The organism is Rouxiella aceris, assembly GCF_012933545.1.
Classification (GTDB): Bacteria; Pseudomonadota; Gammaproteobacteria; order Enterobacterales; family Enterobacteriaceae; genus Rouxiella; species Rouxiella aceris.
This window is the reverse complement of sequence record NZ_JAADJU010000002.1, coordinates 57672-519044: the sequence shown is the minus strand read 5'-3', so window position 1 is coordinate 519044 and position 461373 is coordinate 57672. Positions and strand designations below refer to the sequence as shown.

Below are 461373 nucleotides of genomic sequence, written 5' to 3'. Positions count from 1 at the left end.
TAAGACTGGAGAAAACTATAAGATTCCGCCACATGCACCCAGACGAGTAGATCGGGATCGCTGGCCGCATAGGGCTGACCATAAGGATCTACGCCGGTGACTTGCAGGTGAATAATTTTGACGCGTTCGATTAGCCTTTGTGCATCGGCTAATGAAGCAAAAGTGGTACCCGAAACAAATTGGCTGGTACGGCGTAACCGCCCCAACATATCCTGACGAAAATTTGAGTGATCCCAGACTCCCGCCAACGCCAGCGGATGCAGCATTTGCAGCAAGAGCGCACTGACGCCACCGCAAAGCATGCTGGAAAAATCACCGTGAACGCGCCAGGCAAGGGTATCAGGACCAAATAATCCGCAATCCCCCTGAGGCTGCTCAAAATCAATGCCTCCCAGCGCCAGGCCAGAAATACTCATTACCTGGCGCTCTATGCTCTTACGCAACCCTTCAGTAAAAGGCATGACTCGGTGTTCTCATTAAATAATCAGCCTGCCACAATCCGAACGGGTTGAAAGTTACCCATATCACCACTGCGCCGTTGTTTAGTGCGTACCCGCGTCCTGCATAGGAACGCTGCGCAGCTGCGGCCATGCATGCATCAGAATATCGACAATGCGTCCCAGCTGTTCGGTATCAGCCCCGTCACGGGCCTGCACCGACATACCTTGCACAAAGGTGGCAATGTATTTGGCCAGTAACGAGCTGTCGGTGGCATTGGGAAACTCACCGCTTAGCTTTCTCTTTTCGAAAAATTCAAACAGCGTCCGCTCTTGCGCCAGATGACGCCCACGCAGCATCTCGGCAATATCCTGAGAAGCGGCAGACATACCGGAAGCGGCATTGATAATAAAGCAGCCGCTCGGCGTCGAGCAGTCGGTAAACATTTCTGCCGTTGTACGCAGATATTTTTCAATGACCTGTTCAACGGATAAATCCGGCCTGCTAAGCAGACAGAAACTCTTTTCGTAAAAGGTTGCCAGATAATGTTCTACTGCTGCGCGAAACATCCCTTCTTTATTGCCGAACTCGGCATATAAAGTTGGGGCTTTCGCACCTGTTGCTTCGACCAGGTCAGCCAATGACGTGGCTTCATAGCCGTGACGCCAGAACAGGTTTAGCGCTTTACTCAGAGCAGTTCCGCGGTCGAACTGTTTTGGGCGACCACGGCATTTCCGGACCAGTGCCGTCTGTTCAGTGCTCATACACCCTCCTTCCATCACCCTTGTGATGACAGTTAATAAAATATATTAACGATCATTATTAAAAATAGTTGCGCAGATGTCCAGTAGAGATTAACATTAAATTATCGAGCGATAACTTAATCACTCCCAACCAGCAATTCATTAGCAAATAAACACAAGCCAGGACGTAACATCATGAGAAACTTGAAATTAATCCTTGCAGTTATGGCATTAACCGCGCTGCCGGTTACCCAAGTTGCCGCACAGCAGGTTATCATGGTGCCCGTGCAGAGTCAGGAAGTGGCGATGGTGAATGTGACCGGTGACAGTAATTTATGTTCACCGCATGCCGCCTTGGACAGAAAGCCCTTGCAGCCGCATATCCCCAGCTCGCCCACCATGCCGCCAGCGCCTGCTACTGCTCATAACCCGCCTTCAGCAATATATAACTGATTAGGCGCAGAGCAGACAGCAGCTCTCGGTTAAAGACCCGGCGAATTAAAATTAGGAGGTAGCGAAGTCAGGCTGCCTTCTTTTTTTCTGCCGATCAGCCACCAGCAGGCATCTTGCCGGGTTCTTTTTTAACATCCCCCTGCCGCTACCTCAAGATTTTGTTAGCGGCTGTTAAAATAAACTTTCTCAGCCAAAAATCCGAATGCTGATTTTGACTATCTATTGCCAGTTAACGACAAAAAATCATCAACTTTAGCCTGCTGCCAACATGCGTATTGCAGCCTGTCGCTTTGCCCCTTTACCTACAGCTGGTAACTCGCGCCAGCCATCACCGCACAATTAGTTAACGATTACTAAAAAAATATATTGCGCAAATTCTCATCCGCCTCTATCATTTAATTATCGAACGTTAATTAATAACGACGAACAAGAAATTCAATGACGACCCGCTGCCTACAGCGGTTCTGACAACCCTTTAAGAGACTGTAATGATGAAAAACCTGACTAAAGCATTTGCCGTTATCGCCCTGACCACCGCGTCATTCGCAACTTTTGCTGCAACCGAAGTCAACGCGGCCCCTACTGGCGCACAAAGTATTGGCGTCGTGAGCGCGACTGGCGGTAATGACCTGACCAGCCTGGAAAACAAACTGGCCGCTAAAGCCGCACAGCAAGGGGCAAGTTCATTCCGCATTATCTCTGCCGGCGGTGACAACCATATGTACGGCACGGCGGAAATCTATAAATAACCGCTGGCCGTTAGCACAATTAGTTAACGATTAGTAAATAAATAAGTTGCATCAAACCGAACCCAAGCTTAATATTTAGTTAACGAGCGATAACTAATGTCGCCGACCAAATATTAAGCGTTACGAAAACAGAATAGGAATTAAGACAATGAAAAACCTGACAAAAGCATTTGCCGTTATCGCATTGACCAGCGCTTCATTCGCTACCTTTGCCGCTACCGAAGTTAACTCAGCCCCTACGGGTGCACAGAGTATTGGTGTCGTTAGTGCCGCAACCAACAGCGGTGACCTGGGTACCTTACAGGGCAAATTAGCCGCCAAGGCCGCGCAGGAAGGGGCAAGCTCATACCGTATCGTCTCTGCCGGTGGTGAAAATCATCTGTACGGTACTGCTGAAATTTATAAATAACCGTCACAGTGGTAAGTAGAAGAGGCGGCATTGGCCGCCTTTTTCGTTTTATGCGTCCTTTAATTTCGCCATCATCTCAAACCCAAAGCCATTTAACGTCACCGCACAATTAGTTAACGATTGATAAAAAAATAGGTTGCACAGTTTGTCATCAACCTCTATCATTTAATTATCGAACGTTAATTAATAACGACGACAAAAAATTTAATAACGAACCGGTGACTAACATCGTTCGGATAACCCATTAAGAGACTGAAATTATGAAAAACCTGACTAAAGCATTTGCTGTTATCGCCCTGACTACCGCGTCATTCGCTACTTTTGCCGCTACCGAAGTCAACTCAGCACCGACCGGCGCACAAAGTATGGGTGTGGTCAGCGCTTCAACCAACAGCAGTGACCTGAGTACGCTGCAGGGCAAATTGGCCGCTAAGGCTGCACAGGAAGGGGCAAGCTCATACCGCATCGTCTCTGCCGGTGGTGAAAATCATCTGTTCGGTACCGCTGAAATTTATAAGTAACAGCACAGCGTCCGCACAATTAGTTAACGATTATTAAATAAATCACTTGCAGTAAACAGAACTCTGGCTTAATATTTAATTAACGAACGATAAGTAATATCGTCGAGCAAACATTAAGCCCCATAAAAACAGAATAGGAATTAAGACAATGAAAAACCTGACTAAAGCATTTGCCGTTATCGCACTGACCAGCGCTTCATTCGCTACCTTTGCCGCTAGCGAAGTGAATTCTGCACCGACTGGCACCCAGAGTATTGGTGTCGTCAGCGCTTCCACCAACAGTGGTGACCTGAGTACGCTGCAGGGCAAACTGGCCGCTGAAGCCGCACAGCAAGGGGCAAGTTCATACCGCATCGTTTCTGCCGGTGGTGAAAGCCATATGTACGGTACTGCAGAAATCTACAAATAAGCCGAATATTGGCTGATAAGTATTACGCATCGTTCGTCGGCAAAAATCATTGGTCAGACGAGATGTTTCGGACAGAAATAAACGCTTAATGAACACCACACGAACGGCAAGCATGCCGTCATGGTAGTTAAGCAATGACGAATACGAGGATTAAATTATGAAAAACCTGACTAAAGCTTTTGCTGTTATCGCACTGACCAGCGCTTCATTCGCTACCTTTGCTGCTACCGAAGTGAATTCTGCACCGACTGGCACCCAGAGTATTGGTGTCGTCAGCGCTTCCACCAACAGTGGTGACCTGAGTACCTTACAGGGTAAACTGGCCGCACAAGCCGCACAGCAAGGGGCAAGTTCATACCGCATCGTTTCTGCCGGTGGTGAAAGTCATATGTACGGTACCGCTGAGATTTATAAATAAGTCTGACAGCAGTAAGCAGAAGAGGCGGCCTGAGCCGCCTTTTTCGTTTCTGTTGTTCTTTCGGGTGCTATGCCAGGCTAGTGTGACGAACTTTTTAACTGCGCATCTTGCTGATGCTGTTCAATGGCCAGGGCAATCAGCTGCGAGATCAGGCTTGAGTAATCTATACCGCTTGCCGCCCACAGTTTTGGATACATACTGATATTGGTAAAACCTGGCAGGGTATTGATTTCATTGATCACCACCTCCCCCTCTGGCGTTAAAAAGACATCGACCCGCGCCATTCCCCGACATTCCAGCACCTGAAAAGCTTCTATCGCAATAGCGCGAATACGGTCATTAACCTCGGCGGGCAAATCGGCAGGCACTGCAATAGAAGCGCCCTGTTCATTAATGTATTTGGTGTCGTAGGAATAAAACTCATCATGCAGGATCACTTCGCCACAGTTGCTGGCCTGCGGACGATCGTTGCCCAACACCGCACATTCGATTTCACGCCCTTTAATCGCCGACTCCACTAACACTTTATGGTCAAAGCTAAAAGCGGCATCCAATGCCTGCTGATAGGCTTGCGCATCTTTGACTTTACTGACCCCTACGGACGATCCCTGATTAGCCGGTTTAATAAATAACGGCAAGCCAAGTCGTTGCACAATCTGATCAAAGCTATAGTTGCTGCGAGTACGCGGCGTCAGGCTGACAAAAGGTGCCACCTTCAGCCCGGCATCGCGCAGCAGCCGCTTGGTCACATCTTTGTCCATACATACTGCCGAACCCAGGACACCAGAACCGACATAGGGGATATTGGCCATGCGCAGCAAACCTTGCAGTGAACCATCTTCACCCAGGGTGCCGTGAACAATTGGGAAAATAACGTCCAGCTGAGATAAGGCATGGGCATTTTGCGTATCGATCAGCTGATTCTGCTCAAGGCCAGGAACCAGAGCAACCTGCTGGTTTGAACGATTTAATTCGATCAGCGCCGGATCCTCGGCATTGATCAGATAATTACTGACATCATTGATATGCCATTCGCCTTGTTTATCGATACCTAACAAAGTGACATCAAAACGTTGTTTATCTATGGCATCAACGATATTACGGGCGGATTGCAAAGAGACTTCGTGTTCCGATGACTTGCCGCCGAAAATAATACCCACACGTAATTTACTCACCCTAAACTCCTTAACAACGCTTGCCCTAAGCGGCCTGACCGGCCAGGCAAACTCTTACTTAATCGACAATAAAAAGTTTTGCCCCGATGGGCGTAGACGACTGATGGGCTTCTGCATGATCCGCCACCTGATAGCTCATTCCCGGCGTGAGGACAAACGAGCGACCATCTTCAAGACGTGTATGCAGTTCCCCTTGCAGACAAAATAAAACATGTCCTTTTTGACACCAGTGATCGGCCAGATAGCCAGCCGAATACTCGACCACTCGGACGCGAACAGGCTGCGACTCATCACCAAAGTGCTGTGTGCGCCACAGTGCCATGCCGGTTTCTCCCGCATGTTCGGTAGGTTCAATGCGACTCCAGTCGGTAGTGACAAAGGGGATCGATGATAATTTCATATCAGGCTCATTAAAGTGGGGGTTTCCAGCATAGAAGTGAATCGCCGGGCAATCAATCCGCTTAAGCGGCTATATTCACGGTAACAGGAAATGTCTGGCTGCAAAGTTAGGTAAAGCACAGCTTTTACCCAGAAAATGTGACCTCAGCGACTAAGCTTATAAGTCAGCTTAGTGGTTCGCCGCAGAGAAAAGCTGAATTTAGCACCTCAATTCATACTCAGAGAAAGCGCACTAATGGCCTCTCCAGGTAGCAAAAAAGGAGCAATTCATGCCTTATCAAACAATTAATCCGTTCAACAACCAGCTTATCAAAGAATATCAAACACATAACGACGAGCAGGTTGAACAGGCCCTGGCAACGGCACATCAACTGTATAAATCCGACTGGGCGCAGGGCGATATGCAACCCCGCCTGCAGGTGCTGCATAAACTGGCGGAAGTGATGACCTCACGCAGTGAGGAGCTTGCCAAGGGGATCACGGTAGAAATGGGTAAGCTGATTGAACAGAGTCGCGCGGAGATAAAAATCTGTGCCGCTATCGCCAGTTACTATGCCGACAATGCCGCCGAGTTTCTTAAACCGGTGCCTTATCCTTCCAGCCTCGGCGAGGCCTGGGTGGAACATCATCCTATTGGGGTGATTATGGCGGTGGAGCCATGGAACTTCCCTTACTATCAGTTAATGCGCGTTCTGGCACCTAACCTGGCAGCAGGTAATAGCGTAATGGTCAAACATGCCAGTATTGTACCGCACTGTGCCGAAACCTTTGAAAAACTGCTGAGTGAAGCCGGTGCGCCTAAAGGGGCCTACACCAATCTGTTTATTTCGCAAGATCAGGTCGCCACGCTGATTGATGACGATCGCGTACAAGGGGTGGCGTTGACCGGTTCCGAAAAAGCCGGGGCGGTGGTCGCAGCCCGAGCGGCAGGAAAACTGAAAAAGTCTACGCTGGAACTCGGTGGTAACGATATTTTTGCCGTGCTGGATGATGCTGATATTGATCACGCCGCCAAAGTCGGTGCTCAGGCAAGGATCGCCAATGCCGGTCAGGTCTGTACCGCCGCAAAACGATTTATAATCCACCAGAAGGTGGCGGATGAGTTCCTTAAAAAATTCACGCAACACTTTAGCGAACTGAAAACAGGCGATCCGCTGGACAGCAAAACCACTCTCGGCCCGCTCTCTTCGGCGCAGGCGCTAAAAACCCTAAGTAAACAGGTGAGCGAGGCGGTGAAACAGGGTGCCAAACTGCATTACGGCGGTGCGGCAGTCACTAATAATCCGGGGAATTTCTTTGAAGCTACCATTTTGACCGGAATCACCCGTGATAACCCGGCCTATTTTGCCGAGTTCTTCGGTCCTGTTGCCCAGATTTATGTAGTAGAAAACGATGAGCAGCTGGTTGAACTGGCCAATGACTCGCACTATGGCCTGGGTGGCGCGCTGTTTACCCGCGATTTGGCTCGAGCCCGCAGGCTGGCCTCCAAAATCGAGACCGGTATGGTCTATGTCAATTCCGCGACCGATACGGCACCAGAACTGCCTTTTGGCGGCGTGAAACGTTCTGGATTTGGGCGCGAGTTGTCGGATCTGGGCATCAAGGAGTTTGTGAATCAGAAACTGGTAGTTCTGGCAGCGAAATCGTAGGTACAGCAGATAGAAAACGGGGCCAGTTGGCCCCGTTTTATTGGTGATCAGGGTTCGCGGTAAAGCTTAATCTTTGACCTTTGGCTCTCTTCGGAGGTAAACAGCGCAATTTCCTCGCCAACAATATATCGGGCGCGCAACAGCGCAGAAATCTTGTCCATGGCCATCACTATCACCACCAGGATCAGGGTAATAAACATCACCACATCCCAGTTCCATAAGCGCATATTCTCGGCATACACCAGACCTACGCCCCCCGCGCCGACAAAGCCCAGCACCGCAGCGGAACGCGTGTTAGATTCAATCTGGTACAGCGACAGCGCCAAAAAAGTCGGAAAGGACTGGGTAAAAATACCAAAGCGATGAGTTTGTAACGGATTGGCACCCAATGCCCGCAGACCACGACTGGGAGAACGATCCACGGCTTCATGCCCCTCGGCAAAGAGTTTACCCAGCAGCCCCAGATCTTGCATCACGATAGCCAACACCCCGGCCAGCGGCCCCATCCCTACGGCACGAACAAAGATCAGCCCCCATATCGCCATATCCAGTCCGCGCAATAGATCCATAATGCGGCGAACAACCAGCGAGATGGGGCGCAGCAGCGGCGTCGACATCACGTTTCTTGCCGCCAGAAAAGAGAGCGGCAGCGCCAGGAAGGCGGCAGTCACTGTTCCGGCAAAGACAATGGCCAGCGTAATGGCTATCTGCGAAAAGTAGTACATAAACGGCCAGTTGGAAAAATCCTGCCAGACAAACATACGCAAAAAATAGCGACCAATTTCCAGGCAACCGTGAGAAAACTGGGCAAAGGTAATGCCGTAAAAACGGAAAAAGAGCAGGTAGTAAACCACCACTGCCAGGGTGCTCAGCGTCAACAAACGCAGATAACGGCGCTGGGCAGCAAAAAGTTGGGGATGCTGTTGCTTGATATGGGCAACGTCAGCAGCGGTTGGCGAATCTGTCAGCATTAGAATGTTCCTTCCACAATGTATTTACGCAGCTTGCCGGAAGCAAAGTCCATCAGCGAGACCACCAGAATAATCAGCAACAACGTCATGCTCACCTGGTCATAGCGGTCCAGTTTGATTGAGGTCATCAGTTCCTGGCCGATCCCCCCCGCCCCCACCAATCCAAGAATGGTCGACTGACGGAAATTGATCTCCAGGCGCATAAAACTGTAAGAAAGGAAAATGGGCTTTACCTGCGGCCAGAGGGCAAAGCGCATCCTTTGCAAGCGACCTGCGCCACAGGCTTTAAGCCCGCGCACCGGTTTATCGGAAGCGGTTTCAATTGACTCATAGAAAAGCTTGCTCAGGCTGCCCACGGTATGCAGCGTCAAGGCAATAAAACCCGGAATAGCGCCAATACCAAAGGCCATCACACACATTACCGCCCAGGCCAGTTCCGGCATGGTACGTAAAAAGGCCACAAAGGTACGCACGCTGAATTTCAGCCATTTTGGCGAATCGGTGTTACCCGCAGCAATAAACGCCAGTAACACGGAAAGTGCGGTGGAAAGCAGCGTCGATGACAAGGCCAGTTGGAGGGTTTCCCAAATCAGCGGCAGCTGGATCGGCAACCGATAGCCCCAATAGGCCAGCGAACCTGGTGTATGACCATCGGCAAAGAGTACCGAGAGATGCAACACCGGTACGGTTTGTCCGATATAGTCAAAAAAACGAGGAGCATTGACCACAATAGTTCGTAGATTAAGCTCAGAAATATTTCCCGCCCATAAATAAAGGACTAGCATCAATCCAGACCAAATCAGCGCCTCTCGTTTTTGCTTGCTGCGTATTTGCTGGTAATAATGATGAAATTCAGTATTCAAAATAAGGCTTCCATGGTTGAACAGAATAATTATCCAGCGATCGCATTAAGATAAAAATCACGCGCCCTTTGCAGGCGCGTGATTAAAAATTAATTAAGCCAAGCATAACGCCCTGAATAATTAACGACCGCCTTTGGTCAGTTCTTTCTTCATATCAATAATTTGTTGATAATCTGCCAGGCTGGCCGGACCAATATGCTGGGTACCACCGACCGCTTTCACAAAGCAGGCATGATTTTCTTTATCCAGTTTATTGATAGCAGCCACAACTTTGGCTTTAAAATCGTCTGGCAGATCGTGACGCACTAAAATTGGCCCATTAGGAATTAATGGCGACTGCCAAATGATGCGGATCTGTTTCATCAGGTCCGGATGGTCCATGCGGATCATACGACCAAAGGCACCGGAGGTATAACCGGTATCAGCATTGCCAATCATTGATGACCAGGCAACAGCACCAGCGAACTGACCGTTCAACACGCCAAGAATGTCTTGCTCATGGCCGCCAGAGAAGGTGGTGCTGGAAAAGAAGTGCTGATAGCTGTCGTCGGTAGAGCCACCAAACTGCTTTTTAAAGGCTGCGTTGGGGATCAGATAACCGGAGGTAGAATCAGGATCGGCAAAGCCAAAGGCGGTGCCTTTCAGATCTTCGAGCTTTTTATAAGGGCTGTCGGCTTTAACCAGCACCACGGAGTGATAACCGCGAGACTGATCGGTATCATCCACCAGAATCCCTTCGATATCGACAGCCTGTGGATTATTAAGATAGACAGAAGCAAACGACGATGGCGACATGCTTAATACCATATCAACCTTGCCGCCAAGCAGGCCCTGGATCACGCCAGAATAGTCGGAGGAATTACGTAATTTGGTATCGACATTCAGTTCTTTATCAAAGAACTGTTTTACACACATATTATCGCCGATTTGCTGGGTGGCGTTCTGACCGCCAAGAATACCTAAATTTAATTCTTTTGGCGCATCCGCGGCCATACTATTTATTGCTGCCATTGAACCTGCAACAAATACCGCCAGACGTAATAGCTTCTTCATGTAATAGGAACCTTGTGTAGAATGATTGAATTTAAATGAAGTAGAAATAAACAGAACTCACAAATCTTAATTTATTGTCGGTGATTAACCGGTAACGCCTTCGTTTTCTTCGCCGTAGAGCTGCTGTAAAATATCATCGGTCAGACAATCTGGATGACCGTCATAAATAATCTCGCCGTGAGCAATGCCTATCACCCGACTACAGAAATCCTTGACCAGCTCAACGGAATGCAGATTGACCATTACCGCGATCTTTTCTTCACTGATCTTCTTTAACGCATTCATGATGCGCAGGGTGTTTTTGGGATCCAGGGAAGCAACGGGCTCATCGGCAAGCAGAATTTTTGGGTTCTGCATCAGCGCACGACAAATAGCCACGCGCTGCATTTGGCCGCCCGACAGATTTTCGGCACGCTGCAGAGCATGCGGCAACATATGCAACCACTCCAGCAAAGAGATGGCGCGGGCGCGGTCTTCGTCGTCAAACTGATTAAAAAAGGATTTTAATGTCGTGGTGTGGCTAAGACGCCCAAGCAGCACGTTAGTCAGCACATCCAGACGAGGAACCAGACAAAAATCCTGAAAGATCATCCCGCAGCCAGAACGCCAGCGACGCAGCGCTTTACCCGTCAGTCCGGCCAGCTGTTGCTGTTCACCATTATCGTAATGACAGACCACGCTGCCTTCACTGAGCGGGATAGTGCCGTTTAATACATGCAGCAGGGTTGACTTGCCGGCACCCGAGCGGCCGATCACCGCGACAAATTCGCCGGCATGCAGTTCGAAATTAATATTATTAAGCACGCGAGAGCCTGATTTGTAGGACTTAACCAAACCTTTCACGTCCAATACTTTGTGCTGATGCTGTGGCTGAGCCTGAGGAAATTCAGCCTGTGCCAGCTTAAGTTGAGCTTGCGCCATCATGCTGTCTCCGGTTGCTTACAGATTCTGAGGTCCATTAAGCGCGACAACTATGACAGATTGATGATGTTTAGATGGCTGAAAGATGACCTGATGGCGGAATTAGGCCTATGATTATAGCCGACAACATTTGCGTTATGGCACGCTGCATCATGGCGATAAGCTGACTCAATAACTCCGCTCGCGAGTCAGTGCCGAACGCCAACTATCAGGTCAGTTTACGACAGGGAGAGAAACATGCCTTATCAGCCTCATTCTGCATCGGTCAACCAGGCGGCACTGATTGATCAACTTAAAGGGATCGTCGGCCAGCGTCAGGTTCTGACCACGGCGAGCCAGACAGAGCGCTACCGTAAAGGGTTTCGCTCCGGGGGCGGCAACGCGCTGGCGGTAGTTTTTCCGCAAACGCTGCTGCAACAGTGGCAACTGCTTGAGGCCTGCGTCGCCGCCGATACCATTGTCATTATGCAGGCAGCCAATACCGGGTTAACCGAAGGTTCTACGCCAAGTGGCGACGATTATGATCGCGATATCGTCATTATCAGCACGCTAAAACTCGACGATATCCAACTAATTAACGACGGCAAACAGGTGATTGGTTTTCCGGGCAGCACACTCTATAAGTTGGAAAAAAAGCTAAAACCGCTGGGGCGCGAGCCGCACTCGGTGATTGGTTCTTCATGTATTGGCGCATCGGTGATTGGCGGGATTTGTAATAACTCCGGCGGCTCGCTGGTCAAACGCGGCCCGGCTTATACCGAAATGGCACTCTATGCCCAGATAGACGCTCAGGGGAAACTCAAGCTGGTCAATCATCTCGGTATCAATCTGGGTACCACACCGCAAGAGATCCTCACCCGGCTGCAACAGGGACAATACAGTGAAACGGATATTGCCTACGACGAACGCCAGGCCTGCGATCATGAGTATGCCGAGCGCGTACGTGACGTAGATGCCGACACCCCTTCCCGCTTTAATGCCGATAGGCGACGGCTGTTTGAAGCCTCCGGCTGTGCCGGCAAGCTGGCGGTGTTTGCCGTCAGGCTGGATACTTTCGAGGCCGAAGCCCAGCAACAGGTATTTTATATTGGCACCGACAGCACCGCGGTATTAACCGAACTACGCCGCCATATACTTAGCCAGTTCACCCATCTGCCGGTAGCCGGGGAGTATATGCATCGCGATATCTTTGATATCGCCGAAGTCTACGGTAAAGACACCTTTGTCATGATCGACAAACTTGGCACCGACAAAATGCCGGATATGTTTACCGCCAAAGGCAAATTGGATGCACAAATCAGCAAGGTGCCTTTTCTGCCGAAACACTTTAGCGACCGCGTAATGCAGTGTCTGAGCCGCGCGCTGCCCAATCATCTGCCCGCAAGAATGAAAAAGTACCGCGACCGTTTTGAACACCATTTATTGTTAAAAATGTCCGGTGATGGCGTGGCCGAGGCACAGAGCTTTCTGACCCATTTCTTTGCCGATCGCGATGGCGATTTTTTTGTCTGCACTGCCGATGAAGGCAAAAAAGCCTTTCTGCATCGTTTTGCCGCCGCCGGTGCTGCCGTGCGTTATCACGCGGTTCACGAGAAAGAAGTCGAAGATATACTGGCACTGGATATCGCCCTGCGCCGCAACGATAGCGACTGGTTTGAAACCCTGCCGCCGGAGATTGATCAGCAGTTGGTGGCCAAACTCTATTACGGCCATTTTATGTGTCATGTCTTCCATCAGGATTATATCGTCAAAAAAGGGGTCGACAGCCAGGCGTTAAAACACCAGATGCTGGCGTTGCTCGATGCCAAAGGGGCCGAATATCCGGCAGAGCACAATGTCGGTCATCTCTATCTGGCCAAGCCGCATTTGCAGGACTTTTACCAGCAGGCAGATCCGACCAATAGCTTTAACCCTGGCATAGGTAAAACCAGTAAATTAAAGAATTGGCAGAAGGATAACGGTCAGTAATGAGGTTTACCGCGCTCGCGGTTTTTGCCCATTTTTGATGAAATGTTTAGCCGTCGGGTGTTGTGCCAGCAACGAGCAGAAATTATCTTTATTGCTAAACCACCATCCGACAGGCAGAAAACATGGACAGATTCAGTGCCTTTATTAACAGTTTCCTAAAAAAGCAGTATCAGTCACGCTGGCATTTTCTTTATCAAAAAGGATGGCCGCACGTGCGCAAAAATCTTGCTCAGCTCGATCGCCAGCTTAACCATCGTTGCCAGCTTTTTACCCACAATGGCTGGCAACAACAAGCCAAAGAGCTGGCCACGATCAAACATGACCAGGGTGACTGGTATAACTTTACTACCGGCCCGCAGGCGGTCAATCTCCACAACTTTAGCTGGGATCACGCCACAGAAGGTTTACTGATTTTGCAGCGGGCTCAGTTGGCGTTTTATCTGCATCACGAAGGCTGGATCTGGGTTTGCAAAAATCAAGAGCAACTCAGCGGCAAACTGCTGTCGTGGCCGACTGAGACAGAAGACTTTCGCTAAGCGCTTTTTACGCCCGTTGCCTCCGTAACCATGGTTTTCGCCCGCTATCCCTGGTGTTCATCATCCTCTATTCAGTTGAAAAAAATCCCCGTCAGAACGCATCCTGACGGGGATTGATAACACAGCAGGCAACCTACTTATTACATTGCCCTATTTATAACAGTGTCGATCCGTAGCCCCACATAATCACCGTTAGCGCCAGTAACAGTTCGAGCACCAGTACCCCCATCGCCAGGGTGGAGCTGGAGAACAGAAAACCTTCGCGATGATCAATATCCAGAAAATTGGGGATGCCGAGATACAGTAGATAGCCGCTGTAACAAAGCCCTATCAGACCAACAAACAGACATAACCAAACCATGGGGTATAACGCGACTATCCCACTTAGAAACATCGGCGTAGCCACATAGCCCGCAAACACAATACAGTTATTTAGACTGGGTCGACTTTCATAGCGACGCGCCATCGAATAGATGATGCGCCCCATCAGCGCCACGGCGCAAAGCATCAACAAATAGAAAGTGACAGCGATGGTCGCCGCCATCATCACGCCGATTTTCTGGGTCTGACCGCCGCCAAAGTCCCAACCGATTTGTGTGGTACCGATAAACGAACAGACCACCGGAATGGCGGCCATCAGCAGAACATGATGAGAATAGACGTGAGAGACTGACTCATGCTCACGATGGATAAGTTGTAATTCCGGACCGGGGCGCGACATCAACCCCCAGACATGATTGATCATAGTATCCCCCTCACCCGCTGAAAGTCACCGACAGCGGGCAGTGTGCAATCCTTTTACCCTGCTTGACCACCCTATGGCAGAAAGAAAAGGTGGCGACCTAATAAGAGTATAGTTCGCCAAACAGACCATTTCGGATATTTTTTGTACTGGCAAGTACCTGTGACAGGGTGTCGGAGGGTAAAATATCTCCTCAGCCAGTTAACGCAGACGGTCATTTCCCCGAGACTCCCTGGGATTAGGCCTGCGCATAGACATCCGGGCGATCTTTTTGCAGACAGTAAAAAAAAGCAGCTGTCCCGACCTGAAAAATTCCTTTTAATTTAAATAAGTTAGATGTTTTTATCTTAATCGAAAAACAAGACTTAACTAAAATTATCTTTCTCCTTTTGTGATGCAACGCAGGGGCGACTAACGGCTTTCATTCCTGTTGTCACAAGGAGGTTTTGCCAGGCCACAGAGCAGCCGCAATGGGAACCCCGAACGATATTTTCTGCTTAAGGCGATAAATTATGCCGTGCGGAGACGCTGTCAGAGGGGCAGAAATTGAGGGAAAAGGAATTTTTAGCGACAGCCGCTATACTTGAACAAAGAATATCATGGAGTTAGCCATGGCTATTCTTGGGCGTCACCACTTAAGGAGAGAATATGAAAATCATTTTATGGATCATCGCCATTATCTTTATCGTCGGTCTGCTGACCCTCACTGGCGTATTTAAACTGCTATTTTAAACGCTTACTTTGCTGCATCCCCTGCTCTAGCCTGTCCTGCCCGGCATCATGCCGGACAGGCTATATCTGCGAGTTAGTCTGCGGACTGCTCAATAGTAGGCTCGGTACGCTGCTGATCTTTCTCTTTACGATAGGTTTTCGCAATCTGCGGCACCGCGGCATTTTTTCCGGTTTCCATCCAGGTACGCAGGCGGGCCGCATCGGCAAAGGCGGTAAATTTGCCAAAGGCATCCAACACCACCAGCGTGACAGGTCGTCCGTTAATCAATGTGCGCATGGCAAGGCAGTGTCCCGCCTGGTCGGTATAGCCGGTTTTGGTCAGCTGAATACTCCATTTCGGATTCATGATCAGATGATTGGTATTACGGAATGGCAGTGCATAAGATGGATGGCTAAATACTGCCGTTTTTTCCTGCGTGGTGCTCAATTCCCCCATTAATGGATACTGGCGAGAAGCCAGCAACAATCGCGTCAAATCGCGTGCCGTCGAGACATTATTAATAGACAGACCGGTAGGTTCAACGTAATGGGTATTGGTCATGCCTAAGGACTTAGCCTTGGCATTCATGGCACTAATAAATGCGTCATAGCCGCCAGGATAATGCGCAGCCAGGCTGGCAGCAGCACGGTTTTCTGAGGACATCAGCGCCAGCTGGATCATCTGACGGCGGGTAATTTCACTGTTGAGTTTTACGCGGGAGAACACGCCACGCATCTCTTTGGTATTATGAATATCAACCGAGATCACTTCATCGAGTGACTGTTTGGCGTCGAGGGTCACCATTGCCGTCATCAATTTCGTCAGAGAGGCAATTGGCCTGACCTGATCGGGATCGCGGGAATAAATCACTTCGTGAGTGTTAAGATCAATCACCATGGCACTGCCGGAAGCAATTTGAACCAGGGGAGCAACAACCGGCTGATTCTTCCTGCTCGCCAGGGCGTCTACAGGCATCATCATGCTTGCATTCAGGGCTAAAAAGCTCAATACCAAAAGACGGATTTTCACATGCATTGCTCTGTATTTAAAAAAGTTGTCATCAATAGGACGGCGAATACTGCCGGCGAATTATAAGTGAGGAAAATTCCTGACGCACTCGGATTTTTCTCGGGCATTTGTGACAAATTCTGTCACAACAGACTTATTACAGCCCCATAGAGTCTGTGATGGAGAGTAAGTGAGCACTTTCGTCTTCCCTCTCCCCATCAACCATCAATTTAAAGCAGCATAAGGTTTGTAAAAACCCTCGCCCAGCCAGTGATAATTTTCCGGCACGGTGGCCAGTTTCTTACGCTGATAATTTGCCGCCTGGCTAACGTCGCCTTTGCCGCTGTAAACCGCGTAATCCGGGTATGGATAGACCGGTCGCGACGCAGCATTATCGGCAATCGTCTCGAGCTTCATATCCCCTTGCGGTTTTTTAGTGATCATTTTATTTTTCTGCTCAGATGCCACCATATAAGTCAGCACGCTATCCGGCGCAATCCCCTGTTCAACCCAGTTAAGCATCGGCGTGAGAAAATCCACCATACTGGGTCCTTCACCGGTGGAACAATGGTACAAACCAGGCAGCATATACAGACGTTCAAATTTATCCCGGGTGACTAACCCGAGTGTCTCCCCCAGAGCCTGATGATAGGCCAGGGTATTAAGCGGCGAAACACTGGGATCTCCCCAGCCATGCCAGAGGATCAGCTTGCCACCGGCGGCATAAAAGGGCTGCAGATTGGGATTGGTTGCATCATAGAGCGGATGCAGCTTGCTTAGATCCGCCAGCATCTGCGCCGTCTGTTTCACCTCTTTAAGGGAGAAACTGGCCGGAGGATTTTTTTCGTAATTGAGGTATTTCAGCGTCGAAAGTGCAACCGACTCGCTGTAATTAAGATCCCCGGTCTTTTTGGGGACGAAAATACCGGCCCAGGCCAGCTCAGATCCGGGCAGCGGGCCACCGACGGTGAGCCTCTCCAGGCTTTTGGGATCGCGGGGGCCGTCATAAAGTCGATGCAGCGTGGCTAATTGTGTGTCAGATAAACAGTTGTGACCGTTGGCCGAGCCAGGCGCCAACCTGGCGCAACTAAGTACAGCGGGATTAAAATGACAGCTTTGCGGGTCAGCGATCAGGCCATCCACCTGACCATCTTGCGCATCACATTGCGCCAGTACCGCATTATGGATCAGCGGCAGCTGTGCCGCGGTAATCACCGCTTTACCGTTGGCATCGGTATTGGATTGCGCTTGCCATGAGTGATAGACGGCTTTCTGCACCTGAAAATTATTGGCAGCAGCCCCGGCGACAATACCGTTAAAATCAGCCGGATAACGCTGCGCTTCCATCAGCCCTTCACGTCCACCGTCGGAGCAACCGCTGAAATAGGCATAGGCGGCTTTTCGCCCATAAAAGGTCTGGATCAGTTGCTTGGTAGCCACTGCCGTCAAATGCACCGCACGATAAGCGAAATCCCGGCGTTTTTGAGGATCGTTACCAAAATTGATATCGCCAAGAGCATGCCCCATATCGGTAGCGGCAATCACAAAACCATTGCTGTCGAGAGGGAAGCAACCTGCTGCGCCATCAAGCTGAAGTTGGATGCGGCCACATAAACCGCCGCAGCCCACCTGCAGAAAGCGTTGCTGCCAGCTATCCGTGGGTAATAGCACCTTAAAAGTGATTGCCGGTTTCAGCACCCCTTCTACCTCGCAGAAGTTGGCATCCTTGACTACTTCTTTTGCCGAAGTCACTTTACTGCCTGCGCCACCTATGGCGCTGAGATCGACGCTGGCCAGCTCGGCACAATCAATAATCGGTGCCACAATCGCCAGCTGACGTGGGGGTTTCTGACCCACTGGCTGATTTGGCATAGTCGCCGCATGGGCGCAGGAACCGAAAAAGATGAAAAACAGTGTGATTATGGATAGTTGCCGCCAGCGGCGACAAGTCTCAGTCGTCATCATCCGTACTTCAGCCTTAGTTAAATATCAATATGAACCCTATTTATAACAGCAAATAATACGATTGGAATACTCAGACGGTATTTATGCGACAAAAATCCGAACCAAGATATCTTTATCAGTAAGAAAAGTTGATACCGCCACACTAAAAGTATCTACCTGTACGGTCACTTAACCAAAATTACCGACAGAGTAATGGCCAGCCTGGTTATCACAACTGTTTATGTAATTCATCCACCGCCCGTATTGCATGGCAGTGATCATCATATGCAGATATAACGGTCGTAAAGTGCTGTGTTGCGGAGCCGGCTGACAACGCCAGAAAGCTGGCTTATCGCGGCAAAAGTAGAGACTGTGTTGATAGCGTGAGGCGTCAATCTCAAAGGTGTAAAAAAAGTCCAGCATCAGTTCCAGCCCTTGTTGCCAGGATAAACGCAGCGCCTTATTAATCTGAGTATCAACAGTGAGAATGGTCGCGCCTTTAAAAAAAGACGGGGAATTATAATAATCAACCATCTCAAAAAGTGTATTAATATCTGCCTTCATAATGACTAAATAGCTCCTGTTAACCGTCATCATTGCAAAAGAGATAATAGATTGCCCTCTGGCTGGCAGAGTCATTTAGATAATTGGCGCTCTTCTGTTTTGCATGCTCGCACCGTCTGCTCTCGGTGCAAATATGACTCGCTATCCGGTCAGGAGTTCTCGGTAAACAGGCTATTTTCGCCAGGATAACGCAATCCCGGCATTTCCTTTACGTGGCAGCGCTTAAAGACGCCGGATAGCCGCAGCAATCGCGGCCGAGGTGGATAACGCCCTGACTTCGCTAAACACTTCACTGGCTTCCACGTACTCTTTACGCAGATAGCCCAACCATTGCTTGATGCGTGCTACATGATACAACCCGGTATCGCCTTGTTTTTCAAGGTGGGTATATTTCTGTAACAGCACTATAACCTCGGGCCAGGGCATTTTGGGGTGGTTATATTTTACCACTCGACTGAGATTTGGCACATTCAAGGCTCCACGGCCAAGCATGATCGCCTCGCAACCGGTGATTTGCATGCATTGCTGCGCGCTGGCATAGTCCCAGATTTCACCGTTGGCGATCACCGGAATGGTCAGCCGCTGACGAATATCAGCAATGGCCTGCCAGTTAATACGCTCGGCTTTGTAGCCATCTTCTTTGGTTCGACCATGAACGGTCAGTTCAGTGGCTCCCGCCTGCTGGACGGCGTCGGCAATCTCAAAGCTTTGCGCCAGGGAGTCCCAGCCAAGACGCACTTTCACCGTTACCGGCAAATCCTCGGGCACGGCGGCGCGCATGGCTTTTGCCGCCTGATAGATCAGTTCGGGATCTTTAAGCAAGGTTGCCCCGCCGCCGCTGCCATTGACCATTTTGGAAGGACAACCACAGTTGAGATCCACCCCAAACGAACCCAGCTCTACGGCACGCGCAGCATTTTCGGCCAGCCATTGCGGATACTGCCCGAGCAATTGAACGCGCACCAACGTGCCCGATGCCGTGCGGCTTTGCTGCCTGAGCTCCGGGCAGAGACGATAAAAAGATTTCACCGGCAGCAGTTGATCGACCACGCGCAAAAACTCGGTGATACAGAGATCGTAATCGTTCACTTCACTCAGAAGCTCGCGCACCAGCGGATCCAGTACGCCTTCCATTGGTGCCAATAATACTCGCATAGCCGTTCAACCCTTAAAAATGAGGCGCAATAATACGGGCGAACGGCTTGCCAAGGCAATGGGCAGCGGGACTTATCGTTACGGTTATGCTACCAGGGGCTCTCTGCTTCGCTCCCTGTCGCAAAACTGACTGGCGTTATATCGGGTGTAGATGGCGCACTTCTATTACCACATTATGTTGTGCCAGTTGGGTTAAGGCAGCATCGACCTGGTTGGCATTATCAACGTCAAGATTGGCATCCCATTCGTCCAAAAATATCACCTTGCCGGACATCCCATAGAGCTGTGCTAATTGCGATAATTTTTTCTTGCCCGTTGAATCGGCAATTCCCCTCTTGCCTATTTCAATATTAGGTCCGAGGTACAGCGCTTCCTTATAGCGGCTCTTCATATATTTTAATAGAGTCGATTTTCCGGCACCATTGCTACCGGTGATCAGAAATCGCCCGGCCATCCCTGTGGCGGCAAAGTCCCACTGTTTAAAAACAGCAGCCGGGATCGTCTCGCCGCTAGACAAGTCAATAATAGAGATCTGCTGCTCATCAATGTTTTTTTCGTAATCATAGCCTTGTAGATTATCGACAAAGGCAGCCAGGTTTTTTATCTTGTTTTTTAACAGGATCACCTGCCCGCTGCTCATGCTGGCGGCGTGGATATTTTGAAATAATTGCAGCGTTCTCGGTAAAACCGCTACCAGCGAACCAATAGCAGCGACGTCATTTATCACCTGTTGATAGGAGAAAAACACCAGGATCGGGATGGAAATAAGAATGGGTAGACAGGATATAACCTGCTCCAGAATTTTATAGGCCTCCATGCGTTGAAAATATTTGCCGACCTTGTGCTGCGAAGCAGCAAAAGCGGACTTTGCGGCAGCGGAGTCACCAAAGAAGACGTTGTCCCAAATATTGCTTACTGCATTAAGGGCAGAAAGTTTTTTATATTGAATGCTGTTGGCCAGCAGATGGATCTTGTTTTTTGACAGAAGTAAGAGCGCCACAGACAATAGCATGCAAATAAATATTACCCCGGCCAACTCGGCACCGAGCACAAAAAACAGTGCCACCACGGTAAAAAGCACATTAAAGTAAACGGCGATAATCTCCACGCTGGCAAAACCTGCCTCATCCAGAGTGCTTATTGCTTCGCCGCTAAGCCACAGATTGGTCTTGGTTTTGTTTTCCTCGGTGGATAAATAATGCCTGGCCGCGATATGCCCCAAGGTATGTTGATAATATTTCTGCCATAAATCATTAGAGAGTTTGACTCTAAAAAACAGCGATACCGCCCCTAACAGATATGCCAAAAAGATCAGCACAAAAAAGATGACCACGTAATGAAAGGCAGTCATGGGGCGATTGGCGATGTTCGCACCTGCCTGGCCAATGATATAGGTTGATGCGCCAATTAATATTTGCTGAACAAAAATAAGTCCGACGGCAAGCAGAAAGAATTTATTGGTGATCACTTTATTCATTGCTGCCGCTACTCACTGATTGATTCTTTGAAATAATGCACAGACGGTCAGTAAGGCTCGATAAGAAAATCCGGCGCTGGTTAGCAGACATTTTTAAACCCCTCCAGTACGTTTCTCTTTTGTAATAATATAATAAAAATAGACGTTACTTATAAAAGGAGAGTATTTAATTTAACAAAGCAGAAAAGTAAAGCAAGAAAAATAAACATTCAAATTCTGTATGATCTATTTTTAATAATAGATTTAATAAATATATAAATACGATAGAGAAAAAATGTAAAACATTAGTGTCAGTTAACATGATGATAAATCAAGGAGATTAACGGCGAATTACAAAGGGAAAGGTTTAATAAGATAATAGAAGTTTTACCCTGTCGACAGCGCGATCGGAGGGTAAAAAAAAACCGCCTTGATAAAACCGGCGGTTTTTTATTTTATTCAGCGATTACTCGCCAGAAGGTTTACGACTGCGTCCTGCTGGCGCGCCGGTACGACGTTGGCCGGCATGTGCTGCGCCTTGACGTGGCGGACGGGCTGGACGGCTTTCGCCGGCACCATTACCGCCGCTGCCAGAGCGAGGACCGTTTCCGCCCGGGCGTGGTGCGCCGGAACGTTGACCACCGCTGCTTTGACGCGGTGCGCCACGGCTGCCCTGACGACCGTTAACGATCGGCTCGGCTTTGATTGACGGATCCGGCTCATAACCAGGCAAGGCAATGCGTGGAATCTCAATCTTCAGCAAACGTTCAATATCACGCAGCAGTTTATGCTCGTCGATACAAACCAGTGACATCGCTTCACCGGTAGATTCGGCACGACCGGTACGGCCGATACGGTGAACATAATCTTCTGGCACGTTAGGCAACTCATAGTTGACCACGTGTGGCAGTTGGTCGATATCCAGACCGCGAGCAGCGATATCCGTGGCTACCAGCACACGAATGCCACCGTCTTTAAAGTCGGCCAAAGCGCGGGTACGTGCACCCTGGCTCTTGTTACCGTGGATCGCCGCAGCGCCAATGCCATCTTTATTCAGCAATTCAGCCAAATGATTGGCACCGTGCTTGGTACGGGTAAAGACCAGCACCTGTTTCCAGTTACCTTCGCCAATCATCTGCGACAGCAGTTCTCTTTTACGACGCTTATCAACAAAGTGAACGCTTTGCTCAATTTGCGATGATGCCGTATTGCGACGCGCGACTTCAACAGACGCCGGGTTGGTCAGCAGTTTGCTCGCCAGGCCTTTGATCTCGTCGGAGAAGGTGGCGGAGAACAGCAGGTTTTGACGCTTGGCTGGCAGTTTGGCCAGTACGCGACGGATATCATGAATAAAGCCCATATCCAGCATACGGTCCGCTTCATCCAGCACCAGGATCTCGACTTTTGACAAGTCGACAGCACGCTGATGTTCCAGATCAAGCAAACGGCCCGGTGTTGCCACCAGAATATCAATGCCGCCGCGCAGTTTCATCATTTGTGGATTGATGCTCACGCCACCAAACACCACCAAAGAACGCAAAGGCAAATGTTTGCTGTACGCTGTCACGTTTTCACCGATCTGCGCCGCCAGTTCACGGGTTGGCGTCAGGATCAGTGCACGTACCGGACGCCGACCTTTGATTGGTACGGCAGTCTGAGAAAGCAATTGCAAAACGGGCAAGGTAAAGCCAGCGGTTTTACCGGTACCGGTTTGTGCACTGGCCATCAAATCGCGGCCTTGCAATACAACAGGGATTGCCTGTTGTTGAATAGGCGTAGGATCGCGATAGCCCTGCTCTTCAACAGCACGCAGAATGTCGGCACTTAAGCCGAGAGTATCAAATGACATATAAAGAAAAACTCCAATCCACTCTAACCCGAACAGGTTCGGTGCAGTTTCAAGAATGGATGATCAGACGAGGCAAATGAGGCATTACCACGAGGATTCGGCACAAACTGCAGTGCGCCAGTTGCAGAGATTCTAACAGATATCACAGCGCAGCGCGCATTTATATGATTCAAGCTGTAAATGAGTCAGGCAAAATTCATTGGCGACAATATTTTATGCGGCAAATACCCGGGCTATTGTTATGATAAGGTTAAATATATCCCTACACACAGTGTTGCAACTTTTTGTGATCCTTTTAAAGCCTTAGCTTGCTATGATTCAGCGGGTAAACTATTTCATCAATAAGGTCATGCCCTCCCCCCATGGAAACCTGGAAACTTAATTTAATTTCTGTCTGGTTAGGCTGTTTTTTTACCGGCCTGGCGATGAGCGAAATTCTGCCCTTTCTTCCGCTGTATATTGAACAACTTGGCGTCCACGATCATCAGGCACTGAGTATCTGGTCAGGTCTGGTATTTAGTGGCACCTTTCTGGTCTCTTCGGTAGTGGCGCCCTTATGGGGCAGTCTGGCGGATCGTAAGGGCCGCAAGCTGATGCTGCTGCGCGCTGCTCTGGGGATGGCCATCGTTATGGTATTGCAGGGCTTTGCGCAAAACGTCTGGCAGCTATTTATTTTCCGCACCCTGATGGGGCTGACCTCCGGCTATATTCCCAACGCCATGGCACTGGTGGCCTCACAGGTTCCGCGGGATAAAAGTGGCTGGGCGCTGGGTACGCTCTCAACCGGACAGGTGGCCGGAGTGATTATCGGCCCGTTGATCGGCGGTTTTATGGCCGACCATTTGGGCCTGCGTACGGTATTTTTTGTCACCGGCGGACTGCTGTTTACCAGCTTTCTGATCACCCTGTTTCTGATAAAAGAGCGGGTAGTACCAGTCAGCAAAGCCAACCGCCTCAGTGGCAAAGCAGTTTTCACCTCGCTGCCCTATCCGATGCTGATCCTCAGTTTGTTTGTTACCACCATGATGATCCAGCTAGCCAACGGCTCTATCAGCCCCATCCTGACGCTATTTATCCGCAATCTGTCGGATAATAGCGAAAATATCGCCTTTATCAGCGGGGTTATTGCTGCAGTTCCCGGTGTTTCTGCTCTGCTTTCCGCCCCCCGATTGGGTAAACTCGGCGACCGTATTGGCGCTCACCGCGTGCTGATTGCCGCGCTGATATTCTGCTTTGTACTGTTTTGCCTGATGGCAACCATCAATACGCCGGTACAACTGGGGATACTGCGTTTTATGCTCGGCTTTGGCGACGGCGCCTTAATGCCAGCGGTGCAGGCATTGCTGGTAAAATACAGCAGCGATCAGGTCACCGGCAGGATCTTCGGTTATAACCAATCCTTTATGTATCTGGGAAATGTCGTCGGTCCGCTGATCGGTTCCAGTGTTTCCGCCATGATGGGTTTCCGCTGGGTATTTCTGGTTACCGCCATTTTGGTGCTGTTTAATGCCGCCCAAGTATGGTGGAGTTTTCGAAAACTGCCCGCTAATCGACGGATATAATTATTTTCACGCCAGAATATTATTGAATCGGGCAGCGCAATAAGCGTGCCCGCCATAAATGCTTAGCAGGTTTGAAGGTGCTGACAGTCGGTTGCCTTATTGGGATCACTAACTTCTTTAATGGGAACAATATATCCACCTCTAATACAAAAGGCCAAAATTATAATTACGCTGTGGTTCTTTCATTCCACGCATCAGTATACTGAATATTACCATCTACATACTTCCAGGTAATTTTTTCATAATGTAGCGCTACACTTTCCATATGACCAGTACCCGGGCAATTACGTGTATCATGCATCATTGGCGTTACTGAGATTACTTTTACCATTTCAAGTAAAATATTGAAATATTCAACTTCTTGCCCAGCATTATCGATGCAATACCATTTAATCTCCGCTGATTGCAAAGTTTGCCCGGTAGCAGCCGCTTTGTAGAGATAAGGGGATGAGGGATCAATTTCCTTTTCAAACTGAAATGGCGCATGTTGTCGTGTACCAGTAAGTCTCCCGGTATGAGGGTCCGTAGGAATACTAAGATTATGGTGTATCCCTCTCAGTTCTATACTGCCTTCACGATCCTGAACATCGGAAGCGCCCTTGATAGCTGCGCCGCCATCGTCTTTAAGCCATAAATGAACCGGTACCGCCATTGTTAATGCTCCTTGCATGTAATTAATCGTATAACCATCTACCCGCTTTAGCTGATTCTATTAACATACCTATAGTAAAATCGGGTACAGGAATAGGATCTATTTTCTTAAATGGGTTCCATGTAAAAGGTAAATCAGGATAATAAGTTTCAATAATAAAGTTAGCTTTTTGGACATTAAACTCAGAAAAAAAGTTATCCATTAAATCTTCAGCCTCCCCTACATCAAGTTCTAAATGGGTGTCAAGATCGGTCTCAGCAGTTAAGACTTTCTGTTTCTTCTTATTATTAAATAAATATGCCCCAGTATAAGATCGTACAAGTGCATAGATTCGTTGTTCAATATCATCATCTACCATATTTTATCGTTACCTCGTGCAATCCTGTTGTAGTCACGAATGGTACAATAAGTTATCTGAGTTACATCGGTAACAAGAACGACTTGACCAATAAGTGGGATTGTACGTCCTACGAAGGTGCTTATTTTTGCAACCATCCTCTTTTCTACAGTCCATGGTGTATATCCTCCGACCCAAGTAGGTAACTTTATTCCAAACGGGAATGTTGCTTGCTTAAATACACGCCTTGCACCTACAGAAGCACGGGAAGTGCCTTTTGTAGCACCTCTCGGCTTGCCTCGGGTAGAAAGACTTTTCCTACCGTAATAGATAGCACTTACAGCCGCAAAATCAGCTATCCCCAGGCCAAACTGATCAACTGTATTTTCACAGAAAATCATAAAAAAAAGCTCGCCTGCGGTAAGATTAGACTTACCGGCATAGAAGTAGGTGCCATTAAGTTCCTCAACCGTATCCATCTCTTCCCTTGTAATGTATCTCCCTGTTATCTGCTGATGATAAAATAGAGCTCGTTACTAAAGGAAGGGGAAAATAACTGCAAAATATCTGAAAATTAATTATATAGTGGAATAACTAATATATCCGATTAAATAAAATCACGCTTGTCAACGCAGCATAAGATGAAAAAAAACCGCTAGCCAAGGCTAACGGTTTTTTATAATCAGCAGCGACAGTTATCTTCTGTTGCCGAAAATACGCAACAGCATCAGGAACAGGTTGATAAAGTCCAGATACAAGGTCAAAGCGCCGACAATGGAATACTTACGGAAGCTGTCTTTGTCATCAACGGATAACTGCTCACCCATGTTTTTCAGTTTCTGGGTGTCATAGGCCGTGAGTCCGACAAATACCACTACGCCGATATAAGTCACCGCCCACATCAGCGCAGAACTTTTCAGCCAGATATTAACCACTGAGGCCAGCACAATACCGATCAGCGCCATAAACAGCAGACTGCCCAAACGGCTAAGATCGCGCCTGGTGGTGTAACCATAGAGGCTCATGGCACCAAACATACCACCGGCAACCACAAAGGTGCTGGCAATAGAAGATCCGGTATAGACTACAAAAATACTGGAGAGCGTTAACCCGGTCAGCGCCGAATAGAGCATAAATAGCCCGGTTGCCACACTGCCAGTCAGGCGATTAACCATGCCTGAAATAACAAAAACCAAACCTAGCTGCAGAATAATCAAGCCGAAAAAGGTGATCTGGCTTGAGAAGATAAATCCCAGGATCGCCGGGGAACGTGAAGCGTACCAGGCCACGAAAGCCGTCAGCAGCAAACCACAGGTCATCCAGCCATAAACCTGAGCCATATAGGCCTGGATACCGCTGTTTGCGCGTTCTACTATCGAACCATTAGAGCGTGGATATCGATCCATGATGCTTACCTCTTGCATGGAGGACAAAAACAAGGCTGCAATTACAGCCTACCGGTAGCCTAAGCCTACCACAAAAAACAGCGAATGCGCGTGTGCCACATAACTGGTAAACAATTGGTTTATCTAGCCAGATATCTTTACATTCGGTGCAGTTTATTGGCGTTGTAATGTTGTCCGCTAACTCATAGATCCCGCTGAGCTTACACCAGTAAGTGATGCGGGTGAGTAAGCGCTGCCAACACCGCTACGGCGTCAAGGACGCAGGGGGTCCCCAAAGCCATTGGCGTTGTAGCAAGGCGGCAAGCGAACGAATCCCGCTGAGCTTACACCAGTAAGTGATGCGGGTGAGTAAGCGCTGCCAACACCGCTACGGCGTCAAGGGCGCAGGGGACCAGCGTTGCGCGGCTTGCTTATCACTTTCCCGGGCATCCACCCAACGATCCCCCTGCTCCGTGGCCTCGCGTTTCCAGAAAGGCGCGCGGGTTTTGAGGTAGTCCATAATAAACTGGTTAGCCTCAAAAGCCATGCTGCGATGGGCGCTGGTTACGCCGACAAAGACTATTTCATCGCCGGGGAACAGCGCACCCACCCGGTGATAAACGCTAACGCGCTGTAACGGCCAGCGTTGACGGGCCAACTGCACAATCTCGTCCAGGGCCTTTTCGGTCATGCCGGGATAGTGCTCCAACGTCAAGGCGCTGACGCTATCACCCAGGTTATGGTTGCGTACTTTGCCGGTAAAGGTGACCACGGCGCCGTCGGCGTCGGACTGCGCCAACCATTGATATTCATCCCCCACGCTAAAAGGCGCGGCAGCGACGGTAATGCGGGTTGCTTCCATCATTCAGCCTCCGGTTACCGGTGGGAAAAATGCCACTTCATCACCAGCCTTCAGCACATGGCCGGACTCGACCAGGGTCTGATTAACCGCCACCAGCAGCTTGCCCGACTCAAGGGCCAATGCCCAACGGTCACCGCGCTGGCAGAGATCCTGACGCAGGGTTTCAACGTCAGAGAAGTCGGCTGGCAATTGCAGGCTGCCAGTACCCACCAGTTCACGAACCTGGGCAAAAAACAGTATATCGATCATTGTTCCGCCTTAAAGTCACCTGACTTGCCGCCACTTTTTGCCAGCAGACGTATGGGGCCCAGCACCATATCTTTCTGTACCGCTTTGCACATGTCATAAATGGTCAACGCCGCCACGGAGGCTGCGGTCAGCGCTTCCATCTCGACGCCGGTTTTACCCTGCAGGCGACAAAGAGTCTCAATGCGCACGCGGTTGTTTTCGGGCTGCGCCTCGAGTTTAACCTCTACCTTGGTCAATAACAGAGGGTGACAAAGCGGGATCAGATCCCAGGTTTTCTTGGCAGCCTGAATACCGGCAATACGTGCCGTGGCAAAGACATCCCCTTTATGGTGATCGCCTTTAATGATCATCTCCAGCGTGCTGGCGGCCATGGTAACAAAAGCCTCGGCGCGCGCTTCACGGACGGTTTCCGCTTTGTCGGAAACATCCACCATATGGGCATCGCCGGAGGCGTTGATATGCGTCAGAGTAGACATAGTTGCGTTTACTTTCTTACGTGAGGAATAAAATTACAGGGACGATTACGCGCATCAAGCTGGGCAGAAATAATATGCTCCCAGGCCATTTTGCAGGCAGAGGTCGACCCCGGCACGGCAAAAATCACCGTTTGATTGGCCATGCCAGCCAGGGCACGAGACTGAATGGTGGCGGTGCCAATATCTTCAAAGGAGAGCATGCGAAACAGCTCGCCAAAGCCCTCAATTTCGCGATCAAACAGCGGTTGCAACGCCTCGGGGGTATTGTCGCCGGCGGTAAAGCCGGTCCCGCCGTTAATCAGCACTGCGCCAATACTGTCATCGGCGATCCACTGGGAGACGATGGCCCGGATCTGATAGCGATTATCTTTGACGATCTGTCTGGCCACGACATGATGGCCCGCCTCGCTGGCCGCTACACGCAGATATTCCCCGGAGCTGTCTTCGGCCTCGCCACGACGGTCGGAGACGGTAAGAATTGCAACGGAAAGCGCCTGAAATTCACTGCTGGCTTTGCTCATACTGTTTTCCTTGAGACTTTATTTTGCTGTTCACTATCCGCCCACAGCGGATATTAGCCGCCAATAAAAGATAAATTCTGCGTGATGCCGGTATTGCCCTGATGCAGGAAGTGGGTCTGTTTTTTACGCCCCAGTCCGCCCTGAATACGATCCATCAAGGCTTGCTGCTGCCAGTCTTCTGCCAGCAGATCGCGCAGCGGAATACCCTGGTCGCCAAACAGGCACAGGTGCAAATTACCAAGGGCTGAAACGCGCAGACGGTTGCAACTGGCGCAGAAATCTTTCTCATACGGCATGATTAAGCCAATTTCGCCGAGATAATCGGGATGAGTAAACACCTGCGCCGGGCCGTCGCTGCGGCTGCGTGCCAGCAGCTGCCACCCCTGCTGGATCAGTTGAGCACGGATCACCTCACCAGAAACGTGATGCTTGCGGAAAAGTGAGCCGCCGTCGCCGGTTTCCATCAGTTCAATAAAGCGCAGTTGGATTGGGCGATCTTTGATCCAATTGAGAAAGCTTTGCAGGCTGGAGTGATTAACGTCGCGCATCAGTACGGTGTTGACTTTGACTTTGCTGAAACCAGCAGTAAAGGCGGCATCAATGCCGTTCATCACTTCGCGGAATTTGTCCTGGCCGGTAATGGCATAAAACTGGCGGGGATCGAGACTGTCGACGCTGACATTCAACCCGGTCAACCCGGCGTCACGCCAGGTGCTGACATCCCGCGCCAGGCGATAACCGTTGGTGGTAACAGCCAGTTGGCGGATCTGCGGGTTTTCACGAACGGCGGCAATAATCTCGCTAAAGTCGCGACGCAGCGAAGGTTCACCACCGGTCAGACGGACTTTTTCAGTGCCAAGATGAGCAAAAGCGCGGCTGATACGCCGAATTTCGTTGAGCGAAAGGAAGCTTTTATTGTTGTGCCCCTGCGGCTTATAGCCATCAGGCAAACAATAGGTGCAACGGAAATTGCACACGTCAGTAATCGATAGGCGCAAGTAATAGAACTTGCGCGCAAATGCGTCAGTTAATTGTTGCAACGTTAACACCTTTCCAAATACGGGAGATGCGGGCATTTCTGCCTTGCACCCTGGTGACTCAAGGTCACGGCCAAAGCACCATATTGCTCGGTCAACGCAAGATGACAGGTAAAAAATCATCGGCGCAACGCGAGGAACAACTTAGGTGCCAGGGCTAGGAGTTCAGTTCGGACCATCGCAGCGGAGGATCAGAACGTGGGTTGTAGTCGACATTGTAACGCCGCAAAAAGCCGATCGCCAAGGCCGTTTTTCGCTATGTATTTTGATATATAACGGTTTTTTCAGTTAAGCAAACTAAAAACATCTATGAAATCAAGCGCATTTTTAAGGTAAATCTGACCGCTTAGCGAGATAACAACTTTATACAAAATTAGGTAAAATTGTTTCAGCACGTTTTTTTCTACCCCGGGTTGCGAAAATTACCGCGCGTCAGCGTGAGTTGAGGCTACAGCCAGTTCCACGGGTAACCGTTTGAAAGCTCACATTAGGAGTGATATGCGCAATCGCACATTGGCCGACCTGGACAGGGTAGTGGCATTAGGAGGCGGCCATGGGCTGGGACGCGTCATGTCGTCCCTCTCTTCGCTCGGATCCCGTCTGACCGGTATTGTTACCACCACCGATAACGGTGGCTCAACCGGTAGGATACGTCGCTCGGTAGGGGGAATTGCCTGGGGAGATATGCGCAACTGTCTTAATCAGCTGATCACCGAACCCAGCGTCGCCTCGGCGATGTTTGAGTATCGCTTTAGTGGCAGCGGCGAGCTGGATGGCCACAATCTGGGCAATCTGATCCTGCGCGCCCTCGACAGCCTCAGCGTTCGCCCGCTGGAAGCGATGAATCTGGTACGCAGCCTGCTGAAAGTCGATGCGCAACTGATCCCGATGTCGGAGTTGCCGGTAGATCTGGCGGCGATTGATGCCGCAGGCAATCTGGTGCATGGCGAAGTGCAGGTCGATCGGCTGTCCCATGTCCCGCAACGGCTGCTACTGGAACCGGAAGTAACCAGTACCCACGAGGCGCTGGAAGCCATCAGAGAAGCGGATCTGATCCTGATTGGTCCCGGCAGTTTCTTTACCAGCCTGATGCCTCTGTTGTTGCTTAAGGATCTGACCAGCGAGTTGCGGCGCAGTCGCGCGCACCTGGTTTATATTGGCAATCTGGGGAAAGAACTCAGTCCCGCCGCCGCGTCGCTGACGCTGCATGACAAACTAAATATGATTGAACAGCAGATTGGCCGGGCGGCAATCAGTGCCGCCATCGTCGGTCCGGCGGTAAAACTGGGTGATGCCAGTCAGCGCCTGATCGTGCAGCGCCCTTTAGAGGCCCGGGATATCCCGTACCGCCACGATCGTGAACTGCTGCGCCAGGCGTTGGAAGAAGCGCTGCAACGTTTACACTAAGCGATTACTGGCTTTTGGGTTTGTTGGTCAGCAACGGATGGTTGTTCCACGGACTGTCGGCAGCCGGTTTGGCGCTGCTGACTTTTTTGGCCGCCGGGGCTGGCGCACTGCGTCTTTTGCTTTTACTGCTCATATCCGGCTTGAGCAGTCCCTCGACGAAATCAAGATAGAGCGTCTCCACCTCTTTACGCGCCCAGGGGGTACGTCGCAAAAATTTGAGGCTGGATTTAATGCTCGGATCGCTTTTAAAGCAGTTGATATTGACCTGCCCTGCCAGCGCCGGCCAGCCAAAATTGTCCACCAAAACAGTGAGCAGTTTTTCCAGCGTAACGCCATGCAGCGGATCTTTCGGTTGGTTTTCGGTCATAGCGCAACAGCCACAGGTGAAGTTTTCAGGGCGCGAAGTCTACCACTCGGCCCGGCAACATGAAAGATAGCGGTATAAACTGCACCGATCTTCTGCTGCCGGTGGCCATATGGCACGCAAATAAACTCAGGATGCGGCAATAAACTGCTCACGTAGCGACTGCAACTCGTCACGGGTTCGGGCCGCCTCTTCAAATTCCAGATTCTGCGCATGCTGATACATTTTGCTTTCCAGCTCGCGGATACGCTGTTCCAGTGCCTTGGGAGTAAGGGTTTTAAAGGTCGCTGCCGCCTGGGCGTCACGCATTTCTTTGTTTTTCTTGAATTTAGGCTGACCCAATTGCAGGATGTCGCCGATTTTCTTGTTCAGCCCTTGCGGCGTAATGCCACGTTCAAGATTATAGGCTTGCTGCTTGGCGCGACGGCGTTCGGTTTCGCCAATGGCTTTTTCCATGGATTTGGTGATCTTGTCACCATAAAGGATCGCCTTGCCATTGAGATTTCGTGCCGCACGACCAATCGTCTGGATCAGGGAACGTTCGGAACGCAGGAAGCCCTCTTTATCGGCATCGAGAATGGCCACCAGCGACACCTCAGGCATATCCAGGCCCTCACGTAACAGGTTGATACCCACCAGCACATCAAACTCGCCCAGACGCAGGTCACGGATGATTTCGACACGTTCGACGGTGTCGATATCAGAGTGCAAATAACGCACCTTCTCGCCGTGTTCTTCAAGATATTCGGTCAGATCTTCTGCCATGCGTTTGGTCAGGGTAGTGACCAGCACGCGCTCATTGAGCACCACGCGTTTGCGGATCTCGGACAGCAGATCGTCAACCTGAGTGGTGACCGGCCGCACTTCGATTAACGGATCGAGCAATCCTGTCGGCCTGACCACCTGTTCAACCACTTCGCCGCCAGATTTTTCCAGCTCATAGTTCCCCGGCGTTGCCGAGACATAAATACTCTGCGGCGCCAGGGCTTCGAACTCTTCAAAGCGCAGCGGACGGTTATCCAGTGCCGAAGGCAAACGAAAACCGTATTCCACCAGCGTCTCTTTGCGCGAGCGGTCACCTTTGTACATACCGCCGATTTGCGGAATGGTCACGTGAGATTCATCGACAATCAACAGGCCATCAGCCGGCAGGTAATCAAACAGCGTTGGAGGCGGCATCCCCTCGCCGCGTCCCGAGAGATAGCGGGAATAGTTTTCGATACCCGAGCAATAACCCAGCTCATTCATCATCTCCAGATCAAACTGGGTACGCTGAGAAATACGCTGCTCTTCCAGCAGTTTGTTATTGGCCAGCAGGAATTTACGGCGATCGGCCAGTTCGACCTTGATCTCTTCCATCGCCTGCACAATTCGTTCACGCGGCGTAACGTAGTGGGTTTTTGGATAGATGGTGAAACGCGGTACTTCCTGCTGTAGCTGACCGGTAAGGGGATCGAACATCGACAGACGCTCCACCTCATCGTCAAACAGCTCCACGCGCAGCGCCAGGTCGTCTGACTCGGCCGGGAAAATATCGATCACTTCACCGCGCACGCGGAAGGTACTACGCTGAAACGCCTGGTCGTTGCGGGCATATTGCAGCTCGGCCAGACGGCGCAAAATCGATCGCTGGTCAATGATCATGCCCTTGGTCAGGTGCAACATCATTTTCAGATAGAGATCGGGATCGCCCAGGCCGTAAATCGCCGACACCGAGGCCACGACAATAACATCTCGGCGCTCCAGCAGCGCCTTGGTGGCCGACAGACGCATCTGTTCGATATGTTCATTTACCGAGGCATCTTTTTCGATAAAGGTATCGGAACTGGGCACATAGGCTTCTGGCTGGTAATAATCGTAATACGAGACAAAATACTCCACCGCATTCTCGGGAAAGAACTCTTTCATTTCACCGTAAAGCTGCGCCGCCAGGGTTTTGTTAGGGGCCAGCACCATGGTGGGCCGGTTGAGATCGGCAATCACATTGGCCACGGTAAAGGTTTTGCCGGAACCGGTTACGCCCAGCAGGGTTTGGTGTGCCAATCCGTTTTCCAGCCCTTCTTCCAGGCTACGTATCGCTTCCGGTTGATCGCCAGAAGGTTTGAATTCGGAATGTAGTTTGAATACTTTGCTCATGACGGCTACCTGAGAAGAGAACGCGTGACACCGGCGAGGAGGATCAGTATGGAAGACTCCTGCATCTTGTCAAATGGGTTACCGGACTATGATACTGGATATAAAACCAGCTTCAAGCGCGGATTTTGACATTAGCTGGCCGGTTGCACTTATTTAGGTTAGCGACAGGCATTGATCTTCCCCACCACGGAACATTTATCCCCAGATTCTGGCGCGAATTAACTTTTCGAATTAGGCCTGGCGAATATTTCGCCAACCACAACCTCCCCGATAGCTCTCTATTGATTTTAAGTAATCCACTGAAAAACAATGATTTCATTAAAAAGCTGCGAATACGGGCAAACTAAGCTCAAGCCGCGTCCTGACTCGCGTGCAGCAACTTTTAGCACGCTCATGCACATGGTTATCCACAGGAATGGTGGATAAGTCACAACACCCCGCTTGCGGCGGGAGCTGACCAAAATTGACATTTAGTGCTTAACCGGCTGTTCAGGGCTTTTTTTAGTTATTTTTTCACACTTTTCTTTCTTTATATATTCAGAATTGACCTAGAAAAGGGCCTTCTTTTAGATTGCAAATTGCAGATGTGCATCTCAACGGCACTTTTCTGCTCGATTTTGCGGGTTGACTTGCACCAAAATTCGCATTCATGGCACTGGTAAAGTGCAGCAGTAACTCACCGCTTTCTCACAACACATTAACTTTGATAATACATCGCTGTTTCCCCCCCTGCTGCGGCCTTCTCCCCCCTGAATCCGGCCCCTTTAAGAGTTATCTCTGGAAACTTGGCCTAAGAGTTGCAGTATTATCCGGGAGGTCATCTGACAGACTATTTGTCGGATAACTTAATACAAACTAATTCTCTGATTTTTAGCCAACAGTGAATGCTTTTAAGGCAAAAAAACGTCAGTTTTAGCCATTTATCTCTGCAAGATGGCCGTTTATCACCTGTTCATGCTGTGTAAATACGAGACTTAAACGGAATTTTATCCTGTGTTGGCAGGTCTACGGCATCAAATCAATGTCAGAACGATGACAGGGGCCGTCAATGTAGTGTTCGGCGTCAAGCCGGTAAGTGAGGAACATCTGATGCTAAGCGTAAAAGCAGTTAATCAATTTTATGGGCAAAACCATACTCTGTGGGATATCGATCTGGAGCTCCATCGCGGCCAGTGCAACTGTCTCATTGGCCGCAATGGGGTGGGTAAGACCACGCTGGTCAATTGCATTATGGGCCATTTGCCGGTAAAAAGCGGCAGCGTAACCTGGCAGTCAGCCAATGAAGAACCGCAAAATCTGCTGGCGCTGCCAGTGGAAACCCGGGCATTGATGGGCATTGGCTATGTTCCGCAGGGTCGGCAAATATTTTCGCAGATGAGCGTTGACGAAAACCTGCAAATTGCGCTGATGGCCGGCCGCAATAAAACCCGCCGCATCCCCACACAGGTCTACGATCTCTTTCCTGTTCTCAAGGCGATGGGCGCGCGCAAGGCAGGAGAGCTGGATGAGCACCAGCAGCAACAGCTGGCCATTAGCCGGGCGCTGGTGCTGGAACCGGAACTGCTGATCCTCGATGAACCGACACAGCGCACCAGCGAAGCAATGGAGGCGAATATGGGCAATATTATCCACCGCCTCAACCGCGATCTTGGCCTGACGTTGCTATTGGTGGGCCATAAGCTGCCGTTTATTCGCAGCGTAGCCGACCGCTTCTGGCTAATGGACGGCGGGCGCAATGTTGCGCAGGGCACCATGGCGCAGTTGGATGATAATCTGGTGAAAACCTACCTCAGTGTTTAACTGACGGTCAGCAGAGCGTCCAGCGTCAGATAACGACCATGATCAGCAAACTCATGAGGTTGCAGATACGGGATCTCGCCTAACATTGGCGCAGGCAGCATACGTTTTAACGTGGCAACATAAGCCTGATGATGCTTCCCCGTTTCTTCGACGTCATTGGCAATCCATCCCGCCAACGTCAATCCGCTATGCCGGACTGCCTGGGCAGTAAGCAGTGCATGATTAATGCAGCCCAGCCGCATACCCACCACCAGGATCACCGGCAGTTGTTCCTGAGCTACCCAATCGGCAAAGGTCTGCGTAGCATTGAGCGGCGTAAACCATCCCCCCGCGCCTTCGACCACAACCCAATCAGCCAATGGCTCCAACTGACGCAACCCCTGTGACAAGGTCTCCAGGGCGATCGGCCGTCCCTCCAGTTCGCTGACAATATGTGGCGAAGTGGGCTGCAAAAAAGTGCAGGGGTTTACCTGCTGATAATCCAGAGACACGCTGCTGTTGGCCTGCAAGGCCAGGGCATCGCTATTGCGCAGGCCAAGGGCGGTCACCTCACTACCCGAGGCCACCGGCTTGTAGCCTGCGGTGGTAAAACCGGCCGCGGCCGCCGCCTGCAAAAATGCGCAGGTGGCCACGGTTTTCCCCACTTCGGTATCGGTGCCGGTGATAAACCAGCGTTGTTGCTGCATTGCCGGATTTAGCATACTGAGTTATTCACAATATAAAATTCCGTAGACCAGACGGTAGGTCAGCGGCAACTTACCCTCCTGGCGCACATAATGTTTTTCCAGACTGGCCAGACGCTGCCGTCCGCCCAGACCACCCAGGCGTCCGCCCTTGATATGGGTGGCACCAATCCCCTTAAGGGATCGCATCAGGCTCATGGCATCGGCAAACAGCGCGGTATGCTGGCTGAACTCAACGTGATGGCGAAAAGGCGCACAGGCTTCGGCAATTTTATCCGGAGTCAGAAAGCTGTTGACGTGGGGACGGCCGTCGACTTTCATCCACGCCTGCGACAGTTGATTTAACGATCCTTCCGCCAGCGTGGAAAACAGCACCACGCCGCCAGGACGGGTCACGCGTTCCAGCTCGCCAAGCGCGCGCGGTAAGGCATTGCACCACTGCACGGCCAGATTACTAAAGCTGATATCCACTGAATTATCGGCCAATGGCAGCCTTTCGATATCACCCGGCACATAGTGATCCGCCGATTCCAGTTCTTGCGCGCGCAGCAGCATCCCGGCGGAGATATCCAGCGCGGTGACAGTTTTGCCCATTTCGCGCCAGCGGCGACTGAAATATCCCGTGCCGCAGCCGGCATCCAATACCTGGTTGCCGAGAGGCAGGTTCTGCTCGCGGGCCAGGGCCAGCAAACTTTCGCCGCTCTGGCGCTGCAACTCGGCAGCCTGCTCGTAACTTGCGGCCGCGCGACTAAAGGCATCGGCGACCGCTTTTTTATTGACTAATTCCGTGACTGCACCCATTAAGGGACTCCAGCAAAATATCGATATCTTCCGGCTGATGGGCAGCCGTAATGGTCAGGCGTAGACGCGCAGTGCCCGCGGGCACCGTCGGCGGCCGAATGGCTGTGACCCACAAACCACGATCACGCAGCCGTTGCGCCAGGGCCAGTGCTGACTGATTGTCGCCAATAATCAGCGGCTGGATGGCGGTCGACGACGCGGTGAGAGCAAACGCCAACTGACTGGCACCGGCGCGAAAACGGCTAATGTTCGCCGCCAGTTTATCACGCAGGTCATCCGCTTGCTGAATACATGTCAGCGCCGCCTGCAAGGCACAGACTTGCGCGGCTGGCATGGCGGTACTGTAAATCAGATGGCGGGCAAACTGCAGCAGGTAGTCTGCCGTGGCGTCGTCGCACAGTATCGCCGCACCGCTGCAACCAAAGGCTTTACCGAAGGTCAGCACCAACAGTTCCGGCCGCACCTGCTGCTGCCAGCAACTGCCACGTCCCTGCGCGCCCATCACCCCGACACCGTGGGCATCATCCACCAGCAGCCAGCTGCCGTGTTGGCGGGTCAAGGCGTGCAGCTCAGCGAGGGGGGCGGCATCGCCATCCATACTGAACACCCCTTCGGTGACCGTCAGGGTCTCCCCCGCCAGCGGTTTTTCCAACAAGCGCTGCAAGGCTGCGGGCTGATTATGCTGAAAACGCCTTAGCTGCGCCGGTGAGTGCACCGCCGCTTCCAACAGCGAAGCGTGGCTAAGCTTATCGGCGAGAATGCGATCTTCAGCCTGCAACAGGGCAGCCAGTACCGCCTGATTGGCGGCAAAACCGGAAATAAACAGCAGTGCACGCGGATAGCCCTGCCATTGCGCCAGTTGTTGTTCAAACTGTTGATGCACCAGCGAATAACCGGTGACATGCCCCGAACCACCGCTGCCGACGCCATAAAGGGCGGCACCGCGCTGCCAGGCGGCAATCACCTCAGGATGTTGCGACAGGCCCAAATAGTCGTTAGCGGAAAAATTCAGGTAACGACGTTGATCCTGGGTTAGCCAGCGACTGCCGCCACCGGCATTGGGCAAGCGCTGACGAAAAGTGCTGGCCAGTCGGCGTTCGGCAAGCGCCTGGTCGATACGGGTTGTCCATGACATCGTCGGTTAGCGCGCCGCGTTATAGAATTGATCGTTGTCGGCGGTGATCAACTTTGCTGTCAGGGCATCCTGCTGCTGGTTATCGCCCATCTCGGTGGCCGTCTGTTGTGGATTCAACCCCAGCTTGGCGAACAGGATCAGATCCTTATCTTCTGCCGGATTTGGCGTGGTCAGCAGTTTGCAACCATAAAAAATGGAGTTGGCACCGGCCATAAAGCACATTGCCTGGGTCTGCTCACTCATCTGTTCACGACCGGCGGACAGGCGCACGTAAGAGCGCGGCATCATAATGCGCGCCACGGCGATAGTGCGGATAAAATCAAAAGGATCGACATCGGCATTATCCGCCAGCGGCGTGCCTTTTACTTTCACCAGCATATTGATCGGCACGCTTTCCGGTGGCACCGGCAGGTTGGCCAACTGCATTAATAGTCCGGCGCGATCTTTTACCGTCTCCCCTAAACCGACAATGCCGCCGGAGCAGACTTTGATACCGGCCCCGCGCACTTCCTGCAGCGTATCCAGTCGTTCCTGATAGCTGCGGGTGGTAATGATATTGCCGTAAAACTCCGGCGAGGTATCGAGGTTGTGATTGTAATAATCCAGACCGGCACTGGCCAGACGCTGCGCCTGGTCACCGTTGAGACTGCCGAGAGTCATACAGGTTTCCATGCCCAGCTGCTTGACGCCCTGCACCATTTGCTCGAGATAGGGCATATCGCGATCGTGGGGATTTTTCCAGGCCGCCCCCATACAAAAGCGGGTCGAACCGGCCGCTTTCGCCTGTCGGGCCGACTCCAGTACCTGTTCAACCTCCATCAGACGTTCGCTTTCCAGCCCGGTTTTATAGCGTGAACTTTGCGGACAATATTTGCAGTCTTCCGGGCAGGCACCGGTTTTGATCGACAACAGGGTACTGACCTGCACCTGGCGCGGATCAAAGTGCTGGCGATGGATCTGCTGGGCGGCAAACATCAGTTCCAGAAAAGGTTTTTCAAATAGCGCCTGGGTTTGCTCATAGGTCCAGGGGGCGTGGGTGGTCATGGCGACATCTCCGGGAAAAGGGTGATCTAGCGCGGCGGTTTACGAGGGCGGGCGGCATAATGTGACCACCAATGCGCCGGATCAACGCTGTGCGCTATCGACATTGCTGCTATTTTTGCGCTCGCCAAAAATTCTGCGGGCGATATACTGTCAACCATTCTTCAATTATTTTAGTTTACGGTCAACGTTATATTTTATTTTTGGTTGACAGAAAACCCGTAAGGAATGTGCATGACCCCCGCCGATCTCGAATTTGACCAACGCCATATCTGGCATCCCTATACTTCCATGACCCAGCCGTTGCCTACCTATCCGGTGGTGTCAGCACAAGGGGTGATGCTTAAGCTGGCCGATGGCCGACAGTTGGTTGACGGTATGTCGTCATGGTGGGCCGCCATCCACGGTTATAACCACCCGACCCTGAACCAGGCGGCCATTGAACAAATTGGTCAGATGTCTCATGTGATGTTTGGCGGTATTACCCATCCCCCGGCAATAGCGTTGGCGCGACAGTTGGTGGCGATCACCCCTGAGGCACTGGAGTGTGTGTTTCTGGCTGACTCGGGATCGGTGGCGGTAGAAGTGGCGCTAAAAATGGCCATGCAATACTGGCAGGCGCGTGGCGAAAAAAGGCAGAAAATGCTGACGCTGCGCCACGGCTATCATGGCGATACCTTTGGCGCCATGGCGGTGTGTGATCCACAAAACTCGATGCATAGCCTGTATCAGGGCTATCTGCCGCAACACCTGTTCGCCCCTGCGCCGCAGTGCCGCTTTGATCAACCCTGGGACGCGGCAGATATCGCCCCCTTTAGTGCCTTGTTGGCTGAACATCATCGCGACATTGCCGCGGTGATCCTTGAACCCGTGGTGCAAGGCGCGGGTGGCATGCGCATTTATCATCCCGAATATCTGCGCCAGGTGCGCCAGCTGTGCGACGGTTACGGTATTTTGTTGATTGCCGACGAGATCGCTACCGGCTTTGGTCGCACCGGTAAACTCTTTGCCTGCGAGCACGCCGGCATCAGCCCGGATATTCTCTGCGTCGGCAAAGCGCTGACCGGTGGCTATATGACCCTGTCCGCTACCCTGACCACCCGTCAGGTGGCCAATACCATCAGCAACGGCGAAGCGGGATGCTTTATGCACGGCCCAACCTTTATGGGCAATCCACTGGCCTGTGCCGTTGCCAGTGCCAGTCTGTCGCTGCTGGCGGAAAATCACTGGCAGCAGCAGGTCAGGGCGATTGAACAACAGCTGACGGTCGAACTGGCACCATTAAGGCAGCATCCGGCGGTGGCTGATGTACGGGTGTTGGGGGCAATTGGCGTGGTGGAAATGTGCCAGCCAGTGGATATGGCGCGGCTACAACAGCACTTTGTGGCGCAGGGGGTGTGGATCCGGCCATTTGGCAAGCTGATCTATCTGATGCCGCCTTATATTATTAGCGCCAAGCAGTTAAGCCAACTGACCCAGGCGATAGCCGCTTCGCTGGCCGAGGAATAGCCAGCCGCGCGGCAATCATCAGGCATACACCAGCTGTCGCGATGCCGACAACAAAGCGGCCAGCCGTTCACGGCTTTGCTGTGCCTGCTGGTTGAGAAAATCGATCGCCACCCGTAGCGCCGGGCTGGGATTATCTGGATACAGCAATTGGTAAGACGCGCCGCTGGCGACACAAAGACTGAAAGGTGCAATCACCCGCCGGGCCAGCAGATCGTCTTCGATTAGCGTTAAATCGCCGATCGCCACGCCATAACCTTGCAACGCCGAGTTAATCGCCAGATCAAGGGTATCGAAATGCTGGGATTTACTGGAAGGTAACCCCGGCACACCGGCAGTTTTTAGCCACAGCAGCCAGTCGCGGCGATCGCGAGTGGGATGTAACAGGGTTTGCTGTTGCAAATCTGCCAGCTTTACCTCTCTCCCCTGCCCGGTCAGCAAATTCGGCGCACAAACCGGCGTCAACACTTCATCAAACAGATGGCTGGCAGTAAGACCATGCTCAACCGGTCGGCCAAAGACCACCGCCGCGTCAAAATGCTCGCTGCGAAAATCCACGCCGTGGGACACCGAGGCCGTCAGCTCAATCTGCATATCGGGACGATCGTTTTGCAGCTGGATCACACGTGGCAGCAACCAGCGCATAGAGCAGGTAGGACACTTGATGCGCAGGGTATCGGGATGGCTGACCACCCGTTGCAGCGCTTCGCCCATTTGCAGCAACGCCTGCTGAATCGGTGGCAATAGCTGTGCCCCGCGCGGTGTCAGGCTTAATCCTCTGGCCTGACGAACAAACAACGGATAGCCCAGACGCGCCTCCAGGCCTGCGATCTGCCGACTTACCGCTCCCTGGGTAATATGCAAAAGTTCGGCGGCCCGCGTCAGATTCTGAGTTTGCGCAACGATAACAAAGGTTTTCAGCCAATTTAGCGAAGGCAAATTGGGCAAGGTGGCGGCGCTAAAATCAGGGAATAGGCTCATTGCAGTGCAGGCTCCAGCCATGACGTCAGATCATGGCAAGTATGACAAATTTTCTATTGTGAGCACAGCGAAACTATTGCTTAATCGGCTGTCATCCTTTTGTCTGTTCCCCATTGCAGCCGGTTGTTTAGCCGTCGTTATCAGGAGTCCGCATGAAGAGCGCCATGTCACCCCAGTCGAAATTACCCGATGTCGGTACCACGATTTTCACCGTTATTGGTCAATTGAGCGCCGAGCATAATGCCCTCAACCTGTCACAGGGGGCGCCCAATTTCTCATGCCAACCGGCACTGATTGATGCCGTGGCGCAAGCCATGCGCGCCGGGCATAACCAGTATGCGCCGATGAGCGGTCTCGCCGCGCTGCGCCATGCACTGGCGGCCAAGGTGGAAGCGATCTACGGCTGCCATTATGATGCCGACAGCGAAGTAACAGTGATCGCCAGCGCCAGCGAAGGGATCTACTCGGCCATCAGTGCGCTGGTACATCCGGGCGATGAAGTGATCTATTTTGAACCGGCTTTTGACAGCTATTCACCGATTGTGCGCCTGCAGGGGGCAACGCCGGTGCCGATTGGCCTGTCGCTGGAAGATTTCAGCATAGACTGGGATGAAGTGGCCAGCGCCATCAACAGCCGCACGCGGATGATTATTATCAATAGCCCGCACAACCCGACCGGCGCTATTTTGCAGCAGCAGGATATCGATCGCCTAACCGCCCTGACTCGCAACAGCGATATTATTATTTTATCCGATGAAGTCTATGAACACGTGGTGTTCGACGGTCATCGTCATGAGAGTATGGCCCGCCATGCCGAGTTGGCTGAACGCAGCGTGATTGTCTCCTCGTTTGGCAAAACCTACCATGTCACCGGCTGGCGCGTAGGCTATTGCCTGGCACCGCAGGCGCTGATGGAAGAGATCCGCAAAGTCCATCAGTTTATGGTCTTTGCCGCCGATACGCCGATGCAGGTGGCCTTTGCCGAAGCACTAGCCGATCCGCAAAGTTATTTGGGCCTGGCCGATTTTTATCAGCATAAACGTGATTTACTGGTCACGGCACTGCAAGGCTCGCGTTTTGAGCTGCTGCCCAGCTACGGCAGCTTCTTTATGCTCGCCAGATTCAGCCACTTCAGCCCGCTTAGCGATGATGAATTTGTACTGAGCCTGATCCGCGATCACCAGGTTGCCACCATTCCGCTGTCGGCATTTTATCACCACAACCAGCCAACGGGCCTGATCCGCTTGAGCTTTGCGAAAGACGATGAAACGCTGTATGAGGGCGCACGCCGCCTGTCAGGCGTATAAAACAAAACTTCTCTGGAGCCGTAATAATGAAAAAATTGAAAAGCCTGCTGCTGTTAGGTTGTGCCGTTGCCTCTTTCTCTGCCCTGGCCGATAGTGCCAGCATCAAGTTTGGTCTGGAAGCGCAATACCCGCCCTTTGAATCCAAATCAGCCAGCGGCGAGCTACAGGGTTTTGATATTGATCTCGGCCACGCAGTTTGTGCGGCGGCCAAAGTGAAGTGTGAATGGAGCGAAACCTCGTTTGACGGTTTGATCCCAGCCCTGCAGGCGCGCAAATTTGACGCCATCAACTCGGCAATGAACGTGACCGACAAACGTCGCCAGGCGATTGATTTCACCAATGTGATCTACCGTGTACCTACCAAACTGATCGCCAAAACCGGCTCCGGCCTGTTACCTGACGCAGCGGCGCTGAAAGGCAAACATATTGGTGTGCTGCAAGGCTCGATTCAGGAGAGCTTCGCCCAGGCCCATTGGGCACCAAAAGGCGTGGATATTGTCTCCTACCAGGACCAGAGCCAGGTCTATCTCGATCTGACCTCCGGACGTCTTGATGGCACTCTGGTACTGGCCCCGGCGGGTCAGAACGGCTTCCTCGATCGTGCCGACGGCAAAGGCTACAGCTTTGTTGGCGATGCGGTGCGCGATGACAAGATCCTTGGCAGCGGCATTGCTTTCGGTCTGCGTAAAGGCGACACAGTCAATAAAGCCAGACTGGACCAGGCGATTGCCAAGGTCAAACAGGATGGCGTAGTCAGCCAACTGTCGAAAAAATATTTCGGCGATATCGATGTAAGCGTTAAATAATTACCCTCTCCATCGGCTGGTGCGGCCTGGCTGCGCTGGCTGTTTTTTTGCCTTGCCGTCGATGTAGCATAAAGTAGCCAGACAACCCCTATCCCCTCCGCCCTATACTGTCTCCCTTATAATCCCTGCCTGACGACCTATACTTGGTTGCAGTGGATAAATTTCATCATGCCAAGGAGTCTGTATGTCTCAGAATCAATCTGTTAATCGCCGTATTGTTTTGGCTTCACGCCCAAAAGGCGCCCCGGTGGCCGCAAACTTTCGTCTCGAAGAGCAGCCGTTGCCCTCCCTTGCCGCAGGCCAGCTATTGCTGCGTACGGTTTATCTTTCCCTCGATCCCTATATGCGCGGCCGTATGAGCGATGCCCCGTCTTATGCAGCACCGGTGGCTATTGACCAGGTGATGACCGGCGGTGCTGTTTCTCGCGTTGTGGCCTCGAACGATAAAAATTTCAAAGCCGGTGACTGGGTGGTGGCCAGCAGCGGCTGGCAGGACTATGCCGCCATTGACGCCACGCTGGTGAGAAAACTCGAAGGCGCAGCGCTGAAGCACCCTTCTCTGGCCTTGGGCGTACTCGGCATGCCCGGTTTTACCGCCTATATGGGACTGCTGGATATTGGCCAACCGCAAGCCGGCGAAACGGTAGTGGTTGCCGCCGCCACCGGCCCGGTCGGCTCGCTGGTCGGACAAATCGCCAAACTGCAGGGCTGCAAGGTGGTGGGCATTGCCGGCGGCGCGGAGAAATGTCGCTACGCCGTTGAGCATTTTGGCTTTGATCACTGTGTGGATCACCGCGACCCGGCGCTGGCACAGCGGTTGCAAGAGGCTTGCCCGCAGGGAATTGATGTCTATTTTGAAAACGTCGGTGGTGCGGTATTTGACGCTGTGCTGCCGCTACTTAACACCAAAGCTCGTGTGCCGGTTTGCGGTCTGGTGTCGCAATACAATGCCGAAGGCTTGCCACAGGGGCAGGATCGGTTAATGTTGCTAACCAGCACCATTTTAAGAAAACGACTACGGGTGCAAGGTTTTATTATTTTTGATGACTATGGCCATCGCTATGGCGAATTTGCCAAACAGATGGGGGAATGGTTCTCTGCTGATAAAATCAAATTCCGCGAACATCGGATACAAGGGCTGGAAAATGCCCCGCAATCCCTGATTGAGCTGCTTGAAGGGAAAAACTTCGGCAAAGTGGTGGTACAAATTGGCGAAGAAAACGATTAAGTCCCGATCACCTGCTTAGATTGACAAGCGTTAGCTAACATCTTGGGAGCGATGATATGAACATACTGATTGTATTGACTTCACACGATAAACTCGGCGATACCGGTAAAAAGACCGGTTTCTGGCTGGAAGAGTTTACCGCGCCCTATTACCAGTTTCTCGATGCCGGAGCAGAGACGGTGTTGGCCTCCCCGCAAGGCGGTCAGCCCCCTCTCGATCCGAAAAGTGATGAGCCAGACGCACAAACGGCCAGCACTGAAAGATTCCGTCAGGATAAGGACGCCCAGGCCGCCCTGGCCCATACCCGCAAGCTGGCAGAGATCGATGCCAACGAGTTTGACGCCATTTTTTATCCCGGCGGACATGGCCCACTATGGGATTTGGCGCAAGACCCGCACTCTATCGCACTGATCCAGGCGTTCTGGCAGGCAGGAAAACCGGTGGCTGCCGTGTGCCATGCGCCAGGGGTATTGTGTCAGGTCGAAATCGACGACATTCCGCTGGTTAAAGATAAACACGTTACCGGCTTTAGCAACAGCGAAGAAGAGGCCGTTCAGCTCACCGATATTGTGCCTTTTCTGGTGGAAGATGAGCTGAAGAAAAATGGCGGCGAATACAGTAAAGCCGCCGACTGGCGTCCTTATGTCATGGTTGATGGCAAGCTGATCACCGGACAAAACCCGGCGTCTTCCAGCGCCGTTGCCCAGGCGTTATTAAAAATGCTAGGCTCGGTCTGAAGCAACAAGCGATTGAAAGATAACGTCACACAAAGAGGTTTGCATGGCTTTTACACTACAGAGCACCGATTTACGCGATGGCGAAAAGATGCCCAACGCCCAGGTTTTTAATGGTATGGGCTATGAGGGAGAAAATCTTTCGCCCCAGCTGAGCTGGGATAATCCTCCCGCCGGCACCAAGAGTTTTGCCATTACCTGTTACGATCCCGATGCACCCACCGGCTCTGGCTGGTGGCACTGGGGCGTAGCCAATCTGCCCGCAGATCTGCGCAGCCTGCCCACCGGGGCCGGTTCTGGCCTGCCGGGTCTGCCCGCCGGATCGGTACAAACCCGCACCGATTTTGGTAAAGCCGGTTACGGCGGCGCGGCGCCACCACAAGGTGAACACCATCGTTACCAGTTCACCGTCTTCGCCCTCGACGTTGCCACGCTGGAAGTGGACGAACAGAGCAGCGGTGCTTACCTCGGCTTTAACCTGCATTTTCATACGCTGGGCAAAGCGGGTCTGACGGTGATCTATAGCTAAATGCGAGGTTAAGGGCTGCAACAAAGATGCAGTTTGGGTCCTGACGGGTATATGATATCAAGATCCCGGTATTTTACCGGGAGACGGACCCTGACGCTCAGCAGCGCGTTCTGCTTCGTTATCCGTGTGTTTAAAACCAGCGTATTTTTAAAACAACTAAGTGGTTAGCCCGGCTGACCGCTTTTTTTGTTTATCAAGGAGTCAGACACAGTGAAAATTTCCAGCTTGTCGCAAGCCTGCGCCATTTTATCTGCCACATTGGTGCTGTCAGCCTGTAGTCACAGCCAACAAGGCGTCTCTACCCAGATCGCACCGGGTACTGCGGCACTGCCTGTTCTTAGCGCTGATGAAGCCAATAACTTCACCGCCAAATCCTATCTGGCATTCGGTGGTCCTTCGCTGCAGGTGCAACAACAGGGCTGGTCCCCTGTGCTGGCCAAAACGGACGGCATTAGCACCGAATTTGTCGTCGGTCCGAAAAAAGGCGTAGACGGTGCCGCCTACACCACGGTTCAGCAGGCGGTAAACGCCGCGCTAAGCAAGCATAATCACGGCGAACGTGAATACATTAAAATTCTGCCAGGCACCTACAGTGGCGCAGTCTATATTCCCGCTGGTGCACCGCCAATCAGCCTGTTCGGCACCGGTGACAGCGCCGATCAAGTGGTATTGCAACAAGGCCTGGAAGCTGCGGTCACACCGGCAGCCTATCGCGCCACGCTCAATCCTCATGGCGAATTTCTGCCCGGCGATCGCGCATGGTATATGTTCAATCAGTGTGGCAAGCAGCCAACTGACAGCATCGGCGTAAGCTGCAGCGCTACGCTGTGGTCACAGGCCGCCGGTCTGCAACTGCAAAACCTGACGATCAGCAATAGTCTGCAAGACAGCAGCGATGCCGCTTCCCACCCTGCAGCGGCGCTGCGCCTTGATGGTGACCAAAGCCTGCTGGACAACGTACATGTTTTGGGTCGCGAAAATACCCTGTTGCTGACCACCAGCGATATCAAGAATCAACCGGTCACTCAGCGCTACAACCGTGTTTACGTGCATAACAGCCTGATTGTCGGCGACGTCGATTACGTTACCGGTCGTGCCAACGCAGTCTTTGATCATGTGGAATTCCATACGGTCTCCAGCCGTGGCGTGAAACAGGCCAACGTCTTTGCGCCGGTCACTCCGGCCAATATCTCCTACGGTTTCCTGGTCATTGACAGTAACCTGACCGGCGATAAAGGCTTTAGCGGCGAAGGTGCAGCACAGAAAGCGCTGCTGGGTCGTTCCGTCGATCTCGGTGCCGAAAAAGGTGGCTATGTCCCAGGCCAGACGCCAAATGGTCAACTGGTGATCCGCGACAGCCAGATTGATGGCAGCTATCACCTGCAACAGCCATGGGGTGAAGCGGCTTATTCAGAACGTCCGTTCAGTGGCAATATTGCCCCGAACCGTAATCTGAATGATTCAAGCTTTAACCGTTTGTGGCAATATAACAACGTGTTCGCCGGGGCAAAATAATCCCTGATCTGCCGTTATTATAAAAACCCGCCAGACTGCAAAGTCTGGCGGGTTTTTATCGGCTAAATATTAGTGATGCAGGGTAATAATGGTCACCCACATCGGTCCTTTACCCACCGGATAGGTTTTCAGCAGGCTGAGCTCGCCGCTATTTTCATCAATACGCGCCACTTCAATGGCATCGGATTTCTGACCGGCAGTAATCACATACTGACCGCTGTGATCGATATTAAAACCGCGCGGCTGCGTCTGGGTGGCATGGTGTGATACCAATTCCAGTTCGCTGCCATCGTGGGACACCTTCAGCACCGACAACAGACTTGATCCGCGATCGCAGGCATAAAGATAACGGCCGTTGGGGGTAATGTGAATATCCGCAGCCCAGCGTTGACCGCTATAATCTGCCGGTAAAATATCCAGTGTCTGAATGGCATGATATTCACCGCTGGTGACATCTTTTTGATAGACATCGACGCTGCTGTCCAACTCGTTCACGCAGTAGGCAAAATGCTGATTCGGGTGGAACACCATATGGCGTGGACCCGCGCCCGGCTGCGTGCTTAACTCGGCAGGCTGGTGCGCAGTGGCCTCACCTTGCAGACTAAAGTCGTAAAGGCGGATATGATCTTCTTTCAGCGCCGGGATCATCAGCAACTGATTGGTCGGATCGATATTGGCAGAGTGCGGCGCCTGCAGATTTTCCAGCACCTGCTGCGCGGCCAGCGCTACGCCGTCGGCTGCAATGGGGTTGATACTGACGTTATTAAAGCTGTAAGAGGCGCTGAACAGAAAACGCCCCTGTAAATCCATCCCCAAATGCGTGGGGCTGCCGGGCAACGGTGCCATGCCCGCCTGTTCCAGTTTGCCATCCTGGCCAATGCGATAAGTCAGCACAGCAAACTCCGGACGTACCCCGACATACAGATGACTGGCATCCGGGGCCGCCACCATAGGCTGAACCTGACCGGGAACATCAACCTGTTGCAGTAGCGTCAACTCACCGTTGGCAGCAAGGTCAAATGCATGAATTTGTTGACTGTCCGGGCTGGCCACATAAACGACTTGTTTCATTTTATCTCCTGATTAAAGCGGGATCGGCGTGCTAATTATAAGACCGTCGGTCGGCAAATGCCTTAGTTAATCTTGACTCAAGTTAACAGGCTATCCGCGAGAAGACATTAGCCCTTGATGCGAGGTTTTAACAGCTGGCATAAAGGTGTACCATCGAAAACCTTAATTTTATGCCATGACCATCTGCTGGAACCGCCCATGACTTATCGCGTTATCGCGCTCGATCTCGACGGCACACTGCTTGACCGTCAAAAACGTATTCTTCCGCAATCGCTTTCTGCACTGGCTGACGCACGCGCCGCAGGAATTAAAATCATCGTCGTGACCGGACGCCATCATGTGGCTATCCATCCGTTCTATCAGGCGCTGGAACTTGATACCCCGGCGATTTGCTGCAACGGCACCTATCTCTACGATTTTCAGGCCAAAAAAGTACTCGCCGCCGATCCGCTGGACAGCGCCAAAGCGCAGAAAGTGATCGACCTGCTGGATCACTATGCGATACACGGTCTGCTGTATGTTGATAATGCGATGCTGTATCAGCACTCCAGCGGCCACGTTGAACGTTCCATCGCCTGGGGTAAATCGCTGCCAGAAGGCCAGCGTCCAACCATCATCAAGGTCAACAGCCTGCGTGAAGCGGCAAACGAGGCGCAGTCAATCTGGAAGTTTGCCACTTCTCATCAGGATTTAGAGGCGCTGCAGGCCTTTGCACAACAGGCTGAAAATGAGCTGGGACTGGCTTGCGAATGGTCATGGCACGATCAGGTTGACGTTGCCAAAGGCGGCAACAGTAAAGGCAAACGCCTGCAACAGTGGGTAGAAGCCCAGGGTATCAGCATGGCTGACGTCGTCGCCTTTGGCGATAACTACAATGATTTAAGCATGCTGGAAAGCGTGGGACTGGGTGTTGCGATGGGCAATGCCGACGAGGCGATTAAAGCCAGTGCCGCGCTGGTGATTGCCGACAATGAACAGCCGGGCATTGCCGAAGTGATCCGCAGCCGGGTGCTCTAAACGCAGGTTAACGGGTTAGCAGGCGGTGTGACAATACCGCCTAGTCACTACGACTTAACGACACGCTTTTGATCTGTGCATAGAGCCATTGGCCGGGACGGATCAGTAATTCGTCACGCGCCCATGGCGTAATTTTGGCCCACAGCACATGGTCGGCCATCGCCAGTTTCACTTCCACCGCATTGTCTACGTCGATCACTTCCAGCACTTTCGCCGACAGAATATTACGAATACTGCTGTTATTGGCGGTGGGTTGCAGCACCAGCGACACATCCGCTGACTGCACGCGAATACGCATCGGCGTTCCCGGCGGCGCATCGACTTTGGAGATCCACAGCCGCTCACCGCCCAGCGCCAGCGCCGTCATCTCATAGCGCGGGTGATGCTCAAGCACTTTGACATTAAGTACGCTGCTCTGCTCTTCGCGCGGCAACCAGGGACGCATAACGCTGCTGGCCCACACCTCTTCAACCTCGCCAAATGCCAGCACTTTGCCCTTATCAAGGATTAGCACCTTTTCGGCCAGGCTGAGAATTTCATCCATGCTGTGAGTGACATATAAAATCGGGGTACGCACCTGTTGCGCCAGACGTTCCAGATAGGGCATCAGTTCGCGCTTGCGTGGCAGATCCAACGCCGCCAGCGGCTCATCCATCAGCAATAACTCAGGGCCGCTCAACAAGGCACGCCCTATGGCCACCCGCTGTTTTTCGCCACCAGAGAGCGTGAGCGGGTAGCGATTTAACAGTGAGTCAATACCCAGCAACTGCACGATATTATCAAACTGCGCACGCATGCCTGACACCATGCCATATTGCAGATTGCCACGAACCTTATAATGCGGAAACAAGCGGGCATCTTGAAAAACATAGCCAATCCGCCGTTTCTCGGGGGCGATAAAAATGGCTTTACGCCGTTGCGGATCGCGCAGCGACAGAATACGATCGTTAAGCACAATCGAGCCGCTGTCCGGCCGGGTCAGACCGGCAATAGCGTTGATCAGCGAGGTTTTGCCTGCACCCGAGAGACCAAAAATGGCGGTAATGCCGCTTTCCGGCAAATCGGCAGTAACCTCAAGGGAGAGATCGCCCACTTGCTGAGTGAAATCCAGAGATAACATTAACCCCCCAAACGCTTACGGCTTCGCCGGGCAAGCAGATCAGAAATCATTAAGGCAGCCAAAGAAAGCAGAATGGCCAACAGGCAGAGTCTGCCCGCTGCGCCTTCCGCTCCCGGCGTTTGAATCAGGGTATACATCGCCAGCGGAATGGTTCGAGTTTCGCCAGGGATATTGGAAACAAAAGTAATGGTGGCACCAAATTCACCCAGTGAACGGGCAAATGACAAGACAATACCGACAATAATACCAGGCAGAGAAAGTGGCAAGGTAATGGTAAAAAATACCTTCCAGGTCGAGGCACCCAGGGTTTTCGCCGCCTGCTCAAGCCGCAGATCAATGGCTTCCAGAGACTGACGAATGGCACGGACCATTAACGGAAAGGCCATCACCGCCGATGCCAGCACCGCCCCTTTCCAGCTAAAACTGACGCTAAAACCAAACCAGTCATACAACCACTCACCGATCCAACCTTTACGCCCCATGATCACCAGCAACAGATAGCCGATCACCACCGGGGGTAACACCAGCGGTAAGTGGATAATGCTGTCAAACAGGGATTTGCCCGGGAACCGGCAACGTACCAGTACCCAGGCAGTCAGAATACCAAGCGGCAGACTGCCTATCACCGCCAGGCTGGCGATCCTGAGACTCAGTATCACCGCCTGCCACTCATATTCACTCAATATCATTAGCGTGGGGTAAATCCATATTGTTTGAAAATGGCACCGGCAGCAGGGGTTTTCAGATACGCAAAGAACGCACTGACTGCCGGGTTTTCATGACCCTTGACAATGGCCATCGGGTATTCGACCGGCTTGTGGCTGGACTCTGGAAATACGCCGACAACCTTCACTTTTTTACTGGCAATGGCATCTGAGCCATAAACAATGCCCAACGGTGACTCTTGACGTTCCACCAGCGCCAGGGCACTGCGCACATCACTGGACGGCGCCAATTTCGCCTCCAGCGCTGACCAGGCACCAAGATTTTGTAATGCTTCCTTGGCATAAATACCGGCAGGGACATGGGCCGGGTCACCCACGGCTAACAGGCTACCATTAAGCAGCGTCACCCACGGAGTTTGTTTATTAATTTCAATCTTGTTCAGTTTACTGTCTGTAGCAGCGACCAGCACCAGTTGATTACCTAACAAGGTATAGCGAGTATTGTCGACCATCAACTGTTTACTGACTGCATAATCCATCCACTGCTGATCGGCAGAAATAAACAGATCGGCCGGTGCTCCCTGCTCCAGCTGTTTTGCCAATGTCGAAGAGGAAGCGAACGAAGAGACCACTTCGACTTTTTTATCTTTCTGATACTGCGTCGCAATATCCTGCAACGCATTGGTCAGCGAGGCCGCAGCAAACACGGTAATTTTTTCCGCCGCCTGTGCCTGGCTAAACACACCCGCCGCCAGCACCGCAACCGTTAAACCTTTACCCAGAGTAATACGCATCGAGTTTTCCTTTATTAGTGATGTTAATCAGAACGCTGTATAAGCGGCAATATAACGTGAAAACTCGTGATCGCATAAAACTTATCGGCAAAGTTCGGCGTAACTTGAAAGGATTTGATCGGGCGCAATAAACAAAGAAAACCCGGCGCAGTGGCCGGGCGGATGCAGCATAAAAGCGGTGGGGATTAAGATTTGTGTTCGCTGCGTGTTTCTTTCGGGTGACCGACGTTGGAGATCAGGTTAAACAGTTCACCCATGCCATAGATAAGCCCGAGAATAACGGCGATAAACACTGGCACCATAATGACTGCAAACAGCAAACTCTCTAGTAGTTCTAACATAAAGGCCTCACTCTGCTGGCTGAAAACGCCCTGAAGGCGAAAGCAAAAACTCTGTAAGCAATCTTAACAGTGAATTTGTACAATTACTTTAGCTATTCGCCAACTGACACGCATATTGCGTGAGCTTGGCGGTTTAAGAAATAACGAGGATCGGCGACAATGCGCGCCTCCTTCTGTCACTGGACCCAAATTATGCAAGCCGAAATCCTGTTAACCTTAAAACTTCAGCAGCGTGTGTTTGCCGACCCGCGGCGTATCGAGCTGCTTAAACAGGTTAAAAATACCGGCTCAATCAGTCAGGGCGCCAAGCTCGCCGGCATCAGCTATAAAAGCGCCTGGGATGCCATTAACGAGATGAATTTGCTGGCAGATCAAACGCTGGTAGAGCGTAATACCGGCGGTAAAGGCGGCGGCGGTGCCCAGCTGACCCGCTACGGTGAACGCCTTATTCAGCTTTTTGATTTACTGGGACAAATTCAACAAAAAGCCTTTGATGTACTGAAAGATGATGGCCTGCCTCTCGACAGCTTGCTGGCGGCCATTGCACGTTTTTCACTGCAAACCAGCGCCAGAAATCAGCTGTTTGGTACGGTGATTGAACGTAATCATCAAGAAGTGCAGCAACATATTAATGTGTTGCTGGCCGATGGACAGACGCAGCTCCGCGCCGCCCTCACCCAACAAAGTGCCGATCGACTGTCACTGTTGCCAGGCAAGGAAATTCTGGTATTGATCAAAGCCCCGTGGATCACCCTGAGTTATCAGCCAGACCATGCCGACAACGCGCTGGCCGGTAAGGTCCAGAGCATTCAGCAAGGGGCAGACAATTGCGAAGTGCTGATCGCCTTAAACGCCGGTGAAGTGCTCTGTGCAACGGTGCCTACGGCGCAGGTCAGCGAGCTGGCACTGCAAGAAGGCGCGCAGATCTATGCCCTTTTCGATGCCGATAAAGTGATAGTCGCCACTCTCTGTTAAAAAAGAGATTACTATTCAATATCTTGCATTTTCAGCGTTGATAATTTGCAGAATTGTCAATTGACTTAACCCGCCGATCCGCTTATCCCTGAAAAGCGTAATGCGCCCTTTGCCGCCAGGATGCAGACCAAAACAGCGCTCTTTGCGGAGGTAGCGGCAATTTGAAAGATCAACGGGTTAACAGGCAAACAAGAGATGACATCATTAACCATATCCCAGGCTATTTTCCGGCTTAGTGATACTCGCACATTGTCACTGGCGGAACTGCATTTGTCACAGGGCGAGTCCTGGGCGTTTGTTGGTTCCAACGGCAGCGGAAAATCAGCGCTGGCGCGGGCAATTGCCGGTGATTTGCTGTTGCTTAACGGCGAGCGCCATAGTGACTTTAGCAATATTGTGCGGCTCTCTTTTGAGCAGTTGCAAAAATTGGTCGCCGACGAATGGCAGCGCAATAACACTGACATGCTAAGTGCCGATGAAGACGATACCGGACGCACCACCGCCGAAATTATTCAGCATCAGGTCGCAGATGCCACGCGCTGCGCAACATTAGCGGCACAGTTTGGTATTGCCCATTTGCTGACGCGTCGCTTTAAATATCTTTCTACCGGCGAAACGCGCAAGACGCTGCTGTGTCAGGTATTAATGCAACAACCGGACCTGTTGGTGCTGGACGAACCCTTTGACGGTTTGGATGTTTCTGCTCGCCAGCAGTTGGCCGACACCCTGGCGCAGCTGGCCGCCCAGGGGCAGACCATGGTGCTGGTGTTAAACCGTTTTGATGATATTCCAGCCTTTGTGCAGCACGTTGGCGTGCTCGCCGACTGTACGTTGGCCTCGGTCGGCCCGCGTGAACAGGTTTTGTCTGACGCCCTGATTGCGCAGTTGGCCTATAGCGAAACACTGGACGGTATGCCGTTGCCGGAGACCGAAGATCCCCCTCGTCAGGTGCGACCTCCCGAGGGCGAAGCTTTGATTGTGTTACGCAATGGCGTAGTGCAATACAACGATAAACCGATTTTACACGGTCTGAACTGGCAGGTTTCCCCTGGCCAGCATTGGCAAATTACCGGGCAAAATGGCGCGGGTAAATCGACCTTACTCAGTCTGATCACCGGCGATCATGCACAGGGGTACAGTAATGACCTGACGCTGTTTGGCCGTCGTCGCGGCAGCGGAGAAACCATCTGGGATATCAAGCGTCATATTGGTTACGTCAGCAGCAGCCTGCATCTCGATTACCGCGTCAGTTCCAGCGTGCGCAATGTGATTTTGTCTGGTTTTTTTGATTCGATTGGGATTTATCAGGCGGTTTCCGATCGTCAGCAGCAGCTGACCACGCAGTGGCTGGAGTTATTGGGTTTGGCTGGCAGCACTGCCGATCTGCCTTTCCACAGTTTATCCTGGGGTCAACAGCGTCTGGCACTGATTGCCCGCGCCTTGGTGAAGCATCCGGCATTACTGATCCTCGACGAGCCTTTGCAAGGTCTCGATCCGCTGAATCGTCAATTGGTACGCCGCTGGATAGATATTTTGATAGCCGAAGGCCGCACGCAATTACTGTTTGTTTCCCACCACGCCGAGGATGCCCCGCAATGTATTACCCATCGGTTATCGTTTGTGCCGGAGGGGGAGATTTATCGTTATGAAGTAGAGGTTTTGGCTTAAATGACAATTTGTGGCTTAAAAGGCAATTGGCTGTGAGGAGTTGTTTCGGTTTTAGCTTAAATGACAATTTCTCATTTTAAAATCAATTGGCTTTAGAGGAGCTGTATCGGGTTTGGCTTAAATGGCAATTTTTGGTTTTAACGTCAATTAACTCCGAGGAGCTGTTTCGGTTTTATAATTGCGGGGGCAGCTTAACCGACTGTGCCGAACCGAGTTAAGGAGCGCTGGCCCGCTCCTTAACAATCCTTGGCCTTTTGGTGTCTTTGATTCGTCTGCTGCCTATTACCGGCTATGTTTCAGTCACTCCCAGCGTGGCACGAGCCGCGCTGCTGCGCAGTCCCCTTGCTCGGTCGGGAGCCAAAAACGTCTCCCTCCGCTTCGCGCGGCGCCGTCTCTGAATGTGCCAGCCAACTATGTAAACAGTGCCGGTTTGGCTTAAATGGCAATTTTTGGTTTTAAAGACCATTGGCTATGAGGAGCTGTTTCGGTTTTAGCTTAAATGGCAATTTATGGCTTAAAGTCAATTAACTCCGAGGAGCTGTTTCGGTTTTATAATTGCAGTGGCAGCTTAACCCGCTGTGCCGAACCGAGTTAAGGAGCGCTGGCCCGCTCCTTAACAATCCTGGGCCTTTTGGTGTTGTTGATTCGTCTGCTGCCTATTACCGGCTATGTTTCAGTGACTCCCAGCGTGGCACGAGCCGCGCTGCTCCGCAGTCCCCTTGCTCGGTCGGGAGCCAAAAACGTCTCCCTCCGCTTCGCGCGGCGCCGCCTCTGAATGTGCCAACTAGCTATGTACTTCGTACCGGTTTGGCTTAAATGGCAATTTTTGGTTTAAAGTCAATCGGCTATGGGGAACTGTTTCGATTTGGGCTTAAGTGTCAATTTTTGGTTTTAACGTCAATTAACTCCGAGGAGCTGTTTCGGTTTTATCATTGCGGGGGCAGCTTAACCGACTGTGCCGAACCGAGTTAAGGAGCGCTGGCCCGCTCCTTAACAATCCTGGGCCTTTTGGTGTTGTTGATTTGTCTGCTGCCTATTACCGGCTATGTTTCAGTCACTCCCAGCGTGGCACGAGCCGCGCTGCTGCGCAGTCCCCTTGCTCGGTCGGGAGCCAAAAACGTCTCCCTCCGCTTCGCGCGGCGCCGTCTCTGAATGTGCCAGTAGACTATGTAAACAGTGCCGGTTTGGCTTAAATGGCAATTTTTGGTTTTAACGTCAATTAACTCCGAGGAGCTGTTTCGGTTTTATAATTGCAATGGCCACTTAACCCGCTGTGCCGAACCGAGTTAAGGAGCGCTGGCCCGCTCCTTAACAATCCTGGGCCTTTTGGTGTCTTTGATTCGTCTGCTGCCTATTACCGGCTATGTTTCAGTCACTCCCAGCGTGGCACGAGCCGCGCTGCTACGCAGTCCCCTTGCTCGGTCGGGAGCCAAAAACGTCTCCCTCCGCTTCGCGCGGCGCCGTCTCTGAATGTGCCAACTAGCTATGTACACCATACGGTTTCAGAAACTACTGTTTTGTCTTTTTGTCTTTTTGTCTTTGCAGTTGACCTTTAATGTTGCCGGTTTTGCTTTAAATGCTTCCTGGCCGATTCAAAACCTACGTCGAGCGCAGCGTTGAGTGACAACAGCCTTACCGTTGGCACGAAACCAAGCGAGAGGACCGCGCAGCGGCGTGGTTTAGGCCACACACAAATGTCACTGGAAAGAACTACAACCGAGGGCACGACACTGTTCAATTTGGACAAGGCGCAGGATTCCAAAGGAGGCGCGCCTTCGCCTCCTTTGGGCGGTCTGGGCCGCCGCCCAGTGAGCGCAGCGAATGCCCTTGACCTTGAAGTTGACGTTAAAACCCAAAATTGCCATTTAAGCCAATCCCGGTTTTGCTTTAAATGTTTCCTGGCCGATTCAAAACCTACGCTGAGCGACGTGGAGCGAGACGCTTTTGGCTCGCGACCGAGTGAAGGGACCGCGAAGCGGCGTGGTTTAGGCCACACACCGATGTCACTGGAAAGAACTACAACCGAGGGCACGACACTGTTCAATTTGGACAAGGCGCAGGATTCCAAAGGAGGCGCGCCTTCGCCTCCTTTGGGCGGTCTGGGCCGCCGCCCAGTGAGCGCAGCGAATGCCCTTGACCTTGAAGTTGACGTTAAAACCCAAAATTGCCATTTAAGCCAATCCCGGTTTTGCTTTAAATGTTTCCTGGCCGATTCAAAACCTACGCTGAGCGACGTGGAGCGAGACGTTTTTGGCTCGCGACCGAGTGAAGGGACCGCGAAGCGGCGTGGTTTAGGCCACACACTGATGTCACTGGAAAGAACTACAACCGAGGGCACGACACTGTTCAATTTGGACAAGGCGCAGGATTCCAAAGGAGGCGCGCCTTCGCCTCCTTTGGGCGGTCTGGGCCGCCGCCCAGTGAGCGCAGCGAATGCCGTTGACCTTGACCTTGACCTTGACCTTGACCTTGACCTTGACCTTGACCTTGAAGTTAAATTCAAATAAAAAATTTGCAATTAAAAACCCCAATGTATGCGATTACACCCCACAGCCATCAACGATACCTTAAGTCAAATTAGCATTTCACTCCCCATAGTATCCCCCCCTTGCCAGTGCTAAACTATACAGTGTAAACGATTCCATTTTAAAAGATGGATCACCTTTTTGCGCGCGACAGCGTGTTATTGTTATCGGCATCATTACCTTTAAGGAGTCCTTATGTACGTTCTTGTTACTGGTGGTAGCGGTTACATAGGTAGCCACACATGTGTTCAATTAATTAAAGCGGGCTATACGCCAATCATTCTGGATAATCTTTGTAACAGCAAAGCCAGCGTTTTAGAGCGCATCACTACTCTGACGGGTAAAACCCCTGTGCTTTATCAAGGCGACATTCGCGATCGTGCCTTGCTTGATACCATTTTCCAGCAGCATAACGTGCACTCCGTGATTCACTTTGCCGGGCTAAAAGCCGTCGGCGAATCCGTGAATAAGCCAATGGAATACTACGATAACAACGTTTATGGCTCCCTGGTGCTGGTTGAAGCCATGCGCGCAGCTGGCGTGACCAATCTGATTTTCAGCTCTTCGGCTACCGTCTATGGCGATCAGCCAAAAACGCCTTATGTCGAAGACTTCCCGACCGGCACGCCGTCAAGCCCATATGGCCGCAGCAAATTGATGGTTGAACAGATCCTGCAAGACCTGCAGCGCGCCGAACCGCAATGGAGCATCTCGCTGCTGCGCTACTTCAATCCGGTCGGTGCCCATCCGTCAGGCTTGATGGGCGAAGATCCGCAAGGCATTCCCAATAATCTGATGCCGTTTATCGCTCAGGTTGCCGTTGGTCGTCGTGAATCACTGTCCATCTTTGGTAACGACTACCCAACAGAAGATGGTACCGCCGTGCGTGACTATATCCACGTCGTTGACCTCGCCGATGGCCATCTGGCTGCCATGAAAACCCTGCACAACAAACCAGGTGTACATATCTATAACCTCGGTGCCGGTATCGGCAAAAGCGTGCTGCAGGTAGTCAACGCATTTAGCGCAGCCTGTGGCAAACCGGTGAGTTATCAGTTTGCCCCACGCCGCGCCGGTGATCTGCCTGCCTACTGGGCCGATCCGACCAAAGCCGCCAATGAGCTGAACTGGCGCGTCAGTCGTACGCTGGAAGATATGGCCGCCGACACCTGGTTGTGGCAATCCAAAAACCCACAGGGCTACCCGGATTAAGGAAGAATGATGTCTAGCTTTGACCCGATTGAACATCCACATCGGCGCTACAACCCACTGAGCGATCAGTGGGTATTAGTCAGCCCACACCGTGCAAAACGCCCCTGGCAGGGCCAGCAGGAAACCCCGTCACAGGAGACGCTGCCCGCGCACGATCCTGACTGTTTCCTGTGTCCGGGCAACACTCGAGTAACCGGTGACGTTAACCCTGATTATCAGGGTACGCACGTGTTTACCAATGATTTTGCCGCTCTGATGCCCGATACCCCCTTTGCTCCCGAGAGCGAAGATCCGCTTATGCGCTGCCAAAGCGCACGCGGTACCAGTCGGGTGATCTGCTTTTCTCCCGATCACAGCAAAACGCTGCCACAGTTGTCAGTGGATGCGCTGGAAAAAATTGTTGTGACCTGGCAGGAACAGAGTGCCGATTTGGGCAAAACCTACCCTTGGGTGCAGGTATTTGAAAATAAAGGTGCGGCCATGGGCTGCTCCAATCCTCATCCTCATGGTCAAATCTGGGCCAACAGCTTTCTGCCTAACGAAGCGGAACGGGAAGACCGTCTGCAAAAACAGTATATGGCGCAGCACGGCAGCTCAATGCTGGTGGACTATGTGCAACGCGAACTGGCCGATGGCAGTCGAACAGTAGTGGAAACCGAACACTGGCTGGCGGTGGTCCCTTACTGGGCAGCATGGCCGTTTGAAACCCTGCTACTGCCGAAAGCACCGGTACTGCGTATTACCGAACTGACCGAGGCTCAACGCCACGATCTGGCGCTGGCGCTGAAAAAGCTCACCAGCCGCTACGACAACCTGTTCCAATGCTCATTCCCCTACTCAATGGGTTGGCATGGTGCTCCCTATATCGACGGTGACCTGTCGCACTGGCAGTTGCACGCACATTTTTACCCACCGCTGCTGCGTTCAGCAACGGTGAGAAAATTTATGGTCGGCTATGAAATGCTGGCCGAAACCCAACGAGACCTGACCGCCGAACAAGCCGCCGAGCGGCTGCGCGCAGTCAGTGATGTTCATTATCGTGAAGCCGGAGTGAAATAATGGAATTAAAGAACAAGACGTTAAAAATCTTCGAAGACGCATTTGGCTACCCGGCAACCATTACCATTAAAGCCCCCGGCCGCGTCAATCTGATCGGCGAACATACCGATTATAACGACGGTTTTGTGCTGCCCTGCGCCATTGACTATGAAACGGTAATTGCCTGTGGGCAACGTAATGACCGCATCATTCGCGTAATTGCTGCCGATTACGATAATCAGCAAGACAGCTTCTCGCTCGACGAGCCGATTGTCAGCACCGCGTCTCTGCCCTGGGCAAACTATGTGCGCGGCGTCATCAAGCATCTGCAACTGCGCAATGGCGATTTCTCCGGCGCCGATATGGTAATCAGCGGTAATGTGCCGCAGGGCGCAGGGCTAAGCTCTTCCGCCTCCCTGGAAGTTGCCGTCGGTCAGGCGTTGAAATCCTTGTACGATCTGCCGCTGGACGGCGTGCAGTTGGCGCTTAACGGTCAGGAAGCAGAAAACCAGTTTGTCGGCTGTAACTGCGGCATTATGGATCAGCTAATTTCCGCGCTGGGTAAAGAAAACCACGCTCTGCTGATCGACTGTCGCAGCCTGGAAACCAAAGCAGTATCGATGCCAACAAATGCCTCGGTGGTGATCATTAACTCCAACGTTAAACGGGGTCTGGTCGACAGCGAATATAATGCCCGCCGTGAACAATGTGAAAGCGCGGCGCGTTTCTTTGGTGTAAAAGCCTTGCGCGATGTCAATCTGGCGCAGTTTACCGCCACCAGCGATAAACTGGACCCGGTGGTAGCACGCCGTGCGCGTCATGTGATCACCGAAAACGATCGCACCCTGGCCGCTGCCGATGCGCTGAGCAAAGGCGATCTGCGAGAAATGGGCGTATTGATGGCGCAGTCTCATGCTTCAATGCGTGATGATTTCGAAATCACCGTACCGCCTATCGATGCGCTGGTAGAAATTGTCAAATCAGTGATTGGCGATCAAGGCGGCGTGCGTATGACCGGCGGCGGTTTTGGTGGCTGTATTGTGGCGCTGATGCCGAATGAACTGGTCGATGCGGTGCGTAAAACCGTGGCGCAGCAATACCATGCTAAAACCGGTTTCAAAGAAACCTTTTACGTCTGCCAGGCCTCCGAAGGAGCCAGCGTATGTTAAAGCCAGTGGACACCCAGCGAGCCCCCGATGGTTCGCCTTTTCAGTTGGTCACGCTAAAAAATCCTTCCGGGGCTACGGCAACCTTTATGGATTGGGGTGCAACCTGGCTCTCTTTTGTTCTACCGTTGAGCAACGGTGAACAGCGTGAAATGCTGTTGGGCTGTCAGGATCCCGAATCCTACCTCCATCAAAGCGCCTATCTGGGCGCGACCGTGGGGCGTTATGCCAATCGTATTGCACGCGCCCAGTTTCAGATCGACTGCAAACCGCATCTACTGGTGGCCAATCAGGGTGTGCACCAGTTGCACGGCGGCCCTGAAGGTTTTCACGCCCGTCGCTGGAGCATTACCAGTTACAGCGAGCAGCAGGTCAGTTTTCAGCTGTTTTCACCCGATGGCGATCAGGGTTATCCCGGCGATTTGACGGCAGAAGTCCAGTATGTGCTCACCGACGATAATCGGATTGAAATCAATTACAAGGCACAGGTAGACAAGTTGTGTCCAGTCAATCTGACCAATCATGCCTACTTTAATCTCGATGGCGAAGGCCACGACGCCCGTCAGCAAAAGCTGCAGCTGTTTGCCGAACGTTTTCTGCCAATCGACAGCGACGGCATTCCCTGCGCCGATCTGACGACAGTGGAAAATACCGGCATGGATTTCCGCACGCCTAAAACGCTGGCGCAGGATTTCCTCAGCGATCGCGACCAACAGCGGGTCAAGGGCTATGATCACGCCTACCTGCTGTTTCCTACCTGCAACGCCAATGATAATCCGGCGGCGCATCTGTGGTCAGCGGATCAGTTGGTGAAAATGACGGTGTTTACCTCTGCCCCTGCCTTGCAGCTGTACAGCGGTAATTTCCTCAACGGTACCCCTAACCGCAGCGGTGGCGAATATGCCAACTTTAGCGGCGTGGCGCTGGAGAGTGAGTTTTTACCGGATAGTCCAAACCATGGCACCTGGCCACAGCCAAGCTGTTGGATAAAACCGGGACAAGGCTATCATTCTTCAACGGTATATCAGTTTTTTGCGCTGTAACTGAAACAGGCCCGCGTGGCGATCCGCGCGGGCCTGTTTAGGTCACTTAACCAGCTTGTCGGTCCTGTCCGCCATCAAAAATCAACATTTACCCCCAACTGGAAGCTTCTGCCTGGCTCCACGGCCAGCGCCTGATTTTGCTTGTCCTGATTGGTGGTATTTTCAATATCACGGCTGCTGAGATAATCCCAATATTTACGATCGGTCAGATTGTAGATCCCGCCGCTGATTTTAACCGTCGGCGTCACCCGATAGTAAGCGGTCAAATCCACCAGACCATAGCCGGGAATACGCATATAGGTATTGGTGGCGTCGGTCAGCGCGCTGCCATTGTTACTATAGGTCTCTCGATTGGTGGCCTCGGCCCGCTTGCCGCGCTGGAAGGTGGTGGTGATGGCCGTACCATAGACCTGCGAAGGATCGTCCCAGGCCATGCCAATCACTAACTTCATAGGCGCAACGCTGTCGAGGTCGACGTATTTATCCCCGCTGTAGCTGGATTTCGATTTCCCCTGGTTATAACCCACAGCAACGGTGGTGCTCAGCCCATTCAGTTGCTGATACCAGGTACCGTAGTTGATTTTGCTGGTCAACTCTCCGCCATAAATATAGGCACGATCGCGATTGGCGGCTTGATAGGCGATATAAATATTGCCCGGTATATTGCCAAAAATGTCAGGATTGGCACTGCGCGTATAGCGGTTATAGGCAATAAAGTTTTTATAACTGGTGTAGAACACTGACCCGCTAAAGGTAACACCCGGCGTCGCTTCCCCTTTCAGTCCCATCTCGAAGGAGTTGCTGGTTTCGGTTTTCAGATCGTTATTGCCGATCAACGCATACTGCTGCGTCCCGGCATAGGTGGATCCCAGGTTCCAGGTGCCATACAGATTACTGGCATCCGGGAATTGCGCGCCGCGCTTATATTGCAGATAAGCGGTCAGCGTTGGTGACAGATCGTACAACAAGCTTAAGGATGGCAGGATCTGCGTATCGCTATTGCTACCGCCATACAGGGCCGCCGCCTCATCTGCGCTAAGGGCTCCGCTGGACAGGCTGTCAAAATTGCTGGCTTTGGTGTGTTGATACACCGCCCGTAATGCCGGCACCAGCGAGAGGTCGTGGCCGCCAACATCCCAGGTCATCTTGTCCTGCACAAACCCGCCCAGCTGATAGCTGCGGCTATTGGCTTCCGGTTGCATAATCACCGTGTAAACAGACGATGGCGGATCCTGGCTGAAAGGACGCTGGGTATTGATTTGTTTACCATTAAGACCGGCGCTGAAATGATGGATCCCCCACTCTTTCGCTGCCCGCGTTTCAAAACCGTAAGTGCGGGTATTGTAGTCAGACTTGACGCTCTGGTAATCACCCGCCGAGGTGGTCGGCATATAGGTATCGTCGTGGGCTTGCGCGTTTTGCATATAAACGCGGGTATCCAGTTGATCGATGGCGCTGAAATTGCTCGGCGTCCAGCGATCTTTCAGACTCAGGCTCCAGCGGCGGGTATCGCTTTGCTGTTGCGCATTGCCAAGCACGGCGCTGCCAGCGGTATTCCAGGTATCGAGACGACTGTTCAGGGTTTTGTCGTAATAGTCGGCGCTCGCCGTAAACTGATGTTCATCGTTTGGCTGCCAGATAGCGCTGCTCAATAGCGCCGTCGAATGCCAGTTAGCGGGAAATGCGCTGACGCTGCCGCTATTATTACGCGTTTGCTGACCATTACGCTGGCTGAGCACAAAGATCCCGCGCAGGATTTCATCGCCTCCTGCCACCGTCAGGCCGTTATGCCAGTTGCGGTTGGCAGAGTCATAGTCGCTTTGATAACCAAAGTAGTGGTGTTTGTTGGGCGACAAATAGTTGTCGGCAGATTTTGGCTGGAAGGAGACCGATCCGCCAATCGAGCTATTGGCGTTATCCGCCGCCGTGGTGCCGGATTGAATATCTATACCCTCATACATATAAGGGTCGAGGTAATCGCGACCGATACCAAAGGTTCCCAGACCGGTACGGCCAACATAACTACGACCGGTAGCATTGGGCAGCGGGATGCCATCAACATCAATACCGACCCGATTACCTTCCATACCGCGAATGTTGTAGCTGCTATAGCCGCTGCGATCAAAGCCGCTTTTGCCTGCCGAGGAACCACCGGCAGAATGGGGGGCAGACACCAAAGGCTGGTAGCGCATAATAGTACCAAAATCGTTGCCGCCGCTGCGTTGCATATCCGCCGCGCTGATATGGGTGGCAGTACCGGCTTTTTTCTCGACCTTGGGTGACAATACCGTCATCTCTTCGCCAGTTTCACTCTTTTTAGCTGCAGCTGGCGGCGTTTTATCGTGCGACGCCCCTTTGGCCACCAGCGGCGGAATGGCACTGCTATTTTCTGCAGCAACGGCATTGAGAATTGAACTGGCAATCAAACTTAAGCAAAGAAGGCTGTTGAGCGGGCGCGTTCCTTTGTGTGTAGACATAAAAAAAACCTTAAAATAATAGGATTATTATTTTGCTCAGCAATTGTTAACCAAATAGCAAATGAAACAACACCCTGTTATTAATCAGGATTTAATGACGCAATATTTTGTAATGAAAATGATAATAATTATCATAATCATTCGTGTCAATGTGCAATTGTATCCTCCGCGTTATAAAAAAATGGCGATGATGGCGGAAATTTTGTGAGTTAACCCGGCATGAAACGGGGATTTTCCGGCAAAACCGAGCGGGGCATCTACGCTTACAGAGTGTCCTGGCAATCAGGGCGTCATCAAGGAAAGGAGTGAACTATGCGTTTAGCTGTTCTGTTATCTTTAGTTGCTACACTTTGTCTCGGCGGGAATGTACTGGCGGCCGAGACCGCAAAAGCGCCCTCCCCGGCACAGGCGGCACAACGTCAAAAAATGACCGATTGCAATCAACAGGCAACCACGCAAAATCTCAAAGGTGATGAACGTAAAACCTTTATGAGCCACTGCCTGAAAGCCGAAAGTAAAACCCCGGACAAAGCCATGTCAACGCAGCAAAGCAAGATGAAAAGCTGTAATGCCGACGCAAGCAAAAAGAATCTGAAAGGCGATGCGCGCACCACTTTTATGAGTCAGTGTCTGAAAAAAGCCGCTTAATTTATTGTGACGAAAATGCAATACCACCACGCACAGGCAGAAGACTCTGACTGTGCATTTCGTTTAATGATTGCCGTATCAGGGGCTCAGGACATATAATGATAACCGTTATCATTGGAATTTCAGTAAATTGAGGAGTTTAGCTATGGCTGTAACCAAGCTGGTTCTTGTAAGACACGGCGAAAGTGAGTGGAATAAAGAAAACCGTTTTACTGGTTGGAAAGACGTCGAGCTGTCAGACAAAGGTCGCACTGAAGCCAAACAAGCAGGTCAACTGCTGAAAGATGAAGGCTTCCATTTTGATTTCGCTTATACCTCTGTGCTGAAACGTGCCATCCACACGCTCTGGAATATTCTGGACGAACTGGATCAACCGTGGTTGCCGGTAGAAAAATCCTGGAAACTGAACGAACGTCACTACGGTGCGTTGCAGGGTCTGGATAAAGCTGAAACCGCGCAGAAATACGGTGACGAACAAGTAAAACAATGGCGTCGCGGTTTTGCCGTTACTCCACCAGAACTGACCAAAGATGATGAGCGTTTCCCGGGCCACGACCCGCGTTATGCAAAATTGCGTCCTGAAGAATTGCCATGCACCGAGAGCCTGGCGCTGACCATCGATCGCGTTATTCCTTACTGGACTGAAGTGATTAAACCACGCATTGAAAGCGGCGAGCGCGTTATCGTTGCCGCTCACGGCAACTCACTGCGTGCGCTGGTTAAATACCTGGATAACTTGAGCGAAGACGAAATTCTTGAGCTGAATATCCCGACCGGTGTTCCACTGGTGTATGAGTTTGATGAACAATTCAAACCTATTAAACACTACTACCTGGGTAATGCCGACGAAATCGCGGCAAAAGCGGCTGCAGTTGCCAACCAGGGTAAAGCGAAGTAATTGCCACGGCCTGCGGGCTGAGGATCGCCAGAATGCCGGCTTGCCTTTGGGCAGCCGGCTTTTTTTATGCTGACGTCCGAATTTATTATTTTAGTTGGGCGGGCGTTTAAATAGATTGCATTATTTGCTACAGCGAAACGACAGTTACGCAATAAATTAAACCAGGCAGTTAATATATCATTTCCCCGGCCTCTATAACGACAAAGTCCCAACCTTGCGGCCAGGACTTTGCTGTGCGAGAGAATTACGCTATCTCGCAATACGCGGTGAGGATTACCCTTTAGCTACAACAGGTAACCTGACGGGGCGCAGGAATTAACCGCGACGCTGTTTGACCGCCTGCGCCAGATTACGTAGCAGGATCTCGGTGTCTTCCCAGCCAATACAGGCATCGGTCACACTCTGACCATAGGTCAATGGTTCACCGGTATCCAGACTCTGGCTGCCTTCCACCAGATGGCTCTCGACCATCACGCCGATAATCGCCTGCTCGCCCTGGGCCAACTGACCACAGACATCTTCACAGACTTCCATCTGTTTCTTAAACTGTTTACTGCTATTGGCATGACTGAAATCAATCATGATTTGTGCAGGCAGGCCGCCTTTTTTCAGGCCTTCTTTTACTTCTTTCACATCTTGCGCGCTGTAGTTTGGCTGTTTGCCACCGCGCAAAATGATATGGCAGTCACCGTTGCCGCTGGTGTTGACAATCGCGGAATGGCCCCATTTGGTTACCGACAGGAAGCAATGCGGCGCACCGGCAGCATTGATGGCGTCGATAGCGACTTTGATCGTGCCATCGGTGCCATTTTTAAAGCCCACCGGGCAAGACAAACCGGAAGCCAGTTCACGGTGAACCTGAGATTCGGTAGTACGTGCGCCAATAGCGCCCCAGCTCATCAGATCGGCCAGATATTGCGGGGTGATCATATCGAGAAATTCGCCCGCAGCCGGTAAGCCGCTGTCATTAATATCCAGCAACAATTTACGCGCAATGCGCAGCCCATCATTAATCTGGTAGCTGTTGTTCATTTGCGGATCGTTAATCAGCCCTTTCCAGCCCACTGTCGTACGCGGTTTTTCAAAGTAGACACGCATCACCACTTCCAGCTCACCGCGCAGCTCTTCGCGCAGAGTCAGCAGGCGTGAGGCGTACTCTTTTGCCGCTTTCGGATCATTAATAGAGCAGGGACCAATTATCACCAACAGACGATCATCATTACCTTTCAATATCTTATGGATAGCGTTGCGCGCCTGGGAGACGGTCTTCGCGGCTTTATCCGTCGCGGGAAATCGTTCCAACAAAGCTACTGGCGGCAAAAGTTCCTTGATGTCTTTGATACGTAAATCGTCGTTTTGATAATTCATAACTGTTCCATTGGGTATTTCATAAAAGGACGGATCTCTATTCTAAGCGCGTCCAATCTAGCCGTATTGCGTACTGCTGTAAATCCGCTTTCTGCGATTATCGGGCATTTATCTTATTGCGAAGCTGCAATCATAAGCTAAGCTTTTACATAAGCAAACATTAACAAGCTTAAATGGTTTACTTACGATGGACAAGCTGCCGACAGCCTGTGTATCAGCTTGCAAATAACTGGTTATGAAAAATATATTTTTCATAATGTTAACTTGCATTTCGTTTGCTAATCCCAAGATAAAAATTGCCCTCAAGCGTAGTTTTAAATACGTTTATATTGTCGATATTGATTAATAAATCTAAACATTTTGCGTTTCTGATTATTTAGACGATGCAATGACAAATACCCCAAGATGGAGATGAGGATTATGAACAAGCTCGCGATGATACTTCTTGCCACAGGTTTAGCCTTGAGTAGTGGTGTTGCATTAGCAGAAGGTACTGATGCCGGTTCCAACAACGGCAATGCCAACGAAAGCGGTGGCGCAGGGTCGATTCAGAAAATTGCCCCCAATTCGGTTGATAACAGCAAAATCAATACCTCCGATACCAACACGGCAACATCCAAACACCACAAAACGACCAAAATGCATAAAAAGACCAGTAAAAATACCGACCATAAAATTGCTATCTGTAAAGATGGTCGCTGCCCGAATCAAACTCCGGGAAGTAAACAATCTGCCGAAACCGGCAACTGATTTTATGCCGTTCTGATCTGGCAGGGAGTGCCGACTCCCTGCCACCTTTTGACGATTTCCCCGCCGTTTCTGGTCAATAGCGCCATTTGCAACCGTCCAGGCTTAAGTTATTCTAAAGCTCTTTCTTTGCACTGAGCTGACTATGCCAAGGCTACTGTTAGTCGATGACCATCCTTTAGTTGAAGTGGCGATCGCCGCCGCGTTACAACGCGCTGACCGCGACTGGGTCCTCGACAGTGCGGCTGATGACATCGAGGCCATGGCTCATATGTCACGCTGTGCCTATCAATTGGTTATTCTTGATATCGGCCTGCCCCAGGTTGATGGCTTACAGTTGCTCAAACGGCTGCTACGCCACTATCCGGCGCAACCGGTACTGATTTATACCGCCCAGGAAGAAGAGGTCTACGCGCGTTTGGCGTTGGCTGCAGGAGCCAGTGGCTTTATTAATAAAGGCCAGCCGATGCAAGAACTGGTAAAAGCCTTTGAAGTGCTAAGCCAGGGCGGCAAATACTTCCCCGCCTGGTTAGCGACAGACAGCGATGACGGAAGCGAGAGTGATGGCATCACTTCGCCGCTCACGCCGAAAGAGTTACAGATTATCGGCTTGCTGGCGCAGGGACATTCCAATCTGCAAATTGCCGAGATGTTGACCATCAGCAATAAAACCGTCAGTACCCACAAGAAAAATATCCTGCGTAAAACCGGCGCTAATAATTTGTTTGAATTGGCGGCGGTTTATAAAGAACTGCAGCATTTATGAAATGGCTTAAGCTGCTTATTATGGTAATTGGCGTCTGGGTCGCCAGTTATTGCCTGGCCTCTCCCGCGGTCCCTTATCATCTGGTCAGCAACCTGACGTTGCCAACCGATCTGTTGCTTAACGGCGTCGCCAATCCCTGGCGCGGCAAAACTCTGCGCGTTGGTATCCTTAGCGATAACAGCAGCCCTTACAATATTATTATCGATAGTGATTATTACGGGCTGAATGCCGATTACCTGAACTATGTGCAACAGGTGACCGGTATACGCTTTATGCTCAGCGGCTATGACTCCAGTGATGCCCTGTTACAGGCATTGCAACAGGGGCAAATTGACCTGCTGTATGGCATGCCTGACAACCCGCTGCCGCCGGGCATCTGGGCCAGCAAAGCCTATTATGTCAGCCCATTGCGCGTGCTGCGCAGTCGGCAGAACAGCCGCCAAATCATGGTCAATTCCCCTGCGGCAGAGATTGCTATCAGCAAGATGACCGGCATGCAGGCCTACCACAGAATTAACCAACTAAGCCAACATATTCAGTCGTTTGATAATAACCTGCAGGCGATCTACTCGCTATTGAATGGCAAAAGCGACTATATGATTGTCGATGAAGCCAGCGCCAGTTTTATTATTGACCAGCTGCAACTGGGGCAAATTTATCAGGTAGAGACAGCGCTCAATTTCGGTAATTTATCGTTTATCTTCGCCAGCCGAGATCAACCGCTGTTAACTATGCTCAATCAAACACTGAGCGGCACCCCGATGGAGGTGATGAACCAGCTACAGGGGCGCTGGAACAAACCGATCCCCAGTTATCTCGATACCGGCAATGCAGCCTTGACCCCGATGGAGAGTCAGTGGGTAAAACAGAATCCGGTGGTCAGCTTTGCAGCAATGGACAATGATTATCCCTTTGTTTATCGCGGCTCAGACGGTCAGGCGCACGGTTATGCCATCGATATTTTAAATATAATTGCGCAAAACAGTGGGCTGCGTTTTACGCCGGTGTGGTCGGCGAATGCCGAACAGTCCGACCGCGACGTCAGCCAGGGAAAGGCACTATTTCGCGCGGTATTGCCGCTCTACCAGCAGACCCGGCAGCAGTATGAAAGCAGTATGCCTTTTCATCGTTCACTGTGGGGTGTGTATGTCGCGCAAGCCAGCGGCAATATCTCCACCTGGCAGGATCTGCATGCCAAACGCATAGGGGTGGTGCGTGGCGATCTGGCAGGGGCGCTAATCCCGGCGGATCAGGAGGTGAGGATCTTCAATGACAGTCCGGCACTGTATGACGCGCTGGCTCAAGGCCAGATCGACGCGCTGGTCGACAATATCGTCACCGCCAATTTCACTGCCCTGTCGCGCTATGCCGGGGTGATCAAGCTGGCGTTTGCCGCCAATAATATTTCTTATCCTATCGCCTTTGGCGTCGATAAAAACCAACCCCTGTTGTTGAGTATCCTTGATAAGAATCTGCAACAGATCCCGGCCCAGACCTTGCAATCACTACGTGATGAATGGCTAAGCGATCGTCGTAATCTGATTGATGCGGTCAACGATAATCGCATGCAGCCGCAGATGACCGGGTTGCTGATCCTGTTGGCGGTGGCGGTAGCCGTACTGCTGATTATTCTGGCGCGTCGCCTCTATCTGCAGCGCAAAGACAAACATGAGCGCCAACGGCTGGAGATCGCCCGTCAGGTAGCAGAGCAGGCCAACCACGCCAAGAGCCGTTTTCTGGCCACCATCAGCCATGAGCTGCGCACTCCCATGCATGCTATTCTTGGGCTGTTGGAGCTGGAGCTAAAAACCTCGCCTCGCGTCGGGGAGAATATTCCGTTGGTTTACAGTTCGGCGTCGTCATTAATGAATCTGCTTAACGACCTACAGGACTATGCACGCCTCGACAGCGGCACGTTAACCCTGTCACCTCGCCCGTTGCTGCTGGATCCGTGGCTAAATCAGCTGGAAAAACTCTTTATCCCGTTGATTGGTCAGCGCCCTATCACCTTCAGGCTAGAACGTGCAGGTCCATTGCCAGAGGCGATTGTCATCGACAGCGACCGCCTGATGCAGATTATGAATAATCTGATTGGTAATGCCATCAAGTTTACCTCTGCCGGTACCATTAGCGTGACGCTCAACTGGCAAGCAGCGGATACGCCAGACGGCGTACTGCGCATTGACGTGGTCGATAGCGGCAGCGGTATCGCCTTGCCGGAGCAGGACAAGCTGTTTCAGCCTTTTTATCGCGCCGCCGGGGCGCAGCGCATTTCAGTACAAGGCAGCGGACTGGGTCTATCGGTCTGCAAAGAGATTGTCGAGACAATGTCTGGCACCATCACGCTGACCTCTACCCTCGGTGTCGGCACCCGGGTGACCGTCACTCTGCCGGCGCCCCGCCTGCCGCCAGGAGCCATCGCCGAAGCGGCGCCAGCGCTTGAACCTCAAGGACAACAAGAAAAACCAGGCTTTCCATTGCGGGTTGCCGCCATTGACGATCACCCTACCAATCTACTGCTTATTCAGCGTCAGTTGCTGATCTGCGGCATTCATGCCGAGGTGTTTGAAAGTGGCAGAACCTTTTTGCAGGCGCATTATTTGTCGCCCTTTGACCTGTTATTTATCGACTACAATATGCCACACCCCGATGGCGTCACCCTTAGCCGCCTGATCCGACGTCAGGAGCAGCAACTGGGTCGTCAGCCGTGTCATATTGCCCTGTGTTCGGCCGATGTTCAGGAGTTTACCCGTTTGCCGGTCACCCCGCTGAAAGTGCAGGATTTTGTCACCAAGCCCATTGCGTTGGCGGCCATTGAAGATATTTTGACGCGGGTACAACAACAGCAGCAGCAAGATTTGGCGTCGCTGGACAGCGCCATCAAAGAGCGCGGAAATCAGGATCCCCGGTTGGTGAAACGCCTGCTGGATACCCTTGAGCAAACGCTGAGCGAAGACGGGCAGCGTTTGCTACAGGCCTATCAGAAGCGGGATAGCGCGGCGATGGGCAAAGCGGTGCATCGCATTAAAGGCAGCTTGCTGATACTGGGTGAAGCAGAACAGGCGGCGCGCTGCCAGCAGCTTATCGTCCAGTGTCAGCAAGGCAAGATAACGGAACAAGCCTATAATAAGGTTATCAATCCATTACAGGATCTGCTGCGCAAATTGCATATCCTGCGCGCAGCAGCCGCTGCCGCAACACATTGATCCGCCGCGTCCTCTGGCGCTCAACAATAAGGAACAACATGACAGCCCAGTCTCTTTTACCTGAGGATAGAAATAGCCGCCGTTTACTGTTGGCTTTTTTGGTGACCCTGATCTTTATGGTGGCCGAAGTGCTTGGCGGCTTTATCTCCGGCTCGCTGGCCCTGCTGGCCGATGCCGGTCATATGCTGACGGATGCCGCAGCGCTGTTGATGGCGTTGCTGGCGGTGCGTTTTGCACGGCGTAAAGCCAACGCCCGCCATACCTTTGGCTATTTGCGTCTGACCACCATGGCCGCCTTTGTTAATGCCTCGGCGCTATTACTGATAGTGATATTGATCCTCTGGCAAGCCATTCGCCGCTTTATGACCCCTGAACCAGTGCTGGGCGGCACTATGTTGGCGGTGGCTATCGCCGGGCTGTTCGCCAATCTGCTGGCTTTTTGGTTACTGCATCAGGGGGAAGAAAAAGAGAATATTAATGTGCGGGCGGCAGCATTGCATGTGATGGGTGATTTGCTGGGTTCGGTCGGGGCGGTAGTGGCTGCGCTGGTGATTATGAAAACTGGCTGGACGCCAATTGACCCTATTTTATCGGTAGTGGTTTCCTGTCTGGTACTGCGCAATGCCTGGGGTCTGCTGCGGGAAAGTTTTCATGAACTGCTGGAAGGTACGCCGCAGGAAATTGATATCGACAAGCTGCGCAAAGATCTATCGCTGGCGATCCCGGAGGTGCGCAGTGTACATCATGTTCACGTCTGGCAAATCGGTGAGCAACGCCTGATGACCCTGCATACTCAGGTGATCCCCCCGCACGACCACGACGCGCTGTTAGCCAGAATGCAACACTACCTGCGAGAAAAGTACCGCATCGGCCATGCCACCATCCAGATGGAGTACGGAACCTGCGAAATGCCCGACTGTAATCTTAACGAAGGGCTGACCAGCGAGACGGGCCACGCCCATCATCATCACCACAATCACTCGCATTAACCTCATCATGGGCCCGCCAGGGCCCATGGTTTCTCGGTCAGGCATTGCCCTGAACGCGTAATTTCAGGCCAGCGGCAAAATCCAGCATACGGTTTAACGGGATCAGCGATTTAAGTCGCAAGCTTTCCTCCACTTCGACTGCATGCTGGCTTCCACCCTGCTCCAATCCATCAGCAATGGCTTTCAGTCCATTCATTGCCATCCACGGACAATGGGCACAGGTGCGGCAACTGGCACCTTCACCGGCGGTTGGCGCGGCAAACAGCTCTTTGTCGGGACAGGCCTGTTGCATTTTATAAAAAATACCGCGATCGGTGGCCACAATCAGTCTGTTGTTTGGCAACGTTCTGGCGGCCTGGATCAGTTGACTGGTGGAGCCCACAGCATCTGCCATTTCGACGATGGCCTGTGGCGACTCTGGGTGCACCAGCACAGCCGCATCGGGGTACAAGGCTTTCATGCGGGTCAACGCCTGGGTTTTAAACTCGTCATGGACGATACAGGCGCCCTGCCAGCAGAGAATGTCGGCTCCGGTCTGTTTACGCACATAATTACCGAGGTGGCGATCCGGTGCCCAGATAATTTTCTCACCCAGACTATCCAGATGCTCAATCAGTTCGACGGCGATACTTGAGGTGACCACCCAATCGGCACGGGCTTTCACCGCCGCTGAAGTATTGGCATAAACCACCACAGTGCGATCGGGGTGACTATCGCAAAAATCAGAGAAGGCCTGTTCGGGGCAGCCTAAATCCAACGAGCATTCGGCGTGCAGCGTCGGCATCAATACGGTTTTTTCCGGACTGAGAATTTTGGCGGTTTCGCCCATAAAGCGTACCCCGGCGACCAGCAGGGTCGAGGCCGAGTGTTGGCTGCCAAAGCGGGCCATCTCCAGGGAATCGGCGACACAGCCTCCGGTTTCCTCCGCCAGCGCCTGGATTTCGGGGTCGGTATAGTAATGAGCCACCATTACCGCATCACGCTCTTTAAGTAACCTTTTAATTTTTTCTTTATAAAAGTGTTTCTCAGTGTCGTTTAAGCAGGCCGGTTTGGGAGGGAAAGGATAAACCGCCGCGTTCAGGTCCAGGATATCGCTCATTACTCATCATCTCATCACGCCGTCAACATCAGGCTTGGAAGCAGGGTCAGCCTTTAGCGGGCCGTTTGTTTTGTATGCTAAACAAAATACTCTGATATCGGAGAAAAGTCGCTGTAATTTTGCTCTTATGAGGAAATTTGTTTAAGTGACTTAAAATTTAACAAAGGAATGGAGGATGGGACAGGGCATAGCAAGGAGAAGGAGGGGGATGGTACACCTGGCTCCGACGAAAAATATTTTCTCGCCCCTTAAAACGCAAAAAACGCCATCAGGCGCTTTTATCAATGTCTTAAACTGTTGAGGTGTGAGCGGTATCTCTTCACGCTAACCTGCTACAGAATATTATGCCTTGCGACTTAAACAGTGGTGGGTCGTGCGGGATTCGAACCTGCGACCAATTGATTAAAAGTCAACTGCTCTACCAACTGAGCTAACGACCCTCTGTTTACTGTCTTGCTGCTTTGCTGCCTTACTAAAACGTTCTCGATACTAAACAGTGGTGGGTCGTGCGGGATTCGAACCTGCGACCAATTGATTAAAAGTCAACTGCTCTACCAACTGAGCTAACGACCCTCTGTTTACTGTCTTACTGCTTTACTGTCTTACTAAAAACGTTCTTCATACTAAACAGTGGTGGGTCGTGCGGGATTCGAACCTGCGACCAATTGATTAAAAGTCAACTGCTCTACCAACTGAGCTAACGACCCACTGTTTCTGCCTAAAATGCTTGCCGCGGTAACCTGTTACAAGTTGTCTGGGCAACGGCGGCATATATTACTAATATATCTCGGCAGTGCAACTTAAATTTAAGGATTATGACCTGACTGCTTGTTCTTCAAGCACTCAGGCCCGAAAAGTAGGCAAAATGCTCACTTTTCGGGCCTGAATAACAAACTATTCTGCAGACAAACGTTTTTGCGCAAGCTTGGCGGATTCAGTATTTGGGTACTGTTTAACGACCTGCTGGAACACGGCTTTTGCTTTATCGCTCTGGCCCTTCTCCTGCATGATCACCCCAACCTTAAACATGGCGTCTGGGCTTTTCGGTGATTTCGGGAAATTTTTCACCACTACTGCATAAAAATATGCCGCATCATCTTTCTTACCCTTGTTGTAATACAACTGGCCTAACCAATAATTGGCATTAGGCAGGTAAGTCGATTTTGGATACTGCTTGATAAAGGCCTGGAATGCAGAAATGGCCTGATCGAAATCTTTCTTATCCAATGCCAGTGAAGCTGCGGCATTGTAATCGGTATTCTCGTCACCCGTGCTCGCCGGCGCAGCGTTGGCGGGTGCCTGGGCAGCAGAACCGGCATCAGCAGCGGAAGCGCCTGCTGCGGCACCTGCAGCTGCGGCATTCGCACCAGCAGAACCCTGGCTACTTAACGTATCCATCTGTTGGTAGATTTGCTTTTGACGATCGGTAATCTGGCTCAACTGGTATTGGTTTTCCTGGATTTGCCCACGAAGACTGTCAATATCACGTTGATTGTCAGAGAGTTGTTGCTGAAGTTGAGTTAATAGCTGGCCTTGACCGTTAGAAATACGTTCAAGGGTGGTGACTCGATCTTCTACCGAGCCTGAGCCGACATTACTGATTGGCGCCGAGGCAGTAGCGGCCCAGGGGGCCGCTACGCCAACCAATAACGACAGACTCAACAAGTGATGTCTGAAGTTACCGCTCATGCGATTCTCTTAGTATACCAGTACGGCACGACGGTTTTTGGAGTAAGCCGCTTCGTCATGACCCAGTACAGCTGGTTTTTCTTTACCGTAAGAAACGATAGAGACTTGGTCAGCAGAAACGCCTTTACCCTGCAGATACATTTTAACTGCGTTAGCACGACGTTCACCCAACGCGATGTTGTATTCAGGTGTGCCACGTTCATCGGCGTTACCTTCAACAGTCACTTTGTATGACGGGTTGCTACGCAGGAATGCAGCGTGTGCATCCAGCATCTGAGCGTATTCAGAAGAAACATCGTATTTGTCTAAGCCAAAGTAAACGATGTTGTTCTTCTGCAGTTGTTGCATCTGCAGACGAGCTTGTTCTTCTGAAGACATGTTGCCGCTTTCAGTACCAGTGCTAGCGCCCATGCCAGATTGGCCATTGTCTGCGCTTTTGTGTGAACTACAAGCAGCGATTGCCAGTACAGGCACAGCCAGCAGCAGCCCTTTTAGCACTTTATTAAGTTGCATCTCTTTGATCCTTTTTTATAATTTGCCATACATATTTACACATGCATCACAGGTACGGCGACCAGGCAGGAAATGAGACCTGACCATCGGTAGCCGGAAGACGCGCTTTGAACCGCCCATCAGTCGAAACCAACTGCAGCACCTTACCTAGCCCTTGAGAGGAACTATAGATAACCATGGTGCCGTTTGGTGCGAGACTAGGCGTTTCATCCAGGAACGTGTCCGTTAATACTTGAACGGCTCCCGTTTCCAGATCTTGTTTGGCGATGTGTTGGCTGCCGCTATTTGAGCTAACCATTACAATGAATTTCCCATCGGAGCTAACATCTGAGTTCTGGTTCTGAGAACCTTCCCACGTCAGACGCTGAGGCGCACCGCCATTAATATTCACTTTATACAACTGAGGACGTCCGCCCTGATCCGAGGTAAACGCCAGGTTCTGGCTGTCTGGATACCAAGTCGGTTCAGTACTGTTACTGCGTCCATCAGTCACCGGGCTGATTTGGCCAGATGATAAATTCATAACATACAGGTTCAGGCTGCCTGATTTAGACAATGCCATCGCCAGTTTGGTGCCATCCGGAGAAAAGGCTGGTGCCCCGTTGTGACGCGGGAAGTCAGCGATCTGTCTGATAGCGCCATTGGCCAACGTTTGCACAACCAGCGCAGAACGTCCGCTTTCAAAACTCACATAGGCCAGCTTGCTGCCGTCTGGCGCCCAGGCCGGGGACATCAGTGGCTCAGGTGAACGATGCACCACAAATTGATTGTAGCCATCATAATCCGCTACGCGCAGTTCATATTTGAAGCTGCCGCCGTTGGTTTGCACCACATAGGCAATACGCGTACGGAAGGCACCTTTAATACCGGTCAGTTTTTCAAATACTTCATCACTGGCGGTATGGCCGGCATAACGCAGCCATTCTTTGGTGATTTTATATTGGTTCTGAGCCAGAACTGCACCTGTAGCACCAGAAGTATCAACCAACTGGTAATTTACCAGATAGCCACCGTCAGCGCCTGGCTGGATCTGTCCGACAATAACGTCGTTAACACCCAGTGCACTCCACGCAGAAGCGGTGACTTCTGCTGCGGTACTCGGTTGTTGCGGCATACGCGCAGCATCAATCGGGTTAAATTTACCACTGTTTCGCAAGTCGGCAGCAACGATGCTACCAATATCTTGCGGAGGAGTCCCCGGACCGGCCCATTTAAAAGGCACCACGGCGATCGGGCGAGCGGAATCCACCCCCTGGGTAATCTCGATGCGAACTTCCGCATGCAACACCGAAGCCCACATCATCAAAAGGCCGAACGCTACTCGAATTGCCTGTTTCATTGTATCTCCCTTATCTGGACTCTGAGCCAAAAAGAAATCTTAAGCCCCGCAAGAAGCCTTCACAAAAGGCAAAGCAGCCGCACAGACTATTCCCATTTTCCGCGTGGGGAAAGCGCGACTGACCGCTATTTTAACTTGTTCTGACACCTGCGGAACACGACTTCTGACCGGCTAATTCTTCCCGCGATAAATTAGCAGAATTTTAACAAACCAATGCACACAAAACTATATAAACACCAGATAAGCTATGGAAAATATCCTAAAAATTGATATTTTCGACCTTTTTATCATCTTGTCCATAGTCAGGGTGGTCGCAGGCGTCGTTATTCATATTCCCGCGACCTGCAAACACCCCTTGCCTACCCTACTTATCCAAGACGACTCACTGAGGTTTAAAGTCTAGCGGTGCATTCTTAAACACATCATAAACTGCTGTTGTTGGCGGTTTCGGGATACGCGCCTGTTTCGCTGCAGCCATCGCGGCCTGACAGAGAGCAGGATCGCCACCCTCGGACTGAATATTTATCAGCGTGCCATCTGGTGCCAATTTAATGCGTAGCGTACAGGTCTTACCGATATATGACTGGTAGTCATAGAATCGGCTCTGTATAGCAGCCTGTACCTGACCTGCATAGTTGGAAATATCTGCGCCAGATGCGCCACTTTTCTTACTGCTTCCCTGGCCTGCCGGAGCACCACCGCCACCTTTAGGCGCATTTTTGGAAGAAGCCAGACCGCCAAACAAATCATCAACATCAGAAGACTCTTTAGCTGCCGCTGCGGCGGCTTTCTTCTTGGCCTCGCCGGCTGCCTTGGCCGCTGCGGCTTTGGCTTCACCCGCGGCTTTGGCTGCGGCTGCCTTGGCTTCCGCGGCTTTAGCATCGGCGGCTTCTTTGGCTGCCGCAGCTTTCGCCTCGGCAGCAGCCTTGGCAGCTTCGGCTTTCGCTTCAGCAGCGGCTTCTTTGGCTTCTTGTGCAGCCGCCTTTTTCTCAGCGTCTGCCGTCGCTTTTTCTTTTGCAGCTTCAGCTGCCTCAGCCGCCTTCTTGGCTTCGGCCTGCGCCTGTTTCTTCGCTGCGGCAGCGGCAGCGGCGGCAGTAGCTTCTGCTTCTTTCTTGGCTTCAGCTTCGGCTTTTTTCTGAGCATCGGCCTGGGCCTTCACGGCTTTATCCGCTTCGGCTTTCGCTTTGGCAGCCGCATCAGCCGCTTGTTTCTGCTGCTCTTTGGCTTTCGCCGCGGCATCTGCTGCCTGTTTCTGCTCGGCAGCTTGTTTTTGTTGCTCGGCTGCCTGCTTTTGCTGTTCTGCTGCTTGTTTTTGCTGCTCAGCGGCCTGTTTTTGTTGCTCTGCCGCCTGCTTCTGCTGCTCTTCAGCCTGTTTTTGCTGTTCGGCTTTTTGCTGTTGCGCAGCCTGCTGGGCTTCTAAACGCTCTTTCTCCAGCTCTTTTTGCTGCTGCTGTTGTTCAGCTTGCTTCTCTTGCAGTTCTTCGGCCTGTTGTTCAGCTTTTTTCTGACGCGATTGTGCAGCACGTTGTGAATCTGCCTGTTGCTGCTGCTCGCGGTTGTATTGATCAACCACGGCACCGGAATCCACCATCACGGCATCAATACTGGTACCACCGCCGCCGCCGCTCATACTGGTGTCCTCTTCAAGAGAACCCCAAATCAACAGGGCTATCAATATGATATGCAGAACGACCGAAACAATAACGGCGCGTTTGAGCTTATCGTTTTGTTCAGTTGCAGTTGCCTTTACCAAAATAGATTTCCCAACACAGGATTGCTAAAGCCTGGTCCGCACACGTCTGCCCTCTTCTGTACTTATCATATTGTCAGAGAGTGCTATTACTTCACGTCCACGAACCAGGTTTAAAATAAACGTTACCCACTGCCCAAGGATCAGATCGGTTGTGTCATCAAACCTACAGATTTCACACCGGCCTGATGCAGCAAATTCAGCGCCTTGATAATCTCATCATAGGGCACTTGTTTCGCCCCACCGATCAGGAATACGGTCTTCGGATTAGCCTGTATACGTTTTGTTGCTTCCGCAACAACCTGCTGCTCCGGCAGTTGTTCCATTCTCTGATGGTCAACAACAATGGTGTATTGGCCTACGCCAGCCACTTCAATAATAACCGGGGGGTTATCATCCGCGGATACACTTTTAGAGTCAGTCGCGTCTGGCAAATCGACTTCTACGCTTTGCGTGATAATGGGCGCCGTAGCCATAAAGATCAGCAACAGAACCAACAACACATCAAGCAGCGGAACGATATTAATCTCAGACTTCAGTTCGCGACGATGACGACCTCGTACTCGAGCCATGCTGTCCTCCCTTAATTGCTACTTTCGCGAGAGAAAGCCTGACGGTGCAGGATAGCCGTGAACTCTTCCATGAAGTTATCGTAATTTTGTTCGAGTTTGTTAACGCGCTGATTCAGGCGGTTGTAAGCCATAACCGCAGGGATAGCCGCAAACAAACCGATTGCCGTGGCAATCAGTGCTTCGGCGATACCCGGTGCCACCATTTGCAACGTAGCTTGTTTAACAGCACCCAAACCGATAAAGGCGTGCATGATCCCCCAAACCGTACCAAACAGACCGATATACGGGCTAATAGACCCTACGGTGCCGAGGAACGGGATGTGTGTTTCCAGGGTTTCCAGCTCACGGTTGAAAGAGATACGCATGGCACGGGAGGAGCCTTCAATGACCGACTCCGGCGCATGGCTATTGGCACGGTGCAAACGGGCAAACTCTTTAAAGCCGGAATGAAAAATCTGTTCGGTACCCGTCAGGCTGTCACGACGTCCCTGACTTTCCTGATATAAACGAGACAGCTCAATACCAGACCAAAATTTATCTTCAAAGGCTTCAGCTTCACGGGTTGCCGCATTCAAGACCTTCGTTCGCTGAATGATAATCGCCCAGGAAGCAATTGAGAAACAGACCAAGACAAGCATGATCAGCTTGACCAGAATGCTGGCCTTTAAAAATAAATCCAAAATGTTCATGTCAGTCACTGCTTAAACTCCGCGACAATAGACTTAGGAAGCGCTCGTGGCTTCATTTGATGTGGATCGATGCATGCAATTAACACTTCTGCAAAACTCAGAAGGTTTCCACGCGAATCAAGAATTCGTTGTGCAAAGGTAAGAGAGGCCCCCCGAATAGCGGTTATCTCAGTCTGAACATCCAGCAAGTCGTCAAGGCGTGCGGGTGACAGATACTCAACCGTCATACGGCGAACCACAAAAGAGATATTTTCTTCCAGCAGCTTACGCTGGTGAATATTGCGTTGGCGCAACATTTCTGTGCGAGCCCTTTCAAAAAAGGCGACGTAACGGGCATGGTAAACCACGCCACCTGCATCTGTGTCTTCAAGAAAGACACGAACAGGCCATCGGAACAACGAATTACTCACTCTACATCCCGTATTGCAATTTGACGGCACTACTATACGCAAGTGATTTAAGGTTTGGAATGGGTAGCGAGTCTTGATTGAAAATAATTATGGGCCAGAACGGCCCATAGAAATGGCAATGTCAGGTTTTTGTAAATCATGTAAAAAAATATACCAACCCGACAAGCAGAATGACCGCGGCCAGCAGGGGTGAAAACAGGGTTTTCCACAGGGAAGACGCAGGGCGAAACCCCAGTCCGTGGACAATCCCGCTGCACACCGCCCAAATCAGCACAATACCTTGCCATACAGCGAGGTTGCTGGTTTGCGAGGCAAATTTTGCCGGATGCCAAAAAACACACCCGGCCATCACCAGTGCCAGTACTAATGAAAGGGCCCGCAAGGGGCCCTTATCAGTAATAGCGTAGAACTTATCCGCTATCACACTCATTATTTTACATCTTCTGCTGCTTTGCTTTCTTCACTGTGTTCCAGCGCCAGGGCGGTGATAATGCCCACAGAGCAAGCCAGAAGAGTTCCAAGTATCCAGGCAAAGTACCACATGGTTTAGGCTCCCGTTATCATTGAATTTAGTACAAAGAATGCTTGTTGTTTTCGATGTAAGTCTTGTCGAGACGTCCAAACATCTTGTAATAAGCCCAGCTGGTGTAGATCAGAATGATCGGCACAAAGATGCAGGCAACCACAGTCATCACTTTAAGGGTTAATGGACTGGAGGTCGCATCCCACATGGTCAGACTGGCATTCGGATTAGTGATAGACGGCATCACAAACGGGAACATGGTCACACCGGTGGTCAGGATCACACAGGCAATGGTCAACGATGAAGTGACAAATGCCAATGCCCCTTTATTGATTTTTGAGAACAAAATGGTCAATAAAGGCAGGATCACACCCAATGCCGGAATAGCCCACAGAATCGGCATGCGGTTAAAGTTGAGCAGCCAGGCACCCGCCTGATGAGCAACAGTTTTACGCAGTGGATTCGACTCGGCGGCAGTGTTAATGGCAGAAGTCACCACATAACCGTCAATCCCTTTCACCAGCCAGATACCGGCGAGCAGGAAGCAAACCATCATCACCAGGGCAGAGATCTGTGAAGCGGTACGGGTGCGCAGGTGCAGCTCACCGGTAGTACGCATCTGCAGATAGGTCGCCCCCTGGGTAACCAGCATGGTCAGACTGACAATACCAGCCAGTAAACCGAACGGGTTCAACAGTTGCAGCAGATTGCCGGTGTAGAACAGGCGCAGGTATTCATCGATATGGAAAGGCACACCCTGTAACAGGTTACCAAAGGCCACACCGAAGACGACCGCCGGTACAAAGCTACCGATAAAGATGCCCCAGTCCCACATGCCACGCCAACGTTTGTCGTCAACTTTGGCACGGTAATCAAAGCCCAGCGGACGGAAGAACAAGGCGCACAGCACCAGGATCATCGCCGCATAAAAGCCTGAGAAGGCGGCAGCATAAACCATTGGCCAAGCGGCAAACAGCGCGCCGCCGGCGGTGATCAGCCACACCTGGTTGCCATCCCAGTGCGGGGCGATGGCGTTGATCATCACACGACGATCGGTATCCGTTTTGCCGATAATGCGCACCAGAATACCGACGCCCATATCAAATCCATCGGTGACCGCAAAGCCGATAAACAGCACACCAATCAGTGCCCACCAGATGAACCTTAATACTTCATAGTCAAACATAAGTGGTCTCCCTATTACCGTGCATGCTGTACAGAAGCGGCTGGTTGTTCAAAATGATAACGGCCGGTTTTCAGACTGCTTGGACCCAGGCGCGCAAACTTGAACATCAGGAACATTTCCGCCACCAGGAACAGCGTATAGAGTCCGCAGATCAGGATCATTGAGGACAGCACGTCACCGGTAGTCAATGAAGAGTTGGCCACTGCCGTTGGCAGAATTTCACCAATCGCCCAGGGTTGACGGCCATATTCGGCAACAAACCAGCCTGCTTCAACTGCAATCCAGGGTAATGGCAGAGAATAGAGCGCCGCGCGATGCAGCCAGCGTTTTTGACCAATTTTGCCGCGGATAACGGTAAAGAAGGACAAACCGATAATCAACAGGATCAGGAAGCCACAGGCGACCATGATACGGAAGGCAAAGTACAGCGGCAGAACGCGTGGAATGGAATCTTTGGTTGCCTGCTGGATCTGGGTTTCCGTCGCATCGCTGACTTTTTCGGTATAGCGTTTTAACAACATGCCATAGCCGAGATCCTGTTTGGTTTTCTCAAAATCGCTGCGAACCGCCGGATCGGTGTTACCCGAACGCAATTCTTCCAACAGGGTGTAAGCCTTGATACCGTTTCTGATACGTACCTGGTGCTGTGCCATCAGGTCGCGCAGGCCAGTCACTGGTGTATCGACTGAACGCGTAGCAATCAGCCCCAGCAAATAAGGAATTTGCAGAGAATATTCATTCTCCATTTTGTCCTGATTTGGCAGTCCGATCAGCGTAAAGTTGGCAGGTGCAGGTTGGGTATCCCACTCGGCTTCAATAGCAGCAAGTTTGGTTTTTTGTACGTCACCCATTTCGTAGCCAGATTCATCACCCAACACGATAACGGACAGCGTGGCAGCCAAACCAAAACTGGCAGCGATGGCAAAAGAACGCTTGGCAAAAGCGATATCACGTCCTTTCAACAGGTAGTAAGAGCTGATGGCCAGAATAAATACTGCCCCAGTCACGTACCCTGCCGCCACGGTGTGCACAAATTTAACCTGTGCGACCGGGTTCAGCACCAGCTCAGAGAAGCTGACCATTTCCATACGCATGGTTTCGAAGTTGAAATCAGACGCCACCGGGTTTTGCATCCAGCCGTTTGCCACCAGGATCCACAGTGCTGACAGGTTAGACCCCAGCGCAACGAACCAGGTGACGGTCATATGCTGAACTTTGGTCAGGCGATCCCAGCCAAAGAAGAACAAACCAACCAGCGTTGATTCCAGGAAGAATGCCATTAAGCCTTCGATGGCTAACGGCGCGCCAAAGATATCTCCGACATAATGTGAGAAATATGACCAGTTGGTCCCGAACTGGAATTCCATGGTCAAGCCAGTGGCCACACCCAGCGCAAAGTTGACTGCAAACAACTTGCCCCAGAACTTGGTCATATCCTTATAGATTTGTTTGCCAGAAAGCACATAAACCGTTTCCATTATTGCCAACAAAAACGCCATACCCAGCGTAAGTGGTACAAACAGAAAATGGTACATGGCAGTTAAAGCAAACTGTAAACGCGACAGCTCAACGATATCAAACATCTTAACCCCTTGCTCCTCGGAGGAAGACTCCAAATTGCGACTCTCTGACGTATCAAGCCTGAATACGCCTCACAACTACCAGTAATTAACCTGCTGTTTTAAAATCATTTATTTATAAATCCCCCTTTTTTGACCGCCCCTGTTCACACGTTGATCCCGTTGAGGATCGCAGTCTTGATGATTGTGGTTTAAAAGGAGGAGGAATGATGCGGCAAAAGACCCACTTCATTCATAATAAATATCTTTCTTAGTACTCGGCTAATATTACGCTACTAATTCCATACAATAAATAGGCCTTTTTGTGCGCCAAAGCCAATTTTCTGTATACAGATCAATTCCTGCTATTTCTTTCATTTATGGCGTGAATTGATCCAGAGCAATTTAAGCCCTTCTTGCATTTATTTCCAGAGTATTTATAAAAAATCCAGGAAATTAAAACTGATAGTGTTAACAGGTAGATCGTTTGTTTTTTATTTATCTACTCTTGTTAAATAAATGTAGTATATAAGTTCCAAATATCCGCATTATTTTCCTCAAAACGCTGTTTTAAATATTTAAAACACGCATCTTGACATAGATCATAAAAAGTTCATTTTATTATCAAGCCTAGTCTATTTCGTGCAAAGCCGCTAATTCAGAACGAGATAAAGCTCGCCAATATTCAGTTAAAAAAAAGGCCATCTGCAAGCAGATGGCCTGGTTATCACCCTTGACAGTTACTGCGGCAGCACAGCTTTTACTGCCTTGCCAATATCTGCCAGGCTGCGTACCGTCTTGACACCAGCCGCTTCGAGGGCTGCGAACTTCTCATCCGCTGTCCCTTTACCACCGGCAATGATGGCACCGGCATGGCCCATACGCTTGCCTTTAGGCGCAGTCACGCCGGCAATGTAGCCGACCACCGGCTTGGTAACGTGTTCCTTGATATAGGCAGCAGCTTCTTCTTCTGCATTACCGCCAATCTCGCCGATCATCACAATCACTTCTGTTTGTGGATCTTCCTGGAACAGCTTCAGAATATCGATAAAGTTTGAACCCGGGATCGGGTCGCCGCCAATACCGACACAGCTTGACTGACCAAAACCATAATCCGTGGTCTGTTTTACCGCTTCATAGGTCAGGGTGCCTGAACGGGAAACAATCCCCACTTTGCCAGGCTGATGAATATGGCCGGGCATAATGCCAATTTTGCATTCGCCTGGGGTGATAACACCCGGGCAGTTGGGGCCAATCATGCGTGCGTCGCTTTGATCAAGCTTCATTTTGACCACCAGCATATCCAGCGTCGGGATACCTTCGGTGATACAGATAATCAGTTTAATGCCCGCATCAATAGCTTCGAGGATCGAGTCTTTACAGAAAGGGGCCGGCACGTAGATCACCGATGCGGTCGCGCCGGTGGTTTCTACCGCTTCACGCACGGTATTAAATACCGGCAGCCCCAGATGTTCAGTGCCGCCCTTGCCTGGCGTTACCCCACCGACCATTTGCGTACCATAGGCAATCGCCTGCTCGGAGTGGAAAGTGCCCTGGCTACCGGTAAAACCCTGGCAGATAACTTTTGTATTCTTATTGATTAAAATCGACATTATTTACCCTCCACGGCAGCAACAACTTGCTCTGCCGCATTGGTCAGACTGGTTGCAGCAATGATGTTCAACCCGCTGTCTGCCAATTTTTTGGCACCCAGTTCAGCATTGTTCCCTTCAAGGCGTACGACCACCGGTACGCTGACGCCAACTTCCGCCACGGCACCGATAATACCGTCGGCAATCAGGTCACAGCGGACAATACCGCCGAAGATATTGACGAACACGGCTTTGACTTTTTCGTCAGAGAGAATGATTTTAAAGGCTTCGGTGACGCGCTCTTTGGTAGCACCGCCGCCAACGTCAAGGAAGTTGGCCGGTTCACCGCCGTGCAATTTGACGATATCCATGGTACCCATTGCCAGACCGGCACCGTTCACCATGCAGCCAATATTGCCATCGAGGGCAACATAGTTGAGTTCCCACTGTGCCGCCTGCGATTCGCGGGCATCTTCCTGGCTATGGTCACGCATTTCACGCAGTTCCGGTTGGCGGAACAGGGCGTTACCGTCGGCCCCCAGCTTGCCGTCAAGGCAGATCAAATCGCCAGCCTGGGTCACCACCAACGGGTTGATTTCAATCAGCGCCAAATCGCGCTCCAGGAAAATCGCCGCCAGACCCATAAAGATCTTGGTAAACTGTGCAACCTGCTTGCCGCTCAGACCCAGCTTAAATGCCAGTTCACGGCCCTGATAAGGCTGAGGTCCGGTTAAAGGGTCAAGGGCGACTTTGTGGATCAGATGGGGCGTTTCTTCCGCCACTTTTTCGATCTCGACACCGCCTTCCGTCGACGCCATAAAGACAACGCGACGTGAACTGCGATCGACTACGGCACCGAGATAGAGTTCTTTATCGATATCCGTTGCCGCTTCTACCAGAATTTGGTTCACCGGTTGGCCATGGGCATCTGTCTGATAGGTCACCAGACGTTTACCCAGCCAGTTTTCAGCAAAAGCACGGATCTCTTCTTTGCTTTTCACCACTTTCACGCCGCCCGCTTTACCGCGACCGCCAGCGTGAACCTGACATTTTACCACCCACGGACCAGCACCGATTTTCGATGCAGCCTCTTCCGCTTCACGCGGGGTGGAGCAAGCAAAACCTGTAGGGGCAGGAAGGCCATAGCGCAAGAAAAGCTGTTTCGCCTGATACTCATGTAAGTTCATGATGTTCTATCCATCCATTTCAGTAGGTTGCAGGGTAGCCATAACTACCCTGCACTTATTGTTATGTATCCGCTGCGCTGGCGTACTACACGTCCAGCAGCAAACGCGCCGGATCTTCGAGCATTTCTTTAATGGTCACCAGGAAGCCGACCGATTCACGGCCATCCACCAGACGGTGATCGTAAGAGAGTGCCAGATACATCATCGGCTGGATCACAACCTGACCATTGACGGCCATCGGGCGATCTTTAATGGCATGCATCCCCAGAATCGCACTTTGCGGTGGGTTGATGATTGGCGTTGACATCAGCGAGCCAAATACGCCGCCGTTGGTCACGGTAAAGTTACCGCCGGTCAGCTCTTCAACTTTCAGTTTGCCATCGCGGCCTTTCACTGCCAGTTCTTTGATTTGTTTTTCGATATCCGCCATGCCCAGAGTATCGACATCACGCAGTACCGGCGTTACCAGGCCGCGCGGGGTTGATACCGCAATGCTGATATCGAAGTAGTTGTGGTAGACCACATCTTCACCGTCGATAGACGCATTGACTTCCGGATAACGTTTAAGCGCTTCCACAACGGCTTTCAGATAGAAAGACATAAAGCCCAGACGCACACCGTGGCGTTTTTCAAAGGCTTCGCCGTATTGCTTACGCAGATCCATAATCGGCTTCATGTTGATTTCGTTAAAGGTCGTCAACATGGCCGTACTGTTTTTGGCTTCCAGCAAACGCTCGGCAACGCGTTTACGCAAGCGGCTCATTGGTACGCGTTTTTCGCTGCGCGCACCCAGGGCTGCTGCCGCTGGCGCTGCCGGTTTGGCGGCGGCGGGTGCTGGAGCTGCTTTAGCATCTTTGCCGGTTTTGGCAATATGCTGCTCGATATCTTCGCGGGTCAGACGACCCCCTACACCGCTGCCTTTAATGGCGTTGGCATCGAGGGAGTGTTCGGCAATCAGGCGGCGGATCGCCGGGCTGAGGGCGTCATTGGTCTCTTCTTCCAGGGCAGCGGTATGGCGCTGTGCCGGAGTCGATTCCTTGTCTGAGCTTTTGGCCTGGCTGGGTTTGCCAGAGCTGTCGCCTGGGCGCAGGCGGGCGAGGATTTGACGGGAAAGCACGGTAGCGCCTTCGTCTTCAAGAATAGTATCCAGGATACCAGATTCACTGGCCGGGACTTCCAACACCACTTTGTCAGTTTCGATTTCAACCAGCACTTCATCACGCTCAACGCTGTCACCAGGTTTTTTGTGCCAGGTGGCAACCGTCGCATCCGCAACGGATTCAGGTAGGTCAGGGACCAGAATATCTACGCTACTCATTATCAATCCTTATGCTTAAACTTTTATCCCCGCCGTACCTGGCGCAACTGCTGTCTCAGCGGCAGCGCCAGTGACTTTGGGTGTCAATACGGCTATTGAACGTTCAGTGCGTCATTCACCAGCTCTTGCTGCTGCTTCTGGTGAACAGACAAATAGCCCACAGCAGGCGAGGCTGAAGCCGGACGTCCTGCGTAGCGTAAAGAAGCACCAAATGGCACAACTTCACGGAAATTGTGCTGACTGCAGTACCAGGCACCCTGGTTGAGCGGCTCTTCCTGGCACCAGACAAAATCATGTACGTGCGCATACTGCTCAATGACGCTTTGTACCGCTTTGTGCGGGAAAGGATAAAGCTGTTCGATACGGATGATGGCAACATCGGTTTGTTCGTTTTTGCGGCGCTGCTCCAGTAAATCATAATAGACTTTGCCGGAACACATCACGACGCGCTTCACTTGTTTTGCATCCAGCTCATCAACTTCACCAATCGCCGGCAGGAAACTGCCGTTGGCCAGTTCATCGAGAGAGGATACTGCCAGCGGATGACGCAATAATGACTTCGGTGACATGACAATTAACGGACGACGCATACCACGCAACGCCTGACGACGTATCATGTGGTAAACCTGAGCCGGTGTTGACGGAATACACACCTGCATATTCTGTTCGGCGCAAAGTTGCAGATAACGCTCCAGACGTGCCGAAGAGTGCTCTGGTCCCTGCCCTTCATAGCCGTGCGGCAGCAGCATGACCAGACCGCACATACGGCCCCATTTTTGCTCGCCGGAGCTGATGAACTGGTCAATCACTACCTGGGCACCGTTGGCAAAGTCACCGAACTGCGCTTCCCAGATAGTCAGCGTACGCGGTTCTGCGGTGGCGTAGCCATATTCAAAGGCCAGTACCGCTTCTTCCGACAAGACCGAGTCCCAGACATTAAACTCACCCTGGCTGTTGTGGATATTGGCCAGTGGCACATACACCGAGCCATTGGTCTGGTTGTGGATCACCGCATGACGGTGGAAGAAGGTGCCGCGTCCGGTATCTTCGCCGGAGAGACGAATAGGAATGCCTTCATCAACCAGCGTGGCATAAGCCAGGTTTTCCGCACCGCCCCAGTCGAACAGTTTTTTGCCTTCGGCCATATCGGCACGGTCACCGTAAATCTTGGCAACGCGAGCCTGCATTTCAATGGTGTCGGGAACATGGCTGACGCGTCGCGCCAACTCTTGCAAACGTTTTGGCTCAACGGTCGACGGATAGACTTCGTCCCACTCATGGTTGAGATAAGGAGACCAGGTGAAGGTATGCATATCATTGGGGCGCCACTCGGCGACCACACACTCGCCGGCATCCAAGGCATCACGGTACAGGTTGACCATTTCCGTGGCATCTTCGAGGCTGGCAACGTTTTGTTCGGTCAAAATGTCAGCATAGATTTTACGCGGCGTTGGGTGTTTCTTGATCTTGTGATACATCAACGGCTGGGTAGCACTGGGTTCATCGGCCTCGTTATGGCCATGACGACGGTAGCAGACCAGATCGATCATTACGTCACGCTTAAAGGTGTTACGGAAATCCAATGCCAGGCGAGTAACAAAAGCCACCGCTTCAGGGTCATCGGCATTGACGTGGAAAATCGGGGCCTGCACCATTTTGGCAATATCAGTACAGTATTCGGTAGAACGTGCGTCTTTTGGATTGGAGGTGGTAAAACCAACCTGGTTATTGATGACGATACGCACCGTACCGCCCACTTCATAACCGCGAGCCAACGACATGTTCAGTGTTTCCTGAACCACGCCCTGACCGGTGATCGCCGCATCGCCGTGAATGGTGATTGGCAACACCATATTGCTGCGCGCTTCGTCCAGACGGTCGCGGCGAGCACGTACCGAACCTATAACTACCGGGCTGACAATTTCCAGATGCGAAGGGTTAAAGGCCAGCGCCAGATGCACCATACCGCCTTCGGTCTCAACATCAGACGAATAGCCCATATGGTATTTCACATCGCCGGTACCCAAATGCTCTTTATGTTTACCTGAGAATTCGTCAAACAGGTCTTGAGGCTTTTTACCCAGCACATTGATTAATACGTTCAGACGTCCGCGGTGCGCCATACCCAGAACCACTTCACGGGTACCGTTTTTACCGGCATGGCGGATCATCTCTTTCAGCATTGGCACCAGTGCATCACCGCCTTCCAGCGAGAAGCGTTTGGCACCGGGGAATTTGGCCCCCAGATAACGTTCCAGCCCTTCGGCCGCGGTCAATTCACTAAGAAAGGTTTTCTTTTCGGCATCGCTAAATTTGGCACGACCCACCACGGATTCGATACGTTGCTGGATCCAACGCTTCTCATCGGTATTGGTGATGTGCATATACTCGGCACCAATAGATCCACAGTAGGTTTGTTTCAGCGCAGCATACAAATCGCCAAGCTGCATGGTCTCTCTGCCAATGGCAAAGGAACCCACATTGAACGTTTCGTGGAAATCGGCTTCTGACAAATGGTGATACGCCGGATCGAGATCAGCGACGGTTTCCTGTTTCCATAAACCGAGGGGATCGAGATTGGCATGCTGATGGCCACGGAAACGGAAGGCGTTGATAAGCTGCAACACCTTGACCTGTTTGGCATCGGTTTGCGGATCGCTGATCGCCGAGTTATAACGCGAAGCGTCTTTCGCCAGACGGCGGAAATAGTCTCGGGTTTGTGAGTGAAGTTGCTCCGGTTGCACACCGACTGTCGGTAACTGGGTAAAAATGGAACGCCAGCTATCGTCAACGGAACCAGGATCGGTTAGGTAGTCTTCATAGAGCTGCTCTATGTAAGACTGGTTCGCCCCCGCCAGATAGGAGGAATCCAGCCAGGCCTTCATTGCGCCATTCTGCATCGTGATCCCTTAAGCTTTGAAAGCTTTAGTTTTCGCCGTGGTTAATAAAATTACCGTAATACCTGACGTAATGACCTATCCCGTCGATCTTTCAAGTTGCAGATGCGTTGGCTGCCTTCACTCACTTCAGTCACGTAGCTTGCTTTGCGACTGAAGATCCGTCCAGTTGCGCCCGGCTGCACCTTGATATCTATGGAATATACATCCAGTAAAACGGTTTTCCATATAACAGTTCACTTTACCGACTCCGGGTTTACCTCCGCGCTGCGGGAATTTCCCCCACTCAGTAAACATAGGCTGTTTTGTCGAAACAGGCTGTATGTTCACCTCAATCGCGCAGGTTTACTGCTCTTTGTCTGGTCAAGGAACCTCCAAAAGCCGGCGTTTTGCTGGCACTCCGGCTTTTGGTGTTTCCCTGCGAACTGCTTAACGCCCGACAGCGTACTCCCTGCTACCAAACTATCACGCTTTATCGAGAAATATCATTCGCTTATTTCAGTTGCTAACTTGGACAATTTTGTTGCGTTTTTGTTACCACCAATTTACTTAATATTAGCGGGAACCTGGGTTCCCGCTAATCTGCTGGTCGCCGACTCAGGCACCGCGTTGTAGCAACATCGACTTGATATGGCCGATGGCCTTGGTCGGGTTAAGTCCTTTCGGACAAACACTGACGCAGTTCATAATGCTGTGACAGCGGAATACGCTGAAAGCATCGTCCAAACCATCAAGTCGCGTCTGCGTCTCGGTGTCGCGGCTGTCAATCAGGAAGCGATACGCCGCCAACAATCCCGCCGGTCCGACAAATTTATCAGGATTCCACCAGAATGACGGGCAGGAGGTAGAACAGCAGGCGCAGAGAATACACTCGTACAAACCGTCCAGTTTTTCCCGTTCCTCTGGCATTTGCAAGTGCTCACGCGCCGGAGGATTTTTCCCATCATTCAACAGGTAAGGTTTAATCTTCTCATACTGCTTATAGAATTGTCCCATGTCTACCACCAGGTCACGCACAACCGGCAAACCAGGCAGAGGACGGATGACTATTTTCTTGCTTCCGTGACGCAACGCAGAAATTGGCGTGATGCAAGCCAGGCCGTTTTTACCGTTCATATTGACACCGTCAGAGCCGCAAACGCCCTCACGGCAAGAACGGCGAAAAGAGAGTGTCGGGTCCTGTTCTTTCAGCTGGATCAAGGCATCCAGCAGCATCATGTCACGGCCTTCTTCGGCTTCCAGCACATAATCTTTCATGTACGGAACGTCGTCCACGTCCGGGTTATAGCGATAAATCGAAAATTCGAGTTTCATAATATGCTCCTGCTCACCGTTCGATAAAGGCGCGGACTAGTAAGTACGTGCTTTCGGCGGGAATGCCGCGCGCAGCTTAGGCTTCATATTCACCTCACGGCGCGTCATGCTTTCGCTTTCCGGTTGGTAAAGCGTGTGGCATAACCAGTTGGCATCATCACGATCCGGGAAGTCGAAGCGGCTATGGGCACCGCGGCTCTCAGTACGATAATTGGCAGAAACCGCCGTTGAGAACGCTGTTTCCATCAGGTTGTCCAGCTCGAGACACTCAATACGCTGGGTGTTAAACTCGGTGGAGGTATCATCCAGACGGGCACTATGCAGACGTTCACGAATGGTTTTCAGCTCTTCCAGCCCTTTTGCCATCGCATCCCCTTCACGGAATACCGAGAAGTTATGCTGCATACAGGTCTGCAGGTCTTTACGAATGGTGACCGGATCTTCCCCGGAACGGGTATTGTTCCAGCGATTCATGCGCGACAGCGATTCATCGATATCTGACTGACTGGCATCACGACTGGCGCCCTGCTCCAGCAGCGACTCTTTGAGGTGCATACCGGCAGCACGCCCAAACACTACCAGGTCAAGCAGCGAGTTGCCGCCAAGACGGTTGGCACCGTGTACTGATACGCAGGCGATCTCGCCGACGGCAAACAGCCCCGGGATCACCACATCTTCGCCTTTCTCGTTCACCCGCAGCGCCTGACCGGTCACTTTGGTCGGAATACCGCCCATCATATAGTGGCAGGTCGGGATCACCGGAATCGGTTCTTTGATCGGATCGACGTGAGCAAAGGTGCGTGACAGTTCGAGAATACCCGGCAAACGGGACTCCAGCACTTCTCTGCCCAGATGGTCGAGCTTCAGTTTGACGTGCGGTCCCCACGGCCCTTCACAGCCGCGACCTTCACGAATTTCGATCATAATCGAACGGGCGACGACATCACGTCCCGCCAGATCTTTGGCATTGGGTGCATAACGCTCCATAAAGCGCTCGCCGTCTTTATTGAGCAAATAACCACCTTCACCACGGCAGCCTTCGGTAACCAGTACCCCGGCCCCGGCGATACCGGTAGGGTGGAACTGCCACATTTCCATATCCTGCACCGGGACACCCGCGCGCAGTGCCATGCCGACGCCGTCACCGGTATTGATATGAGCATTGGTGGTTGACTGGTAAATACGACCGGCACCGCCGGTAGCCAGCACCGTGGCTTTCGCCTTGAAGTAGACCACTTCACCGGTTTCAATGCAGATGGCGGTACAACCGACAATGGCGCCGTCCTGGTTTTTGACCAGATCCAGGGAATACCACTCAGAGAAAATTGTCGTGTCGTTTTTCAGGTTTTGCTGATAGAGCGTATGCAGCAAGGCGTGACCGGTACGGTCGGCAGCCGCTGCAGTACGTGCCGCCTGTTCGCCGCCGAAATTTTTCGACTGGCCACCAAACGGACGCTGATAAATTTTACCGTTATCCAGACGGGAGAAAGGCAGTCCCATATGTTCCAGCTCGAGAATGGCTTCCGGCCCGGTGCTGCACATATATTCAATGGCATCCTGATCACCGATATAGTCGGAACCTTTGACGGTGTCATACATATGCCATTGCCAGTCATCTTCATGGGTATTGCCCAGGGCAACGGTGATCCCGCCCTGTGCCGATACCGTATGAGAACGGGTTGGGAAAACTTTGGATATCAGGGCGCAAGACAGCCCCATTTGTGAAATTTGCAATGCGGCGCGCATACCTGCACCACCGGCACCGATCACTACGGCATCAAACTCTCTGACTGGCAGATTCATTGATTAAGCTCCCCACACAACTAATGTTCCATAAAGTAGATAAACCACTAACGTGACAACGATGGCCAATTGCAGCACCAGGCGCACAGCGAGGGGTTTGACGTAGTCCGTTAGCACCTGCCACATACCGATCCAGGCATGAACCAGAATCGACAGCAATGTCAGCAAGGTGAATACTTTAGTGATGGAGGATGCGAAAAAGCCGTGCCAGACTTCAAAGTTGATCTCCTGAGCCATGGCGACAAAGCCAATAATATAGAGAATATACAAAGTGATTACGATAGCAGCCGCACGAAGTAGCAACCAGTCATGAACGCCATTACGTCCCAATGCAGAAACATTGTTTACCATACGAGTACTCCCGCCAGCACTGACAGCACAAGGGTAAGTCCGAAGGCGATGTGCGCCGAACGGGTACCCGCAGCCAAACTCTCTTCGATAAAGCCAAAATCCATCAGCAGGTGGCGAATGCCGCCGCAAACGTGATAGGCCAGTGCAGTGAGAATGCCCCAGAAAATGAACTTGACGAACAGGCTGTCCATAATGTCGGCAGCATGCGCGAATCCTTCCGGAGAGGAAAGAGACGTACCAAGCAACCAGAGGAGGATACCCACAGCAACGAAGGTTATTACGCCAGAGACACGGTGTAAGATGGACGCTATCGCAGTAACGGGAAGCCGGATCGTTTGCAGATCCAGATTGACAGGTCTTTGTTTTTTCACGGTTTTGCCCACACAGCTCATAGAGCCTGTTCAGTCACTCCTGCGGGGGTACGGGCAACGCAAAATAAGCGGCAAAGCCGGTTTACACAATAACTGGAGTAAAAGGGCATTGTGTGCTTGTTTTAACACAGCAGACCGAGCGCAGTAGATCATGAATGGCGCTTATTATTTTCCATCCTCCGGCCTGGGTGGAAATCAGACAGCGTTAAGAACCAAAGGCTCTTACAACACGCGCTCAAACATCGACATCCATTGTGCTTAAACGGCGCGTATTCTTTAACGCTGGGTGCTCCTACTTCAGGGTATTCCGGAGACCTTTGAGGAGTATAGGGTTATCACATTCCTATTACAATTACCCTACAAACTGTTTGGTCACATTTCTACGAAACAGTGAGTTAGCTCTCATTTTTCATATTGTACACAAAATAAATTATGTCATTTGACATCGTGACAACATTTCTATTACAACTAACCTATTGTTTATGCCTATGACTCACCTCAGTTCAATACATACACTTCCCAGCAACGCCGACTTATGCAAAAGTGTAGGCTGTGTAATTAATCACACTTGTCGTAGGTAGAGCAGAAGAAAAGAGAATACTGGTCTATACCCTCAGGATCATAAAGGGCAGAAAAGCGTTAACTTACTTAATGAATCCGCAGGATTAATGAAAGTGGTGATCGCCGCTGCAACTTGAAAAAAAATGAAGGGTATATTGGATCGATAACAACGATGAATGCCGCCTGTCCGTCGCAAAACCGCAAACATTGGCAAGCGTATGGCTTTGCCCTACGCTTGACACAGGAGCGCGGAAAAAGACTTCACATAATAATGGCGGTGATGTCACCCGCAGGCAGTTCCGGCTCTCTTGTAGATCGCGGACAGAGTTGTTAAAGATTATTAAAATAAGGCGCTAAGGAGACTGTAAATGGCTGATAAGAAAGCGACACTTACCCTACAAGGTCATGATCCTATTGAACTTAACGTGCTTACCGGCACCTTGGGTCAAGACGAGATTGATATACGCCCCCTGGGAGCAAAAGGTTTTTTTACCTTTGACCCCGGCTTTACTTCTACCGCATCCTGCGAATCCAAAATTACTTTTATCGATGGCGATGAAGGCATTCTGCTGCATCGTGGCTTCCCCATTGACCAACTGGCACTGAACTCCAACTTTTTGGAAGTCAGCTACCTGTTGCTGTACGGCGAGCCGCCAACCCAGAAAGAATACGAAGATTTCAAAACCATTGTGACTCGCCATAGTATGGTCCACGAACAGATCACCCGTCTGTTCCACGGTTTCCGTCGCGACTCGCATCCTATGGCGGTGCTCTGCGGCGTAACTGGCGCACTGGCTGCCTTCTATCACGATTCCATCGATGTAGAAAATGAACGTCATCGCGAGATTGCCGCTTTCCGCCTGCTGTCGAAAATGCCGACCGTTGCAGCGATGTGTTATAAATATTCCATCGGTCAACCATTTGTCTACCCACGCAACGATCTCTCTTATGCCGGTAACTTCCTGCATATGATGTTTTCGACCCCTTGCGAAGAATACGTGGTAAACCCGGTCCTCGAAAAAGCCATGGACCGCATTTTTATTCTGCATGCCGACCATGAGCAAAACGCCTCCACCTCAACCGTGCGTACTGCCGGTTCGTCAGGTGCCAATCCGTTTGCCTGTATTGCGGCCGGTATTGCTTCCCTGTGGGGACCCGCTCACGGCGGTGCCAACGAAGCCTGTCTGAGAATGCTGGAGGAGATCAGCACCGTTGAGCATATCCCTGCATTCCTCAAACGCGCGAAGGATAAAAATGATTCCTTCCGCCTGATGGGCTTTGGTCATCGGGTTTACAAAAACTACGATCCGCGCGCTACCGTGATGCGTGAAACCTGTCACGCCGTGCTCGAAGAGCTGAACATGAAAGACGACCTGCTGGAAGTCGCCATGAAGCTTGAGCATATTGCTCTCAACGACCCATACTTTATCGAACGCAAACTCTACCCGAACGTTGACTTCTATTCCGGTATCATCCTGAAAGCCATGGGGATCCCATCGTCAATGTTTACTGTGATCTTTGCGATGGCGCGTACCGTGGGCTGGATCGCCCACTGGAATGAAATGCACAACGATGGCGTTAAAATCGCCCGCCCACGTCAGCTGTATACCGGCTACGCCAAGCGCGATTTTACCTCACAGGTTGATGACAAATAAGCCGTCTGCTTCGAGTCAGCTAGCAGTCTGTTCAGCAGTAAAAATAAAGCCCCTGACCGCTTGCCGGTACAGGGGCTTTTTTTATCTCAACCATTAACATCACTCAGATCTGGCATCGCGGACAAAAGAAAAAAGGACGCGACGAGACGCTGTTTTTGACAATGGTACCGCCGCAGCGCTCGCATTGCTGGCCTTCGCGGGCAAACACCTTAAAGCGAAATAATGCGCCGTGATGCGCCGTTTCATCCATGGTACCACGCATGGCATAGGAGTGACGGGCAATAGACAAACAGGCGCTGGCCAACAGCGTGAGCCGATCGTCCGCAAGATCTGCCGGTTTATGGCTTGGCAGCAAGCAGGCAAGCCAGAGGATTTCGGCGCGCAGATAGTTGCCCAGTCCGGCCAAGAATGCCTGATCCAGCAGCAGACCGCCAAGCTGACGATGATAAAAACGCGTCGACAGCAAGCGGGCTTTTACCTGCTCAACGTCAAGCTGATTATCCAACACATCGGGGCCAATGCGCTGTAAAAATGGGTGCTGATTGACTTCTTGCGTCGGCCAGATTTCGATCTCCGACGCGCTGTATAACAAGATGGCGCTTTCCGTGGTAGCCAGTTTTACCCGCAGTGAACGTTTACCGTGATCGATAGTATCGCCCTGCTTAAACACCCGCCAGACACCGTACAGCTGATTATGGCTATACATCGTCAGTCCCTGACTAAAGTGCGTCAACAAGGCTTTGCCGCGGGTTTCAATGGCAGTCACCCGCTCGCCGATCAACGGCAACTGATAAGGCTGCAACCGGGGAAAAGCAAACCATACCTCGGTCAGTGGCCGATCGATCACCGCCTGCTGTAACCGGTCAGCAGCACGACGGATCTCGGGTCCTTCAGGCATTAATGAGTCGCCCCCTCGGCAATCGCCAGATCCTGTTCGGTATGCAGGGCAATGGCAATAGTCAACTCCAGGGCTTTCACCACGGTATTAACTGACATACTGGCCGCTCCCGGATGCCTGGCTGCCTGCTCGGGTAAATAAGGGATATGAATAAATCCGCCTTTTACCGCCTTGCAGTTGCCTTGAGCCAGACGATGCAGCAAGCCGTACATCACATGGTTGCAGACATAGGTGCCTGCCGTTTGCGAAACCATAGCGGGAATGCCCGCCTCGCGCAGACCGCTCACTACCGCTTTGATCGGCAACAACGAAAAATAGGCGGCCGGTCCCTCGGCGACAATCACCTCATCCACCGGCTGTTGCCCGGCATTATCAGGAATACGGGCATCGATAACGTTGATAGCGACCCGTTCGACGCTGATCTCAACGCGCCCTCCCGCCTGCCCGACACAGAGCACCATCAGCGGATCGACCTCATCAATGGCACTGTTCAGGGCCTCAATCGCCTTGCCAAAGACACAAGGCAACTGGCGAACCACAATATTCACCCCGGAAAGCTGCAGGTCATTTAACTTTTTGACCACTTCCCACGACGGATTGACGCGTTCACCGTCAAAAGGCTCAAAACCGGTCACTAATACTTGTCGCATCGTTGCTCCTCAGGCGCAGAAATTACCCCGCGCGAACCTGGATATTCTTTTCGGCAAAGGCGGCACGCAGGCTGCGGGCAAAGGCCAGCGCATGCTCACCGTCCCCATGTAAACAGACGGTATCGGCCTGGACCGTTACCGGTATGCCTTCACAGCTGATCACCTGCTTATTCAAAATCATAGCTAATGTCTGCTGTAAGGCCAGCTGGTCAGTTTCGATGATTGCACCGGGTAGGCTGCGGGGAACCAGGTTACCGTTACTCTGGTAGCGACGATCGGCAAAGACTTCCTGACGGGTCGCCAGTCCCAGCCGTTCACCGGCACGGATCAGCTCGCTGCCCGCCAGCCCCACCAGCCGCAGCGTGGGGTCGACATCCTGTACCGCGCGCGCAATGGCATCGGCCAGTGCCGGCTCGATTGCCGCCTGGTTGTACAACATACCATGGGGTTTGACATGCACCATGCGGCCGCCCTGCGTGCGGGCAATAGCTGCCAGCGCGCCGAGCTGATAGGCCACCTGGGCATAGACCACATCAGGCGGCAATTGCATGGCGTTACGACCAAAGTTCTCCCGATCGGCATAGCCCGGGTGAGCGCCAATCGCCACGCCATACTGAATCGCCCAGCGCACAGACTGCAGCATGGTCGGTGCATCCCCGGCGTGAAAACCGCAGGCGATATTGGCCGAACTGACCAGTTGTAATAACGCCTGGTCGTTGGCACAGCCTTCGCCCAGGTCGGCGTTCAAATCAACGATCATGTAATCCCCACTTGATTTGATCGATAAAGTGGTTCTGCTCATAGCGCGCCTGCTGCGCCTCTTCGAGCGAACATTTGACAAAATGCACCGGCATGCCGAGACGAATTTGCGCCAGATGATAGAGGTCGGCTTCGATCACACAGGCAATACGCGGATAACCGCCGGTGGTCTGCGCGTCGGCCATTAATACAATCGGCTGGCCACCGTGCGGAACCTGGACCACCCCCGGCGTCAAGCCATGGGACAGCATCTCGCGTCGGGTCTCACGCACCAGCTCATGGCCATGCAGACGATATCCCATACGGTTACTTTGCGGGCTCAGTTGCCAGGAGGTACGCCAGAAGGCGTCACGAGCTTCGGCGCTAAATTCCTGATACTCGGGTCCGGGCAGCGCGCGAATACGGTTACCAAACAGCAGTTGTTTTACCCCGAGGGATTTTTGCGGTTCGTTCTGTGCCTTACCCACTGACAGGCGATCGCCCTCTTTTAATGCCCGTCCAGCAAATCCGCCAAAGCCGGCGGTAAGATCGGTACTGCGCGATGCCAGCACCTCGGGCACCTCAATACCGCCTGATACAGCCAGGTAACTGCGCATACCGCGCATCGGTGTTTTAGTGGTCAGGATCTGTCCGGCCTTGACCGGATAACGCCAACCGGTCCATAGCGACTGGCCATCAAGTTCGGCATGGCAACCTGCGCCGGTCATGGCGATCCAGCATTTGCGGGTAAATTCGACGCTAAACTGCCCGAGAGTGATCTCCAATGCGGCGGCGTTTTCTTCATTGCCCACCAGCAAATTGGCAATGCGCAGCGCAGGAATATCCAGTGCGCCGGACAGGCTGACACCGAGCTGGCGATACCCATTGCGCCCCAGATCCTGCACGGTAGTCAGGATCCCGGCTCGTAAGACTTTTAACATACGCCCTCCTTTTGCGGCACAAAGCGTACCCGATCGCCGGGGCGTAACAATGTCGGTAAGTGATGTTTAGGGTTAAACATCGCCAGCGGTGTAAGACCAATCAACTGCCAGCCGCCGGGGGTAACCAGCGGATAAATACCGGTCTGACTGCCACCAATACCGACGCTGCCCGCAGCTACCGTCAGTCGAGGTTCCGCATGGCGTGGGGTGGCCAACACTTCTGGCATCCCACCGAGATAAGGAAAACCGGGCTGGAAACCGAGAAAATAAACTACGTATTCGGCACCGCTGTGACAGGCCACCACTTCGCGCGGCGACATACCGTTATGTCCGGCAACATAGTCGAGGTCGGGTCCACTTTTGCCCCCATAGATCACCGGAATTTCAATCAGCCGTGATTCCGGTAGCACTGCCTGGCTCTCTTCCCACCAGCGCTGTAAGCGTTCAATAGCATCGAGGGCAGAAGTCTGCGGGTCTGTCAGTAATACGGTTAAATTGTTCATGCCGGGGATCACTTCCCGCACATTGGGATAATCGACCAAACGCTGCGCCAGTCCCCAAATTCGCTGCTGGCTGACCAATGAAACCGGCGGTTCCAGTTCCAGCACCACTGCGCTTTCACCTAACAAATAACACCGTGCTCGTTGCACTTTATGACTCCTAAGCCACAGAATTTCTACAGATAAAGATAACGTTATTTATGCGGTAGCGATATACCAAAGGAGGGGGCTTAAATGGCAATTTTTGGTTTTAAAGCCAATGGGCTTTAGAGGAGCTGTTTCGGGTTGGGCTTAAATGGCAATTTCTTGGCTTTAAAGTCAATTCACTCCGAGGAGCTGTATCGGGTTGGGCTTTGGCTTAAATGGCAATTTGTATTTTAAAGTCAATTGGCTATGAGGAGCTGTTTCGGGTTGGGCTTAAATGGCAATTTCTTGGCTTTAAAGTCAATTAACTCCGAGGAGCTGTTTCGGTTTTATAATAGCGGTGGCAGCTTAACCTGCTGTGCCGAACCGAGTTAAGGAGCGCTGGCCCGCTCCTTAACAATCCTGGGCCTTTTGGTGTCTTTGATTCGTCTGCTGCCTATTACCGGCTATGTTTCAGTTACCCCCAGCGTGGCACGAGCCGCGCTGCTGCGCAGTCCCCTTGCTCGGTCGGGAGCCAAAAGCGTCTCCCTCCGCTTCGCGCGGCGCCGTCTCTGAATGTGCCAACTAGCTATGTACACCATACGGTTTAAGAAACTACTGTTTTGTCTTTTTGTCTTTTTGCCTTTCGCAGTTGACCTTTGATGTTGCCGGTTTTGCAGTAAATGTTTCCTGGCCGATTCAAAACCTACGTCGAGCGCAGCGTTGAGTGACAACAGCCTTACCGTTGGCACGAAACCAAGCGAGAGGACCGCGAAGCGGCGTGGTTTAGGCCACGCGCAGGGGTCACTGGAAAGAACTCAAACCGAGGGCACGACACATATCAATTTGGACAGGGCCCGGGATTCTCAAGGGTGCGGGCCCTGGCGCATCCTTGAGGCGGTCTGGGCCGCTGCCCAGTGAGCGCAGCGAATGCAGTTGACGTTGACCTTGAAGTTAAAAGCAAATTTGCAATTAAAACCGAAACCCTTTGCTCGGAGTAAATTGACTTTTAAGCTATAAAGGCGCTCTGGGCCGCCGCCCAGTGAGCGCAGCGAATGCCCTTGACCTTGAAGTTGACCTTGAAGTTGACCTTGAAGTTAACCTTGACCTTGAAGTTAAATTTAAAAACAAAAAGAACTCCTTAAGGTCCTCCCCCTAAAGAAAACCCTCACGCCGGATTATCAATATCAATAAAACTCACCTCCAAACCATATTCCGCAGCCAGCCACTCCCCCAATGCCTTAACGCCGTAACGCTCACTGGCATGATGGCCGACAGCAAAGAAATGCAGGCCCATTTCGCGGGCAATATGAATGGTTTGTTCCGACACTTCACCGGTAATAAAAGCATCGACACCAAAGTCCGCCGCCTGCTGAATAAAGCCCTGGCCACCACCGCTGCACCAGGCCAGACGTCGAATGCGCTCAGGTCCGCCCTCGGCGCTGTGCAATACCTGACGACCCAACTGCTGCTCAATAGTCTGCCGCAAACTGTCAGGGGATACCGCTGCCGGCAAATCACCATAAGGCACCAACGGCATCACTTCGCCCAACACCTCGATGCCGAATAACTGCGCTAATTGGGCGTTATTGCCCAACTGCGGATGAGCATCCAGCGGCAAATGATAACCGTAGAGATTGATATCATTAAGCAACAGCGTTTTTAAACGCTTGCGCTTGATTCCACGCACCGCCGCCGGTTCGTTTTTCCAAAAATAACCGTGATGGACAATCAGCGTATCCGCCTGATGTGCCACCGCAGCATCAAGCAATTTCTGGCTGGCAGTGACGCCGGTAACAATACGTTTTACCTGGCGCGCGCCTTCAACCTGCAATCCGTTGGGAGCGTAATCTTGAAAACTGGCCACCGCCAACTTCTGGTTGATAATGTTTTCTAATTCAATATTGTTCATAAAATTCTGCTCACTCAGGCCAGACAGAACAGCAGGCTAAAAGTGCTGACTGTCGCCCTGCTGCATAAAAATAAAGTTTACGCCGAGGCGATCCCCTTGTTCAAGTTGACGGCGGATCTCGGCACGCGGATCGACACCCGCCAGCAAACTCGGTTTGATATGGCTGATCACCACCTTCAGCCCCTTCAGAGAGCCGGCACCGCCAGCATATTGCTCAAGCTGGGTTAACTCTGTCAGCAATAGCGCCGGCGTCAAATGACCAAACAGCTGGGCGTCGGGCGTTTCATCGACAAAGGAGGTTTCGATAATTATCCCCTTTAGCCGACGCTGCCTGATCTCGTCAGCTAATACTCGCCAGATGGCATTAAGATCGCGAGATTTTTCCTGCTTGTCGGCCCCGGTATCACCAAAGAAGGCAAAAGATTCATTTTCGCGGCTGATCAGCAGCATAGAAGAGGTTACGCCGCCGTGGCTTAGGGGATAGATCACCCCATCCAGCCCGCTGGACGAGAGAGAAAAGCGTTGCCCGGGCCGGGGAGCATTCAGACGATAAGTGCCTAAGCGTTGACCGCTACCGGCATCGGTAAAATTCGGCCACAGCTTCCAGTTAAAAACGTACTGGCGCAGCGCAGAGATGGTTTCCGCGGAGCCGTAAATCGGTTTGCGACTGTCCTGGGGGGAGGCAATAATCAGACCGGCAATATGATCAAGATGGGCGTGGCTGATAAAATAGCCGCTAATCAGATTACGAAATACCGCGCCTTGCGGGGTCAGCGGGGCGGAATTTTCTGCATTGACCTCGGGAAAGCTGCCTTTGGCCAGCGCCTGCTCAATGCCCGGTAACACCGAGCCAGCGTCCAGCGCCAGATAGCGCGGCTGGCTATCGCTGCGGATCAGATAGGAGGTTAAATTGCCTTCCTCAACCCCGCCGTTAACTCCCAGCGCCACCACCTGAAAACCGGCATTGGCACTAAACGCGGCGCAAAATCCTGCGCCGAGTAGCAGTATCCGGGGACCAAATCGGTTTGTCATCACATTGCTCCATCTGCTGTTTATCCTTGATCCCGGCCATGCTCAGGGAAAATCCCCGCAACAAAACCGGGAGATGACCTTACTCGTCAGGCTGGGCGCGTTGCTTGGCCGCTTCAAAGGCAGCCAGAGTGTCTTTACGCGCCACGGCATGATCGATAATCGGCAGCGGATAGTCTAGCATGCGGCGCTGTTTTTCTGCCCAGCGATGGGGTTGATGGATGGCTTTCTCCGGTACCTCGACCAGCTCCGGCAGCCAGGTCTTTATAAAATGCCCTTGTGGGTCAAAACGTTCACCCTGGGTGGTTGGGTTAAAAATGCGAAAATAAGGTGCCGCGTCGGTGCCGGTAGAAGCTCCCCACTGCCAGCCACCGTTATTGGCGGCCAGATCGCCGTCCAGCAGTTGCGACATAAAGTAACTTTCCCCCAGCCGCCAGTCGATCAACAGATCCTTGACCAGAAAACTGGCGACAATCATCCGCAGGCGGTTATGCATCCAGCCGGTGGCATTAAGTTGACGCATAGCCGCATCGACAATTGGGTAGCCGGTTTTGCCCTGTTGCCAGGCCAACAGATCCTGCGGGGCATGACGCCAGCGCACACCATCAGTCCAGGCAACAAACGGACGGTGTTTGCACAACGCGGGCCAGGCCACCAGCAAATGACGATAAAACTCACGCCATATCAGTTCATTCAGCCAGCCAAATGCGCCGCCGTCAGTTCGCTCCAGCACATCGGGGCACTCGGTACGCAAACGGTTAAAACACTGGCGCGGCGACAGTACGCCAATGGCCAGATAAGGGGAAAGTGAGCTGGTGCCATCGACGGCGGGCAGATCGCGCTGCGCAAGATAATCACCGACGTTTTCACGACAAAAGCGTCGCAGTCTGGCCCGCGCCGCCTCTTCGCCAATCGGGAAATCCCCTTGGCTTTCCTGCTGTGGATAATCAAAGGGTTGCAGAGCAACCAGCGGCGGTTGCTGCCCGTTGCCCCTAACTGCGGGAGCGGGTAAAGAGCGGGTGTCGGACTCGCTCAATCGCTGAAGAAAAGCCCGCCGAAAGGGAGTGTAAACTTTATACATATTGCCGTCGCCGGTGGTCACCGAACCCGGCGGCAGCAGTAAACTGTCGTCAAAACGATGGACACGCACCTGCGCGGGCAGTGCGCGATCCAGCGCCGCATCGCGCTGAACTTCGTTGATTTCCACCTGATTATTATAGAAAAGTGCATCAACGCCCTGCTGACGGATAAACCTTTGCAGCCAGTCAACGCTGTCAGCAAACAGCGCGCACTGCTGGTAATAAAGAGGGATCCCGCGCTCGGCCAGCGCCAGTTGCAGCGCTGCCAGATGCTGGTAAATAAAGCTCGCCTGCCTTGGTGCCATTTCATGGGCACGCCATTGCTCTGGCGTGGCGATATACACTGCGATCACCTGCGCATCGGCATCTTCGCAGGCGGCAAATAGCGCACGATTGTCGGTAACGCGCAAATCATGGCGAAACCACACCAGATGAGTGGCCATAACAGCAATTCCTTATGATATTAATGTCCGTAGCGTAAACGCAGCGCCTCGGGGTAAGGCTCAAAATAGCGCTGCTGCTCCAAATAGGCGTCAGGATATTCTGCCATATAGTGCTTAAGCAGGGTAATGGGTGCCAATAGCGGCTGCACCCCCTGACGATAACGGTCAATAAGCTGGGTCAGCTCCTGACGCTGTCCGCTGCTAAGCTGTGTACGGAAGTAACCTTGTACATGCATCAACACATTGGTGTGGTTACGGCGCGTGGCTTTATGGGTCAGCAGGGCCATCAGCTGGTTACGATATTCGATAAAATAGTCGTCCAGCGAACTCCATTTATCCATGCCCGCCACAAAGCGTCCCAGTTCACGATACTGTGGCTGAGAATGGGACAGTAATGCCAGCTTATAGCGACTGTGAAAAGCCATCAGCTTGCCGCGAGATAATCCGGATTTACGCAGCATGCTCAATTCATAAAGGGCAAACACCCGCTCGACAAAGTTCTCGCGCAGCACCGGGTCGTTCAGCCGCCCATCCTCTTCAATCGGCAGCCACGGCAGTTGTTTTTGCAGCTCGGCGGTAAACAGGCCGACGCCGCTTTTACGACAATCTTTACCATTGGCGCTATAGACCCTCACCCGCTCCATGCCGCAGCTCGGCGATTTGGCGCAGACAATATAGCCGCACAGATGCTCCAGCCCGGCCACGCGCTGCTCGGAAAATGCCTGCATTTTCTCGGTCAGATCGACGCTGGGATCGTTACTCAGACACATGCTGATGCTGTCTTCCTGTTTAACCAGCCGCAGCGCCGGGCGCGGGGTGGGTAAACCGATAGCCATTTCCGGACAGATGGGTTCAAAACGGACGTAAGGTGCCAGTTGCTCAACGGCAAACGCCAGACGTTTATGGCCGCCGTCAAAGCGGACATTGTCTCCCAGCAGGCAGGCGCTGATGCCAATAGGAATTAGTTCACTCATATGCGGCTCCATGCGGTTTTTTTTATATGAAATATCTAACAAACATCATAAATATATTCATTAAACTTATACAGAAAATTCACTTTGTACAAGTTTAATGAATTATAACAAACCGGGAGATCTGTGCAGAAAAAGCGGTGGGAAATGTGGGCGATCACATGAAATAAAAACGGCCAGAGGTTTCCCCCTGGCCGTCAGACTGTTGCCAATCAATAAAAATCTTGAGCAGCAATTTCCGACTGCGCCAGCCAGACCGGTTTATCGCTGGTTTTTACCCAGACACGGTGTAAATAGCTGTAAAAACGAGCGCGGTCAGCGCGAAACAACATCACCGGCAGCGCCAGGATCCCGACCAGGACAACCAGGCTACGGCGTAGCGCCATGCGCGGCAGAGAATAAGGCGTGTAATCAGACATCAAAGGTTCTCCCACATGACCAGTCTGACATCCTCAAAGGGCTGGCGGACAGAGACTGGCAAAGTTCATCGTTCGTAAATTAAGCAAATTTTAACGCGATTGCTGTAATTTTACTACTCATCTGACCACTTATTTGCTGGCAAATAGCACAAAAACCCCCTGTATCAGGTAATAAAGTTACACCATTGTTAATTAAACACCCTATCAAATGTTAAAATTCACCACGCCGCCATTTTTATACTTTTTTTACACCCGCCCCGCGCATTTTTTCAGGTTCTTTAGAAAGAGATTTTTATACTCACTGCCACAAAGTCCCTCCCGCCAACCATGGCAGAGGGAAGCATAACTAGGGGGTGGTTTGTGAATATCGGCGTAATCTGCGGCGCACTGCTGGTTCTATTGTTGATCGGCTATTTAGTGTATGCCCTGCTCAATGCGGAGGAGTTTTAAATGGCTGCTCCGGCGTTTTTATTGATTGCCAGTTTTATGCTGGTGTTGCTGTTGCTGTCTCATCCACTGGGCAAATTTATCGCCGGGTTGATTGAGGGAGAAACCGGACCTTGGGTACGCGGCTTTGAACGGCGGGTATTAGGTCTGGCGGGAACCCATGATGCCGAAATGAACTGGAAACAGTACGCACTGGCTATTTTCAGTTTTAACCTGTTGGGGATAGTGTTACTTACCGTCATTTTGATGTTGCAGGGCGTGTTACCGCTCAATCCGCAACAGTTCCCCAGCCTCTCCTGGGACCTGGCCTTTAACACCGCGGTCAGCTTTGTGACCAATACCAACTGGCAGGCCTACAGCGGCGAAAGCGCATTAAGCTATTTCAGCCAGATGGTGGGATTAACGGTGCAGAACTTTCTGTCGGCTTCCACCGGGATTGCCGTCGCCTTTGCGCTGATCCGCGCCTTTGCTCGTCCTTCCGCCAGCACGCTGGGTAATGCCTGGAGCGATTTACTGCGCATTACACTGTATCTGCTGCTGCCTATCTCTTTGCTGCTGGCACTCTATTTTGTCAGTCAGGGTGTACTGCAAAATTTTGAAGTCTATCAGCACGTCACCACGCTCGAAGGGGTGCAGCAAACCTTGCCGATGGGGCCAGTTGCTTCGCAGGAAGCGATTAAAATGCTGGGGACCAACGGCGGCGGCTTCTTTGGTGCCAACTCGGCACATCCGTTCGAAAACCCGACGGCGATGACCAATATGGTGCAAATGCTGGCCATATTCATAATCCCTTGCGCGCTGTGCTTCGCCTTTGGCCGCGTGGTGGGTGATAACCGTCAGGGCCATGCGCTGCTATGGGCCATGTCGCTGATTTTTGTCGTGGCGGTGGTGGCGGTCATGGCGGCAGAGTTGCAGGGTAACCCGCATCTTTCAGCCCTCGGTGCCGACAGCAACGGCAATATGGAAGGTAAAGAAATGCGCTTTGGCATTCTGGCCTCCAGCCTGTTTAGCGTAGTCACCACAGCCGCCTCCTGTGGGGCCGTTAATGCCATGCTCGACTCCTTTACCGCTCTCGGCGGCATGATCCCAATGTGGCTGATCCAGATCGGTGAAGTGGTGTTTGGCGGTGTCGGCTCTGGCCTGTACGGCATTCTGCTGTTTGTGCTGCTGACGGTGTTTATTGCCGGGTTGATGATTGGTCGTACGCCGGAATACCTCGGTAAAAAAATCGATGTCTTCGATATGAAGATGACAGCATTGGCGATCCTGGTTTCACCGACGCTGGTGCTGCTGGGCACCGCGCTGGCCCTGGTCACCCCTGCTGGTCTGGCGGGCATCCTTAACCCCGGCGCTCATGGACTGTCTGAAGTGCTTTATGCCTATTCGTCTGCGGCCAATAACAACGGTAGCGCCTTTGCCGGCTTAAGCGTCAATACCCCGTTCTATAACCTGACACTGGCGGTGGCCATGTTCTTTGGGCGCTTTGGGGTGATCCTGCCGGTACTGGCGATTGCCGGTTCGCTGGTAGCCAAAAAACGTCAACCCGCCGGCAACGGCACCCTGCCCACCTCGGGACCGCTGTTTATCGGTCTGCTGGTCGGCACTGTGTTGTTAGTGGCGGCACTGACCTTTATTCCGGCGTTGGCGCTGGGCCCGGTGGCTGAACATTTACAGGTATGGCTGGCACAGTAATGCCGGGTCTGCACCTTGTTCCGTCCAACAGAAGTCCTGAAAATATTGATAGAGATAATACGATGACTCGCAAACAACGCGCCCTGTTTGAACCAAGGCTGATCCGCACCGCGATCCTCGATGCGATAAAGAAACTGGACCCTCGCGTTCAGTGGCGTAATCCGGTGATGTTCGTAGTCTATTTGGGCAGTATCCTGACCGGTCTGATCTGGCTGGCAATTTTGACCGGAAAAACCCAGGGCAGCCTGGGCTTTACCGGCAGCGTATCGCTATGGTTGTGGTTTACCGTGCTATTTGCCAACTTTGCTGAAGCACTGGCCGAGGGACGCAGTAAAGCGCAGGCCGAAAGCCTGAAAGGGGTGCAAAAAACCAGCTGGGCGAAAAAACTGTATGAACCTCGTCGGGAGTCACCGCCGATCAAAGTGTCCGCTGATAGCTTGCGCAAAGGGGATTGGGTCTTAATCGAAGCCGGGGATACCGTACCCTGCGATGGTGAAGTGCTCGAGGGGGGAGCGTCGGTAGACGAAAGCGCCATTACCGGCGAATCCGCACCGGTGATCCGTGAATCCGGCGGTGACTTCTCCTCAGTTACCGGTGGGACGCGAGTACTGTCTGACTGGCTGATTGTGCTATGTACCGTCAATCCGGGAGAAACCTTTCTTGACCGTATGATTGCCATGGTAGAAGGCGCGAAACGTCGCAAAACCCCTAACGAAGTGGCGCTGACCATTTTGCTGGTGGCGTTGACCCTGGTGTTTGTGCTGGCTACCGTCACCCTCTATCCTTTCTCGCTGTTTAGCGTCAGCGCCAGCCAGGCGGGGATGCCGGTGACTATTACCGTGCTGGTAGCGCTATTGGTCTGTCTGATCCCAACGACTATCGGTGGCCTGCTTTCGGCCATTGGCGTAGCGGGGATGAGTCGCATGCTGGAAGCTAACGTCATTGCCACCAGCGGGCGCGCAGTAGAAGCCGCCGGGGACGTCGACGTGCTGCTGCTGGATAAAACCGGCACCATCACCCTCGGTAACCGGCAGGCGGCACAGTTTTTACCTGCACCACAGGTTGATGAGCAGGAACTGGCCGACGCCGCCCAACTGTCGTCGCTGGCGGATGAAACGCCGGAAGGACGCAGCATTGTGGTGTTGGCCAAACAGCGCTTTAATTTGCGCGAACGGGATATCCACTCCCTTAATGCCACCTTTGTGCCCTTCTCGGCACAAACGCGGATGAGCGGTGTGAATATTGGCGATCGGGTGATCCGTAAAGGTGCGGTTGATGCCATTCGTCGCCATGTTGAATCCAATAACGGCCACTTCCCCCCTGCTGTAGAAGGCCTGGTGGAAACGGTAGCGCGCAAAGGTGGCACACCGCTGGTGGTAGCTGACGGTGCACGGGTATTGGGCGTGGTAGAGCTGAAGGATATTGTCAAAGGCGGCATCAAGGAACGTTTTGCCGAACTGCGCAAAATGGGCATTAAAACGGTGATGATCACCGGCGATAACCGGCTGACCGCTGCCGCCATTGCCGCCGAAGCCGGGGTGGATGATTTCCTGTCCGAGGCAACGCCGGAAGCCAAACTGGCGCTGATCCGCCAGTATCAGTCGGAAGGTCGCTTAGTGGCCATGACCGGCGACGGCACCAACGATGCGCCAGCGCTGGCGCAGGCTGATGTGGCCGTGGCGATGAACTCGGGAACTCAGGCCGCCAAAGAGGCGGGAAATATGGTCGATCTCGACTCCAACCCGACCAAGCTTATTGAAGTGGTGCATATCGGCAAGCAGATGCTGATGACCCGTGGTTCGCTGACCACCTTCAGTATTGCCAACGACGTGGCAAAATATTTTGCCATTATTCCGGCAGCTTTTGCCGCCACCTACCCGCAGCTTAATGCGCTGAACGTGATGCATCTGCACTCGCCTTCGTCAGCCATTATGTCGGCGGTCATTTTTAATGCCCTGGTGATCATCTTCCTGATCCCGCTGGCGCTGCGCGGCGTCAGCTATAAACCGATGAGTGCGGCAGCGCTGCTGCGTCGCAATCTGTGGATTTATGGCGTGGGCGGCCTGTTGGTGCCGTTTGTCGGCATCAAGCTGATCGACCTGCTGCTGACCGTAATGCAACTGGGCTAACCTGAAAATAGAAGGCTAATAACATGACCACCGCAATTCGTAATCACTATTTTCGCCCGGCACTGGTACTGCTGGTGATCTTCACGCTGATCACCGGCGTGGTCTATCCGCTGCTGACCACCGCCTTATCGCAGTTGCTATTTCGCGACCAGGCTGACGGTTCTTTGCTCTTTGCCGCAGGAAAACCTGTTGGTTCGGCCTTGATTGGCCAGTCTTTTTCCCGGGCCGATTATTTTTGGGGACGACCTTCCGCCACCTCGGATAGCGCCTATAATGCCATGGCATCCTCAGGCAGCAATCTGGCGGTCAGTAACCCGGCACTGGATAAAGCCATTACGGAACGCGTGGCGGCGCTGCGTGCGGCCAACCCCACCAGCCCGGCGGCGATCCCCGTCGATTTGGTGACCAGCTCGGCCAGTGGACTGGATCCACAAATTTCCGTCGCGGCAGCACGCTGGCAGGCCCCACGTGTTGCCTCCGCGCGCAAGATAAGCCTGGATCAGATGGATAAATTAATTGCAGAAAACACCAGCGCCCCGCTTTTGGGCTTTACCGGACAACCGGTGGTCAATGTGCTGCAATTGAATCTGGCCCTCGATCACCTGACCTCTCAATAACAAGGCAGTAGTATGGTAGATGAAGATGTTCAACGCCCTGACCCGGACAGCCTGCTGGCGCTGGCCAACGAAAAGCCGCGCGGTCAGTTAAAGATCTTCTTCGGAGCCTGTGCAGGCGTAGGCAAAACCTACGCCATGCTGCAAGAGGCGCAGCGACTGCGCGCCACCGGGCTGGACGTGGTGATCGGCGTAGTCGAAACGCACGGTCGTAAAGAGACCCAGGCCATGCTGCCTGGGCTTGATATTTTACCCCCCAAGCGCATCAGCCATCGCGGACGACAACTTAGCGAATTTGATCTCGATGCCGCCCTGGCCCGCCATCCGGGCCTGATATTAATGGATGAACTGGCGCACACCAATGCTACCGGCTCTCGCCATCCCAAGCGCTGGCAGGACGTCGAAGAGCTGCTTAATGCCGGTATAGATGTCTTTACCACCATTAATGTGCAGCATCTTGAAAGCCTGAATGATGTGGTCAGCGGCGTCACCGGGATTATCATCCGCGAAACCGTGCCCGATCATGTCTTTGATCAGGCTGATGAAGTGGTACTGGTGGACTTACCGCCGGACGACCTGCGTCAACGCTTGAAAGAGGGCAAAGTCTATATTCCCGGCCAGGCTGAACGCGCCATTGAGCACTTCTTTCGCAAGGGCAACCTGATCGCCCTGCGCGAGCTGTCGTTACGGCGTACTGCCGACCGGGTTGACGATCAGATGCGCGAGTTTCGCGATACTCATGGTGCCGATCGCGTCTGGCATACTCGCGACGCCCTGCTGTTATGTATTGGTCACAGCAGCGGTAACGACAAGCTGGTCAGAGTGGCTGCCCGTCTGGCGGCGCGACTGGGTTGTAGCTGGCATGCGATCTATGTCGAAACCCCGCGCCTGCACCGGCTACCGGAAGGCCAGCGGCGGGCGATTTTACGCACGCTGAAACTGGCCCAGGAACTGGGAGCTGAAACCGCCACGCTGTCAGAACCCCACGAAGAACGAGCTATCCTGCGCTATGCTCGTGAACATCATCTGGGCAAGATTGTGATGGGCCGGCGCAACGAGCGGCGGCTAAAATGGGGGGCAACCCTTACCGAACGCCTGGCGAAAATTGGTCCCGAACTGGATTTACTGATTGTCAGCATTGACGATACGCCAACGGCAGTCGGACGCAAAGAGCAGGATCCACGCAGCTTTAGCGAACGTTTTCGCCGCCAGTTGCAGGGCTGTGGCGTCGCCGTCGCCATGTGTGCATTGATCACCTATGTCTCGCAGTGGCTTAATCCCTTCTTTGATCCTGCCAACCTGATCATGGTCTATCTGCTGGGGGTGGCCATCGTTGCGCTGTTCTATGGCCGCTGGCCCTCAGTGTTGGCCGCAGTTATTAACGTCGCCAGCTTTGATCTGTTTTTTGTCGACCCACGCGGCTCCTTTGCTGTTACCGATGCACAATATCTGCTGACCTTTGCCATTATGCTGATCGTCGGCATACTGATCGGTAATCTCACCGCCGGGGTACGCTATCAGGCACGGATTGCCCGCCACCGGGAGATACGTGCGCGACATCTTTATGAAATGTCCAAAGCGTTGAGTCAGGCAATGACCCCGCAGGCTATTGCCCAGACGGGGCGGCATTTTATCTCCAGCACATTGCATGCCAAAACGGCTATTTTGCTGCCACAGGAGGAAGATGGCCGCAATCTGCAACAAGCCGAGGTCGCCGCCGGACAGACCATTATCGTCGATCAGGCCATTGCCCGCTGGAGCTTTGACAAACAGTCTCCCGCCGGTGCCGGTACCGACACCTTGCCGGGTGTCCCTTATCAGTTGATGCCGCTGGTTGCCTCCGGCAAATCTTTCGGTTTGCTGGCGGTGGAGCCAAATAATATTCGCCAGTTGCTGGTGCCGGAGCAGCAACGTCTGCTGCAAACCTTCACGGTATTGATTGCCAATGCCCTGGAACGCCTGCACCTGGCGGCAACCGCCGAGAGTGCGCGACTGGAAACCGAACGGGAGCAGTTGCGCAATTCACTGTTGGCAGCACTGTCCCACGATCTGCGTACCCCATTGACGGTGTTATTTGGTCAGGCCGAGATCCTTACCCTGGATTTAGCCAGCGAAGGCTCGGCACACGCCCCGCAGGCCAGCCAGATCCGCCAGCAGGTGCTGAGTACCACCCGGCTGGTCAATAACCTGCTTGATATGGCACGTATTCAGTCCGGCGGCTTTAATTTACGCAAAGAGTGGCAATCGATAGAAGAGATTATCGGTAGCGCGCTGCGTATGCTGGATCCATTGCTGAGCAATCATCAGATACTGATTGATCTCCCTGCGGAGATACTGCTGGTTAACTGCGACGCCAGCCTGATCGAACGGGTATTTATCAATTTGTTGGAGAACGCCCATAAATATGCCGGTGTCCAGGCCACAATCAGCATTAAGGCCCGAGCCAAAGAAGATTGGCTGGAGGTCACCGTAGCGGATAATGGTCCGGGGATCGTGGCCGGAGCGGAACAACGTATTTTCGAAAAATTCTCGCGCGGTAATAAAGAGTCGGCTATCCCTGGCGTTGGCTTGGGTTTAGCTATTTGTCGTGCCATTATTGATGTCCATGATGGACGTATCTGGGCAGAAAACGATCCTCATGGCGGCGCTAAATTCTGTTTTCTGCTGCCGCTGGAGACACTGCCCACCATTGATCCTCAAGATTTTGAGACGCCAGATGCCCAGGGCTGGCTTCTTGAAAACCCGGGGATCACCGACTGATTAGCGAGGAACCGTGACCACATCCCCTGCTCATATCCTGATAGTTGAAGATGAAAAAGAGATCCGACGCTTTGTTCGTACTGCGTTGGAAGGGGAAGGCATGAAGGTTTTTGAGAGTGAAACCTTACAGCGCGGGCTGATTGAAGCAGGCACCCGCAAGCCGGATCTGATTGTGCTCGATCTCGGCCTGCCGGACGGTGATGGCCTGGACTATATTCGCGATTTGCGTCACTGGAGTACCATCCCGATTATTGTCCTTTCGGCGCGGACCAGCGAAGCGGATAAAATTGCCGCCCTGGATGCCGGAGCCGATGACTTTTTAACCAAACCTTTTGGCGTCGGCGAACTGCTGGCGAGGGTACGCGTTTCTCTGCGTCGCCATACCGGGGTGCAGCAGGAAAGCCCGTTAATCGGCTTTGCCGACGTGACTGTGGATCTGATTAACCGCCGCGTGCAGCGCAACGGTGAAGATCTGCACCTCACCCCGATTGAATTCCGTTTGTTGGCCGAGCTGCTGGCCAACAGCGGCAAAGTGATCACCCAGCGCCAGTTGCTTAGCCACGTCTGGGGGCCGAACTACGTGGAGCACAGCCACTATTTACGCATCTATATGGGCCATTTACGGCAAAAACTTGAGCATGACGCCGCCCGGCCTCGCCATTTGCTGACAGAAACCGGCGTTGGCTATCGCTTTATGCCCTGAACCCGCTATACCCATAGCTGATTTTTATATCTAAATTATACGCATAAAAAAAGCGCTGTATAAACAGCGCCCAGACTGCCGACAAAGTCCGTTATTAGGGAGAGTACACCGTTGGGGTCGTAGCGGGCTTGCCCGCCGGAGCGCCCCCAGGTGTGCTATGCCCGGGTATCTCGATCATCAAGACGACTTTGTCATCAAACTCAGCACTGTATAAACAGCGCTGAGTTTGAGATGGTTTCAGAGTCGAGAATTATTTGGCGTTAGCCAGCACTTCGCTGACGATATCCACGGCTTCTTTCTCGATTTGCTGCCGATGTTCAGCGCCAAGGAAGCTCTCACAATAGATCTTGTAGGCTTCTTCGGTACCGGAAGGACGGGCGGCAAACCAGCCATTTTTGGTCATCACCTTCAGACCGCCAATGGACGCGCCATTGCCCGGTGCCGCAGTGAGACGATCGGTGATCGGATCCCCCGCCAGCGTATCGGCTTTGACCTGCTCCGGCGAGAGTTTGGATAGCGCCGCTTTCTGAGCGTGGCTGGCCGGGGCCTGAATACGGTTATAGCTCGGCGCACCAAAGCGGCTGGCCAGTTCATCGTAGTGCGCCTGCGGGTTTTTACCGGTTACTGCGGTAATTTCTGCCGCCAGCAAACACATGATGATGCCATCTTTATCGGTTGACCATGGGGTTCCGTTAAAGCGCAGGAAGGAAGCCCCCGCGCTCTCTTCGCCGCCAAAACCAAAGCTACCATCGTACAGACCATCAACAAACCATTTGAAACCCACCGGCACTTCCACCAGTTTACGGCCCAGATCGGCAACCACACGGTCGATCATCGCACTGGATACCAGCGTTTTACCGACGGCAACGTCAGCGCCCCACTGTGGACGATGCTGGAACAGATAGTTGATGGATACCGCCAGATAATGATTAGGGTTCATCAGGCCTTTTGGCGTAACAATGCCGTGACGGTCGTAATCGGGATCGTTGGCAAAAGCCAGATCAAACTTGTCGCGCAGCGCCAGCAAACCGGCCATTGCCGATTCCGACGAGCAATCCATACGGATCACGCCATCATGGTCGAGATGCATAAAGCGGAAAGTCTGGTCGATAGAATCATTAACCAGCGTCAGATCCAGCTTGTAATGCTCGGCAATACGCTGCCAGTAAGCAATGCCCGAGCCGCCCAGCGGATCTACGCCAATCTTCAAACCGGCACGCTGAATAGCTGGCATATCAATGATATCGGTCAGGCCTTCAACGTAAGGCTGCACCAAATCCTGCTCATGCAGATGACCACCCTGGCGGGCTTTATCTAAAGTCTGACGATTAACGCCTTGCAGATTGGCGGCCAGTAAGGCGTTGGCGCGTTTTTCAATCACCGAGGTCAGATTGGTATCTGCCGGGCCACCGTTTGGCGGATTGTATTTGATACCGCCGTCTTCTGGTGGGTTATGTGAAGGGGTGATAACGATGCCGTCCGCCTGTGCCTTATGCTGCTGGTTGTAGGTCAGTATCGCGTGTGACACGGCAGGCGTTGGGGTGAAACCATTGTCTTGCTGCACAATAACGTCAACGCCATTGGCAGTCAGCACTTCCAGCACGGAAATAAATGCCGGTTCAGACAGCGCATGGGTGTCTTTACCTACGTAGCAGGGGCCCGTTGTGCCTTGCTCTTTGCGCACTTCAGCAATAGCCTGCGCGATCGCCAAAATATGGGATTCATTGAAACTGTGACGCCCTGCGCTGCCACGGTGTCCTGAGGTACCAAATTTTACCGCATGAGCCGTGTTGGCCGGGTCTGGTTGCAACACGTAATACTGAGACGTCAGTTGTGCAACGTTAATCAAATCGCTTTGCTGGGCGGGTTGCCCGGCACGGGGGTGATTAGCCACTGGCACTTCTCCCTGATGCTGAATTAAAGGGTGCCGCAAACTTTATCGGTGAGTTCCACAGGGAACTGCATCAATTGCATGATATGTTCGACCATGCTGCGTTTACGACCTGTGTTGGTATTGGTGATCACCCAGTACGGCGTTCCTGGAACGTGTTTGGGCTTGGTATGGATGCCGTTTTGCAACAGCGTTTGCTGGTCACCGGCAAAATAGGTCCGCGTGCGACCATGCAACGAATCGGTGGCAACGGCAAATTCTTTAGGGTCAAGATTGTACAAGGTAGACAGGATCAACATAAAACGGTTAACCGCTTTGGTTTGATCGGCATAATCATCGGAGAGCAGCAACTCACGCACCGCACGCACGCGATCGCGTGGCGTGTTGGCCACCACAGCGCTTTTTTCCGCTGGCACAGCGCTGGTTTTGGCTGGAGTCTGAATTTCTTGCCCAGCAGTGAACTTCAGCATGCGCCGCAAAATATCCGATGCACTTTCACCAATATGCTGAGTGTGGCTTGCGATATAGCGGTATAGCTCTTCATCAACCTCGATCGTTTTCATCTTTATCCAGTACTGTTTTTCTACTTAATTTATTCAAAGGATTATACAAATTAAACTGCGCAAACAAAAAGGCGAATTCGCGCCAAAAGAGAAAAAGCAGATAAATACCCATCTGTTTTGACTCGCTGTGCGCATTGCTATATCCCACTCAAGCATCTGACAGAAAATCTTCTGCAACTCATGATAACCTAATGAGATCCTTACCTGTAATAAATGTCTGTACGGACCTTGCCATGAACTTACACTATCGACTGCAACCTTGTGCCAATCCTGACAGCCAGGCATTGCCCATTATGCTGATTCACGGCCTGTTTGGCACCCTGGATAACCTCGGCGTGCTGGCGCGCGATCTGCAACAACAGCATGCCGTGCTGCAGGTTGATTTACGCAATCATGGGCTTTCACCCCGTTCGCCGGTGATGACCTACGCCGCCATGGCCGAAGATCTGCTGCAAACCCTGGATGATGCCGGTATTGCAAAAGCGATCATCATTGGCCACTCCATGGGTGCCAAGGCTGCCATGGCGCTCACCGCCCTCGCCCCGCAACGGGTGGATAAACTGGTGGTCATTGATATGGCCCCGGTGGATTATGCTATTCGCCGTCACGATGAAATTTTTGCCGCACTCAATGCCGTTACCGCCGCGGGTATTAGCGACCGAACCGGGGCGGCGCAATGTATGCGCTCTTTTATCAAGGAAGAGAGCGTGATTCAGTTTTTGCTGAAATCTTTCCAGCAAGGTGACTGGCGCTTTAATGTCCCGGCACTATGGGCAGAATATCCCCATATCATCGGCTGGAATGAAGTGCCCGCCTGGCCGCATCCGGCCCTGTTTATTGCCGGTGGTTTATCCTCATATCTACAGGATAGCTATCGCGCGGCGATTATGCGTCAGTTTCCGCAGGCCAGGGCGCACGTTATTGCCGGCAGTGGCCACTGGGTTCATGCTGAAAAACCCGAGGCGGTGCTGCGCACTATTCATCGCTTTATTGATCAACCATAAAGGCGTCAGCCGGATAAAACTCGGCAGTGAAAGGCGGGACTGTACAAAAAACGGCTAATCCTAATAACTTAGCGGGTTTTCAGGGCAGTTAGGCGTTGTGGGGAGATAGGCACTGGGGTATGATTGCGCGCTGTAATTTTGCCCCCTGCGCCGGGTGTGTTTTTCCAGCGTGTCAGGCAAATTGGGTTAGGGTATATAGGCTGTATCACGCCTGGCCTGAAATGTGTCAATCACCTCATCGCAACAGAGGTTTATACCTGAAATAACCGGGTATCACCGCTTTTCGATGTAACTTCCCTAGTTGTATCGCTACCTATGGCAAAAGAACAACTGGATCGCACGACGCTCGATCTGTTCGCTGAGGATCGCCGTCCGGGACGTCCAAAAACAAATCCGCTTTCCCGCGACGAACAGCTGAGAATTAACAAGCGTAATCAGCTTCGCCGTGACAAAAACAACGGTTTACGTCGCGTAGAACTGAAAATTAATGCTGAAGCTGTCGATGCATTGAATAAGCTGGCGGAACAACGAAATATCAGTCGCAGTGAACTGATTGAGCAGATGCTGTTGGCACATTTGCATACTCAGCAAGACTAAGCTTGCCTTTATGCTGGCTATAATGGCGGCGTTGACGGACTGATGGCGGGTAACCCTTAGGTTACCCGCACGTTACTCAAACCTGCTGACCCCATTCGCGGTTAAAATTTCTCCCAATTATCCTGGGTTTTCGACGATGCCAGCAGCAGATCAGGTTTGCGCAGCGACTGCACCTCTGGTCTTCTTAACTGTCCAACCTGACTTATCGAATCCTGCAATTTAAAGGTCGCCACGGCCTGACTGAGCATTCCCGCCTGCTCTTCCAGAGAGATGGCTGCCTGCGAAGCCTCTTGTACCAATGCGGCGTTCTGCTGGGTCACGCTGTCCATCTGCGTAACCGCAATCGCCACCTGGCTGATCCCTTTGCTTTGCTCATCGGATGCCGAGGCTATTTCTGCCATAATATCCGTTACATGCGCAATGGAACGCACCACGTCCTGCATCGTCTGACCGGCATTTTCCACCAGTGCCGAGCCATTATCGACCCGCGTAGCCGACTCTTTGATTAACTGTTCAATTTCCTTGGCGGCCTGGGCGCTGCGCTGCGCCAGATTTCTGACCTCGCTGGCCACCACTGCAAAACCGCGCCCCTGTTCACCAGCTCGCGCCGCTTCAACCGCCGCGTTTAACGCCAGAATATTGGTCTGGAAGGCAATGCTGTTAATCACCGTGGTAATTTCGGCGATTTTCTTCGAGCTGCCGGAGATATCTTTCATGGTTGCCACCACATCACCAACAATTTTCCCGCCGCGTTGCGCGGTATCGGAAGCTTCAACGACCAGTTGGCTGGCATGGTGAGCGTTATCGGCATTGTGTTTTACGGTAGCAGTCAGTTGCTCCATACTGGCGGCGGTTTCTTCCAGCGCCGACGCCTGCTGTTCGGTACGTGAAGAGAGATCGTTGTTACCGGCAGAAATTTCAGACGCGCCCTGATAGATACTATTGGTCGAGTCACGGATGGTCTGTACGGTATTGATCAAACTGTCTTGCATGGCATTAAGCAGCGGGATCAGTTTACCGGCACAGTTTTTACCAAACTCGGCCAGGTGCTGAGTCAAATCCCCGCGGGCAATCATCTCAAACTGGGCACAGATTTTGTTCAGCGGTTTGACCAGCGCCATCACCAGATAACGGTCAGTGACCAGCAGCAGCAACATGCCAACGACAAAGGCCGCCATAGTGGTGAACTTGGTCATATTGGTCACATGGATCGACAAGTCCTGCGCCTGATTAAACTGATCGTCAATGTAGACACTGAGTTTACTGATTGAATTACCAAAATCGCGACTCAGCGGTGGAACGGTATTGTTGGCAAGATCGGTATAGGCGGTAATATTTTTGCTGGTAGCCGCCTGAAACAGCGGATCAACACCCTGATCCACCAGCTTTTGCCAGTTATTCAGCAGTTCCTGTACCCGGCTGTCTTCAATGCCCTGATGCGAGGTACTCTTAAAATCCGCCAGCGCTTTTTTCAGGCCATCGAGCGTTTCTTTTGTCGGCGCAAAAATCTCCGGGCCAGAATCGGGTTTTGCGCTCAGAGTGCCCATGGCGCGGCTTAAACGGGTTACGGTACGGAAATATTGATCATTGCCTTTATTAATTAATGTCAAATTATCAACCAGTGAACTGCTGGTTTCAGAAGTGTGGATCAGACCGTTCAAAGAAGACACGGTGAAAGCGGAGACTCCGCCCCACATCAGGCAAAAAAGCCCCAGAATCGTTAATAGTGCCTTACGAACGGTAATATCTTTTAAAAATTGCACGGTGCCTCTCCCGAAACATGACTGTTTCCGTGGTGTAAATGAGGGAGGATACTGAGGATCTGGCACTATGGTCCGTGAAGGCAGCACAGCAGACAAGAATAATTCTCAGTACATCGATTTCATTATAATGTTGAGAAAGCTCTCGGGTGATCTATCGGCGGCACAAAACAAAACTTCATCGTCTAAATGGCTATTTTTTATTTCTGCGGGAAACCTCGTTTTTTGAAAGGATATAATTGATTAATGTCGATGTTTCCCCCTGATCGAGGTTTCAGGACGTCGAGCACACAAAGGCGATAACGCTTGCTGGAAATGCCCGATAAAATACGGGTTATCAATCAGGTTAGTCACGAGAATAATGTTCTCAGTACGCTGAGTTTGTTATCATCCAGCGTCTATTGACTCGCGCGCCGCGGACGTAAAAACAGACTCTATGAGTCTATTGCAGAACAAGAGGTTAGATAAGCTTATGGCAGTAGTAGGTATCTTCTTTGGTTCCGACACCGGAAACACCGAAAACATCGCAAAAATGATCCAGAAACAGTTGGGCAAAGATGTGGCCGACGTACAGGACATCGCTAAAAGCAGCAAAGAAGATCTGGAGAAATACGATATTCTGCTGATCGGCATCCCAACCTGGTACTACGGTGAAGCACAGTGTGACTGGGACGACTTTTTCCCTACGCTGGAAGAGATAGATTTTGAAGGTAAGCTGGTAGCGCTGTTTGGCTGCGGCGACCAGGAAGACTATGCAGAATATTTCTGTGATGCCATGGGCACCGTTCGCGACATTATCGAACCCCGTGGGGCGGTGATTGTGGGCCATTGGCCGACCGAAGGCTACCATTTCGAAGCCTCAAAGGGACTGGCGGACGATAAACACTTTATCGGTCTGGCTATTGACGAAGACAGACAACCCGAGCTGACCCAGCAACGGGTAGATACCTGGGTTAAACAAATCAGCCAGGAATTGAGTCTGTCCGAGATTGTCGGTTAATCTCACTAAAAGACCAAGGCTCTGAATCCGTGACCTTTAGGGTGAAAGGGCCTGGCTATTACTGAAATTAACATTTTATCGGCTACAAAATTGTAACTTTCGCCGGTATCAAGGTACACTTAGGTTATCTGTTTTTATCGTTCGGGCCATTATTCAGGCTGCTATATCTTTATGGTATAAACGATCTTTGTTAACAGCCCACCGTTTTCATTTAGTACCGGCAGTTCTATAATGGAACGTTAAATTTTTGTGCCAATCGATGCATAGGCCAGATACCCCGACAGGTTGCAGTTGCAGCAAGGCAGCAAACAGACACATCGCGATTATCTTACCCAGGTAAGTCATGGTGATGAGTGATGTAGCCCACGCAGCATCTGCTTCCAATATGACGGGTATACAGATGCCTTAACGTGATTAGCTAAGCATAGTGACAGGACAGAATCCGCATGACTGACAACAACACCGCACTGAAGAAAGCCGGCTTAAAAGTCACGCTTCCGCGCCTGAAAATCCTGGAAGTGTTACAAGCTCCGGCAGGTCATCACGTCAGTGCGGAAGATTTATATAAAGAATTAATTGATATGGGCGAAGAAATTGGTCTGGCAACGGTTTACCGCGTGCTTAACCAATTTGATGACGCCGGCATTGTTACCCGCCATAACTTTGAAGGCGGCAAATCAGTCTTTGAACTGACCCAGCAACATCACCATGACCACCTGATCTGCCTTGACTGCGGTCGGGTGATCGAGTTCCGCGACGAGTCTATCGAAGCCCGTCAGCGTGAAATTGCCAAAGCGCATGGTATTAAATTGACCAACCACAGTCTTTATCTTTATGGCCACTGCGAATTGGGTGATTGCCGCGAAGATGAAACCCTGCACGGCAAAGGTTAATTTTTCGGCTCAGAGCTGATTATAAAATCACCGCTGCAAGGCGGTTTTTTTATGCCTGCAATTTGTGCCCGGCAATAATCAACACGACTTTGTTACCAAACAAAAAACGCAGCCGAAGCTGCGTTTCAGACTACTGACAAAGTCCGTTATTAGGGAGAGTGTACCGTTGGGGTCGTAGCGGGCTTGCCCGCCGGAGCGCCCCTAGGTGTGCTATGCCCGGGTATCTCGATCATCAAGACGACTTTGTCATCAAACTCAAACGCAGCCGAAGCTGCGTTTCAGACTGCTGACAAAGCCCGTTATTAGGGAGAGTGCACCGTTGGGGTCGTAGCGGGCTTGCCCGCCGGAGCGCCCCTAGGTGTGCTATGCCCGGGTATCTCGATCATCAAGACGACTTTGTCATCAAACACGTTTTTAATCAGTCAATCCTGTGCACCCTTAAGCGACAGGTTTGCTTTCCCAGGTGTCACGCAAGCCAACGGTACGGTTAAATACCAGGTGGTCAGCGTTGGAATAAACGCTGTCGGCACAGAAGTAGCCTTCACGTTCAAACTGCAGGCTTACGCCAACGGCGGCGTCGGCCAGGCTCGGTTCAACAAAACCATGAGCAATAACCAGCGACTCAGGATTGATGGTGGTCAGGAAATCTTCCGCCTGGCCCGGGTTAGCGACGCTGAACAGGCGATCGTACAAACGGAATTCCGCCGCTTTGCCTTCAGATGCCGATACCCAATGGATCACGCCTTTGACTTTACGGCCATCAGCCGGGTCTTTGCTTAACGTATCGATATCATAACTACAGAAAATCGTAGTGATATTACCCTGATCGTCTTTTTCAACACGTTCAGCTTTGATTACGTAAGCATTGCGCAGGCGCACTTCTTTGCCCAGAACCAGACGCTTGTACTGCTTGTTGGCTTCTTCGCGGAAATCCGCCTGATCGATATAAACCTCGGCGGTAAATGGCACTTCACGCGAACCCATTTCAGGTTTGTTCGGGTGATTTGGCATTTTGACCCACTGCACGGCATCACCGGTAAAGTTCTCAATGACCACTTTAACCGGGTTGATCACCGCCATGGCGCGCGGGGCGTTTTCGTTCAGGTCGTCACGAATACAGGACTCCAACGCCATCATCTCGACGTTGTTATCTTGTTTGGTCACGCCGATACGACGGCAGAACTCGCGAATAGAGCCTGCGGTATAACCACGACGACGCAAGCCGGAAACGGTCGGCATACGCGGATCGTCCCACCCCTCAACAATCTTGTCGGTTACCAGCAGGTTCAGCTTACGCTTGGACATGATGGAATATTCAAGATTAAGGCGAGAGAACTCATACTGACGCGGATGGCATGGGATGGTGATGTTATCCAATACCCAGTCATACAGACGGCGGTTGTCCTGGAACTCCAGAGTACAGAGTGAGTGGGTGATCCCTTCCAGCGCATCGGAAATGCAGTGGGTGAAATCATACATCGGATAGATGCACCACTTATTGCCGGTCTGATGATGCTCGGCAAATTTGATGCGATACAGCACCGGATCGCGCATCACAAAGAACGGTGATGCCATATCGATTTTGGCGCGCAGGCAGGCACTGCCTTCAGCAAACTCGCCGTTGCGCATTTTGGCAAACAGCGCCAGGTTCTCAGCCGGCGTGCGGTCGCGGAACGGGCTGTTTTTACCCGGTGCCGTCAGGTTGCCACGATATTCACGGATCTGCTCCGGTGACAATTCATCGACATAGGCCAGGCCTTTTTCGATCAGCTCAACCGCATAGTGATGCAGTTGATCAAAATAGTCAGAGGAGTAATGAACCTCGCCGCTCCACTCGAATCCCAGCCACTGCACGTCTTTTTTGATCGACTCGACGAACTCGATATCTTCTTTTACCGGATTGGTGTCATCAAAACGCAGGTTGCATTGGCCCTGATAGTCTTGGGCGATACCAAAGTTCAGGCAGATCGATTTTGCATGGCCAATATGCAGATAACCATTTGGCTCAGGGGGGAAACGCGTGACGATGGCGTTGTGTTTTCCCGATGCCAGATCTTCATCAATAATCTGACGGATAAAATTTGTTGGGCGGGCTTCAGCCTCACTCATTGTTGAATTCCTCTACGCGAACGAAAGCTCGAAAGACTAACCGCATATGTTCCAACAAGCCACGCCGGGAAACAACCCTTAAGTTCCAAATTTGGATTTATAAAAAGTTTTTTTCTCTTAAAGCACCGACACGGCCGGTAAAAATAAAAAAACGGGAAGAGATTTCTCTCTTCCCTCCCTGGTCTTAATGCCACCCGGACTTATTTTGCCTGGATTTCATACAACACGCTTTCACCAGCCACCACGGTACCCGTGGCCAATGTTGCCAGACCAGAGTAATCGTCCATATTGCTGACCACGACAGGGCTAATCATCGAACGTGCATTGGCATTGAGATACGCCAGATCCAGCTCGAGGATCGGCTGTCCTGCGGTAACCGTTTCACCCTCTTCCACCAGGCGAGTAAAACCCTGGCCGTTAAGCGCAACGGTATCAATACCCATATGCACCACCACTTCTGCCCCTGCTTCCGTTTCCAGACAGAACGCATGATTGGTGTTAAAGATTTTGACCACCACGCCGTTAGCCGGTGCCACTACAATTTTACCGGTTGGGCGGATTGCCACACCGTCACCGACGGCTTTGCTGGCAAAGGCTTCATCAGGCACCTGAGCCAGAGCTACCACATCACCGGTGATTGGCGAAACCAACTTTTCAACGATCGGTTTATTGCTTTTGACTACGGCCTGCACCGGACTCTCTGCCACTGCGGCAGCCGTTGGAGCAGCGGTTACTGCTGCCACCGGCCCCGAAAGCATTACGGTACGCATGGCACCGGCAATGATTTCAGCACGCGTGCCGACAATCACCTGCACACTCTGTTTATTCAGACGAATAACACCGGAAGCCCCCAGGCGCTTGGCCAGGGTTTCGTTAACCAGCCCGGAGTCTTTAACGTTAAGACGCAGGCGGGTAATGCAGGCATCAATACCGGTGAGGTTTTCAGATCCACCGATAGCGCTGATATAACGACGTGCCAGCGCGGCGGTTTCATCGGCCTTGCTGCTCGCCGGGGTTTCCACATCGACGTTATAACCGTCGCTCTCGTCACCAGCTACGGCCAGTTCACGCCCAGGAGTTAACAGATTGAATTTCTTGATGGTGAAACGGAACACCACGTAGTAAACAACAAAGAACACCAGACCCTGAGGGATCAGCATATACCACTGGGTAGCCAGCGGGTTACGCGAAGAGAGCACCATATCCACCAGACCGGCGCTGAAACCGAAGCCGGCAATCCAATGCATGCTGGCAGCGATAAATACTGATACACCGGTCAGCAAGGCGTGGATGAAATAGAGCACCGGGGCAACGAACATGAAGGAGAATTCCAAAGGTTCGGTGATACCGGTAAAGAAAGAAGCAAAGGCCGCCGCCAACATGATACCGCCGACTTTTGCCCGATTTTCCGGGCGAGCACAGTGGTAAATAGCCAGTGCTGCACCAGGCAAACCAAACATCATGATTGGGAAGAAACCAGCCTGATAACGACCGGTAATGCCCACGGTAGCTTTGCCTGCGTTAATGGATTCCTGACCACCGAGGAAGTTTGGAATATCGTTGATACCCGCTACGTCGAACCAGAACACGGAGTTTAGTGCATGATGCAGACCCACCGGGATCAGCAAGCGGTTAAAGAAGGCGTAGATACCGGCACCCGCAGAACCCAGATGCTGGATATGCATACCCAGAGTCACCAGACCGTTAAAAATCAGCGGCCAGATATACATCAGGATAAAAGCCACCAGGATCATCAGGAACGAGGTGAGGATCGGTACCAGACGGCGACCGCTGAAGAAAGACAGTGCCTTCGGCAACTCAACATGACTGAAGCGGTTATAGAGTTCGGCTGAAATAATACCGACCAGGATACCGACGAACTGGTTATTGATTTTGCCAAATGCAGCCGGAACCTGAGCCAAAGGAATTTTCTGGATCATGGAAACTGCTGCCGGAGAACAAAGTGTGGTTAACACCAGAAAACCGACGAAACCAGTGAGTGCAGCAGCACCGTCTTTATCCTTGGACATGCCGTACGCGACGCCGATAGCGAAGAGTACTGACATATTCTCAATGATTGCCGAGCCCGATTTGATAAAAAACGCCGCCAACGCATTGTCGCCGCCCCAACCTACCGGATCGATCCAATAACCTACCCCCATCAGGATTGCTGCGGCGGGTAGTGTAGCAACCGGCACCATCAAGGCCCGGCCAATCTTCTGTAAATAACTAAGTATATTCAACTTTTCCCCCTATTCGCCCTGCGACGAATCACCAAAAGTAGTTTAATTAGAATGATGACCACCCAGCTTAAAAACACGAAAACCTTAACGCACTGACCTCACACTGCGGAGTGTAAAAAAATTATTTCGTATCGCAAATTAAAACCTCGTTTTTTGTGATATTTATCACCAAAAACCGCTCTTAAGAAGCCATAACGCTAGTCAACTTGCAAAACTTATTTTATCATTAAAAAAATCTAGGCGGCATTGTGCCAATCACTCAGGTTACTGAGCCAAGGCTGTCGCCAGCGTAAAACCTTTAAATTATATATCTCACGTCAAACCAGACGGCGATATAAATTATATGCAAGTTCTAAAACTCAAGAGGTGTTTGATGAGACTTATTCCCCTGAATACTCCCGCAGAAGTTGGCAAATGGGCTGCACGTCATATTGTTCAACGTATCAACGCATTCAAGCCAACCGCAGAACGTCCCTTTGTTCTCGGCCTGCCTACCGGCGGGACACCGCTCGAAGCTTACAAACATCTTGTTGCTATGCATAAAGCAGGCCAAGTCAGTTTTAAAAATGTGGTAACCTTCAACATGGACGAATATGTTGGCCTGCCGCAGGAGCACCCGGAAAGCTACCATACCTTCATGTACCATAATTTCTTTGATCACGTTGATATTCCACGCGAAAACATTAACCTGCTCAATGGTAATGCGCCGGACGTCGATGAAGAGTGCCGTCAGTACGAAGCAAAAATTAAGTCCTACGGCAAAATTCACCTGTTTATGGGTGGCGTGGGCAACGACGGTCATATCGCGTTTAACGAACCCGCTTCATCTCTGGCTTCGCGGACACGTATCAAAACACTGACCCATGAAACCCGTATCGCCAACTCGCGCTTTTTTGATAACGATGTGGCACAGGTGCCGAAATATGCCCTGACCGTTGGCGTGGGCACCTTGCTTGATGCCGAAGAAGTGATGATTCTGGTTAACGGCCATGCCAAGGCGCAGGCTCTGGAAGCGGCAGTAGAAGGCAATATCAACCATATGTGGACCATCAGTTGCCTGCAACTGCATGCCAAAGCGGTGATCGTATGTGACGAACCGTCCACCATGGAACTGAAAGTGAAAACCGTTAAATACTTCCGCGAGTTGGAAGCAGAAAACATGAAAAATCTTTAATTTTCTATTTAGACTGTCAGTCAGTCTGGCCGGATAATTTCAGGATGCAGGCAGCCATGCCGCGCATCGCCGGGGCAGCCAACGCAAGAAACATGGCTGCCCGCCTGAAAGGCCAGGGATATGAATCGCGTAGCAAGGGGGGTCAAGATGTACGCATTGGTTGAGGGCCGGATTTATACCGGTCATGATATTCTGGATAACCACGCGGTAGTGATTGCAAACGGGGTCATTGACTGTGTTTGCCCGACCGCAGAGTTGCCGGCAGACATGGAAACGCGCAGCCTGCAAGGCGCAATTCTTGCCCCCGGATTTATCGATTTGCAGCTTAACGGCTGTGGTGGTGTGCAGTTTAACGATTCACTGTCAGCGATCTCGATCGAGACATTGGAAATCATGCAGGCTGCCAACCAAAAGTCAGGCTGTACCAGCTTTTTACCCACCCTGATCACCTGTAGCGATGACTTTATGAAGCACGGTATCCAGGTGATGCGTGCTTATCTGGCGAAACACCCGCATCAGGCACTGGGTCTGCACCTGGAAGGGCCATATCTGAGCCTGGAGAAAAAAGGCACACATAATCCGGCATTTATTCGTCAGCCAGAAGCCGAGATGATCGATTTCCTGTGCGCCAATGCCGACGTTATCAGTAAAATCACCCTGGCACCGGAGCAGGTTGAAGATCACTATATCCGCCAATTGGCCGATGCCGGCATAGTGGTTTCCGCCGGGCATTCCAATGCCAGCTATGAACAGGCGCGTCAGGGATTTGCCGCCGGCATTAGCTTTGCCACCCATTTATACAATGCCATGCCAGTGATCTCCGGCCGCCAACCAGGTCTGATGGGGGCAATTTTTGATACCCCAGAGGTCTATACCGGGATTATCGCCGACGGCCATCACGTCGCCTGGGCCAGCATTCGCAACGCAAAAAAACTCAAAGGCGACAAGCTGGTACTGGTCACCGATGCAACAGCGCCAGCCGGTGCTGATATTGAACAGTTCATTTTTGCTGGTAAAACAATATACTATCGGGATGGACTCTGTGTTGATGAAAAGGGTACGCTCAGTGGTTCTGCCCTGACGATGATTGAAGCGGTGCAAAACAGCGTTGATCATGTCGGCATTCCATTAGACGAAGCACTGCGTATGGCGTCACTTTATCCCGCGCGTGCTATTGGCGTTGACGCCACTCTGGGCAGTATCGAAGCCGGAAAAGTCGCCAACCTGACCGCCTTTACCCATGACTTCAAGATAACCAAAACGCTCGTCAACGGTGACGAGGTATGAAAATTTAAAGGGTTTGGAGAGTAATTCCATTGATGAACACTGGCGGGCAGACACAAATCGGCAACGTTGATCTGGTTAAGCAGTTAAACGGCGCGGCCGTTTATCGTCTGATTGACCAACAAGGCCCCATTTCACGCATTCAAATTGCAGAACTTAGCCAGCTTGCTCCTGCCAGTGTCACCAAAATCTCCCGTCAACTGCTGGAGCGCGGGCTGATCAAAGAAGTAGATCAGCAAGCCTCCACCGGCGGACGCCGGGCTATCTCCATTATTACCGAAACTCGCCCTTTTCAAACCGTGGCAGTGCGTCTGGGTCGTAATGACGCCACCATCACCTTGTACGATCTCAGCGCCAAGGTACTGAGCGAACAGCATTACAACCTGCCAGAGCGCACGCAAGAGACGCTGGAAAACGCGTTAATTACCGCTATTGCCGAGTTTATTGAGCATCATCAGCGCAAAATCCGCGAGTTAATTGCCATTGCGGTGATCCTGCCCGGTCTGGTAGACCCGCTAAAAGGCGTGGTGCGCTATATGCCGCATATCAGCGTCAGTAACTGGAAACTGGTGGATATTCTCGAAGAAAAATTCAAGGTCACCAGTTTTGTGGGTCACGATATTCGCAGCCTGGCACTGGCGGAGCACTATTTTGGGGCATCTCGCGACTGTCAGGACTCCATTTTGGTTCGTTTACATCGTGGTACCGGGGCCGGGATACTGGTTAATGGACAAATTTTCCTCGGCAGCAACGGTAATGTCGGGGAAATTGGTCATATTCAGGTCGATCCCCTCGGCGAACGCTGCCACTGCGGCAATTTCGGTTGTCTGGAAACCATCGCCGCCAATTCAGCGATCGAGAACCGGGTGCGTGGCCTGCTCACCCAGGGTTACCCGAGCAAGCTTTCGTTGGATGACTGCTCCATTAGCAGTATTTGCAAAGCCGCCAACCGTGGCGATCAACTAGCCTGTGAAGTGATTGAATACGTTGGCCGCCATTTGGGGAAAAGCATCGCCATAGCCATCAACCTGTTTAATCCACAAAAAGTGGTGATCGCCGGCGAAATCACCGAAGCCGACAAGGTGTTGCTGCCGGCCCTGCAAAGTTGCATCAATACCCAGGTATTGAAGGATTTTCGCCGCAACCTGCCAATTGTCACCTCGCAGCTGAATCATCGTTCGGCGATTGGTGCTTTTGCATTGGTGAAACGCGCCATGTTAAACGGTGTGTTACTGCAACGTCTGCTGGAAATCTAAGTCCGAATTCCCATGCTATGCTCGCCACAGTCCGTCAGCGGTATGACCCTATGGAATCATGTCGCGGCCTACAGCCCCGGACGCTGAGTCTGGCGTTAAGTTCAGTTCGTCAACCTCGTGATGCTCTCCCGACAATGATGCCCTCACAGTAATTGAGTTAGTGAAAATATGACCATAAAAAATGTAATTTGTGACATCGATGGCGTACTGCTTCACGACAATACGCCGGTGCCAGGCGCCGACCTGTTTTTAGCGCGCATCCAGGAACAGAATATGCCGCTGGTGATCCTGACCAACTACCCTTCGCAGACGGCTCAGGATCTGTGCAACCGCTTTGCTTCTGCGGGACTGGAGGTACCGGAAAGCGCCTTCTTTACCTCGGCAATGGCCACTGCCGACTTTCTGCGTCGTCAGGAAGGTAAAAAAGCCTATGTGATTGGCGAAGGTGCGCTGATCCACGAGCTGTACAATGCCGGTTTTACCATTACCGATATCAACCCCGATTTTGTAATCGTCGGCGAAACCCGCTCTTACAACTGGGATATGATGCATAAGGCGGCATACTTTGTGGCCCATGGGGCCCGCTTTATTGCCACCAATCCCGACTACCACGGGCACGGTTATGTTCCCGCCTGTGGTGCGCTATGCGCTCCTATCGAAAAAATCACCGGTCGCAAGCCGTTTGTGGTGGGTAAACCCAGCCCATGGATTATCCGTTCTGCACTGAATAAAATGCAGGCCCACTCCGAAGATACGGTGATCGTCGGCGATAACCTGCGTACCGATATTCTGGCAGGCTTTCAGGCCGGTCTGGAAACCATACTGGTGCTGTCAGGGGTATCTACCCTCGACGATGTGGAAAATATGCCGTTTCGCCCGAGCCATATCTACCCTTCCGTGGCTGATATCGACATTATTTAATCCTTAGGCGCATCTTGTTGTTTTCCTCGTTACCAGACGCGATGGCCGGAAAAAATCTTTTCCGGCTGATTAATCCCCACAGTCATACGCTTCTCTTATATGCGCCATTTTTTTGCATAATCGATAATTTTAATACCATTAAAATGACAATCCGCTAAGAATTGAGGCAGGTCAACCAACTATTTTTCAAGCCAGCACTAAATTGCTTGCAAAGGCTCGCGCTTTTACGCATTTTCGTTATTAAGCACGCAGCGTTGTTGGCCATAAAATCAGAATTCGACAAGGCTGCCCGGTAATAACATCAACATTTTTCGTCTGAGAAAAGCCGTTAGGGAGAGTTATATGTGTTCTATATTTGGTGTGCTCGACATTAAAACCGATTCCGTCGAGCTGCGCAAAAAGGCGCTTGAGATGTCACGCTTGATGCGTCACCGTGGTCCAGACTGGTCAGGTATTTTTGCCAGCGACAAAGCCATTCTTTGTCATGAGCGTCTGTCGATTGTTGATGTCAACAACGGTGCTCAGCCTCTGTACAACGAAGCACACACTCACGTTCTGGCGGTTAACGGCGAAATCTACAACCATCAGGCACTGCGTGCCGAACTGGGCGACCGCTACAAGTTTCAGACCGAATCCGACTGTGAAGTGATCCTGGCGCTGTATCAGGAAAAAGGCCCGGCGTTCCTTGACGAACTGCAGGGGATGTTTGCCTTTATCCTTTATGATACCGAACAAGATGCCTACCTGATTGGCCGTGACCATTTAGGCATCATCCCGCTGTATATGGGTCATGATGAACACGGCAACATGTATGTCGCCTCTGAAATGAAATCACTGGTTCCGGTGTGCCGCACTATTAAAGAGTTCCCGGCAGGCAGCTATCTGTGGAGCAAAGACGGTGAGATCAAGGAATACTATCATCGCGACTGGTTTGACTTTGAAAACGTCAAAGACAACGTGACCAACAAAGAACAACTGCGTGACGCGCTGGAAGAATCCGTTAAAAGCCACCTGATGTCTGACGTGCCTTACGGTGTGCTGCTGTCTGGCGGGCTGGACTCTTCGGTTATTTCCGCCATCACCAAGAAATTTGCCGGTCGCCGTATCGAAGATAAAGATCAAAGCGAGGCCTGGTGGCCGCAGCTGCACTCTTTTGCTGTCGGTCTGGAAGGCTCTCCCGACCTGCGCGCGGCACAGGAAGTGGCCAACCATTTGGGCACCGTGCACCATGAAATCCATTTCACCGTACAGGAAGGCCTCGATGCCATCCGTGATGTGATTTACCACATCGAAACCTACGATGTGACTACCATCCGTGCTTCCACGCCAATGTATCTGATGTCGCGTAAAATCAAAGCGATGGGCATCAAAATGGTCCTGTCAGGCGAAGGTGCCGACGAAGTCTTGGGCGGCTACCTTTATTTCCATAAAGCGCCAAACGCCAAAGAGTTCCACGAAGAAACCGTACGCAAGCTGCTGGCACTGCATATGTATGACTGCGCTCGTGCCAACAAGGCGATGTCAGCCTGGGGTGTTGAAGCTCGCGTACCTTTCCTGGATAAAAAATTCCTCGATGTGGCCATGCGTCTCAATCCAAAAGATAAAATGTGTGGCAACGGCAAAATGGAAAAACACATTCTGCGCGAATGTTTTGAATCCTACCTGCCGCACAGCGTGGCCTGGCGTCAGAAAGAACAATTCTCTGACGGCGTCGGCTACAGCTGGATTGATACCCTAAAAGAAGTGGCCGGACAGCAAGTGACCGACCAACAGCTTGAAACTGCCCATTTCCGCTTCCCGTATAACACGCCAAGCTCGAAAGAAGGCTATTTGTACCGCACCATTTTCGAAGAGCTGTTCCCGCTGCCAAGCGCTGCCGAATGCGTACCTGGTGGCCCGTCAGTGGCCTGTTCTTCAGCGAAAGCCATTGAGTGGGATGAGTCATTCAAGAACATGAACGATCCATCAGGCCGTGCGGTAGGCGTGCATGAATCGGCTTACACGCCCGTCGCTTAATGCGGGATAAGATGTTGATACTACGGGCCTGAAAGGGCCCGTTTTTTTTATTATAAATCTTTTAAAAATCTTATCCTTTGTTGCTTTTATCGCCATAGTGGTCATAAGCCACACAAATGGACGTCGTCATGGCTTTTTCGTCAAAAAACTTGTTGACGCAAAACGACCATATACGCATAATGCGCCCCGCAACGCCGATGAAGGTTGAGCAGAAAGAAGACGGCTACGTAGCTCAGTTGGTTAGAGCACATCACTCATAATGATGGGGTCACAGGTTCAAATCCCGTCGTAGCCACCATTCTTTTTTTTGTTTGCGGGAGTGGCGAAATTGGTAGACGCACTAGATTTAGGTTCTAGCGCCGCAAGGTGTGCGAGTTCAAGTCTCGCCTCCCGCACCATTTCAAGCTCGGTTTGCACGGATGGGGTATCGCCAAGCGGTAAGGCACCGGTTTTTGATACCGGCATTCCCTGGTTCGAATCCAGGTACCCCAGCCAATTTTTTTCATTGTCAGGTTCTATGAACTCGTCAGTGAAATAAAACCCTAGTGAAAGAGACGTTGCTCGGTGCCCTGGTGGTAACAGAGTAGACTGTTGGGGTATCGCCAAGCGGTAAGGCACCGGTTTTTGATACCGGCATTCCCTGGTTCGAATCCAGGTACCCCAGCCAATTTCGCCAGGTTAAGCTTTTGATTTTTATTATTAAAATAGAAATAAAATAGCTTGCAATAAAGTTTTAAGTAAGTAGAATTTGGCTACGTAGCTCAGCTGGTTAGAGCACATCACTCATAATGATGGGGTCACAGGTTCAAATCCCGTCGTAGCCACCATTTTACTTTACTGGTTATGAGTAAGCGTTAAACAAGTAAGAAACACCATTGGGGTGTCGCCAAGCGGTAAGGCTCTGGTTTCTGATACCAGCATACCCAGGTTCGAATCCTGGCACCCCAGCCACATTTAGAAAAGCTCGCTTCGGCGGGCTTTTTGCTTTTCTGCTTCCAGAGAAATTTATCGTTGTTGTTTGTGCGTTTGGTGGCAACGTGGTCTTCAGGATCGAGATACCCAGGCAAACCCGCCACCACCCCAACAATTTTCTCCCTGCTTACAGCCCGAGGGCATATTCCAGCGCTTTCGACTTCAGCTTGCCGGCACGCTGTGCCGCCATTAACGCCAGATTACGCAGCACCCTCACCGGCGGCAGACTGTTGCTAAAGGCGGTATAAAACAGATCCATGCCACTTTGCATCATCAGGTTATCCAGGCGACGACGGCGTTGATAGGCAAGCAGCACCTCTTCGCTCCACCAGACTTGTCCGCTGTCTTTGGCTTGTGCCACCACATCCAGCAAGGCCTCAACGTCACGATAACCGAGATTCACCCCCTGCCCGGCCAGCGGATTGATGGTATGAGCCGCATCGCCCACTAGCACCAGACCCGGCAAAACGTAGCGCTGTGCATGGCGACGCACCAACGGGAAGGAACCTGCCGTCAGCGCCTTAACGCTGCCCAGCCTGGCCGGGAAGGCCTCAGTAATAGCCTGGGTTAGCTGTGGCATGGTCAGGGCTTGTAGCTGGCGGATACGCTGCGGACTGTCGTACCACACCAGCGAGGCGTGGTTGCCCCACAGCGGCAGAAAGGCGCGCGGTCCGGACGGGAAAAACTGTTGCCAGGTGACATCCCGATCTTTTGCTTCGGTTTCGACATTAATCAGCATACAACTTTGACGATATTGCCAACCGTCGATACCCATTCCCGCCTGCTGACGCACCAGTGAATGGGCACCGTCGGCCGCCACCACCAGTCTGGCCGTCAGACACTCACCGCCAATTAAGTGCAGCGACCAGCTCAGATCGGCATTTTGCCGCAACTGCTGCAATTTATGCGGGCAAAACAGCGTGACGTTCTCCAACTGCTGCAGTTGTTGCCATAGCGCCAGTTGCAGCAGCCGATTTTCCAGCATAAACCCCAGTTCGGGCAAGGCTAGCGCCTGGGCGTCAAAGACCACTTCCGACCCCGATAGCTCCCAGGTTTCCAGGCGACGATAAGGAGCAAAACGCATCTTCTCTACCCCCTGCCAGGCACCAAGCCTGGTTAGCAACCGCACCGAGGCGCAACCGATGGCCGAGATACGCAAATCGATGGCATCGTCAGCAGCAAAGGGAGCAGGAGCCTGATCTTCAATCACGGCAACGCGCAGCCCCTGACGGGCAAAACCCAGCGCCGTTGCCGCGCCTACCATGCCGCCGCCGACAACAATCACTGCAAATGACTTATCTTCTGTATTCATTGTTTTCTTCGTTTTTCATTGGGTAACAGGCGTCACCGGCCTGGCGTATTGGCCCGAATTGTAGCGGATTTCTCATGAGTTTTCCGAACCTGCGCAGGATGACCGTCCGCCGATCACCTGCCGCTGGCAGGCCAGACTCGGCAAGATGAACGCTATCGCATACTGGTCACTCAGCGCCTGAACGATTACAATACCGCACTTGAACCTCGCCGCGCAGTATCCGTAGTGCAACGCACCGGCTTTACTGTAGAGTCTATTCGCAACCGCAAATGTTTTCTAATAGGCTCTAAGGCGGTACCCACATCGCATTTACCCAAAATAAAATGCCGGGTATTTTCTTTAACGCTTTCACTTTTGAGTAATGGCAAGTCGATGAATAAAAAATTGCATATCAAAACCTGGGGCTGTCAGATGAATGAGTATGATTCATCCAAAATGGCAGACCTGCTCAGCAGCACACACGGTTTCGAACTAACTGAAAACGCGGAAGAAGCTGACGTTCTGCTGCTTAACACCTGTTCAATCCGTGAAAAGGCGCAGGAAAAGGTATTCCATCAACTCGGCCGCTGGAAAACGCTGAAAGAAGCCAATCCTGATTTGATTATTGGTGTGGGTGGCTGCGTCGCCTCGCAGGAAGGGAAAATGATCCGCCAGCGTGCGCATTATGTCGATCTGGTGTTTGGCCCGCAGACCCTGCATCGCCTGCCGGAAATGATCAACCATGTGCGTGGCACCAAAAGTCCTATCGTTGATGTCAGCTTCCCGGAAATCGAAAAATTCGACCGCTTGCCTGAGCCGCGCGCCGACGGTCCAACGGCCTTTGTCTCCATTATGGAAGGCTGTAACAAGTATTGCAGTTTCTGCGTGGTGCCTTATACCCGCGGTGAAGAAGTCAGTCGTCCCAGCGATGATATCCTGTTCGAAATTGCCCAACTGGCGGCACAGGGTGTGCGTGAAGTCAATCTGCTGGGTCAGAACGTCAATGCCTACCGCGCGCCGGGTTTTGATGGCGAAATGTGCAGCTTTGCCGAACTGCTGCGTCTGGTGGCTACCATTGACGGCATCGACCGTATTCGCTTTACCACCAGCCACCCGATTGAATTTACCGACGACATTATCGAAGTCTATAAAGATACGCCGGAGCTGGTCAGCTTCCTGCACCTGCCGGTCCAAAGCGGCTCTGACCGCATACTGACCATGATGAAACGCGCACATACCGCACTGGAATATAAAGCGATCATCCGCAAGGTCTATGCGGCACGTCCGGGCATTACCATCAGCTCTGACTTTATCGTCGGCTTCCCGGGTGAAACCGAACAGGATTTCGAGCAGACCATGAAGCTGATTGCCGATATCAACTTTGATATGAGCTACAGCTTTATCTACTCCGCCCGCCCAGGTACGCCAGCGGCAGATATGGTTGATGATGTCAGCGAACAAGAGAAGAAACAGCGTCTCGCACTGCTGCAACAACGTATCACCCAACAGGCGATGCGCATCAGCCGCGCCATGGTGGGCAGCGTGCAGCGTATTCTGGTGGAAGGCACCTCGCGCAAAGACATTATGGAACTGAGCGGTCGCACCGAAAACAACCGTGTCGTCAACTTTGAAGGTACGCCGGATATGGTGGGTAAATTTGTCGACGTAGAAATCGTCGACGTCTATACCAACTCGCTGCGAGGCGTAGTGGTGCGCACGGAAGATCAGATGGATCTGCGTCTGCACGAGTCTCCGGCGTCAATTATTGCCCGTACCCGCAAAGAGAATGAGTTGGGTGTCGGCATCTACCAGCCTTAAGATTTTCTAATGCAAGTAAATAACAGGGTGCTTCGGCGCCCTGTTTTGTTTTACCACTCAGGGCCACTGATGCAGGCTTCGGCACAGGTTTCAAAGGGTAATGAAAGATTCAGTTAGTGGTCTTTTATTTTTCGAGACAGGCCGCATATTATAAGTTAAAGCACAAAAGAACCCTGCTTGACGGGGGAATATTTCAGTGCTGGCATGTATGATTAGGTATCAGGCACATCAACAGGCCCAGAGTGGCCCAGAGGAATAGTTTGAACGTTGTAACACAAGAGATTTTGCTGGAGCCCGAAGATAATCAGCGTCTGTTGAGTCTGTGCGGGCCGTTTGATGACAATATCAAACAACTGGAACGTCGGTTGGGCATTGAGATCAATCGTCGTGATAACGCGTTTAAACTGGTCGGCAAAAGCCTGACTGTCGCTGCCGCGGCCGATATTTTACGCGACCTGTATGTTGATACCGCCCCGTTGCGCGGCGAAATTCAGGATATTTCCCCTGAAAGTATCCACCTGGCCATCAAAGAGAGCCGGGTATTGGAACAGACCGCCGAGAGCGTACCCGATTACGGCAAATCGGTGATTATCAAAACCAAACGCGGCATGGTTAAACCGCGCACGCCCAACCAGGCGCAGTATATTGCCAATATACTCGACCATGATATTACCTTTGGCATCGGCCCGGCCGGTACCGGTAAAACCTATCTCGCCGTGGCTGCTGCTGTCGATGCTCTCGAACGTCAGGAAGTGCGGCGCATTCTGCTGACCCGTCCGGCGGTAGAAGCCGGTGAAAAACTGGGCTTCCTGCCCGGCGATCTCAGCCAGAAAGTGGACCCCTATTTGCGTCCGCTGTACGACGCCCTGTTTGAAATGCTGGGCTTTGAAAAAGTCGAAAAGCTGATCGAACGCAACGTTATCGAAGTGGCACCGCTGGCCTATATGCGCGGACGCACGCTGAACGATGCCTTTATTATTCTCGATGAGAGCCAGAACACCTCCATCGAACAGATGAAAATGTTCCTGACCCGTATTGGCTTTAACTCCAAAGCGGTGATCACCGGCGATGTGACGCAAATCGACCTGCCTCGTCACCAAAAATCTGGCCTGCGCCACGCCATTGAAGTGCTGTCGTCAGTTGAAGAACTGAGCTTTAACTTTTTCCATAGCGAAGATGTGGTGCGTCATCCGGTGGTGGCCCGTATCGTTGTTGCTTATGAAGCCTGGGAAGAGCAAGATCAGCAGCGCCGCGACGACATTGCCCGCCAACGCGCGCACGAGTCAAATTCCATTAATTCACAGCATTCTGCATAACAGAGCAATACATGACCCAGGTTATTCTCGATTTACAAATTGCCAGCGAAAGCAGCGAAGGCTTGCCCGCAGAGAGCGATTTTCAGCATTGGCTGGAAGCGGTGCTTCCCCAGTTTCAGGAAGAGTCAGAAGTGACGGTGCGTATTGTTGATGAAGCGGAGAGCCAGCAGCTAAATATGACCTACCGCGGCAAAGACAAATCCACCAATGTGCTCTCTTTTCCTTTCGAAGCACCTCCGGGGATGGAGATGCCTCTGCTCGGCGATTTGGTCATTTGTCGCCAGGTAGTAGAGCGAGAAGCGCAGGAGCAACATAAGACACTGAATGCGCACTGGGCGCATATGGTTGTTCATGGCAGCCTGCATCTGCTAGGGTATGACCATATTGTTGATGAGGAAGCAGAAGAGATGGAAGCCATCGAGACCGAAATCATGCAAGGTCTTGGCCATCCGGACCCTTATCTGCTGCTGGACGACTAGCCACACAACAGAATTATTTCTATACCCAATGGATTTCAAGTTGCAGCCAACACCGCTGCAGCTTGAAAAACCAAGGGGATAATACCCGATGATATGTCCAGGTATGGACATAATCCCATTTACTAACAAGAGTATATCTAACCCGACGCCATGAGCGATGACCATCCACAAAATAGCGACAGCCCCAGTCCCAAGAAGGGCTTCTTTTCCCTTATTCTTAGCCAGTTGTTTCACGGTGAACCTAAAAACCGTAGCGATCTGGTTGAGCTGATCCGTGATTCCGAACAAAACGATCTGATCGACCCCGATACCCGTGACATGCTGGAAGGCGTGATGGATATTGCAGAACAGCGCGTGCGTGACATCATGATCCCTCGTTCACAAATGATTACCCTGAAACGTAATCAACCTATCGAAGAGTGCCTCGACGTCATTATCGAGTCTGCCCACTCTCGTTTTCCGGTGATAAGTGAGGATAAGGACCATATTGAAGGCATTTTGATGGCAAAGGATTTGTTGCCATTTATGCGTTCTGCATCAGAGCCGTTCAGCATTGATAAAGTGCTGAGGACCGCTGTGGTGGTACCGGAAAGCAAGCGCGTTGACCGCATGCTCAAGGAGTTCCGTTCACAGCGTTATCATATGGCTATTGTGGTTGATGAATTTGGTGGGGTCTCTGGTTTGGTGACCATCGAAGATATTCTTGAGCTGATCGTCGGCGAAATTGAAGACGAATATGATGACGAAGAAGATCTCGATATTCGTCAGCTTAGCCGTCATACCTATACCGTACGTGCCCTCGCCCCGATTGAAGATTTCAATGACGTGTTTAATACCAACTTTAGTGATGACGAAGTCGACACCATTGGTGGTCTGGTAATGCAATCATTTGGCCACCTCCCGGCACGTGGCGAAACTATCGAAATCGACGGTTACTTATTCAAAGTTGCGATGGCAGATAGTCGACGTATCATTCAGGTTCACGTAAAAATCCCGGACGACGCGCCGCAACCGAAACTGGAAGCTTAATTTATTCATGGCAATATCATTCTTGTACTCAGTAGAGTGCGATACACAGCAAGGCGGCACGAGCACGCATTTCCAGGCAATTGGCCCAGTCAGTGGCCGGGAAAGCCGGAAAAAAAGAGAACAATCAACACTGCCGTGGTTGGCAATATGATGGGTCTGTATCAACGCCAGTGGGTCAGAGCGCTGCTGGCGATTTTATTCGGCGCCTGCGGTACGCTCTCTTTTTCGCCCTATGACTTCTGGCCGGCGGCAATTGTTTCGCTGTTTGGCCTGCTGGCGGTAACCCTCGATCGACGACCAGGGCAAGCCTCACTGCTGGGCTTTTGCTGGGGCCTCGGCCTGTTTGGCAGCGGCGTCAACTGGGTCTATGTCAGTATTGCCACCTTTGGCGGCATGCCGGAAGCCATCAACCTGTTTTTGGTGGTGTTACTGGCCGCCTATCTGTCACTGTATACCATGCTGTTTGCCGGTGTGCTGGCCAAGCTGTGGCCAAAAACCACCTGGTGGCGTTTAGCGCTGGCAGCCCCGGCGCTGTGGCAGGTTACCGAGTTTTTACGTGGCTGGGTACTGACCGGCTTCCCGTGGTTGCAGTTTGGCTACAGCCAGATCAACGGTCCGCTAAAAGGCCTGGCCCCACTGGCGGGGGTCGAAAGTATTACCTTTGTGCTGATGTCGCTAAGCGGTCTGTTGGTGTACGCCCTTTACCAACGTCGCAAACTGCCGGCGGTGATTGCCCTGGCGATGCTGTTGCTGCCCTGGCCGCTGCGGCAAATACAGTGGTTTACTGTGCTGCCAGAAAAAAGCGTGGATGTCGCGATGGTGCAAGGGAATATTCCCCAATCCATGAAGTGGGATCCCAAGGCGCTGATTTCCACGCTGCAAGCCTATCTCGACGAAACTCGCCCTTATCTGGGTAAAGCACAACTGATTATCTGGCCAGAATCGGCAATCCCCGATATCGAATCCGATCAGCAAGAGTATCTGACCATGATCGACGATCTGGCCCGCTCTCATCATAGCAATCTGATCACCGGTATTGTCGATTTTCAACGCAGCGATAAGGGAAGCTATACCTATAACAGCGTGATCGCCCTCGGCGAACCAGAGCCTTACCGCTATCCTGACGCCAATCGCTACAATAAGTATCACCTGGTGCCTTTTGGCGAATTTGTGCCGCTGGAGAGCCTGCTGCGTCCGCTGGCACCGTTCTTTGACTTGCCAATGTCCTCCTTTAGCCGCGGCGACTATGTACAACCGCAGTTGCACGTCGGCGGCATCAATCTGACGACGGCAATTTGCTATGAAATCGTGCTTGGTGAGCAGGTACGGGAAAACTTCCATCCTGATACCCATTTCCTGCTGACCGTCTCTAATGATGCCTGGTTTGGTCATTCGATTGGTCCCTGGCAGCATTTCCAGATGGCGCGCATGCGGGCCGTCGAGCTGGGTCGTCCATTGCTGCGCAGCACCAATAACGGTGTCACTGCGGCAGTTGACGCCGAAGGTAACGTGATTGCCGAGATCCCGCAGTTCACCCGTCAGGTGCTGAACGTGCAGGTCACGCCAACGCAGGGCATTACGCCTTACGCGCGGGTCGGTTTCTGGCCGGTATGGATCCTGACGCTGTTGTGTGCCGCTGGCGCGCTGATTTGTGCACGACGTCAACGGTCACAGATCTAACTCAGCGATAAACCGCACTGAGGCAGGGGCATAACAATATGCCCCTGCCTGTTTACAGTGCAGACCCGGTAACCAGGCCGGTGTCAGCCACGTTTTCTCCTCTCCCCTTGCACTATAGCGTCGTTTTCGCCGGCAATTTCACCGCAGTTAATTCGCTTAAACGTCCTATCTGGCACGTAATTTGCTATATCTCTTTAAGAGATCGCTTATTTAAAACTTATTTTCGCTTACTGCATCGTTTTGACACATTTTGCGCAATAAGTAATCACCAAACAGGTGCAAGAGTCATTTATTGCTTGAATTTGGTGCGCGCTCAGTCTCAAAAAAGAAACATATTAATTTCACTCTCTTCACATTACGCTATCTTCTCAATGCAGAGTTCGTAATGTAGAGCAGCAGTGAGCAACATAGCGAAAGTCTGTACCGAGGTTATTGGTGTTGTTGCTGCGGGAAAAATGCCCCTATCAGTAATACTGGCCAAGAGGGTCAGTGGGAATGCACCGCGCCGCCGCAGGGCCAGGCCACGAGATATAACCCGGTTAATCTTTGATCCTTCACGAAGGATCCATTACTAAGCAAAGGAGTTGGACCATGCAAATGCGTAAACTGGTGTTGTCGGTCATGCTGGCAAGTATCGCCGCAACGAGCCTCGCCCATGCCGAAGACCTGACTGGTACGCTGAAAAAGATTAAAGATAACGGCGTGATCGTTGTCGGCCACCGTGAATCCTCAGTGCCTTTTTCTTATTACAACAATGAGCAAAAAGTGGTGGGCTATTCGCAGGACTTTTCCAATGCCATCGTTGATGCCATCAAGAAAAAGTTAAATGCGCCTAATCTCCAGGTCAAAATGCTGCCAATCACTGCGCAGAACCGTATTCCATTGCTGCAGAACGGCACTTTCGACTTTGAGTGCGGTTCCACTACCAATAACCTGGAACGTCAGCAACAGGCTGCTTTCTCGGATACCATTTTTGTTATCGGCACCCGTTTGCTGGTTAAAAAAGGGTCTGAAATCAAAGATTTCACCGATCTGAAAGGCAAAACTATCGTTGTCACCTCAGGGACTACCTCTGAAGTCCTGCTGCATAAGCTCAACGATGAGAAAAAACTGGATCTGAAAATCATCAGTGCCAAAGATCACGGCGACTCATTCCGTACGCTGGAAACCGGTCGCGCTGCGGCCTTTATGATGGATGATGCGCTGCTGGCCGGCGAACGTGCCAAAGCGAAGAACCCGGATGACTGGGTCATTCTCGGTACGCCGCAGTCGAAAGAAGCTTATGGCTGTATGCTGCGTAAAGACGATGCGCAATTCAAGAAACTGGTCGACGATACCGTGGCCCAGGCCGAAACCTCTGGTGAAGCCAGCAAGTGGTTTGATACCTGGTTTAAACAGCCTATTCCGCCAAAAAATCTGAATATGAACTTTGAACTGTCTGACGATATGAAAGCCTTGTTCAAAGCTCCAAACGATAAAGCGCTCTAAAAGTAACAACAATACCCCGGCAGCGGGGTACCTGGCAGCAAAGGTTCGACTACTGGCGGACAACGAATTCGCTTGAGTCGGTACCGCTCAGTTGCCACGGTGCCAAATGGCGGGGTATGTGATGGTGTCCTGACAGGGCAGACAGGCAGAATGCGGGGTGGTCGTTCCCCACCCCGCCATTCTTTTACGCTCAATAACACCCGACAGTTCACGTCATCACTCATGGGGTAAGTTCTTACCCAATTTACGGAGTTTGTTATGTCTACAAGTTGGAACTGGGGTATTTTCCTGCAACAAGCCCCATTCGGAAACACCACCTATCTCGGTTGGATCTGGTCGGGTTTTCAGGTCACGGTTGCACTCTCACTTTGCGCCTGGGTTATCGCCTTTTTCGTTGGCTCGCTGTTCGGTATTTTACGCACCGTGCCTAATCGTTTTATTGCCGCACTTGGTGCCTGTTACGTGGAGCTATTCCGTAACGTGCCGCTGATCGTGCAATTCTTTATTTGGTATCTGGTGGTCCCGGAATTACTGCCGGAAAAAATCGGTATGTGGTTCAAGCAGGGTCTGGATCCCAATGTGCAGTTCTTTATCTCATCGATGGTGTGTCTCGGCCTGTTTACCGCCGCACGCGTCTGTGAGCAAGTGCGCGCGGCAATTCAGTCGCTGCCGAGCGGGCAACGCGCCGCGGGTCTGGCAATGGGTCTTACCCTGCCGCAAACCTACCGCTATGTGCTGCTGCCCAATGCCTACCGCGTAATTGTGCCGCCTCTTACCTCGGAAATGCTTAATCTGGTAAAAAACTCGGCGATTGCCTCCACCATAGGTCTGGTGGATATGGCCGCGCAAGCGGGGAAATTACTCGATTATTCGGCTCACGCCTATGAGTCTTTTGCCGCCATTACGCTGGCCTATGTCCTCATCAACGCGGTCATTATGCTGATAATGCAGCAGGTCGAACGCAAGATCCGCCTGCCGGGCAATATGGGGAGTAAATAATTTATGTACCATTTCGACTGGAGTTCCGTGGTCCCCAGCCTGCCCTATCTGGTCAACGGCATGGTGATTACCCTGAAGATTACGGTGATTGCCATTGTCTTTGGCATCCTGTGGGGCACCCTGCTGGCGGTGATGCGTCTGTCGTCAATCAAGGCAGTCAGCTGGTTTGCCCGTATCTATGTCAACCTGTTCCGCGCCGTGCCGCTGGTGATGGTGCTGCTGTGGTTTTATCTGGTGGTGCCCAGCTTCCTGCAAAAAGTGCTCGGCCTGTCGCCAAAAAGCGATATTCGCCTGATTTCGGCGATGGTGGCCTTTGCCTTGTTTGAAGCGGCCTATTACTCGGAGATTATCCGCGCCGGTATTCAAAGCATCGCCCGCGGTCAGGCTTCTGCCGCGCTGGCGCTGGGCATGACCCATTGGCAATCCATGCAGTTGATCATTTTACCGCAGGCTTTCCGCGCCATGGTGCCTCTGCTGCTGACCCAGGCCATTGTGTTATTCCAGGATACCTCGCTGGTGTATGTTCTCAGCCTGGCTGACTTCTTCCGTACCGCGACCAATATTGGTGAGCGCGACGGCACACAGGTAGAAATGATCCTGTTTGCCGGTTTTGTCTATTTTGTTATCAGCATCTCTGCTTCTTTGCTGGTGAGCTTTTTGAAGAAAAGGACCCTTTCATGATTTCGCTGAAAAATGTCTCTAAATGGTACGGCCACTTCCAGGTACTGACTGAATGCAGTACCGAAGTCAAGAAAGGTGAAGTTGTGGTGGTCTGTGGTCCTTCCGGTTCTGGCAAGTCAACGCTGATTAAAACCGTTAACGGGCTGGAACCGATCCAGAAAGGCGAGATCCTGGTTAACGGTATTGCCGTTAATGATAAAAAAACCAATCTGGCGCAACTGCGGGCGAAAGTCGGCATGGTGTTCCAGCATTTCGAACTCTTCCCTCATCTGTCGATTGTCGACAACCTGACGCTGGCGCAGGTCAAAGTGCTAAAACGCGATAAAGCGGCGGCCAGAGAGAAGGGATTAAAATTGCTTGAGCGCGTTGGCCTGTCTGCCCATGCCAATAAATTTCCGGGACAGCTCTCAGGTGGACAGCAGCAGCGCGTTGCTATCGCCCGAGCACTGTGTATGGATCCTATTGCCATGCTATTTGACGAACCTACCTCGGCGCTCGATCCGGAAATGATCAATGAAGTACTGGACGTCATGGTGGAACTGGCCAACGAAGGCATGACCATGATGGTGGTAACCCACGAAATGGGCTTTGCCCGTAAAGTGGCTAACCGGGTGATCTTTATGGATGAAGGCAAGATTGTTGAAGATCGTAATAAAGACGATTTCTTTAATAACCCTGAATCTGAACGTGCCCGGGACTTCCTGGCGAAAATCCTGCACTAATCTGCCGGCAGTTGCCGCTGCGGCCAGACCGGCCACAGCGGCAATGATTGTCAGCAAAGTCTGCTATCAAGGTTCAAACGGTTGGCGAGAAAATTCATCGTTGCCGCATTTCGGACACTTGCTAAGCACTTCCGGCGTATAGACCGCCAGATGGAAATGGCACTTTTCACAGACCAGATTCCCCAAACCGACCACCTCACCGCTGTGATACACGCCATGATGGGTCACGTCTTTTAGTACTTCTTTCCATTCCAGTTGGGTTTTATCAGTAATATCGGCCAGTTCCTGCCACAGACTCTCCTTGATCACCCGCATAAAAACGCTGTCATCGTCATCGCTATCGTCAACCGGCGTCGCCACCCGGGTAGCCGGATGATGCTGGTCATAGAAATGGGCAAACTCCTGCAGGTCACGCCGTACCGAGTGCGTCAGTTGATCAATTTCGCTCTGTGCCAGCTTACCTTCGCGCTGTAAACGTTCCCGCGCCTCGCCCACCAATAACTCAATATCACGTTCACCTTCCCGCAGGCGTGACGTCAGTGTGGTCATCAGTTGGCGATAGTCGTGCTCTACATTGTTCATAGCTTCCCCTTGAGTGCGACTTTCCAGTCAGGTGTATCCTTCATCTGTATGCGATCATTTTAGTCGTGAATCGTCGATTGCGACGGATACAGACCACAGTTTGCACGTCGCATGAAAAATATTCGCCGTCTAAAGTGCATAAAAAGCCTCTCGCAGGTCGCTTGGTGTTGTTGCCCTTGCCGCTTATCAGCTATGCTATGCGGCTATGTTTGAAACTATTGTTATTAACGAAATAAGGCTACAGATGTAGCTGTTTTTCACTCACAGGACCATCGGCCGCCATGCAAGAGCAATACCGTCCAGAAGATATAGAGACTCAGGTTCAACTTCACTGGCAAGAGAAGCAAACCTTTAAAGTTACCGAACAGCCTGGCAAAGAGAAGTATTACTGCCTCTCCATGCTGCCTTACCCATCAGGCCGTCTGCATATGGGTCACGTGCGTAACTACACCATCGGCGACGTGATTTCCCGCTATCAGCGCATGCTCGGTAAAAACGTCCTGCAGCCGATCGGCTGGGATGCGTTTGGTTTGCCCGCAGAAGGCGCGGCCGTCAAAAACAATACGGCACCAGCTCCCTGGACTTACGAAAACATCGAATACATGAAAAACCAGCTTAAATTGCTGGGTTTTGGTTATGACTGGGATCGCGAACTCGCCACCTGCAAACCGGAATATTATCGCTGGGAACAGTGGTTCTTTACCCGTCTGTATGAAAAAGGTCTGGTTTACAAAAAGACCTCGGCGGTCAACTGGTGCCCTCATGACCAGACGGTACTGGCTAACGAGCAGGTTATTGATGGTTGCTGCTGGCGTTGTGATACCAAGGTGGAACGTAAAGAGATCCCACAGTGGTTTATCAAAATCACCGCCTATGCCGACCAACTGCTCAACGACCTCGATACGCTGGAAAGCTGGCCTGAGCAGGTCAAAACCATGCAGCGTAACTGGATTGGCCGCTCCGAAGGCGTAGAGATCACTTTTGACGTTGAAAACAGCGCCGAAAAGCTGACGGTCTACACCACTCGTCCCGATACCTTTATGGGCGCCACCTATGCCGCCGTGGCCGCTGGCCATCCGCTGTCACTGCAAGCCGCTGCTACCCAGCCTGCACTGGCCGCCTTTATCGACGAATGCCGTAATACCAAAGTGGCCGAAGCCGAAATGGCGACCATGGAGAAAAAAGGCATGGATACCGGCCTGTTTGCCGTGCATCCACTTACTGGTGAAAAAATTGCCATCTGGGTCGCCAACTTTGTGCTGATGGAATACGGCACCGGTGCGGTAATGGCCGTTCCGGGTCACGATGCCCGCGACTGGGAATTTGCCAACAAATACGCACTGCCAATCAAGGCCGTTATTCTTAATGCCGATGGCAGCGAGCCTGACGTGCAAGCGGCAGCGATGACCGAAAAAGGCGTGCTGTTCAACTCTGGCGAATTTAACGGACTGGACCACGAGCACGGCTTTAATGCCATTGCCGACAAGTTGGTCAGTCTGGGCGTTGGCGAGCGTAAAGTGAATTACCGCCTGCGCGACTGGGGTGTGTCACGTCAACGTTATTGGGGTGCGCCAATTCCGATGATCACCCTGGAAGACGGTACTGTGATACCGACGCCGGAAGATCAACTGCCGGTCGTGCTGCCGGAAGACGTAGTGATGGATGGTATCACCAGCCCAATCAAGGCCGATCCCGAGTGGGCAAAAACCACCGTTAACGGAATGCCGGGCCTGCGTGAAACCGACACCTTTGATACCTTTATGGAATCGTCCTGGTACTACGCCCGTTACACCTGCCCGGATTACGATAAAGGCATGCTGGATCCGGCGGCGGCCAACTACTGGTTGCCGGTTGACCAATATGTCGGCGGTATTGAACACGCCATCATGCACCTGATGTACTTCCGCTTCTTCCACAAGCTGATGCGTGATGCCGGTCTGGTCACCTCTGACGAACCCGCCAAACGCTTGTTGTGCCAGGGGATGGTGTTGGCTGATGCCTTCTACTACCTGGGTAATAGCGGTGAACGTATTTGGGTATCACCGGTTGATGCTACCCTGGAACGCGACGAAAAAGGCCGTATTGTCAAAGCTACCGATCCTCAGGGCCGTGAGCTGGTGTACGCGGGCATGAGCAAAATGTCCAAGTCCAAGAACAACGGTATCGACCCGCAGGTAATGGTTGAAAAATACGGTGCTGACACCGTCCGTCTGTTTATGATGTTCGCCTCACCGGCAGAAATGACCCTTGAGTGGCAGGAGTCTGGCGTAGAAGGGGCAAACCGCTTCCTGAAACGCGTATGGAAACTGGCCTTTGAACATTCACAAAAAGGCGCAACCACGGCACTGGACGTTGCCAGCCTGAGTGTCGAGCAAAAAGACCTGCGTCGCGATCTGCATAAAACCATTGCCAAGGTGACCGATGATATCGGCCGTCGTCAAACCTTTAACACCGCCATTGCGGCCATTATGGAATTGATGAACAAAATGGGCCGCGCGCCGCAAGACAGCGAACAGGATCGTGCGTTGATCCAGGAAGCCCTGTTGGCGGTAGTCCGTATGCTCTATCCGTTCACTCCACACGTCTGCTTTGCACTGTGGCAGACGCTGGGTGGTGAAGGTGATATCGATATCGCGCCATGGCCAGTCGCTGACGAAAAAGCTATGGTAGAAGACTCTAAACTGGTGGTTGTGCAGGTAAATGGTAAAGTACGAGCCAAGATAACCGTTGCCGCAGACGCGACAGAAGAGCAGGTTCGCGAATTGGCGGCACAAGAACATCTGGTCGCAAAATATCTGGATGGGGTTACCGTACGCAAAGTAATCTACGTCCCAGGCAAACTGCTTAACCTGGTAGTGGGTTGAGTCAAGGAGGAGTTGTGCGACATCGTATTTTGATGCTGTTGCTGGGTGCTGTCGTACTGGTGACCTCGGGCTGTGGATATCATCTTCGCGGCACCACTAACGTCCCGGTCGAGCTGAAAACCATTACGCTTAACAGCTACGATCCCTATGGTCCGCTCACCCGTGAGGTGCGTAATCAGTTAAAACTGAGTGATGTCACCGTGGTAGAGATGAATACCGCTCTGAATAGAAAACTGCCAGAGCTGCGTCTTGTTGGCGCAAGTCTGGGTCAATCTACGGTGTCTATCTTCCAGGACGGGAAAACCGCGGAATATCAGTTGGCGATGACGGTCTCTGCACAGGTGCTGATGCCGGGTAAAGATATTTACCCGCTAAGCGTGACGGTCTTCCGTTCTTTCTTTGATAACCCACTGGCAGCGCTGGCAAAAGACGCTGAACAGGAAATTATCCAGAAAGAGATGCGCGAACAGGCAGCCCAGCAATTGATTCGCAAACTGCTGACGGTTCACGCCGCAGAGCTTGTGAAGAAAGAGCAAGTGTCGGGTAAGCCTGAAATCATCAGCGTGGGAAAATCGACCCCGGTTAGTGATCCTGCGAAATGATCCGCATTTATGCTGAACAACTTGCCGCGCAGCTCCGAGAGGGGCTGCGCGCTTGTTATGTATTATGCGGTAACGATCCGCTACTGCTGCAAGAAAGCCAGGATGCCGTGCGTCAGGCCGCCAATGCGGCAGAATTTAATGAACACTTCAGTTTTATTCTTGATGCCCATACCGAATGGGATGCCATATTTAGCAGCTGTCAGGCGCTGAGTCTGTTTGCCAGTCGCCAGACGCTGACCTTAATGCTGCCGGAAAACGGCCCATCAGCCCCAATGGCTGAACAGCTCACGCTGCTGGTCAGTCTGCTGCATGATGACATTTTACTGATCCTGCGCGCCAACAAACTGACCAAAGGCCAGGAAAACAGCGCCTGGTTTAAAGCGCTCAGCGATCGCTGCGTGTTTGTCACCTGCCAGACGCCGGAACAGGCGCAATTGCCACGCTGGGTGGCCAAACGCGCCAAGGCGCTATCACTGGAACTGGATGATCCGGCCAATCAGCTGTTGTGCTACTGCTACGAAGGCAACTTGCTGGCGCTGTCGCAGTCGCTGGAAAGGCTTGCCCTGCTCTACCCGGATGCCAAACTGACGCTACCACGCGTGGAACAGGCAGTGTTTGATGCGGCACATTTTACCCCTTACCACTGGATTGACGCGCTGCTGGCCGGAAAAAGCAAACGCGCCTGGCATATTTTGCGTCAATTACAGCAAGAAGACAGCGAGCCGGTTATTTTATTGCGCACCGTACAGCGTGAACTGTTAATGCTGTTGAATTTACGACGCAAAATGGACCAGATGCCGCTGCGCAATCTGTTCGACCACTATAAAGTGTGGCAAAACCGCCGCACTCTGGTCACCCAGGCCCTGCAACGTTTATCGGTGCAACAGCTTAATCAGGCGGTGCAATTGCTGACGCAAATGGAGATCCGCCTGAAACAGGATTATGGTCAATCGGTCTGGCCTGAGCTGGAAAGTCTTTCCATGCTACTCTGCGGCAAAGCGCTGCCCGTCAGTTTTATTGATGCAGGCACCGGCCAATGAAGAGTGAAAACTCACTGATGGCGCTGTTTGGCGGCACCTTTGACCCTATCCATTACGGTCATTTACGCCCGGTAGAACAATTGACGCAGGAGATCTGCCTCGAAAAAGTGATACTTCTGCCCAATAATGTGCCGCCACACCGTGCGCAACCCGAGGCCAGCGCCGCGCAGCGTCTAAAAATGGTGCAGCTGGCGGTTGCAGGTAACTCATTGTTTTCAGTGGATGATCGTGAATTACAGCGCGATACGCCGTCCTACACCATTGAGACACTTGAAACGTTACGTAAAGAACGTGGCACTGACCATGCTTTGGCGTTTATCATTGGGCAAGATTCATTATTGACGCTTTACAAATGGCATCGCTGGCAGTCATTGCTCGATGTCTGCCATCTGGTGGTGTTGGCTCGTCCGGGATATCCCCGTCAACTGGCAACACCAGAATTACAGCGTTGGTATGATGCGCACACAATTGAAGATGCCAGTCGGCTCAGGCAATACCCTCAAGGCTTTATTTATCAAGCCAATACTCCACTGCTGGATATTTCTGCGACAGAAATCCGTCAGCGCCGTCATGAGGGCCGCGATTGCTCAGATTTACTTCCCTTCTCCGTTGAGCGCTATATCGAATCACAGGGGTTATACCGCGCATAGCCAACGCGTGTTATACTTCGCCGCTTAATTTTCGACTCCAGCTCACTCACTCCCCAGGGGGAACCTTTGCAAGGTAAAGCGCTCCAAGAATTTGTTATCGATAAAGTCGATGACCTTAAAGCTCAAGACATCATTGCTATCGATGTTGTGGGTAAATCCAGTATCACTGACTGCATGATTATCTGCACCGGCACGTCCAGCCGTCACGTGGTTTCCATTGCCGGTCATCTGGTTGAAGAAGTAAAAGCCGCAGGTCTCGATGCCATGGGTGTGAAAGGCATTAACGAAGCTGACTGGGTGGTGGTTGACCTCGGTGAGGTGATCGTTCACGTTATGCAGGCAGAAAGCCGTCAGCTCTACGAACTTGAGAAGCTTTGGGGTTAATTCGTGAAACTGCAACTCGTCGCCGTAGGCACCAGAATGCCCGATTGGGTGCAGACCGGCTTCACGGATTATCTTCGCCGTTTTCCCAAAGACATGCCATTTGAGTTGATCGAAGTCCCCGCGGGTAAGCGCGGGAAAAACGCCGATATCAAACGTATTCTTGAAAGAGAAGGCGAACAAATGCTGTCAGTGGTTGGAAAAGGCAATCGTATTGTTACGTTGGATATTCCAGGTACCCCCTGGGAGACGCCACAGTTGGCCCAACAGCTCGAACGCTGGAAGCAGGATGGCAGAGATGTCAGCTTGCTGATAGGCGGTCCTGAAGGGCTGGCACCAGCATGTAAAGAGGCTGCGGTTCAGAGCTGGTCGCTCTCGCCGCTGACGCTGCCCCACCCTTTGGTTCGGGTTCTGGTCGCCGAAAGCCTTTATCGTGCCTGGAGTATTACCACTAATCATCCGTACCATCGCGAGTAATCGGTTGGTCAATATCAGCAGCACTGTGAATTAAGTAGTGGGATGAAAATAGATCGTAACCCCTTTCGCGACTATACGGCTGAATCAGCCCTGTTTGTGCGCCGTGCACTGGTGGCGTTTATTGGTATTGTGCTGCTCAGTGGCATACTGGGTTACAATCTCTACACACTGCAGGTGGTGCGTTTTCAGGATTATCAAACGCGATCCAATGATAACCGCATCAAGCTGATCCCTATCGCGCCAAGTCGCGGGATCATCTATGACCGCAACGGTACGCCGCTGGCGCTTAACCGCACCATCTATCAGCTCGAGATGATGCCGGAAAAAGTCGACAACGTTAAAGCCACGCTTAATGCGCTGATCCCCATTGCCGATCTGACCCCGGAAGATCTCGATAACTTTCAAAAAGAACGCAAACGTGCGCGCCGCTTTACGTCTATTGCCATTAAAGTTGGCCTGACGGAAGTGCAGGTGGCGCGTTTTGCCGTTAACCAGTTCAATTTCCCCGGCGTTGAAGTCAAAGGCTATCAGCGCCGCTACTATCCCTATGGGTCGGCCTTGACCCACGTCATCGGTTATGTTTCAAAAATTAACGATCGTGACGTTGAAAGGCTGGATAAAGACGGTATCCTCGCTAACTATGCCGCCACGCACGATATCGGCAAGCTGGGTATCGAACGCTATTACGAAGACACCTTGCATGGCAAAACCGGCTATGCCGAGGTAGAAGTCAACAACCGTGGTCGCGTGATCCGCCAGTTGCATGAAGAACCGCCGCAAGCCGGGAAAGATGTGACGCTAACGCTGGATCTGCCGCTGCAAATGTATATTGAAGAGCTGCTTAGCGGCAGCCGCGCCGCCGTGGTGGTCACCGATCCGCGCGACGGCAGCATTCGGGCGCTGGTCTCTAACCCGAGCTACGATCCGAACCTGTTTGTCGACGGTATTTCCAGCAAGGACTACAACACCTTGCTCAACGATCCCGACCGACCATTGATTAACCGTGCCACCCAGGGTGTCTATCCCCCGGCGTCCACGGTGAAACCTTATATCGCCGTGTCATCGTTAACCGCCGGGGTTATTAACCGCAATACCTCGCTGTTTGACCCGGGCTGGTGGCAACTTCCCGGCTCCGACAAACGTTTTCGCGACTGGAAACACTGGGGTCACGGCCGCTTGACCGTCACCAAAGCGCTGGAAGAGTCCGCCGATACCTTTTTCTATCAGGTGGCCTACGATATGGGGATTGACCGCTTGTCTGAATGGATGAGCAAATTTGGCTACGGCCAATATACCGGTATCGACTTGTCGGAAGAGCGTAACGGTAATATGCCGACTCGCGACTGGAAGATGAAGCGCTTTAAAAAGCCCTGGTACCAGGGTGACACCATTCCGGTCGGTATCGGCCAGGGTTACTGGACCGCAACGCCCATTCAGAATATGAAGGCGCTGACGACGCTGATTAACGACGGTAAGGTCAAAACGCCGCACCTGTTGCTGCATACCCAGGAAGGCAATATCAAAGTACCTTATCAGCAAAAGGAAGATACCCAGATTGGCGATATCCATTCCGGATATTGGGAACTGGCTAAAGACGGTATGTTCGGCGTGGCCAATCGCCCCAACGGTACCGCCCGCAAATTTTTTATGGATGCACCGTACAAAGCGGCGGCAAAATCCGGTACGGCACAGGTTTATGGTCTGAAAGCCAACGAAACCTATAACGCGCATAAAATCGCCGAGCGCCTGCGTGACCATAAGCTAATGAATGCTTTTGCGCCTTATGACAACCCGACGGTTGCCGTAAACGTGGTGCTAGAAAACGGCGGTATAGGGCCGGCAGTCGGGACCATTACCCGACAGATCCTCGACCATATTTTATTGGGCGATAATACGACTAAATTACCGGACGAAGCCCCTGCTCCGCCTGGAATCGAAGGTGATTAATCAACAATGACTGAAAGCCAACAAAAAGGGTCGCTGTGGTCCAAACTGCACATCGACGTCACGCTGCTGCTTATCGTTTTGGCCCTGCTGGCCTATAGCGCCTTTGTTATCTGGAGCGCCAGCGGTCAGGACATCGGCATGATGGAGCGTAAAATCGGACAGATTATTGGCGGGTTGATCATTATGCTGGTCATGGCTCAGGTACCGCCGCGCGTGTATGAAAGCTGGGCACCCTACCTGTATGTCTTTTGCCTGTTCCTGCTGGTACTGGTCGACGCCTTTGGTCAGGTAAGTAAAGGCGCACAGCGCTGGCTCGATCTCGGTGTAGTGCGATTTCAACCCTCGGAACTGGCCAAAATTGCCGTGCCGCTGATGGTAGCGCGCTTTATCAACCGCGATATTTGTCCACCGTCATTGAAAAATACCGCCATTGCGCTGGTGATGATCTTTGTGCCAACGCTGCTGGTCGCCGCGCAGCCGGACCTCGGCACCGCCATTTTGATTGCTGCTTCCGGTATCTTTGTGTTGTTTCTGTCGGGCATGAGCTGGAAGCTGATCGCCTGCGCGGCGATCCTGGTCGCCGCCTTTATCCCGATACTGTGGTTCTTTCTGATGCATGATTATCAGCGCGACCGAGTGATGATGCTGCTTAATCCGGAAAGCGATCCGCTGGGTGCCGGGTATCATATTATTCAGTCAAAAATCGCCATTGGTTCCGGCGGTTTTGCCGGTAAAGGCTGGCTGCACGGAACCCAGTCGCAGCTTGAGTTTCTACCCGAACGCCATACCGACTTTATTTTTGCCGTACTGGCCGAAGAGCTTGGCTTGGCGGGCGTTTTGGTGTTATTGGGACTTTACTTATGCCTGATCACCCGCGGTCTGGTGATTGCCGCCAAGGCTCAGACCACCTTTGGTCGAGTGATGGCGGGAGGGTTAATGTTGATATTCTTTGTTTATGTCTTTGTTAACATTGGCATGGTGAGTGGTATAGTCCCGGTGGTTGGGGTACCTTTGCCCCTGGTTAGTTATGGTGGGTCAGCACTGATTGTGTTGATGGCTGGGTTTGGTATCGTCATGTCGATACATACTCATCGAAAAATGTTATCGAAAAACTTATAGGGGTGAGCAATGCGTAAGGAGTGGATAGGGGCGATTATCGCCGGGCTGCTGTTGAGTGCCTGTAGTTCATCAGACAACCAGCCACAGCAGCAAGCTCCACAGCCCGCCTATAATGGGCCGGTCGTCGAGATTAGTGGGGCAGATCCGGTGTATGAACCTTACAACACCCGCGCCAACCAGGATTACAGTGCCAACGGTGATAACTATAAAATCATCAAAGATGCCACCAACTTTACGCAAAAAGGGATGGCCACCTGGTACGGTAATGAGAGCGGCACCAACGTCACCGCCAGCGGTGAAACCTTTGATCCGACAGCAATGACCGCCGCACACCCGACTCTGCCGATCCCGAGCTATGTTCGCGTTACCAACCTGGCCAATGGCCGCATGTTAGTAGTGCGTATCAACGATCGCGGTCCTTATGAATCAGGCAAGATTATCGATCTGTCGAAAGCGGCGTTTGAACGGTTAAACCTGACCAACAGCACCAAGGTTAAACTGGATATTATCAACGTTGCTCCTGACGGCACGCTATCCGGTCCCGGCACCATTGGTACCACGGTAGCCAAACAGTCCTATGCCCTGCCATCGCGCCCGACTCTCGGTTCCAGCGATATGGGCACGCCAATGCAGGCCCCGGCCTCAATGCCGGTGAATGGCGCCGCGGTCAAGCCAATCGATAACAGTACGCTCAGCGTGCCTAATAACACCCCATCCAGCTTCGATCACAATCTTGACAGCAATGACAGCAATGTCAGTAATGGCAATAATGTGAGCTCTGATAACAACGCCAGTAATGGCAGCATGGGCGCTGGTGGTGGTGGCGGTTTTTTACAGGCTTCCAAACCGGTGCCTGCACGACTGCTTGAAAGCAACGAACCTGTCGCACCAGCGGTTGTTGCCCCGGTGATGGCACCAACGCCCGTCCACACTGCGCGGGCCGCAGCGGCCCCTGTTGCCGCCGCACCGGTAGTGGTAGCCCCTGGCGTTCGTCAGACATCGTCTGCCGCGGGGGGGTATATGGTACAGGTGGGCGCATTGGGCAATCCGCAAAATGCCCAGTTGTGGCAAAAAACCCTTAGTCAGCGCTTTGCTGTTCCGGGAAAAGTGCAAACCAGCGGCAATATGTACCGCGTACAGTTAGGGCCATTTAGCAGCCGCCAGCAGGCAGCTAAACTGCAACAACGTCTGGCCAGCGAAGCGAAACAGCAATCCTTTGTGGTTTCTGCCTCTTCGCTGTAATGGACGATGCCAGGGATCGATGGGTATAGAGCGTTAAGGACGACGCGTATTTCCAGCTGTAAAAATAAGTAAATGCCGGCAAGCCACAGTATTGACGGATGTCTGACCGGGTCAGTTCTGCTATAGTGTGGCACGTTTTTTAATTTACCTTTACGGATGTTGTTGTCTCAATCATGAAATCAGTTACTCCTTCTCGTTTCGTCAAGGGCATTGCACTTGGCACCGTTATGACTTTAAGTGCAGCGTCTGCCGCTTTCGCCGACGATGTAAATCTGAAAACGATGATCCCTGGCGTTCCGCAAATTGATGCTGAAGCCTATATTCTGATTGATTACAACTCGGGTAAAGTGCTCGCTGAAATGAACGCCGATGCGCGTCGCGATCCGGCCAGTCTGACCAAAATGATGACCAGCTATGTGATTGGCCAAGCGATCAAGTCAGGCAAAATCACCCCCACCGATATGGTTTCCGTAGGTAAAGATGCCTGGGCCACCGGCAACCCGGTATTCCAGGGCTCGTCGCTGATGTTCCTGAAACCGGGCGATCGCGTAGCGGTTTCCGAATTGAATCGCGGGATTATCCTGCAATCAGGTAACGATGCTTGTGTGGCCATGGCCGACTATGTCGCCGGTAGCCAGGACGCCTTTGTCAGCCTGATGAACAACTACGTTAATGCACTGGGTCTGAAAAATACCCACTTTGGTACCGTGCATGGCCTCGATGCCGAAGGGCAATATAGCTCGGCGCGCGATATGGCGCTTATCGGCCAGGCGCTGATCCGTGATGTTCCGGAAGAGTACGCCACCTACCGCGAAAAAGAGTTCACCTTCAATAATATCCGCCAGATGAACCGCAACGGCCTGCTGTGGGATTCCAGCCTGCAGGTTGACGGTATCAAAACCGGCCATACTGACGCTGCGGGATACAACCTGGTGGCGTCCGCGACCGAAGGCCCAATGCGCCTGATCTCCACGGTAATGGGGGGTCATACCTATAAAGGCCGTGAAGTAGAAAGCAAAAAATTACTGACCTGGGGCTTCCGTTTCTTTGAAACCGTAGCGCCATTGAAAGCAGGCAAAGAGTTTGCTTCTGAACCGGTCTGGTTCGGTAATAGCGATCGCGTCGAGCTGGGCGTAGATAAAGACGCCTTTCTCACCATCCCACGCGGCCGTATGAAAGATCTGAAAGCCAGCTATGTCCTCGACAATAGCGAGCTGCATGCACCACTGCAAAAAAATCAGGTGGTTGGCAGCATCAACTTCCAGCTTGATGGTAAAACCATCGATCAACGCCCGCTGGTAGTATTAAACGAAGTTAAAGAAGGCGGTTTCCTTGGCCGCATCGTGGATTACATCAAGCTGATGTTCCACCACTGGTTTGGCTAAGCCAGCCCGCAAGATTACGGCAATATCGCCTGCGGGGCTTGAAAAGCGCAGGCTTTAACTCCATATATTTGCGATATCAATCTACTCCCGCTGCGGCGGGAGTTATACTTAGTAGAATCCAGTCCAGCCATAGCCTTTACGTTGTCGCTATTGAGGCAACCGAGAAGACAAACTCAGAAGATTTTATGCAGCAGCAAGGCATCCTCTATGGGGAAAGGCCAGCAATATTGAATGATACCGCCAGGCAACGGCAAGCTGAATGATGATGAGTACAATGGTCAGATAACCTAATCAGTCACCACGCGGGAGTGCCCATGAAAACCAAACTTAACGAACTGCTCGAATTTCCCTGTACCTTCACCTATAAAGTGATGGGTCTGGCGCATCCCGAGTTGGTTGACCAGGTGGTGGAAGTCGTGCAACGCCACGCCCCCGGCGATTACAACCCCAAGGTCAAGCCAAGCAGCAAAGGTAATTATCACTCGGTGTCTATTACCATCACTGCCACGCATATCGATCAGGTAGAAACCCTGTACGACGAGCTGGGTAATATCGAAATTGTGCGTATGGTGCTGTAATTCCCAAGCGTCAGCAGAGATCGGCGTAATCTTCCGCTATTACGCCGTTCGTCGGCCCCTTTCTCTTCAATGAAGATAACTGCCGTGCAACAAGAAAAACTGCAAGAACGTATTACCCTGCGCCAACTTGGCCTGCAAGAGTACGACCCCGTCTCCCGTGCCATGCACGACTTTACCGATCGGCGCAGTGCCGAGACTCAGGATGAAATCTGGCTGGTCCAGCACCCCAAAGTCTTTACTCAAGGCCAGGCGGGTAAAGCGGAGCATCTGCTTTTTCCTGGAGATATTCCGGTGATCCAAAGCGACCGCGGCGGACAGGTGACCTATCACGGACCCGGTCAGCAGGTAATGTATGTGATGATCGATATCAAGCGCAGAAAAATCGGCGTTCGCCAACTCGTCACCGCGCTGGAGCAAACCGTGGTGGAAACCTTGGCCCATTTTGCTATTGAGGCCTATCCACGCGCCGATGCCCCAGGGGTCTATGTCGATGGCAAAAAAATTTGCTCACTCGGCCTGCGCATTCGTAAAGGCTGCTCATTACACGGCCTGGCGTTAAATATTGATATGGATTTAGAACCCTTCCAGCGCATCAATCCCTGCGGATATGCCGGTTTGCAGATGACCCAGGTCAGCCAGCAAAAACCGGGTATCACCCTGGATAACGTCATGCCGATATTGGTTAAAGCCTTTATTAAACAGCTTGATTATCGGCAGGTGGATTATCAACCCTGGCAGCCAGAAGACTATATATTGCCTGCTGTCAGCCAATAGCACGCATAAGCAAAGAATTTACATCCAGGCAACATAGCAAAAGGTCGGATTACCTGGCACGGCAGAGTAATAAAAATAATTTTATTATCATAAGGTTAAAAAAAATTAATCACTACCAGCCCGGTGTTTCTTTGTTCCGGGTGGTAACATAATCGACAATTATCTGCCGTTATCAATGTTTGAGGGGCTGAATGCGATAGCGCTTCAATGATATAATTTCTGCATAATTTCTATTTTTTTTGATGAAGCAGCTAGTTCATTGAATCTCATAAAAAATCTCGCCCGGCGAGAGACGATACTGGAACCTGCAAGATTATGAGTAAACCGATCCAAATGGAACGCGGCGTCAAATATCGCGATGCTGATAAAATGGCGTTAATCCCGGTGAAAACTGTGGTAACTGAACGGCAGGAAATGTTGCGTAAGCCGGCATGGATGAAAATCAAGCTACCGGCCGACTCGTCGCGCATTCAGGGCATTAAAGCTGCCATGCGCAAAAATGGCCTGCACTCGGTGTGCGAAGAAGCCTCCTGCCCTAACCTGTCAGAATGTTTCAACCACGGTACGGCGACCTTTATGATCCTCGGTGCCATCTGTACCCGTCGCTGCCCGTTCTGCGACGTGGCTCATGGCCGCCCGGTGGTGCCGGACAGCAATGAACCCGAGAAGCTGGCACAAACCATTGCCGATATGGCACTGCGCTATGTGGTGATCACCTCGGTTGACCGCGACGATCTGCGTGATGGCGGCGCACAACACTTTGCCGACTGCATCACGGCGATTCGTGAAAAAAGCCCGGCGATCAAGATCGAAACGCTGGTGCCGGACTTCCGTGGCCGTATGGATCGCGCACTGGAGATCCTCAGCGCAACGCCGCCGGACGTATTTAACCATAATCTGGAAAATGTGCCGCGCATCTATCGCCAGGTACGTCCGGGCGCAAATTACGAATGGTCGCTGAAACTGCTGGAACGCTTTAAAGAAGCCCATCCAGAGATCCCAACCAAATCCGGCCTGATGGTGGGATTGGGTGAAACCAATGCCGAGATCATCGAAGTAATGCGCGACCTGCGTCGTCACGGGGTAACCATGCTGACCCTGGGGCAATACTTGCAGCCAAGCCGCCACCATTTACCGGTGCAACGCTATGTCAGCCCGGAAGAGTTTGATGAAATGAAAGAAGAAGCCCTGGCGATGGGCTTTACCCATGCCGCCTGTGGTCCTTTTGTTCGCTCCTCTTACCATGCCGACCTGCAGGCAAAAGGTATTGAAGTCAAATAATCGTACTGGCCCAGGGGGCGGGATAGCTGTCCCCTCATTAGCTGCCAGAGCGCAATAAAAAACGGCTGCCTGATTTCAGGTAGCCGTTTTTTTACACCCTTGCGAGCCGTAACGCGTTAGTCTTTATGTTCTACGCGTGGTTCTACAGGTTGTGCATCAGTTTTGGCAGCAGGTGCGGCGTCGTCATTCATGGCTTTTTTAAAGCCTTTCAGCGCTGCACCCAGATCTCCGCCAAGTGAACGAAGTTTGCTGGTACCGAAAAGCAGCACAATCAGCACGCCGACAACCAATAGTTTAGTAACACTTATTTCCATAGATACCTTCTTTACACTGATTGCTGAATTATACAGCGGAGAAAAATTGTCGCGTTTGACGACCTGAATGCATTGACCCACAGTAACGACTTTTACAGGTTCATTGAATGCGCGAAGCCAGGTTAAATGTAACAAAATGGGTCAGCGCCACAGCTTGCTGTACGTATTCTAACCATACTCGCCATTATGAGCCTCTGCGGCTGCGCGATAAAGCATTTCTTTGTTTTATTACTTCTACGCCGATTTCTCTACGCATAACGTGAGCGTTACGCGCTTCTCTGTTTTGCTGATATGCAGCAATCGGCAGTCGTTGCTCAAGAGGGGTGAAACGGAAATCATGCCGTCATTATACGCCCACCAGCGGTAGTGAGACAAACCTTGCGTGCTGGCTTTAACATATATTCAACATCACCCAATAAAAAGGGTGAACCTGGATAAAAAGGCTGACCTTTAGGGTCATTTATCCAGGCCCACCCTGCGGTTTAAACACGGTGAGTTAAATAAAACGGCTGAGGAAAGCCTGGAAACGCGGATGCTGCGGGTTGACCAGCACGCGATCGGCCGGTCCCTCTTCGATCACATAACCGCCATCCATAAAGATCACCCGGTCGGCAGCCTCACGAGCAAAGCCAATTTCGTGGGTCACGACAATCATGGTCAAGCCCTGATCGGCAAGACTGCGCATGGTGGCCAGCACTTCCCCCACCAGCTCGGGGTCAAGGGCCGAGGTCGGTTCATCAAACAGCATCAGTTTCGGCTTGATGGCCAACGCACGGGCAATGGCCACGCGCTGCTGCTGACCACCGGAAAGGTGACGCGGATAGGCGTCGGCTTTATCGCTCAGCCCCACTTTCTCCAGCAATTCACGGGCATAGGCTTCGGCTTCATGACGGCTTTGCTTATGCACGCCAATAGGGGCTTCAACAATATTTTGCAATACAGTCATATGCGGGTAGAGATTAAACTGCTGAAACACCATACCAATATCCCGGCGCTGGCGGGCAATACCGCGTTCGGACAGTTTGCGCAGATGATTGCCGTGCAGTTCATAGCCTATCTGCTCACCGGCGACCATAATGGTGCCGCGATCGATATCTTCCAGATGGTTGATACAGCGCAGAAAAGTAGACTTGCCGGACCCCGAAGGCCCAAGGATCACCACCACTTCACTGGGATTGACATCCAGATCGATACCTTTCAGCACTTCGTTATCGCCATAACTCTTATGCACGTTACGGGCGCTAACCAGTGGCAGCGACACAGCCGCTGGGCTAAGACTCATAAGTCCTCCTTTCGAGCAAGGCCAGGTTGGTTAATTACCGGAATGGCTTTCTCTTCACCGTTCGACTGACGGCGTTTAACCGCCACGGTGCGACGCGTGCCTTTCGAGTAGTAACGTTCAATCGCCGACTGCCCGAGGTTCAATACCGAGGTGATCAACAGGTACCAGATCACCGCCACCATCAGCATCGGCACCACTTCAAAAGTACGATTATAAATCGTCTGTACCGAGTACAGCAGATCGCCCATGGCAATCACGCTGACCAGGGAGGTGGCTTTGATCATGCTGATCAATTGGTTACCGGTTGGCGGAATAATGGAACGCATCGCCTGAGGAATAATAATCCGTCGCAGTGCCCGTCCCCGACTCATGCCAAATGCCTGAGCGGTTTCTGCCTGGCCGTTATCCACCGACAGCAGCCCGGCACGGATGATCTCGGCCATATAGGCCGCCTCATTCAGCGCCAGACCGGCAATAGCGGCAGTCAACGGCGTGATCAGATCGTTGGTATTCCAGCTGGCAAAGGTCGGGCCGATAAACGGCAGGCCCAGGGCCACATGCGGAAACAGCGTCGACATGTTGTACCAGAACAGCAGTTGCACCAGCAGCGGCGTACCGCGGAAAAACCAGACATACAGGCCGGATAGACGACGCAGCAACAGGCTCTCGGACAGACGGCCTACCGCCAGCAGTAAACCAAGCAGCGTGCCAAGCAGCATGGAGATCACTGTCAGGCCGAGGGTTACCCCCAGGCCGCGGATCACCGTCGCTTCGGTAAACCACTTGGCGACGACGTGCCACTCAAAGTTCGGGTTATGGGCGACGCTGAGGATCACATCTGCGGCAATAATCAACACGACGATCCAGGAAACCCAACGCCCGTAATTGCGCGGCGCCTGTGCAAACTCAACGTTACGTCGTGGATCTTGCGTATAGTCGTCCTGGTCTACCGGCTTGGAACTATACGTTTTCTCAATCATTTAGTCGGTTTTCCCAAGTTGATCCCAGGAGCTGGCAGCATGTTGCCTTCCAGGCCCCATTTTTTCATGATGATGGCATAGGTACCGTTGGTGAACAGTTCCTGATACGCCGCCAGCACCACCTTGCCGATTTCAGAATCTTTCGGTACGACCGTACCCTGGAAGATATCGTTAAAACCGTTGGATTTCCCGGCACCCGCCAGCGTCAGCTGACCATTAGACTGCTGGATAAAATAAGAGAGGGGCGCCTGAGAAGAGAAGAAGGCATCGGAACGTTTGGAACGCACGGCCAGGATCGAGGTTGGCTGGTCGGTAAAGGATTGCACGGTGATCGCCGCTTTGCCCGCTTTGACACAATCCTCAGACTGCTGCTTGATCACTTTCTCTGCCGAGCCCGCCGCCATTACCGCAATGCGTAGACCACAGGTATCCGCCAGGGACTGAATATTATTCGGGTTGCCGTTAGGCACAGCAAAGGCGACGTACTCTTTAACGAAATCGATAAAGTCATTTTTCGCCTGACGCTCCGGGTAATCGCCAATCGGACCGATACCCATCTGATAACGCCCCGAAGAGATCCCGGTCAAAATACCGGACAGACCGCTGACTGAAGCGTGTTCAATTTTCACCCCCAGCAGTTGCCCCATGGAGGTTGACAAGTCAGCACTGGCACCATCTAACGAGTTGGTACCGGTCACGATTTCGTAGGGAGGAAACGAACCGTTGTTTACCGAGGTCATCACCCCCGATTTTTGGATGTCGGCAGGCAATTGGGCATGCAGCGCCGGGTCCATTTTTAGCACCGGAATTGAAACAGTTTCAGCAGCAAAGGCATTGGCAGAAAGTAATGCCGCAGTGAGAACAGCGGCACGACGAAATTGTTTTACCATCATTTTCTGGTTCCTCTGTGTAAAAGTTGGCTTAGGTGTTGTGAATGTTGTAAGTGTTATGTGCTTCTTATAGTTGACACCTTCCCTGGTGTGCTTATGTGTTACTTGGTCTAACACGCCTTGATTTTTTTACCGCCACTTTGGCGCCTGAGTGGTGGCTGTTTGAAAGACGCTCCCTGGTGTTGGTGGCGTTTTTTACTGCTTTAGCGACGAGACCGCGTTAGGTTGACGCGACCACGACGTTTTTTCTTTTCGGCAATCGACTAACGCAATTGCGGGGTATCAAAACAACGGTTTTCCAGCACTGGCAGCACCTTACGGGCGTGGACCAGACGGTCGCGGTCAATGTCGGCAAAGACCAGTGCCGGGGCTTCTGCGGCACGGGCAATGGCCACACCGAGCGGATCCACCACCATGCTGTTACCGATATTACGTTCACCGCACTCGCCGACGGCAACGATATAGCTGGTATTTTCCAGCGCACGGGCGGTGACCAGCACTTCCCAGTGCATCTCTTTCAGCGGGCCTTTCACCCAGGCGGCAGGCAGAACCAATACCTCGGCACCGTCTAATACCAGGCGACGCGCCAGCTCAGGGAAACGCACGTCATAACAGGTCATCAGGCCAATTTTAAAGCCCGCGACCTCGACCAATGGCGGCACTTCAGTACCCGGGGTGACATTTTTCGACTCTTTATTGGCAAAGGCATCGTACAGATGCAGCTTGCGATACTCAGAAATAATTTCGCCATTACGTATTGAAATCAACACGTTCCAGGCACGACCATCGGGTGCTGGCGTATGCACGCTCATCATGGTGGTCAGTTGATTGCCTTTACTGGCGGCCACCAGTTGGCTGACAAAAGGACCATCCAGCGGCTGGGCGGCTTTCAGCACCAAATCGGGATCGGTGATATCGCGCGCCAAAATGCCTTCGGGTAACACCAGCAGATCGGCACCGGCTTGCAGTGACTTGGCCATCAGTGACAGGCAGGTTTCGACATTGGCTTCCCACTCGCGGGAAACAGCAAACTGACCTAATGCGACTTTCATTTTGACTCTCCTACAGTGCTGTTCACTGAAGATTATTTGGCGTAAGCCGGAAATAAGTCCGCCGGCGTCAGGCGTTTGGCGGTGATGCCTTGCACATAAAGCTCGTGGGCAAAATCATCGATCATTTTTTCGTTATGGGCGAAACCGTTGTCATTCCAGGTCACCGGTAAATCCAATACTGTGCGGCGAATATCATCCAGCAACCAAGGGGTGGTATCGGCATATTTGGCGCGCTTATCCATCCACAGCCGGTAAGACTGGTCGATAATATCGCTGAGCGCTGCCGCCAACTCCGGATGCGCGGCGGCGACCTCGGCTTTGATCGCCAGAATATGCATGCCCGGTACATAGCCGACGCGGTTGAAATAGTCGACTTCGGACTGACGGAAATCAGGCTGCAACTGACGGAAACCGGAACCCGGCTTAAAGAAACCGTCAGGCATAAACGGGGTAAATACCGCATCCAGCCAGCCCTCTTGCAGCAACTCCATCATTGGGCGCTCACCGGGGCAGGCTTCGATACGCCCTTCGCGACCAAAGCCATTAAGACGGTCAACAATGGGATGTGCAGCGGTCAGACGGCCTGCGTACCAGTAAGCATCGTCGATGCCTACGCCATCAACCCCCAGCACGGTGCGGGTCCAGGTGTTGCCCGAGTCTTGCCAGCCGGTTAAACCGATACGTTTACCCGCCAGCTCGGAAATTTTGGTCAAGGGGCTGTCAGCACGGGTGATAATGCAACGCTGACGGAAACCGCGCATCAGAAAGTGCGGTACGGCCAACACATCGTTCTCACCGCGAGCACGCCCTTGAGCATAGCGACTAAAGGAAATTTCTGCCGCATCGTAATTATCATTGCTACCCAGATCGCCGACCAAAGTACCTACGCGATCGATTTCAAGATTGAAGCCTTCGGGTTTAATATCGCCCAACGCCAGCGGGGTAAAATAATCCCAGTCCCGCACGGCCAGTCTGATGGTCATCACCACGTTTTTTCCCCTAATGTCTGCCAAATTGCTATTCACAAAAACTGCCTGCCTGCGCGGAGACTGATCACAATTATTGGGTCTGTGATTATTTTATCGCCTCCGTTGACTAAGTTTGATACTAATAGCATAAATTAATATGTACAATAGAATCTTTGTTACTGAACAAAAGGGGATGAAATGGGTGTCAGTCCGCGAGAAAAAATGCTTGATGCACAATGGTTTGCCGGTCATTTACAGGATCGTTCCATGCGCGGCATTGCTATTGAGACCGCTGCGATGATCCGATCCGGAGTGATTGAAATTGGCACGCATTTACCTGCAGTCCGTGAGCTGGCGCTGGCACTTGGCGTCAGCCCGGCGACAGTATCGGCGGCCTGGGGGCAATTAAGACGTCAAAAGGTGATCGCCGGCAGGGGGCGCAATGGCGTCTGGGTCTGTGGGGATACTCTCTCTCCGCGTCCTGCACGTTTCGAGAAGATTGGCAATTTTGGTGACCATATCATTGCTGATTTGGCATTATCTTCACCCGATCCGCAATTACTACCCAAGCTGGATCAGGCGCTGCTTAGTGGCGTTGAGGCTGACAATCTCAACAGCTATCAACGAGAGGCCATCTCGCAAGTGTTGCTGGATGCCGTTAAACCGAGCTGGCCCTATCAGGCCGATGCCTTTATGGCGGCCGACGGCGGTTTTGATGCCATGAACCTGACGCTGCAAACGCTGATTATGCAAGGATCGGTGGTGGCCATTGAAGATCCGACCGCCACCCGCTTGCTGGATATGCTGGATAATATCGGCGCTCAGGTGATCCCGGTAAAATGCGACGAATTTGGTCCAGTTCCCGAGTCATTGCAACAGGCGCTAAACAAAAATCCTGCCGCCTTTATCTATCAACCACGTACCCATTCGCACTGTGGTCATGCCATCAGCCCGGCACGCCTGGCAATACTGGCCGAGATCCTGACACCCAGTCAAACGCTGATTATTGAAGATGACGGCATAGGTCAACTCAGCAACTTTCCTGCGCAGAGTATGGGAATAGTGCTGCCCAAACGCACCGTCCACGTGCGCTCCTATTCCAAGGCTTACGGGCCGGATCTGCGTATGGCGGTGATTTCCAGCTCCCACGATTTAATCAAGCAAATCAAATCATTCCGTAATTTTGGTGCCGGTTGGTCGAGCCGTATTTTGCAACATGCCCTGGCATGGCTGATTAAGGATGCCTCCACCCAACAAGGGATTGCCCACGCCAAAACCGTCTATGCCCAACGACGGCAGGCGCTGGTTGACGCTCTGGCGGCGCGTGGTCTGACCTTGCCTAAACGCGAAGGACTGGCGGTGTGGATCCCGGTTCCCTCAGAACAGTTTGCTCTGGTCACTCTTGCCGCCCGCGGCATTGCGGTATTGCCCGGCGAGCGCAGCCGCATTGGTCCTGGACAGTTTATTCGTGTCAGCACCAGCCAGTTACAGCTCGACCAGGTGGAGATTATTGCCGACGCCATTATTCTGGCAATGGGGTAAGGCGGTGAGTTTCAGCGGCAGTGTTTGATAAAATATTTCGGGGATTCCTGATAACCTGCGCGCGCATAAAACTGATGGGCGCGTAAACGGCGGCTGTGACTGTGTACTTCCATACGGTCACATCCTCGCCCGGCAGCCAGGCGTTCGGCGGCATCAAGTAATTGCTGGCCGACCCCTGCGCCGCGCTGACCATCGCTGACACATAAGTAGCTGACACGGCAAAAATCTCCCGCCAAAGGTAATTGCGCAATAAAATGCAGTGAAATAAAACCGCATACGCTATCGTCAATCACCGCCACCAACAACCGGCTGTCGGCATTGGCCTGCATGCGGGCAATCTGTTGGCGAATAAAATCTTCACTGGCCGGGTAATCCAACTGAGCAAGCAACTGCACCAGTATTGGGGCATCGGCGGCGACGGCATCACGAATCAACATAGCAATCCTCACTGTTTGTCATTTTGTGATCGCGCGCGCAATTGCGGGGCGCACGCTAATTGGGTAAAATTGGTTTTGCATTATTCAAGCAGTTGGAGATGACATTCCTCCCAAACCGCCTTTATCGGCTAATGATGTCTACGCAATCTCATTGAGAGGTTCGTAGCATGACGCCGGAACCTTTCTGAACATTCACTCAATCCTGTTGAAAGGCTTTTATGTTTAACACATTACTTGCAGTTTTTATTGGTGGCGGTATTGGCAGCGTCGCACGCTGGTTTGTCAGCTTCAAACTTAACGGCACTTCCCCGCTGCTTCCCGTCGGCACCCTGGTGGTTAATTTGGTAGGCGCCTTTATTATTGGCCTGAGTATTGCGGTTTTTAACCGTATGACTCACCTGGATCCGGTGTGGCGCATCCTGCTGACCACTGGTTTCTGTGGCGGCCTGACCACCTTTTCCACTTTCTCGCTGGAAGTGGTGTATATGTTGCAGGACGGTCGTTTTGCCGCGGCGGGCCTCAATCTGTTGCTTAATCTTGCCGGCTCGCTGGCCATGACCATGCTGGCGTTTATGCTGGTCAGTTGGTACGGCGGCCAATAATTTATCTCTGCAGTGTCACACTTTTGTAGTGGCGCTAATGTTTCCTTAATCTTATGCAGAGATACTAGCCTCAGTTTATGACAACACCATGTTTGGATATTCTGAGGCCATTTATGTTTTCACTTCCCGCCACCTTTAGCGAGTTTGTCACGGCTGCTTTTTGCCTGTTGGTCGTCCTGGCTTTTCTGCATAGTTATTTACTTTAATCAATAAATTCACTGACTCAGTGCCAATGCTCTGGGTCAAATGCCCCTGTTTAGCCCCCGCACTTCACCAGGCAATTGCGCTGATCCACGGCCAGCCAGCAGCTGAGTGGCTGAATGCCGTCTGCGGGAAGTGTCAGCGATAAATAATACAATTATTTACCTTGCTACCTATCTTGCCTATAATTGAGAATGAGCGTTCACACTTCTTATCTCTGACGGCTTAGCCGCCATTATGTCTGGATGTAAGAAAAGAACATGACTTCCACTTGTCAGGTGCCGTTATGCATCCCGCTAATCATACGAAAGATCAACGCGTTTGTGCCCGCAGGGACCAGATCATTGCCGCCTCGCGACTCTGTTTTCGCAAGCATGGTTTCCACGGCGCGGGTATGGCGGAAATTGCCCGACTGTCGCAGCTTAGCGTCGGTCAAATCTATCGCTACTTCGTTAATAAAGACGCCATTATTGAAGAGATTGTGCGGCGTATTGTCTGCAAAAAAATCCAAATAATGACCGGTGATGCGCATAATCTAAAGCAGATGGCCAGCAATCTGGCACACCGCGTGATCGGCATGCAAAACGTCGATTACAGTCAGGTTGATTGCCCGGAACTTAGTCTTGAGCAAAATGAAATTGATCATGCGCTGATGCTGGAAGTCACTGCCGAAGCTACCCGGAACCCGGTAGTGGAAAAAATTCTGCGCGATGCCGATGCCAAACTGTTTAGCGAGGCCAAAAGTATGATGAGGCCCTACTATCCGCAAATGCCGGAAGAACAGTTTACCGCGCGGTTGGAAGTGCTGGCGGTACTCTGTGAAGGAACAGCATTCCGCCGGCTGACCCATAAGCATGCTGATGCAGAAACGCTTAGAGCCATTTATATTCAGTTATTTAATACCCTTTTTACTGACTATTCTCCCCCCCATACAGCGGAAAATTAATGAACGACCATCTTGTAAAAAAGCGCCTTGGCTATGCCATGGTGTTAGGTTCACTGGCAGCACTCGGACCTCTTTGTACCGACCTTTATCTCCCCGCCCTGCCTGATCTGGCCAGTGAATTGGCCACCACGACCGCTACCAGCCAGTTAAGCCTGACCGCCGGTTTACTGGGGTTGGGTGCCGGACAGTTAATCTTTGGACCTTTAAGTGACCGCCTCGGCAGAATGCGTCCACTGTTGTTCTCGCTGGCTCTTTTACTGGCAGCGTCTATCTGGTGTGCCGTGGCTCCCACCATCGATCAGCTTATTGTCGCACGCTTACTGCAAGGACTGGCCGGTGCCGGTGGTGCGGTGCTGTCGCGCGCCATTGCCCGCGATCTCTATAATGGCCATGATTTAACCAAGTTTTTTGCCTTGCTGATGCTGGTCAATGGCCTCGCGCCTATCGTGGCACCGGTGGTCGGCGGCGGACTGCTGAGCTTTTTAAGCTGGCGGGGAATTTTTGGCGCGCTGGCGATTATTGCGGTGTTACTGTTTATTTTGTCGGCTGGCAAACTGCACGAAACCCTGCCTGCACAACGCCGTTCACACGGCGGCGTAGCGGCGATGGCGAAATCGCTGGCGGCGCTATTGCATCACCGTCAGTTTATGGGACTTTGCCTGACCCAAGGCTTTATTCTGGCTGGCATGTTTGCCTATATCGGCGCTTCGCCCTTTGTATTGCAGCAAATTTATCACCTTAGCCCGCAGATGTTCAGCTTGTGCTTTGCCTTAAACGGCGTGGGGCTGGTGTTTGCCGCGCAAATTTCTACGCGCCTGAGCCTGATGTGGGGTGAACTGGCGCTGGTGAAAATCGGCCTGGCAATTGCCGCCGTTGCATCACTGCTGTTGGTGATAGCTGCAGCAATGCATGCACCGCTGATCGCCTTGCTGATCCCGCTGTTTTTCTCGGTGATCACCATTGGTATTATTGGCCCTAATGCCGGTTCGCTGGCCATGCAAAGTCAGGGGAAAAATGCCGGCAGTGCCTCTGCGCTGCTTGGGGTATGTATGTTTGCCCTTGGGGCTGCCAGCGTACCGCTCACGGGATTGGGTGGCACTTCGGCGTTATCCATGGCAGTGACCATCTGCGGCTGCTTCTTTATTGCGATTGTTATCTTTGTGCTGTTGGCGCGTCCCGCTTTCGCCAGGCAATCCTGAGTGACCGGCAAAAAAAAACCCGCATCAGCGGGTTTTTCAAAATCGGCTAGAGTTAGATAGCGATAACGTTAGCAGCCGACGGGCCCTTGGCGCCATTGGTGATTTCGAACTCTACACGCTGGCCTTCAGCAAGGGTCTTGAAACCGTTGCTTGAAATAGCAGAGAAATGAACGAAAACATCTTTGCTGCCATCTTCAGGGGTAATGAAACCAAAACCTTTTGATTCATTGAACCACTTAACGCTACCTTTAATCTTAGACATCAAACTTACCTTTACGTGAATGTAAGACACAGAATGTGTGTCAAATACAGTACAGCAATAGATTCAGCTTTTGTCCAGAAATCTGATTGCAATAAGCGATAAAGCTCTCACTCTTTGCCTTCTCGCCATCTTTCATTCTGCCGGATGGCGATTTTTTAGCGATCAAAACGGTTTTGCCTTAGAAAAAGGAATCGTCGTCGTCGCTGTAGTCACTGTTATCACTGTTGTCAGCGCCAAAGAAACTGTCGTCCGAGCCATTTTGGAACGCTGAATCGTTATTGTTATAACGCGGGTCATCCCAGGAGTTATCACCGCTTAACAGCGGATCGGTAGCAGGATTAAAATTCTGTGCCGGAGCAGTCTCTTCAAAAACGTTAACAATTTCCTGTGGCTTACTGTGGTTAAACATACCAGTCAGCATATCGGCCAGCATCACGCCACCTGCCACGCCAGCAGCAGTTTTTAGAGCACCACCAATAAAGCCGGAACCAATAGGGGCAGCCGCTGCCGGTGCTGCCTGTGGGGCAGGCTGGGCGGCGTTATTGTTCCACGGATTGTTGTTGGTACCGGGGATCGGTGCACTGCCAGCAGAGGATGGCGCATTTTGTGGCTGGCTGCTACCGCCGCCAAAAAGGCCCGCCAGGAAACCACTGCTTTGTGGTCGGCTGTTTTGCGCCTGGCTTTGCAGTTGTGCTACTTGCTGTTGCAGCTCCTGCACCTGGGCATTCATCCGTTTAAGGGCCGCTTCCTGAATGATCATCGATTGAGCCATATAATAAGGCGCTGAAGGCTGCTTACTGATATAGGACTGTATAACGCGCTCAGCTTCCGCGTCGCGCGGTGCGGTATTAGACTCGGCCTGTTGTAAACGACTGAAAAGACCGTCAATTAAACGCTGTTCTTCGGATTGCATGGAATCACCTTATCACTGTTTGTTATTGGCCATAGCTAAGTATGGCCAAGTCTGTCACCTACACTATTACAAATAGTTTCATCTATGTATTAGTTGAGTGTCAACAAATGTGACCGGCGTAAATTTATGTCGCTTTATTTGTGATCCTGCCAGCCAAAGATAAAGTTTTTATCCGGTAATGCAGTGAAATTACGAATAATTTGATGATAGCTATTGGCCGGATCGAGATCGGAAAACTGCTGCGGATAAATAAATTTGGCCAGATATTCCATGCCGACAATATTGTACGGATGGTTATAGAACTGGTGATAAAGCGCATAGACGCGATGATCCATCACCGCCGGGACCTGCGCGACGCCGGTGCGTGAAATCAGCGTTTTGGCCTGCTGATCGACTTCCGTCTGCGTGGCACCGTAACCGAATGGCATCATCTGGCTTTGACCATTGCCGGTATGTTTTGAGCCGGACATAATATAGACGTCAGGTTTCATGCTGATCACTTTCTCCAGCGAGACATCACCAGACTCGCCAGGCAACAGCGCCGAGCCGATATTTTTCGCCCCTACTGCCTCAATCAGTTTGCCCCACCCGGCTTCGCCATGGGTAAAGCAACAGGAGTCAGAACGACCCGCCAGCGGTTCAATAAAGACATTAGGGCGATTTTTAACGGCGGCAATAGCATCCTGAATATGCTGATAATGCGCACGGTAAAAGGTGGTATAAGCCTGGGCATTGGCTTGCTGATTAAGCACGGTGCCTAGCAGATCGATACTTGGCGCGGTGTCTTTTGCCGGATCAAGGTTGTAGTCAATAAACAGCACCGGAATGTGCAACGCCTGTAACTTTTCAATCACTCCGGCCTGTTGCAGAGAGGATTTGGCACGCAGCTGGGCAATCATCAAATCGGGTTTTTGCGCAATGACGCTTTCCAAATCCACCTGGCCTTTATCACTAAAGCCCATATCGAGGATTTTGCTCGCCTCAGGCCATTTGCCCTTAAGCAAGTCCCAGGTACCGGCATCGCTGTTTTTCAGCAAGTTGTTCCAGGCAATCACCCGCTTGAAGGGGTCATTTTTATCCAGCACCGCCAACGATAGAATATCGCGGCCATCCTGCATAATCAGGCGCTGCGGCTCTTTATTGAAGGTAATTTTCTGACCGGCGATATCAGTCACGGTCAACGGATAATTGGTAGCCAAAGAGGCAAACGAAGTGGCCAGCAGGCCAGCAACGGCAAGCACGCGCGCGGTGTTTTTCAGCATGGTGGATCCCGAAAGTTTAGAGATAAATAGAAATGATTCTAATAACCATTATCAAATAATTCAGAGGGGATAATAAACAGTAAGCTTACCAACAGGCAATGCCTTTACCGGCAAAACGGCGAGTTAACTATTGCAAAATATGACGAAAAGGTAAGGATTTTGCCTTGCTGACGAGTCACGTTCCCGACAGCAAGGAGGTATGTCCGCAACTACAGCAAATAGCTCAGCAAAAACTCGCTAATCATGGCCATTTTAAACGCCTTCTGCGCCTTATCGGCGGCAGCACTGTGGCCACCGGCGGTATTTTCGTAAAAATAGACGTTTTCAATACCCAATTGCTGCATTTTAGCCGCCATCTTCCGCGCATGACCCGGTCCTACGCGATCGTCACTGGTGGCAGTAGTAAACAACACTGCCGGGTAACGTTTTGCCGAGTCAATATTGTGGTACGGAGAAAACGCCTGCATAAAGTCCCACTCTTCTGGCCGTTGCGGATCGCCATATTCGGCAATCCACGAGGCTCCTGCTGAAATCCGGGTATAGCGCTGCATATCCAGCAGCGGTACTTCACAGACAATAGCGGCAAAAAGCTCGGGATAACGGGTCAACATATTGCCCACCAACAGGCCGCCGTTGCTGCCCCCCTGCGCCGCCAGATGGGCTGCGGAGGTGATATTACGTGCAATCAGATCCTTGGCTACCGACGAAAAGTCCTCATAGGCACGCAAACGATGCTGCTTTAACGCCGCCTGGTGCCAACGGGGACCATATTCGCCACCGCCGCGAATATTGGCGACGACAAATATGCCTCCGCGTTCCAGCCAGGCCAGTCCCATGCTCCCCAGATAGTAAGGTTCAAGGGAAACTTCAAAACCGCCATAACCATAGAGCAAGGTGGGATGGCTACCATCGAATTGCAGATCCTGAGCAGCAATCACAAAATAAGGGATCCGCGTACCGTCGTCGGACGGGGCAAAATACTGGCTGACCTGATACTTTGCACTATCAAAGTGGCTGGGATCCTGCTTGATTATCGCTGCCGCCCGCGGTCTGTCCGCTGGCAAGGCCGCCGGGTTTTCTTCGCCTAAGACCCCATAGTAGAGCGCGGTGGGTTGCAGAAAACCGCTGACGGTCATAAAGAATTCATTACTCTGGTCATCAATAGCTACTGCACTGATTTTACTCAGATCCGGGGCGTCGCCCAGGCCCTGGCGCTGCCAGCGCCCCGCGGCGGGCCGCAATACTTCAAGGCGATTAACCACATCTTCCATCACACTAAGGATCAGATAATCGCGAGTGGCGGAATAGTTATCCAACGAGGTGGTCGCCGTGGGGGTAAACAGCGTGGTGAACTGGCGATCCCCTGCCATAAAATGGGCAAAGTCTATTGCCAGCAAGCTACCGGAGACATAGGTTGCGCCGCCTGTCGTCCAGTCTGTGGCCGGGCTGACCAGCAGCCATTGCTGCCAGTGGCTAAACTTGGCATCCTGCGGAATGGCAATCGGCAGCGGCCCTTGCTGCGGGTCGAGTAAAAAGACTTCACGGTGATAGAAGTCGATCATTCTGCCGACAATATTGCGCTCATAGCCCGGGGTGTCATCGTGATAGGCAATCACCGACATATCCGTCGGCTGGGCCATAAACTGCGTTTCGGCCTCGGCCAGTGCCGTACCGCGCTGCCAGATTTTGGCGATGCGCGGATAACCCGAAGTGGTCAACGCATCAGGACCAAAATCACTGGCGACAAACAGACGATCGCGATCGATCCAGGAAACCCGGCTTTTGGCCAGCGGTAAGCTAAATCCCTCGGCGACAAAACAGAGATCGGTCAAATCAAACTCGCGGATCACACAGGCATCGCCGCCGTCCGGCGAAAGATGTAGCAGGCAACGTTGATAATCCGGTGCCAGTACCTGCATACCGTGATAGACCCACTCCTGCCCTTCGGCTACGCCAAGTGCATCGATATCCAGCACGCTTTGCCACGCGGGCGACGCGCTGCGATAGTCGTCGAAATGGGTACGGCGCAACAAACCGCGAGGATTTTTCTCATCCTGCCAAAAGTTATAAACATCATTGCCGTATTTACGCACCATCGGAATTTGCGTGGCAGAATTCAGGCAAGCAAAGAGTGCGCTGCGCAAATGGGCAAAGCCTGGAGTTTCGGTAAAACGGCGGCAGGTTTCCTGGCTTTGCTGAATGGCCCAATCTATGGCGGTCTGACCCTTTATCTCTTCCAGCCAGACAAAATCGTCGCGAGGATCGCTCAAAGGCATGCTATCTGATGACATAAAACGTGCTCCTGCAGGTTACGGCTGGCCGGTTAAGGCATTGCCAGGGCTTGGCTCTTCACCCGATGTTGTGTTTGATGATAGCGGGTTTCAGCCAGGGCGTTTTGATGAAAATACGTGACAGTCGGCGCGGGCAAGGGATCGGCTTTTACCCCCAGCATCATCGGCACCGACAGTTCCGGCAGCATCGATGGCGGGTTATGCCCCTGATTGATATCGATGGCTTCCCCCATGCGCTGCAAGACTTTATGACCAATATTATTGGTCCAGTTAAAGCTGTTTTGCAGCACGACCACGGCGGTTTTATGCCGCGTATCCAGCCCGATATAGCTGGAGAAACCGCCAATAAAGCCCACCTGATAGGTGATTTTCTGCTGGCCCACTTCATCGACAATCCAGGCATTGGCCGCCGCTTCGGTGGTGCGCTCGTAACGCACCCGCAGCGAGTCGCGCAGTGCCTGATCCAACGCGTGATAGCCGGTAGGATGCAAATGAGCACGCGCATAAGTCAGCAAATCGTCGGCATTGGTATACAGCCCGGCAGCACCGACCATCAGCGAAGAAAAATGCCAGTCGGGCACCGCATTACCGCGACGGATAAATTTTGGCTGGTCACCGGCATGGCCTAATGCCCGTCGGTCATAGCCAGGCAGTAAACTCGGCTGATAGCCAGTATGGGCCAGCTTAAGCGGGCCGGTAATATTCTCCGCCAGCAGAGTTTTAACCGTTTTGCCGGTGCGCAGTTCAAGAATGTAGTCCAGCAGACCGTAACCAATATTGGAATAACGCGGTGCACGGTCGGCCGGGGCGCTGAAGTCGGCGAGATAATCCACCAGACTGCGGCGATCGAGCGCCTGATAGAAATTATCGCCGGTGAACAGATAGCGCACCATGCCACCCAGCATTTCCGGGGTCATCATCTGCCGCGGCAAACCTGATGTATGGGTCACCAGTTGCAACAGGGTAATGTTGCGGGCATCGGGGCTAAGAGGGGTGGCCTTCGGCAGCAGACTGACCAGGGTTTCATTCCACTGGAATACCCCCTTTTGCACCAGCAGCGCAGTAATTTCGGCAAGAAACCCCTTACTGACCGAGGCGACAGCAAACAGCGTCGAGCCATCCACTTTGCTGCCATCAGGTTGCCCGGTGACACCATAGCCAAAAATTTGTGTATGTCCATCGGGGAACAGCACGCCAACCACCAGGCCCGGCGTCTGCTTTTGGTCAATCAGCGGTTGTGCCAGACCGTTAACCTCAGCGGCCAAATCACCGCTTCTCGCCAGCCGCTTTCCTTGCGCATTACTGGTATCGGTTTGCATTTTCGATAAGGTACTGCATGCACTCAGCGAGCAAAGCGTCAGGCACAGGCAAAGCGACTTTATCGAGCAATATCTTGTTATCACCTATTCAACGCCCGTAGTGAAGTTCCTTTTCCCCGTTGCAATGCAGGGGGTTGACGGCAATTTGCGATCTGCCGGAGACAGCAGACAGCGAAAAAAATTTGCGCCAAACCTGCCAGTTAACGCCGTAGGATACCCTGAATCAGGCCGATCTTCACTAAGGCCGCTTCTGAAATCTTCAATAGCGGCCAATCTCCTCGCCTGCCAACGTTTAGCTCAGTAAACCGGCACCGACATTAATAGAAAGCCCCAGAATCGCCAGATTGAAAATAAAGGACAAGACCGCCTGCAACAGCGCAATGCGTCTGACGGCGGTATTGCCGGTAGCAACATCTGCCGTTTGAGCCGCTACCGCGATGGTAAAGGAGAAGTATAAGAAATCCCAATAACCCGGCAGTGGCAGTTTGTCGGGGAATAACAGCGCTTTTTCGGTTTTGGATCCATGCAGGTAAAACATATGGGCATAGTGCATGGCAAAGGCGGTCGGTAACAAAGACCAGGAAACCACCAGCGTGGCCGCCGTCAGGGCAATATGCTGGATCTTGTCGCCCCCGCTCAGGTGTTTCACCGCACCAAGCTCAAACAAAATGGCCAGGATACTGACCAGACAGGTAACGCAGAGCAATGCCAGCACCGTTGCCGCACTTTCGTCCTGTGCGCGGGCAATGCGGGCAATCCCCGGCGCGGGTGTGCGCAGCATCAACCACCACAGCGAAAACAGATAGAGCCAGGCCATGACATTCCAGGCTATCAACAGTTTTTGCACCAGTGGCTGGCTGGCAGGCAGAAGAAAGAAGCAAACTATCGCCAGCAGAAGAGCGACCAGCAGTCTCGGGCGCACCTGGTAATAGTGTTTAAGGGGATGTAATAGATTCATTTTTACCAAAGAGTTAACGGATAAGCAGTAGCTTAACTGTAGACCGCTTTGACGAGGATACGAAGATGAAAAAAATGCCCAAATTATCTCGAGCGTTACAGGCGACTGTCAAAGTCCGTTTTTAGGGAGAGTGCACCGTTGGGGTCGTAGCGGGCTTGCCCGCCGGAGCGCCCCTAGGTGCGCTATGCCCGGGTATCTCGAACTTGCAGACGATATAAAAACGCCCGGATCTCCCCGGGCGTTTTAGCAAGTTTCTAACGATTAAAACTTACTCTTTTTTGGCATCAGGCAAGGCATAGGCAATAATATAGTCACCCAGCTTGGTGCCAAATGAACCATGACCACCGGCCGCGATCACCACATATTGCTTGCCGTTTACTTCATAAGTCATCGGCGTCGCCTGGCCACCAGCCGGCAGACGTGCCTGCCACAGTTGGTCACCGTTGCTCATATTAAAGGCGCGCAGGTAGTTATCCGCCGTTGCCGCGATAAAGAAGACGTTACCCGCCGTTGAGGTCGGCGCCCCCAGCATTGGCATCCCCATTTTAAACGGTAATGGCAGTGGTGAGCTGTCACGAACGGTACCAATGCGTTTTTTCCACACGATATCGTTGGTTTTCAGATCGACCCCGGAGATATAACCCCATGCCGGTTGTTTACATGGCAAGCCCAGCGGCGACAGGAAGGCATTGAGTTCAACGCCGTAAGGCACGCCGTATTGTGGCTGAATACCCGACTCGGTACCGCTACCGCCTTTGCCATCGGCCGGTGGCTCCATCGGATTACCCGGACCACGCGGGATCAGTTTTGAGGTAAACGGCAGTGCAATCGGGTTGGCAATGGCCAACTGACGGTCGGTGTCGACGGAAATACCGCCCCATTCGAACATACCCAGGTTACCCGGGAACACCAGCGTGCCCTGCTCGGAAGGCGGCGTAAAAGTGCCTTCGTAACGCAGACGGTGGAACATTACGCGGCACATCAACTGATCGTAGATAGTCGCGCCCCACATATCCTTGCCGGTCAGCTTGGCCGAAGGACGGAAGGTAAGATCAGAGAAAGGCTGGGTGGCAGAAACATGGTCACCCTTGGCTGCGCCCTGCGGCACCGGTTTTTCCGGGGCAGGCACCACCAGTTTGCCATCACGGCGATCGAGGACAAAAATATTACCGGTTTTGGTCGGAACATAAACGACCGGAACCTTGTTGCCACTCTTGTCGTTGATATCCGCCAGCGTCGGCTGGGCCGGTACGTCCATATCCCACAGATCATGGTGCACGGTCTGGTAGAACCAGGCCAATTTACCGGTGGAGGCATTAAGCGCCAACAGACCACTGGCATAACGCTCCATATCTGGCGTGCGGTTACCGCCCCAAATATCCGGAGTTGCTACGCCGATAGGCAGATAGACCAGATCCAACTGACGATCGTAGGCTGCAGGAGCCCAGGAGTTTGGCGAGTTGGCAACAAAGTTCTGCCCTTCACCAGGCAGCGTATTAGGCTGCGCACTACCGGGATCAAAGGCCCACAGCAGTTTACCGCTATTAACATCAAAACCGCGGATCACCCCGGAAGGCTCTTTCGTGGAATAGTTATCGGTCACTGCACCCGCCACCACAATCACATTGTCGGTGATCACTGGCGGTGAGGTTGGTTCATAGTGACCCGGGGTGGCGTTTGGCATATTGTTTTGCAGATTCAGTTCGCCGTTATTGCCAAAATCGGCACAACGCGCACCCGTTTCGGCATCGAGGGCAAACATGCGGCCATCATTGACCGGCAGAATAATACGACGAGCACAAATGGCCGGTGCCGAACCGCTGGCAGGTGCCTGCGCCGAGGCGGGGGTCTCATGATAAGAAACACCGCGACAGGTCACATGCTGAAAGGTCGGGTTAGGTTTCAGTTGGGGATCAAACTGCCACTTTGGTTTACCGGTGGCGGCATCCAGCGCAAAGAGTTTCTGGTGCGGAGTACACAGATAAATCATATCGCCAATTTTGATCGGCGTAACTTCATCGGTGATTTCACCCGGATCGTTGGCGGTTTTCATATCACCGGTACGGAATGACCAGGCTTCAGTCAGTTGCCCGACGTTTTTGTCATTAATCTGACTCAGCGGCGAATAGCGAGTACCCGCCTGCGTACGGCCATAAGCTGGCCAGTCACCGTCGGCGATACCACCAGCAGATTTGGCGGGGGCCGCATCGGCGGCATTAATAGTGCCGTTGATTTCCTGCGGATCGTTAAATACCGCATAGGCCAGAACCAGGACGGTGATCGCCAGCGAGGTGGCCAGAGCACCACGAGCAAAGGCATTTTTGCTGCTCATCTGGTTATAAACGAAGGGTAACAGGATCCACAGTCCGAGGAAGAAGGTCACGTCCAGACGCGGCGTCAGCGCCCAGAAGTCAGTGCCCACTTCCCATACACCCCAGATAGTGGTCGCTAACAGAAAAATGGCATACAGCAATAATGCGGCTGCACGGCGGCGATACAGCATCCAGGCAGTGACCAGCAGAACCACGCCGGCGATAATGTAGTAGACAGAGCCGCCAATGGCAGTCAGCCATATTCCGCCGACCAGGAGATATAATCCGCTTAACGCGGCGAACAAAGCGGTGATTATTACGACAATGCGTGATAACGAAGCTTTCGTTTGCATATTATTACCTTACAAGATTTTATTGTCTTCGATCGCCCACACCCTGGCGATCTTAAAAACATTCGGCATAGCCCGGAATGTCCTTCCCTGCCCCCATCATCCCACTCCCCGCTAAATAGGGGGAAAAGGCCAATGGGCGCTCGGTTCTTTACTGCCGCTACCCTTTGCCGCCAGCGGGATGGCTGGCAAAAAAAGGCAGCGGCGAAGAGAGTAAGTGAAATTAATTATTCAAAAGTATAGGTAAGGGTGGCGCCGCCGCCCCAATTTCTTCCGGCCGCCGGTTCAAAATAGCGGCCATTACTTTCATTGACGATCACCGAACCGACGTAGTGGCGGTCGAACAGGTTATCGACGCGGCTAAACAGATCCAGCGACCAGTTATCCCGCCAGTTAAGGCGATAACCGGCATTGACGCCCGTGACGGTATAGGCCGGGGCCTGCGCGGTATTGTCGTCATTCGCCTGGATATTGCTCATATAGCGAATATCCGCGCCGGCATGGAAACCTTCCGGCGGTGCCCACTCCAGGGAGGCATAGCCCATATTGCGGGCAATCCCCGGCATGCGGTTACCGGCAGGCACCACTTCATCTGCCGTGCAACTGGTGCTGGCGCAAACGTCGTTACGATATGTGGCATCCAGCAGCGTCCAGGCCATACGTACCCGCCAGTCCATAGCCAGTTGCTGATCGAGCGACAGCTCCAGCCCACGACGACGGGTTTTTCCGGCGTTGGCATAGCTGGTGCGGCCGCCGCTGCTGGTGGCGACCACCAAATCATTGTCGGTGTCAGTCTGGAACACCGCGGCGGTTAGTAAGCCGTCGCCGATACGCGTTTTACTGCCCATTTCCACGGTATTGCTGGTGGAAGGTTGCAGATTGATATTCAGGCCGGAAGCACCATCGGGGCGATAGGAGAGCTGGTTGATGGTCGGCGTTTCAAATCCGCGACCCGCCGAAACATAGAGGTTCCAGGCCGGGGTCAGCGCATAGTTGAGGGAGCCCATCGGCAGCATTTTGTGATAGCGCGTACTGCCGCTGTCATCGCCGTTGCCCTGGGTAATGTAGTAATCTTTGGAATCAAAGCTCACCGTGCTATAGCGCATCCCGGCATCCAGCGTCCAGCGCGGCGTCAACTTCCAACTGGTCTGCAAATAGGGATCCAGGTTCCACATGGTGTTCTTTTCATTGCGGCGCTCATTGCCTTTCACCCCATAGTCCGGCACGCCATTGTCGAGGGTATAGTTTTCATAACCCTGGCGGCGCTCGGTCATGGTTTCATAATCCAGTCCGCCGGTCAGCGTTACCGGCACCGAACCCAGGTTACCGTCATGCTTCCAGCGGGTATCGATGCCCTGATAGCTCCGTGACAGCACGATCACCCCACCGGAGTGCGCCGGATTTTTCTGGGCAGACATCGGGATCGACTGGTATTGCGTGGTGTGGCGTTCCCCCTGATAGGTCATGATGCTGAGCTGATCGTGCTCACTCATATCACGCTGGTAGCGCAGACCGAACTGGGTCTGATCGATAGTCTTGCGCGTGTTGTACTGGTCGGCACGGGGCGACTGGGTTGGGTTGGCTTTCCACTCGGCGTCGGTCAAGCCACCGGGGTCACCGGCGTCCACGGTGACACTGTTAAACATCAGCGTCAGTGTGCTGACATCATCGATCCTGACACCAAGTTTGCCATTGCCGAGATTTTTGCGCGCCGAGCTGTCATCGCGAAAACCCTGGGTGGTAAAACGCGAAGCAGAAAGGGTGTAATTGACATCCCCGGCGTGAGTGCCATCGCCGGTTGCCCCGCTGGCTTTGACGCTATTGCGAAAGGAGCCATAACTGCCGTAATAGGTGCCCACCGAAAGTTGTGTCGGCTGGCTGCCACTTTGCGTATCAACATTGACGACACCGCCGGATGCGTTGCCATAGAGCGCCGAAAACGGCCCGCGCAGCACTTCAATTTTGTCGGCAGAATTGAGATCGATATTTGAGGTCTGGCCCTGCCCGTCAGGCATGGTCGCCGGGATACCGTCCACATACATACGTACGCCGCTGACGCCATAGGTCGAGCTGCTGCCAAAACCGCGTACCGACAGTTGCAGATCCTGCGAGTAGTTTTGACGGTTTTGCACTTGCAGTCCCGGCACCGCGCCCAGGCTTTCTGACAGGTTGACCTGAGGTTTGCTGCGGCGAAGATCGTCGCCATCAATAACGCTTACCGCCGCCGGAGTATCAAGCTCCGACAGGCCGCTCTGCTGCTGTTTGATAATCATCAGCGTCGAGTCGGAAGTTGAGGCAGGCTTAGCGGCAACATCTGGTGTTGCAGGCTTGACGGGGGTTGCTGCAGTTGCGGCATAGCTGACGGAAAGCGGCAGTAAAAGCGACGATAGAACGCCGATGGCAATGGGGGTTTTGTTATTCACTGAAAGATTTCGATTTATAAAGTTAAGTCTGACAACGCCCCTCTCAATGGCTGTGGCATTGAGAACAGGCACAGGATCCCAGGCGCGGTTTCACGCTGGCGCTCAGGAAAATTCCAACATGCACCTAGTATATACATAACTTTACAGATTGGTGTTATTTTAAAAAATATAGCATCTTTGGTTAACAACCATAATTTTAAAGGTTATTGGCGAGTGTGGAATATGTATTACCCTGCAAGTGTAAGCGATTACACTGCCGCTAAAAATAATCATTCATTAATGGCATTTATTTAAAAACGGCTTTTCAGTTATTGAAACCGCCTGTACTTAATTAAAATAATTCAATAAAAACAGAGCACTAAAAAAACCTCCGCGACAGAGAGCTGTTCAACAAAATTCGGGAAATAGATCCCTCGGTTATTTGGCGCTGGAACAATAATCAGCAATGATGATTTCATCGGCCCACAGCTGCCACGAGCACCCGCGGATATTGCCCCAGAGGTGTAAACGCTCACGGCGGATTTTCTGCAAATGCGGGGCATTATTTGGCGTAATAACGTCGATAAAAAATCGAGGCCGACAACCACGGAAAGTAACAAACAAGGCTAAGCAGGCAACAGCTTACGTGGATGGTCAGCAGGTATGGCGGCCTGGTCAGGAAAATTGCCGGTTATTTGTACATTCTGTAACTTAAGGAAACTATAACCTCCTACAACTAAAACTGGCGCGTGATAAAGTCTATCTATCCACTGATAAGCGCCTCTTATCAGCACCAGGGAAATTTATAACTAGACCGTTAAGCTCATACTCTCCCGCTTCGGCGGGATTTTTTTCCGCCCAAAATGGCGGCACAGCGGGCCATAAAGATCGCGCACGCCAACAGTGGTTAATTAACCGGCTTTCGTCGGCAAAATAAGTGCCGACACCGACAAAAGAGCCACGCCGGGGTAGACGTCCCGCTGACAAACATAGACCATTAGCACTATATAATGAGCTATTCGGGGCTCCAATGAGCGACTCGCAGCAAAATCACCCCGTGCGTAAGCACCCACTACGACTCAGTACCTCAGTAATACTGATGATCAGCGCCGTTATCATCTCGGTGTTACTGGTTGTGCACATTCTCTATTTCGTCCAAGTCAGCAATGTCACCCGCGACGGCGTTAAAGACAAAGCGCTGGCGGTGGCCAGAACGCTGGCCGACTCCCCCGAAATCAAACTCGCCCTGGCTGGCAAGCCGGAAAATAGCGTTATTCAGTCCATCGCCCAGGCGGTGCAAAAAAGAAATAATTTGCTGTTTGTGGTGGTGACCAATATGGACGGCATTCGTTTTTCGCATCCCAATGAGGATGTGATTAACCACCATTTTATTGGCGACGATATTAATCCGACCTTGCTCGGTAAAGAGAATGTGTCGATCAACCATGGCGTGCTGGTCGAAGCGTTACGGGTTTTTACACCGATATTTGACAATCAGCATCGGCAAATCGGCGTGGTGGCCATCGGTATTTCCCTGAGCAAAGTGGCTGAACAGGTCAATCAGAGCCGCTGGAGCATTCTATGGACGGTATTATTTGGCACGCTGGTTGGCGCGCTGGGCACCTATTGTCTGGTAAGAATGCTAAAACGTATTCTCTTTGGTCTCGAACCTTACGAAATCTCCACGCTGTTTGAACAGCGTCAGGCCATGTTGCAGTCAATAAAAGAGGGGGTGATCGCCGTCGATGAGAGCGCCCAACTTACGCTGGTCAATCAGGCGGCGTCGCAGATTTTTCAGGAAATGGGTACCGCGCTGACCAGTCGCACTGACGATATCGGCACATCACAACCGCTGATTGCCAATCTGCGCGAGGTATTACGCAGCGGCGTGCCACAGCGCGACGTAGAGATTAATTTCAAGGGGCGGGTATTACTGAGTAACAGCGTGCCGGTACGCAGCAACGGCGTCATTATTGGCGCTATCTGTACCTTCAGGGACAAAACCGAAGTCAGCCAGTTGATGCAGCGCCTGAGCGGCATGGTAAACTACGCTGATTCGCTACGCGAACGCTCCCATGAGTTTATGAACAAGCTGCATGTTATCCTTGGCCTGTTGCATCTCAAGAGCTATGCGCAGCTTGAAGATTACATTATGAAAACCGCCAATAACTATCAGGCAGAAATTGGCTCTTTGCTGCTGCGCATCCAGTCGCCGGTGATTGCCGGTTTTATATTAAGTAAAATCAATCGCGCCTCGGATACCCGCCACCGACTGACTCTAAGCGAAGACAGCCAGTTACCGGATAACAGCAATGAAAATCAGGTAGCGGCACTGATTACGGTATTGGGTAACCTGATTGAAAATGCCCTGGATGCCCTCGAGCAACAACCTGATGGTGAAGTCAGCGTGTTACTGCACTATCAGAATGGCTGGCTGGCCTGCGTAGTCAGCGATGATGGTCCCGGTATTCACCCCGATTACCTGGAGGCTATTTTTGAAAAAGGCTTTTCGTCAAAAGGCGAAGAACGCGGCGTAGGGTTATTCCTGGCAAAACAACAATTAGAGAGCCTTGGCGGCAGCATAATCGTCGAGTCCGAACCCGACGTCTACACGCAATTTTTTGTACAACTTCCCTGGGATGCTGAGAGGATAACCCCATGACCAATGTCCTGATAGTCGATGATGATGCCATGGTTGCCGAGCTGAATCGCTGCTATGTCGGCCAGATAGCCGGGTTTACCTGCTGTGGCACCGCCTCGACCCTGCAGCAGGCAAAAGAGATGATTTTCAATAGCCCACAGGCAATCGATCTGATTTTGCTGGACGTCTATATGCAGCAGGATAATGGCCTGGATCTGCTGCCGGAACTGCGTAATGCCAAACGGCCGATTGATGTGATTGTGATTTCATCGGCAGCCGACGCCGTGACCATCCAGAAATCGCTGCACTATGGCGTGGTGGATTATCTGATCAAACCTTTTCAGTTCTCGCGCTTTGAAGAAGCGTTGACCGGCTGGCAGCAGAAAAAGACGCTGATGGAAAATCAGCAATATTATGAACAATCGGATGTTGACCGTCTGATCCATGGCGAGAGTCCGGCGGTGGCCGAGCAGACAAAACTGCCAAAAGGATTGACGCCGCAGACGCTGCGTACCCTCTGTCAGTGGATTGATGCCCATCCCGCCAGCGAGTTCTCAACGGACGAGCTGGCGAATGCGGTCAATATCTCGCGGGTGTCCTGCCGAAAATATCTGATCTGGCTGGCGCAATGCCATATTCTGGTGACCAGCATTCATTATGGTGTCACCGGTCGACCGGTCTATCGCTACCGTCCGCAGCCAGAATACTATTCATTGCTCAAGCAATATTGCCAGTAACCGCTCCCTCACCCGAGGTGCAGGTCGCAGCCTGCCCTCGTCGTTACTTCAGCCGATAGCGGTCATCCAGCAACTCAAAGGCAAACTGCCGCTGTGAAGAGCAGATCACCTGCCGATCGCGGGTAACAAAAATCGCTTCGATCTGCGGGACGTTAGCCAGATGGGCCAGCCCCTGTTCTACCCCCATGCCATACAGCAAGGTCGTGTAGATATCGCCGTCGATGGAGTCATCGCAAATCACAGTGACGCTATGCAGTTCGTTATCCAGCGGATAACCGGTGCGGGGATCGAGGATATGGTGGTAACAACGGCCCTGGTGTTGAAAGTAACGTTCATAGACGCCGGAGGTCACCACCGACTTATTGACCACGTGGATCACGCCAATCAGCGCATCGGCAGCGGCAAAGGGGGTTTTCAGGCCGATGGCCCAGCCCGACGGTGTGGCATTTTCCTGGTTAGTGTGCGAGGCACCCAGCGTTTGCACATTGCCACCAAGATTGATCAGCGCCTGTTCAACGCCCTCTTGCCGCAGAAAATCTCTCACCACATCAGCGATATAGCCTTTAGCGATCGCCCCCAGATCAATTTCCATTCCGGCTTGTTGCAAAAACACCGACTGCGCCTGCTCATCGAGGATCACCTGCCGGGGATCGGTCAGGGACAGTAACGCCTGCAAGTCACTGGCCGGCGGCACACTATTGCCGCTAAACCCAATTTTCCAGCGTTTGACCAGCGGACCGATAGTAAAGTTAAAAGCACTGTCAGGCAGCAGACTGACCGCTTTTGCACGTTGGATCAGGGTAAATACCGGCTGACTGACCGCCACCGCATGGCTGCCCGCCGCCAGATTGATGGCCATAATGTCGGAATGGGGTCGATTGACGGTGAGGATATTTTCTTGTTGCTTGATTAAGCGAAAAACGCGAGAAGCCAGACTTTCGTTATGTGCAAACAGTTTGAGCAGAATGGGCGAACCCATCAGTACCGCGGAATAAGCATAAACACGATCGTCTGGCAGCATGGGGAACACCTAACACAGCGAGGACATTGCCGCCCGCGCCAGAGTTAGCTGGCACAGGCGGGATTAATGTTAGCGCAAGGCGTAAGAGGCCGCGCTACGTCCAGCCAGAATACCGAAGATGATAATATCCGCAACCGCATTACCGCCGATGCGGTTACCGCCGTGGATCCCGCCGACCACTTCACCGGCCGCATAGGCCCCTTTGATCACCTGTTGCTGACCATCGAGCACGGAGGTTTCGGTGTTAATGGTGACGCCGCCCATGGTGTGGTGCACCCCTGGGGCAATACGAATGGCGTAGAACGGCCCTTCGTGGATTGGCTGACGTAACGCAGTTTTACGGCCAAACTCTTCATCGTTTTGTTTTTCAACAGCAACGTTGAAGCTTTCCAGCGTGGCCAGCAAGGCATGATGATCCATGTCCAGCTTGGCGGCCAGTTCGCGCGGTGACGGAGCACTGATCACAAAGCCACGGGCAATATATTCATCGGCCGCTTTGTTTTTCGTCCGCACCTGTTCGTCGAACACCACGTAGGCAAATTTTTCCGGCAGCGCGATAATCTGTGCTGAAACTTTGTCGCGTGTTTCCATTTCATTAAAGAAGCGTTTGCCCGCCTGGCTGACCAGGATAGCACCGCCGCCGCGAATGGATTCGGAGATCAGATAAGAAGTACCCTGTTCAACCGTTGGGTGGATCTGGATCTCGCCCATATCAACGGTGCCGGCACCAATTTTTTGCAAAATGGCGATGCCGCCACCGGTCGCGCCCTGGTGGTTAGTGGTGACAAACCCTTCCAGATCGGGACGGTAATTGACGACCATTTCGCTATTGGCGCTAAAACCGCCGGTCGCTACGATCACGCTTTTCGCCAGCACGGTCAGCGCTTCATTCTCATCATTAAGCAATTCAACGCCGCTTACCGCACCGTTTTCATAACGGATCTCGGTTACTGAAGTATCAAGCATGACATCGATATTGCGTTTGTTGAGATTCTTCACCAGGCCGCTGATTAAAAAGCCGCCGACGGCGCTGCAGTCTGCCGGACGGTGGGTACGGTCGATGCTCATCCCGCCGGTGATGGTGATATCGCTCAGCTCAATGCCGTGATCTGCCAGCCATTCCACCGCCTGCGGGGCAGTTTCGACAAAGGTTTTCAGCAACACGGTGTTGTTCTTGAATTGGCCGCCTTTCAGGCTTTCCTGGTAGAACAACTCTTTGCTGTCGCTAATGCCTTTCAGTTTCTGGTAGCGGGTTTCGGCGGCATTCATACCTACCGAGGCTTTGATGGTGTTGCCACCAATGGTCGACATTTTCTCGACAATCAGCACGCGAGCACCTTCGTCGCAGGCCTGGATGGCGGCTGCCAGTCCGGCACCGCCGCTGCCCACCACGACAACGTCATAGCTTTGTGGCGCAGACAAGTTGCCGCCTTCTTCCAGCAGTTGCGCTTTACAGGATTTAGCCAGCGCTTTGGAGACGGCTTTTTTCAGCGCCTCACTCTGGGTAGTGGCACCGGTAACCGCATCAACATGCGGGCTGTTGGCATCAAGGATACGTGAGCGAATGATTTCAAAGCTGGTGGTGAACTCAACATCCAGATCGCTATCATCGGCCAGGGTAATATCGGCAATGCGGTCGGTTTCCAGACTGACGTTAATCGCTACCTGGCAGCTATCATCCTGAACTTTTTCCTGGAAAACCCCGGCTTTGAATTTCTTCGAGGTCATGCTCATATCGCGGATCATCGCGTCAACCAGCGAGAAACGCCATAAAGGTTCTGGAATATTCAGCGCTTCACGCTTGCTGCTGTCGATAAACAGCTCGAGTTTCTGGCCGTTACTGATGCGTTCGGCCCAGTCAGGATAGGCGATACAGGCTTTACCCACGGCAACCATATCGTAGCCGTGTTCCATTGCCAGCTCGGCATCTTCTTTATTGACGATACCGCCCACGCCCATAACCGGAATACTGGCCAGCGTTTCTGAGCGCATAGCCACATAACGGTCAATCAGTGGCGTAGGATCGGTGGTATCGACAATGGACGGACGCAGGGTATAGCCGACAGAGAAGTGCAGGTAGTCCAGACCGCGCGCGGCAAGTCTTTCCAGCAGATACATGGTATCGGCAAAGCGGATCCCCGGAACTTCCAGCTCTTCTGGCGAGAAGCGATAACCGATAATGAATGAAGGATCGGCATATTCGTTGGCCATGCGATGGGTGATTTCCAGCACGGCCAGGGGGAATTTGGCGCGATTTTCGCGGCTGCCGCCCCACTCATCGTCACGCTGGTTGGAGTTAGGTGAAAAGAATTGCTGGATCAGATAGGTATTGGCACCGTGGATTTCCACGCCATCAAATCCGGCCTGGATCGCACGACGAACGCCTTCACCAAATTTATTGATCATGCCTTCCACTTCAGCCGTGGATAAGGCCACCGGGGTTGCGGCACCATCACGGGGAGCCGCCAGGGCACTCGGGGCTACCGGCGACTGACCGCCGATCAGCTTAGGTTCGCTCATACGGCCGCCATGATAAATCTGCAGCACCGCTTTCGAACCTACGGATTTAATGGCTTCGGCAATTTTTGCCAGGCCGGAAATTTTGAGATCGTTATCAATACCAATAGCGCCAGGGAATGCCAGACCTTGATCGTCAACAAAACAGCATTCCACAATCACAGTGCCGATGCTGCCGGCACGCGCACGATAATACTCCACCAGTTCGTTGGTGACGGTACCGTCGTAAAAACCGGTGCAGGTGGTCATAGGTGCCATCAGCAGACGGTTTTTAAGCACCGCGCCTCGTGGCAGGGTAAAAGGACTCAACATCCGATTATTGGTATTCATAATAATTAACTCCAACTATAAGCGATTAGATTCTGCGAATTCTTTCGGTATCGGATTATTATTTATTAATTCTATTTCGTGACCGAACTCATACCTTTAATATAAATATAATTTTAATTTCAAAACCGCTTACATTAGTTAATTAACTATTTAACCATTACCTGCTTGATTACTTTATTAAATATTTGTTAATACTCAAATTAAACGATCACATAGTTTTAAATTAATATCTCCTTTCCCTTTAACTCAATCCTAAAGGTTACATTTGCCGACAGATGCCTGTCAGCAGCCCCATGTGCCAAGGGTTGTTTAGCCGCAGGGTAAACCGCTGCACAGGAGACCGAACGCCCTGAGTTGTCTTTTTCCCTGTCTCTTTAGATTTTTCACGCAAAAATCCCCCCTCGGTCGAGCAATTGCAGGCAAAAAAATGCGGCAATAAAAACAAAAAACCAACTTCCTTTTTTTACAACTTTAAAAGTTTAAATATCACCGTATTTTTGTTGATCGAGATCAACAGTAATAAATATAGAAAACGCATTATATTAACATTTATTGCTTCTTATGGGCCATTTCACCGGCCAACCATAAATAACAATAACGGCGCAAGCCGATGTGGTACTTAAATAACTAAAAAAAGTAAGAAATAGCAGAATAAAAAACCAGAACCGGCATGATCTTACCTATGCATCATTAAAAGAATTCTCAACTACTCGTAGACAAAAAAAATGAAAGAACTTACAAAAACGACGGTTACAAAGCCGGAAAGCAAACCTGCAGGAGGCAAAAAAAATCGCCTGCTGTTTATGTTGCTGCCCGTGCTGGTTGCAGTGTTGTTGTTACTCGTTCCGGTCCCACACGGATTACAACCCTTTGCCTGGCATTTCTTTGCCATCTTTGTGGGTGTGATCGTCGGCTTGATTTTTGAGCCACTGCCAGGTGCCGTTATCGGCCTGACAGGCGTGGTGGTTATCGCCCTGGGTGGCAAGTGGTTGCTGTTTAGCCCGGAACAACTTGCCGACCCTAAATTCAAACTCGCTGGTCAAGCCTTTAAATGGGCAGTAAGCGGCTTTGGCAACTCAACGGTCTGGCTGATCTTTGGCGCATTCATGTTTGCGGCCGGCTACGATAAGACCCAGTTTGGACGCCGTCTGGCGCTGATCCTGGTAAAATATCTTGGCCGTCGCAGCCTGACTCTGGGCTATGCGATCACCTTTGCCGATCTGTTGCTGGCACCTTTTACCCCCTCCAATACAGCCCGCAGCGGCGGCACAATCTACCCGATTATTGCCAACCTGCCACCGCTGTATGGCTCCAAGCCAAATGACCCAAGTTCGCGCAAAATTGGTTCCTACCTGATGTGGGTCGCCATTACCGCCGCTTGTATCACCAGTTCAATGTTCCTGTCTGCTCTGGCACCTAACCTGCTGGCGCTGGCGCTGGTGAAAAGCATTGTCGGCATCAACATCTCCTGGGGCACCTGGTTTATTGCGTTCCTGCCGCTGGGCGTACTGCTGATCCTGGCCATGCCGTTACTGGCCTACTGGCTCTATCCGCCAGAAGTTAAAATCAATGATGAAGTGCCTCGTTGGGCGAGCGCGGAATTGGTAAAACTCGGCAAACTGACTCGCAATGAAATTCTGTTGTTGGTATTTGTCTGTTCAGCCCTGTTGATGTGGATTTTTGCCGCCGACTGGATTGAACCGGCACTGGCTGCCTTACTGGTCGTCACCCTGATGCTGTGGACCGGCGTTCTTAACTGGAACGATATCACCAGCAACAAACCGGCCTGGAATACCTTTGTCTGGTTTGCCACCCTGGTCGCCCTGGCCGATGGTTTGTCCAGCACCGGCTTTATTAGCTGGCTGGGTAAAGAAGGCGGTGCGCTGATGACCGGTATTTCACCGAGCGTCGCCACTATCGTGCTATTGCTGGCGTTTTATTTGTTGCACTATCTGTTTGCCAGCACAACAGCACACACCACCGCATTGTTACCTGCTATGCTGACCATTGCCTCGACGATCCCTGGTATTAATATGCAGGTATTCTGCCTGCTGATGGTAACGTCACTGGGTATTATGGGTATCATTACACCTTACGGTACTGGGCCAAGCCCGATTTACTACGGCAGCGGCTACTTGCCAACCGCCGATTACTGGCGCCTGGGTACCATTTTTGGTGCCATCTTCCTGGTTGCTCTGTTGGTGATTGGTTATCCGTGGATGACAATGATGTTCTGATAACCAGCCAGGCTGCGTGATTGGCCTGGGCCTGGTAGTAAAACTCCCCCGTTGCCTGCCCGCTCCACCGGGTTGGCAACGGGCAGAACGAACAAGATGTCGCCAATGGTTTTTCCCGAAAGTCCCCGGACGGATGGCGGCAATAACGGACTAAGTGAGAAAAAAATGTCGAATAAACCTTTCCATTATCAAAATCCCTTCCCGCTTACCAAAGACGAAACCGAATACTATCTGTTAACCCGTGACCATGTATCAGTCAGCGAGTTTGACGGTGAAGAAATCCTCAAAGTTGCCCCGGAAGCCCTGACCCTGCTGGCACAACAGGCGTTTCACGATGCCTCGTTTATGCTGCGCCCTGCCCACCAGCAACAAGTGGCCTCTATTCTTGATGATCCACAGGCGAGCGAAAACGACAAATATGTCGCGTTACAGTTTCTGAGAAACTCGGAAATCGCCGTTAAAGGCATATTGCCGACCTGCCAGGATACCGGCACCGCGATTATCATGGGCAAAAAAGGCCAGCGCGTGTGGACCGGCGGTGGTGATGAAGCCCACCTGTCACAGGGCGTGTATAACACCTTTATTGAAGATAACCTGCGCTACTCGCAAAACGCCGCGCTGGATATGTATAAAGAAGTGAATACCGGCACCAACCTGCCTGCGCAGATTGACCTCTACACCGTAGATGGCGATGAATATAAATTCCTCTGCGTGGCCAAAGGCGGCGGTTCAGCCAATAAAACTTACCTCTATCAGGAAACCAAGGCGCTGCTGAGCCCGGGTAAACTGAAAAACTATCTGGTAGAGAAAATGCGCACGCTGGGTACCGCAGCCTGCCCGCCGTACCATATTGCTTTTGTTATCGGTGGTACTTCCGCTGAAAGCACGCTGAAAACCGTCAAACTGGCATCTACCCATTACTATGACGGCCTGCCAACCGAAGGTAACGAACACGGTCAGGCTTTCCGCGATGTGCAACTGGAACAGGAACTGCTGATTGAAGCGCAGAACCTGGGACTGGGCGCGCAGTTTGGTGGCAAATACTTTGCTCACGATATCCGCGTAGTCCGTCTGCCACGCCACGGCGCATCTTGCCCGGTAGGTATGGGTGTTTCCTGCTCCGCCGACCGCAATATCAAGGCTAAAATCAACCGTGACGGTATCTGGATTGAAAAACTGGAAGATAACCCAGGCCAGTATATTCCAGAAGCGTTGCGTAAGCAGGACGAAAACAATGTGGTGCAGGTTGATCTTAACCGCCCAATGAGCGAGATCCTGGCGCAGCTGGCCGAGTATCCGGTATCGACCCGTCTTTCTCTAAGCGGCACCATTATTGTGGCCCGCGATATTGCCCATATGAAGCTGAAAGAGCGTATCGACAACGGTGAAGGTCTGCCACAGTACGTTAAAGATCACCCGATTTATTACGCCGGTCCGGCCAAAACCCCAACGGGTTACGCTTCCGGTTCGCTCGGCCCGACCACCGCAGGACGTATGGATTCCTACGTTGATCTGCTGCAAGCCAACGGCGGCAGCATGATTATGCTGGCCAAGGGCAACCGCAGCAAACAGGTGACCGAAGCCTGTCACAAACATGGCGGTTTCTACCTCGGCAGCATTGGTGGCCCGGCAGCGGTACTGGCTCAGCAGAGCATCAAACATCTGGAATGTGTGGAATACCCGGAACTGGGTATGGAAGCTATCTGGAAAATCGAAGTTGAGAACTTCCCGGCGTTTATCCTGGTGGATAACAAAGGCAACGACTTCTTTGAGCAGATCCAAAACAAACAGTGTGCGAACTGCCTGAAGTAACAGGGTTTCGCTAAGCTAAAGGCCTGCCAGTGATGGCAGGCCTGAGTTTGATGACAAAGTCGTCTTGATGATCGAGATACCCGGGCATAGCACACCTAGTGGCGCTCCGGCGGGCAAGCCCGCTACGACCCCAACGGTGCACTCTCCCTAATAACGGACTTTGTCAGCAGTCTGAGGCCTGCCAGTGATGGCAGGCCTTTTTTATTGGCTGACTATTCCGATCCCCCCTCCTTGAGCGGGCTACGACATCATATAAATCATCACGCCCTCAGTCACAATGCCCACCGCCGTACCCAGCAAAATAGAAGAAGAAGCCGACTCGACATAGGTATCACTGCGCACGGCAAACATGCCGGCGGCAATCGCCGAAGGGGTGGCACCAATAATCACCACCTGCTGCATCAGAGTATGACTTAACCCAAAGGCCAGTCCAGCGGCGGCCATCATTGCCGGTTGGATCAAATTCTTCATACCGATATTGGTAAAGGTATGCAGATTCAGCGTAGGACGTTCACCAAAGAACAGTAATCCCAGAGCAAACAAGGAGATGCCGCCCGCAGTTTTGCCCATCATCTCTATGGATGAAGTCAGCAGTTCAGGAATTTTAAAGCCCGTCAGGCTCATAATCACGCCAAGTATCGGGATCCAGACAATGGGATTGCGCACTGCTTTCAGCAGATTTTGCAGGATCATGCTTAGCAGACTGCCTTCCTGTGCCAGGGCATTGTTTTTATCGCCCATGCGGATCAACACAATGGTCAACGGGATCATCAGTACGCTGGTGATCAGATTACCAATCAACACGCCGAGAAAACCTTCCGGCCCTATCAATACTGCCAGCACCGGCGCGCCAAAGTAGGCCATATCAGGAAACGCACAAACCAGCGACTGAATGGCACTGGTTTTGATATCGTGGCGAAACATAAAGCGGGAGATGCACAGTGTCAGCAGATAAGAGCCCATCAGCCCGATCACCAACACCGCCATAAACGACAGATTCTGTATTTTAGAGGGGTCGGTGTGCAAAGCACCGACAAATAAATGCAAAGGTAACGCAAAACGAATAACCACGGTGGCCAATACCGTTGCATCCTCGCGTTTCATATAGCCGACTTTACCGCTTAGCCAGCCCAATACCATCACAAAGACCAAAGGGAATAAAGAAGATAAAAGTAATATTGGCATGGAGTGACCTTTTTTATATTTAATAAGATGGGCAATGTTTATATCGATTAACTATCTTATTAAATGTGATAATCATCACAGCCATTTAAATCGAGATAATGACAATAATTAATTAAGTAAATAAATAAAACAAAATATAATAATTACAACAACTTACAGTAAAACACAGATATTGCGTGACGGTTCGTATAATTCTTTAGATAACCTGAAAAATTCAATAACAAAATGAAGGATGCGATCACAGAGTAAGTATATAAAGACTTAAGTAATTTAAGTAAGCAGTAACTGACGCCGTCACGTGCTATAAAAAATACAAATAAGAATATTGTTAATAAACATTGATCGCTATGGACCAATGTGAGGATTATCCTCATACCAAAATAAGAAGTCTTCTTTACGGCGACAAGTCCTGAGGCTGGACAATCGCCTTGGGAATTAACTGCAATATATTTGCAGTCCAAATTTATTGAGGTTTGACTGATGTTGAAAAAACGTCCACTTTATACACACTACACTGGTTCATTGTTACTGGAAAACCCGCTGCTTAACAAAGGCTCAGCCTTTAGCCGCGAAGAGCGTCTGGCCCTGAATCTGACTGGTCTGTTACCTAATCAGGTCGAGACCATCAGTGAACAAACTGACCGCGCTTACTCACAGTTTTCCGATTTTAAACGCGATATCTCCAAGCATATTTATTTGCGTAATATCCAGGACACCAACGAAACGTTGTTCTATAACCTGGTTAATTCCCATCTCGAAGAAATGCTGCCGATTATTTATACTCCTACCGTTGGTGAAGCTTGCGAACACTTTTCGGATATTTATCGCCGGGCACGCGGGTTGTTTATCTCCTACCCCGACCGCGAACATATTGATGAGATGCTGCAAAACTTCTCCAAGAATGATATCCGCGTCATTGTAGTTACTGACGGTGAACGCATTCTCGGACTGGGCGATCAGGGCATTGGCGGTATGGGGATCCCTATCGGCAAGCTCTCGTTGTATACCTCCTGCGGCGGGATTAATCCGGCCAATACCCTGCCTATTATGCTCGATGTCGGTACCAACAACGCCCAGCGCCTGGCGGATCCTTTGTATATGGGCTGGCGTCATCCACGTATTACCGACGGGGAATATAACGACTTTATCCACCTGTTTATGCAGGCGATTAAAGCCCGTTGGCCGGAAGTGTTATTGCAGTTTGAGGATTTTGCACAAACCAATGCCATGCCACTGCTGGAACGTTATCGCGATGAGCTGTGCTGTTTTAACGATGATATTCAGGGCACCGCCGCCGTGACTCTCGGCTGCCTGATCGCCGCCAGCCACGCGACGGGTACGCCGCTTCGTGAACAACGAGTGACTTTCCTTGGCGCGGGCTCTGCCGGTTGCGGTATTGCCGAAAAAATCATTGCGCAGATGATTGCCGAAGGGGCGAGTGAAGAACAGGCGCGCGGCCAGGTATTTATGGTCGATCGCTTTGGTTTGCTGACCGATGATATGCCTAACCTGCTCGATTTTCAGCGCAAGCTGGTGACGCCACGAGAAAATATCAACCACTGGGCCGTGGATAAACAAAATATCTCCCTGCTCGACGTCGTGCGCAACTCCAAGCCGACCATTCTGATTGGTGTTTCCGGTCAACCAGGATTGTTTACCGAAGAAATTATTCGCGAGATGCATCACCACTGCCATCACCCGATCATTATGCCGCTGTCCAACCCGACTTCCCGCGCCGAAGCCCGTCCGCAGGATGTTATTGCCTGGACCGAAGGTGCAGCACTGATGGCCACCGGCAGCCCCTTTGCTCCGGTGCACTATCAGGATCGTACCTATGAGATCCCACAGTGTAATAACGCCTATATCTTCCCGGGACTGGGTCTGGGTATTCTGGCCGCCAAGGCACGACGTGTGACCGACGGCATGTTGCTGGCCGCCAGTCAGGCGCTGGCCGGGCTTTCACCGCTGGCCACCACCGGTAAAGGTTCGCTGTTACCGCCGTTGGCCGATATTCAGCAGGTGTCAAAAGTGATCGCCGCCGAAGTCGCTCGCGTTGCCCAGCTTGAAGGTGTTGCTCCCAAAGTTTCTGCCGAGACGCTAAATACCCGACTTGCCGCAGAATTCTGGCAGGCCAATTATCTACCTTATAAGCACTCTTCGTTTTAATCGCTACGTCAGGATCGCTTAGCCGTTACTGAGGTAGCGGCAAGTTTGATCTTGGCAATCGCCATCTATGCGCATAGCCGATCTGCTATGCGCTTTCAGCTCAACACCGCCAGCATCAGTTATGCCTGTTCTGCGTAACTGTGTTCCTTTGCCGGAAATGAACCCTCTTTCACGGCTGCCACATAACTGCGCAGCGCGGCCTGGATACTCTGCTGACCATCCATAAAGTTGCGGACAAACTTCGGAGCCCGTCCAGTCAGGCTAAGGCCGAGCATATCGTGCAATACCAGAACTTGCCCATCGGTATCGGCACCCGCACCAATGCCAATTACCGGCACGGACACCGCCTCACTGATCGCTTTCCCCAGAGAAGCTGGCACCGCCTCCACCAGGATCATGGCAGCCCCCGCTTGCGTCAGTTTGATCGCCGCATCGATAAGTTCCTGCGCCTGTTCTTTTCCGCGGCCCTGCACTCTGAAGCCACCTAATACATTAACCGACTGCGGCGTCAGGCCAATATGGCCACAGACGGGCACACCGTTGCGCGTCAACTGGTGAACAGTTTCACAAAGCCACTCCCCCCCCTCAAGTTTGACCATCTGTGCTCCGGCCTGCATCAGGCGACCTGAACTGGATAACGCCTGCTCCGCGGAGGAATAGGTCATAAATGGCAAGTCGGCGATAATAAAGCTGGTGGCATTGCCACGCTTGACACTGGCCGTGTGGTACACCAGATCATCCAGGGTTACAGGCAGCGTACTGTCATGCCCTTGCAGGATCATACCCAGGGTATCCCCGATCAACAGCATATCCACGCCAGCTGTGCTGGCTTCATAAGCAAAGGTCGCGTCATAACAGGTCAACATGGCAATTTTTTCGCCGGCTTGTTTCATTTTTCGCAAATGCGTCAGGGTGATATTAGTCATTTTTATTTTCTCAAAACAAACGTTCAATAAATAACAGCAGCGCAATAACCATCATCAGAACACCGGAAATCTGGCTGACCCGCAACGCTGCTCGTGGACGAGTTTTTAATACCAAACTGGCGCCATATCCCACCAGCAGATAGACCACGGCGCAACTGCCAACATGTATCAAACCCAGCATGGCCATTTGTAGCGGAAGCGGCCAGGCCCCCTGCGGATCGGTAAACTGCGGCAAGAGGGCCATAAACAACAGAAAAACTTTTGGGTTAAGGCCGCTGATACACAGACCTTTTAGCGCCCACCGAGCACTTGAGCGCGTCTCCCCACCCTGCCAGGCCACAGGCAGAGAAGGCTGACGAAGCAGGCCAATTCCCAGCCACAGCAGGTAAGCCGCACCAGCCAGAGTTAGTGCGCTCATCACCGAGGGTACGTTGGCAATAAAAGAACCTACTCCCGCGGCGACAATAAGGGTGGCAATCAGATGACCGCACAATAATCCGGCCACCGCCGGAGCCACCATACGACCATTGATCCCGGCTGAGATGGCATAAGCCCAGTCTGCTCCCGGTGTAATAACAAACAGAACAGAAACACCCCAGAAAGCGGCAAACAGACTTAACGCCATAGAGCTCACATCTCCACGTAGTAATATCGGCATTGATGGTAGTTTCGCCTCAAGCCATTTGTGGAAAGAATATCTTTATATAGTTAGAATGTGCTGCCAATATTTGCTGTAACAATCGACAAAAAGGGGAGTTAATTGCTAATGGACAGGATTGACCGCAAGATCCTTGCTGAGCTACAAGCTGATGGCCGACTTTCCGTTACCGAGCTGGCCGAAAGGGTTGGTCTGAGCCTGTCTCCCTGCCATCGCCGGGTAAAGAGCCTTGAAGAGAGCGGAATAATTCGCGGTTACAGAGCTCATCTTGACCCAGTCAGTCTGGGATATAACTTTTCCGCAATCGTATTTGTGGGTCTTCCGCAACTTGGGTGGAAGAAAATAAATGAAACTTATTAGTTAACAAGGATCTAAGTTGTTTTAAGTTAGGGACAACAAATGACTTCACTTCAGGCTCTGTTACAGTTGCCGCGCGGATGGCAGGTCGTCCAACAAATCACTAGCCCACTCGGGGTGAGTATCAATCTCCGGGCTACCCGGAAATCAGCCAATTGCCCTGAATGCCTGAAGCGCAGTAGTTCCGTACATAGTTGCCGACGGCGGCGTATACAGCATCTTCCGTGCTCAGGACAAACGCTTTATCTAACCTTTGCTGTCCGCCATTGGTACTGCCGTAACCCGGCGTGCTCGCGTAAAATCTTCACTGAATCTCTGGTCCCTTTCGCTGGTTCTAGGCAGCAATCCTCAGAGGCTCTGCAGAATTTACAGCATCAACTGGGGTTAATCGCCGGTGGCGAGGCCGGGAAGCGGGCCGCAACAGCCACCGGTATCCAAACCAGCGCTGATACTCTGTTGCGCAGAGTGGTTCAGGCGTCTGAACCAGTACAAGCTGTAACCCCGCATGTAGGGATCGATGAGTGGGCATGGCATCGTGGTCATCGATATGGCACGTTGATCGTCAATCTTGATACTCATCGCCCTCTGGTACTTCTTCCAGGACGCGAACAACGTGCTTTGGCGACCTGGTTCAGAAAATATCCGGAAATACAGGTTGTCTCACGCGATCGCGGTGGCATCTATGCGATGGCCGCACGTGATGGTGCTCCGCAGGCCAGGCAGGTCGCCGATCGTTGGCACCTCCTGAAGAATATTGGTGACGCATTGGAACGGATGATGTACCGGCATATGCCGCTGATACGGCTGGTTGCCACTGAACTGTCGCCCAAAAAGAATGATCCTGAAGTTCAATCAGCAACCTCACCAGTACTTCTCCTTCCGGAACGGATCAAGCAGCAAAGACGTGAAAAGCGGCATGAACGTTGGGTGGAAGTGAGCTCACTCCATAAAAATGGGTGAGGGATCAGGGAAATATCTCGTATCACCGGGTTATCGCGGGTGACTGTTCGCCGATGGATACAGTCGGTTACGTTCCCTGAGATGTCAACTAGGCCACCGAAGGCGAGCCTTCTTGACTCATGGCGCGTCTGGTTGGAACAACAACGGGAAAATGGTAACCATAATGCCAGCCAGATATGGCGGGAAATGGTGACTATGGGCTTCACTGGCAGTGAAACAACGGTCAGAGATGCCATTACCAAATGGCGGAAGGGGGTTACAGATCCGATCATTGCTTCAATCCGTCTTCCCTCAGCCTCAAGGGTAAGCCGCTGGTTGATGCCCTGGAGAATAATCAGAGGGGAAGAAAACTACGCATCACGGTTCATCGGGTTGATGTGCGAAAAAGAGCCTCAGCTGAAAATGGCACAGCAGCTGGCACTCGACTTTTACAGAATGCTGAAAACGAAAAATAAAACACTGTTAAACCCGTGGTTCATCAACGTAAGCGAAAGCGGACTTATTGATCTGCAACGGGTTGCTGCAGGAATGGAATCTGATGCAGCAGCAATAGTTGAAGCTATCTGTTCCAGGTGGAGTAACGGAGTTGTTGAGGGGCATGTAAACCGACTGAAGATGTTGAAACGCCAAATGTATGGTCGTGCCGGGTTCGAGTTGCTGAGACGGCGAGTAATGAGTCCTCTTGCATGATCAGATCCACCCAAGTTGCGGAAGACCCACTTTTGCACCGTTGGTGATAATTCAATCATATTTTGCAACCAGTCTTTTAAAGACTCTGGAATACCCGTAGATGTCTGACCACTTTCGTTGTCAGACATCTTCATTCTGTTATTTGCCAGGCACAATCAGAACATCAAGCTGTTCTGCCAATTCGAGCACCGCGGTAAATGTCGCAGAGTCTTCCGTGATACTGAGAGAATCACCACTCTGTTGCAGCACCCCAGTATTAACCCTGTCACCAAAGAGCACTATCGCCTTTGCCGAGTCATCTTGTCTTGAAATCCAGACAAGCCCCTGTGCCTCCGGGCATTGGCTATAAATCTCTTTGGCCCACAGCCGTGTCACTGGGTACTGATCTTTCTCTGTATCAATCAGTTCATTGCGTGTTATGCCCAGTTTTCGCAGTGGGACGCTGGCCAGGTCAACCAACGTTAAGTCTGAAGTCGTCTCGACAATGGAATGCACAAGCTGGATAAGTTTGCCTTTATCGACAGTTTTGAATCCGGGCACATAGGGCACATCGTGGAATGCTGTTTCCATCAATGCACAATTTTGGGTAATCCCCGCATAAAGCGTCGGGATTGGCACCCCTTTACTATTCTGTATCGGGCTAAAACGTGCATTTCCCCCCATGCTTGGATTGAACTGCACGGCGTTATATTGTTGGTCATGAATACGATGCAGCACCGTACCTGCGGCCAGCGTGGTTAAGCTGATGTTCAGTGTACCCTGCGGTTGTGGCGTCACTCCTGCGGTGCGGTTCGGTAGGCGCTTGGTTGAGGTTGACGCCGCTAACCTGGGAGGTTTAACCATGTAAAACCCCTTCTACCTCGTCCCTGGCTGCCGCAATAACACGTTCAGGCTCAACGGCCAGCAGATCCTGTGGACGCTTTCCCCCCAGAAAACTGTTAACCGACATGAACCAGAAAGCCATGCCCCAACCATCCTTCTGCCCTGAAAATATTTCAATTATCTGAGCCATGACCTTCAAGGGCCGATAGTGTGTGTTCTTATCCAGGCCATAGTCAGGAAAATAATCGATTCCCCTGTGGCGGATCGCAAAGATTTGCCCTGCTTTTTTCCATTTGTTCGGTTGGACGCTGGGATTGGTCAAGCTTAAATCAGCTAGTTCTGCTAATTCCAGAGCCGTCAGCCAGTTGCCGCTGTCTAGCACCGCTTTGCGGGCACGGGTCTGCATACCGGCTTCTTTCATGATATGTGGCGCGACCGGGTAACTAGGTAACAATACATCGGCAAGGCGATCGAGTGATTGCTTCTCTTGGCGTTCCTTAAAGACCTCGGCCATCGCCGCAGCCATATTGGATAAATTATCGACCAGTATCTGAATGGTGGCCGCATCGTCAATATGATCAAAGGAAACGGCTAAAACACGACCCGCCTGTGATGTTCCCAAGTGGGTCTGCACTTCTTTCGGGGTCCCAACCAGCGTGGAAAACCCTGGATTATTTGAGGTACGCATGACTACCCTCCCGGTTATTTAGATTATTTAATCTTCTCATAATCCTAATAACCTTTCAAGCTGTCGCGGAGTGGGGCATAAGGACAAGGACGGGCGATCTGCGCATAGTCTCCTGGATAATCAATCATCGCTAAGGCGATTCATGAAAACGGGAATACTTCCGCTCGGCCTGCTGGCCACAGTACTGCTCACTACCTGCGGTGCCGACGCTGCCTCGCAAAATTTTGAATGGTTCAAGACGCATGACAAGGAACGCCAGGCCAAAATTGAAGAATGCAAAAAAGCGACTGATCCGCGCGGGAACGAAGATTGCCGAAACACCATCGACGCTAGCTTCGCCAGTGGCACGTTTACCAAAAGCTAAGGAAAAATCTGCCAGGCCATCTTTATTTTTTACAATTTTATCAAAAAGTTAGACAATAAATGATGGCAGTAAACCGTTAGAAAAAGCCATTATCTCTTTATAAGACAATAGCCGATCCTGTTTTAGCGCGGTTAACCCTTTTTTTGCGATACCTGGCTACAGGGTGGAATATCAATAGGTTACAGGATGAGAAGAAAAAAGGGTCTAAGCGGTTCGGTTAACTGCCAGCCTGGGCGGCAATAAATGGTGCGGCTTTCATTATGCCGGCGGCGGGCTGGTGTTGGGCAAGCTGATTGGCCATCCAGGTCATATAGGGATCCACATAACTGAAAAACGCCTGATAGCCGCTGCACAGATAATTGCGCTGATGCTTGCCCTCGGGAATTAGGCGGTGTTTTGGGCAGCCGCCCTGGCAGGCAAAACGATACTGGCATTGTTGGCACTGGGCAGATTTCGGCGTTTTTTGGTTGCCGAACTGGCGCTGCTGCTTGCTGGCCGCCAGTCGCGCCGGGGAGTCGGTCATAATATTGCCCAGACGATGTTGCGGTAAGACAAAATGGTCGCAGCTATAGATATCGCCGTTTTGTTCCATCACCAGCGATGCACCACAGTTAGCACGCATAACACAAAGGTCGGGAGTCTTTCCGGCCCACGCAGCCAGGGTGTTATCAAAAATTTGCACAAAGACCCGTCCGACATCGTGGCGAACCCAGTGATCAAAAATGGTGATAAGAAAGTTGCCGTAGGCCTCGCCAGATACCGACCAGGGCGTTACGCGCCCCTGCTCAAGGCAGATTGTTTCGCCAAACCGCTCGGCCGCCGCCAGTCGCTCGGGGAGCACTTCAACAGCGGGGATAAACTGCACAAACTCGGCCCCCAGTTCACTGGTCAGAAAGCGGTAAACCTCCAGCGGGTAACGGGCGGTTTGCTCATTGACCACCGCCAGCAGATTAAAGGCCACGCCCGCCTGGCGTAAACGCGCCACCCCGTCAATCACCCGCTGAAACACACTGCCGCCGTGAGCGGTTTTTCGCATGGCATCGTACAAATGCTGTGGCCCATCTACCGACACCCCCACCAGAAAATGATGTTCGGCCAGAAAGGCCACCCAGGCGTCGTTAAGCAGCACGCCGTTGGTTTGCAGATTATTGACGATGCGCTTGCCATTGGCGTACTGCTGTTGCAAAGCCACCACCCGGCGGTAGAAATCCAGCCCGGCCAGCGTGGGTTCGCCACCTTGCCAGGTAAAGGCCACCTCGTTACCCGGCGAGCTGGCGATATACTCTTTGATAAATCGCTGTAACAACGGTTGCGACATCTGTCGGGTATCGGCCTGCCGTTGCAGCACCGTCTGCCCTTTGGGCAAATAAAAGCAGTAATCGCAGACCAGATTACAGTGGTAACTGGCAGGTTTGGCCATCAGATGAAACGCCTGACTCATACTCTGCCCCCCTGTTTTCTGGCAAAGCTGGCAGAGAGTCGATCGAGCAGCATCGCCATCAGCACCACCACCAAACCGCTTTGCAAACCCAGACCAATATCCAGTTGCTGAATACTGCTGAGGATATCGTTGCCCAAACCACCGGCACCGACCATTGAGGCAATAATTACCATCGACATCGCCATCATAATGGTCTGATTGATCCCGGCCATAATTGCCGGCTGCGCGGCGGGAAGCTGGACTTTCCACAGCAGCTGCCACGGCGTACAGCCAAAGGCCAGCCCGGCTTCAATACGCGCGGCGTCAACCTGGCGGATACCGAGGTCGGTCAGACGCACCACCGGCGGCATAGAAAATAAGATAGTGGCGAAGATCCCCGGTGGTCGCCCAAGGCCAAACAGAATAGTAGCCGGGATCAGATAGACAAAGGCTGGCATGGTCTGCATAAAATCCATCAGAGTGCGCACCAGACTGCCCACCGCCGCACGTCGGGCGCTGCAAATGCCGAGGGGAATACCAATCAACAGGCTAAAAAAGGTTGAGGAAAGGGTCAGCGCCAGGGTGATCGAGGCATGTTCGCTATAGCCGCTATAAACAATATAAAGGGTGGCCAGCAACGCAAAAAGCGCGAAGCCCTTTCCGATACGCCACAGACCAATGGCTACCGCCAGGAACACCAGTCCCCAGGGCGTTAACCAGCCGGTCAACATTTCCAGACCACCGGCAAAGCCGTCAATACCTGCCGACAGTCCGTCAAAAAAACCACCGGCATTGAGCAGCAAGGCGTGAATACCGCTGTCGATCTGCCGACTAAAATCCAGAGGATAGGCCATAGATTTATCTACTCAGGTGACTGCCAGACATCGGCGTAAGATTCGGCCAACTGCCAGCGCGAGGTATCCACGCCAGAGAAAAAGTGCCGCACATAGGGAGAAGCAGGGGCATTAATAATATTTTCCGGAGTGCCAACCTGCACCAGCTTGCCTTCCTGCATAATGGCAATGCGCGTACCCAGCCGTAACGCCTCTTCCATATCGTGGGTGACAAACACCACAGTGCGTTGCTGCGCCTGCTGTAAACTGAGCAGCAGTGACTGCATCTCGCGGCGAATAATAGGATCCAGCGCCGAAAAGGCTTCGTCCATCAGCAATACCGCCGGATCAATCAGTAACGCTCTGGCCAGCCCGACGCGTTGCTGCATACCGCCGGAAAGCTGATGCGGATACTGGTCACAGACCTGTCCAAGCCCTACCTGCTCGAGCATGGTTTTTGCCCGCGTGTGCCGCAGCTCGCGACTTATCCCCGCCACCTCCAGGCCAAAAGCGACGTTATCCAATACCGTACGCTCGGCAAACAAGGCAAAGGACTGAAAGACCATGGCGATCTGTTTGCGCCGCAGGGCGATCATCTCGCTGGCCCGCAGGCTGTTCAGTGCCTGTCCCTGAAACAGCACTTCCCCCGCAGTGGGCTGAATAAGAAAATTCAGCGTGCGTAACAACGTTGATTTTCCCGATCCAGAGAGTCCGACAATAACAAAAATTTCACCGGGATTGATCTGTAAATTAATATCACTTAAAGCATTGACCGGTTCGGCGACTGATGCACGGGAAAATAGTTTCCTTTTAGCACCTGCGGAATAATTTTTAAAAACATGGCGTAATTCAATTATGGGTTGCGGCATAGTGGCATCATATATTTTAGAAAACCCTTACACGCTAACCTAAATATCAAAAACAGGTTACGTCTTTTAAAAAAATCGATAGATAAATTTCGCATTAGCTTATTCATCATTCGGCAATAGCGCCGTTTAATGATGAAAATTCCAAGCTTCATCCAATAGCCAGCGGGTGACTTTTTCCTGCTGCGCGGACGCCGGTTTATTGCCTGCAGAGATCAAATAATACCCCCGTTCGGTGCGCACCTGCGCCCCGCAAACAAACAACTGTTGGCTGGCCAGCAGAGCGGAAATCAGCGGCCGCCAGCCAAGGGCGATACCCTGCCCTTCGAGCGCTGCCTGGATCACCAGCGAGTAGGCATTAAAGGTGCGTGAACCGGCCTGCGCCGGGAGCGCCACACCCTGCGCATGGAACCAGTCCTCCCAGGTTAACCAGCGCTGTGGGCGGGTTTCTGGCAGTTTTAATAAAGGGTAATTGAGTAACGTTTCTGCTGCCGGGTCGCTGCCAATTTTTTGCATAACATCATAATTGCAAACGGGAATAACATCTTCGGGAAAGAGCTTCTGCGCATGAGTTCCCGGCCAGTTGCCACTGCCAAAGTAAATGGCCAGATGGGCATTGTTATCGCGAAAATTGTAGTCGTTCGGTGAGGTGGAAACCTGCACCTCCACGCCGGGGATCAGTGCCTGTAGCGCGTTCATTCGCGGCATTAACCAGTAGCTGGCAAAGCCCATATCGGTGTCAATGCGCAAGGTACTTCGCTGGTAGCGAGTGCGTTCAATCTGCTCGCTGATATCCATCAGACTGGTGCGGACAATCTGGTAAAGGGCATTACCGGAAACCGTTAATTGCACCCCGCGATGTCGCCTTTCAAATAGCGGTCCATTAAGTAAATTCTCCAGCATTTGGATACGCTGACTGACTGCCGGTTGAGAAAGTCCAAGTTCATTTCCGGCAGCGGTAAAATTACCGTGTCGTGCCGCCGCTTCAAATACTACTAAAGCCTGTAAAGGGGGTAATTGTAATTTCCCTGCCATAATGTCACCTTATGCCTTGATAATTTAATAACCTCTTCACAGGAACAAAAAGGCATGCGATAAAAATATCACACATTGATTATTAAATTTATCTTCAGGCTAGTGAATGCTTATAAATAAACCGAATATCGTTATTCTTATGGCCGATCAGTTAACCGCCGGGGCACTGCGCACTTACGGAAATAACGTCAGCCTGACGCCGAATATTGACCGTCTGGCCAGCCAGGGGGTGGTGTTTGAATCCGCCTATTGCAACAGCCCGCTGTGCGCCCCTTCCCGTGCCTCGCTGATGACCGGGCAGTTTTTGTCGCAACATGGTGTCTATGATAACGCCGCCGAGTTCCCTGCCGACTCGCCGACCTTCTGCCACTATCTGCGCGAGCAGGGATACCAGACCTGGCTTTCCGGTAAAATGCATTTCTGCGGTCCGGATCAACTGCACGGCTTTGACGAACGGCTGACCACCGATATCTATCCGGCCGATTTTGGCTGGACGCCGGACTGGCGGCATCCTGAGCGCCGTCTTGACTGGTATCACAATATGAGTTCGGTGCTGGAAGCCGGGGAATGCGTGCGCACCAATCAGCTCGATTTTGATGACGAAGCGCTGTTTATGGCGCGTCAACGCCTCTATGACGCGGCGCGAAAACCTGAAGATCGGCCATTTCTGCTGCTGCTTTCGCTGACCCATCCCCACGATCCCTTTGCCATACCCCGTCGTTATCTCGAGCGTTTTCAGCAGGAGGAGATCGATCTGCCGCAAACCGGCATCAACGATGTGGAAAATGATGCCCACTCACAGCGTCTGCGCGCCATGTATCAGTTAGAAGAGGGTCAACTGACCGAGGAGCATATTCGCCGGGCGCGTCATGCCTATTACGGCGCGCTGGCCTATGTCGACGACGGCTTTGGCGAAGTGATCCGCACGCTGGAAGAAACCGGCCTGGCAGAAAATACCATTGTTTTTGTTATCGCCGATCACGGTGAAATGCTCGGCGAGCGCGGGCTATGGTACAAAATGACCTTTTTTGAAGGGGCATCGCGGGTGCCGATGATCGTGCATAACCCCAAACGCTTTGCACCCCGGCGCGTCGCGCAGAACGTGTCACTGGTAGATTTGTTACCGACATTCACGGAGCTGGCAGGCGGTGCAACGCGGCTGCAGCATCCGGTGGCACCACTCGACGGCCATAGTCTGCTGCCCTACCTTAATGGTGAAAATGGCCCGGATGAAGCCTGTAGCGAGTATCTGGCGGAAGGCGCGCTGGCCCCGATGCTGATGATCCGCCGCGGCCCGTGGAAATATATCCATTCCATGACCGAAGCACCGCAGTTGTTCAACCTGCAACAGGATCCGCTGGAGCGTCACAATCTGGCCACGCAACCGGCCTATCAACAGACGATGCAGGGGTTCGCCAACGAAGTCGCCTCGCGCTGGGATCTGGCCGCGCTCAATAAGCAGGTACTTGCCAGCCAGCAAAAGAGATTATTTTTAACCGAGATCGCCGGTCGCGATGCCATTCCACAGTGGGATTTTCAGCCATATCGGGCGGCATCCCAACGTTATATTCGCAACCACCAGACGCTGGATGAGCAAGAAGCTTTTGCCCGTTATCCGCGCCCTTCACACCCAGCAGGAAAATAATGATGATGATAAAAAGACTCACCACACTTATGCTTCTGGCCAGTGCCAGTTTGCTGCCGTTAAGCAGCTTCGCCGCAGATGAGGCACGCTGTGCCACTGTTAATCAATCCGACCCGGGCTGGACGGATATCGCAGCCACCAATGCGGTGTCCGGCGTGGTGCTCAACGCCCTCGGCTACCAGCAAAAAGTGCAAAACCTCTCGGTGGCGCTGGCCTTTCAGGGCCTTAAAACCGGCCAACTGGATGTGTTTCTCGGCAACTGGATGCCAGCACAGGCACCGGTGATCGGCAAATTTACCGAGGATGGATCGGTAAAAGTGGTGGCTGCCAACCTGCCAGCGGCCAAATTTACCCTGGCGGTACCGGATTACGTGGCGGCGGCGGGAGTAAAAGACTTTGCTGACCTGCAAAAATATGCCGATAAATTTGAACACAAGATCTACGGCATCGCCCCCGGCGCACCGGCGAATCAGAACATCAAGAAGATGATCGACAAACATGACTACGGATTGCAGAACTGGGACCTGGTGGAGTCCAGCGAAAGCGGTATGTTGGCGCAAGTCACCCGCGCGGTAAACCGCCAGCAGTGGATCGTGTTTCTTGGCTGGGAACCGCACGCCATGAACACACGTTTTAAGCTGACTTATCTTAGCGGCGGCGACGCCTGGTTTGGTCCACATTATGGCAGCGCAACGGTTAATACGGTGACGCGCAAAGACTTTGCCAGCCAGTGCCCGAACCTTAATCGCTTCTTTACCCAGTTGAAATTTGATGTGCCGCTGGAAAATGCCATTATCACCCGCGTACTGGATGATAAACAAACACCGGAAGCGGCTGCCCGTGTCGAACTGGCAAAACGTCCGGAGTTGCTGAACGGCTGGCTTAACGGTGTCACCACCCGCAGTGGACAACCGGCGCAAGACGCGGTGAAAAAAGCGTTAGGTATCTAATAGAAAAAGGCCGCAGTTATTCAAGGAATAAGAGCAAAATCCTCTTATTCCTTACTGCGCCTTTTCAGGATCGAGGTTAAAAATATCCTGGATGGCCCAGGGTACTGTTTTTTTTAGATTGGCTTGCGGCATCGGCTTGCCCAGCAGATAGCCCTGGCCGATATCGCAACCCAGCTCCTGCAGACGAATAAGTTGGCTGACGTGTTCAATGCCTTCGGCTACCACTTTTACGTCCAGCGCGCTGGCCAGAGACAGAACGGCAAGAATAGCCTTTTCCTGTTTTCCATTAAGCTGAAAGGTATCGATAAAACTTTTATCGATTTTTAGCTTATCGAAGGGGAAATTACACAGCTGCGACAGGCTTGAGTAACCGGTACCAAAGTCATCAAGAGCAATGTTAATCCCTTCGTCTTTCAGCTTTCTGAGCGTCAATCTGGCGACATTGATATCGCGCAGCAGCGCAGTTTCGGTGATTTCAATTTCCAGGCGTTCGGCGGGGAATCCGACCTCAGCCAGTATGCTCATAATCCTGGTTGCCAACTGTTTATCAGACATCTGGATAGGCGAGATATTAAATGACAACGTAATATGGCTTGGCCATTCGAGGGCATCACGACAGGCCAGGCGTAACAGTTGCTCGGTCAGCTCGGTGATATTGCCGGTTTCTTCAGCCAGGGCAACAAACTGATCGGGCGGAATAAAGTTGCCCGGGGTAATTTCCCAACGGGCCAGCGCCTCAAAACCGATGGTTCTTTCGGTTTTAAGATCAACCAGCGGCTGGTAGTAAGTGACAAATTCTTTATTTGCCAAGGCTTTTTTGAAATCATGCTCACGCTGAGCTTTCGCTAAAAATTCAGCCTGCATCAACGGGGTATAGGCTTTAGCCTGGTCCCTGCCCGATTTTTTGGCAAAACTCAGTGCATAATCAGAGTATTGAATAACTCTTCTCAGATCGGCACCGTCTTCAGGGAAACGGGCGAAACCGATATTGGTCCCAATATTAAAGGTGATGGCATTGATATGGATCGGGCTGCAAATTTTTCTTATCACCCGCTCGGCGAGCTGGGCCAGATCGGTATTGTCTATATTGGGTTTTAAAGCCAGCAGTTCATCACCTGCCAGCTTATAGACATTATTGGGGAACATGTATAACAGCCGCTTGGCAATAAGCCGTAATATTTCAGTACGATGGTCGCTGCCCAGCAGGTCATTGATATCTTTGTAGCGGTTGATCACAATACGAAAAACCGCGTAATTGGTTTGATCATTACAGCTTTCGCCGCATGAAATGAAATTTTCCAGCTGCTTTCTATTGGGGAGTTCTGTCAGAGGGTCATGTTGCGAGATCCACAGCAGATTTTTTTCTGCTTCAATGCGCCGGGCAATCTCTTTAGACATTTTTTTAATTTGAATCAACGAATAGAATAAACCCACAAACCCCGTAACAATCAAGGCAATAAAGAGTTCATCGGCGTTGTATTGCTCATATTTTGCAAAAAATGCGAACAAATGTTCACGACCATCAAACGTGGAAGAAAGAATATAGAGCAATATAAACAGGCTGAACCCGATAAGGATTTTACCCCTGAAATGCTTACGAGAAGTCGGCAAAATATCACGCCCTTAAGATAAATTTCATCCAGAAAGCTTGTCGTTTTACTGACAGCTTCACCTTAGTTCAGCAACATGTCAGCACAATGCAGCCTCCATACGGTTCTTAATAGCTTATCGGCAAAAAATGTATAATGTTTAGCCTGGTGGCATAGGCTTTATCGATTCAGCTATAGCGCCTCGTTGTTTGTATGCGCGGTCATGTCTGGCACTGATTGAGCGCTCGTTAACAACTTTTCAGCCAAAGAATAAGCTTGCTCAACGATCCTCTTGCAGACTGATTGGTCCACATTACGTTAGCGGTGCCCGCCGAGAGTATTTTAATTGCTATTAGTTATTATATCACCGGCATTAACTACACACAGATTATATTATCTCTATGACGTTTATCATATTTTGTGCTTAATGTTATTGCAACCCTGCCACTCGCAATTAAGCGTCATTTATCGGCAGGAACGATAACTATTTTTGGCCTGTAACGACGCTCGGCACACACAGCAATACATTACAACTACCTGCTCGCAGCTCGTTCATAAGTTAATACCTCCGTGAAAATCCCCCAAAGCAACCCATTAACCTCAACACTTTGAAAATAATAACAAAAAGATAAAACAGCCTTCATGCGGTCATAATAAAATATAAAACAAACCACCTCCCTGGCCCCAACCGCTTATTTTTGCAGAGATAAATATTTAACTATTTGCTCATCCACAAAGCATTGTTTGACCTAGTGTAAATATAAAAGCAATAAATTTGAGTTAAGTACATTAGACAAATAACTATTATTGTCCACACTCAATAGACAAGATTTTTGTGGTTATATCCCGTTTTCCAATCTGTCACTCACTATCATTGATTAAGGAATAAATATGGATGTTTTTATTGGTACTATCTTGCCATTTGCCTTTAACTACCCTCCCGTTTATTGGGCATCATGCAATGGGCAAACCCTTCAGGTTAATCAATATCAGGCGCTTTATGCGCTAATCGGTAACTATTATGGGGGAACGGCTCCTGCCAACTTCCAGTTGCCGAATCTCTGTGGGCGTATGCCTATCGGTACCGGACAGGCAGCACCTAACCCTACAGGCAATACCAATTTCAACATTGCTGCCACTGGCGGCCATGAAACCGTTACCCTGCTGAGCAGCAATTTGCCTACCATGCCGCTACCTGCCCATACCCATGGTTTAACGCAAGTCGCGGTCAAATTTCAGGCTGCCGGTGTCGCCACCCCGGCAGCACCCGCCGCTCCCGCCAGCGCGCCCAGTGTCAGCAACCCCTATCTGGGGGCGTCGGGCGGCGGTACCGGCCTAGCCAATATTTGGTCCACGGCGTTAAGTTCCCCGGTGGATGTCAAGGGAGCAAGTCTTTCTGGTAGCACCGACAGCGCCACGGTCAATCCGGTACCCGGCAGCAATACCCCGGTTAATCTGCTGCCTCCTTATCTGGCACTGAATTTCTGTATTGCCTTGCAGGGCCTATACCCGACCCGAGACTGATCGAGAGCTGGCTACTGAGTATATTTAATAAGGAGAAAAGGATGCTGGATAAGATTTGTAGCGACGACTTTATGCCGCTGCTGGGTCAGACTTGCTATTTGCATGCTGCGCCCTACCCGGAATTGGCGTTACAGGTGCATGCAGTGCGCCAAAATCCACGGGCGCAGAATCCCTATCTACAAGACAATCGCGTGCCTTTTATTGTCGAGTTGACCGCTGACCCATTAACGCCATTGGTTGATGTAGTGGGACAACTGCGCTTACCGGCATCGGCAAGCACAGCGCAGAAGATACTGGAGGATATTAATATCAGCCGCACCGGCGCGATGGGACGGGATAATCAGTTCAGCTATTTTCAGCTAATTTTTAACTAGAACGTTCTGGCAGGGGCAACTCTCCCCTGCCAGCCTCAACCCGCGCCGACGAAAATCTTGTTACGCGCCGGATACCACAACCATTTATTGGCCATTTCAGCGCAGTCCTGCGGAACAAAGCCTAATTCGCGATATAGCCGTTGTGCCTGGGTATTGTGCTGCCATACCACGGCGGCCAGTGGACAGCCGACTCGCTGTGCCGCTTGCTGCAACCCTTGCAGCACCTGTTTGCCATAGCCTTGCCCTCGGGCTTGCGGCACTATGGCAAGAAAGATGATACGTACTTCCTGATGGCCAAAATCGACCATCACCACACCCAACTGGCTGTGCTGCTTTTCGATAATAAAATGCATGGCATTGGGGTTGTTTTCACCACTGCCCATGGTCATGACCTGCCATTGTTGCTGCTGTACGCTGGCGATCAGCTCAGGGCTGCCGTCAATCAACAACAGATCCGGACGGGCGCTATGATAAATCCCTTCGATAAAGGGTGCATCCGTCGGCTTTGCCGGCCGTAAAACCAGATCATGACACAAAGTAGAAAAATTAACGTCAGCTGACATCTGTCACTCCTTGCCTGAGACAATTATCGCGTACGGGCGGAGGGGGAAGTGCCTGCCCGCGCTTATCCGTTACACCCCGGCCTCACTGCCCACCGCTACCGCCAGCCGCCGCCAGCCCTGTTGCAGCAAACTATGGGGAGTGACATGTAATCTCGCCTTGCCGGGTAATTCCCGCAGTGGCGCAATGTGTTGCTCGCAAGACTCCAGCGGAACGCGAAATACGGTCGTCAGCGGTTCGATCGCTTGCCCGCGCAGCTCGCTGGCGATCGGTCCACCGTAAATTGACGCCATCAAAGGTTGCTCCAGCGTGTTCTGGTTCAGTTTATCAACCTGCCCAAGACGACAGGTTATTGCCGCGCTATCGCCACTGTCAGCAATAAAACGCGCAATATCGCCAGGGTGTAAATCACCGACGTTTTCTTCGTCGACATACACTTCGCCGCGCACGCCCTCCAGGCCCACGACCTGTAATAATCGCTCCCCCTGGGTCACGACGGTACCAGTGCGCAAGGCGTCGCTGACATCGGCAATACGTCCGGCAAAGGGCGCAATTAATGTCAGGCGATCGCGCTGCTCTTGCAGGCTGGCTACCTGCTGTTTTGCCGCCAGCAGCAGCGTGGTCAGTGTGCCGCCTTTATTGCGCAAATCATTGTTAAACGGCTGCTGTGTCACTTGCCAGGCGAGGCTGGTGGCGATCACTTTCGCCTGCGCCAACTGATATTCCAGTGCCGGAGAAGAGAGGATGGCGAGGATCTGCCCTGGCTGTACCTGTTGCCCCTCTTGCACGCGGACATCGGCCACATCGGCAGCTTCAGCGGCGTATAACCCCTGAGACTGCGCTGCGCCGATCACCGCCGGACTGGAGATATCGCCGTGCCACGGCAACACAAAAAATAGCACCACGGCGGTCAGTAATGCCGCGCTGCGCCAGGTTCTTCCCTGCCAACGCAAGTCGGCACGTCGCCGCCACCAGACCTTCAGTTCGCCGAAGATCGGCCTGACAATAAACCAGCCTAACTCCACCATCAGCAATATTGTTCCCAATGCTTTGAAAAAGACGTGATAAACCAGAAAGGCGATGGAGGTAAACACCACCAGCCGATACAACCAGGTGACCCAGGCAAAAATCAGCAGAGCACGCTGCCGGGATGCCGGGAAATACTCCGGCGGTGGGTCGTCGAGGCCCAGCAGGCTGCGGCGCAACTGCCAGCGCGCCAGGGCAAAGGCGCGGGCATGCAGGTTAGGCATTCCCCACCAGTCACTGAGCAGAAAATAGCCGTCAAAACGCATAAAGGGGCTGGCATTAATCAGTAATGTTGCCACCCAGGTGGTGGTCGCCAACAAAAAAACTCCAGCACGCAGCGGGCCATCCGGCAGAAAACACCATAACAGCGTGGCACAGACTGCCAGCGTCAGTTCCGCCAACATGCCGGCGGCACCAATCAACAGGCGCTGGCGGCGGTCAGGCAGTTTCCAGGCATCGTTAGTGTCGGTATACAGCACCGGCAACATCACCAGAAAAGCCACCCCCATCGCCGGTACCCGACAGCCGAAATAACGGGCGGTAAAGGCATGGCCAAGCTCGTGCACCACTTTTGCCAGGCTGAGGGCGACGGCAATCCCCAGCGCCGCGCTCCAGCCGGCATAGTTGGCAAAGGTATGAGTAAAAGCATCCCAGCGCTGGGAAACCAGTACCAGTCCGCTGACCATCACCGCGGCCATCAGCCACCAGAATAATGGCCGATAAACCAGGCTTAGCCAGGGCAACAGGCGTTGCAACAGCTTGTCGGGGCGGACCAGAGGAATGCGGATAAACAGATAGTGTTTCAGCAACCACATCAGCGCCCCGGCCTTATGTTGCTGATGCCATTGCCAGAGACTGTCGCTTTGCGTCACTTGCAGCAGCTGATTGCCACTTAAAAAACGCAGCAGTTGCTGGAGATCGTCATCGCCGAGTTGCAGGGTGGTTTCGGTGTTGACCCGTGCCAGCAAAGCAGAGGCATTGCCCAGCGACCAGCGCGATAACAATTCGAATCCGGCCCATCCCAGCAGATAAAAGCGGTTGGCTGCCGGGTCGTGCAGCAACCAGCCGGGTGAACCGTCCGCCTGCAACGGGCCATTATGCAGGGTTAATTCCTGGCGCAAGGCGGGCAGTTGCGGATTGTCCATCGATCACCATCCCAACCATTGCCGTGCCGCCGTTAACGGGCGACGCAGCAGGTAATAACAGAGCGGTACCCTGTCGCCATATACTCTGGCGGTGCCCATTTGTCCGAGCAGCGGTAATTTTTGCTGGCTGTCAAAACGCGCCTGCATACGGTAAGCCAGCAAATTACTGTCGTTGACTTCCGCCTTATAGGCAATACGCACCAGGGTGGCATCATAGGCATTTAGCGGCGAGGCATTGGGATAGAGAGTGACCGGGCTTCCGGGGCGCAGATCGACGGCGTCGGCGGCGGGTAACCAGGCGGTCAGCTCGACCTTGTCCGGATCGGCCAGGGTCATGACTTTTTCCCCCAGGGTCACCGCTTTGCCTTGCCAGTCGTTGCGATCGGAAAACACCACCACGCCATCGCGGGGAGCGGCAACATGCAGACGTACCACTTCCCGTCCGGCATAGTCGGCGCTGATATCCTTGGCTTCCAGCCGGGCTTTACCCTGGGATAACTCCAGCCGGTTTTTATCATCGGTCACCGCCATCTGGGCGTTGACGCGAAAACTCTCTTTGGCCGCCAGGGCTTCCTGCAGGGCCAGCGCATATTGCCCGGCCTGAACCGTTTCATCCAGCGAGAACAAGGCATCGCCTTTGGCCACCCGCTGATTGGGTAACACCAGCACCTTGTCGATCACCCCGGACAGCGGCGCACGCATAAGTAGCGGTTCACTGGGGACCACTTCCGCATGGGCCAGTACGCTCATGCGTACCGGGAAAAAACAGACCAACAACGGCACCATCAGCCAGGCCTTACGGTAACGGCCACCCTGCAACCAGGCCAGGGCAACGCGCCGCCAGTTGCGGCGCGGGGCATATTTGCTCAGGGCATGTTGATAACCGTGAGCCAGCTCCTCTGCCAACTTGATTTCATAATCGCTCCATGGCTGCTCACGGGCTAAAAACAGTGCACCATATTCTCCCAGCGACAACCACAGGCCATACTCGGGTAACCAGGCTGACCATTCGCTGGCCAGCTCATCCGGCATGGAAGTGGCATCACAACAGTGGCTGTTGACCTGATGGTCAAGCTGTTGCGCCAAATGGGCAAACAATTTGTGCAGCCATTGCAGATAGGGGGCGGTAGGGTCGGGATCCGCCAGGCCCGACAGGCTGGCAACATGCCGCCGGAGGCCTTCGGACCAGAAAGCGGCCTGGCGATAAGTGAGTAATTGTCGGGTTTCGTTAACCATCACAAAACCCAACTGGGCACTCCCCTGACACTCCCTTGCCCGATGTAACAAGTGCAGTAAAATGGCCAGCGACTGATTGTGTTCCTGTTCCATGAATACCCTATTTAAAACTTGCCCAGCCACTCATGCCCGACAGCAGTCTATCCGCCTTGCCATCAATGGTGCCAATGGCAAGAATGGTCTGACTCACCGGATCAATTTGTGCTCCCAGCTGTTTGATTTTAGCCGGGAAACTTTCGCCCAACTCATCAATGGTCACGGAAAAATGACTGCCCGCTTTTAACCGGGTCAACCATTTTGACGGCACCAGCATCCGGATCTCCAGCGATCCCGAGTCAACGATATCCAATATCGGCATCCCCGGATTGGCGTACTGGTAAACCGCGGCCTGACGTTTGGCTACCCGTCCCTCAAAGGGCGCGGTAATCACACATTTTGACACCACGCTTTGCATATAGCTGGTATCTGCCGCCGCTTCTTCGGCTTTACCTTTCGCCTGGGTCAACTCCAGTGAGCCGACCGAGTTATATTTCGCCAGTTGGTTATTGACCTTGACTAACTGGTTGGCGGCTTCCAGTGCCGCCTGCGCCTTGCGTAACTGCGCGCGATAGGTGCCGCAGTCAAACTCGATCAATGGCTGCCCGCGATGAAAGCTCTCTCCTTCTGCCACCGGCAGCGAGGAAATTTTGGCGGCGATCTCACCGGAAAGCGTGACGGCATGAGGAGAGATCAACTGCATCCGCACACCTTCTCCGCCGGCATCGCTGGCGGGTTCGGCAGACGCCGGTGCGTTAGCGGCACTGGCGCTGCCCATGGCAACAGTAAGAGTGGCGCCGATAAAACTGCAGGCTATCCATAGTCGGCGATATTTCATTGTTTTTCTCCGGCAATGGTTTTCTGCCAGTTGCTCTCAACGCCGTTAAAAGCTACGCGTAATGAGGCCAGATCGTAGCCTCGGGTATTATTCGGCAGCGGATCTAACCCCAGGCTGGATCCCATCTGACCATAGGCATTCTGCAACGCGCCATAGGACTGGTAGAGGCGCAGTGATGAAAAGACCGCATTGGCATCGGCCAAAATCCCCTGCAACTGCGCCGAGGCACCGCTGGCGACGGCATTGCGCGTCTGTTCATAAATGGTTTGATCCACCTGACTCAACTGTTTCTCCAGCGCGAATTGCTGCTGTTTGCCGGTGAAGTCAAGATAGGCAATATGCACCTGGCTCAAGACCGCCATACTCAGTGCAAGACGTTGCGCTTCGGCCACATCCACCTGCGCCTTGGCCGCTTCGGTGATCGGCACGGCACTAAACAGGTTCAGCAAGTTCCAGCTGATACGCAGACCGGCATTACTCCAGGTGTTATTGGTGAGGAATTTATTGCTGTCATATTGTGTACCGACGCTAAATTCTACGCCGGGCAACAGCTTGGCAATTGCCTTGCGGGTCTCCATGGCGCTGATACGCTGAGTGTAGTTGGCCTCGACAATTTCAGGACGATTGAGCAGAGCCATATCTTCCATCTTGTCCAACGGAATATTCAGCTTGGGCAACGGCATTTGGTCGGGGACGGCAATCGTGAAATCCACGCCCGGCGAGACATTCATAATGGCCGCCAGGCGAGGTTTGGCCTGCCCCAGCGCACTGCGGATCGCGGTCATCTGGCGGATAACATCCAGCAATTGCCGTTGGTAAGTCAGTGCCTCCAGCGGCGAGCGTAATTTCAGTTTTTCTACTTGGGTCGCATCCGCCAGCGCCGACTGCGCCTGTTGCAACAAGGTATCTATTCGTCCCTGCAACTGTTGGGCACCCGCCGCCTGCCACCAGGCGTCACGGACTTGCTGCACCAGTTGCTGCGCGACTCGGCGTTTACGTTGTTCGAGGATCAACACACGATCGGCCTGCTGCTGGGCGGTGTAATAGCTGACACCAAAATCCAGCACATTCCAGCTCAGGCTGAGATCCATCGCGCGTTCACGCTTTTCGGTGGAAATAGAAGGCGCCAGTGACTGTTCACCGGTGGCAATATTTTCTGACGAAGAGGCACTATCGTTACTGCGTGAGGTATACCCGGCCGAAGCGACCAGTTTCGGTAACATATCCAGATTGGAGAGATCCAACTGGCGTTGTCCCATCGCCTCTTCCATCAACTTGACCCGGTAGTCGAGGTTATATTTCAACGCTCGCGCCATGGCATCTTCCAGGGTCACCGGGGCCGATATCCGCTCCTGATGGCCAAACATCGTCACTCGGTCGGCCGCTGCGCTAGCCTGACGTTCCTGTACCGTTAATGGATGTGGTTTCACCGTACAGCCGGCTAATATCAACACCATGGCCAGCGGAAGAAGTTGAAAACCACCGATAGAGCGCTTTGCGTGTAAATTGACCTGCATGCTGTCATCCCTCTTTATTTTTATTAAAGTCCAGCGTGTCGTTTTAATGTTTAAACCCTTGCTACCTTTAGCTTGGGGTATTTCGCTGTAATAGCGCTCTGGCCGACTGCAACAAACTGCTGTGATGCTGCTCAATCTGTTGATCCAGACCGACTTTGCCTACCGGTACCGGGCGACTGGCCGCCGAAGGTACTGCCGTTTTCTGCCCGACATTCAAAATCATATGACTGCTGCCACTATGGCCGTTTTTATCCACGACCTTGATATCGATGGAGATCGGCGCACGCTGCCCGGCAGGCACCTGGCCGGAAAAACGGCCAGTGTTGGCATCGAAGGTGACCCAGGAGGGTAACGGCTGGCCATTACTCTGTCTGACCGAAATACTCAGGCTGGACATTGCCTCTCGGGTCATGATGGTGGCGGGCGGCAGGGCAATGCTGAATGACTGGCCAGAAACCAAAGGGACTGCACCGATCTCCGGATTGACCTGCAAGGCTATTCCCGCTGCCGGTAACTGACTGCTGATATAAGCTGGCGTAGCAAGAGAACCGGATGAAATATTAAAACCGCCGCTGTCGAAGGAGGTTCCGCCGATCATCACAAATGAGTTGCCCATTGGCGCAGCGCGTCCGACATCGGATAACGGCGCTTGCCCGATAGCCGAACTTAATGTCGTACCGGTATTGACCACCGCTGCTGAAACAATATTCGGCGTATTGGGGACTCGCGCCAGACTGTTATCGCTGCTTATCGTCTGAGGGACCGCCAATGGCGGTATCGGGGCGCTGACAATATTTTGCACCGGCGCAACAACCGGCGTTGATGTTGTCGGCGGGGTCGTCGGTTGTGTTGTCGGCGGAGTTACGGCAGTGATTTGATAAACCGGTGCTGACAGGCTGCCAGTAAGCAAATTGCCGGCAATATCGCTGACGCTGCCGCTTTTCAGCAGCAGTGACAGCGAACCGCTGCCGCCGATATTGTTCAGCACAATTTGATAGGTGGTGGCATTCAGTTGAGTGATCGACGCTATTGTCCCCTGGGCGCTGCCGCTGGTGATCACACTGAGATCATCGACGGTTAACGCCGCCACTGACTTGTTGAAGACCAACTGGTAAGAGAGAGGGCCGGCAGCACTGTTTAAGGGATTCAATGCGCTAAAACTCTCTATTTGCGGTGCGCGGGTATCGACCGTGATATTTCCCGGCGCGGACAGGGCGCTGATATTGCCCGCCGTATCGGTGACTGTGGTGCGCAGACTGTGATTGCCATCGCCAAGCGGCGTGGACAGGTTATAGCGCCAGGATCCGCTTTCATCCGCCGTCGTTGTCCCCACCGCGACACCGTCAATATAGACAGTGACGCTGCTGTTGGCTTCGGCAGTGCCGGTCACCGTCGGCTGGTTATTGCTGGTAATGCCATCGCTGTGGCTGCTGCCGGTATCGCTGCTGGTGCTTAACTGCACGCTGCCCGGGATGGCAGGTACCTGGGTATCAATCGTGATGGTACGCGCAACCGACTGGGCGCTGCTATTGCCCGCCGTATCGGTGGCGGTGGTGCGCAGACTGTGATTGCCATCGCTCAGCGGCGTGGACAGGTTATAGCTCCAGGCTCCGCTTTCATCCGCCGTCGTTGTACCCACCGCCTCACCGTCAATATAGACAGTGACACGGCTGTTGGCTTCGGCAGTGCCGGTCACCGTCGGCTGGTTATTGCTGGTAATGCCATCGCTATGGCTGCTGCCGGTATCGCTGCTGGTGCTTAACTGCACAGCGCCCGGCGTTGCCGGTAACTGGGTATCCACGGTAATGGTGCGCGGGGTCGATTGGGCGCTGCTATTGCCCGCCGTATCGGTGGCGGTGGTGCGCAAACTGTGGTTGCCGTCGCTCAACGGCGTGGCCAGGTTATAGCTCCAGGTTCCGCTTTCATCCGCCGTCGTTGTACCCACCGCCTCACCGTCAATATAGACAGTAACGCGGCTGTTGGCTTCGGCATTGCCGGTCAGCGTCGGCAGGTTATTACTGGTAATGCCATCGCTATGGCTGCTGCCAGTATCGCTGCTGCTGCTTAACTGCACAGCGTCTGGCGTTGCCGGTAACTGGGTATCCACAGTAATGGTGCGCTGTACGGACTGGGCGCTGCTATTACCTGCCGTATCAGTGGCGGTGGTGCGCAGGCTATGAGTGCCATCGCTCAACGGCGTGGCCAGGTTATAGCTCCAGGCTCCGCTTTCATCCGCTGTCGTCGTGCCCACCGCCTCACCGTCAATATAGACAGTGACGCTGCTGTTAGCTTCGGCAGTGCCGGTCACCGTCGGCTGGTTATTGCTGGTAACGCCATCACTGTTGCTACTGCCAGTATCGCTGCTGGTGGCTAATGCAGTATTTAATGGGGAAGCTGGCGTGGAGGTATCGATCACCAGTTGATAGCCCGTGGAAAAACCACTGCTAACACCGCCAATGGTGGCGGTGGCCGTAATATTGTGCGTCCCTTCAGCCACGCCGCCGCTCAGGTTATAACTCCACTGACCGCTGCCATCGGCGGTGGTGGTGCCAACAGAGCTACCGTCAACCCACACTGTTACCGTGCTGCTTGATTGCGCGGTACCGGTCAGGGTTGGCGTCACATCGTTGGTAATGCCGTCGTTTTGGCTGCTGCCGGTATCGGTCGGCGCAGTCAATCCGCCCACGGTCGGTACAGGCAGTGCCATGGTCAGGCTGCGCACCATACTGACACTGTTTTTGGTACCGTCATTCACGGTAAAGGCAATAGTGCGGGTGGCGGTATTTGGCGAGGCGGAAGTATCCTGATAGGTGACAGCTTGCAAGGCCGCTTGCCATTGGGCCACCGTTGCCGTGGCACCGCTGGAACTTAAGGTCATTACCCCGCTGCCGGCGTTATAGCTGGCGGCAATATTGCCGTAGAGACCGGTATTGTTATTGGTAAAGGCCAGCACATCCTCGCCGCTATGGAAATTACCGCTAATGGCCACCGTTGCACTGGCCAACGTACTATTATCACGATCAGAAAGGGTCAGCGCGCTATCAACCACCAGCGGCGACAGACTACCAAGCGTATAGTTAACGGGGGTTGCGGTGAGGACAACAATCGGCGTTTGGTCAACGGCGGCTACCGACACCAGACGAGTGCTGCTGGCACTGTTTTTGACACCATCATTGACCATAAAACTGACAGTGCGCGAGGCGGTGACAGGCGTTATCGCGGTGTCGATATAGGTAACGGCGCGCATGGCGGCCTGCCATTGCGCCAGCGTTGCTGTTGCTCCGCTGGAGGTTAATGACAGCACACCAATACTGCTATTGTAACTGGCAGAGATATTGCCAAAAGTGAACGCGCTGGTATTGGTAAAGGCCAGGACATCTTCTGCGTTATGGAAATTACCGGTGATTGATACCGTGGCGCTGGCTAATGTGCTGTTGTCGAGATCTGACAGCGTAATGCCGCTATCCACCGCCACGGGCACAGAGGCCGTATTATCTCCAGCCGTAAAGGCGCTGCTGCCACCACTGGCAGTAACGATCGGCGTTTGGTCAGTGGCAGTAAGCGTGACCTGCCGAGTGGTGGTGGCACTGCTTTTGCTGCCATCACTCACCACCATCGAAATAGTTCGCGTGGCGGTACTGGGAGTCACAGCCGTGTCGGTATAAGTCACACTGCGCAGTGCGGTCTGCCACTGCGCTACCGTTGCGGTGGCACCGCTGGAACTAAGGGTCAGCACTCCCGTAGCGCTATTATAGGAGGCGACAATATTTCCGAAGCTCAAGGAACTGAAGTTGGTAAAGGCCAGCACATCCTCCCCGCTGTGGAAATTGCCGCTTATCGACACGGTTGCGCTGGCAAGGGTGCTGTTATCACCATCAGAAAGGGTCAAACCACTGTCGACGACCACCGGTGTTGACGAGACATTATCACCGGAGACAAAGGCACTGCTGCCCCCGCTGGCGACCACAATCGGGGTTTGATCAACATCCGTTACCGTCACCGTACGCGTCACCGCCGAACTGTTATTGCTGCCACTGTCACTGACCAGAAAACTTACCGTCCGCGTGGCGGTACTCGGCGTCACGGCGCTATTGCTATAGGTCACCGCACGCAAGGCGGACTGCCATTGGGCAATGCTTGCCGTAGCACCACTGGAGGTTAAGGTCAGTACGCCGGTGGCGCTGTTATAACTGGCGGAAATATTACCGAAGGTCGTACTGTTGCTGTTGGTAAAAGACAATATATCGTGGCTGCTGTCCAGATTACCGCTGATGGTTACCACGCCACTCGCCAGGGTTGCGCTGGCGTGGTCAACAATGGTCAATCCGCTGTCTATTGTTACCGGGGTTGAACTGGCATTATCCGCAGCAATAAAGGCGGCACTGCCACCGCTGGCCGTCAACAGTGCGGCATTACTTATCGCCACACTAAGGTTGGCGGTGCTGGTCTGCCCATGTCCGTCATTTACCGAAACCTGAACCGTGCGCGTGGCATTATTGGGGCTCGAAGCGCTGTCTGAATAAACCAGTGCCCCCACCAATGAGGAAACCCGTGCCGCAGTGGCATTACTGTTAAAGGTAATAATCAGATCATGGCCACTGACCCCGTCACCATTGCTGGCAATGGTACCAATCGCCACGCCGCCAACCGATACTGTGCTGCCCACGGTGGTGCCACTGCTTAACGTCAATGTGCCGCTGGTGTCTACGCCCAGCACATCTTCGCCACTCTGACCATTGGCAGAAATATGCACGGTCAGATTACCGCTATTAAAATTGCTGGAATCGCTGTCGGTGACCAGTGCGGCAGTGCCGGTATCAAGATGCACCGCACCACCGCCGGCGGCGGCGGCAAAGGTGCTGCTGTCACCGTTAAGGTTAGCGATAACCGGTGCCACATCGGCGGCCACAGTGACGCTCTTGGTTACCGTCGAACTGGTATAGGTCGCATCGCTAATGGAAAAACTGATGGTTCGGGTCGCCGTTGAAGGAGACAACGAGGTGTCCCGATAGGTCACGGCTTCCAGAGCAGCCTGCCACTGATTATTAGTGGCGGTGTTACCACTGGAAACAAAGCTTAATACCCCGGTGCTGCTGTTATAGCTGGCGACGATATTGCCGTAGGTCGCCGTGCTGGTATTGGTAAAGGCCAGCACATCCTCGCCGGAATGAAAATTACCGGTGATCGACACGGTAGCCGAAGATTGTGTCGTGCTGGCCGCGTCAGACAACGTCAAACCACTGTCTACTACCACTGCACTCCCGTTCCCGGCACTATAGGCACCGCTGCTGGCACTGGTAATCAGAGCCGGCCCAAAGTGAAAATTGGTGGCATTAATGGTGTCAAAGCCGAGTGCTCCGTACACGGTAGTGCCGGACACACCCTGAATAGAGAAAGAGTCGATATTTTTAAAGGCGCTGTTGGCTGACACATCAAAGGTGGTGTAATTTCCATTGACCATTACATCAGTGACAATGAGTGTCAGGTTGCCAACCTGCTGGCCATTGAGATAACCAATCAGTTCGATTGAGCCAGTGTTACCACTGCTTAACGTTTGGGCAATAACATTGACGGAATTCAGGGTAAAGGTACTGCCGTCATTGGACTTGACGCTGAAATTGGTGATGGCGATAGCGCCATCACTCGCCCCATCAAGGGTGTCGTGAGGGGTTTCCAGATTGTCGGTTAATATGGCTGCTGAACCATTAGCTGCGCTGGCCAGGTTCAAGGTAAAATCCCAACCGCTCACATCAGATGCCGTTACCTGAGAACCTGCCTCATTAGAGATGACGTTCTGAGACAAGCTAAAGGTGGTACTCCCCGAGACCGGCCGGGACAATATCCCGTCGTAAGCAGAAAGATCGAGAGTAGCCACATGCAGGGTATCTGTGCCGTACTCCAGCACCGAATCGCCCCCGGCAGCAGTGCCCCCGGTGGCATCCGTTGAACCTGCCACACTGCGCTGCGTCTCCTGCGCCAACGCATTAATCAACGATACCCCCGTAGTGCCTGCGGCAATATCACAGCCATACAGTAGAATATCGCCCCCTGGTGCCAGTGACTGACCGATGGCCGTCAGCTCACTTTGGTGACTGGCCACATTGGCGCTGGTAATTTCAAGGGTACCCAGCATCAGATCATTTTGTTCGCCGTGAGAGATAATATGCATTGCGCCATAACCGCTATGGGTTGAGGCCCACTGCGCAATTTGGGCCAAACCATCACTGTTACTGTCAAGCACCACCACTTCATAGCTGGAGGGGAGTTGGCTGATAATGGTTTGATAATTGGCAACATCAGATTCGATAAACACCACTTGCGGCGCACTGGCAACGGAATGGGTGGTACTGGCATCAACCACCGCACTGGCGATATCCGCGCTGGCACTGTCGGTGGTGGTATGTGCTGCGGTGCTGGCGTCAGAGACGGCGACGGCGGTGGTGGTGTTTGCGGCCGTCGTGGTATCCGATTTACTGCTGGTGGCAGCGGCGGCGCTGGCCTCCGCCGTAGTGGTCGTTGCGGTGGTTACCGAGCTGGCAGAAGTGGTGGTGCTGGCCGCACTGGCTGTACTGGTTGTGCTGGTTGTGCTGGCTGTGCTGCTGGCAGTGGTACTGGTATCGCTAGCCGCGACGTGAGCGGCGCTACTGGTATCAGCCGTATCCTGAGCGCTATCGGCATGATGTGTGGCACTGGCATCTACGGTGGTAACGGCCACACCGTCAAACATCATGCGCGGTTCCAACACCTGTAACCAAAGTCTGTTTGTCGCTGCCGGTTGTGCCGGTTTACTCACATTGGGTTGCTGCTTTGCCGCTTTCCACCACACCATAAAGCCTCCATCCGCCGATGGCTTGAGAAATGTCATTACCCCGTAATCGCTCAGGTTTTCTCCTGCCGACCCGTTAAGCTACCCGGGGTATGGATATGTCACAATTCATTAATTATTTTAAATGATTGTTATGATTTTAACTTTATATAATAAAAATCGTGTAATGAAACGATACCACTTCACTTTTACATAAAAAAATTGTTTGCAATTACATTTTCAGAGTTAATAACTTTTTATTTTTATTAATGGAGCATTAAATGTCATTAATGAAATATAGGAACACTTTATTTTCTGTTTTTCAGACTGTATCCTCCGCTTAACGCCAGCAATTTCACTTAAGTTAAAGCAATAACTTTACCCGTCCGCGCTAGCCGTAAAGAGGGATGGAATAAGATGAAAGCTACGCCTTTCCACAACAGAAACTGCGCCAGACGGGTAATTGGCCTCTCCCCTTGTTATCATCAGCTATACAAGGCATTGCCAGCAGAATCGCCGCGGTCCGCGGCTGGCATATTCAATTATCTATGGGGGAGTTTATGCTCGATCACATCTTTTTATCGGTGAGTAATCTGGAGAGATCAGTTGCATTTTACACCGTAGCATTGGCTCCACTCGGTATCACCAGCCGCGTTGACTATGACGGCAAAGACGGACCGGCGGGGCACCCGGATCTCAAAGGCTTTGGCGCCAATGGCCGGATATTTTTCTGGCTGCGTGAAGGCACAGCGGCAGGAGGGGCTACCCATGTGGGTTTTGTGGCCAATAGTACCGAAATAGTGGATCAGGCCTATGCGGCGGCAATCAAAGCGGGAGCCACGGACAACGGCGCGCCAGGCATCAGACTTTACTATGACCCGCGCTATTATGCCGCCGGGGTTATCGATCCCGATGGCTACACGCTGGAGTTTGTCTATAAAAGCTGGCAGCACTAAGCATGCAGCAACCTTTTCTATAATAAAAACTCCACCTCACCCCAGTTATAGGTGGCCAGCGCCAGCCGGATCTCTCCACTAACGGCACCATATCGGCAGTTGCTATGAGAAATAAAATAGTCCCTTACTCCGGGCGGCAGTTTCTCGGCTTTGTAACGTAGCAGCGTGGTATGCCAGAACTCCGGCGGCGCATCCTGGCCCGGATATCTTTGCCGTAACGGGGTTTGCCATTCAGAGGCACGCAGCGCGTCCCAGAACATCTTCCTGTTTTTCTCTGCTTGCTCACCGGGAATTCCGGCTAACAGCAACTGGTCAGGAAGCGCCACCAGTTGCAAATCCGCCACGGCGAGTTCGCGGTTTTCTACCGTTTGATTAAATATTGCGATTAGATTGGCGCCAGGAGGCATATCGCGAGCATGGGGATAGCGCGCAGATGTTATCGCCAGAAAGGTGAGATGGAAATTTTCTTCACTCATCACCTCGGCAAGGGGGTCTGCCGCCGTCAGGCAACGGATATCATTGAGCAGTGACTTTATTACCGGGTTAAGGCTGGGTTGTATCCCGCTGGTCAGGGCTTTGAGGTCCTGGGGATAGAATGATTTGCCAACCTGTTGCCCATTGTTCTCCGGCGTTATCAGCCACTGCTGAAGGGTATCCCGAGAGCGACGGGCGTAAATATTTTCCAGAAAATGATGGTTTCGCAATTTCTTCCCCTGAATCGCCATAAGTCATCGTATTTGGCTGCCAATATGCGCTTGTTGCAATCTGATAAGGATGTATTTTAAAGGCAGCCTCGATAGAATGTTCAGATTGCCAAAATTTTTTGCGTGACGCAGCATGCCGAGCGTTTGTCCCATGCCCCCTGCCGTTAAAATTATCTTAATTGCACCCAACGTTAGGATTGATGTATGCCGCTTTCCATTCAGTCTCTTGCCGCGATAGCCATAGATTTGCAAACGGGGCTTACGCGTCGGGATCACTTTACGCTGCTGGTCAGTAGCTTACGCCAGTTGCTTAACTGCGATGCGACAGCGCTTTTGCGTTTCGAAGCACAACAATTCCGCCCGTTGGCCATTGATGGCCTGACCCAGGACGTTCTCGGTCGCCGTTTTGCCCTGGATCAACACCCGCGCCTTGAAGCCATTGCACGCGCGGGTCATGTGGTGCGATTTCCGGAAGATAGCCATTTGCCGGATCCTTATGACGGTCTGATCCCCGGCCACGATAAATTAAAGGTTCATGCCTGTATTGGCTTGCCGCTTTTTGCTGACCAGAATCTTATTGGTGCTCTGACCTTCGACAGCCTCAACCCACGGCAATTTGATCAATTTAATGATGAAGAGCTACAGCTTATCAGCGTACTGGCCGCGGCGGCATTGAATAACGCGCTGCTGGTTGAAACCCTGGAAAAACAATCGCTGCCCGATTTTGTTCAGCAAATCAGCATTGCCCGTGACGGCGGGGAAATTATTGGCTCCTCCCCGGTTATGCAGCAACTGAAACAAGAGATCGGCATTGTTGCCGGTTCGGACCTCAATGTGCTGATCTCCGGCGAAACCGGTGTCGGCAAAGAGTTGGTCGCCCGCGCCATACATCTTGGCTCGGCACGTGCGGCACATCCTCTGGTCTATCTTAACTGTGCGGCATTACCGGAAAACGTCGCCGAAAGTGAACTGTTCGGCCATGTCAAAGGGGCGTTTACCGGCGCTATTCAACATCGGGTAGGTAAATTTGAGCTGGCCGATAATGGCACGTTATTTCTCGATGAAATTGGCGAGCTGTCATTATCCCTGCAGGCCAAGCTGCTGCGAATAATTCAGTATGGCGATCTGCAGCGCGTCGGCGATGACAGCATGAAACGCGTCAATGTCCGTATCCTGGCAGCAACCAATCGTGAGCTTAAGCAAGCGGTGGTCAGCGGCCAGTTTCGCGCCGATTTATACCACCGACTCAGCGTCTTCCCCGTTGTGGTGCCGCCATTACGCGAACGGGTTAGCGATATCCCGCTGCTGGCCGGTTTTTTCTGCGAGCGTTATCGCATTAAGCTGGGATTGACACAACTGGTGCTGAGAGGAGACGCCTTAACAGCGCTGGAAGGTTATCCGTGGCCGGGGAATATCCGTGAGCTGGAACATGCCATTTATCGTGCGGCGGTACTGGCCAGGGCAACACAAAATGGCGGGGTAACCGAATTATTACCCCTGCATTTTAATCTCAACAGCCAGACAGCGCCCGAGCAGCAAGATAACGAGATGCCGCCAATCCTGGTCCAGGGCGATCTGGCAACCCTGACCGATCAGTTCCAGCGCGAGGTGATCCGCAAGGTGCTGACGGCATCGGATATGAACTGGGCCGCCACCGCGAGGAAGTTGAATCTGAATAGCGGCAATTTACACCGACTGGCAAAACGGCTGGGGTTAAAATAGCGTCAGACTGTTGGCGAAAGCATTAGTCCACTTTTTTCGCCAGCAGTGTCGCAAACTGCAGTTTTATTCTTTCGCCCTTGCTGTCGGTTTTATGCAACTGCCCGGCATTTTCGTTATATTTGAGAATATCCCAGTGCTGATAGTAGCTTTTTAGCTCCCCTTCCTTGAAGGTAAATGAAAAGGGTAACGGACAAGGGTAATCCGTGGTATCCATGGCGGCAACAATCAAATTATAGCCCCCAGCCTTGGTGGCGGCTTGCATATTCTCAATCAAGGACGGGATGCTTTCCCGGTTGAGAAACATAAAGACAACCGTTGATAAAATAAAGTCATAATTACCGGAAAATTCCAGTGAATTTAAATCATTAACTTGCGCCGAAATATTTGTCAGGCCTTCAAGAGTAATTAACTCATTGACCCGTGCGATACTTTCCGCGTTTTTATCCCAGGCAGTCACATCGAACCCCTTAAGGTTTAGATAGAGCGCATTACGCCCCACGCCGCACCCCAGATCCAGCGTTTTACCGGGAGTGATAAATTCTGACGCAGAAACGACCTCGGAGTGAGTGGCGGTCAGCTGGTACTTACGCGAGAAATAGTCTTCGGCCCGGCAGCTCAGGGTTTGTTGGCAACGGATATCATCAGAAAAAGAGACAATGCGATACTTTTGCAGAGGAGCGATCATCATATCATCTGAATCTGCCCGAAGAGACTGCTGGCCAAGGCTTTCGCCAGTGGCGGAAAGGTTTTCAACTATTAATGAACCCTGCTCAACAGATAAGCTTGCCCATACCCCATCCTCATGCTGGCAGCCAGTTAACAACGCCTCTGGAATATTGGTACTATTCCAGAGGGGCAGTGTGTTATATGACCATAATGCTTTCATTGCTGCTCCTGGGTTTTATAGGAATTATTCAACGTTTTTAATAAAACAAACGCCTGCTTCATATGATCTTCACTGACAATAAAGGCTCGTAACTGCTGTTGACGATCAAATCCTTTGGCAATTATACCCTGTGCTTCGGCCAGGATAGTCCATTGCAAATCCTGGCGCTGAGTTTCCCCGGCCAGTTGCATGGGCATAGCTGGGGTCTTCACTTTAATCAGCATCGGCGGCAGTGTTAACCCGTCGCGGGTGCCGAGTAAATTTTTGGCTAAGGTAATGGCACCAAACTGGATGGGTTGCAGGAATGGCAGTAATTGACCATTAATTTCCGCGCAGTCACCCAGCGCATAAATGTTCTCTGCCGAGGTCTGTAAACAGCTATCCACCAGAATGCCACGATTTACCTGCAAACCCGCCTGTCGGGCCAGTTTGCTATTGGGCCGTAAGCCGACGGCGGAAACAGCCGCGTCCGTCAGCAATTGCCGCCCGTTACTTAGGGTGGCCAACAGCCCTCCCTCCGCAAGTTGCAGACTGACCAGTTGCTGATTAAGCAGCAGTTCAACCCCCATCTGTTGCAGGGAGCATTGCAGGCGGCTACTGACCTCGACCGGCATAAGTGACGATAACAAGCTATTGGCCTGATCGATAACCGTCACCTGTTTACCTGCACGGCACATATCCATTGCCAGCTCACTGCCAATCAGGCCGCCGCCGAGGATCAATACCCGTTTCGCCGACAACAGACGATCTTCACACTGACGGTATTCCTGCTGGCTGTTGAGCGTCAGCATATGTTGGTGACCCGCTATCGGTGGAACAATAGCGGATGCCCCGACGGCTAATACCAGCTTATCGTACTGCCAGCTGTGCTGCTGGCTGGATACCCGTTGGCTTGCGGCATCGATGGCCATGACCCGCGTGTTGCTATGCAGTTGCAGATTATATTGTTGTGCAAAGCTGACCGAGGATCCCCTGGTCAGCGCATCTGCCAGTTGTTGCTGGCTGATAACATGGCTGAGTTCCGGTTTGTTATATTCATCGCAGCTATCGTCGGCAATCAGCGTAATAGGAACATGGCTATCTTGTTTGCGCAGATTTTTCACCAGCTGACGGGCAGCAAAACCGGATCCGATGATCACAATGCCGTTATTCATTTTGCTTCCCCTGGCAGAGGATCAAAGACCTCTTTACCCATCGCACATTCCGGGCATAAGAAATCATCCGGGACATCCTGCCAGCAGGTACCAGGCGCAACCTCCTGCATCGCCTCCCCTTGTTGTGGATCATAAATCCACAGGCAGACACTGCACTGCATACAGGGCCCCAACTCTGCACTTGCCGCGTTGTCGGCTAAAACCACGGTGTCCACCGGTTGCGGAGTCTGTGCGTCGCTGGCTGCCAGCGGGCTGACGGGGGTTTGTGCGACTGGTGCTGGTTCCGGTAACAAAGGTTCCAATGCCCATTGGCGGGCAATATCACGTCCGTGTTGACGACAGAGTTCCAGATTGTCACGGTCGGGACGCCACTTGGCTTTCAACGCCAGCGAGGTTTCAAAACCGCAATCCATCAGACGGGTCTGGATACGATCTACCGCCCCGCCATTCCAGCCAAAACTGCCGAATGCGGCGGCTTTCTTATTACGAAAACGCAGGCCTGCCAACTCTTCCAGCATGCCGGCGACCTTCGGCATCATCACATTGTTCATGGTCGATGAACCAACCAACACACCTTTGGAACGGAAGACGTTAGTGAGAATTTCATTCTTGTCATGGCGAGCCACGTTAAAGATTTTAACCTTTACCCGCGGATCGGTTTCATTGATACCTTGGGCAATTGCATCCGCCATCATACGAGTGTTATTGGACATGGTGTCGTAGAAAATCGTGATGCGATCTTCCTGATAATCCGCTGCCCAGGCGAGATACTGATGCACAATCTGCGTCGGGTTATCCCGCCATACCACGCCGTGTGAAGTAGCGATCATATCGACCGGCAGATTAAAACCGAGAATTTCATGAATTTTGGGTGCTACCAGACGGCTGAACGGCGTAAGAATATTCGCGTAATAACGCTGACACTGTTCAAACAGTTCGTTCTGATCAACTTCATCATTAAACAGATGCTCATCGCAGTAATGCTGACCAAAAGCGTCATTACTAAACAGCACTGCGTCGCCGGTGATATAGGTCATCATACTGTCCGGCCAGTGCAACATCGGGGTTTCTACAAAGATCAGCTGTTTATTATTGCCGATATCCAAAGTGTCGCCGGTATGGACAATATTAAAATTCCATTCCGGGTGATGATGATGGCCATTAATGGAGTCGATACCATTGGCGGTACAGTAAATTGGCGTGTTGGGAATGCGTGACATCAGCTCAGTCAGGGCGCCGGCATGATCTTCTTCGGCGTGGTTGATAACGATAAAATCCAGGGTATTGAGATCGATTTCCTCGGCCAGCGCCTGGACAAACTCGCGACTGAATTTATGATCGACGGTGTCGATTAACACGGTTTTTTCTTCGCGGATCAGATAGCTGTTATAGCTGCTGCCACGCAGGGTCTTATATTCAGTGCCATGAAAATCGCGAACTTCCCAGTCACGTTGCCCAACCCACTGGATGTTGTTTTTTACCTGAATCGCCATGTTAGTTACCTTTAATGATTGATTTAATAATCGATACATAGAGATAGCAAACGGCGTGCCAGCATTTATCACCTTGATTTTAAATAGTTTTAAATTTAATAATGTCAAAATGACAATGCTGATTTATTGTCATTTTGACTGTTACAGTGTCTTTTTGACAGTTGCAAGGCCTAGCCTAACGCTGGCGACACTTGCAACGGGAAAAGGTTAAAGCGCAACGCCTCCGGGACCAAAGGCTTCACTGTGTATTCTCTCTACGGGAATGCAAAGTTCCAGCAATGACTCTCTTTGCTGCTGCATAAAGGGGGCTGGGCCACACAGGTAATAATCGGCATCTTTGGGAAGATAACTTTCCGGCAATTGCTTGAGATCGAGTCGGCCTTGCAGATGGTAGTCTTTACCGAGGATATCTTCAGCTACCACATTTTCATAAGCCACAAAGGCATGGAGATGAGGGTTTTCATTGGCCAATGCCTGAACCTCTGCGCGCATCCCATGCACATTGGAACCGCGAGCGGCATGGATAAAATATATCGGTTTTTTAACCTGGTTGACGCTGGAGAAATACGCTTCTGTTTTGCCCGGCAGTGTGTGCTCATTTTCTGTCGAGGATCCGCCAGTTACTAACTGATTTAGCATAGCAAGCATGGGGGTTTGCCCTATCCCTGCGCTGATAAACACATTGCTGTTATCAGCATTGACCAGGAAAAAGTTTCCGCAGGGTGCACTGAGTTCAACCCGGTCGCCTTCTTGTGCTACCTGATGCAAGGTCGAGGAGACATAGCCCGGGTTATGATCTTCGGTACGCGCATACTCGCGTTTAACCGAGATGCGCAAATATTCCCCCGAGGGGCTATCGGATAAACTATATTGACGTGGCTGCTTAATGCCAAGCTCAGGGACCATAATACGTAAAGTGATATACTGCCCTGGCTTATATAACGGTAATGGCTTGCCATCCTCGGGTGTCAGATAGAATGAAGTAATTTCATCACTTTCATTAATCTTGCTTTTAATAATAAAATTGCGCCATCCCAACCAGCTACCAGCGGTTGTTTCGTGCTCGCTATAAATGGCTTTTTCCGTGGCAATAAATAAATCAGCAAGCTGTCCATAGGCTATTGCCCAGGCGCTTATTAACGGATCATCCATCGAAATGGCCAGCACTTCGCTGATAGAGTGAAGCAAGTTCTCGCCGACAATAGCGTAATCCGGAGCCTGAATATTTAAACTGACATGCTTATTACATACCAGCTCAATGACCGGTGCCAGTACGCTGGGATCGTCGATATTTTCCGCATAAGCCAGTACCGCCCCCGCCAGGGCTTTTGCCTGTGCTCCGCTGCGTTGATTCCCCATGTTAAAGGTTTCTTTTAACACAGGATTATTGCTCAGCATACGATTGTAAAAATACTCAGTCAGCGCCACGCCGTTTGCCCGCAGTACCGGAACTGTCGCCTTTACTAACTCTTTCTGCTCTTCGGTTAACACTATGCACCTCACTCCACAACAAAAGATGCATTTAAAATACATCTTTAATTTTATTATTACAAGCCTCAAACAAATATTGATTTCTTAACATTCCAAAGAGGGATTAATAACAAAAACAGCACAGAGAATGATGTGTCAAAAAAATTGCACATAGAGGCAGATTGAATACCAAAAGAGGGGTAAATCAATATACTACTTTATAGATAGAAGGCCTATTCTGGCAGCCATTGATTTTGTGAGATAAAAAAACTACTATTTGTTTAAACTTTATTTGAATTAAAAAAATGAACAATTCTGCTGTTAGAACCCCCCCTCTTCGTCTGAATTTACCCGCTGGTTATTTTGGCATGGTGCTGGGCACCATTGGCGCCGGTTTTGGCTGGCGTTATGCCGCCACTATTTGGCCGGTGCCGATGATAATTGGTGATGGATTAGTGGTAATGGCGACGCTTATTTGGTTGCTGCTTGCCTGCGCTTTTATATACCGCTTAGTGCGTTTTCCTCACAGCGTAAAAGCGGAAATCGAACATCCGCTAATGAGCAGTTATGTCAGCCTGTTCCCGGCGACTACCATGCTGGTGGCGATGGGGATTGCGCCCTGGTGGCATGCACTGACTGTTGCCATGTTTGTCGCCGGGGCCGTCACACAGTTGGTCTATGCCGCCTGGCAAAGTGCCGGACTGTGGCGAGGAAAACACGATCATGAAGCCACTACGCCGGGGCTCTATCTGCCGACCGTGGCCAATAACTTTATCAGTTGCATGGCCTGTGGGACGTTAGGTTATCACGACCTGGGTCTGCTGTTTCTGGGGGCGGGGATCTTCTCCTGGCTCAGTCTGGAACCGGCCATTTTGCAACGGATGCGCAATCAGGGAGAAATGCCCATAGCGGTACGGACCTCGCTCGGTATTCAACTGGCCCCGGCGCTGGTGGCATGCAGCGCCTGGCTGGCAATCAATGGCGGCGAAGTGGATGTATTGGCAAAAATGCTGTTCGGCTACGGTCTGTTGCAATTGCTGTTTATGATCCGCCTGTTTCCCTGGTATCTGAAAAGTCCCTTTAATGCTTCGTTCTGGAGTTTCTCATTCGGGCTTTCGGCCCTTGCCACCACCGCCCTGCATCTCGGCCATGCCGCTACAGACGGGATATTACCGGTGCTGGCACTGCCCCTTTTTGTGTTTAGCAACTTTCTGATTAGCTTGTTGTTTATGCGCACAGTATTATTATTGCTTAAAGGAAAACTGCTGGTCTTTACCCGGATAGGCTCTGGTTTATAAAAAATTAATAAGGGAGAAACAATGAATAATAAAGCGAATTTTTTATGGATAAAAAAACTAACCGCTCTGTTTAGCTTCTCTTTAACGGTGTTACTGGTATCCTTTTCATCGCTAAAAATTGTTGGCGAGGGAAACACTCTGGTAGACATTTCCTTATCTTGCCTTGTTTTTATTGGCTTTCTCGGCCTGTTTAGAATAATAAGAAAATTTTTAATTTGGTACTTTTAATGCACACAGCATTATAAAAAAGTTTGTATTTATATTGCATTGAAATACTCTCAAATTTACCGGTAACTGTCTGGGCCAGCTTAAGCGGCCCATTAATGAGTTACAACGCTCTGATCAATCGGGCTGGATTACCGGCATAAATGCCCTTCACCGTTACCGGCTTGACCACCACACTGCCGGCACCTATCACTGAACCACTGCATATTGCATCGGTTAAAATTGTCGCACCGCTGCCAATGCTGACATTATCGCCAAGGGTAATGTTAATCCAATTGCGCGCATCCGCATCCGGCGCACCACACTTAAACAAGTCATTGGCAAAGGTGACATTGTGGCCAATAAAGCAGTTTGCCCCCAGGGTGACATTCTCGCAAATAAAGCTGTGTGACTGCACACGACTGCCGCGACCAATCACACACCCTTTCTGAATTTCGACAAAAGGACCGATAAATACATCGTCATGCAGCTCGCACTCATAAATATTCGCCGGACTCATCACTCTGACGTTATTTCCGCTAGTCACATCCCGTATTTCACAATTAATAATTTTCATAATCGATCCGTCGTTTATAACGAGTTAGCAGATAAAAATGGCTCTTGGATTGGCTAGTTTAATGCACGGGCAAGTTTGTGCAATATTGATTTGGGTTATTTAAATACATTCACCACACTTAACATTTTTAACAAAAAAACAAATAAACGCCAGAGGACGCAACGAAACCCTGGCAGACCCCAGGAGCAACACCACCCCTTGTATTGCTGTAAATTTTATCAAAACAGGGGGCTAAAAGAGCAGAAGAACTAAAACCGATGCACCTGCGGAAACATTAATTTTTTTTCATTTTTCTGCTAAAGGTTTCGACGGGTATGCCGATAGGTATCTGGTGTTTTATGGATAAAGCTCCCCCATGTACATGTTTATCCTTATTGAGACATGCCTGAATGAGATGGTAAGAAAATCGTTATTGATAATAACAGCGCAAAAACGATTATAAATCGACCACCATTGTAATATTGACAAATCGCACAGACCTCTAACAAATTTTTTACATCAATAATATCGATGGGCAGCACAGTGACGTCCAAAGCTGCTCTATTTGCTAATTTAAGGATAAAACAGATGGTAATTAAGTTTAAACATAGCGCAACCTGTCTTCTGGTTTCTCTCACCCTGCTTCTTAGTGGCTGCGCTAATACTGGCAGTACTCTTCTGTCTGACACCAAACCCGATGCCCGACTGACCAGCGGTGAACAATCCAAATTTTTCACCGCTTCCGGCGCGCAAGGCTGTGCCGTAGGTGCTGTTGCTGGTGCTGGTATTGGTGCACTGGCAGGTTTAGCAGCAGGAAACACTAAAAAAGTTGTTGCCGGTGCCGCTATTGGTGGTGCTGCCGGATGTGCGGCTGGTTTTGCCACCAACTACTACCTGGATAGTCTGAAGAAAAATTACGCCACGACTGCAGATCGCCTGCAAGCGATGGGTAAAGACATCAATAAAGATACCGTCAATGTGGAAACAGCATCTACTGCAATGAAAAAAGTCATCAGTGAAAACCATGCCACTCTGACCAAAATTAGCCTGCAAAAAGATAAAGCCGGATTTGATAAAGCTGGCGCGGCTAAAGACCTGTCTCAAATTGATGCCAACATCAAGGAAATGAAATCACAAATCAAGGCGATGAACGAAACAAAAGCCGGTTATAAAGTGGCTCTGCAGGCACAGAAGGCAACGACAGCAGCAGAAAAAGCCAAGCTAGCAACACTGACCAAAGAAAATGACCAACTTAGTGCTCAAATTAGTGCGCTGGAATCAGAAGCGAACGGTTTGTACAGTCAGCGCCAGGCTATTTCTCTGGGTTGATGATTGCGGGCCGGTATTATTATCGGCCCCCTTTTACGGCTATTTTGGGCCTCGCAATTTTATTAAGTTGCCCCTGTTCATGGACGGCTTTATGAGAAAATACATCCTACTCGCACCATTCTTGCTTGCCGGTTGTGCAACCACCCCGCAGGACTGCGATTTACATGCGCAAGATCCCAGCTTTATCACCAAGTTGAACTGCGCTACCTCTGGCGGTTACAGACAAAAAGTTGACGAGAAAGAGCAACAAGTCCTGCAAAGCCAGCGTGAAAATAAGCTCGCTAAACAAGATCTGGCAAATACGCAAAGCAGAGAACTCGCCTCAAGTCAGCAACTGGAAAATGAGCAAGCCAAATTAACGGCTGTCCGCTCAGATCTGGCGCAGACGTTGAATCGTCTGCAATCAAGCAAAGTTCAAAACAAACAACGCCAGCAAGAAATTAGAAAACTGCAAGAACTGCAACAGCAATCTCAAAAAGCGAATAGTGATAGTGAAATTGCCGTTATTGAGAAAAAAATTGCTGACGCCAAAAAGAGAATTCAGGCGCTTGAGCAGGCAAATACGCTTCACTAAAAACGCAGCCGACGTGGCGAGCGTTGATGGCCGTCACGTTGCATAAAATGGACCAAGAGATAGCAGTGACCTAACAATACTGATATCGCTTACTGGTATGCCGCCAGTCCTCTATGAAGTGACTGAGGCCAACGGCAATAATAATGATTCTGGGTTATGCAACGATTAATAACTGCAGCGCCAATTGATAATTCTACGCTGGCAACTTACGAAGAAACGGTCGCGATTATCCGCCGTCATCTGCCACCGTCTCTTGCCCTACTCTTTGCTACTGCACGTCAGAGTGCTGAAGGCAATCTTGAGTGGTGGACAGAGCGCCAGGGGCTGGCAACACCACTGTCAGCACTGAGTGATACTGAACAGCTTAGAGTACAGAACAAGCGCCAGCAATATCAGGATATCCTTGCAGGCCTGATTAAGCAGCTTGCCTCCCGCGGCGAGGATAAATCCGCTGATGCCTTGCAAATGTTGCTCACCCATTCTCAAGGGCTAAGCTGCTATGGCGTCGGTGGCGAGCCTGTATTGATCAACTGGGCAATTCCTGTGCAGCAAACGCCCATGCCGATTGCCTCGGCATCCTGGCAACGACGCTTACTGCCCTGGCTGTTATTACTGCTTTTATTGGCCCTGCTGGCGCTCGCCTGGTGGTGGTATCGGCAGCATACTTATAATAACCCTCCAGTAGAAACGCCCGTCGCGCTTTCCCCGGCACCCTCCCCTACTCGCTTAACTCAGGATAACCCCAGCATAAATCTGGCGAAGCGTAAGGACTTTGGGAAAATTAAAGCCAATCTGACCTGGCAACAAGGTGCGCACCAACAACCCATTGATCTGGATATCGCAGCATTTGTTCGTTTTAAAAATGGCAAAAAAAGCGGCGTCGAGGCACTGAGTAAATTTCTCGGTAACTACGACAAACCACCTTATATGTTGTTGCAAAAAGATATGCGTGACGGCGACGACCAGGATGGTGAATGGCTCTTCATCAACGGAAGCAACTGGCAGGATATTGATGAAGTGTTGATTTATAGCTTTATCTACGGTGGCACAAATAACTGGCAGGGCACCAATGCCACCATCACCCTTTATGTCCCCGGTCAGCCGCCGATAAGCTCCACCCTGGTTGATGGCAACGAACGCAATAATGTCGCTGCGATAGCCAGATTAAAAAATGTTGATGGTGACATAAAAGTTGAACGCCTCAACAGTTTCTTCCCTGACCGGGAGTCTTTAGACAAACATTTTGGCTGGGGCTTTGAATGGACGCCTGGGGCGAGAAAAAATTAGCCGCACTCACTAAGAATTGCATTAATTCACAGCCTTACAAGGATTAGACGATGCGAGATTCGATTCAGGGACCCCTATTACGTACAGGGCATAACTCTTCATTTAAGGCGCTTGGTGAAACCGGCTACCCGGTGTTCAAAATGGCATTTCAGCTTCGGGAAGCCATATACCGTCTCGATGCCGGACGCGATCTGGCCCGCCACCTCGCCGTACCGCAAAACGATCAGGGAGGCGATCGAACCGACTGGTATAGCAGCTTTCCCGGCGACGTTGTTCCCTGGAGTGGGGCAAGCGAAAGCGAACGAGCCTCTGCACGTCAGCAATTCAATGAATTCCGGATAGCGGTACAAGCATTAAGCGAACAACAGCTTAACGCTGAACAGAGTGGAACAGGCGGCGATCGCCGGGTATTTGCTCAGCTATTGAAGTCAGTTATCCATTTCCCCGATTATGATTTTGTCTATCTGGTTAACGGGGTGCTGGTTATTACCTTTTGGGGATTTATCCACCCGACAGAAGGGCAGCAGGATCCCATGCATTGGTTGGAGCCCTCCTCTGTACCGCTGTCAACGCCGATTTCCGCACCTATCCAGCCGGTCGTACAGTCAGCCATCACGGCAACATCATCGACAATACCGCAAGTGGAGACGGCTACCCGAACCCGACGCTGGAACTGGCGTTGGTGGCGCTGGCTGCTTTGGTTACTGTTAGCTCTGCTGTTTCTGGCTGTTTTGCTGGGATTGCTCCGTGGTTGTGCACCCTCACTCTCATTACCGGGCCTGCCAGGTTTATCCGGAGATAAAACCCTCTCGCAAGCCGTCGGCCACGCTAATACCGGCAATGCCTCAGATGTGAATGTTCCGGCCACTGCCGATCTGAATGTGCAAAAACTGACGGCTGAGAAAAACGCAGGGGCAGAGATCACTGGTGGAGTAAAAAGTGCAGTGGCAGACACCAGCGAGGGAGAAAAAACCATTTCAGGCCAGCCACTAGACGCCGGGCACCCCGTTAATCCTGACACCTCTTCCGCTGCGGATGCCAGTAATCTCCCCAGTGACAAGCCACAACCGTTGAACAATACCGAAAACGGCGATGTAACCAAATCCACTGACCCGGTTCAACCGGCTCGCCAGGATGCTCAGAACACGGGATCTCAGCAACCCGCTAACACGGCCAACAGCCAACCGCCGGCAACCCCGGCTCAGGGAAAACCGCTGACACTGCCGCCTAACCTGCGGGACGGCCCGGCTCGGTTTCTTAATGGCCAGTGGCGGGCCAATGGCGGCATCCAGGACAAGCTCACCGGTCGTCCGCTGCAGTTGCAATACAACTTTGAACAAGGCAATGGCACCGTCAGTGTGCGCCAGTCCAGTGGCGTAACCTGCACCGGTTCAGCCAAGGGCAATTTGCAGCAAGGTGCCCTTAACATCACGCAACCCGAACAGATGACATGTAGCGACGGAACAAATTTCATCGTTCCAAACATACAGTGCAAATCACCAGAGTCTGGTCGCGCAGATTGCGTCGGCAGCAACGATGGGGACAAAACCTTCCCTATTCGCATGCTTCAACCCAACACCTAAACCGGGGCGGATTAAATTATGTTGCCTGAGATTGTTTCTTTTGATCGTCAAATTACACTGGTCGGCGACTCCGGGATCCAGTTTATGGATTTTGGCCTGGCCCTCGGGCGCCTGCCTGCCGGTGAATTTGTCAAACTCGCTAACGGTGTGCTTACCCGTCTGATCTACAACGAGCAGCGCGATTACTATTTCTATCAACCGACGCCTGACAATATTGAGAAGGCCAAAAGCCAGTACGATATTCCCGTTGAACAGAGCCTGAAATTATTTGATGGCACCTGGTTGCCTCTCCCCGTATTTCGTTTTAGTCCGCCGAATATTTATCAGGAAGGACCACTCAACTGGGCACGTTTCCGCTTGGTGAAACTGGCTGAAGCCGATATGGATGGCCATACCCACCGCATGACGGTGGCTATTGACACACGTATCATGGCCAAACAGCACACCACAGCAGACCTCAGCCCAAATCAAGAGGACGTGAATGCGGGGGCGACATTTGCCGTGGCGACGGCGACATATGCCCTCAACTGGTATCTGACCCAGGATTGGGTAAAGGACTGGCTCAAAGAAGTGTTTAAAGAAGCCAGCAAAGGCCGGGACATTGACGAGCGTGAACAAGAACTCGCTCAGCAATATCCATTGGCTCACTACCTCAATCTGCTGTCATTGATGGCCACTCCGCTAGAAGGTCTGCAAGCTCAGACAGAGCCAACTATTGCACTGCCGCAATTTCGGATGATTGCCAACCGGGAAACCAACGCCATCAAGCCGATATCGGTCGATTTGATCCTCGATGTCGGCAACTCCCGTACTTGCGGCATTCTAATCGAAGATCACGGACAGTCTGGCTCGGGTCTGACGCAAAATTATGTGTTAAAACTGCGCGATCTCAGTTCTCCCGAACAGGTGTATACCGAACCATTCGAAAGCCGGGTGGAGTTTTCACAAGCCTTTTTCGGCAAAGATCACTGCTCGGTACGCAGCGGCCGCCATGATGCCTTTCAATGGCCGACCATTGCCAGAATCGGTGGTGAAGCCAGTCGCTTAGCGGCACGCCGCCGGGGCAGCGAAGGCTCAACAGGCATCTCCAGCCCCAAACGTTACCTGTGGGATGAGAAATTTTATGGTCAGGGCTGGCGCTTTAACGGCAGCTATGTACAAGACACCAATCCGCTCGCCACAGCAGCCCCGTTTGCCAACTTGATCGATGAAAGAGGCGAAGCACTCCATACCATTGAAGATGAGATGGATCGCATTCCGGTCTTCACACCTCGCTATTCACGCAGCTCTTTAATGACTTTTATGCTGTCTGAAGTATTAACCCAGGCCATCAGCCAGATTAATAGCCCGGAACAGCGTATTCGCCAGGGACATGCGGGGATCCCACGTCAGTTGCGTCATATCATTCTTACAGTACCGCCTGGACTGCCAATGGCTGAACGCTGCATCCTCGACGAGAGAATGCGTCAGGCGGTGGGTTTGGTGTGGAAATCCCTGCGCTGGCACACTGGCGAAAATAATCCTTACGATGATGAAGTAGAGACAACCCATCAAGGGAACATCAAGATCCCGCTGCCCAAAATCCGCGTCGAGTGGGACGAAGCCTCTTGCGCTCAGCTGGTATATTTATATACCGAGATCAATCAGAATTTCGCCGGTCACCCGGAAGAGTTTTTCGACACCATCGGCCGACCCGACCGCAAAGAGCGAGAAACCATCACTATTGCCTCAATCGATATCGGCGGCGGGACAACGGACCTGGTGGTCACGGACTATCGCCTGGATCGCAATGGTTCATCCGGTGGCGGAGCCAATGCGCATATCATTCCACACCAGCGCTTTCGTGACAGTTTCAAAATCGCAGGCGATGATATTCTGCTTGATGTGATTCAGTCCTACGTGCTGCCAGCCTTTGAGCAGGCGCTGCATGAAGTCGGGGTGTTCTCGGTCGAAACCCTTATGTCTCAGCTGTGTGGTTCACAAAATATTAGCGCAGCCGAGTCAGTGTTACGTCAACAGCTTTGTTTACAGCTGTTCGTCCCCCTGGCTCTGCATATCCTGAGCTGTTACGAAAAATATGACCCGCAGGATGAGCAAAACCACCAGCTGATCAATCAGCGGGTCAGTGAGTTGCTGCCAGCGGGTAGCATCCGTGAAGAAGTCGAGGGTTTTGTCCGCCGTGAAATACAAAAGGCTGGCGGCCCCAATGACTTCAAATTGGGTAATATCACGCTGGACTTGCCACTGGTGAAGATGCACAACGATTTGTGCTCGGGTAAATTCAGTATCGATAAAATCCTCACCGCGTTGTGCGAGGTTTTATCCTGCTACAACTGCGATCTGCTGCTGCTGACTGGCCGACCGTCGCAATTGCCGGGTATTCAGGCCATCATTCGTCGTAATCTGCCGTTACCTCCAGGGCGAATTTTAGCGCTGCATGGTTACCAGACCGGCACCTGGTATCCGTTCCATAAAAACGGCCATATCGACGATCCCAAAAGCACCGCCTCCGTGGGCGCAATGTTGTCACAGCTGTGTGCCAACCATAGTATTCCCAACTTCCATTTCCGCACCTCGGCGCTTAAGCCCTATTCGACCATTCGCCATATCGGCATCATCGATATGGATAGCCTGATCCGCGATGCCGATATTGTTTACCGCCACATCCATTCGGAAAATGGCCAGATCAAATTGCCGTCGATAACAAATGACGCCGGGGAGACCACCACGCAGAGCATCATTATGCGCGGCGATCTGCGGTTAGGTTACCGTCAGCTGGATGCCGAGCGCTGGACCGCGGCACCGTTATATACCCTGCGTTTTAGTGAAGATGGCCGTAGAAAATTCTCTGCGGCGACATCGTTGGACAGCGGTTCACCTTATCTACAAGTAAGACTGACCGTTGCAACAAACCAAGCTAAGCAAGCGCGCAAATTAGGGCTGATCAGCGATCGCCTGATAATCGCTGATGTGAGCAGCAACACCGACAAATCGTTTAACAAGAACGACGTGGAGCTGGAGCTCAATACCATGCCCGATACCGGACTCATTGATAGCCGGCACTGGCTCGATAGCGGGAGTGTGAAAAAATAATGAACAATGAACAAAATTCCCTTAAACAAGGCTGGTCAGCTATCGCCCGGGGTTGTCAGGATGCACTCGGCTGGGTGGACGCCGTGCGAACGAATTCTCGCCGTCTTGATAACGAAGCAGATAAGCTCAACATCAATTTACTTCGCACGCGCAATCTGGCAAATAGCCTCACACAAGTCGCCACCACGCCGATGACGGTGGGATTTTTTGGTATCTCGCAAGCGGGTAAGTCCTATCTTATTTCGGCGTTGGCGGCCGGCAGCAATGGCCAACTGAAAGCACAGTATGGCAACCAGCAGGTAGACTTTATCAAACAGGTGAACCCTGTAGGGGTGGGTAAAGAGGCTACCGGTCTGGTCACCCGTTTCACCAAACAGATACCCGAAACGCCGGCGGGCTACCCTGTTCCCCTGCGCCTGTTTAGCGAAATAGATCTGGCAAAGATTCTGTCCAACGCCTGGTTTAAAGACTTTAACCACGAGCAGTTGAGTTATCAGCTTGACGAATCCCGCATTGAAGAGCGCCTGCGCCCCTACCTGCAACGCGCAGGCCAGAGTAACGCATATAATGGGGTTAACAGCGAAGATGTCGTGGCATTGTGGGACTACCTCAACGCCTCCTTCAAAAAATCGGTAGAAAAGCTTGAACATGCCTACTGGCCCCAGGTGCTTAAAATCGCGCCGACGCTAAGTGTAAATGAACGGGCGGACCTCTTCTCTCTATTGTGGGGGGAGCTACCCGAGCTGACCGAAGTTTATCGATCCCTGGCGAATGTGCTGACAAAACTTAACCACGCTGAGATGGTATTTGCTCCTCTGGAAGCTCTTACCGATCACAGCAGCGGCAGTATCATGAACGTCGATAGCCTGAGTCGTCTCGGTTCACATCAGGATCGCAGTGTCGACATACGCTACTGGAAAGACAGCCAGCAGATCGGCAGCGCCACCTTGTTACAAGCTGAGTTGGCAGCGCTTACTACCGAGCTTATTTTCCCACTGGCCGAAGTTGCCAATGGCAGCATAATGGCGCAGGTCGACTTACTCGACTTCCCCGGCTATCGCTCACGTCTACAGAAAACCGAACTGAAAGGCCCCGATCAGGATGGTCTTAGCCCAATAGCGCAACTGCTGCTTCGCGGCAAAGTGGCCTACCTCTTTGAGCGCTACACCGATAACCAGGAGATGAATGCTCTGGTGGTCTGCGCCAACTCGGTGAGACAAAGCGAGGTTACGGATGTCGGCCCGGTATTAACCCGCTGGGTGGAGAAGACCCAGGGCAAAACCCCGCAAGAGCGAGCAAAAAGCAAACCAGGATTGTTCTGGGCCATCACCATGTGCGACAAGCGCATCTCCGACAGCTTGCAGCATACGGAAAGTCAGTTGAAAGATGGTATGGAAGGCATGCTGCTTATCACTCTGCTTGAAGGCTTTAAAGAGTTCGACTGGCTAACGGAATGGACCCCGGGTAAACCATTTAATAACTGCTTCCTTGTGCGTAAACCCGGAATGGATAACGCCTTCCTCACGCTGGAAAGCGGAGCTGATAGCGAGACGCTAAAAGAAGTAGCTCTCGCTGAACGCTATCAAGATGTGCTCGACAAAATGGGCAGCATCTTTATCAATGAGAAAATCGTTTCTCGTCATGTTGCCGAACCACGGGACGCATGGCAAGCCATGCTTAGGCTAAACGATGGCGGCGCATCTCGTCTTAGCGAGGCACTGCACGGCGTAGCCAATCTGGATTTTAAATTGCAACACCTGCATCAACAGTTGCTGCAGTGTCGCCATGAGACAGGCGATCAACGACTCGGCCGCTGGTATGAAAAAGACGGCGACGACAAGTTAGTTAAGAAACAAGCCATTGCCAAAGAACTATGGCAAGGTTTATCCGTTTGTCCGCAAAGTATGGGGGAAATGATCGGTCGCTTGGATCTCCCCACTTATGAACTGAATAATATCTATCTGAGCATTCGTCAGCAGGATCCCGAACCGCATGCCACGATTGATCATCCGCAAAGTACATACTCTCCCAGTCCGTTTGGAGATAACCCTTTTGCAAACAATCCCTTTGCCAGTTCGCCCGTCGAGGATCAACCTGTCGTTATCGAATCAACACCCGCGCCGCAAAGAGTGGGCCAGGATGACGAGTTTGCCCAGCTTGCATTCAAGGCCTGGGTCGCCCACCTGAGAGAATTACCGCAGCAAACCCGACAATGGCAACAGCTTGGTATAAACAGTGAAATGGTGAATCTGCTCTGTGAAGAGCTGATCACTGCCGCCACACGTCTGGATCTCGAGGGTGTATTGAAACGGGCACTGGCAGGCCAGGAACAGGCAGGTACCAGCCGTAGCCAGCTTATGGCTCGTCAGGTGCTGCGGGCCCAGTTGGCGATACGTGATTTCATTGCCTGGTTCGGTTACCTCTCGCTGCCGCAAGAACAGGTTCCCAATAGCTATATTGGTGAGAAAAATAAAGTTTTTATCCAGCAGAAGCCGCTTATCAATGATGAACTGCCGCAACTGGCACCTCTTGCTCCTCAACCCGGAGTTTCCTACATGGGGGACTGGCTATCGGCCCTGATGACCATCATTTTGGACAACGCGGGTCATAGTGCTACCCGCGATATTTCCGTCGAACATAACCGAGACCTTGGTCTAATTATCAGCCAATTGAAACAAGAGAACATGCCATGCTAGCTAAAATCATCGCCAGCCAACCAGCGGAGCCAGGGATTGCGCAATTGATGATTCGCCTGCGCGGCGAACAAGCCATATTACCTGACCTGACTTTTACACTGTGCAACAATGAGCAGAACTACTTGCAGCCTGATGCCAGCTGGAGCCCGGCCCCACACTGGTTTACCATTAATGGCGGCTACCAGTTAGACACGGGTAGCGGTTTTCGTATTGGTTCAACTCTGCTTGACCCGCTATTGGCAAATGCCAGCCAGGTACAAATCCAGGTTAAGCTGGTATCGGGGGAAATACGTAGCACCACGTTACAACTGGCGCGCGATGAGTTGCTCTCATCCGAAGCCCGCGGTCAGACCGGTAATTACAGCGGAAGTAGCGTATTAAGCGCACCACAATCCGAGCCAGTAATGGTTCCCCCCGACGTTGTGGAAACTGAGCCAACGCCGTTACCGGCAATGTCGGCACAGGCTGAGCGCAAACCAAAACCGGGATCATCCCGTATTCCAATGATAGTCGCCGCCCTGTTGGTGTTGTTGATTGTCGCAGGAGCGCTATGGTGGTTTTTAGGGCGAGGGGCCGCTACCAACATTCCCGCGAAAGTAGATAAACAGCCCGAAGTCACGGCGGCTGCGGCTTCGCCAGCCACAGCAGCAAATAAACCGACAGCAGGCGAATGTTCACCGGCTAACCTCAATAGCCAAAGCGAACTCGACTTCGTACAAAATTGCGTGCAGCAAAAGCTCGACAGCAACAAGCTGCTGGCCATTATTCAAGCGGCTAAAGAAGCGAAGAAATGTGGCGTCGCGCAACGCCTGTACGCCAACCGGGCACAGGGCGGTGACAGCCAGGTGGCGCTCGCTTACGCAAATGAATATGACCCTAAATTTCATCAACCAAGCGAATGTTTCAAAAATCCAGATGCTGACACCGCAGCCTACTGGTATGAAACCGCATTGCAATCTGATCCGAATAACCAAAAGGCCAAACAACGCCTTGAGGAGCTGAAGAAATGATGAGTAAGTCTCTTTTTCGGCTGGCTCTGCCTTTGTGCGGCCTGCTTCTTGGCAGCCACGCGCTTGCCGCTGATGGCGACAAGCCGCTACTGCAAGAAGGGAAAAAAACCTTATATCAACGGGTGCTCACCACCCCTGGCTGCAAACTGGGTAAAACTGCCGGTGATGATAAAGGCGAGTTACAACCGGCCTTTAGCAGCCTTTACGTTTATCAAAAAGCCGATGCAAATGGCCAAGGCTGGGTCAAAGTCGGCCCGGACAGCTATGGAAAAACCATTGGCTGGTTACCGCAATCATGCACCGTTGACTGGAAAATGCAGTTGACCCTGGCCTTTACTAACCCGGCTAACCGCGACCGCCTGTTATTTTTCAAAGAAAGAAAAAGCCTTGACGATATCCTCGCTGCCCCCGACCCGGTATCTCTGATTGCGCCACTACGCGCCAAGCTGAAACGCGAGGGTCACGCAGAGGGTGTATTGGCCCAGGAACCCGAATACTTTGTTGATATGCAGAAGCAGTTTTATCTGTTGCCCATTTTGAGTGGTGAAGAGGTCATGACTGAAAGCGGGTTCTACACGCGTTTACTTAACGTTGCCTCTATCAGCAAGGCCGATCCCAATGCCAAACATGAAGATAATGTCAACCAACTCAAAGGGTTTAATGCCTCGATTGTCTTCGTCATTGATTCTACCCTTTCAATGGGTCCGTACATTGAGCGCACCAAAGAAACGGTGAACAAGATCTACGACAAGATCAAACAAGAGCATCTGCAAGAACAGGTGAAATTTGGACTGGTTTCGTTTCGCTCAAACAACAAAGTTGTGCCGGGACTGGAATATAGAACAAAGATATATGCCGATCCCAATCAGGTAAAAGATGGCGAAGATTTTCTTAAGAAGGTCGCCGATCTGAAAGAGGCCAAAGTCTCCAGCGCCTTATACGACGAAGACAGTTATGCCGGCGTGCTATCCGCGATTGACGACATTGACTGGAGCCCGTTCGGCGCGCGTTATATGGTGTTAATCACCGATGCCGGGGCAATTGAGGGGGGAAACAAACTGTCAGGAACAGGTCTTGATGCCAAACAGCTGCGGCTGGAAGCGGGCAACCGGGGTATTGCAATCTATACCTTGCACCTGAAGACACCCAGTGGCAAAGATGACCATGCCAAGGCCGAAGGTCAGTATCGCGATCTCTCCAACTTTGACAGCACGCAGTCAAACCTTTATCAGGCAGTGGATGCCGGTGACCTGAAAACCTTTGGTCAGCAGGTTGATACCCTTGCGGCGGCTATTACCGAACAGGTCAAGTCAGCCTATATGGGCGATCCTGCCATCGGCAGCGCGATCTATTCCAAAGATGATGGCAAGAAGCCGACGCCAGAGCAGAAATTACTTGAGGATACCGCGTTAATTGGTCATGCCATGCAACTGGCCTACCTCGGTAAAAAGAATGATACCCAGGCACCGCTGGTGTTTAAGGCCTGGATCAGCGACCGCGATCTGATTAAGCAAAACATTCCCACCACCGACGTTCGCGTGCTGCTGACCAAAGGTCAACTGAGCGATTTGAGCGACGCAGTGAATCAGATCCTGCAAGCTGCTAATGAAGGCATGATCTCCCCCGCCAAAATGTTTGAGCGACTGCGAACCATCGCCGCAACCATGGGTGCCGATCCCAACCAGCTCAAGCAGCAGGACAATACTAAAATCAATGATCTTGGCGTGTTAGGGGAATATCTCGCCGACCTGCCGTATCGCAGTGACGTCCTGAACCTTGATGAAGAGACCTGGAAGAGCTGGGATGGTTTGTCACAGGAGAAATTTATCCGCACCCTGTCAGCGAAGTTGCGTTACTACCAGAAATATAATGCCGATGTTGATCGCTGGGTTGAACTCGCAAAAGGAAGTGATCCCCGCGATCGCGTCTACCCGGTACCACTGGAAATGATGCCCTGATGCTACACATTGAGGATTTGTGTGTAGTGCGTGGTCAGGGGGATCTGGCTCACCGTGTTTACCTGCCGCAGCTCGAGCTGCGGCCAGGCCAGGTGATGGCGGTTACCGGCGAAAGTGGTTGTGGCAAAAGCACGCTGCTCGAAGCTATCGGCTTATTACTGCGTCCCAGTCACGTAGGCCGCTTCGAGCTGAGTGATAGCAATCAACAATATGATGTCGCTACATTGCTCAACAGCAATCAGCAAACAGAACTGGCAGACATTCGCGCACGCCAACTTGGATTTGTACTGCAAAATGGCGGCCTGCTGCCCTACCTGACAGTGCAAGACAATATGCGGTTGCCATGTCAGTTGCTCGCCAGAGTGCCAGACAAAACGATGCTGGCGAGAATCACTGATACCCTGAAGCTGGGCCCCCTGTTGTCTAAATATCCGGCACAGTTATCCTTTGGTGAAAGGCAGAGAACCGCCTTCGCCCGCGCCCTGTTACACCGTCCGGCGCTGGTGCTGGCGGACGAGCCCACTGCGGCGCTTGATCCCTACAATGCCCAGCAATTGTTTAGCCTGTTTATCGATCTGGTTTGCCAGGAGGGCATGATGGCACTGGTGGTTTGCCACGACTGGCCGCTGGTACAGCGTTTCAATTTACCTTGTCTTATCGCCCGTCCTGCCCCGATTTCTGCCAACCATGCTGATGCAGAAGGACAAGCTCAGAGGGGGACCTATTTTGCCTTATAACCGTATCCTGCTCCTTGGTCGTCTGGCGCTACAAGACCTGTGGCACGATCGCATTATCTCTTTTTGTATCACGTCCTCACTGGTAGCGGTGATCGCCCCTCTGCTGCTGCTGTTTGGTTTGCGTTTTGGGATTGTCAGCCAGTTGCAGGATGATCTGGCAAAAGATCCCCGTAACCTTGAAATCCGCATGCTTAGCAGTGGCAGCTATGACCAGGGCTGGATAGAACAACTGCGTCAACGGCCAGATGTCGGCTTTGCCATTGGACAAACACGTTCCCTAAATACCCTTGCCGACCTGCAGACGGACAGTAGCCATTTTATTGAAAATGCCGAGGTGATCCCTACCGACGTCGGCGATCCGCTGTTGGGCAGCATTGAGATCCAGCACGATAATGATGTCGTCCTGACACAAGAAGCCGCACGCAAACTGGCCGTCAAGGTCGGGGATACGGTCACCTTACGGGTGAGCCGTCAGCGTGAAGAACGTCAGGAATGGGGGCGAAACAGCCTGACGGTGGCAGGCATTTTACCGCCGACCTATTTTAACCGCACGGCCATATTTACCCAACCCGCGCTGCTACTCATGCTCGAACATTTCAGAGACGGCTATGCTATTCCCGCCCTTGGCATTAGCAGCGGTGATCCCTTTAGCAATAAACCGCCGCTGTATGCCCGTGCCAGATTGTACGCCAAAGACATTGATCACGTTGCCAGCCTCGAAGGCGATCTGAGAACACAACGCATCGAAACCGCCAGCCGTTTGGCTGATATTGAGAATGTAAAAAGCATTAATCGGGTGCTTGGCGTCATTTTTAATACCATCGCCGCCACGGCACTTGTCGGCTGTATTGCTTCTCTTATCGGTTCATTTATCGCCAACGTTGATCGCAAACGTAAACATATTGCCGTTTTGCGCCTCCTCGGTTTTACCGGCCCGGCGGTAGGGTTATATGTGATGTTACAAGGCTGCCTGCTCAGCCTGCTGGCTTACGCGGGCGGCTACAGCATCTATCTAATCGCCAGCCAGGTCTTTAACCGGGCGCTCTCCGGTAGTCGGGCCACCGGACAAATGCTTTGCAAAATTACGCTAGAGCAGAGTGTGTTAGCGATGGTAATGACGGCAGTCGTTGCACTGCTGGTTGCCAGCATCGGGGCCTGGCGAGCCATTAATATTGAACCTGCGCAGAGCCTGCGCGAAGTGTGATCTTTTCCCCTTCATTTTCAATTCAACTTATGATTTGCGGAGCTTGTTCGTGAAATTTACTCTGTCCCCTTTACGGTACTGGTTAGTTGTTGGCCTGCTCGCCAATATGTCGCCTGTTCTGGCCGCTCCCTGGGCAAGCAATACTTACAATCCCAAACCCGATGACGAAGATATTGTCCTGCCCATGCCTTGCGAGGGGTCGATGGTTTTTCGTCGCGTCGAGATACCCGTAGCTGGCCCGCTTGATGATCTGCCCATCACGCTAGGGCAAGATGGCGGGGATTGGGGGGTCATCGAACATAGTTACCCGACTTTTATCGCCGGTAGCTTTGCGGATGACAAAAAAGGAAAAGGACGTTATTACCTGATGGCCAAATATGAGCTCACCGCTTTGCAATATAAGGCCTTAACGGAGGGGAGTTGCCCCACTCCCTCACGCATACTCAGCGTACCTGCAACCGGAATGAGCTGGTTCGAGGCGGTTGCGGCGGCCGATAAATTTAACCAGTGGCTGCGCACCAATGCCATCGACAAGTTGCCAAAAGAAGATGGAGCGCCAGGTTTTTTGCGGCTGCCGACTGAAGTTGAATGGGAATTTGCCGCCCGGGGCGGGCTGAAAGTCAACAGTGCCGAGTTCCGCGATGTGCATTATCCAATGGATGATATTAAAAACTATGAGTGGTTTTCAGGGGATCAATCGTCCAATGGCAAAGTGCAACTCATTGGCCTTCTCAAGCCTAATCCTCTGGGTCTTTATGACATGCTGGGTAATGTCTCGGAAATGATGTTTACGCCCTTTTATCTCAACAAGCTGAATCGCTTACACGGTCAGGCCGGGGGCTACGTCGTGCGTGGCGGGAATTTCCAATCTAACCAGTCAGACATCCGTAGTGCCACCCGCAAAGAAGTTAATTACTACAACGACGCAACGCCATATATCAGTAAGAGTACCGGCCTGCGTTTGGTCTTGGTCGCGCCGACCATTACCTCTCAGGATAGAGTTAAACAACTCGAAAAAAACTGGGAGACGCTGGGCGCTGAAAACCCGAATACCGAAAAGAAAAAAGATGATGACAAAGACACCGCCAAAGCACTGGGCAGTCTTGCCTCTGGTGTCGACGATGCGGCTCTGAAACAAAAACTGAAAGATTTGGAAAATCAGCTCCGCGCCAGTAATCAAAAGCAGCAGGAAGATCGCGCCCAGTCGATCCGTGCCAGCCTGAACTTAGGTTCTTTCCTGTGCACCAAGTTGCAAGATGATGGTCGCTTCCTCGATTTCTTAAATCATAACTACGAATTGCTGTGCAAGGATAAAGACGCCAGCGATGCCAATTGCACCACCCGCAAAGCCAAGCTTGGTGAACAAAGCGATAGACTTCAGCAGCTTACTGGTTACTATGCAAGCAGTTTGGTCGATTCCGCAACCCTGTACGGACAGGAAGGACTTAAACCTGAAGTCTCGGTCTTCGAACAAATGCTGACACTTAATAAACGTCTCTCCGGACTTAAACCGTTCCTGGCCGCACACTGGCAAAATCAGCAAAAATACCTGGAAAACGGCAAGATCGATACCGCAGGCTGGCTGCAAAACTGTAAGCAGACAGCTGGAAGTAATTAAGCTTTTTATTGTACAAGCCTGTTGAAGACACTCAATTATGAAATGGATCACCAATATATTACTGGCAATTACACTTCTAGGATTGGATTGGAATATAGCCAATGCTGCCGATGAGCATCGCTATATAAGCATTCGTAATACCGATAGCATGTGGACACAAGGGGTTTGTTCGCTGGCGTTCAGACTGGATAATGGCGGAGCGGGTGAATTCAGTAATCTTTCCATTACATTACAGTTAAGGGACAAAGCAGGCAATGCCCTGAGCGAAGGTATATTGATCGTTCCCCCTTTTGGAGACAGTGATGCCACCCGTTCCGTTGACGCCGCAACCGAGTTCAGTTGCGAGACGGTCGAAAATGCCAGCGCCATTGCCATTACTCAGGCAGTCGAACAGCGTGGCAACAACACTTTAGTCAAGCTACCGCTATCTACCTTTGATCCACAACGCTACCAACCATTAAAGATTGTACTCAGTGATAATCCTTAGTCCGGTATAAGATTTATTAACCCAAATGCCCCCCATACTACGGGGCCATTTCTATTTCTGTCACTGGAAAAGGCTGACTGTAAACATTCGGTTAGTACTCGTCAGAAATGACTCCCCTTGGTGTTTTCTCAGTATTTATGTTGTTGTCGATTAGGTCTATGGTGCTTCGACAATTTTAGCCAGGCAGGAAGATATTTTCTGGAATTTCCATTACCCGCCCCATAAATCAAACACCGCCCTCATGGGATAATATATTTTCATCACCGTTAATACTGCATTTGGATAAACATTTAAAATGTTACATTTATTTACTGTATCCTAATACTTATCCCATATCCGTCATAATTGTTCTTCAGTTTACAAGTTACATCTATCGCACTTACTGTCTAGCTGAACCAAACAAAGGTTTTTGCCGTACCATTCAGATTGCAGCATGAAGACCTCTGAATGCCTGTTATTTAGTAGGATAATTCCTAGCTATTATTTATACTCATAAGTGCTATCACTTGTCTGTATAGTAGTTGGATATCAAAATTAAGAGTAAGAATAGGCCTAGTTCAATAAAAAAAACACAAGATCGAGACATTCTTATATTAAATACATAAAAATTTTAATAAAAAATCCACTTGCAAATTTCATTAGTGCTTCTGTAAAGTATAGGCCACGTATGGGTTACCATCAGTAAAATAAAATAATTAATTAGAGTTATATGCATTTTTATACACAGCAAAGGTATATTGAGAGGTTTTTGTGAAAAGTAGCCATATTGATGCCCATGCTATATGCGGATTCTGTAAAAGTAAATTAACTGATAGCAATAATATATGTTCGCATTGTGGCGCTAAACTTATTAGAAGATATATTGACAGACCAACGAGGATTCTGATTTTATATTTAAGAATTATTCTTACATTAACCTCTGCCTTTTTAATTTTATTACTATCTCAGAACCTTAGTTTTTTAGTGGTATCTATAATTCTAACACCGCTATTCATTTTTATTTCTTGGGTTTTACCTTGGTTTTTATTTAAAGTAAAAAACAGGAACAACAAAATCTGGAGGAGAGGATAAGACATACACTTCAGATGATAATGAATTTTATATAAATCTGATTGAGGTAATTTATTTCCCTCTCGGTGTTTTTTGACTTAAACGCCGCAGGGAAAACCTACGGGTTTCAGAGCATGAGCTGATTGTAAGTGCCCCGCTAAAAAGAACGATTTATTTTTGGCGTTTCCAGCATCTTTTAAGGCATACGTCCATGTTTCGCTCTTTACCGACTGTCAGATTTAATCGTGCCGTAGTACTGAATCAAGTCGCGGCTAATTACAACTAATGCCCGGTAAATAACGTATTTAAAGCCTGCAAAACAGAGTCTGATGCCTACGTAAATTCCTACCATCAATAAGAGATACAGCGCTGAACAACATGCGTGAAGCGCTAATTTTCACAACTGATCCCCGGATGAGACACGCCATCGCTGAGTATTAGATCGATACCCCCCGAGGCAAGCAAGTCAGGTAAGGCGATTGGCGTGGCTTTAATGCTACCGCAAGCCGAGTTTTATGTGAGCGGAGATTTGCAGCAAATTCTAACGGCATCAGGTCTGGCTAATACACCTAAGCGAATGACTCCGCACATTTCCTTCTCCCCCTTTAATTCATTCTGTAAAGATCTACTGGCAACAACAATGTATCGGTTACCAATGAAATGGGGAGATCGATTAAAGCGAAGAGTAGAAAATGAGACTGGAGAAATTTTCCATCCAGCTGGGTCCCCGGGTATATACCCTTTTGCGGACTGCTAAATTCATTGGGATAGAAACTGGGAATACCTGTGCGTCCAAATATTGTTCCGCACCCGCTTAATAATAAAATAAAAGCAATAATAGAGACTGGTTTAACGACTTTCATCATTGTTACTCTCCTTGTTAAAAGACTTGTAATTCAGGCGTTGATTTGTCCCACCCTTAATATTTATTTAGATTAAATCATCGGCTTTGGCATATTCCATTACAGTAAAAACCCTTTCCTCCTCTCTTTTATTAGGTGCGACCCGGCTTTTCTGGCCGCAGGATAAGGTCCCAGGCGCAATGGCGTTTTTTATTGAGAACTCCCTTTACTAAAACGCTCTGAAATTTCGGCTGGCAGTGTTTCGGATATTTTATCAACACCCAAGACATTGGACTGAAAACCAGCCATTACCATCAACACAAATGACGTTCCGGGTTTTCGTTCAGTGGTGTAGTTTTGTGACGTAGCTGTCACGTTATAGTTTTTTTGTTTATCCGAAGGAGTAAGAACACCCGCACCTTGTAGTATAAGGCTGCATTCAGAAATATTTTCTCTCTCCAGATCTTCTTTATCGACAGCGATAACAGGTATGAATTGTGAAGAATCATTGCTTGCTACCATTGCCATATATCCGCCAGTAAATTTCTTTTTGATATAAAGGTCTGCAATGTTTTCGATTTTATAACTTCCCTGCATATCGGGACATGATGAATGGGTGCTTGTCGTTCCGCAACCAGCCTGCAAAAATGTCAGCACAGTAATAATTTTTATTACAGTTCGTTGATTCATTATATTCATCCTTGCTTATCCACAGATAATACCAAGTCCGGATTGCATTGCATGCGATCCTAACTGGTATAGTTTTTTACTTCCGAAAATTTATTGGGAATGTTTTGCCAAGGGTTTCTTCCGAAGAAGTTAACCAGCCATTTGGTCTACTCACAGAAATCCACGAAGTATCATGTTTTCCCCAGTAACTGGTATCACTGATGTCGTTGTCGCGGGGACGAAGAGGGTGTTTTTCACGAAAAGTGGAAAATGCACCAATGGCGAGAAGCCTTTCCTGCACCTGTTTAATCATGACGAAGCAACGCTGGTAGAGCGCATCGTCAATTGTGATGGATTGCCCGTTTCGGGCTGCGAGCGTTAACAGCCAAGTATCCTGCATTAGCATATCGAGGGTACTGACAGTTATGTTGGAAACTGAAGAATGCATTGGCACCATCCTGGTAGCGTTGCGTGTTGCTAATCCTTTAACTCTGCATGGATTCAATAACTTATTGCTTTTGCGTAAGCCTATGTGCTGACTTGTCGCGAAAGATTGAGCTGCCATCCCGTTTGGAGATTGGCTAAACCCTACATGTAGTGATGAATTTATAGTCAGTTATACCCCCATTTGCATGTTGATTTCAATAGATGTCGGGATCAATGAGATGTGGCTGAAAGCCTGGCATGAGAGGGATTGGTGGACTTTGAGAGACGTTAGGAGACGTTAAAATAAGTAGAGGTGGTACGCCCTACAGGGCTCGAACCTGTGACCTACGGCTTAGAAGGCCGTTGCTCTATCCAACTGAGCTAAGGGCGCATTGTAGTGCAAGGAAGCAGTACAGCGGATCCGGATTATACGGGCAGTCGAGGTCGAGTCAATGCCTTTTATGCTTACTGCTTAATGCCTGAACGATTTTACGCGGTTTTCAGACAAACCAGGCGAGGAAAGCGGTTAGATTGAATAAATTTCAATGATTAAGCCTCCTCGCCAGTCAGTGCGTTAGTCTTCTTTGGCGTCAACGGCAGCGCGGATCACCCGTGCCGAGGCCAGATAGGCAATATTTTCATAACTTGTCAGCTCAGGCTGCAGCCGCTGCACCACCCCGCCGCCGCCAATAATCGCCGGTTGGCCAATATAGACTTTTTGCGTATCGTCCCAGGTTGCCACCGGATAAACACTATTGGCATCAGACAAGACGGCATCCACCAGCCGTGCGGTGGCGGTAGCAATACCAAAGCTGGTCCAGCCTTTGCCTTGCAGGATCTGCCATCCGCCGCCGCGTACCGCGGTGTCCATTTCCGCCCAATCAACGTCGCGATCCCCGGTCAAATCCGCTACCGGGCAACTGCCAATGGTCACGGTGCTCCAGGCAACAAACTGCGATTCGCCGTGCTCACCCATCACAAAGCCATTAACGCTTTTGGGGTCGACATTAAAGAACTCGCCCACTACCCGCTTCATGCGTGCAGTATCGAGGGAGGTGCCGGTGCCAAATACGCGGGCGTGAGGCAAGCCACTGCTTTGCTGAATAATTTGGGTGATCACATCGCAAGGGTTGGTGATATTAATAATCACCCCGTTAAATCCGCTGGCGATGATTTTTGGCACCACTTCACGCACCGCAGCGCGGGTTTCCGCCAGCTCTTCCAGGCGATTTTCACGCAGCAGCGTTTTGGGGCCGACGGCAATAACAATCACATCGGCGTCGCCGAGTGCGGCATAGTCGTTGGCGATCACCGCCACGCGTGAGCGCGTCAATGAAGCCATATCGCGCAGTTCCAGCGCCTGGCTGGCAGCCTTTTTTTGGTCCTGATCAATCAACACCAGGATGTCACACAACCCCTGTGTGACTAATGAGAATGCAGTATCGGCACCGACATGCCCCGCGCCGATAATGCCCACTTTACGCGTCATGATTGTGTTCCTTTTATCAACATCTGTAGCGATTTTCTCTCTGTCACTCTGGCAAAGAGGCCATGAAAACGATTAACTTTGGGTCGTTTTTCAGCCAAATGCAATGATAAAAAAATCATAACTTACGAATCTGCCGAACATTTTTTGCTGCGCGTGCTAAAAAAACGGCGCGTTGCCAATGATATGTTGTGCTTATTATGATTCAACGCCTGACAGCGCGCGCAGCTTCTGCCAAAATAGGCGCATCCCCCCGTAATTATTAATTGATGGATTTCTTCCCAGATGGCAGCAAAGATTATTGACGGTAAAACGATTGCGCAGCAGGTCAGAAGCGAAGTTGCTGAGCAAGTGAAGCTACGCCTGGCGCAGGGTAAACGTGCTCCCGGGCTGGCCGTAGTGCTGGTGGGTGAAAACCCGGCATCACAAATTTATGTGGCCAGTAAACGCAAGGCCTGTGATGAGGTCGGTTTCCTTTCCCGTTCATACGATTTGCCTGTCACCACCACCGAAGGTGAGCTGCTGGCGCTGATTGAGCAGTTGAACAATGACAGCGCAATAGACGGTATTTTGGTACAGCTGCCGCTCCCGGCGGGCATTGATAATGTCAAAGTGCTGGAGCGCATCCATCCCGATAAAGACGTAGACGGTTTCCATCCTTATAACGTCGGCCGCCTGTGTCAGCGTGCCCCCAAGCTGCGTCCCTGTACGCCGCGCGGCATAGTAACGCTGCTGGAGCGTTATAATATCGATACCTTTGGCTTAAACGCTGTGGTGATTGGTGCCTCCAATATCGTTGGCCGCCCGATGAGTATGGAACTGCTGTTGGCAGGTTGTACCACCACGGTCACCCACAGATTTACCAAAAACCTGCGCCATCATGTCGAAAACGCCGATTTATTGGTCGTTGCCGTCGGCAAACCGGGCTTTATTCCAGGAGATTGGATCAAACCGGGGGCGATCATCGTTGATGTCGGTATTAACCGTCTGGAAAGTGGTAAAGTAGTCGGTGATGTAGAATTTGAAACGGCATCTCAACGCGCGGCGTATATCACTCCGGTTCCCGGCGGTGTTGGCCCGATGACCGTAGCGACTCTGATTCAAAACACCTTGCAGGCATGCGAGGAATATCACGATGTGACTTCACAATAAGACAGGATGACATGGAAACTTTTTATCTCGAATCTCACCCGCACGTAGAACTCTGCGACCTGCTCAAATTTATGGGCTGGTGTGAGAGCGGTGCAGCAGCAAAAGCGGTGATTGCCGAAGGCCTGGTTAAGGTCAACGGTCAGGTAGAAACCCGCAAGCGCTGCAAAATCCTGGCCGACCAGCAGGTTGAATTCGCCAGCAGTAAGATGGTGGTGAAAGCCTCCGCGTAATCAGCGATGTCTGCCTACGCAAAAAAGCGGCGATTATTCAATATAATCGCCGCTTTTTTATTGCTTGTGGCAACCGCTCGCCCCCCGCTCACCTACTCAACCAAGTGACCGGGGTCAGCCCCTGCGGCGCGAAGGAGGCAGGGGATCTATTTGCGACGCCAGCTGGTACCTTGCGGCCCATCCTCCAGCACAATGCCCATCTCATTTAAACGATCGCGAGCCTGATCGGCCATTGCCCAGTTTTTACTGGCACGGGCATCGTTACGTTGTTTGATTAGCGCCTCGATCTCGGCAACTTCGCCGTTATCGTCGGATTGCGCCCCGGATTGCAGGAACTGTTCAGGATCCTGGGTCAACAGTCCCAGCACCGCAGCCAAACGGCGCAACTCTGCCGCCAGGCCATTGGCAGCCTCGAGATTTTCCGTTTTCAGACGGTTAATATCGCGGGCCATATCAAACAGCACCGAATAGGCTTCCGGCGTATTGAAATCGTCATCCATAGCGGCACGGAAACGGGCTTCAAAGGCTTCGCCACCCTTGGGCTCAACGTTGGCGTCGGTACCGCGCAGCGCGGTATAGAGGCGTTCCATTGAGGTGCGGGCAAGTTTCACATTCTCTTCGCTGTAGTTCAGCTGACTGCGATAGTGGCCAGACATCAGGAAATAGCGCACGCTTTCGGCGTCGTAATATTTCAGAACGTCGCGCACGGTAAAGAAATTATCCAGCGATTTCGACATCTTCTCACGATCGATCATCACCATACCCGAGTGCATCCAGGTATTTACGTAAGGACCGTCATGGGCGCAGCTCGACTGCGCGATTTCATTTTCATGATGCGGGAACATCAGGTCAGAACCGCCACCGTGAATATCAAAATGCGAACCCAGCTGTTTGCAGTTCATGGCCGAACATTCAATGTGCCAGCCCGGACGGCCTTCGCCCCAGGGTGAAGACCAGCTTGGCTCACCGGCTTTTGACATTTTCCACAGCACAAAGTCCATGGGATTGCGTTTGACATCGGCCACTTCCACGCGGGCTCCGGCCTGCAGCTGATCGAGATCCTGGCGCGACAGCAGGCCATAATCCGCATCGCTCTCAACGGAGAACATCACATCACCGTTCACCGCCACATAGGCATGGTTACGATCGATCAGACGCTGCACAATCTCGATAATCTCGGCAATATGGTGCGTGGCCCGCGGCTCGGCATCGGGTGGCAAAATGCCCAATGCGGCGAAATCGCTATGCATTTCGGCGATCATTCGCGCCGTCAGGTCAGTAAAATCCTCACCGTTTTCAGCGGCACGTTTAATGATTTTATCCTCAATATCGGTGATGTTACGCACATATTTCAGTGAATAGCCTAAATAACGCAGATAACGCGCCACGACGTCAAAAGAAACAAATGTCCGCCCGTGTCCAATATGACAGAGGTCATAAACCGTGATCCCACACACGTACATGCCCACCTTTCCGGCATGAATTGGTTTAAATTCCTCTTTCTGGCGACTCAGGGTATTAAAAATCTTCAGCATCGAGCTATTCCATCTGTGTTATGGGCAAAAGTTATGGCTAAAAGTGTGTGTGTCGGGGATTTTTATCCCCCAAGGCATTACCACCCCCCCGGCAAAACCACGGCGGCAACGGCTTGTTGAACAATAGGTTCATAATATAACGAAAACTTCGCAGCGGAAAAGGCATAAGCCGGATGATACGCATATTGTCTGCTTTTTAGGGTTATAACGTCCCCCTCAGAACAGTGGCCGGCTGGCAACTGACACACCAGACAAAAGCAGGGGCTGACGGCAACTTTTGAGTTATGGTATAAGAAAAGGCTATAGTACTGCCTCATTAATGAGTAAACACTAACAAAAGCAGGATGATTATTATGGTCACTTTTCACACCAACCACGGCGATATCGTTATCAACACCTTTGCTGACAAAGCGCCAGTCACCGTTGAAAACTTCCTGAACTATTGTCGTAAAGGGTTCTACGACAACACTATTTTCCACCGTGTCATCAACGGTTTTATGATCCAGGGCGGCGGTTTTGAACCCGGCATGAACCAGAAAACCACCGATGCACCAATCAAAAATGAAGCCAACAACGGCGTGAAAAACACCCGCGGTACGCTGGCAATGGCACGTACCAACGATCCACACTCCGCTACCGCACAGTTCTTTATCAACGTGGTTGATAATGATTTTCTGAACTTTAGCGGCGAAAACTCACAGGGTTGGGGCTACTGCGTATTTGCAGAAGTGACCGACGGCCTGGACGTTGTAGAAAAAATCAAAGCCGTGCCGACCGGTCGTAGCGGTATGCACCAGGATGTACCAAAAGAAGACGTGATCATCAAAAGCGTTACCGTTAGCGAATAACGCGACGCAGGAATGACAACGCTTTTTATCGCAGATATTCATCTTTGCGCACAGGAACCGGCAATTACTGCCGGTTTTCTGCGTTTTCTTCGCCAGGAAGCGGCGCAGGCCGATGCGCTCTATATTCTTGGCGATCTGTTTGAAGCCTGGATTGGCGACGACGATCCGCAGCCGTTACATACCCAGATTGCCCAGGCACTCAATCAGTTACATCAACAGGGTGTACCCTGCTTTTTTATTCACGGCAATCGCGACTTTCTGCTCGGCCGCCGTTTTGCCCGTGACAGTCTGATGACGCTGCTGCCAGAAGAGAAAGTGCTGGAACTCTATGGCCGTCGTATGGTGATTTTACACGGCGATACGCTGTGCACCGATGATGTGGCTTATCAAAAATTTCGTAAAAAGGTGCACAAGCCGCTGATCCAAAAATTGTTTTTGTGGCTGCCCCTCAAGTGGCGACTGGCGATTGCCGCCAAAATGCGCGCCAACAGCAAGGCGTCAAACAGCCAGAAAGAGATGGCGATTATGGACGTCAATCCCTATGCGGTGGTGCGCACCATGCAAACCCACGGCGTGCAGTGGATGATCCATGGTCATACCCATCGACCGGCCATTCATGAAGTGATGCTTGGCGAGACGGTGGGACATCGCGCCGTGCTGGGTGCCTGGCATCAACAAGGCTCGATGATCAAAGTCAGCGCAGACGGCGTGGAACTTATCCACTTCCCGTTCTGATCTTGCCCGCTCAAACTGCCCCTTAAAGTGGGACCCCGCTGTGAAAACGGAACTGTTCGTCAGGTGACAAGATCAGTTCCGCCTCTACCCTACCCAATTCCTGTACCCGCTCGCTGATATCCTCACCGGCATACTGCTGCGCCAAGGCCAGATAATCTTTAAAATGCCGCGATTCAGAGCGCAGCAGCGAAGTATAAAAGCGCGACAGCGTCTCATCGAGAAAGGGCGCGATTTTGGCAAAACGTTCGCAGGAACGCGCCTCAATATAAGCGCCAATAATCAGCCGATCGACCAAAAGATTGAGATCGTCATGGTGGCGCGAATGTTTTAGCAAGCCATTGGCGTAACGCGAGGGAGAGAGTACGACGTAGCTGATATTGCGCTGCTGCATAATCTCCACCACCTGTTCAAAGTGATGCAACTCCTCGCGCGCCAGACGGGCGGCACAAAACAGCAGCTCGGTGCGATCGAGGTAACGGGTCATCAGACTCATGGCCGATGCGGCGGCTTTTTTCTCACAGTTGGCGTGATCAATCAGCATGATATCCTGATTCTCCAGGGCGACATCCACCCAACGCGCTGGCGTCTCACAGTGTAAAAAGTCATAAATAGGGGCCAGCAAATCCTGAGTCATAGCATGGTTTCCGATAGCATTATTTCTGATAAAGTTTTGGACAATCCGTTCTGCGCTGATTATACAAAGTCATTGTCGGCTTCTCACCTGTTTACGGCGACGCAACCGTTTTCCTTGCCGATTTGCCGTGGTATGATTTGCGCCCTCTCGGCCAGATAATCATTTTTGTTTATTCCGTTCTGTGCTGAACGCCACGCGTTTTAGCAAAAAAATAGCGAATAAGCCGCCCGTCTGGCAACGCTTGCATAATCACAGGAGCTTTACAGGCATGACATCCAACGTTACCCCGGCCAAAATCGCCATCGTCATGGGGTCTAAAAGTGACTGGGCAACCATGCAGTTCGCTGCTGACGTCCTCACAACGCTGAATATCCCTTTTCATGTCGAGATCGTCTCCGCGCACCGCACGCCGGATAAACTGTTCAGCTTTGCCGAGCAGGCATCGGCCAACGGCCTGGATGTGATCATCGCCGGTGCCGGCGGTGCCGCGCACCTGCCGGGGATGATTGCCGCCAAAACGCTGGTTCCGGTGCTGGGTGTACCGGTGCAAAGCGCGGCACTGAGCGGCGTTGACAGCCTCTACTCCATTGTACAGATGCCGCGCGGGATCCCGGTGGGTACGCTGGCGATTGGTAAAGCCGGTGCCGCCAACGCCGCGCTGTTGGCGGCACAGATCCTGGCGCTGCACGATAAGCCTATCGCGCTGGCGCTGGCGCAATGGCGTCAGGCACAAACCGAAGAAGTGCTGAACAACCCCGACCCACGGGAGGAAGCATGAAACCAGTCTGCGTACTAGGCAATGGCCAACTGGGTCGTATGCTGCGCCAGGCAGGCGAACCTTTGGGTATCGCCGTCTATCCGGTAGGTCTGGATGCCGAACCTGAAGCGGTACCTTTTCAAACCAGCGTGATCACTGCCGAAATTGAACGCTGGCCTGAAACCGCCTTAACCCGCGAACTGGCAAGCCATACCGGCTTTGTCAACCGCGATATTTTCCCGCGCCTGGCCGATCGCCTGACGCAGAAGCAGTTGCTTGACCAGTTGGGTCTGGCCACTGCGCCGTGGCAACTGCTGGCCGATGCCGCAGAATGGGCGGAGATTTATCCGCGCCTTGGCGAGCTGGCGATCGTCAAACGTCGCGTAGGCGGCTATGACGGCCGCGGTCAATGGCGTTTTCGTCAGGGGGAAGAAGTCACCCTGCCGCAAGAGTGTTATGGCGAATGCATTGTCGAGCAAGGGATTAATTTCTCTGGCGAAGTTTCACTGATTGGCGCACGCGGGCACGATGGCAAGACGGTGTTTTATCCGCTGACCCATAATCTGCATCAGGACGGGATCCTGCGTACCAGCGTTGCCTTGCCGCAGGTTAATGCCGCGCAGCAACAGCAGGCAGAATCAATGCTGTCGGCGATTATGCACGAACTCGGCTACGTGGGCGTGATGGCCATGGAATGCTTTGTGGTTGATGGCGGCTTGCTGATTAATGAACTGGCACCGCGGGTACATAACAGCGGGCACTGGACGCAAAATGGCGCATCCATCAGCCAGTTTGAGCTGCATTTGCGCGCGATCCTCAATCTACCGATGCCAACTCCAGTCGTCAGTACGCCGTCGGTGATGGTCAATTTGATTGGTACCGATGTCAACACCCAGTGGCTGAGCCTGCCGCTGGTGAATCTGCATTGGTATGAAAAAGAGGTCAGAGCCGGACGCAAGCTGGGACATCTTAATCTTAACGATGCCAGCCCGCTGCTGCTGAAAGATAATCTACAGGCGCTGGTGCCAATGCTACCGGCAGAATATGCCAGCGGTATTGCCTGGGCACTGGAAAAGCTGTGATCCGTTAAGCAAGGGGGCATTCGCCCCCTTGAGTTTGATGACAAAGTCGTCTTGATGATCGAGATACCCGGGCATAGCACACCCAGGGGCGCTCCGGCGGGCAAGCCCGCTACGACCCCAACGGTGCACTCTCCCTAATAACGGACTTTGTCAGCCGTCTGAAGGGGGCATTCGCCCCCTTGCTATCAACCAGGATAACGGCGGAACAATGCCTTCCCGCGTAATAACCTGATCCCCAGCCAGCCACCGCATAAAGACAACAACAATGCGCTGGTCAGCGGCACCGCCCACCACAGCACCTTATTCGGCTGCCAGGGGAAATCGAATACCTTACGCTGCAACAGCCATAACGCCGCTTCGGCACCAATCGCCGCCGCCATTCCCGCCACCAGTCCCAGTACGGCAAACTCACACCATAGGGTACTGCGCAGCAGCTTTTTGCTGGCACCGAGGGTTCGATACACCACTAGCTCTTGCCGCCGCTGATGCATACCCACCTGGATCTGCGCCAACAGCAGCAATCCGCCACAGAGAATAACCAGGATCACCATCACCTCCAGCGCCCGGCTGACTTGCTGCAACACATCGCCGAGCTGGCCGAGAATGGCACCGATATCAAGCAGGCTCAGCGTCGGGAACTGCCGATTGAGCGCCACCAGCAGCGGACCCTGTGGCTGATAGTGGAAGCTGGTCAGCCAACTCTGCGGCTGACCATCGAGGGCACCTGGCGGAAAAATAAAGTAAAAATTGGGGCGCAGACTGTCCCAGTCAACCTTGCGCAGGCTGGTCACTTTGGCACTAAAATCCTGGGTATCACCGCTAAAGGTCAGGGTATCGCCCAGTTTGATACCCAATCTGCCGGCAATGCCGTCATCCATCGACACCTCACCGGCTTTTGGCGCACCCGTGCCGGCCACCAGCTGATTATGCGCCGGCAGTCCCTGCATCCAGGTAAGGTTTAACTCACGGTTGAGCGCCTCACGTCCGGCGGCATCGGGTGGAACCAGATCTGTCGCCAGTTGCTGATTAATTTTGTTCAGCCTGACGCGCACTATCGGATAGAAGGTATCGGGCTCAACATGATTTTGCCGCAGGAAATCCTTCACTTGCGGTACCTGCTGGTCGGTAATATTAAGCAGGAAATAGTTGGGACTGTCTGGCGGCAACTGTTGTTGCCACTGACCAAGCAGGTCGCCACGCAGTACCAGCAGCAACGCCAGCAACATAAACGACATGGAGAATGCCGCCAGTTGACTGAGAGTCACCCAGGGCTGACGCAGCAGGCGGTTAATGGCCAGACGCAGCCCTAAATGGCTAACGGTCAGACGTTTTAACAGCAACAGACTCAGCCAGCCAATGCCGCCCAGCAACAGCGAAAGCACCACAATCCCCGCCAGCAAAGACCACAGCAGCGCACTGTTGCCCACCAGCGCCACCAGCAGCAACACCACGATCAGCATAATCAGCGGCAAGAAGTAACGCAGTGGCCAGACATTGGCCACCACATCCTGGCGCAGCACCCGCAGCGGCAAGGTAGCCAGCAGTTGGCGATAAGGCCGCAGGCCGACCAGCAACGAGATCACCAGCAGCGCGCCCATCGCCCATAGCCACGGCCAGGCCCCCGCCGCCGGTAATTGCCCCGGCAGCACCGGTGCCAGCATTTTGAGCAACAGTGCCTCAAAGGCCAGGCCAATCAGACTGCCCGCCAGCCCTGCCAGCAGCAGAACCGCCAGCCACTGGCCAATAATCAGCTTTTGCAGCGCCCGCCGTCCGGCACCGAGCGTTTTTAGGACCGCCACCAGATCGTAACGACTGCGGCAGTAATGGCTCATGGAAACCGCCACTGCGGCAATAGACAGCATCAGGGTCAGCAGCGCAGAAAGGGTTAAAAACTGCTGTGAACGCTGCAAGGATCGACTTAGCGCCCCGTCGGACTCTTCCATGCCATACCAACGTTGATCGGGTCGCAGCAAGCCTTTGATTGCCTCGCCATAGCGCTGGATATCCTTGGCCGAACCGGCAAACATATAACGATAACTCAGACGACTGCCGGGCTGGATTGCTCCGGTTTTGTCGACATCCGCCAGATTGATAATCACCCGAGGCGCGGTTTGGAAAGGATTAAAGCCAGAATCTGGCTCTTGATTGATCACCCCGGCAATGCGCAGCGTGGTATCGCCGACATCGAGATTATCGCCGACTTTCAGGTTAAGCAGCGCCAGTAGACGCGGCGCAACCAGCACCGTGCCCGGCTCGGCTTTGACGCCCGGCGGCTGGGTATCGAGCTTGCCATAGAGCGGATAGGCCAAATCGGTGGCTTTAACATCGGCCAGCTGCGGCGTATTGCCAGCAAAAGTCATGGTCATAAACGACAGCTGACGGCTGACTTTTAGCCCCTGTTGGCGGGCATCGTCGAGCCAGGCCTCAGTAATTGGTCGGCTGGACTGCAGAACGCGATCGCCGGCAATAAATTCACGGCTTTGCTCGCTCAGTCCTTTGTCCATCCGATCGCTGATACTGCCCAGTGCCAGCACACAGGCCACCGCCAGCGTCAAGGACAGCCAAACGATCAGCAGCGAAGGCGAACGCCACTCGCGCCAAAACCAGCGCCAGATCATGCGTCCTCCCACAATTTTCCGTCACGCAGGCGCAAGCGTCGCTGACAACGCGCCGCCAGCCGTTCGTCATGGGTGACCAAAATCAGCGTGGTGTGATTATCACGATTAAAGGAGAACAACAGATCGGCGATACGCTCCCCGGTCTGGCGATCGAGATTGCCGGTAGGTTCATCGGCAAACAGCAGTTTTGGCCGTCCGATAAACGCCCGCGCCAGCGCCACCCGCTGCTGTTCGCCGCCGGAAAGCTGTGCCGGTAAATGGTGCAGACGTTCGCCCAGTCCCAGCTGTTTGAGTAGCTGCAGCGCCTGCTCACGGCTGCTGGCATCGCTTTCACCGCGCAGTAACGCGGGCAGTTGGACATTTTCCAACGCATTTAATGTGGGTACCAACATAAAAGACTGAAAGACAAAGCCAACGTTTTTGGCACGCAGCGCCGCCCGCCCTTCTTCGTTAAGGGATACCAGGTTTTTCCCCAATAGCCGCACCTCACCGCTGCTGCCATCGTCCAATCCGGCAAGGATCCCCAGTAACGTCGACTTTCCCGAACCCGACTCGCCGATCAGCGCAATAGTCTGAGCGGGTTTGACAACCAGCTCAACACCGGACAGGATGGAGAGCCGATGCTCACCCTGACCGACGTGTTTACTAAGATGATGAACTTCAAGTACGTTTTCCGCTGGCATCTTCCCTTCCTTCTGTTGATGGGAATGTTAAGTTTTCGCGCTATGGCGGCTGATACGCTGCTGATTGTAGGCGACAGTTTAAGTGCAGTTTACCGCTTGCCGGCAAACACCTCCTGGCCAACGCTACTGAATACTCAGTGGAAAAAGCGTGGCGGTATGCCGGACATTGTTAATGCCAGTATCAGTGGCGATACCTCGGCGCAAGGTCTGGCGCGTTTGCCTGGGCTGCTGCTGCAGCACCATCCACGTTGGGTGCTGGTAGAACTGGGTGCCAATGATGGCCTGCGCGGTTTTGCGCCACCGACCATCAGCCAGACGCTGAGTCAAATTATTGACCAGGTAAAACAGGCCAAGGCACAGCCCTTCCTGATGCAAATTCGTCTGCCGCCAAATTACGGTAAACGTTATGGCGACGCGTTTTACGCGATCTATCCCACCCTGGCCAAACAGGCTGACATTCCTTTAGTTCCATTCTTTATGGAGCAGGTGGCGATCAAACCGGAGTGGATGCAGGATGATGGGCTTCACCCGAATCAGGCAGCCCAGGATTTTATTGCCGACTGGATGTCAGGCAAATTGGCACCTTTGGTGACTCATCATTGAGTAAACCATAATCTCCATATATTAGGGGGCCTTAACAGGTAAAGTTATGCAAAAAACGGTATTGATTACAGGTTGCTCCAGTGGAATTGGTCTGGTTGCGGCACAAGATCTCAGAAATCGAGGTTATCGCGTGCTGGCCACCTGTCGCAAAGCGCAGGATATCGACAATCTGCGCCAACTTGGTTTTGAGACCATTACGCTGGATCTCGACGACAAACAAAGCGTCGCCGCAGCCGCCGCGCAGGTGATCGCCTTAACCGGTAACCGGCTTTATGGGTTATTTAACAACGCCGGGTATGGCGTTTATGGCCCGTTGCACAGCATTAGCCGCGAACAGTTTGAACAACAGTTTTCCAGCAACCTGTTTGGCACCCACCAGCTCACCCAGTTGCTATTACCGGCCATGCTGCCACACGGTGAAGGGCGTATTATTCAGACCAGCTCGGTAATGGGCCTGATCACCACGCCAAATCGCGGGGTGTACGCCGCCAGTAAATTTGCGCTGGAAGCCTGGTCGGATACCTTGCGCATGGAGCTACACGGTAGCGGTATTCAGGTTAGCCTGATTGAACCCGGTCCGCTGCACAGCAACTTTACGCAAAACGTCCAGCAGGCACAGTCCGACAAACCGGTAACCAATCCGGGCATCGCGCAAAGATTCACCCTGGGCGCAGAGGCGGTTTTACCAAAATTGCGCCATGCTTTGGAAAGCCCGCGAGCCAGATTGCGCTATCCGGTCACGCTGGTCGCCCATGTCTTGTCACTATTACGCCGCCTGCTACCGGCTCGCGTGCTGGATAAGCTGCTTAGAAGTAACAGTTGAAATATAATTTACCGCCAAAGCCGTGAGAAGCCGCGCAAATGCATGCCATGCCAAGGGCAGTGGGTTGAAGAATCATGGCGTTGCCCCCATCTACCCGGTAAATGGAACGGACGAGAGAGAACAGAATTTATGCTTGCACAACCTTTAGCAGTCGAAATTAACGAGTCAAATCTTCATCAAACGCTGGAACAGTCCATGACGGTGCCGGTGATGTTTTATTTCTGGTCTGAGCGCAGTCAACACTGCCTGATCCTTGGGCCGATCCTGGACAAACTGGCGGCAGAATATGCCGGGCAATTTGTGCTGGCCAAAGTAGACTGCGATGCACAGCAGGCAATTGCCGCCCAATTTGGTTTGCGCTCTATTCCGGCGGTCTATCTGTTCCAGGACGGCCAGCCGGTTGATGGCTTCCAGGGACCGCAGCCGGAAGAAGTGATCCGCGAACTGCTGAGCAAAGTGCTGCCAAAAGAAGAAGAGCTCAAGGCAGCGCAGGCCACCGCGCTGATGCAAGAAGGCAAGATGCTGGAAGCATTGCCATTGCTGAAAGACGCCTGGCAGCTCAGCCAGCAACGCAGCGATATTGGTCTACTGCTGGCAGAAGTACAAATTCAGCTTAACCGCAGCGATGATGCCGAGGCAGTGCTGGCCACCATTCCGTTACAGGACCGTGATACGCGGTATCAGGGACTGGTCGCTCAGATCGAGCTGTTGAAACAAGCAGCGGATACCCCGGAAATTCAGCAATTGCAGCAGCAGATTGCCGAAGACCCGCAGAACGTCGAGCTGGCGGTGCAGTTGGCGCTGCAATTACATCAAGTGGGACGTAACGAAGAAGCCCTTGAGCAATTGCTCGGCCATCTGAAAAAAGATCTCGCCGCCGGTAACGGCAGTGCGCGTAAAACCATGATGGATATCCTGGCAGCCCTCGGTACTGGCGATGCATTAGCCGCCAAATACCGCCGCCAGCTCTACGCCCTGCTTTACTGATCGTCCACCGCGTATTTTACGCACGCTGTTTTTCTCTCTCGGGAACAGCGTGCTTTTTTCGTGACCTTCCTCCCTGTTTCTCTTTCTCGTTTCCCCTTTAGTCGTATTCTCCCCGCCCAAATGTGCGATGATTTACCGGTGGCAGTCTTGTCTGCACACAGGGAAAGGTTTTACTGACCTTTTGAGATATCTCATTACAGGAGTTGCAACTATGCTGACGTTTATTCCCGTGGTCATCGTTCTGGCGTTGATTGTGGTCTTTGCGGGCATCAAAATTGTTCCCCAGGGCTTTCAATGGACCGTCGAACGTTTTGGCCGTTATACCAAAACCCTGATGCCCGGCTTGAATCTGGTGGTGCCGTTTATGGACCGCGTGGGCCGTAAAATCAATATGATGGAACAGGTGATTGATATTCCGCCCCAGGAGATTATCTCCCGCGATAACGCCAATGTGGCTATCGATGCGGTGTGCTTTATTCAGGTTATCGACCCGGCACGCGCCGCCTATGAGGTCAGTAATCTGCAACAGGCAATCGTCAATCTGACCATGACCAATTTCCGTACCGTGCTCGGTTCGATGGAGCTGGATGAAATGCTGTCACAGCGCGACAGCATCAATGCGCGCCTGCTGCATATTGTCGATGAAGCCACCAATCCGTGGGGGGTGAAAATCACCCGTATCGAAATTCGTGATGTGCGACCACCGGCCGAGCTGGTCTCGGCAATGAATGCGCAAATGAAAGCCGAGCGTACCAAACGTGCCGATATCCTCGAAGCTGAAGGGGTAAGACAGTCGGCTATTCTGCGCGCCGAAGGGGAGAAACAGTCACAAATCCTCAAGGCTGAAGGTGAACGTCAGTCCGCCTTCCTGCAGGCAGAAGCCCGTGAGCGAAGCGCCGAAGCCGAAGCCAAGGCAACACAGATGGTTTCCGCCGCCATTGCTGCCGGGGACGTACAGGCAATCAACTATTTTATCGCGCAGAAATATACCGAAGCGCTGACCAAGATCGGCTCGGCCAATAACAGTAAAGTGATTATGATGCCGCTGGATGCCACCAGTATTATGGGCTCCATTGGCGGTATTGCCGAATTACTGAAAGAAACCAAAGGCGGAAAATAATGCTGCAACAGCTGACGGCAAGTCCGCATCTGTTCTGGTTGTCGCTGGGTGGTCTGCTGCTGGCGGCAGAAATGCTGGGTGCCAGCGGCTATCTGTTGTGGAGCGGCGTCGCGGCGGCGCTGGTTGGTCTGCTGATTTGGCTGATCCCGCTACCGTGGGAGTGGCAGGGGGTGGCTTTTGCGCTGTTTACGGTGATCGCTGCCTTGCTATGGGCCAGTTGGCTAGAGCGTAAAGCTTACGCTGACGCGCCCAATGGCAGCCTCAACCAGCGCGGGCAACAAATGCTGGGCCTGCATGGCCGCTTGCTGGAACAACCGGAAAATGGCTTTAGCCGCATCCGTATTGGTGACAGCACCTGGCGAGTCAGTGGTGCCGAAAACCTTAACATCGGTGACGAGGTGGAGGTAACCGGTGTCGAAGGCAATACGCTGCAGGTGATTCACAGCACCACGGCCCGCCAGATTTAACCTTTCGCACGGCAACCCTTGGTGCTGCCGTGCTTTTTCTGCTGCGTGATAGCGGGCAAACTCCGTCACGCACTGCCTCCGGGCAGGTTACTTATGGCAGCAGCCACTTAGATTATCGATAATCGGGCAAAAAGCGCCATCATCACCGGGACAAGCCTCGGCTAGCGCAAGTAAGCGCTCACGCATGGCTTTCAATTCTTCAATATGCAGGGCGATCTCTTGCGCTTTTTGCAGCGTGCGCGCTTTAACATCGGCGCTATGCCGCTGCGGGTTATTAAATAACGCCACCAGCTCCTGACACTCATCGAGGGTAAAGCCTACCTGTCGCGCCTGACGTAATAGCGTAAGTTCTTCAATATGTCGCGGCGCATAACTGCGATAGCCGTTATCGCTGCGCATAGGCGCGGTGACCAGGCCCTTTTCCTCATAAAAGCGGATCGCTTTACTGGTTAACCCGGTTTTTTTTGCCACATCGCTAATATTCATATTGCCTCCGTTACCTTCCCTTCACTGGAAGGTTATCGCAAAGTTGGCGGATGCGCATTATGAATTTTTAATAGCTGCATAAGGGGATTTACGCTGAGTGGCATGGGGGGCGGCATAACCATTGAAAAGGACTTAGTGTTCTCTAACTTATCCTTGAGAGGCGGTTCCGACCCTTAGTCATAAAGCCAGTTAGAAAAAATCAATACTTCCTTTATTCAAGAAGCATATCCGCCATCCTGGCGCTATAAATTGCCATTGCGAATACTTAACCCCTTGGTTAGCTGACGGGCAATATTTACGGCAGTTCGCTCTACCGTATGATATAAACATCCCGCAAGCGCAGCGGAGATAATAATACAAAATAGCAATGCCAGTAACGGATAGGCCGCTGCCCATGCCGCCGTCACATGAAAAGCAAATAATGTGTCTATCACCAGCGGATGCAGCAGATACAGCGAATAACTCACCACACCAAGCCAAACCATTATTTTGGATCGAATGGGTGACAAAAAAGCCAGGATCATAAAGAGTGCCAGCGCCGTACTCCATGAGCCATACATACTAAACAGCCCCACGTCCTGTGTCCGTACATAAACAATCATTCCCATCGCTGGTAACAAAACAAACCAGCCGAGAGCAAGAATGCCTGTGGCGAATTTATCGGCACGATTCATTTTGCCAATAAACCACAGACGCAGCGCAGCGCCCAAAAACATTACAGAAAAATAGCCAGAGAAATTACCCCAGTTCATATTGAGTGCGCCAGGTAACGGATGATTGTCTGCAGTTCCGCCATGGGCATCACTGACATGCGAAAGATTGGCGAACTCAATAAAACGATGGGCAAGCGTGGTGACGCCGGTCCAATAATCGAGATAAAACACAAAAATGACGAAGAAAAATGCCGAAGCTGCCAGCAAAAAAGCCGGTTTCTCCAGCAAGTGACAACAAAATGCCAAATAGACCATAACGTAAAAAATCAGCTCAACCTTCAGAGTCCAGTACACCCCCTGGATATTCTCAAAATGCATGAAGTTTTGTAGCATGGTGATATTGGCCAGGATTTGCCGAAGGCTAAAAGTTGTATCGAGGAATAGCCATTGCGCGAGGATAACGGCACAGATAGAGACCCAGTAGGCGGGATAAAGTCGAAAGAATCGCCTGATCCAGAAAACGCCCTTATGCTCTCCAGGCTGCAAGCTGCCGGGGATAACAAAGCCGGATATCGTAAAGAACAGAACCACCCCAATACGGCCGAAATCAAGGACCTGCACATTGCCAGCCAAAGCTGAACTGGCAGCACCACCGGGCAATCCGGTGTAGAAATGCATAATGACTACGCACAAAGCGGCTATCGCACGTAAAGCATCTATATGGTGCAAGCGATTATTCGCTGGCAAGCGTTTCACGTTGAAATTCCCCTTAAAAATTTTCATTAAAATGTGCTGCATTCGTCGAGGGTGGATTGCCGGTAAATGACCGCGCGGTTAAGTTGCCAACCTGACAGGTAAGGAAGGATTATAGCGAGCGTTACAAGTTAAACAAAGGCACTTCCAACAACCTTGCCTGCCAGATAATATTCAAATGACCTCAACGTTGCTCCGCTGGCAAAATAGTGAAGAGTATGGACAGGTTTTGCTCCCTTTCACCTGCGAGAAAACTGCCACCCAGAGCGGTTTTCTCATTTGCAGCAGAAGAAGCCATATACAAGGCAAAAGTAACCCAATAAGATAACTCTCGATCATGGTTGAGTAACCTGTAATTTATAGATCTTGCTAAACTCGCTGCCGCTGGCCAACATATGTCCATATAATGCTCCCCCAATAGTGATTTTTATTACTCCAGTTTTATTTGGTACCCCATATATTTCAATGCAATTATGATCGTTAGTATCCGTTGTTTGTTTTGTAATCCGCCAAGAAGGTAATGGGCAATAACGTAGGGCAATTCCTGAATCATTAGGAACAACAGACCCTAAAATCCACTTAGGTCCCCCCAAAGCCCTACCACCCAATATATTGACTCTTAAATAATAAGGTTCTCCCACTGTTGCAGGTTTTAAATTTTCGCCATCAGGAAGAAATTCCGCTCTTGGACTGCAGGCGATTATACAGAATAAAATAAATACAAAAGCTATTTTCAATGACCACATGTTTATTTTAGCGGTTTAAAAACCACTCCTCCAAAAAACGAATGTGTGATAGCACAATTCATACGGAAAAATAATTTCAAGAAGAACCTTCCGGTGGTTTTATCTTGATTGTATAGGTCTTATCGAATTCCCCTGCCCTTGAAAACATCCCCCCAGCCAAACCACCATATACCCGCACTTTAACTATCCCTGTTTTTATTGGCACCCCTCTAATTTGTAAACAATTATTCCCCATTTTATCATTACAATATTGCATTTGTAGTCCGATATTATCTGGTGTAATATCACCGGCAATCACCTCTTTACTATGTAAATCATAAGAAAGAACACGACCACCAAATATATTTATCTGCTCGTAATATGGCACTCCAAGCGTAGCATCATTAAGTTTACTTTTTTCTGGAGTAAAACTGGCTTGCAAAGTACATGCAGATAAGAGAACTAACGAAGAAAGAAGTAAAATTTTCCTCATATTATCTTAGCGGTTTAAAAACCACTCCTCCAAAATCGCTTGTTAAAGACATATTTTCTCGGTTTTACTTTGACTGCCAACGCTTCGCTATTTTCATATTTATATTATTTAGTACTCCCTTTCTACGGAGGGGGGTTACCACTTAGTTAGCCACCTCAGAATTATGGCTGAATAACTTGTAATTTATAATTTTTGCTAAATTCTCTAGCGCTAGAAATCATACTCCCATACATTGACCCGCTTATAATAATTTTCACCTCGCCATTTTTTATGGGTGTTCCGTATATTTCAACACAATTATAATTATTACTATCCTTAGGTTGCATATTAGCAACTTCCCATTCTGGAAGTTGGCAATGCCGTAAGAAAATACCATTATTATCCGGAATAGCCAAACCTGCTATTTTCTTAGGCCCTCCAATAACACCGCCGCCCAAAATATTAATTTTTAGATAATAAGGTTCTCCAACCTTGGCGGGTTTTAAATTTTCACCATCGGGAAGAAACTCTATTCTTGCATTACATGCACTTATACAGAATAAAATCAATGAAAAAACAGTTCTTAATAACCACATATTTATTTTAGCGATTTAAAAACCACCCCTCCAAAAAAACGATTAATTAAAAAAGATAGGTTTTTACCACTCTTTATCTGTTCACGCACTTGACCCCATGAAAACAGATTTAGTTGCACCATCCCTGCATGATCTTGAGTTAGCGGACCTTCCCAGACAATCCAGTGAGTAGGTACGGTTAATAATGAACTCCCACTATTAAGCAGGCCATCATTAATTAATGTGACAACTTTATATCCTTTTCTTGCATATTCATTTAACTCATGAACTCCTTGTATACCGGCTTGTGTTATGCCAACGTTACTAAATACCATTTTATAGCCCGCTTTCTCAAACCACTCGGTCAATATTTGCCACATAGTGACCCCGGCAAATGGAGAGTCGAGAGTATCAAAGCTAAGAAGTGCATTTTCCGAGTCTCTCAGACTAGCCATTGTTATCCAATCAAGCCCGGATATTCTGTTATATCCATCAGGTGTATAGAATAAACCAGAAGGATGACGACAGCCCTCACTCGGCAAGATCTCAAGTTGGCCGATTTTGGTTTTCCCGTAACGCCATAGTTCCCACGCAGCCTGGGCATAAATGTCGGGTCGATCCTTTTGCAGACAGTAAAAAAAGGCTGCCGGGCCGCAAACGCTGGCGTTACCTTGGGTAGGAAAAGACCAATGATTTAATCTGTCGCTAATATCTCTTTCAATTTTGTTTTTTTCAAAAGGATCGCGGGGGTCGCCAATTGGATATTCCTTGGCAATAAAAGGCCTTTCCGGTATTGATATTTTTACGTCCTTTGTTTCTCCGCCCTGGCTTACCGGTTTCGGGATGCCGATTGATTCAAAATAACAGGGATTTTCGCGCTTAACCGCCGACCAGGCTTTGCCGTTGGCAAACTCTTCCAGCGTATACATATGGGTAAAGGGAGCAAGGGAAACACAGATGGTCTCAAGCAGGGTTGTGCGATAAAGCGTAACTTCCATAATATAGATTGTAGAAAGGGGATCATTAATATCGTCGGTGGCATGACGCTGGGTTTCATAGTTCCCCTGCAAGGGTTGCTGTTTTACATCTACCAGGGAATATTTATTTCGCCTGGAGTCCATCCGGTAAATACATAAGTCGTACAACAAGTAACTCGGCGCAATGTTAGCCCTAATACGGGTACTGAGATGATACACAGGCATAATTAATCCTTTAATAGATGCAGGCTGGTATGTTCAGCAGATTCAATAAAATGCCATGCCGTTAAGCCCTGAGCGTCCGTAATTCCCGTTTCCCGGTGCCCCTGAGGAAACAACAACATATAGCGGCAATTCAGCTGCAAGTGACCATGGTCATCGCTACAGCGGAAACGGATAGCATGACGGCAAGGCAGATCCTGCGCGGCGGTTTTTTGGTTAGCCTCCTCGCCAACCCGAGGCACTACCGCAGTAGCAGCAGTATTAGTAAAGACATGGTCAGTGACGGCGGTTTGCTCTTCCTTTTCATAGCAATCAACAATGGAATTAATAAAGGTGGCGCGACAGGGGCAGGAACTGATGCTATCCAGGGTTCCGGCCAGCATTTGTCCCTCATCCCAGACATCCTGAACTCCGCCGCAAATTTGGAAGCGCCCGGAATGTTTGCCGCAGGATACTGCATCGCCATCACGGGCGGTGGGTACGCCATACCAGCTAAAAGTTGGGTCACCAGTCAGGATCTCGCCGCCACAGGAGGTTTTATCGCCCACACGAAGAAAAAATCCCATCGCCATAGATTAAATTCCTTTTAATTTAAATGGGTTATGTGTTTTTATCTTAACCAGGCAATAATACTTAACTCAAATTTTCTTTATTACTTTGTGACGCAGCGCAGGCTCGACTAAAGGGTTTCGATAATACAGCTATCGGTCTCTGGCATCTGATTAAGCGGGCGGTGATGCAGGTTGAGAAGCGTATCTATGGCATTGAGCAGAAAGAAAATCACCCAACACTTTTATTGCTAATACTTAGGGAGATTTATAGGTCTTGACCTTCCCCTTGCAGGAAGGTTTATTCTACATCACTTATCACACCAGCCCTCGGCTACAACCAACCGGGCCTGTCTCGCCCAAAGGAAATGATTATGAGCAATACCACCATTTTGACTTTGCAGGGTTTGTCCTGCGGTCACTGTGTAGCTTCGACGCGCAAGGCGCTCGAAGCGGTAAGCGGTGCCGCAGAAGTGGAAGTTACGCTGGATAAGGCAGTAGTGACTGGCGATGCCAGCAGCCAGAGCCTGATTGCGGCAGTAGAAAATGCCGGTTATCACGCGCAGCTGGTAACGGAGGGGTCGTCCCCAAAATCTGAGCCGCTGACTCTGCCTGAATTCTCCGAGCCGGAACATCAGTCAGCGGCCTCCTCTTCTGTTCCGGCCCCCCTGATTAACCAGGACAGCAGCGACGCTGACAGTGTGCAGTTGCTGCTTAACGGCATGAGCTGCGCCAGTTGCGTCAATAAAGTCCAGCGCGCGTTACAGAGCGTCAGCGGCGTCACCCAGGCCAGCGTCAATCTGGCCGAGCGCAGTGCCCTGGTCAAAGGGGCAAAAGATCCGCAAGCGCTGATTATCGCCGTTGAAAAAGCCGGTTATGGCGCGGAAATTATTATTGATGAAACCCTGCGTCGCCAACGTCAGCAACAGACGGCGCGGAGCAGTATGATCCGTTTTAGCTGGCAGGCAGCCCTGGGTCTGGCGGCTGGCCTGCCACTGATGGCCTGGGGGTTACTGGGTGGCGATATGATGGTCACCGCCAGTAATCAAAGCGGCTGGCTGATCGTCGGTCTGGTGACGCTGGCTATTATGGTTATCGCCGGTGGACACTTTTATCGCAGTGCCTGGAAAAGCCTGCTGCACGGTAGCGCCAATATGGACACCCTGGTATCCCTGGGTACCGCCGCCGCATGGATTTTTTCTTTTATGGTTACGCTGTGGCCGGACGTCTTCCCAATGCAGGCGCGGCATTTATATTATGAAGCCAGCGTGATGATTATCGGCCTGATCAATCTGGGTCATGCGCTGGAACAGCGCGGACGCCAGCGTTCTTCGCAGGCACTTGAACGTCTGCTGGATCTGACGCCGCCCACGGCCAGAGTGATTGACGAACAGGGCGAAAGCATCCGTCCACTTGCGGAGGTGACAGCGGGTATGTTGCTGCGCCTGACTCCCGGTGATCGGGTGCCGGTTGACGGCGAAATCCAGCAGGGTGAAGCCTGGTTTGATGAGGCGATGCTGACCGGTGAACCCCTGGCCCAGCACCGCCGCCGCGGCGAAAAAATTAGCGCCGGTACACAGGTAAAAGACGGCAGCGTGCAGTTTATCGCTCAGGCGGTGGGTGGCCAAACCACGCTATCACGCATTATCAAACTGGTGCGTGAGGCGCAAGGCAGCAAGCCGGAAATCGGCAAGCTGGCGGACCGTATCTCCTCGGTATTTGTACCCATTGTGGTGTGCATTGCGCTGTTTAGCGGCGCGATCTGGTACTTTTTTGGCCCGCAGCCGCAACTGATGTACAGCCTGGTGATTGTTACCACGGTGCTGATTATCGCCTGTCCTTGCGCGCTCGGTCTGGCGACACCGATGTCGATTACCGCCGGTGTCGGTCGCGCCGCCGAGTTTGGTGTACTGGTTAAAGATGCCGATGCGTTGCAAAAAGCCAGCACCCTGACCACGCTGGTCTTTGATAAAACCGGCACCCTTACCGAGGGTAAACCTCAGGTAGCGGAGATCCATCTGTTTAACCAGTTTAGCGAACGCCAGGCATTAAGTTGGGCGGCGTCGCTGGAGCAGGGTTCCCATCATCCGCTGGCGCAGGCGATTGTCGAAAAAGCCCAGGGGATGGACAAAGTGTTGGTCGAGAATTTCCGTACGCTGGGCGGGCTGGGAGTTAGCGGTCAGTTGGCTGAGCAGTCGTTACTGCTCGGTAATCAGGCCCTGCTGGAGCAACAGCATATCGACTGTAGTGATGCCGAGAGGTTACTGACCAGCCAGGCGACAGCGGGTATGACCCCGGTATTGCTGGCGGTTGATGGCAAACTGGCGGCGCTGTTTGCCGTGCGTGATATGCTGCGCGCCGACAGCGTTCAGGCGCTGCAACGTTTGCATCAGCAAGGCTATAAGCTGGTAATGCTGACCGGTGACAATGCGCTGACCGCCAGAGCCATCGCGCAACTGGCCGGGATTGATGAGGTTATCGCCGGTGTGCGTCCTGAAGGCAAAGCCGAGGCCATCAAGGCGTTGCAGGTACGCGGGGAACAGGTGGCAATGATTGGCGACGGCATAAATGACGCCCCGGCGCTGGCGCAGGCTGACGTTGGTATCGCCATGGGCGGTGGCAGTGATGTGGCGATAGAAACCGCGGCCATTACCCTGATGCGCCCCAGTCTGCACGGCGTCGCCGATGCACTGGCGCTGGCCAAAGGCACGCTGCGTAATATGAAGCAAAACCTGATGGGCGCTTTTGTTTACAATGTGATCGGTATTCCCATCGCCGCCGGTGTGCTGTTTCCCTTTACCGGCACGCTGCTTAGCCCGATTGTCGCCGGGGCGGCCATGGCGCTGTCGTCGATCACTGTAGTGGCCAATGCCAATCGTCTGCTGCACTTCACCCCCAAACCGCAATAGCCGGTGGCAAAACTGGCGATAGCCTAAGGATTATCGCTTATTCAGGACATTCTCCCTGTTACCCGCGACAGTGACGGGTTAGCATAACGGCAATGGTAACAGGGAGACTACGCATGATATCGCATCTATTTAATCGACTGGCTCGCTGGTTCGGAAGACTCTCTCCCGCACAATACCCCTACCCGGCGGTGGACGTCAGTCTGCCGGGCGGACGCTATTTTCATCTGGTCGGCAGTATCCATATGGGCACGCAAAATATGGCGCCGCTGCCCAGGGAGCTGACCTACAAAATGTCTCAGGCCGATGCGCTGATTGTCGAAGCGGATATTGTCAACAATGACTCGCCCTTTGGACAACCCGATGACCTGCCGCCGCTCAGCGAGCGCGTTAATGCCGAGCAATATGAGCAGATCGAACGCCTGTGCGAAGAAATGGGCACCTCGCTCTATCGCCTTGCCAGCCTGCCGTGCTGGCAGATTGCCCTGACGCTGCAAGCGGTACAGGCACAGCGTTTAGGTCTGCGCGGCGAATACGGTATCGATTTCCAGTTGCTGACCGGTGCCAGAACGCAGGGCAAAAAAGTGATTGAACTGGAAGGGGCGCAACAACAGTTGACGCTGCTACAGCAGTTGCCCAATGAGGGGCGGAGTCTGCTTGAGGATACGCTGACGCACTGGCACACTAATGCTCGCTTATTACAGACCATGATCGGCTGGTGGCTGGAGCGCCGTCCTTCTATTAATATCGATCAACTGCCGGCGACCTTTGGCAATACGCTTTATGATGTGCTGATGCACCAGCGCAACAAACAGTGGCAGCAACGGCTGGAAGCGATGCCGGCAGGAAATTATGTGGTGGCCGTTGGCGCACTGCATCTTTACGGTGAAGGAAATCTTCCCGGCCTGTTAAAACACAAGCCTTCGGCATAGCCTCGCCGGGTAGCACGCAAAAAAATGGCCAATATTTCTATTGGCCAGTCAAAGAGGAATTTCATTTTTATTAATTATCGCGGCAGCATAGAGTCCTTGAGGGATCCATGCCGGCGCGCGTAGGGTAGCAATGAGAGCGCCTGCCTGGCAACTCTCAATTTGCTTAAATTACGCGCTCAATGATTAAAAAACATGCTTTACTCTTTAGTATCAGACGATTGAGCTCTGTGATTATTTTTTATCCAATCGAGACAGGTTCGCAGTTAGCCTGCATTTATTAAATGGAAATGCAAAATGACCCCCGCCGTTAAACTGTTAGAGAAAAATAAAATCAGTTTCACCCTGCATCCTTACGAACACAGCAGTGATGAAACTCACTTCGGTGAAGAAGCGGTAAAGAAACTCGGGCTGGATGCCGCTCAGGTTTATAAGACCTTATTGGTGGCCTTAAACGGTGAGGCGAAAAATCTGGCGGTGGCGGTGACACCGGTGGCTTCGCAGCTGGATTTGAAAAAAGTCGCCAAGGCGCTGGGGGCAAAAAAAGCCGATATGGCCGATCCGCAACTGGCGCAGCGAGTGACCGGTTATCTGGTGGGGGGCATCAGCCCATTGGGTCAGAAAAAGCTGTTGCCGACGGTGATCGACAGTGGCGCTCAACAATTTGCCAGCATTTTTGTCTCCGGCGGCAAGCGCGGTCTGGATATTGAGCTGGCGGCAGAGGCACTTTGTGTATTACTTAATGGCCGCTTTGCGGATATTGCCAAACAGGATTAAAACAGGATAACCATGACCGACCAGAGCCAGGCAAAAATAGCCACCAAAAGCAGCGCGTTAAAAGGCACCGTCTACTCGGTGCTGACGGCCATCAGTGTCTCTCATCTGCTTAACGATATGCTGCAATCGCTGATCCTGGCGATTTACCCGCTGCTGCAGCATGAGTTCAGCCTCAGTTTTACCCAGATTGGCATGATCACCCTGACCTATCAGATCACCGCCTCGCTGCTGCAACCGCTGATTGGCCACTATACCGACAAGCATCCGCAACCCTACTCGCTGCCGGTGGGCATGGGCTTTACCCTGGCCGGTCTGCTGTTGCTGGCGGCGGCGCAGAGTTTCCCGGTGATCCTGATTGCCGCCGCGCTGGTGGGTACCGGCTCCTCGGTGTTCCACCCGGAATCTTCGCGGGTGGCACGTATGGCCTCCGGTGGTCGTCACGGTCTGGCACAGTCGCTGTTTCAGGTGGGGGGTAACTTTGGCAGTGCCCTCGGCCCGTTACTGGCGGCGCTGCTTATTGCCCCTTATGGCAAAGGCCATGTTGCCTGGTTCTCGCTGGCGGCGCTGTTAGGGATGATTGTCTTGTTGCAGGTCAGCAAGTGGTACAGCCATCAGCAACAGTTGCTGAAAAAACGCGGTCCCGCCGCCGTGGTCGTTAACCGACTACCGCCGCGCACCATTGCCTTATCCCTCGGCATTCTGCTGTTGCTGGTGTTTTCCAAGTATTTTTATCTCACCAGTCTGAGCAGCTATTACACTTTCTATCTGATCCATAAATTTGGTGTCTCCATCCAGGATGCGCAGTTTCATCTGTTTGCCTTCCTGCTGGCAGTCGCCGCAGGCACCATCCTCGGTGGCCCGATAGGCGACAAGATTGGCCGCAAGTATGTGATTTGGGTCTCCATCCTCGGGGTCGCGCCCTTTACCCTGCTGTTACCCCACGCCAATCTGTGGTGGACCAGTGTACTCAGCGTGATTATTGGGCTGATCCTCGCGTCGGCGTTCTCGGCGATCCTGGTCTATGCCCAGGAGCTGATCCCCGGCAAGGTCGGTATGGTATCAGGGCTGTTCTTTGGACTGGCGTTTGGTATGGGGGGCGTGGGTGCCGCGGTGCTGGGTTATGTTGCCGATAAAACCAGCATTGAACTGGTTTATCAAATCTGCGCTTTCCTGCCGCTATTGGGTATTTTTACTGCGTTTCTGCCGGATGTGGAAGGTAAAAACCGCTAACACGCGTTGCCCGCTGTCTGACACTTGTCGGGCAGCGTCGGCCGCCCTCGCCTGCGCCTTTTGGCTTACAACGAGGGCGGCCTAATCAGCAAATCAGCGCGCCCAGTAGGACTCCTCCAGACTGTCTTCCCGTTCTGGCAATCCCCGGCTTAGCCGCGGCGAGTGCTGGTTTAATACCTGATAACTGACCCGGTTAGCGTATTTACATACCTGTGCCAGCGAAGAATAGGTCAGATAGTCGCGCGGATGTTTGCTGGAATTGGGTACCGAGTTACGGTGGAAGCCGTTGGCGGCAATATCATGCAGCAGCGCCGACAGCGCGCCATCCCCGGCACCGTTGGTGTTCATGATTTTCTCCGGCCCGCCCATATAAGGGGCGATATGCGAGAAAATACGCAACGGCTGGGTACAGCTTTCGCGACGCATGGCGCGGCTAAACTCATACTGGTTAAACTCGGCAATGGCTCCCGGCAGCAGCGGATGTTGCGTTGCCCGCTTAAACTCATCCTCAGTGTAGCTGCCCATATACAGGCCGCTTGGCCCGGCGGTACACAACACCAGATCCACCCAGTCCAGCGCCTGATTGGTCGCCATAAGCGGATCGCTCAAGCCGGTCAAGGCACAGGCTTCATCTTCGTTCATCGCCAATATCGCCACATGCTCACGAATAAAATCACGCCAGCCTTGCGGATCTTCGGCAATCACGTATTGCGTGCCCAGGGTCAAAACCACCGGCACCTGATATTTTTTGGCGTAAGCGATGGCCTGCATGGTCGCTTCCGGCATGGGATCCCCGGCGGCGCCGCGCAGCAGATACGAGGTCAACACCAGGGCCGATGCCCCGGCGATCACTGCTTCGGGAATGCTCTCGGCACGCAGCTTGTTCATATGACCGGGGCTGATGGCAAAGGTGCGTTCGCCGCTTTCATTAATCAGGGTAAAGCAGCGGCCAATGGCCCCGTCCACGCCCTGCAGATAATCAAGATCGGTGCGGCTGGAGGTATTACACAGATAGCGATAGGCATAGCTGCCGATTTTAACGTTGCTGCACATAACGCCCAGCAACACCGAACGGTCATCGGCCAATACCGAGTAGTTATGCAGAGTATTGCCAATGGTACCCCCGGCAAACTGATGGGTGATCAGCGACTGGCTGGTCAGTTCCTGATACAGCAACTCGGCGCGTTCGTCGTCAATCAGACTCGACTGTCCGGCGATCAGCCCGTAGCGGGCAATAACCTCATCCTCTACTCTGGCTTCAATATCCACCAGCGTCTGGTCAATACCGACAATATAAGAGGCGACGGTATCGGCGTCGGGCTGCATGCTTTGCAGCATAGAGTCACGCAGCAAAGGGTCGCGGGCACTGACCGGGAAGTAGTGTTTGGATTTACGTTTACCGGGAAATTTCATGGCGATGAGTTACAGGAAATGGAAACAGGGCGCGATGTTATCATAAGCCATTAGCCTGCTATAGGGATCAAGCCGCTGTCTTGTCGTGCGGGCACTAAAACAAGGCGGTTGCCACTCTCCGCCTTGTTTAATCAATGCCGGTTAAAAGTGCTGGGTGACCAGCTGCTGCAACAGGTCGATATGCTCGACGCGATCGTTAAGAGCGGCGATATATTCAAATTTTTCACCGCCGGCATGGATAAATATTTCGCGGTTTTGTTCTTTGATCTCTTCGAGGGTTTCCAGGCAGTCGGAAGCAAAGCCCGGGCAGATCACCTGGATATGTTTTACCCCCTGAGCGGGCAAAGTCGCCATGGTTTTATCGGTATAGGGCATCAGCCAGGGCTCGCGGCCAAAACGCGACTGGAAGGTGACCATCAGCTTACCGGCGGGCAGTTGCAGCGCCTCACTCAGTGCCTGCGCGGTATCCTGACAGCGCTGCTGATAGTCATCACCCAAGGCAACATAGCGTTGCGGAATGCCGTGGAACGACAGCAGCAGGCGGTCCGGCTCGCCGTGCTCGGCAAAGGATTGCAAAATACTGGTTTTCAGCGCGGCGATATAGGCCGGATGTTCGGCGTAGTCACGAATAAAGCTGATTGAAGGTAAACGGCGCTGTTCTCTAAGTACCCGCGCCACGCCATCAAATACCGATGCGCTGGTGGAACAGGAGTATTGCGGATAAAGCGGCAGAACCACCATATGGCTGACGCCCTGTTTCAGCAGGCGATCAATACTGTCTTGCAGGCTTGGCTTGCCGTAGCTCATTGCCAGTTCCACTGGCGTATCGGGCAAGCGTGCCGCCAGCGCCTTTTGTTGCCGCCGACTAAATACCATCAGCGGCGATCCCTCTTCCATCCATACCGACTGATAGAGTTTGGCAACGCGCGGCGAACGAAACGGCAGGATCACTCCTCGTAAAATCGGCCACCAAAGCAGTCGACTGAGATCAACCACGCGTGTATCACTTAAAAACTCAGCCAGATAACGTTTTACCGCCCCGCTAGTGGGTGCTTCCGGCGTTCCGAGATTAACCAGTAAAACACCGAATTTTTTCTGCATCATGCTGAATTCCCTAAAATAATAGCGATAAAATAAATCGACTGTGCCTGCGTGCGCATCCATTGTAACCAAACACTGACAAATCGAAACCGATAACAGCAAATGGCATTAACAATCAATGCGATTGGAAGTGGGGAGAGAAGGATAAAAAAAGGCGGCCGAAGCCGCCCTGATACCTGTAACTCGCTGCGCGGGATTAACCGAGGATCGCCGCCAGTTCGTCGCGCACTTCAGAAACTTTCTGCGTGCCGTCGATTTTAACGTATTGGGTATTGCCTGCTGCGGCTTCTTTGCCGTAGTAAGCCACCAGCGGTTCGGTCAGGTCATGATACTCGACCAGACGTTTACGCACGGTTTCTTCCTGATCGTCTTTACGCGTCGTCAGTTCTTCACCGGTGACATCGTCTTTATTTTCCACTTTTGGCGGATTAAATTTAACGTGGTAAACGCGACCAGAAGGAGCGTGTACGCGACGGCCAACGATGCGATCAACGATCAGTTCGTCAGGGACATCAAATTCCAGCACGAAGTCTACCTTGATACCGGCTTCTTTCATGGCATCAGCCTGCGGAATTGTGCGTGGGAAACCGTCAAGCAGGAAACCGTTGCGGCAATCTTCCTGGCTAATACGTTCTTTAACCAAGGCAATAACCAGCTCATCGGTGACCAGTTTACCGGCGTCCATAATTTCTTTTGCTTTTTTGCCGAGCTCACTGCCGGCTTTAACAGCTGCGCGCAACATATCACCAGTAGAGATTTGCGGAATACCGTATTTCTCCATGATGAATTGCGCCTGAGTTCCCTTACCTGCGCCCGGAGCGCCCAGCAGAATGATACGCATTGCGTAAATCCCCTTGCATGTAATTTTTATAAAGAGTCGAAAACGATCAACCATACCATTCTGCGCCCCCTTCCTCAAGAAAGGGGCTTAGGGAGTTACTTATAATGCTATAGCAGCCTGCTTTTTGACCCGTAAGGTTTGCGATATGACAGCCATAATAATAATCCCGCCGCCTACCACGGCATGCAGCGTCGGAGCCTGCTGCAGGAACAGATAAATCCATAACGGAGCCAGCGCCGTTTCCAGTAGCAGAAACAGACCGGCATTGGCCGGGGGCACATAGCGGGTAGAAAGTGAGATAAGCCCCATGGCGACAGGAATAATCAACGCCCCTTCAATAACCAGCCATCCCCACTGCCCGGCATGCAGCGCCAGCAAAGGGGTGACCAGACCACTACCGGCAAACAGAGAAACCACTACCGATGCCAGCACGCCACCCAGCGAAGGCAACGCCAGCGTGCCTTGCTCCACGCGCGAGGCAAAAATAAAGGCCAGAGCCATACACACCGCAGTCGCCAGGGCAAAATAGTTGGCGCTGCCGTCATAGCCGGACTGGCGGCCAGTCATGACAATCACCACCCCCAACATGCCCACCATCGCCGCTCCCATTAACGAGCGGTCGATTTTGGTGGCGAAAAACAGCCGTGAGATAATTGCCGAAACAAAAGGCGTTGAGGAAATAATCACCAGTACAGTAGCGATATTGCCACGATTAAGGGCGTTGACAAAGCAGGCCGATGCCGCGCAAAAAAACAGCGCGGGCAACAGATTCTGCCGGGTGATCCAGGGCACGCCCAGTACCGCCCGACTCTTTGGCCACAGCCCCCAGACAGCAAACATCACCGCCCACATCAACACCCCGCGCAGCACCACAATCAACCAAGAGTTATCCACCGCCATCAGGCGAATAAACAGCGAATCCGTGCTGAGAATAATGCCGCCGAGAATGCCAATCAGGTTACCGTTTACCACAGTATTTCTGTTCATCTTATATTCCATAGTTTTGAAATATCTTCAAAAACGCTGGCGGTACAGTCTACCGAATCACCCTTATACCCGCGGCTCCAGCGGGATAAGCGCAATGTATCGCTGTGTTCAAAATAACTGCCGTTAAGCGCTTTTACCGTCTGCTGCTGTTGTGCCGAAAACGTTGGCACACGCAAACAGCAAAACGGCAGTCCCGGGGCGTTAACCGAGCGCAGACGATCGCCGTCCGGCAGGCCGATATCAATAGGATTAATGCTGGCCACATTGAATGGCCGCCAAAGCGGGTCTTCGAGGGTGGTCAGCGCCATCTCCAGGGGGGTCGGCGACATTGTGGAGCCTTCAAACAGCCGTAATTCGCTGCGCAGCAGCATGCTGTAGTGTTCGGGACGCACGGCGATCAACGTCAGACCCACCGCCACCGAAGCATGTTTGTGCAGTGGTGCCAGAAATAGCGATCCGTGTTCAATCAGGTCGTTATGGCGGTTGGTGGCAAAACTGTGCGAGGCATCCACCACCACGCGGTTTTGCCGTTGATTCAGCGGGTTAACCTCGCCGGTATAGGGATTAACGTGGGTGACAATATGCACCCCGCTATTCTCCATACCCGGTGACACCGAATGCGCAAACAGCTGGTCAATGGGCAGATAGTGTTGATGTCTGGCCAGCGATAAGGAGATTTGCTGCTTATGTAACAGATGGGACAGAATGGCCAGCCCGACGCTGACCGACTGCACCATAAACACATCGTATTTTTCCAGGCCATAAACTTCACTAAGCTTTTCCCGTAAGGTCTCGCGTAGCTGGTTCACTTTTTTGTAAAAGTGGCTGCCGTGATGCGCCTGGAGCTGGGGTGATAATGATGAAGGGTCCATTAGTCAATCAACTCTTTTTGATAAAGCAGCGGTAAGACGTTGTCGCGAAACACCGAGGCGACACCCACTTCACAAGGAGGCTTACGGTAGTTCACCCAGGCAATTTCGGCGATCTCCGAGCTGGCCACCGGCTGACCCACCACTTCCACCTGATAGACGTGATTTTCGATGGCCACGGATTCAAACTCCGCAATGCCATGAAACAGGCCAAAAGGTCTGATTTCTGCGGCTTCGACATTCAGCTCTTCTCTGATTTCGCGTCGCAGGCAGCTAAGATGGTCCTCGCCCTGCAGGGGTTTCCCCCCTGGTGAGATAAAAATAGTGGTGCCTTGTTTTCGGGTCAGCAACAGAGATCGGTTGCGGATAATAATGGCGGAACATTTGATGATGGTTTTCATCGCAGACTCCTCTCAGGCGGCTTCAGCGGGCGAGCTGGCCACTTTCTTGATCAGATTCAGGCTTTCCCCGGACAGGAACTTGACGATATTTAGCGCCAGCGGCGTTTTTTCTCGCAGATAGGCGAGGATGGTATCGTCACTTGGTGTAGAGAAACTGTCGCCAAAAATACTCACCCCTTCGAGGGATTTGGTCGAGATCCCCAACTGCAACAGGCGATATTTCACATCGTCGGAAGATTGCGCAAATTCATATATGGGTGAGTGATACTGAATGCCGAACTCTTTCATAAAGTCGACCAGGAATTCTTTTGCCACCAGCCGTTGTTCCGGGAATTCCTGTTGATAATGGGTGATACCATCATTAATAACTTCGATATCATGACGGTGACAAAAATCAATCAGGTGGGCATGGATGGCTAATTTTTCCCCCAGCAGTACCAAATTTTTTCTATATTTAAGAATGTCACCTTCAATATTTTCAATGGCCAGTGTACGGAAGGTACCGCTTATATCCTCTACGGTATGAGCTACCACCAAGTCACCAAAACGATTTTTAAGTTCTTCAACCCGATGAGAAAGAATGCCGCGGTGCAGCGAGCATCCGCTGTTAGCCGAGTAGAGGTGCACCGGGATACCTTGTAACATCAGATAACAAGCTGCCAGCGAACTGTCGCGGCCACCGGTAAACATAACGAGCTGAGTCTTTACGGAAGTATTGTTCATATTGATCCTCAATATTGATTGAAATACCCGTGCCATACGGCACATTGAGAAGCGAAGTGGGGTGTCCCGGCAAGTTTTATTTACAGAACTTCATCACCATCCTGGTGAATCATGTTGGGACAACATGGAGACTAAAGCGTTTTTTCCGCGTAAGAAAATGATATAAACAGACAGACAAGTTGAGATTATCTAACAAGGTGGCCCTATGTCCGATCTCCCTTCATTGCGCGCATTACACTATTTTAAGCAGGCGGCAGTATTTGAAAGCTTTAGTGCCGCGGCTGAGTCATTAAATGTCACTCATAGCGCCATCAGCCACCAAATAAAAAACCTGGAAAGCTGGCTGGGCACACCATTATTTAAACGCACAGCTGGAAGAGTTTATTTAACGCAAGACGGGGAAGTTTTACGAAAATGTTGTGAACAGGTATTTAGAAATATCGAGATGACCTGTAAGCAAATTAAGGCTCGGGAAGAAAATAATTTAATTATCTCCTGTGCACCGAGCTTTTTATCGCAATGGCTTATTCCGCGTATCAGCCGTTTTTCGCAGCGCCATGAGAAAATTGCCTTAACCTTTCAGACACATGTCAATATTGAAAATATATTTGATGAAAGGACGGATATTTTAATTAAGAGTAATGAATCGCCACTGTCCGAGGAGATCCAGGCCACGCTTATCACTGTGGATTATATTGGTCCGGTATGCTCACCGGATTTCCATCATCGTTTCACTTATGAAACCGACTTCGCGACCCTGCCCTTGCTACATGCTGATACCAAAATTAACGCCTGGCAGGAGTGGGCAAGAAAAACCAATACCCGCGGCGATTTTGTCTCGGGGAAACATTTTGATAATCTCACGCTGGCGATCCAGGCGGCAAAAAATGGCCTGGGGATTATTATGACACCGCAAATTCTGGTTAAAAAAGAGATCCAGGAAGGCAGTCTGATTGCGCCGTTAGGCTTTGCCGAGGTCGATCGCGCTACCTATATGTTGGTTAAGCGTTCACGCAGCCAGGAGCGGGAGATCGGTCTGTTTCGCAGTTGGTTATTAGAAGAAGCCAGCCAGGGATAGCAGGCCGGTGCACAATGAAAAAGGCCCCATAAAGGGGCCCTCTAGAGTACCTGAGGTAAAGATTAAGCTTGCAGCAGTTGGTTCATACGACGGATAAACAGGTTAGGATCTTCCAGTGTGCCGCGTTCGGCAAACAGCGCCTGATCCAACAACAATTCAACCCACTCGGCGAACTGGCTGTCGTCGCTTTCGTTGGCCGCACGTTTTACCAGGGCATGCTCAGGATTAAGCTCAAAGATATACTTAACTTCTGGCGCATCCTGACCGGCAGCGGCAAACAGTTTGGCCATTTGCGTGCTCATTTCGTCGGAACCGGTGGTCACAATCGCCGGAGTATCCGTTAAACGCTGGGTTAAGCGCACTTCTTTGACGCGATCGCCCAACAGGGTTTTCACGCGCTCAACAAAAGGCTCCAGCGCTTTCTGCGCCTCTTTTTGCTGCTCATTCTCTTCATCGGCCAGTTTGTCGAGAGACTCATCGGCTTTGCTGACTGACTGGAAGGTTTTGCCATCAAACTCGGTGAGATAGCTCATCATCCATTCGTCGATACGGTCGGACAGCAGCAGAACCTCGATACCTTTTTTACGGAACAGTTCCAGATGAGGGCTGCTCTTGGCGGCGGCATAGCTGTCGGCGGTAATGTAGTAAATCTTGTCCTGCCCTTCGACCATGCTTGCCACGTACTCTTCCAGCGACAGCGTCTGCTCGGAGGAGTCGTTACGGGTGCTGGCAAAACGCAGCAGTTTGGCAATAGTTTCTTTATTGCTGCTGTCTTCTGCCGGGCCTTCTTTCAGTACCAGACCGAACTGTTTCCAGAATTGCAGGTATTTTTCAGCATCGTCTTTCGCCAGTTTTTCCAGCATTTGCAGAGCACGCTTGCTTAACGCACTGCGCAGGTTCTGGGTAACGCGGCTGTCTTGCAGAATTTCACGCGATACGTTCAGCGGCAGATCGTTGGAGTCGATCAGACCACGAACAAAGCGCAGGTAGTTCGGCATAAACTGTTCGGCTTCGTCCATAATAAACACGCGCTGCACATAGAGTTTCAGGCCGTGTTTATGATCGCGATTCCACATATCCCACGGTGCCTGCGAAGGGATATACAGCAGGCTGGTATACTCCTGCTTGCCTTCTACGCGGTTGTGGCTCCAGCTCAATGGATCGCTGAAGTCATGGGAAATATGCTTGTAGAACTCTTTGTATTCGTCTTCGCTGATTTCTGCACGACCACGGGTCCACAGCGCCTGAGCCTTGTTGATCTGCTCCCAGGTGACGCTGTCGTCGTCTTCCTTGTGGGTTTCAACTTCAACCGGCAGGGCAATATGGTCGGAGTATTTGCTGATAATCGAGCGAACACGCCAGTCATCAAGGAACTCGTCCTGATCGGCGCGCAGATGCAGGGTGATTTCCGTACCGCGATCGGCTTTTTCATTATCGGCAAGGGTATATTCGCCTTCGCCTTCCGACTCCCAGAACACGCCTTCTTGCGGGCTTACGCCAGCAGCGCGGGTACGCACGGTAACTTTGTCGGCGACGATAAAGGCCGAATAGAAACCAACACCAAACTGGCCGATCAACTGGCTGTCTTTCGCCTGCTCGGAACCGACCGATTGCAGAAAGGCTTTGGTACCGGATTTGGCAATGGTACCCAGGTTGTCGATCACTTCGTCACGGGTCATACCAATGCCGTTATCGCTCAACGTCAGGGTACGTTTCTCTTTGTCGAAGGACAGACGAACGTGCAGCTCGGCATCGCCTTCATAAAGTTCAGGTTTAGACAGCGCACAAAAACGCAGTTTATCGGCGGCATCCGAGGCGTTGGAGATCAGCTCACGCAGGAAGATTTCTTTATTCGAATAAAGCGAGTGGATCATCAGGTGCAGTAATTGTTTTACTTCTGACTGAAATCCGCGGGTCTCTTGTCCTTTCATACTCATCAAATACCTCAATCAAACTGTTTGCGTGGTTAAAACACAACTGTATTGAATAATGATTTTGATGCATGGTCATAGGCTTAGCGATTGGCCTGGCGACGCGATGCAACAAAAACAGTTAAAACAGGCTGTCAAAGAGATGGGGTCAGAAATTGCGGATTCAAGAGGAACAGGCAAGGAAATCGTAAAGCACTGCCGCAGGGGTAGCGCGCTAAACCTGGAGGGGGCAGCAGAACAGCAAAGAGAGCCAGGCAGAAACAGGCTTATTCATCCCCGGGCACTGGCAACAACCGAGCTCCCGGGGTGAACAAGCGCAGCCACGAGCGCGGCGCGTAAAGCATAAAGGACTAGAACTTGAAAGGCAGACGTCCCGCCAGCGAATGGGACAGCGTGGTGCCATCGACCATTTCCAGCTCTCCGCCGACCGGTACGCCATGGGCGATACGGCTGGCGAGCACACCATACTGACCACACATCTCGGCAATATAGTTGGCGGTGGCTTCCCCTTCGACCGTCGGGTTGGTGGCGAGGATCACCTCCTGAATGCTTTCGCTCTCCAGTCGCTGTTCCAGCCGCCCAAGACCAATATCGTCAGGACCAATGCCGTCGAGGGGGGACAGATGCCCCATCAACACAAAGTAACGTCCCGAAAACTGGCCGGTTTGTTCGACGGCATGAATATCTGCCGGGCTTTCTACCACACAAATCTGACCGTTTTCTTTCCGCCGTGGATTGGCGCAAATGGTACAGATTTCCTGTTCGGTAAATGTCCGGCAATCGGCACAGTGGCCAATTTCGGACATTGCCCGGGTCAGAGACTGCGCCAGCCGCATGCCGCCACTGCGATCGCGCTGCAGTAGCTGGAATGCCATACGCTGTGCTGACTTGGGGCCAACGCCCGGCAGACAGCGCAGCGCCTCCATTAATGATTCAAGGAGTGGGCTGGTTTGCATCAGAATGGCATCTTAAAGCCCGGTGGCAACTGCATGCCGCCAGAAACGGTTGCCATTTTTTCTTTTTGGGTTTCATCAATGCGACGTGCCGCATCGTTGAAAGCCGCAGCAACCAGATCTTCCAGCATGTCTTTGTCATCTTCCAACAGGCTAGGATCGATTTCAACGCGACGGCAGTTGTGCGCGCCGTTGATGGTCACTTTAACCAAACCCGCGCCAGATTCGCCGGTCACTTCCAGTGCCGCGATTTCAGCCTGAACCTGCTGCATTTTTTCTTGCATTTGCTGGGCCTGTTTCATCAGGTTACCAATGCCGCCTTTTCCAAACATATTCATCTCTCTCTGCGTCGGGCCGCGTATGTGCACCATGCTCCTACTGCGGCAGTTAAATGGGGCGGATACTTTCTTCATCCAGCTCGGCGTCAAAGAAACGACGCAAAGTCTGAATATTATTATCCGCGATAATCGACTGACGCGCCTGCGCCAGTTTTTCTTCGTAAATTGCCTGTCGCCATTCAAGCGGCGTTCTTACTGCCTGATCGTCATCTTCAATCACGCTGAGCGTCAGCGCCGTTTGATAATGCGTCACCAGCGCCTCGAGCAGCGTTTTTTGCGCCGTTGGCGAATTCAGATGGCGCTGCGCAGAACGCAAATGCAAACGTAAAGTCGCCGCATCCGGGCGTTCCAGAAAGGCATTAAGCGCCAACTGCTGTACCAGTTTGGGTAGCGTCAGTTGGTGAATAATCGCTGCCCATTCGTCGCGTTCAATCGCCTCTTCTGCCAGACGAGCTGCCAGTTCCGGCGATTTTTCATGTTCCAGCGCGGTGCGCAAGGCTTTCGGCGTTGCCACCGGTTCGTTGATGACTTCCGGCTCGTTTACCGCTTTCCAGCGATAAGCCTCTTTTTTTATCGGTGCTTCTGGTGACTTTTTAACCGCCGCACCGCTGGCACGTTCCAGTGAACGCTCGGTAACTGAAGCCAATCGCTCCAGCACCGAGTTGGCCGGCTGCGCTTTTCCAGGCGCCGCCGGCTCAGCTTTTTTTGGGGACGACGTTCCCTGCTGACGACGTAACTGTGTTCTCGCCTGTAACAGCTGCGCCGTCGCGTCGGGGAGACCAACGTTAGGGGTCGCCGGAGGCGACGGTTCTCCGATGTCTGGTGGTGCGCTTTGGGCGACCGGCGCGGAAGGGGCGCTGTCCTGGCTCGGCGACGGTAATGGTCCATGCCCTTGCGCCACGCTAACGACCTGCGGCTCGGCAATCATCACTTTGGGATGAAACGCCAACGCACGCAGCAACGACATCTCGACGCCCATACGTTTATCCGGGGCGAACGGCAGATCTTTGCGCCCCATCAGTAAGGTTTGATAGTAAAGCTGCACATCCGTTGGCGGAATAACCCGCGCCAGCTCGCGCAGCCGTTGTTCTATTGACGCGTAATGGTTATCCAGCACCGAGGGCAACAACTGCACCATCGCAATACGGTGCAACAGCGCCAGGGTCTCCACCAGCAACGTTTCCCAATCCACGCCGCGTGAGGCCGCCTGGTCAACCTGCGCCATCACTTTGGCACCGTCAGCGCTCACCAGCGCTTCAATAATGGCCAGCGGTTGCTCGTCATCGAGCGTTCCCAACATTTGCGCCACGGTTTCGGTGGTCACCTGCCCTTGCCCCATGGCAATCGCCTGGTCGGCCAGACTGAGGGCATCACGCATACTGCCGTCGGCAGCGCGGGCCAACAACTGTAAGGCGCGGGCTTCGCTGGCAATCTGCTCGGCCTGCAACACCTTGTCCAACTGGTTGCGGATCTGCTCCACGTCCAGGGCCTTTAAATGGAATTGCAGACAACGGGAAAGGATAGTGACCGGTAATTTTTGCGGATCGGTGGTAGCCAGCAGAAATTTGACGTGGGCCGGTGGCTCTTCCAGCGTTTTCAACAGCGCGTTAAAGCTGTGACGCGAGAGCATGTGTACTTCGTCAATCAGGTAGACTTTGAAGCGCCCTCTGGCTGGTGCATATTGCACGTTATCCAGCAGTTCACGGGTGTCTTCGACTTTGGTGCGCGAGGCGGCGTCTATTTCGATCAGATCAACAAAGCGCCCCTGTTCGATCTCGCGACAATTGTCGCACAGACCGCAAGGGGTAGAAGTAATGCCGGTTTCGCAATTCAGGCCTTTGGCCAACAGACGGGCAATGGTAGTTTTACCCACGCCACGGGTGCCGGAGAAGAGATAAGCGTGATGGATACGCCCAAGCGACAGGCCATTGGCCAGCGCAGTCAGCACATGTTCCTGACCTACTACGTCAGTAAAAGTTTGGGGGCGCCATTTACGGGCAAGAACCTGATAGCTCATTAATACCGGAGAAGTCGAGTGATCTGTAGAGTTATGCTATCACAGCCTCGCCCGTACGAGCGAGCGAGACCTTTTTATATCCCACGGCCTTCAGCATGCCGGCAGTCGCTACCGGCAGTCCCCTGAAGGACAAAAAATATTAATGGCCAGAGAAGCAGACCAGGCTATAACAGGTAATATCCAGACCGTTCAGCCGCTTTTCGCCGCCGAGTTCTGGCAAGTTGATGATAAAGGCGGCATCGGACACCTCACCGCCCAGACGACGGATCAGCTTGGCCGTCGCTTCGATGGTACCGCCGGTAGCCAGCAGGTCATCAATCACCAATACCTTGTCGCCAGGCTTGATGGCATCGGTATGAATTTCCAGCTTATCGGTGCCGTACTCTAACTCATATTCTTCGCTGATGGTTTCACGCGGCAATTTGCCCGGCTTACGCACCGGGACAAAGCCTACACCCAGCGCCAGTGCCACCGGCGCACCAAACAGAAAGCCTCGCGCTTCGGTGCCCACCACTTTGGTGACACCGGTGTCGCGAAAACGCGCGGTCAACAAATCAATACTGGCCTGATAGGCCGCTGGATTTTCCAGCAAACTGGTGACATCACGGAACAGTATGCCCGGCTTCGGGTAGTCAGGGATGGTTTTGATACTGTCTTTAATAAACTCAAGCTGCTGTGCAGTAGCGGTCATAACGGTAGCGCTCATAATAAAGGCCTGAAAAAGCGTCGATTTATACTTTAATAGTCGCGAAGCAACAGCGATCCCATCACGCCTGCCGATAATCATCGACAGCATAAATAAGTAACAGAAAGCGAGTTCAGCAGACTATTCAAGAAAGTAAGTTGGGAGACGACCGACGGTCAAGACGCCCAAATCTATGCAAAGCCACTTTAAAAAGCAACCCACAGCCGGACATGATCGCCTTTTTTATTGCTTTAGGTCAACCACCGGGAAGCACCACATGATGATCAACAACACACAAAGCATAATCTGCACCAGTAATGCAGCCACCACTGCCGCCAAAATAGGGCAAAACGGCAAGGGTAACCAACTACGGGTAGCTTGTTTCTGGCGGCTTTACAGGTAAGCTGGTATGTCAGGCGTTGTCGCGCAATGGTGCGCGCGCAGCCTCTGGCCTCAGGAGAACCCCGGTGAGTACGCAAACCTTGTTGCAATCCCTTGAGCAACAGATTGAAAATCTGGCTCGGGAAATAGAGCCTATTGCCCATACTCCGGCGCAGCAGGCACGCTTTGATGTCACGCTTTTTGCCAGCAAAGGCACGCGATTACGCGAATATCTGGCGGAGGTGCGGGTCAATTTTGCCCAGCTGTGTCAGGTGGTGGCCGAAAACAGAAGTGCGCAGGTGGCCTTTGTGGCAGAACGTCTGGTGTCACAAATTACTGCCCTGCAACGGGAACTGGCTACGCAAACGCTGAGAAATGCCGATAAACAAAAAGAGCGCCAGAGCAGCGATTTTTACAGCAAGCTGGTGGAGCATCAGCAGTTTGAACGGCGATTGATGGCGATGATCCAGGATCGGGAAAGCAACCTGGGCAAACTGGCCACCTTTAGCGAACAGCAGCTGATGCAAAAGGAACTGGCAGCACTGGAAGGTCGACTAATGCGTTGTCGTCAGGCGTTAATCAAGATAGAACGCAGCATCGAGCGACAGGAACGGGGTTTTTGAAGCGGTTATCACAGAATTTGAAAAATACCATCGGTATTTGAGTCAAAAACTCTATACTCGTAATTCAATATAGCCTAGTTGGTTAAATTTGTTTAAACACGGTTAAATAAAAACCAACGCTCAAGTAAAACTGGAACGCTTATGTCCGTAGAAAATGCACCTCCCGAACTGCAGTTGGCTGTCGATTTGATCTACCTGCTGGAATGTAATGAAATTGCACCCGATGTTGCGCTGGCGGCACTGGAGATTGTGAAACGTGACTATCAGGAAAAGCTCAGAAAGAGTGCAGGCAGCTTGTCCGTAAGCTACCTGTAAATTATCCCCCTCAGACCAGGGTACCCTCACCTGGCGATGGCAACGGGCGGTTGATTTCCTGAACTTCATTACCGCTGTTGTTGTGCAGATACACTTCCAACTGATTGAACGCAATATTGATATTATTTTCACGGCACAGCCGGTCAATACTGCGGTTAAGCTCATCCACGGTATAGCTTCTGTCACGCAGTTCACGCACATACAGCCGCAGCTCATGATCCAGCGTGCTGGCGCCAAAGTTGAGGAAGAACACCTGCGGAGCAGGATCGCTCATTACCCTCGGGTTATCATGGGCCGCCTGCAGTAACACCTCTTTGACCTTATCCAAATCCGAACCATAAGCTACGCCGACTTTAATCAGTACGCGGGTGACCGTATCCGACAACGACCAGTTGATTAAGCGTTCGGTGACAAACGCCTTGTTGGGGATAATGACTTCTTTGCGATCAAAGTCCGTCAGCGTGGTCGCACGAATGCGGATCTTGCTGATCGACCCGGAGAAGGTGCCAATGGTCACGGTATCGCCGATACGAATCGGGCGTTCAAACAGGATGATCAAACCGGAAACAAAGTTGGCGAAGATCTCCTGCAAACCAAATCCCAAGCCTACCGATAGCGCCGCCACCAGCCACTGTAGTTTATCCCAGGAGACGCCCAGCGACCCAAGGGCGGTAATGGCACCAATCACCGTAATGGCATAGGTCAGAATGGTGGTGATGGCGTAAGAGGTGCCCTGACGCAGCTGCAACCTCGACAGCACCAGCACCTCTAGCAAACCTGGCAAGTTGCGGGTGAGCACATAAGCAATAATGATCGCCGCAAAGCCGAGCAGGAAATTGCCCAGGGTAACCGTCTGCTGCACCACTTTGCCTTCAATGCTTGCCGAGTAGTGCCACATGGAAATACTGTCGAGATAAGAGATCACCGTCAGTAGATCCGACCAAACCCAGTAGAAGATCGCGGCAAAGACCATAAACAGAGCCATAGTGGTTAAACGCAGGGTTTGCTGGTTGATCTGATCCAGTCCCAATGGCGCTTCTTCTACCGGCTCTCCCCCTTCGGCCCCCTCTTTGACATTGCTGGTCTGCCGACGCGCCAGTGCACGCCGATAGGCCAGACGACGTGCCGCCACGCTTAATCCACGCAGCGCCGTCATGCCGGTAATATTCCAGATAATCAACAGATAGAGGCTGTCCAGCCAGCGACCAGACAAGCGCAGGGTAGTATAAAAATAGCCGGTGACCATCAGGCCGATAAAGAATAATGGCGCCAGCGCAATGACCGTCACCGCCACCAGCCGCACATTGTGCGAATTCTTTTCCCGCCAGCCGTCGCGGAACATCGGGAAAATCAATACCGTTAACACTGCCAGCGTCAGAAACACCAGGATCTGGCCGATAATGTCATCCACCAGGCCCAGCGGCGCTTTTTCGCCACGTACCGTCCAGAAAATTAGCGGCAACATCGCCAGCGACAGACGAATAATGGAACGACGATAGTGGGCGCAGGTTGCCGCCGGGATAGAAAAGTGCCGTTCGTTAACGCCACGCGGTGCCAGGGAGCGGTAGCAAAAACCCATCACCAGCTGGAACACGGCAAAGCGCTGCGCCAGGGTCCATAAAAAATCGTTGGCATCAATATCGCACACCGATAACCAATAGCCGATCGCCAGGGTCAGCAGCACGCCGGGCAATACCAGCATCAGCACCAACAGCAAGGCTTCTGGGGTATGCAATTGGGAATCGCGTTTCAATTGGCCAACGTCGCTGCTCAGTTTATCAATACGCTGGGCAATGGCCTTGCGTCGCCATAGCAGGATCAAAATGGCCGCCAGCAGCGGCAAGGTTACCGGTAAGGCATGCAATGCCCCCAGCATCAGTTCGCCCAGTGGCATCCTGAGACTAAAGCCTTTGAACTGATGGCGGATATTTTCCGGCAACGACTTGATAAACGCCCAGTCCATCGGCTTGTTACTGCTGACCCAGAAAATCTGTTGCGTCAGGGTACTGTTTAGCGATTGGTTAATACTCAGTAGTTGCTGTTGATTAATCTGCAGGCTGATCGCCAGCGCCAACTGATTGCCCAGCTGCTTGTTAAGCTGATCCAGCAAGGAGCGGCGAACATCAACAATCTGCTCCAAGGCATCGCTGATATCCTCGTTGATCGATTCTTTGCTGTTTTTGGTCAGGTTTTGAATGTAATCGTCGCCCTGGAACAGTTCGTCGCGCTGCTGGTTAATATTGAACTGTTCGAGGCGCAAATCGGCAATCTGCGTACTCATATCCGTCATCAGGGTGGCGGTAGGCTGATTGTTTTGCTGCTGTTGATAAAGAATGCGCGAGAGTAACAGGCTGCCTTTCAACTCGGTGATTTGCTCTTTCAGATCGTGCTCAGACTGCGAGGAACGATCGAGCCAGTTTTTCACCGTGATATTTTGCTGTAGCAGCTTGTTGCCTTCCTCCGTAGAGGTGATCAGCCGCTGACTCAGATCGCGGTTAATACCCAGTTCCTGGCTGACCAGCGGGTCTTTTTGCAGATCGGTGGTATCGCCCGGCGTTTGCGCCTCTTTTGCCGTGCGTTCGGAGAGCGTTAAACGCTTGCCATTAACCACGTCTTGCAGCAACTGGGTGAACTTCTCCAGTTGGTTGATATGACCATTGGTGTAATCACGCTGTTTCTGCAACAAGTCCTGCAAAGTGGTATTGGCTTGCAGGTTATTACGCTGCAGGTCGATTTCGGCATTCAGCAGCGCCTGCTCGGTAACCAGCATCTGTTGCTGCGAGCTGCGTAACTCCTGCTGGTTAGGCGACATGCCGTTAAGCTGATTGCGGATGTTTTGCAGGCTTTTGGAGTAGCTGTACATGGCATTCTGCACACGTTCAGGCTGGGTTTGCAGCGTAATCAGTTGCGTATTAAAGGTCGACAGATCGTTCTGGGACGCTTGCAGGTCATCGAGGGTATCTCCCAGTCGGCTTTCCAACTGACGCAAGGAGAGCGAGGCCAACTGACTCTTGGTGGCGGCATCATCGCTTTTGTCTTGCAGTTTGCTCAGACCTTCGCTGGCAATGCGCAGTTGATTAGGAGCATCGGCGAGCTGCTGCTTTAACTGGCTCTGTTCCTGTTTGACGCGATCGAGGGCATCGAGCAACTCCAGGGTGTGAAACAGATCCTGCTGGGTCAGTTTCTCCGCAGGCGTAGGTGTTTTCTGCCGATTAAGGGCATCCAGCTGATTTTGCACTTCACTGCGGGTAGGAACATCCATGTTTCCGGCAGCCATCGCCAGAGAGGTGGTCAGCAAGCCGGCAAAAAACACCAGGGCAATCAGCCAGCATAAGAGCATCCCCGCATAAGGCTTGCGGACGGAACGGACGGTAAAGCCACAAAAGTCAGCAGATCGACTAAACATAGTTAACTTAATTCAAAACAGGATAAACAATATTAACACGACAATAACCATCAACGCACCGCAGGATAACGTCGCAAACCGTCAGAGTTGTAAAATTTTACACAGCATTGAGACAAGAGAGGGTCAACGAAGGAAAGCGGGAGGACTGTGTCCCAACCTGGCGTAATATACGGCGAATTTTCGCCCAGCCAATGCCGCAGCTTGATCCGGGATAATCTGTTTATTAATTACTTTTAATCAAGCTTGGACATAGTGCTAACATCTCGATATAAGTATCAATAAAATCGCCGGCCTGATTGTAGAGATCAAAACTTTCTGGCATAAAAAGCCAGTTCTCCATCAGTCCGGTAATATAGGCGCGCAAAATGATGGCCGCCTGGCGGGTATGCAAATTTTTCGGCAATTGCTCCTGTTCAATGCAGCGATGCAAAATGCTTTCAATCTTGCCATAACCTTCCATATACAGAGCCTTACGCGCTTCATGAACGGAACTCATCTCCCCAACAAATTCACATTTGTGAAATATGATTTCCATCAGCGAACGCCGTGAAGGGTCAGACGCCGTAGCACGCAATAAATAAACAAGAATTTCGCGCAGCACGCGCAGAGGATCGTCAGGAAACTGTAACTGATACTCGAGTTCAAGGGCGTGAACTACGGACTCGCAGTCCTCCCAAACGCCGTTGAAAAGCTCTACCTTGTTTTTGAAATGCCAGTAGATAGCACCACGAGTTACCCCGGCTGCATTGGCAATATCTGTCAGGGACGTAGCAGACACACCACGGGCAGTAAATTGCCTGATAGCCGCGTCCAGAATCTGTTGTCTTGTTTCTTGCGCCTGGGATTTGGTTTTTCGTGCCATAGGATATGGTTTTAAGGGAGTTTGATTTACATACATTCATGAATGTATGTAACATAGCACGCCCATACTAAAAACGCAGCAGTGGATTGAGACGCTTAGCATCCATTAAACAATTTAAAAATCGGACACTTGAGGTTTATTTATGAACAAAAACAGAGGGTTAACGCCTCTGGCGGTCGTTCTTATGCTAGCCGGTGGTTTAGCACTTACAGGATGTAACGATAAAAAAACCGAGCAAGGAGCTGCCAGAGCCCCTGAGGTGGGTGTCGTCACTCTGAAAGCAGAACCGCTGAATGTCACCACCGAATTGCCAGGACGCACGTCCGCTTTCCGTATTGCCGAGGTTCGTCCGCAGGTAAGCGGTATTATTCTCAAACGCAATTTCGTCGAAGGCAGCGAAGTCAAGGCGGGGACCTCTCTTTACCAGATAGATCCGGCTACCTATCAGGCCGCTTATGACAGCGCCAAAGGCGATCTGGCAAAAGCCCAGGCCAGTGCGCAAATTGCCCAGGTTACGGTTAATCGCTACAAGCCGTTGTTAGGCACCAATTACATCAGTAAACAGGATTACGACACCGCCGCGTCTACCGCGATGCAGGCAAATGCCTCGGTGATCGCCGCCAAGGCAGCGGTGGAAACGGCGCGCATCAATCTGGCTTACACTAAAGTACTTTCGCCAATCAGTGGCCGTATTGGTAAATCCACGGTGACCGAAGGCGCGCTGGTTACCAGCAGCCAGACCGATGCCCTGGCCACCGTACAGCAGCTTGACCCTATCTATGTTGACGTTACTCAGTCGAGCAATGATTTCCTGCGCCTGAAGCAGGAACTGGCCGACGGTACGCTGAAACAGGAAAACGGCAAAGCCAAAGTGGCACTGATATTGGACAACGGTAAAGAGTATCAACAGCCAGGTACATTGGAATTCTCTGATGTTACCGTTGATCAAACCACCGGCTCCATTACCTTGCGCGCCGTATTCCCTAACCCACAAAACTCGCTGCTGCCAGGCATGTTTGTACGTGCCCGTCTCGACGAAGGTACCAACAACAACGCCCTGCTGGTTCCGCAACAGGGGATCACCCGCAATCCGCGTGGCGATGCCACTGCCATGGTGGTGGGTGCCGATAATAAAGTGGAAGTTCGTACAGTGACCACCACGCAAGCCATTGGTGATAAATGGGTAGTAACGGCTGGTCTTAAACCTGGCGACAAAGTGATTGTCACCGGTCTGCAGAAAGTCAAACCCGGTGCTCAGGTGACAGTACAAGAAGTCAATCAGAACGCACCTGCTGCAGAAGCGACGAAGTCTTGAAAAGGAGCCGGTAACACATGGCTAAGTTCTTTATAGATCGCCCGATATTTGCGTGGGTTATCGCCATCATCATTATGTTGGCGGGGGGACTGTCGATCCTGAAGTTGCCTATTGCGCAATACCCTACGGTAGCGCCACCGGCCATTGAGCTGACGGCCTCCTACCCAGGTGCCGATGCGCAAACGGTGCAGGATACGGTCACCCAGGTTATCGAACAGAATATGAACGGTATCGATAACCTGATGTATATGTCGTCAACCAGCGACTCCTCGGGTGCGGTTCAGATCACGCTGACCTTTGCTTCCGGTGCCAACGCGGATATCGCCCAGGTACAGGTGCAGAACAAACTGCAGTTGGCCATGCCGCTGTTACCGCAGGAAGTTCAGCAGCAAGGGATCAAGGTTCAGAAATCAAGCAGCAGCTTCCTGATGGTGGCGGGCTTTGTTTCTGATGGCGCCATGACGCAGGAAGATATTGCCGACTACGTGGCTTCCAATGTCAAGGATCCTATCAGCCGTACCGCCGGTGTTGGTGACGTTCAGCTATTTGGTGCGCAGTACGCCATGCGTATCTGGATGGATCCGAACAAACTCAATAACTACAAACTGACACCGGTCGATGTGATCAGTGCCATTACCGTACAGAACAACCAGATTGCCGCCGGGCAACTGGGGGGCACACCGCCGGTTCCGGGACAACAGCTCAACTCGTCAATTGTTGCGCAAACACGTTTGAAATCGGCTGACGAATTCGGTCAGATTATTTTGAAAGTGAATCCGGACGGTTCGCAGGTTCGCCTGAAAGACGTAGCTGACATCAAGCTCGGTGGTGAAAGCTACGATGTGATTGCCCGCTTTAACGGACAGCCTGCCGCCGGTCTGGGGATCAAGCTGGCCACTGGCTCCAACGCGCTGGATACGTCATCAGCCGTGAAAGCCTCACTGGCCAAATTGCAGCCCTTCTTCCCTGCGGGTCTGAAAGTGGTGTATCCGTATGACACCACGCCATTCGTTAAAATCTCGATTCAGGAAGTGGTCAAAACGCTGGTTGAAGCCATTTTGCTGGTGTTCCTGGTGATGTACCTGTTCCTGCAAAACTTCCGCGCCACGCTGATCCCAACGATTGCCGTGCCGGTGGTATTGCTGGGCACCTTTGCCATCATTGCCGCCTTCGGCTACTCGATCAACACCTTGACCATGTTTGGTATGGTGCTGGCCATCGGGCTGTTGGTGGATGATGCCATCGTGGTGGTCGAGAACGTCGAGCGTGTCATGTCCGAAGAGGGCCTGCCACCGAAAGAAGCCACCAAAAAATCCATGGAACAGATCCAGGGCGCACTGGTGGGTATCGCCATGGTGCTTTCGGCGGTATTTATTCCCATGGCCTTCTTTGGGGGCTCTACCGGGGTAATTTATCGCCAGTTCTCCATCACTATCGTTTCGGCGATGGTGCTGTCTGTACTGGTCGCTCTGGTGCTGACCCCGGCGCTGTGCGCCACCATGCTTAAACCTGTTGCCAAGGGCGACCACGGCCAGACCAAGGGCTTCTTTGGCTGGTTTAACAAAAAGTTTGAGCAAAGCACCCACCATTACACTGACAGTATTGGCAACATCCTGCGCAGCACCGGACGTTATCTGGTGATTTACCTGCTGATTGTAGTCGGTATGGCGTTCCTGTTTATTCGCTTGCCGACCTCCTTCCTGCCGGAAGAAGATCAGGGCGTGTTCCTGACCATGGCGCAGTTGCCAGCGGGGGCCACGCAGGAGCGGACGCAGAAAGTACTGGATGAAATCACCCACTATTATCTGACCAACGAGAAAGACAACGTTAACTCGGTATTTACCGTTAACGGCTTTGGCTTTGCCGGACGTGGACAAAACACCGGTATCGCCTTCGTCAGCCTGAAAGACTGGTCAGAACGTAGCGGTGCCGCCAATAAAGTCGGCGGTATTACCGGGCGCGCCATGGGCGAGTTCAGCAAAATCAAAGATGCCATGGTATTTGCCTTTAACCTGCCAGCGATTGTTGAGCTGGGTACGGCAACCGGCTTCGACTTTGAGCTGATCGATCAGGCTAACCTCGGACATACCAAGCTGACTCAGGCGCGTAACCAGTTATTGGGGATGGTTGCTCAGCATCCTGACCTGTTGGCGGGCGTTCGTCCGAACGGTCTGGAAGATACACCGCAGTACAAGCTGGAAATCGATCAGGAGAAAGCTACCGCCCTTGGCGTATCTATCTCTGATATCAATACCACGCTGGGTGCGTCGCTGGGTGGCAGTTACGTCAATGACTTTATCGACCGTGGTCGCGTGAAGAAGGTCTATGTTCAAGGCGATGCGAAATTCCGTATGCTGCCTAAAGACATCGAAAACTGGTACGTTCGCGGCAGTTCAGGTCAGATGGTACCGTTCTCTGCCTTCTCTACGGCAAAATGGGAATACGGTTCACCGCGTCTGGAACGTTATAACGGTCTGCCTTCGATGGAAATCCTTGGCCAACCGGTTCCGGGAAGAAGTAGCGGTGAGGCCATGGAGATGATGGAGTCTCTGGCGGCCAAATTGCCAACCGGCATCGGCTTTGACTGGACCGGTATGTCCTATCAGGAACGCTTGTCAGGTAACCAGGCACCGGCGCTGTATGTTATCTCGCTGATCGTGGTGTTCCTGTGTCTGGCGGCCCTCTATGAGAGCTGGTCGATTCCGTTCTCGGTGATGTTGGTGGTGCCTCTTGGGGTCGTCGGTGCACTGATTGCGGCAACCATGCGCGGTCTGAGCAATGACGTTTACTTCCAGGTGGGGTTGCTGACTACCATTGGGCTTTCGGCCAAGAACGCCATCTTGATCGTCGAGTTCGCCAAGGACCTGATGGACAAAGAGGGCAAAGGACTGATTGAGGCCACGCTTGAAGCGGTACGTATGCGTTTACGTCCGATTCTGATGACCTCACTGGCCTTTATCCTCGGCGTTATGCCGCTGGTGATCAGCACAGGTGCTGGTTCTGGTGCGCAGAATGCGGTAGGTACCGGCGTAATGGGCGGGATGATCACCGCAACGCTGCTGGCGATCTTCTTTGTTCCGGTGTTCTTTGTGGTGGTTCGCCGCCGCTTTGGCAAAAAGAACGACGAGCAAGCGCATCCTCATCCGGTGCACACGCCAGACCATTAATCTCTGATTAATTGACCGATCTTAAGGCCGCGCAAGCGGCCTTTTTTATTATGCTGTTTCCCCCCCTTCCCGACTCTTACTCTAAAAAATTTAAAAAGCCGCTTGCTGCCTAAAAATAACCCGTGCATAATATTGTTATGTTATAATATTCCAATGAGGCAATTATGCGCGAAAATATTCATCCTGCTTATCGCACCGTGGTCTTTCACGACACCAGTGCCGATGAGTATTTTAAAGTGGGATCAACCATCGCCACCGACAGAACCATCGAGCTGGAAGGCAATACCTTCCCTTATGTCACCCTGGATATCTCTTCTGCGTCGCATCCTTACTACACCGGCAAGCAGAAAGAGTTTTCCAAGGAAGGCAGCACCGCGCGCTTCCAGCAGCGCTTTGGCCGCTTTCTGGGTAAACCATAAACCGTGAGATTGCAGTAAACGACGGATACACCATCAGGGAAACTATCATGCAGGTACTGAGTTCATTAAAATCAGCCAAAAATCGCCATGCGGATTGTCGCATCGTCAAACGTAAAGGCCGCCTCTACGTTATTTGTAAAAGTAACCCGCGTTTTAAAGCGGTTCAGGGCGGAAAGAAAAAGCGCTAACCGTCTGGAACGCTGCGTATAAAAAAAGCCCCGTTGCTTGCCCAACGGGGCTTTGTTGCGTGCTAAAGAAGTGGAAAATACCTCCCCGGTCTTACAACGCGGAGAGGTGAACGAGCTTATTTCATACTGGCGACAATGGCGGTTACATTGTGTTTAAACGCTTTCTCATAGGTGGTAGCCGGGCCGGTTGGGCCCGACAGCGCTTCGGGATACAGTTCGCCTCCCGGCTGTGCGCCAGTTGCGGCAGCAATTTGTTTAACCAGGCGCGGATCGGTTTGATTCTCGATAAAGTAGGTCTTCACCTTTTCATCTTTGATCTGTTTGATCAACGACGCCACGCCGCTGGCACTGGCCTCTGACTCGGTGGAGAAACCGACCGGTGCCATAAAGGTGACATGATACTCTTTGCCAAAATAGCCAAAAGCATCGTGGCTGGTCAGGACTTTGCGTTTATCCTGGGCAATACCGCTAAACTGTTGCTTGGCCCAGCTATCGAGCTGTTGTAAACGCTCGATATAAGCGCCGCCTTGCTGACGAAAATAGGCAGCATCTTCCGGATCGGCAGCGATCAACGCATTCATCACATTGGTGGCGTAAATAACGCCATTCGCCATGCTGTTCCAGGCATGAGGATCGGTTATCGTCTTGCCTTCATCCACCATTTGACGAGTGTCCACCCCTTGTGAGGCAGTGATCACTTTACCGTGATAGCCGGAAGCGGCGATCAGGCGATCCATCCAGCCTTCCATCCCCAGGCCACTGACAAATACCAGGTCAGAGGTCGCCAGCGATTTGCTGTCCTTGGGGGCCGGTTCAAAACTGTGCGGATCGCCGTCCGGCCCCACCAGACTGGTGACCTTGACATGCTCGCCACCGACTTCCTGGACGATATCACCAAGAATTGAAAAACTGGCAACGGCGTTGACCGTTTTGGCCATCGCCAGCGGGCTCGACAGCAGGGCAGCTACTGACAGAGCAACGGGTAAAAGTTTCATTTCCACTCCTTTATTGATACTTCTTAACGTCGCGAGGCGGTTAACATGCCGCCACGCGTTCCAAATAATATTGAAATAAAGAAAATTACATTGGCGCTTAACACAATGGCCGGACCAGCGGGCAGCGACGCGTAATAAGACCAAATCAGCCCTACCACGCTCGACAACATACCAATCAGCATGGCAATCAGCAGGGTATGCGGTAAGTCGCGTCCCCAAAAACGCGCACTGGCCGCTGGCAGCATCATTAAGCCTACCGACATCAAGGTGCCGAGGATCTGAAAGCCCGCCACCAGATTGACCACCACCAGCGCCAGGAAAATTCCCTGGATCAGGGCTAACCATTTGCCGGAACTGACGCGTAAAAACAGCGCATCAAAAGACTCAACCACCAAAGCGCGATAAATAGAGGCGAGGATCAGCAGGGAAACAGTGCTGATCGAGCCGACCATCAGCAACGCATGGGAATCGATAGCCAGGATCGATCCAAACAGCACATGCAGCAGATCGACACTGGATCCCTTGAGTGACACCAAAGTGACGCCCAGCGCCAATGACCCGAGATAGAAACCGGCAAAACTGGCATCTTCTTTCAGTTGAGTACGGCGACTGACCACTCCTGAGAGCATGGCAACTGCCAACCCGGCGATAAAGCCGCCCACGCCCATGGCCACCAGCGACATACCGGAAATCAGATAGCCAATAGCTGCTCCAGGCAATACCGCATGACTAAGGGCATCGCCCACCAGGCTCATCCGACGCAATAACAGGAAGACCCCCAGCGGGGTGGCACTGATGGATAAGGCCAGACAGGCAATCAGCGCACGGCGCATAAAGCCAAACTGGACGAAGGGATCGACCAGCAGATGAAATAGCATCATGAAATAGCGCTCCGCTGTTCACTGAATTCATCGGCCAGCACGCAGGCATGGTCGCGATGGGGAAAATGGCAGAGCACTTCATCGGCCGTTCCCCACAGATTCTGTTGCGGGCTTAAAAACAGCACTTCAGGGAAATGTCGGGCCACCATAGCGATATCATGCAATACGGCAATCACCGTTTTTCCCTCGTTGTGCCACTGGCGGATAACCTCCAGTAATAGCTGCGTGGTTTGGCTGTCGATACCGGTGAAGGGTTCATCGAGCATAATCAGCGGCGCCTGTTGGATCAGCAGCCGGGCAAACAATGTCCGTTGCAACTGCCCGCCTGACAGCTCCCCAACCGGGAACTGACGCATTGCGCTCATCCCGACAGTCTCAAGTGCGGCCAGCACCTGCTGTTCAGACTGACGGCTTATGCCGCCAAACAAACCGCTCTGTGGCCAGCAGCCCATCGCTACCAAATCAAAGACGCTGATGGGAAACTCGCGGTCGAGTTCGGCCTGCTGGGGTAAATAGGCTAACTGCGGACGTTTGTTTTTGCCCGCCGCACCGTTAAAGGTAAGGGTGCCGGAAATCGCTGGCTGCAAACCGGCCAGCGTTTTGAGAAAGGTCGATTTGCCTGCACCGTTAGCGCCAATGACCGCAGTAAGCGACCCGGCGCTGATGCGACCACTTAACGGCATCGCCACAGCGCGTCGTTCGTAGCCAACTTCAAGCCTGGAAATGTTAATCATGGTAAAGAGATGGCCCAATAGATCCCGCACCACAAAATTGCCAGTAAAATGAAAGCAATAGCACAGCGGGATAGCGCAGAAAGGGTGAAAAGTGTCTTAGTCATAGCCAATTGCCCAAGTAATGTTATAATATAACAACACATCTGAGATGACTTTTCAAGATAGCAGACAGCTATCATGGGCCAAAAAGGCTGGCGTATTGCGCCTGGGTTAAGAGTTGGCTGGGATCTTACAATGAGCACATTTACAGCAACTTGCGAAAGAACCAGCGGTTATATGGATAAAATCAATATTTATCATTAAGTTAAGCATATAACGATAGCGAAAATATTTTATTGTCATGCAACATTTAAACAAAAAAATATGTAATAATTAACTTGTTAGCCTTTTCTGATAAGATAACGCCTATGAAAAAATGCATCCCTTATGTTTCTCAGGGCAAAGAACTGAGCACGAAGGAACTTAAGCAGATAATAGAATCTAATATTGCAGTGATTGAAGTAGCATTAACTGCTGGTTTAGCTTATTACTCATATAATGCGCACTACACACCTGGTTCATTAGTGATCCAGAGTATTTCATCACTGAATAATCAATCATATTCAATGAGTTACAGTTATGAATGGACGGTTTTCAATGGTTGCCTCGATCTAAACGCAACGGAAGAGGCCAATGAGAAGGTGTCATTTATCGTCAAACCTGACGGGCTGGAGTTTGATATAATTGATTTCGACCCTGCCAGTAGTGAAAATGAATTGTAAGTTTCCGTAATAGGTTTGCATATTTTTCCAAAATTAGATTATATTTACATTGTGTCAGTGATATTACGTCATCATCAACATCCTCCGACGAGATAATGACTTGTGGTTATCGACCATCAAAACATGTACTTTAATTTCTAATCGGGTTAGTTTGTTTTTAGCAGTCCCTGGTTTAGCCTGGATTTTGTTGTTTATCTACAGTTTTTTTGTTTACTCACATAGTGTTATCAACACCGAATGACCATTACGGAGGGGATGATATGGATGAGTACTCGCCTAAGCGACATGATATTGCACAACTGCGGTTCCTTAACGAAAATTTGTATGATGAAGGAATTGCCACACTGGGGGACAGTCATCACGGCTGGGTCAATGACCCTACTTCTGCCATCAATTTGCAGTTGAATGATTTGATAGAGCATATTGCATCTTTCGTAATGAGCTTTAAAATAAAATACCCGGACGAAACCGACTTAAGCGACCTGGTGGAAGAGTATCTCGACGATACCTATACCCTGTTTAGCAATTATGGAATTAACGATTCTGATTTACGTCAATGGCAAAAAACCAAGAAACGACTATTCAGAATGTTCTCAGGGGATTATGACTGCACCCTGATGAAAACTTAAAAGACAATTTAATAAAGTATTTAGATACATAATGAAAAGGCCATGATGAACAAAATCGACTATTTGATGCGTTTAAGAAAATGTACGACAATTGATACGCTTGAACGTGTTATTGAAAAGAATAAGTATGAACTTTCTAATGATGAACTCGAGTTGTTTTACTCGGCAGCCGACCATCGTTTGGCGGAGCTAACGATGAATAAGCTGTACGATAAAATACCGACGGCAGTGTGGAAATTCGTACGCTAAACTTTTCGACCATGACCTCATTGAGCCGATATTTGTCGGCTCAATGCTTTTAAATGGCGCCACGCAAGGCCGTGCTGCTGTGCATCTGCTATTTATTTAATCACCACTGCCGAAAGAAAACATTTGCGTTGCTAATGTTTCCGCTCAACATCTCTCCGGATAATAGCCTTTAGCTTCTCCACCCTGGTGGCTAATCATCCACTGTTTTTATCTGGTTACGAAAAGCCTGTAATAAATATTGAAAACATTGCTCCGTCAAAGGGGAACGTAACGGTGAAATTGTCCGCATCATGGCGATAGTTCTGGTTAATTCCGGTTGCTGCAAATAGACCACGGTTAACTCGTCATCGTTAAGCGTGGAGGTATAAAGCTGCGGCAAAATAGCCAATGCCAGTCGCGATCGCACCAGACCGTATAAGGTTTCCTGGAATTCAACCTGATAAGCGATATCCAAGGTTAAACGATGACTCTCAATCAACGAATTAACCAGCCGATTAATATTTCCTTTAAGGAATAGCGCAATTGGCCGCCGGGATAAATGCCGCCAGGGCAAATGATGGCTCTCCGCCAACGGGTCATCCTTTCGCATCACCACCACAAAAGGATCTTCAAGCAGCGGGAACACTTCAATACTGTCTGGCACTGAACTGTCGAGAGAACCCAACCCGAAATCAATGGCCCCCTTTTGCAACTCCACCAATAATCGGTCATTGGTCAGATCGTGGAACTCGACGCGCAAACCGGGAAACCGCGTGGCCAAAAGTGCGGGTACCGCCGGAAACAGCAGCGTGCTAACCGAAGGCACCAGACCAATACGCAAGGTACCATCCCCGCCCTGCGCCATAATTTGCTGCATATCTTCGAAGGTGTTATGGGCAATATTCAGCAACCGTTCGGCATAAGGCAAAATCGCCAGCCCCTGTTCAGTCAGCGTCACTGCCTGTGCCGTACGGTTAACCAGCTTACTGCCCAATACCGACTCGATTTGCCGCAAGGCGCTGCTTAACGCCGGCTGACTGATCGCCAGACGATGTGCCGTGGTGGTAAAGCTGCGCAGCTGCGCCAGGGTGACAAAATACTGGATCTGTTTGAGCGATAAGGCGGGCAGCCTGCGCCAGGGTTCAGACATAACTCTCCTTTAGTCTTTAATACTGAGCAAACGATGGCGTCAGCATAACCCCTTCTTATCCACTGATAAAATAAATCATCTGTCAAATAGCGCCCCGGCTGCCTACATTAGGGTCCTCCTTATAGAAAGATAAAAAATCATGACGACACAAGCTTCAACTCTGTCACTGCGTCGCCGTGCAGTTCAGGCGGCATTGGGGCAGATCCCTTTTGATCGCCTGCTGAGAAATGCGCAACTTATTGATATGGTCACCGGCGAGATCCGCCGTGTGGATATTGGTATTACCGGCACCATGATTGCCAGCGTCCATCCCTGTGGCGATAACTTTCAAGGGGTTGTTAGCGAGGATCTGGCCGGTGCCTATCTTGCGCCAGGGTTAATTGATACCCACGTTCATGTTGAAAGCTCCCACCTGCCCGCGCATCGTTATGCGCAAATTGTCGTGGCACAGGGGACAACCACTATCTTCTGGGACCCGCATGAATTAGCCAATGTGCTTGGCGTTGAGGGCGTGCGCTACGCCGTGGCATCGAGCCGTAATCTGCCGCTGCGGGTGATTTGCGCTGCCCCTTCCAGCGTTCCCTCAACGCCGGGACTGGAAACTTCCGGTGCTGATTTTGGCGGCGAGCAAATGACCACTATGCTCGCCTGGCCAGAAGTTGCCGGAGTCGCCGAGGTTATGGATATGCACGGCGTCCTCAACGGCAGCGATCGTATGCTGGAAATTCTTGCTGCCGGGCTATGCAGCGGCAAGCTGATAGAAGGTCATGCGCGTGGTTTAAAGGGGGCCGAGCTACAGGCTTATCTCGCTGCTGGCGTCAGCTCCGATCATGAGCTGACTTCGGCAGAAGACGCGCTGGAAAAACTTCGCGCCGGTTTAACGCTGCAAATCCGCGGATCCCATCCCTATCTGCTGCCAGATATTGTCGCGGCGTTACAAACGCTGCCTCATCTGTCGTCACAGATCACCTTATGCACCGACGATGTGCCCCCGGATTTTCTGCTGGAGAAAGGTGGCATGCTGGCCCTGGTTAATACGCTGATTGCCTGCGGCCTGCGGGCCGAGGAGGTATTGCGGATGGCCACGTTGAACGCAGCGCTGCGTCTGCAACGTAACGATCTCGGGCTAATCGCTGCCGGGCGCACCGCCGACTTTTTTACCTTTGATTCGCTGGTAAATATTCAACCCCTACAGGTATTTGTCGCCGGTGAATGCGTTGCCGAACGCGGCCAAATGCTGGCAGAGGTCCCCGCCGCCGCCCCCGGGTTACTGCCGCCGCGTGACACCATGCATCTCGCCCCACTACAGGTTGCAGACTTTCAGTTGAATATCCCCGGTATTAATCACGGCAAAGCGCGGCTCAGACATATCAAAGGTGCCCGCTTTACCCAGTGGGGTGAAACGCTGGTGGACGTTCATCACGGCGTCGCGATGATCCCCGCCGGGTTTAGCCTGATTTGGGTGCAACATCGGCACGGCAAGTATCTCGCTAAACCACAAATTGCATTGCTGGAAGGCTGGGGCGAACTCCGTGGTGCCATTGCCACCTCCTATTCCCATGACGCCCATAACCTGGTGGTGTTGGGTCGTGACCCAGCGGATATGATGCTGGCGGCGAATCATTTGATCGCCTGCGGTGGCGGGATGGCGCTAAGTCAGCAAGGCAAACTGTTGGCCAGCGTTGAGATGCCGATTGCCGGAATGCTTTCCGATCTGCCCGCCAGTGAGTTGGCGGCTCAGTTTAAGCAACTGCGTGAGCGCAGCGCCGACATTGCCGACTGGCAACCGCCTTATCGGGTATTCAAGGCCATTGAAGGCACCTGTCTGGCCTGTAATGCCGGTCCGCATCTTACCGATTTGGGGCTAACGGACGGTACAACTCGCCAGATTATTGACCCTATCCTCGAAGTATGGGCAACAGCAGAATAAATCACAGCGTCTGTCGTCAGGCGCTGATAACAATTTATACGTTTTTTTTCAGGGGACTGCCGCATGACCGAGACATCCGTAAAACAAGCGCCGGCGCTGGCCAGCGAAAGCTGGCTGCAAAGACGATTCAAGCTTCAACAACGCCAAACCACGATCAAGACCGAATGTCTGGCGGGGATCACCGGCTTTTTAGCCGCGGCCTATCTGTTGGTGGTGATCCCCGGCCTGCTGGCCGTCGGCGGCATTGATAAAGGGGCGGCGCTAACCGGCACCATTCTGGTGCTGGTATTCGGCAGCCTGTTGATGGCGTTTTACGCCAATCTGCCTTTTATGGTCGGTCCCGGCATTGGCGGATCGGTGCTGGTGGGCATCACGCTGGCGGGAGACGGTATTAGTTGGCCGATTGGCCTGGGGATTGCCTGTTGGTCCGGCATTCTGTTTTTTGCCCTGACCGTGCTGGGGCTGCGCGAGGTCGTCACCCGCTCGATCCCGGCGTCGATCAAACTGGGTCTGACGGCATCCATTGGTATTTTCGTGGCGCTACTGGGCTTTCGCAATGCCGGGCTGGTACTCGCCAATGCCAAAACTCATTCACTCGGACTTGGCGACTTTACCTCTCCCGGTGCGCTGATTGCCCTGGCTGGCCTGCTGATCGCCATTGGCCTGCAGGCGCGGCGGGTGCCTGGTGCCATATTATGGGCCATACTGCTGGCCACGCTGGCCGGTATCCCTGTTGGTATTACCTCACTGCCGACACAATGGATCGCTCTCCCCCATACCCTCACCCCGCTGCTGGGGAAAATTGATCTGTTAGGTGCCGTCAATATTGCCTTCCTGCCCTTCCTGTTTATCTTTTTTGCGTCGGAGTTTTTCTCGACCATGGGCACTACACTGGCGGTGGGGGGCGAAGCCGGTCTGTTGGATCAACAAGGGAATATGCCGCAGATCAACCGGCCGTTTATGATTGACTCGATTGCCGCAGCGCTCGGTCCGCTGCTGGGAATACCGGCAGCAACGGCGTTGATTGAATCCTCAGCCGCGGCCGAAGCCGGAGGCAAAACCGGGCTGACAGCGCTGGCCGCCGCCGTGATGTTCCTGTTGACCCTGGTGTTAACACCCATTGCCCTGATGATCCCCAAAGAGGCCACCGCGCCAGCATTGATCTTAATCGGCCTGAATATGTTCAGCGGCCTGCGCAAAGTCGATCTGGGCAATTTTACCGAGGGACTGCCGGTTCTGATGATGGTGATGGCAACGCTGATTGCCAATAGCTTCGGCACAGGTATTGCGGCAGGCTTACTGTTTTATGTGGCAATCAAGGTGGTGGCAGGAAAGGGACGCGAAGTACCGCTCAGTCTTTATCTGCTGGCGATCCCGCTGGTCTACTATTTTGCGACGCTGACGCATCATTGATAAAAACGAGGCAGGGCTGAAATTGGTGGAGGCCCTGCCAGCTACATCCCGGCACACACGACACCTGCTATGGCTGCTTCCTTCCGGACCTGACCTGGTTAACAAGTTAGCGTTGCGGGAGAACCAACAGGGCCTCCATTGACGTTGACGGCTTCCAAACTGCGAAGCGGTGGGCATTATCAGCGATGCCCCTGCCAAATGCAAGTTAACTGCCGACAACCGTCGTTTTCTTATACAATCATCGCAGATTATTTTCGCCAGTGAGCTGTGCATGTCTGAAATCGACAATTTCCGCCAACGGGTTTTTCATATTATCGCGGCCATCCCCCTGGGACAGGTCACCACCTACGGTGCTGTAGCGCGTATGGCTGGCTCTCCGCGTGCGGCGAGGCAAGTAGGTGGCGTATTAAAAAAGCTGCCGCCAGGCAGCACCTTGCCCTGGCATCGGGTGGTTAATCGCCATGGGGAGATTTCATTACAGGGGGAAGATTTTAAACGACAGCGTCAGGCGTTGCTGGCCGAAGGCATCATCTTTGCGCAAGGCAAGATAGATCTGCTGAAATATGGCTGGCAAGGCTGAGTCAGAAGATTGGCTACTCGACATAAAAAACAGCGTCTGCATGGCAGACGCTCAGACTGCTGACAAAGTCCGTTATTAGGGAGAGTGCACCGTTGGGGTCGTAGCGGGCTTGCCCGCCGGAGCGCCCCTAGGTGTGCTATGCCCGGGTATCTCGATCATCAAGACGACTCTGTCATCAAACTCAGCGTCTGCATGGCAGACGCTGTTTTTATCTTGCCCGACTAACGATAGATCGTTAGTACATTGGTTGCGCAGGCGTGGTACTTACCGGTGCAGGTTGACTCTCTAACCCGGGATTACTCGGATTACTCAACGGCCCCAACGCGGATGGCTTGGTGGTAACCGGCACTGAGGCCACTGGCACCAACTGCAAGTCAGCGCGGGTACCCTGCGCACCGTTAATCACTTCTTTAATATTATCGGTAATAAAGGTCATTTGACCGTTAACCGTGATCGCCGCACTCAGGATGATATGAGCGTTGGGCTGAATATCCTGTGGGTTATACGGCAGTATAAAGCTGAAAGGTGCCTGCTTACCTTCGGTGCGCGCCACTTTTTGCGCAATAACACGTGAAGGGGCATCAGCCATTGAAGCATCTGACAAGGTAACGGTTAATACCGCATCCGGCGGTAACGCAACGCGTTGTGAGATATTGACGATACCGGAAACATTAGGTCCGGTAATAGCGGGCTGAGTTGATGGGCTCGCTGAAGAATTTGGTGGGACTGGCGGCGGTGTCTGTTGATGTGTAGCACAACTTGCAAGAGCTAAGGACAGCGCGGTTCCACCTACTATCTGCCAAAATTTCATTGATGGATCTCCTTTTTTATTATCATCTTGTCGACGTCTGGTTCTATATGCCGATTTGATTGGAGTAGTAGTTTTGACCACTCCTGCTAATAACTATGGCACATAAATCTGGGATCTTCCTTCCCCTGAGATAATTTACACTTTTCGTGACAAAAAGTATCCACTATCATAAATTGAATAAATCTCGCTATGACAGCGGGTTAGTAGCGATTTGCCGCCAGAAGGTTCCATTGGGCACTCTGGCATTATGAGAACATTCTGAACAGAAAAGACTAACCTTTACTTCTGGCGTCGCGGTTATAGCCGGTATTTGCAAAGGCATCTGGTCATGTCTTTTGACCCTATCGGCAGATTTATTTAGGGTATAAACAGTTAACTTTCACGAGGCCACCTATGAGTCAGGCATTACAAAATCTACTGGATTTGCTGAATCTGGAAAAAATAGAAGAAGGGTTGTTTCGTGGCCAAAGCGAAGATCTCGGCTTAAGACAGGTTTTTGGTGGTCAGGTGGTTGGTCAGGCGCTATATGCAGCCAAGCAGACAGTGCCCACGGATCGCGGCATCCACTCTTTTCATAGCTACTTTCTGCGGCCTGGGGATAGCGCCAAGCCGATCGTTTACGACGTCGAAATTCTGCGCGATGGCAACAGTTTCAGCGCCCGCCGGGTAAAAGCGGTACAGAATGGCAAACCCATATTTTATATGACTGCCTCTTTCCAAAGTCAGGAACCGGGATTTGAACACCAAAATACCATGCCCGATGTGCCGGCACCGGAAACCCTGCTGTCGGAATCCGATATTGCCAAAAATCTGGGCCATCTGATCCCGGAAAAAGTCAGAGAAAAATTTATCGGCCAAAAGCCGATTGAAATGCGTCCGGTTAAATTTCATAACCCGCTGCAGGGGCAAAAAGAGGAGCCGCAGCGTGCCGTCTGGTTTAGAGCCAATGGAGCAATGCCGGACGATTTACGCATCCATCAATACCTGCTGGGCTACGCGTCTGACTTCAATTTCCTGCCTACCGCGCTACAGCCGCATGGTATCGGTTTTCTTGAGCCAGGCATGCAAGTCGCCACCATCGACCATTCAATGTGGTTCCACCGCCCTTTCCGCATGGATGAATGGCTGCTGTACAGCGTTGAAAGCACCTCGGCGTCGGGCGCTCGCGGTTTTGTCAGGGGGCAGTTCTATACGCGGGAAGGGATATTGGTGGCGTCAACGGTGCAGGAAGGGGTGATCCGCCAACGGCAGACGCCGTAGAATTTTAGCGCCGACATAACCCAAGGTCGTCAATTTACAGCAAAAATGCACATGAAAAAGGGGGCGATATTATCGCCCCCTTTTGCTATCTGCTCATTACCCGTTAACAGGCGATGAGTTTAGCTTATTGGTTGTAAGCATTTTCGCCGTGGCTGTTTACGTCCAGACCTTCACGTTCCTGTTCTTCAGGAACACGCAGACCGACGATCATATCAGCGACTTTGTAAGCGATAAAGGCAACAACGCTTGACCAGACCAGCGTGATAATAACGCTCAGCAGCTGGATCCACACCTGGTGACCCATGGTAACGCCTTCGGCATAACCGGTGCCGCCCAGTGAGCTGGCAGTAAACACGCCAGTCAGCAGACAACCGACAATACCGCACACGCCATGCACACCGAACACATCACAGCTATCATCCACGTTCAGCCATTTCTTCAGGGTAACAACACCCCACAGACCAGCTACGCCACCAATCAAACCGATAACCAATGCACCACCCACGCCGACGGTACCACAAGCCGGAGTGATGGCAACCAGGCCAGCAATGGCACCAGAAGAAGCACCCAGCAATGAAGGTTTACCGCGAACCATCCACTCAATCAGCACCCATGACAGGATTGCGCCCGCAGTTGCCATTACCGTGTTCAGGAACGCCAGGGCTGCTACCGCGCTTGCTGCACTGGCAGAACCGGCGTTAAAGCCGAACCAGCCCACATACAGGATAGAAGCACCGGTAAATACCATTGGCAGGTTGTGTGGTTTAAATGCTTCTTTACCGAAGCCCGCACGTTTGCCCAACAGATAAGCACCAACCAGACCAGCGCTCGCGGCGTTGATATGCACAACGGTACCACCGGCAAAGTCCAGCGCGCCATCTGCGGCCAGGAAACCATTTGCCCACACCATATGTGCAATTGGCAGATAAGAGAAAGTCAGCCAGATAACAGTAAAGATCAGCACCGCAGAGAAACGCACACGTTCCGCGATACCGCCAACCACCAGCGCAACCGTAATGGCGGCGAAAGAGCATTGGAAAGCAACGTGAATAAACTGCGCAAAAGTGCCGCTGACCGACGTCAGCGTAATGCCTTTAAGCATGACATTGCTGAAGCCACCGAAGAATGCATTGCCTTCGCTGAAGGCTACGCTGTAGCCATAAAGCATCCACAACACGCAAACCAGAGCAAAAGTGACGATGACCTGAGTCAACATCGACAATACGTTTTTCGAACGCAGCAAACCGCCGTAAAACAGTGCCACGCCTGGGACGGTCATAAACAGCACCAGTGCAGTACAAATCATCATGAAGGCATTATCAGCGCCATTGGCAACCGGATCGGCCGCCATTGCCAGCGTTGGCAGCATGGCTACTGCAGCCAGCCCCATCATGGATAAAAGTTTTTTCATTATCAATCTACCCCTATTACTCTAAATATAAGAGTTCTAATATCCCGAGCCTGTAATTACAGTGCTGCTTCGTCGGTTTCGCCGGTACGGATGCGAATAACGCGTTGCAATTCAGCAACGAAAATTTTGCCATCACCGATCTTGCCGGTGTAGGCCGCTTTACTGATCACATCGATAACTTCATCAAGTTGATCATCAGCGATTGCGATATCAATTTTTACTTTTGGAAGAAAGTTGACGCTGTATTCAGCACCACGATACAGCTCTGCATGTCCTTTTTGGCGACCAAACCCTTTGACTTCAGTCACGGTCAGCCCTTGAATTCCTACAGCAGACAGTGCTTCACGCACGTCCTCCAGCTTGAAAGGTTTGATCACCACAGTAACCAGCTTCATTTTGCCACTCCTCGAATTAAGAGCTTATCGTGATGAGACTCACGCCCGATACGAGATGGTTAAAGCAAAGGCTGTGCCATAGTTGAATAGAAGTGATGATTCAGCAAATTAACCCCGGCTAGCGGCATTTTCGGATTAATCACCGCAGCAAGAACCTGGGTTGTTTGCGGTTTTAAGCCATAAAACCCAGTGAGGAAAGCACCATTTTGGTGCATTCCATGCCATAAAGGTGCATAGCAGTGAGAGGTGACAAAGGCTTTGCCTGATGATGGTGCGAGAAGTGAAAAACAACGGCAAGAAAAACTGGCTGACCGACCTCCCTTAGAGAGGTTGGACAGCCATCAGGTCAGTTCGGCGGCGACAGCGCGACTTGTTGCGAAGAAGCTAATTCCTCGCCAACCAGTTGTAACTGATACATTTGATAATAGCGGCCTTTTTGTTGTAAAAGCTGTAAATGGCTGCCCTGCTCGACCGCCTGACCGCGATGTAAAACCAGAATATTATCCGCCTCGACAATGGTGGAAAGTCGGTGGGCAATGACCACCAGGGTAGTTCGTTGCCTGATCGCTCGTAGTGCACGGGAAATGGCCTGCTCAGTGCCCGAGTCAATATTGGCCGTTGCCTCGTCGAGGATCAAAATCTCCGGCGCTTGCACCAGAACGCGTGCCATCGCCAACAATTGCTTCTGCCCGACGGAGAGATTGTTACCCTGTTCCCCAAGCCGGGTATGGATACCTTCAGGCATTAAGCGCACCAGCGGTGCCAATTGCACCGTTTCCAGCGCCAGCCAGGCCTGTTGTTCATCGACATCGCGACCGAGAGTAATATTGGCCAATACCGTATCCGCCAACACGACCGGGTCCTGCTGCACCATGGCGACACCTTTGCGCAAGCAGGCATGAGACAGCGAGGTCAACGAACGCCCATTGAGCAGGATCTCCCCCTTGTCCAGCGGATAGTAGCCCATCAGCAAATTGGCCAGTGTGCTTTTACCGCTGCCGGTATGGCCCACCAGGGCGACAAAACCACGGGAGGCGACCTGCAGTGAAATATTTTCCAATACCCATTTGCCTGGCTGATAGGCAAAACTCAGATCGCGGATAACAATGTCACCGCCGGTCAACGGTTGACTATCCTCGCCATACTGTTGCTGAACACGATCCATCAAGTCAAAAATGCGTTCTCCGGCAACCACCGCCTGCTGCAGGATCGACTGCTGCGAGGTCAAGGCGATCAACGGCTCATTAAGGCGTGAAAGGTAGTTGATAAAGGCATAAAGCACCCCGACGCCAATACTGCCTTCGGCACTAAAGCCAAACAGCACCAACAACCCACAGAGGATCAGCGATGCAAACAGACTAAGCAAAGGCCGCAGCAAAAAACCTTCCAGCTTCAGCGTCTTCATGCGCGCCAGATAATGAGACTGGCTGGCACGACTCAGGCGTTCACCAAAACGCTGCTGCTGACGGAACTGTTGCACCACCCCCATGCCATTAATAACTTCGTTAAAGCCATCATTGATATCAGCCAGATAGCTGCGTACCTGGCGTACCACCGGCGTGCTGTATATTTGATAGAGTGCCATCACCACCAGCACTGCCGGGAAAATACATATGGCAACCAGCGCCATACGCCAGTCGAGTAAAAACATCGCTACCAGCATGGCGCCGATCAGCGCAATGCTGCGCAGTACGGTAGAGACCACGGTAACGTAAAGATCGCGGATCACTTCAGTGTCGTTGGTGACGCGCGAAATCAACTGCCCTACCGGTTGCGTATCAAAAGCGCTTAGCGGCTGGCGCAGCGCCGCATCCATCACGTCGGTACGTAGGCGTTGCACTACCCCCACCGCCGCGCGGTTAAACAACAGGGCCTGGGAATAATGCAGACCTGCGGCGAGGATCTGTAAAAACAGAAAACTGAGCGCCAGCACGCTGACCATTGCCAGCGGCATATTGCCCTTGGCGACAAAGTTATCGATAAAATAGCTGATAATGATCGGCCCCAACACCTCGGCGGCGGCGGCGACCCACAGCATAATCACGGCAATAGCCAGCGGGCGGCGGTAGGTTTTACCGTAGACCAGCAACCGTTTGAGCGTTGGCCATATTTTGGTTTTTTTGACGCCTTGGGCGTTAGCTAAAGTGGCACTCATGAGACCAGAGGCTCCGCTTGGGCAGGAACATCATCCAATGCCGCTTCAAGTTGCTGATAACGATACATATCGCGGTACCAACCGGCAGAGACTGCCAGGCTGTCATGGCTGCCGCGCTGTAGCAGATGACCGTGGTTAAACACTAAAATTTCGGCAGCATCAACCAGGGCAGACAGGCGATGAGCACTGATAATCACCGTTTTGCCATCGCCCCACTGGCGTAAATTTTGCAGAATTTGATGTTCAGTGCGACCATCAACCGCCGAGAGCGCATCATCAAGGATCAGGATCTCTGCATCAAGCAGCAACGCCCGGGCAATGGCAATACGCTGTTTCTGCCCGCCGGACAGCATCACACCGCGTTCACCCACTTCAGTCTCGTATCCCTGCGGTAATCGCAAAATATCTTCATGAACGCAGGCTTTTATTGCCGCCTGTTCTATTTCTGCACGGGTGGCATTGGGCCGCCCCAGGGCAATATTTTGTGCCACAGTATCGGAAAACAGAAATGGCGTCTGGCTTACCACTGCCAGCCGAGAGCGCCAGTCGTCAAGACGGATCTCGCTTAAGGCGATACCCTGATAGAGGATCTCCCCTTCGCTGATATCAAACTGGCGTTGCAGCAGGGTCAACAGCGTACTTTTCCCTGAACCGGTGGGGCCACAAAGCCCCAATATCTGGCCGGGCGCCAGGCGAAATTGCACATCGTGCAACGCGGGCACAGGGTTTAGCGGATAATTGAAACGGGCAATATTCACCTCGAGCACACCGCGCTCGGCCGACAGCGTGCGGGTACCATCCACCACCGACGGGGCTTCCTGCAACAGGCTGCGAATACGACTATAGGCGGCGCTACCGCGTTCGACGATATTGAACATCCACGCCAACGCCAACATCGGCCAAATCATCAACCCCAAATACATAACAAAGCTGGTCAGTTGTCCAAGGGTCAAATGACCATGAACCACCATCCAACTGCCGCCGCCGATGGCAATCATATTGGCCACGCCAATAGAGACATAAATCGTCGGATCAAAACGGGCATCGACGCGGGCAACGTGCAGATTTTTAATACCGGTATCAGCGGCCACCTCAGCAAACTGCGAGGACTGATGGTTTTCCAGACCAAAGGCTTTGATCATGCGAATGCTGGTCAAACTCTCCTGCGCCTGGTCGTTTAACGAGGAGAAAGCCGCTTGCGCAACTTTAAAACGCTGGTGAAGCTGATCGCCATAGCCTTTAATCACTATCGCCATAATCGGCATCGGCACCAGAGAAAGCAGGGTTAACTGCCAGCTGATCTGCGTGGCCATCACCACCAGCACCACCAGTCCCATCACCAGGGAATCCACCAGCGTCAATACCCCTTCCCCGGCGGCAAACACCACACGGTCGACATCGTTGGTGGCGCGGGCAATCAGGTCACCGGTACGATGACGCAAATAGAAGGCGGGATGCTGGCGGCTAAGCTGCTGATAAAAATTTTGTCGCAGTTCAACCGCGAGTTGATAAGAGGCACCAAACAGCAGCACACGCCAGACATAACGCAGCAGATAGACCAAAATGGCCGTAGCCAGCATCAGGCCAAGCCAGGCAAAGAGTTTGCCGGTCGACAGAGATTTCGCCGTGACACCATCAATAATAATACCAACCAGTTTTGGCGGTAATAATTGCAGCACGGCAATGATGATAAGAAGCGCGACGGCCCCCAGATAACGTTGCCATTCGCGACGGAAGTACCAGGCTAATTGGGCAAACAGTCTCACGCAGATTTTTCCATTTTTTGTTTTTCAATTTTTATTAAGTGCAGGGGCTGTACTGCAGGTATGCGAGATATCGTATACAAGCTCTAGGATAATACCTATCACCGATCTCATCGATACTATTTTTTCACTTAAAGAGGCAAGTGGGTGGTGGACTTGATCCTTTCCATGGCAAAGCTTGAGGTCACGTCGAGTAATCCCGGTACGGCATTAACCAGCTTTTTATAGAAGTTGTCGTAGCTTTTCATATCCGCTACCTGCACTTGCATCAGATAATCATACTCCCCCGCCATACGATAAAACGACAACACTTCGGGAAAAGACTCAACCTGTTCGACAAAAGCCTGATACCACTGACTGCTGTGCTGCTGCGTTTTGATCAGCACAAAAGCGGTCAGGCTGAGGCCCAGTTTTTCGCTGTCCAGCAGCGCGACTTTGGCGCGGATGATCCCTTCTTCTTCCAGCCGTTTGATCCTTTTCCAGCAGGGGGTGGTGGTCAGATTGACCGCCTCGGCCAGCTCATTAAGGGAAAGCGTGCAATCTTCTTGCAACAGCGCCAGCAGCTTGCGATCAATTTTATCTATCATATCGGCCCCATGGAGAAAATCTTTCTATAAAATTGCCTTTTATGATTAAAAATAGCAACTTTTTTCCCGAGCGAGCGAGGTAATCTATGGCCTATCCTGTTTATTTGTTGTGGACGCGAGAATGACCAACGCCTGGGTAAAAAATGCCATCAAAGAGATCGACGCCGATTTTCAGCGCTCCGCCGATACTCATCTTATCCGCCTGAATATTGCCGATTTCCCCGGGATTTCACTCTACCTGAAAGATGAAAGCACCCATCCGAGCGGCAGTCTAAAACACCGTCTGGCACGCTCGCTGTTTTTATATGGCCTGTGCAATGGCTGGATCAAAGAGAATACGCCGATTATCGAGGCCTCCTCCGGCAGCACCGCCATCTCTGAAGCCTATTTTGCCCGACTGCTTGGCTTACCCTTTATTGCCGTGATGCCTGCCTGCACCGCACCGCGTAAAATTCAGCAAATCGAGTTTTATGGTGGCCGCTGCCATTTTGTCGATAACTCCGGCCAAATTTATGCCGCATCAGAACAACTGGCCAAAGAGTTAAACGGCCATTATATGGATCAGTTCACCTACGCCGAACGCGCCACTGACTGGCGCGGCAACAATAATATTGCCGACAGTATTTTCCGTCAGATGGCTCGGGAACCCCATCCGGTCCCCCGCTATCTGGTGATGAGCGCCGGCACCGGCGGCACCTCGGCTACGCTGGGACGCTATATTCGCTATCAGGGGCACCAGACCGAATTAGTGGTAGTCGATCCGGAAAACTCGGTGTTCTACGACTGCTTTGAGCAGAAAACCCGTAGCCTGACCGCTCAATGCAGCAGCAGAATTGAAGGTATTGGTCGTCCGCGGGCCGAACCCTCTTTTATACCCAGTGTGATTGATCGCATGCTGCGAGTGCCGGATGCGGCCAGTGTCGCCACCCTGCATTGGCTGGAAAAGATACTGGGCAGAAAAGTCGGTGGATCCACCGGCACCAACGTCTGGGGCGCACTACAGTTGGCGGAAGAGATGCGTGAAAGAGGAGAAAAAGGCGCGATTGTCACCTTGCTATGCGACAGCGGTGAACGCTACCTGCACACTTATTATAATCCGCAGTGGATCAGTGAAAATCTTGGCGATCTGACGCCGTTTAACGACAAACTGCAGGGATTGCGCTAAGGGATTTGGCTGACAGTAACAGCGTTCAGCTAAAAAAAACCGGCGTCAATTATCTGTCTGACGCCGGCAAGGCTGGAGCACCTTAATATTCGGGGGAATAGGTGAGGTGTTGTGAGGTCAGCCAAGGTACTAACATATACATCAATACGGAAGTTGCGCTTTAGCGATTTATCGAACGGGCCATACGGCTATAGGTATGGCGGATACCGCGGATCGCCACACTGTAGGCCATAATATTTTCCGGCAATGCCATGCCGGTGTAGCCGGTATCACCGATATGATGCAGGTCGGTACCGGTCATTTTGCACATCAGGGCAATTTGGCGGATGGTCTCAACGCTGGCGCCTTCCTGGGAGGTACCAATGGCCGTCAGGGTCATCGCTCCCAATTGGTGGGCATGAGTCACCAGTTGTTCTATATATTGCTGGCTGATACCCGGGACAGTACCGGGCGCAGGCAACAGCACAATATCGGCACCTTTGGCCACAAAAGTGCTGACATCTTCACAGGTAATAATTTTCTCCCCGCCACGAGCCAAAATTCCCGCCGCATGCATTTTGCCAGCGACTATCACCAGGCTGTCACCAGCTGCCTGGCGGATCTCCTGCAAACAGTGGCCGATAGTTTCATTACTGATGCCATTACCGGGATTACCGGTTAACACCACAAACTTTGCCCCCAACTCCACCAGTTTTCTGGCATTCTCGGCGGTGGCTAGACGCCCCTTGGTGGCCGCCCAAAATTCACCATGCGTATCTTTAAAGTCGGGATCGACCGCTTCCAGATTGACGCCAATCACTCTGCCCGTCAGGCGTTGCAATTCACGCAGGCAATGCTCGGGGGCAATACCGAGCGGCAATCCCTGGATCTGCGGCTTATCGACATCAAACAGGTTCAGCAGCAGTAAATCGGCCCCCTGGCTGGCGGCCAGCTCGGCATTGGTGATCCCCATTAACATTGGCTGCACGGCACCAATAGTTTCGCTGATCAGGATCCGTCCTTCACTGGCGCGCAATGACTCCAGTAATCCCTGGCGATCGATATATGCCAACTCTGACGCACAACAATCGAGATAACGTTTATGCATGGTCTAAAGCTCCCTGGGTTAACACGAGGTAATAATAAAATAGCGGTACACCACCGCCAGACAAATAAAAGTCAGGCAAAAAGTATCGCTTGTTATATGCTGAACAAATAGTGAGGTCTTGTAAAAAACAGTTCCGGATTTATTATGCGTCTGCTTCATCGTCTTAACCAATACCAGCGTTTGTATCAACATGTCGGTCCAACTTTGCAGTCAACAACCGTCGCCGAGCTGGCGGCTATTTTTTTCTGTAGTGAACGTCATACCCGCACCCTGCTGTCCCAGTGGCAACAAGCGGGTTGGATTGACTGGCGCGCTCAGGCCGGCAGGGGCAAACGGGCACAGATTACCTGCCTGAAGACGCCGGAGGATCTGCGCAGCTCCTGCCTGCAAAAATTGTTAAACGAAGGCGATCATTCGGCGGCACTGCAACTAAGTCAGCTCGATCCACGGCATCTTAACGCCCTGTTTGCCCCGCATCTTGGCGGCCAATGGCAAGCCGATGCGCCAACCTTGCGTATTCCCTTCTATCGCCCGTTACAGAACCTCGATCCGCAAACCCTGAGCGGCCGGGCAGAACAGCATCTCGCCCATAGTCTGCATGCCGGTCTGACGCGCTATATCACCGGCGTTGCCACCCCACAGCCCGATCTTGCCCACCACTGGCAAATCCTCGAGCAGGGAAGCGTCTGGCAATTTTTTCTGCGCAGCCAGCTTTACTGGCATAACGGTGAACCGCTGTTGGTGGAACAACTCTGTCAGCTATTTGCGCGCCTTCGCCATACGCCCCGGGGCCAACACAGCCTGGCCAACGTTGTCGAAATCTCGCAACCTTATGCCCTATGCCTGCAATTCAGGCTAGATACCGCCGATTATTGGTTGGCCCATCGCCTGGCGGATCTGAGTTGCCTGCTGTTTCATCCGGACGATCCGACCCTCGGTGCCGGACCTTTTAAACTGGCGCATTTTGCCCCCGAGTTAGTCAGGCTGGAACAGCACCCTTACTACCATTTGCAGCATCCTTATCTGTCAGCCATTGAATTGTGGATCTCCGCCCAGCTTTTTGCTGGCGAGCCAAAGGTTAGTTGCCAGCATCCGGTAAGCATCTTCCCTGGTGAAAGCAGTGAACTAGCCCGCCTCAGTCCGGTGAAACGCCGTACCAGCCTGGGTTTCTGCTACCTGGCAATTAACCTTAAAAATCGCCATCTCAGCGTGGCGCAGGCACAAAAAATTATCGCCTTGATCCAGGACTCTGGCCTGCTCGACAACCTGCCGATTGATCCTTCGCTGGTAAAACGCAGCCGGGAGATCCTTCCCGGTTGGCCGCTGCCCGCACGTCAGACATCGCAGCAGGATCAAGTCAGGCTACCGGCGCAGCTGGCGTTATTGTTTCATCCGCCGGTTGAGCTGGAATGGATTGCCGAGGCGCTGCAAGCGCTGTTTGCCACCGAGGGATGTCAGTTGACAACGCAGTATCATCCTGGACGGCTTTGGGACAACGGCGAACATCTCGCCAGCGTAGATTTGCTGCTGGGCGATCGGCTGATTGGCGAAGCACCGGTAGCCACCCTGGAAAACTGGCTACGTCAGGATCCGCTGTGGACGGAGATCCTTGACAAGAACGATCTGCAAGAACAACAGTGCCGCCTGCTGGCGATCCAGCAACAGCCCTGCGCCACACAGCGAGAAGATCACCTGCGGGAGCATTTTCAGCAATTAATGCAGCAAGGCAGTATCACCCCGCTGTTTAACTATCAATATCAGGTTAGCGCGCCTCCGGGGGTGAATGGCGTCGAGCTTACCGCCTGGGGCTGGTTTGACTTTTGTCAGGCCTGGTTGCCGCCGCCGATGGGTATCGCTTAGGCATTGGCGGATTTTTACTATTAACCCATGCAAAACGTCAGTAACATAATGGCTTCTCACGCTGCTGCTCAAGCACCAGCCTGTAACGGAATAATAAGGTATTGATGATGAAAAGAGCCGTTGTGGTCTTCAGTGGAGGGCAGGATTCAACCACCTGCCTGGTACAGGCGCTGACAAAGTATGATGAAGTACATTGCATCACTTTTGACTATGGCCAACGCCATCGTGCCGAGATCGACATTGCGCAAAAATTGTCGGTTGAGCTTGGAGCCAAGGCGCATAAAGTGCTGGATGTCGGACTGCTCAACGAATTGGCAGTCAGCAGCCTGACCCGCGATAATATTCCCGTGCCACAGTTTGGCGAAGGCGCAGAGAATGAGTTGCCCAGTACTTTTGTTCCGGGACGCAATATTCTGTTTTTAACCCTGGCGGCGATTTATGCCTATCAGATCCAGGCCGAAGCGGTGATCACCGGCGTCTGTGAAACCGATTTTTCCGGTTACCCGGACTGCCGGGACGAGTTTGTCAAAGCCCTGCATCATGCGGTATCGCTGGGTATTGCCCGCGATATTCGCTTTGAAACGCCATTGATGTGGCTCAATAAGGCAGAAACCTGGGCGCTAGCGGATTATTACGGCAAGCTGCCGCTGATCCGCAACCATACCCTCACCTGCTACAACGGCATTGCCGGCGACGGCTGTGGCGAATGTGCCGCCTGCCATCTGCGGGCCAAAGGCTTGCAGGAGTATCAGCAAGCGCCTGATGCCGTTAAAGCCAGTCTGAAGAAAAAAACAGCCCTCGCTTAATTGGCTTGGCAGATTGATTGCGGCTCTCTCAACGAGCCGCAATCCCGACTTGCCGAAATATTTACTCCCCCGCGCCGTTAGTCACTGCCCTGCTCTAATTCCCGCAGCTTTTCTCTTAGCTCCCCTTGCAAGGGCAGCGCCTTTTGCGTAGCCAGATCGATACAGACAAAGGTCAACAGCGCATCCACCACCGGCTCGCCGGCACAGGTAATGATCTGGCGCAGCACCCCGCTTTTGTCGTTGAGCTGCTCAAGCTGACTGTCTATTTGCAGCACATCGCCCAATACCGCCGGCTTGCGATAATTGATATTAATGTTGACCAGAATAAAGGCGATATTTTTTTTCAGCATCCACTGGAAGCCCGGCGAATCGTCGAGCCACTCCCAGCGCGCCGTTTCGAGGAACTCGAGATAACGGGCGTTATTGACGTGTTGGTAAACATCAATATGAAAACCGCGAACTTTAATAAATGTTTGCATGGTGATAAGGCCGCTCCTGATAGCCACCGAGCACGGTACTCTGCCGCATCTCGCCAGCACTGAGGTAAAGAGATATTGTTATGGGCTGCAGACCAATTCGTTATCGCGCGACGCCACAACTGGTCCGACTTCTTTTAGGGTAGCAGAAGACCGCAGCGACAATATTTTGCGCATCATCGCCGCGATCGCGGTCACAATTTCAAACGGGATTGATTCCGTTGAAATAAAGAGGGTCCAATACCCGGTACTTCTTGCAGTTGTTCTATCTGGGTAAACGGCCCCATCTCGCTGCGATACTCGACAATGGTTTGCCCTTTTTTAAGTCCGACACCGCTCAGTACTCTTGAGAGCTCCTCGGCGCTGGCGTGATTGAGGCTAACCTTCTCTTCTTCTGTCGCGCTGGCTTCCGTGGTTTTAGCCGAGACTTTGCCCGCCTTTTTATCCTCGGCAGCCGCTTTCTCTCCTGCGACGGCAACAGGCGGTTTTAGGTTTTTTTCGTTTGCAGCCTGGGTGCTCAGTGGCACAACGCCCATGCCCAAAGCCAGAAGCAGAGTGGTCATTGCTATTTTACGCATGCTGTATCCTCCATGTTGTTGACAGCATGGATAGCGTGCCGCAGTTGCCTTGTCGGCACAAATAGCAGAAATCAGAAATGGAAAAGGCCGCGAAAGCGGCCTTTGGTTATTGCAGGTAGTAACAACAAATTCTGGTGAAACCTCGCACTTTTACTGATTCTGTGCGGCGTTACCAAACTTGATTTTTGCCTGCTGACGCAGGTTGCCAAGCAGAGCGTCAAAGGTATTATTTGACGAGGTCTGTTGCAGTTCCTGGTTAAACTGCGCCGCTTCGGCTTCAGGCAATTTACCCTGATTGACCGCGGTCAGTTTAATCACTACCGAGTTGCCTTTGGCATCTTGCGACACACCGTAGCTTGGTTTATCCGCCGTTGGCTGTGGCAGGGCATAAACGTTTTGCTCAAAATCCGAAGGACGAGCGCTGCGCTGTACTTTTTGCACATCACCAAAAATCAGACCTGCGGCTTTCAAGGCATCATCGCCTTTGCCTGCTTGCAGCGCCGTCAGCAGTTTTTGTGCATCGACACGGGCCTGATCTTCGGCTTTCTGACGTTTTACCAATTCGGTGACTTGCGCTTTAACTTCGGCAAAAGGTTTAATTCCCGCCGGTTTATGTTCGTTAACACGCAGTACAAAGGCACGGTCACCGTCAACGGTAATAACGTCCGAGTTACTGCTTGGTGCGCCATCGTGGCCAATCAGCGAACCGTCAAACAATGCCTGCACTACCGGTTTGAAGTTGATGGCAGCAGGAATATTCTGCTCGGTGAACCAATCGGTATGGGATGCTTTGATACCCGCTACCTGCTCTGCAGAAGCCAGTGATTCGTTGTCATTGCTGGCAGCATCACTCACTTTTTGTTGCAACGCGTAGTAGGCATCCAGCGCTTTCTCTTGCTTGAGCTTGTCAACAATGCTGCTGCGCACCGCTGCCAGCGGTTTCACCTGTTCAGGCATAATGTCATTCAAACGCAGGATAAAGAAGCCGCTGTCTGACTTGATCACGTCCGACGTCTGGCCTTTGCTGGTCAGGTTGGCGTTCTTGAATTCAGGCAAGGTGGTTTCAGGTTCCATCCAGCCCAAATCGCCGCCCTTCTTACCGCTGAGGCTATCGATAGACTTGGCTTTTGCCAGTTGGGCAAAATCACCACCCTTTTTAAGTTGATCGGCTATCGCCTGGGCGCTGGCCTGATCTTTGGTCACAATCACGCTATAACGGCGACGTTCAGGCTGGCCAAACTCGTTTTTATGCTGGTCGTAATAAGCACTGACGTCGGCGTCATTCACCGGCGTTTTGTTCAGCATGGCAGTAGCATCCATCTCGATATAGCTGACTTTGAGTTGTTCAGGGGCAATAAAACCATTTTTATGTTGGTCATAAAACGCCTGTACTTCGCTGTCACTGGCCTGCTGTTTGGCAGCCAGTGCAGCGGTATCAAAAGTCGCAGTATGCACTTCGCGCTCTTGCAGCAGCAGCTCAGACATGGCTTTGGTTTCGGCAGGCAGAACAAAATCTGACTCACCGTAGGCCTGCGCCAGTTGCTGGCTGATCAGTTGACGCTTCATCAACTGCGCAAAATTGTCAGCGGTATAGCCCATGCCTTGAATGGTTTGCAGGTATTTGGCGTTATCAAACTGATTATTGGTCTGAAACTGTGGAGTAGCCAGAATGGCATCTTTGATTTGCTGATCGCTGACCGTGACGCCCAATTTTTTAGAATATTGTTCAAGCAAGGTGACGTCGATCAGATTACCCAGCGATTGCTGACGCAGCTGTTGCATATAGCCTTCGCTACCGGCCAGGGCCGCAAACTGATCGCCAAGCTGTTGCTGTAAACGGCTGCGCTGACTTTGTACCGCTTCTTCCAGTTGTCCACGGCTGATTTCCTGACCGTTTACTTTGGCAGCGTAGTCATTTGACCCGCCGATTAAGTAATTGCCTACACCGGTCAAAACAAAAGATAAAACGATCAGACCAAGAATAATTTTGAGCGCGACGTGATTAGCTGCCGCGCGTAAGTTGTCCATCATAGTGAAGCAACACTCCGCTGTATTTTGGGTTTAAAACTTGGGCTGCGGGTTAGGACCCACGCTCCCTGTGACACCCTTCAGGGTGCTGCACATAAACTGCATGTTTACACTGACACTTTGTTTTGATGGGTGTTCAAAAGAATCACTGCCAACAGGCAACGTCGAAAAAATTAACGTTTTGCGTCCATTATCAAACCGCATGATCCACTTTCTTTGCACTCTGGCCGTCAGGCTAAAGTAAAAAAAGCGCATCTCGTCGATGCGCCTTATCTTACCTTACCAACCCTGTGACGTCAGGTTATTGTTTATTACAGATAAAGTAATTATCCGTTTACCGCATCTTTCAACGATTTACCCGCACGGAAGCCAGGTACTTTCGCTGCCGGAATACTGATTTCTTTACCGGTCTGCGGGTTACGGCCAGTGCGAGCTGAACGCTCACGAACTGCAAAGGTGCCGAATCCAACCAGTGCAACATCTTCTCCGGCTTTCAGAGAGTCTGTTACCGATGCAAGCACGGCGTCCAGCACACGTCCAGCGGCCGCTTTAGAAATGTCCGCACCGGCTGCAATTTTGTCGATCAGTTGTGACTTGTTCACGTTTTCATCCCCTTTAAAATTCTATCGTCATGCCGAAACTTTCCCTACGGAATGACAGCGCAGCTGTTATATCAAGCTTGTCAGGGGTATGCAAGCTACCCAGAGCCCGTTGCACCTCTCCTGACAGGGATCTAACTTAACGGCACAAAAAAATGCTGGCAAGTGGGAATTCACTTGCCAGCATGAGTTTTACTTACACTTTATGCCTTAGGTCACTATTTTGCCGCAACCGGCAGTGCGCCAAAGGCTGGATTCTGCAACGCGAGGTTCAAGACATCGTCGATGCGCTTCACCGGGTGGATCTCTAAATCAGCAAGAATGTTGTCCGGGATCTCTTCCAGATCACGCTTGTTGTCATCAGGGATCAGTACTACTTTGATGCCACCACGGTGCGCGGCCAGCAGTTTTTCTTTCAAACCGCCAATCGGCAACACCAGACCACGTAAAGTGATCTCGCCAGTCATCGCTACATTGGCACGCACCGGATTCCCTGTCAGGCAGGAAACCAGCGCGGTACACATGGCAATACCGGCACTTGGACCATCTTTTGGCGTCGCCCCTTCAGGTACGTGGACGTGAATATCACGTTTTTCGTAGAAATCAGGGTTGATGCCCAGCTTGTCGGCACGGGCGCGAACCACGGTCAACGCCGCCTGGATAGATTCCTGCATCACTTCACCCAGAGAACCGGTGTAGGTCAGCTTACCTTTACCCGGTACGCAGGCCGTTTCAATGGTCAGCAGCTCGCCGCCCACTTCTGTCCACGCCAGGCCAGTGACCTGGCCGACGCGGTTTTCGGTGTCAGCGCGCCCATAATCCACTTTCTGCACGCCGAGGAAGTCTTTCAGGTTGTCACCATTAATCACGATGTGCTTAAGGGTCTTATCCATCAGCAATTGTTTCACCGCTTTACGGCACAACTTGGAGATCTCACGTTCCAGGTTACGTACCCCGGCCTCACGCGTATAGAAACGAATGATGCCGATAATGGCGCTGTCTTCAACGGTCAGCTCATTTTTCTTCAGCGCATTGCGTTCTATTTGTTTCGGTAACAGGTGCTGCAACGCAATATTGAGTTTTTCGTCTTCGGTATAACCGGAAAGACGGATCACTTCCATACGGTCCAGCAGCGGTGCCGGGATGTTCATGGAGTTGGAGGTCGCCACAAACATAACGTCAGACAAATCGTAATCAACTTCCAGATAATGGTCGTTAAAGGCGACGTTTTGTTCAGGGTCCAGCACTTCCAGTAAAGCAGACGCCGGATCGCCACGCATATCCGACGACATTTTGTCGATCTCGTCGAGCAGGAACAGCGGGTTCTTGACGCCAACTTTGGCCATCTTCTGGATTAATTTGCCAGGCATAGAACCAATATAGGTACGACGATGGCCGCGAATTTCCGCTTCATCACGCACACCACCCAGCGCCATACGGACGTATTCACGACCGGTAGCACGAGCAATCGACTGCCCGAGGGAGGTTTTACCCACCCCAGGAGGCCCAACCAGGCAGAGGATAGGTCCTTTGATCTTGCTGACGCGTGTTTGCACTGCAAGATACTCGAGGATGCGATCTTTCACCCGTTCCAGACCAAAGTGATCGGTATCCAGGACTTCCTGTGCCTTACGCAGATCTTTTTTCACTTTACTGCGCGCGTTCCATGGCACCTGAAGCATCCAGTCGATATAACCACGAACAACGGTAGCTTCGGCGGACATCGGCGACATCATTTTCAGCTTTTGCAGTTCAGCTTCGGTTTTTTCACGCGCATCTTTTGGCATTTTTGCCGCTTCGATTTTGCGTTTTAGCGCTTCGTGTTCGTCAGGGGCATCGTCCATCTCACCCAACTCTTTCTGAATGGCCTTCATTTGCTCATTCAGATAGTACTCACGCTGGCTTTTTTCCATCTGTTTTTTGACCCGATTACGGATACGTTTCTCAACCTGTAACAGGTCGATTTCCGATTCCATCATCGCCATCAAATATTCCAGACGTTCGGTGATATCGAACATTTCCAGAACCGACTGTTTGTCAGCCAGTTTCAGTGGCATATGCGCCGCAATGGTATCCGCCAGACGGGCAGCATCTTCAATGCTGTTCAGTGAGGTCAGGACTTCTGGAGGAATTTTTTTATTCAGTTTGATATAGCCTTCAAACTGATTAATTGCCGTACGAACCAGAACTTCCTGCTCGCGCTCATCTACCGCTGGCGATTCAAGGTATTCGGCTTCGGCAGCAAAATGCTCGCCACTGTCGGACAGGGTGGTGATCCGCGCGCGCTGCAAACCTTCTACCAGTACCTTTACGGTGCCATCTGGCAGTTTCAGCATTTGCAAAATGGACGCGACAGTACCTACCGAGAACAGATCGTTGATCCCCGGTTCATCGGTCGATGCTTCTTTCTGCGCGACAAGCATGATTTTTTTATCATTATCCATTGCCGCTTCAAGACAACGAATCGATTTTTCCCGGCCAACGAACAACGGGATCACCATATGCGGATAAACCACCACATCGCGCAGCGGCAATACGGGGATATCTATGCGTTCGGAACGCTCAGGGTTCATAGAGCTCTCTCTTAGTTTAGCTTCCGCCAGGTTAAGGAAACCTCGTGAAACACGAGTCAGCGGGTTTCAGCAAGTAGTTAACTGAGTATATGGGGATGAATATCCGACATTCAACGACAAGAATGCGAGGAAAAAAAAATGGGGGAAAAAATCCCCCATTTATCAACTAACCGGCTGGTTCAATTGGCTAATTATTCACCAGAAGCTTGTTGAGCCTCAGGTTTGCCATAAATCATCAGCGGTTCTGATTGCCCCGCAATCACAGACTCGTCAACCACGACTTTGTCTACACTGTCCAGGGATGGCAGATCGTACATCGTATCCAACAAAGCAGCTTCTACAATCGAGCGCAGGCCACGAGCACCGGTCTTGCGGTCCATTGCTTTTTTGGCGATGGCCACCAGTGCTTCCTCACGGAATTCGAGCTCGACACCTTCCAGATTAAACAATGCCTGATACTGCTTGGTCAGCGCATTTTTTGGCTCTTTCAGGATTTGGATCAGCGCGTCTTCACTCAGTTCGCTCAGCGTTGCAACCACTGGCAGACGACCGATAAACTCAGGGATCAGACCAAATTTGATCAAATCCTCAGGTTCAGCCTGGGCCAGCAATTGACCTTCAGTTGCTTTCTCTGACTTGCCTTTTACCACGGCACCAAAGCCAATACCGGTGCTGGTGTTCAGACGTTGTCCAATCACTTTGTCCAGGCCTGCAAATGCCCCACCGCAGATAAACAGAATTTTTGAGGTATCAACCTGCAAGAATTCCTGCTGTGGATGTTTGCGTCCGCCCTGTGGAGGAACAGCGGCAATGGTACCTTCGATCAGTTTCAGCAAGGCCTGCTGTACGCCTTCACCCGAGACATCGCGGGTAATGGACGGATTGTCAGATTTACGAGAAATCTTGTCAATTTCATCGATATAGACAATACCGCGCTGCGCTTTCTGCACATCATAGTCGCATTTTTGCAGCAGTTTCTGAATGATGTTTTCGACATCTTCACCCACGTAACCCGCTTCGGTCAGCGTGGTAGCATCTGCCATAGTGAAGGGTACATCCAGGAAGCGCGCCAGTGTTTCTGCCAGCAGCGTTTTACCGCTACCGGTTGGCCCGATCAGCAAAATATTGCTCTTGCCCAGCTCAATACCATTGCTGACATCGCCGTTACGCAACCGCTTGTAGTGGTTATAAACCGCTACTGCCAGAACTTTTTTCGCCGGTTCCTGGCCGATAACATAGTCATCAAGGTGTTCACGAATTTCGTGTGGTGTCGGCAACGCGCTGCGTTCGCGATGCGGTGCAACTTCTTTAATCTCTTCGCGAATAATGTCATTACATAAATCGACACATTCATCGCAGATATACACTGACGGCCCGGCAATCAGCTTACGCACTTCATGCTGGCTTTTGCCGCAAAAAGAGCAGTACAGCAGCTTTCCTGAACCGTCTTTGCGCTTATCTGTCATCAGTAAACCTCTTCTTTAATATCTGTCCCGCAGACAACACACGGCGGTACGACCATTTAACACAACAGACATGGCACTCAAATTGACGCATGGCTGATGCCTATTGAACATATCACTCATATTGCCCTTCACCGGTTGGTGGCAAGGGCAAGGGCAAGGATCACATTATTCAGTTTCAGTTACTGGCCCGACTTAACGGGCAAGCATAACAACCCAGCAACTGACAAACGTCCGTATGAGCTTAATTATAGACCATCGCGCCATAGATTCAGTCAATCAGAGCTCGCCGCGATGTGTCATGACTTTATCGACTAAGCCATACTCTACAGCCTCTTGCGCCGACAGGAAACGATCTCGCTCAGTGTCATGCTGTATTTCTTCAAGGGACTTGCCGGTATGGTGCGCCATCAAGGTGTTCATACGATGTTTCACTTTCAGAATTTCTCTGGCGTGAATATCGATATCCGTCGCTTGTCCCTGGAAACCACCCAGCGGCTGGTGAATCATCACCCGCGAGTTAGGCAGACAGTAACGCTTGCCCTTGGCCCCGGCAGTCAGCAGGAATGAACCCATTGAGCAGGCCTGTCCCATACAGATAGTGCTGACATCAGGCTTGATAAACTGCATGGTGTCATAAATCGACATCCCCGAGGTGATCACGCCGCCTGGTGAATTAATATAAAGGTAGATATCTTTTTCCGGGTTTTCGGCTTCGAGGAATAACATCTGGGCCACAATCAGGTTCGCCATATGATCTTCAACCTGACCGGTCAGGAAGATGATGCGTTCTTTCAACAGGCGAGAAAAAATGTCATAAGAGCGTTCACCGCGTGAAGTCTGCTCTACAACCATCGGTACCAGGGCCATGTTCGGCGCAAATTGTTCTCTTTCACCACTGTATGACATAACCGTCTCCTAATAGAATTCTCTTTAGCGCGAGTTGACTCCGATTCTACTTGAGATAAGCAATGATGACTATGCTCAAGCGGCCAAGTCGCTACATACACGGCTGACGGTTGTTATCAGTCAGAAGCTAACAGCAAAATTCCCTTGTCTACCCTGCTTCTTTCAGAATGCAAACAAGCTGGCTGGCTGCGTGCTGAAAGCAAATTAGGTGCATACCCTAAACAATTGGGGAAGGAAGGTAATATTTCAAGGTCGTCGGGAAATTCTTTTATCCCCCTGTTCTTATTTTGCAGGAAAATGGCTCATTTGGCGTACCCACTGGCTTTTTTTTGGGTATCACGCTGATAAATATAGTGCAAGCTCATCTAAATATAGTGCACTTGCGATCGAAAAAACCAACAAAAAACGCTTAAATAAGAAAATAAAAAGCCCGTAGTGAAAACTACGGGCTTGTTGACCGCCGATTCAAAGAATCAGTTATACCGTCCGCTTAATCTCAAGCCGGGGTATTTTGGTTCATCAGTTCAGTAAAGGTCGTGGTTTTTTCAGTCACTTTGGCTTTTGACAGCAGGGCTTCGACGGCTTGTTCTTCCAGCGCGACGTTACGCATGTTGCTCAGCACTTCTTTATTTTTGCTGTAGAACTCGATCACTTCCTGCGGATCTTCGTAGGCAGAAGCCATCTCTTCGATCAGCGCTTTAACGCGTTCTTCATCGGCTTTCAGTTCATTCTGGCTGATAACTTCACCCAGCAGCAAACCGATAACCACACGACGTTTAGCCTGCTCTTCGAATAACTCACGTGGCAATTCCAGCGCTTGTTTTTCGTTGCCGCCAAAACGCTGAGCTGCCTGGCGACGCAGAACGTCAACTTCGCCGTCAACCAGTGCCGCTGGCACGTCGATTTCGTTAGCATTAACCAGACCATCAATCGCCTGAGTTTTGATGCGGTTACGTACTGCGCCTTTCAGCTCACGGTCCATATTTTTACGGACTTCAGCACGCAGACCTGCCAGAGAACCATCAGCCACGCCGAAACGTTTGATGAATTCTTCAGTCAGTTCTGGCAACTCGCGTTCTTCAACTTTTTTCAGAACGATGGCGAACTTGGCTGATTTACCTTTCAGGTTTTCAGCGTGGTAATCTTCCGGGAAGTTGACGTCGATGGTGAACTCTTCACCAGCTTTATGACCAACCAGACCTTCTTCAAAACCTGGGATCATGCGGCCCTGGCCCATGGCCAGTACGAAATCAGAGGCTTTGCCGCCTTCAAATTCTTCACCGTCGATAGAACCACTGAAATCAACAGTTACGCGATCTTCAGCTTTAACAGCTGCGTCGGTTTCTTTCCAGTCAGCCTGCTGCTTGCGCAGAGTTTCCAGCATGGTATCAACGTCGGCATCGTTAACTTCAACAACAGGTTTTTCTACTTCGATGCTTTCCAGACCTTTCAACTCAATTTCTGGATAAACTTCAAATTCTACGGAGAAGTTGAAGTCTTCACCCAACTTGTATTCACCAGGAATATAGTTAGGTGCGCCAGCTGGGTTGATTTTTTCTTTGATGATGGCATCAACGAAGCTGCGTTGCATTACATCGCCCAGCACGTCCTGACGGACATTGGCGCCGTAGCGTTGTTCAACGATGTTCTTTGGTACTTTGCCCTTGCGGAAGCCATCGATACGAACAGTTTTAGCCGCTTTGGCCAGTTCGCTGTTCACTGCTTTTTCGATACTTTCAGCAGGAACAGTAATAGCGATACGGCGACCAAGGCCTTGAGTGGTTTCAATAGAAACTTGCATCTTGTTACCTCAAAAAAATCACAGTGCTCGGTCAATCCCGAACCGGGACGCATCAAGCAGAACCCAAGCTCAGTGTTCGAGAAAGTCCCGAAACCATTCCGGAAAAATAAGACGCGACATTATAGCGGCGCAACGGCAGCGAGTCGAGGACGGTTATCTCATAGCCTGATTCTTCATGGCCCGTACGCGATGGTCCTCGCTCACCTGCGAGGTCAATCCCTCGAAAAACACCCCGTTGCCAAGCCTGTTACTACCTTGCCGTCAGCCTTTATCATTTTGCATAAAATCATCAAACAAAAACGGCCCGCAGGCCGTTTCGAAATTCGCCTCTACTAATACAGCAACTCGGGGGCAAAGTTCCAGAGATACTGCCGATTAATAGAGTTTTAGTGACAATTTTGCCTGAAATGGCGCATTTCAGGCTAACGTACCCGCACCACGGCAAGGAGGGGAAGCCGGAATGGTATCCTGCAACCCTTCCCACTCTTTCGAGGTGTAGGTGTGTAGCGCCAGGGCATGGACACTGCCAGCCAGTTCTTCGGACAGCACGGCATAAATGGCACGATGACGAGAAAGAAAACGTTCACCGACAAATTTATCGCTCACCATTACCACTTTAAAATGACTCTCCGAACCGGCCGGCACATTATGGCGATAACTCTCATCGGTGACCCCCAGGTGCGCAGGTTCAAAAGCTGCAGCTAACTTTGCTTCTATTTGTTCGCGAATCATAGCCATCTCCTTAAAAACACTCTTGCAGAGAACTGCGCCCAACTATTTCGCCGTCTTATCTTAAATAATAGGCTGTTTTTTGGTTTATTCTTTCGTCGCAGAAAGAAATTATTGCCTGTACGAACAAAATCCAGCCAAGACATCCAAAAATGCTACAAGCCAGCCAGGTAATGGTTTCGCTGGCACCGTTTCGGGTCAGTAAACGGGCCATCTGCAATCCATTAACACAATTGTAACCCAAAAAATGACAGTGAAGGGGGTTTGAAAAACAGGATAATAGGTCAAATAACGCTTTTTTTGCCTGCTGCAGATAAAATCATCATTTCCGCGGTCCAATACCGTGGCACGCTAAACATGCGCAATGCTATGATGTCGACAATTTTACACAGAAAACACGCCAACTCTTTACTTTGAAAAGATGGAAAATTGAAAAAATGACCTTATTGAAGAAAATTCTTTTCCCTGTGCTGGCATTATTTATGCTTGCAGGTTGCGCTACCAGCAGCAACACCCTGAACATTTCACCAAAAATTGCCTTGCCGACCCAGGATCCAACGCTGATGGGCGTCACTATCAGTATTAATGGTGCGGATGTGCGTCAGGACAAAGCGCTGGCCAAGGTTAACCGCGATGGTCAGTTGATCACGCTGACGCCTTCACGCGATATGCGTTTCCTGCTGCAAGAAGCGCTGGAAAAACAGATGACCGCACGCGGTTATATGGTCGGTCCACAGGGTACCGTTGACCTGCAAATCGTGGTCAATAACCTGTTTGCCGATGTGCAAGAAGGTAATCTGCGTTACAACATAACCACCAAAGCCGATATCTCCATTATCGCCACCGCAAAAAATGGCAACAAGCAGGTTAAAAATTACCGCTCAAGCTATAACGTTCAGGGCGCCTTTACCGCGACCGACGCCAAAATCACCAACGTGATTAACACTGCACTGGGTGATGTGATTTCCGATATGGCTCAGGACACCAGCGTTAGCGACTTTGTAAAAGCCAACGCGCGTTAAGATCTCGACACTGCCCGGTCTCGCCGGGCAGTTTCCTGTCGTTCACTGGCCCTTCCCGACCAATCCTTCCTTTATTATCCCTGTTTATCCTTTATCATGCCTTTGCGCTCTTCTTTCAATGGCCTGCTGGAACACGGATGCAATGCTGAAACAATACCTGAAAATTTTCACCCAACGGAATACGGCGATCCTGCTGTTGCTCGGTTTTGCCTCGGGTTTACCGCTGGCTCTGACTTCCGGCACCCTGCAAGCCTGGATGACGGTGGAAAATCTCGATCTCAAAACCATTGGTATCTTTTCGCTGGTTGGCCAGGCTTATGTCTTTAAATTCCTCTGGTCGCCAATGATGGACCGCTATACCCCCTCGTTTTTTGGCCGCCGCCGGGGTTGGTTAATCATTACGCAACTGCTGCTAGTGGTAGCCATTTTCGCCATGGGCTATATGGACCCGGCCAAAGATCTGTTTTGGCTGGCGGCGCTGGCGGTATTGATCGCTTTTGCTTCTGCCTCGCAGGATATTGTTTTTGACGCCTATAAAACCGATTTGCTTAGCGCGCAAGAACGCGGCAACGGTGCGGCGGTGTCGGTACTGGGTTATCGGCTGGCGATGCTGGTTTCCGGTGGTCTGGCGCTCTGGCTGGCCGATCGTTTTCTTGGCTGGCAACATACCTATTGGTTAATGGCACTGCTGATGCTGATCGGCGTCGCCGCTACCCTGTTTGCGCCGGAACCGGAGGTGGATCGACCGGCACCTGCCAGTATCGAGATCGCCATCGTCGCCCCGCTGAAAGACTTTTTTGGTCGCAATAATGCCTGGCTGATTTTGCTGTTGATCGTGATGTATAAACTGGGTGATGCCTTTGCCGGTAGTCTGAGTACCACTTTTCTGATCCGCGGTGTCGGTTTTGATGCTGGCGAAGTGGGTCTGGTGAATAAAACGCTGGGCCTGCTGGCCACCATCGTCGGCGCCCTGCTGGGTGGGGTGTTGATGCAGCGACTGAGTCTGTTTCGCGCTCTGATGCTGTTTGGTATTTTACAGGGGGTGTCCAACGCCGGTTATTGGATCCTGGCGATCACCGACAAACATCTTTACTCGATGGGCGCGGCGATTTTCGTTGAAAACCTGTGTGGCGGCATGGGGACAGCGGCGTTTGTTGCCTTATTAATGGCGCTATGCAATAAATCCTTTTCCGCCACGCAGTTTGCCCTGCTCTCCGCGCTGTCCGCCGTTGGGCGCGTCTACGTTGGCCCAATAGCCGGCTGGTTCGTTGCCGCCAATGGCTGGCCGCTGTTCTATCTGTTTTCTATTATTGCTTCGCTACCCGGTTTAGTGCTGCTGGGGCTATGTCGCCAAACCCTGCTGCATACCCAGGAGAGCGAAAACTTTTTACCGCGCATCTACTTTGCCAGGGCCTATCGTTGGGCGCTGCGTCTGCTTCTTGCGGGGAGCGTCCTGGTCGCCTGCTGGCTGCTGATGCTGATCAGCGACGGTCTTAACTGGACTCCGTGGTCAGCAATGGCAACAAAAATTGTGCAATTGGGCAGTATATTTTGCCTGACAGGCATTGTCCTTGGCAGTATGCTGGATTTTCTGGCTTTACGTCGCCAGCAACGAATCTAAGTACTTTCTGGCTATGATAAAAATCTCGGCTACACTGGATTTAATCGTTGCGACTTTGCTCCGATTTTCGCCCATTTTTCAGGTGCACAATGATGTTTATTCTGAAACCATACCGTTGTAATCAGGTTAATGATTTGAATAAATCACGTTAATTTTAGATATTCCGTAACACAAATATAATATTATTTCCGGCTACCCTATCGTCTTAAATGCAATTTTTTTTCATCTTTTTTTTAATTTAATTTTCACTACAACACAACATTTTGTTTACATAATTAATACCTATGATGAACATTAAACAAAGGCACTCAAAATCCATACTGGTGCTATACCTTGTTTTTGTTCCAGATAGTGTCACAGTGTGACGCAACATACTGTTGCCACAAGGAAATTGTCACTTACCGTAACATTTGTGACTTCGTTAACATAAAGTGTTAGACACACGTTTACACTACCTGAAGCGTGTTTACAGTACTGCAACCTTCCCGTAAAATGCCCGCACACATGAAGCGACAATAGAGCCCTGTTATTGAGGTCGTTAGATGAGACTTAAGAAATACAATAAAAGTATTGGGATGTTGTCTATATTTGCATCCACTGTAATGTTAAGTGGCTGCAATACGGCACTGATGGATCCCAAGGGAGCAATTGGACTTGAGCAAAGAACGCTGATTCTGACGGCGATCGGATTAATGTTGATCGTTGTTATACCAGTAATCATTATGGCCTTTGCTTTTGCATGGAAGTATCGCGCTTCTAATACAAACGCCAAGTACAGTCCTAATTGGTCACACTCCAACAAAGTTGAAGCCGTCGTCTGGACGATTCCAATTATCATTATTGCCATCCTGGCAACGATAACCTGGAAAACCACCCATGCGCTTGACCCGTTCAAACCTATCGTCAGCAATGAAAAACCGATGACCGTTGAAGTGGTCTCCCTGGACTGGAAATGGTTGTTTATCTATCCGGAACAAGGTATTGCCACGGTTAACGAATTGGTTATCCCTAAAGATGTACCGGTTCAGTTCAAAGTGACGTCCAACTCGGTAATGAACTCGTTCTTTATCCCGCAGTTAGGTGGACAGATTTACGCGATGGCGGGTATGCAGACTCAGTTGCATTTGATTGCAAATGAAGCCGGTACCTATAAAGGCATCTCGGCAAGCTACAGTGGTCGCGGCTTCTCCGGTATGAAGTTCAATACCATTGCGACACCGACTCGTGCCGATTTTGATTCGTGGGTTGCCAAGGTCAAGCAAGCGCCAAATCAATTAGCGACAATGGATGATTTCAAAAAACTGGCCGCCGACAGTATCGACAACCCAGTCGAATACTTCTCTACCGTGCAGCCGGATATGTTTAAAGAAATCATTGGCCAATATTCGCATGACATGAAAATGCCAGGTGGCCAGACTATGCCTATGCCAGCCGGCACAGACATGAAAGGCATGGATATGGGTGATAAGTCTCACACTGCCGGAGCCGGGGAATAAAAGATGTTCGGAAAACTAACGCTAAGTGACATTCCATTCGACGTACCAATCGTCATGGTGACTGTTGCCGCAATTATCCTCGGCGGTATCGCCGTGGTGGCGGCAATTACTTATTTCGGTAAATGGAAGTATCTGTGGTCTGAGTGGATAACCTCCGTCGATCATAAAAAACTGGGCATCATGTACATCATCCTGGCGATGGTGATGCTGATCCGCGGCTTTGCCGATGCCATTATGATGCGTAGCCAACAGGTTATGGCGTCAGCCGGCAGCCCTGGCTTCCTGCCACCTCATCACTACGACCAAATCTTTACCGCGCACGGCGTGATCATGATTTTCTTCATGGCAATGCCGTTCGTTATTGGTCTGATGAACGTGGTAGTACCGCTACAGATTGGTGCACGTGACGTTGCCTTCCCTTTCCTGAACAACATTAGCTTCTGGTTTACCGCTATTGCTGTGGTGCTGATCAATATCTCTCTGGGGATTGGTGAGTTTGCACAGACCGGTTGGTTAGCCTATCCGCCGTTGTCAGGTAAGTTATACAGCCCGGGCGTGGGGGTCGATTACTGGATATGGAGTCTGCAAATATCCGGTATCGGGACCTTGCTGACCGGTGTTAACTTCTTTGCCACCATCATGAAGATGCGTGCGCCTGGTATGCCGCTGATGAAAATGCCGGTATTTACCTGGGCTGCACTGTGCACCAACGTTCTGATCATTATTTCGTTCCCGATCCTGACCGTGACCATTGCACTGCTGACGCTTGACCGCTACCTGGGCACCCATTTCTTTACCAATGATATGGGCGGCAACATGATGATGTACATCAACCTGATTTGGGCCTGGGGCCATCCGGAAGTGTATATCCTTGTTCTGCCAGTGTTTGGTGTGTTCTCTGAAGTTACCGCCACCTTCTCGAAAAAACGCCTGTTTGGTTACACCTCGCTGGTATGGGCAACCATTGCCATCACCATCCTGGCGTTCGTGGTTTGGCTGCACCACTTCTTTACCATGGGTTCAGGTGCCAACGTCAATGCCTTCTTCGGTATTATGACGATGATTATTTCTATCCCGACCGGGGTAAAAATCTTCAACTGGCTGTTCACCATGTATCAGGGTCGTATCACGCTGAACGCGGCAATGCTGTGGACCATTGGCTTTATCGTCACCTTCTCGGTGGGCGGTATGACCGGTGTGCTGTTGGCAGTGCCTGGCGCCGACTTTGTGCTGCACAACAGTCTGTTCCTGATTGCCCACTTCCATAACGTCATCATCGGCGGCGTGGTCTTTGGTTGCTTTGCCGGCCTGACCTACTGGTTCCCTAAATCTTTCGGCTTCACGCTGAACGAAAAATGGGGTATCCGTGGTTTCTGGTTCTGGATCATCGGCTTCTTCGTTGCCTTTATGCCGCTGTACGCTCTGGGCTTTATGGGTATGACCCGTCGTCTGAGCCAAAACATTGATCCACAGTTCCACACCTTGCTGGTGGTGGCTGCCTGTGGTGCCGCGCTGATTGCCTGCGGTATCCTCTGCCAGTTCATCATGATCTTTGTCAGCATCCGTGACCGTGAACAAAATCGCGATCTGACCGGTGACCCATGGGGTGCACGTACTCTGGAATGGTCTACCTCTTCTCCACCTCCGTTCTATAACTTCGCCATCGTGCCGCACATTCACGACCGTGATGAGTTCTGGGACATGAAAGAGAAAGGCACGGCATACAAGAAACCCGCCAAATATGAAACCATCCATATGCCTAAAAACAGCGGCGCAGGTTTTATTATCTGTATGTTTACGCTGGCGGCAGGTTTCGCGGCCATCTGGGACATCTGGTGGCTGGTGATTGTCGGCTTACTGGGTATTGCCATCTCCTGGATCTGGAAAAGCTTCGATGAGGATGTTGATTATTACGTCTCGGTAGAAGAAGTTGAGCGTATTGAAAACCAACATTATGAACAAATCAGCAAAGCGGGCGTGAAACATGTCAACTGATTCTCTGACTAACCATAGCGCGGCCCATGCAGAGCATGGGCACCACGATGCGGGTGAGACCAAAGTCTTTGGCTTCTGGATTTACCTGATGAGTGACTGCGTACTCTTTGCAAGTCTGTTTGCAACTTACGCAGTACTGGTACATGGGACCGCTGGCGGTCCTTCTGGTAAAGATATTTTTGAACTGCCATTCGTTCTGGTAGAAACCTTCTGCCTGCTGTTAAGTAGTATTACTTACGGCTTCGCTATGCTGGGCATGAACAAAGGCAACACCGCGGCTGTTAAAGGCTGGCTGTTCCTGACCTTCCTGTTTGGTCTCGGCTTTATCGGCATGGAACTCTATGAGTTCCATCACCTGATTGCCGAAGGTTTTGGTCCGCAACGTAGTGGCTTCCTGTCTGGCTTCTTTGCGCTGGTTGCCACCCACGGTCTGCACGTAACCTGCGGTCTGATCTGGATCCTGGTGATGATCGTCCAGGTAAGCCGTCGCGGTCTGACCAGCGTCAACCAAACCCGTCTGATGTGTCTGAGTCTGTTCTGGCACTTCCTTGATGTGGTCTGGATTTGTGTATTCACCGTAGTTTATCTGATGGGAGTCCTGTCATGAGCCATTCAGCAACCTCCCACGGCGGCGCAAGCCACGGTAGCCTGAAGTCATACATGATTGGCTTCGTTCTGTCGGTTATCCTGACGGTTATCCCATTTGCAATGGTAATGAGCGATAGCGCATCACACTCATTAATCGTGGGAACAGTCGTCGCGTCGGCAGTGATCCAGATTGTGGTGCATCTGGTGTTCTTCCTGCATATGAATACATCGTCAGAAGATCGCTGGAACCTGGTGGCCTTCCTGTTCACCGTTGTGATTATCTTTATCGTCGTTGTTGGCTCCCTGTGGATTATGTATAACCTCAACGTCAATATGATGGTCAGTTAAAAGCCGAGCTGCATGTGATGATTAAGAAATACCTGCAAGTAACTAAACCAGGAATTATTTTCGGTAATTTAATTTCTGTCGTCGGGGGATTCCTCCTTGCTTCCAAAGGAAGCATCGATTTCCCTCTCTTTCTCGCTGCTTTTGTTGGCGTCTCCTTGGTTGTCGCCTCGGGCTGTGTATTTAACAACTACATTGACCGTGACATCGACAAGGTAATGGAAAGAACGAAGAACCGAGTTCTGGTAAAAGGACTTATAACGCCGAAAACCACCCTGGTTTACGCGACTATCCTGGGTATTTTGGGCTTTGTGTTGCTGTACTTTGGCGCTAACCCGCTGTCTATGTGGTTAGCGGTAATGGGCTTTGTGGTTTATGTCGGGGTTTATAGCCTGTATATGAAGCGCAACTCCGTCTACGGCACACTGATTGGTAGCTTATCCGGCGCAGCGCCGCCGGTTATCGGATACTGCGCCGTCAGCGGCCAGTTCGATACCGGCGCGTTGATCCTGTTATCGATCTTCAGCCTGTGGCAGATGCCGCACTCCTATGCGATTGCCATCTTCCGCTTTAAAGATTATCAGGCAGCAAATATTCCGGTTCTGCCGGTGGTGAAAGGGGTGGCGGTTGCCAAACATCATATTACCGTCTATATCCTGGCGTTTATGATTGCCACCCTGATGCTGACCCTCAGCGGTTATGCGGGTTATAAATACCTGATCGTCGCCGCCGCAGTCAGCGTGTGGTGGCTGGGTATGGCCCTTAAAGGCTATAAAGCGGAAAACGACAGTATTTGGGCGAGAAAGCTTTTTGTTTTCTCAATCATTGCTATCACGTCGCTAAGCGTAATGATGTCTATCGACTTCAATACCGCCGCCCCAAATAGCATGCTGACCTACGTCTGGTAAGCCCTTAGGCTGCCAGGGGCAGGAAAAGAGATTCACACCATGGCCGGTAGCGATACTGGCCATTTTTTTTGTTTTTTCTCACTGCGTTATCTGCTCTGCCATTCGTTCCTTGGCAGGGTTTCTCGCCGCCTTGCGAAAACGGAAATATCTGCTAAACATCGAGCAATTTACCTGCATATAAAAAAGACACTACAATGTCGCTGTTTGTAATTTTGAGGTAGCAATGAACGATAATCAAATGACCCGGCAGGAAAGTCGGGCTACCTGGGGTCTTGGCACCGTTTTCTCATTACGCATGCTTGGCATGTTTATGGTTTTACCCGTTTTGACCACTTACGGCATGTCGTTGGCGGGAGCCTCTGAAACCCTTATCGGTATTGCCATTGGGATTTACGGTCTGGCACAGGCCATTTTCCAGATCCCTTTCGGGCTGCTTTCCGACCGTGTCGGGCGTAAGCCGCTTATTATTTTCGGGCTGTTGATTTTCACCCTTGGCAGCCTGGTTGCAGCCATGACTGACTCTATCTGGGGGGTGATCATCGGTCGTGCCCTGCAGGGTTCCGGCGCGATTGCGGCGGCGGTGATGGCTCTGCTCTCGGATCTGACTCGGGAACAAAATCGCACCAAGGCGATGGCCTTTATTGGCATCAGCTTTGGTATTACGTTTGCCATTGCCATGGTGTTGGGTCCGATCATCACCCATGCATGGGGTTTACATGCGCTGTTTTGGGCCATTGCGGTGCTGACGATTGGGGGGATTATTATCACTGTTGCCGTGGTGCCCTCCCCTGCCACTCATATGCTTAATCGCGAGTCGAGCATGGTCAAAGGCAGTTTCAGCAAGCTGTTGACCAACACTAAATTGCTAAAGCTCAACTTTGGCATTCTTTGTCTGCATATTTTGCTGATGTCGAGTTTTGTGGTGCTGCCACAGGTGATGGCGCAAGCCGGATTTCCGCCGAGCGAACACTGGCGCGTCTATCTGGTGACCATGTTGATTTCCTTTGTGGCGGTGATTCCGGTGATTATTTACGCCGAGAAAAAGCGCCATATGAAGCAAGTGTTTATGGCCTGTGTGTTGGTCATTTTGCTGGCCGAGCTGGTGCTATGGTTTGCCGGTTATCATCTCTGGGTGATCGTGGCCGGTATTCAGCTGTTTTTTCTGGCGTTTAACGTGATGGAAGCCATTCTGCCTTCGCTGATCAGCAAGGAATCGCCAGCTGGATATAAAGGTACTGCGATGGGTTTGTACTCCACCAGCCAGTTTATTGGCGTGGCCATAGGCGGCAGTCTGGGTGGATTTATTTTTGGTCATGCCGGTGCCGGCGCGGTATTTATCGCCTGCGCGGCAATTGCTGTAGTGTGGTTCCTGGTCAGCGCCACCATGACAGAACCGCCTTATGTCAGCAGTCTGCGCATTACGCTTTCTGAACAGGTCGCCAACGACGCAATGCTGGAAACACGCATTAAAGCGCAGCCAGGTGTAGCGGATGTGGTGGTGGTGGTGGCAGAGCTCAGTGCCTATGTGAAGGTGGATACCAAACAGACCAACAGGCAGGCATTAGAGGCGCTGGTCAGCCAATCCTGACGAGGGATTGTGGATTGTGGATTGTGCTGCGCGCACGGCGTGGGGTAAGTTTTAGGCTTAAATGGCAATTTTGCTTTAAAGTCAATTGGCTTTAGAGGAGCTGTATCGGGTTGGGCTTAAATGGCAATTTTTGGTTTAAAGTCAATGGGCTATGAGGAGTTGCTTCGGTTTTAGCTTAAATGGCAATTTCTTGGCTTAAAAGACCATTGGCTTTAGAGGAGCTGTTTCGGTTTTATCATTGTAGTGGCAGCTTAACCGACTGTGCCGAACCGAGTTAAGGAGCGCTGGCCCGCTCCTTAACAATCCTGGGCCTTTTGGTGTCTTTGATTTGTCTGCTGCCTATTACCGGCTATGTTTCAGTCACTCCGAGCGTGGCACGAGCCGCGCTGCTACGCAGTCCCCTTGCTCGGTCGGGAGCCAAAAGCGTCTCCCTCCGCTTCGCGCGGCGCCGTCTCTGAATGTGCCAGCAAGCATGTCTTAAATGGCAATTTTCTTTTTTTTAAATCAATTGGCTTTAGCGGAATTGTTTCGGTTTTAGCTTAAATGGTAATTGTTGTTTTAAAACCAATGGGCTATGAGGAGCTGTTTCGGGCTGGGCTTAAATGGCAATTTATGGCTTAAAGTCAATGGGCTATGAGGAGCTGTTTCGGTTTTATCATTGCAGTGGCTACTTAACCTACTGTGCCGAACCGAGTTAAGGAGCGCTGGCCCGCTCCTTAACAATCCTGGGCCTTTTGGTGTCTTTGATTCGTCTGCTGCCTATTACCGGCTATGTTTCAGTCACTCCGTGTGTGGCACGAGCCGCGCTGCTGCGCAGTCCCCTTGCTCGGTCGGGAGCCAAAAACGTCTCCCTCCGCTTCGCGCGGCGCCGTCTCTGAATGTGCCAACTAGCTATGTACGTCGTACGGGTTTGGCTTAAATGGCAATTTTTGGTTTTAACGTCAATTAACTCCGAGGAGCTGTTTCGGTTTTATAATTGCAATGGTCACTTAACCCGCTGTGCCGAACCGAGTTAAGGAGCGCTGGCCCGCTCCTTAACAATCCTGGGCCTTTTGGTGTTGTTGATTTGTCTGCTGCCTATTACCGGCTATGTTCCAGTCACTCCGCGCGTGGCACGAGCCGCGCTGCTGCGCAGTCCCCTTGCTCGGTCGGGAGCCAAAAACGTCTCCCTCCACTTCGCGCGGCGCCGTCTCTGAATGTGCCAGTCAGCTATGTAAACCATACCGTTTCAGAAACTACTGTTTTGTCTTTTTGTCTTTTTGTCTTTCGCCGTTGACCTTCGATGTTGCCGGTTTTTCAGTAAATGCCGCTTGGCCGATTCAAAACCTACGTCGAGCGCAGCGTTGAGTGACAACAGCTTTACCGTTGGCACGAAATCAAGCGAGAGGACCGCGAAGCGGCGTGGTTTAGGCCACACACAGAAGTCACTGGAAAGAACTACAACCGAGGGCACGACACTTATCAATTTGGACAAGGCGCAGGATTCCAAAGGAGGCGCGCCTTCGCCTCCTTTGGGCGGTCTGGGCCGCCGCCCAGTGAGCGCAGCGAATGCCCTTGACCTTGAAGTTGAAGTTGAAGTTGAAGTTGACCTTGACCTTGACCTTGAAGTTGACTTTAAAAGCAAATTTGCAATTAAAACCTCCCCACTGCCAATTGCCTTTTAAGCAAAAATTGACATTTAAGCCCCCCCTTAATCCCGGAAGTTCTTAAACTGGAATGGCTGACCCAATTCACCGCCGCGCACCAGCGCCATTACGGCCTGCAAATCATCACGCGCCTTGCCGGTAACGCGAACTTCGTCACCCTGGATCTGCGCCTGGACTTTCAGCTTGCTATCTTTGATCAACTTGACGATTTTCTTGGCCAGCGCGCTCTCAATACCGGAATGCAGCTTGGCATCCACACTGTAGGTCTTGCCGCTATGGTTCATCTCTTTGGGGATATCCAAAGAGCCGCCTTCAATACCGCGCTTGGTTAGGCTGCTGCGCAAGATATCCAGCAGTTGTTCGACCTGAAAGTCAGACACGCTGGCAACCTTGATGCTCTCGTCTTTTTCGTTTAATTCAAAACTGGCTTCAACATTGCGGAAATCCCAACGGTTTGCCAGATCGCGAGTGGCGTTATCTACCGCGTTGCGCACTTCCTGCATATCAATTTCAGAAACAATATCGAAAGATGGCATTAAAGCTTCTCCCTTAAATTTATCAGTACATATACCCGATCGAGAACCAAATACAGGGTATCCAGGTTAAGACATCTAATGTCCGTGATGGCAGACATAATACCGCCTTACACTGCGGATGCCAAAAACAAGCCATACACGCAGACCGCGGATGATTCTTTTCTCGGCGAAAACGCCAGTTCCGCCTTTGTCTCCTTGACCAACTCGGGTAAAAACAGGAACTCGACGCCATCCTGCGATACCAATAAAATAAACATTACCCCCGCGAAGCAGACCGTGGTGGTTTTGAGCGATTTAATGGCAAATTTGCACAGCAAAAGTGTGATATATGACACAAATGTCTATACTTATGGTTATAACTTATGACGCCATCGGTGGTGAGCAGATGGCGAAAATAAACGCGCGACTGGAGACATAATGAAAATAACCGTACTCGGCTGCGGCGCGTTGGGACAACTTTGGCTATCGAGGCTTTATCAGCAAGGACATGATGTTCAGGGGTGGTTACGCATTCCTCAACCTTTTTGTGCCGTCAATGTGATCGCTCCCGATGGCCAGGCATTTAACCGTAATTTGCCGACCAACGATCCCCAGCATTTGACCGAAAGCGAATTGCTGCTGGTCACATTAAAAGCCTGGCAGGTGTCCAGTGCATTGCGGCAGCTTTTGCCGTTGCTGAATAAAAACTGCATTCTGTTGCTGTTGCATAACGGCATGGGCACCGTTGATGAGCTTGCCGATCACCGGCAGCAGATTTTACTCGGTGCCACCACCCATGCAGCACGCCACGAGGGCAATGCGATTATTCATGTCGCCATGGGGATCACCCATATCGGCCCGGTCAACTCACGCGGCACTGCGTCGAGCTCTCTGGCCGATCTCCTGCATGAAGCTCTGCCCGATGTAGCCTGGCATAACAATATCCTGCCGTCGCTGTGGAATAAACTGGCGGTCAACTGCGTGATTAACCCGTTAACCGCCCTCTACGGCTGTCCCAATGGCGCTCTGCTGGCTTATGGGGATCAGATTGAGAAAATCTGTGCCGAAGTGGCTGACGTGATGGCCATCGAGGGTTACCAAACCCATAAAGACTCGCTGTTAAGCCATGTTTATCAGGTAATTGGCAGCACCTCGGCCAATACATCCTCTATGTTGCAGGACATTATTAACCAGCAGCATACTGAAATTGATTATATCAACGGCTATGTTATCCGCCGGGGACGCAGCCACGGGTTGCAGTTGCCGGAAAACAATAAATTGTTCGATATGATTAAACGAAAGGAAAATGATTATGAGCGTTTCGGCTCTGGTATGTCTGGCGCCTGGTAGCGAAGAGCTGGAGGCGGTCACCGCCATCGATCTGTTGGTGCGCGCTGGTATTCAGGTCACTACTGCCAGCGTGGCCGGGGACGGTAATCTGCAGATCCGCTGCTCGCGCGGTGTGCGTCTGTTGGCGGATGTTGCCCTGGTTGATGTCGCCGACGAAGACTATGATGTCATCGTTTTACCCGGTGGTCTCAAGGGGGCCGAGTGCTTTCGCGATAGCCCGCTGCTGGTCGAAAAAGTCCGTCATATCAATGTTACGGGCAAACTGGTGGCGGCGATTTGCGCCGCACCGGCGCTGGTTCTGGAATACCACGATTTATTTCCGGTGGGCAATATGACCGGTTTTCCGGGGCTTAAAGACAAGATCTCGGCAACGAAATGGATGGAAAAACGAGTGATGTTTGATCCGCGGGTCAACCTGTTGACCAGCCAGGGGCCAGGCACCGCCATCGAGTTTGCGCTAAAAATAATTGATCTGCTGGTAGGTAAAGAGAAAGCCGCCGAGGTCGCCGCCCAGTTGGTGCTATATCCGGGCATATATAATTATCAGGATTAATGGCTAAAAAAAGGATTGCCGATGGCAATCCTTTGAGTTTGATGACAAAGTCGTTTTGATGATCGAGATACCCGGGCATAGCACACCTAGGGGCGCTCTCCCTAATAACGGACTTTGTCAGCAGTCTGGAAGGATTACCGATGGCAATCCTTTTCCGGGTTATTGGCGCTTACGGACGATAAACCTTAACGTTGGTATAACCCTGCTCACGCAGGTACAGCGCCTGCAGACGACTCATCACTCCGCGGTCGCAATACAACAGATAGGTTTTGCTCTGGTCGAGAGAAGCAAAGGCACCGCTGAGCTTATAAAACGGCAGCGGCACAATCTCTACGCCAACCAGCGCTAGCGGGCTCTCATCCTGTTCATCCGGGGCACGAATATCCAGCAGAATATCGCTGGCAGCAAAGTCGGCAACGGTCTCGACTTCGGCCACTTCCTCGCGGGTTTCCTCGGCAATGGTGCGGATATCCTGATTTTTCGCTTCGGCGATCACTTTCTCCAGAATGGAGAAATCGAACATCTGCTCTTCTGCTTCAATCTTGCCTTTAATGGCTTTAACCGTCGGGCTTTTCGAAATCACACCGCAATATTCCGGCATGGTTTTGGCAAAATCTTCGGTGCCAATCTGCCGGGCAATATCAATAATGTTCTGTTTATCGTAGGCAATCAGCGGACGCAGGATCAGCGTATCGGTAGCGTTATCAATCAAACGCAGGTTGGAGAGCGTCTGGCTGGAAACCTGGCCGAGAGCTTCACCGGTAACCAACGCCTGCACGCCATAGCGCTCGGAGATAGCGGAGGCGGCGCGTACCATCATACGTTTCAGCACCACGCCCATTTGCCCGTCTTCGATTTTTTCGAGAATTTCGCCGACCACGGGTTCAAAATCGATAGCCACAAAGCGTACGCGGTGTGAACTGCCAAAACGGTTCCACAGATAATAAGCCACCTGCTTGACGCCGATTTCGTGCGCTGAACCGCCCAGATTAAAGAAGCAGTAATGCACCCGACAACCGCGACGCATCAGCATGTAGCTGGAAACGCCGGAGTCAAAGCCGCCGGAGATCAGCGACATCACATCTTCCTGGGTACCAATCGGGTAACCACTCAATCCCTGATAACGGTGCTTGATCAACACCAGTTGGTCATCATTGATCTCAAGCTTGACGGTCACTTCCGGATCGGTCAGGTTCACTTTTGCCGAAGCGATATGCTGATTCAGTCCACCGCCCACATAGCGCTCGACGTCACCGGAGCTAAAGCTATGGATACCGCGGCGCTTAACGCGTACGCAAAAGGTTTTCCCTTCCAGTTCATCGCGATAGGCTTCCAGAGCCTGTTCAAAGATATGATGCACATCGTTGAAAGGCCGATCTTCGACCTCCAGAACGTGATGGATCCCTGGAATACGGCACAACAATTCCACAATCTGATCGTGTTTGCTTTCGTCTTTGCTGCGAACTTCGATATGATCCCAGTGGCGCACTACGGCCAGGGTCTCATCGCTGGTTTTCACAATGTTACGAATGCTGCTTGCGAGTATTTTAATAAAGCGCAAACGCACAGATTGGCTCTTGATGGTGATTTCTGGAAACAATTTAATGATAAACTTCATGGCAGTCTTTTGTTAGCGGGTGAGAATACTGGGTCGTAAGTATATGAATATGGATCTAGAATTATATATTGGTAAGCAAGGAAAGGCTTGATAGCGCATTTTTAGGCCACCAGCAACCATGCCATTACCCGATATGCAACGCCGATAACGCCTTGCGCCGCCGGCAATATTGCTTACCAACAGATTCTGCGGCGCGGAGTATAACATTTAAAACGAGTACTTTGCGCGCAAAAGCATGCATCATATGCCGGGAGAAGTGATTATCCCGCCGCATCCGGCACAATGCCGAATGAGACAGACAGAGTGTAGATAGCCGGGTTATTCGCGTCATGGTTATACTACGGTTACCAGACCTTCGATATTGAAAGAGAATTATGCCAAAAAAAGCTGCACCACCTGCCAATTTTGAAACAGCACTGGCTGAACTTGAACAAATCGTCGCTCGCCTTGAATCAGGAGAGCTGCCGTTGGAAGACGCGCTCAATGAGTTCGAGCAGGGCGTTCAGCTCGCCCGGCAGGGACAACAGAAATTGCAGCAGGCCGAGCAGCGGGTGCAAATCCTGCTCGACAGCGATAGCGAAGCCCCTTTGCAACCTTTTACACCGGAAGCCGAGTGATCCCTGATGTCCGATAGCCAACACCCAAGCGAAACCTCGTGCTTTAACGATCAGCGCAAAAAACTGCAACAGCGTGTCGATGACATTCTAGAAGCCCAGATTGCCGGCTTGCCCTTTGCCGACAGCGCCCTGGTTGCTGCCATGCATCATGGCGCGCTGTTAGGCGGTAAACGCCTGCGCCCTTATCTGGTGTATGCCAGCGGACAACTGTTCAGCCTGGAGTTATCCAGCCTGGATGCCCCGGCAGCTGCCATTGAGTGTATTCACGCCTATTCGTTGATCCATGACGATCTCCCGGCCATGGATAACGACGATCTGCGTCGCGGTCAGCCTACCTGCCATATCAAGTTTGGTGAAGCCAATGCCATTCTGGCGGGTGATGCGCTGCAAACGCTGGCTTTCTCCATTTTGGCCGATAGCGCCATGTCGGACGTCGCCGGTGAAGATCGCCTGGCAATGATCTCCGAATTGGCCCGCGCCAGCGGCGTAGCGGGCATGTGTGCCGGACAGGCGCTGGACCTCGCTGCCGAAGGACAGCCCACGGATTTAGCGGCTCTCGAATTGATCCATCGGCATAAAACCGGCGCGCTGATCCGCGCTGCCGTGCGTATGGGTGCCCTGGCGGCCGGTGCGCGCGGACGCGCTGTGTTGCCGCTGCTCGACCGCTATGCCGAGGCAATAGGCCTGGCATTTCAGGTTCAGGACGATATTCTCGATGTGATTGGTGATACCCAAACCCTGGGCAAACGTCAGGGCGCCGATCAGCAGCTCGGCAAAAGCACCTACCCGGCGCTGTTGGGGCTGGCTGGCGCACAGGCCAAAGCCCGCGATCTTTATCAGGAAGCCGTTGATGCCCTTGACCAGTTGGCCGCGCAGTCTTACAACACGGCACCCTTGCTGGCCCTGGCCCGCTTTATTATTGAACGCGATAGTTAACTACTGACATTCCCAATAAGACTGGCATGGCCGTGCGATAAAATAACCGCACGCGATGATCCGCAAGGGGCATTACCCCGGCCGCAGCCATGACAAGTCCCGAGTGAATGGGCCGTTGAACTACTTATATGAGCAACTGATGAGTCTTGATATAGTCAAATACCCAACGCTGGCCATGGCGGAGAATCCTGAAGAACTCCGCTCGCTGCCCAAAGAGAGCTTACCCAAGCTTTGCGATGAACTGCGCCAATATCTGCTGGCCAGCGTCAGCGAATCCAGTGGTCACTTTGCCTCCGGTCTCGGTACCGTCGAGTTGACGGTGGCCATGCATTATGTCTACAACACCCCCTTTGATCATCTGGTCTGGGACGTGGGACATCAGGCTTATCCGCACAAGATCCTCACCGGCCGTCGCGATCGCATTTCGACCATTCGGCAAAAAAATGGCCTGCATCCTTTCCCATGGCGCAGTGAGAGCGAATACGACGTGCTGTCGGTCGGTCACTCCTCGACGTCGATCAGCGCCGGGCTGGGCATGGCCGTTGCCGCCGAACGTGAAGGCAAGGGGCGGCGCACCATTTGCGTGATTGGCGATGGTGCCATTACCGCAGGCATGGCATTTGAAGCCATGAACCATGCCGGTGATATCAAATCCGATATGCTGGTGGTGCTTAACGACAATGAAATGTCGATCTCGGAAAACGTCGGTGCGCTAAATAATCACCTGGCACAGCTGCTGTCTGGCAAGCTCTATTCCCGCCTGCGGGAAGGCGGCAAAAAGGTGTTATCCGGTATTCCGCCGATCAAAGAGCTGATCCGTCGTACGGAAGAGCATCTGAAAGGCATGGTAGTACCGGGTACGCTGTTTGAAGAGTTGGGTTTCAACTATATCGGCCCGGTTGACGGACATGATGTGCTGGCGCTGACCCAGACGCTGAAAAATATGCGAGGCCTGCAAGGTCCTCAACTGCTGCACGTGATGACGCGTAAAGGCAAAGGCTATGCCCCGGCAGAAAACGACCCTATCAGTTGGCATGCGGTGCCAAAATTTGATCCGGCCAGCGGTACGCTGCCAAAAAGCAAAGAAGGTCTGCCGACCTATTCGAAAATTTTTGGTGACTGGCTGTGTGAAACCGCAGCTGGCGACAGCAAACTAATGGCAGTCACCCCGGCAATGCGCGAAGGCTCGGGGATGGTTAAATTTTCAAAAGCCTATCCACAGCAATATTTTGATGTTGCCATTGCCGAACAGCACGCGGTGACCTTTGCCGCCGGTCTGGCCATTGGTGGCTATAAACCAGTGGTAGCGATCTACTCCACCTTCCTGCAGCGGGCTTACGATCAGCTGATCCACGATGTGGCGATCCAGAACCTGCCGGTGCTGTTTGCTATCGATCGCGGCGGCATCGTCGGGGCTGATGGACAAACGCACCAGGGTGCCTTTGATCTGTCGTTTTTGCGCTGCATTCCCAATATGATCATTATGACGCCAAGCGATGAGAACGAATGCCGCCAGATGCTGCATACCGGTTATCATCACCAACTTGGGCCTGTTGCGGTTCGTTATCCACGCGGAACCGGCACCGGTGCTACCTGTGAACCCCTGGTCTCATTAGCGATCGGTAAAGGGGTGACCCGTCGTCAGGGGGAAAAAATTGCCATTCTCAACTTTGGGACACTGTTGCCGGAAGCACAACAAGTGGCGGATAAACTCAACGCCACGCTGGTGGATATGCGTTTTGTCAAACCGTTGGACGACGCGCTGATCCTTTCACTGGCTGCCAGCCATGATGCGCTGGTGACGCTTGAAGAGAACGCCATTATGGGTGGTGCGGGCAGCGGTGTGAACGAGCTGTTGATGGCCAAACGCCTGATGGTGCCGGTATTGAATATCGGTCTGCCCGACCTGTTTGTTCCACAGGGTACCCAGGACGAAATCCGCAGCGATCTCGGTCTTGATGCCGCCGGTATTGAACGTCAGATCAACGACTGGCTGGCCTGATCGGCCCTCCCCCTCTGCTGACCATATAGAGGGGGAAAGCGGCTTACTGCGCAGTTTGTCTTCCTGATTTTGCTGTTTCCCCCGCAGACTGAGCTACAGTTAACAGCAGGTTTGAACTGTTAAAGTCAATGCGGGAGAAATCATGCAATTTACACAACTTGGCACCACCGGGCTTAAAGTCTCACGCCTGTGTCTGGGCTGTATGACCTATGGCGAGCCATCACGAGGTAAACATGCCTGGACATTGCCGGAAGAAAGTAGCCGCCCACTGATCAAACAGGCGTTGGATGCCGGCATTAATTTCTTTGATACCGCCAATAGCTATTCCGATGGCAGCAGCGAAGAAATTGTCGGCAAAATTCTGCGCGAGTTTGTCCCTCGCCAGGACTTCGTATTAGCCACCAAAGTGTTCTTTCCCCTCTCCAACCTCAAGGGCGGCCTGTCTCGCGCGTCGATCCTGCAATCCATTGATGATAGCCTGCGCCGCCTGGGTACCGACTATGTCGACCTGTTGCAGATCCATCGCTGGGATTACGACACGCCAATAGAAGAGACACTGGCGGCCCTGGACGAGGTAGTGAAGGCTGGCAAAGCGCGATTTATCGGTGCGTCCTCGATGCATGCTGCTCAATTTAAACAGGCGTTGGATATTCAGCAGCAACAAGGCTGGGCTTCGTTTGTTTCCATGCAGGATCAATACAACCTGATCCAGCGGGAAGAAGAAAATGAGATGCATCCATTGTGTCGGGAAAGAAACATTGCCGTGCTGCCCTGGAGTCCCTTGGCGCGCGGACGTCTGACTCGCCCGTGGGGAGAAACCACTGCCCGCTCGGTCTCCGATGAAGTGATCCCGACGCTGTATGGCAATAGCGAGGAGGCCGATAGAAAGATAGCGGAACGGGTGGCGAAAATTGCCGAAGACCGTCAGGTGTCCAGAGCGCAGATTGCGCTGGCGTGGATATTGAGCAAACCGCTGGTAACGGCGCCGATTATCGGTGCATCCCGTGCCGAACATCTTGACGACGCCATCGCGGCGCTGGATATTCGGCTAAGTATTGAAGAGATCGCCGAGTTGGAAATGGCCTATCAGCCGCATTTGCCTACCGGCTACCAATGATCCGGCCCGTTTGCCAGGACATATAAAAACGGGCGTCGGGATAATACTCCCTGACGCCCGCTCTGTGACTATTTAACCGGCAATACTCAAAACAACCCCAGCGGCCAGTAATGTCCGATCAGATAGATAATTGCCGCGGCAAATACCCCGGCCACGACGTCGTCAATCATGATCCCCATCCCGCCGTGCACGTTACGATCGAACCAGCGGATCGGCCAGGGTTTCCAGATATCCAGAATGCGGAATACCACAAAACCTGCCACTACCCACTGCCAGTCATTGGTCGGCAGTGCCATCAAGGTGATCCACATACCGACAAACTCGTCCCAGACAATGCTGCCGTGATCGTGCACACGCATGTCTTTGGCGGTCTGATGGCACAGATACACGCCGATGCAGATACTGAACATCACCACCAGCGAATAGACTTGCCAGGGCAAGTAGGTCAACAGCAGCCAAAAAGGGATAGCAGCCAGGGAACCGGCGGTACCCGGTCCGACCGGGAATAGCCCGCTGCCGAAACCGGTCGCCAGCAGATGCCAGGGATTACGCAGATTGAGGCGTTTTTTTGCCGCCGCCATATCCAGCGCATCATTACCGGTTCTGCCCTTATGGCGCATTGGCCGCTTTTTATTGTCGCAGTTAGCGCGGGTGGTCACTGGTCCATCTCTTGGGCGAAATGATCATAACCCTGCCACTGTAGCTCAACGCTTTCGCCCGAGCGCAGGTACTTGATGCCTTCGGAAAGCGGTGCAATCTGCCCCACGCAGGTAAAGCGTACCCCTAAATGTCCCAGCGCCACTTCCAGCGCGCCGCGATTGATTTCCGGCACGGTAAAGCATAACTCGTAGTCTTCACCGCCAGTAAGCGCCCACTTGAGGGCTTGCTCGGCATCAACGTACTGTTGCAGCTCAGGCGAATAAGGCAGCAAATCCAGATCGAGACGTGCGCCGCAGTCGCTGGCTTTAAGAATATGTTTCAGGTCGGAAATCAGACCGTCAGAGATATCAATTGCCGAGGTGGCTAACTGACGCAAAGCTTGCCCCTGCAAGACACGCGGTTGTGGGCGTAAATGGCGCTGTATCAGCAGCTGACGGGCCTCGGGGTCGGCAACCTGCAACTGGTCCTGCAAAATCGCCAGACCGGCTGCGCTGTCACCCAGGGTGCCGGTAACGAAAATCCAGTCACCGACGCGGGCACCGCTGCGTAACAGGGCGCGCCCGGTCGGGATCAGTCCCTGAATGGTCAGCGTCAGGCTGAGCGGACCGCGGGTGGTATCACCGCCGATCAGCTGCATGCCATAATAATCAAGTTGAGCAAACAGGCTGTCGCTAAAGGCTTCCAGCCAGTCGCTATCGACAGCGGGCAGCGTCAGCGCCAGAGAAACCCAGGCGGGATCGGCGCCCATGGCAGCCAAATCGCTAAGATTAACCGCCAGTGCTTTATAACCGAGATCTGCCGGTGAAATCGTTTTGAGGAAGTGAATCCCTTCGACCAGGGTATCGGTACTTACTGCTATTTGTTGCTTGTCCGCGACAGTCAGCAAGGCGCAATCGTCGCCAATGCCTAACTGTACGTCCTGCCGAGCCGTTCTGTAACGGTTGAAATAGCGCGCAATTAAATCAAATTCGCCGCATGCCATAGTATTATTCCAATAATTACGATCCTGCGTTTTTCAGAATGCATTAAGGCCGGATATCCGGCCTTAAACAGTCATTTTTCCGCTATTTTTCAACGACAGGAAACACCTGCCAACTGAAATTTATAGGAGTATAGCTTAGTTAACAGATTAGCCGATGATCCCTCACCGAAACATCAACACCCGGACTATCTCGCCAAATTAATCATAAACACCATTATTTTCAGCCAGAGGTCTTAGCGGGTGAGGCTGCTTACTTTTTAGTACGAATATGTGGACCTGCTTTGTCCAGTACGCCGTTAACAAACTTGTGGCTGTCTTCTGCGCCAAAAGTTTTCGCCAGTTCGATGGCTTCGTTAATCGCCACTTTATAAGGCACGTCCTGACGTTTGCTCAATTCAAACAAAGCCAGACGTAAAATTGCGCGTTCAACCTGACCCAATTCTTCGAGCTGACGAGAAAGGTACGGAGCCATCAGCGCATCGAGCTGATCGGCCGAGGTGGCAACACCAGACAGCAGCTCACGAAAATAGGTAATGTCGACATCTTTGACATCCTGCTCGGTCAGGAACTGTAATTCAACATCGGCAATGTCATTTTTAGACAACTGCCAAGAGTAAAGCGCTTGAACGGCACATTCACGGGCGCGGCGACGAGCAGCAGGTTTCACGGAATTCCCCTTAACTAGATTCAGGCCTTGATGGCCTTGATAACATTGATCATTTCAAGCGCGGTCAGGGCAGCTTCTGCACCTTTATTACCGGCTTTGGTTCCCGCGCGTTCGATGGCTTGTTCAATGCTTTCTGTAGTCAGCACACCAAAGGCAACAGGGATTTCGCTGTTCATGGCAACGCTGGACAGGCCAGAGCTGCATTCGCCAGCAACGAATTCAAAATGGGCGGTGCCCCCGCGGATCACGGTACCCAGGGCAATGACAGCATCGTATTTTTTGCTGTTGGCCAGGACACGGGTGGCAAGTGGCAGCTCATAAGCGCCAGGAACCCAGACCACGGTGATGTTGTCATCAGCAACCTGACCAATACGTTTTAACGCATCAATCGCGCCGGAAAGCAGGCTGTCGTTGATGAAGTTGTTAAAACGGGCAATCGCGATGGCTACTTTCGCGTTAGGAGTAGCGACAACACCTTCAATAACGTTCATAGATTTTCCTTAGAATGGCTTAAATCGTTAAATGTTTTATAACTTCATTAACACCGACCCAGCCCATGCTTAGCCGCAGGGGGGCGGATTCTATCATATTATTCCCCTGCTTGGACATGCGGTTTTGTAAACCCGTGCAGACGAGAAAAATATTTTCGGCTCAGTCGCCTGTCTGCCAGCGACTGAGCCGAGGATCAGGGCGCCAGTTTCAAACGCAAGCGCAAATCAGAACCAATTTGTCGCACATCGCTAAACGCAAAGGCGGGGGCATCGGCGAGATGCTGCAAACCCGGTAGCTGGCATAAACCGCGGGCGTTATCGCCCAGTAATTTCGGGGCCAGATAAATAATCAGTTCATCGACCAGTCCCGCCTGCAATAAGGCACCGGCCAGCGAGGCACCGGCTTCGACCCAGACGGAGTTCACCTGGCGTTTGGCCAGTTGCATCATCAGTAAAACCAGATCGATGCGGTTATCGCGACCCGGTACCAGCCACTGTTCTGTGCCTTGCGGCCAGTGGCGATCGTCGGCGGTGAGTCGCGCCAACAGGGTTTCCCCCGGCTGCTGCACCAGTTTATGCTCTGGGGTAACGCGATTCTGACTGTCGATAATAACGCGTAATGGCTGACGCACACCGGCAGCGGAGGCAAATTCGGCAGGATAATGGCGTTGCGTTTCTTCCCCCAGCTCGCTCCAGCGTACGGTCAGGGAAGGATCGTCAGCAAGTACCGTGGCACTGGAACTGAGGATCGCCGAGCTTTCTGCGCGGAAACGCTGTACGTCCTGACGGGCAGCGGCTGAAGTGATCCATTGGCTCTCTCCTGACGCCATGGCGGTTCTGCCATCCAGCGAGGCGGCCATTTTCAGTTGCACATAAGGAAAACCGGTGCGCATACGTTTTAGAAAACCGAGGTTAACCGCTTCTGCCTGGCTAAGCATCAGGCCACTGCTGACCTCGACACCGGCCTGTTTAAGACGATATAAACCACGACCGGCCACTTCAGGGTTGGGATCCTGCATCGCCGCGACTACGCGTGATACACCGGCTGCCAGCAAGGCATCGGCACAGGGCGGCGTCCGCCCATGATGGCTGCAAGGCTCCAGGGTAACGTAAGCGGTAGCGCCACGGGCGCGTTCCCCGGCCATGCGCAAGGCGTGGACTTCAGCATGCGGACCACCGGCCTGCAAATGAAAACCTTCACCGACAATCTCGCCGTCACGCACAATAACGCAACCGACGTTGGGATTGGGAGTGGTGGTAAAGCGTCCCTGGCGTGCCAGTTCAAAAGCCCGCGCCATATAGTGGTCGTCGCTTAACATAGCCTTTCCTGTGCTTAATCCTGGAGTCGGGCGATTTCTTCGCCAAACTCACGAATATCTTCAAAACTGCGGTACACCGAGGCAAAGCGGATATACGCCACCTTATCCAGGCCCTTTAGCGCATCCATCACCAGATTGCCGATCATGGTGGCAGGAACTTCACGCTCACCGGTGGCACGCAGCTGGGATTTGATATGACTGATGGCCATTTCCACATCGTCCGAACTGACGGGACGTTTTTCGAGGGCTTTCAAAAAGCCGCGGCGCAGTTTATCTTCATTAAATGGTTCACGGATCTCGCTGCTTTTAATGACGCGCGGCATTACCAGTTCCGCCACTTCAAAAGTGGTGAAACGTTCATGACACAGCAGACACTGGCGACGACGGCGTACTTGCGATCCATCCCCTACCAGGCGTGAATCAATAACTTTGGTGTCAACAGCGGCACAAAATGGACAATGCATAAAACTTCCTGCTGGGAGAATACCTGATCGTTAGTTTAGCGCGAACCGGGCCGACAACAAAGGCTGTCGCAACTTTGCCGCGCGATCATGGTAAACTTTCGCAGCAGCCGGTGCGCCGCATTTGATGCTCAAGGAGCATGGCGCAACACCGCCTAATACATAAATTGCAGAAAAGGACCTCCGGTCAATGACACCCTCTTATCGTGCCATATTTGCCCTTACCGCCTTGTTTAGCCTGGCGGGTTGCGCGCAACAGAACCCACAACTGCCAGCATTAAATAAAGAAATCAAACAGTTGAATCAAAAACTGACCACCCTGACCACGTTGGCCAGTGCGTTGGAACAGCAGACCCAGCTTAATCGCCAGTCGACCAGCGGTGCCTATATTCTGCCTGCGGCGCAATCCCCAGCCCTGTTAAACAGCGATTTTGGTCAACTGAGTCTCTCGCTGAGCAATGTGACCTCCGATACCATGGGCACCAGCGGTCTGCTGCTGATTAAATCCACCTCAGGTAAACCACTGCCCGCCTTTAGCGCCACGCTGGACTGGGGACAGCTCGATCAGGTGACCGGCAAACCTTTGACTGTCGATATGCAAACACAAACCATTGAGGTCACGCCAAGACTGTTACCGGCAAGCGAACAGAGTGTCGAGGTCCGCTTTAGCAATATCGCCCCTGAAAACCTTGGCTTTGTTCATTTGCATCATCTGACGGTAATACCGACCGCTGCCGAAGTCGTCGCACAGCAACCCTGATGCGCTAAACGTGCCAAAAACCAGCCTCAAAATCGGGGCTGGTTTGCGTTTTGATCGAGAGACAGGGGCATAGCGCCCCCAGACATCGCCGTGGCTTTCAGACGGGCAACGGACGGAGGAAACCCTGCCTAGAATTGACGTTGCATAACCAGATAACCGTTAAACCTGATCGAACAGTCGATATCGCTGAGCAGTGACGAGGTAATAAAACTGTTTAGCTTACCCTGCTTATTTTCATAAGTGATTTTAATAATGAGATTGGTGCTGTCACTCCACAGTGCCTTTTCTTTTTCGTTGAGAGATACCGGGCTATCATCATAAACAGCGCCCTCTCGGCGCTTTTGTAACGCCTGGGCAATAAAAAAGGCTACGGGTTGATCAGTTACTTTTGAATATAAAAACTCGACGCTGGTTTTCTCCGCAACAAAGCTGTCCCTGGGCAACCGGAAGTCCTGCTCCATCGCTAATGTCATATGCTCAACAATAGTCGGACTAATAGTCTGGCACTTCGGCCCGCCGTAGGCCAAACAGGCTGGAGAAAGAATAAATAAAAATAAAAACACCGCAGCTTTCATAGAGTTCCCTTTCTATTGCATTAGGTTATATATTGGCAATTATCGACAAGAGTGAATAATTGTAGTAATTAAATAACTAAAATTCTTTTTCTACAATCAGGTAACTATTTAATCCGCCCGCACAGCCTGTGTCACTGATCAGCGTTGAAACGATAAAAGTATTATGTTTACCTTCGATATTTTCATAGGTTAATTTTACGATAACATTTTTAGTATTATCGACCTGGTAAAACTTGGCATCCTCGGCGGTTGGTTTTTTATCTTTGCTGCTGTCGCCGTGATCAAGGTGGTTTTCCCTTTCGGCCAGGTACAGCGCCAACTTATCGCTCAGCGGCGTTGCATAGAGTAGTTCCACCTTGGTTTTACCCAACACAATACTTTCCCTGGGGATTTTAAAGTCATTTACCATATTGCCGATCATATCACCCACGATATCTTCATCCAGGGCATAGCAGCCAAGATAAATATTCTCGGCCAGACAACAAGGTGATGCCACTAAAGCCGCCGCGAGCAGAATCGATTTCATTTGACTATCAGCTCCCGATCTTTACTTTCCCATATAAATTCCCGATAAGCTCGATCGGCGACAATACAGCCTTCAGAGGCGGTGCCTTTACCATTATCTCCATGGATCAGAAAACCGGCACGACCACACATCTTGTTTGTCGAATAGGGTGCCAGGACTAATACATAAACACCCGCGGTTCGATGGCGCTGCTGTTTACCACTGATAGTATATTTGCCACGGGGTAAAGGGCCTTTATTTAACAGGCATTCAAATTTGCTATCATCTTTATAATCTGGCGCACCGGCATACATGGCATAAAACTTAAATTCGCCATTGAGGTAAAAGGCTTTTTTATTGACTTCGTAAACCCAGGACATACTATCACTCCTTTGTAATAATAATGGCGCACGCGGCGCCATTCAGTTTTATGCGCGCTCTTTCCATGAGTCGCTGTGCTGGATATTACCGTCACAGTATTTCCAGGTAATTTTTTCATAACGCAGGGTCACCGATTCCAGATGATTCATCTTCTCATTGGTTTTTACGTTATGCATAATCGGATTAATGGAAACAATTTTGACGCCTTCAAGCAACATATTAAAATACTCCTCCTCCTGCCCGGCATCGTTAATTCGGTACCATTTTACTTCAGCCGATTTTAACGTCTGCCCGGATGACACCGCTTTGTAGAGATAAGGACTGGAGGAATCGAACTCTTTCTCGATCTCCATGGCACTATGTTGCCGGGTGCCGGTGAGTTTTCCGGTGTGGTCATCAGTGGGGATTGCCAGCCCATGCATAAAGCTGAGTACTTCAATACTGCCTTCTCGCCCCTCAACATCGACCAGACCTCTGATCTCTGCTCCACCGTCGTCTTTTAGCCACATATAAGCCGGAATAGCCATGGGGTAATGCTCCTTTTACCTTGATTAAACGTCATATTATTTAATCTCTGCTCCCCCGGCTTTTCATTAGACGTTGTGGTAATAAGCGCGCTATTTCAGTCATTACTCAGGTTTTCCTCACAAAAACCCGCCCTGAAATTGCCTGCACTGCGCCATGCCTTCCGACAATATAAAAAGGCCCCGCAGTTGCCTGCGAGGCCTGAGTTTGATGACAAAGTCGTCTTGATGAGCGAGATACCCGGGCATAGCACACCTAGGGGCGCTCCGGCGGGCAAGCCCGCTACGACCCCAACGGTGCACTCTCCCTAATAACGGACTTTGTCAGCAGTCTGAGGCCCCGCAGTTACCTGCGGGGCCTTTTACCTACAGACGCTGTCAGCGTCCGGCAACAGCTTAAGGCAGAATTGAGGGCTGGTCGGCCCCTTCTTTCTCGACTTTTTGCTGCAGCATATGTTCGCGTTTCATACCCAGTTTAAGTGCCAGGGCAGAAGCGACATAGATGGATGAAACCGTACCGATCGATACACCGATCAACATCGTCAGCGAGAACCCTGCCAGCAAGGCACCGCCAAAGATATACAGCATCAGTACCACCATCAGCGTCGTTGCCGAGGTCATAATGGTACGACTCAGCGTTTGCGTCAGGGAGACGTTCATGATTTCGTAAGAGTTACCGCGACGGATCTTGCGGAAGTTTTCACGAATACGGTCCGATACCACGATACTGTCATTCAGCGAGTAACCGATAACCGACATCAACGAAGCGACGATAGTCAGGTCAATCTCAATGCGGAACAGCGACAGCACGCCCATTGTGATCAGCACGTCATGCGCCAGGGCGATAACCGCCCCCAGTGCCAGACGCCATTCAAAACGGAAACCGACGTAAATCAGGATACAGATCAGCGCGATTAACAGCGCCATGCCCCCGGCCTGTGCCAAATCGCTGCCGACGCTGGGTCCGACAAACTCAATACGCTTAACGCTTGCACTTTTATCTACATCGGCATTAATCAGGGCAATAACCTTGTTGCCAAGTTCCTGACCGGCAGAGTCTGAAGCCGGTGGCAAACGGACAACAACGTCGCGGCTGCTACCAAAGTTCTGCACCACCGGATCCTTGAATCCGGCTTTTTCCAACGTTCCACGCATGTTATCGAGGTTGGCAGGCTGCGCCAGGGTAATTTCAATTACCGTACCACCGGTAAAATCGAGACCCCAGTTAAAGCCGCGAACGCCCATCATGGTGATGGATGCAAGTAACAACAGGCCGGAAATACAAAAGGCCACGTAGTCCCAGCGCATAAAGTCATAGACCTTACGACCGTAGTTCAGTTGTTCAACAGTATAATCTTGCTGTGCCACAACGTACTCCTTAGATAGACAGCTTTTTAATGCGTTTGCCGCCATAAAGCATGTTGACGATGGCACGAGTACCGACGATCGACGTAAACATTGAGGTCGCCACACCGATAGCGGTGGTGATAGCAAAGCCCTTAATCGATCCCGTACCGACCGCATACAGAATAATTGCCGTAATCAGCGTGGTCACGTTGGCATCGATAATACTGGAGAACGCACCGCTGTAACCTTCATGGATCGCCTGCTGCACGGAACGCCCGTTACGCATTTCTTCCTTGATACGCTCATTGATCAGTACGTTGGCATCAACCGCCACCGCCAGCGTCAAGACGATCCCGGCAATACCCGGCATGGTCAGTGTCGCACCCGGCAGCAGAGACATGATGCCGACAATCAGTACCAGGTTGACGACCAGCGCCGTGGTCGCAATCACACCAAACTTGCGGTAGAACACCACCATAAACAGAATGGAAGCCAATAAGCCCCACAAACAGGCCTCAAGACCCTGAGTGATGTTTTGCGCACCCATGGTTGGACCGATAGTACGTTCTTCAACAATCTGAATTGGCGCAATCAACGCACCGGCACGCAGCAGCAAAGACAGCTGACGAGCCTGGTTAGGATCGTTGACCCCGGTGATACGGAAGCTGTTACCAAGACGAGACTGAATGGTCGCGACGTTGATCACTTCTTCTTGCTTGGCCAGGATAGAACGACCATTGGCATCTTTTTTACCGCTGTCCTTATACTCCACAAACAGGGTCGCCATCGGCTTACCGATATTGTCCTTGGTGAAGTTGGACATGATATTGCCGCCCGCGCTATCGAGAGAAATATTAACCTGAGGTTGGTTATATTCATCCTGACTTGAGGTGGAATCGGTAATATGGTCACCGGTTAAAATCACGCGCTTGTACAGCACAACTGGCTGTCCTTCCTGCATGTTTTTAATTTCGCTGTCACCCGGTACACGTCCGCTGGCTGCCGCGGTGGCATCCACGTTAGTGTTAACCAGACGGAATTCCAGCGTAGCGGTAGCACCCAAAATCTCTTTGGCGCGCGCCGTGTCCTGAATACCTGGCAGTTCAACCACAATACGGTCAGCGCCTTGACGCTGAACCAGCGGTTCGGCAACGCCCAGTTGGTTGACACGGTTACGCAGAATATTGATGTTCTGCTGTACCGCGTACTCTTTGGCTTCGCTCAGGCGATCGTTGGTCATTACAATGCGTACAGCATTGTCGCCGCTGTTGCTCAAGACCAAATCACGGTGGCGAGGAGACAGGTAGCTGGTGGCTTTATCGCGGGTTGCGGCATCACGGAAAGTCAGTTCAACACCGTAGTTGTCAGTCTTGCGAACCGTAGCATAAGGAATGCTCTGGTCACGCAGATCGCTACGCATGTTGTCCATCGTCTGCTCTTGCAGCTTGCCCAGCGCAGTATCCATGTCGACTTCCATCAGGAAGTGCACACCACCACGCAGGTCGAGGCCCAGCTTCATCGGCTCGGCGCCCAGCATGCTCAACCAGGTCGGCGTTGCCGGTGCCAGGTTCAGCGCAATGACGAATTTGTCACCCAGTGCAGTGGAAAGCGCATCACGCGCGCGCAATTGCACATCAGTGTCTTTAAATCGGGCAAGAATCGAGCCGTTTTCCAGCGCAATAGACTTGCTATCGATTTGGTCTTTAATCAGTACATCTCTGACTTGGTCCAGCGTTGCAACACTGGCGTCCGAACCTCGAGCGCCAGTAATTTGAACAGCCGGATCCTCACCATACAGGTTGGGAAGCGCATAAAGCAGACCGATGATGATGACAAAAATCAGCATCAGATACTTCCACAAAGGATAACGGTTTAACACGGCAGTTCCCTTCGGGAAAATCGAAAAATTAAAGCGCCTTCATCGTACCTTTCGGCAGAACGGCAGCCACGAAGTCACGCTTGATCATCACTTCCGTGGTGTCGTTAAGCGCAATTACAACGTAACCAGTTTCAGCTACTTTGCTTACGCGACCGATCAAACCACCGGTAGTCATGACTTCATCACCTTTACCGATGGAGTCCATCAGTTTTTTGTGCTCTTTGGAACGTTTTTGCTGCGGACGCAGGATCATGAAATAGAAAATCAGACCAAATACTACCAGCATGATAACCAGAGAGTAAGGACTTCCCTGTGACGGTGCGCCAGTAGCTGCGACGGCATCAGAAATGAAAAGACTCATTTAAATTCCCTCATTGTTGTTATAAAACACGTTGTGATTAAATAATAAAAATTCTTTGAAATCCGAAACTTAAATCGCCCCACTCTAAAAAGCGAGGCCATCATGGCAAAGAAATCAGAAGTTTAAAGGCGGAACTGCCTTGCCTTGTCGCTCGTAAAAATCTGTCACAAACTGCTCTAATTTACCCTCTTCGATAGCCTGGCGTAAACCGGCCATCAAGCGCTGATAATAACGCAGATTGTGGATCGTATTTAGTCGCGCGCCCAGTATTTCGTTGCAACGGTCGAGATGATGCAAGTAGGCGCGGCTGTAATTGCGACATGTGTAGCAATCACAGTGCTCATCGAGGGTCGCGGTGTCATCTTTATGCCTGGCATTGCGGATTTTCACCACACCGTCGGTCACAAAAAGATGACCATTACGGGCATTACGCGTTGGCATAACGCAGTCAAACATATCAATACCGCGACGAACCCCTTCGACCAGGTCTTCAGGTTTGCCAACGCCCATCAGGTAACGTGGTTTATCTTCCGGGATCTGCGGACAGACATGCTCAAGGATACGATGCATATCTTCCTTTGGCTCACCGACTGCCAAACCGCCCACAGCGTAACCATCAAAGCCGATATCTACCAGCCCTTTTAATGATACATCTCGTAAATCTTCGTAAACGCTGCCCTGGATAATACCGAATAACGCATTGTTATTTTTCAATTCGTCAAAACGGTCGCGGCTGCGTTTCGCCCAGCGCAGCGACATTTCCATCGAGCGCTTGGCGTAATCCCAGTCGGCCGGGTATGGGGTACATTCATCAAAAATCATGACGATGTCCGAACCCAGGTCGTTTTGGATCTCCATGGATTTCTCTGGGCTGAGGAATACAGGGTCACCGTTGATCGGATTACGGAAATGTACGCCTTCTTCTTTAATCTTGCGCATCGCGCCCAGGCTAAACACCTGGAAACCGCCGGAATCGGTAAGAATAGGGCCATGCCAGTTCATAAAGTCATGCAGATCGCCATGCAACTTCATGATTTCCTGCCCGGGACGCAGCCACAGGTGGAACGTATTGCCCAGCAGGATTTGCGCGCCGGTCTCTTTAACTTCTTCCGGGGTCATACCTTTTACTGTGCCGTAAGTACCGACGGGCATAAAGGCAGGCGTCTCAACGACGCCACGGTCAAACACCAGACGCCCGCGACGTGCGCGGCCATCGGTGGTGGATAATTCATACTTCATATTGCCTCCAGTATCAGAGAAACAGTCTGATAACGTATCCCCGTCATCCTTGAAAATGCTGGGGTGACTCCACGGTCGTACAACCGGGAAAATAAAGCCCGCATGCCCAATCGGCATCCAGGCCGTTAATCACTGGCCAACCACTTCACGCGGCGCCAGCGGATTACGGTTGATGAACATGGCATCACCATAACTAAAGAAACGATAGGCCTCGGCAACCGCCTGATGATAGGCGTTGAGGGTATTTTTATAACCGGCAAACGCCGAAACCAGCATAATCAGGGTGGATTCTGGCAGGTGGAAGTTGGTGATCAGCACATCAATCACCTGATATTCATAGCCGGGATAGATAAAGATGCGGGTATCGCCAAAGAACGGGGCGATCAGGCCGTTTTCGCAAGCCTGGGCGGCACTTTCCAGCGAACGGACGGAAGTCGTGCCGACGGCCACCACGCGGTTACCGCGCGCCTTGCAGGCAATCACGGCATCCACCACGCTCTGCGGCACTTCGGCATACTCGGCGTGCATAATGTGTTCTTCAATGGTATCGACGCGTACCGGCTGGAAGGTACCGGCACCGACGTGCAGCGTGACAAAAGCCAACTCCACGCCTTTGGCCTGCAGGGCATCCATCAGCGGGCGGTCGAAGTGCAGACCGGCGGTAGGTGCTGCGACCGCACCCAAACGTTCGCTATAGACCGTTTGATACAATTCGCGGTCGGCTTCTTCGTCCGGGCGGTCAATATAAGGCGGCAGCGGCATATGGCCGATTTTATCGAGCAGCGTAAACACATCGCGCTCATCATCAAACTGCAGTTCAAACAGGGTATCATGACGCGCCACCATGGTAGCGCGGACATCTTCCGCATCGCCAAGCAGCAACTCGGCGCCGGGCTTGGGGGATTTGGAGGCGCGAACGTGCGCCAGCACGCGGTGGGGATCTAATACCCGCTCCACCAGCACTTCAATTTTGCCACCGCTGACTTTGCGGCCAAAAACCCGCGCCGGGATCACGCGGGTATTATTAAATACCAGCAGGTCGCCGGGATTAAGCTTATCGAGAACGTCAGTGAAAATACCGTGCGTCAATTCGCCGGTCGGCCCATCCAGAGACAATAAACGACAACCACTGCGCTGGGTTTGCGGATAGCGGGCAATCAGGGACTCAGGGAGTTCGAACGAAAAATCGGCAACGCGCATAGCTGTACACTTCCACTTGATAACCAAAAGACGATTTAACCCGCCGGGTTCAGGTTTGCGGCAGCAACGGACTCGTCAACGCCCGGGCGCTTGCATGACCCAAGTCGGCGGGGTAAACGAATCTGGCCAGCACAGCAGTCACCAGAAGCAGGACAGGTATAAAACAGGCGGCTTAGTCTAGAGCTAGCAAGGGCCAGCTGCAAGCTTTCCCCCTGAATAAATGGTGACTAAAACCTGCGTCAGGCAGGATATCTGCTTAATTTTCCGCTGCAGCACGGTCAATTGCGGCGGCAGGCGTATAACCTGCGGCAAAATATGCGCCACTGCACCTTGTCAGCCAAAGAGGTTATACTGACTTTATGAATTTTCTTGCCCATCTCCATCTGGCCCAACTGGCCGACAGTTCGCTGCTGGGAAACCTGATGGCGGATTTCGTTCGCGGCAACCCGGACGAGGTCTACCCGCTGGCGATTTCGCGGGGCATTCGCATGCATCGCCGCGTGGACGTAATGACCGACGCGCTGCCGGAAGTCAAAATCGCCCGCGGCTACTTTAGCCCGCCATACCGTCGCGTGGCCCCCATCACCCTCGACGTGGTATGGGATCATTTTCTTTCGCTGCACTGGGACCGACTCTGTCAGGACACCGCGCTACCGACCTTTATCGACCAGTGTCGTCTGTCCATTGAACCGCATCTGGCGACCACGCCGGAAAGATTCCGCCATTTAAATGACTATCTTTGGTCACAGCGCTGGATGGAACGTTATGCCGATCTGGCGTTTATTAAACAGGTGTTGCAGGGCATGGCCAATCGCCGCCCGCGCCTGGCAGCGCTGGCTGGTTCATTTGATGATATTGAAAGCAATTATCCGGCGCTGGAGCAGCTATTCTGGCAGTTTTATCCGTCGATGATGCAGCAGGCGCAAGCGCAGAAAATATAGCGATAAGCTATCTGCGATCGCCATCACACTGATAGCTCAATGCTATCTGATCGATTGGTGCGATGGGGTTTATTCACTCTGTCGTTGCCCTTATACTGAGAAACGATTTCATTATCCCTATTCACTTACCCACATCCTGACGTCATTGACGCTATGGCAGCGCAAACACCGCCGTAGTGACAGATAGCAAGGGATCCAATAGGAGTTATTATGGTACTGGTTACTCGTCCGGCCCCTGATTTTACCGCAGCAGCAGTATTGGGCAGCGGCGAAGTTGTTGAAAACTTCAACTTCAAAAAACATACAGCGGGCAAAGCCACCGTTATCTTCTTCTGGCCAATGGACTTCACTTTCGTCTGCCCTTCAGAGCTGATCGCTTTCGATCACCGCTATGAAGAGTTCCAGAAACGTGGCGTAGAAGTTGTAGGTGTTTCTTTCGACTCTGAGTTTGTGCATAACGCATGGCGCAACACCCCAGTTGAGAAAGGCGGTATTGGCCAGGTAAAATACGCCATGGTTGCTGATATCAAACGTGAAATCCAGAAAGCCTACGGTATCGAACATCCGGACGCTGGCGTTGCCCTGCGCGGTTCTTTCCTGATCGATGATAAAGGTATCGTTCGCCACCAGGTAGTCAACGATCTGCCACTGGGTCGTAACATCGACGAAATGCTGCGTATGGTTGACGCGCTGCAATTCCACGAAGAGCACGGCGAAGTGTGCCCGGCTCAGTGGGAAAAAGGCAAAAAAGGGATGGATGCTTCACCAAACGGCGTGGCTTCTTACCTGAGCGAGAATGCGTCAAGCCTGTAATTGATTACAGTTCCCCCGCAGGCAAGTCGGCGGGTATCAACGGTCAGCTTATGCTGGCCGTTTTTTTTTCTCTCTCCTCAGCCCCCCCCGTGGTTGTACATCTCCGCAAATCCCCTTGCATTTGTAATTAAAATGTTAAATAACATCTACGCGTATTGCGCAAGCTATGTCGGTGGCAACCAGGTTTAACAAGATTGGCCTGCCCTTTGCATTGCACTGTGCGGACGTTGCCTCGAAAAGCAGCGTCCGGCGATATCGCCTAAAAAGCATTATCACATAACAACCTACAGGTTCAGGAAATCACACTGACAGGGTGTACACAGGAGTTTTTATGTTTTTCAACCAATGGAAAAAACCGTTAACCGTGTTGGCATTATTGGTCAGCGGCACCTTGCATGCTGCCTCTAATCCCGCGGTAGAAGCCAAAAACGGCATGGTGGTCACTTCACAATATCTGGCGTCCCAGGTGGGCGTGGATATTCTAAAAATGGGCGGCAACGCGATTGATGCCGCAGTCGCTGTCGGCTATGCCGAAGCAGTGGTCAATCCCTGCTGTGGCAATATTGGTGGCGGGGGCTTTATGACCATCCACCTGGCCGATGGCAAAGATACTTTTATCAACTTTCGCGAAATGGCTCCTGCCGCCGCCAGTGCCAATATGTACCTTGATGAACAGGGTAATGTTAAAAAAGGCGCCAGCCTGTATGGCTATCTGGCAGCGGGCGTTCCCGGCACGGTACTGGGACTGGATACAGCTCAACGTCAATACGGCAAACTGACGCGGCAACAGGTGATGGCTCCAGCCATCAAACTGGCGCGCCAGGGATTTATCCTCACCCGTGCGGATACCGATATCCTCGATACCAAGACCGCGAAATTTAAAGAAAAGCCGGAAGTAGCGAAAATCTTCCTGCGTAAAGATGGCACTGCGCTACAACCGGGCGACAAATTGGTGCAACAGGATCTGGCCAACACCCTGGAAGCCATTGCCAAGCGCGGGCCGGACGCCTTTTATAAAGGCAAAATCCCTGCCGCCGTTGAAGCCGCCGCCAAAAAAGGTGCGGGTATTCTCACCGCCGCCGATTTTGCCAATTATAAAGTTACCGAAACCGCGCCCATCACCTGCAGCTATCGCGGCTACAAATTTGTTTCCGCGCCACCGCCAAGTTCCGGTGGTGTAACGCTATGCGAAACGCTAAATATCCTCGAAGGCTATGATCTGAAAGCGATGGGCTTTAACTCGGCGGCATCGATTCACACCTTGAGCGAAGCCATGCGCCACGCCTATATGGATCGCAATACTTTCCTCGGGGACCCGGCCTTTGTGAACAACCCGATCGATCGTCTGTTGAGTAAAAGCTATGCCGACGAGATCCGTAAAAAGATAGCAGCAGATAAAGCTACGCCGTCTGCCGAGGTGCAACCGGGGATGGAACCTCATGAGAAACCGGAAACCACGCATTACTCGATTGTCGATAAGCAGGGTAATGCCGTTTCTACCACCTACACCATCAACGGCTTATTTGGTGCTATAGAGATTGCGCCGGGCACCGGCTTCTTCCTTAATGATGAGATGGATGACTTTACCAGTAAAGTGGGCGAGAAAAATCTCTATGGTCTGGTGCAGGGCAGCAAAAATGCCATCGCCCCCGGTAAGCGCCCACTATCGTCGATGAGCCCGAGTTTAATCACCAAAGACGGCAAAACCTTTATGGTTCTTGGCTCACCCGGTGGCTCGCGTATTATCACCATTACGCTGGAAACTGCCCTTAATGTCATTGATTACGGTATGCCACCACAGGAAGCCGTCAATGCCCCGCGCATTCACCATCAGTGGTTGCCCGACGAAGTCTATTACGAGCAGCGTGGTGTCTCGGCCGACAGCCTGAATCTGCTGCAAAAAATGGGCTATAAAATGGTCGAGCAGACACCCTGGGGGGCAGCAGAACTGATTATGGTGGGTTTACCGGGCGCAGCAGGCGTAACGCCACAAAGCTCGGGTAATGACTCGGCGGTATCGGGGAAAGTGCGTGAAGGCTATCTGTATGGTGCCAACGACGTGCGTCGCCCGGCCGGTGCAGCAATAGGTTATTAAATAAAAAGGGGTAAGCACTTGCTTACCCCTCAGACTGCTGACAAAGTCCGTTATTAGGGAGAGTGCACCGTTGGGGTCGTAGCGGGCTTGCCCGCCGGAGCGCCCCTAGGTGTGCTATGCCCGGGTATCTCGATCATCAAGACGACTTTGTCATCAAACTCTTGGGTAAGCACTTGCTTACCCCTTTTAACCGGTTAGCCGCGTTTTTTATCGCGAGAACACTTGAACCAGTATCCCAGCAGCAGCACCACGACCCAGATGCCACCGGCATACAGCGACACGCGGGTATCCGGGAAGTAACCAATCAGCCCGATGATAAAGAACAGGAAGATAATGGCAAAAATCGAGGTAAACATGCCACCGCGTAGCGGGAACGCCAGCTCGGAAACCTGTTGACGGCTTAGTTGACGACGAAAACCGATCTGAGCAAAAAGGATCATAATCCACACCCAGACAGTGGCAAAGGTGGCCAGTGAGGCAATCACCAGGAACACATTTTCCGGCATAATGTAGTTAAGATAAACCGCCACCAGCAGTGCCGCCATCATCACCAGAACGGTAACCCACGGAATACCGCGACGGGAGACCTTGCTGAACATTTTCGGCGCTTGCCCCTGCTCGGCCATACCATGCAACATACGACCGACGCCAAAGACATCGCTGTTGATCGCCGACAGTGAGGCCGTGATCACCACAAAATTAAGAATGCCCGCCGCCACGGTGATACCCATATGCTGGAAAGTCAGCACAAAAGGACTGCCCTGGGTGCCCACCTGATCCCATGGGAAGATAGACATGATGACAAACAGCGTACCCACGTAGAACACCAGAATACGCCAGGGAACAGAGTTAATGGCTTTGGGGATGGATTTTTTCGGGTCTTCTGCCTCGCCGGCGGTGATACCGATAATTTCAATGCCGCCGTAGGCAAACATCACCAACTGCAACGACAGCACCGTGCCCATTATCCCCTGACTAAAGAAACCGCCATGGCTCCAGAGATTGTGGATCCCGGTCGGTTGCCCGCCGTTGCCAATGCCCCAGAAGATAATGCCGAAACCGGCAATAATCATAATGATGATGGTCAGCACTTTAAAAAACGAGAACCAGAACTCCAGTTCGCCAAAGACTTTGACACTCATCAGATTGATGCCGCCGATAATCAGCACCACGCTCAGTACCCACATCCAGTGCGGGACGTCCGGGAACCAGACGCTCATATAGATACCGAATGCGGTAACATCGGCAATGGCCACAATCAGGATCTCGAAACAGTAGGTCCAGCCGGTGATATAACCCGCCAGCGGTCCCAGATAGTCTTGGGCATAGCGCGAAAATGAGCCACTCTGCGGGTTATGTACCGACATTTCCCCCAGCGCACGCATAATAATAAACGCCATGATGCCACCGACCAGATACGCCAGCAGCACGCTTGGCCCGGCCATTTTGATGGCATCTGCCGACCCGTAAAACAGACCGGTGCCAATCGCTGACCCCAACGCCATAAAACGAATATGGCGGGTACTCAATCCACGTTTAAGTTTGGTCGCCGTAGTATCCGGCGACAGTGTCTCTAGAGATTGTTGCATTTGAAAATTCCAAATCATTAAGCACGGTCGAAACACAGGTAACGAGTCTGCCCCGCTATCCTCTGCCAATGAAAAAAGCCACGGAAGCAATTCCGTGGCCTGAACTGGCTAAAACGTAATCAGCAGCATCGTCGCAACGACACTGCCGATTACTGTTACTGATGGGCGGTAACGCTGCGGGCACCGCTCATTTTGTCAAAAACCCCCACTAGCAGCAACATCAGCACGGACGGTGGCAACCAGGCCAGTCCTTGCGTTGCCAACGGCAGATGTGCGGTCCATTCCGGCAATATCGCCTGGAAGGTTGACGCCTTGATGGCATCAATAATACCGAAAATCAGGCTAACCAGCATCACCGGCGCAACAATACGCGTCGAGCTATTCCACCAGCGGAGCGTAAAACTCAACACCACCAGCGCGATACATGGCGGATAGATAGCGGTCAGCACCGGAATAGAGATCTGGATCAGATGGCTCAAGCCCAGATTGGAGACCAGCATTGAGAACAGCCCCAGAATAAAGACCAGGGTTTTATACGACAGTGGCAGATATTGCGAGAAGAACTCGGCACAGGCACAGGTCAGGCCAACGGCAGTGACCATACAGGCGATAAAGATCAGTGCGCCAAGGAACAAGCTTCCCAGGTTACCAAAGGTATGCTGCACATAGGCATGCAGGATCACCGCGCCATTTTGCGCATCAGGCACCAGTGAGGCGCTGTTCTCACCCAGCTTGAACAGGCTGAGGTAAACCAGTAACAGACCAAGACCGGCAATCAGTCCTGCCAATACGGTATAGCGAGTAAGCAGTTTGGCATCGGCCACGCCACGGGAACGCGCGGCGTTGACAATCACGATACCAAACACCAGCGCGCCCAGCGTATCCATGGTCAGATAGCCATTCACAAAACCGTTGGAGAAAGGCAGAGCTTCATAACTTTCTGTTGCCGGCAACGGCGTACCCGCAGGCCAAAGCACAGCGGCAATACCGAGAATAGCCAACGCCACCATTTTCATCGGTGCCAGGATATGCCCTACGGTATCGAGCAAACGGCCCGGATACAGGGAGATGGCGATCACCAGCGCAAAGTAGATCAGGCTGTAAATCATCAGCGCCATATTGCTATCACCGATCAGCGGAGCGATACCGACTTCAAAAGAGACGGTGGCGGTGCGCGGTGTGGCAAACAGCGGGCCAACGGCCAGATAGCAGACGGTGGCCAGCAGCAAACCGGCTTTGCGACCGATAGGCAAACTGAGCGCATCAATGCCGCCACCAACGCGAGCCAGGGCAATTACGGTGATAACCGGCAGGCCCACGGCAGTGATCATAAAGCCAGCGGCTGCCCACCAGACATGGTGACCAGCCTGTAATCCGACCATCGGTGGGAAAATGATATTCCCCGCGCCGACGAATAAAGCAAAGGTCATAAAGCCCAATGCCAGAATATCTTTGGTTGTTAAACGATGACTCATGATAGATGTCGTGATGCCTGTGCAATGAATTAAAAAAGTGTCCTGATGCTGGCACCCGGCTCAATGCTTTGAGGATGATCCCTGGCAGGCCTATACCCTTCATCTTGCAAGCGGCAGAGTATGTCTGTTAACACCCTGCTGTTGAAATATGTGAGGTATAGATTGCTCTATCCAGCGATCCAGCATGAGCGGAAAACGCCTGACTATGAGTAAAAAGACGTTGTTATGCAGGGGTGATACGGATGACAGCGGCGATAAGGTACGCTTTTATAGTGTATGAAGGCAAGTCTGGATCAAAAAAGCAGAGCCTTACACCAGATTTAAGGCAATAAGCAGTAAAATACACCAGATTTAAACAAAAAAGCGCCACATGATATGAATCATTTTTGAGCAGATCAGGTACAGTTTAAGCTTAAATTAAATAAAAAGTGCGTGAAACCACCACATTAGGGTCATTTCATGCACAGTTATTTGGTCCGTGAAGATCGCCCAGGAGCTATTCCCCCCAGACCCCCAGGAGCTTACATCAGTAAGTGACTGGGGTGAGCGAAGGCAGCCAACGCCCCTGCCGCGTGAAAGATGACGGGTATTACCAGATGCGCGCAGCCAGATCCACTACCAGCTTCAGCTTTTGCCACTGCTCAGCCTCGGTGAGACTGTTGCCCTCTTCGGTTGAGGCAAAACCACACTGCGGGCTGAGGCAAATCTGATTGATATCGAGATATTCGGTAGCTTCGTGCAGGCGCTTTTCTACGTCGCTGGCTAATTCCAGTTCACCGGTTTTGGTGGTGATCAGACCCAATACGGCTTGTTGCTGACCTGGCTTGATAAAGCGCAGCGGCTCAAAGCCTCCGGAGCGTTCGTTATCATATTCCAGAAAGAAACGATCGACATTGACGCTGCCAAACAGGATCTCGGCGACGGGCTCATAGCCGCCTTCGGAGATCCAGGTAGATCGGAAGTTGCCGCGACAAACATGCAGGCCGATGATCAGATCGTCCGGTTTGCCGGCAATGGCTTTATTGAGTACGCGGGCATAGGTCTTGGCCAGCTCTTCTGGTGAATCACCACGGGCAATGATCTGTTTTTTCTGATCGTCAGAACAAAGGTAGGCCCAGACGGTATCATCCAGTTGCAGATAGCGACAACCGGCGGCATAAAAGGCGTGGATGGCGTCGTGATACACCTGGGCGAGATCGTCAAAATAGTCATTAAGATCCGGGTAGACATCTTTTACCGCATCGCGGTTATAACGAAAATGCATCACGCTTGGACTCGGGATGGTCATTTTTGCCACTGCATCGCCACTGACACTTTGCAGAAAGCGGAAATGCTCCAGCATCGGATGGTCGCCAAAAGCCAGTTTGTCGGTCACTTTAATGCTGCGCGCCTTGGTCTGCACACCGTTAAACTGAATCCCCTGCTCGGCGTCATAGCCCTCAACGCCCTGCAACCCTTCAAAAAAGTCGAAGTGCCACCAGGCGCGGCGAAACTCCCCGTCAGTAACCACTTGCAAACCGGCCTTGCGTTGCTGTTCTACCACCAGGCGAATTTCGGCATCTTCTACGGCACGTAACTGCCGGGCGTCGATTTCACCGGCTTTAAATTGTTGGCGCGCATATTTCAGCGCCGCTGGACGTAGAAAACTGCCCACCACTTCGGCACGATAAACGGGATTTGACTGGGACATGATTTGGCTCCTGGAAAACGCAACAACGCTCTCGGCGTTAATGCCATCAATAAAGACTAAACCGCGCCATATTCAGGCGGTATTAGTTAACAATGTGAATAATTACTTAATGTTACATCTAGACTTCTGGATGTCCAAATGGCTTTAAGCTTATGCTGCCATGGCTTGGCGAAGGCAACAAACGAGTAATTTTCACGTTATATGAAAAATATTCATGTTATAGGTGCAGGCTTTCATGTTGTCACACAAACCAGGAGGGAAAGCGCAGAAAAGAAACGGGCCGCAAACGGCCCGTTAATAACAAAGGATCAGGATTTGCTTCGACTCTCGTTACCCACAGTCGCAGGAACGATCAACCGACTGGGCAGCGTAAACATAAAACGTGTTCCCACACCGATTTCACTCATAATATCCAGACGGCTGTGATGATGGCTAAGGGCATGTTTGACGATGGCCAGTCCCAGACCGCTACCGCCGGTTTGTCGCGAGCGCGCCTTGTCTACGCGATAAAAGCGCTCGGTCAGCCGTGGAAGATGCTGAGGGGCGATGCCAGGCCCGTTGTCACTGACCTGAAACTGCGCCCCTTGCGCCGTTTGTTGCCAGCTCACTTCCACTCGCGTTCCGGCCGGGGTGTGGTTAACCGAGTTATAAACCAGATTCGATACCGCACTACGCAGTTGGTCATTATTACCAAACACCTGCAACTGCTCGTTTACCTTGAAAACGACCTCATGCCGCCCATTACTGAGGGTTTGCACTTCCCGCTCCAGCATGGTCAGCATTGCCGGAATATCTACCTTCTCCTGCAAATCAATATTAGTGGCGGCTTCTATCCGTGACAGTGTCAACAACTGCCTGACCAGCCCGTCCATGCGACGCGTCTGCTCTTGCATGGTATCCAACGCCTTGCTGCGAAACGGCTCTTCCAGCTTGGCCTCTTCCATCATTTCAAGATAGCCCTGCAATACGGTTAATGGCGTACGCAGTTCATGACTGACATTGGCAAAAAAGTTTCTGCGCGCCCCTTCCAACTGACGCATCTGCGTCACATCACGGGCGACCATCAACAGTTGCCCCTCGGAATAAGGCATGACGCGAAATTCAACACAATGTTCATTGTTGAGTTGCAGAGTTAAAGATCGCGTAAAGTCGCGGCTTTGGATCCAGTTGCGTAGTTCTGGATAGCGCAGCAGGTTAAACAGATGCTGCCCATTATCCTCTGGCCAGCGAAAACCCAGCAGTTCTTGTGCCAGACCGTTACACCAGAAAATATTGCCCTCCTCCGTCGCCAACACCACCGCATCCGGCAGTGATTCGGCACCGCTGCGAAAGCGTTTAATCAGCAATGCCAGCTCGCGGCGTCGGCGCCGGTTACGCATCTGCATCTGATTCAGGCCATAAAACAACGGCTCCCAGCTCCATAAACCGCTGGGGGGGGTGATGCTGCGGTCAAGCCACAGCCAATGGGAAAGTTTAAGTTGATTGAAGTAGTTCCAGCCGAGTGCTGCCAGCAAGGAAGCCAGCAGAAACCAGGGCAGATACCCTAAAAAAATGGCGAGGATTAATCCGGGTAAACAGAATAAAAACAGTTCACCGGCCAATCGTTTCCAGGATAAGCGTTCTAACACACAGATTCTCCGCTGTGGCGATATATTCAACAACTCTCAGGGAGCGAGGTGACCGTTCCCCAGACGCAGCTCAGCGACCGGGTGATTGTCAATATCGCTGCTACTTGAAAGATGAGATCTGATTAGTAGCGGGTTGAGAAACGATAGCCTGTTCCACGGACGGTCTGGATCATCCGGTCGTGGCCGCTGGTTTCCAACGCTTTGCGCAGGCGACGTATATGAACGTCAACTGTGCGATCTTCAACATATACGTTAGTGCCCCAAACATTATTGAGCAACTGCTCCCTGCTGTAGACGCGCTCAGAGTGGGTCATAAAGAAGTGTAATAGCTTGAATTCGGTAGGTCCCATATCCAGCGCCAGTTCATTGGCCATTACGCGATGTGAAGAAGGGTCAAGGGTTAAGCCTTGCATATCAATCACTTCCTCGACAGCCATTGGTGAAATGCGCCGCATTACCGCTTTGATTCTGGCCACCAGCTCTTTTGGCGAGAAAGGTTTGGTAATATAGTCATCGGCACCGACTTCCAGCCCACGCACCCGGTCTTCTTCTTCGCCGCGCGCGGTCAGCATCATCACCGGGATATCGCGGGTCAGGGCTTCGCGTTTCAGATGCTTGATAAACTGGATCCCCGATCCACCGGGCAACATCCAGTCCAGCAAAATCAGCTCCGGGTAGGGTTCAATCAACCGATTGATCGCCGAATCGAAATCTTCCGCTTCTATAGCATGATAACCGTTTTGCTCCAGGACAAAGCAAACCATTTCACGGATCGGTGCTTCATCTTCCACAACTAATATGCGTCTAGCCATTTGATAGCCTGCCAATAAGTTAGCGAACTTAATTTTGATTTCGGGCGCCATTATGCGTCACTTTTGTGACAGATTTATGAAAAAAAAGCCAGATCTGCGCTAAGTGTAGCCAAGTCGTCACATTCAGCTTACAGCTTGTCATAAAACGTATTTCTCAACGACAATCCCCGGGGTGGCCGTTTATACTGGCCTAACGCGTCCCCCTGTCACCCTTATCACCAAGAGAAGCTCATGCGACTGATTCATACCTCTGACTGGCATCTGGGTCAGTATTTCTTTACCAAAAGCCGTGCAGCGGAACATCAGGCGTTTCTGCACTGGCTGACTGAACAGGTCGAGCTGTATCAGGTTGATGCGGTGATTGTCGCAGGGGACATTTTTGATACCGGCTCGCCACCCAGCTATGCCCGCGAACTTTATAACCACTTTGTGGTGGATTTGCAGCGTACTGGCTGCCAACTGATTGTACTGGCCGGTAATCATGACTCCGTTGCCACGCTCAATGAGTCGCGTGAGCTGCTGTCCTGTCTGAATACGCAAGTGATTGCCACCGTCGGTGACAGTCTGACAGATCAGCTATTAACGTTAAAACAACGGGATGGTCAACCCGGTGCGGTGCTTTGCGCCATTCCCTTCTTGCGCCCGCGCGATCTGTTGGCCAGCCAGGCAGGACAATCCGGCAGTGAGAAACAGCAGGCATTGCAACAGGCCATTGCCGCGCACTATCAGGCTCTGTTTCAGGCAGCACAGGCGCGGCGTGATGAACTCGGTTTGCCATTGCCGATTATTGCCACCGGCCATTTGACGACCGTCGGTGTCAGCAGCTCTGACTCGGTAAGGGACATTTATATCGGCACGCTGGATGCCTTTCCGGCGCAGGCCTTCCCCGCCGTGGATTATGTGGCGTTAGGACATATTCATCGCGCGCAGAAGGTGGCAAAAAGCGAGCATATTCGCTATAGCGGCTCCCCGATCCCGCTGAGTTTTGATGAATGCGGTAATGAAAAAAGCGTCTATCTGCTCGATTTTAGCGCCGATAAACTGACAGAGGTTACCCCGCTGCTGGTTCCGCGTTTTCAGCCGATGGCGATCGTCAAAGGCACGCTGGCCGAAATAGACAGTCAACTACAAAGCTACGCCGAGGATCCGCAGCAAAAAACAGTATGGCTGGATATTGAGGTCGCCACTCAGGATTACCTCAGTGATATTCAGCGACGGATCCAGGCCATCACCGAGACGCTGCCGGTAGAGGTGGTGTTACTGCGGCGCAGTAAAGAGCAGCGTCAGCACAGTTTGCAGCAGCAGGAAAAAGAGACTTTGCAAGAGTTGAGCGTTGAAGAAGTCTTTGCACGCCGGTTAGCGCTGGAAGAGAGCGAGGATGCGCCGCGTCAGCAACGCGTCCAGACCCTGTTTAGTCAACTACTGGCCCAGGTTGCCAGCGGTCAGTCAGCGGGAGATGACGCCCTGTGAAAATTCTCAGTCTGCGTTTAAAAAATATCAATTCACTGGAAGGTGAATGGAAAATCGATTTTACCGCCGAGCCTTTTGCCAGCAATGGGCTGTTTGCCATTACCGGACCGACCGGTGCCGGTAAAACGACCCTGCTTGATGCCATCTGTCTGGCGCTCTATCACCAAACGCCACGCCTGGATGTCTCGCCCAGCCAAAATGAGCTGATGACCCGTCACACCGCCGAATCCCTGGCAGAAGTGGAATTTGAGGTTAAAGGTATCGGCTATCGCGCCTTCTGGAGCCAGCGACGGGCAGGTAACTCACCCAGCGGCAATTTGCAGGCACCGAAAGTGGAACTGGCGCTGCTGGCCGACGGCAAGATCCTCGCCGACAAGGTGCGCGATAAATTACCCGCCATCGCCGCCCTTACCGGGCTGGATTTTGGCCGTTTTACCAAATCCATGTTGCTCTCCCAGGGGCAGTTTGCCGCCTTTCTTAATGCCAAAGCCAATGAACGGGCCGAGTTGCTGGAAGAGCTGACGGGAACGGAAATCTATGGTCGTTTATCGGTAGAAGTATTCGACCGGCATAAACAGGCGAAAATTGATCTCGATGGTCTGCATCAGCGAGCTGCGGGGATCGAACTGCTCAGCGAAGAGCAGCGGCAGTTGCTGGAAAATGAATTAACCGGACTGGGCGAGCAGGATCTGTCTCTTAGCCAGCAATCGGCGCTGCTGCAACAGCATCTGCACTGGCTGCAACAGTGGCGACAGTCACTACAGCAACAACGGCAGTACCGGCAACAGCAGGCGGAGGTCGAGCAGCAATATCAGCAGGCGCTGCCCGAGCTGCAACGACTGGCGCGCAGCGAGCCTGCCGAGAAACTTCGCCCGCTGTTCAATGAGCAGCAGCGTTGTCAGCAACAACAGCAACAGCTGCAGCAACAGAGTCTGCAGTTAACACAGCAGCAAGAGCAACAACTGACGCAAAAAGGCGGCTTACATCAGGCGTACGAACAGGCAAAGCTGGCGCAGCAGAAACAGCAGGCTGAACAGCAACAGCAGCAACAACTGATAGAAGAGCAGATTTTACCGCTGGATAACCAGATTGTCGGCCTGCTCGACATACAACGCCAACAGCAGCAGACCTACAGCCAGCAGCAACAGCGATGCCAGCAACTCAATGAACAGCTTGCGAAAACGCTCGGCGATCAGCAACAACTGGCGCAAAAAAGTCAGGATTTTCAGCTACGCCAGACGGCGCTAAGCGTGGCACTCAATCAGCAAATCGCGCAGCAAACTGCGCTGGAAACCGGGCAGCCGCAAGCCGCCGCCCGCGCCAGACTCGAGGAGTTGAACAAGCTGCGACCCAGCCGTCAACAGATGGCAACCTTGTCATCGCTTTATCAGCTTCAACGTCAGCGGATGGTGGTGCAGCATCAGGAATTCACCCGACAACAAGCACAGCTTGCCGAGGCGGAAAAGCGGCTTGCAGACATCCGCTTGCAATTCAAACAGCAAAAACTACACCTTGTCGATGTTGAGAAATTGCTCGAGCAAGAACGGCTGATCATCAGTCTGGAAACCGAACGCGCTCGCCTGCAAACTGACCAGCCTTGCCCGCTGTGTGGCTCGACGCACCATCCGGCGATCACTGCCTATCTGGCGGTGGAACCCTCGAAAACGCTGCAGCGGGTGGAGAAAATGCGTCAGGAAATTGAGGTATTGCAAACCTCCGGTACCGAGCTGCGTACCCGCAGCGAAGATCTCAAGGAGCAACAACAGCGACTGCAACAGGTAATAGATCAAGATGAAAGGCAACAGGTAGAGCAACTATTGCAATGGCAGCAGATCAGCGCACCGCTGAAGTTGACCTTTGGTTTGCCGGATGCCAATGCGATACAGCAGTGGCTGACCAGTTGTGATCGGCAAGAAGAGTGCTATCAGAGAATAGTTCAGCAACATGAGCAAATCGCGCAGGCGGTTCATCAGGCAAGGGAAGCGCTACTGTTGGAACAGGATAGACAGCACCAGGTGCAACAGCAGGTAGTGCTGTTAAATGAGCGTGCAGCAATGCTGCAAAAAAATTACAGCGAGGCACAGCAACTCCTGAACGAGCAACAGCAACTGCTGGCACAGAGCGAACAGGCATTATCGCAGCTTCGCAACACAAGGCAGACCCTGTTTGGCGATCGGCAAATTGCCGAGGTACGCGAGCAATTGCGCCAACAACAGCTTGCCTGTGAGCGGACACTAAGTCAGGTCAGCGAGGCATTACAGGCATTGCAACAGCAGTTGGATCAACGCACTGGCCAGTTGGAGAACCTGCAACAAGCACAGCGGCAAAACGATCTTCAACGGCAACAGGCGCAACAGCAATGGCAAGCAGGACTGAACGCCAGCGAATTCAGTGATGAGCAAGAGATGCTGGCGGCGCTGCTGGAACCGGCGCTCAGGCTGCAGATCCAGCAACAGAAAGATCAGTTACAACAGCGCCAGACCCAGGCGGCGACCTTGTTGAGTCAGGCTGGCGAGACGCTGCTACAGTTGAAACAGTCGCAACCGGCAGGTGTGGATGAAACGCAAACCGACGAGGCCACACTAAGCGCAAGCCTGGCAGAGCGGGTGGCACAGCTGCGCCACCTGCAGCAGCGACAGGGGGAACTTCGCAGTCAGTTGGCAAGCGACCGGCAACGGCAAAGTGGCCAGCAGGCGCTGTTTGATGAAATCACCCGTTCCCAGCAACACTATGACGACTGGAGCTATCTCAATCAGATTATGGGTTCCAGTGATGGTGCCAAGTTCCGACGATTTGCTCAGGGATTGACGCTGGAACACCTGGTCCATTTGGCTAATAAACAGATGGACAAACTGCATGGCCGTTATCTATTGCAGAGGAAAAGCAGTGATGCCCTTGAGCTGGAAGTGGTCGATACCTGGCAGGCGGATGCGGTACGCGATACGCGAACATTATCCGGTGGAGAGAGCTTTCTGGTCAGTCTGGCGCTGGCGCTGGCGTTATCGGATCTGGTCAGTGATAAAACCCGCATCGACTCATTATTCCTCGACGAAGGCTTTGGCACCCTCGATGCCGATACCCTGGATACAGCGCTTGATGCGCTGGACAGCCTGAATGCCAGCGGTAAAACCATTGGCGTGATCAGTCACGTGGAAGCCATGAAAGAGCGCATCCCGGTGCAAATCAAAGTCAGAAAAGTGAACGGTCTGGGTATTAGCCGACTGGACAGCCGTTTTAGCGTGGATGGCTGATTATCATGGACCGTCGAGCAGCGCCCGGCGGTCCGTTTTTTACTTAACCCGCGATCTTCTCATCCGTGCCGCTGATACAACTCAGCCTGGAAAGCAAAATCACACTCGTTAGCAGCACAATGTATTCCACCGAGGTTAATACCACGTCGGTCATACCGTAGAGCAGCGCCGACAGCGTTACCACCGAGACCGGATTGAGCAGCAAGCCAGAAATGCCATTGCGGAAAATCAGCCGTCCAAAAAAGAACAACAGCGTCAATATGCCAAATATCCCCGACAGGGAGGCGTTCTGAATAAACTCGTTATGCAAATGGACATCAATATATTCCAGCGCCCACGAATTCTGCTGATTATGACTGTCTAAATAGGCTCTGATGCGCGCATTACGGGTATTCTCGGTTTCCCCAAATGGAGCCTCTTTAAAGGTCATAATGCCCATTTTCCACATGGTAAAACGGGAACCTAAAGAAGTACGGTCATTGCCCTGCTGGTAAAGGTGGACTTCATCAAAAGTGCTATCGACGCGCATCTTGACCATCGACCAGCGTGAGCCCACGCCGGCAACCACCATCAGCAGTAACAGCAGCGCCCCCAGCGACATCGGCGTCAGTTTTTTATCCTGCCACAGCGAAGCCAGCACCAGCAAAACGGCAAGGAAAATATGCAGCGCCATCGCCGAGCGTGTTTCCGTCAGGAAAATCACCGCCACCGACAGCAGCCCCATCAGTAATAAAGCGAGGTATTTTTTTGATGAAGTGCTGTGCCGGGCAATCAGCGTCATTAGCGCCAGCGACAATGCGCTGTAAGCATAGGCGGTCATGGTGGCTCTGTTGATGCCCAGAATAATACGATCCTGGGAGGTGAACCCCTGCCAGACTGCGTAGGCACTGGAGAGCACAAAGGCCGTGGCCAGTGAAATCATTGCCCAGCGTTTAATCGTAATACTGCGCAGCATACCTTTTTGGCATCCCCAGCAGACATACAACGCAATCACACCCGCTAAAAACCAGCGCTTGGCCGGGGTAAACAGCAGCCATTCGGCGGTCTGGTAGTGCAATGAATAGTAAGCAAAAAGTGACCAGATAGCATACAGCGCCGCCAGTGCAAACAGTGGCAAGGCATAACGCGAAGCACGACATACACTCCGAAACTCCCGGTAATTTACCGCCACACCCACAACCGAAAAATAGCTGCAGTAGTAGAAGATCACCCGGCCGGTTTTTTCATGAATAAAGCCGCCAGGCAAAATACACAGCAAAAGAACCAGTACGACAATAAACAGATAGTAATTAAATTTATCTCGTCCAACTAAACCTGACGCCATTCTCATTTCCCACGGTAACTGCTTTGCAATTTTTATGGCGGTATTACGCCATAAAAATATTCAGACCGCCATCATCGAAATCAGAATCGATTTTTAATCGACTGATCTTCTTGTTGATAAGCGGATAAAACCCTTATCAGCCGAGGTGGTTAACGGTATCTATCGGGGCTGATGCGCAGCCCATCGTTAAAGCAACTCATTGTTTATAAGGAAAAACGCCCCTGCGGCCATAACCAGGCAGCACCGCGAACACCGCTGGAATCACCGTGCACCGCTTTGCGGATCGGCGTTTCACACTCACCGCCAAATACCCACTGTTTGATTAACAAAGGCAGAGTCTGATAGAGACGATCGACGTTGCTCATACCACCGCCGAGGACGATAACGTCCGGATCAAGAATATTGACCACATTGGCCAATGCCTTGGCCAGTCGGCGTTCATAACGTCCCAGCGCCAGCTCGGCAATGGCATCATCCTGCGCCACCAGCCGAATAATCTCCGCCCCTTTCAGACGCTGTCCAGAGAGTCGGAAGTAATCTTCCATAAAACCGGTGCCCGAGACAAAAGTTTCGACACAGCCGATTTTTCCGCAGTAACAGGGGACTTCATGCTGGAAGTGAATTTCATCGTCATCGGGCCAGGGTAAAGGATTATGTCCCCATTCCCCGGCATTGCCATTGCCACCGGCATGCGCCACGCCATCAAGAGCAATCCCGGAACCGCAACCTGTGCCGATAATCACCGCAAACACCGTTTTTTGGCCGGCACCCGCGCCGTCGGTTGCCTCGGAAACCGCCAGGCAGTTGGCATCATTGGCAATGCGCACTTCACGACCGAGCAGCAGAGCCAGGTCCTCGTCCAGTTTTTGTCCATTTAACCAGACTGAATTGGCATTTTTTACTTTGCCGCTAAAGGGCGACAGGGTTCCAGGAATGCCTAGCCCTACGCTGCCGCGGTGTCCGGTGGCCTGTTCAGCATCCGCAATCAGATCGGCAATCGCCTGTAACGTTCGCGGATAATCATTATGTGGAGTATCCACCCGTTTGCGAAACAGCTCCTGCCCTTCATCTGACAACGCAATCACTTCTGTTTTCGTCCCACCGAGATCGATTCCTATACGCACAAGCTGTCTCCCCTGCCGACTATTTTTACCCATAAGCTTATAACAATATGGCTCAAATGCAGCGTTAATGATAAACGCTCTCTATTGAAGGCCAACAATTTTTTGTTAACGACTGATGGCGCTCAATTGGTTATCATGCCGCCCTGCTTAGCATTTATTTTTGCGCATCGAGCGTGACGAGACAGGGATAACATTATGTTATGGTTTAAAAATTTACTGGTTTACCGCTTAAGCCGTGAAATCTCACTGTCTGCTGATGAGATGGAAAAACAGCTTGCCGCCTTCACTTTTACCCCATGCGGTAGCCAGGATATGGCAAAAACTGGCTGGGTTTCACCTATGGGTTCTCACGGTGGCGATGCCCTGACTCACGTCAGCGGCGGACAGATCCTGATTTGTGCGCGTAAAGAAGAGAAAATTCTGCCCTCTCCGGTGATCAAGCAGGAGCTGCAGGCCAAAATCGAGCAAATCGAAGGCGAGCAACATCGTAAACTCAAGAAAACCGAAAAAGATTCGCTGAAAGACGAAGTGCTGCATAGTCTGATGCCGCGCGCTTTTAGCCGCTTCAGCCAAACCTTTATGTGGCTCGATACCGTTAACGGTCTGATTATGGTTGATGCCGGCAGCGCCAAGAAAGCCGAAGACATGCTAGCCCTGCTGCGCAAAAGCCTGGGTTCATTACCCGTAGTACCGTTAACCATGGAAAACCCTATCGAGCTGACGTTAACCGAATGGGTACGCTCGGGTCAGACGCCAGCAGGTTTTACCCTGCAGGACGAAGCGGAGCTGAAAGCGATTCTGGAAGACGGTGGCGTGATCCGCTGCAAAAAACAGGCCTTGGTCAGCGACGAAATTGCCACCCATATCGAAAATGGCAAAGTGGTGACCAAACTGGCGGTTGACTGGCAGGAACGTATTCAGATCGTGTTGGCCGATGACGGCAGCATCAAGCGTTTGAAATTTGCCGATGTGATCCGTGAACAGAATGATGATATTGACCGCGAAGATTACGCACAGCGTTTTGATGCCGATTTTATTCTGATGACCGGTGAACTGGCGGCATTGATTAGCAATTTGATTGAAGCCCTGGGCGGCGAAGCACAAAAATAATCCTCCCCTAGGGGGAGGTTAACCTGCAGCCAACACAGCAGATTGCAGGATGAAGGGTATTGCTTACGCGCAATACCCTTACCCCATCACTTACTTCGACAGGTACTTACACAAATAAGAACTGGTTTCGGCAACCTGCAGGTTAAACTCGCTGTTTGCTGGTACGTAAAAAGTTTCACCCGGTGTGAAACGTTGCCAATCTGGCGAACCTGGCAATAATACGGTTAATGAACCGCTGACTACGGTCATCTCTTCCGGCTTGGCGGTACCAAAAGTGTACTCACCCGCTTCCATCACCCCAACGCTGGCAGCACCGGTACTGTCGCTGTCGAAACCAATCGACTTAACTTTCCCGCTAAAATACTCATTATTTTTCAACATAGATTGGCCCTTCGCGATACATTTCAGAAACTCCATATTATGGGCAGAGGCAAGCTTCTGTCACTGATTTTTATTGTCGGATGAGTGACAGTCGACTTGCCCCGCAAAGCGGCAAGTCGCCGATTGATTTTAGCGTCGTCAACTGCCATTGTGGGCAATTGTCCCGGTTTTGATCAGCCGTTGTCAGGGCGGTGGTTTTACATCAGCAGCTCTGAAGCCAGTTTGGCAAGCAGGGTATTAGACAGCATTACCGGCACATCCAGCTGCTTTTGGATAATATCGCAATGGGCGTGCTGGTAGCCGATACAGTCCAGCACTACCACCTGAGCCCCCTGGGCGCGCAAGGAGAGTGCGGCATCGATTAACCCTTGCTCATCGTCAAGGTAAGGATTGGCCGCCGCAAAACAGGGTTTCTTGGCCAATTTTAGCCACTTGCCAGCCTGGTTTTCAATTTGCGAGGCGGCCGGGACAACAATCCCGACCTGGTTGTTACCGACAATAGCGCCAATCAACGGCGGGATAATACGGTCAGGTTCAAGCAACATCGCCTGCCGGGCACGCAGATGATGAAACTCATCGGTGCCGAGCAACAAAATCGTGTCGCATCCTTCGCCTTCCAGCCAGTTAATTTTTTGCTGTAGTGCCTGCTCAACGCGAGCAGATGACAGACTGATCTGCGAGCCGTCCAGCAGGCAAGAGACCAGCATGTCCTCCCCTGACTCGGGGGAAAAATCCTGTTCAATTTGTTCTCGCGTCATGCCGTCGAGCAGACCGGTATGGGTGACCTGTTCAGCAGGAAGGTATTCATCCAGTAACGGCATAATGCCACTGCGCGGGGTCTGACCTACGGTCAAGGTAACAAAGGAAGTGATCATCTTATTAGTCTCTGCTTTGCGGGTGACGCAAGCTTCCATACAGCGACAACAACAGGTGGTATTCATCAGCATCGAAGAATTGGCCGGTGCCGTGTCCAGACTCTTTTGCCACTTCAATGGCAAATTTCGTCACTAAAACAGTGTCACTTGTGTGGTTTGCGTCAGTCGTGCAAACGGGTCGACAACATCCGCACCTTACAAGGGCAGGTTTTCGCACCAGGTAAGTCTGTGCGGGGTTGTCGCACCATCATGACACTTGTTCTCTAATGCTCGCGGCAGGTGTCGAACAGACACAACTTCCAAAACAACCGCGTATTTGCTGGCTTTATTTGCAAGCCTACTTATTTATTAATATGGCTCACAGGAGCCCTGGTGTTGACACAATATTCTACTTGTCTGACAGACCTCTCTTTTTGCGACGAGCTATCAGGCTCTGACTAACTTCATTGCCAATATTCATCGCCCAACTTTTCGGCAAGTTGCCGAGTGACCGACACTATCCCTTCACGTATCCCCGCCGGTAAGGCATCGCCATCACGCGGCGAAGGAAAAGATAACCCCAAACCTACCATCTCATTGCGGTGCTTATTGGCAATACTGGTTGCCAGACCGCTGATCCCCTGCAGGGTTTCGTTATGGGCAAAAGACCAGCCGGTTTCGCGGATCTCGGACAGACACTTGAGTAAGGCATCCAGCGTCTGTGGCGAGTTGGGCGAGTTCACCCGATAGCCTTCTCGATAACGTGCTATCACCTGTTGGTCGCTATATCTGGCCAACATGGCGCGACCGATAGAGGTTTCTGCGGCAGGCAACAAACTGCCTGCCGGGGTGATAACCTGTAAATAAGTACGCCCCGGGAACATGCGCATCACCATAATGTCCCGATCCTCAAGCATCGACACATAGCCGGTGCATTGAGTCTGCTTGCTAAGCTGCGCCATATAGGGAGAAGCGGCATCCACTAATGGCGTACAGAGGTAATGGCTGGAGACCGCCAGCAACAAGCGACCAATCTTGTACAATCGCGAGTCAGGATCCCTTTCCAGCAGCCCCTCCGTCTCCATGGTCACCAAAAGGCGCGAAACGGTGCTTTTTGGCATTGCCAACTGTTCGACAACATCACTGAAAGAGAGACCAGGATGCCCCTGTCTGATGCCCTTTTGCGAAAAGAGCTTAAGCACTGCGGCTGCGTTTTCTAGTGTTGTCACAATTCGAGTTCCACTATTAGGAACTGAGTTCCTGATTAAGTGAAACAAAAATTAATGCTGATACGGTTTAGCGTCAAGCAGTTTATTTTTTTCTAAGGTGCTAGCGGCAGTGAATCATCTCTCTCCACGGAGTATCGCCGGGACAGCTTACTAACAAATTATTCACAACCAGTTATAAACGCCAAAAATATAGCTAATGACGATTTTTTGCTCTATTTTATCGACAAGAGAAACGTTTCGATGGCGGTAAAAAAGGCAGTTGATAATAAGGCGCTGCCCGGCGTTTGGCAACAGGCAGCCCCCTGACCTGGCTAGCTGATACTTTCATCCTCATAGCGGCGCTTGGCGTCTTCCGCCTCTTGCCTGGTCTCGTGCTCACTGATTAACGTATCCGGCTTGGGATGGTCGGCACGCAGTTGGTACCAGGTTTCCGTCTGACCAGGCTGCCCTTTTTCAACGGTGATAATGTCAGCTTTGCGTGGATAAGGGGGTTTGGTAGGCATAGATACTCCTGTAAATAATGACGAGTATCGCTAAGTATAGACGGTCATTGATCTTTGCGGCAGGAGGCGGCCAACGCCTCCTTTCAGCTTGGGGAAGGGACAGATTATCGCGCGATTTGCAGCGCAAGAACGTCGAGGATATCGCTCACAACCACAGAAGGGTTTTGCGTACCGTCCATAATAAAATGGGCAGCTTCCTGATACAGGGCTTCACGCTCGTTGAGCACTTGCGAGATCTCTTCATTAATGGGTTTACCGGTCAGCGTAGGACGCTGGTCCTGCAGGGGGGCATCTTCAAGACGGAGCGCCAGGGTGGAGGCCGGAGAGCGCAGATAAATTACCGTCCCCTTCTCGCGCATAAACTGCCGATTTTCCGCTGACAAAATGGCCCCGCCGCCGGTGGCCACTACGGTATTAGGCGCGCTGATATTTTGTAGTGCCTGAGTTTCACGACGACGAAAACCTGACCAACCTTCACGGGCAACAATGTCGGCAACGCTCAGCTGCGAGGTGTGCAGCAAATAAATATCGGTATCAACAAAGTCATACTGCAACACCTGTGCAAGCGCCCTGCCGACCGTTGTTTTACCTGCGCCACGAGCGCCTATCATGAAAATGGGTTGCGTCATTACCGCTATCCTTATGTGCCAGGAAACTCTTTGAACCTAACGTAATAAAAACCGCTAGCTGTCTTTAAAACAGAGAAAAAGCCCAATCCACGGATCCCTCACCGCTGACAACGCCTGATCATCAGGTTCACTCTACAATTTCAAGCTTGGCATCATACCGATAAAAAATAAATTGGCAATCCCTGTAAACGGGGTGTAAAAATAAATTTACATGACAATGTATTGAATTATATGGGCTTACATATATATACCAGTGCCGGTGGAAAGTTTTTTACTACACGAATTTTTTTCCAGGTGAAATAGCGCGATAACATCTTTTCCGACAAATGACTGTACTGAAACTGAATCATTACCCCATTGTTCTCTTTCAAGCGCTGCTGTGTACGCTGCAAAATTCTCATACTGGTACGCACGGGAATAGAAAGCAGTGGCAGGCAAGAAAACACCACATCAAAATCACCCGCAAGATGCTCAGCCGAGTGAGCCATGACTTGCAAACGCTGATCGTCGAGCATATTGAGTTTATGGACAAAATTTGGCTGTATTTCAAAAGCCTGTAGCTGGGCATCGGCGCGCATAGTGTCAAGAATGCGTTTGGTCAGCACACCATCTGCGGCACCGAGTTCGGCAATGTTCAGCGTTTTGCTCCAGTCCACCTGATTTAACATCGCCCGACACAACCACGGCGAAGAAGGTGCCAAGGTCCCGACAGTGCGTGGTGAAGAGATAAAGTTCTGCAGATAGGAAAACTGGTTCTTGATGGTTATTTTTGTTGCATTGATAGTTAGTCTTGTTGCATTTAGCATGTTTATAACCCCCTGGGGAAGTAGACCACTATCACACCAAAAAATTCTTAATGAACAAGCAATAACATCCATTATTTTTAGACAGGTTTGCAGCGCACTTTCTATATAAGAAACATCTTAATTATTGGCGTGTTCATAAACTTCGGGCCTAATAGAAAATAAGCCCTCGTCGTTAGCTTACATTTTTTAACTTGGGATGAAAACGAACGATCGCATAAGCAGGAAAAGGCAATCTGTGGAATAGTGAATGAAATGGCTTACGGGAAATATAGCGGATATTCAAACAAAGAGTAATAAAAAAATCTGCAAAACGTCAACCGGGGAGTACAACCGTCAGATGCGATTTAGCAGGGCAAGCCCTTGTCGCACCTGACGGATAATTACAGCTTATCGATAGAGCTCAACGCTGGCTCTTGCCAGACTTGAATCTCCCGGTGTGCTGATACCAATTACCCGGTAATGGCTGGCACCGGCTTCTTCGGCTTTTTCATTCATGGCCGCCTTCAGGCTTAAGTCGGCGGTATTATCCTGGCGGACATCCACCACGCCAAGGGACTGATAATTGCTGCCTTGGGCCTGAGCATCGCTGATTTGTGTTGCTGCCAGAGCAGAAAAAGATGCGGTGGTGATCAGTGCTGCGGCAAATAAAGGTAAGATTTTCATGATTAACGCCTCGATTGTAAATTATTGGGCAGGTTGCTGTTGCTTAATAACAGGATGTGCTCCTGAACTCATTATCAACAAAGCAATGCAAGGCGACGTCATGGCAAGTAAAAAACATTAAGTTTTATGACGAAAATATGGAGGAAATGATAATAAAAATTTCATAACAATTGAGCGAACAGCAAGGTAATAAGGTGTTGTGCAGGCCAGGAGAAAAGCGACAGCAGGGAATGGACAGTCTCCCCCCACACTCGCATACATCGACGTCTGATAGCAATCGCTGTTATGATTCTTTTAAGGGTTTTAATTGTAAATTTCGCTCTAGGGTAGACGCAGTTGATTCACATTGCCTGCAAGCTGTTAACAGGCCTGAACCCTATATTTACCAGGACGCCGTTGCCAGTAACGGATGTCGCCAATCTTTCAGGGAGTCTCTATGGCAGGAACCAGCCTTTTGGCATTAATCGACGATATCGCCTCTATTCTTGACGATGTCGCCGCCATGAGCAAAGTGGCGGCAAAGAAAACCGCCAGTGTATTGGGCGATGATTTGGCGCTCAATGCGCAACAGGTTTCCGGGGTCAAGGCAGACCGAGAGTTACCTATTGTCTGGGCAGTGGCGAAAGGATCGCTTATCAATAAAGCCATTCTGGTGCCTCTGGCGCTGTTGATCAGTGCCTTTGCCCCCTGGGCCATCACCCCGTTGCTGATGATTGGTGGCGCTTATCTATGCTATGAAGGCTTTGAAAAAATCGCCCATAAATTACTGCCGCATAAGCCTGAATCTGTTGCGGAAAAAACCGAGGCCAGCGCCGGGGAAAAGTCATCGGCAGATGCGGCCAAAACGGAAAAAGACAAAATAAAAGGGGCTGTGCGGACCGATTTTATTCTCTCTGCCGAAATCATTGTTATTTCCCTGGGTACGGTGTCGTCTGCCGCCTTTATCGACCAGGTGATGGTCATGGTGACCATTGCCGTGGTGATGACTTTTGGCGTCTACGGACTGGTGGCCGGGATTGTAAAAATCGACGATGCGGGTCTGTATTTAAGCCAGCTCCGCGGTGAAGGCGCTTTTATGTCGGTGGTACGGCGCAGCGGCGCGACTATTGTCAATGCCGCTCCCTTGCTGATGAAAACCCTGTCGGTGGTGGGTACCTTTGCGATGTTTTTAGTCGGCGGCAGTATTATCAGCCACGGCCTGCCTTTTATACATCATCTGCTTGCAGACCTGACCGCCGGCCATCAGGGATGGGTTAATTCACTGATAACCGGCGCGGCAGATCTGCTGGTGGGTATTCTGGTCGGTGCCATAGTGCTGGCGGTAGTGCTGGTGACCAGCCGACTATTTAACAAAAAAGCCTGAATTGACGGGCCATCACCTGGCCCGTTACCCGTTTATTTGCCATAAGATCTAGCTGCGGCTGCCTTCAATCAGCACAATATCGGTCTGGAAGGTGCCATCAGGCTGAATGGCAAAGTAGTCAACCACCTCTTGCGAAGACACTTGCTGTAACTGGCGAATGGCCAGCACAAAATGTTCTGGCGTGCTTAATCTCGCGACCCAGCTGGAGAATTCCAGCGTCAGTCTGTCTGTCGACAATTGGCTAATGCGCAAACCGGCCTCATTAAACATCTGCAACCATTCGCCGGTGGCATAGCTGCGTACGTGCGAGGTATCACGCAGTTTCTCGACGGTCTGCAAATGCACGTCGAGCAGCGGATGTCCCGGTGAACAGGTATCCATGATAATCACTTTGCCGCCAGGTTTCAGTACGCGGCGAACCTCACGCAGTGCCTGGCCGACATCATGCCAGTGGTGCGCCGAATAGCGACTGATGACAATATCTATGCTGCCATCGGCAAAAGGCAAACACTCGGCGTATCCCTGCTGCACATCAATATTATGCAATCCCTTTTCTGCCGCAGCCTGCCTGACTACCTCAAGCATCGGTTGTGACAAATCATAGGCGATCACCGAGCCGACAGCACTGGCTGCGGTAAAACTCGCATGCCCGGCCCCGCAACCCAGATCCACCACCCGCGCCTCGGGGTAAGGTGCCAGCAAGCTCGCCAGTTGCCGCAAATCGGCCCCCTGGGCATGGACCTGACTGGTTAAATAATTTCCGGCATGTGGGCTAAACTTGTGATTTACATCTTGCGTATGACTGTTTTTATTATCCATTGCGTTTCTCTTTATCGCGGGGGAACAGGCGTAAAAACACTCTACACCTGGCCCTATACGGGTACAATATGACCATTTATACTGGTATGAGTTACTCCCTGGTTAAAAAACGAGTGTGCTGATGACCACCATTGATCCTTTGACCGGCCCCAAAGCCTTAGGCGCATTCTTACGCGCTCATCGCGAACGTACCACACCAGAAATGGTAGGATTGCCTCAGGTGTCCCGGCGCAGAACCAGCGGTTTGCGGCGGGAAGAACTGGCACAAATCAGCGGTATCAGCACCACCTGGTATACCTGGATCGAACAGGGACGGGAGGTTTCTATCTCTGCCGCCGCCCTTGCCCGACTGGCACAGGCGCTACGCTTACGCCCGGCGGAACAGGAGTACCTGTTTACGCTGGCCGGGGTGAAAAACCCCCAGGCGCGTCCTGCGGCCCAGGCTGCCGATAGCCACCTGTCCCATTGTGTGCATCTGCTTAATTGCCCCGGCTACCTGATCGACAGTTGCTGGAATATGCTGGCATGGAATAGTCATGCCGGGCAGCTGTTTGCTGGCTGGCTGGAACGCGATCCGCAGCCAAATTTGCTGCGTTTTATGTTTCTCCATCCCCTGGCGCAAACGCTGCTGATTGACTGGGAGGCCAGAGCACAGCGCGTAGTGGCCGAGTTTCGTGCCGAGACCAGCCATTACGCCCATTCCGAGACTCTTCGACAGTTAGTCCTGACACTACGCGAGGAAAGCAGCGTATTTAATCGCTGGTGGACGCAGCAAGAAGTGCTGGCCCGCCAGGGCGGTGAACGCCGCTTTCAGCATCCGCTGCGTGGCCAGATTTGTTATCACCAGCAAACCCTGGTGCCGGCGGGCAGCAGTGAACTTCGTCTGGTGATGCTGGTTGAACAAAGCGAGGATCGGCACGTCAGCTAGTGGCGGTAGAACCGTTAATTGACATCCTCAGTGAGGATATGTGAGTCTGCCTGATAAGGTTAACAATATGAATCGCAGGGGATCATCAGGTATGTTTAGTCGACTGATTTACCAGGATGCCAGTCTGGAAATTCGTTTTCCTAATGAACTGGAAGCGCCTTTACATTTCGATGCCATACACACTTCGATCCGCGAGATCGGCGTCTGGGAAAGCTGGTGCAGCGAAAACTATTGCCTGGAAGACAGCCGGCAATACCTGCTTGATTCCTACGTTAAACGCCAACGCGGCCAGGAATATCGCTTTTGTCTGTATGAACTGGACAGTGGCAGGATTGTCGGTTCAGTGGCCATTAATCGTATCGTGCCGGAATATAAAACCGCCAATATAGGCTACTGGATCCGCAGCGATAGCACCGGCCGTTCGCTGGCCGTCACCGCCGTCAAGGCCATAGCCCGTTTTGCTTTTGACGAACTGGGCATGACGCGCCTGGAGATTGTTGCCATGTCCGGCAATCTACGCAGCTGTCGCGTGGCCGAAAAATCGGGTGCCGTGTCGGAAGGCCTGCACCGTAATCGTCTTTACCTGCGCGGGCAACCTCGGGACGCCTGGGTCTACTCCCTGATACCCGGCGATTTACCGTAATAACGCCTCCGTATAACGCATACTCACTACAGGATCAGCACTATCATGAGTTCATCTATCGTTTCAACCGACTGGCTGGCTGCGCATCTTGAACAACCTGGCCTGGTTATTATCGACTGTCGTAAATCCAAACCGGGGATCACTCCGGCGATTGATTTTTATGGCAACTATCTCGAAGCCCATATTCCCGGCGCGATCTACGTCGAAGTCGATGCCATTTCCGATTGCACCACCGGGCTGCCGCATATGATGCCGAGCGCAGAAGCATTCAGCCAGTCGATGAGCCAGCGCGGCGTCAGTCATGACAGCACGATAATTGTCTATGATGAGGGTGATCTGTTTTCCGCTCCCCGCGTTTGGTGGATGCTGACCAGTTTTGGCGCCAGCAACGTACGTATTCTCGACGGTGGGCTCAATGCCTGGCTCAACGAGGGCAAGCCGTTGCATAGCGGTGAAGAAACGCTGCCGCCTGGACATTTTATTGCCCGCTTGCAGCGCGAAGTGGTGGTCAACGCTGCGCAAGTAAAACAGGCGATCGGCAATACACAGATTATTGACGCCCGCTCGCTGGGCCGTTTTAAAGGCGAAGCGCCGGAGCCACGCCCCGGTCTGCACGGTGGGCATATTCCCGGTAGCCTTAGTGTGCCCTTTACCGAACTGACCGAAGCGGGTCATATCAAGTCACCGCAGGCGCTGCAAGAGACCTTTACTCGTCTGGGGGTTGATATTACCCAGCCGACCATCGCCAGCTGTGGATCCGGGGTGACTGCCGCCGCGCTGCTGTTTGGCTTGCATTTACTGGGATCGGATCAGGTGCAAATTTATGATGGTGCCTGGGCGGAATGGGGTGATATCAACGAAGATTATCCGATAGAAACCCATTAATATCAGTCCGCAGGCACCCGGCCTGCGGACAATCCCCCCTGGCCTGACACTCAGAGCAAAGCGCCACCGGAAACTTCGATACGCTGGCCATTGACCCAACGATTATCTTCGGAAAGCAGCGCTGCCACCATCGGGCCAATATCATCCGCCACGCCCGCACGCCCGAGGGCAGTGATGCTGGCAACCATTTGATTGACCTGTGGGTTATCTCGCACCATGCCACCGCTAAAGTCAGTCTGAATCGCCCCCGGCGCTACCGTGTTGGCAGTGATGTGGCGTGGACCCAGCTCTTTGGCGAGATAACGGGTAAAGACTTCCAGCGCCCCTTTCATTGCCGCATAAGGACCGCTCTCGGCGACGCTGAAACGGGTAAGTCCGGAGGAAATATTGACGATCCGCCCACCGTCATTAATCAATGGCAACAGTTGCTGGGTGAGAAAAAAAGGCCCTTTGAAGTTGACCTGATAAAGTAAATCCAGCTCTGCTTCCGCGGTGTTTTGCAGCGAATTATGGTGAGAAATCCCGGCATTATTTACCAGATAATCAAAACGCTCGGCGCCCATTTCACTCAGCACCGTTTTCACCTGACTGACAAATTCGGGAAAGCGTTCTGTGTTGCCGCTATCGAGCGCCAGGGCGATGGCCGGGTATCCGGCAGCAGCAGTGGCAGCTACCACCTGCTCGGCTTCTGCCCGATTGCTATGATAAGTAAAAATGCTGCGCACACCTCTGGCAGCAAGAGCAAGCACCGTACTGCGGCCAAGACCGCGACTGCCGCCAGTGATCAGGGCAATGGCGTTTAGGGTGGTATGGGTCATGATTATTTCCTTCTCGAGTGTGGACAGTGATAATGATCATAAGCGGCCCGCCTCTCTCTGCCCATGCCGATAAGCAGCGAGTTCTTGCCCAATCCCACCTGCACGCGTAAATTGCCAATAACGATCATCAGGAAAATCGGCATGCGTGAATTAACTCCATTGTGCGAAGCTATCGAGGAGGTCATTGATCAGCGAGGCGGGCAAAGTCCCTGCTTTAGCGAGATCGACGGTCTGATCCTGCTACGCTCACAGCCCCACCGCCATCCCAGCCATCTGGTGCATAAACCCGCGCTATGCATCGTGGCGCAGGGCAGCAAATGGACCAGTTTTGGTGATGAACGTCTGACCTATCGCGCTGGTGAAGCGATGCTGGTCAGCGTTGAAATGCCCGGCAGCAGCCAAATTATCGACGCCAGCGCAGAAGCGCCTTATCTGTGTGCGGTGATCACTCTTGATCTGGCGATCATGAGCGAGGTGTACCACAGTATGCCCACCCCGCCTGCGCCACCGGCCAGTACAGTGAACGCCGCGCTGGTACTTTCCCTGACGCCAGCGTTGATTGAGTGCGTTATGCGCGCCCTGAAACTGCTCTCCTCACCTGCCGCCATTACCGTGCTTTATCCGGGAGTGATGCGTGAACTCTGTTATTGGCTGCTGGCCGGACCACAGGGGGCAATGCTGGCACAAAGGGTGTTGGGCGGGGAACGCAATCATCGGCTGATTGCAGCGGTGCATACCATCCGCGATCATTTTGATCAAACTCTGCGTATCGACGATCTGGCAAATGCGGCAGGATTAAGTGCCACCGCTTTTCATCGTCAATTCCGGGCGCTAACGTCCATGACCCCCGTGCAATTTCAGAAAAAGATCCGCTTGCTGGAAGCCCGCAATTTATTGTTATCAGGAGAGATGTCAGCGGAGAACGTAGCTTTTCGCGTGGGCTATGCCAGCGCATCACAGTTTAGCCGGGAATATGCCCGCTTATTTGGTGCGCCGCCGCGTCGTGATATCAGCAAGTTACAAAACCAGCTGAAGGCATAAATACTAACCGGGTGATGGTGCCAGATAAAAAAATGCCCGCCATAAAGGCGGGCAGAACAAACTCATCTGACAGAGAGAGATTTCTTACTTCCGGGGCATTTCCAGTCAGTATTGTAGATCGAATTGGTGAAAAATATGTTACTAAAATGTAATAAAATGCGATCTACTGTACCCGCGAAGTATTGCCTAGCTTTTAAGATCCTTTTTTAGTGCCGCGTTAAAGGCATCTTCATCACAAAAGCCTTGCTTATCAACCGGGCAACCGGCGATTTCTAATACCACATGATGCAGACTATTTTTTGCGCCATAGGGGCCGTTGTTACGTATTTGTTTCGCAGTAGGGTAAATATACTCAATTTTCATCAGGTTTTTAGCCGCTTTTTTATCGTACCAGCGCTGAAATACTACCGCCCCGCTGATCGGCGTACGCTCATACTGCCCCGGCAAGCTGTAATCCTTGCTCTTTAATGCCGCCAGCAAAGAAGCAATATTGGAATCATGTCCAACCAACAGCGTAACCCGCGCTTGCGCCGCCGCCTGTTGATCGGCAGTTTTTGCCTGGGATTTATCCAGGGCACCGGCAATAAAGGTCAACAGAGGCGCAGCGGCATTGGCGGCAATAGCCGGTGACCCAAACAGCGTTTCATGGTAGAGATTTTTCAAATCCTCCAGCTTGCGCCATTGCTCCGCGCTGGTGACTTTTCCCCAGGCAATCTGCCTGGGAGCAAAACCCTCATAGTATTGCAGCATAAAGGCATCGCTGGCACCGGTTGCCAGCCGCAGAGGGCCGGTGATCCCCGGCTCTTTGCCCTGGGTCAATACCACGGCAGAAGGCTGTGCTGCCAGGTCGCAGGCTTTATCTTGTTTACAGGCTTTGCCATTGCGGTAATCCAGCACCTGTTCAAGCAGCGCATAATTGGGTTTTAACCGCTGGTTTAAGCCGTCAATACCACCCTGCCCGGCGTGTTGCGCAATGGAGGCAAGAGCATCTGCTTTAAATTTATCGCTGATTTCAGCAGTAATAATCGGATTAAATACCGGGTCCATAGTGCCGACGGCAACCCGATTGACCACTGGCACATCACAGCCGGGAAAGGCACCGCTGACAAAATGTTTTGCGGTATCAATAGTGCGCGGCAGGCTGTTGGCATAGGTAAATAGCTGCCCCTTCTCAGGGCAGCCTTTCACCGGCAACAGTTTGTTGTCACTGAGCCAGGTACGGAAATAGTGCCCTACCTGCTCTTCAACCTGTCCGCCTTTCGGGGTCAGCAATCCCCCCGGGGTCTGCCATACCGGCCAGGTATGTGGCGTCGCTTCAGCCAGTGCATCACCGTAATTCACCAGCGGAGCACGAATGCCATGGCGACTCATGATTAACACCTGCTGCAGTTCAAGATTGCCAGTGGCCGCAGCAGCAGGTAAAGCAAGGGATAATACACAGGCCAGAGCGGTTAAGGCCTTATTGCGGGGGGATAATGTCACGCGCTTCTCCTTGGGATTGAAAGTCCTGCTTTGATATAACAAATAATCAACAAACAAGAATAAGCATAGAGCTTTGCGCTGCGATCGGGGGAGATCTCGCTCACAGCGCAAAGGTGGCAGAGAAAAGAATCAGAATTGAAATCTTACCCAGGCAAAAAATACGTTGCCGTTATTATGGGTACCCGGAATATAGGTCGCCTGAAAGGTAAAGCGATCATAACCTACCGAGGCCAACGGCAGGATCAGTGGCAGAGGTATATAGTTGTAGTTATCCCGGGCAGTAATGGCGGCAGTATAACCCAGGCCTAATTTAAACTCCGGGTCTTGCAGCGGACGCCATATTTTTTCATAGCCATAGCCACCGATAGGTTCCCATTTATTAAACGAATCCTTAAAAGCCATAAAATACAGGCCGTGCCAGTCACCGTTTTCATCATAACGGGAAATACCGTAACCACCGCCCCATGGGCGTTCGTTATAACGATCGATTTTTGCCCGATCGTAGGTGGCACGATTATGCCAGGTAATGGCGGGGAAATAGAGATCCTGATGTTGGGGCGACTGCCAGGTGGTAGCAACATCGTTTTTCCAGGAGCTCCACCAGCGATTAAACCCGGAATGGGTGGCAGACGATGTGTTTTCACTCGTCTGTACAGGGGCTGCAGCTTCTGCAATTACCGGGGTGATAAGCAAGCAGAACAATAAAGACTTAAGCATAATATTATCGATCAACATAAATAAATAAAAAGGAAACTATTCAACTGTTGAATGATACCCCACTACTTATTTAACAATCATAAACGGAAGTTTAATATATAAATACTTTTATGCTAACTTATTGAAAGTTATTACAAATAAGTAATGATCATTAAGATAAAATGATGTTTTTAAGATAAATCTCACAACACCCCTTCCTGAAAATAATATTTTTATAAGCAAATATCATAACCATATCGCTATTTTTCCCATTGCCGCTAAGGGATCAATCGCGCTCAGCTAACTCCTGGATACTCTTTTTTGCGCTTGCCCATACGTGAAAAACACCATAATGGAAAGGGTAAGGTGGTAATCAATAATATCCACAATAAGGAGTAGACGGAATCCACCCCGTCATTTTGCAGGTTAATAAACAGTTTTACCGGGATACCCTGGGGGAAATAACAGAACACCAGCACAATGCCAAACTCACCAATGACCCTGACCCAGGCAATAGCCAGACCGGTTGCCAGCCCGCGAGAAGCAATCGGCAAGGTCAGTTTGCTCAGAATATGCCAGCGTGAGGCCCCCAGCGTTTTGCCGGCCTCTTCGACATCATGGGGCACGCCTTCAAAGGCAGCGCGGGCAGACATCACAAAATAGGGCAATGCGCCGTAAACCTGCGCCAGCACAAAGGCAGCGGCATTGTTGGTTAATGATATTCCCAGCCGCGACAGCCCATCACCAAGCGAGCCGTAAGGCCCGTACACCGAGACCAGCAGGATGCCCATCGCCAACGGCGGGGTAAGCAAGGGGACCATCACAAAGGCTTCTACCCAGGAACGCCAGCGACTGTCGCTGCGCGCCATCCACAGCGCCAGAGGGATGCCCAGCAGGATAATGATCGGGATAGAAACGGCACTTAGCCCCAGGGAGACAGTAACGGAATGCCAGTCACCATAAGCCAGATGGAATCCGCGCCACGGCGTGACCGAGATAAGTGTAATAAAGGGAATAGCTAACAGGGCAAGGGCCGGAATGGCCAGCCACAGACTGATCATCCGGCGTCACCTTGGCAATAGATTGCCGTTATCTCGGATCGAAATAACGGCACAGTCAGGAAAAGGTCAACTTAATAACCCAGGTTAAAAGTCATGGCCTTTAGGCTTGTCATAACCATTTTCCTGGAAGATTTTTTGCCCTTCGGCACTCTGCATAAAGGCAACAAAGCGTTTTGCAGCTACCGGGTTAGGCGCATTTTTCAATACGGCTGCATAGAACACCAGCGGTTGCGTATGCAGGGTTTGGTCTTTACCGTTATGATCTTTGACGGCAAAACTGACCGTGTCATACCATTTCGCCGACATCTCCGGATTGCTGAGGTTGATTTCATCCGGCAAAGCGATATAAGGCAGTTTTGCTGAACGTGTTGCGCTTTCATAACCGGAAGCAGCATCCACCTGACCGGCTTCCAGACGGGTCAATAATCCGCCTTCGGCCAATACCTGTTGCGGGTTGTTGACCTCACCCAGCACCTTTTTAGCCAACCCGGGCTGCTGATAATATTTTTCAGCCAACATCATGGTGAAAATAATATTTTGCCCCTGCGGATCGGTGGCAGCATCGGTACGGCCAAAATGCAGCCCCGGTGTTTGCAGCACTTGCCACCAGGGTTTAGCCCCGGCCTGATGATCTTTTATGGCGGCAAACTGCTGGGCAAATTTACCTTTCGGATTGTAGGCAATCACCATACTGGTACTGGCTACCGGCACCGAGGTATCCACCAGACCGGCTTTTTTCAGCACGTCGATGGGTCCCGGGGTGATAGAGACGAAAACATCAGCCACCACTTTTTTGGAAGCGAGCAGATTGGCCATACCGTAAGCCCCTTGCCCCTGCCCTTGATAATTGAGCTTTTGCGCTTTGGCAAAGGTTGGCCCCAGGTACTTATCCATGACCACGCCCATGGAACCGGCGTAAGTGACGTTGATATTGTCAGCCGCCTGAACAGCAAGACTCGCGAAGGATAAGGAGCACAACAACAGGCCGGAACCGGCTTTTTTCAGTTTTTGATTCAGTGTAAACACAATATGCCACCGTTATGTATGATGATACATAACGATAGGACGGCACAGCGCGTGAGATCAAGCGACTTTAACAGGGCAAATGTAAGCAAGGCTGTCAAAAGTATTCCTGGTGTTGCAAAAGATGCATAAAAAAATCCACAGGCCTAAGCGCTGTGGATTTTTATTATGACAACCGGCCGATCACTTAGCCAAGTTGCTTACGCGCATTGCGGAACATGCGCATCCATGGGCTATCTTCACCCCAGGCATCAGGATGCCAGGAGTTGCTCACGGTGCGGAAAACACGCTCAGGGTGAGGCATCATTACGGTGACACGTCCTGACTGGTTGGTAACCGCGGTAATACCGTTGGCCGAACCGTTCGGGTTAAGCGGATAGTTCTCGGTGACATTACCGTTGTTGTCCACAAAACGCAGCGCAACCAGATTGGCGTGCTCCAACTGGGACAAATGCACCACATCACGCACTTCTACGCGGCCTTCGCCATGAGAAACGGCGATTGGCATACGAGAACCCGCCATGCCTTGCATCAGCAGAGACGGGCTGGCGGTGACTTCAACCAGGCTAAAACGCGCTTCAAAGCGGTCAGACAGGTTACGCACAAAGCGTGGCCAGTGCTCGGCACCCGGGATCAGCTCTTTCAAATTGGACATCATCTGACAGCCGTTGCAAACGCCCAGTGCCAGGGTTTGCGGGCGATGGAAGAAATCTTCGAATTCATCACGCACCCGTTGATTAAACAGCACTGATTTCGCCCAGCCTTCACCGGCCCCCAGCACATCACCGTAAGAGAAGCCACCGCAGGCCACCAGCGTATGGAACTCTTGCAGATCGCGACGTCCGGCCAGCAAATCACTCATATGCACGTCAACCGCGTCAAAACCGGCACGGTGGAAGGCAGCCGCCATCTCAACGTGCGAGTTGACGCCCTGCTCACGCAGTACCGCCACTTTAGGACGGGTGTTGGTGGCAATATAAGGGGCAGCAATGTCTTCTGCCGGGGCGAAGGTCAGTTTAACGTTCAGACCCGGATCGCTATTGTCTTTTTTGGCCTGATGTTCCTGATCGGCACACTCAGGGTTATCACGCAGGCGCTGCATCTGCCAGGTGGTTTCCGCCCACCAGGTACGCAAGGTGGTGCGACTTTCACTGAACACCGGCTGGTTGCCCGCGGTGATCACAAAGCGATCGCCAGACTCGACGCTGCCCAGATAATGGCTACAGTCCGCCAGACCATGACTGGCCAGCAGCTGTTCCACTTCTGCACGCTGCTCATTACGTACCTGGATCACCGCGCCCAACTCTTCGTTGAACAAGGCAGCCAGCGCTGACTCGCCAAGAGCGGCGATATCAACGGTCAACCCGCAGTGGCCGGCAAAGGCCATTTCCGCCAGGGTCACCAGCAAGCCACCGTCTGAACGGTCATGGTAAGCCAGCAGTTTCTGTTCGCTAACCAGCGCCTGCATAGCATTAAAGAAGCCAGCCAGTTGCTCGACATTGCGCACATCTGCCGGTTTCTCACCAAGATGGCGGTAAACCTGCGCCAGCGCTGTAGCGCCCAGTGCGTTATGACCGGCACCCAAATCGATCAGCAGCAGTGAGCTGTCGCCTTTATCGGTACACAGCTCCGGCGTCACGGTGTGGCGCACGTCTTCGACACGGGCAAAAGCGGTGATCACCAGCGACAGTGGCGAGGTCATCTCCCGCTGTTCGCTGCCTTCCTGCCAGCGGGTTTTCATCGACATCGAGTCTTTACCCACCGGAATGGTAATGCCCAACGCCGGACAAAGCTCTTCGCCCACGGCTTTCACTGCCGCGTAAAGACCGGCGTCTTCACCCGGGTGACCGGCCGCTGACATCCAGTTGGCAGAAAGTTTGACACGTTTCAGGCCGCCAATTTCAGTGGCTGCAATGTTGGTCAGTGCTTCACCTACCGCCAGACGAGCAGAGGCGGCAAAGTCCAGCAAGGCCACTGGCGCACGTTCGCCCAGTGACATGGCTTCGCCATAGTAGCTGTCGAGGCTGGCGGTGGTAACCGCACAGTCGGCTACCGGGATCTGCCAGGGTCCAACCATCTGATCGCGCGCGACCATGCCGGTTACCGAGCGGTCGCCAATGGTGATCAGGAAAGTTTTCTCAGCGACCGCAGGCAGATGCAACACGCGATGCACCGCATCGGCAATGGATATCTGCTCTGTCGCCAGCGTATCGCCCAGCGCTTTCAGCGTCTGCACATCGCGGGTCATTTTAGGGGTTTTGCCCAGCAGCACATCCAGCGGCATATCAATTGGCTGATTGTCGAAATGGCTGTCTTCCAGGGTCAGATGCAGCTCTTCGGTGGCTTCACCAATCACGGCGTAAGGGGCGCGCTCGCGGCGGCAGATGGCAGCAAACTGCTCAAGCTGCGCCGGAGCCACGGCCATTACATAGCGTTCTTGTGATTCGTTGCACCAGACTTCCAACGGGCTCATGCCCGGTTCGTCGTTAAGAATATCGCGCAGTTGGAAACGACCGCCGCGGTTGCCATCACTGACCAGCTCTGGCATGGCATTGGACAAGCCACCGGCACCGACATCGTGGATAAACAGGATCGGGTTGTCTTCACCCAACTGCCAGCAGCGGTCAATCACTTCCTGACAGCGGCGTTCCATTTCCGGGTTATCGCGCTGTACGGACGCAAAGTCCAAATCAGCGTCAGACTGGCCAGAGGCCATAGAAGATGCCGCGCCGCCGCCCAGACCGATATTCATCGCCGGGCCACCGAGTACAATCAGTTTGGCTCCAACGGTGATCTCGCCTTTTTGCACATGGTCGGCACGAATATTACCAATGCCCCCCGCCAGCATGATTGGCTTATGATATCCACGCAGTTCTGAGCCATTATGGCTGTTGACCTGCTCTTCATAAGTACGGAAGTACCCCAGCAGCGCCGGACGACCAAACTCATTGTTAAAGGCCGCGCCGCCGAGAGGGCCGTCGGTCATGATTTCCAGCGCGGTGACAATGCGGTCAGGTTTACCAAAGTCCTGCTCCCAGGGCTGTTCAAAGCCGGGGATACGCAGGTTGGACACCGAGAAACCGACCAGGCCGGCTTTTGGTTTGGCACCGCGACCGGTCGCACCTTCGTCACGGATTTCGCCACCGGAACCGGTAGCGGCACCCGGCCAAGGGGAAATGGCCGTCGGGTGGTTATGGGTTTCTACCTTCATCAGGATATGCGCATCTTCCTGATGGAAATCGTAGACACCGCTGGCAGCGTTGGCATAAAAACGGCCGACTTTTGAACCTTCCATCACTGCGGCGTTGTCTTTATAAGCCGAAAGGACGTAATCGGGGGTCTGCTCAAAGGTGTTTTTGATCATTTTGAACAGCGATTTAGGCTGTTCTTTGCCGTCGATAACCCAGTCGGCATTAAAGATTTTATGGCGGCAATGTTCGGAGTTGGCCTGCGCGAACATATACAGCTCAATGTCAGTCGGGTTGCGACCCAGTTGCGTAAAGGCGTTAAGCAGATAATCGATTTCATCCTGCGCCAACGCCAGACCCAGTTTGATATTGGCCTGCTCCAGCGCGACGCGACCGGCACCGAGGAGATCAACGTGTTGCACTGGCGCGGGCTGATGTTGAGCAAAAAGTTTTTCAGCTTCATGCAGATCGCCAAACACCGTTTCCATCATGCGGTCATGCAACAGTGCGGCCAGTGACTGCCATTGTGCTTCAGTCAGCTGTGGTGCCTGGATATAAAACGCCAGACCGCGCTCAAGACGCACAACCTGAGACAACCCGCAGTTATGGGCAATATCGGTGGCTTTTGAAGACCAGGGAGAAATGGTGCCCGGGCGTGGCGTGACCAGGATCAGGCGGCCAACGGGAGCATGTTCAGCGAGAGAAGGACCATATTTGAGCAGGCGTTGCAACTTGGTTTGTTCGTCCGCGGTCAGCGCAGCGCTGACATCGGCGAAGTGTACGAATTCGGCATAGAGCTCGTTAACCGGAAGCTGTGCTTCCTGAAAACGGGAAAGCAGTTTGTTAATGCGAAAAGCCGACAAAGCGGGCGAACCACGCAGTATTTCCATAATCAAATATTCTCTCGTCTTCGAAGCAACTGACCGTAGTGCTTCATTGGGCGCAACAGGGGGAAAACGCGGGCTATTATAGAGAATCCTCGGGCGCGACGAAACCGTTTGCGCAGGGAATATTAATAATAGCTTTACCCACACAGTTTACATGGTCAATCAGGAATAAAGTTGCAGATTGCCGTTTTGTTGAGCAAAATGCGTCGACACTGGGAATTTAGCCATATTTTTTACACTGTTTTAGCTTATTACAATAATAGCGCCGCAGAGAGATAACTATTTGACGCGCATAAAAATTACCTACTTGATCGTTGGTCTTATCACCCTGTTGCTGGCGCTGGCCTTATGGCCCAGTATCCCCTGGCAACGCGGGTCGGGAGACCAACTGCAAAATATCCTTTCTCGCGGAGAATTGCGCGTCAGCATGCTCAATTCTCCACAGACCTTTTTTAACGGACCTGATGGAGATCTGGGATTTGATTATGAATTAGCCAGCCGCTTCGCCGACTATCTTGGCGTAAAGCTGGTGATCACCCCGCGAAAAGACGTGGAGCAGTTGTTTAACGATCTGCAAGACCATAAAGCCGACGTACTGGCGTCGGGGCTGATTTACAATCCAGAGCGTCTAAAGTCATTTCGCAGCGGGCCGGAATATTATTCGGTATCCCAGCAGGTGCTTTATCGACAAGGATCGGCGCGCCCAAAATCCTTTGCCGATATTAAAAATTCTCTGGTGGTCTCTGCCGGTGCGGCCCATATCGACACTCTGGCCAGCGCCAAGACAAAGTTTCCCGATCTCAACTGGGGCGTAACCCACCGCTATTCGCCGTCGGAACTGATGCAACAGGTCGCCCAGGGGAAACTCAAATATACAATGGGGGATTCGGTTACCGTGGCGCTGCTGCAACGGGTTTATCCCCGTCTGGCGGTGGCCTTTGATGCCACTGAGGATGAGCCGGTTACCTGGTACTTCAATAAACAAAATGATGACGACAGTCTCTATGCCGCAATGCTGGATTTTTTCAACCAAATCGCAGAAGACGGCACGCTGGAAAGGCTGGAAGAGAAATATCTCGGCCACGTCGGCGATTTTGACTTTGTAGATACTCGAACCTTCCTCAACACCATTGATAGCAAGCTCTCCAGCCTGCAGCCGATGTTTGAGAAGTTCGCCGACGGCATCGACTGGCGCTTGCTGGCCGCCATTTCCTATCAGGAATCACACTGGGATCCCGAGGCTACCTCAGCGACTGGCGTTCGCGGTATGATGATGCTGACTCGCGCCACCGCCCAGGGGCTGGGAGTGGATAACCGCCTGGATACCGAGCAGAGCATTCGCGGCGGCGCGCGCTATCTTAATCACCTGATTGATTCACTACCGACCAGCATTGTCGAGGACGATAAAGTCTGGTTTGCGCTGGCAGCCTATAATATGGGTTACGGCCATATGCTCGATGCCCGGCAACTGACCGTCGAGCAAAAAGGCAATCCGGACAGCTGGGTTGACGTCAAACAGCGCCTGCCGATGCTCAATCAGAAGCGCTACTACAGCAAAACCACTTATGGCTATGCCCGCGGCACCCAGGCTTTCAATTATGTTGAAAATATTCGCAAGTATCAGATCAGCCTGGTGGGCTATCTGCTGGAAAAAGAGAAACAGAAAGCGCAGGCCGCCGCCTTGCAGGCGCAATTGGGAGCCGGTTATCCCACGGTGAAACCCAGCGAATTAAAAAATGCCGGCGGCTGATGCGACGGTAATCTTAAGGAGGGTCGGAAGCAGCGCGCTGTGCCAGTTTCAAAGCTTTATGCTGACAGCGGCGCAGGCGGAAAAACTCGCTTAGCTGCGCCGAACACTCCTCAGCCAGCACGCCGCTGCAGATCTCGATTTGATGATTCATACCGGGATGGCGCAAGACATCGAGCAGGGATCCGGCTGCGCCGGTTTTCAAATCGCTGGCACCATACACCAGGCGACGAATACGCGCGTGCACCATGGCACCGGCACACATCACGCAGGGTTCCAGGGTGATGTACATCACGGCATCGAGCAGGCGATAGTTGTTCACCACCAACCCGCCTTGCCGCAGCGCCATGATTTCCGCATGGGCAGTAGGATCATGATAGCCAATGGAACGGTTCCAGCCTTCGCCAATCGCCTTGTTGTCCAACACCAGCACAGCCCCAACCGGCACTTCGCCTTCGTCCTGCGCTTTGGCAGCCAGAACCAGCGCACGCTGCATCCAGTACTGATCGCTGTATTGCTCTGTCACGTAAACCTCACCCCTATAAAAACGGCCGCTATCATATATCGATTTGCGTCGTCTTACTCTAATTGCTGTAACTCACCTTGCTTACTGACCCGAAACCGGTGTTCGCAAAAGAACAGCAATGGGTTGTCCTGCTTACTGTCACTATAGCCGCTATACAGCTTTAGGGGGGAACCGAGGCGTTGCTCCAGCTGCGAGACCTTCTCTTCGCCGAGACAGCGTAACGGCAGCACCCAACCGCCACGCGCGCGGGCAATGCGGCTGCCCACCAGTCGCACCCGGGGTAAAAAAGGCGAGCTATGGTAAACCTGCTGCACCAGATGCTCAGGTGAACCGGTGATCAGCCACACTTCGGCATCGTCGCGCTCCAGATAGTCACGCAAACGCATTTGCACCACCGGAAAGGCCACCACCTGCTGGCGAAACCAGTTTACAAAACGCAATTCGAGATCCTTTAAATGCGCTTCGCTATGACCAAAAGTAATGGCCCACAGCAGCAGACTCATCGGCCAGCGCTCAGTACGGCCAAAAAGCACCATACCAACGGCGACAATGGGCAGTATAGGGATCACCAACAGCAGATTTTGCGGCATTCTCCACAGTAAAAAGCGCATAAAGGAGCCGAACATATCCTGCTGATGCAGCGTGCCATCAAGATCAAAAAACACCACTCGTCGATCCGTTTTCGCGCTCAATGCGTTACTCCTCGGGATCGTTGAATCCCATCAGCCAAGTAAAAATAAAGCCAGCCACCATGGTGATCAGGGTTCCTGCCAGATAGAGCATCACTTTACCGGAGATAATGGTCAGCGCCAAAGGTAAACCCGAAATGCCAAAGGTGATCACCGTGGCCACCTTCCAGTAGCAAATTAGCGCCCCTCCCACCGCTCCGCCGAGACAAGCCGCGATAAACGGACGCCCCAGGGGCAGGGTCACCCCAAAGATCAACGGTTCACCAATGCCAAGGATACCGACCGGCAATGCCCCTTTGATCACTTTTTTCAGGCGTGCGTTGCGGGTTTTCATCAATATGGCAATCGCAGCCCCCACTTGGCCGACACCGGCCATCGCCAAAATGGGCAGCAGCGGGTTGGCACCGTGCGCCTGGATCAACTCGACATGGATCGGCACCAACCCCTGATGCAGACCTGACAATACCAGCGGCAAAAAGGCCCCGGCCAGCAGCGCGCCAACCCATAAACCGCCGCGATCGATAGCCAGATTCACCCCTTGCGCAATGGCATCGGAAATCACGCCCCCCAGTGGCTGCAGGATCACAATAGCCAGGGTGGCAGTGATAAGCGTGGTCAATAACGGATTAAGGATCAACTCCACCGACTCGGGCAGCCACAATCGCAGACGTTTTTCGATCCAGCACATCAGCGCCACCACCAGCAATACGGCAATCACCCCGCCGCGTCCGGGTTGCAACGCCTCGCCAAACAAGGTGATCTGTGCCAGTTGCGGACTGGAAAGGATCCCGGCCATCACCCCGCCCATCGCCTGTGAACCGCCGAATACTCTGGCAGCATTGACCCCGACCAGTATATTCATAATGGCAAAGACGGCACCGCCGAATACCGCCAGCAGGCCGAGAATATTGGGATAACTCAACGCCAGGCTGCCAGCAATATCAGGCCGTTTCAGCAGATTGATAATGCCCATAATCAGCCCGGAAGCGATAAACGCCGGGATCAGCGGGATAAACACATTGGCCAACTGACGTAACATCCCGCTCATTGGCGCACTATATTTGGCTTTGGCCTGCGCCTTATTGCGGGCCATCTCCCCGGCGACACCAGGCGACGGTTGCTGCTGGCCGTTGCCCTGCATCTGAATGCGCATGGCATCGACGACCCTGGCAGCCGCACCAGGACCCACCACCAGCTGATGCTGATCCCCCTGCTTAACGTAGCCTTTAACGCCTTCCAGTTTTTTAAGGGTGGGGAGATCCAGTAACTGTTCATCACAAACTTCAATTCTGACCCGAGTCATACAATTTTCAAGTTTATTGATGTTACTTTGACCGCCGACGCCAGTGAGGATCTGCGCTGCCAGTCCCCGGATATTGTCCGTTGCCATATATTCTCCCCTTAAGTATTAGCGCTGAGGGTTGCCCTGGCGCCAGTGAAAAATCATACGTCCGCCAGCGCCGCGCGCAGAAATCCCTGATGTTTAATCAGCCGTTCTCGCGCCTGACTGGCGTCGATCTGCGCCAGGATCATCAAAATAGCCGGTTTGACCTCATAGGCGGTCTGCTGTAATGCCGCTTCTGCCTCACTGCGTTGCGCACCAGTGGCCTCCACTACAATGCGGCAGGCGCGATCCACCAGCTTGTGATTGGTGGCTTTAACATCCACCATCAGGTTTTGATAAACTTTGCCGGTTTTTACCATGGCACCGGTGGAGATCATATTCAGCACCAGCTTCTGTGCCGTACCCGACTTCATGCGCGTCGAGCCGGTCAAAGCTTCCGGACCGACCACCGGAGAAATAGCCACCTGCGCTTCCCGGGCGATAGCCGAGCCCGGATTGCAGGAGATCGCCACAGTCGCACAGCCGAGACTGCTGGCATAACGCAACGCGCCAATTACATAGGGCGTTCGCCCCGAGGCGGCCAGGCCGACCACGGTATCCACCGCGCTAAGTTGAATGTCTTTTAAGCCCTGTTCGCCGAGATCGGCATTATCTTCAGCGCCCTCGACGGCTTTTAGCAGCGCGCCAGGACCGCCGGCAATCAGGCCGATCACCATGCCATGAGGCACACCGAAAGTCGGTGGACACTCGGAGGCATCCAGTACGCCAAGGCGTCCGCTGGTACCGGCACCGAGATAAATCAGCCGCCCCTGCGCCTTAAAAGAAGCCGCAGCCAGATCAACCGCCTGGGCAATCTCCGGCAAAACCTGCTGAATGGCCAGCGGCACTTTGCTGTCTTCCTGGTTAAAACAAGTGACCATCTCCAGCGTGGACATTTCATCAAGGCGATACGTGGCCGGATTACGGGTTTCTGAAACCAAAGCACCTAAATTCATACTGACCTCTTGAATATTTAATTCTAAATTATTTATCATATTTGAATATTTTATTCAGCAAAGCGAGTTTTTTTTTGCTAGTTTAACGTCACTAGCAAGCCACCAATCTCAGGACCGGGCACCATGAGCAGTATGATCCGTATTCGTCAGATTTATCCGCAGCTGGCAGAAAACGACAGAAAGCTGGCGGATTTTCTGTTGGCACAGCCCGACCAGGCGCGCCATTTAAGCTCGCAGAAGCTGGCCGATCTGGCGGGTGTCAGCCAATCAGGCGTGGTGAAGTTTGCACAGAAACTGGGTTATAAGGGGTTCCCGGCCCTGAAGCTAGCGATGAGCGAAGCGCTGGCGGCACCGCGCAATGACCAGGTGGTCACCGTGCATAACCATATTCTCAGCAGCGACAGTCTGTTGACCGTTGGCGAAAAACTGCTGGCCGAGAAACAATCGGCACTGCGCGCCACGCTGGATATCAACAGTGAGCAACGCCTGCAACAGGCGCTATTTATGTTGTCCAACGCCCGCAAAATTGTGCTTACCGGTATTGGTGCCTCGGGGCTGGTGGCGAAAGATTTTGCCTATAAGCTACTGAAGATTGGCATTACCGCCATTGCCGAGTCAGATACCCATGTGCTGCTGGCTACGGTGCAAGCCTTGTCAAAAGAGGATCTGCTGGTGGCGATCTCCTTTAGCGGCGAACGCCGGGAGATCAATCTGGCGGCAGAAGTCGCCAGCCAGAGCGGTGCACAAACGCTGGCGCTGACCAGTTTCTCGCCCAATAGCCTGCAACAGCGGGCTGCTCATTGCCTTTATACCCTGGCTGAGCTGCCGGTCACCCGTGGCGCGGCCATTTCGGCCACCACCGCGCAATACTCGCTGACCGATATTTTATTTATGGCGCTGATCCAGCAAGATACCGCCCATGCACCGGAACGTATCCGACATAGCGAAGATTTGGTGAAAAAGTTGACCTGATCCAGATCAGCGAAAACCACACCCAGGGCTTATCTGCCACCTGAACTCTGTTATAATTCACGGCCAGAATATTGATAAGAGAAAACCATGGCCCTGCTAATCACACACAAATGCATCAACTGCGATATGTGCGAGCCGGAATGCCCCAATCAGGCCATTACCATGGGCAGTGAGTTTTACGAGATCGACAGCGAACGCTGTACGGAATGCATTGGCCACTACGATACGCCAACCTGCCAGAAAGTGTGTCCGATCGATAATACGATCATCATCGATCCCCAACATCGCGAAAGTAACGAACAACTGTGGGATAAATTTGTGCTGCTGCATCATTGATGCACGGGGGTGAGTTCCCCAAACCCTTAGCGAAATAAGTGTCTGGGGGAGTGGTTCACAACCCGCGCCTGCGCTAAATTCAGTTTTCGAGGATCACCGTGGCACAGGCGTAATGGCGCTCATCGGCCAGCGTAACATGCACCGATCTGACGCCAAACTCGGCAGCCATTTCTGCCGCCCGATGGTGAAAAATCAGATTGGGTTTGCCCAATGCATCATTGACCACTTCAAACTGCTCAAAAGCCAGTCCATTGCGGATGCCGGTACCCAGGGCTTTTGCCGCCGCTTCTTTGACGGCAAAACGTTTGGCCAGAAAACGCACCGGTTGCTGATGGTGCTGATACTGCTGCCACTCACCGTCACTTAAAATGCGTCTGGCCAGCCGGTCACCGCTGCGTTCAACCACCGCTTCGATACGGGCAATTTCGACAATATCGGTACCCAGCCCAAGAATAGCCATTAGCGGCGAGCTTCACGCAGCAGGACTTTCATCTCCCGCACCGCAGCCGCCAGGCCGTCAATCACTGCCTGACCGATAATCGCATGGCCGATATTCAACTCGTGCATTTCTGGCAGTGCCGCAATCGGCAGCACGTTTTTGTAATTCAGACCATGCCCGGCGTTGACTTTCAGCCCCTTGGCAACGGCATAGCTGGCAGCCTGTTTAATACGCTCAAATTCCGCCTGACGATCCCTACCTTCTGCCGCATCGGCATAGGCACCGGTGTGGATCTCAATATAGGGCGCACCAACGGCAACGGCGGCATCAATCTGACGGACATCGGGATCGATAAATAATGACACCAGAATACCGGCGTTGGACAAGCGTTCGACAGCCACGGTCATTTTGTCTTTTTGCCCGGCAACATCGAGGCCACCTTCGGTAGTGACTTCTGCGCGTTTCTCAGGCACCAGGCAGCAGAAATGCGGCTTGATCTCGCAAGCAATACCGACCATTTCGTCAGTAACGGCCATTTCCAGGTTCATTCGCGTCTGGATGGTGTCACGCAAAATTCTTACATCGCGATCGGTGATATGACGACGATCTTCGCGCAAATGGACAGTAATACCGTCGGCACCCGCCTGCTCGGAAATAAACGCCGCCTGAACCGGATCGGGATAAGCGGTACCTCGCGCGTTTCGCAGCGTCGCGATATGGTCAATATTAACGCCCAACAATAACTCAGCCATGAAAATCTCCTGTTTTTAGCTCTGTGCTAAATATCTCATAAACAAAATCAGTCGGCAGTACTTTCGGCGGGAGGGAGCGGTTTTTTCAACACAAACTGACGAAACAGCTCTCTGCTTTTCAACGGCTTACCGCCAAGATAAGGTTTAAGTGCCATACGGGTAAAACGTTTTGCCGCCTGCAAGGTTGCCATATCCGGGAACTCACGGCTGGCCAGCGCTTTGAGATCGCGCCCGGTAAAACTGTAATGGTCGACCACCAGGCTGGCAATAAACCCTTTCTCTTCCCGATAACGATAGGTCATGGTATCGCTGACCTCTTCACCGCTGCCCGCACAGTGGAGAAAATCAACGCCGTATCCCAGGTGCTGTAATAACGCCAGTTCAAACTGACGCAGCGCCTGTTCCGGGGAATGACTGGCCGCCGCAAGATTTTGCAGGCAATTAAGGTAATCAAAGAATAGTGAAGAGTAATTGGTTTCTTGCTCAAGAACGCGGGAAACCAGCTCATTGACATAGAGCCCGCTGTAGAGGATGGAACCAGAGAGAGGAAGTGCCATTGATACCGGTTCAGCGCTGCGCAGGGTTTTGACTTCTCCGCGGCCGCTCCAGCGAACCAGTAATGGCGTAAAAGGCTGTAAACAGCCTTTTAGATTGGAACGGCGGCCACGCGCACCTTTTGCCAGTATGCGTACCCGCCCTTGTCCTTCAGTGAATAGATCCAGCATCAGGCTGGTTTCACTGTAAGGTCGCCCATGCAAGACAAATGCGCGTTGCCAGCCTTCCATAGGCGGAGACCTTATAAGTCGTCTACATAACCCAGACTGCGCAGCGCACGTTCATCATCTGCCCAACCGGATTTGACCTTGACCCACAGCTCAAGGTGAACTTTCGCTTCGAACATGTTTTCCATGTCCTGGCGTGCTTCAGTGCCGATGGTTTTGATCTTCGAGCCTTTATTACCGATAACCATTTTCTTCTGGCCTTCACGCTCGACCAGGATCAAACCGTGAATATCGTAGCCGCCACGTTCATTAGTGACGAAGCTCTCAATTTCTACCGTGACCGAATAAGGCAATTCTTCACCCAGGAAGCGCATCAACTTTTCACGAATGATCTCAGACGCCATAAAGCGCTGTGAACGGTCGGTGATGTAATCTTCAGGGAAATGATGCACGGCTTCTGGCAAGCGCTTGCGCACCAGCGTGGCAATGGTATCGACATTAATACCTTTTTCCGCAGAAATAGGCACGATGTCGACAAAGTTCATTTGCTCACTAAGGAACTGCAAGTGCGGCAGTAACTTGGATTTATCGGTGACGTTATCAATTTTGTTGATCGCCAAAAGCACCGGGCTTTTGATATCACGCAGTTTATTCACTACCATTTCGTCATCGGCAGTCCAGTGGGTGCCTTCAACCACAAAGATAACCAGCTCGACATCACCAATTGAACTGCTTGCAGCACGGTTCATCAGGCGGTTGATTGCTCGTTTTTCTTCGATATGCAGCCCCGGGGTATCGACGTAGATAGCCTGGTATGGACCTTCGGTATGAATACCCATGATCCGGTGACGCGTGGTTTGCGGTTTGCGTGAAGTGATGGAGATCTTTTGCCCCAACAGTTCATTTAGCAAGGTCGACTTACCGACGTTAGGTCGGCCGACGATGGCAACAAAGCCACAGTAATTCTTTTCTTCGCTCATTCAAGCTCCAGCTGTATCAGCGCTTGTTCCGCTGCCGCCTGCTCGGCTTTACGGCGACTTGAGCCGGTACCTACCACCGGTTGATTCAAGCCACTGACCTGGCAGTGGATGGTAAACTCCTGGTCGTGCGCTTCTCCGCGAACCTGCACAACCAGATAAGAAGGCAACGGCAGATGACGACCTTGCAAAAACTCCTGTAAACGGGTTTTTGGATCTTTCTGCTTATCACCGGGACTGATTTCATCGAGACGACTACGGTACCAATCGAGGATCAGCCTTTCGACGTTCTGAATATCGCTATCCAGGAATACGCCGCCAATGAGTGCCTCCACCGTATCCGCGAGAATAGACTCACGGCGGAAACCACCACTTTTCAATTCGCCAGGGCCTAATCGCAAACATTCGCCGAGGTCGAATTCACGCGCCATTTCAGCCAGGGTATTACCACGCACCAGCGTAGCGCGCATCCGGCTCATATCGCCTTCATCAACACGAGGAAAACGATGATAAAGCGCATTGGCAATAACAAAACTAAGAATTGAGTCGCCCAGGAACTCTAACCGCTCATTGTGCTTGCTGCTGGCGCTGCGGTGCGTCAGTGCCTGCATCAAAAGATCCTGCTGTTGAAAAGTGTAGCCCAGCTTTCGCTGAAGCCTGTTTATTACGATGGGATTCATGAGTTACCAATAGATCAAGAATGCGTCAAAAACTTCAGCATACGGAACAGGCCTGCTTTGCCAAAAGCCAATCCAAAGCTGTTTCGTTTGCAGTGGCTCCCTCTATTTTATCGAGGAGCCAACTTTTATCGCTCGAAGAGATATTCTACAACGAGTGGGAATATAATGCTGCGTTTATATATTGGCTATAGCCGTAATACTTCAAGCCGCATCCTGTTTGCCATTACTCCGCGACCTTGTGCGGGTGATGCCAGGATGCCACTCGAGGTATTTCGGCTATATAGACACAAAATTAATGAAGTCCACCAATACGGTTTAAACGTATACCCGTTGGCCATTCACCTTCTTGCTTCGTAAAGCTCATCCAAATACCGGACGCTCTGCCCACCAGATCTTTTTCTGGTACAAAGCCCCAATAACGGCTGTCAGCGCTGTTATCACGGTTATCGCCCATCATAAAATAATGACCGGCGGGAACAACCCAGGTACCCAAAGGTTGGCCAGGCTGTTGATAATAGGCGCCTAACTGGTCACGAGCACCGGGAACCACCAGGATATTATGGGTGACATCACCCAGCGTCTCTTTGCGGGCTAGTAAACGAACGCCGTCCTGCGGCACTGAGGCAGCAGGATCGGTTTCAAAAAAACCGCTGCTGGCTTCGCCACCGGCAGAAACACGGCCAAAGGTTTGCACAAAGGCACTGGCTTCGCTGGCGCTGTAGGTCACTGCCAGGGCTTTATCGCACGCCTGACTGCTATTACAGGCCGGTTGCACGGTAACTTCCTTGCTGCCCGCATCGTAAGTCACACGGTCACCCGGTAAACCTACAAGGCGCTTAATATAATCCAGTTGCGGATTCAGGGGATATTTAAATACCACCACGTCACCACGTTTTGGCTCACCCGTTGGAATAAGCTTAGTCTGGGTAATAGGATCCTTTAAGCCATACGCATATTTTTCGACCACAATAAAGTCGCCAATCAACAGTGTAGGCATCATTGAACCGGATGGGATTTGGAAAGGTTCGTAAATAAAAGAACGAACAACAAATACCACCAGCAACACCGGGAATACCGAGGCACAGGTTTCCACCCAACCTGGCTGCTTTGCCACGTTGCTCAAGGTTTTTTCGTCTACTGCGCCGGCAGTTTCGAGTTTCAGGCGCGCCACTTTCTCCCGACGAGCAGGAGCAAGTTTAAATCGGTCCAGACACCAGATGATCCCTGACACCAGCGTTGCCAGCGCCAAAATCAGAGCAAACATGTTAGCCATTCCTACTCCTTGACTTACTTATTAAAGGCTTACTTTCCGTCTTTACCTACGTGCAAAATAGCCAGGAACGCTTCCTGTGGTAATTCAACATTACCCACCTGCTTCATGCGTTTCTTGCCATCTTTTTGTTTTTGTAAGAGTTTCTTCTTACGGCTGACGTCACCGCCATAGCACTTGGCCAACACGTTTTTACGTAACTGTTTCACGGTAGAACGGGCAATCACGTGATTACCGATCGCTGCCTGAATGGCAATATCAAATTGCTGACGCGGGATCAGCTCTTTCATTTTTTCGACCAGATCACGACCACGATACTGTGAGTTCTCGCGGTGGGTGATTAATGCCAGGGCATCTACACGTTCACCGTTAATTAGAACATCAACGCGCACCATATCTGAAGTCTGGAATCGTTTGAAATTGTAATCGAGCGATGCATAGCCGCGCGAGGTTGATTTCAGACGGTCAAAGAAGTCCAGCACCACTTCGGCCATTGGAATTTCGTAGGTCAACGCCACCTGATTGCCGTGATAGACCATATTAGTCTGCATACCACGTTTCTCAATACACAAGGTGATCACGTTGCCCAGGTATTCCTGCGGCATCAGCATATGACATTCGGCGATCGGTTCGCGCAGTTCGAGAATGTTATTTAGCGGCGGCAACTTGGAAGGACTGTCGACATAAACCGTCTCACCTGCCGTGGTTTCCACTTCGTAGACTACTGTGGGTGCCGTAGTGATCAGTTCAAGATCGTACTCACGTTCAAGACGTTCCTGAATGATCTCCATGTGCAACAGACCCAGGAAGCCACAGCGGAAACCAAAGCCAAGGGCGGTGGAGCTTTCTGGTTCATAGAACAGCGAAGCGTCATTGAGGCTTAATTTGCCCAACGCATCGCGGAAGTTTTCGTAATCATCGGAGCTGATCGGGAACAAGCCGGCGTAAACCTGCGGCTTCACTTTCTTAAAGCCTGGCAGCGCTTTATCTGCCGGCTGGCGAGCCAGGGTCAGGGTATCGCCGACCGGTGCGCCCAAAATATCTTTGATGGCACAAACCAGCCAACCCACTTCGCCGCAGTTCAATACTTCGCGATCGACACGTTTTGGCGTAAAGATCCCCAGACGGTCGGCGTTATACACCTGGCCGGTGCTCATTACCTTGATCTTGTCGCCCTTGCGCATGGTGCCGTTTTTGATACGCACCAGCGAGACTACGCCGAGGTAGTTGTCAAACCAGGAGTCGATAATCAACGCCTGCAAAGGGGCATCTGCGTCGCCTTGTGGCGGCGGAATATCGCGGACCAGACGTTCCAATATATCCGGCACGCCTACCCCGGTTTTTGCCGAACAACGCACGGCGTCAGTGGCATCAATACCGACGATATCTTCGATTTCCTGCGCGACGCGATCGGGCTCGGCAGCAGGCAGGTCAATCTTGTTCAGCACAGGAACGACTTCAAGATCCATATCCAGCGCGGTATAGCAGTTGGCCAGGGTCTGAGCTTCGACACCCTGTCCGGCATCAACGACCAGCAGCGCGCCTTCACAGGCGGCCAGTGAGCGAGAAACCTCATAAGAGAAGTCCACGTGCCCCGGAGTATCGATAAAGTTGAGATGATAGATTTCACCATTCTTGGCTTTATAGTCCAGCGTCACGCTTTGCGCTTTGATGGTGATGCCGCGTTCACGTTCAAGATCCATAGAATCAAGAACCTGAGAGGCCATTTCACGATCGGACAAGCCACCGCATATCTGGATAATACGGTCAGAGAGTGTCGACTTACCGTGGTCAATGTGGGCAATAATGGAGAAGTTTCTTATGTTCTTCATTTATAGATCATTTTCTCTAATTGATAGCGCTTAAACCTTTATCATGGACACAGCTAAGGACTCAACGCCAAAACTCGCCACGCAAATATGGGCGCATCTTACACTGTATGCCGGTTCCACGAAAGGATGCTATCTATGCAATACAGGAGAGATTTGCCGTTTAAGGCAGATAAGTGCCCTTTTCTGAGCAACAACCCGCGACGGCGGGGATAAAAAACGCGTCGCGCACGCCAAACAAGTCCTCGTTTTGCCCCCTCAGACAGAACCACGCGCCGAGGTGACGGCAAACCGGGATATTTCCCGCGTCTGTGGCTATTTATTGTAGCTGACGGAAAGCCCCGCTTTAGCGATCAATTAATTAAATTGAATGCTATTTAGCGTACTGTCGCCAACTTGCAACCCCGACAGACAGTTTAGGAAAATGCTCATTTACTAAACAGCGCAATTATCATTAACTACCTGTTATAAAAATAAATTTGTTCGATGAATTACCCATTAGCATTAATTAATTATTTTATATTTTAAAAATCAAACGGTCACAAGGTTAATGTCATGATCAATGAAGGTCGGCTGCTTAGCCGGCATGGTTTTGCAAAGGCAAACTCGTGGATCACCCTGGTGCTGGCTGCGCTGCTGATGGTGGCAGGAGCAGTGCAACTGGTGTTGCTGCTGACGTTTGGCAAAAATGGCTACTTCGGGTTGCAAACTATCCTGGCTTCAACCATGTTTAGTATTGCTCTCGGCATTGTGCTGTTTGTTTTACGCCAGTTTATCAAGCCCAGACAAATATATCAGCTGTATGAAAACGGCGTATTAGTGATTTCCAAACCGGATAATAAAAATAAATTCATTCCTTTTGAACGAATTAATGATATCTATCGTTTTCGTACTGGTAAATATACTTTAAAAATATTAAACGCCATGGCTTTTCGCGAAAATGCCGAAAAATCATGGCATAAAATCTCGCCTAATATTGCTCATGCGGACCGATTAATCGAGATTATAAAAAATGAACAACTGCTATTTCGCGGCCCTCAAGCACTGACCATTCTGGCACAGGACGGTACGGTAACTTTTAGCTACCTGACTGAAAGTGAAAGTAAAGTAAGACGTTTTTTGCGCGGTAATTTTTTATTGATGAATGAAAAAAAGCTGCGGCTTTCGGCGCGCAAACTGGATTCTGATGACGGTCATCATATTGCCCTTGAAGATATCCACTTTATTAGCGGCGGCAGTAACAGCCAGCTGATCAAGTTGCTCGACAGACATGGCCGTACACTCTTTTCTCTGCCTTATACCTCATTGTTCAGCGCAGATCTGTTTATCGCGCTGATCGAGCATATGATCCAGAATCGCATCCCGATCCGCAGTTAAACCACAGACTTTACCTAGAGATGCTCAGGATTTTCAGGCTGGAAACGAAAAGCGGTCGGCGGTAAGCCAACCTGTAAAATAACCGGTTGATACGCCTCTTTATCCGCGACTTTTGCCGCCAGATAGCGAGCTGCCGCAAAACCAAGGGCCCCTCCCACCAGCGCACCAATCAACGCGTAAATATCGCCTTTCAGCAGCCACTGCAATATGCCGCCCCCCGCGATAACACCAAACAAGGGGGTCATATAGACCAGTAGCGCAGAGCGCAGCAGACTGCCTTCCATAATACCCAGTTCGACCTTCTGACCGGGTTCAAGTGGCTCGGCAATAGTGACCTGCAGATTATGCTCCGTCTGCGGGCCGAGCTCGTTGAGCACACGTGCACCACAGCCAGAACGCGAATGACAGCCGCTGCATCCTGCCTGCGTTTCACAGCGCAATTGTGCAACACCATCTTGCCACGAAATCACCGTGGCCCATTCTTTCATCATGGGGATACCCTGTCTGTGACGCTAAGTTGCCAACTCTTTATTGACCTGAGAACAGGATACTATCAGAAATACGTTTGGCTGTAGAAGGTGGTAACTCACCGACAACGGTTATCTCATTGCCATTACGCACTTCAGTCTGCACGGTTCTGCGACCCTGACGAACAATCTGCTCCGCCGTAACATTATTGGTCGGATTGACATTGATCGAGAAGCTAAAGAGTCCATCGCTATACAATCTTGATTCGATAGTGACCGGCATATTAGGCAAATTGCGTTTGCTGCGCGACACTTCTTTTACGCCCTCGGGCAACCACTTGGGTTCCCAGCTAAATTCGGCTTTGTCGACATCAGGAATGCTAAGCACCGGCGGTAAATTGGCCTTTTCCAGCCCGGTAAAGGCTTTATCAACCTCAGGATCAACGGTAATCGAAATTACGCGAAATTGCTCAAGCGTCTCACCGTCACGATCGAGCAGATCAACGCGCAAAGGCAGTTTATCTTTTTCGTCGATCCAGATGATATAGCTAAAGCGGGTGCCGTCTCTTGAAACCACGCGGATCACTTCACTTGAGCGATCGGCAGCACGCGCCCGGCCTACGGCAATAAAATCGTAAAAGCGGGAGAGAGTATTGATGTCGCTAAAGGCCAATTCCGGCAGAGAATCGACGATATGATCGCCAGCCAGCGTAAATGGCTGTAATCCAGTTTCGAAATAGCTGATGTCTTTGCCACGTTGTACCACTTCACGACGCGGTCCATCCATTAACAGCAAATCGGCAAGCTGTGTTCCTCCTTTGGATTTTACGTGGCGATAACGATATGAATCGATGCCTTGCTTCGTGATGCTGATAAAGGCAATTTCATAATTCAGTGACTGACTGGCAGCACTCATCTGTTGCAATAACGCCTCGGGAGCAGGAGCTGTCTCAGCCGAGGCGGTATGTGTAGTGAGCAGGCTGCACGTCATAAGGGAAACGGCATACCAAAATTGCTTCATTACTGCGTTTGCGTTCCTAAAGACTGGTTACCTGGGACCTGAATAGCAGCTTGCTGCGGAGTGGTTGACTCCAGCTGCAGCTGATCAGAATGCAGTCTACGCTGCAACTCATAATCTTGCAAAATAGCATTAATGCGCTTGCGCTGTTCTTGCATATTTTGCGGTCCGCTGGCGGTACTCCCTTCATTTGGCACACCAAAGCTCACTGGAGAGGCTTTGCCTATCATGGGTAGTGTGTTGAATGCCGGGGTTTCAGGGGATGCACCTGGCACCTCTGACTGGCTGTAATGCTGCACACCGACGATAACCGCCAGGGATACGCAAGCAGCAACGCCGATTTGGGTGATCTGGCTGGCCCACGGACGCACCTTGTGCCAGAAAGGAAGCTTCTGCCAGGTATGCGATAGTGGCTGTGATTCTATAACAGAGCCAGGGACAAGCTTGGCTGGCTCATTTGCCAGTGCCGCGGCCACACGATCTGCGATATCCAGATGCACAACGTTACCAATGTCACCACGCAAGGTATCGCGGATCAAATGATAACTCTGCCAACTTTTCTGAAGCGTTTTATCGTTTGAAAGCGAACTCAAGAGTTCGGAGTCAAGCGCTTCACCATCCATCAGAGCCGAAAGCTTTTCTTTCTGCATGCCTAAGTACCCTTCCTGTGTCCGCCATCACTAACGCTGAATCAGCGGTTGAACTTTATTATCAATAGCTTCTCGAGCACGGAAAATGCGGGATCTTACCGTGCCCACCGGGCAATCCATGATGACGGCTATTTCTTCATAGCTCAAGCCATCCAACTCCCTCAGGGTAATTGCCATCCGCAAATCCTCAGGAAGCGCTTCAATAGTCCGAAAAACAATCTGTCGCAACTCTTCTGACAACATTAAGTTCTCAGGGTTCGAAATTTCTTTTAACGCATTGCCGTTTTCGAAGTTTTCGGCTTCGATGGCATCGACATCACTTGAAGGTGGACGACGCCCCTGGGCAACCAGGTAATTTTTGGCCGTGTTGACGGCGATTCGATATAACCATGTGTAAAAAGCACTATCACCACGGAACGAATCCAGAGCACGATAGGCTTTAATAAAAGATTCCTGAACCACATCAGGCACATCGCCCTGTGGAACGTAGCGGGAAACAAGGCTCGCCACTTTATGCTGGTAGCGGACAACCAGTAAATTGAACGACTTTTGATCACCTTTCTGGACCCGCTCGACCAGAACCTGATCCGCTAACTGCTCGCTCATCCGAGGTAATCTCTCCCCAAAGCCATCTCCACGCTATTAATCGTACTGCCAGCTTTCATCTTTATTTTCCTGAGCAAGTACTGCTTGGAGTTCAAACAGAATGTTAAGTTCCATGAAACACAAAGTTTTCTATCAATGTATCTATCCATATCTCATGCTCGTGGCTTTTGCCAAGCCATTTAGGCTAACATGAATCTCCCTCTTCTTCTGCAAACATCATAAGTTATGCAACCTTCATCAGACTTTGTTAGTGATGTATTAATTATCGGCAGCGGCGCCGCAGGGCTTTCACTGGCCTTACGCCTGGCTGACCACTGTAAAGTTACCGTTCTGAGCAAGGGACCTCTTAACGAAGGGTCCACTTTCTACGCACAAGGCGGAATTGCCGCCGTTTTCGACGAAGCTGACAGCATTGATTCTCACGTAAACGACACGCTGATTGCCGGTGCAGGACTCTGTGATAAAGAAGCCGTTGAATTTATTGCCGGCAATGCCAAACACTGTGTGCAATGGCTAATCGATCAGGGTGTCCTCTTCGATACCGAAACCCATGGTAGTGAAGAAGAACGCTACCACCTGACAAGAGAAGGCGGCCACAGCCACAGGCGCATTCTCCATGCCGCTGATGCGACAGGTAAAGCAGTAGAAACCACGCTTGTAGGGAAAGCAAGAGCCCACCCCAATATTAGCGTAAAAGAGAACTACAATGCGGTTGATTTGATTACCTCCAGCAAACTGGGGTTACCGGGTACTCAGCGGGTGGTCGGTGCCTATGTCTGGAACCGCCAGATCGAGCAGGTCGAAACCCTGCGCGCCAAAGCCATTGTGCTGGCGACCGGTGGCGCGGCCAAGGTCTATCAATATACGACCAACCCGGATGTTGCTTCCGGTGACGGCATTGCCATGGCCTGGCGCGCGGGTTGCCGCGTGGCCAATCTCGAATTCAACCAGTTCCACCCTACCTGCCTGTATCATCCCCAGGCGCGCAACTTCCTGCTTACCGAAGCATTGCGCGGCGAAGGTGCCTATTTAAAACGCCCGGATGGCACACGCTTTATGCCCGACTTTGATCCGCGCGGCGAACTGGCACCACGGGACGTTGTTGCCCGCGCCATCGACCATGAAATGAAGCGGCTGGGTGCCGACTGCATGTATCTGGATATCAGCCATAGACCGTCAGAGTTTATCCAGCAGCATTTCCCGATGATCGACGAAAAACTGCGCTCACTGGGTATCGATCTGACCAAAGAAGCCATTCCCATCGTCCCGGCAGCGCATTACACCTGCGGCGGCGTAATGGTAGACCAGCATGGTCGAACCGATATCGACGGTCTTTATGCCATTGGCGAAGTCAGCTATACCGGGCTGCACGGTGCCAATCGTCTGGCCTCCAACTCGTTGCTGGAATGTGTGGTCTATGGCTGGTCTGCGGCAGAAGATATTCTCAAACGCCTGCCGAATACCAAAATGCCAAAAAGTTTGCCCGCCTGGGATGAAAGTCAGGTAGACAACTCTGACGAGCAAGTGGTGATCCAGCATAACTGGCATGAGTTGCGCTTATTTATGTGGGACTACGTGGGGATTGTGCGTACCACCAAACGTCTGGAACGCGCGTTGCGTCGCATTAATACCTTGCAGCAGGAAATTGATGAGTACTATGCCAATTTCCATATCTCCAACAACCTGTTGGAACTGCGCAACCTGGTTCAGGTCGCGGAGCTTATCGTACGTAGCGCCCTGGCCCGCAAAGAGAGCCGTGGTTTGCATTACACTCTCGACTACCCGGACCAACTGGCCGAGCCTTCGCCGACCATTTTACAGCCTTAAGCCTCAATACCAGCCGTCACGCTGACGGCTGGTCATTTCTCATCTCAGTAGTTCAGATAAAAATCGGCAATCAGTTGGCGAAACGGCTGACTGTAGACATTCATTTGTTCCCGTAACGCCAGCTCCTGATAATCAGGTTGCGCATATGGCTGTCTGGCTAATGCCAACAGCATGCGGTTCAAGGGTTTGCCGGGCCGGTCGCGGATATCCACTCGCGCCCGGGTAAACCACTGTTGCTGCTGTGCGGCCTGTTCAAAGCCCAGCCCGATATCATAGGGCAACACCACACAAAATATCCCCGTCGTCGCCAGTAACCTGCCCGCACAGTCTAGCAATGCGTCGTGGGTCAGGGTTTCGGTATAGCGTGCGGCATTTCTGGCCTCATCGCGACAGGCAACGGCCGACGCAAAGTAAGGGGGGTTGCTGACGATTAAATCGTAATGACCGGACGCGTGACCGGCAAAATGATTGATATCTTCGGGAAATACCGATAATCGCCGCTGCCAGGGAGATTCACTAAAATTTTCCCGTGCCTGCTCGGCCGCCGCGCTCTCCAGCTCAACGGCATCGACGACAACGCGGTCCGCCGTGCGTTGCGCCAGCATCAGCGCCACCAGGCCGGTGCCGGTACCAATATCGAGAATACGACCGGCATTGGCCACCGGTGCCCAGGCACCAAGCAACACACCGTCGGTGCCGACTTTCATCGCACAGCGATCGTGGGCAACAAAAAATTGTTTAAAGGTAAATCCGTCGCCACGTAACGACTTGGTGCTGCGGGCTGCTGTCACTCGGTTTTCCTGTAATAATCCCCCGGAAATAACGGGGTTAATGGCATAATAGACTAAGCATAAGACAAAGCTTTACGGAGTAAAAGCGACCCTTTGCGCTTAAATAGGTGAAGATCGCGGCCAACACGTCTATAATCGGCGCCCCAAGTAGAGGTAGACCATGACTGTAACGAATTTTTCCGAACTCGAACTCGATGAACGCTTGATCGACGCGCTTAGCGATAAAGGCTATAGCCGCCCCACTGTTATTCAGGCAGAGGCCATTCCGCCTGCGATGGACGGCCGCGATGTGTTGGGTTCGGCGCCTACCGGCACCGGCAAGACCGCAGCATTCCTGCTGCCTGCACTGCAACACTTGCTGGACTTTCCGCGTAAAAAGTCTGGTCCACCACGTGTTTTGATCCTCACCCCAACCCGTGAGTTGGCGATGCAGGTTGCCGACCAGGCTCGTCAGCTGGCCGCGCATACCGATCTGGATATCGCGACCATCACCGGCGGTGTGGCTTATATGAATCACGCTGAAGTGTTTAGCGAGAATCAGGATATCGTCGTCGCTACCACCGGACGTTTACTGCAATATATCAAAGAAGAAAACTTCGATTGCCGCGCAGTGGAAACACTGATCCTCGATGAAGCAGATCGCATGCTTGATATGGGATTTGCGCAGGATATCGAAACCATTTCCGCTGAAACCCGCTGGCGCAAACAGACTTTGCTGTTTTCGGCCACGCTGGAAGGCGAAGCCATTCGTGAGTTTGCCGAACGCATTCTTACCGAACCGGTAGAGATCGAAGCCGATCCTTCCCGCCGCGAACGTAAAAAGATCCTGCAATGGTATTACCGTGCCGATGACTTGCAGCATAAAACCCAACTGTTGTGCCATCTGCTGAAACAGCCTGATGTCACCAAGTCGGTGATCTTCGTGCGTAAACGCGAGCGCGTACATGAATTGGTTGCCTGGTTGCGCGAAGCGGGCATCAACTCCTGTTATCTCGAAGGGGAAATGGTTCAGGTCAAACGTACCGAAGCCGTCAAGCGTATGGTCGAGGACCGCATTAACGTGCTGGTTGCCACCGATATCGCTGCCCGTGGTCTGGATATCAACGATATCAGCCATGTATTCAACTTCGATATTCCGCTGACTGCCGATACCTATCTGCACCGTATCGGCCGTACTGGCCGCGCCGGTCGCAAAGGCACGGCGATTTCGCTGGTTGAAGCCCATGACCATTTGCTGTTAGGCAAAGTTGGCCGTTATCTGAATGAACCGCTGAAACCGCGCGTGATTGACGAGTTAAGACCAAAAACCAAGGCGCCGAGTGAAAAAACCACCGGCAAGCCATCGAAAAAGGTTTTGGCAAAACGCAAAGAGAAGCAGCAAGAAGAGAACACCAAGGCCAAGGTGAAAGTCAAAGTACGTCACCGCAACAGTAAAAACGTCGGTAAACGTCGTAAGCCTAAGCCAGAAGAAACCAATTCGTAACCACGAGTTATCGTTTTTTGGTTATAAAAAAGCCGCCTTTCAGGGCGGCTTTTTTGTGGTCAATCCCGGCACATTGGCTCAGAGATTACAGGCTCATAGTAAAAGTACGAGCGATAACGTCACGCTGTTGTTCTGGAGTCAGTGAGTTAAAACGCACGGCATAACCAGAGACACGGATGGTCAGCTGTGGGTATTTTTCCGGGTGTTTAACGGCATCTTCCAGCGTTTCACGGCGCATCACGTTGACATTAAGATGCTGGCCGCCTTCAACACGCACGGTAGGTTGAATTTCCATTGGGATTTCACGGTATTCGAACTTTCCGAACTCACCAACGGCAACGATCTGGTCTGCTTCGTAACCGGCTTTGGCACAGATGCAACGCGCCTCGGCTTTATCGCTGTCTAACAGCCAGAATGAATTTTTCAGCGCTTCGTTGTTTGCTTCAGTAATTTGGATCCCAGTGATCATGATTTTCTCCATTCTTTTATAAGAGATCTGGTAAATGACTGCGGCTGTTTTTACACCACAATCCTTCTTGGTATCTGTCTTGTATAACAATAGTGCGAGAAGGAAGTTTTGATAAATATCAATTTTTACAAGGGTAGGATTTTACCCAGGCGGCAAATTAATGTTTTATATCAATATTTCCACAGCGAAAATTTCAACTATTTTTGTAAATAATCAAAAAAAGTGAGCAATATCACGTTAGCCCTTGGGACAAAAAAAACCGAAGAGTATCGCTGTTCGCCATCAGCAGGTAAGCTACAGCTATTAAAATTTCGTAGAAAAGGAGAGCGAGAATGACAACCCAGCTCACCTGGCACGATGTAATTGGCCAGGAAAAACAACAGAATTACTTTATTGATACCCTCAAGTATGTCGCTTCCGAGCGCGCCGCAGGGAAAACCATCTATCCCCCGCAGGACGAAGTGTTTAATGCCTTTCGCTCAACGGAATTCTGCGACGTTAAAGTGGTGATCCTGGGCCAGGACCCCTATCACGGCCCCAATCAGGCACACGGTCTCTCTTTTTCGGTGAAACCGGGGATCCCTGCGCCCCCCTCGCTGGTGAATATTTATAAAGAGCTGGCGACAGATATTCCCGGGTTTGTTCGTCCTAACCATGGCTATTTGCAAAGCTGGGCCGAGCAAGGGGTGTTATTGCTTAACACCGTACTGACCGTCGAAGCGGGACAGGCTCACTCCCATGCCAAACTCGGCTGGGAAACCTTTACCGATAAGGTGATCAGTACCCTGAATACCCATCGGCAGGGGGTGATATTTTTGCTCTGGGGTTCACATGCGCAGAAGAAAGGCAGCATTATCGATGAGGCGCGGCATTTGATATTAAAAGCCCCGCATCCTTCGCCGTTATCGGCACATCGCGGCTTTCTGGGGTGCAAGCACTTCTCAATGACCAATCAGTTGCTGGAAAAACAGGGTCTGGCTCCGATTGACTGGACACCGCGCCTGCCCGAGTCATTGGCATAGTGCGACAGAAGCTATAGATATAAAAAAGGCACCAGAAAGGTGCCTTCAGACTGCTGACAAAGTCCGTTATTAGGGAGAGTGCACCGTTGGGGTCGTAGCGGGCTTGCCCGCCGGAGCGCCCCTGGGTGTGCTATGCCCGGGTATCTCGATCATCAAGACGACTTGGTCATCAAACTCAAGGCACCAGAAAGGTGCCTTAGGTATCCGAGGGTGCCTGTAAATATCTGGATCAGGCTTTGGCTTTGGACACCGCGACCATTGCCGGACGCAGCAGACGTCCATTAAGGGTATAGCCTTTCTGCATCACCATGATGACATGGTTTGGCTCAAGTTCTGCCGACTCCATCAAGGTCATTGCCTGGTGCAATTCAGGGTTAAACGGCACATGAACATCGGCAACCACTTCAAGACCAAACTTATGTACCGCATCCAGTAATGATTTCAGGGTCAGTTCTACGCCTTCGATCATTGAGGTCAGCTCGGCACTTGATCTGTCGGCCAAATCCAGCGCGCGCTCAAGGTTATCGATAACCGGCAGCAATTCAGCGGAAAACTTCTCAAGAGCAAATTTATGCGCTTTTTCAATATCCAGCTCAGTACGACGACGAATATTTTCGACTTCGGCCTTGGCACGCAGCAGGCTATCACGCTCACGTTGCTGAGCATCTTTCAACTGGGCTTCTAATTCGGCAATACGGGCATCACGCGGGTCAACGACGTCAGCCGCCTCAGTTTCCGCTTCCGCTTGCAGCTCTAGTTCCTGATTCAGTTCATCCGAGACTTGCTCGTTAGGCGTCTTTTGTTCTTTACTACTCATGAATCTCTCCGCGTTTTAGCTTTAGTCTTGCTAGTTGGCTTATTATGGGGATCAAAACCGGGGTTTCAAGGGCTGTTATCTTAGTTACAAACCATACTCCAGGTGTCATAGATGCGGTATCAAGGATAATCAAAGCAATGAATAAAAAATTTGAGTGTATTGGAATCGTTGGACATCCCCGCCACCCTTCCGCGCTTGCTACCCATGAGATGCTCTATCACTGGCTGATTTCCAAAGGCTATAACGTCCTTGTGGAAAGCCAGGTGGCGCAGGAATTATCCCTGGAAAACCCGCAAACAGCTACTCTGGCTGATATTGGCAAACTGGCCGATCTCGCCGTGGTTGTCGGCGGCGACGGCAATATGCTCGGCGCAGCCCGGGTGTTGGCCCGTTATGATATCAAGGTCATTGGTATTAACCGCGGAAATTTAGGTTTTCTGACCGATTTAGACCCGGATAATGCCCTGCAACAGCTCGATGATGTGCTCAACGGAGAATACATCAGCGAGCAGCGCTTCTTGCTGGAAGCCATTGTACGCTGTGGCGACCAACAATGCCGCATTAGTACGGCGATTAACGAAGTGGTTCTCCATCCGGGAAAAGTTGCCCATATGATTGAATTTGAAGTCTATATAGATGAAAAATTCGCATTTTCGCAACGTTCTGACGGTTTGATAATCTCCACGCCGACCGGCTCTACCGCCTATTCGTTATCGGGAGGTGGCCCGATCCTTACGCCGACACTGGATGCCATTGCCCTGGTGCCGATGTTCCCTCATACCCTGTCGGCTCGCCCGCTGGTTATTAATGGCAACAGCACCATTTGCCTGCGCTTCTCGCATATCAGCAGTGATCTGGAGATCAGTTGTGACAGTCAGATTGCCTTGCCAATACAGCAGGGAGAAGAGGTAATTATTCGACGCAGTGATTACTATTTAAACTTAATCCATCCGAAAGACTATAGTTATTTCAATACATTGAGCACAAAACTTGGCTGGTCGAAAAAATTATTCTGATTTTTTTATGAAATCAGAGCTGCCAGGGCTTTACTGTATATAAAACCAGTTTATACTGTATGAAATCACAGGCATGTTGTTTTGTACAGGAAGGTGTCCATGCTAGCGCAATTAACTATCAGTAACTTTGCTATCGTTCGCGAGTTGGAAATTGATTTTCATGCGGGTATGACAGCAATAACCGGTGAAACTGGCGCAGGTAAATCTATCGCTATCGATGCCCTCGGCCTCTGTTTGGGCAGCCGGGCCGATGGCAACTCGGTGCGACTGGGTACCAGTCGGGCCGATGTCTGCGCCCGCTTTACCCTGGCTGATACCCCTTCTGCAAAACAATGGCTGATCGATAATCAACTTGATGATGGCCAGGACTGCCTGCTGCGCCGCACCATCAGTGCCGACGGACGCTCTCGCGGCTTTATCAACGGCACCCCGGTTCCCTTGTCGCAACTGCGCGAAATTGGCCACCACCTTATTCAGATCCATGGCCAACATGCCCATCAGTTGCTGGTTAAGCCGGAGCACCAAAAACAGCTGCTCGACGCCTATGCCGCACAATCCTCTTTGCTGGCGCAAATGCGCGCCGCCTATGAAAACTGGCACCAAAGCTGTCGTACACTGGCGCAGTTTCAGCAACAGGTGAGCGAAAGAGAATCCCGCCGCCAGTTGCTGCAATACCAGCTTAAAGAGCTTAACGAATTTGCGCCGCTGCAGGGCGAATACGAGCAAATCGATGAGGAATACAAGTTGCTGGCTAACGGCGGGCAACTGCTTTCACTAAGTCAAAGTGCGCTCTATCTGCTCAGCGACAGTGACGACCATAATATTAGCAGCCTGCTGTATACGGCAAAAAACAAGCTGGCGGAACTGGCAGAACTGGACGAAAAAATGCAGGGCATTATCGTCATGCTGGATGACGCCTCAATCCAAATCAGCGAAGCCAGCGACGAATTGCGTCACTACAGCGAAAAACTGGAGATGGACCCAAACCGCTTGTTTGAACTGGAACAACGTCTTTCGCGACAAATCGCCCTGGCTCGCAAACATCATGTCAGCGCAGAAGAGCTGCCGGAGCTGCATCGTCAGTTGCTGGAAGAACAGCGGGCGCTGGATGAGCAGGAAAGCAATCAGGCCGAACTCAGTGATAGGGTCAATGTTCACTATCAGCAGGCCATCGACATTGCGCATTCGCTGCATCAACAACGCCAGCACTTTGCCGATGAGTTGACCCAACTTATCACTCAGAGCATGCAAACCCTCTCAATGCCTCACGGGAAGTTTAATATTGCGGTACAGTTTATGCCTGAGCATTTGAGTGCAGAAGGCGCAGATCGCATTGAGTTCCAGGTGACTACCAACCCTGGCCAACCCTTGCAAGCCCTGGCCAAAGTGGCCTCAGGCGGTGAGCTTTCACGTATCGCCCTGGCGATTCAGGTCATCACCGCACAGAAAATGGAAACCCCGGCGCTGATTTTTGATGAAGTCGATGTCGGTATCAGTGGCCCAACAGCGGCAATTGTCGGTAAACTATTGCGCCAGTTAGGTGAGTCGACACAGGTTATGTGTGTTACTCACCTGCCTCAGGTGGCCGGTTGCGGGCATCAGCACTATTTTGTCAGCAAAGAAACTGACGGTGAAGTCACTGAAACCCAAATGAATCGGTTGGATAAAAAAGCACGTTTGCAGGAATTGGCCCGACTGTTGGGAGGGAGCGAAGTCACGCGAAACACCCTCGCCAATGCAAAAGAGTTGTTAGCGGCGTAAAAACCTCAACTTTTTTACATTTCAGCGGTCATACTGGTGCCCTGCAAAGGTTTCAAACTGATGAAAGGTCTATTATCATCGGCATCTTATGCCCTAAAGGAATGTAAAGACTATGCGCTGTAAAACGCTAACTGCCGTCGCTGGAGCTCTGTTGATGCTGACCGCCGGTTGTTCAACTCTGGAAAAGGTCGTTTATCGACCAGATATTAATCAGGGTAACTACCTGGCTCCTGCGGATGTACAGAAGATCCATACCGGGATGACCAAGCAACAAGTTGCTTATATTCTGGGTACGCCAATGATGGATGATCCATTTGGCAATAACACGTGGTTCTACGTGTTCCGTCAACAGCCTAGCCACGAAGATGTGACTCAGCAAACGTTGACGCTGACCTTTAACGAAGCCGGTGTGTTAACCAACGTGAGTAACAAACCAAAGCTCGAAGATAAACAATCCTGATAACCCGGTTTTGATGCGCTGTTGTCATCAGCCAGGGATCCTTTTTCAGGGTAAAAAAATAAGGCGCTATCAGCGCCTTATTTTTTAGAGCGTTCAGCCCTTAATCTGCGAAGTTCTTTGGGATCGGCAATCAATGGTCGGTAGATCTCCACCCGATCGCCATCGTTAACCAAATCATTCAGCTTTGCCGGTCGGCTATAAATACCCACCTTATTACTTTTCAGATCGATCTCAGGACGCAGCTCCAGCAAGCCGGAGGCCACTATCGCCTGTTCGACACTGCTACCTTGAGCCAGTCGCACCGTTTTTAAATACTGACGGTCAGGTAAGGCATACACGACCTCGACGCTAACATCAGACACTGTAAACCTCTTTCGCTCGTTTGGTAAAAGCCTGCACCATGCTCCCAGCCAGCTCTTTGAAAATTTTACCAAAGGCCAGTTCAATCAGCTTGTTGGTAAACTCAAAATCCAGGTTCAACTCGACCTTGCAGGCTTCCGGACTTAACGGCGTAAAGTGCCAACCGCCCATCAACTTACGAAACGGACCATCAACCAATTGCATATCAATACGTTGGTTATTGGTTAAGGTATTTTTAGTGGTAAAGGTTTTACTGATCCCGGCCTTGGCAACATCAACGGCAGCCGTCATCGAACCATCGGTTTGCGCGATGATACGACTTCCGGTACAGCCAGGCAGAAACTGCGGGTAAGCATCTACATCATTTACCAGGTTATACATCTGCTCCACACTAAAGGGCACCAGCGCAGAACGGCTTATTTGTGGCATATCATTTTCCAGGTTTATAAAACATACCGATCATATCATTTATCATGCCTTGGGCAAAAAACTCGGCGAAGATAAAGCACAAGCGGCGAAAAACTGCATAACCCCACCTGAGGGGATTTCATTCGCCCATGCTTACAGTATAATAAGTATCACTATGACAAAGAAAAAAGCACATAAACCCGGTTCCGCAACCATTGCCATGAACAAGCGCGCACGCCATGAGTATTTCATCGAAGATGAAATCGAGGCGGGTATTGCTCTGCAAGGTTGGGAAGTAAAATCACTGCGTGCTGGCAAAGCCAACATTGCTGATAGTTATGTGACCTTCAGAGACGGGGAAGCCTTCCTGTTTGGTGCCACCATTACACCGCTGAACGTTGCTTCAAGCCATGTTGTCTGCGAGCCAATGCGTACCCGTAAACTCTTAATGAACAGACGTGAACTCGACAAGCTGTTTGGCAAGGTAAACCGCGATGGCTACACGGTGGTGGCGCTGTCCATGTATTGGAAAAACGCCTGGACCAAAATCAAGATTGGTCTGGCAAAAGGTAAACAAGATCACGACAAACGCGATAGCGCCAAAGATCGCGAATGGGCCGTTGATAAAGCACGTATCATGAAAAACGCCAAACGTTAAGCTGCTGGCTTAATAGGGTAAAGTTCTGGTATACTGCTAACAGTTCTTTGGGGCTGATTCTGGATTCGACGGGATTTGCGAAACCCAAGGTGCATGCCGAGGTGCGGTGGCCTCGTAAAAAACCGCAAAAAAAATAATTGCAAACGATTCGCAATTCGAACCTGCTGCTTTAGCAGCTTAATCAGTCTAATACACTGAAGGTCCCCTTTCTCCCTAGCCTCCGCTCTTAGGACGGGGATCAAGAAAGGTCAAACCCAAAAGAGCTCGCGTGGACATCCTGCCTGGGGTGAAAGCGCTAAACCCAATCAGGCTAGTTTGTTAGTGGCGTGTCCATCCGCAGCTGACCGGCGAATGTAATGATTGGACTAAGCATGTAGTGCCAACGGCGTAGTAATTTCGGACGGGGGTTCAAATCCCCCCAGCTCCACCAAATTAGATAGGACAGTGACCGGACAAACTCATATAAACCAGTAACTTATGAGCGAGACAAGGACTACGCACTGACACCATCGAGACAGAAAAGGATACGTAAAAGATACGCGACTCCTTTTCGATGAAAGAACCTCTGCCACCAGCGGAGGTTTTTTTTCGTCTGTAGCATACATGACGCCGCGGAAGTGAAACTATTCGCGTGTGCACCTTTTTTATTCACTACCTCGGTTCACCGCCTGCTCGGCGGCCGGAAGCTCGCTGGAAGAACACGTAGCTGCTCGGCATTATCCAGTCTCGCGCCTCGCCCCGATACACCACTTCAAACCCCAGCTCTTTCCCGCCCATGTTGCACCCACAAATAACTGTTTATGCATACAGTATAAATGCAAGATCTTTGGGTTGTAAATGAGCATGGCTGCACCAAAGAAAAAGGCCACGGTTAAACGCGGCCTATTAAATGATGTTGCTATCAATAATTAGTAAATTTTTTCATTGACCTGCTCCCCATTGATTAATACACCGTGATGTTAGTAATGTCTTCACTAGTAACGTGAGGGCATCCATATGAAGAAGCGTTTTTCTGACGAACAGATCATCAGTATTCTCCGCGAGGCCGAAGCCGGGGTTTCTGCCCGGGAACTCTGCCGCAAGCACGCTATTTCTGACGCCACTTTCTACACCTGGCGCAAGAAGTTTGGCGGCATGGAAGTTCCTGAGGTGAAGCGGCTTAAGTCGCTTGAAGAGGAGAACGCCCGACTCAAGAAGCTGCTTGCCGAAGCCATGCTGGATAAGGAGGCGCTTCAGGTGGCTCTTGGGCGAAAGTACTGACGACGGACCAGAAGCGGGAAGCCGTGATATTGATGTGTGATGCGACCGGTCTGTCGCAACGTCGTGCCTGCAGGCTTACAGGTTTGTCCCTGTCGACCTGCCGCTATGAAGCCCAGCGTCCGGCTGTTGATGCACTTTTATCAGGGCGTATCACTGAGCTGGCACTTGAACGCAGACGTTTTGGTTATCGGCGCATCTGGCAGTTGCTGCGTCGGGAGGGCCTTCACGTTAATCACAAGCGAGTATACCGAATTTACCACCTTAACGGACTGAGCGTAAAACGCAGACGACGTCGTAAAGGGCTGGCGACCGAACGGTTCCCGCTTCTGCGCCCGGATGCGCCGAACCTGACCTGGTCGATGGATTTCGTTATGGACGCGCTGGCCACCGGTCGCAGGATCAAGTGCCTGACCTGCGTGGATGATTTCACGAAGGAGTGCCTGACAATTACCGCCGCATTCGGGATTTCAGGCGTACAGGTCACGCGTATTCTCGACAGTATCGCGCTGTTTCGTGGCTATCCGGCGACGATAAGAACCGATCAGGGACCGGAATTTACCTGCCGCGCACTGGACCAATGGGCCTTTGAGCATGGAGTGGAACAGCGTCTTATCCAGCCGGGCAAGCCGACTCAGAACGGATTTATTGAGAGTTTTAATGGACGATTCAGAGATGAGTGCCTCAATGAGCACTGGTTCAGCGATATGGTTCATGCCAGGAAAACGATTAATGACTGGCGGCAGGATTATAACGAGTGTCGACCACATTCATCGCTGAATTACCTGACGCCGGCTGAATTTGCAGCGGGCTGGCGAAACGGGAAATTTGAAGAAAAACCAACTGACATTACTAACTGAAGGTTGTATCTAATCCTGGGGGCAGGTCAGCCTGGCTTGGCCTTATTCCACGACAGCATTCGAGTGGGGACAGGCAGGTGCTCATGAATATGACGAAGAAAGGCGATAAGCATCTACGTACACTCTTTATTCACGGTGCCCGTGCTGTCGTCAGAGTAGCAGCAAATAATAATGACGGATATTTAAACCAATGGGTTAACCAGTTAAAAGAGCGAAGGGGATTTAATAAAACCACCGTCGCAGTGGCAAACAAGAACGCCAGGATTATTTGGTCAATTCTTCGGCACGAAACAGAATATCAACCAGCAGGAATATGATACTTACCTTATTAAAGTTGCAGCGTACTGAAAAATGGTGACAGGTTGCACCTGCACAATCGGAACCTGACCTGTATAATGGCCCTAGAGGCCGTCCAGTTGTTGAGGCGATTGTACGCGGTTCCCCATTTGGGCACAGGTTTCCCTGATGCCGGATAGATGTAAGCAACAGCCTAAAACCAAATTCAGTGCTTGCAAAACGGAGGTAGTCCATAGATATATAGGGTAGCTTCGGATATTCCTTCCATCTGTGCAACCGCGGCCACGGTCATGTTGTAAGGGGGAAGTAATTTCGCCAGTCTTGCAGCCTTACGCTCCGGAGAAATACGTTTCATTTGTCACTTCATCGCCCTCAGGTATCTTTTTCAGAGGGGGTGACAACTATTCTGACACTGAGGGGGCTGTACTATCTGATAAATTTCACATGTAAAAACATTGTAAAAGGATGGCATGTCATGTCGAAAACATCCCATACCAAACAGCGGCTACCATCGCTAAGATAATAAAATCTTAAAAAAATGAGAACGCCTACATTTTAAAAATAATATTTTTTTCCTCGTTCCCAAAAAGCTCTTTTTGAAGCTGAGTAAGTAACTCTGTCAAAGATTCATGTAAATAACGAGAAAACCGTTCATCAGCTAAAGAGGATTCATATATATTGGCTGGGATAAAACGTTTCATTTCTTGGTGAAATTTCCCACCAGATATAATCTCTGCTAATGAGTCAATCCGAATCTGGAGCTTATCTTCAAAACCATCGGTCTTGTAATCTTTAAGTTTTTTCTTTACCAATTCAGAATTCAAATTTATGGATTGCTGCTTTAGCCATACCAGATCCCAAATATCTCGATATCGGACATACTTCGTTGTTGCTGGTAAAGAAACTAGCTTATCGGCCATAACCTCTTCAAGGCTTTCAACGTTAATTAAAGTATCATTATACCCATCGGGTAAAGCGGAATAATTGCGGGTTAACGGCCTTACTGAATTGGTATAAGCTGGAATATTAGCTACTTCAATTTTAATTCGCTGCCTGGGCATATCTCGTCGCTGAGGTGAGGTCGTAACTGAAATCTGCCATTTATCGACCTTAACCTCTGAATACTCTGGCTCTGTACGTAATTCTTCTGGTTCTTTGACCGTTACGTCCAATCCATATCTGGCCCCTAAATAGGCTTCAATACAATTTTTCATATCAACTAAATCAGCAGAACAGAACTCTAATCCGCCTGCAAAATCCAAGTCCTCACTAAAACGATTTGAGCCATAACACAGTCTGAGTGAAGTTCCTCCTTGAAAAGTCAGCTTCTGTAGTAACCCGGCTTCTGACAAACAAAAAAGAATGTCATAGTGTAGAAGTTCCTTTTCAACAACAGGGCGTAAAGCCGACAGCCCCTCTTGCTGAATCATCTCCTCTACTAACATATCGAAATCAATACGCTTAGGCATCTGCAAGCTCCATTTTATTTATCAAGTGTGTATTTCGTCCTACACGCATTAAATCTCGCGCAGCTGTCTGTTTCTTAGCAAACTTGATTGGGGAGTTAGTCTGAATGGTCCCGGTGAGGATGTCGCCAACGGAACGAGCAGTATGCGTCAATTCGATTACACCCCAAGGAGTTTTATACTCTCCAGAACGCCCTGTTGTCATAGCGGTGAGCCGCCCAATAGGGACCTGAGAAATAACACCATATTGTGAAAGGGCAGACTCAAGACTCGTATAGTTATATTCTCCACGACGCATAGTCTTGAGAATATGCTCTAAAATATAGCTATCTTTAGCTGCATGTTCATATACATAAACACCCTGTACAGCTCGAGTTAGGATCTTGCTATCAACTAAACGTTTGATCGATGCCTTAAGGGCTCTGGGGGATTCATAAGAGAAAATTTTCTCCAGGTCTCGCAGATGGAAAACATAGCGTCCATTGCGACTAAACTCATCAAGTGTGGCCATTGCCGTAAGTTTGTTCATACCATACCTCTACAGAAAAGACTCTTTTTAGGGTCCTTAGTGTAAGGATAAACCTTATCAATGCATTATGTCTACATAAAAGACACTTTTTTGAGTCCTTTCTGTAGACATAAAATGGACAAAGCTAAGTACTCGAGTAACATTTGATAAAACAAAACCTAACGTTTAACCCTACTGACCACCTCTTCAGTGATGCTCAAAGAGTTCGGGCCAAATTACAAGAAGTGGCACACCAAACAAGGTGCACAGAACAACCTGACGTTGAAAGAGGTAAACAACGGCAAATGGCCGACGTAGTGCAACGCCCCCAACAGCCTGGTAAACCTAAGACCGGTAACTATCAGTCTTATATTATGATTAGCACTGTAATCCTTTACTCAATGGACTGAAAAGTACATTATTAAGAAATAATACTCTATGATCTCTTCTTGCTAATAGGCCTATAAAATGGATGTTCTGCAAACTGGTGGATTTGTTGTAAATGTACTAACCATGGTAGTTGCTATTGGATCATCTGCAATTAGCTATCTTGTTTATAAAGATAGTACATCGCCGGATGTTATTGTATATCTCGAACAAAACAATGATGCAAAAACCATTTTAAATATCGTCATAAAGAATATTGGAAAGAGTGCAGCCAAGGATGTGAAATTCAGTTTTGACAGATTATTGCCTCACAGGGCATTCCATGGCGATGCCCGTACTGACATGAAGGATAGTGCATTTATTACAGGTATCCCATTTTTGGCCCCCGGATCAAGTCGAGTATTTATGTTCGGTGATTTCAAAGGAATTAAAAACTTCATCGGTGACGAAAAAATAAAAGTCACTACTACTTTTAGCAAAGCAAACAGCAGGAATCCATTATCTAGAAAAATCGTTAATGAGAGTTATATTGAAATACTGTCTATGGTTAATGTAGACGCCTCTGATAATAGTAACTGTCGTAAAATAGCCGATAATTTATCCAAAATCGAAGAGGCATTGGTTAAGCTTAAGTAACATTATTGGACACTTTCAATTGATAAAATGGCAACTCAAACAATCTTTGATTGTAAAGGTATTCAGCCATTGGACTACCTTTAGGCCTACCCTACATATCTGAACTCACCGTTATTGCTTTATAAACATCAAGCTAGCCGAAAAATTACGCTTCCCCCAGCCCGGTTATTACCAGATAAGTCCGTTGAAGTACGGAAAGCCCGCATCCCTTCCAGGTTTGTGGGCTTTTTGGTGTCTGTAGAAGTCCGAAGAGATCCACCTGAAACCGGCGTCTATTGGTATAAGTTTATTGGTATACGCTAAGAGACCATCCTTACCTGTCAAAGCCTGACCATCCTGAAGTGCTTTCAGGGCTTTATCTAAACCGAAGGGTTGGAACATGTGTCACTCCTTTTTGGGTATATATTATTGGAATAACACAGAATTTCTAACACTCCCTCCTTTTTTTAGCAAAAAAAGCAAGAAACGATAGCCCAACATTACCATCGTTAGCTGCTATTTTTGCCTCACACGTTTTAAAGATTTTGTCCTTTATGCTTGATCTCATTCTCCCCTCAGCCTTGAGAGCGAATCGCTGTGTACCCGTATTACAATCAAGCCGTTACACTAATACCTTTAGCCCATGCTTTTGCACGACTGACAACAATTTTAACGATAAGCCATTAGGGCGCTTTGTGCCCGTTTCCCACTTCTGAATGGTTGAAACACTGGTATTGAGATAGCGTGCAAAGACAGGTTGGCTAACATTTAACTTTTCACGCAGTTCTTTAATCTCATTAGGAGCAAACTCTGCGAGGTTTTCAATGCATGCCTCATCGAAGCTACGCATAGTTTCACGAGGGATAGCATCAACACTAAATAACCCTGAAGCAGCGCTATGGATTGCTTCGAACGCCTGGCTCTTAAATTTATTTTTTGCTGTCATGGCATATCTCCACTAATTCATTATTCTTTATCAGTTTTTTAATTTCCTGTTCAGTAAGGCCCGAATAACTCTTTGCCAGCTCACGGAAACCCGTCAGTTCCTTACCACTGATATTCGCCATATCCTGTTTAGCGTAGAGAAAAGTATAGAACCAATGCGTTCCACCTTTAGCCAGGATGATAGCTCGATCTCGGTTATGATTAAGGCGCTTTTTATAGACTCCCCACCCAAGTCATCTCCTTTTTCTTGCTTCACTGCCTCGATAGCAAGACATAATTCGCTATCTTGGATTGCATGTGACCTGGCTGCTTTGGTAAACCATTTCGTTTTAAATACACACATTGAGCCGACATCCTGTTAGCCATTACTATAGCACTAAGTGATACACTACCCTTTTTATGGTCAAATTTAAAACGATTCGTCGAGTCAAATTTAGCTTCTTGTACTGCGTCCATGCTGAGTGCACGAACAGCATTGGCAAGCTAAAATCGCGAATAGCGTCAATATTGTCCCCAACCGTGGTGACCTTTCTGAGTTTTTTCAAAAGAGTCATGGTTATTACCTTCAAATCGGCAAAGGCGTAGCCAAATAAACCGGGTCTGAGCGTACTTATTTGACATTTACGCTACTGGCTCATGCTGCAATACCGTTGATGCTATAATCGCCTGAAGCAATGCGGGCATTGAGTAATAACGCCCCAGTGCCCCACTAAATTTGTCATGATGACAATCTTCGGTCACCACCAAGGTTTTCATCCCAGCGGCCTGCGCCGCCTGAAATCCACTCTGGCTATCTTCAATTACCAGACAGTCAGCTACCGGGAGATGCAGTTTACTGGCAGTGGCGAGATACACCGCCGGATGCGGTTTTCCGTGCGCCTCGTCATCGGCACTGGAAATCACCTCAAAATAGTGCCAGAGCCCTAGTTTACGAAACACAGCATCAATCACCTGGTGGGATGATGACGTCGCCAGCGCGAGGCGATAGCCCTGTTGCTGAAAATAGGTCAGTGCTGCATAAATACCCTGCATCGGCTCGCCATGGGTGCTGATAAGCGCGGTAACATGGGCAATGATCTTTTTTTCCAGCTGTGAGGACACCCCAATAAGGTCAAATTTTTCGCACCAGACACGTGCGATCTCATCCAGACGCTTACCTTTCGTCAACGTCTCACACTCAGTTGCATTGACTGTTACATCGTAGTCGGCAAGCGCCATAATCTGCGCCTGCTGCCAGAAGGTCTCTGAGTCAATAATGACGCCATCCATATCAAAAATGACTGCTTTTATATGCATATTTATCACTCTTTTGGGGCTGGCGGCTCTCCCCGCCAGCCAACTGACATTACGAGATTTGCACGTTTTTTGCGGTACTGATTGCACGGGTTTCGTTGCTCTCAAATCCTGGCTGTTCGACACGAATGTAGGCACACAGGAAGAAGGCAAGAACATACAGCGTGGTATAGGCTACAACGACACCTATCGTGCTGAAGTATGGTAATACAATCACTGCAATCGCCGGTGCAAGGAAGTTAGACAGGCCAGCAGACAGGTTGTAGACCGAAATCGCCGCCCCTTTGTGCTTCGGTTCCAGTGCCGGGAACACCGCAGCCATCGGCACGAATGCAGCCACAAAGATCCCCAGTAAGATGGCCGGAACCAGTGCCATAGCGAAGTTATGTCCGAAGTACTGCGGGATGTAGTAAAACGCCAGACTGGAGAGTGCCATGCCCACACAACCGAACCAGCGCACGACTTTCATCCAGCCCATTTTCTCCCCCAGAATGCCCCAGAAGACATTGGAGAAAATGGTCGTAAAGAAGAAGACCGCCCACACCTGCAACCACTCCGAGGTGGTGAACCCCAGTTTGTCAACGAACATCATCGGCATGACAATCGCAAAGCCGAACAGCGACAGGGTATTAATGATACGCACCATGCTGGAGAGCATAATGTTACGGTTGGAGTAAATCAGTGTGGCTGCACGGCCCAACTCATTGAACTTCTCGCGGGTGGTCAGATTCTGCATATGATGCGGTGTCTTAATATGACGCATGGAAACTATCGCAATCAGGCCACCTGAGATACAGAACACCAATGCCATCCATAGGGTACCCAGTTCCCCAATATGCGGAATAGTAAAGCTGGGAATATAGCTACCGAATACACCGATACCGATAGAGTAAACCGCCCAGAACCAGCCGAGTGCGGAGCTGACACCATCGCTTTTCACGTTATGGACGATGGCAACGATGAAGGAATACAGGAACAACGGATAGGCAAATCCACGGATACCATAGAACAGCAGCATAAGCCCATAGTTAGCGTGGCCCAGACCAAAGGTCAGGAACAGCACGTGGAAAACACACCATATCAGAAAGCCGATAAGCATGGTTTTTTGCGGCGTAATAATCTCCGCCACTACGCCAGAAACCCAGGCTGAAAGTGCCGCAGCCAGGCCGTACAAAGTAAACGCGAAAGACGCTTCTGCCGGTGTGAATCCCAGCTCGGTAATATAGTGCGACAGAAATGCCAGTTCAAAACCATCGCCGGTCATAAATATCGCGATGGCAATATAACCCCATATCAGATTCAGGGGTAAACCGAACCACTGTTTATTATTCAAAGACATACTGACCTCGTTTTTAGGGTACAGGAAACCACTCCGACATATTTGCCGGAGGGTTTTTATGATTGAAGTTAGTGTTTCCGATAATTCAGGTCGTTTACGTACAAGGCTTTAAACTGTGCATACCGTTGCATAAGCGTTTTATGGCGTTGGGCATCGGCAGACCAGGTTTGATAAATTTCTGGTTTTTCACAAACTTTGTTAAGTGGTTTTCCTGCTGCCAGGCAAGCCAGGCGAGCGGCACCCAGTGCACCACCGGTTTCCCCGCCTTTGTGGGTGACCACCGGCATATTCAGAATATCGGCCAGTAGCTGCGCCCAGAACGGGCTACGTGCGCCGCCCCCCACCAGTGAGCACTGGTCGATACGGGTTCCACTTTCCTGTAATACCCGTAATCCGTCGGCAATCCCAAAGCTGACCCCTTCCAATACCGCATACCCCATCAGTGCACGCTGGCTGGAGTGGGTTAACCCCTGGAACATCCCTCTGGCATCAGGATCGTTATGCGGTGTGCGCTCACCGGAAAGATACGGCAGGAACATCGGTGCATTGGCCTTTTCTTGCGCACTGAGTTGCGCTATCTCTTCGAGCAATGCCACTTCGGTCACCCCCACCAGGCGGCAGAACCATTGCAGGCAACTGGCCGCACTGAGCATGACGCTCATCTGATGCCACAGATTGGGCAATACGTGACAGAAAGCATGTACCGCCGACTGCGGTGCCGGGCGGTAAGCATCCGTGACTACAAAGAGCACACCGGAGGTTCCCAGTGAGATAAACGCATCTCCCGGTGAAACGGCGCCAACACCGATCGCACTGACGGCATTATCACCGCCACCTCCCGCCACAATCACCGACGCATTTAACCCCCAGTGTTCGGCAATGTGCGGATCCAGCTTGGCAGACAGGTCGCAGCCCTCGACCAGTGCCGGCATATGACGTCGTGACAACCCGCATTTTTCCAGCAGTGCATCAGACCAGTCGCGTTTCTCAACATCCAGCCAGAGCGTCCCGGATGCATCTGACATATCGGATATTTTTTTGCCGGTCATTTTGAAACGCAGATAATCTTTCGGCAGCAATACCGTATCAGTACGTTTAAAATTCTCCGGTTCATGGCGGCGGACCCACAGCAGTTTCGGTGCCGTAAATCCAGGCATGGCCAGATTGCCCGCTATCTGATGCAACTCCGGGGCGATTTCTTCGAGCTCGGCACACTCCAGTGCGCTGCGGGTGTCGTTCCATAGAATGGCAGGACGAATAACTTCACCGGACGAATCCAGCAATACTGCCCCGTGCATCTGTCCAGAAAGCCCAATCGCCTTGATAGCCTGCCAGTGCTGACCGCATTTTTCCCGCAACGTACTCATCAGATAATCCGTCGCTTCCCACCATTCCTGTGGCGATTGTTCTGACCAGTGTGGATGGGGCCGCTGAATACTCAGCGGCACACTATGGGTGGCAACAACGTCATTATTTTCGTTAATGACCAATGCCTTGACTTCAGACGTGCCTAAATCGATCCCTAAATACATAGCTACCTCTCAATGCATCAGTGAGTAAACTGCCGCGATCTTCTCACGCAGGAGCGCCGCGAAGTCTTCACGTTCAGTCAGCTCGCCAAACAGCGCTTTATCGCTGGCATAGACCGCAATAGGGTCGGCGGCATTAAACATGCTATGAACCGCCTGCGCATCGAGAATGCCGTCCTGGTATTCGTACGGCAGAGTGCCTTTATGCCACTGCTCCATAAAGACGAAGAACAGCGCTGGCAGCATGGCGGTGGCTTCCGGGCGAGCTCCGCGCTGATAGCATTCCAACAGCGTCGGGGCAATCATTGCGGGTATTTTCGAGAAACCATCGGCGGCGACGCGCTGGTTGGTATCTTTGATATACGGGTTAGTAAAACGCTTCAGTACCACATCACGGTATGTCGGAAGATCAATACCGTTATCGCCAAGGCACGGGATCACATCTTCGGTCACGTAGCGGTCGGCAATAGCATAAATGTAATCAGTCAGAGTGCTCTCATGGATATACTGCTGCCCGACCAGGGTGCCAGCCCAGGCAATGCAGCTGTGAGATGCGTTAAGGATGCGAATTTTCGCCTCTTCATAAGGGATGACCGATTCGACCATTTCCACTCCCACGGCCTCAAAATTCGGACGCACATCGCGGAAATTGTCTTCCACCACCCACTGAATAAAGGTTTCACCCATGACTGGCGCTTTGTCTTCGATACCGGTTTGCGCCTTGATGCGCGCAGGAAGATCTGCTGCCGGACGCGGCGTGATGCGGTCAACCATGGTATTGGGGCAAGTTGCGTTAATCGCCAGCCAGTTAATCACTGCCTGTTTGCCGGTTAATTGCAGGAACTCAATCAGCCCATCATGAAAACGTTCACCGTTATGGCGCACGTTATCGCAGTTGAGCAGGGTTAACGGCCCGGCATTATTTGCCATACGCTGTTCGAGAATACGAGTGATCGTACCGTAAATCGTTTTGCAGCCACCCTGCAGATCGCAAATCAGATCGGCATTGGTGGTTTCCAATTGATGGTTGGTTTTCAGATAGTAACCGCCTTCTGTCACGGTAAAGGCAATCACTTTGGTTTGTGGCTTCGCACCTTCATCAATTAACGGCTGTAAATCTTCCTGCCAGGGCAGCAGTTTCTGGATGGAAGTGATCTCTTCGTAAACACGCTCGCCTTCCGGGCTAACAGTTTCAAGGACATAGCGGCCATTTTGCGCCATCAACGTCTCTACAACCCGCTCAGAATCACTGCGAATATTGCCTGCTGCAATGTGCCAGGTGTTATAGCCAGAAGCTATCAGACGATGTAAATACCACGCCTGATGTGCACGATGAAAAGAACCCAGACCGATGTGAAGCCAAGTGAATTGATTGTTCATGTTCTGCTCTCCATTGAGGTTGTGTGACTTACTGTATCTGGTCATTTGAAGCCAAAAAGATAGAGTGATCACAAAAGAGCAAAAGACCAACAAAATCACAATTGATCGATTCTGAGCAACTACTTGCCTCACAACTGAACTACCACCAAAATGCGCTATCAGGACGGTAGATTTACCTTGTGACCGTATTTTTAAGGCAGAAAACCATGAATAAAGAAGATGATATCAAGCTGGATCAGAAGGTACGTGCCGCATGGATGTATTACATTGCTGGTCAAAATCAGAGTGATATCGCCAGTCTGTTGGGCACATCCAGGCCAGTGGTACAGCGACTTATCGCGGCAGCAAAAGAGGAAGGTATTGTCTCTATTGGTCTGCATCATCCGGTGGCGCAATGCCTGGATTACGCAAAATTATTGCAGGAAAAATATCAACTTATCGATTGTAATATCGTTCCCGTGTATAGCGAAGAGAGCGTGCTGGACAGTGTTTCGTTCGGGTGTTATCAGCTTATGGCCCGTTATCTGCGCGATGATAAGCTCAAAATCATCGGCATCGGTTCCGGGTTGACGCTTAAAAAAACGATTCAGCGTATCGACTTTCACAGCCTGAACACGCGCTGTATCGCGCTGATTAGCGCCATGGACAGCAATGGTCAGTGTAACTATTACGATGATGTCCCTCTGCTGCTGGCACGAAAAATTCAGGCAAAATATTACCAGTGGCCCGTGTCACGTTATGCACAATCCGTCGATGAGCATACACAGTGGTGTTCCAGTCGCCTGTTTCGCAGCGTGAATTCTGTGGCTGAACAAGCCGACGTGATTTTTGTCGGTATCGGTTCGTTAAGCATACAAAGTCCGATAGTTAAAGATGGCTTTATCAATCATGAACAGCTCGATGAGTTGAAAGAACTGGGGATCATCGGTGAAATTCTCGGCCGCTTTATTGATGCCCAAGGACAGGTAGTGGATTGCGAAATCAACAGCCTGATAACCAGTTACGACATCCGTCAGAACCAGTGTCCGCGTATCGCAGCGGCCTACGGTGAAGATAAGCGCCCGAGCGTTCTGGCGGCACTGAAAGGTGGGTGGATCAACGGATTGGTCACAGATGAACACACCGCTCGCTGGCTGTTGACCCGATGAATGACACTGTTACAAACTTGAGCCTGATTTGATGGTGGGGCCTGAGGGTCAATGAGGTAAAAAAACCACGCTTAATCGCCTCGCGACAGCAAGCACTAATGGAATGGACGCTCCACATGGCGGGTTAGAGTGAACCCTGGATTAGGGAGGCATATCCCCCAAGCCCCTCTAATCCTGTGGATTGACTTCCAATGGACACACTAAGAAGAGGACATGGCATTCCCCAGCCTCGCGGAAAGTGAAGCGGCGATATTTACCAGCTTATTGCCAATAGTCTCGATGGTGGAGGCTGCCGCTTCCTGTTCCAGCATACTCACGGCCAGACCCGCCACCACTTGCCCTGAAAAGTCATATACCGGAGCGCCAATACAGAACATCCCTTCACGGATCTGTCCGTCATCGACCGAGTAACCGCGTTGGCGGACCACGGCCAACTCCTGCAAGAGGGTGGTAAGTGATGCCACGCTGCGGGCAGTGAGCGGCTTAGGCCAGCCAGTTTCAAAGCGACGGCAGATATCCTCATCATTCAAGGTGCTGAGAATCGCCTTACCTGTTGCGGTAAAAGGGGCCGGCAGGCGCATCCCGATCCGGAATGTAAACCCCAAAGCGGCTTTGCTGTTGGAGCACGCGACGTAAACCACTTGCTGACTGTCTAATATCGTCATAGTTACAGTGAAATCACTCAATTCGCGTCGATCTTGCAGGAGCCGCTGGAATTCCTCGACCAGATCTGTCTGACCAATAAAGGCATTAGCCCAATTCATCACTCGCCCTCCAACCCGGTAGGTCCCGGCATCGGTACGAATCAACATTCCCAAATCCACCAGCGCGGCACATAAGCCATGTGCAGAACTTTTAGGCAAGCCCAGTAATGTCACGATCTCAGTAAAAGTCGGAGGTGTGGGAAGTTTGCTGACTGCATCCAGAATCTGTACGGCGCGGCGTAATGCGGGCGCACTGCTTCCGGGGGTTTCTGTCTCTGTATTTTCCGGCATAGGTCTCACTTTTTAACAGTAATTTGACGTTTAATTAAATTTTGTGCCACAATTCTATATAGTGAATTTAGTTCAATATACTGAACTTGTAAATAAAAATTCCTCTGTCAGGAGGGGAAATATGCTCGATTTACGCGATCCATCGTTATTCAAGGAAAGGTGTTTGCTCGTTGGAGAATGGCGTCCTGCCACCAACGGCGCAACGTTTCCAGTAACAAACCCGGCCACGGCTGAAATCATTGCCCATGTCCCCCAGCTTGAAGGGGCAGCAATTGAAGAGGCGATTATCGCAGCGCAGCGCGCATTTTTGCTCTGGCGCGAGAAAACGGCTAAAGAGCGTTGCGTGATATTACGTCGTTGGTTTGACCTTATCACTGAAAACAGCGCTGACCTTGCCGCCATCATGACCGCGGAGCAGGGAAAACCGTTGGCCGAATCTCGTGGCGAAGTGGCGTATGCCGCATCATTTATTGATTGGTTTGCCGAAGAGGGGAAACGTATTTACGGCGATGTGATCCCTTCGCCACAGGCCGATAAACGACTGGTGGTACTCAAACAACCCGTCGGTGTCTGCGCCGCCATTACCCCCTGGAATTTCCCCGCGGCCATGATCACCCGTAAAGCCGCACCAGCTCTGGCCGCTGGCTGCGTCATGATCGTCAAACCTGCAGAGCAAACGCCGCTGACCGCATTCGCGTTAGGCGAACTGGCGATGCGCGCCGGCATCCCGGCCGGTGTGCTGCAAATCGTTACTGGCGATGCAAAAGTCATCGGCAATGTATTAACGAAGAGTGAAGTCGTCAGAAAACTCTCTTTCACCGGTTCAACGCAGATCGGGCGCTTGTTGATGGCACAGTGCGCACCTACGCTCAAGCGTATTTCTCTGGAGCTAGGAGGAAACGCCCCCTTTATCGTCTTTGATGACGCTGACATTGAAGCCGCCGTTGACGGTGCCGTACAGTCCAAATTCCGCAATGCCGGTCAGACCTGCGTCTGCACCAACCGTTTTCTGGTGCAGTCGGGGATTTACGACCAGTTTGCACAGCGTCTGGCAGAGCGTGTCAGAAGTTTGACCGTAGGCAACGGCGTTGATGCCGGCGTTCTGATTGGCCCCCTGATAGATGAAGATGCCGTCGCAAAAGTAGAGAGCCACATTCAGGATGCCAAAGATAAAGGGGCAGAAGTAGTAACAGGCGGCAACCGGCATAGCTGCGGTGGGCTATTTGTTGAGCCAACGGTGATTGTTAACGTCACTCGCGACATGCTTATCGCGCGGGAAGAGACTTTTGGCCCTGTTGCCCCGCTGTTCCGTTTTGATACAGAAGAAGAAGCGGTAGCAATGGCCAATGACACTGAGTTTGGTCTGGCGGCTTATTTCTTTACCGAAAACAGCAAAAGAATGTGGCGGGTTGCAGAAGCACTGGAGTACGGCATGGTGGGTCATAACACCGGGCTTATCTCCAATGAAGTTGCACCGTTTGGAGGAATGAAACAGTCAGGGATCGGCAGAGAAGGCTCAAAATACGGTATCGACGAATACCTTGAGATCAAATATTTCTGCACATCGGTAGGGTGATCCTTGCGTTTTACGGTTAACACTCACCCACATTTATTCACCAGTAAAGAGGGAAAGTATTATGTCAGATGCTATGCAACCCTTTGAATTTAGAACAGTGCCATCGATGCTAGTGGAATGGTCAGGCGCACAGCGCCTCGGGGAGATCCTGTCACCGCGTTTTACTGCCCGTAAAGCACTGATCGTAACGGATGGGGGATTAGTCAAAGCCGGTTTGCTAAAGCCGATCGAAAAAAATCTGCACGACAGCGGTTTCGATGTCGTGGTTTTCGACCAGGTTATCGCCGACCCACCGGAAGCCATTGTCCTTGAAGCCGCACGTATCGCACGGGACAAGCACATCGATATTGTGATTGGGCTTGGTGGTGGTTCCTCGCTGGATGTGGCAAAGCTCACGGCGATACTGGCGCAGTCGGAACAGGAGCTCAGTGGGTTATACGGTATTGATAATGTTTTGGGCGAACGATTACCGCTGGTGCAAATTCCAACGACGGCGGGTACGGGGTCGGAAGTGACCAATATTGCGATTCTTACCACCGGTGAAACAACCAAAATGGGCGTGGTTTCCCGCCAGCTCTATTGCGACTTTGTTCTGCTGGATGCGGAGCTTA

At 51.7% G+C, this 461373-nt stretch carries 406 protein-coding genes, 10 tRNA genes, 2 other RNA genes, 5 pseudogenes and 2 riboswitches (2 of these 425 running past the window's edge); of the genes and pseudogenes, 186 read left to right on the top strand and 237 right to left on the bottom strand.

All coding sequences use genetic code 11. The features are described 5' to 3' along the window. Window positions 1-416 carry the 5' end (the start) of an oxygenase MpaB family protein gene (locus GW590_RS05965; protein ID WP_235955861.1) on the bottom strand. The gene continues 421 nt to the left of window position 1, outside the view, so only the first 416 of its 837 coding nucleotides appear in the window; it begins with the start codon at window positions 414-416; its stop codon lies off the left edge, out of view. A 126-nt stretch (window positions 417-542) separates the two neighbouring features. After that, a complete protein-coding gene (locus GW590_RS05960; RefSeq protein WP_169402084.1) occupies window positions 543-1202 on the bottom strand; it encodes a TetR/AcrR family transcriptional regulator in 660 nt (219 codons plus the stop codon). Window positions 1203-1376: 174 nt separating this feature from the next. On the opposite strand from GW590_RS05960, the gene GW590_RS05955 reads away from it, so the two are divergent. The 6 genes from GW590_RS05955 (at window position 1377) to bhsA (GW590_RS05930) (ending at window position 4140) form a co-directional block, all read left to right on the top strand. Continuing rightward, window positions 1377-1634 carry a hypothetical protein gene (locus GW590_RS05955; protein ID WP_169402083.1) on the top strand — a complete coding sequence of 86 codons (258 nt, stop codon included), beginning with the start codon at window positions 1377-1379 and terminating at the stop codon, window positions 1632-1634. 491 nt (window positions 1635-2125) lie between these two features. Next, window positions 2126-2383: a multiple stress resistance protein BhsA gene (gene bhsA, locus GW590_RS05950; protein ID WP_169402131.1), complete on the top strand. Its 258-nt coding sequence runs from the start codon at window positions 2126-2128 to the stop codon at window positions 2381-2383. A gap of 148 nt (window positions 2384-2531) precedes the next feature. Further along, complete coding sequence (bhsA, locus tag GW590_RS05945) at window positions 2532-2792, top strand: multiple stress resistance protein BhsA (protein WP_169402082.1); 261 nt, start codon at window positions 2532-2534, stop codon at window positions 2790-2792. 260 nt (window positions 2793-3052) lie between these two features. After that, a complete protein-coding gene (gene bhsA, locus GW590_RS05940; protein ID WP_169402081.1) occupies window positions 3053-3313 on the top strand; it encodes a multiple stress resistance protein BhsA in 261 nt (86 codons plus the stop codon). Window positions 3314-3461: 148 nt separating this feature from the next. After that, window positions 3462-3722 carry a multiple stress resistance protein BhsA gene (gene bhsA / locus GW590_RS05935; protein WP_169402080.1) on the top strand — a complete coding sequence of 87 codons (261 nt, stop codon included), beginning with the start codon at window positions 3462-3464 and terminating at the stop codon, window positions 3720-3722. A gap of 157 nt (window positions 3723-3879) precedes the next feature. Beyond that, entirely contained in the window at window positions 3880-4140 is a 261-nt protein-coding gene (bhsA, locus tag GW590_RS05930) for a multiple stress resistance protein BhsA (protein ID WP_169402079.1), read from the top strand. A gap of 77 nt (window positions 4141-4217) precedes the next feature. Here bhsA (GW590_RS05930) and ddlA read toward each other — a convergent pair whose 3' ends face one another. Together ddlA and GW590_RS05920 are read right to left on the bottom strand one after the other, a co-directional pair. Beyond that, a complete protein-coding gene (gene ddlA, locus GW590_RS05925; protein WP_169402078.1) occupies window positions 4218-5315 on the bottom strand; it encodes a D-alanine--D-alanine ligase in 1098 nt (365 codons plus the stop codon). Between the two features lie 58 nt (window positions 5316-5373). Next, on the bottom strand, window positions 5374-5715 hold the full coding sequence (locus GW590_RS05920) for a DHCW motif cupin fold protein (protein ID WP_169402077.1): 342 nt from the start codon (window positions 5713-5715) through the stop codon (window positions 5374-5376). Window positions 5716-5983: 268 nt separating this feature from the next. On the opposite strand from GW590_RS05920, the gene GW590_RS05915 reads away from it, so the two are divergent. Beyond that, complete coding sequence (locus GW590_RS05915; protein ID WP_169402076.1) at window positions 5984-7363, top strand: NAD-dependent succinate-semialdehyde dehydrogenase; 1380 nt, start codon at window positions 5984-5986, stop codon at window positions 7361-7363. 47 nt (window positions 7364-7410) lie between these two features. On the opposite strand, the gene phnE (GW590_RS05910) is transcribed toward GW590_RS05915, so the two are convergent. From phnE (GW590_RS05910) to phnC, 4 genes are all read right to left on the bottom strand, one after another. Further along, window positions 7411-8334, bottom strand: coding sequence for a phosphonate ABC transporter, permease protein PhnE (gene phnE / locus GW590_RS05910; protein ID WP_169402075.1), 924 nt, complete (start codon window positions 8332-8334; stop codon window positions 7411-7413). Next, entirely contained in the window at window positions 8334-9197 is an 864-nt protein-coding gene (gene phnE / locus GW590_RS05905; protein ID WP_169402074.1) for a phosphonate ABC transporter, permease protein PhnE, read from the bottom strand. The genes phnE (GW590_RS05910) and phnE (GW590_RS05905) overlap by 1 nt, the downstream gene beginning before the upstream one ends. Window positions 9198-9317: 120 nt before the next feature. Further along, entirely contained in the window at window positions 9318-10250 is a 933-nt protein-coding gene (gene phnD, locus GW590_RS05900) for a phosphonate ABC transporter substrate-binding protein (protein WP_169402073.1), read from the bottom strand. 84 nt (window positions 10251-10334) lie between these two features. Next, entirely contained in the window at window positions 10335-11171 is an 837-nt protein-coding gene (phnC, locus tag GW590_RS05895; protein ID WP_169402130.1) for a phosphonate ABC transporter ATP-binding protein, read from the bottom strand. A gap of 237 nt (window positions 11172-11408) precedes the next feature. On the opposite strand from phnC, the gene dld reads away from it, so the two are divergent. Both dld and GW590_RS05885 read left to right on the top strand, forming a co-directional pair. Continuing rightward, on the top strand, window positions 11409-13139 hold the full coding sequence (dld, locus tag GW590_RS05890; protein ID WP_169402072.1) for a D-lactate dehydrogenase: 1731 nt from the start codon (window positions 11409-11411) through the stop codon (window positions 13137-13139). 122 nt (window positions 13140-13261) lie between these two features. Then, window positions 13262-13675 carry a hypothetical protein gene (locus GW590_RS05885; protein ID WP_169402071.1) on the top strand — a complete coding sequence of 138 codons (414 nt, stop codon included), beginning with the start codon at window positions 13262-13264 and terminating at the stop codon, window positions 13673-13675. Between the two features lie 154 nt (window positions 13676-13829). On the opposite strand, the gene GW590_RS05880 is transcribed toward GW590_RS05885, so the two are convergent. Beyond that, on the bottom strand, window positions 13830-14420 hold the full coding sequence (locus GW590_RS05880) for a Yip1 family protein (RefSeq protein ID WP_169402070.1): 591 nt from the start codon (window positions 14418-14420) through the stop codon (window positions 13830-13832). A 645-nt stretch (window positions 14421-15065) separates the two neighbouring features. On the opposite strand from GW590_RS05880, the gene GW590_RS24680 reads away from it, so the two are divergent. Beyond that, a complete protein-coding gene (locus tag GW590_RS24680; protein ID WP_456239015.1) occupies window positions 15066-15149 on the top strand; it encodes a small membrane protein YohP in 84 nt (27 codons plus the stop codon). 73 nt (window positions 15150-15222) lie between these two features. Here the strand turns inward: GW590_RS24680 and pbpG are convergent, their stop codons facing one another. The 6 genes from pbpG to rhlE form a co-directional block, all read right to left on the bottom strand. Continuing rightward, window positions 15223-16164, bottom strand: a complete 942-nt coding sequence (gene pbpG, locus GW590_RS05875) for a D-alanyl-D-alanine endopeptidase (protein ID WP_169402069.1) — start codon at window positions 16162-16164, stop codon at window positions 15223-15225. A gap of 198 nt (window positions 16165-16362) precedes the next feature. After that, entirely contained in the window at window positions 16363-18009 is a 1647-nt protein-coding gene (locus GW590_RS05870; RefSeq protein ID WP_169402068.1) for a tannase/feruloyl esterase family alpha/beta hydrolase, read from the bottom strand. 261 nt (window positions 18010-18270) lie between these two features. Then, complete coding sequence (locus GW590_RS05865; protein ID WP_169402067.1) at window positions 18271-18645, bottom strand: DUF1493 family protein; 375 nt, start codon at window positions 18643-18645, stop codon at window positions 18271-18273. Window positions 18646-18867: 222 nt separating this feature from the next. After that, window positions 18868-19800 carry a tRNA dihydrouridine(16) synthase DusC gene (gene dusC, locus GW590_RS05860; RefSeq protein ID WP_169402066.1) on the bottom strand — a complete coding sequence of 311 codons (933 nt, stop codon included), beginning with the start codon at window positions 19798-19800 and terminating at the stop codon, window positions 18868-18870. Window positions 19801-19936: 136 nt separating this feature from the next. Continuing rightward, window positions 19937-21277, bottom strand: coding sequence for an ATP-binding cassette domain-containing protein (locus GW590_RS05855; RefSeq protein ID WP_169402065.1), 1341 nt, complete (start codon window positions 21275-21277; stop codon window positions 19937-19939). Window positions 21278-21722: 445 nt separating this feature from the next. Continuing rightward, the gene (rhlE, locus tag GW590_RS05850) at window positions 21723-23105 is read right to left on the bottom strand and encodes an ATP-dependent RNA helicase RhlE (RefSeq protein ID WP_169402064.1); all 1383 of its coding nucleotides are present in this window, start codon (window positions 23103-23105) and stop codon (window positions 21723-21725) included. 362 nt (window positions 23106-23467) lie between these two features. Between rhlE and mdtG the strand changes: the two genes are divergently transcribed. Continuing rightward, window positions 23468-24667, top strand: a complete 1200-nt coding sequence (gene mdtG, locus GW590_RS05845) for a multidrug efflux MFS transporter MdtG (protein WP_169402063.1) — start codon at window positions 23468-23470, stop codon at window positions 24665-24667. Window positions 24668-24833: 166 nt separating this feature from the next. Here the strand turns inward: mdtG and GW590_RS05840 are convergent, their stop codons facing one another. From GW590_RS05840 to moaA, 9 genes are all read right to left on the bottom strand, one after another. Then, window positions 24834-25319, bottom strand: coding sequence for an Hcp family type VI secretion system effector (locus GW590_RS05840; RefSeq protein ID WP_169402062.1), 486 nt, complete (start codon window positions 25317-25319; stop codon window positions 24834-24836). A gap of 22 nt (window positions 25320-25341) precedes the next feature. After that, a complete protein-coding gene (locus GW590_RS05835; RefSeq protein ID WP_169402061.1) occupies window positions 25342-25677 on the bottom strand; it encodes a DUF1493 family protein in 336 nt (111 codons plus the stop codon). Beyond that, window positions 25671-26135 carry an STM2901 family protein gene (locus GW590_RS05830; RefSeq protein ID WP_169402060.1) on the bottom strand — a complete coding sequence of 155 codons (465 nt, stop codon included), beginning with the start codon at window positions 26133-26135 and terminating at the stop codon, window positions 25671-25673. The genes GW590_RS05835 and GW590_RS05830 overlap by 7 nt, the downstream gene beginning before the upstream one ends. 216 nt (window positions 26136-26351) lie before the next feature. Then, on the bottom strand, window positions 26352-27062 hold the full coding sequence (locus GW590_RS05825; RefSeq protein WP_169402059.1) for a Bax inhibitor-1/YccA family protein: 711 nt from the start codon (window positions 27060-27062) through the stop codon (window positions 26352-26354). A 367-nt stretch (window positions 27063-27429) separates the two neighbouring features. Further along, window positions 27430-27903 carry a molybdopterin synthase catalytic subunit MoaE gene (gene moaE / locus GW590_RS05820; RefSeq protein ID WP_169402129.1) on the bottom strand — a complete coding sequence of 158 codons (474 nt, stop codon included), beginning with the start codon at window positions 27901-27903 and terminating at the stop codon, window positions 27430-27432. A gap of 3 nt (window positions 27904-27906) precedes the next feature. Then, window positions 27907-28152: a molybdopterin synthase sulfur carrier subunit gene (gene moaD, locus GW590_RS05815; RefSeq protein WP_169402058.1), complete on the bottom strand. Its 246-nt coding sequence runs from the start codon at window positions 28150-28152 to the stop codon at window positions 27907-27909. Further along, complete coding sequence (gene moaC, locus GW590_RS05810; RefSeq protein WP_169402057.1) at window positions 28149-28628, bottom strand: cyclic pyranopterin monophosphate synthase MoaC; 480 nt, start codon at window positions 28626-28628, stop codon at window positions 28149-28151. Before moaC ends, moaD begins: the two co-directional genes overlap by 4 nt. Window positions 28629-28636: 8 nt before the next feature. Beyond that, window positions 28637-29149: a molybdenum cofactor biosynthesis protein B gene (gene moaB / locus GW590_RS05805; RefSeq protein WP_169402056.1), complete on the bottom strand. Its 513-nt coding sequence runs from the start codon at window positions 29147-29149 to the stop codon at window positions 28637-28639. A 53-nt stretch (window positions 29150-29202) separates the two neighbouring features. Next, the gene (gene moaA / locus GW590_RS05800) at window positions 29203-30189 is read right to left on the bottom strand and encodes a GTP 3',8-cyclase MoaA (protein ID WP_169402055.1); all 987 of its coding nucleotides are present in this window, start codon (window positions 30187-30189) and stop codon (window positions 29203-29205) included. Then, a riboswitch (molybdenum cofactor riboswitch) is annotated at window positions 30180-30362 on the bottom strand. It overlaps the preceding gene by 10 nt. Before the next feature lie 322 nt (window positions 30363-30684). On the opposite strand from moaA, the gene yvcK reads away from it, so the two are divergent. Beyond that, window positions 30685-31593 (top strand): uridine diphosphate-N-acetylglucosamine-binding protein YvcK, encoded by a 909-nt coding sequence (gene yvcK / locus GW590_RS05795; protein WP_169402054.1) that lies wholly within the window; start codon window positions 30685-30687, stop codon window positions 31591-31593. 4 nt (window positions 31594-31597) lie between these two features. Here the strand turns inward: yvcK and GW590_RS05790 are convergent, their stop codons facing one another. Then, a complete protein-coding gene (locus tag GW590_RS05790; RefSeq protein ID WP_169402053.1) occupies window positions 31598-31960 on the bottom strand; it encodes a VF530 family protein in 363 nt (120 codons plus the stop codon). A 126-nt stretch (window positions 31961-32086) separates the two neighbouring features. Further along, entirely contained in the window at window positions 32087-34093 is a 2007-nt protein-coding gene (gene uvrB, locus GW590_RS05785; RefSeq protein ID WP_169402052.1) for an excinuclease ABC subunit UvrB, read from the bottom strand. A gap of 1089 nt (window positions 34094-35182) precedes the next feature. On the opposite strand from uvrB, the gene GW590_RS05780 reads away from it, so the two are divergent. Continuing rightward, window positions 35183-35893 (top strand): ATP-binding cassette domain-containing protein, encoded by a 711-nt coding sequence (locus GW590_RS05780; RefSeq protein ID WP_169402051.1) that lies wholly within the window; start codon window positions 35183-35185, stop codon window positions 35891-35893. Here the strand turns inward: GW590_RS05780 and bioD are convergent. From bioD to bioB, 4 genes are read right to left on the bottom strand one after another with little or no spacing between them, the layout of a single operon-like run. Next, window positions 35890-36579, bottom strand: a complete 690-nt coding sequence (gene bioD / locus GW590_RS05775) for a dethiobiotin synthase (protein WP_169402128.1) — start codon at window positions 36577-36579, stop codon at window positions 35890-35892. The genes GW590_RS05780 and bioD overlap by 4 nt on opposite strands. 21 nt (window positions 36580-36600) lie before the next feature. After that, window positions 36601-37377, bottom strand: coding sequence for a malonyl-ACP O-methyltransferase BioC (gene bioC / locus GW590_RS05770; protein WP_169402050.1), 777 nt, complete (start codon window positions 37375-37377; stop codon window positions 36601-36603). Next, entirely contained in the window at window positions 37349-38512 is a 1164-nt protein-coding gene (gene bioF / locus GW590_RS05765) for an 8-amino-7-oxononanoate synthase (RefSeq protein ID WP_169402049.1), read from the bottom strand. Before bioF ends, bioC begins: the two co-directional genes overlap by 29 nt. A gap of 6 nt (window positions 38513-38518) precedes the next feature. Then, entirely contained in the window at window positions 38519-39556 is a 1038-nt protein-coding gene (gene bioB / locus GW590_RS05760) for a biotin synthase BioB (protein WP_169402048.1), read from the bottom strand. A 231-nt stretch (window positions 39557-39787) separates the two neighbouring features. Here bioB and bioA point away from each other — a divergent pair, with 231 nt between their 5' ends. Further along, window positions 39788-41062, top strand: a complete 1275-nt coding sequence (gene bioA / locus GW590_RS05755; protein ID WP_169402047.1) for an adenosylmethionine--8-amino-7-oxononanoate transaminase — start codon at window positions 39788-39790, stop codon at window positions 41060-41062. 18 nt (window positions 41063-41080) lie between these two features. On the opposite strand, the gene GW590_RS05750 is transcribed toward bioA, so the two are convergent. After that, window positions 41081-42040, bottom strand: a complete 960-nt coding sequence (locus tag GW590_RS05750) for a LysR substrate-binding domain-containing protein (protein WP_169402046.1) — start codon at window positions 42038-42040, stop codon at window positions 41081-41083. 152 nt (window positions 42041-42192) lie between these two features. Between GW590_RS05750 and GW590_RS05745 the strand changes: the two genes are divergently transcribed. The 6 genes from GW590_RS05745 (at window position 42193) to GW590_RS05720 (ending at window position 48159) form a co-directional block, all read left to right on the top strand. Further along, complete coding sequence (locus GW590_RS05745; protein WP_169402045.1) at window positions 42193-43347, top strand: methionine aminotransferase; 1155 nt, start codon at window positions 42193-42195, stop codon at window positions 43345-43347. Between the two features lie 26 nt (window positions 43348-43373). Further along, window positions 43374-44153 (top strand): ABC transporter substrate-binding protein, encoded by a 780-nt coding sequence (locus tag GW590_RS05740; protein ID WP_169402044.1) that lies wholly within the window; start codon window positions 43374-43376, stop codon window positions 44151-44153. Between the two features lie 184 nt (window positions 44154-44337). Then, on the top strand, window positions 44338-45381 hold the full coding sequence (locus tag GW590_RS05735) for an NADP-dependent oxidoreductase (protein WP_169402043.1): 1044 nt from the start codon (window positions 44338-44340) through the stop codon (window positions 45379-45381). A 56-nt stretch (window positions 45382-45437) separates the two neighbouring features. Then, on the top strand, window positions 45438-46118 hold the full coding sequence (locus GW590_RS05730) for a type 1 glutamine amidotransferase domain-containing protein (RefSeq protein WP_169402042.1): 681 nt from the start codon (window positions 45438-45440) through the stop codon (window positions 46116-46118). Between the two features lie 43 nt (window positions 46119-46161). Continuing rightward, window positions 46162-46644: a kinase inhibitor gene (locus GW590_RS05725; RefSeq protein WP_169402041.1), complete on the top strand. Its 483-nt coding sequence runs from the start codon at window positions 46162-46164 to the stop codon at window positions 46642-46644. A 210-nt stretch (window positions 46645-46854) separates the two neighbouring features. Further along, window positions 46855-48159 (top strand): putative acyl-CoA thioester hydrolase, encoded by a 1305-nt coding sequence (locus GW590_RS05720; RefSeq protein WP_169402040.1) that lies wholly within the window; start codon window positions 46855-46857, stop codon window positions 48157-48159. A gap of 69 nt (window positions 48160-48228) precedes the next feature. Here GW590_RS05720 and pgl read toward each other — a convergent pair whose 3' ends face one another. Further along, window positions 48229-49230, bottom strand: a complete 1002-nt coding sequence (pgl, locus tag GW590_RS05715; protein ID WP_169402039.1) for a 6-phosphogluconolactonase — start codon at window positions 49228-49230, stop codon at window positions 48229-48231. 198 nt (window positions 49231-49428) lie between these two features. Here pgl and GW590_RS05710 point away from each other — a divergent pair, with 198 nt between their 5' ends. Next, window positions 49429-50247 (top strand): pyridoxal phosphatase, encoded by an 819-nt coding sequence (locus GW590_RS05710; RefSeq protein ID WP_169402038.1) that lies wholly within the window; start codon window positions 49429-49431, stop codon window positions 50245-50247. A 40-nt stretch (window positions 50248-50287) separates the two neighbouring features. On the opposite strand, the gene modC is transcribed toward GW590_RS05710, so the two are convergent. The 4 genes from modC to GW590_RS05690 form a co-directional block, all read right to left on the bottom strand. Continuing rightward, window positions 50288-51367, bottom strand: a complete 1080-nt coding sequence (gene modC, locus GW590_RS05705; protein WP_169402037.1) for a molybdenum ABC transporter ATP-binding protein ModC — start codon at window positions 51365-51367, stop codon at window positions 50288-50290. Then, window positions 51367-52056, bottom strand: a complete 690-nt coding sequence (gene modB, locus GW590_RS05700) for a molybdate ABC transporter permease subunit (protein ID WP_169402036.1) — start codon at window positions 52054-52056, stop codon at window positions 51367-51369. The genes modC and modB overlap by 1 nt, the downstream gene beginning before the upstream one ends. After that, window positions 52056-52826, bottom strand: coding sequence for a molybdate ABC transporter substrate-binding protein (gene modA, locus GW590_RS05695; RefSeq protein WP_169402035.1), 771 nt, complete (start codon window positions 52824-52826; stop codon window positions 52056-52058). Before modA ends, modB begins: the two co-directional genes overlap by 1 nt. 185 nt (window positions 52827-53011) lie before the next feature. Next, a complete protein-coding gene (locus GW590_RS05690) occupies window positions 53012-53167 on the bottom strand; it encodes an AcrZ family multidrug efflux pump-associated protein (RefSeq protein WP_169402034.1) in 156 nt (51 codons plus the stop codon). Between the two features lie 192 nt (window positions 53168-53359). Between GW590_RS05690 and modE the strand changes: the two genes are divergently transcribed. The 7 genes from modE (at window position 53360) to galM (ending at window position 62794) form a co-directional block, all read left to right on the top strand. After that, a complete protein-coding gene (gene modE, locus GW590_RS05685) occupies window positions 53360-54142 on the top strand; it encodes a molybdenum-dependent transcriptional regulator (protein ID WP_169402033.1) in 783 nt (260 codons plus the stop codon). Between the two features lie 195 nt (window positions 54143-54337). Further along, complete coding sequence (gene modF / locus GW590_RS05680; protein WP_169402032.1) at window positions 54338-55810, top strand: molybdate ABC transporter ATP-binding protein ModF; 1473 nt, start codon at window positions 54338-54340, stop codon at window positions 55808-55810. 1694 nt (window positions 55811-57504) lie between these two features. After that, window positions 57505-58317 carry a hypothetical protein gene (locus tag GW590_RS05675; RefSeq protein WP_169402031.1) on the top strand — a complete coding sequence of 271 codons (813 nt, stop codon included), beginning with the start codon at window positions 57505-57507 and terminating at the stop codon, window positions 58315-58317. Between the two features lie 213 nt (window positions 58318-58530). Then, the gene (gene galE, locus GW590_RS05670) at window positions 58531-59547 is read left to right on the top strand and encodes a UDP-glucose 4-epimerase GalE (protein WP_169402030.1); all 1017 of its coding nucleotides are present in this window, start codon (window positions 58531-58533) and stop codon (window positions 59545-59547) included. Between the two features lie 9 nt (window positions 59548-59556). Further along, complete coding sequence (galT, locus tag GW590_RS05665; RefSeq protein WP_169402029.1) at window positions 59557-60606, top strand: galactose-1-phosphate uridylyltransferase; 1050 nt, start codon at window positions 59557-59559, stop codon at window positions 60604-60606. Next, window positions 60606-61754 (top strand): galactokinase, encoded by a 1149-nt coding sequence (galK, locus tag GW590_RS05660; protein ID WP_169402028.1) that lies wholly within the window; start codon window positions 60606-60608, stop codon window positions 61752-61754. Before galT ends, galK begins: the two co-directional genes overlap by 1 nt. Continuing rightward, on the top strand, window positions 61748-62794 hold the full coding sequence (gene galM, locus GW590_RS05655) for a galactose-1-epimerase (protein ID WP_169402027.1): 1047 nt from the start codon (window positions 61748-61750) through the stop codon (window positions 62792-62794). Before galK ends, galM begins: the two co-directional genes overlap by 7 nt. A 74-nt stretch (window positions 62795-62868) precedes the next feature. Here the strand turns inward: galM and GW590_RS05650 are convergent, their stop codons facing one another. After that, window positions 62869-65271, bottom strand: coding sequence for a TonB-dependent receptor domain-containing protein (locus GW590_RS05650; protein WP_169402026.1), 2403 nt, complete (start codon window positions 65269-65271; stop codon window positions 62869-62871). A gap of 312 nt (window positions 65272-65583) precedes the next feature. On the opposite strand from GW590_RS05650, the gene GW590_RS05645 reads away from it, so the two are divergent. Both GW590_RS05645 and gpmA read left to right on the top strand, forming a co-directional pair. Then, window positions 65584-65919: a PsiF family protein gene (locus tag GW590_RS05645; protein ID WP_169402025.1), complete on the top strand. Its 336-nt coding sequence runs from the start codon at window positions 65584-65586 to the stop codon at window positions 65917-65919. A 145-nt stretch (window positions 65920-66064) separates the two neighbouring features. Continuing rightward, window positions 66065-66817: a 2,3-diphosphoglycerate-dependent phosphoglycerate mutase gene (gene gpmA, locus GW590_RS05640; RefSeq protein ID WP_169402024.1), complete on the top strand. Its 753-nt coding sequence runs from the start codon at window positions 66065-66067 to the stop codon at window positions 66815-66817. Window positions 66818-67132: 315 nt separating this feature from the next. Here the strand turns inward: gpmA and aroG are convergent, their stop codons facing one another. Continuing rightward, a complete protein-coding gene (aroG, locus tag GW590_RS05635; RefSeq protein ID WP_169402023.1) occupies window positions 67133-68185 on the bottom strand; it encodes a 3-deoxy-7-phosphoheptulonate synthase AroG in 1053 nt (350 codons plus the stop codon). Window positions 68186-68605: 420 nt separating this feature from the next. Here aroG and GW590_RS05630 point away from each other — a divergent pair, with 420 nt between their 5' ends. The 4 genes from GW590_RS05630 (at window position 68606) to zitB (ending at window position 73893) form a co-directional block, all read left to right on the top strand. Beyond that, window positions 68606-68935 carry a protein YbgS gene (locus GW590_RS05630; RefSeq protein ID WP_169402022.1) on the top strand — a complete coding sequence of 110 codons (330 nt, stop codon included), beginning with the start codon at window positions 68606-68608 and terminating at the stop codon, window positions 68933-68935. Between the two features lie 142 nt (window positions 68936-69077). Then, the gene (locus GW590_RS05625; RefSeq protein ID WP_169402021.1) at window positions 69078-69698 is read left to right on the top strand and encodes a response regulator; all 621 of its coding nucleotides are present in this window, start codon (window positions 69078-69080) and stop codon (window positions 69696-69698) included. Continuing rightward, window positions 69695-72904: an ATP-binding protein gene (locus GW590_RS05620; RefSeq protein ID WP_169402020.1), complete on the top strand. Its 3210-nt coding sequence runs from the start codon at window positions 69695-69697 to the stop codon at window positions 72902-72904. The genes GW590_RS05625 and GW590_RS05620 overlap by 4 nt, the downstream gene beginning before the upstream one ends. 38 nt (window positions 72905-72942) lie before the next feature. Next, a complete protein-coding gene (zitB, locus tag GW590_RS05615; RefSeq protein ID WP_169402019.1) occupies window positions 72943-73893 on the top strand; it encodes a CDF family zinc transporter ZitB in 951 nt (316 codons plus the stop codon). Window positions 73894-73930: 37 nt separating this feature from the next. Here zitB and nadA read toward each other — a convergent pair whose 3' ends face one another. The 23 genes from nadA to sdhC all read right to left on the bottom strand — a co-directional run bounded on the left by nadA (window position 73931) and on the right by sdhC (window position 96067). Beyond that, window positions 73931-74992 carry a quinolinate synthase NadA gene (gene nadA / locus GW590_RS05610; protein WP_169402018.1) on the bottom strand — a complete coding sequence of 354 codons (1062 nt, stop codon included), beginning with the start codon at window positions 74990-74992 and terminating at the stop codon, window positions 73931-73933. A 364-nt stretch (window positions 74993-75356) separates the two neighbouring features. Continuing rightward, a tRNA-Lys gene (locus GW590_RS05605) sits at window positions 75357-75432 on the bottom strand. A gap of 57 nt (window positions 75433-75489) precedes the next feature. Then, window positions 75490-75565, bottom strand: a tRNA-Lys gene (locus tag GW590_RS05600). Window positions 75566-75623: 58 nt separating this feature from the next. Beyond that, a tRNA-Lys gene (locus GW590_RS05595) sits at window positions 75624-75699 on the bottom strand. A gap of 187 nt (window positions 75700-75886) precedes the next feature. Beyond that, window positions 75887-76681, bottom strand: coding sequence for a cell division protein CpoB (cpoB, locus tag GW590_RS05590; protein WP_169402017.1), 795 nt, complete (start codon window positions 76679-76681; stop codon window positions 75887-75889). A gap of 9 nt (window positions 76682-76690) precedes the next feature. Next, window positions 76691-77194, bottom strand: a complete 504-nt coding sequence (pal, locus tag GW590_RS05585) for a peptidoglycan-associated lipoprotein Pal (protein WP_169402016.1) — start codon at window positions 77192-77194, stop codon at window positions 76691-76693. A gap of 46 nt (window positions 77195-77240) precedes the next feature. Continuing rightward, a complete protein-coding gene (gene tolB / locus GW590_RS05580) occupies window positions 77241-78533 on the bottom strand; it encodes a Tol-Pal system beta propeller repeat protein TolB (RefSeq protein ID WP_169402015.1) in 1293 nt (430 codons plus the stop codon). A 382-nt stretch (window positions 78534-78915) separates the two neighbouring features. Next, a complete protein-coding gene (tolA, locus tag GW590_RS05575) occupies window positions 78916-80286 on the bottom strand; it encodes a cell envelope integrity protein TolA (protein WP_169402014.1) in 1371 nt (456 codons plus the stop codon). 140 nt (window positions 80287-80426) lie between these two features. Continuing rightward, complete coding sequence (tolR, locus tag GW590_RS05570) at window positions 80427-80855, bottom strand: colicin uptake protein TolR (protein ID WP_169402013.1); 429 nt, start codon at window positions 80853-80855, stop codon at window positions 80427-80429. Between the two features lie 11 nt (window positions 80856-80866). Further along, window positions 80867-81553 carry a Tol-Pal system protein TolQ gene (tolQ, locus tag GW590_RS05565; protein WP_169402012.1) on the bottom strand — a complete coding sequence of 229 codons (687 nt, stop codon included), beginning with the start codon at window positions 81551-81553 and terminating at the stop codon, window positions 80867-80869. Beyond that, window positions 81550-81954 (bottom strand): tol-pal system-associated acyl-CoA thioesterase, encoded by a 405-nt coding sequence (gene ybgC / locus GW590_RS05560; protein ID WP_169402011.1) that lies wholly within the window; start codon window positions 81952-81954, stop codon window positions 81550-81552. Before ybgC ends, tolQ begins: the two co-directional genes overlap by 4 nt. Before the next feature lie 136 nt (window positions 81955-82090). Next, entirely contained in the window at window positions 82091-82384 is a 294-nt protein-coding gene (gene ybgE / locus GW590_RS05555) for a cyd operon protein YbgE (protein WP_169402010.1), read from the bottom strand. Next, window positions 82384-82497 (bottom strand): cytochrome bd-I oxidase subunit CydX, encoded by a 114-nt coding sequence (gene cydX, locus GW590_RS05550; protein WP_169402009.1) that lies wholly within the window; start codon window positions 82495-82497, stop codon window positions 82384-82386. The genes ybgE and cydX overlap by 1 nt, the downstream gene beginning before the upstream one ends. A 26-nt stretch (window positions 82498-82523) precedes the next feature. Beyond that, a complete protein-coding gene (gene cydB, locus GW590_RS05545; protein WP_169402008.1) occupies window positions 82524-83663 on the bottom strand; it encodes a cytochrome d ubiquinol oxidase subunit II in 1140 nt (379 codons plus the stop codon). A gap of 14 nt (window positions 83664-83677) precedes the next feature. Next, a complete protein-coding gene (cydA, locus tag GW590_RS05540) occupies window positions 83678-85246 on the bottom strand; it encodes a cytochrome ubiquinol oxidase subunit I (RefSeq protein ID WP_169402007.1) in 1569 nt (522 codons plus the stop codon). 716 nt (window positions 85247-85962) lie between these two features. After that, entirely contained in the window at window positions 85963-86835 is an 873-nt protein-coding gene (gene sucD / locus GW590_RS05535) for a succinate--CoA ligase subunit alpha (protein ID WP_169402006.1), read from the bottom strand. Further along, window positions 86835-88001 carry an ADP-forming succinate--CoA ligase subunit beta gene (sucC, locus tag GW590_RS05530; protein WP_169402005.1) on the bottom strand — a complete coding sequence of 389 codons (1167 nt, stop codon included), beginning with the start codon at window positions 87999-88001 and terminating at the stop codon, window positions 86835-86837. The genes sucD and sucC overlap by 1 nt, the downstream gene beginning before the upstream one ends. An 85-nt stretch (window positions 88002-88086) precedes the next feature. Further along, window positions 88087-89319 carry a 2-oxoglutarate dehydrogenase complex dihydrolipoyllysine-residue succinyltransferase gene (gene odhB / locus GW590_RS05525; protein ID WP_169402004.1) on the bottom strand — a complete coding sequence of 411 codons (1233 nt, stop codon included), beginning with the start codon at window positions 89317-89319 and terminating at the stop codon, window positions 88087-88089. Window positions 89320-89411: 92 nt separating this feature from the next. Next, the gene (gene sucA, locus GW590_RS05520) at window positions 89412-92219 is read right to left on the bottom strand and encodes a 2-oxoglutarate dehydrogenase E1 component (RefSeq protein WP_169402003.1); all 2808 of its coding nucleotides are present in this window, start codon (window positions 92217-92219) and stop codon (window positions 89412-89414) included. 594 nt (window positions 92220-92813) lie between these two features. Continuing rightward, window positions 92814-93530: a succinate dehydrogenase iron-sulfur subunit gene (locus tag GW590_RS05515; protein WP_169402002.1), complete on the bottom strand. Its 717-nt coding sequence runs from the start codon at window positions 93528-93530 to the stop codon at window positions 92814-92816. 36 nt (window positions 93531-93566) lie between these two features. Beyond that, entirely contained in the window at window positions 93567-95333 is a 1767-nt protein-coding gene (gene sdhA / locus GW590_RS05510) for a succinate dehydrogenase flavoprotein subunit (protein WP_169402001.1), read from the bottom strand. 3 nt (window positions 95334-95336) lie between these two features. Continuing rightward, window positions 95337-95684: a succinate dehydrogenase membrane anchor subunit gene (gene sdhD / locus GW590_RS05505; protein WP_169402000.1), complete on the bottom strand. Its 348-nt coding sequence runs from the start codon at window positions 95682-95684 to the stop codon at window positions 95337-95339. Next, complete coding sequence (gene sdhC, locus GW590_RS05500) at window positions 95678-96067, bottom strand: succinate dehydrogenase cytochrome b556 subunit (RefSeq protein WP_169401999.1); 390 nt, start codon at window positions 96065-96067, stop codon at window positions 95678-95680. Before sdhC ends, sdhD begins: the two co-directional genes overlap by 7 nt. A 917-nt stretch (window positions 96068-96984) precedes the next feature. Here sdhC and GW590_RS05495 point away from each other — a divergent pair. Then, window positions 96985-98271, top strand: a complete 1287-nt coding sequence (locus GW590_RS05495; RefSeq protein ID WP_169401998.1) for a citrate synthase — start codon at window positions 96985-96987, stop codon at window positions 98269-98271. A 103-nt stretch (window positions 98272-98374) separates the two neighbouring features. Here GW590_RS05495 and nei read toward each other — a convergent pair whose 3' ends face one another. The 10 genes from nei to GW590_RS05445 all read right to left on the bottom strand — a co-directional run bounded on the left by nei (window position 98375) and on the right by GW590_RS05445 (window position 107974). Continuing rightward, window positions 98375-99169, bottom strand: a complete 795-nt coding sequence (gene nei, locus GW590_RS05490) for an endonuclease VIII (protein WP_169401997.1) — start codon at window positions 99167-99169, stop codon at window positions 98375-98377. Further along, complete coding sequence (gene pcp, locus GW590_RS05485) at window positions 99169-99819, bottom strand: pyroglutamyl-peptidase I (RefSeq protein WP_169401996.1); 651 nt, start codon at window positions 99817-99819, stop codon at window positions 99169-99171. Before pcp ends, nei begins: the two co-directional genes overlap by 1 nt. A 22-nt stretch (window positions 99820-99841) precedes the next feature. Next, window positions 99842-100579 carry a 5-oxoprolinase subunit PxpA gene (pxpA, locus tag GW590_RS05480; RefSeq protein WP_169401995.1) on the bottom strand — a complete coding sequence of 246 codons (738 nt, stop codon included), beginning with the start codon at window positions 100577-100579 and terminating at the stop codon, window positions 99842-99844. After that, window positions 100569-101498, bottom strand: coding sequence for a 5-oxoprolinase subunit PxpC (gene pxpC, locus GW590_RS05475; protein ID WP_169401994.1), 930 nt, complete (start codon window positions 101496-101498; stop codon window positions 100569-100571). Before pxpC ends, pxpA begins: the two co-directional genes overlap by 11 nt. After that, window positions 101492-102148, bottom strand: coding sequence for a 5-oxoprolinase subunit PxpB (gene pxpB, locus GW590_RS05470; protein ID WP_169401993.1), 657 nt, complete (start codon window positions 102146-102148; stop codon window positions 101492-101494). Before pxpB ends, pxpC begins: the two co-directional genes overlap by 7 nt. Before the next feature lie 1141 nt (window positions 102149-103289). Continuing rightward, complete coding sequence (locus GW590_RS05465) at window positions 103290-104033, bottom strand: type 2 GTP cyclohydrolase I (protein WP_169401992.1); 744 nt, start codon at window positions 104031-104033, stop codon at window positions 103290-103292. Between the two features lie 36 nt (window positions 104034-104069). Then, window positions 104070-105065, bottom strand: a complete 996-nt coding sequence (locus GW590_RS05460; protein WP_169401991.1) for an MBL fold metallo-hydrolase — start codon at window positions 105063-105065, stop codon at window positions 104070-104072. Between the two features lie 79 nt (window positions 105066-105144). Continuing rightward, complete coding sequence (gene phrB / locus GW590_RS05455; protein WP_169401990.1) at window positions 105145-106584, bottom strand: deoxyribodipyrimidine photo-lyase; 1440 nt, start codon at window positions 106582-106584, stop codon at window positions 105145-105147. 20 nt (window positions 106585-106604) lie between these two features. Then, window positions 106605-107558, bottom strand: coding sequence for a YbgA family protein (locus GW590_RS05450; protein ID WP_169401989.1), 954 nt, complete (start codon window positions 107556-107558; stop codon window positions 106605-106607). Window positions 107559-107767: 209 nt separating this feature from the next. Further along, window positions 107768-107974, bottom strand: a complete 207-nt coding sequence (locus GW590_RS05445; protein ID WP_169401988.1) for a YbfA family protein — start codon at window positions 107972-107974, stop codon at window positions 107768-107770. Between the two features lie 360 nt (window positions 107975-108334). Here GW590_RS05445 and GW590_RS24450 point away from each other — a divergent pair, with 360 nt between their 5' ends. The 6 genes from GW590_RS24450 to kdpE all read left to right on the top strand — a co-directional run bounded on the left by GW590_RS24450 (window position 108335) and on the right by kdpE (window position 116319). After that, window positions 108335-108424: a K(+)-transporting ATPase subunit F gene (locus GW590_RS24450; protein ID WP_169401987.1), complete on the top strand. Its 90-nt coding sequence runs from the start codon at window positions 108335-108337 to the stop codon at window positions 108422-108424. Next, on the top strand, window positions 108425-110113 hold the full coding sequence (kdpA, locus tag GW590_RS05435; protein WP_169401986.1) for a potassium-transporting ATPase subunit KdpA: 1689 nt from the start codon (window positions 108425-108427) through the stop codon (window positions 110111-110113). A gap of 62 nt (window positions 110114-110175) precedes the next feature. After that, window positions 110176-112242 carry a potassium-transporting ATPase subunit KdpB gene (gene kdpB, locus GW590_RS05430; RefSeq protein ID WP_169401985.1) on the top strand — a complete coding sequence of 689 codons (2067 nt, stop codon included), beginning with the start codon at window positions 110176-110178 and terminating at the stop codon, window positions 112240-112242. Window positions 112243-112265: 23 nt separating this feature from the next. Continuing rightward, window positions 112266-112859, top strand: a complete 594-nt coding sequence (kdpC, locus tag GW590_RS05425; RefSeq protein WP_169401984.1) for a potassium-transporting ATPase subunit KdpC — start codon at window positions 112266-112268, stop codon at window positions 112857-112859. Between the two features lie 12 nt (window positions 112860-112871). Then, the gene (kdpD, locus tag GW590_RS05420; protein WP_169401983.1) at window positions 112872-115616 is read left to right on the top strand and encodes a two-component system sensor histidine kinase KdpD; all 2745 of its coding nucleotides are present in this window, start codon (window positions 112872-112874) and stop codon (window positions 115614-115616) included. 13 nt (window positions 115617-115629) lie between these two features. Next, on the top strand, window positions 115630-116319 hold the full coding sequence (gene kdpE / locus GW590_RS05415; protein WP_169401982.1) for a two-component system response regulator KdpE: 690 nt from the start codon (window positions 115630-115632) through the stop codon (window positions 116317-116319). Between the two features lie 250 nt (window positions 116320-116569). Here kdpE and pgm read toward each other — a convergent pair whose 3' ends face one another. Both pgm and seqA read right to left on the bottom strand, forming a co-directional pair. Next, window positions 116570-118213: a phosphoglucomutase (alpha-D-glucose-1,6-bisphosphate-dependent) gene (gene pgm, locus GW590_RS05410; RefSeq protein WP_169401981.1), complete on the bottom strand. Its 1644-nt coding sequence runs from the start codon at window positions 118211-118213 to the stop codon at window positions 116570-116572. A gap of 23 nt (window positions 118214-118236) precedes the next feature. Then, window positions 118237-118773, bottom strand: a complete 537-nt coding sequence (gene seqA, locus GW590_RS05405; RefSeq protein WP_169401980.1) for a replication initiation negative regulator SeqA — start codon at window positions 118771-118773, stop codon at window positions 118237-118239. A 233-nt stretch (window positions 118774-119006) separates the two neighbouring features. Between seqA and ybfF the strand changes: the two genes are divergently transcribed. Together ybfF and ybfE are read left to right on the top strand one after the other, a co-directional pair. Continuing rightward, the gene (ybfF, locus tag GW590_RS05400) at window positions 119007-119777 is read left to right on the top strand and encodes an esterase (RefSeq protein WP_169401979.1); all 771 of its coding nucleotides are present in this window, start codon (window positions 119007-119009) and stop codon (window positions 119775-119777) included. Window positions 119778-120092: 315 nt separating this feature from the next. Next, the gene (ybfE, locus tag GW590_RS05395; RefSeq protein ID WP_169401978.1) at window positions 120093-120374 is read left to right on the top strand and encodes a LexA regulated protein; all 282 of its coding nucleotides are present in this window, start codon (window positions 120093-120095) and stop codon (window positions 120372-120374) included. A 101-nt stretch (window positions 120375-120475) separates the two neighbouring features. Here the strand turns inward: ybfE and GW590_RS05390 are convergent, their stop codons facing one another. After that, window positions 120476-122137 (bottom strand): methyl-accepting chemotaxis protein, encoded by a 1662-nt coding sequence (locus GW590_RS05390; RefSeq protein ID WP_169401977.1) that lies wholly within the window; start codon window positions 122135-122137, stop codon window positions 120476-120478. Window positions 122138-122606: 469 nt separating this feature from the next. Here GW590_RS05390 and fldA point away from each other — a divergent pair, with 469 nt between their 5' ends. After that, window positions 122607-123134 carry a flavodoxin FldA gene (gene fldA, locus GW590_RS05385; protein WP_169401976.1) on the top strand — a complete coding sequence of 176 codons (528 nt, stop codon included), beginning with the start codon at window positions 122607-122609 and terminating at the stop codon, window positions 123132-123134. A 446-nt stretch (window positions 123135-123580) separates the two neighbouring features. Beyond that, window positions 123581-124027: a ferric iron uptake transcriptional regulator gene (gene fur / locus GW590_RS05380; protein ID WP_169401975.1), complete on the top strand. Its 447-nt coding sequence runs from the start codon at window positions 123581-123583 to the stop codon at window positions 124025-124027. Between the two features lie 438 nt (window positions 124028-124465). Here fur and glnS read toward each other — a convergent pair whose 3' ends face one another. Both glnS and nagE read right to left on the bottom strand, forming a co-directional pair. Continuing rightward, window positions 124466-126136, bottom strand: coding sequence for a glutamine--tRNA ligase (gene glnS / locus GW590_RS05375; protein ID WP_169401974.1), 1671 nt, complete (start codon window positions 126134-126136; stop codon window positions 124466-124468). A gap of 200 nt (window positions 126137-126336) precedes the next feature. After that, entirely contained in the window at window positions 126337-128379 is a 2043-nt protein-coding gene (gene nagE, locus GW590_RS05370) for an N-acetylglucosamine-specific PTS transporter subunit IIBC (RefSeq protein WP_169401973.1), read from the bottom strand. Between the two features lie 373 nt (window positions 128380-128752). Between nagE and nagB the strand changes: the two genes are divergently transcribed. The 11 genes from nagB (at window position 128753) to GW590_RS05315 (ending at window position 135981) form a co-directional block, all read left to right on the top strand. Beyond that, window positions 128753-129553, top strand: a complete 801-nt coding sequence (gene nagB / locus GW590_RS05365; protein ID WP_169401972.1) for a glucosamine-6-phosphate deaminase — start codon at window positions 128753-128755, stop codon at window positions 129551-129553. 147 nt (window positions 129554-129700) lie between these two features. Next, complete coding sequence (nagA, locus tag GW590_RS05360) at window positions 129701-130840, top strand: N-acetylglucosamine-6-phosphate deacetylase (protein WP_169401971.1); 1140 nt, start codon at window positions 129701-129703, stop codon at window positions 130838-130840. A gap of 32 nt (window positions 130841-130872) precedes the next feature. Next, complete coding sequence (gene nagC / locus GW590_RS05355; protein ID WP_169401970.1) at window positions 130873-132093, top strand: DNA-binding transcriptional regulator NagC; 1221 nt, start codon at window positions 130873-130875, stop codon at window positions 132091-132093. A gap of 168 nt (window positions 132094-132261) precedes the next feature. Beyond that, a complete protein-coding gene (locus GW590_RS05350; protein ID WP_169401969.1) occupies window positions 132262-133014 on the top strand; it encodes an HAD-IIA family hydrolase in 753 nt (250 codons plus the stop codon). Between the two features lie 342 nt (window positions 133015-133356). Further along, window positions 133357-135030 carry an asparagine synthase B gene (gene asnB / locus GW590_RS05345; protein WP_169401968.1) on the top strand — a complete coding sequence of 558 codons (1674 nt, stop codon included), beginning with the start codon at window positions 133357-133359 and terminating at the stop codon, window positions 135028-135030. Between the two features lie 221 nt (window positions 135031-135251). After that, window positions 135252-135328 (top strand) — tRNA-Met (locus GW590_RS05340). A 15-nt stretch (window positions 135329-135343) separates the two neighbouring features. Beyond that, window positions 135344-135428: transfer RNA gene (locus GW590_RS05335), tRNA-Leu, on the top strand. A 22-nt stretch (window positions 135429-135450) separates the two neighbouring features. Next, a tRNA-Gln gene (locus tag GW590_RS05330) sits at window positions 135451-135525 on the top strand. A 97-nt stretch (window positions 135526-135622) separates the two neighbouring features. Beyond that, window positions 135623-135697: transfer RNA gene (locus tag GW590_RS05325), tRNA-Gln, on the top strand. Between the two features lie 83 nt (window positions 135698-135780). Further along, window positions 135781-135857 (top strand) — tRNA-Met (locus GW590_RS05320). A gap of 49 nt (window positions 135858-135906) precedes the next feature. Then, window positions 135907-135981, top strand: a tRNA-Gln gene (locus GW590_RS05315). Window positions 135982-136129: 148 nt separating this feature from the next. Here the strand turns inward: GW590_RS05315 and ubiF are convergent. Then, complete coding sequence (ubiF, locus tag GW590_RS05310; RefSeq protein WP_169401967.1) at window positions 136130-137314, bottom strand: 3-demethoxyubiquinol 3-hydroxylase; 1185 nt, start codon at window positions 137312-137314, stop codon at window positions 136130-136132. Between the two features lie 372 nt (window positions 137315-137686). On the opposite strand from ubiF, the gene miaB reads away from it, so the two are divergent. The 9 genes from miaB to GW590_RS05265 all read left to right on the top strand — a co-directional run bounded on the left by miaB (window position 137687) and on the right by GW590_RS05265 (window position 147505). Further along, window positions 137687-139111 (top strand): tRNA (N6-isopentenyl adenosine(37)-C2)-methylthiotransferase MiaB, encoded by a 1425-nt coding sequence (miaB, locus tag GW590_RS05305; protein WP_169401966.1) that lies wholly within the window; start codon window positions 137687-137689, stop codon window positions 139109-139111. A 242-nt stretch (window positions 139112-139353) separates the two neighbouring features. Then, on the top strand, window positions 139354-140427 hold the full coding sequence (locus GW590_RS05300; protein WP_328803044.1) for a PhoH family protein: 1074 nt from the start codon (window positions 139354-139356) through the stop codon (window positions 140425-140427). Window positions 140428-140438: 11 nt separating this feature from the next. Further along, on the top strand, window positions 140439-140906 hold the full coding sequence (gene ybeY / locus GW590_RS05295; protein WP_169401964.1) for an rRNA maturation RNase YbeY: 468 nt from the start codon (window positions 140439-140441) through the stop codon (window positions 140904-140906). Window positions 140907-141056: 150 nt separating this feature from the next. Next, entirely contained in the window at window positions 141057-141935 is an 879-nt protein-coding gene (gene corC / locus GW590_RS05290; RefSeq protein WP_169401963.1) for a CNNM family magnesium/cobalt transport protein CorC, read from the top strand. 147 nt (window positions 141936-142082) lie between these two features. Beyond that, window positions 142083-143615 (top strand): apolipoprotein N-acyltransferase, encoded by a 1533-nt coding sequence (gene lnt / locus GW590_RS05285; RefSeq protein WP_169401962.1) that lies wholly within the window; start codon window positions 142083-142085, stop codon window positions 143613-143615. A 591-nt stretch (window positions 143616-144206) separates the two neighbouring features. After that, the gene (locus tag GW590_RS05280; protein WP_169401961.1) at window positions 144207-145103 is read left to right on the top strand and encodes an amino acid ABC transporter substrate-binding protein; all 897 of its coding nucleotides are present in this window, start codon (window positions 144207-144209) and stop codon (window positions 145101-145103) included. A 258-nt stretch (window positions 145104-145361) separates the two neighbouring features. Then, the gene (locus GW590_RS05275; RefSeq protein WP_169401960.1) at window positions 145362-146102 is read left to right on the top strand and encodes an amino acid ABC transporter permease; all 741 of its coding nucleotides are present in this window, start codon (window positions 145362-145364) and stop codon (window positions 146100-146102) included. A 3-nt stretch (window positions 146103-146105) separates the two neighbouring features. After that, entirely contained in the window at window positions 146106-146783 is a 678-nt protein-coding gene (gltK, locus tag GW590_RS05270) for a glutamate/aspartate ABC transporter permease GltK (RefSeq protein ID WP_169401959.1), read from the top strand. Beyond that, window positions 146780-147505 (top strand): amino acid ABC transporter ATP-binding protein, encoded by a 726-nt coding sequence (locus GW590_RS05265; RefSeq protein WP_169401958.1) that lies wholly within the window; start codon window positions 146780-146782, stop codon window positions 147503-147505. Before gltK ends, GW590_RS05265 begins: the two co-directional genes overlap by 4 nt. 66 nt (window positions 147506-147571) lie before the next feature. On the opposite strand, the gene GW590_RS05260 is transcribed toward GW590_RS05265, so the two are convergent. Then, the gene (locus GW590_RS05260) at window positions 147572-148087 is read right to left on the bottom strand and encodes a zinc ribbon-containing protein (protein ID WP_169401957.1); all 516 of its coding nucleotides are present in this window, start codon (window positions 148085-148087) and stop codon (window positions 147572-147574) included. A gap of 281 nt (window positions 148088-148368) precedes the next feature. Between GW590_RS05260 and leuS the strand changes: the two genes are divergently transcribed. From leuS to lipA, 13 genes are all read left to right on the top strand, one after another. Continuing rightward, window positions 148369-150951 carry a leucine--tRNA ligase gene (leuS, locus tag GW590_RS05255; protein ID WP_169401956.1) on the top strand — a complete coding sequence of 861 codons (2583 nt, stop codon included), beginning with the start codon at window positions 148369-148371 and terminating at the stop codon, window positions 150949-150951. Window positions 150952-150965: 14 nt separating this feature from the next. Then, a complete protein-coding gene (gene lptE, locus GW590_RS05250) occupies window positions 150966-151553 on the top strand; it encodes an LPS assembly lipoprotein LptE (RefSeq protein WP_169401955.1) in 588 nt (195 codons plus the stop codon). Next, complete coding sequence (gene holA / locus GW590_RS05245; protein WP_169401954.1) at window positions 151550-152593, top strand: DNA polymerase III subunit delta; 1044 nt, start codon at window positions 151550-151552, stop codon at window positions 152591-152593. Before lptE ends, holA begins: the two co-directional genes overlap by 4 nt. Next, window positions 152590-153243 carry a nicotinate-nucleotide adenylyltransferase gene (nadD, locus tag GW590_RS05240; protein WP_169401953.1) on the top strand — a complete coding sequence of 218 codons (654 nt, stop codon included), beginning with the start codon at window positions 152590-152592 and terminating at the stop codon, window positions 153241-153243. Before holA ends, nadD begins: the two co-directional genes overlap by 4 nt. A gap of 66 nt (window positions 153244-153309) precedes the next feature. After that, window positions 153310-153627, top strand: a complete 318-nt coding sequence (gene rsfS, locus GW590_RS05235; RefSeq protein WP_169401952.1) for a ribosome silencing factor — start codon at window positions 153310-153312, stop codon at window positions 153625-153627. 3 nt (window positions 153628-153630) lie between these two features. Then, window positions 153631-154101 carry a 23S rRNA (pseudouridine(1915)-N(3))-methyltransferase RlmH gene (gene rlmH, locus GW590_RS05230; protein WP_169401951.1) on the top strand — a complete coding sequence of 157 codons (471 nt, stop codon included), beginning with the start codon at window positions 153631-153633 and terminating at the stop codon, window positions 154099-154101. A 42-nt stretch (window positions 154102-154143) separates the two neighbouring features. Then, entirely contained in the window at window positions 154144-156048 is a 1905-nt protein-coding gene (mrdA, locus tag GW590_RS05225; RefSeq protein WP_169401950.1) for a peptidoglycan DD-transpeptidase MrdA, read from the top strand. A gap of 6 nt (window positions 156049-156054) precedes the next feature. Further along, window positions 156055-157167: a peptidoglycan glycosyltransferase MrdB gene (gene mrdB, locus GW590_RS05220; RefSeq protein ID WP_169401949.1), complete on the top strand. Its 1113-nt coding sequence runs from the start codon at window positions 156055-156057 to the stop codon at window positions 157165-157167. Window positions 157168-157176: 9 nt separating this feature from the next. Beyond that, a complete protein-coding gene (gene rlpA / locus GW590_RS05215; protein WP_169401948.1) occupies window positions 157177-158409 on the top strand; it encodes an endolytic peptidoglycan transglycosylase RlpA in 1233 nt (410 codons plus the stop codon). A 173-nt stretch (window positions 158410-158582) separates the two neighbouring features. Next, window positions 158583-159794: a D-alanyl-D-alanine carboxypeptidase DacA gene (dacA, locus tag GW590_RS05210; protein WP_169401947.1), complete on the top strand. Its 1212-nt coding sequence runs from the start codon at window positions 158583-158585 to the stop codon at window positions 159792-159794. A 314-nt stretch (window positions 159795-160108) separates the two neighbouring features. Then, window positions 160109-160372 carry a DUF493 family protein YbeD gene (gene ybeD, locus GW590_RS05205; RefSeq protein WP_169401946.1) on the top strand — a complete coding sequence of 88 codons (264 nt, stop codon included), beginning with the start codon at window positions 160109-160111 and terminating at the stop codon, window positions 160370-160372. A 69-nt stretch (window positions 160373-160441) separates the two neighbouring features. After that, a complete protein-coding gene (gene lipB / locus GW590_RS05200) occupies window positions 160442-161146 on the top strand; it encodes a lipoyl(octanoyl) transferase LipB (protein ID WP_169401945.1) in 705 nt (234 codons plus the stop codon). Between the two features lie 315 nt (window positions 161147-161461). Then, the gene (gene lipA / locus GW590_RS05195) at window positions 161462-162427 is read left to right on the top strand and encodes a lipoyl synthase (protein WP_169401944.1); all 966 of its coding nucleotides are present in this window, start codon (window positions 161462-161464) and stop codon (window positions 162425-162427) included. 116 nt (window positions 162428-162543) lie between these two features. Here lipA and tatE read toward each other — a convergent pair whose 3' ends face one another. The 6 genes from tatE to GW590_RS05165 form a co-directional block, all read right to left on the bottom strand. Continuing rightward, a complete protein-coding gene (tatE, locus tag GW590_RS05190) occupies window positions 162544-162741 on the bottom strand; it encodes a twin-arginine translocase subunit TatE (RefSeq protein WP_169401943.1) in 198 nt (65 codons plus the stop codon). A 496-nt stretch (window positions 162742-163237) separates the two neighbouring features. Continuing rightward, on the bottom strand, window positions 163238-164023 hold the full coding sequence (locus GW590_RS05185) for an amino acid ABC transporter ATP-binding protein (protein ID WP_169401942.1): 786 nt from the start codon (window positions 164021-164023) through the stop codon (window positions 163238-163240). Continuing rightward, complete coding sequence (locus GW590_RS05180) at window positions 164020-165003, bottom strand: amino acid ABC transporter permease (protein ID WP_169401941.1); 984 nt, start codon at window positions 165001-165003, stop codon at window positions 164020-164022. The genes GW590_RS05185 and GW590_RS05180 overlap by 4 nt, the downstream gene beginning before the upstream one ends. Beyond that, complete coding sequence (locus GW590_RS05175; RefSeq protein ID WP_169401940.1) at window positions 165000-165896, bottom strand: ABC transporter substrate-binding protein; 897 nt, start codon at window positions 165894-165896, stop codon at window positions 165000-165002. The genes GW590_RS05180 and GW590_RS05175 overlap by 4 nt, the downstream gene beginning before the upstream one ends. Before the next feature lie 260 nt (window positions 165897-166156). Then, window positions 166157-166945, bottom strand: coding sequence for a deaminated glutathione amidase (locus GW590_RS05170; RefSeq protein WP_169401939.1), 789 nt, complete (start codon window positions 166943-166945; stop codon window positions 166157-166159). Window positions 166946-166977: 32 nt separating this feature from the next. Further along, window positions 166978-167934 (bottom strand): nitrate ABC transporter substrate-binding protein, encoded by a 957-nt coding sequence (locus tag GW590_RS05165; RefSeq protein ID WP_169402127.1) that lies wholly within the window; start codon window positions 167932-167934, stop codon window positions 166978-166980. 177 nt (window positions 167935-168111) lie between these two features. Here GW590_RS05165 and GW590_RS05160 point away from each other — a divergent pair, with 177 nt between their 5' ends. After that, window positions 168112-169455 carry an aminotransferase class I/II-fold pyridoxal phosphate-dependent enzyme gene (locus GW590_RS05160; RefSeq protein ID WP_169401938.1) on the top strand — a complete coding sequence of 448 codons (1344 nt, stop codon included), beginning with the start codon at window positions 168112-168114 and terminating at the stop codon, window positions 169453-169455. Window positions 169456-169466: 11 nt separating this feature from the next. Here GW590_RS05160 and GW590_RS05155 read toward each other — a convergent pair whose 3' ends face one another. Then, a complete protein-coding gene (locus GW590_RS05155; RefSeq protein ID WP_169401937.1) occupies window positions 169467-169892 on the bottom strand; it encodes a GNAT family N-acetyltransferase in 426 nt (141 codons plus the stop codon). An 85-nt stretch (window positions 169893-169977) separates the two neighbouring features. After that, window positions 169978-170040, top strand: a riboswitch (Fluoride riboswitch). Window positions 170041-170110: 70 nt separating this feature from the next. On the opposite strand from GW590_RS05155, the gene crcB reads away from it, so the two are divergent. The 3 genes from crcB to GW590_RS05140 all read left to right on the top strand — a co-directional run bounded on the left by crcB (window position 170111) and on the right by GW590_RS05140 (window position 172840). Next, window positions 170111-170494 (top strand): fluoride efflux transporter CrcB, encoded by a 384-nt coding sequence (gene crcB / locus GW590_RS05150; RefSeq protein WP_169401936.1) that lies wholly within the window; start codon window positions 170111-170113, stop codon window positions 170492-170494. Between the two features lie 487 nt (window positions 170495-170981). Beyond that, complete coding sequence (locus GW590_RS05145) at window positions 170982-171641, top strand: TetR/AcrR family transcriptional regulator (RefSeq protein WP_169401935.1); 660 nt, start codon at window positions 170982-170984, stop codon at window positions 171639-171641. Next, window positions 171641-172840: a multidrug effflux MFS transporter gene (locus GW590_RS05140; RefSeq protein WP_169401934.1), complete on the top strand. Its 1200-nt coding sequence runs from the start codon at window positions 171641-171643 to the stop codon at window positions 172838-172840. The genes GW590_RS05145 and GW590_RS05140 overlap by 1 nt, the downstream gene beginning before the upstream one ends. Before the next feature lie 52 nt (window positions 172841-172892). On the opposite strand, the gene cspE is transcribed toward GW590_RS05140, so the two are convergent. The 8 genes from cspE to pqqU form a co-directional block, all read right to left on the bottom strand. After that, on the bottom strand, window positions 172893-173102 hold the full coding sequence (gene cspE, locus GW590_RS05135; protein WP_009636912.1) for a transcription antiterminator/RNA stability regulator CspE: 210 nt from the start codon (window positions 173100-173102) through the stop codon (window positions 172893-172895). A 178-nt stretch (window positions 173103-173280) separates the two neighbouring features. Further along, window positions 173281-174015, bottom strand: coding sequence for a DUF2076 domain-containing protein (locus tag GW590_RS05130; RefSeq protein WP_169401933.1), 735 nt, complete (start codon window positions 174013-174015; stop codon window positions 173281-173283). Window positions 174016-174149: 134 nt separating this feature from the next. Further along, on the bottom strand, window positions 174150-175277 hold the full coding sequence (locus GW590_RS05125; RefSeq protein WP_169401932.1) for an ABC transporter substrate-binding protein: 1128 nt from the start codon (window positions 175275-175277) through the stop codon (window positions 174150-174152). A gap of 209 nt (window positions 175278-175486) precedes the next feature. Then, window positions 175487-177568 (bottom strand): prolyl oligopeptidase family serine peptidase, encoded by a 2082-nt coding sequence (locus tag GW590_RS05120; protein ID WP_169401931.1) that lies wholly within the window; start codon window positions 177566-177568, stop codon window positions 175487-175489. Between the two features lie 32 nt (window positions 177569-177600). After that, window positions 177601-178887, bottom strand: a complete 1287-nt coding sequence (locus GW590_RS05115; RefSeq protein WP_235955859.1) for a serine hydrolase domain-containing protein — start codon at window positions 178885-178887, stop codon at window positions 177601-177603. A gap of 292 nt (window positions 178888-179179) precedes the next feature. Continuing rightward, a complete protein-coding gene (locus GW590_RS05110; RefSeq protein WP_169401930.1) occupies window positions 179180-179845 on the bottom strand; it encodes a DUF1345 domain-containing protein in 666 nt (221 codons plus the stop codon). A 268-nt stretch (window positions 179846-180113) separates the two neighbouring features. Further along, window positions 180114-182510, bottom strand: coding sequence for a glucose/quinate/shikimate family membrane-bound PQQ-dependent dehydrogenase (locus GW590_RS05105; protein ID WP_169401929.1), 2397 nt, complete (start codon window positions 182508-182510; stop codon window positions 180114-180116). 224 nt (window positions 182511-182734) lie between these two features. Beyond that, the gene (gene pqqU / locus GW590_RS05100) at window positions 182735-184930 is read right to left on the bottom strand and encodes a TonB-dependent receptor PqqU (protein ID WP_408014909.1); all 2196 of its coding nucleotides are present in this window, start codon (window positions 184928-184930) and stop codon (window positions 182735-182737) included. Window positions 184931-185939: 1009 nt separating this feature from the next. Here pqqU and GW590_RS05095 point away from each other — a divergent pair. Together GW590_RS05095 and dcuR are read left to right on the top strand one after the other, a co-directional pair. Then, on the top strand, window positions 185940-187571 hold the full coding sequence (locus GW590_RS05095; RefSeq protein WP_169401928.1) for a sensor histidine kinase: 1632 nt from the start codon (window positions 185940-185942) through the stop codon (window positions 187569-187571). Further along, window positions 187568-188287 carry a two-component system response regulator DcuR gene (gene dcuR / locus GW590_RS05090; RefSeq protein WP_169401927.1) on the top strand — a complete coding sequence of 240 codons (720 nt, stop codon included), beginning with the start codon at window positions 187568-187570 and terminating at the stop codon, window positions 188285-188287. The genes GW590_RS05095 and dcuR overlap by 4 nt, the downstream gene beginning before the upstream one ends. 43 nt (window positions 188288-188330) lie before the next feature. Here the strand turns inward: dcuR and GW590_RS05085 are convergent, their stop codons facing one another. Together GW590_RS05085 and GW590_RS05080 are read right to left on the bottom strand one after the other, a co-directional pair. Beyond that, on the bottom strand, window positions 188331-189308 hold the full coding sequence (locus tag GW590_RS05085) for an FAD:protein FMN transferase (RefSeq protein ID WP_169401926.1): 978 nt from the start codon (window positions 189306-189308) through the stop codon (window positions 188331-188333). 69 nt (window positions 189309-189377) lie between these two features. Next, window positions 189378-192155 (bottom strand): flavocytochrome c, encoded by a 2778-nt coding sequence (locus tag GW590_RS05080; RefSeq protein WP_169401925.1) that lies wholly within the window; start codon window positions 192153-192155, stop codon window positions 189378-189380. Between the two features lie 725 nt (window positions 192156-192880). On the opposite strand from GW590_RS05080, the gene GW590_RS05075 reads away from it, so the two are divergent. Together GW590_RS05075 and fumA are read left to right on the top strand one after the other, a co-directional pair. Continuing rightward, entirely contained in the window at window positions 192881-194392 is a 1512-nt protein-coding gene (locus GW590_RS05075; RefSeq protein ID WP_328803043.1) for an anion permease, read from the top strand. Between the two features lie 165 nt (window positions 194393-194557). After that, window positions 194558-196204 carry a class I fumarate hydratase FumA gene (gene fumA / locus GW590_RS05070; protein ID WP_169401924.1) on the top strand — a complete coding sequence of 549 codons (1647 nt, stop codon included), beginning with the start codon at window positions 194558-194560 and terminating at the stop codon, window positions 196202-196204. Between the two features lie 240 nt (window positions 196205-196444). On the opposite strand, the gene GW590_RS05065 is transcribed toward fumA, so the two are convergent. After that, entirely contained in the window at window positions 196445-197389 is a 945-nt protein-coding gene (locus GW590_RS05065) for an AEC family transporter (RefSeq protein WP_169401923.1), read from the bottom strand. A 480-nt stretch (window positions 197390-197869) separates the two neighbouring features. Between GW590_RS05065 and GW590_RS05060 the strand changes: the two genes are divergently transcribed. Continuing rightward, window positions 197870-199555 (top strand): NAD-dependent malic enzyme, encoded by a 1686-nt coding sequence (locus GW590_RS05060; RefSeq protein ID WP_169401922.1) that lies wholly within the window; start codon window positions 197870-197872, stop codon window positions 199553-199555. Between the two features lie 119 nt (window positions 199556-199674). On the opposite strand, the gene panB is transcribed toward GW590_RS05060, so the two are convergent. Both panB and GW590_RS05050 read right to left on the bottom strand, forming a co-directional pair. Beyond that, a complete protein-coding gene (panB, locus tag GW590_RS05055; protein WP_169401921.1) occupies window positions 199675-200481 on the bottom strand; it encodes a 3-methyl-2-oxobutanoate hydroxymethyltransferase in 807 nt (268 codons plus the stop codon). A 10-nt stretch (window positions 200482-200491) separates the two neighbouring features. Beyond that, the gene (locus GW590_RS05050; RefSeq protein ID WP_169401920.1) at window positions 200492-201106 is read right to left on the bottom strand and encodes a LysE family translocator; all 615 of its coding nucleotides are present in this window, start codon (window positions 201104-201106) and stop codon (window positions 200492-200494) included. A gap of 141 nt (window positions 201107-201247) precedes the next feature. Between GW590_RS05050 and GW590_RS05045 the strand changes: the two are divergent. Continuing rightward, a pseudogene (locus tag GW590_RS05045) lies at window positions 201248-201466 on the top strand (Lrp/AsnC family transcriptional regulator); the annotation flags it as partial. A gap of 72 nt (window positions 201467-201538) precedes the next feature. Further along, a pseudogene (locus tag GW590_RS05040) lies at window positions 201539-203146 on the top strand (ISL3 family transposase). Window positions 203147-203284: 138 nt separating this feature from the next. Here GW590_RS05040 and GW590_RS05035 read toward each other — a convergent pair. After that, on the bottom strand, window positions 203285-203989 hold the full coding sequence (locus GW590_RS05035; protein WP_169401919.1) for an RES family NAD+ phosphorylase: 705 nt from the start codon (window positions 203987-203989) through the stop codon (window positions 203285-203287). Beyond that, window positions 203982-204656, bottom strand: a complete 675-nt coding sequence (locus GW590_RS05030; RefSeq protein WP_169401918.1) for a hypothetical protein — start codon at window positions 204654-204656, stop codon at window positions 203982-203984. The genes GW590_RS05035 and GW590_RS05030 overlap by 8 nt, the downstream gene beginning before the upstream one ends. Before the next feature lie 142 nt (window positions 204657-204798). On the opposite strand from GW590_RS05030, the gene GW590_RS05025 reads away from it, so the two are divergent. Further along, on the top strand, window positions 204799-205020 hold the full coding sequence (locus GW590_RS05025; protein WP_169401917.1) for an EexN family lipoprotein: 222 nt from the start codon (window positions 204799-204801) through the stop codon (window positions 205018-205020). Window positions 205021-205237: 217 nt separating this feature from the next. On the opposite strand, the gene GW590_RS05020 is transcribed toward GW590_RS05025, so the two are convergent. From GW590_RS05020 to GW590_RS05005, 4 genes are all read right to left on the bottom strand, one after another. Next, entirely contained in the window at window positions 205238-206461 is a 1224-nt protein-coding gene (locus GW590_RS05020) for an anaerobic sulfatase maturase (RefSeq protein WP_169401916.1), read from the bottom strand. Beyond that, entirely contained in the window at window positions 206458-207294 is an 837-nt protein-coding gene (locus tag GW590_RS05015; RefSeq protein WP_169401915.1) for an ABC transporter permease, read from the bottom strand. The genes GW590_RS05020 and GW590_RS05015 overlap by 4 nt, the downstream gene beginning before the upstream one ends. Before the next feature lie 8 nt (window positions 207295-207302). Then, window positions 207303-208142 (bottom strand): betaine/proline/choline family ABC transporter ATP-binding protein, encoded by an 840-nt coding sequence (locus GW590_RS05010; RefSeq protein ID WP_169401914.1) that lies wholly within the window; start codon window positions 208140-208142, stop codon window positions 207303-207305. Between the two features lie 126 nt (window positions 208143-208268). After that, on the bottom strand, window positions 208269-209174 hold the full coding sequence (locus tag GW590_RS05005) for a LysR substrate-binding domain-containing protein (RefSeq protein ID WP_169401913.1): 906 nt from the start codon (window positions 209172-209174) through the stop codon (window positions 208269-208271). Between the two features lie 106 nt (window positions 209175-209280). Here GW590_RS05005 and betC point away from each other — a divergent pair, with 106 nt between their 5' ends. Together betC and choX are read left to right on the top strand one after the other, a co-directional pair. Further along, complete coding sequence (gene betC, locus GW590_RS05000) at window positions 209281-210819, top strand: choline-sulfatase (RefSeq protein WP_169401912.1); 1539 nt, start codon at window positions 209281-209283, stop codon at window positions 210817-210819. Next, the gene (gene choX / locus GW590_RS04995; RefSeq protein ID WP_235955858.1) at window positions 210819-211769 is read left to right on the top strand and encodes a choline ABC transporter substrate-binding protein; all 951 of its coding nucleotides are present in this window, start codon (window positions 210819-210821) and stop codon (window positions 211767-211769) included. The genes betC and choX overlap by 1 nt, the downstream gene beginning before the upstream one ends. 51 nt (window positions 211770-211820) lie before the next feature. Here the strand turns inward: choX and GW590_RS04990 are convergent, their stop codons facing one another. Beyond that, complete coding sequence (locus tag GW590_RS04990) at window positions 211821-213380, bottom strand: putative bifunctional diguanylate cyclase/phosphodiesterase (protein WP_211186645.1); 1560 nt, start codon at window positions 213378-213380, stop codon at window positions 211821-211823. Between the two features lie 869 nt (window positions 213381-214249). On the opposite strand from GW590_RS04990, the gene GW590_RS04985 reads away from it, so the two are divergent. Together GW590_RS04985 and GW590_RS04980 are read left to right on the top strand one after the other, a co-directional pair. Next, the gene (locus tag GW590_RS04985) at window positions 214250-214882 is read left to right on the top strand and encodes a phage tail protein (RefSeq protein ID WP_169401911.1); all 633 of its coding nucleotides are present in this window, start codon (window positions 214250-214252) and stop codon (window positions 214880-214882) included. 41 nt (window positions 214883-214923) lie between these two features. After that, the gene (locus GW590_RS04980; protein WP_169401910.1) at window positions 214924-215256 is read left to right on the top strand and encodes a hypothetical protein; all 333 of its coding nucleotides are present in this window, start codon (window positions 214924-214926) and stop codon (window positions 215254-215256) included. Between the two features lie 35 nt (window positions 215257-215291). Here GW590_RS04980 and GW590_RS04975 read toward each other — a convergent pair whose 3' ends face one another. The 6 genes from GW590_RS04975 to GW590_RS04950 form a co-directional block, all read right to left on the bottom strand. After that, window positions 215292-215819, bottom strand: coding sequence for a GNAT family N-acetyltransferase (locus GW590_RS04975; RefSeq protein WP_169401909.1), 528 nt, complete (start codon window positions 215817-215819; stop codon window positions 215292-215294). Between the two features lie 69 nt (window positions 215820-215888). Continuing rightward, a complete protein-coding gene (locus GW590_RS04970) occupies window positions 215889-217988 on the bottom strand; it encodes an HlyD family efflux transporter periplasmic adaptor subunit (protein WP_211186644.1) in 2100 nt (699 codons plus the stop codon). 3 nt (window positions 217989-217991) lie between these two features. Further along, window positions 217992-219317 carry an efflux RND transporter periplasmic adaptor subunit gene (locus tag GW590_RS04965; protein ID WP_169401908.1) on the bottom strand — a complete coding sequence of 442 codons (1326 nt, stop codon included), beginning with the start codon at window positions 219315-219317 and terminating at the stop codon, window positions 217992-217994. Window positions 219318-219324: 7 nt separating this feature from the next. Beyond that, complete coding sequence (locus tag GW590_RS04960; RefSeq protein WP_211186643.1) at window positions 219325-220098, bottom strand: efflux RND transporter periplasmic adaptor subunit; 774 nt, start codon at window positions 220096-220098, stop codon at window positions 219325-219327. Then, complete coding sequence (locus tag GW590_RS04955) at window positions 220095-221615, bottom strand: TolC family protein (RefSeq protein ID WP_169401907.1); 1521 nt, start codon at window positions 221613-221615, stop codon at window positions 220095-220097. The genes GW590_RS04960 and GW590_RS04955 overlap by 4 nt, the downstream gene beginning before the upstream one ends. Window positions 221616-221682: 67 nt before the next feature. Then, complete coding sequence (locus tag GW590_RS04950) at window positions 221683-228444, bottom strand: Ig-like domain-containing protein (protein WP_169401906.1); 6762 nt, start codon at window positions 228442-228444, stop codon at window positions 221683-221685. A gap of 536 nt (window positions 228445-228980) precedes the next feature. Between GW590_RS04950 and GW590_RS04945 the strand changes: the two genes are divergently transcribed. After that, entirely contained in the window at window positions 228981-229376 is a 396-nt protein-coding gene (locus tag GW590_RS04945) for a VOC family protein (protein WP_169401905.1), read from the top strand. A 17-nt stretch (window positions 229377-229393) separates the two neighbouring features. On the opposite strand, the gene GW590_RS04940 is transcribed toward GW590_RS04945, so the two are convergent. After that, the gene (locus GW590_RS04940; RefSeq protein ID WP_235955857.1) at window positions 229394-230080 is read right to left on the bottom strand and encodes a hypothetical protein; all 687 of its coding nucleotides are present in this window, start codon (window positions 230078-230080) and stop codon (window positions 229394-229396) included. A 204-nt stretch (window positions 230081-230284) separates the two neighbouring features. Between GW590_RS04940 and norR the strand changes: the two genes are divergently transcribed. Further along, entirely contained in the window at window positions 230285-231802 is a 1518-nt protein-coding gene (gene norR / locus GW590_RS04935; protein ID WP_169401903.1) for a nitric oxide reductase transcriptional regulator NorR, read from the top strand. Window positions 231803-231824: 22 nt separating this feature from the next. Here the strand turns inward: norR and tehB are convergent, their stop codons facing one another. The 4 genes from tehB to GW590_RS04915 form a co-directional block, all read right to left on the bottom strand. Further along, window positions 231825-232688 carry an SAM-dependent methyltransferase TehB gene (tehB, locus tag GW590_RS04930; protein WP_169401902.1) on the bottom strand — a complete coding sequence of 288 codons (864 nt, stop codon included), beginning with the start codon at window positions 232686-232688 and terminating at the stop codon, window positions 231825-231827. Next, window positions 232685-233842 (bottom strand): NADH:flavorubredoxin reductase NorW, encoded by a 1158-nt coding sequence (gene norW / locus GW590_RS04925; protein WP_169401901.1) that lies wholly within the window; start codon window positions 233840-233842, stop codon window positions 232685-232687. The genes tehB and norW overlap by 4 nt, the downstream gene beginning before the upstream one ends. After that, a complete protein-coding gene (gene norV / locus GW590_RS04920; RefSeq protein WP_169401900.1) occupies window positions 233839-235335 on the bottom strand; it encodes an anaerobic nitric oxide reductase flavorubredoxin in 1497 nt (498 codons plus the stop codon). Before norV ends, norW begins: the two co-directional genes overlap by 4 nt. Before the next feature lie 207 nt (window positions 235336-235542). Beyond that, window positions 235543-236826 carry a globin domain-containing protein gene (locus GW590_RS04915; protein WP_328803042.1) on the bottom strand — a complete coding sequence of 428 codons (1284 nt, stop codon included), beginning with the start codon at window positions 236824-236826 and terminating at the stop codon, window positions 235543-235545. A gap of 284 nt (window positions 236827-237110) precedes the next feature. Between GW590_RS04915 and tehA the strand changes: the two genes are divergently transcribed. After that, window positions 237111-238103 carry a dicarboxylate transporter/tellurite-resistance protein TehA gene (gene tehA, locus GW590_RS04910; RefSeq protein WP_169401898.1) on the top strand — a complete coding sequence of 331 codons (993 nt, stop codon included), beginning with the start codon at window positions 237111-237113 and terminating at the stop codon, window positions 238101-238103. Between the two features lie 328 nt (window positions 238104-238431). Here tehA and GW590_RS04905 read toward each other — a convergent pair whose 3' ends face one another. Next, complete coding sequence (locus GW590_RS04905; RefSeq protein ID WP_169401897.1) at window positions 238432-238884, bottom strand: acyltransferase; 453 nt, start codon at window positions 238882-238884, stop codon at window positions 238432-238434. A gap of 567 nt (window positions 238885-239451) precedes the next feature. On the opposite strand from GW590_RS04905, the gene GW590_RS04900 reads away from it, so the two are divergent. The 12 genes from GW590_RS04900 to GW590_RS04845 all read left to right on the top strand — a co-directional run bounded on the left by GW590_RS04900 (window position 239452) and on the right by GW590_RS04845 (window position 256439). After that, the gene (locus tag GW590_RS04900) at window positions 239452-240192 is read left to right on the top strand and encodes a hypothetical protein (protein WP_169401896.1); all 741 of its coding nucleotides are present in this window, start codon (window positions 239452-239454) and stop codon (window positions 240190-240192) included. 91 nt (window positions 240193-240283) lie between these two features. Continuing rightward, the gene (locus tag GW590_RS04895; RefSeq protein WP_169401895.1) at window positions 240284-240766 is read left to right on the top strand and encodes a hypothetical protein; all 483 of its coding nucleotides are present in this window, start codon (window positions 240284-240286) and stop codon (window positions 240764-240766) included. Between the two features lie 156 nt (window positions 240767-240922). Continuing rightward, window positions 240923-242053, top strand: coding sequence for a tellurite resistance domain protein (locus GW590_RS04890; RefSeq protein WP_169401894.1), 1131 nt, complete (start codon window positions 240923-240925; stop codon window positions 242051-242053). Window positions 242054-242103: 50 nt separating this feature from the next. Further along, entirely contained in the window at window positions 242104-243636 is a 1533-nt protein-coding gene (locus tag GW590_RS04885; protein WP_169401893.1) for an SrfA family protein, read from the top strand. An 18-nt stretch (window positions 243637-243654) separates the two neighbouring features. Next, the gene (locus tag GW590_RS04880) at window positions 243655-246729 is read left to right on the top strand and encodes a virulence factor SrfB (protein WP_169401892.1); all 3075 of its coding nucleotides are present in this window, start codon (window positions 243655-243657) and stop codon (window positions 246727-246729) included. Next, window positions 246729-249425, top strand: a complete 2697-nt coding sequence (locus GW590_RS04875; RefSeq protein ID WP_169401891.1) for a virulence factor SrfC family protein — start codon at window positions 246729-246731, stop codon at window positions 249423-249425. Before GW590_RS04880 ends, GW590_RS04875 begins: the two co-directional genes overlap by 1 nt. Further along, on the top strand, window positions 249419-250435 hold the full coding sequence (locus GW590_RS04870) for a hypothetical protein (RefSeq protein WP_169401890.1): 1017 nt from the start codon (window positions 249419-249421) through the stop codon (window positions 250433-250435). Before GW590_RS04875 ends, GW590_RS04870 begins: the two co-directional genes overlap by 7 nt. Continuing rightward, window positions 250432-252393, top strand: coding sequence for a vWA domain-containing protein (locus GW590_RS04865; protein ID WP_235955856.1), 1962 nt, complete (start codon window positions 250432-250434; stop codon window positions 252391-252393). Before GW590_RS04870 ends, GW590_RS04865 begins: the two co-directional genes overlap by 4 nt. Next, window positions 252393-253130: an ABC transporter ATP-binding protein gene (locus GW590_RS04860; RefSeq protein WP_169401889.1), complete on the top strand. Its 738-nt coding sequence runs from the start codon at window positions 252393-252395 to the stop codon at window positions 253128-253130. Before GW590_RS04865 ends, GW590_RS04860 begins: the two co-directional genes overlap by 1 nt. Further along, window positions 253120-254334 (top strand): ABC transporter permease, encoded by a 1215-nt coding sequence (locus tag GW590_RS04855; RefSeq protein WP_211186642.1) that lies wholly within the window; start codon window positions 253120-253122, stop codon window positions 254332-254334. Before GW590_RS04860 ends, GW590_RS04855 begins: the two co-directional genes overlap by 11 nt. 49 nt (window positions 254335-254383) lie before the next feature. Continuing rightward, window positions 254384-255952, top strand: coding sequence for a formylglycine-generating enzyme family protein (locus GW590_RS04850; RefSeq protein ID WP_328803041.1), 1569 nt, complete (start codon window positions 254384-254386; stop codon window positions 255950-255952). Between the two features lie 37 nt (window positions 255953-255989). Then, window positions 255990-256439 carry an IrmA family protein gene (locus GW590_RS04845; RefSeq protein ID WP_169401888.1) on the top strand — a complete coding sequence of 150 codons (450 nt, stop codon included), beginning with the start codon at window positions 255990-255992 and terminating at the stop codon, window positions 256437-256439. Between the two features lie 1655 nt (window positions 256440-258094). Here the strand turns inward: GW590_RS04845 and GW590_RS04840 are convergent. The 5 genes from GW590_RS04840 to GW590_RS04820 form a co-directional block, all read right to left on the bottom strand. Further along, on the bottom strand, window positions 258095-258355 hold the full coding sequence (locus GW590_RS04840; RefSeq protein ID WP_169401887.1) for a YceK/YidQ family lipoprotein: 261 nt from the start codon (window positions 258353-258355) through the stop codon (window positions 258095-258097). A gap of 186 nt (window positions 258356-258541) precedes the next feature. Next, window positions 258542-259021 carry a hypothetical protein gene (locus GW590_RS04835; protein WP_169401886.1) on the bottom strand — a complete coding sequence of 160 codons (480 nt, stop codon included), beginning with the start codon at window positions 259019-259021 and terminating at the stop codon, window positions 258542-258544. Window positions 259022-259097: 76 nt separating this feature from the next. Further along, window positions 259098-259448, bottom strand: coding sequence for a hypothetical protein (locus GW590_RS24170; RefSeq protein WP_211186641.1), 351 nt, complete (start codon window positions 259446-259448; stop codon window positions 259098-259100). A gap of 292 nt (window positions 259449-259740) precedes the next feature. Next, a tRNA-Arg gene (locus GW590_RS04825) sits at window positions 259741-259817 on the bottom strand. A 183-nt stretch (window positions 259818-260000) separates the two neighbouring features. Further along, complete coding sequence (locus GW590_RS04820; RefSeq protein WP_169401885.1) at window positions 260001-260915, bottom strand: L-lactate dehydrogenase; 915 nt, start codon at window positions 260913-260915, stop codon at window positions 260001-260003. 282 nt (window positions 260916-261197) lie between these two features. Between GW590_RS04820 and folD the strand changes: the two genes are divergently transcribed. Continuing rightward, a complete protein-coding gene (gene folD, locus GW590_RS04815) occupies window positions 261198-262064 on the top strand; it encodes a bifunctional methylenetetrahydrofolate dehydrogenase/methenyltetrahydrofolate cyclohydrolase FolD (protein ID WP_169401884.1) in 867 nt (288 codons plus the stop codon). Between the two features lie 11 nt (window positions 262065-262075). After that, window positions 262076-262294, top strand: a complete 219-nt coding sequence (gene ybcJ / locus GW590_RS04810; RefSeq protein WP_169401883.1) for a ribosome-associated protein YbcJ — start codon at window positions 262076-262078, stop codon at window positions 262292-262294. 146 nt (window positions 262295-262440) lie between these two features. Here ybcJ and cysS read toward each other — a convergent pair whose 3' ends face one another. After that, window positions 262441-263829, bottom strand: a complete 1389-nt coding sequence (gene cysS / locus GW590_RS04805) for a cysteine--tRNA ligase (RefSeq protein ID WP_169401882.1) — start codon at window positions 263827-263829, stop codon at window positions 262441-262443. Window positions 263830-264182: 353 nt separating this feature from the next. On the opposite strand from cysS, the gene ppiB reads away from it, so the two are divergent. After that, complete coding sequence (gene ppiB / locus GW590_RS04800; protein ID WP_169401881.1) at window positions 264183-264677, top strand: peptidylprolyl isomerase B; 495 nt, start codon at window positions 264183-264185, stop codon at window positions 264675-264677. Window positions 264678-264689: 12 nt separating this feature from the next. After that, window positions 264690-265412, top strand: a complete 723-nt coding sequence (gene lpxH / locus GW590_RS04795) for a UDP-2,3-diacylglucosamine diphosphatase (protein ID WP_169401880.1) — start codon at window positions 264690-264692, stop codon at window positions 265410-265412. A 22-nt stretch (window positions 265413-265434) separates the two neighbouring features. On the opposite strand, the gene miaE is transcribed toward lpxH, so the two are convergent. Continuing rightward, a complete protein-coding gene (miaE, locus tag GW590_RS04790; protein ID WP_169401879.1) occupies window positions 265435-266046 on the bottom strand; it encodes a tRNA-(ms[2]io[6]A)-hydroxylase in 612 nt (203 codons plus the stop codon). 268 nt (window positions 266047-266314) lie between these two features. Between miaE and purE the strand changes: the two genes are divergently transcribed. Beyond that, the gene (gene purE, locus GW590_RS04785; RefSeq protein WP_169401878.1) at window positions 266315-266824 is read left to right on the top strand and encodes a 5-(carboxyamino)imidazole ribonucleotide mutase; all 510 of its coding nucleotides are present in this window, start codon (window positions 266315-266317) and stop codon (window positions 266822-266824) included. Next, on the top strand, window positions 266821-267885 hold the full coding sequence (gene purK / locus GW590_RS04780) for a 5-(carboxyamino)imidazole ribonucleotide synthase (protein ID WP_169401877.1): 1065 nt from the start codon (window positions 266821-266823) through the stop codon (window positions 267883-267885). The genes purE and purK overlap by 4 nt, the downstream gene beginning before the upstream one ends. Before the next feature lie 185 nt (window positions 267886-268070). Here purK and ybbP read toward each other — a convergent pair whose 3' ends face one another. Both ybbP and ybbA read right to left on the bottom strand, forming a co-directional pair. Next, complete coding sequence (gene ybbP / locus GW590_RS04775; protein ID WP_169401876.1) at window positions 268071-270503, bottom strand: putative ABC transporter permease subunit YbbP; 2433 nt, start codon at window positions 270501-270503, stop codon at window positions 268071-268073. Then, window positions 270500-271186 (bottom strand): putative ABC transporter ATP-binding protein YbbA, encoded by a 687-nt coding sequence (gene ybbA, locus GW590_RS04770; RefSeq protein ID WP_169401875.1) that lies wholly within the window; start codon window positions 271184-271186, stop codon window positions 270500-270502. Before ybbA ends, ybbP begins: the two co-directional genes overlap by 4 nt. On the opposite strand from ybbA, the gene tesA reads away from it, so the two are divergent. From tesA to GW590_RS04745, 5 genes are all read left to right on the top strand, one after another. Further along, window positions 271157-271789 (top strand): multifunctional acyl-CoA thioesterase I/protease I/lysophospholipase L1, encoded by a 633-nt coding sequence (gene tesA, locus GW590_RS04765; RefSeq protein ID WP_211186663.1) that lies wholly within the window; start codon window positions 271157-271159, stop codon window positions 271787-271789. The genes ybbA and tesA overlap by 30 nt on opposite strands. A 46-nt stretch (window positions 271790-271835) precedes the next feature. Then, window positions 271836-272612, top strand: coding sequence for an SDR family oxidoreductase (locus GW590_RS04760; RefSeq protein ID WP_169401873.1), 777 nt, complete (start codon window positions 271836-271838; stop codon window positions 272610-272612). Window positions 272613-272741: 129 nt separating this feature from the next. Continuing rightward, window positions 272742-273599, top strand: a complete 858-nt coding sequence (locus tag GW590_RS04755) for a thioredoxin family protein (RefSeq protein WP_169401872.1) — start codon at window positions 272742-272744, stop codon at window positions 273597-273599. A 211-nt stretch (window positions 273600-273810) separates the two neighbouring features. Continuing rightward, window positions 273811-274719 (top strand): SPFH domain-containing protein, encoded by a 909-nt coding sequence (locus tag GW590_RS04750; protein ID WP_169401871.1) that lies wholly within the window; start codon window positions 273811-273813, stop codon window positions 274717-274719. Next, entirely contained in the window at window positions 274719-275186 is a 468-nt protein-coding gene (locus GW590_RS04745; protein ID WP_169401870.1) for an NfeD family protein, read from the top strand. Before GW590_RS04750 ends, GW590_RS04745 begins: the two co-directional genes overlap by 1 nt. A gap of 87 nt (window positions 275187-275273) precedes the next feature. Here the strand turns inward: GW590_RS04745 and cueR are convergent, their stop codons facing one another. The 7 genes from cueR to GW590_RS04710 all read right to left on the bottom strand — a co-directional run bounded on the left by cueR (window position 275274) and on the right by GW590_RS04710 (window position 280621). Beyond that, window positions 275274-275672, bottom strand: a complete 399-nt coding sequence (gene cueR / locus GW590_RS04740; RefSeq protein ID WP_169401869.1) for a Cu(I)-responsive transcriptional regulator — start codon at window positions 275670-275672, stop codon at window positions 275274-275276. Window positions 275673-275914: 242 nt separating this feature from the next. After that, on the bottom strand, window positions 275915-277108 hold the full coding sequence (locus GW590_RS04735) for an acyltransferase family protein (RefSeq protein WP_169401868.1): 1194 nt from the start codon (window positions 277106-277108) through the stop codon (window positions 275915-275917). Window positions 277109-277413: 305 nt separating this feature from the next. Beyond that, complete coding sequence (locus tag GW590_RS04730) at window positions 277414-277824, bottom strand: hypothetical protein (RefSeq protein WP_169401867.1); 411 nt, start codon at window positions 277822-277824, stop codon at window positions 277414-277416. Between the two features lie 76 nt (window positions 277825-277900). Next, complete coding sequence (locus tag GW590_RS04725) at window positions 277901-278296, bottom strand: hypothetical protein (RefSeq protein ID WP_211186640.1); 396 nt, start codon at window positions 278294-278296, stop codon at window positions 277901-277903. 161 nt (window positions 278297-278457) lie between these two features. Further along, window positions 278458-278871, bottom strand: coding sequence for a hypothetical protein (locus GW590_RS04720; protein ID WP_169401866.1), 414 nt, complete (start codon window positions 278869-278871; stop codon window positions 278458-278460). 2 nt (window positions 278872-278873) lie between these two features. Beyond that, entirely contained in the window at window positions 278874-280052 is a 1179-nt protein-coding gene (locus GW590_RS04715) for a hypothetical protein (RefSeq protein ID WP_169401865.1), read from the bottom strand. Window positions 280053-280054: 2 nt separating this feature from the next. Beyond that, entirely contained in the window at window positions 280055-280621 is a 567-nt protein-coding gene (locus GW590_RS04710) for a PAAR domain-containing protein (protein WP_169401864.1), read from the bottom strand. A gap of 344 nt (window positions 280622-280965) precedes the next feature. On the opposite strand from GW590_RS04710, the gene copA reads away from it, so the two are divergent. From copA to GW590_RS04690, 4 genes are all read left to right on the top strand, one after another. Then, window positions 280966-283506: a copper-exporting P-type ATPase CopA gene (gene copA, locus GW590_RS04705; RefSeq protein ID WP_211186639.1), complete on the top strand. Its 2541-nt coding sequence runs from the start codon at window positions 280966-280968 to the stop codon at window positions 283504-283506. Between the two features lie 116 nt (window positions 283507-283622). Next, complete coding sequence (locus GW590_RS04700) at window positions 283623-284435, top strand: TraB/GumN family protein (RefSeq protein WP_169402116.1); 813 nt, start codon at window positions 283623-283625, stop codon at window positions 284433-284435. 294 nt (window positions 284436-284729) lie between these two features. Further along, window positions 284730-285209, top strand: a complete 480-nt coding sequence (ybaK, locus tag GW590_RS04695; protein WP_169401862.1) for a Cys-tRNA(Pro)/Cys-tRNA(Cys) deacylase YbaK — start codon at window positions 284730-284732, stop codon at window positions 285207-285209. A 12-nt stretch (window positions 285210-285221) separates the two neighbouring features. Further along, a complete protein-coding gene (locus GW590_RS04690; RefSeq protein WP_169401861.1) occupies window positions 285222-286439 on the top strand; it encodes an MFS transporter in 1218 nt (405 codons plus the stop codon). Between the two features lie 93 nt (window positions 286440-286532). On the opposite strand, the gene GW590_RS04685 is transcribed toward GW590_RS04690, so the two are convergent. The 7 genes from GW590_RS04685 to GW590_RS04655 form a co-directional block, all read right to left on the bottom strand. Next, complete coding sequence (locus tag GW590_RS04685; RefSeq protein ID WP_169401860.1) at window positions 286533-287852, bottom strand: inosine/guanosine kinase; 1320 nt, start codon at window positions 287850-287852, stop codon at window positions 286533-286535. Between the two features lie 141 nt (window positions 287853-287993). Further along, window positions 287994-288956, bottom strand: a complete 963-nt coding sequence (gene hemH / locus GW590_RS04680) for a ferrochelatase (protein ID WP_169401859.1) — start codon at window positions 288954-288956, stop codon at window positions 287994-287996. A 193-nt stretch (window positions 288957-289149) separates the two neighbouring features. Beyond that, window positions 289150-289794: an adenylate kinase gene (adk, locus tag GW590_RS04675; RefSeq protein WP_169401858.1), complete on the bottom strand. Its 645-nt coding sequence runs from the start codon at window positions 289792-289794 to the stop codon at window positions 289150-289152. Window positions 289795-289893: 99 nt separating this feature from the next. Continuing rightward, on the bottom strand, window positions 289894-290781 hold the full coding sequence (locus tag GW590_RS04670; RefSeq protein WP_169401857.1) for a DMT family transporter: 888 nt from the start codon (window positions 290779-290781) through the stop codon (window positions 289894-289896). Next, on the bottom strand, window positions 290778-291653 hold the full coding sequence (locus GW590_RS04665) for a DUF6024 family protein (RefSeq protein WP_169401856.1): 876 nt from the start codon (window positions 291651-291653) through the stop codon (window positions 290778-290780). Before GW590_RS04665 ends, GW590_RS04670 begins: the two co-directional genes overlap by 4 nt. Then, complete coding sequence (locus GW590_RS04660; RefSeq protein WP_169401855.1) at window positions 291653-292051, bottom strand: NUDIX hydrolase; 399 nt, start codon at window positions 292049-292051, stop codon at window positions 291653-291655. The genes GW590_RS04665 and GW590_RS04660 overlap by 1 nt, the downstream gene beginning before the upstream one ends. Before the next feature lie 12 nt (window positions 292052-292063). Further along, window positions 292064-292774 (bottom strand): hypothetical protein, encoded by a 711-nt coding sequence (locus tag GW590_RS04655; RefSeq protein ID WP_211186637.1) that lies wholly within the window; start codon window positions 292772-292774, stop codon window positions 292064-292066. Window positions 292775-292979: 205 nt separating this feature from the next. Between GW590_RS04655 and GW590_RS04650 the strand changes: the two genes are divergently transcribed. Next, window positions 292980-293852, top strand: a complete 873-nt coding sequence (locus GW590_RS04650; protein WP_169401854.1) for a LysR substrate-binding domain-containing protein — start codon at window positions 292980-292982, stop codon at window positions 293850-293852. A 62-nt stretch (window positions 293853-293914) separates the two neighbouring features. Here GW590_RS04650 and htpG read toward each other — a convergent pair whose 3' ends face one another. The 5 genes from htpG to apt all read right to left on the bottom strand — a co-directional run bounded on the left by htpG (window position 293915) and on the right by apt (window position 299782). Then, window positions 293915-295783: a molecular chaperone HtpG gene (gene htpG, locus GW590_RS04645; RefSeq protein WP_211186662.1), complete on the bottom strand. Its 1869-nt coding sequence runs from the start codon at window positions 295781-295783 to the stop codon at window positions 293915-293917. 350 nt (window positions 295784-296133) lie between these two features. Then, window positions 296134-296739, bottom strand: coding sequence for a recombination mediator RecR (gene recR, locus GW590_RS04640; protein WP_169401852.1), 606 nt, complete (start codon window positions 296737-296739; stop codon window positions 296134-296136). Beyond that, window positions 296739-297068 (bottom strand): YbaB/EbfC family nucleoid-associated protein, encoded by a 330-nt coding sequence (locus tag GW590_RS04635; protein ID WP_169402114.1) that lies wholly within the window; start codon window positions 297066-297068, stop codon window positions 296739-296741. Before GW590_RS04635 ends, recR begins: the two co-directional genes overlap by 1 nt. Before the next feature lie 55 nt (window positions 297069-297123). Next, window positions 297124-299091, bottom strand: a complete 1968-nt coding sequence (gene dnaX, locus GW590_RS04630; protein ID WP_169401851.1) for a DNA polymerase III subunit gamma/tau — start codon at window positions 299089-299091, stop codon at window positions 297124-297126. Between the two features lie 139 nt (window positions 299092-299230). Then, the gene (gene apt / locus GW590_RS04625; protein ID WP_169402113.1) at window positions 299231-299782 is read right to left on the bottom strand and encodes an adenine phosphoribosyltransferase; all 552 of its coding nucleotides are present in this window, start codon (window positions 299780-299782) and stop codon (window positions 299231-299233) included. Between the two features lie 461 nt (window positions 299783-300243). Here apt and priC point away from each other — a divergent pair, with 461 nt between their 5' ends. Both priC and rsmS read left to right on the top strand, forming a co-directional pair. Then, window positions 300244-300780: a primosomal replication protein PriC gene (priC, locus tag GW590_RS04620; RefSeq protein WP_169401850.1), complete on the top strand. Its 537-nt coding sequence runs from the start codon at window positions 300244-300246 to the stop codon at window positions 300778-300780. 141 nt (window positions 300781-300921) lie between these two features. Continuing rightward, entirely contained in the window at window positions 300922-301095 is a 174-nt protein-coding gene (rsmS, locus tag GW590_RS04615; protein WP_169401849.1) for a pleiotropic regulatory protein RsmS, read from the top strand. 10 nt (window positions 301096-301105) lie between these two features. Here rsmS and mscK read toward each other — a convergent pair whose 3' ends face one another. Both mscK and acrR read right to left on the bottom strand, forming a co-directional pair. Next, complete coding sequence (mscK, locus tag GW590_RS04610; RefSeq protein ID WP_169401848.1) at window positions 301106-304501, bottom strand: mechanosensitive channel MscK; 3396 nt, start codon at window positions 304499-304501, stop codon at window positions 301106-301108. A 223-nt stretch (window positions 304502-304724) separates the two neighbouring features. Then, entirely contained in the window at window positions 304725-305363 is a 639-nt protein-coding gene (gene acrR / locus GW590_RS04605; RefSeq protein WP_169401847.1) for a multidrug efflux transporter transcriptional repressor AcrR, read from the bottom strand. A gap of 142 nt (window positions 305364-305505) precedes the next feature. Between acrR and GW590_RS04600 the strand changes: the two genes are divergently transcribed. The 4 genes from GW590_RS04600 (at window position 305506) to ykgO (ending at window position 310452) form a co-directional block, all read left to right on the top strand. Continuing rightward, complete coding sequence (locus GW590_RS04600; RefSeq protein ID WP_169401846.1) at window positions 305506-306678, top strand: efflux RND transporter periplasmic adaptor subunit; 1173 nt, start codon at window positions 305506-305508, stop codon at window positions 306676-306678. 17 nt (window positions 306679-306695) lie between these two features. Further along, window positions 306696-309845: a multidrug efflux RND transporter permease subunit AcrB gene (gene acrB, locus GW590_RS04595; RefSeq protein ID WP_169401845.1), complete on the top strand. Its 3150-nt coding sequence runs from the start codon at window positions 306696-306698 to the stop codon at window positions 309843-309845. Window positions 309846-310009: 164 nt separating this feature from the next. After that, window positions 310010-310264 (top strand): type B 50S ribosomal protein L31, encoded by a 255-nt coding sequence (locus GW590_RS04590; protein ID WP_169401844.1) that lies wholly within the window; start codon window positions 310010-310012, stop codon window positions 310262-310264. A 47-nt stretch (window positions 310265-310311) separates the two neighbouring features. After that, window positions 310312-310452, top strand: a complete 141-nt coding sequence (ykgO, locus tag GW590_RS04585) for a type B 50S ribosomal protein L36 (protein ID WP_169401843.1) — start codon at window positions 310312-310314, stop codon at window positions 310450-310452. Window positions 310453-310568: 116 nt separating this feature from the next. Here ykgO and GW590_RS04580 read toward each other — a convergent pair whose 3' ends face one another. The 3 genes from GW590_RS04580 to GW590_RS04570 are packed head-to-tail and all read right to left on the bottom strand — an operon-like array spanning window position 310569 to window position 313062. Further along, on the bottom strand, window positions 310569-311447 hold the full coding sequence (locus tag GW590_RS04580) for a metal ABC transporter substrate-binding protein (protein WP_169401842.1): 879 nt from the start codon (window positions 311445-311447) through the stop codon (window positions 310569-310571). A 23-nt stretch (window positions 311448-311470) separates the two neighbouring features. Next, window positions 311471-312328, bottom strand: coding sequence for a metal ABC transporter permease (locus tag GW590_RS04575; protein WP_169401841.1), 858 nt, complete (start codon window positions 312326-312328; stop codon window positions 311471-311473). Further along, window positions 312325-313062 carry a metal ABC transporter ATP-binding protein gene (locus tag GW590_RS04570; RefSeq protein ID WP_169401840.1) on the bottom strand — a complete coding sequence of 246 codons (738 nt, stop codon included), beginning with the start codon at window positions 313060-313062 and terminating at the stop codon, window positions 312325-312327. Before GW590_RS04570 ends, GW590_RS04575 begins: the two co-directional genes overlap by 4 nt. A 407-nt stretch (window positions 313063-313469) precedes the next feature. On the opposite strand from GW590_RS04570, the gene GW590_RS04565 reads away from it, so the two are divergent. From GW590_RS04565 to GW590_RS04555, 3 genes are all read left to right on the top strand, one after another. Beyond that, entirely contained in the window at window positions 313470-313823 is a 354-nt protein-coding gene (locus GW590_RS04565) for a hypothetical protein (protein WP_169401839.1), read from the top strand. Window positions 313824-314083: 260 nt separating this feature from the next. After that, a complete protein-coding gene (tomB, locus tag GW590_RS04560) occupies window positions 314084-314452 on the top strand; it encodes an Hha toxicity modulator TomB (protein ID WP_169401838.1) in 369 nt (122 codons plus the stop codon). 45 nt (window positions 314453-314497) lie between these two features. Beyond that, window positions 314498-314701: an HHA domain-containing protein gene (locus GW590_RS04555; protein ID WP_009639079.1), complete on the top strand. Its 204-nt coding sequence runs from the start codon at window positions 314498-314500 to the stop codon at window positions 314699-314701. A 190-nt stretch (window positions 314702-314891) separates the two neighbouring features. On the opposite strand, the gene GW590_RS04550 is transcribed toward GW590_RS04555, so the two are convergent. Continuing rightward, entirely contained in the window at window positions 314892-315830 is a 939-nt protein-coding gene (locus GW590_RS04550) for a LysR family transcriptional regulator (RefSeq protein ID WP_169401837.1), read from the bottom strand. Between the two features lie 139 nt (window positions 315831-315969). Between GW590_RS04550 and GW590_RS04545 the strand changes: the two genes are divergently transcribed. Next, window positions 315970-317760: an adenine deaminase gene (locus tag GW590_RS04545; RefSeq protein ID WP_169401836.1), complete on the top strand. Its 1791-nt coding sequence runs from the start codon at window positions 315970-315972 to the stop codon at window positions 317758-317760. A gap of 63 nt (window positions 317761-317823) precedes the next feature. Beyond that, entirely contained in the window at window positions 317824-319173 is a 1350-nt protein-coding gene (locus GW590_RS04540) for an NCS2 family permease (protein WP_169401835.1), read from the top strand. A 32-nt stretch (window positions 319174-319205) separates the two neighbouring features. On the opposite strand, the gene ffs is transcribed toward GW590_RS04540, so the two are convergent. Beyond that, window positions 319206-319302: signal recognition particle sRNA small type (gene ffs / locus GW590_RS04535), an RNA gene on the bottom strand. 142 nt (window positions 319303-319444) lie between these two features. Between ffs and GW590_RS04530 the strand changes: the two genes are divergently transcribed. Next, window positions 319445-319753 carry an MGMT family protein gene (locus tag GW590_RS04530; protein WP_169401834.1) on the top strand — a complete coding sequence of 103 codons (309 nt, stop codon included), beginning with the start codon at window positions 319445-319447 and terminating at the stop codon, window positions 319751-319753. A gap of 235 nt (window positions 319754-319988) precedes the next feature. Here the strand turns inward: GW590_RS04530 and GW590_RS04525 are convergent, their stop codons facing one another. Next, window positions 319989-320564: a YbaY family lipoprotein gene (locus tag GW590_RS04525; protein WP_169401833.1), complete on the bottom strand. Its 576-nt coding sequence runs from the start codon at window positions 320562-320564 to the stop codon at window positions 319989-319991. 393 nt (window positions 320565-320957) lie between these two features. Here GW590_RS04525 and tesB point away from each other — a divergent pair, with 393 nt between their 5' ends. Beyond that, window positions 320958-321824, top strand: coding sequence for an acyl-CoA thioesterase II (tesB, locus tag GW590_RS04520; protein WP_169401832.1), 867 nt, complete (start codon window positions 320958-320960; stop codon window positions 321822-321824). A 124-nt stretch (window positions 321825-321948) separates the two neighbouring features. On the opposite strand, the gene amtB is transcribed toward tesB, so the two are convergent. The 5 genes from amtB to GW590_RS04495 all read right to left on the bottom strand — a co-directional run bounded on the left by amtB (window position 321949) and on the right by GW590_RS04495 (window position 328135). Then, the gene (gene amtB / locus GW590_RS04515) at window positions 321949-323235 is read right to left on the bottom strand and encodes an ammonium transporter AmtB (protein ID WP_169401831.1); all 1287 of its coding nucleotides are present in this window, start codon (window positions 323233-323235) and stop codon (window positions 321949-321951) included. A gap of 56 nt (window positions 323236-323291) precedes the next feature. Then, entirely contained in the window at window positions 323292-323630 is a 339-nt protein-coding gene (gene glnK, locus GW590_RS04510) for a P-II family nitrogen regulator (protein ID WP_009639071.1), read from the bottom strand. Window positions 323631-323976: 346 nt separating this feature from the next. Next, window positions 323977-325785 carry a SmdB family multidrug efflux ABC transporter permease/ATP-binding protein gene (locus GW590_RS04505; protein ID WP_169401830.1) on the bottom strand — a complete coding sequence of 603 codons (1809 nt, stop codon included), beginning with the start codon at window positions 325783-325785 and terminating at the stop codon, window positions 323977-323979. Further along, window positions 325782-327551 (bottom strand): SmdA family multidrug ABC transporter permease/ATP-binding protein, encoded by a 1770-nt coding sequence (locus GW590_RS04500; RefSeq protein WP_169401829.1) that lies wholly within the window; start codon window positions 327549-327551, stop codon window positions 325782-325784. The genes GW590_RS04505 and GW590_RS04500 overlap by 4 nt, the downstream gene beginning before the upstream one ends. A gap of 128 nt (window positions 327552-327679) precedes the next feature. Next, window positions 327680-328135 carry an Lrp/AsnC family transcriptional regulator gene (locus GW590_RS04495; protein WP_169401828.1) on the bottom strand — a complete coding sequence of 152 codons (456 nt, stop codon included), beginning with the start codon at window positions 328133-328135 and terminating at the stop codon, window positions 327680-327682. A 121-nt stretch (window positions 328136-328256) separates the two neighbouring features. On the opposite strand from GW590_RS04495, the gene GW590_RS04490 reads away from it, so the two are divergent. Beyond that, window positions 328257-329300 carry a PLP-dependent cysteine synthase family protein gene (locus tag GW590_RS04490; protein ID WP_169401827.1) on the top strand — a complete coding sequence of 348 codons (1044 nt, stop codon included), beginning with the start codon at window positions 328257-328259 and terminating at the stop codon, window positions 329298-329300. Window positions 329301-329460: 160 nt separating this feature from the next. On the opposite strand, the gene GW590_RS04485 is transcribed toward GW590_RS04490, so the two are convergent. Further along, the gene (locus GW590_RS04485) at window positions 329461-330387 is read right to left on the bottom strand and encodes a DUF7916 family protein (protein ID WP_169401826.1); all 927 of its coding nucleotides are present in this window, start codon (window positions 330385-330387) and stop codon (window positions 329461-329463) included. A 144-nt stretch (window positions 330388-330531) separates the two neighbouring features. Here GW590_RS04485 and GW590_RS04480 point away from each other — a divergent pair, with 144 nt between their 5' ends. Continuing rightward, the gene (locus GW590_RS04480) at window positions 330532-332247 is read left to right on the top strand and encodes an SgrR family transcriptional regulator (RefSeq protein WP_169401825.1); all 1716 of its coding nucleotides are present in this window, start codon (window positions 330532-330534) and stop codon (window positions 332245-332247) included. 107 nt (window positions 332248-332354) lie between these two features. Then, entirely contained in the window at window positions 332355-333053 is a 699-nt protein-coding gene (gene queC, locus GW590_RS04475) for a 7-cyano-7-deazaguanine synthase QueC (protein WP_169401824.1), read from the top strand. Between the two features lie 77 nt (window positions 333054-333130). Here the strand turns inward: queC and GW590_RS04470 are convergent, their stop codons facing one another. The 9 genes from GW590_RS04470 to bolA all read right to left on the bottom strand — a co-directional run bounded on the left by GW590_RS04470 (window position 333131) and on the right by bolA (window position 344212). Next, a complete protein-coding gene (locus GW590_RS04470; protein ID WP_169401823.1) occupies window positions 333131-333532 on the bottom strand; it encodes a YbgC/FadM family acyl-CoA thioesterase in 402 nt (133 codons plus the stop codon). Window positions 333533-333723: 191 nt separating this feature from the next. Further along, entirely contained in the window at window positions 333724-334107 is a 384-nt protein-coding gene (locus tag GW590_RS04465) for a ComEA family DNA-binding protein (protein WP_169401822.1), read from the bottom strand. Window positions 334108-334257: 150 nt separating this feature from the next. After that, on the bottom strand, window positions 334258-336138 hold the full coding sequence (gene ppiD / locus GW590_RS04460) for a peptidylprolyl isomerase (protein WP_169401821.1): 1881 nt from the start codon (window positions 336136-336138) through the stop codon (window positions 334258-334260). Between the two features lie 323 nt (window positions 336139-336461). Next, the gene (gene hupB / locus GW590_RS04455) at window positions 336462-336737 is read right to left on the bottom strand and encodes a nucleoid-associated protein HU-beta (RefSeq protein ID WP_169401820.1); all 276 of its coding nucleotides are present in this window, start codon (window positions 336735-336737) and stop codon (window positions 336462-336464) included. 215 nt (window positions 336738-336952) lie between these two features. Further along, the gene (gene lon / locus GW590_RS04450; protein WP_169401819.1) at window positions 336953-339307 is read right to left on the bottom strand and encodes an endopeptidase La; all 2355 of its coding nucleotides are present in this window, start codon (window positions 339305-339307) and stop codon (window positions 336953-336955) included. Window positions 339308-339498: 191 nt separating this feature from the next. Further along, on the bottom strand, window positions 339499-340773 hold the full coding sequence (gene clpX / locus GW590_RS04445) for an ATP-dependent protease ATP-binding subunit ClpX (RefSeq protein WP_169401818.1): 1275 nt from the start codon (window positions 340771-340773) through the stop codon (window positions 339499-339501). A 276-nt stretch (window positions 340774-341049) separates the two neighbouring features. Then, complete coding sequence (gene clpP, locus GW590_RS04440; protein WP_169401817.1) at window positions 341050-341679, bottom strand: ATP-dependent Clp endopeptidase proteolytic subunit ClpP; 630 nt, start codon at window positions 341677-341679, stop codon at window positions 341050-341052. 496 nt (window positions 341680-342175) lie between these two features. Then, window positions 342176-343480 (bottom strand): trigger factor, encoded by a 1305-nt coding sequence (gene tig / locus GW590_RS04435; RefSeq protein WP_169401816.1) that lies wholly within the window; start codon window positions 343478-343480, stop codon window positions 342176-342178. Between the two features lie 417 nt (window positions 343481-343897). After that, on the bottom strand, window positions 343898-344212 hold the full coding sequence (gene bolA / locus GW590_RS04430; RefSeq protein ID WP_169401815.1) for a transcriptional regulator BolA: 315 nt from the start codon (window positions 344210-344212) through the stop codon (window positions 343898-343900). A gap of 434 nt (window positions 344213-344646) precedes the next feature. On the opposite strand from bolA, the gene GW590_RS04425 reads away from it, so the two are divergent. The 9 genes and pseudogenes from GW590_RS04425 (at window position 344647) to GW590_RS04385 (ending at window position 355436) form a co-directional block, all read left to right on the top strand. Further along, window positions 344647-345231: a lipoprotein gene (locus tag GW590_RS04425; RefSeq protein WP_169401814.1), complete on the top strand. Its 585-nt coding sequence runs from the start codon at window positions 344647-344649 to the stop codon at window positions 345229-345231. A 142-nt stretch (window positions 345232-345373) separates the two neighbouring features. Beyond that, a complete protein-coding gene (gene ampG, locus GW590_RS04420; RefSeq protein WP_169401813.1) occupies window positions 345374-346852 on the top strand; it encodes a muropeptide MFS transporter AmpG in 1479 nt (492 codons plus the stop codon). Between the two features lie 542 nt (window positions 346853-347394). Then, window positions 347395-348348, top strand: a complete 954-nt coding sequence (cyoA, locus tag GW590_RS04415) for a cytochrome o ubiquinol oxidase subunit II (protein WP_169401812.1) — start codon at window positions 347395-347397, stop codon at window positions 348346-348348. Between the two features lie 3 nt (window positions 348349-348351). Continuing rightward, window positions 348352-350343, top strand: coding sequence for a cytochrome o ubiquinol oxidase subunit I (gene cyoB / locus GW590_RS04410; protein ID WP_169401811.1), 1992 nt, complete (start codon window positions 348352-348354; stop codon window positions 350341-350343). Further along, entirely contained in the window at window positions 350333-350950 is a 618-nt protein-coding gene (locus GW590_RS04405) for a cytochrome o ubiquinol oxidase subunit III (protein WP_169401810.1), read from the top strand. Before cyoB ends, GW590_RS04405 begins: the two co-directional genes overlap by 11 nt. Next, window positions 350947-351279, top strand: coding sequence for a cytochrome o ubiquinol oxidase subunit IV (locus GW590_RS04400; RefSeq protein ID WP_169401809.1), 333 nt, complete (start codon window positions 350947-350949; stop codon window positions 351277-351279). Before GW590_RS04405 ends, GW590_RS04400 begins: the two co-directional genes overlap by 4 nt. Window positions 351280-351296: 17 nt before the next feature. Further along, entirely contained in the window at window positions 351297-352184 is an 888-nt protein-coding gene (cyoE, locus tag GW590_RS04395; protein WP_169401808.1) for a heme o synthase, read from the top strand. Between the two features lie 202 nt (window positions 352185-352386). Beyond that, window positions 352387-353772, top strand: a pseudogene (locus GW590_RS04390) (MFS transporter); the annotation flags it as partial. 1310 nt (window positions 353773-355082) lie between these two features. Further along, entirely contained in the window at window positions 355083-355436 is a 354-nt protein-coding gene (locus GW590_RS04385; RefSeq protein WP_169401806.1) for a hypothetical protein, read from the top strand. A 26-nt stretch (window positions 355437-355462) separates the two neighbouring features. Here the strand turns inward: GW590_RS04385 and GW590_RS04380 are convergent, their stop codons facing one another. Beyond that, window positions 355463-355954, bottom strand: coding sequence for a YajQ family cyclic di-GMP-binding protein (locus tag GW590_RS04380; protein ID WP_169401805.1), 492 nt, complete (start codon window positions 355952-355954; stop codon window positions 355463-355465). A 417-nt stretch (window positions 355955-356371) separates the two neighbouring features. Here GW590_RS04380 and panE point away from each other — a divergent pair, with 417 nt between their 5' ends. Together panE and yajL are read left to right on the top strand one after the other, a co-directional pair. Further along, window positions 356372-357283 carry a 2-dehydropantoate 2-reductase gene (gene panE / locus GW590_RS04375; RefSeq protein ID WP_169401804.1) on the top strand — a complete coding sequence of 304 codons (912 nt, stop codon included), beginning with the start codon at window positions 356372-356374 and terminating at the stop codon, window positions 357281-357283. Continuing rightward, entirely contained in the window at window positions 357246-357836 is a 591-nt protein-coding gene (gene yajL / locus GW590_RS04370) for a protein deglycase YajL (protein ID WP_169401803.1), read from the top strand. Before panE ends, yajL begins: the two co-directional genes overlap by 38 nt. A gap of 169 nt (window positions 357837-358005) precedes the next feature. On the opposite strand, the gene thiI is transcribed toward yajL, so the two are convergent. Then, a complete protein-coding gene (gene thiI, locus GW590_RS04365; RefSeq protein WP_169401802.1) occupies window positions 358006-359454 on the bottom strand; it encodes a tRNA uracil 4-sulfurtransferase ThiI in 1449 nt (482 codons plus the stop codon). Window positions 359455-359828: 374 nt separating this feature from the next. Between thiI and xseB the strand changes: the two genes are divergently transcribed. The 4 genes from xseB (at window position 359829) to GW590_RS04345 (ending at window position 364126) form a co-directional block, all read left to right on the top strand. Then, a complete protein-coding gene (gene xseB / locus GW590_RS04360) occupies window positions 359829-360071 on the top strand; it encodes an exodeoxyribonuclease VII small subunit (protein ID WP_169401801.1) in 243 nt (80 codons plus the stop codon). Window positions 360072-360077: 6 nt separating this feature from the next. After that, a complete protein-coding gene (ispA, locus tag GW590_RS04355; RefSeq protein WP_169401800.1) occupies window positions 360078-361007 on the top strand; it encodes a (2E,6E)-farnesyl diphosphate synthase in 930 nt (309 codons plus the stop codon). Between the two features lie 139 nt (window positions 361008-361146). After that, on the top strand, window positions 361147-363009 hold the full coding sequence (dxs, locus tag GW590_RS04350; RefSeq protein WP_169401799.1) for a 1-deoxy-D-xylulose-5-phosphate synthase: 1863 nt from the start codon (window positions 361147-361149) through the stop codon (window positions 363007-363009). A 142-nt stretch (window positions 363010-363151) separates the two neighbouring features. Beyond that, on the top strand, window positions 363152-364126 hold the full coding sequence (locus GW590_RS04345) for an aldo/keto reductase (protein WP_169401798.1): 975 nt from the start codon (window positions 363152-363154) through the stop codon (window positions 364124-364126). Window positions 364127-364212: 86 nt separating this feature from the next. Here the strand turns inward: GW590_RS04345 and pgpA are convergent, their stop codons facing one another. From pgpA to nrdR, 6 genes are all read right to left on the bottom strand, one after another. Beyond that, entirely contained in the window at window positions 364213-364707 is a 495-nt protein-coding gene (pgpA, locus tag GW590_RS04340; protein WP_169402112.1) for a phosphatidylglycerophosphatase A, read from the bottom strand. Between the two features lie 74 nt (window positions 364708-364781). Further along, a complete protein-coding gene (gene thiL, locus GW590_RS04335) occupies window positions 364782-365768 on the bottom strand; it encodes a thiamine-phosphate kinase (protein WP_169401797.1) in 987 nt (328 codons plus the stop codon). 250 nt (window positions 365769-366018) lie between these two features. Next, entirely contained in the window at window positions 366019-366435 is a 417-nt protein-coding gene (nusB, locus tag GW590_RS04330; RefSeq protein WP_169401796.1) for a transcription antitermination factor NusB, read from the bottom strand. A gap of 20 nt (window positions 366436-366455) precedes the next feature. Next, window positions 366456-366926 carry a 6,7-dimethyl-8-ribityllumazine synthase gene (gene ribH, locus GW590_RS04325; RefSeq protein WP_169401795.1) on the bottom strand — a complete coding sequence of 157 codons (471 nt, stop codon included), beginning with the start codon at window positions 366924-366926 and terminating at the stop codon, window positions 366456-366458. A gap of 194 nt (window positions 366927-367120) precedes the next feature. Continuing rightward, entirely contained in the window at window positions 367121-368245 is a 1125-nt protein-coding gene (ribD, locus tag GW590_RS04320; protein ID WP_169401794.1) for a bifunctional diaminohydroxyphosphoribosylaminopyrimidine deaminase/5-amino-6-(5-phosphoribosylamino)uracil reductase RibD, read from the bottom strand. 14 nt (window positions 368246-368259) lie between these two features. Beyond that, window positions 368260-368709 (bottom strand): transcriptional regulator NrdR, encoded by a 450-nt coding sequence (gene nrdR, locus GW590_RS04315; protein ID WP_169401793.1) that lies wholly within the window; start codon window positions 368707-368709, stop codon window positions 368260-368262. A 187-nt stretch (window positions 368710-368896) separates the two neighbouring features. Here nrdR and GW590_RS04310 point away from each other — a divergent pair, with 187 nt between their 5' ends. After that, the gene (locus GW590_RS04310; protein ID WP_169401792.1) at window positions 368897-369466 is read left to right on the top strand and encodes a DUF3251 domain-containing protein; all 570 of its coding nucleotides are present in this window, start codon (window positions 368897-368899) and stop codon (window positions 369464-369466) included. Between the two features lie 128 nt (window positions 369467-369594). Here GW590_RS04310 and GW590_RS04305 read toward each other — a convergent pair whose 3' ends face one another. The 9 genes from GW590_RS04305 to queA all read right to left on the bottom strand — a co-directional run bounded on the left by GW590_RS04305 (window position 369595) and on the right by queA (window position 377477). Continuing rightward, window positions 369595-370041 (bottom strand): hypothetical protein, encoded by a 447-nt coding sequence (locus GW590_RS04305; protein WP_169401791.1) that lies wholly within the window; start codon window positions 370039-370041, stop codon window positions 369595-369597. A gap of 76 nt (window positions 370042-370117) precedes the next feature. Continuing rightward, complete coding sequence (locus GW590_RS04300; protein WP_169401790.1) at window positions 370118-370567, bottom strand: hypothetical protein; 450 nt, start codon at window positions 370565-370567, stop codon at window positions 370118-370120. Next, window positions 370564-370968: a tlde1 domain-containing protein gene (locus tag GW590_RS04295; RefSeq protein WP_235955855.1), complete on the bottom strand. Its 405-nt coding sequence runs from the start codon at window positions 370966-370968 to the stop codon at window positions 370564-370566. Before GW590_RS04295 ends, GW590_RS04300 begins: the two co-directional genes overlap by 4 nt. 6 nt (window positions 370969-370974) lie before the next feature. Then, the gene (locus tag GW590_RS04290) at window positions 370975-371454 is read right to left on the bottom strand and encodes an Hcp family type VI secretion system effector (RefSeq protein WP_169401789.1); all 480 of its coding nucleotides are present in this window, start codon (window positions 371452-371454) and stop codon (window positions 370975-370977) included. A 393-nt stretch (window positions 371455-371847) separates the two neighbouring features. Further along, the gene (gene secF / locus GW590_RS04285; protein ID WP_169401788.1) at window positions 371848-372864 is read right to left on the bottom strand and encodes a protein translocase subunit SecF; all 1017 of its coding nucleotides are present in this window, start codon (window positions 372862-372864) and stop codon (window positions 371848-371850) included. Further along, entirely contained in the window at window positions 372830-374677 is a 1848-nt protein-coding gene (secD, locus tag GW590_RS04280; RefSeq protein ID WP_169401787.1) for a protein translocase subunit SecD, read from the bottom strand. Before secD ends, secF begins: the two co-directional genes overlap by 35 nt. A 28-nt stretch (window positions 374678-374705) precedes the next feature. Then, window positions 374706-375038 carry a preprotein translocase subunit YajC gene (gene yajC, locus GW590_RS04275; protein ID WP_017489833.1) on the bottom strand — a complete coding sequence of 111 codons (333 nt, stop codon included), beginning with the start codon at window positions 375036-375038 and terminating at the stop codon, window positions 374706-374708. A gap of 114 nt (window positions 375039-375152) precedes the next feature. Beyond that, window positions 375153-376277 carry a tRNA guanosine(34) transglycosylase Tgt gene (gene tgt / locus GW590_RS04270; protein ID WP_169401786.1) on the bottom strand — a complete coding sequence of 375 codons (1125 nt, stop codon included), beginning with the start codon at window positions 376275-376277 and terminating at the stop codon, window positions 375153-375155. A 129-nt stretch (window positions 376278-376406) separates the two neighbouring features. Continuing rightward, complete coding sequence (gene queA / locus GW590_RS04265) at window positions 376407-377477, bottom strand: tRNA preQ1(34) S-adenosylmethionine ribosyltransferase-isomerase QueA (protein WP_169401785.1); 1071 nt, start codon at window positions 377475-377477, stop codon at window positions 376407-376409. A gap of 359 nt (window positions 377478-377836) precedes the next feature. Here queA and GW590_RS04260 point away from each other — a divergent pair, with 359 nt between their 5' ends. From GW590_RS04260 to ggt, 3 genes are all read left to right on the top strand, one after another. Further along, window positions 377837-378418: an acyl carrier protein phosphodiesterase gene (locus GW590_RS04260; protein ID WP_169401784.1), complete on the top strand. Its 582-nt coding sequence runs from the start codon at window positions 377837-377839 to the stop codon at window positions 378416-378418. A 210-nt stretch (window positions 378419-378628) separates the two neighbouring features. Further along, a complete protein-coding gene (locus GW590_RS04255) occupies window positions 378629-379231 on the top strand; it encodes a peroxiredoxin C (RefSeq protein ID WP_169401783.1) in 603 nt (200 codons plus the stop codon). A gap of 331 nt (window positions 379232-379562) precedes the next feature. After that, a complete protein-coding gene (ggt, locus tag GW590_RS04250) occupies window positions 379563-381326 on the top strand; it encodes a gamma-glutamyltransferase (RefSeq protein WP_169401782.1) in 1764 nt (587 codons plus the stop codon). 194 nt (window positions 381327-381520) lie between these two features. On the opposite strand, the gene proY is transcribed toward ggt, so the two are convergent. The 5 genes from proY to phoB form a co-directional block, all read right to left on the bottom strand. After that, on the bottom strand, window positions 381521-382915 hold the full coding sequence (gene proY / locus GW590_RS04245; RefSeq protein WP_169401781.1) for a proline-specific permease ProY: 1395 nt from the start codon (window positions 382913-382915) through the stop codon (window positions 381521-381523). A 155-nt stretch (window positions 382916-383070) separates the two neighbouring features. Continuing rightward, complete coding sequence (gene brnQ, locus GW590_RS04240) at window positions 383071-384390, bottom strand: branched-chain amino acid transport system II carrier protein (RefSeq protein ID WP_169401780.1); 1320 nt, start codon at window positions 384388-384390, stop codon at window positions 383071-383073. A 589-nt stretch (window positions 384391-384979) separates the two neighbouring features. Continuing rightward, window positions 384980-386080: a cobalamin-independent methionine synthase II family protein gene (locus tag GW590_RS04235; RefSeq protein ID WP_169401779.1), complete on the bottom strand. Its 1101-nt coding sequence runs from the start codon at window positions 386078-386080 to the stop codon at window positions 384980-384982. A gap of 308 nt (window positions 386081-386388) precedes the next feature. Then, a complete protein-coding gene (gene phoR / locus GW590_RS04230) occupies window positions 386389-387708 on the bottom strand; it encodes a phosphate regulon sensor histidine kinase PhoR (RefSeq protein ID WP_169401778.1) in 1320 nt (439 codons plus the stop codon). Between the two features lie 122 nt (window positions 387709-387830). Continuing rightward, complete coding sequence (gene phoB / locus GW590_RS04225; protein WP_169401777.1) at window positions 387831-388520, bottom strand: phosphate response regulator transcription factor PhoB; 690 nt, start codon at window positions 388518-388520, stop codon at window positions 387831-387833. 231 nt (window positions 388521-388751) lie between these two features. Between phoB and sbcD the strand changes: the two genes are divergently transcribed. Both sbcD and sbcC read left to right on the top strand, forming a co-directional pair. Continuing rightward, a complete protein-coding gene (sbcD, locus tag GW590_RS04220; protein WP_169401776.1) occupies window positions 388752-389990 on the top strand; it encodes an exonuclease subunit SbcD in 1239 nt (412 codons plus the stop codon). Further along, on the top strand, window positions 389987-393241 hold the full coding sequence (sbcC, locus tag GW590_RS04215; protein ID WP_169401775.1) for an exonuclease subunit SbcC: 3255 nt from the start codon (window positions 389987-389989) through the stop codon (window positions 393239-393241). The genes sbcD and sbcC overlap by 4 nt, the downstream gene beginning before the upstream one ends. A 43-nt stretch (window positions 393242-393284) precedes the next feature. Here sbcC and GW590_RS04210 read toward each other — a convergent pair whose 3' ends face one another. Together GW590_RS04210 and mak are read right to left on the bottom strand one after the other, a co-directional pair. Further along, window positions 393285-394565 (bottom strand): O-antigen ligase family protein, encoded by a 1281-nt coding sequence (locus GW590_RS04210; RefSeq protein WP_169401774.1) that lies wholly within the window; start codon window positions 394563-394565, stop codon window positions 393285-393287. A 203-nt stretch (window positions 394566-394768) separates the two neighbouring features. Further along, the gene (gene mak / locus GW590_RS04205; protein WP_169401773.1) at window positions 394769-395689 is read right to left on the bottom strand and encodes a fructokinase; all 921 of its coding nucleotides are present in this window, start codon (window positions 395687-395689) and stop codon (window positions 394769-394771) included. 195 nt (window positions 395690-395884) lie between these two features. On the opposite strand from mak, the gene rdgC reads away from it, so the two are divergent. Then, a complete protein-coding gene (gene rdgC / locus GW590_RS04200) occupies window positions 395885-396799 on the top strand; it encodes a recombination-associated protein RdgC (protein ID WP_169401772.1) in 915 nt (304 codons plus the stop codon). A 90-nt stretch (window positions 396800-396889) separates the two neighbouring features. Here the strand turns inward: rdgC and ppnP are convergent, their stop codons facing one another. From ppnP to GW590_RS04160, 8 genes are all read right to left on the bottom strand, one after another. Continuing rightward, the gene (ppnP, locus tag GW590_RS04195; RefSeq protein WP_169401771.1) at window positions 396890-397180 is read right to left on the bottom strand and encodes a pyrimidine/purine nucleoside phosphorylase; all 291 of its coding nucleotides are present in this window, start codon (window positions 397178-397180) and stop codon (window positions 396890-396892) included. 197 nt (window positions 397181-397377) lie between these two features. Continuing rightward, window positions 397378-398055: an AroM family protein gene (locus GW590_RS04190; protein WP_169401770.1), complete on the bottom strand. Its 678-nt coding sequence runs from the start codon at window positions 398053-398055 to the stop codon at window positions 397378-397380. A gap of 4 nt (window positions 398056-398059) precedes the next feature. Then, window positions 398060-398188 (bottom strand): DUF1177 family protein, encoded by a 129-nt coding sequence (locus GW590_RS04185; RefSeq protein ID WP_408014908.1) that lies wholly within the window; start codon window positions 398186-398188, stop codon window positions 398060-398062. A gap of 310 nt (window positions 398189-398498) precedes the next feature. Beyond that, entirely contained in the window at window positions 398499-399263 is a 765-nt protein-coding gene (locus GW590_RS04180) for an IclR family transcriptional regulator (RefSeq protein ID WP_169401769.1), read from the bottom strand. A 311-nt stretch (window positions 399264-399574) separates the two neighbouring features. Further along, on the bottom strand, window positions 399575-399766 hold the full coding sequence (yaiA, locus tag GW590_RS04175; protein WP_169401768.1) for a protein YaiA: 192 nt from the start codon (window positions 399764-399766) through the stop codon (window positions 399575-399577). Between the two features lie 104 nt (window positions 399767-399870). Then, the gene (gene aroL / locus GW590_RS04170; RefSeq protein ID WP_169401767.1) at window positions 399871-400395 is read right to left on the bottom strand and encodes a shikimate kinase AroL; all 525 of its coding nucleotides are present in this window, start codon (window positions 400393-400395) and stop codon (window positions 399871-399873) included. 227 nt (window positions 400396-400622) lie between these two features. Further along, complete coding sequence (locus tag GW590_RS04165) at window positions 400623-401201, bottom strand: class I SAM-dependent methyltransferase (RefSeq protein WP_169401766.1); 579 nt, start codon at window positions 401199-401201, stop codon at window positions 400623-400625. Window positions 401202-401588: 387 nt separating this feature from the next. Continuing rightward, a complete protein-coding gene (locus GW590_RS04160; RefSeq protein ID WP_169401765.1) occupies window positions 401589-401864 on the bottom strand; it encodes a YdgH/BhsA/McbA family protein in 276 nt (91 codons plus the stop codon). A 436-nt stretch (window positions 401865-402300) separates the two neighbouring features. Between GW590_RS04160 and GW590_RS04155 the strand changes: the two genes are divergently transcribed. Continuing rightward, window positions 402301-403227 (top strand): DUF808 domain-containing protein, encoded by a 927-nt coding sequence (locus GW590_RS04155; protein WP_169401764.1) that lies wholly within the window; start codon window positions 402301-402303, stop codon window positions 403225-403227. A gap of 48 nt (window positions 403228-403275) precedes the next feature. Here GW590_RS04155 and GW590_RS04150 read toward each other — a convergent pair whose 3' ends face one another. Further along, window positions 403276-404046: a class I SAM-dependent methyltransferase gene (locus GW590_RS04150; RefSeq protein WP_169401763.1), complete on the bottom strand. Its 771-nt coding sequence runs from the start codon at window positions 404044-404046 to the stop codon at window positions 403276-403278. Window positions 404047-404167: 121 nt separating this feature from the next. On the opposite strand from GW590_RS04150, the gene GW590_RS04145 reads away from it, so the two are divergent. From GW590_RS04145 to sseA, 3 genes are all read left to right on the top strand, one after another. Continuing rightward, window positions 404168-404974: a helix-turn-helix transcriptional regulator gene (locus GW590_RS04145; RefSeq protein WP_169401762.1), complete on the top strand. Its 807-nt coding sequence runs from the start codon at window positions 404168-404170 to the stop codon at window positions 404972-404974. Window positions 404975-405041: 67 nt separating this feature from the next. Beyond that, window positions 405042-405617, top strand: a complete 576-nt coding sequence (locus GW590_RS04140; RefSeq protein WP_235955854.1) for a GNAT family N-acetyltransferase — start codon at window positions 405042-405044, stop codon at window positions 405615-405617. Window positions 405618-405662: 45 nt separating this feature from the next. Continuing rightward, window positions 405663-406502, top strand: coding sequence for a 3-mercaptopyruvate sulfurtransferase (gene sseA / locus GW590_RS04135; protein ID WP_169401761.1), 840 nt, complete (start codon window positions 405663-405665; stop codon window positions 406500-406502). A gap of 50 nt (window positions 406503-406552) precedes the next feature. On the opposite strand, the gene GW590_RS04130 is transcribed toward sseA, so the two are convergent. After that, window positions 406553-407320: an SDR family NAD(P)-dependent oxidoreductase gene (locus tag GW590_RS04130; RefSeq protein WP_169401760.1), complete on the bottom strand. Its 768-nt coding sequence runs from the start codon at window positions 407318-407320 to the stop codon at window positions 406553-406555. A gap of 141 nt (window positions 407321-407461) precedes the next feature. Here GW590_RS04130 and GW590_RS04125 point away from each other — a divergent pair, with 141 nt between their 5' ends. Next, entirely contained in the window at window positions 407462-408361 is a 900-nt protein-coding gene (locus GW590_RS04125) for an AraC family transcriptional regulator (RefSeq protein ID WP_169401759.1), read from the top strand. Between the two features lie 186 nt (window positions 408362-408547). Here the strand turns inward: GW590_RS04125 and agp are convergent, their stop codons facing one another. The 5 genes from agp to purL form a co-directional block, all read right to left on the bottom strand. Next, complete coding sequence (gene agp / locus GW590_RS04120) at window positions 408548-409843, bottom strand: bifunctional glucose-1-phosphatase/inositol phosphatase (protein ID WP_169401758.1); 1296 nt, start codon at window positions 409841-409843, stop codon at window positions 408548-408550. Between the two features lie 129 nt (window positions 409844-409972). Beyond that, window positions 409973-410563 (bottom strand): lipid IV(A) palmitoyltransferase PagP, encoded by a 591-nt coding sequence (gene pagP / locus GW590_RS04115; RefSeq protein WP_408014912.1) that lies wholly within the window; start codon window positions 410561-410563, stop codon window positions 409973-409975. 272 nt (window positions 410564-410835) lie between these two features. Next, on the bottom strand, window positions 410836-411600 hold the full coding sequence (locus tag GW590_RS04110; protein ID WP_169401756.1) for a molybdate ABC transporter permease subunit: 765 nt from the start codon (window positions 411598-411600) through the stop codon (window positions 410836-410838). Between the two features lie 84 nt (window positions 411601-411684). Beyond that, window positions 411685-412617: an extracellular solute-binding protein gene (locus GW590_RS04105; RefSeq protein WP_169402109.1), complete on the bottom strand. Its 933-nt coding sequence runs from the start codon at window positions 412615-412617 to the stop codon at window positions 411685-411687. Between the two features lie 193 nt (window positions 412618-412810). Further along, the gene (gene purL, locus GW590_RS04100) at window positions 412811-416701 is read right to left on the bottom strand and encodes a phosphoribosylformylglycinamidine synthase (RefSeq protein WP_169401755.1); all 3891 of its coding nucleotides are present in this window, start codon (window positions 416699-416701) and stop codon (window positions 412811-412813) included. Window positions 416702-416981: 280 nt separating this feature from the next. On the opposite strand from purL, the gene mltF reads away from it, so the two are divergent. Beyond that, the gene (gene mltF, locus GW590_RS04095; RefSeq protein ID WP_169401754.1) at window positions 416982-418448 is read left to right on the top strand and encodes a membrane-bound lytic murein transglycosylase MltF; all 1467 of its coding nucleotides are present in this window, start codon (window positions 416982-416984) and stop codon (window positions 418446-418448) included. A 13-nt stretch (window positions 418449-418461) separates the two neighbouring features. Here the strand turns inward: mltF and tadA are convergent, their stop codons facing one another. Genes tadA through murQ form a run of 4 tightly spaced genes read right to left on the bottom strand, consistent with a single transcriptional unit; the run spans window position 418462 to window position 422000 of the window. Next, complete coding sequence (gene tadA / locus GW590_RS04090) at window positions 418462-419010, bottom strand: tRNA adenosine(34) deaminase TadA (protein ID WP_169402108.1); 549 nt, start codon at window positions 419008-419010, stop codon at window positions 418462-418464. Window positions 419011-419024: 14 nt separating this feature from the next. Continuing rightward, the gene (yfhb, locus tag GW590_RS04085) at window positions 419025-419663 is read right to left on the bottom strand and encodes a phosphatidylglycerophosphatase C (RefSeq protein ID WP_169401753.1); all 639 of its coding nucleotides are present in this window, start codon (window positions 419661-419663) and stop codon (window positions 419025-419027) included. Between the two features lie 4 nt (window positions 419664-419667). Continuing rightward, window positions 419668-421050 carry a PTS transporter subunit EIIC gene (locus GW590_RS04080; protein WP_169401752.1) on the bottom strand — a complete coding sequence of 461 codons (1383 nt, stop codon included), beginning with the start codon at window positions 421048-421050 and terminating at the stop codon, window positions 419668-419670. A 53-nt stretch (window positions 421051-421103) separates the two neighbouring features. Beyond that, complete coding sequence (gene murQ, locus GW590_RS04075) at window positions 421104-422000, bottom strand: N-acetylmuramic acid 6-phosphate etherase (RefSeq protein ID WP_169401751.1); 897 nt, start codon at window positions 421998-422000, stop codon at window positions 421104-421106. A gap of 123 nt (window positions 422001-422123) precedes the next feature. On the opposite strand from murQ, the gene GW590_RS04070 reads away from it, so the two are divergent. After that, window positions 422124-422972 (top strand): MurR/RpiR family transcriptional regulator, encoded by an 849-nt coding sequence (locus tag GW590_RS04070; RefSeq protein WP_169401750.1) that lies wholly within the window; start codon window positions 422124-422126, stop codon window positions 422970-422972. Between the two features lie 87 nt (window positions 422973-423059). After that, window positions 423060-423308: a YfhL family 4Fe-4S dicluster ferredoxin gene (locus GW590_RS04065; protein ID WP_169401749.1), complete on the top strand. Its 249-nt coding sequence runs from the start codon at window positions 423060-423062 to the stop codon at window positions 423306-423308. A gap of 79 nt (window positions 423309-423387) precedes the next feature. On the opposite strand, the gene acpS is transcribed toward GW590_RS04065, so the two are convergent. The 7 genes from acpS to lepA form a co-directional block, all read right to left on the bottom strand. Then, window positions 423388-423768: a holo-ACP synthase gene (gene acpS / locus GW590_RS04060; RefSeq protein ID WP_169401748.1), complete on the bottom strand. Its 381-nt coding sequence runs from the start codon at window positions 423766-423768 to the stop codon at window positions 423388-423390. After that, window positions 423768-424499: a pyridoxine 5'-phosphate synthase gene (gene pdxJ / locus GW590_RS04055; RefSeq protein WP_169401747.1), complete on the bottom strand. Its 732-nt coding sequence runs from the start codon at window positions 424497-424499 to the stop codon at window positions 423768-423770. The genes acpS and pdxJ overlap by 1 nt, the downstream gene beginning before the upstream one ends. Before the next feature lie 47 nt (window positions 424500-424546). After that, complete coding sequence (gene recO, locus GW590_RS04050) at window positions 424547-425284, bottom strand: DNA repair protein RecO (RefSeq protein ID WP_169401746.1); 738 nt, start codon at window positions 425282-425284, stop codon at window positions 424547-424549. A gap of 11 nt (window positions 425285-425295) precedes the next feature. After that, window positions 425296-426201 (bottom strand): GTPase Era, encoded by a 906-nt coding sequence (era, locus tag GW590_RS04045; RefSeq protein WP_169401745.1) that lies wholly within the window; start codon window positions 426199-426201, stop codon window positions 425296-425298. Further along, window positions 426198-426878, bottom strand: coding sequence for a ribonuclease III (gene rnc, locus GW590_RS04040; protein WP_169401744.1), 681 nt, complete (start codon window positions 426876-426878; stop codon window positions 426198-426200). Before rnc ends, era begins: the two co-directional genes overlap by 4 nt. Window positions 426879-427170: 292 nt before the next feature. Further along, window positions 427171-428151 carry a signal peptidase I gene (gene lepB, locus GW590_RS04035; RefSeq protein ID WP_169401743.1) on the bottom strand — a complete coding sequence of 327 codons (981 nt, stop codon included), beginning with the start codon at window positions 428149-428151 and terminating at the stop codon, window positions 427171-427173. 29 nt (window positions 428152-428180) lie between these two features. Next, on the bottom strand, window positions 428181-429980 hold the full coding sequence (lepA, locus tag GW590_RS04030; RefSeq protein WP_169401742.1) for a translation elongation factor 4: 1800 nt from the start codon (window positions 429978-429980) through the stop codon (window positions 428181-428183). 552 nt (window positions 429981-430532) lie between these two features. On the opposite strand from lepA, the gene GW590_RS04025 reads away from it, so the two are divergent. After that, entirely contained in the window at window positions 430533-431354 is an 822-nt protein-coding gene (locus tag GW590_RS04025) for a DUF6585 family protein (RefSeq protein ID WP_169401741.1), read from the top strand. 14 nt (window positions 431355-431368) lie between these two features. On the opposite strand, the gene rseC is transcribed toward GW590_RS04025, so the two are convergent. Genes rseC through rpoE form a run of 4 tightly spaced genes read right to left on the bottom strand, consistent with a single transcriptional unit; the run spans window position 431369 to window position 434095 of the window. Next, window positions 431369-431845: a SoxR-reducing system protein RseC gene (gene rseC / locus GW590_RS04020; protein ID WP_169401740.1), complete on the bottom strand. Its 477-nt coding sequence runs from the start codon at window positions 431843-431845 to the stop codon at window positions 431369-431371. Window positions 431846-431882: 37 nt separating this feature from the next. Continuing rightward, window positions 431883-432842, bottom strand: a complete 960-nt coding sequence (rseB, locus tag GW590_RS04015; protein WP_169401739.1) for a sigma-E factor regulatory protein RseB — start codon at window positions 432840-432842, stop codon at window positions 431883-431885. Beyond that, complete coding sequence (gene rseA, locus GW590_RS04010; RefSeq protein ID WP_169401738.1) at window positions 432842-433489, bottom strand: anti-sigma-E factor RseA; 648 nt, start codon at window positions 433487-433489, stop codon at window positions 432842-432844. The genes rseB and rseA overlap by 1 nt, the downstream gene beginning before the upstream one ends. A gap of 30 nt (window positions 433490-433519) precedes the next feature. Beyond that, window positions 433520-434095 carry an RNA polymerase sigma factor RpoE gene (gene rpoE, locus GW590_RS04005; protein WP_169401737.1) on the bottom strand — a complete coding sequence of 192 codons (576 nt, stop codon included), beginning with the start codon at window positions 434093-434095 and terminating at the stop codon, window positions 433520-433522. Between the two features lie 225 nt (window positions 434096-434320). Between rpoE and nadB the strand changes: the two genes are divergently transcribed. Continuing rightward, entirely contained in the window at window positions 434321-435922 is a 1602-nt protein-coding gene (nadB, locus tag GW590_RS04000; protein WP_169401736.1) for an L-aspartate oxidase, read from the top strand. A 44-nt stretch (window positions 435923-435966) separates the two neighbouring features. Here the strand turns inward: nadB and trmN are convergent, their stop codons facing one another. Continuing rightward, the gene (gene trmN / locus GW590_RS03995; RefSeq protein WP_328803039.1) at window positions 435967-436713 is read right to left on the bottom strand and encodes a tRNA(1)(Val) (adenine(37)-N(6))-methyltransferase TrmN; all 747 of its coding nucleotides are present in this window, start codon (window positions 436711-436713) and stop codon (window positions 435967-435969) included. A 160-nt stretch (window positions 436714-436873) separates the two neighbouring features. Here trmN and srmB point away from each other — a divergent pair, with 160 nt between their 5' ends. Next, window positions 436874-438196 carry an ATP-dependent RNA helicase SrmB gene (gene srmB / locus GW590_RS03990; protein ID WP_169401735.1) on the top strand — a complete coding sequence of 441 codons (1323 nt, stop codon included), beginning with the start codon at window positions 436874-436876 and terminating at the stop codon, window positions 438194-438196. Between the two features lie 85 nt (window positions 438197-438281). Here srmB and grcA read toward each other — a convergent pair whose 3' ends face one another. After that, window positions 438282-438665, bottom strand: coding sequence for an autonomous glycyl radical cofactor GrcA (grcA, locus tag GW590_RS03985; protein ID WP_169401734.1), 384 nt, complete (start codon window positions 438663-438665; stop codon window positions 438282-438284). Between the two features lie 332 nt (window positions 438666-438997). On the opposite strand from grcA, the gene ung reads away from it, so the two are divergent. Next, window positions 438998-439687, top strand: coding sequence for a uracil-DNA glycosylase (gene ung, locus GW590_RS03980; RefSeq protein WP_169401733.1), 690 nt, complete (start codon window positions 438998-439000; stop codon window positions 439685-439687). A 229-nt stretch (window positions 439688-439916) separates the two neighbouring features. Here ung and grpE read toward each other — a convergent pair whose 3' ends face one another. After that, on the bottom strand, window positions 439917-440504 hold the full coding sequence (gene grpE, locus GW590_RS03975; RefSeq protein WP_169401732.1) for a nucleotide exchange factor GrpE: 588 nt from the start codon (window positions 440502-440504) through the stop codon (window positions 439917-439919). A gap of 137 nt (window positions 440505-440641) precedes the next feature. Between grpE and nadK the strand changes: the two genes are divergently transcribed. From nadK to bamE, 3 genes are all read left to right on the top strand, one after another. After that, entirely contained in the window at window positions 440642-441520 is an 879-nt protein-coding gene (gene nadK / locus GW590_RS03970) for an NAD(+) kinase (RefSeq protein WP_169401731.1), read from the top strand. A gap of 99 nt (window positions 441521-441619) precedes the next feature. Beyond that, entirely contained in the window at window positions 441620-443281 is a 1662-nt protein-coding gene (gene recN, locus GW590_RS03965; RefSeq protein WP_169401730.1) for a DNA repair protein RecN, read from the top strand. A 112-nt stretch (window positions 443282-443393) separates the two neighbouring features. Then, a complete protein-coding gene (gene bamE, locus GW590_RS03960; RefSeq protein WP_169401729.1) occupies window positions 443394-443741 on the top strand; it encodes an outer membrane protein assembly factor BamE in 348 nt (115 codons plus the stop codon). Window positions 443742-443818: 77 nt separating this feature from the next. Here bamE and GW590_RS03955 read toward each other — a convergent pair whose 3' ends face one another. Beyond that, complete coding sequence (locus tag GW590_RS03955; protein ID WP_169401728.1) at window positions 443819-444103, bottom strand: RnfH family protein; 285 nt, start codon at window positions 444101-444103, stop codon at window positions 443819-443821. Beyond that, entirely contained in the window at window positions 444096-444530 is a 435-nt protein-coding gene (locus tag GW590_RS03950; protein ID WP_169401727.1) for a type II toxin-antitoxin system RatA family toxin, read from the bottom strand. Before GW590_RS03950 ends, GW590_RS03955 begins: the two co-directional genes overlap by 8 nt. Window positions 444531-444684: 154 nt before the next feature. Between GW590_RS03950 and smpB the strand changes: the two genes are divergently transcribed. From smpB to GW590_RS03930, 4 genes and pseudogenes are all read left to right on the top strand, one after another. Further along, window positions 444685-445167 (top strand): SsrA-binding protein SmpB, encoded by a 483-nt coding sequence (gene smpB, locus GW590_RS03945; protein ID WP_169401726.1) that lies wholly within the window; start codon window positions 444685-444687, stop codon window positions 445165-445167. Window positions 445168-445216: 49 nt separating this feature from the next. Next, window positions 445217-445597, top strand: a transfer-messenger RNA (tmRNA) gene (gene ssrA / locus GW590_RS03940). Window positions 445598-446163: 566 nt separating this feature from the next. Continuing rightward, window positions 446164-447284 (top strand): IS3 family transposase gene (locus GW590_RS03935; RefSeq protein ID WP_169401725.1). Its coding sequence is split into 2 segments (ribosomal slippage): window positions 446164-446422 and window positions 446422-447284, totalling 1122 coding nucleotides; the frame shifts between segments, so codons are not numbered across the junction. A 26-nt stretch (window positions 447285-447310) separates the two neighbouring features. Continuing rightward, window positions 447311-447601 (top strand): annotated as a pseudogene (locus GW590_RS03930) (transposase); the annotation flags it as partial. Window positions 447602-448129: 528 nt separating this feature from the next. Here the strand turns inward: GW590_RS03930 and GW590_RS03925 are convergent. Continuing rightward, complete coding sequence (locus GW590_RS03925; protein ID WP_169401724.1) at window positions 448130-449050, bottom strand: nucleotidyl transferase AbiEii/AbiGii toxin family protein; 921 nt, start codon at window positions 449048-449050, stop codon at window positions 448130-448132. After that, a complete protein-coding gene (gene abiEi, locus GW590_RS03920; RefSeq protein ID WP_169401723.1) occupies window positions 449043-449576 on the bottom strand; it encodes a type IV toxin-antitoxin system AbiEi family antitoxin in 534 nt (177 codons plus the stop codon). Before abiEi ends, GW590_RS03925 begins: the two co-directional genes overlap by 8 nt. A 447-nt stretch (window positions 449577-450023) precedes the next feature. On the opposite strand from abiEi, the gene GW590_RS03915 reads away from it, so the two are divergent. Further along, complete coding sequence (locus GW590_RS03915) at window positions 450024-450578, top strand: hypothetical protein (RefSeq protein WP_169401722.1); 555 nt, start codon at window positions 450024-450026, stop codon at window positions 450576-450578. 168 nt (window positions 450579-450746) lie between these two features. Here GW590_RS03915 and GW590_RS03905 read toward each other — a convergent pair whose 3' ends face one another. The 7 genes and pseudogenes from GW590_RS03905 to dalD all read right to left on the bottom strand — a co-directional run bounded on the left by GW590_RS03905 (window position 450747) and on the right by dalD (window position 457043). Beyond that, window positions 450747-450959 (bottom strand): hypothetical protein, encoded by a 213-nt coding sequence (locus tag GW590_RS03905; RefSeq protein WP_169401665.1) that lies wholly within the window; start codon window positions 450957-450959, stop codon window positions 450747-450749. A 220-nt stretch (window positions 450960-451179) separates the two neighbouring features. Next, the gene (locus GW590_RS03900) at window positions 451180-451503 is read right to left on the bottom strand and encodes a helix-turn-helix domain-containing protein (RefSeq protein ID WP_169401721.1); all 324 of its coding nucleotides are present in this window, start codon (window positions 451501-451503) and stop codon (window positions 451180-451182) included. After that, window positions 451487-451845: pseudogene (locus GW590_RS03895) on the bottom strand (type II toxin-antitoxin system RelE/ParE family toxin). Before GW590_RS03895 ends, GW590_RS03900 begins: the two are co-directional and overlap by 17 nt. A 278-nt stretch (window positions 451846-452123) precedes the next feature. Further along, window positions 452124-452798 (bottom strand): HAD family hydrolase, encoded by a 675-nt coding sequence (locus tag GW590_RS03890; RefSeq protein WP_169401720.1) that lies wholly within the window; start codon window positions 452796-452798, stop codon window positions 452124-452126. Between the two features lie 49 nt (window positions 452799-452847). Continuing rightward, on the bottom strand, window positions 452848-454134 hold the full coding sequence (locus GW590_RS03885; protein WP_169401719.1) for an RbtT/DalT/CsbX family MFS transporter: 1287 nt from the start codon (window positions 454132-454134) through the stop codon (window positions 452848-452850). A 68-nt stretch (window positions 454135-454202) separates the two neighbouring features. After that, the gene (xylB, locus tag GW590_RS03880) at window positions 454203-455666 is read right to left on the bottom strand and encodes a xylulokinase (protein WP_169401718.1); all 1464 of its coding nucleotides are present in this window, start codon (window positions 455664-455666) and stop codon (window positions 454203-454205) included. A 9-nt stretch (window positions 455667-455675) separates the two neighbouring features. Continuing rightward, window positions 455676-457043, bottom strand: coding sequence for a D-arabinitol 4-dehydrogenase (dalD, locus tag GW590_RS03875; RefSeq protein ID WP_169401717.1), 1368 nt, complete (start codon window positions 457041-457043; stop codon window positions 455676-455678). A 206-nt stretch (window positions 457044-457249) separates the two neighbouring features. On the opposite strand from dalD, the gene GW590_RS03870 reads away from it, so the two are divergent. Then, complete coding sequence (locus GW590_RS03870; protein WP_169401716.1) at window positions 457250-458191, top strand: sugar-binding transcriptional regulator; 942 nt, start codon at window positions 457250-457252, stop codon at window positions 458189-458191. A gap of 200 nt (window positions 458192-458391) precedes the next feature. On the opposite strand, the gene GW590_RS03865 is transcribed toward GW590_RS03870, so the two are convergent. Next, window positions 458392-459186 (bottom strand): IclR family transcriptional regulator, encoded by a 795-nt coding sequence (locus tag GW590_RS03865; RefSeq protein WP_169401715.1) that lies wholly within the window; start codon window positions 459184-459186, stop codon window positions 458392-458394. Between the two features lie 121 nt (window positions 459187-459307). On the opposite strand from GW590_RS03865, the gene GW590_RS03860 reads away from it, so the two are divergent. Then, window positions 459308-460762, top strand: a complete 1455-nt coding sequence (locus GW590_RS03860; protein WP_169401714.1) for an NAD-dependent succinate-semialdehyde dehydrogenase — start codon at window positions 459308-459310, stop codon at window positions 460760-460762. 61 nt (window positions 460763-460823) lie between these two features. After that, on the top strand, window positions 460824-461373 hold the start of the coding sequence (locus GW590_RS03855; RefSeq protein WP_211186630.1) for an iron-containing alcohol dehydrogenase. Its footprint extends 617 nt past the window's final position; 550 of the gene's 1167 nt are visible here — the first part of the coding sequence; it begins with the start codon at window positions 460824-460826; its stop codon lies beyond the right edge, outside the window.

Coding starts and splice junctions, on each gene's coding strand:
- GW590_RS05960 (WP_169402084.1), bottom strand. CDS start 1,202: ATGAGCACTGAACAGACGGCACTGGTCCGGAAATGCCGTGGTCGCCCA.
- GW590_RS05955 (WP_169402083.1), top strand. CDS start 1,377: ATGAGAAACTTGAAATTAATCCTTGCAGTTATGGCATTAACCGCGCTG.
- bhsA (WP_169402131.1), top strand. CDS start 2,126: ATGAAAAACCTGACTAAAGCATTTGCCGTTATCGCCCTGACCACCGCG.
- bhsA (WP_169402082.1), top strand. CDS start 2,532: ATGAAAAACCTGACAAAAGCATTTGCCGTTATCGCATTGACCAGCGCT.
- bhsA (WP_169402081.1), top strand. CDS start 3,053: ATGAAAAACCTGACTAAAGCATTTGCTGTTATCGCCCTGACTACCGCG.
- bhsA (WP_169402080.1), top strand. CDS start 3,462: ATGAAAAACCTGACTAAAGCATTTGCCGTTATCGCACTGACCAGCGCT.
- bhsA (WP_169402079.1), top strand. CDS start 3,880: ATGAAAAACCTGACTAAAGCTTTTGCTGTTATCGCACTGACCAGCGCT.
- GW590_RS05920 (WP_169402077.1), bottom strand. CDS start 5,715: ATGAAATTATCATCGATCCCCTTTGTCACTACCGACTGGAGTCGCATT.
- GW590_RS05915 (WP_169402076.1), top strand. CDS start 5,984: ATGCCTTATCAAACAATTAATCCGTTCAACAACCAGCTTATCAAAGAA.
- phnE (WP_169402075.1), bottom strand. CDS start 8,334: ATGCTGACAGATTCGCCAACCGCTGCTGACGTTGCCCATATCAAGCAA.
- phnD (WP_169402073.1), bottom strand. CDS start 10,250: ATGAAGAAGCTATTACGTCTGGCGGTATTTGTTGCAGGTTCAATGGCA.
- phnC (WP_169402130.1), bottom strand. CDS start 11,171: ATGGCGCAAGCTCAACTTAAGCTGGCACAGGCTGAATTTCCTCAGGCT.
- dld (WP_169402072.1), top strand. CDS start 11,409: ATGCCTTATCAGCCTCATTCTGCATCGGTCAACCAGGCGGCACTGATT.
- GW590_RS05885 (WP_169402071.1), top strand. CDS start 13,262: ATGGACAGATTCAGTGCCTTTATTAACAGTTTCCTAAAAAAGCAGTAT.
- GW590_RS05880 (WP_169402070.1), bottom strand. CDS start 14,420: ATGATCAATCATGTCTGGGGGTTGATGTCGCGCCCCGGTCCGGAATTA.
- GW590_RS24680 (WP_456239015.1), top strand. CDS start 15,066: ATGAAAATCATTTTATGGATCATCGCCATTATCTTTATCGTCGGTCTG.
- pbpG (WP_169402069.1), bottom strand. CDS start 16,164: ATGCATGTGAAAATCCGTCTTTTGGTATTGAGCTTTTTAGCCCTGAAT.
- GW590_RS05870 (WP_169402068.1), bottom strand. CDS start 18,009: ATGCCAAATCAGCCAGTGGGTCAGAAACCCCCACGTCAGCTGGCGATT.
- GW590_RS05865 (WP_169402067.1), bottom strand. CDS start 18,645: ATGAAGGCAGATATTAATACACTTTTTGAGATGGTTGATTATTATAAT.
- dusC (WP_169402066.1), bottom strand. CDS start 19,800: ATGCGAGTATTATTGGCACCAATGGAAGGCGTACTGGATCCGCTGGTG.
- GW590_RS05855 (WP_169402065.1), bottom strand. CDS start 21,277: ATGAATAAAGTGATCACCAATAAATTCTTTCTGCTTGCCGTCGGACTT.
- rhlE (WP_169402064.1), bottom strand. CDS start 23,105: ATGTCATTTGATACTCTCGGCTTAAGTGCCGACATTCTGCGTGCTGTT.
- mdtG (WP_169402063.1), top strand. CDS start 23,468: ATGGAAACCTGGAAACTTAATTTAATTTCTGTCTGGTTAGGCTGTTTT.
- GW590_RS05840 (WP_169402062.1), bottom strand. CDS start 25,319: ATGGCGGTACCGGTTCATTTATGGCTTAAAGACGATGGCGGCGCAGCT.
- GW590_RS05835 (WP_169402061.1), bottom strand. CDS start 25,677: ATGGTAGATGATGATATTGAACAACGAATCTATGCACTTGTACGATCT.
- GW590_RS05830 (WP_169402060.1), bottom strand. CDS start 26,135: ATGGATACGGTTGAGGAACTTAATGGCACCTACTTCTATGCCGGTAAG.
- GW590_RS05825 (WP_169402059.1), bottom strand. CDS start 27,062: ATGGATCGATATCCACGCTCTAATGGTTCGATAGTAGAACGCGCAAAC.
- moaE (WP_169402129.1), bottom strand. CDS start 27,903: ATGGAAGCAACCCGCATTACCGTCGCTGCCGCGCCTTTTAGCGTGGGG.
- moaD (WP_169402058.1), bottom strand. CDS start 28,152: ATGATCGATATACTGTTTTTTGCCCAGGTTCGTGAACTGGTGGGTACT.
- moaC (WP_169402057.1), bottom strand. CDS start 28,628: ATGTCTACTCTGACGCATATCAACGCCTCCGGCGATGCCCATATGGTG.
- moaB (WP_169402056.1), bottom strand. CDS start 29,149: ATGAGCAAAGCCAGCAGTGAATTTCAGGCGCTTTCCGTTGCAATTCTT.
- yvcK (WP_169402054.1), top strand. CDS start 30,685: ATGCGCAATCGCACATTGGCCGACCTGGACAGGGTAGTGGCATTAGGA.
- GW590_RS05790 (WP_169402053.1), bottom strand. CDS start 31,960: ATGACCGAAAACCAACCGAAAGATCCGCTGCATGGCGTTACGCTGGAA.
- uvrB (WP_169402052.1), bottom strand. CDS start 34,093: ATGAGCAAAGTATTCAAACTACATTCCGAATTCAAACCTTCTGGCGAT.
- GW590_RS05780 (WP_169402051.1), top strand. CDS start 35,183: ATGCTAAGCGTAAAAGCAGTTAATCAATTTTATGGGCAAAACCATACT.
- bioD (WP_169402128.1), bottom strand. CDS start 36,579: ATGCAGCAACAACGCTGGTTTATCACCGGCACCGATACCGAAGTGGGG.
- bioC (WP_169402050.1), bottom strand. CDS start 37,377: ATGGGTGCAGTCACGGAATTAGTCAATAAAAAAGCGGTCGCCGATGCC.
- bioF (WP_169402049.1), bottom strand. CDS start 38,512: ATGTCATGGACAACCCGTATCGACCAGGCGCTTGCCGAACGCCGACTG.
- bioB (WP_169402048.1), bottom strand. CDS start 39,556: ATGACCACCCACGCCCCCTGGACCTATGAGCAAACCCAGGCGCTATTT.
- bioA (WP_169402047.1), top strand. CDS start 39,788: ATGACCCCCGCCGATCTCGAATTTGACCAACGCCATATCTGGCATCCC.
- GW590_RS05750 (WP_169402046.1), bottom strand. CDS start 42,040: ATGAGCCTATTCCCTGATTTTAGCGCCGCCACCTTGCCCAATTTGCCT.
- GW590_RS05745 (WP_169402045.1), top strand. CDS start 42,193: ATGAAGAGCGCCATGTCACCCCAGTCGAAATTACCCGATGTCGGTACC.
- GW590_RS05740 (WP_169402044.1), top strand. CDS start 43,374: ATGAAAAAATTGAAAAGCCTGCTGCTGTTAGGTTGTGCCGTTGCCTCT.
- GW590_RS05735 (WP_169402043.1), top strand. CDS start 44,338: ATGTCTCAGAATCAATCTGTTAATCGCCGTATTGTTTTGGCTTCACGC.
- GW590_RS05730 (WP_169402042.1), top strand. CDS start 45,438: ATGAACATACTGATTGTATTGACTTCACACGATAAACTCGGCGATACC.
- GW590_RS05725 (WP_169402041.1), top strand. CDS start 46,162: ATGGCTTTTACACTACAGAGCACCGATTTACGCGATGGCGAAAAGATG.
- pgl (WP_169402039.1), bottom strand. CDS start 49,230: ATGAAACAAGTCGTTTATGTGGCCAGCCCGGACAGTCAACAAATTCAT.
- GW590_RS05710 (WP_169402038.1), top strand. CDS start 49,429: ATGACTTATCGCGTTATCGCGCTCGATCTCGACGGCACACTGCTTGAC.
- modC (WP_169402037.1), bottom strand. CDS start 51,367: ATGTTATCTCTGGATTTCACTCAGCAAGTGGGCGATCTCTCCCTTGAG.
- modB (WP_169402036.1), bottom strand. CDS start 52,056: ATGATATTGAGTGAATATGAGTGGCAGGCGGTGATACTGAGTCTCAGG.
- modA (WP_169402035.1), bottom strand. CDS start 52,826: ATGCGTATTACTCTGGGTAAAGGTTTAACGGTTGCGGTGCTGGCGGCG.
- GW590_RS05690 (WP_169402034.1), bottom strand. CDS start 53,167: ATGTTAGAACTACTAGAGAGTTTGCTGTTTGCAGTCATTATGGTGCCA.
- modE (WP_169402033.1), top strand. CDS start 53,360: ATGCAAGCCGAAATCCTGTTAACCTTAAAACTTCAGCAGCGTGTGTTT.
- modF (WP_169402032.1), top strand. CDS start 54,338: ATGACATCATTAACCATATCCCAGGCTATTTTCCGGCTTAGTGATACT.
- GW590_RS05675 (WP_169402031.1), top strand. CDS start 57,505: ATGTCACTGGAAAGAACTACAACCGAGGGCACGACACTGTTCAATTTG.
- galE (WP_169402030.1), top strand. CDS start 58,531: ATGTACGTTCTTGTTACTGGTGGTAGCGGTTACATAGGTAGCCACACA.
- galT (WP_169402029.1), top strand. CDS start 59,557: ATGTCTAGCTTTGACCCGATTGAACATCCACATCGGCGCTACAACCCA.
- galK (WP_169402028.1), top strand. CDS start 60,606: ATGGAATTAAAGAACAAGACGTTAAAAATCTTCGAAGACGCATTTGGC.
- galM (WP_169402027.1), top strand. CDS start 61,748: ATGTTAAAGCCAGTGGACACCCAGCGAGCCCCCGATGGTTCGCCTTTT.
- GW590_RS05650 (WP_169402026.1), bottom strand. CDS start 65,271: ATGTCTACACACAAAGGAACGCGCCCGCTCAACAGCCTTCTTTGCTTA.
- GW590_RS05645 (WP_169402025.1), top strand. CDS start 65,584: ATGCGTTTAGCTGTTCTGTTATCTTTAGTTGCTACACTTTGTCTCGGC.
- gpmA (WP_169402024.1), top strand. CDS start 66,065: ATGGCTGTAACCAAGCTGGTTCTTGTAAGACACGGCGAAAGTGAGTGG.
- aroG (WP_169402023.1), bottom strand. CDS start 68,185: ATGAATTATCAAAACGACGATTTACGTATCAAAGACATCAAGGAACTT.
- GW590_RS05630 (WP_169402022.1), top strand. CDS start 68,606: ATGAACAAGCTCGCGATGATACTTCTTGCCACAGGTTTAGCCTTGAGT.
- GW590_RS05625 (WP_169402021.1), top strand. CDS start 69,078: ATGCCAAGGCTACTGTTAGTCGATGACCATCCTTTAGTTGAAGTGGCG.
- GW590_RS05620 (WP_169402020.1), top strand. CDS start 69,695: ATGAAATGGCTTAAGCTGCTTATTATGGTAATTGGCGTCTGGGTCGCC.
- zitB (WP_169402019.1), top strand. CDS start 72,943: ATGACAGCCCAGTCTCTTTTACCTGAGGATAGAAATAGCCGCCGTTTA.
- nadA (WP_169402018.1), bottom strand. CDS start 74,992: ATGAGCGATATCCTGGACCTGAACGCGGCGGTTTATCCTTTCCCTCCC.
- cpoB (WP_169402017.1), bottom strand. CDS start 76,681: ATGAGCGGTAACTTCAGACATCACTTGTTGAGTCTGTCGTTATTGGTT.
- pal (WP_169402016.1), bottom strand. CDS start 77,194: ATGCAACTTAATAAAGTGCTAAAAGGGCTGCTGCTGGCTGTGCCTGTA.
- tolB (WP_169402015.1), bottom strand. CDS start 78,533: ATGAAACAGGCAATTCGAGTAGCGTTCGGCCTTTTGATGATGTGGGCT.
- tolR (WP_169402013.1), bottom strand. CDS start 80,855: ATGGCTCGAGTACGAGGTCGTCATCGTCGCGAACTGAAGTCTGAGATT.
- ybgE (WP_169402010.1), bottom strand. CDS start 82,384: ATGAGTGTGATAGCGGATAAGTTCTACGCTATTACTGATAAGGGCCCC.
- cydX (WP_169402009.1), bottom strand. CDS start 82,497: ATGTGGTACTTTGCCTGGATACTTGGAACTCTTCTGGCTTGCTCTGTG.
- cydB (WP_169402008.1), bottom strand. CDS start 83,663: ATGTTTGACTATGAAGTATTAAGGTTCATCTGGTGGGCACTGATTGGT.
- cydA (WP_169402007.1), bottom strand. CDS start 85,246: ATGTTTGATATCGTTGAGCTGTCGCGTTTACAGTTTGCTTTAACTGCC.
- sucD (WP_169402006.1), bottom strand. CDS start 86,835: ATGTCGATTTTAATCAATAAGAATACAAAAGTTATCTGCCAGGGTTTT.
- sucC (WP_169402005.1), bottom strand. CDS start 88,001: ATGAACTTACATGAGTATCAGGCGAAACAGCTTTTCTTGCGCTATGGC.
- odhB (WP_169402004.1), bottom strand. CDS start 89,319: ATGAGTAGCGTAGATATTCTGGTCCCTGACCTACCTGAATCCGTTGCG.
- sucA (WP_169402003.1), bottom strand. CDS start 92,219: ATGCAGAATGGCGCAATGAAGGCCTGGCTGGATTCCTCCTATCTGGCG.
- GW590_RS05515 (WP_169402002.1), bottom strand. CDS start 93,530: ATGAAACTCGAATTTTCGATTTATCGCTATAACCCGGACGTGGACGAC.
- sdhA (WP_169402001.1), bottom strand. CDS start 95,333: ATGAATCTGCCAGTCAGAGAGTTTGATGCCGTAGTGATCGGTGCCGGT.
- sdhD (WP_169402000.1), bottom strand. CDS start 95,684: ATGGTAAACAATGTTTCTGCATTGGGACGTAATGGCGTTCATGACTGG.
- GW590_RS05495 (WP_169401998.1), top strand. CDS start 96,985: ATGGCTGATAAGAAAGCGACACTTACCCTACAAGGTCATGATCCTATT.
- nei (WP_169401997.1), bottom strand. CDS start 99,169: ATGCCTGAAGGACCCGAGATCCGTCGTGCTGCTGACCGGTTACAGCAG.
- pcp (WP_169401996.1), bottom strand. CDS start 99,819: ATGCGACAAGTATTAGTGACCGGTTTTGAGCCTTTTGACGGTGAACGC.
- pxpA (WP_169401995.1), bottom strand. CDS start 100,579: ATGATCGTTGATTTGAACGCCGACCTGGGCGAAGGCTGTGCCAACGAC.
- pxpC (WP_169401994.1), bottom strand. CDS start 101,498: ATGTTAAAAGTCTTACGAGCCGGGATCCTGACTACCGTGCAGGATCTG.
- GW590_RS05465 (WP_169401992.1), bottom strand. CDS start 104,033: ATGAACAATATTGAATTAGAAAACATTATCAACCAGAAGTTGGCGGTG.
- GW590_RS05460 (WP_169401991.1), bottom strand. CDS start 105,065: ATGACAAACCGATTTGGTCCCCGGATACTGCTACTCGGCGCAGGATTT.
- phrB (WP_169401990.1), bottom strand. CDS start 106,584: ATGGCCACTCATCTGGTGTGGTTTCGCCATGATTTGCGCGTTACCGAC.
- GW590_RS05450 (WP_169401989.1), bottom strand. CDS start 107,558: ATGAGTGAACTAATTCCTATTGGCATCAGCGCCTGCCTGCTGGGAGAC.
- GW590_RS05445 (WP_169401988.1), bottom strand. CDS start 107,974: ATGTCTGATTACACGCCTTATTCTCTGCCGCGCATGGCGCTACGCCGT.
- kdpA (WP_169401986.1), top strand. CDS start 108,425: ATGGCTGCTCCGGCGTTTTTATTGATTGCCAGTTTTATGCTGGTGTTG.
- kdpB (WP_169401985.1), top strand. CDS start 110,176: ATGACTCGCAAACAACGCGCCCTGTTTGAACCAAGGCTGATCCGCACC.
- kdpC (WP_169401984.1), top strand. CDS start 112,266: ATGACCACCGCAATTCGTAATCACTATTTTCGCCCGGCACTGGTACTG.
- kdpD (WP_169401983.1), top strand. CDS start 112,872: ATGGTAGATGAAGATGTTCAACGCCCTGACCCGGACAGCCTGCTGGCG.
- seqA (WP_169401980.1), bottom strand. CDS start 118,773: ATGAAAACGATCGAGGTTGATGAAGAGCTATACCGCTATATCGCAAGC.
- ybfF (WP_169401979.1), top strand. CDS start 119,007: ATGAACTTACACTATCGACTGCAACCTTGTGCCAATCCTGACAGCCAG.
- ybfE (WP_169401978.1), top strand. CDS start 120,093: ATGGCAAAAGAACAACTGGATCGCACGACGCTCGATCTGTTCGCTGAG.
- fldA (WP_169401976.1), top strand. CDS start 122,607: ATGGCAGTAGTAGGTATCTTCTTTGGTTCCGACACCGGAAACACCGAA.
- fur (WP_169401975.1), top strand. CDS start 123,581: ATGACTGACAACAACACCGCACTGAAGAAAGCCGGCTTAAAAGTCACG.
- glnS (WP_169401974.1), bottom strand. CDS start 126,136: ATGAGTGAGGCTGAAGCCCGCCCAACAAATTTTATCCGTCAGATTATT.
- nagB (WP_169401972.1), top strand. CDS start 128,753: ATGAGACTTATTCCCCTGAATACTCCCGCAGAAGTTGGCAAATGGGCT.
- nagA (WP_169401971.1), top strand. CDS start 129,701: ATGTACGCATTGGTTGAGGGCCGGATTTATACCGGTCATGATATTCTG.
- nagC (WP_169401970.1), top strand. CDS start 130,873: ATGAACACTGGCGGGCAGACACAAATCGGCAACGTTGATCTGGTTAAG.
- GW590_RS05350 (WP_169401969.1), top strand. CDS start 132,262: ATGACCATAAAAAATGTAATTTGTGACATCGATGGCGTACTGCTTCAC.
- asnB (WP_169401968.1), top strand. CDS start 133,357: ATGTGTTCTATATTTGGTGTGCTCGACATTAAAACCGATTCCGTCGAG.
- ubiF (WP_169401967.1), bottom strand. CDS start 137,314: ATGAATACAGAAGATAAGTCATTTGCAGTGATTGTTGTCGGCGGCGGC.
- miaB (WP_169401966.1), top strand. CDS start 137,687: ATGAATAAAAAATTGCATATCAAAACCTGGGGCTGTCAGATGAATGAG.
- ybeY (WP_169401964.1), top strand. CDS start 140,439: ATGACCCAGGTTATTCTCGATTTACAAATTGCCAGCGAAAGCAGCGAA.
- corC (WP_169401963.1), top strand. CDS start 141,057: ATGAGCGATGACCATCCACAAAATAGCGACAGCCCCAGTCCCAAGAAG.
- lnt (WP_169401962.1), top strand. CDS start 142,083: ATGATGGGTCTGTATCAACGCCAGTGGGTCAGAGCGCTGCTGGCGATT.
- GW590_RS05280 (WP_169401961.1), top strand. CDS start 144,207: ATGCAAATGCGTAAACTGGTGTTGTCGGTCATGCTGGCAAGTATCGCC.
- GW590_RS05275 (WP_169401960.1), top strand. CDS start 145,362: ATGTCTACAAGTTGGAACTGGGGTATTTTCCTGCAACAAGCCCCATTC.
- gltK (WP_169401959.1), top strand. CDS start 146,106: ATGTACCATTTCGACTGGAGTTCCGTGGTCCCCAGCCTGCCCTATCTG.
- GW590_RS05265 (WP_169401958.1), top strand. CDS start 146,780: ATGATTTCGCTGAAAAATGTCTCTAAATGGTACGGCCACTTCCAGGTA.
- GW590_RS05260 (WP_169401957.1), bottom strand. CDS start 148,087: ATGAACAATGTAGAGCACGACTATCGCCAACTGATGACCACACTGACG.
- leuS (WP_169401956.1), top strand. CDS start 148,369: ATGCAAGAGCAATACCGTCCAGAAGATATAGAGACTCAGGTTCAACTT.
- holA (WP_169401954.1), top strand. CDS start 151,550: ATGATCCGCATTTATGCTGAACAACTTGCCGCGCAGCTCCGAGAGGGG.
- nadD (WP_169401953.1), top strand. CDS start 152,590: ATGAAGAGTGAAAACTCACTGATGGCGCTGTTTGGCGGCACCTTTGAC.
- mrdA (WP_169401950.1), top strand. CDS start 154,144: ATGAAAATAGATCGTAACCCCTTTCGCGACTATACGGCTGAATCAGCC.
- mrdB (WP_169401949.1), top strand. CDS start 156,055: ATGACTGAAAGCCAACAAAAAGGGTCGCTGTGGTCCAAACTGCACATC.
- rlpA (WP_169401948.1), top strand. CDS start 157,177: ATGCGTAAGGAGTGGATAGGGGCGATTATCGCCGGGCTGCTGTTGAGT.
- dacA (WP_169401947.1), top strand. CDS start 158,583: ATGAAATCAGTTACTCCTTCTCGTTTCGTCAAGGGCATTGCACTTGGC.
- ybeD (WP_169401946.1), top strand. CDS start 160,109: ATGAAAACCAAACTTAACGAACTGCTCGAATTTCCCTGTACCTTCACC.
- lipB (WP_169401945.1), top strand. CDS start 160,442: ATGAAGATAACTGCCGTGCAACAAGAAAAACTGCAAGAACGTATTACC.
- lipA (WP_169401944.1), top strand. CDS start 161,462: ATGAGTAAACCGATCCAAATGGAACGCGGCGTCAAATATCGCGATGCT.
- tatE (WP_169401943.1), bottom strand. CDS start 162,741: ATGGAAATAAGTGTTACTAAACTATTGGTTGTCGGCGTGCTGATTGTG.
- GW590_RS05185 (WP_169401942.1), bottom strand. CDS start 164,023: ATGAGTCTTAGCCCAGCGGCTGTGTCGCTGCCACTGGTTAGCGCCCGT.
- GW590_RS05180 (WP_169401941.1), bottom strand. CDS start 165,003: ATGATTGAGAAAACGTATAGTTCCAAGCCGGTAGACCAGGACGACTAT.
- GW590_RS05175 (WP_169401940.1), bottom strand. CDS start 165,896: ATGATGGTAAAACAATTTCGTCGTGCCGCTGTTCTCACTGCGGCATTA.
- GW590_RS05170 (WP_169401939.1), bottom strand. CDS start 166,945: ATGAAAGTCGCATTAGGTCAGTTTGCTGTTTCCCGCGAGTGGGAAGCC.
- GW590_RS05160 (WP_169401938.1), top strand. CDS start 168,112: ATGGGTGTCAGTCCGCGAGAAAAAATGCTTGATGCACAATGGTTTGCC.
- GW590_RS05155 (WP_169401937.1), bottom strand. CDS start 169,892: ATGTTGATTCGTGATGCCGTCGCCGCCGATGCCCCAATACTGGTGCAG.
- crcB (WP_169401936.1), top strand. CDS start 170,111: ATGTTTAACACATTACTTGCAGTTTTTATTGGTGGCGGTATTGGCAGC.
- GW590_RS05145 (WP_169401935.1), top strand. CDS start 170,982: ATGCATCCCGCTAATCATACGAAAGATCAACGCGTTTGTGCCCGCAGG.
- GW590_RS05140 (WP_169401934.1), top strand. CDS start 171,641: ATGAACGACCATCTTGTAAAAAAGCGCCTTGGCTATGCCATGGTGTTA.
- cspE (WP_009636912.1), bottom strand. CDS start 173,102: ATGTCTAAGATTAAAGGTAGCGTTAAGTGGTTCAATGAATCAAAAGGT.
- GW590_RS05130 (WP_169401933.1), bottom strand. CDS start 174,015: ATGCAATCCGAAGAACAGCGTTTAATTGACGGTCTTTTCAGTCGTTTA.
- GW590_RS05125 (WP_169401932.1), bottom strand. CDS start 175,277: ATGCTGAAAAACACCGCGCGCGTGCTTGCCGTTGCTGGCCTGCTGGCC.
- GW590_RS05120 (WP_169401931.1), bottom strand. CDS start 177,568: ATGTCATCAGATAGCATGCCTTTGAGCGATCCTCGCGACGATTTTGTC.
- GW590_RS05115 (WP_235955859.1), bottom strand. CDS start 178,887: ATGCAAACCGATACCAGTAATGCGCAAGGAAAGCGGCTGGCGAGAAGC.
- GW590_RS05110 (WP_169401930.1), bottom strand. CDS start 179,845: ATGAATCTATTACATCCCCTTAAACACTATTACCAGGTGCGCCCGAGA.
- GW590_RS05105 (WP_169401929.1), bottom strand. CDS start 182,510: ATGCAAACGAAAGCTTCGTTATCACGCATTGTCGTAATAATCACCGCT.
- GW590_RS05095 (WP_169401928.1), top strand. CDS start 185,940: ATGAGCGACTCGCAGCAAAATCACCCCGTGCGTAAGCACCCACTACGA.
- dcuR (WP_169401927.1), top strand. CDS start 187,568: ATGACCAATGTCCTGATAGTCGATGATGATGCCATGGTTGCCGAGCTG.
- GW590_RS05085 (WP_169401926.1), bottom strand. CDS start 189,308: ATGCTGCCAGACGATCGTGTTTATGCTTATTCCGCGGTACTGATGGGT.
- GW590_RS05080 (WP_169401925.1), bottom strand. CDS start 192,155: ATGAATACCAATAATCGGATGTTGAGTCCTTTTACCCTGCCACGAGGC.
- GW590_RS05075 (WP_328803043.1), top strand. CDS start 192,881: ATGAAAGAACTTACAAAAACGACGGTTACAAAGCCGGAAAGCAAACCT.
- fumA (WP_169401924.1), top strand. CDS start 194,558: ATGTCGAATAAACCTTTCCATTATCAAAATCCCTTCCCGCTTACCAAA.
- GW590_RS05065 (WP_169401923.1), bottom strand. CDS start 197,389: ATGCCAATATTACTTTTATCTTCTTTATTCCCTTTGGTCTTTGTGATG.
- GW590_RS05060 (WP_169401922.1), top strand. CDS start 197,870: ATGTTGAAAAAACGTCCACTTTATACACACTACACTGGTTCATTGTTA.
- panB (WP_169401921.1), bottom strand. CDS start 200,481: ATGACTAATATCACCCTGACGCATTTGCGAAAAATGAAACAAGCCGGC.
- GW590_RS05050 (WP_169401920.1), bottom strand. CDS start 201,106: ATGGCGTTAAGTCTGTTTGCCGCTTTCTGGGGTGTTTCTGTTCTGTTT.
- GW590_RS05035 (WP_169401919.1), bottom strand. CDS start 203,989: ATGGTTAAACCTCCCAGGTTAGCGGCGTCAACCTCAACCAAGCGCCTA.
- GW590_RS05030 (WP_169401918.1), bottom strand. CDS start 204,656: ATGCGTACCTCAAATAATCCAGGGTTTTCCACGCTGGTTGGGACCCCG.
- GW590_RS05025 (WP_169401917.1), top strand. CDS start 204,799: ATGAAAACGGGAATACTTCCGCTCGGCCTGCTGGCCACAGTACTGCTC.
- GW590_RS05020 (WP_169401916.1), bottom strand. CDS start 206,461: ATGAGTCAGGCGTTTCATCTGATGGCCAAACCTGCCAGTTACCACTGT.
- GW590_RS05015 (WP_169401915.1), bottom strand. CDS start 207,294: ATGGCCTATCCTCTGGATTTTAGTCGGCAGATCGACAGCGGTATTCAC.
- GW590_RS05010 (WP_169401914.1), bottom strand. CDS start 208,142: ATGCCGCAACCCATAATTGAATTACGCCATGTTTTTAAAAATTATTCC.
- GW590_RS05005 (WP_169401913.1), bottom strand. CDS start 209,174: ATGGCAGGGAAATTACAATTACCCCCTTTACAGGCTTTAGTAGTATTT.
- betC (WP_169401912.1), top strand. CDS start 209,281: ATGCTTATAAATAAACCGAATATCGTTATTCTTATGGCCGATCAGTTA.
- choX (WP_235955858.1), top strand. CDS start 210,819: ATGATGATGATAAAAAGACTCACCACACTTATGCTTCTGGCCAGTGCC.
- GW590_RS04985 (WP_169401911.1), top strand. CDS start 214,250: ATGGATGTTTTTATTGGTACTATCTTGCCATTTGCCTTTAACTACCCT.
- GW590_RS04980 (WP_169401910.1), top strand. CDS start 214,924: ATGCTGGATAAGATTTGTAGCGACGACTTTATGCCGCTGCTGGGTCAG.
- GW590_RS04975 (WP_169401909.1), bottom strand. CDS start 215,819: ATGTCAGCTGACGTTAATTTTTCTACTTTGTGTCATGATCTGGTTTTA.
- GW590_RS04970 (WP_211186644.1), bottom strand. CDS start 217,988: ATGGACAATCCGCAACTGCCCGCCTTGCGCCAGGAATTAACCCTGCAT.
- GW590_RS04965 (WP_169401908.1), bottom strand. CDS start 219,317: ATGGAACAGGAACACAATCAGTCGCTGGCCATTTTACTGCACTTGTTA.
- GW590_RS04960 (WP_211186643.1), bottom strand. CDS start 220,098: ATGAAATATCGCCGACTATGGATAGCCTGCAGTTTTATCGGCGCCACT.
- GW590_RS04955 (WP_169401907.1), bottom strand. CDS start 221,615: ATGCAGGTCAATTTACACGCAAAGCGCTCTATCGGTGGTTTTCAACTT.
- GW590_RS04950 (WP_169401906.1), bottom strand. CDS start 228,444: ATGGTGTGGTGGAAAGCGGCAAAGCAGCAACCCAATGTGAGTAAACCG.
- GW590_RS04945 (WP_169401905.1), top strand. CDS start 228,981: ATGCTCGATCACATCTTTTTATCGGTGAGTAATCTGGAGAGATCAGTT.
- norR (WP_169401903.1), top strand. CDS start 230,285: ATGCCGCTTTCCATTCAGTCTCTTGCCGCGATAGCCATAGATTTGCAA.
- tehB (WP_169401902.1), bottom strand. CDS start 232,688: ATGAAAGCATTATGGTCATATAACACACTGCCCCTCTGGAATAGTACC.
- norW (WP_169401901.1), bottom strand. CDS start 233,842: ATGAATAACGGCATTGTGATCATCGGATCCGGTTTTGCTGCCCGTCAG.
- norV (WP_169401900.1), bottom strand. CDS start 235,335: ATGGCGATTCAGGTAAAAAACAACATCCAGTGGGTTGGGCAACGTGAC.
- tehA (WP_169401898.1), top strand. CDS start 237,111: ATGAACAATTCTGCTGTTAGAACCCCCCCTCTTCGTCTGAATTTACCC.
- GW590_RS04905 (WP_169401897.1), bottom strand. CDS start 238,884: ATGAAAATTATTAATTGTGAAATACGGGATGTGACTAGCGGAAATAAC.
- GW590_RS04900 (WP_169401896.1), top strand. CDS start 239,452: ATGGTAATTAAGTTTAAACATAGCGCAACCTGTCTTCTGGTTTCTCTC.
- GW590_RS04895 (WP_169401895.1), top strand. CDS start 240,284: ATGAGAAAATACATCCTACTCGCACCATTCTTGCTTGCCGGTTGTGCA.
- GW590_RS04890 (WP_169401894.1), top strand. CDS start 240,923: ATGCAACGATTAATAACTGCAGCGCCAATTGATAATTCTACGCTGGCA.
- GW590_RS04885 (WP_169401893.1), top strand. CDS start 242,104: ATGCGAGATTCGATTCAGGGACCCCTATTACGTACAGGGCATAACTCT.
- GW590_RS04880 (WP_169401892.1), top strand. CDS start 243,655: ATGTTGCCTGAGATTGTTTCTTTTGATCGTCAAATTACACTGGTCGGC.
- GW590_RS04875 (WP_169401891.1), top strand. CDS start 246,729: ATGAACAATGAACAAAATTCCCTTAAACAAGGCTGGTCAGCTATCGCC.
- GW590_RS04870 (WP_169401890.1), top strand. CDS start 249,419: ATGCTAGCTAAAATCATCGCCAGCCAACCAGCGGAGCCAGGGATTGCG.
- GW590_RS04865 (WP_235955856.1), top strand. CDS start 250,432: ATGATGAGTAAGTCTCTTTTTCGGCTGGCTCTGCCTTTGTGCGGCCTG.
- GW590_RS04860 (WP_169401889.1), top strand. CDS start 252,393: ATGCTACACATTGAGGATTTGTGTGTAGTGCGTGGTCAGGGGGATCTG.
- GW590_RS04845 (WP_169401888.1), top strand. CDS start 255,990: ATGAAATGGATCACCAATATATTACTGGCAATTACACTTCTAGGATTG.
- GW590_RS04840 (WP_169401887.1), bottom strand. CDS start 258,355: ATGATGAAAGTCGTTAAACCAGTCTCTATTATTGCTTTTATTTTATTA.
- GW590_RS04835 (WP_169401886.1), bottom strand. CDS start 259,021: ATGAATCAACGAACTGTAATAAAAATTATTACTGTGCTGACATTTTTG.
- GW590_RS24170 (WP_211186641.1), bottom strand. CDS start 259,448: ATGCATTCTTCAGTTTCCAACATAACTGTCAGTACCCTCGATATGCTA.
- GW590_RS04820 (WP_169401885.1), bottom strand. CDS start 260,915: ATGACGCGTAAAGTGGGCATTATCGGCGCGGGGCATGTCGGTGCCGAT.
- folD (WP_169401884.1), top strand. CDS start 261,198: ATGGCAGCAAAGATTATTGACGGTAAAACGATTGCGCAGCAGGTCAGA.
- ybcJ (WP_169401883.1), top strand. CDS start 262,076: ATGGAAACTTTTTATCTCGAATCTCACCCGCACGTAGAACTCTGCGAC.
- cysS (WP_169401882.1), bottom strand. CDS start 263,829: ATGCTGAAGATTTTTAATACCCTGAGTCGCCAGAAAGAGGAATTTAAA.
- ppiB (WP_169401881.1), top strand. CDS start 264,183: ATGGTCACTTTTCACACCAACCACGGCGATATCGTTATCAACACCTTT.
- lpxH (WP_169401880.1), top strand. CDS start 264,690: ATGACAACGCTTTTTATCGCAGATATTCATCTTTGCGCACAGGAACCG.
- miaE (WP_169401879.1), bottom strand. CDS start 266,046: ATGACTCAGGATTTGCTGGCCCCTATTTATGACTTTTTACACTGTGAG.
- purE (WP_169401878.1), top strand. CDS start 266,315: ATGACATCCAACGTTACCCCGGCCAAAATCGCCATCGTCATGGGGTCT.
- purK (WP_169401877.1), top strand. CDS start 266,821: ATGAAACCAGTCTGCGTACTAGGCAATGGCCAACTGGGTCGTATGCTG.
- ybbP (WP_169401876.1), bottom strand. CDS start 270,503: ATGATCTGGCGCTGGTTTTGGCGCGAGTGGCGTTCGCCTTCGCTGCTG.
- tesA (WP_211186663.1), top strand. CDS start 271,157: ATGAACTTCAAGTACGTTTTCCGCTGGCATCTTCCCTTCCTTCTGTTG.
- ybbA (WP_169401875.1), bottom strand. CDS start 271,186: ATGCCAGCGGAAAACGTACTTGAAGTTCATCATCTTAGTAAACACGTC.
- GW590_RS04760 (WP_169401873.1), top strand. CDS start 271,836: ATGCAAAAAACGGTATTGATTACAGGTTGCTCCAGTGGAATTGGTCTG.
- GW590_RS04755 (WP_169401872.1), top strand. CDS start 272,742: ATGCTTGCACAACCTTTAGCAGTCGAAATTAACGAGTCAAATCTTCAT.
- GW590_RS04750 (WP_169401871.1), top strand. CDS start 273,811: ATGCTGACGTTTATTCCCGTGGTCATCGTTCTGGCGTTGATTGTGGTC.
- GW590_RS04745 (WP_169401870.1), top strand. CDS start 274,719: ATGCTGCAACAGCTGACGGCAAGTCCGCATCTGTTCTGGTTGTCGCTG.
- cueR (WP_169401869.1), bottom strand. CDS start 275,672: ATGAATATTAGCGATGTGGCAAAAAAAACCGGGTTAACCAGTAAAGCG.
- GW590_RS04735 (WP_169401868.1), bottom strand. CDS start 277,108: ATGAAAATTTTTAAGGGGAATTTCAACGTGAAACGCTTGCCAGCGAAT.
- GW590_RS04730 (WP_169401867.1), bottom strand. CDS start 277,824: ATGTGGTCATTGAAAATAGCTTTTGTATTTATTTTATTCTGTATAATC.
- GW590_RS04725 (WP_211186640.1), bottom strand. CDS start 278,296: ATGAGGAAAATTTTACTTCTTTCTTCGTTAGTTCTCTTATCTGCATGT.
- GW590_RS04720 (WP_169401866.1), bottom strand. CDS start 278,871: ATGTGGTTATTAAGAACTGTTTTTTCATTGATTTTATTCTGTATAAGT.
- GW590_RS04715 (WP_169401865.1), bottom strand. CDS start 280,052: ATGCCTGTGTATCATCTCAGTACCCGTATTAGGGCTAACATTGCGCCG.
- GW590_RS04710 (WP_169401864.1), bottom strand. CDS start 280,621: ATGGCGATGGGATTTTTTCTTCGTGTGGGCGATAAAACCTCCTGTGGC.
- copA (WP_211186639.1), top strand. CDS start 280,966: ATGATTATGAGCAATACCACCATTTTGACTTTGCAGGGTTTGTCCTGC.
- ybaK (WP_169401862.1), top strand. CDS start 284,730: ATGACCCCCGCCGTTAAACTGTTAGAGAAAAATAAAATCAGTTTCACC.
- GW590_RS04690 (WP_169401861.1), top strand. CDS start 285,222: ATGACCGACCAGAGCCAGGCAAAAATAGCCACCAAAAGCAGCGCGTTA.
- GW590_RS04685 (WP_169401860.1), bottom strand. CDS start 287,852: ATGAAATTTCCCGGTAAACGTAAATCCAAACACTACTTCCCGGTCAGT.
- hemH (WP_169401859.1), bottom strand. CDS start 288,956: ATGATGCAGAAAAAATTCGGTGTTTTACTGGTTAATCTCGGAACGCCG.
- adk (WP_169401858.1), bottom strand. CDS start 289,794: ATGCGTATCATTCTGCTGGGCGCTCCGGGCGCAGGTAAGGGAACTCAG.
- GW590_RS04670 (WP_169401857.1), bottom strand. CDS start 290,781: ATGAACAGAAATACTGTGGTAAACGGTAACCTGATTGGCATTCTCGGC.
- GW590_RS04665 (WP_169401856.1), bottom strand. CDS start 291,653: ATGGACCCTTCATCATTATCACCCCAGCTCCAGGCGCATCACGGCAGC.
- GW590_RS04660 (WP_169401855.1), bottom strand. CDS start 292,051: ATGAAAACCATCATCAAATGTTCCGCCATTATTATCCGCAACCGATCT.
- GW590_RS04655 (WP_211186637.1), bottom strand. CDS start 292,774: ATGAACAATACTTCCGTAAAGACTCAGCTCGTTATGTTTACCGGTGGC.
- GW590_RS04650 (WP_169401854.1), top strand. CDS start 292,980: ATGTCCGATCTCCCTTCATTGCGCGCATTACACTATTTTAAGCAGGCG.
- htpG (WP_211186662.1), bottom strand. CDS start 295,783: ATGAAAGGACAAGAGACCCGCGGATTTCAGTCAGAAGTAAAACAATTA.
- recR (WP_169401852.1), bottom strand. CDS start 296,739: ATGCAAACCAGCCCACTCCTTGAATCATTAATGGAGGCGCTGCGCTGT.
- GW590_RS04635 (WP_169402114.1), bottom strand. CDS start 297,068: ATGTTTGGAAAAGGCGGCATTGGTAACCTGATGAAACAGGCCCAGCAA.
- dnaX (WP_169401851.1), bottom strand. CDS start 299,091: ATGAGCTATCAGGTTCTTGCCCGTAAATGGCGCCCCCAAACTTTTACT.
- apt (WP_169402113.1), bottom strand. CDS start 299,782: ATGACCGCTACTGCACAGCAGCTTGAGTTTATTAAAGACAGTATCAAA.
- rsmS (WP_169401849.1), top strand. CDS start 300,922: ATGTCCGTAGAAAATGCACCTCCCGAACTGCAGTTGGCTGTCGATTTG.
- mscK (WP_169401848.1), bottom strand. CDS start 304,501: ATGTTTAGTCGATCTGCTGACTTTTGTGGCTTTACCGTCCGTTCCGTC.
- acrR (WP_169401847.1), bottom strand. CDS start 305,363: ATGGCACGAAAAACCAAATCCCAGGCGCAAGAAACAAGACAACAGATT.
- GW590_RS04600 (WP_169401846.1), top strand. CDS start 305,506: ATGAACAAAAACAGAGGGTTAACGCCTCTGGCGGTCGTTCTTATGCTA.
- acrB (WP_169401845.1), top strand. CDS start 306,696: ATGGCTAAGTTCTTTATAGATCGCCCGATATTTGCGTGGGTTATCGCC.
- GW590_RS04590 (WP_169401844.1), top strand. CDS start 310,010: ATGCGCGAAAATATTCATCCTGCTTATCGCACCGTGGTCTTTCACGAC.
- ykgO (WP_169401843.1), top strand. CDS start 310,312: ATGCAGGTACTGAGTTCATTAAAATCAGCCAAAAATCGCCATGCGGAT.
- GW590_RS04580 (WP_169401842.1), bottom strand. CDS start 311,447: ATGAAACTTTTACCCGTTGCTCTGTCAGTAGCTGCCCTGCTGTCGAGC.
- GW590_RS04575 (WP_169401841.1), bottom strand. CDS start 312,328: ATGATGCTATTTCATCTGCTGGTCGATCCCTTCGTCCAGTTTGGCTTT.
- GW590_RS04570 (WP_169401840.1), bottom strand. CDS start 313,062: ATGATTAACATTTCCAGGCTTGAAGTTGGCTACGAACGACGCGCTGTG.
- GW590_RS04565 (WP_169401839.1), top strand. CDS start 313,470: ATGAAAAAATGCATCCCTTATGTTTCTCAGGGCAAAGAACTGAGCACG.
- tomB (WP_169401838.1), top strand. CDS start 314,084: ATGGATGAGTACTCGCCTAAGCGACATGATATTGCACAACTGCGGTTC.
- GW590_RS04555 (WP_009639079.1), top strand. CDS start 314,498: ATGAACAAAATCGACTATTTGATGCGTTTAAGAAAATGTACGACAATT.
- GW590_RS04550 (WP_169401837.1), bottom strand. CDS start 315,830: ATGTCTGAACCCTGGCGCAGGCTGCCCGCCTTATCGCTCAAACAGATC.
- GW590_RS04545 (WP_169401836.1), top strand. CDS start 315,970: ATGACGACACAAGCTTCAACTCTGTCACTGCGTCGCCGTGCAGTTCAG.
- GW590_RS04540 (WP_169401835.1), top strand. CDS start 317,824: ATGACCGAGACATCCGTAAAACAAGCGCCGGCGCTGGCCAGCGAAAGC.
- GW590_RS04530 (WP_169401834.1), top strand. CDS start 319,445: ATGTCTGAAATCGACAATTTCCGCCAACGGGTTTTTCATATTATCGCG.
- GW590_RS04525 (WP_169401833.1), bottom strand. CDS start 320,564: ATGAAATTTTGGCAGATAGTAGGTGGAACCGCGCTGTCCTTAGCTCTT.
- tesB (WP_169401832.1), top strand. CDS start 320,958: ATGAGTCAGGCATTACAAAATCTACTGGATTTGCTGAATCTGGAAAAA.
- amtB (WP_169401831.1), bottom strand. CDS start 323,235: ATGAAAAAACTTTTATCCATGATGGGGCTGGCTGCAGTAGCCATGCTG.
- glnK (WP_009639071.1), bottom strand. CDS start 323,630: ATGAAGCTGGTTACTGTGGTGATCAAACCTTTCAAGCTGGAGGACGTG.
- GW590_RS04505 (WP_169401830.1), bottom strand. CDS start 325,785: ATGAGTGCCACTTTAGCTAACGCCCAAGGCGTCAAAAAAACCAAAATA.
- GW590_RS04495 (WP_169401828.1), bottom strand. CDS start 328,135: ATGATAGATAAAATTGATCGCAAGCTGCTGGCGCTGTTGCAAGAAGAT.
- GW590_RS04490 (WP_169401827.1), top strand. CDS start 328,257: ATGACCAACGCCTGGGTAAAAAATGCCATCAAAGAGATCGACGCCGAT.
- GW590_RS04485 (WP_169401826.1), bottom strand. CDS start 330,387: ATGCATAAACGTTATCTCGATTGTTGTGCGTCAGAGTTGGCATATATC.
- GW590_RS04480 (WP_169401825.1), top strand. CDS start 330,532: ATGCGTCTGCTTCATCGTCTTAACCAATACCAGCGTTTGTATCAACAT.
- queC (WP_169401824.1), top strand. CDS start 332,355: ATGAAAAGAGCCGTTGTGGTCTTCAGTGGAGGGCAGGATTCAACCACC.
- GW590_RS04470 (WP_169401823.1), bottom strand. CDS start 333,532: ATGCAAACATTTATTAAAGTTCGCGGTTTTCATATTGATGTTTACCAA.
- GW590_RS04465 (WP_169401822.1), bottom strand. CDS start 334,107: ATGCGTAAAATAGCAATGACCACTCTGCTTCTGGCTTTGGGCATGGGC.
- ppiD (WP_169401821.1), bottom strand. CDS start 336,138: ATGATGGACAACTTACGCGCGGCAGCTAATCACGTCGCGCTCAAAATT.
- lon (WP_169401819.1), bottom strand. CDS start 339,307: ATGAACCCTGAGCGTTCCGAACGCATAGATATCCCCGTATTGCCGCTG.
- clpX (WP_169401818.1), bottom strand. CDS start 340,773: ATGACAGATAAGCGCAAAGACGGTTCAGGAAAGCTGCTGTACTGCTCT.
- clpP (WP_169401817.1), bottom strand. CDS start 341,679: ATGTCATACAGTGGTGAAAGAGAACAATTTGCGCCGAACATGGCCCTG.
- tig (WP_169401816.1), bottom strand. CDS start 343,480: ATGCAAGTTTCTATTGAAACCACTCAAGGCCTTGGTCGCCGTATCGCT.
- bolA (WP_169401815.1), bottom strand. CDS start 344,212: ATGATTCGCGAACAAATAGAAGCAAAGTTAGCTGCAGCTTTTGAACCT.
- GW590_RS04425 (WP_169401814.1), top strand. CDS start 344,647: ATGACCTTATTGAAGAAAATTCTTTTCCCTGTGCTGGCATTATTTATG.
- ampG (WP_169401813.1), top strand. CDS start 345,374: ATGCTGAAACAATACCTGAAAATTTTCACCCAACGGAATACGGCGATC.
- cyoA (WP_169401812.1), top strand. CDS start 347,395: ATGAGACTTAAGAAATACAATAAAAGTATTGGGATGTTGTCTATATTT.
- cyoB (WP_169401811.1), top strand. CDS start 348,352: ATGTTCGGAAAACTAACGCTAAGTGACATTCCATTCGACGTACCAATC.
- GW590_RS04405 (WP_169401810.1), top strand. CDS start 350,333: ATGTCAACTGATTCTCTGACTAACCATAGCGCGGCCCATGCAGAGCAT.
- GW590_RS04400 (WP_169401809.1), top strand. CDS start 350,947: ATGAGCCATTCAGCAACCTCCCACGGCGGCGCAAGCCACGGTAGCCTG.
- cyoE (WP_169401808.1), top strand. CDS start 351,297: ATGATTAAGAAATACCTGCAAGTAACTAAACCAGGAATTATTTTCGGT.
- GW590_RS04380 (WP_169401805.1), bottom strand. CDS start 355,954: ATGCCATCTTTCGATATTGTTTCTGAAATTGATATGCAGGAAGTGCGC.
- panE (WP_169401804.1), top strand. CDS start 356,372: ATGAAAATAACCGTACTCGGCTGCGGCGCGTTGGGACAACTTTGGCTA.
- yajL (WP_169401803.1), top strand. CDS start 357,246: ATGAGCGTTTCGGCTCTGGTATGTCTGGCGCCTGGTAGCGAAGAGCTG.
- thiI (WP_169401802.1), bottom strand. CDS start 359,454: ATGAAGTTTATCATTAAATTGTTTCCAGAAATCACCATCAAGAGCCAA.
- xseB (WP_169401801.1), top strand. CDS start 359,829: ATGCCAAAAAAAGCTGCACCACCTGCCAATTTTGAAACAGCACTGGCT.
- ispA (WP_169401800.1), top strand. CDS start 360,078: ATGTCCGATAGCCAACACCCAAGCGAAACCTCGTGCTTTAACGATCAG.
- dxs (WP_169401799.1), top strand. CDS start 361,147: ATGAGTCTTGATATAGTCAAATACCCAACGCTGGCCATGGCGGAGAAT.
- GW590_RS04345 (WP_169401798.1), top strand. CDS start 363,152: ATGCAATTTACACAACTTGGCACCACCGGGCTTAAAGTCTCACGCCTG.
- pgpA (WP_169402112.1), bottom strand. CDS start 364,707: ATGGCGGCGGCAAAAAAACGCCTCAATCTGCGTAATCCCTGGCATCTG.
- thiL (WP_169401797.1), bottom strand. CDS start 365,768: ATGGCATGCGGCGAATTTGATTTAATTGCGCGCTATTTCAACCGTTAC.
- ribH (WP_169401795.1), bottom strand. CDS start 366,926: ATGAACGTTATTGAAGGTGTTGTCGCTACTCCTAACGCGAAAGTAGCC.
- ribD (WP_169401794.1), bottom strand. CDS start 368,245: ATGTTAAGCGACGACCACTATATGGCGCGGGCTTTTGAACTGGCACGC.
- nrdR (WP_169401793.1), bottom strand. CDS start 368,709: ATGCATTGTCCATTTTGTGCCGCTGTTGACACCAAAGTTATTGATTCA.
- GW590_RS04310 (WP_169401792.1), top strand. CDS start 368,897: ATGACACCCTCTTATCGTGCCATATTTGCCCTTACCGCCTTGTTTAGC.
- GW590_RS04305 (WP_169401791.1), bottom strand. CDS start 370,041: ATGAAAGCTGCGGTGTTTTTATTTTTATTTATTCTTTCTCCAGCCTGT.
- GW590_RS04300 (WP_169401790.1), bottom strand. CDS start 370,567: ATGAAATCGATTCTGCTCGCGGCGGCTTTAGTGGCATCACCTTGTTGT.
- GW590_RS04295 (WP_235955855.1), bottom strand. CDS start 370,968: ATGGCGCCGCGTGCGCCATTATTATTACAAAGGAGTGATAGTATGTCC.
- GW590_RS04290 (WP_169401789.1), bottom strand. CDS start 371,454: ATGGCTATTCCGGCTTATATGTGGCTAAAAGACGACGGTGGAGCAGAG.
- secF (WP_169401788.1), bottom strand. CDS start 372,864: ATGGCGGCAAACGCATTAAAAAGCTGTCTATCTAAGGAGTACGTTGTG.
- yajC (WP_017489833.1), bottom strand. CDS start 375,038: ATGAGTCTTTTCATTTCTGATGCCGTCGCAGCTACTGGCGCACCGTCA.
- tgt (WP_169401786.1), bottom strand. CDS start 376,277: ATGAAGTATGAATTATCCACCACCGATGGCCGCGCACGTCGCGGGCGT.
- queA (WP_169401785.1), bottom strand. CDS start 377,477: ATGCGCGTTGCCGATTTTTCGTTCGAACTCCCTGAGTCCCTGATTGCC.
- GW590_RS04260 (WP_169401784.1), top strand. CDS start 377,837: ATGAATTTTCTTGCCCATCTCCATCTGGCCCAACTGGCCGACAGTTCG.
- GW590_RS04255 (WP_169401783.1), top strand. CDS start 378,629: ATGGTACTGGTTACTCGTCCGGCCCCTGATTTTACCGCAGCAGCAGTA.
- ggt (WP_169401782.1), top strand. CDS start 379,563: ATGTTTTTCAACCAATGGAAAAAACCGTTAACCGTGTTGGCATTATTG.
- proY (WP_169401781.1), bottom strand. CDS start 382,915: ATGCAACAATCTCTAGAGACACTGTCGCCGGATACTACGGCGACCAAA.
- brnQ (WP_169401780.1), bottom strand. CDS start 384,390: ATGAGTCATCGTTTAACAACCAAAGATATTCTGGCATTGGGCTTTATG.
- GW590_RS04235 (WP_169401779.1), bottom strand. CDS start 386,080: ATGTCCCAGTCAAATCCCGTTTATCGTGCCGAAGTGGTGGGCAGTTTT.
- phoB (WP_169401777.1), bottom strand. CDS start 388,520: ATGGCTAGACGCATATTAGTTGTGGAAGATGAAGCACCGATCCGTGAA.
- sbcD (WP_169401776.1), top strand. CDS start 388,752: ATGCGACTGATTCATACCTCTGACTGGCATCTGGGTCAGTATTTCTTT.
- GW590_RS04210 (WP_169401774.1), bottom strand. CDS start 394,565: ATGGCGTCAGGTTTAGTTGGACGAGATAAATTTAATTACTATCTGTTT.
- rdgC (WP_169401772.1), top strand. CDS start 395,885: ATGTTATGGTTTAAAAATTTACTGGTTTACCGCTTAAGCCGTGAAATC.
- ppnP (WP_169401771.1), bottom strand. CDS start 397,180: ATGTTGAAAAATAATGAGTATTTTAGCGGGAAAGTTAAGTCGATTGGT.
- GW590_RS04190 (WP_169401770.1), bottom strand. CDS start 398,055: ATGATCACTTCCTTTGTTACCTTGACCGTAGGTCAGACCCCGCGCAGT.
- yaiA (WP_169401768.1), bottom strand. CDS start 399,766: ATGCCTACCAAACCCCCTTATCCACGCAAAGCTGACATTATCACCGTT.
- aroL (WP_169401767.1), bottom strand. CDS start 400,395: ATGACGCAACCCATTTTCATGATAGGCGCTCGTGGCGCAGGTAAAACA.
- GW590_RS04165 (WP_169401766.1), bottom strand. CDS start 401,201: ATGCTAAATGCAACAAGACTAACTATCAATGCAACAAAAATAACCATC.
- GW590_RS04160 (WP_169401765.1), bottom strand. CDS start 401,864: ATGAAAATCTTACCTTTATTTGCCGCAGCACTGATCACCACCGCATCT.
- GW590_RS04155 (WP_169401764.1), top strand. CDS start 402,301: ATGGCAGGAACCAGCCTTTTGGCATTAATCGACGATATCGCCTCTATT.
- GW590_RS04150 (WP_169401763.1), bottom strand. CDS start 404,046: ATGGATAATAAAAACAGTCATACGCAAGATGTAAATCACAAGTTTAGC.
- GW590_RS04145 (WP_169401762.1), top strand. CDS start 404,168: ATGACCACCATTGATCCTTTGACCGGCCCCAAAGCCTTAGGCGCATTC.
- GW590_RS04140 (WP_235955854.1), top strand. CDS start 405,042: ATGAATCGCAGGGGATCATCAGGTATGTTTAGTCGACTGATTTACCAG.
- sseA (WP_169401761.1), top strand. CDS start 405,663: ATGAGTTCATCTATCGTTTCAACCGACTGGCTGGCTGCGCATCTTGAA.
- GW590_RS04130 (WP_169401760.1), bottom strand. CDS start 407,320: ATGACCCATACCACCCTAAACGCCATTGCCCTGATCACTGGCGGCAGT.
- GW590_RS04125 (WP_169401759.1), top strand. CDS start 407,462: ATGCGTGAATTAACTCCATTGTGCGAAGCTATCGAGGAGGTCATTGAT.
- GW590_RS04110 (WP_169401756.1), bottom strand. CDS start 411,600: ATGATCAGTCTGTGGCTGGCCATTCCGGCCCTTGCCCTGTTAGCTATT.
- purL (WP_169401755.1), bottom strand. CDS start 416,701: ATGGAAATACTGCGTGGTTCGCCCGCTTTGTCGGCTTTTCGCATTAAC.
- GW590_RS04080 (WP_169401752.1), bottom strand. CDS start 421,050: ATGGCAACGGACAATATCCGGGGACTGGCAGCGCAGATCCTCACTGGC.
- murQ (WP_169401751.1), bottom strand. CDS start 422,000: ATGAATTTAGGTGCTTTGGTTTCAGAAACCCGTAATCCGGCCACGTAT.
- GW590_RS04070 (WP_169401750.1), top strand. CDS start 422,124: ATGAGCAGTATGATCCGTATTCGTCAGATTTATCCGCAGCTGGCAGAA.
- GW590_RS04065 (WP_169401749.1), top strand. CDS start 423,060: ATGGCCCTGCTAATCACACACAAATGCATCAACTGCGATATGTGCGAG.
- acpS (WP_169401748.1), bottom strand. CDS start 423,768: ATGGCTATTCTTGGGCTGGGTACCGATATTGTCGAAATTGCCCGTATC.
- pdxJ (WP_169401747.1), bottom strand. CDS start 424,499: ATGGCTGAGTTATTGTTGGGCGTTAATATTGACCATATCGCGACGCTG.
- recO (WP_169401746.1), bottom strand. CDS start 425,284: ATGGAAGGCTGGCAACGCGCATTTGTCTTGCATGGGCGACCTTACAGT.
- era (WP_169401745.1), bottom strand. CDS start 426,201: ATGAGCGAAGAAAAGAATTACTGTGGCTTTGTTGCCATCGTCGGCCGA.
- rnc (WP_169401744.1), bottom strand. CDS start 426,878: ATGAATCCCATCGTAATAAACAGGCTTCAGCGAAAGCTGGGCTACACT.
- lepB (WP_169401743.1), bottom strand. CDS start 428,151: ATGGCTAACATGTTTGCTCTGATTTTGGCGCTGGCAACGCTGGTGTCA.
- lepA (WP_169401742.1), bottom strand. CDS start 429,980: ATGAAGAACATAAGAAACTTCTCCATTATTGCCCACATTGACCACGGT.
- GW590_RS04025 (WP_169401741.1), top strand. CDS start 430,533: ATGATCAATGAAGGTCGGCTGCTTAGCCGGCATGGTTTTGCAAAGGCA.
- rseC (WP_169401740.1), bottom strand. CDS start 431,845: ATGATGAAAGAATGGGCCACGGTGATTTCGTGGCAAGATGGTGTTGCA.
- rseB (WP_169401739.1), bottom strand. CDS start 432,842: ATGAAGCAATTTTGGTATGCCGTTTCCCTTATGACGTGCAGCCTGCTC.
- rseA (WP_169401738.1), bottom strand. CDS start 433,489: ATGCAGAAAGAAAAGCTTTCGGCTCTGATGGATGGTGAAGCGCTTGAC.
- rpoE (WP_169401737.1), bottom strand. CDS start 434,095: ATGAGCGAGCAGTTAGCGGATCAGGTTCTGGTCGAGCGGGTCCAGAAA.
- nadB (WP_169401736.1), top strand. CDS start 434,321: ATGCAACCTTCATCAGACTTTGTTAGTGATGTATTAATTATCGGCAGC.
- srmB (WP_169401735.1), top strand. CDS start 436,874: ATGACTGTAACGAATTTTTCCGAACTCGAACTCGATGAACGCTTGATC.
- grcA (WP_169401734.1), bottom strand. CDS start 438,665: ATGATCACTGGGATCCAAATTACTGAAGCAAACAACGAAGCGCTGAAA.
- ung (WP_169401733.1), top strand. CDS start 438,998: ATGACAACCCAGCTCACCTGGCACGATGTAATTGGCCAGGAAAAACAA.
- grpE (WP_169401732.1), bottom strand. CDS start 440,504: ATGAGTAGTAAAGAACAAAAGACGCCTAACGAGCAAGTCTCGGATGAA.
- nadK (WP_169401731.1), top strand. CDS start 440,642: ATGAATAAAAAATTTGAGTGTATTGGAATCGTTGGACATCCCCGCCAC.
- recN (WP_169401730.1), top strand. CDS start 441,620: ATGCTAGCGCAATTAACTATCAGTAACTTTGCTATCGTTCGCGAGTTG.
- bamE (WP_169401729.1), top strand. CDS start 443,394: ATGCGCTGTAAAACGCTAACTGCCGTCGCTGGAGCTCTGTTGATGCTG.
- GW590_RS03950 (WP_169401727.1), bottom strand. CDS start 444,530: ATGCCACAAATAAGCCGTTCTGCGCTGGTGCCCTTTAGTGTGGAGCAG.
- smpB (WP_169401726.1), top strand. CDS start 444,685: ATGACAAAGAAAAAAGCACATAAACCCGGTTCCGCAACCATTGCCATG.
- GW590_RS03925 (WP_169401724.1), bottom strand. CDS start 449,050: ATGCCTAAGCGTATTGATTTCGATATGTTAGTAGAGGAGATGATTCAG.
- abiEi (WP_169401723.1), bottom strand. CDS start 449,576: ATGAACAAACTTACGGCAATGGCCACACTTGATGAGTTTAGTCGCAAT.
- GW590_RS03915 (WP_169401722.1), top strand. CDS start 450,024: ATGGATGTTCTGCAAACTGGTGGATTTGTTGTAAATGTACTAACCATG.
- GW590_RS03905 (WP_169401665.1), bottom strand. CDS start 450,959: ATGTTCCAACCCTTCGGTTTAGATAAAGCCCTGAAAGCACTTCAGGAT.
- GW590_RS03900 (WP_169401721.1), bottom strand. CDS start 451,503: ATGACAGCAAAAAATAAATTTAAGAGCCAGGCGTTCGAAGCAATCCAT.
- GW590_RS03890 (WP_169401720.1), bottom strand. CDS start 452,798: ATGCATATAAAAGCAGTCATTTTTGATATGGATGGCGTCATTATTGAC.
- GW590_RS03885 (WP_169401719.1), bottom strand. CDS start 454,134: ATGTCTTTGAATAATAAACAGTGGTTCGGTTTACCCCTGAATCTGATA.
- xylB (WP_169401718.1), bottom strand. CDS start 455,666: ATGTATTTAGGGATCGATTTAGGCACGTCTGAAGTCAAGGCATTGGTC.
- dalD (WP_169401717.1), bottom strand. CDS start 457,043: ATGAACAATCAATTCACTTGGCTTCACATCGGTCTGGGTTCTTTTCAT.
- GW590_RS03870 (WP_169401716.1), top strand. CDS start 457,250: ATGAATAAAGAAGATGATATCAAGCTGGATCAGAAGGTACGTGCCGCA.
- GW590_RS03865 (WP_169401715.1), bottom strand. CDS start 459,186: ATGCCGGAAAATACAGAGACAGAAACCCCCGGAAGCAGTGCGCCCGCA.
- GW590_RS03860 (WP_169401714.1), top strand. CDS start 459,308: ATGCTCGATTTACGCGATCCATCGTTATTCAAGGAAAGGTGTTTGCTC.